290 protein-coding genes, 2 tRNA genes, 1 pseudogene and 1 riboswitch (1 of these 294 cut by a window edge) are annotated in these 323,901 nt (G+C 62.2%); of the genes and pseudogenes, 197 read left to right on the top strand and 96 right to left on the bottom strand.

Features of this window, described 5'->3' with window-relative positions:
• The 3 genes in view from rph to hemW are tightly spaced (at most 57 nt apart) and all read left to right on the top strand, a layout consistent with a single transcriptional unit that may run on beyond the window.
• A protein-coding gene (gene rph / locus AB4Z19_RS09700; RefSeq protein ID WP_442028527.1) for a ribonuclease PH crosses the window boundary here: on the top strand, positions 1-661 show its 3' portion. It extends 74 nt beyond the left edge of the window; only the last 661 of its 735 coding nucleotides appear in the window; its start codon lies off the left edge, out of view; the stop codon is at positions 659-661.
• Positions 662-718: 57 nt separating this feature from the next.
• Complete coding sequence (gene rdgB, locus AB4Z19_RS09705; RefSeq protein WP_442035134.1) at positions 719-1,303, top strand: RdgB/HAM1 family non-canonical purine NTP pyrophosphatase; 585 nt, start codon at positions 719-721, stop codon at positions 1,301-1,303.
• The gene (gene hemW / locus AB4Z19_RS09710) at positions 1,300-2,538 is read left to right on the top strand and encodes a radical SAM family heme chaperone HemW (protein WP_442035136.1); all 1,239 of its coding nucleotides are present in this window, start codon (positions 1,300-1,302) and stop codon (positions 2,536-2,538) included. The genes rdgB and hemW overlap by 4 nt, the downstream gene beginning before the upstream one ends.
• Here the strand turns inward: hemW and AB4Z19_RS09715 are convergent.
• From AB4Z19_RS09715 to AB4Z19_RS09735, 5 genes are all read right to left on the bottom strand, one after another.
• A complete protein-coding gene (locus AB4Z19_RS09715) occupies positions 2,535-4,322 on the bottom strand; it encodes a methyl-accepting chemotaxis protein (RefSeq protein WP_442035138.1) in 1,788 nt (595 codons plus the stop codon). The two genes, hemW and AB4Z19_RS09715, sit on opposite strands and share 4 nt — an antisense overlap.
• 88 nt (positions 4,323-4,410) lie before the next feature.
• Entirely contained in the window at positions 4,411-5,484 is a 1,074-nt protein-coding gene (locus AB4Z19_RS09720; RefSeq protein ID WP_442024721.1) for a patatin-like phospholipase family protein, read from the bottom strand.
• Positions 5,485-6,906, bottom strand: a complete 1,422-nt coding sequence (locus AB4Z19_RS09725) for an efflux transporter outer membrane subunit (protein WP_442035140.1) — start codon at positions 6,904-6,906, stop codon at positions 5,485-5,487.
• Positions 6,903-10,049: an efflux RND transporter permease subunit gene (locus AB4Z19_RS09730; RefSeq protein WP_442035142.1), complete on the bottom strand. Its 3,147-nt coding sequence runs from the start codon at positions 10,047-10,049 to the stop codon at positions 6,903-6,905. The genes AB4Z19_RS09725 and AB4Z19_RS09730 overlap by 4 nt, the downstream gene beginning before the upstream one ends.
• 12 nt (positions 10,050-10,061) lie before the next feature.
• Entirely contained in the window at positions 10,062-11,288 is a 1,227-nt protein-coding gene (locus AB4Z19_RS09735; RefSeq protein WP_442024715.1) for an efflux RND transporter periplasmic adaptor subunit, read from the bottom strand.
• 138 nt (positions 11,289-11,426) lie between these two features.
• On the opposite strand from AB4Z19_RS09735, the gene AB4Z19_RS09740 reads away from it, so the two are divergent.
• Positions 11,427-11,924, top strand: a complete 498-nt coding sequence (locus AB4Z19_RS09740; RefSeq protein ID WP_442035144.1) for a hypothetical protein — start codon at positions 11,427-11,429, stop codon at positions 11,922-11,924.
• A 9-nt stretch (positions 11,925-11,933) separates the two neighbouring features.
• Complete coding sequence (locus AB4Z19_RS09745; protein WP_442024711.1) at positions 11,934-12,305, top strand: hypothetical protein; 372 nt, start codon at positions 11,934-11,936, stop codon at positions 12,303-12,305.
• Between the two features lie 86 nt (positions 12,306-12,391).
• On the opposite strand, the gene tal is transcribed toward AB4Z19_RS09745, so the two are convergent.
• Positions 12,392-13,327, bottom strand: a complete 936-nt coding sequence (gene tal, locus AB4Z19_RS09750) for a transaldolase (RefSeq protein WP_442024709.1) — start codon at positions 13,325-13,327, stop codon at positions 12,392-12,394.
• Between the two features lie 105 nt (positions 13,328-13,432).
• Between tal and AB4Z19_RS09755 the strand changes: the two genes are divergently transcribed.
• The 3 genes from AB4Z19_RS09755 to AB4Z19_RS09765 are packed head-to-tail and all read left to right on the top strand — an operon-like array spanning position 13,433 to position 15,815.
• Positions 13,433-14,047: a hypothetical protein gene (locus AB4Z19_RS09755; RefSeq protein WP_442024707.1), complete on the top strand. Its 615-nt coding sequence runs from the start codon at positions 13,433-13,435 to the stop codon at positions 14,045-14,047.
• A gap of 15 nt (positions 14,048-14,062) precedes the next feature.
• Positions 14,063-14,605, top strand: coding sequence for a hypothetical protein (locus AB4Z19_RS09760; protein ID WP_442024705.1), 543 nt, complete (start codon positions 14,063-14,065; stop codon positions 14,603-14,605).
• Positions 14,606-14,615: 10 nt separating this feature from the next.
• The gene (locus AB4Z19_RS09765; protein WP_442035146.1) at positions 14,616-15,815 is read left to right on the top strand and encodes a metallophosphoesterase family protein; all 1,200 of its coding nucleotides are present in this window, start codon (positions 14,616-14,618) and stop codon (positions 15,813-15,815) included.
• Here AB4Z19_RS09765 and AB4Z19_RS09770 read toward each other — a convergent pair whose 3' ends face one another.
• Positions 15,816-16,376 (bottom strand): hypothetical protein, encoded by a 561-nt coding sequence (locus AB4Z19_RS09770; RefSeq protein WP_442035148.1) that lies wholly within the window; start codon positions 16,374-16,376, stop codon positions 15,816-15,818.
• Between the two features lie 155 nt (positions 16,377-16,531).
• On the opposite strand from AB4Z19_RS09770, the gene AB4Z19_RS09775 reads away from it, so the two are divergent.
• Positions 16,532-17,788 carry a D-amino acid dehydrogenase gene (locus AB4Z19_RS09775; protein WP_442035150.1) on the top strand — a complete coding sequence of 419 codons (1,257 nt, stop codon included), beginning with the start codon at positions 16,532-16,534 and terminating at the stop codon, positions 17,786-17,788.
• A gap of 13 nt (positions 17,789-17,801) precedes the next feature.
• Positions 17,802-18,077, top strand: coding sequence for a DUF4242 domain-containing protein (locus AB4Z19_RS09780; RefSeq protein ID WP_442024177.1), 276 nt, complete (start codon positions 17,802-17,804; stop codon positions 18,075-18,077).
• Here the strand turns inward: AB4Z19_RS09780 and AB4Z19_RS09785 are convergent.
• From AB4Z19_RS09785 to pgi, 5 genes are all read right to left on the bottom strand, one after another.
• Complete coding sequence (locus tag AB4Z19_RS09785; RefSeq protein WP_442035152.1) at positions 18,065-19,012, bottom strand: GGDEF domain-containing protein; 948 nt, start codon at positions 19,010-19,012, stop codon at positions 18,065-18,067. The two genes, AB4Z19_RS09780 and AB4Z19_RS09785, sit on opposite strands and share 13 nt — an antisense overlap.
• 138 nt (positions 19,013-19,150) lie before the next feature.
• A complete protein-coding gene (locus AB4Z19_RS09790) occupies positions 19,151-20,005 on the bottom strand; it encodes an SIS domain-containing protein (protein WP_442024173.1) in 855 nt (284 codons plus the stop codon).
• A 7-nt stretch (positions 20,006-20,012) separates the two neighbouring features.
• Complete coding sequence (zwf, locus tag AB4Z19_RS09795; RefSeq protein WP_442035154.1) at positions 20,013-21,485, bottom strand: glucose-6-phosphate dehydrogenase; 1,473 nt, start codon at positions 21,483-21,485, stop codon at positions 20,013-20,015.
• A gap of 37 nt (positions 21,486-21,522) precedes the next feature.
• On the bottom strand, positions 21,523-22,416 hold the full coding sequence (locus AB4Z19_RS09800; RefSeq protein WP_442024169.1) for an SMP-30/gluconolactonase/LRE family protein: 894 nt from the start codon (positions 22,414-22,416) through the stop codon (positions 21,523-21,525).
• Positions 22,413-24,062 (bottom strand): glucose-6-phosphate isomerase, encoded by a 1,650-nt coding sequence (pgi, locus tag AB4Z19_RS09805; protein ID WP_442035156.1) that lies wholly within the window; start codon positions 24,060-24,062, stop codon positions 22,413-22,415. Before pgi ends, AB4Z19_RS09800 begins: the two co-directional genes overlap by 4 nt.
• 229 nt (positions 24,063-24,291) lie before the next feature.
• On the opposite strand from pgi, the gene edd reads away from it, so the two are divergent.
• From edd to AB4Z19_RS09840, 7 genes are read left to right on the top strand one after another with little or no spacing between them, the layout of a single operon-like run.
• A complete protein-coding gene (gene edd, locus AB4Z19_RS09810; protein ID WP_442024164.1) occupies positions 24,292-26,214 on the top strand; it encodes a phosphogluconate dehydratase in 1,923 nt (640 codons plus the stop codon).
• Position 26,215: 1 nt separating this feature from the next.
• On the top strand, positions 26,216-26,836 hold the full coding sequence (eda, locus tag AB4Z19_RS09815) for a bifunctional 4-hydroxy-2-oxoglutarate aldolase/2-dehydro-3-deoxy-phosphogluconate aldolase (protein WP_442024162.1): 621 nt from the start codon (positions 26,216-26,218) through the stop codon (positions 26,834-26,836).
• Positions 26,836-27,327 carry a Rhs element Vgr protein gene (locus AB4Z19_RS09820; protein ID WP_442024160.1) on the top strand — a complete coding sequence of 164 codons (492 nt, stop codon included), beginning with the start codon at positions 26,836-26,838 and terminating at the stop codon, positions 27,325-27,327. The genes eda and AB4Z19_RS09820 overlap by 1 nt, the downstream gene beginning before the upstream one ends.
• Before the next feature lie 35 nt (positions 27,328-27,362).
• Complete coding sequence (locus AB4Z19_RS09825) at positions 27,363-27,719, top strand: bleomycin resistance protein (RefSeq protein ID WP_442024158.1); 357 nt, start codon at positions 27,363-27,365, stop codon at positions 27,717-27,719.
• Positions 27,720-27,729: 10 nt separating this feature from the next.
• Entirely contained in the window at positions 27,730-28,383 is a 654-nt protein-coding gene (locus AB4Z19_RS09830; RefSeq protein ID WP_442024156.1) for a DUF4386 domain-containing protein, read from the top strand.
• A 41-nt stretch (positions 28,384-28,424) separates the two neighbouring features.
• Positions 28,425-28,730 carry a hypothetical protein gene (locus tag AB4Z19_RS09835; protein WP_442035158.1) on the top strand — a complete coding sequence of 102 codons (306 nt, stop codon included), beginning with the start codon at positions 28,425-28,427 and terminating at the stop codon, positions 28,728-28,730.
• A 2-nt stretch (positions 28,731-28,732) separates the two neighbouring features.
• Positions 28,733-29,086 (top strand): DUF3147 family protein, encoded by a 354-nt coding sequence (locus AB4Z19_RS09840; RefSeq protein WP_442035159.1) that lies wholly within the window; start codon positions 28,733-28,735, stop codon positions 29,084-29,086.
• On the opposite strand, the gene AB4Z19_RS09845 is transcribed toward AB4Z19_RS09840, so the two are convergent.
• Complete coding sequence (locus AB4Z19_RS09845; RefSeq protein WP_442035160.1) at positions 29,083-29,829, bottom strand: AAA family ATPase; 747 nt, start codon at positions 29,827-29,829, stop codon at positions 29,083-29,085. The genes AB4Z19_RS09840 and AB4Z19_RS09845 overlap by 4 nt on opposite strands.
• A gap of 132 nt (positions 29,830-29,961) precedes the next feature.
• Here AB4Z19_RS09845 and AB4Z19_RS09850 point away from each other — a divergent pair, with 132 nt between their 5' ends.
• A complete protein-coding gene (locus tag AB4Z19_RS09850) occupies positions 29,962-31,017 on the top strand; it encodes an acyl-CoA dehydrogenase (RefSeq protein WP_442035161.1) in 1,056 nt (351 codons plus the stop codon).
• A 45-nt stretch (positions 31,018-31,062) separates the two neighbouring features.
• Positions 31,063-32,280 carry a DUF3667 domain-containing protein gene (locus AB4Z19_RS09855; protein ID WP_442035162.1) on the top strand — a complete coding sequence of 406 codons (1,218 nt, stop codon included), beginning with the start codon at positions 31,063-31,065 and terminating at the stop codon, positions 32,278-32,280.
• 3 nt (positions 32,281-32,283) lie between these two features.
• Here the strand turns inward: AB4Z19_RS09855 and AB4Z19_RS09860 are convergent, their stop codons facing one another.
• Positions 32,284-33,144, bottom strand: coding sequence for an NmrA family NAD(P)-binding protein (locus AB4Z19_RS09860; protein ID WP_442028824.1), 861 nt, complete (start codon positions 33,142-33,144; stop codon positions 32,284-32,286).
• Positions 33,145-33,249: 105 nt separating this feature from the next.
• On the opposite strand from AB4Z19_RS09860, the gene AB4Z19_RS09865 reads away from it, so the two are divergent.
• The gene (locus tag AB4Z19_RS09865; RefSeq protein ID WP_442028823.1) at positions 33,250-34,146 is read left to right on the top strand and encodes a LysR family transcriptional regulator; all 897 of its coding nucleotides are present in this window, start codon (positions 33,250-33,252) and stop codon (positions 34,144-34,146) included.
• Here the strand turns inward: AB4Z19_RS09865 and AB4Z19_RS09870 are convergent.
• The 3 genes from AB4Z19_RS09870 to AB4Z19_RS09880 are packed head-to-tail and all read right to left on the bottom strand — an operon-like array spanning position 34,143 to position 36,081.
• Complete coding sequence (locus AB4Z19_RS09870; RefSeq protein ID WP_442028822.1) at positions 34,143-35,087, bottom strand: diguanylate cyclase; 945 nt, start codon at positions 35,085-35,087, stop codon at positions 34,143-34,145. The two genes, AB4Z19_RS09865 and AB4Z19_RS09870, sit on opposite strands and share 4 nt — an antisense overlap.
• A gap of 3 nt (positions 35,088-35,090) precedes the next feature.
• Positions 35,091-35,714: a chemotaxis protein CheC gene (locus AB4Z19_RS09875; RefSeq protein WP_442035163.1), complete on the bottom strand. Its 624-nt coding sequence runs from the start codon at positions 35,712-35,714 to the stop codon at positions 35,091-35,093.
• 1 nt (position 35,715) lies between these two features.
• Positions 35,716-36,081 (bottom strand): response regulator, encoded by a 366-nt coding sequence (locus AB4Z19_RS09880; protein WP_442035164.1) that lies wholly within the window; start codon positions 36,079-36,081, stop codon positions 35,716-35,718.
• 79 nt (positions 36,082-36,160) lie between these two features.
• Between AB4Z19_RS09880 and rpiA the strand changes: the two genes are divergently transcribed.
• On the top strand, positions 36,161-36,838 hold the full coding sequence (gene rpiA / locus AB4Z19_RS09885) for a ribose-5-phosphate isomerase RpiA (RefSeq protein ID WP_442028903.1): 678 nt from the start codon (positions 36,161-36,163) through the stop codon (positions 36,836-36,838).
• A 5-nt stretch (positions 36,839-36,843) separates the two neighbouring features.
• The gene (locus tag AB4Z19_RS09890) at positions 36,844-37,239 is read left to right on the top strand and encodes a hypothetical protein (protein WP_442028902.1); all 396 of its coding nucleotides are present in this window, start codon (positions 36,844-36,846) and stop codon (positions 37,237-37,239) included.
• 13 nt (positions 37,240-37,252) lie between these two features.
• Here the strand turns inward: AB4Z19_RS09890 and AB4Z19_RS09895 are convergent, their stop codons facing one another.
• The 3 genes from AB4Z19_RS09895 to argA are packed head-to-tail and all read right to left on the bottom strand — an operon-like array spanning position 37,253 to position 40,633.
• Entirely contained in the window at positions 37,253-39,004 is a 1,752-nt protein-coding gene (locus AB4Z19_RS09895) for a DUF885 domain-containing protein (protein WP_442035165.1), read from the bottom strand.
• Between the two features lie 21 nt (positions 39,005-39,025).
• Positions 39,026-39,298, bottom strand: a complete 273-nt coding sequence (locus AB4Z19_RS09900) for an oxidative damage protection protein (RefSeq protein ID WP_442035166.1) — start codon at positions 39,296-39,298, stop codon at positions 39,026-39,028.
• Between the two features lie 24 nt (positions 39,299-39,322).
• Positions 39,323-40,633 (bottom strand): amino-acid N-acetyltransferase, encoded by a 1,311-nt coding sequence (gene argA, locus AB4Z19_RS09905; protein ID WP_442035167.1) that lies wholly within the window; start codon positions 40,631-40,633, stop codon positions 39,323-39,325.
• 53 nt (positions 40,634-40,686) lie between these two features.
• Between argA and hrpA the strand changes: the two genes are divergently transcribed.
• Positions 40,687-45,243, top strand: a complete 4,557-nt coding sequence (gene hrpA / locus AB4Z19_RS09910; protein ID WP_442035168.1) for an ATP-dependent RNA helicase HrpA — start codon at positions 40,687-40,689, stop codon at positions 45,241-45,243.
• Between the two features lie 166 nt (positions 45,244-45,409).
• Here hrpA and AB4Z19_RS09915 read toward each other — a convergent pair whose 3' ends face one another.
• The 4 genes from AB4Z19_RS09915 to AB4Z19_RS09930 all read right to left on the bottom strand — a co-directional run bounded on the left by AB4Z19_RS09915 (position 45,410) and on the right by AB4Z19_RS09930 (position 49,504).
• The gene (locus AB4Z19_RS09915; RefSeq protein WP_442035169.1) at positions 45,410-46,396 is read right to left on the bottom strand and encodes a GlxA family transcriptional regulator; all 987 of its coding nucleotides are present in this window, start codon (positions 46,394-46,396) and stop codon (positions 45,410-45,412) included.
• A gap of 9 nt (positions 46,397-46,405) precedes the next feature.
• A complete protein-coding gene (locus AB4Z19_RS09920; RefSeq protein WP_442035170.1) occupies positions 46,406-47,449 on the bottom strand; it encodes a DJ-1/PfpI family protein in 1,044 nt (347 codons plus the stop codon).
• 90 nt (positions 47,450-47,539) lie between these two features.
• Positions 47,540-48,076 carry a PRC-barrel domain-containing protein gene (locus tag AB4Z19_RS09925; RefSeq protein WP_442028231.1) on the bottom strand — a complete coding sequence of 179 codons (537 nt, stop codon included), beginning with the start codon at positions 48,074-48,076 and terminating at the stop codon, positions 47,540-47,542.
• Between the two features lie 189 nt (positions 48,077-48,265).
• Positions 48,266-49,504: a putative Na+/H+ antiporter gene (locus tag AB4Z19_RS09930; protein ID WP_442035171.1), complete on the bottom strand. Its 1,239-nt coding sequence runs from the start codon at positions 49,502-49,504 to the stop codon at positions 48,266-48,268.
• A 117-nt stretch (positions 49,505-49,621) separates the two neighbouring features.
• Here AB4Z19_RS09930 and imuA point away from each other — a divergent pair, with 117 nt between their 5' ends.
• From imuA to AB4Z19_RS09945, 3 genes are read left to right on the top strand one after another with little or no spacing between them, the layout of a single operon-like run.
• Positions 49,622-50,329, top strand: a complete 708-nt coding sequence (imuA, locus tag AB4Z19_RS09935; protein WP_442027942.1) for a translesion DNA synthesis-associated protein ImuA — start codon at positions 49,622-49,624, stop codon at positions 50,327-50,329.
• Entirely contained in the window at positions 50,259-51,722 is a 1,464-nt protein-coding gene (locus AB4Z19_RS09940) for a Y-family DNA polymerase (protein ID WP_442027941.1), read from the top strand. The genes imuA and AB4Z19_RS09940 overlap by 71 nt, the downstream gene beginning before the upstream one ends.
• Before the next feature lie 49 nt (positions 51,723-51,771).
• On the top strand, positions 51,772-52,530 hold the full coding sequence (locus tag AB4Z19_RS09945) for an alpha/beta hydrolase family protein (RefSeq protein ID WP_442027940.1): 759 nt from the start codon (positions 51,772-51,774) through the stop codon (positions 52,528-52,530).
• Here the strand turns inward: AB4Z19_RS09945 and AB4Z19_RS09950 are convergent.
• Complete coding sequence (locus AB4Z19_RS09950; protein WP_442027938.1) at positions 52,527-53,153, bottom strand: glutathione S-transferase family protein; 627 nt, start codon at positions 53,151-53,153, stop codon at positions 52,527-52,529. The genes AB4Z19_RS09945 and AB4Z19_RS09950 overlap by 4 nt on opposite strands.
• Before the next feature lie 79 nt (positions 53,154-53,232).
• On the bottom strand, positions 53,233-55,116 hold the full coding sequence (locus AB4Z19_RS09955; RefSeq protein WP_442035172.1) for a M61 family metallopeptidase: 1,884 nt from the start codon (positions 55,114-55,116) through the stop codon (positions 53,233-53,235).
• Between the two features lie 191 nt (positions 55,117-55,307).
• On the opposite strand from AB4Z19_RS09955, the gene AB4Z19_RS09960 reads away from it, so the two are divergent.
• The 5 genes from AB4Z19_RS09960 (at position 55,308) to coaD (ending at position 60,640) form a co-directional block, all read left to right on the top strand.
• Positions 55,308-55,763 carry an Hsp20 family protein gene (locus tag AB4Z19_RS09960; RefSeq protein ID WP_442026664.1) on the top strand — a complete coding sequence of 152 codons (456 nt, stop codon included), beginning with the start codon at positions 55,308-55,310 and terminating at the stop codon, positions 55,761-55,763.
• Between the two features lie 132 nt (positions 55,764-55,895).
• Complete coding sequence (locus tag AB4Z19_RS09965) at positions 55,896-57,428, top strand: DegQ family serine endoprotease (RefSeq protein ID WP_442035173.1); 1,533 nt, start codon at positions 55,896-55,898, stop codon at positions 57,426-57,428.
• 51 nt (positions 57,429-57,479) lie between these two features.
• Positions 57,480-58,139, top strand: coding sequence for a response regulator (locus AB4Z19_RS09970; protein ID WP_442035174.1), 660 nt, complete (start codon positions 57,480-57,482; stop codon positions 58,137-58,139).
• Positions 58,136-59,464 carry an ATP-binding protein gene (locus AB4Z19_RS09975; protein ID WP_442026667.1) on the top strand — a complete coding sequence of 443 codons (1,329 nt, stop codon included), beginning with the start codon at positions 58,136-58,138 and terminating at the stop codon, positions 59,462-59,464. Before AB4Z19_RS09970 ends, AB4Z19_RS09975 begins: the two co-directional genes overlap by 4 nt.
• A 30-nt stretch (positions 59,465-59,494) precedes the next feature.
• The gene (gene coaD / locus AB4Z19_RS09980) at positions 59,495-60,640 is read left to right on the top strand and encodes a pantetheine-phosphate adenylyltransferase (RefSeq protein ID WP_442035175.1); all 1,146 of its coding nucleotides are present in this window, start codon (positions 59,495-59,497) and stop codon (positions 60,638-60,640) included.
• Here the strand turns inward: coaD and AB4Z19_RS09985 are convergent, their stop codons facing one another.
• The 4 genes from AB4Z19_RS09985 to AB4Z19_RS10000 all read right to left on the bottom strand — a co-directional run bounded on the left by AB4Z19_RS09985 (position 60,641) and on the right by AB4Z19_RS10000 (position 66,925).
• Entirely contained in the window at positions 60,641-61,375 is a 735-nt protein-coding gene (locus AB4Z19_RS09985; protein ID WP_442025858.1) for a tetratricopeptide repeat protein, read from the bottom strand.
• A gap of 1 nt (position 61,376) precedes the next feature.
• Positions 61,377-63,497, bottom strand: a complete 2,121-nt coding sequence (locus AB4Z19_RS09990) for a bifunctional 2',3'-cyclic-nucleotide 2'-phosphodiesterase/3'-nucleotidase (protein WP_442025859.1) — start codon at positions 63,495-63,497, stop codon at positions 61,377-61,379.
• Positions 63,498-63,660: 163 nt separating this feature from the next.
• Positions 63,661-65,931, bottom strand: coding sequence for a TonB-dependent receptor plug domain-containing protein (locus AB4Z19_RS09995; RefSeq protein WP_442035176.1), 2,271 nt, complete (start codon positions 65,929-65,931; stop codon positions 63,661-63,663).
• Positions 65,932-66,151: 220 nt separating this feature from the next.
• Complete coding sequence (locus AB4Z19_RS10000) at positions 66,152-66,925, bottom strand: PhzF family phenazine biosynthesis protein (protein ID WP_442035177.1); 774 nt, start codon at positions 66,923-66,925, stop codon at positions 66,152-66,154.
• Positions 66,926-67,061: 136 nt separating this feature from the next.
• Here AB4Z19_RS10000 and AB4Z19_RS10005 point away from each other — a divergent pair, with 136 nt between their 5' ends.
• Positions 67,062-70,340: an error-prone DNA polymerase gene (locus tag AB4Z19_RS10005; protein WP_442035178.1), complete on the top strand. Its 3,279-nt coding sequence runs from the start codon at positions 67,062-67,064 to the stop codon at positions 70,338-70,340.
• Between the two features lie 100 nt (positions 70,341-70,440).
• Positions 70,441-70,911, top strand: coding sequence for a GNAT family N-acetyltransferase (locus AB4Z19_RS10010; RefSeq protein ID WP_442030087.1), 471 nt, complete (start codon positions 70,441-70,443; stop codon positions 70,909-70,911).
• Here AB4Z19_RS10010 and AB4Z19_RS10015 read toward each other — a convergent pair.
• Positions 70,896-71,330, bottom strand: coding sequence for a PRC-barrel domain-containing protein (locus AB4Z19_RS10015; protein WP_442035179.1), 435 nt, complete (start codon positions 71,328-71,330; stop codon positions 70,896-70,898). The genes AB4Z19_RS10010 and AB4Z19_RS10015 overlap by 16 nt on opposite strands.
• 157 nt (positions 71,331-71,487) lie before the next feature.
• Here AB4Z19_RS10015 and AB4Z19_RS10020 point away from each other — a divergent pair, with 157 nt between their 5' ends.
• The 5 genes from AB4Z19_RS10020 (at position 71,488) to AB4Z19_RS10040 (ending at position 76,690) form a co-directional block, all read left to right on the top strand.
• Positions 71,488-73,173 carry a CTP synthase gene (locus tag AB4Z19_RS10020; protein WP_442035180.1) on the top strand — a complete coding sequence of 562 codons (1,686 nt, stop codon included), beginning with the start codon at positions 71,488-71,490 and terminating at the stop codon, positions 73,171-73,173.
• Positions 73,170-74,024: a 3-deoxy-8-phosphooctulonate synthase gene (gene kdsA / locus AB4Z19_RS10025; protein WP_442035181.1), complete on the top strand. Its 855-nt coding sequence runs from the start codon at positions 73,170-73,172 to the stop codon at positions 74,022-74,024. Before AB4Z19_RS10020 ends, kdsA begins: the two co-directional genes overlap by 4 nt.
• A gap of 196 nt (positions 74,025-74,220) precedes the next feature.
• On the top strand, positions 74,221-75,504 hold the full coding sequence (eno, locus tag AB4Z19_RS10030) for a phosphopyruvate hydratase (protein WP_442035182.1): 1,284 nt from the start codon (positions 74,221-74,223) through the stop codon (positions 75,502-75,504).
• 72 nt (positions 75,505-75,576) lie between these two features.
• On the top strand, positions 75,577-75,897 hold the full coding sequence (gene ftsB / locus AB4Z19_RS10035; protein WP_442035183.1) for a cell division protein FtsB: 321 nt from the start codon (positions 75,577-75,579) through the stop codon (positions 75,895-75,897).
• 7 nt (positions 75,898-75,904) lie between these two features.
• Positions 75,905-76,690 carry a hypothetical protein gene (locus AB4Z19_RS10040; RefSeq protein ID WP_442035184.1) on the top strand — a complete coding sequence of 262 codons (786 nt, stop codon included), beginning with the start codon at positions 75,905-75,907 and terminating at the stop codon, positions 76,688-76,690.
• On the opposite strand, the gene hslO is transcribed toward AB4Z19_RS10040, so the two are convergent.
• Entirely contained in the window at positions 76,687-77,625 is a 939-nt protein-coding gene (gene hslO / locus AB4Z19_RS10045; protein WP_442027476.1) for an Hsp33 family molecular chaperone HslO, read from the bottom strand. The two genes, AB4Z19_RS10040 and hslO, sit on opposite strands and share 4 nt — an antisense overlap.
• A gap of 3 nt (positions 77,626-77,628) precedes the next feature.
• Positions 77,629-78,153: a gamma carbonic anhydrase family protein gene (locus AB4Z19_RS10050; protein WP_442027478.1), complete on the bottom strand. Its 525-nt coding sequence runs from the start codon at positions 78,151-78,153 to the stop codon at positions 77,629-77,631.
• Between the two features lie 149 nt (positions 78,154-78,302).
• On the opposite strand from AB4Z19_RS10050, the gene AB4Z19_RS10055 reads away from it, so the two are divergent.
• The 9 genes from AB4Z19_RS10055 to bamC all read left to right on the top strand — a co-directional run bounded on the left by AB4Z19_RS10055 (position 78,303) and on the right by bamC (position 86,377).
• Positions 78,303-79,178, top strand: a complete 876-nt coding sequence (locus tag AB4Z19_RS10055) for an alpha/beta fold hydrolase (protein ID WP_442035185.1) — start codon at positions 78,303-78,305, stop codon at positions 79,176-79,178.
• Between the two features lie 59 nt (positions 79,179-79,237).
• On the top strand, positions 79,238-80,071 hold the full coding sequence (locus AB4Z19_RS10060) for a 3',5'-nucleoside bisphosphate phosphatase (RefSeq protein WP_442027482.1): 834 nt from the start codon (positions 79,238-79,240) through the stop codon (positions 80,069-80,071).
• Between the two features lie 129 nt (positions 80,072-80,200).
• Positions 80,201-81,073 (top strand): protease HtpX, encoded by an 873-nt coding sequence (gene htpX / locus AB4Z19_RS10065; RefSeq protein ID WP_442027483.1) that lies wholly within the window; start codon positions 80,201-80,203, stop codon positions 81,071-81,073.
• Positions 81,074-81,149: 76 nt separating this feature from the next.
• Positions 81,150-81,773, top strand: coding sequence for an L-threonylcarbamoyladenylate synthase (locus AB4Z19_RS10070; protein ID WP_442027485.1), 624 nt, complete (start codon positions 81,150-81,152; stop codon positions 81,771-81,773).
• A 63-nt stretch (positions 81,774-81,836) separates the two neighbouring features.
• Positions 81,837-82,508 carry a site-2 protease family protein gene (locus AB4Z19_RS10075; RefSeq protein ID WP_442035186.1) on the top strand — a complete coding sequence of 224 codons (672 nt, stop codon included), beginning with the start codon at positions 81,837-81,839 and terminating at the stop codon, positions 82,506-82,508.
• Positions 82,509-82,512: 4 nt separating this feature from the next.
• Positions 82,513-83,715: a tryptophan--tRNA ligase gene (locus AB4Z19_RS10080; protein WP_442029484.1), complete on the top strand. Its 1,203-nt coding sequence runs from the start codon at positions 82,513-82,515 to the stop codon at positions 83,713-83,715.
• A complete protein-coding gene (locus AB4Z19_RS10085; protein WP_442035187.1) occupies positions 83,708-84,253 on the top strand; it encodes a class I SAM-dependent methyltransferase in 546 nt (181 codons plus the stop codon). Before AB4Z19_RS10080 ends, AB4Z19_RS10085 begins: the two co-directional genes overlap by 8 nt.
• Before the next feature lie 74 nt (positions 84,254-84,327).
• The gene (gene dapA / locus AB4Z19_RS10090) at positions 84,328-85,206 is read left to right on the top strand and encodes a 4-hydroxy-tetrahydrodipicolinate synthase (protein ID WP_442026355.1); all 879 of its coding nucleotides are present in this window, start codon (positions 84,328-84,330) and stop codon (positions 85,204-85,206) included.
• 13 nt (positions 85,207-85,219) lie between these two features.
• Positions 85,220-86,377 carry an outer membrane protein assembly factor BamC gene (bamC, locus tag AB4Z19_RS10095; RefSeq protein ID WP_442035188.1) on the top strand — a complete coding sequence of 386 codons (1,158 nt, stop codon included), beginning with the start codon at positions 85,220-85,222 and terminating at the stop codon, positions 86,375-86,377.
• A gap of 112 nt (positions 86,378-86,489) precedes the next feature.
• Here the strand turns inward: bamC and AB4Z19_RS10100 are convergent, their stop codons facing one another.
• From AB4Z19_RS10100 to AB4Z19_RS10110, 3 genes are all read right to left on the bottom strand, one after another.
• Positions 86,490-86,762 carry a hypothetical protein gene (locus tag AB4Z19_RS10100; RefSeq protein ID WP_442026357.1) on the bottom strand — a complete coding sequence of 91 codons (273 nt, stop codon included), beginning with the start codon at positions 86,760-86,762 and terminating at the stop codon, positions 86,490-86,492.
• 271 nt (positions 86,763-87,033) lie between these two features.
• Positions 87,034-87,504, bottom strand: coding sequence for a DUF7931 domain-containing protein (locus AB4Z19_RS10105; RefSeq protein WP_442026358.1), 471 nt, complete (start codon positions 87,502-87,504; stop codon positions 87,034-87,036).
• A gap of 11 nt (positions 87,505-87,515) precedes the next feature.
• Positions 87,516-88,640: a ribosomal protein uL16 3-hydroxylase gene (locus tag AB4Z19_RS10110; RefSeq protein ID WP_442026359.1), complete on the bottom strand. Its 1,125-nt coding sequence runs from the start codon at positions 88,638-88,640 to the stop codon at positions 87,516-87,518.
• 77 nt (positions 88,641-88,717) lie between these two features.
• On the opposite strand from AB4Z19_RS10110, the gene AB4Z19_RS10115 reads away from it, so the two are divergent.
• Positions 88,718-89,263 (top strand): FKBP-type peptidyl-prolyl cis-trans isomerase, encoded by a 546-nt coding sequence (locus AB4Z19_RS10115; RefSeq protein ID WP_442026360.1) that lies wholly within the window; start codon positions 88,718-88,720, stop codon positions 89,261-89,263.
• 25 nt (positions 89,264-89,288) lie between these two features.
• Here the strand turns inward: AB4Z19_RS10115 and AB4Z19_RS10120 are convergent, their stop codons facing one another.
• Positions 89,289-90,215, bottom strand: coding sequence for a hypothetical protein (locus AB4Z19_RS10120; RefSeq protein ID WP_442026361.1), 927 nt, complete (start codon positions 90,213-90,215; stop codon positions 89,289-89,291).
• Positions 90,212-92,890 (bottom strand): DNA mismatch repair protein MutS, encoded by a 2,679-nt coding sequence (gene mutS, locus AB4Z19_RS10125; RefSeq protein WP_442035189.1) that lies wholly within the window; start codon positions 92,888-92,890, stop codon positions 90,212-90,214. The genes AB4Z19_RS10120 and mutS overlap by 4 nt, the downstream gene beginning before the upstream one ends.
• Before the next feature lie 136 nt (positions 92,891-93,026).
• On the opposite strand from mutS, the pseudogene AB4Z19_RS10130 reads away from it, so the two are divergent.
• Positions 93,027-93,650: pseudogene (locus AB4Z19_RS10130) on the top strand (alternative oxidase); the annotation flags it as partial.
• 134 nt (positions 93,651-93,784) lie between these two features.
• Positions 93,785-95,206 carry a DUF3500 domain-containing protein gene (locus AB4Z19_RS10135; RefSeq protein ID WP_442035190.1) on the top strand — a complete coding sequence of 474 codons (1,422 nt, stop codon included), beginning with the start codon at positions 93,785-93,787 and terminating at the stop codon, positions 95,204-95,206.
• Here the strand turns inward: AB4Z19_RS10135 and AB4Z19_RS10140 are convergent, their stop codons facing one another.
• Positions 95,207-96,409, bottom strand: a complete 1,203-nt coding sequence (locus tag AB4Z19_RS10140) for an MFS transporter (protein ID WP_442035191.1) — start codon at positions 96,407-96,409, stop codon at positions 95,207-95,209.
• A 111-nt stretch (positions 96,410-96,520) separates the two neighbouring features.
• Here AB4Z19_RS10140 and AB4Z19_RS10145 point away from each other — a divergent pair, with 111 nt between their 5' ends.
• A complete protein-coding gene (locus AB4Z19_RS10145; protein ID WP_442025191.1) occupies positions 96,521-97,438 on the top strand; it encodes a LysR family transcriptional regulator in 918 nt (305 codons plus the stop codon).
• Between the two features lie 45 nt (positions 97,439-97,483).
• Complete coding sequence (locus AB4Z19_RS10150; protein WP_442025193.1) at positions 97,484-100,252, top strand: putative bifunctional diguanylate cyclase/phosphodiesterase; 2,769 nt, start codon at positions 97,484-97,486, stop codon at positions 100,250-100,252.
• Here the strand turns inward: AB4Z19_RS10150 and AB4Z19_RS10155 are convergent.
• Positions 100,246-100,971: a substrate-binding periplasmic protein gene (locus tag AB4Z19_RS10155; RefSeq protein ID WP_442025195.1), complete on the bottom strand. Its 726-nt coding sequence runs from the start codon at positions 100,969-100,971 to the stop codon at positions 100,246-100,248. The two genes, AB4Z19_RS10150 and AB4Z19_RS10155, sit on opposite strands and share 7 nt — an antisense overlap.
• 152 nt (positions 100,972-101,123) lie before the next feature.
• Here AB4Z19_RS10155 and AB4Z19_RS10160 point away from each other — a divergent pair, with 152 nt between their 5' ends.
• Entirely contained in the window at positions 101,124-103,145 is a 2,022-nt protein-coding gene (locus AB4Z19_RS10160; protein ID WP_442025197.1) for a methyl-accepting chemotaxis protein, read from the top strand.
• 7 nt (positions 103,146-103,152) lie between these two features.
• Positions 103,153-103,986: an HDOD domain-containing protein gene (locus AB4Z19_RS10165; RefSeq protein ID WP_442025199.1), complete on the top strand. Its 834-nt coding sequence runs from the start codon at positions 103,153-103,155 to the stop codon at positions 103,984-103,986.
• 236 nt (positions 103,987-104,222) lie between these two features.
• Here the strand turns inward: AB4Z19_RS10165 and AB4Z19_RS10170 are convergent, their stop codons facing one another.
• On the bottom strand, positions 104,223-104,732 hold the full coding sequence (locus AB4Z19_RS10170) for a GAF domain-containing protein (RefSeq protein ID WP_442025201.1): 510 nt from the start codon (positions 104,730-104,732) through the stop codon (positions 104,223-104,225).
• A gap of 133 nt (positions 104,733-104,865) precedes the next feature.
• On the opposite strand from AB4Z19_RS10170, the gene AB4Z19_RS10175 reads away from it, so the two are divergent.
• The 9 genes from AB4Z19_RS10175 (at position 104,866) to AB4Z19_RS10215 (ending at position 116,730) form a co-directional block, all read left to right on the top strand.
• Positions 104,866-105,960, top strand: coding sequence for a hybrid sensor histidine kinase/response regulator (locus tag AB4Z19_RS10175; RefSeq protein WP_442029892.1), 1,095 nt, complete (start codon positions 104,866-104,868; stop codon positions 105,958-105,960).
• Positions 105,957-108,509, top strand: coding sequence for a PAS domain S-box protein (locus AB4Z19_RS10180; RefSeq protein WP_442035192.1), 2,553 nt, complete (start codon positions 105,957-105,959; stop codon positions 108,507-108,509). Before AB4Z19_RS10175 ends, AB4Z19_RS10180 begins: the two co-directional genes overlap by 4 nt.
• Before the next feature lie 63 nt (positions 108,510-108,572).
• Entirely contained in the window at positions 108,573-110,024 is a 1,452-nt protein-coding gene (locus tag AB4Z19_RS10185) for a RecQ family ATP-dependent DNA helicase (protein WP_442035193.1), read from the top strand.
• Between the two features lie 59 nt (positions 110,025-110,083).
• On the top strand, positions 110,084-111,088 hold the full coding sequence (locus AB4Z19_RS10190; protein ID WP_442028480.1) for a ligase-associated DNA damage response exonuclease: 1,005 nt from the start codon (positions 110,084-110,086) through the stop codon (positions 111,086-111,088).
• Positions 111,081-112,715 (top strand): ATP-dependent DNA ligase, encoded by a 1,635-nt coding sequence (locus AB4Z19_RS10195; RefSeq protein ID WP_442035194.1) that lies wholly within the window; start codon positions 111,081-111,083, stop codon positions 112,713-112,715. The genes AB4Z19_RS10190 and AB4Z19_RS10195 overlap by 8 nt, the downstream gene beginning before the upstream one ends.
• Positions 112,716-112,870: 155 nt before the next feature.
• On the top strand, positions 112,871-115,309 hold the full coding sequence (locus tag AB4Z19_RS10200; protein WP_442035195.1) for a ligase-associated DNA damage response DEXH box helicase: 2,439 nt from the start codon (positions 112,871-112,873) through the stop codon (positions 115,307-115,309).
• Positions 115,306-115,962: a ligase-associated DNA damage response endonuclease PdeM gene (pdeM, locus tag AB4Z19_RS10205; protein WP_442026815.1), complete on the top strand. Its 657-nt coding sequence runs from the start codon at positions 115,306-115,308 to the stop codon at positions 115,960-115,962. Before AB4Z19_RS10200 ends, pdeM begins: the two co-directional genes overlap by 4 nt.
• A 175-nt stretch (positions 115,963-116,137) precedes the next feature.
• Positions 116,138-116,458: a KGG domain-containing protein gene (locus AB4Z19_RS10210; protein ID WP_442026813.1), complete on the top strand. Its 321-nt coding sequence runs from the start codon at positions 116,138-116,140 to the stop codon at positions 116,456-116,458.
• Between the two features lie 41 nt (positions 116,459-116,499).
• Complete coding sequence (locus tag AB4Z19_RS10215; RefSeq protein ID WP_442026811.1) at positions 116,500-116,730, top strand: hypothetical protein; 231 nt, start codon at positions 116,500-116,502, stop codon at positions 116,728-116,730.
• Between the two features lie 37 nt (positions 116,731-116,767).
• On the opposite strand, the gene AB4Z19_RS10220 is transcribed toward AB4Z19_RS10215, so the two are convergent.
• The gene (locus AB4Z19_RS10220; RefSeq protein WP_442035196.1) at positions 116,768-119,005 is read right to left on the bottom strand and encodes a catecholate siderophore receptor Fiu; all 2,238 of its coding nucleotides are present in this window, start codon (positions 119,003-119,005) and stop codon (positions 116,768-116,770) included.
• A 112-nt stretch (positions 119,006-119,117) separates the two neighbouring features.
• Here AB4Z19_RS10220 and AB4Z19_RS10225 point away from each other — a divergent pair, with 112 nt between their 5' ends.
• The 6 genes from AB4Z19_RS10225 (at position 119,118) to AB4Z19_RS10250 (ending at position 126,599) form a co-directional block, all read left to right on the top strand.
• The gene (locus AB4Z19_RS10225) at positions 119,118-119,798 is read left to right on the top strand and encodes a PepSY-associated TM helix domain-containing protein (RefSeq protein ID WP_442026814.1); all 681 of its coding nucleotides are present in this window, start codon (positions 119,118-119,120) and stop codon (positions 119,796-119,798) included.
• An 8-nt stretch (positions 119,799-119,806) separates the two neighbouring features.
• The gene (locus AB4Z19_RS10230) at positions 119,807-120,322 is read left to right on the top strand and encodes a DUF2271 domain-containing protein (RefSeq protein ID WP_442026808.1); all 516 of its coding nucleotides are present in this window, start codon (positions 119,807-119,809) and stop codon (positions 120,320-120,322) included.
• 9 nt (positions 120,323-120,331) lie between these two features.
• Complete coding sequence (locus tag AB4Z19_RS10235) at positions 120,332-121,150, top strand: DUF4198 domain-containing protein (protein ID WP_442035197.1); 819 nt, start codon at positions 120,332-120,334, stop codon at positions 121,148-121,150.
• A gap of 17 nt (positions 121,151-121,167) precedes the next feature.
• The gene (locus AB4Z19_RS10240; RefSeq protein ID WP_442035198.1) at positions 121,168-122,175 is read left to right on the top strand and encodes an FAD:protein FMN transferase; all 1,008 of its coding nucleotides are present in this window, start codon (positions 121,168-121,170) and stop codon (positions 122,173-122,175) included.
• On the top strand, positions 122,172-123,533 hold the full coding sequence (locus tag AB4Z19_RS10245) for a sulfite reductase subunit alpha (RefSeq protein ID WP_442035199.1): 1,362 nt from the start codon (positions 122,172-122,174) through the stop codon (positions 123,531-123,533). Before AB4Z19_RS10240 ends, AB4Z19_RS10245 begins: the two co-directional genes overlap by 4 nt.
• 315 nt (positions 123,534-123,848) lie before the next feature.
• On the top strand, positions 123,849-126,599 hold the full coding sequence (locus tag AB4Z19_RS10250; RefSeq protein WP_442035200.1) for a TonB-dependent receptor: 2,751 nt from the start codon (positions 123,849-123,851) through the stop codon (positions 126,597-126,599).
• Positions 126,600-126,701: 102 nt separating this feature from the next.
• Here AB4Z19_RS10250 and AB4Z19_RS10255 read toward each other — a convergent pair whose 3' ends face one another.
• The 6 genes from AB4Z19_RS10255 to AB4Z19_RS10280 form a co-directional block, all read right to left on the bottom strand.
• Positions 126,702-127,982: a DUF2325 domain-containing protein gene (locus tag AB4Z19_RS10255; protein ID WP_442035201.1), complete on the bottom strand. Its 1,281-nt coding sequence runs from the start codon at positions 127,980-127,982 to the stop codon at positions 126,702-126,704.
• A gap of 12 nt (positions 127,983-127,994) precedes the next feature.
• Positions 127,995-128,315: a hypothetical protein gene (locus tag AB4Z19_RS10260; RefSeq protein WP_442028778.1), complete on the bottom strand. Its 321-nt coding sequence runs from the start codon at positions 128,313-128,315 to the stop codon at positions 127,995-127,997.
• A gap of 65 nt (positions 128,316-128,380) precedes the next feature.
• Positions 128,381-128,569 carry a hemin uptake protein HemP gene (hemP, locus tag AB4Z19_RS10265; RefSeq protein WP_442028777.1) on the bottom strand — a complete coding sequence of 63 codons (189 nt, stop codon included), beginning with the start codon at positions 128,567-128,569 and terminating at the stop codon, positions 128,381-128,383.
• A gap of 109 nt (positions 128,570-128,678) precedes the next feature.
• Positions 128,679-129,470 (bottom strand): Crp/Fnr family transcriptional regulator, encoded by a 792-nt coding sequence (locus AB4Z19_RS10270; protein WP_442035269.1) that lies wholly within the window; start codon positions 129,468-129,470, stop codon positions 128,679-128,681.
• Between the two features lie 247 nt (positions 129,471-129,717).
• Positions 129,718-130,362: a response regulator gene (locus tag AB4Z19_RS10275; protein WP_442024412.1), complete on the bottom strand. Its 645-nt coding sequence runs from the start codon at positions 130,360-130,362 to the stop codon at positions 129,718-129,720.
• Positions 130,363-130,431: 69 nt separating this feature from the next.
• Positions 130,432-130,902 (bottom strand): universal stress protein, encoded by a 471-nt coding sequence (locus AB4Z19_RS10280; RefSeq protein WP_442024410.1) that lies wholly within the window; start codon positions 130,900-130,902, stop codon positions 130,432-130,434.
• 307 nt (positions 130,903-131,209) lie between these two features.
• On the opposite strand from AB4Z19_RS10280, the gene AB4Z19_RS10285 reads away from it, so the two are divergent.
• The 19 genes from AB4Z19_RS10285 (at position 131,210) to AB4Z19_RS10375 (ending at position 152,912) form a co-directional block, all read left to right on the top strand.
• On the top strand, positions 131,210-132,058 hold the full coding sequence (locus AB4Z19_RS10285; protein ID WP_442035202.1) for a protein phosphatase CheZ: 849 nt from the start codon (positions 131,210-131,212) through the stop codon (positions 132,056-132,058).
• A complete protein-coding gene (locus tag AB4Z19_RS10290; protein WP_442024406.1) occupies positions 132,058-133,923 on the top strand; it encodes a chemotaxis protein CheA in 1,866 nt (621 codons plus the stop codon). The genes AB4Z19_RS10285 and AB4Z19_RS10290 overlap by 1 nt, the downstream gene beginning before the upstream one ends.
• A gap of 223 nt (positions 133,924-134,146) precedes the next feature.
• Entirely contained in the window at positions 134,147-135,547 is a 1,401-nt protein-coding gene (leuC, locus tag AB4Z19_RS10295; RefSeq protein WP_442024404.1) for a 3-isopropylmalate dehydratase large subunit, read from the top strand.
• 22 nt (positions 135,548-135,569) lie between these two features.
• Positions 135,570-135,692: an entericidin A/B family lipoprotein gene (locus AB4Z19_RS10300; RefSeq protein WP_442024402.1), complete on the top strand. Its 123-nt coding sequence runs from the start codon at positions 135,570-135,572 to the stop codon at positions 135,690-135,692.
• A 52-nt stretch (positions 135,693-135,744) separates the two neighbouring features.
• Positions 135,745-136,392 (top strand): 3-isopropylmalate dehydratase small subunit, encoded by a 648-nt coding sequence (gene leuD / locus AB4Z19_RS10305; protein WP_442035203.1) that lies wholly within the window; start codon positions 135,745-135,747, stop codon positions 136,390-136,392.
• A gap of 15 nt (positions 136,393-136,407) precedes the next feature.
• Positions 136,408-137,478, top strand: coding sequence for a 3-isopropylmalate dehydrogenase (gene leuB, locus AB4Z19_RS10310; RefSeq protein WP_442024400.1), 1,071 nt, complete (start codon positions 136,408-136,410; stop codon positions 137,476-137,478).
• A gap of 138 nt (positions 137,479-137,616) precedes the next feature.
• A complete protein-coding gene (gene asd / locus AB4Z19_RS10315) occupies positions 137,617-138,744 on the top strand; it encodes an aspartate-semialdehyde dehydrogenase (RefSeq protein ID WP_442024398.1) in 1,128 nt (375 codons plus the stop codon).
• 283 nt (positions 138,745-139,027) lie between these two features.
• Positions 139,028-141,859, top strand: a complete 2,832-nt coding sequence (locus AB4Z19_RS10320) for a FimV/HubP family polar landmark protein (protein ID WP_442035204.1) — start codon at positions 139,028-139,030, stop codon at positions 141,857-141,859.
• Positions 141,860-141,895: 36 nt separating this feature from the next.
• A complete protein-coding gene (gene truA / locus AB4Z19_RS10325; RefSeq protein WP_442028879.1) occupies positions 141,896-142,699 on the top strand; it encodes a tRNA pseudouridine(38-40) synthase TruA in 804 nt (267 codons plus the stop codon).
• Positions 142,700-142,707: 8 nt separating this feature from the next.
• Positions 142,708-143,400 carry a phosphoribosylanthranilate isomerase gene (locus AB4Z19_RS10330; RefSeq protein ID WP_442028878.1) on the top strand — a complete coding sequence of 231 codons (693 nt, stop codon included), beginning with the start codon at positions 142,708-142,710 and terminating at the stop codon, positions 143,398-143,400.
• Positions 143,384-144,625, top strand: coding sequence for a tryptophan synthase subunit beta (gene trpB / locus AB4Z19_RS10335; protein ID WP_442028877.1), 1,242 nt, complete (start codon positions 143,384-143,386; stop codon positions 144,623-144,625). Before AB4Z19_RS10330 ends, trpB begins: the two co-directional genes overlap by 17 nt.
• 13 nt (positions 144,626-144,638) lie before the next feature.
• Positions 144,639-145,442, top strand: a complete 804-nt coding sequence (gene trpA, locus AB4Z19_RS10340; protein ID WP_442035205.1) for a tryptophan synthase subunit alpha — start codon at positions 144,639-144,641, stop codon at positions 145,440-145,442.
• An 89-nt stretch (positions 145,443-145,531) separates the two neighbouring features.
• Complete coding sequence (accD, locus tag AB4Z19_RS10345) at positions 145,532-146,404, top strand: acetyl-CoA carboxylase, carboxyltransferase subunit beta (protein WP_442035206.1); 873 nt, start codon at positions 145,532-145,534, stop codon at positions 146,402-146,404.
• A gap of 87 nt (positions 146,405-146,491) precedes the next feature.
• Positions 146,492-147,781: a bifunctional tetrahydrofolate synthase/dihydrofolate synthase gene (gene folC / locus AB4Z19_RS10350; protein ID WP_442035270.1), complete on the top strand. Its 1,290-nt coding sequence runs from the start codon at positions 146,492-146,494 to the stop codon at positions 147,779-147,781.
• Positions 147,782-147,792: 11 nt separating this feature from the next.
• Positions 147,793-148,737 carry an SPOR domain-containing protein gene (locus AB4Z19_RS10355; RefSeq protein WP_442026383.1) on the top strand — a complete coding sequence of 315 codons (945 nt, stop codon included), beginning with the start codon at positions 147,793-147,795 and terminating at the stop codon, positions 148,735-148,737.
• Between the two features lie 24 nt (positions 148,738-148,761).
• Positions 148,762-149,250 carry a CvpA family protein gene (locus AB4Z19_RS10360; RefSeq protein WP_442026382.1) on the top strand — a complete coding sequence of 163 codons (489 nt, stop codon included), beginning with the start codon at positions 148,762-148,764 and terminating at the stop codon, positions 149,248-149,250.
• Between the two features lie 40 nt (positions 149,251-149,290).
• Positions 149,291-150,817: an amidophosphoribosyltransferase gene (purF, locus tag AB4Z19_RS10365; RefSeq protein WP_442026381.1), complete on the top strand. Its 1,527-nt coding sequence runs from the start codon at positions 149,291-149,293 to the stop codon at positions 150,815-150,817.
• Positions 150,817-152,049: a cystathionine gamma-synthase family protein gene (locus tag AB4Z19_RS10370; RefSeq protein WP_442026380.1), complete on the top strand. Its 1,233-nt coding sequence runs from the start codon at positions 150,817-150,819 to the stop codon at positions 152,047-152,049. The genes purF and AB4Z19_RS10370 overlap by 1 nt, the downstream gene beginning before the upstream one ends.
• Positions 152,046-152,912 (top strand): hypothetical protein, encoded by an 867-nt coding sequence (locus AB4Z19_RS10375; protein ID WP_442035207.1) that lies wholly within the window; start codon positions 152,046-152,048, stop codon positions 152,910-152,912. The genes AB4Z19_RS10370 and AB4Z19_RS10375 overlap by 4 nt, the downstream gene beginning before the upstream one ends.
• Positions 152,913-152,933: 21 nt before the next feature.
• On the opposite strand, the gene AB4Z19_RS10380 is transcribed toward AB4Z19_RS10375, so the two are convergent.
• Both AB4Z19_RS10380 and lexA read right to left on the bottom strand, forming a co-directional pair.
• On the bottom strand, positions 152,934-153,557 hold the full coding sequence (locus tag AB4Z19_RS10380; protein ID WP_442035208.1) for a glutathione S-transferase family protein: 624 nt from the start codon (positions 153,555-153,557) through the stop codon (positions 152,934-152,936).
• Entirely contained in the window at positions 153,557-154,264 is a 708-nt protein-coding gene (gene lexA / locus AB4Z19_RS10385) for a transcriptional repressor LexA (RefSeq protein ID WP_442029067.1), read from the bottom strand. The genes AB4Z19_RS10380 and lexA overlap by 1 nt, the downstream gene beginning before the upstream one ends.
• 126 nt (positions 154,265-154,390) lie before the next feature.
• Here lexA and AB4Z19_RS10390 point away from each other — a divergent pair, with 126 nt between their 5' ends.
• The 11 genes from AB4Z19_RS10390 to AB4Z19_RS10440 all read left to right on the top strand — a co-directional run bounded on the left by AB4Z19_RS10390 (position 154,391) and on the right by AB4Z19_RS10440 (position 162,018).
• On the top strand, positions 154,391-154,852 hold the full coding sequence (locus tag AB4Z19_RS10390; protein ID WP_442029068.1) for a hypothetical protein: 462 nt from the start codon (positions 154,391-154,393) through the stop codon (positions 154,850-154,852).
• Positions 154,853-155,287: 435 nt separating this feature from the next.
• Positions 155,288-155,668 carry a 30S ribosomal protein S6 gene (rpsF, locus tag AB4Z19_RS10395; RefSeq protein ID WP_130311009.1) on the top strand — a complete coding sequence of 127 codons (381 nt, stop codon included), beginning with the start codon at positions 155,288-155,290 and terminating at the stop codon, positions 155,666-155,668.
• A gap of 20 nt (positions 155,669-155,688) precedes the next feature.
• Positions 155,689-155,979 (top strand): primosomal replication protein N, encoded by a 291-nt coding sequence (gene priB, locus AB4Z19_RS10400; RefSeq protein WP_442029070.1) that lies wholly within the window; start codon positions 155,689-155,691, stop codon positions 155,977-155,979.
• A 32-nt stretch (positions 155,980-156,011) separates the two neighbouring features.
• Positions 156,012-156,302 (top strand): 30S ribosomal protein S18, encoded by a 291-nt coding sequence (gene rpsR / locus AB4Z19_RS10405; protein WP_057259638.1) that lies wholly within the window; start codon positions 156,012-156,014, stop codon positions 156,300-156,302.
• Positions 156,303-156,335: 33 nt separating this feature from the next.
• The gene (rplI, locus tag AB4Z19_RS10410; protein WP_442035209.1) at positions 156,336-156,788 is read left to right on the top strand and encodes a 50S ribosomal protein L9; all 453 of its coding nucleotides are present in this window, start codon (positions 156,336-156,338) and stop codon (positions 156,786-156,788) included.
• Positions 156,789-156,874: 86 nt separating this feature from the next.
• Positions 156,875-158,275 carry a replicative DNA helicase gene (locus AB4Z19_RS10415; RefSeq protein ID WP_442027615.1) on the top strand — a complete coding sequence of 467 codons (1,401 nt, stop codon included), beginning with the start codon at positions 156,875-156,877 and terminating at the stop codon, positions 158,273-158,275.
• Between the two features lie 56 nt (positions 158,276-158,331).
• The gene (locus AB4Z19_RS10420; RefSeq protein WP_442027616.1) at positions 158,332-158,958 is read left to right on the top strand and encodes a DUF47 domain-containing protein; all 627 of its coding nucleotides are present in this window, start codon (positions 158,332-158,334) and stop codon (positions 158,956-158,958) included.
• Between the two features lie 15 nt (positions 158,959-158,973).
• On the top strand, positions 158,974-159,984 hold the full coding sequence (locus tag AB4Z19_RS10425; protein WP_442035210.1) for an anion permease: 1,011 nt from the start codon (positions 158,974-158,976) through the stop codon (positions 159,982-159,984).
• Positions 159,985-160,096: 112 nt separating this feature from the next.
• Entirely contained in the window at positions 160,097-160,633 is a 537-nt protein-coding gene (locus AB4Z19_RS10430; protein WP_442035211.1) for a helix-turn-helix domain-containing protein, read from the top strand.
• Positions 160,621-161,583 carry a GNAT family N-acetyltransferase gene (locus AB4Z19_RS10435; RefSeq protein ID WP_442035212.1) on the top strand — a complete coding sequence of 321 codons (963 nt, stop codon included), beginning with the start codon at positions 160,621-160,623 and terminating at the stop codon, positions 161,581-161,583. Before AB4Z19_RS10430 ends, AB4Z19_RS10435 begins: the two co-directional genes overlap by 13 nt.
• 9 nt (positions 161,584-161,592) lie before the next feature.
• The gene (locus AB4Z19_RS10440) at positions 161,593-162,018 is read left to right on the top strand and encodes a GNAT family N-acetyltransferase (protein WP_442035213.1); all 426 of its coding nucleotides are present in this window, start codon (positions 161,593-161,595) and stop codon (positions 162,016-162,018) included.
• Here the strand turns inward: AB4Z19_RS10440 and AB4Z19_RS10445 are convergent.
• From AB4Z19_RS10445 to AB4Z19_RS10460, 4 genes are read right to left on the bottom strand one after another with little or no spacing between them, the layout of a single operon-like run.
• A complete protein-coding gene (locus AB4Z19_RS10445) occupies positions 162,015-162,407 on the bottom strand; it encodes a VOC family protein (RefSeq protein ID WP_442029476.1) in 393 nt (130 codons plus the stop codon). The genes AB4Z19_RS10440 and AB4Z19_RS10445 overlap by 4 nt on opposite strands.
• A gap of 3 nt (positions 162,408-162,410) precedes the next feature.
• Positions 162,411-162,746, bottom strand: a complete 336-nt coding sequence (locus AB4Z19_RS10450; RefSeq protein ID WP_442029478.1) for a YciI family protein — start codon at positions 162,744-162,746, stop codon at positions 162,411-162,413.
• A gap of 9 nt (positions 162,747-162,755) precedes the next feature.
• Positions 162,756-165,116, bottom strand: coding sequence for an ATPase, T2SS/T4P/T4SS family (locus AB4Z19_RS10455; protein ID WP_442035214.1), 2,361 nt, complete (start codon positions 165,114-165,116; stop codon positions 162,756-162,758).
• Between the two features lie 7 nt (positions 165,117-165,123).
• A complete protein-coding gene (locus tag AB4Z19_RS10460) occupies positions 165,124-166,017 on the bottom strand; it encodes an MBL fold metallo-hydrolase (protein ID WP_442025828.1) in 894 nt (297 codons plus the stop codon).
• Positions 166,018-166,195: 178 nt separating this feature from the next.
• On the opposite strand from AB4Z19_RS10460, the gene AB4Z19_RS10465 reads away from it, so the two are divergent.
• The 8 genes from AB4Z19_RS10465 (at position 166,196) to cueR (ending at position 180,977) form a co-directional block, all read left to right on the top strand.
• Positions 166,196-167,812: an HD domain-containing phosphohydrolase gene (locus AB4Z19_RS10465; protein ID WP_442025829.1), complete on the top strand. Its 1,617-nt coding sequence runs from the start codon at positions 166,196-166,198 to the stop codon at positions 167,810-167,812.
• Positions 167,812-170,064: a CHASE2 domain-containing protein gene (locus AB4Z19_RS10470; protein WP_442035215.1), complete on the top strand. Its 2,253-nt coding sequence runs from the start codon at positions 167,812-167,814 to the stop codon at positions 170,062-170,064. The genes AB4Z19_RS10465 and AB4Z19_RS10470 overlap by 1 nt, the downstream gene beginning before the upstream one ends.
• A gap of 127 nt (positions 170,065-170,191) precedes the next feature.
• Complete coding sequence (locus tag AB4Z19_RS10475; RefSeq protein ID WP_442025831.1) at positions 170,192-170,842, top strand: hypothetical protein; 651 nt, start codon at positions 170,192-170,194, stop codon at positions 170,840-170,842.
• A gap of 165 nt (positions 170,843-171,007) precedes the next feature.
• Complete coding sequence (locus AB4Z19_RS10480) at positions 171,008-172,564, top strand: ShlB/FhaC/HecB family hemolysin secretion/activation protein (protein ID WP_442025832.1); 1,557 nt, start codon at positions 171,008-171,010, stop codon at positions 172,562-172,564.
• Positions 172,565-172,574: 10 nt separating this feature from the next.
• Complete coding sequence (locus AB4Z19_RS10485; protein ID WP_442035216.1) at positions 172,575-177,263, top strand: beta strand repeat-containing protein; 4,689 nt, start codon at positions 172,575-172,577, stop codon at positions 177,261-177,263.
• Positions 177,232-178,089, top strand: a complete 858-nt coding sequence (locus tag AB4Z19_RS10490; RefSeq protein WP_442025336.1) for a FecR family protein — start codon at positions 177,232-177,234, stop codon at positions 178,087-178,089. Before AB4Z19_RS10485 ends, AB4Z19_RS10490 begins: the two co-directional genes overlap by 32 nt.
• A 69-nt stretch (positions 178,090-178,158) precedes the next feature.
• A complete protein-coding gene (locus tag AB4Z19_RS10495; RefSeq protein ID WP_442025337.1) occupies positions 178,159-180,573 on the top strand; it encodes a heavy metal translocating P-type ATPase in 2,415 nt (804 codons plus the stop codon).
• A complete protein-coding gene (gene cueR / locus AB4Z19_RS10500) occupies positions 180,570-180,977 on the top strand; it encodes a Cu(I)-responsive transcriptional regulator (protein WP_442025338.1) in 408 nt (135 codons plus the stop codon). Before AB4Z19_RS10495 ends, cueR begins: the two co-directional genes overlap by 4 nt.
• On the opposite strand, the gene AB4Z19_RS10505 is transcribed toward cueR, so the two are convergent.
• A complete protein-coding gene (locus AB4Z19_RS10505) occupies positions 180,951-181,712 on the bottom strand; it encodes a sulfite exporter TauE/SafE family protein (RefSeq protein WP_442025339.1) in 762 nt (253 codons plus the stop codon). The two genes, cueR and AB4Z19_RS10505, sit on opposite strands and share 27 nt — an antisense overlap.
• 66 nt (positions 181,713-181,778) lie before the next feature.
• Positions 181,779-182,474, bottom strand: a complete 696-nt coding sequence (locus tag AB4Z19_RS10510) for an FMN-dependent NADH-azoreductase (RefSeq protein ID WP_442035217.1) — start codon at positions 182,472-182,474, stop codon at positions 181,779-181,781.
• A 102-nt stretch (positions 182,475-182,576) separates the two neighbouring features.
• On the opposite strand from AB4Z19_RS10510, the gene AB4Z19_RS10515 reads away from it, so the two are divergent.
• Both AB4Z19_RS10515 and AB4Z19_RS10520 read left to right on the top strand, forming a co-directional pair.
• Positions 182,577-183,461 carry a LysR substrate-binding domain-containing protein gene (locus AB4Z19_RS10515; RefSeq protein WP_442035218.1) on the top strand — a complete coding sequence of 295 codons (885 nt, stop codon included), beginning with the start codon at positions 182,577-182,579 and terminating at the stop codon, positions 183,459-183,461.
• On the top strand, positions 183,461-184,180 hold the full coding sequence (locus tag AB4Z19_RS10520) for a glutathione S-transferase (RefSeq protein WP_442030127.1): 720 nt from the start codon (positions 183,461-183,463) through the stop codon (positions 184,178-184,180). Before AB4Z19_RS10515 ends, AB4Z19_RS10520 begins: the two co-directional genes overlap by 1 nt.
• Before the next feature lie 8 nt (positions 184,181-184,188).
• Here the strand turns inward: AB4Z19_RS10520 and AB4Z19_RS10525 are convergent, their stop codons facing one another.
• Positions 184,189-184,389: a heavy-metal-associated domain-containing protein gene (locus AB4Z19_RS10525; RefSeq protein ID WP_442035219.1), complete on the bottom strand. Its 201-nt coding sequence runs from the start codon at positions 184,387-184,389 to the stop codon at positions 184,189-184,191.
• Between the two features lie 20 nt (positions 184,390-184,409).
• Between AB4Z19_RS10525 and AB4Z19_RS10530 the strand changes: the two genes are divergently transcribed.
• Together AB4Z19_RS10530 and AB4Z19_RS10535 are read left to right on the top strand one after the other, a co-directional pair.
• On the top strand, positions 184,410-185,822 hold the full coding sequence (locus AB4Z19_RS10530) for a serine hydrolase (protein WP_442035220.1): 1,413 nt from the start codon (positions 184,410-184,412) through the stop codon (positions 185,820-185,822).
• Positions 185,819-186,244, top strand: coding sequence for a VOC family protein (locus AB4Z19_RS10535; protein WP_442029692.1), 426 nt, complete (start codon positions 185,819-185,821; stop codon positions 186,242-186,244). Before AB4Z19_RS10530 ends, AB4Z19_RS10535 begins: the two co-directional genes overlap by 4 nt.
• Before the next feature lie 116 nt (positions 186,245-186,360).
• Here the strand turns inward: AB4Z19_RS10535 and AB4Z19_RS10540 are convergent, their stop codons facing one another.
• The 3 genes from AB4Z19_RS10540 to AB4Z19_RS10550 form a co-directional block, all read right to left on the bottom strand.
• Positions 186,361-188,130 carry a PhoH family protein gene (locus AB4Z19_RS10540; RefSeq protein ID WP_442035221.1) on the bottom strand — a complete coding sequence of 590 codons (1,770 nt, stop codon included), beginning with the start codon at positions 188,128-188,130 and terminating at the stop codon, positions 186,361-186,363.
• Positions 188,131-188,359: 229 nt separating this feature from the next.
• The gene (locus AB4Z19_RS10545; RefSeq protein ID WP_442035271.1) at positions 188,360-188,803 is read right to left on the bottom strand and encodes a peroxiredoxin; all 444 of its coding nucleotides are present in this window, start codon (positions 188,801-188,803) and stop codon (positions 188,360-188,362) included.
• 133 nt (positions 188,804-188,936) lie between these two features.
• On the bottom strand, positions 188,937-189,314 hold the full coding sequence (locus AB4Z19_RS10550) for an Mth938-like domain-containing protein (protein ID WP_442029182.1): 378 nt from the start codon (positions 189,312-189,314) through the stop codon (positions 188,937-188,939).
• Positions 189,315-189,457: 143 nt separating this feature from the next.
• Between AB4Z19_RS10550 and AB4Z19_RS10555 the strand changes: the two genes are divergently transcribed.
• A complete protein-coding gene (locus tag AB4Z19_RS10555) occupies positions 189,458-190,690 on the top strand; it encodes a pyridoxal phosphate-dependent aminotransferase (protein WP_442029183.1) in 1,233 nt (410 codons plus the stop codon).
• Positions 190,691-190,716: 26 nt separating this feature from the next.
• Entirely contained in the window at positions 190,717-192,039 is a 1,323-nt protein-coding gene (locus AB4Z19_RS10560) for a homoserine dehydrogenase (RefSeq protein ID WP_442035222.1), read from the top strand.
• Between the two features lie 210 nt (positions 192,040-192,249).
• Here the strand turns inward: AB4Z19_RS10560 and AB4Z19_RS10565 are convergent, their stop codons facing one another.
• The 4 genes from AB4Z19_RS10565 to AB4Z19_RS10580 all read right to left on the bottom strand — a co-directional run bounded on the left by AB4Z19_RS10565 (position 192,250) and on the right by AB4Z19_RS10580 (position 196,116).
• On the bottom strand, positions 192,250-192,561 hold the full coding sequence (locus AB4Z19_RS10565) for a BON domain-containing protein (RefSeq protein WP_442029228.1): 312 nt from the start codon (positions 192,559-192,561) through the stop codon (positions 192,250-192,252).
• A gap of 204 nt (positions 192,562-192,765) precedes the next feature.
• Positions 192,766-194,145, bottom strand: a complete 1,380-nt coding sequence (locus AB4Z19_RS10570; RefSeq protein ID WP_442029230.1) for a sigma 54-interacting transcriptional regulator — start codon at positions 194,143-194,145, stop codon at positions 192,766-192,768.
• Positions 194,145-194,705: a hypothetical protein gene (locus AB4Z19_RS10575; RefSeq protein ID WP_442035223.1), complete on the bottom strand. Its 561-nt coding sequence runs from the start codon at positions 194,703-194,705 to the stop codon at positions 194,145-194,147. Before AB4Z19_RS10575 ends, AB4Z19_RS10570 begins: the two co-directional genes overlap by 1 nt.
• On the bottom strand, positions 194,695-196,116 hold the full coding sequence (locus tag AB4Z19_RS10580) for a HAMP domain-containing sensor histidine kinase (protein ID WP_442028687.1): 1,422 nt from the start codon (positions 196,114-196,116) through the stop codon (positions 194,695-194,697). The genes AB4Z19_RS10575 and AB4Z19_RS10580 overlap by 11 nt, the downstream gene beginning before the upstream one ends.
• Before the next feature lie 121 nt (positions 196,117-196,237).
• Here AB4Z19_RS10580 and AB4Z19_RS10585 point away from each other — a divergent pair, with 121 nt between their 5' ends.
• Both AB4Z19_RS10585 and AB4Z19_RS10590 read left to right on the top strand, forming a co-directional pair.
• The gene (locus AB4Z19_RS10585) at positions 196,238-196,687 is read left to right on the top strand and encodes a MarR family winged helix-turn-helix transcriptional regulator (RefSeq protein ID WP_442028685.1); all 450 of its coding nucleotides are present in this window, start codon (positions 196,238-196,240) and stop codon (positions 196,685-196,687) included.
• Positions 196,684-198,171, top strand: a complete 1,488-nt coding sequence (locus tag AB4Z19_RS10590) for an MDR family MFS transporter (RefSeq protein WP_442035224.1) — start codon at positions 196,684-196,686, stop codon at positions 198,169-198,171. The genes AB4Z19_RS10585 and AB4Z19_RS10590 overlap by 4 nt, the downstream gene beginning before the upstream one ends.
• On the opposite strand, the gene AB4Z19_RS10595 is transcribed toward AB4Z19_RS10590, so the two are convergent.
• Positions 198,168-198,809 carry an energy transducer TonB gene (locus AB4Z19_RS10595; protein WP_442024392.1) on the bottom strand — a complete coding sequence of 214 codons (642 nt, stop codon included), beginning with the start codon at positions 198,807-198,809 and terminating at the stop codon, positions 198,168-198,170. The two genes, AB4Z19_RS10590 and AB4Z19_RS10595, sit on opposite strands and share 4 nt — an antisense overlap.
• A gap of 100 nt (positions 198,810-198,909) precedes the next feature.
• On the opposite strand from AB4Z19_RS10595, the gene AB4Z19_RS10600 reads away from it, so the two are divergent.
• Both AB4Z19_RS10600 and AB4Z19_RS10605 read left to right on the top strand, forming a co-directional pair.
• Positions 198,910-199,551, top strand: a complete 642-nt coding sequence (locus AB4Z19_RS10600; RefSeq protein ID WP_442024390.1) for a response regulator — start codon at positions 198,910-198,912, stop codon at positions 199,549-199,551.
• Between the two features lie 5 nt (positions 199,552-199,556).
• Positions 199,557-200,792: an ATP-binding protein gene (locus AB4Z19_RS10605; protein ID WP_442035272.1), complete on the top strand. Its 1,236-nt coding sequence runs from the start codon at positions 199,557-199,559 to the stop codon at positions 200,790-200,792.
• Here AB4Z19_RS10605 and AB4Z19_RS10610 read toward each other — a convergent pair.
• Both AB4Z19_RS10610 and AB4Z19_RS10615 read right to left on the bottom strand, forming a co-directional pair.
• Complete coding sequence (locus AB4Z19_RS10610; RefSeq protein WP_442024388.1) at positions 200,770-202,224, bottom strand: sensor histidine kinase N-terminal domain-containing protein; 1,455 nt, start codon at positions 202,222-202,224, stop codon at positions 200,770-200,772. The two genes, AB4Z19_RS10605 and AB4Z19_RS10610, sit on opposite strands and share 23 nt — an antisense overlap.
• On the bottom strand, positions 202,224-202,910 hold the full coding sequence (locus AB4Z19_RS10615) for a response regulator (RefSeq protein WP_442024386.1): 687 nt from the start codon (positions 202,908-202,910) through the stop codon (positions 202,224-202,226). Before AB4Z19_RS10615 ends, AB4Z19_RS10610 begins: the two co-directional genes overlap by 1 nt.
• Before the next feature lie 101 nt (positions 202,911-203,011).
• Between AB4Z19_RS10615 and AB4Z19_RS10620 the strand changes: the two genes are divergently transcribed.
• From AB4Z19_RS10620 to AB4Z19_RS10670, 11 genes are all read left to right on the top strand, one after another.
• The gene (locus AB4Z19_RS10620) at positions 203,012-204,079 is read left to right on the top strand and encodes a porin (RefSeq protein ID WP_442024384.1); all 1,068 of its coding nucleotides are present in this window, start codon (positions 203,012-203,014) and stop codon (positions 204,077-204,079) included.
• A gap of 3 nt (positions 204,080-204,082) precedes the next feature.
• Complete coding sequence (locus tag AB4Z19_RS10625) at positions 204,083-205,039, top strand: Bug family tripartite tricarboxylate transporter substrate binding protein (RefSeq protein ID WP_442024382.1); 957 nt, start codon at positions 204,083-204,085, stop codon at positions 205,037-205,039.
• Between the two features lie 23 nt (positions 205,040-205,062).
• Positions 205,063-206,151 carry an ABC transporter substrate-binding protein gene (locus AB4Z19_RS10630; RefSeq protein ID WP_442035225.1) on the top strand — a complete coding sequence of 363 codons (1,089 nt, stop codon included), beginning with the start codon at positions 205,063-205,065 and terminating at the stop codon, positions 206,149-206,151.
• A gap of 10 nt (positions 206,152-206,161) precedes the next feature.
• Positions 206,162-207,928 (top strand): ABC transporter permease, encoded by a 1,767-nt coding sequence (locus AB4Z19_RS10635; protein WP_442035226.1) that lies wholly within the window; start codon positions 206,162-206,164, stop codon positions 207,926-207,928.
• A gap of 27 nt (positions 207,929-207,955) precedes the next feature.
• On the top strand, positions 207,956-209,017 hold the full coding sequence (locus tag AB4Z19_RS10640) for an ABC transporter ATP-binding protein (protein ID WP_442024376.1): 1,062 nt from the start codon (positions 207,956-207,958) through the stop codon (positions 209,015-209,017).
• 65 nt (positions 209,018-209,082) lie between these two features.
• A complete protein-coding gene (locus tag AB4Z19_RS10645; RefSeq protein WP_442024374.1) occupies positions 209,083-210,195 on the top strand; it encodes an AbrB family transcriptional regulator in 1,113 nt (370 codons plus the stop codon).
• A gap of 82 nt (positions 210,196-210,277) precedes the next feature.
• Positions 210,278-212,164 (top strand): MFS transporter, encoded by a 1,887-nt coding sequence (locus AB4Z19_RS10650; protein ID WP_442035227.1) that lies wholly within the window; start codon positions 210,278-210,280, stop codon positions 212,162-212,164.
• 104 nt (positions 212,165-212,268) lie between these two features.
• Positions 212,269-212,976: a hypothetical protein gene (locus AB4Z19_RS10655; RefSeq protein WP_442035228.1), complete on the top strand. Its 708-nt coding sequence runs from the start codon at positions 212,269-212,271 to the stop codon at positions 212,974-212,976.
• 121 nt (positions 212,977-213,097) lie between these two features.
• Positions 213,098-214,294 (top strand): efflux RND transporter periplasmic adaptor subunit, encoded by a 1,197-nt coding sequence (locus AB4Z19_RS10660; protein ID WP_442035229.1) that lies wholly within the window; start codon positions 213,098-213,100, stop codon positions 214,292-214,294.
• A 14-nt stretch (positions 214,295-214,308) separates the two neighbouring features.
• Complete coding sequence (locus tag AB4Z19_RS10665) at positions 214,309-217,440, top strand: efflux RND transporter permease subunit (protein WP_442035230.1); 3,132 nt, start codon at positions 214,309-214,311, stop codon at positions 217,438-217,440.
• 1 nt (position 217,441) lies between these two features.
• Complete coding sequence (locus tag AB4Z19_RS10670) at positions 217,442-218,830, top strand: efflux transporter outer membrane subunit (protein ID WP_442027869.1); 1,389 nt, start codon at positions 217,442-217,444, stop codon at positions 218,828-218,830.
• Positions 218,831-218,833: 3 nt separating this feature from the next.
• Here AB4Z19_RS10670 and AB4Z19_RS10675 read toward each other — a convergent pair whose 3' ends face one another.
• Positions 218,834-219,322: a GNAT family N-acetyltransferase gene (locus tag AB4Z19_RS10675; RefSeq protein WP_442027868.1), complete on the bottom strand. Its 489-nt coding sequence runs from the start codon at positions 219,320-219,322 to the stop codon at positions 218,834-218,836.
• A 177-nt stretch (positions 219,323-219,499) separates the two neighbouring features.
• On the opposite strand from AB4Z19_RS10675, the gene AB4Z19_RS10680 reads away from it, so the two are divergent.
• Both AB4Z19_RS10680 and AB4Z19_RS10685 read left to right on the top strand, forming a co-directional pair.
• Positions 219,500-220,111: a TetR/AcrR family transcriptional regulator gene (locus AB4Z19_RS10680; RefSeq protein ID WP_442027867.1), complete on the top strand. Its 612-nt coding sequence runs from the start codon at positions 219,500-219,502 to the stop codon at positions 220,109-220,111.
• Positions 220,112-220,120: 9 nt separating this feature from the next.
• Positions 220,121-220,831 (top strand): fumarylacetoacetate hydrolase family protein, encoded by a 711-nt coding sequence (locus AB4Z19_RS10685; protein ID WP_442035231.1) that lies wholly within the window; start codon positions 220,121-220,123, stop codon positions 220,829-220,831.
• Here the strand turns inward: AB4Z19_RS10685 and AB4Z19_RS10690 are convergent.
• Positions 220,828-221,652 (bottom strand): SIR2 family NAD-dependent protein deacylase, encoded by an 825-nt coding sequence (locus AB4Z19_RS10690; protein WP_442029818.1) that lies wholly within the window; start codon positions 221,650-221,652, stop codon positions 220,828-220,830. The genes AB4Z19_RS10685 and AB4Z19_RS10690 overlap by 4 nt on opposite strands.
• Before the next feature lie 64 nt (positions 221,653-221,716).
• On the opposite strand from AB4Z19_RS10690, the gene AB4Z19_RS10695 reads away from it, so the two are divergent.
• Positions 221,717-221,793, top strand: a tRNA-Pro gene (locus AB4Z19_RS10695).
• An 85-nt stretch (positions 221,794-221,878) separates the two neighbouring features.
• Positions 221,879-222,328 carry an FKBP-type peptidyl-prolyl cis-trans isomerase gene (locus AB4Z19_RS10700; RefSeq protein WP_442029820.1) on the top strand — a complete coding sequence of 150 codons (450 nt, stop codon included), beginning with the start codon at positions 221,879-221,881 and terminating at the stop codon, positions 222,326-222,328.
• A 51-nt stretch (positions 222,329-222,379) separates the two neighbouring features.
• Here AB4Z19_RS10700 and AB4Z19_RS10705 read toward each other — a convergent pair whose 3' ends face one another.
• From AB4Z19_RS10705 to AB4Z19_RS10715, 3 genes are all read right to left on the bottom strand, one after another.
• The gene (locus tag AB4Z19_RS10705) at positions 222,380-223,141 is read right to left on the bottom strand and encodes an alpha/beta fold hydrolase (RefSeq protein WP_442035232.1); all 762 of its coding nucleotides are present in this window, start codon (positions 223,139-223,141) and stop codon (positions 222,380-222,382) included.
• Between the two features lie 25 nt (positions 223,142-223,166).
• Positions 223,167-223,622, bottom strand: coding sequence for an Ohr family peroxiredoxin (locus AB4Z19_RS10710; RefSeq protein ID WP_442028434.1), 456 nt, complete (start codon positions 223,620-223,622; stop codon positions 223,167-223,169).
• 223 nt (positions 223,623-223,845) lie between these two features.
• Complete coding sequence (locus AB4Z19_RS10715; RefSeq protein WP_442035273.1) at positions 223,846-224,760, bottom strand: LysR family transcriptional regulator; 915 nt, start codon at positions 224,758-224,760, stop codon at positions 223,846-223,848.
• A 100-nt stretch (positions 224,761-224,860) separates the two neighbouring features.
• Here AB4Z19_RS10715 and AB4Z19_RS10720 point away from each other — a divergent pair, with 100 nt between their 5' ends.
• From AB4Z19_RS10720 to AB4Z19_RS10730, 3 genes are read left to right on the top strand one after another with little or no spacing between them, the layout of a single operon-like run.
• Positions 224,861-225,400, top strand: a complete 540-nt coding sequence (locus tag AB4Z19_RS10720) for an ester cyclase (protein ID WP_442028432.1) — start codon at positions 224,861-224,863, stop codon at positions 225,398-225,400.
• A 2-nt stretch (positions 225,401-225,402) separates the two neighbouring features.
• On the top strand, positions 225,403-226,407 hold the full coding sequence (locus AB4Z19_RS10725; RefSeq protein WP_442035233.1) for a polysaccharide deacetylase family protein: 1,005 nt from the start codon (positions 225,403-225,405) through the stop codon (positions 226,405-226,407).
• Between the two features lie 13 nt (positions 226,408-226,420).
• A complete protein-coding gene (locus tag AB4Z19_RS10730) occupies positions 226,421-227,137 on the top strand; it encodes an SDR family oxidoreductase (protein ID WP_442035234.1) in 717 nt (238 codons plus the stop codon).
• Here the strand turns inward: AB4Z19_RS10730 and secD are convergent.
• Together secD and AB4Z19_RS10740 are read right to left on the bottom strand one after the other, a co-directional pair.
• Entirely contained in the window at positions 227,100-229,010 is a 1,911-nt protein-coding gene (gene secD, locus AB4Z19_RS10735; RefSeq protein ID WP_442035235.1) for a protein translocase subunit SecD, read from the bottom strand. The two genes, AB4Z19_RS10730 and secD, sit on opposite strands and share 38 nt — an antisense overlap.
• 163 nt (positions 229,011-229,173) lie before the next feature.
• On the bottom strand, positions 229,174-231,303 hold the full coding sequence (locus AB4Z19_RS10740; RefSeq protein ID WP_442035236.1) for an alpha-amylase family glycosyl hydrolase: 2,130 nt from the start codon (positions 231,301-231,303) through the stop codon (positions 229,174-229,176).
• A 188-nt stretch (positions 231,304-231,491) separates the two neighbouring features.
• Between AB4Z19_RS10740 and AB4Z19_RS10745 the strand changes: the two genes are divergently transcribed.
• Both AB4Z19_RS10745 and AB4Z19_RS10750 read left to right on the top strand, forming a co-directional pair.
• Positions 231,492-232,064 (top strand): DJ-1/PfpI family protein, encoded by a 573-nt coding sequence (locus AB4Z19_RS10745; protein ID WP_442035237.1) that lies wholly within the window; start codon positions 231,492-231,494, stop codon positions 232,062-232,064.
• A gap of 68 nt (positions 232,065-232,132) precedes the next feature.
• The gene (locus AB4Z19_RS10750; protein ID WP_442023065.1) at positions 232,133-232,537 is read left to right on the top strand and encodes a VOC family protein; all 405 of its coding nucleotides are present in this window, start codon (positions 232,133-232,135) and stop codon (positions 232,535-232,537) included.
• Between the two features lie 39 nt (positions 232,538-232,576).
• On the opposite strand, the gene AB4Z19_RS10755 is transcribed toward AB4Z19_RS10750, so the two are convergent.
• Positions 232,577-232,798 carry a hypothetical protein gene (locus tag AB4Z19_RS10755; protein WP_442023064.1) on the bottom strand — a complete coding sequence of 74 codons (222 nt, stop codon included), beginning with the start codon at positions 232,796-232,798 and terminating at the stop codon, positions 232,577-232,579.
• A gap of 155 nt (positions 232,799-232,953) precedes the next feature.
• On the opposite strand from AB4Z19_RS10755, the gene AB4Z19_RS10760 reads away from it, so the two are divergent.
• The 4 genes from AB4Z19_RS10760 to AB4Z19_RS10775 are packed head-to-tail and all read left to right on the top strand — an operon-like array spanning position 232,954 to position 236,682.
• Positions 232,954-234,324 (top strand): ethanolamine ammonia-lyase subunit EutB, encoded by a 1,371-nt coding sequence (locus tag AB4Z19_RS10760; RefSeq protein WP_442023063.1) that lies wholly within the window; start codon positions 232,954-232,956, stop codon positions 234,322-234,324.
• Entirely contained in the window at positions 234,321-235,157 is an 837-nt protein-coding gene (gene eutC / locus AB4Z19_RS10765) for an ethanolamine ammonia-lyase subunit EutC (RefSeq protein ID WP_442023062.1), read from the top strand. The genes AB4Z19_RS10760 and eutC overlap by 4 nt, the downstream gene beginning before the upstream one ends.
• Before the next feature lie 15 nt (positions 235,158-235,172).
• Entirely contained in the window at positions 235,173-235,913 is a 741-nt protein-coding gene (locus AB4Z19_RS10770) for a metallophosphoesterase family protein (RefSeq protein WP_442023061.1), read from the top strand.
• A 22-nt stretch (positions 235,914-235,935) separates the two neighbouring features.
• Positions 235,936-236,682 (top strand): metallophosphoesterase family protein, encoded by a 747-nt coding sequence (locus tag AB4Z19_RS10775; RefSeq protein ID WP_442035238.1) that lies wholly within the window; start codon positions 235,936-235,938, stop codon positions 236,680-236,682.
• Here the strand turns inward: AB4Z19_RS10775 and AB4Z19_RS10780 are convergent.
• Positions 236,669-237,265, bottom strand: a complete 597-nt coding sequence (locus AB4Z19_RS10780; RefSeq protein WP_442023059.1) for a hypothetical protein — start codon at positions 237,263-237,265, stop codon at positions 236,669-236,671. The two genes, AB4Z19_RS10775 and AB4Z19_RS10780, sit on opposite strands and share 14 nt — an antisense overlap.
• An 89-nt stretch (positions 237,266-237,354) precedes the next feature.
• The gene (locus AB4Z19_RS10785; RefSeq protein ID WP_442023058.1) at positions 237,355-237,708 is read right to left on the bottom strand and encodes a VOC family protein; all 354 of its coding nucleotides are present in this window, start codon (positions 237,706-237,708) and stop codon (positions 237,355-237,357) included.
• A 62-nt stretch (positions 237,709-237,770) separates the two neighbouring features.
• Here AB4Z19_RS10785 and AB4Z19_RS10790 point away from each other — a divergent pair, with 62 nt between their 5' ends.
• The 5 genes from AB4Z19_RS10790 to AB4Z19_RS10810 all read left to right on the top strand — a co-directional run bounded on the left by AB4Z19_RS10790 (position 237,771) and on the right by AB4Z19_RS10810 (position 242,923).
• Positions 237,771-238,553 (top strand): transporter, encoded by a 783-nt coding sequence (locus tag AB4Z19_RS10790; protein ID WP_442023057.1) that lies wholly within the window; start codon positions 237,771-237,773, stop codon positions 238,551-238,553.
• 15 nt (positions 238,554-238,568) lie between these two features.
• Positions 238,569-239,660 (top strand): patatin-like phospholipase family protein, encoded by a 1,092-nt coding sequence (locus tag AB4Z19_RS10795; RefSeq protein WP_442023056.1) that lies wholly within the window; start codon positions 238,569-238,571, stop codon positions 239,658-239,660.
• A gap of 96 nt (positions 239,661-239,756) precedes the next feature.
• Complete coding sequence (locus tag AB4Z19_RS10800) at positions 239,757-241,220, top strand: catalase (RefSeq protein ID WP_442023055.1); 1,464 nt, start codon at positions 239,757-239,759, stop codon at positions 241,218-241,220.
• Between the two features lie 111 nt (positions 241,221-241,331).
• The gene (locus AB4Z19_RS10805; RefSeq protein ID WP_442035239.1) at positions 241,332-242,456 is read left to right on the top strand and encodes a M14 family metallopeptidase; all 1,125 of its coding nucleotides are present in this window, start codon (positions 241,332-241,334) and stop codon (positions 242,454-242,456) included.
• A gap of 2 nt (positions 242,457-242,458) precedes the next feature.
• Positions 242,459-242,923: a CYTH domain-containing protein gene (locus AB4Z19_RS10810; RefSeq protein ID WP_442023053.1), complete on the top strand. Its 465-nt coding sequence runs from the start codon at positions 242,459-242,461 to the stop codon at positions 242,921-242,923.
• Here AB4Z19_RS10810 and AB4Z19_RS10815 read toward each other — a convergent pair.
• From AB4Z19_RS10815 to AB4Z19_RS10840, 6 genes are all read right to left on the bottom strand, one after another.
• Positions 242,913-244,697: a S8 family serine peptidase gene (locus tag AB4Z19_RS10815; RefSeq protein ID WP_442023052.1), complete on the bottom strand. Its 1,785-nt coding sequence runs from the start codon at positions 244,695-244,697 to the stop codon at positions 242,913-242,915. The genes AB4Z19_RS10810 and AB4Z19_RS10815 overlap by 11 nt on opposite strands.
• Before the next feature lie 107 nt (positions 244,698-244,804).
• A riboswitch (cyclic di-GMP riboswitch) is annotated at positions 244,805-244,892 on the bottom strand.
• 212 nt (positions 244,893-245,104) lie between these two features.
• Positions 245,105-246,376 (bottom strand): DUF2863 family protein, encoded by a 1,272-nt coding sequence (locus tag AB4Z19_RS10820; RefSeq protein ID WP_442023051.1) that lies wholly within the window; start codon positions 246,374-246,376, stop codon positions 245,105-245,107.
• Positions 246,377-246,549: 173 nt separating this feature from the next.
• Complete coding sequence (acnA, locus tag AB4Z19_RS10825; RefSeq protein WP_442035240.1) at positions 246,550-249,258, bottom strand: aconitate hydratase AcnA; 2,709 nt, start codon at positions 249,256-249,258, stop codon at positions 246,550-246,552.
• Between the two features lie 39 nt (positions 249,259-249,297).
• Positions 249,298-249,780 carry a hypothetical protein gene (locus tag AB4Z19_RS10830; RefSeq protein ID WP_442035241.1) on the bottom strand — a complete coding sequence of 161 codons (483 nt, stop codon included), beginning with the start codon at positions 249,778-249,780 and terminating at the stop codon, positions 249,298-249,300.
• A gap of 2 nt (positions 249,781-249,782) precedes the next feature.
• On the bottom strand, positions 249,783-250,787 hold the full coding sequence (locus AB4Z19_RS10835) for an HpcH/HpaI aldolase/citrate lyase family protein (RefSeq protein WP_442028995.1): 1,005 nt from the start codon (positions 250,785-250,787) through the stop codon (positions 249,783-249,785).
• A 93-nt stretch (positions 250,788-250,880) separates the two neighbouring features.
• The gene (locus tag AB4Z19_RS10840; protein ID WP_442035242.1) at positions 250,881-251,870 is read right to left on the bottom strand and encodes a malate dehydrogenase; all 990 of its coding nucleotides are present in this window, start codon (positions 251,868-251,870) and stop codon (positions 250,881-250,883) included.
• 291 nt (positions 251,871-252,161) lie between these two features.
• On the opposite strand from AB4Z19_RS10840, the gene AB4Z19_RS10845 reads away from it, so the two are divergent.
• The 7 genes from AB4Z19_RS10845 to gltA all read left to right on the top strand — a co-directional run bounded on the left by AB4Z19_RS10845 (position 252,162) and on the right by gltA (position 258,089).
• Positions 252,162-252,959 (top strand): GntR family transcriptional regulator, encoded by a 798-nt coding sequence (locus tag AB4Z19_RS10845; protein WP_442035243.1) that lies wholly within the window; start codon positions 252,162-252,164, stop codon positions 252,957-252,959.
• A 157-nt stretch (positions 252,960-253,116) separates the two neighbouring features.
• Positions 253,117-253,539: a succinate dehydrogenase, cytochrome b556 subunit gene (gene sdhC / locus AB4Z19_RS10850; protein ID WP_442028615.1), complete on the top strand. Its 423-nt coding sequence runs from the start codon at positions 253,117-253,119 to the stop codon at positions 253,537-253,539.
• Entirely contained in the window at positions 253,540-253,911 is a 372-nt protein-coding gene (gene sdhD, locus AB4Z19_RS10855) for a succinate dehydrogenase, hydrophobic membrane anchor protein (protein ID WP_442028617.1), read from the top strand. It begins immediately after the preceding gene.
• 2 nt (positions 253,912-253,913) lie between these two features.
• On the top strand, positions 253,914-255,692 hold the full coding sequence (gene sdhA / locus AB4Z19_RS10860) for a succinate dehydrogenase flavoprotein subunit (protein ID WP_442035244.1): 1,779 nt from the start codon (positions 253,914-253,916) through the stop codon (positions 255,690-255,692).
• 13 nt (positions 255,693-255,705) lie between these two features.
• The gene (locus tag AB4Z19_RS10865; protein WP_442030139.1) at positions 255,706-256,416 is read left to right on the top strand and encodes a succinate dehydrogenase iron-sulfur subunit; all 711 of its coding nucleotides are present in this window, start codon (positions 255,706-255,708) and stop codon (positions 256,414-256,416) included.
• 12 nt (positions 256,417-256,428) lie between these two features.
• Positions 256,429-256,710 (top strand): FAD assembly factor SdhE, encoded by a 282-nt coding sequence (locus AB4Z19_RS10870; protein WP_442030137.1) that lies wholly within the window; start codon positions 256,429-256,431, stop codon positions 256,708-256,710.
• A gap of 74 nt (positions 256,711-256,784) precedes the next feature.
• A complete protein-coding gene (gltA, locus tag AB4Z19_RS10875) occupies positions 256,785-258,089 on the top strand; it encodes a citrate synthase (protein ID WP_442035245.1) in 1,305 nt (434 codons plus the stop codon).
• Between the two features lie 46 nt (positions 258,090-258,135).
• On the opposite strand, the gene AB4Z19_RS10880 is transcribed toward gltA, so the two are convergent.
• Together AB4Z19_RS10880 and AB4Z19_RS10885 are read right to left on the bottom strand one after the other, a co-directional pair.
• Positions 258,136-258,444: a hypothetical protein gene (locus tag AB4Z19_RS10880; RefSeq protein ID WP_442026986.1), complete on the bottom strand. Its 309-nt coding sequence runs from the start codon at positions 258,442-258,444 to the stop codon at positions 258,136-258,138.
• 186 nt (positions 258,445-258,630) lie between these two features.
• A complete protein-coding gene (locus AB4Z19_RS10885) occupies positions 258,631-260,673 on the bottom strand; it encodes a putative bifunctional diguanylate cyclase/phosphodiesterase (protein ID WP_442026984.1) in 2,043 nt (680 codons plus the stop codon).
• Between the two features lie 165 nt (positions 260,674-260,838).
• Here AB4Z19_RS10885 and AB4Z19_RS10890 point away from each other — a divergent pair, with 165 nt between their 5' ends.
• Positions 260,839-264,153 (top strand): S41 family peptidase, encoded by a 3,315-nt coding sequence (locus AB4Z19_RS10890; RefSeq protein WP_442035246.1) that lies wholly within the window; start codon positions 260,839-260,841, stop codon positions 264,151-264,153.
• A gap of 61 nt (positions 264,154-264,214) precedes the next feature.
• Here the strand turns inward: AB4Z19_RS10890 and AB4Z19_RS10895 are convergent, their stop codons facing one another.
• Both AB4Z19_RS10895 and AB4Z19_RS10900 read right to left on the bottom strand, forming a co-directional pair.
• On the bottom strand, positions 264,215-264,598 hold the full coding sequence (locus AB4Z19_RS10895) for a BlaI/MecI/CopY family transcriptional regulator (protein ID WP_442026690.1): 384 nt from the start codon (positions 264,596-264,598) through the stop codon (positions 264,215-264,217).
• A gap of 18 nt (positions 264,599-264,616) precedes the next feature.
• Positions 264,617-266,002, bottom strand: a complete 1,386-nt coding sequence (locus AB4Z19_RS10900; protein ID WP_442026692.1) for a leucine-rich repeat-containing protein kinase family protein — start codon at positions 266,000-266,002, stop codon at positions 264,617-264,619.
• Positions 266,003-266,243: 241 nt separating this feature from the next.
• Between AB4Z19_RS10900 and AB4Z19_RS10905 the strand changes: the two genes are divergently transcribed.
• From AB4Z19_RS10905 to AB4Z19_RS10930, 6 genes are all read left to right on the top strand, one after another.
• Complete coding sequence (locus AB4Z19_RS10905) at positions 266,244-269,099, top strand: 2-oxoglutarate dehydrogenase E1 component (RefSeq protein ID WP_442035247.1); 2,856 nt, start codon at positions 266,244-266,246, stop codon at positions 269,097-269,099.
• A 73-nt stretch (positions 269,100-269,172) separates the two neighbouring features.
• Positions 269,173-270,435, top strand: coding sequence for a 2-oxoglutarate dehydrogenase complex dihydrolipoyllysine-residue succinyltransferase (gene odhB, locus AB4Z19_RS10910; RefSeq protein ID WP_442035248.1), 1,263 nt, complete (start codon positions 269,173-269,175; stop codon positions 270,433-270,435).
• 97 nt (positions 270,436-270,532) lie between these two features.
• Positions 270,533-270,865, top strand: a complete 333-nt coding sequence (locus AB4Z19_RS10915; RefSeq protein WP_442029076.1) for a PspC domain-containing protein — start codon at positions 270,533-270,535, stop codon at positions 270,863-270,865.
• 3 nt (positions 270,866-270,868) lie between these two features.
• The gene (lpdA, locus tag AB4Z19_RS10920; protein ID WP_442029077.1) at positions 270,869-272,299 is read left to right on the top strand and encodes a dihydrolipoyl dehydrogenase; all 1,431 of its coding nucleotides are present in this window, start codon (positions 270,869-270,871) and stop codon (positions 272,297-272,299) included.
• Positions 272,300-272,374: 75 nt separating this feature from the next.
• Entirely contained in the window at positions 272,375-273,472 is a 1,098-nt protein-coding gene (gene zapE / locus AB4Z19_RS10925) for a cell division protein ZapE (RefSeq protein ID WP_442035249.1), read from the top strand.
• Positions 273,473-273,485: 13 nt separating this feature from the next.
• Positions 273,486-274,172, top strand: coding sequence for a hypothetical protein (locus AB4Z19_RS10930; protein ID WP_442028492.1), 687 nt, complete (start codon positions 273,486-273,488; stop codon positions 274,170-274,172).
• A gap of 63 nt (positions 274,173-274,235) precedes the next feature.
• Here the strand turns inward: AB4Z19_RS10930 and AB4Z19_RS10935 are convergent, their stop codons facing one another.
• Complete coding sequence (locus AB4Z19_RS10935; RefSeq protein ID WP_442028493.1) at positions 274,236-275,042, bottom strand: PP2C family protein-serine/threonine phosphatase; 807 nt, start codon at positions 275,040-275,042, stop codon at positions 274,236-274,238.
• 108 nt (positions 275,043-275,150) lie between these two features.
• On the opposite strand from AB4Z19_RS10935, the gene AB4Z19_RS10940 reads away from it, so the two are divergent.
• The 3 genes from AB4Z19_RS10940 to AB4Z19_RS10950 are packed head-to-tail and all read left to right on the top strand — an operon-like array spanning position 275,151 to position 278,440.
• On the top strand, positions 275,151-275,351 hold the full coding sequence (locus tag AB4Z19_RS10940; protein WP_395400657.1) for a YdcH family protein: 201 nt from the start codon (positions 275,151-275,153) through the stop codon (positions 275,349-275,351).
• Positions 275,352-275,376: 25 nt separating this feature from the next.
• On the top strand, positions 275,377-277,392 hold the full coding sequence (locus AB4Z19_RS10945; RefSeq protein ID WP_442028495.1) for an ATP-dependent DNA helicase: 2,016 nt from the start codon (positions 275,377-275,379) through the stop codon (positions 277,390-277,392).
• 1 nt (position 277,393) lies between these two features.
• Entirely contained in the window at positions 277,394-278,440 is a 1,047-nt protein-coding gene (locus AB4Z19_RS10950; RefSeq protein WP_442035250.1) for a DUF2157 domain-containing protein, read from the top strand.
• Positions 278,441-278,444: 4 nt separating this feature from the next.
• Here AB4Z19_RS10950 and AB4Z19_RS10955 read toward each other — a convergent pair whose 3' ends face one another.
• Positions 278,445-279,224 carry an alpha/beta fold hydrolase gene (locus tag AB4Z19_RS10955; protein WP_442027508.1) on the bottom strand — a complete coding sequence of 260 codons (780 nt, stop codon included), beginning with the start codon at positions 279,222-279,224 and terminating at the stop codon, positions 278,445-278,447.
• A 176-nt stretch (positions 279,225-279,400) separates the two neighbouring features.
• Between AB4Z19_RS10955 and AB4Z19_RS10960 the strand changes: the two genes are divergently transcribed.
• A complete protein-coding gene (locus AB4Z19_RS10960) occupies positions 279,401-280,069 on the top strand; it encodes a DUF6683 family protein (protein WP_442027507.1) in 669 nt (222 codons plus the stop codon).
• 4 nt (positions 280,070-280,073) lie between these two features.
• Here AB4Z19_RS10960 and AB4Z19_RS10965 read toward each other — a convergent pair whose 3' ends face one another.
• The gene (locus tag AB4Z19_RS10965; protein WP_442027506.1) at positions 280,074-281,048 is read right to left on the bottom strand and encodes an NADPH:quinone oxidoreductase family protein; all 975 of its coding nucleotides are present in this window, start codon (positions 281,046-281,048) and stop codon (positions 280,074-280,076) included.
• 119 nt (positions 281,049-281,167) lie between these two features.
• Between AB4Z19_RS10965 and AB4Z19_RS10970 the strand changes: the two genes are divergently transcribed.
• From AB4Z19_RS10970 to rlmD, 7 genes are all read left to right on the top strand, one after another.
• Positions 281,168-281,779 (top strand): toll/interleukin-1 receptor domain-containing protein, encoded by a 612-nt coding sequence (locus AB4Z19_RS10970; protein WP_442035251.1) that lies wholly within the window; start codon positions 281,168-281,170, stop codon positions 281,777-281,779.
• A gap of 8 nt (positions 281,780-281,787) precedes the next feature.
• Positions 281,788-282,957: a tyrosine-protein kinase family protein gene (locus AB4Z19_RS10975; RefSeq protein ID WP_442027502.1), complete on the top strand. Its 1,170-nt coding sequence runs from the start codon at positions 281,788-281,790 to the stop codon at positions 282,955-282,957.
• A 94-nt stretch (positions 282,958-283,051) separates the two neighbouring features.
• The gene (gene surE / locus AB4Z19_RS10980; RefSeq protein ID WP_442022919.1) at positions 283,052-283,789 is read left to right on the top strand and encodes a 5'/3'-nucleotidase SurE; all 738 of its coding nucleotides are present in this window, start codon (positions 283,052-283,054) and stop codon (positions 283,787-283,789) included.
• Complete coding sequence (locus AB4Z19_RS10985) at positions 283,786-284,658, top strand: protein-L-isoaspartate(D-aspartate) O-methyltransferase (protein ID WP_442035252.1); 873 nt, start codon at positions 283,786-283,788, stop codon at positions 284,656-284,658. The genes surE and AB4Z19_RS10985 overlap by 4 nt, the downstream gene beginning before the upstream one ends.
• A 17-nt stretch (positions 284,659-284,675) precedes the next feature.
• On the top strand, positions 284,676-285,569 hold the full coding sequence (locus AB4Z19_RS10990) for a peptidoglycan DD-metalloendopeptidase family protein (protein ID WP_442035253.1): 894 nt from the start codon (positions 284,676-284,678) through the stop codon (positions 285,567-285,569).
• 9 nt (positions 285,570-285,578) lie between these two features.
• Positions 285,579-286,592, top strand: coding sequence for an RNA polymerase sigma factor RpoS (gene rpoS / locus AB4Z19_RS10995; RefSeq protein ID WP_442035254.1), 1,014 nt, complete (start codon positions 285,579-285,581; stop codon positions 286,590-286,592).
• Between the two features lie 208 nt (positions 286,593-286,800).
• Positions 286,801-288,144 carry a 23S rRNA (uracil(1939)-C(5))-methyltransferase RlmD gene (gene rlmD / locus AB4Z19_RS11000; RefSeq protein WP_442022923.1) on the top strand — a complete coding sequence of 448 codons (1,344 nt, stop codon included), beginning with the start codon at positions 286,801-286,803 and terminating at the stop codon, positions 288,142-288,144.
• Here rlmD and AB4Z19_RS11005 read toward each other — a convergent pair whose 3' ends face one another.
• A complete protein-coding gene (locus tag AB4Z19_RS11005; RefSeq protein WP_442022924.1) occupies positions 288,145-289,080 on the bottom strand; it encodes an alpha/beta hydrolase family esterase in 936 nt (311 codons plus the stop codon).
• Between the two features lie 34 nt (positions 289,081-289,114).
• On the opposite strand from AB4Z19_RS11005, the gene AB4Z19_RS11010 reads away from it, so the two are divergent.
• From AB4Z19_RS11010 to pbpC, 3 genes are read left to right on the top strand one after another with little or no spacing between them, the layout of a single operon-like run.
• On the top strand, positions 289,115-289,501 hold the full coding sequence (locus tag AB4Z19_RS11010) for an Ig-like domain-containing protein (protein ID WP_442022925.1): 387 nt from the start codon (positions 289,115-289,117) through the stop codon (positions 289,499-289,501).
• 21 nt (positions 289,502-289,522) lie between these two features.
• Complete coding sequence (locus AB4Z19_RS11015; RefSeq protein ID WP_442035255.1) at positions 289,523-294,841, top strand: alpha-2-macroglobulin family protein; 5,319 nt, start codon at positions 289,523-289,525, stop codon at positions 294,839-294,841.
• A complete protein-coding gene (gene pbpC / locus AB4Z19_RS11020; protein ID WP_442035256.1) occupies positions 294,838-296,925 on the top strand; it encodes a penicillin-binding protein 1C in 2,088 nt (695 codons plus the stop codon). Before AB4Z19_RS11015 ends, pbpC begins: the two co-directional genes overlap by 4 nt.
• Here the strand turns inward: pbpC and AB4Z19_RS11025 are convergent.
• Entirely contained in the window at positions 296,918-297,844 is a 927-nt protein-coding gene (locus tag AB4Z19_RS11025; RefSeq protein WP_442035257.1) for a LysR family transcriptional regulator, read from the bottom strand. The two genes, pbpC and AB4Z19_RS11025, sit on opposite strands and share 8 nt — an antisense overlap.
• A gap of 81 nt (positions 297,845-297,925) precedes the next feature.
• Here AB4Z19_RS11025 and AB4Z19_RS11030 point away from each other — a divergent pair, with 81 nt between their 5' ends.
• A complete protein-coding gene (locus AB4Z19_RS11030; protein WP_442022929.1) occupies positions 297,926-298,432 on the top strand; it encodes a hypothetical protein in 507 nt (168 codons plus the stop codon).
• Here the strand turns inward: AB4Z19_RS11030 and AB4Z19_RS11035 are convergent.
• The gene (locus AB4Z19_RS11035; protein WP_442022930.1) at positions 298,429-299,112 is read right to left on the bottom strand and encodes a Bax inhibitor-1/YccA family protein; all 684 of its coding nucleotides are present in this window, start codon (positions 299,110-299,112) and stop codon (positions 298,429-298,431) included. The two genes, AB4Z19_RS11030 and AB4Z19_RS11035, sit on opposite strands and share 4 nt — an antisense overlap.
• A 218-nt stretch (positions 299,113-299,330) precedes the next feature.
• Here AB4Z19_RS11035 and ndk point away from each other — a divergent pair, with 218 nt between their 5' ends.
• The 20 genes from ndk to AB4Z19_RS11135 all read left to right on the top strand — a co-directional run bounded on the left by ndk (position 299,331) and on the right by AB4Z19_RS11135 (position 318,730).
• Positions 299,331-299,756, top strand: a complete 426-nt coding sequence (ndk, locus tag AB4Z19_RS11040) for a nucleoside-diphosphate kinase (RefSeq protein ID WP_442022931.1) — start codon at positions 299,331-299,333, stop codon at positions 299,754-299,756.
• A 92-nt stretch (positions 299,757-299,848) separates the two neighbouring features.
• Complete coding sequence (rlmN, locus tag AB4Z19_RS11045; RefSeq protein WP_442035258.1) at positions 299,849-301,024, top strand: 23S rRNA (adenine(2503)-C(2))-methyltransferase RlmN; 1,176 nt, start codon at positions 299,849-299,851, stop codon at positions 301,022-301,024.
• Positions 301,024-301,839 (top strand): type IV pilus biogenesis/stability protein PilW, encoded by an 816-nt coding sequence (gene pilW, locus AB4Z19_RS11050; RefSeq protein WP_442026507.1) that lies wholly within the window; start codon positions 301,024-301,026, stop codon positions 301,837-301,839. The genes rlmN and pilW overlap by 1 nt, the downstream gene beginning before the upstream one ends.
• On the top strand, positions 301,832-302,992 hold the full coding sequence (locus tag AB4Z19_RS11055; protein ID WP_442035259.1) for a helix-turn-helix domain-containing protein: 1,161 nt from the start codon (positions 301,832-301,834) through the stop codon (positions 302,990-302,992). Before pilW ends, AB4Z19_RS11055 begins: the two co-directional genes overlap by 8 nt.
• A 12-nt stretch (positions 302,993-303,004) precedes the next feature.
• Entirely contained in the window at positions 303,005-304,267 is a 1,263-nt protein-coding gene (gene ispG / locus AB4Z19_RS11060) for a flavodoxin-dependent (E)-4-hydroxy-3-methylbut-2-enyl-diphosphate synthase (protein ID WP_442035260.1), read from the top strand.
• A gap of 4 nt (positions 304,268-304,271) precedes the next feature.
• The gene (gene hisS, locus AB4Z19_RS11065; protein ID WP_442026504.1) at positions 304,272-305,621 is read left to right on the top strand and encodes a histidine--tRNA ligase; all 1,350 of its coding nucleotides are present in this window, start codon (positions 304,272-304,274) and stop codon (positions 305,619-305,621) included.
• Positions 305,622-305,646: 25 nt separating this feature from the next.
• Positions 305,647-306,291 carry a YfgM family protein gene (locus AB4Z19_RS11070; RefSeq protein WP_442026503.1) on the top strand — a complete coding sequence of 215 codons (645 nt, stop codon included), beginning with the start codon at positions 305,647-305,649 and terminating at the stop codon, positions 306,289-306,291.
• Positions 306,292-306,295: 4 nt separating this feature from the next.
• Positions 306,296-307,453, top strand: coding sequence for an outer membrane protein assembly factor BamB (gene bamB, locus AB4Z19_RS11075; protein ID WP_442026502.1), 1,158 nt, complete (start codon positions 306,296-306,298; stop codon positions 307,451-307,453).
• 10 nt (positions 307,454-307,463) lie between these two features.
• Positions 307,464-308,807 carry a ribosome biogenesis GTPase Der gene (gene der, locus AB4Z19_RS11080; RefSeq protein ID WP_442035261.1) on the top strand — a complete coding sequence of 448 codons (1,344 nt, stop codon included), beginning with the start codon at positions 307,464-307,466 and terminating at the stop codon, positions 308,805-308,807.
• A gap of 122 nt (positions 308,808-308,929) precedes the next feature.
• A complete protein-coding gene (gene hfq, locus AB4Z19_RS11085) occupies positions 308,930-309,175 on the top strand; it encodes an RNA chaperone Hfq (RefSeq protein WP_395400609.1) in 246 nt (81 codons plus the stop codon).
• Between the two features lie 10 nt (positions 309,176-309,185).
• On the top strand, positions 309,186-310,331 hold the full coding sequence (gene hflX / locus AB4Z19_RS11090; RefSeq protein WP_442025737.1) for a GTPase HflX: 1,146 nt from the start codon (positions 309,186-309,188) through the stop codon (positions 310,329-310,331).
• Between the two features lie 7 nt (positions 310,332-310,338).
• Complete coding sequence (gene hflK / locus AB4Z19_RS11095) at positions 310,339-311,631, top strand: FtsH protease activity modulator HflK (RefSeq protein WP_442035262.1); 1,293 nt, start codon at positions 310,339-310,341, stop codon at positions 311,629-311,631.
• Positions 311,631-312,506 carry a protease modulator HflC gene (gene hflC / locus AB4Z19_RS11100; protein WP_442025735.1) on the top strand — a complete coding sequence of 292 codons (876 nt, stop codon included), beginning with the start codon at positions 311,631-311,633 and terminating at the stop codon, positions 312,504-312,506. Before hflK ends, hflC begins: the two co-directional genes overlap by 1 nt.
• 182 nt (positions 312,507-312,688) lie before the next feature.
• Entirely contained in the window at positions 312,689-313,849 is a 1,161-nt protein-coding gene (locus AB4Z19_RS11105) for an ATP phosphoribosyltransferase regulatory subunit (RefSeq protein WP_442025734.1), read from the top strand.
• Positions 313,850-313,854: 5 nt separating this feature from the next.
• Positions 313,855-315,165, top strand: coding sequence for an adenylosuccinate synthase (locus AB4Z19_RS11110; RefSeq protein ID WP_442035263.1), 1,311 nt, complete (start codon positions 313,855-313,857; stop codon positions 315,163-315,165).
• Positions 315,166-315,182: 17 nt separating this feature from the next.
• The gene (locus AB4Z19_RS11115) at positions 315,183-315,728 is read left to right on the top strand and encodes a phosphoribosyltransferase (RefSeq protein WP_442025732.1); all 546 of its coding nucleotides are present in this window, start codon (positions 315,183-315,185) and stop codon (positions 315,726-315,728) included.
• Positions 315,729-315,840: 112 nt separating this feature from the next.
• Positions 315,841-316,797: a hypothetical protein gene (locus tag AB4Z19_RS11120; protein ID WP_442025731.1), complete on the top strand. Its 957-nt coding sequence runs from the start codon at positions 315,841-315,843 to the stop codon at positions 316,795-316,797.
• A 20-nt stretch (positions 316,798-316,817) separates the two neighbouring features.
• A complete protein-coding gene (locus AB4Z19_RS11125) occupies positions 316,818-317,414 on the top strand; it encodes a MarC family protein (protein WP_442025730.1) in 597 nt (198 codons plus the stop codon).
• 126 nt (positions 317,415-317,540) lie between these two features.
• Positions 317,541-317,981, top strand: coding sequence for a hypothetical protein (locus AB4Z19_RS11130; RefSeq protein ID WP_442025729.1), 441 nt, complete (start codon positions 317,541-317,543; stop codon positions 317,979-317,981).
• 89 nt (positions 317,982-318,070) lie between these two features.
• Positions 318,071-318,730 (top strand): peroxiredoxin, encoded by a 660-nt coding sequence (locus AB4Z19_RS11135; protein ID WP_442027239.1) that lies wholly within the window; start codon positions 318,071-318,073, stop codon positions 318,728-318,730.
• Positions 318,731-318,784: 54 nt separating this feature from the next.
• Here AB4Z19_RS11135 and AB4Z19_RS11140 read toward each other — a convergent pair whose 3' ends face one another.
• From AB4Z19_RS11140 to uvrB, 3 genes are all read right to left on the bottom strand, one after another.
• Positions 318,785-319,294, bottom strand: coding sequence for a DUF4142 domain-containing protein (locus tag AB4Z19_RS11140; protein WP_442027237.1), 510 nt, complete (start codon positions 319,292-319,294; stop codon positions 318,785-318,787).
• Positions 319,291-319,947, bottom strand: coding sequence for an RNA polymerase sigma factor (locus AB4Z19_RS11145; RefSeq protein ID WP_442027236.1), 657 nt, complete (start codon positions 319,945-319,947; stop codon positions 319,291-319,293). Before AB4Z19_RS11145 ends, AB4Z19_RS11140 begins: the two co-directional genes overlap by 4 nt.
• A gap of 136 nt (positions 319,948-320,083) precedes the next feature.
• Positions 320,084-322,156, bottom strand: coding sequence for an excinuclease ABC subunit UvrB (uvrB, locus tag AB4Z19_RS11150; protein ID WP_442027235.1), 2,073 nt, complete (start codon positions 322,154-322,156; stop codon positions 320,084-320,086).
• Between the two features lie 110 nt (positions 322,157-322,266).
• Between uvrB and AB4Z19_RS11155 the strand changes: the two genes are divergently transcribed.
• Both AB4Z19_RS11155 and AB4Z19_RS11160 read left to right on the top strand, forming a co-directional pair.
• The gene (locus tag AB4Z19_RS11155) at positions 322,267-323,469 is read left to right on the top strand and encodes an amino acid aminotransferase (protein WP_442035264.1); all 1,203 of its coding nucleotides are present in this window, start codon (positions 322,267-322,269) and stop codon (positions 323,467-323,469) included.
• 103 nt (positions 323,470-323,572) lie between these two features.
• Positions 323,573-323,648, top strand: a tRNA-Asn gene (locus AB4Z19_RS11160).
• Positions 323,649-323,901 lie beyond the last annotated feature (253 nt).

Here is a 323,901-nt window from a genome sequence, read left to right on the forward strand (position 1 = left end):
CAAGCACGCCGAAGGTTCGGTGCTGATCGAGTGCGGCGACACCAAGGTAATCTGCACCGCCAGCATCGAAGAGAAAGTGCCCGGCTTCCTGAAGGGCAAAGGCCAGGGCTGGATGACCGCCGAATACGGCATGCTGCCGCGCTCCACACACTCGCGCATGGACCGCGAGGCGGCCAAGGGCAAACAGAGCGGCCGCACGCAGGAAATCCAGCGCCTGATTGGCCGTTCGCTGCGCGCCGCCTTCGACCTGGAAGCGTTTGGCGAACGCACCCTGCACCTGGATTGCGATGTGATTCAGGCCGACGGCGGCACCCGCACCGCCTCCATCACGGGCGCCATGGTGGCGGCCTATGATGCGTTTTCGAAGTTGAAAGCGGCTGGCATGATCGAGTCGATTCCGGTCAAGCACTTTGTGGCCGCGATTTCGGTTGGCGTGTACCAGGGCGTACCGGTGCTGGATCTGGATTATCCGGAAGATTCGTCTTGCGATACCGACATGAACGTGATCATGACCGACAGCGGTTCCTTCGTTGAAGTGCAGGGCACCGCCGAAGGCGAGGCTTTCGATCGCAGCGTCATGAACCGCCTGCTCGACCTGGCCGAAGGCGGCATCAAGGACCTGATCAAGCTGCAAAAGCAATCGCTCGGCATTACCGGCTGAGTGTGAGGGGCCGGCAAGTCGTTTAAAATATCGGCTCCGTCAAAAGAGCCGATATCCATGACCCAACGCATCGTTCTCGCATCGAACAACAAAGGCAAGCTCAAGGAATTCAACGAGCTGCTCTCGACCATTGGCTTTTCCGTGCATCCGCAGGAAGAGTTCAACGTGTCGGAGTCGCCTGAGCCTTTCCACACCTTTGTCGAAAATGCATTGACCAAGGCGCGCCACGCTGCGCGCCAGACCGGCCTGCCTGCGCTGGCTGATGATTCCGGCGTATGCGTCAATGCGCTGAATGGCGCGCCAGGCGTGTACTCTGCGCGCTATGCGGGCGAGCCGAAATTGGATGCCGCCAACAGCGCAAAACTGATCGACGACCTGTCCGCATTCGACGATAAATCGGCCTACTATTACTGCGTGCTGGTCTACGTGCGCCACGCCGACGATCCGCAGCCCATCATTGCCGATGGCCGCTGGGATGGCGAGATTTCGCCTGAAGCGCGTGGGCAGGGCGGCTTTGGCTACGATCCGTACTTCCTGATTCCATCGCTGGGCAAGCATGTGGCCGAGCTGGCGCCGGAAGAGAAGAACCGCCTGTCCCATCGCGGCCAGGCCCTGCGTGCATTGGTAGAGAAGCTGAAATGATCCCGATCAAACCGGTGGGCAGCAAGAACGCTACCCGGACCATCGACAGCGCTGCCGGCGTGGCGGCGCAATATCTGCAACCGGGCGCGCTGAATTTGTCGGCGCTGCCGCCGCTGTCGCTGTACATCCACTGGCCCTGGTGCGTGCGCAAATGCCCATACTGCGACTTCAATTCGCACGAAGCGAAGGGCGAGGTGCCGGAACAGGAATACCTGGCCGCGCTGCGCGCCGACCTGGAAATGGCGCTGCCCCTGATCTGGGGCCGCAAGATTTATACGGTCTTCATCGGCGGCGGTACGCCTTCGCTGATGTCCGCCGCCGGCATGGACCAGCTGATGTCCGATCTGCGCTCGCTGCTGCCGCTGGACGGCGCGGCCGAGATTACGATGGAAGCCAACCCCGGCACCTTTGAGGCGGAGAAGTTCAAGTCCTATCGCGCCAGCGGCATCAACCGCCTGTCGATCGGCATCCAGAGCTTCAATTCCGGACACCTGAAGGCATTGGGCCGCATTCACGATTCGAACGAAGCGCGCCGCGCCGTCGAAATCGCGCAGGCGAATTTTGACAACTTCAACCTGGACCTGATGTACGCGCTGCCCAGCCAGACGCTGGCCGAAGCGCGCGCGGATCTCGAAACGGCGCTGTCCTTCAAGCCGCCGCACCTGTCGTTGTATCACCTGACGATGGAGCCGAACACGCTGTTCGCGAAATATCCGCCGCAGCTACCGGACGACGACACCAGCGCCGATATGCAGGACATGATTGCTGACCTCACCGGCGCGGCGGGCTTTGGGCATTACGAAGTCTCCGCTTATGCGCAGCCGGGCCACCAGGCGCGCCACAATCTGAATTACTGGCAGTTCGGGGATTATCTCGGCATCGGCGCGGGCGCGCATTCCAAGCTGTCCTTCCCGCACCGCGTGCTGCGCCAGGCGCGCTTCAAGCATCCACGTTCGTATATGGACGCGGTGAAGGCGGGTAATCCGGTGCAGGAGGAACGCGAGATTGGTCGCGATGAGATGGGCTTTGAGTTCATGCTCAATGCGCTGCGCTTGCAGGACGGCTTCGAACCGAACCTGTTCTCCGAACGCACCGGGCTGGCGATGAACGTCATAGAAAAGGCCCTTAACGCCGCTGAGGCGAAGGGCCTTCTGTACCGCGATTACCAGCTGATCAAACCAACCGAACTAGGTCAGCGCTTCCTGAACGATCTTCAGGAAATGTTCCTGGCTTAAAACTCTTCCCACTCGTCGTTGACGGGCACCGGCTTGCGGCGTTCGGTGCCGGGTGGGCGGGGCGCTGATGCCTGCGCGTTGGCGTCGGCCGGGCCATGCGCGTTGCCGTTGGCCGGCGCGGCGCTGGCGCGCTGCGTCGCGGTGCGTGGCGACGCCGTGATCGCCTTGCGTGCCGGCGTTGCCGGCCGCGTGACGCGCGCTGCGATTGGCGCGGCGGCCGGTGCAAATCCTGCCTCGCCCAACTTGAACATCGCCGCCACTTCGGCCAGGCGCGCCGCCTGTTCCTGCATGCTGGCCGCTGCCGCCGCCGCTTCCTCGACCAGCGCCGCATTCTGCTGCGTTACCGTATCCATCTGCCCGATCGCCTCATTGACCTGGTCGATGCCCACACTCTGCTCGCGGCTGGCCGACGTGATCTCGCCCATGATGTCCGTCACGCGGCGTACCGAAGCGACCACTTCATCCATGGTGGTACCGGCTTGCTGCACCAGCGAAGTGCCCGCATTGACCTGATCAACCGAATTGCCGATCAGCTCCTTGATCTCCTTCGCCGCAGCTGCCGAGCGCTGCGCCAGATTGCGCACCTCGGATGCAACGACCGCAAAACCGCGTCCCTGCTCGCCAGCGCGCGCTGCTTCCACGGCCGCATTCAGCGCCAGGATATTGGTCTGGAAGGCGATGCCATCGATGGTGCCGATAATGTCCACAATCTTGCGCGAAGACGCGTCGATGGAACCCATAGTCTCAACCACCTGGCCCACGATATCGCCGCCGCGTGCGGCAACGTCGGACGCCGCCTGCGCCAGTTGATTCGCCTGCAAGGCGTTGTCGGCATTCTGGCGCACGGTCGACGTCAGTTCTTCCATCGACGACGCCGTTTCTTCCAGCGAGCTGGCTTGCTCCTCGGTGCGTGCCGAAAGGTCAAGATTGCCCTCGGCGATTTCCTGCGAAGCGCCCGCAATCGCCGACGTGCCGGTCTGCACCTCGCTGACCACGCGGCGCAGCGCATCGTTCATGCCTTTCAGCGCCGTCATCAACTCGCCGATTTCATCGCGTGTCGTCTCGTCGTCGAAGCGCGTAGTCAGATCGCCTTTGGCCACGGTGGCCGCCACGCCGACAGCGTCGTTAAGCGGTTTGGTAATGCTGCGCGAAATCACCCAGGCTGCCCAGACGCCAAACGCCAGCAGGGCAACACCCAGCGCGATCATCATGTTTGTGCTGCGGTCGTTGGCCGCATCGATGGCAGCAGCGGTGTTGTCGATGGACTTGCGCTGGAGTGCCAGCAGTTCTTTCACCTTGTCCTGGTAAGCCTGCGCGGCGGGCTCGAACTCGCTCTTGTACAGCTGTTCGGCCTTGTCGGCATCGCCGGCCTTGCGCGCGTCCATCACGTGGGTTTTGCCGGCCTGGTATTTGTTGCGCAGCTCGATGGCGGTTTTGTAGATAGTGCGCTCCTGATCGGTTTCGATCAGTTCGTCGATGGTCTTCAGAAGGGCGGTGCCGCGCTTCGTGCTGTCGGCGATGACGTCAGCAAACGTTGTCGAAAGCGTACCGTCGGAACTGCGCGCGATCATGGCCGTTCGCGCAATGGCGGAATAAATCAGCACGTACCAGTCGGAGACGATGCGCTCCTTGGCCAGTGGCCGATCCATCATGGCGCGCGTGGCTTCCGCGGTACTGCGCGCGTGAAGCAGGGCATAACCGGTGGCGATCACCGTCAGCAGGAGCACCACGCCAAAACCGGCAGCGAGCCGGGTCCCGATACGCATTTGCGACAACATTTTCATCTCTTCACCCCCGGCAAGGACATTTTTTATGTCGCACTAGTATGCGCCTAAGCTGTGACTCTGGGATGAAAGTTGCGTGTGCGCAACACTAGATGGAAGCGGCTTGCCTCAGGTCGGGTTTTTCTGCCCATTTTGCCAGCGCCTCCGCCATGCGCTGGCTTTCGCCGACGGCAAAGGTCCAGTCGCGGATGCGGGCCTGGTGGTTCTGGCCGTAGTGCTTGAAGTCATTGCGGTCAGGCAGTTTGGCGTTCGGCAGCTTCGCCACAAACGAGGGGGCGGGCGAGATCAGCACCACGTTTTCCACGGCGCTGTCGCGCGCGCGGCGCCACGGCATCGACTTGTCCAGCCAACCGGGCACGATGTGGTCGGTGAAGTGCGGATACAGCACCAGGCCGGGATCGCGCTGGTAGGGCAGGTGCAGATGGTAATCGATCAGGCCACCGTCCCAGTAAGCCCCTTGCGGAGCACGGGCGATGCCGGTGACCGCTTCCAGCACCAGCGGGATCGAACCGGAGGCCAGCAGCGCATCGCGCACATTGTCTGCACCGAGTCCGACAAAGTGCGTGGCGAAGGCATCGAAATTCTGGCGCAGCCAGGCGCCGTCGTCGCGCGCATCGTGAAAGACCACGCGCTCCATCGAGCCGGCCAGGCGGCTGCGCGATAGTGCGTTGCCGGCCGCAGCACGCAGGAAGCCCGCCATTTCGCGCCAGCGGCTGCCGCGCGTATCGCCCAGCGCGCCGATACCACGAGCGGTGATGATGGACAGCAGATAGCCGGGATTGGATAGCGGCTCGGCGCCGCGCCCTTCCAGCACCTCATCCAGCAGGCTGCGGCAGGTGCGGCTGACGTAAGCCGCATCCACTTTTTCTGGATAGGTCTGATGCGCATAGTGATGGGCCAGGCGGCGCAGAGCTGCAACCGGATCGTGCAGCGCAGCCGCCGCCATGCGCCATGCGCCGATCGACGCGCCGACCAGGCGGCGCTGGCGTGGCGCCTGTTCCAGCCACTCGCCAAACATCCACTGGTCGATGCCGTTGAGGATCAGCCCTTTCGGACCGCCCGCGGCAGCGGGGATGATGGCGACGTCCGCCGCCTGCAAACCTTCGCGTTCGATGCGCTGGCGCGCACGCTCGCCGAGGCGGATGGTAATCGGTGAATCCACTTACTTCATGCCTCCGCCCAGTGCGCGGTACAGATCGATGGCGCTGGTGGTGCGCAGCAGGCGCGCCTGCACCAGCGATTGCTCGGCGCTGAACAGCTCGCGCTGCGCATCCAGCACGTCCAGCGAACTGGCCACGCCGTTTTCGAAGCGCAGCTGCAGCAGCTTGAGACGATCGGCTTGCGCATCCTGCACGGCGCGCTGTGCTACCACCTGCTCGCCCAGATAGGCACGGGCAGCCAGTGCATCGGCCACTTCGCGGAAGGCGGTCTGGATGGTTTTCTCGTAATCCGCGACGGCGATGTTCTTGCGGACTTTGGACACGTCCAGATTGGCGCTGTTGCGGCCCGTGTCGAAGATCGGCAGCGTCAGTTGCGGCACGAAGGACCAGCTGCTGTTACCGCTGTCGAACAGCTGCGAGAAGGCCGGGCTGGTGCTGCCCACGGCGGCCGTCAGCGAGATGCGCGGGAAGAAGGCGGCACGTGCGGCGCCGATATTGGCGTTGGCGGCTTTCAGGCGCAGTTCGGCGGAGCGGATGTCCGGACGGCGCGCCAGCAGGTCGGAAGGCAGTCCTTCCGGCACGGCGCTCATGGCATCGATCTGTTCATCGGTCGCCATGGCGCCGGATGCGGCCTGCGCCGGTGGCTGGCCGACCAGCAGGGTCAGTGCATTCTCGGCCTGCGCGCGCTGACGGGCCAGGGCCAGTGCGGCGGCCCGCGCCGTTTCCATCAGCTGCTCGTTGGAGCGCAGGTCCAGACGAGACGAGGCGCCTACGTCCACGCGCTGCTTTGTCAGGTCGTAGGTGCGCTTGCGGGCTTCGTACGTGCGCTGGGCCAGGTCGTACTGCTCGGCGAAAGCACGCTCGGTGAAGTAACCCTTCGCCACTTCGGCCACAAGACTGATCTGCGCCGCCTGGCGTGCTTCGTCGGTGGCCAGGTAGGTATTCAGTGCCGCATCGCTCAGGCTTTTCACGCGGCCGAAGAAGTCCAGCTCGAAGGAGGAAATGCCGACACCCGCGTCGAAGCGTTCACCCACCACCGGCTGCCCGGTGGCGGACAGGAAGCCCGGCGTGCGGGCGCGCGATTCGCTCAGCGTTGCGTTCAGCGTCGGCAAACGGTCGGCGCGCTGGATGCGGTAAGCGCCGCGCGCTTCCTCGATACGCAGTGCGGCTGTGCGCAGGTCGCGGTTGTTGTCCAGCGCGGCGGCGATCAACTGCTGCAGGCGCTGGTCGGTAAAGAATTCACGCCAGCCGATGTCGGTGGCGGGGCGCGTGCCTGTCGCGTTGACAGCGCCGCTTGCGCCGCCTGCTGCCGGCAGGGCCGGATAGCCTTCCGCCACGGGCGCTGCCGGGCGCTCATAGGTCGGGGCCATGGAGCAGGCGGACAGCAGGGCTGCCGCCAGCACGGTAAGAGTTGTTTTCATCATTGCTTGTTCTCCGGCAGATCGAGTTCGTGCGCGGCGAGGCGGCGCTGGCGCTCGCTGCCTTTGAAGATACGGCGGATTACCACGAAGAATACCGGCACCAGGAACACCGCCAGCACCGTCGCGGTAATCATGCCGCCCATCACACCGGTACCGATGGCGCGTTGGCTGGCGGAACCCGCGCCGCTGGCGATCACCAGCGGCAGCACGCCGAGGATGAAGGCGAGCGAGGTCATGATGATCGGGCGGAAGCGCAGGTGCACCGCTTCCAGCGTCGCTTCGATCAGGCCCTTGCCCTGCGCCTGCAGGTCCTTGGCAAACTCGATAATCAGAATCGCGTTCTTCGCCGACAGGCCGATAATCGCAATCAGGCCCACCTTGAAGTACACGTCGTTCGGCAGTCCACGCACGTGGGCGCCCAGCAGCGCGCCCAGCACACCCAGGGGCACCACCAGCAGCACGGCCACCGGAATCGACTCGCTCTCATACAGCGCGGCCAGCACCAGGAAGGCGGCCAGCATGGACAGCGCGAACAGCATCGGCGCCTGCGAACCGGACAGACGCTCTTCCAGCGACTGGCCAGTCCATTCGATCGCAAAGCCTGGCGGCAGCTGGTCGCCGAGGCGCAGCAGCTCGTCCATCGCTTCACCCGTGCTGCGGCCCGGCTGGGCAGCGCCGCTCAGGCGGATCGCAGGATAGCCGTTGTAGCGCACCAGCTGCAGCGGACCGATGATCCAGTGCGAAGTCGAGAATGAGGAGAAGGGCACCATCACGCCGGTGGAGCTGCGCACATTGAGGCGCATCAGGTCTTCCGGCTGCATGCGGCGGTCCTGGTCGGCCTGCACGATCACGCGCTGCTGGCGTCCGCTGCTGGCGAAGTCGTTCACATACGAAGAACCCAGCGCGGTGGACATGGTGCTGTTGATGTCCGCGAAGGACACGCCCAGCGCATTCGCCTTTTCACGGTCGATATCCAGTTGCAGCTGCGGCGCATCTTCCAGCCCTTCCGGACGCATGCCGGTCAGGATGCTGCTCTTGGCCGAAAGCCCCAGCAGCTGGTTACGCGCTGCGACCAGCGCATCGTGGCCCTTGGCGCCGCGGTCCTGCAGGCGGGCGGTGATGCCGGTGGCGTTACCCAGCTCGCGGATCGGCGGAGGGCTGAGCGGGAAGATGATCGCATCCTTGATGCCGGACAAGTCCTTGAATGCGCGCTGCGCAATCGCTTCGGCCGAATCCTGCGGGCCGCGTTCCTTCCAGTCCTTGAGCGGCACGAACACCAGGCCGGCGTTCTGGCCCGAGCCGGAGAAGCTGAAGCCTGCCACGGCAATGGTGCGCGCCACGCCCGGCTGCTTGCGGAAGTAGGCATCCACCTCGGCCAATACGGCTTCAGCGCGGCTGCGCGAAGCACCCGGCGGCAGCTGCACGTTGGTGATGATGTAGCCCTGGTCTTCGTTCGGCAGGAAGGACGAAGGCAGCTTCACGTACAGGAAGGCCACGATGCCCAGCAGCGCTGCGTAAATCAGCAGGTAGCGGCCAGTGCGCTTCAGGATGCGGGCGATCCAGCCCTGATAGCCGTTGGCGGTGCTGTGGAAGCTGCGGTTGAACCAGCCGAAGAAGCCGCGCTTCTCGTGATGGTGGCCGGCTTCCACCGGTTTCAGCATGGTGGCGCACAGTGCCGGCGTCAGCGACAGCGCCATCAGCGCCGAGAAGATCATCGCGGACACCATGGACAGCGAGAACTGGCGGTAGATCGCGCCCACGGCGCCGCCGAAGAAGGCCATCGGGATGAACACGGCGATCAGCACCAGCGTGATACCGATGATGGCGCCCGTGATCTGGCCCATGGCCTTGCGCGTTGCTTCGCGCGGCGACAGGCCTTCCTCGCTCATGATGCGTTCCACGTTCTCCACTACCACGATGGCGTCGTCGACCAGGATGCCGATCGCCAGCACCATGCCGAACATGGTCAGCACGTTGATGGAGAAGCCGAACACCTGCATCGCGGCGAAAGTACCCATCAGGGCCACCGGCACCACGATGGTCGGGATCAGGGTGTAGCGGATGTTCTGCAGGAACAGATACATCACCAGGAACACCAGGAACACGGCTTCCAGCAGGGTCTTGACCACTTCCTCGATGGAGATCTTCACGAACAGCGACGTGTCGTAAGGCACGGTGTACTTCAGGCCGGGAGGGAAGTATTTCGACAGCTCTTCCATCTTCTCGCGCACCAGGGTGGCGGTGGCGAGTGCATTGCCGGTCAGCGATTGCTGCACGGCGATGGCCACGAAAGGCTGGCCGCTTAGGCGTGCGCTGATGCCATAGTTGGCGCCGCCCAGCTCCAGGCGGGCCACGTCCTTCAGCCGCACGGTGGAGCCATTCGGGTTCGCACGCAGGATGACCTTGCCGAATTCCTCGATGGAGGTCAGCTGGCCCGTCACAACCACTGGCGCGTTATACGTCTGTGAGCGCGGATTCGGCAAGTCGCCGATGGTGCCCGATGCCACCTGCGCGTTCTGCGCGCGGATGGCATTGGTCACATCGCTCATATTCAGCTTGTAGCCGGTCAGCTTGTTCGGATCGACCCAGATGCGCATGGCGCGCTCGGTACCAAACAGCTGCGCCTGGCCCACGCCGGGCAGACGCTTGACTTCATTCAGCACGTTACGCGCCAGATAGTCGCCGATCGCGTTCGGGTCCATGCGGCCGTCTTCGGAATAGGCGCCCACAAACATCAGGATGTTGGAACGCGCCTTGTTGACCTGCACGCCTTGCTGGATCACGGACTGCGGCAGGCGCGATTCCACGCGCTTGATGCGGTTCTGCACATCCACGGCAGCCAGGTCGGGATTGGTGCCCGGCTGGAAGGTGACGGTGATGGTCACCGAGCCGTTGGCCGTGCTTTCCGATTCAACGTATTGCAATCCATCCGCACCGTTCATCTCCTGTTCGATCACGCTGGTGACCGCGTCGTCCACCACCTGAGCGGTGGCGCCCGGATAGGCGGCGGTGACGACGATGGATGGCGGGGCGATGGTCGGGTACTGCGCCACCGGCAGCAGGGTGATGGATAGCGCACCACCCAGCAGGATGAAGAGCGCGATCACCCATGCAAAGACGGGGCGGTCGATAAAGAACTTTGCCATCAGCGGCTCCCGTTATTTCGACGCGGCCGGCGCTGCCGCGGCAGGCGCGGAACCGGGCGAACCGCCGGACGGCAGCGGCTGGCCGCTGGCATCGGCTTTCGGCGGGCCTTGCCACGGCACTGGCGCTACGACGCCGCCCGGCTTGGTCTTCTGGAAGCCTTCCACCACGATGCGCTCGCCGCCCTTCAGGCCCGAGCTGACCAGCCATGCGTTGCCGGTGGAGGCTTCGGCCGTCACAGGCTGCGCAGTGATCTTGTTGTCGGCACCGACGATGAAGACGGACGCGCCGTCGGCGCCACGCACGATTGCTTGCTGCGGCACGGTGATGGCTTTCTCATCCACGCCCTGTTCGAGGCGGGCGCGCACATACATGCCCGGCAGCAGGGTGCGCTTCGGATTCGGGAACTCGGCGCGCATCGAAACGGAGCCGGAGCTTTCGTCCACCGACACATCGGAGAACAGCAGCTTGCCCGGCTGTGCGTATTCGCTGCCGTCTTCCAGCTGCACGGTGACGCGGGCGGTGTCCTTGCCCATGCTCTTCAGTTTGCCGCTCGCCAGCGCCTGCTTCAGGCGCAGCAGCTCGGCGGAAGACTGGGTGATGGTGACGTAGATCGGGTCGAGCTGCTGCACCAGCGCCATTGGCGTGGCCTCGTTCTGGCCCACCAGTGCGCCTTCGGTGACGAGGGCGCGGCCCACGCGGCCGGCAATCGGCGAGGTCACGGTGGCATAGCCCAGCGTCAGGCTGGCGTTCTTGCGGTTGGCGCGCGCGGTCTGCAGATCGGCATTGGCCTGCTTCTGCGCGGTGACGGCGTCGTCGTACTCCTGCTGGCTGACGGCTTGCGCGGCCAGCAGCGGCTTGTAGCGCTTGACCTTCAGGTCGGCCTGGGCCAGGTTGGCGTCGGCGCGCGCCACGGCGGCTTCGGCGCTGTCGAAAGATGCCTGGAACTGAGCGGGGTCGATCCGGAACAATACCTGGCCTGCCTTGACGTCGCCGCCTTCCTCGAATACGCGCTTGAGCACAATGCCGGGCGTCCGTGCCCGCACCTGGGCAATACGGTAAGCTTCTACGCGGCCGGGCAGCTCGTCGGTAACGGCAACGCTGGCTGTTGCAACGGTGATCACGGAAACTTGAGGAGGAGGCGGGGCAGCTTTGTTGGCGTCTTTCTTGTCGCCGCAGGCCGTCAGGGAGAGGGTGATGACGGCTGCAACGATAGGCAGGTACCGGGGTACGGTTCTCATGGATTGTCTCGTGTTGTGGTTAATGGCAGGGACAAGGCCAAGATTGTATAACAGTGTTAAATGTATCGTTTTGTACAGAGAACGAATGATTTAGAATGGAGATGTAGTTCAATAATGTTTGCTACTTTTGGGAACGCGATGAAGAAACTGTCTTTACTGTTGTTGCTGGCTTCTGGCGCTGCCATGGCCGATGAAGCTGCGCTGCAGCACTGCCGCACCCTGGCCGATGGCGCTGCGCGCCTGGCCTGCTATGACGCTATTCCGCCGGGCTTCAAGGCGCACGCCGGCGCTACGCCTGCTGCGGCATCCACCGCTGCGCCTGCACACGCAGCTGTCCCGGCGTCCGCCGCGCCGGCCGTTGACCGTGCATTCGAAGTGCAGTCGAGCACCGTGGCCGCCGCGCGCGCTGCCTCCGCGCCGACGCTGGAAACGTCCATCGTGGGTGAGTTTGAAGGCTGGGGGCCCGGCCAGACCATCCGTCTGGCTAACGGCCAGATCTGGCGTGTGGAAGATGACAGTTCGGAAATCGTATATGTCACCAATCCCAAAGTGTCCCTGCGCAAGGGCATGATGGGCGCGGTGTTCATGGATATTCAAGGTGCACGCGGTGCGCCGAAAGTGCGCCGCATTCAGTAAGGAGGCGATATGGTCCTGGCAATTGTAGGTGGTTTGCTACTGGCACTCGGCCTGTTTGCCGGGACTGTGCTGGTTCTGGTGCCGCTGGGTCTGGCGGCCATGGAGAGTGGCGCCATGCTGTGGCTGCTGTTCCCGCTGCTGAGTATTGTCGGTTACACGCTGTTTGCAACCGGTGCGCGCGTGGGGAATTTCCGGGCCTTGTCGTTTGCCGTGTCCTGCCTGCTGCTGGTGCTGGCAGTGGCCTCGGCGGCCGGTCTGGTGCTGGAAGCGACCAAGCTGATCAGCCCTGCGGGCAATACGCTGTCGCTCTGGTATGTGCTCGCCGTGGGCGGCGTGCTGGGGACGATAGGCGCCGCCGCGTCAGCGAAGTCCGCCGCGTGAACGCGACGGCGGATCGAATGATCCGCCCTACGATGCATTCCCTGTGATGCGGCCGGCGTTGGGCGGATCATTGATCCGCCGGGTGCTTAGCGCATTGCCGAAATCATCTGTTTCAGCTTGCCCGCGTCAGCCACGAAGGCGCGGATGCCTTCGGCCAGCTTCTCGGTGCCCATCGCGTCTTCGTTCAGCATGAAGCGGAAGGTCTTCTCGTCCACCGCGATCTTGCCCAATGCATCAGCGCCGGCGGAGGCGGTGTTCAGCTTGCGCTCCACCGGACCGGTGGTGTCGGCCAGCTTCTGCAGCAGATCAGGGCTGATGGTCAGCAGGTCGCAGCCGGCCAGTTCCATGATCTGGCTGGTGTTGCGGAAGGACGCGCCCATCACTTCGGTCTTGTAGCCGAACTTACGGTAGTAGTTGTAAATGCGCTTGACGGACTGCACGCCCGGATCTTCCGCGCCCTGGTAGTCGATGCCAGTGGACTTCTTGAACCAGTCGTAGATACGGCCCACGAACGGCGAGATCAGCTGCGAACCCGCTTCGGCGCAGGCGATGGCCTGGCACAGCGAGAACAGCAGGGTCATATTGGTGCGGATGCCTTCCTTCTCCAGGATCTCGGAAGCGCGGATGCCTTCCCAGGTCGAGGCGATCTTGATCAGGATGCGTTCGCGCGGAATGCCAGCCTTTTCGTACAGGGCGATCAGCTCGCGGCCTTTGTTCACATTGCCTTGCACGTCGAAGGACAGGGCGGCGTCGATTTCGGTCGACACGCGGCCTGGCACGTACTTCAGGATTTCGGTGCCGAAAGCGATCAGCAGGTGGTCGACGATGGTGCCGGTGGACGCGCCCGGATTGTCGCGCACGGCCTTTTCCAGCAGCGGCTTGTATTCATCCTTCTGAACGGCCTTCAGGATCAGCGACGGATTGGTGGTCGCGTCTTGCGGGGTATAGGCTTTGATCGACTGGAAATCGCCGGTGTCGGCGACCACGGTGGTGTATTGCTTGAGCTGTTCGAGCTGGTTCATTGAAGCACCGATAACAAAAATGGGGACGAAAGGACGTATTGTAGCAGCCTGCAAGGCCGCGTTTGGTGGTATTGTCTCTTTGTTCATACTGTTTTAGGGAGCGTGATGAAGACACTGCCTTTGCTGTTGCTACTAGCCTGCGCCAGCGCGCTCGCTGATGACGCGGCGATGCTGCGCTGCCGCGCCGTTCCCGACATTCCAACGCGCGTGGCCTGCTACGACGCGATCCCCGTCGCCGCGCCGCGCGCCGGGGCGCCAGTCGCCGCTGTTGCCGCTTCCGCCGCCAGCGCCGCTTCCGCAGTCAGCGCCGCCACCGCTGCGACCACCGCGACCACCGCCAGCGCCGCCACCGCTGCCACCGCCGCGACGCCCTCCAACGTTGCCGCTCCCGTCGGCGTCGCTGCTTCTGTTGCGGCCGGGGCAGTGCCGGCGCCTGCCGCGCCGGCCTGGACCGCGTTGCCGGCCAAGCCGGTCGCGAAAGCCGAGGAACCCAAGCAAGCGGACACCGTCGAAACGCGTATTGAAGGCGCCTTCAAAGGCTGGGCACCCGGCCAGATGATCCACCTCGCCAACGGCCAGGTATGGCGCGTCGTCGACAACAGCAGCGAAGACACCGACCTGCAGAACCCGAAAGCCCTGCTGCGCAAAGGCCTGCTGGGCGCGGTGTTCCTGGACATCGAAGGCGCCTACCGCGCGCCGCGTGTGAAGCGGGTGCAGTAAGCCGCAGACCGGACCATGGCGCCGGAAGCTCTCACAGGCAAGCAGCTGGACGAATTGCGCAGTGCGCTGCGCAACTATGTCCGCAAGCATTTCCCTGGCTTGCATGATGAAGCCGATGATTTGACCGCACAAGCCATCTCGGATCTCTGGGAATACCTGGAGAAACGTGGCGAAATTCCCGATCAGCCTGCCATACGCAAGATTGGCTATGCCATACTAAAACGCCGTGCAGCGGACATCTTCCGCAAGCCAGCGCGCGACTGGGCGATGAGTCTCGACAACCTGAGTGAGGCCGAGCAGGCCGATCCTGCGCAGCCGGATGCCTGGCGCGCCGCGCTGCACCGGCGCATGCTGCACATCTGCGTGGCCGAACTGGCGGATGCGTCGCAGGAAGACGATTTGCTGCTGTCGATGGTGGCCGGGACCGGCCCTGATCAGAAAGACGCGCTCGACGCGCGCACCCGCCAGCGCCTGCACCGCTTGCGCGCCCGCCTGGCGGAAGCAATACGAAGAGAGCTGGGAGAAGATGCAAAGAAGCTGCTGAAGGATTCCGTCTAGCGAGGGCGTCATGAACAGTTACGCGCAATTCGAAGCATTCCTGCACATCGTTCACATCTCGGACATGCATTACCGGGACGCTGCTTCGCCGGCCGACCCGAAAGGCGAACTGAAGCTGCGCGCCATCGCCCAGCGTCTGCGCACGCTCAACGCCAATCTGGCCGATACCTTTGAAGAGCTGGTGGACCTTGGTTATGCAGGCCACGATCCCAGCGCCGAACGCGAACTGAGCGACTTCTTCGACTGGTTCGCTGCCGATCCCGATTTCGGTTCGATTCCCGCCTGGCTGGTCGATACCGGCGACTTGAGTGCGATTGGCGATCTCGAATCGCTGACCGTCGCCAAAGCCACGCTGCAGGACTATGGACGCCGCCTGCGCGCAACGGCCACCTTCTCACAGTACGGCAATCACGATGCCTGGCCCGCGACCTTTCCCATGCTGGCGCGCCGCAGCGACGTGGCAACGCACCGCGACACGCTGCGCCAGCAACTGTTTGCCTCCGTCTGGCCGCAAGGACCGCTTGGCATTCCGATTCCAAACACCCAGTCGCAGCTGGTGCTTTACGGCGTGAACACCACAATTGACGACCGCTGGCGCAATACCTGGGCACGCGGCCATGTCGGGCGCGACCCGCACTGGCTGCAACGCAAGGGCAAGGGTGCGTTGAGTCAGATGCAGGTGCTGGCGGACGATGTGCAGCGCGGCTTCAGGCCGGATGGCAGCCGCGATTTCCGCGTGCTGGCCATGCATCACCCGGTGCACTATCCCCCGCCGCGGCCGGTAATGAGCATGAGCCTGAGTAACGATATCGACGTGGGCGATGCCTTGAGCCGTTTCGGCCGTCTGGGACGTGGCAAGCTGGCGGAGCTGGTGTTAAGCGGACACACCCATGTGCCTTTCCCCGCGCTGGGCGAGCTGCCGCCGGATAATGCGAAGCAATATCACGATCCGCTGGGGCGCGACCAGTTGCAGCTGATTGCCGGATCATCGGCGCAGATGGTGCGGGCCACCAGCCATGGCGGCACCGCAAGCGGCCCGCTGCCGCACCAGTTCCAGGTGCTGACCTTCTATGCTTCCCCGGCGCGTCAAACGCCGCGCCTGGTGATGGAGCGCCGCCTCGTCGGCCGGCCGGCGGGCACCGGACCCTTCGGCTTCCTGCAGCTGCCCGGCACCCGCAATACTGTGGAGGCGGCCTGGCTGGATTACTGATCAGGCAGCGTGGGCGGTAGCGAGCATGCGCGCCGGCACTGGCGAGCGCTCACGCAGCGCGGCAAGCAAGTACATGGCATCGCTGGAACGCAAATAGAAGCGTGCGCACAGCGTCGCCAGGTCCTGCTGCGCAGGCGTGTTGGCACGCCCGGTCATCAGCTCGTCGCAGGCATCGGCACGTATGGCTTCACTGTCGCCCAGATTGAACCAGAAGCCGGCCATGGCGCGTGCCAGGTCTTTGCCGCGGGCATCCACCCATTCGCCTTCCGGCAACGGGTGCTCCTGGGCCAGCACTTCGCTCAATTTGCTTGCCAGCCGGGATGATTCCGCGTCGACTTCCGTTTGTTCATCCATTTCGGCAAGAATGTCTTTGAGCAATGCGGCGGCTTCTTCGCTCAGGGCAGCAGCACTTTCTGCTGCGGTGTGGAACCAGGCGGCGTGGCTGAAAAGCTCGGTAGCGAGAGGCGTCAGGGCGGCGGTCAGCTGTGCGACCTCGTCAGCGCGAATACGGATGTCTTCGGCGCTGTAGCTCCTGCCTTCGGGGTTGTAATTTGCTCTCATTTCATGCCTTTCTGCCAATGTCTGTGCATCGGCGCCATGTCCATATCGTGTATATCGCACTTCCTGCGAATTCGTGACATGGTTTGAATGGCAACATTCTGCTTGCGAAAGCTGGTCAGGGCAGGATACCATCTTCGGCTCCATCGGAGCCTTTCATGAAATCCATTGCGGTCATCGGCGGCGGTATCACCGGCGTCACCACAGCTTATGCGCTGGCGCTGCGCGGACTGGACGTCACGCTGTTCGAGCGCCATGCGCATCCGGCGATGGAGACTTCCTTCGCCAATGGCGGCCAGCTTTCGGCATCGCATGCGGAAGCCTGGAACAGCTGGTCGAATGTCCGCAAGGGATTAGGCTGGATGTTGCGCAAGGATGCGCCACTGCTGGTTCGTCCGGCGCCCAGTTGGCATAAGCTCTGCTGGTTTGCCGAATTCCTGTCCGCCATCCCGCGCTACGGCGACACCACCGTGTCAATTGCGCGCCTGGCAGTTGAGGCGCGCCGCCACCTGTTTGCGTGGGCGCAGGCGGAAGATATCGACTTCGATTTGCGCCGCGAGGGTATCCTGCATGTGTACCGCGACAAGGCGGGCTTCGAGCATGGCGGGCGCGTGTCGGCGCTACTTGCGCAGGGCGGCTTGATGCGCCGCGCCGTCACGCCAGCTGAAATGCGCGCTATCGAGCCCGCACTGCAGGGCGATTACTACGGCGGCCACTTCACCGACAGCGACAGCTCAGGCGATATCCACAAATTCACGCTGGGCCTCGCGCGCGCCTGCGCGCGCCACGGCGTCCGTTTCCTGTGCGGCCATGAGGTGCAGTCCGTCACGCCGGGCGTGTCCATCACTGCGCGCACTGCGGGCGGGGAAATCGTCGAGTACCCGATCGACGCTGCGGTAATCTGCGCCGGCACCGCCAGCCGTGCGCTGGCCGCTACACTTGGCGACCGCGTGAATGTCTACCCGGTGAAGGGCTATTCGATCACGGTGGGATTGAACACCTTCGGCAGTCGCGGGGCAGCGCCCACCGTCAGCCTGGTTGACGACGCGCTCAAGCTGGTCGCCAGCCGCTTCGGCCAGGACCGGTTCCGCGTCGCGGGCACCGCCGAATTTGCCGGCTTCGACCGCGAGATCCGCACAGAGCGCATTCGTCCGCTGGTGGACTGGGTGCAGCGCAGCTTCCCGGGTATCGATGTGAGCGATGTTACGCCATGGGCCGGTCTGCGTCCCATGATGCCGGACATGCAGCCGCGCGCCGGCCCCGGCATGCTGCCCGGCGTCTTCTACAACACCGGTCACGGTCACCTCGGCTGGACGCTTTCCGCTGCAACGGCGGAAATCGTGGCGGATATGGTCGCGCAAGCGGCGTCTATGCACTATGGTGAAAGGATGCGGCCATCGCGCCGAGTTGCCTGAACAGGAGACCGCCATGCCACGCTATATCGTCGAACGCACTTTCCCTGAGGGCTTGCACATTCCCGTCAATGCGGAAGGCGCGCAGGCTTGCAATACCGTGATCGGCGCCAATGCGCGCAGCGGCGTGACGTGGATTCACTCCTACGTCAGCGACGACCTGAAGAAGACTTATTGCCTGTATGAAGCACCGTCGCCCGAGGCCATCCGCGAGACGGCCGAGGCGAACAGTCTGCCGGTCGACAAGATCACGCCGGTAACGGTGCTCGATCCCTACTTCTACAAAGGCTGAACGGTATCCACCACGACCTGATTGCGTCCGCCGTGCTTGGCGGCGTACAGGGCGCGGTCGGCCGCTTCCAGCAGCGACTTGGCATCCGCCAGGCGGGACTTGTCGAAAGCGGCCACGCCGATGCTGAGCGTGACATGGGGATGCACGGCTTTCGGCGCGTGCGCCAGTTTCAGTGATTCCACGTGGGCGCGAATGCGTTCCGCGTGACTGCGCGCCTGCTCGGCATTCGTGTCCGGCAGCACGGCGGCAAATTCCTCACCGCCGTAGCGCGCCGCCAGGTCGGCAGGGCGCTGCAGCATGGACGCAAACGCTTCCGCCACCATGGTCAGGCAGGCGTCGCCCTGCTGATGGCCGAAATGGTCGTTGTAGGCCTTGAAGGAATCGATATCCATCAGCAGCAGGGACAGCTCGTTGCCATTGCGGTGCGCGCGGCGCAGTTCGCGGTCCAGCGCCACGTCGAAGTGGCGGCGGTTGGCGATGCCGGTCAGGCCGTCCACATAGGATTGCTGGCGCAGGGCTTCGGCCTGGCCGCGCAGCTGTTTTTCCCGGTCCACCGTGCCGGTGACGTCGGCGACTTCGATCAGGCAGTAGCGCTCCTTGCCCTCGCTGAATGGCGTCACGGTGACCGCCTGGCCGATGCGCTCACCGCCCCAGGTGCCGGCGGCGAAAAGGGGGAAGGGCGAGCGGTTCTGATTGGGCGGCAGGGCGGAGGGCAGGTTGCTGGACAGGGCGGTCAGCACCGCCTGCTCCATGCGTCCACCGGAAAGTTCGGGGAAGAGTTCCAGCAGCTGCAAGCCCTGTACGCGGCTTGAAGACAGGCCGGAGCGGCTGGACAGCCACTGGTTCCAGTAAATTACGCGCTGGCCGGCGTCCAGCACCATCATGCCTAGATTGGCGAGGCCGAGGATGCGGCCAAACAGATTAGATTCGAGCATGGCAGCGATTATATTTCAAGCGCTAAACCTACCGCCAAAACCTGGTGCCAGCCACGATGTGGCAGGCACCTGTGCGAAGCCGCGGGCCGGAAACCGGTGCCTGCCACGCAGTGGCTGGCACCAGCATTTGCTTTGGGTTTAGCCGATGAAGGAGTCGAACTGCATATCGAATTCCTGCAGCGCCTTCTGCGCGTTCAGCATCTTCCTGCGGAATTCAGGCCCGCGCTGCAAGGCCAGGCCGACGGCCAGCACGTCGATCACCACCAGGTAAGCCAGGCGGGCAGAGATAGGCGTGTACGGGTCGGTGGCGAAAATAAGGTCGATCGGAATCAGCACCGAAGCCTGTTCCGACAGCAGGGTACCGGACGGCGCCAGCACGATCACCTCCGCGCCGCCTTCGCGCGCCAGCTTGGCCGAGCGCACCAGCGCCGGGTTGTTGCCGCGCTGGGAGATCGCCACCACCGCATCGCCTTCACGCAGCAGGGCTGCGGAGATGCTGTGGATGGCCGGATCGGAATACGCCACGGTCGGTACGCCGGAGCGGAAGAACTTGTGCTGCGCGTCGGCCGCCACGATGCCGGACGTGCCCTGGCCGTAGAACTCGATCTTCTTGGCGCGCGACAGGATGTCCAGCGCCTTCTGCACCGGTTCCGCGTTCAGATTGTTGCGCAGGTCGAGCAGGGTGTTGATGGAGCGGCTGCAGATCTTGTTGATCAGGTCCGACGCCAGGTCGTCCTGCGCCGGCAGCTCGTTCATGCCCGGCATGGCGAGGGCCAGGCCCTGCGCCAGCTTCAGCTTGAACTCGTGCCAGCCGTCATAGCCCAGCGTGCGGCAGAAACGGACCACGGTGGGTTCGGACACCTGGGCCGTCTTGGCCAGCGCCGTGATGTTCGCACCCACAGTGCGCGAAGGATTGTCTAGCACCGCCAGCGCGACCTTGCGCTCCGATTTGGAGAGCGAGTCGAGCTGGGTGCGGATGGAGTCAAGCAGCATTTAGTCTTTAGTCTTCCGGGAGCGCTTCTTCGCGCCATTGTAGGCCATCGCGTCCGATCAAGGCACTGGCGGCGGCAGGGCCCCAGGTACCGGAGGCATATGGCAGCGGCGAGGTTTCGTCCTGCTCCCAGTAGTTCAGGATCGGTTCGACCCATTCCCATGCCGCCTCCAGTTCGTCGCCGCGCATGAACAAGGTCAACTGGCCGCGCAGCACGTCGAGCAGCAGACGCTCGTAGGCATCCATGCGCGGCATCTTGAATGTCTCGCGGAAGTCCAGTTCCAGTTCCGCCGGTTTCAGGCGCATGCCTTCGCCTGGCGTCTTGGCCATCAGATTCATGCGCAGGCCTTCGTCCGGCTGCAGGCGGATCACCAGGGAATTCGGCTGGAAGCTGGAAGTCGGCTGATTGAAGATCGAATGCGGAATCTGCTTGAAGCGCACCACGATTTCCGCCAGGCCGTCCGCCATGCGCTTGCCGGTGCGCAGGTAGAAGGGCACGCCCGCCCAGCGCCAGGTATCCACTTCCGCCTTCATGGCGACGAAGGTTTCGGTGCGCGAATTCTGTGGCGCTTCCGGTTCATCGCGATAGCTCGGCACAGGCTGGCCATCGACGTGGCCGGCGCGGTACTGGCCGCGCACGATGTTCTGTGCCAGCGTGGTCGGCGTGAAGCGTTTCAGGGAACGCAGCACTTGCAGCTTGGCGTCACGCACGGCGTCCGGCGCGATCGAGGTTGGCGGTTCCATGGCGACGATACAAAGCAGCTGCAGCAGGTGGTTCTGCAGCATGTCGCGCAGGGCGCCCGAGGTGTCGTAGTAGCCGATGCGGTTGCCTACGCCAAGCTTTTCGGCAATGGTGATCTGCACGTCCGAAATCCACTCGCGGCGCCACAGCGGCTCGAACAGGATATTACCAAAGCGCAGGGCCAGCAGATTCTGCACGGTCTCCTTGCCGAGATAGTGGTCGATACGGTAGATCTGCGATTCTTCGAAGACGGTGCCGACTTCCTTGTTGATCTGCTTGGCCGATGCCAGATCGCGGCCCAGCGGTTTTTCCAGCACCACGCGGGAATTCGGTGCCACCAGCTTGTTGGCCTTGAGGTTGTCGCAGATCTGCGAGAACAGGGCAGGCGGGGTGGCCAGGTAGTACACGCGGGTCAGCGACAGGTCGTTGCGCAGCGCCTCGGACAGCGGCTTGTAAGTGGCCGGGTCGGTCGCATCCAGCGATACGTAGGTGATGCGGCCGAGTAAGCGCGTCCAGCTTTCTTCCGAGCCCTTGGCGGCTTTGTTGTGCGGGCGGCTGTCGGTATTCACCATCTTGATGAAGTCCTCCTGGCTGCTCTCGGCGCGGCCGACGCAGATGATGCGCGCAGTCGGCGGCAGATCGCCGCACACGTCGCGGCTATACATCGCAGGCAGCAATTTGCGCATCGCGAGGTCGCCGCTGCCGCCAAACAGAACCAGGTCAAAATCGGAAAGGGCCATAATGTCTTCGTGGTGATGTCAGTGTTTTAATGAGGTACTACGCTACGTAAGCAGGCTCGATGCGGCCGGCGACAGGTAGGCGTACGGACAGCAGCTTGCCGCTCAGTGGCATGGCCGCCAGTTCTTCCGCCGGACGCTTGCTGGCGCTGGTGATGTACAGCGTGCGCAGGTCGGCGCCGCCGAATGCGACCATCGTGGGGCAGCGTACCGGCAGCTTGATCTCATCCAGCTGTTCACCGGACGGGGACAGTTTCACAATGCGGCCGCCTTCGAACATGGCGACCCAGTAGTTGCCTTCGCTATCTACCGCAGCGCCGTCGGGACGGCCGCCGTAAGTGGGCGAGGACTTGTTATCGTCAAAGCGGCGCAGTTCGCGTTCATTGGACACGGCGCCGGTCTTCACGTCGAAATCGAAAGCGCGCACGCGGTGCGTAGCGGTATCGGCGTGGTACATGGTCTTGCCGTCCGGGCTGAAACCCAGGCCGTTGGAGTTGGTCATGCCACCCGACCAGGCTTTGCGCACGGCGCCGCGCTCCAGCACGAACATCTCGGCGGCTTCCTTGTCGCGTGGTTCGTAGATCGTGCCGACCCAGAAGCGGCCGGCCGGATCGACTTTGCCGTCGTTGAAGCGGGTAGTGGACTGGTCGTAAGGCGCAGACAGGATCTGCGTCAGCGCGCCGTTATCGGTGTTCAGATGCGCGAAGCCGCTGCGCATGGCGACCACCAGACCGCCTTGCGCGTCGCGCGCCAGTGCGGAAGGCTCCGCAGGCATGGCCCACTGCTCGTACTTGCCGCTGGTGGCGCACAGGCGCTGCACGGCCTTGCCTTCGATGTCCACCCAGTACAGGGCTTTCTCTTCCGGCGACCAGAGCGGGCCTTCGCCTACTTTCGAGACGGCGTCGCAGGCGACGCTGATGTCGTAAGTGCTCATAGGATCTGCGCGGCCTTTGCCTTGGCGATCAAGCCGTTGGTAGAACTGTCATGCACTTCGGTGTCAGCTTCGCCGGTCAGTTCGGCCTGGATTTTCTTGGCCAGCACTTTGCCCAGTTCCACGCCCCATTGGTCGAAGCTGGCGATATTCCACACCACGCCTTGCACAAAAGTCTTATGCTCATACAGCGCGATCAGCGCGCCCAGCGTAGCAGGCGTCAGCTGGTCCATCAAGATCATATTGGAAGGGCGGTTACCCGGGAACAGCTTGTGCGGCACCATTTCTTCGATGTCGCTGGCCGACATGCCGGCGCCTTTCAGCTCCGCGCGCACTTCGGCATCGGTCTTGCCCTTCATGAAGGCTTCGGCCTGAGCGAAGCAGTTCGCCAGCAGTGCATCGTGATGGCCCGGCAGGTCATGCGATGCGCGCAGCGCGGCGATGAAGTCGATCGGCGTCACGTCCGTTCCCTGGTGCAGAAGCTGGAAATAGGCGTGCTGCGCGTTGGTGCCGCACTCGCCCCAGACGACAGGGCAGGTTGGCGTATCGACCGGCTGGCCATTCTTCGTCACGCGCTTGCCGTTGGATTCCATGTCCAGCTGCTGCAGGTAGGCCGGGAAGCGGTTCAGGTCCTGGTGATACGGCGCGATGGACAGCGAAGTGCAGTTCAGGAACTGGCGGTTCCAGAAGCCGATCATGGCCAGCAGCACCGGCATGTTCTGCTCCAGCGGCGCGCTGCGGAAATGCTCGTCCATTTCATGCGCGCCCTGCAGGAAGGCCTGGAAATACCCGAAGCCCACGGCCAGTGCCACCGGCAGGCCGATTGCCGACCACACCGAATAACGTCCGCCGACCCAGTCCCAGAAGGGGAACATGTTTTCCGGATCGATGCCGAAAGCACGCACTGCTTCGGTATTGGTGGACACCGCAACGAAGTGGCGCGGCAGATCCGCTTCCTTGGCTGTCTTCAGGAACCAGCTGCGCGCGGACTGCGCATTCATCATGGTTTCGGCGGTGGTAAAGGTTTTCGATGCCACAATGAACAGCGTCGTCTCAGGATTCACCTGCGACAGCGCGGCATCCATATCGTGCCCGTCCACATTGGACACGAAATGCATCTTCAAGCGCGGATGGCTGTAGGAACGCAGTGCCAGAACAGCCATTTTCGGACCCAGATCGGAGCCGCCGATGCCGATATTGACCACGTCCGTGATCGGCTTGCCGGTGTAGCCCAGCCAGCCGTTGTTGCGGACTTTATCGGTGAAGACCTTGATGCGGTCCAGTACCGCGTGCACGTCGGCGTTCACGTCCTGGCCGTCCACTTTCGGCTGTTTGCCACGCGGCATACGCAGCGCGGTGTGCAGCACAGCGCGACGTTCGGTAATATTGATTTTTTCACCGGCAAACATCGCGTCGCGCTGCTCAGCAACGCCGCGCGTGCGCGCCAGGTGGACCAGCAGCTCAACGGTTTCGGCACTGATGCGGTTCTTGGAATAATCGAGGAAAAGGTCGGCCGCTTCCACGGTCATGCGTGGGAAGCGCTGCGGGTCCTTAGCAAACAGCTGGCGCATCTCCCATTCGCGGGCGTCGTGCGCGTGGTTTTCGAGGGCCTGATATGCGGCGGTAGAGGTCAAAGCGGGCAGGCGCATAATTGTCCGATGTTCTATTGGATTGAGAATATTATTTAACTATACAGGAAAACTCGGTAAATTCACTACAAAACTTTTACGGAGCTGCGCAAATCAGCGCTTCCTTCGAAGATTCAAGGCAAGAATGCCTGTCAGTTTGATAATGCGGATTCAATCTCGTATGCGAAAGATGCAGGCGAGGAGGAATTTTGTAGTAAAATTTCTGACAATTCATTGATGAGGAACGATCATGCCGTTGCATCCAGTCCTGGAAAAAGTTACCGCGCGGGTTATCCAGCGCAGCCGCCCATCGCGCGGCGCCTATCTGGCCCATCTTGAGGCCGCCCGCGTCAAGGGCCGCCCGCAACGCGGCACCCTGGCCTGCACCAACCTGGCCCACGGCTTTGCCGCGTTCCCGGCGAACGACAAATTGATCCTGAAGGAAGTGAAGAAGCCTTCCGTGGCCATCGTTTCCGCTTACAACGACATGCTGTCGGCGCACCAGCCGTTCGAGCAATTCCCGGCCATCATCAAGGACGCCGTACGCAAGGCCGGCGCCGTGGCCCAGTTCGCAGGCGGCACGCCAGCCATGTGCGACGGCGTGACCCAGGGCCAGCCGGGCATGGAACTGTCGCTGTTCTCGCGCGACACCATCGCCATGTCGACCGCCGTGGCGCTGTCCCACAATATGTTCGACTCCGTGCTGTACCTGGGCGTGTGCGACAAGATCGTGCCGGGCCTGCTGATCGGCGCACTGCATTTCGGCCATCTGCCAGCGGTGTTCGTGCCGGCCGGCCCGATGACTTCCGGCCTGTCGAACAAGGACAAAGCTGCAATCCGCCAGCGCTATGCTCAGGGCAAGGCGACCCGTGAAGAACTGCTGGAAGGCGAGTCTCTTTCCTACCACGGTCCGGGCACCTGTACTTTCTACGGCACCGCCAACAGCAACCAGCTGCTGATGGAAATCATGGGCCTGCACCTGCCGGGCGCCGCCTTCATCAATCCATACACCCCGCTGCGCGATGCGCTGACTGCTGCCGCCGCCGTGCGCGCCGCGCAGATCACCGAGATGAGCGATGAGTTCACGCCGGTCGGTCATATCGTCGACGAGAAATCCATCATTAACGCCATCGTCGGCCTGCTGGCGACTGGCGGTTCGACCAACCACACCCTGCACCTGGTGGCGATCGCCAAGGCTGCGGGCGTGGTGATCGACTGGGACGACTTCAATGAGCTGTCGTCCGTGGTGCCGCTGCTGTGCCGCATCTACCCGAACGGCGATGCGGACGTGAACCACTTCCACGCTGCGGGCGGCACCGGCTTCGTGATCCGCGAGCTGCTGGACGCGGGCCTGCTGCATGAAGACGTGAACACCATCCTGGGCAAGGGCCTGCGCCGCCACTGCGCCGAGCCATTCCTGTCCGATGACGGCGAAGGCGTGATCTTCAAGGATGCTCCGGCCAAGAGCGCCGACGAGAAAGTGCTGCGCGGCGTGGCCGATGCGTTCTCGAAGGATGGCGGCATGGTGCTGGTGCAGGGTAATCTGGGCCGCGCGGTGATGAAGGTGTCCGCGGTGAAGCCGGAACACCAGTCGGTGGAAGCGCCTGCGCTGACCTTCAATTCGCAGGAAGAGTTCATGGCCGCCTACAAGGCCGGCAAGCTGGATCGCGACTTCGTGGCGGTAATCCGCTTCCAGGGACCGAAGGCCAACGGCATGCCGGAACTGCACGCGCTGACCCCGGCGCTGGCCAATCTGCAGGACGCGGGCCGCAAGGTGGCGCTGGTGACCGATGGCCGCATGTCCGGCGCATCCGGCAAGGTGCCTGCGGCGATTCACGTGTCGCCTGAAATTCTGGCCGGCGGTCCTCTGGGCCTGGTGCGCGATGGCGACATGATCCGCCTGGACGCAGCCAGCGGCACGCTGGAAGCGCTGGTGGCCTCCGATGTCTGGCATGCGCGCTCGCTGGCAACCGCCGACCTGTCGCCGAACCAGATCGGCATGGGCCGCGAACTGTTCACCATGTTCCGCAACACCGTGTGCGAAGCGGAGAAGGGCGCTACTTTGTTCCCGCTGCCGTCGCCGATTCCGACCACGGTCGAACTGCATGGCGGCCTCAATGTGGGCAACACCGTGCCCGGTTCCGATGAAGATTTCCTGATCAAGAAAGCCTGAGATGACCTTACTTGAAATTATGCGTACTTCGGCCGTGATCCCTGTGATCGCGATCGACGATCCTGATCACGCCGTGCCGCTGGCGAAAGCGCTGGTGGCGGGCGGTATCCGCGTGCTGGAAGTGACCCTGCGCACCAAGCATGGCCTGGATGCGATCCGCGCCATGAGCGCAGTCGAAGGCGCCATTGTTGGCGTGGGCACGCTGACGCAGCCGGAGGAATTTGCCGCTGCGCGCGATGCGGGCGCGGTGTTCGGCGTGTCGCCGGGCCTGACCGATGCACTGATCGGCGCCGCCAAGTCGTCCGGCCTGCCGCTGCTGCCGGGCGTGATGACGCCTTCCGAAGTGATGAAGGCACGCGAGCAGGGCTTCCGTCAGCTCAAGCTGTTCCCGGCTGTCCCGGCGGGCGGCGTGGGCATGCTGAATGCGATTGCCGGACCGCTGTCCGACATCACCTTCTGCCCGACCGGCGGCATTTCTCAGGAAACCGCACCGGCCTTCCTGGCGCTGAAGAACGTGGCTTGCGTTGGCGGTTCCTGGCTGACGCCAAAGGATGCCATGGCGGCCGGCGACTGGGACCGCATCACCGCGCTGGCCAAGGCAGCATCTGCGCTGAGGTCCTGATGCAGCGCATCGCCCGTTGTCTGACAGCGGGCGAGATAGCGATGGCGCGCTTGCTGTTCGGCGACGCCATCGACTATTCGCGGGTACGTGTTCACAACGCCCGCTACCTTCCTCTCGTGCAGCCGAAGAACGTCTGCATCACGCCTAACGGCTCGCTGTACTTCCACGCTTCCAGCTACCTCGACGATTTTGCTTCTGCCTCGGCGCAGATGCAGCACTGGTTCATGCATGAGATGGCGCATGTGTGGCAGCACCAGCTGGGCTATCCCGTGCGCTTGCGCGGCGCGATCCGGCTTGGGCTGTCCTACGATTACGAACTAACTGCCGAGCTGCGGCTGTGTGACTACAATATGGAAGCGCAGGCCGAGCTGCTGGCTGACTACTTCTTCCTGCGTTTTATCGAAAACGCCGACACGGCGGCCTATTCGCCGGCGCTCGACACATTCCTGATCGACCCGTCCGATCCTTGCCACTTACCCGGCCGCGGCTGATTGCATTTTTGCTACTTCTGCGTCATGCTCACGGCATGCAAACCGTGATCCCACAGCTCCGCATGACCAATGCCCAGCGCAGCCTGGCTTTCTATGTTGATGGCCTTGGCTTCGTGGTCGATTGGGAGCACCGCTTCGAGCCCGGCTTTCCACTGTTCGTACAGCTGACGCGTGCCGGCCAGAGCATCTTCCTGACCGAGCATACCGGTGATTGCGAGCCGGGCGGGGCGGTCTATTTCATCGTGCCGGATGTTGACGCGTGTTTCGAGGATTTCAAGTCGCGCGGCATGGCACCTTACGCGCCGCCGGAAGATATGCCCTGGGGGACGCGCGAAATGCAGCTGCGGGACCCCGACGGCAACCGCTTGCGCTTTGCGAGCGATCCCTCTTAGGAGCATGGCCATGGCTACATCGGAACAGAAGCAAGTGGCGCGCGTGGCGGGCCTGCTGTATCTCATCGTTGTAGTCACCGGAATCTTCAGCCTGGGCTATGTGCCGTCGCACGTACCGCCCACCGAAATCTCTTCGCACCTGGAGTTGTACCGGCTCGGTATCGCAGCGGGCCTGCTGTGCTACGTGGCCTTCCTGCTGCTGCCGTTTGCGCTATACCGCCTGCTACGCGGCTACGGTCCACAGATTGCGGTGCTGATGGTGGCGCTGGCGGTTGTGAGCGTGCCGATCTCGCTGCTTAGCCTGCGCTACAAACTCGATGTGCTGACACTCGTCGCCCAATCCGCGCCGCAGCAGCAGATCGATCTGGCGCTTGCGGCATACGGCAACGGCATCCTGATCGCCAAGCTGTTCTGGGGGCTGTGGCTGCTGCCATTCGGCTATCTGGCTTATCGCTCCGGCTTTATTCCAAGAGTGCTTGGGATGCTGCTGATGCTGGGCTGCCTTGGCTACCTGATCGACGTCTTTGGCCGCGTGCTTTCCCCCGATTTCGACGCAAACTACGTCACGCTGCCCTCCGCGCTGGGCGAAATTGGCACATGCCTATGGCTGCTGGCATTCAGCATGCGCTCCCCGGCGACGGTCGCCACGGTGGCGAGTGAGTGATAGTATCTCTCTTCCGAACACAATAACGAGATCACGGATCAATGAGCATTGTTGCAATCTACAGCTTTGAGGGCCGCTTCGCGGGGAAGTCCGAGTACGAATTCTTTTACCCGGAAGTGGACGCCGTCCACAAATGCATGCTGTTCCAGGTGCAGGTGGACGATGTTGAATCGTGGGAAGGCGCAACTGCCGAATGCGCGAAATACGGCTTCACCGACATCCAGCCCAACGGCTTCGGCGTGATGATCCCCGAAGTCCTGGACGAAGAAGCGTACCAAGGCTTCCGCGTCAACTACGACGAAGCGCTGCAACTCGGCAGCTCGCTGATTTATTACGCCAATACTTAAGCATGGCCTGGATCATCACCAAATATCTGGTGACCGCCGGTGTGGTTGTCGCAGTCTCAGAATTCGCCAAGCGCAGTGATCGGCTTGGCGGGCTGATTGCCGCGCTGCCGATGGTGACGGTGCTGGCGCTGATATGGCTTTATGTCGAAAATCAGCCGCAGCAAAAGATCGCCAATCATGCCTGGTACACGTTCTGGTACGTTATTCCCACGCTGCCGATGTTTCTGGTCTTTCCTTGGCTATTGCCGCGCCTTGGCTTCTGGCCGACGTTGGGCGTGTGCCTGGTCTTCACGGTGATTTGCTTCGCGCTGTTCGCGATTGTGGCGCGCTGGTTCGGCGTGGAGCTGCTGCCTTAGCGTTCCAGCAGCACCTTCAGCATCCGCTCGGGATGCGCCATGAAGTCGTGCATGACGCGGTAGTGTTCCGTGTCCTCATATTCGACCAGCCGGATACCGCGCTCACCGCACTCATAGATATATGCGTTCGGATAGGACATCAGAATCGGCGAGTGTGTGGCGATGATGAACTGGCAGCGATCGCCAACCAGATCGTGCAGGCGGCTTAGCATCGCCAGCTGGCGCTGCGGCGACAGTGCCGCTTCCGGCTCGTCCAGAATAAACAGGCTATCGCCGCGGAAGCGCTCCATGAACACCGTCAGGAAAGTCTCGCCGTGCGACTTTTCGTGCAGCGACTTGCCGCCGAAATAGCTGATGATCGGCGGCCCTCCGGGAGGCTTGTCCAGCTCCTCGATCTCGGTGCTGACGTTATAGAAGGTCTCGGCGCGGAAGAAAAAACCATCGCGCGGCTGCTTCACACCGCGTACCAGGCGCAGATGCTCGTGAAGATCCGTATGCGACGCACGCGTCGCAAAGTTGAAATTGCGGCTGCCGCCTTCAGGATTAAATCCCATACCTACCGCAATCGCCTCCAGCAAAGTCGACTTGCCCGAACCGTTCTCGCCAACGAGGAAGGTGACCGAAGGATGCAGCAGCAAATTATCGAGCGACGCGATCGCCGGCAAATTAAAAGGAAACTCGTCGGCCCTCTCGGCCGACGACGGTTTCAATCCAATCTCTGAAACGTACGGTCTCGTCTTCATTTGCTTGCCATTGTGGCAAAAACACGGTCGCCGTACAAGGAGGGCGGTGGGCAGGAGAGTAGAATGCTGCGATTCTGCTAAACCGGCTTTGATCCAATGTCTTTGAACCAGCACATCACCCAACGAGATCTTTTGCGTATTTGCCAGCACGCGGCGGCCGCTGATGTGGGCGGCTTTCTGGAGCCTGTGCAGCAGGCGCTGATTCACCGGCGGGGTTGGTTGCGGATGTTGGCGCCGCGCGCGACAGGTGGGGCGGAGTTGCCGCTGCCGGAGGTGGTGCGTCTCGAAGAGGAAATCGCGGCGGCGGATGGCAGCATGGGCTGGGTCGTCACGCTGTGCGCAGGCGCGGGATGGTTTGCGGGCTTTCTGCCGCCGGACCTGGCGCGCGAGATCATTGGCACGCGGCGTGTCTGCCTGGCGGGCAGCGGCGCGCCGACCGGTTTTGCGGAACGCGAAGGTGACGGCTTCCGCATCACGGGACGCTGGGATTACGCCAGCGGTGCGCCGATGGCCACGCACTTCACGCTGAACGCCGTGCTGCGCGAGAACGGCCAGCCGCTGCGGGATGAAAACGGTGCGCCGCGCATCAGTGCATTCGCGGTGCCAGCGGCGCAGGTGTCGATTGTGCCGACCTGGCACAGCGTCGGACTGCGCGCGACGGCGTCGCACAGTTACAGTATTCAGGGACAGTGGGTGCCGTCCAGCCATGGCTTCGTGATCGATGCCGCGCATGCGACGGCGCCGGGGCCGCTGTATCAATTCCCGTTTTATCCGCTGGCTTACATCACACTGGCCGCCAACCTGGCCGGCATGGCGCGTCACTTCGTGGGACTGGCACGCGACTCGATCGCACGCCGCAAGCACACGATGAGCGGACAGCCGCTGGTACAGCGCCCGGAAGTGGAGCGTCTGCTGCACGATGCGCAAACGCAGCTCGTCCAGGCACGCGACCACGCTTACGCGCTGCTCGATCGTGCATGGGCGCGCGTGGCGGCCGGCGAGGAAGTGCCGCAAGCCGAAATCGAAAGCTTGCAGGACGCCTCGCTCTCGCTTGTCGCCGCTTCCCGCTCAGCGGTGGATGGTCTTTACCCCTACTGCGGCTTGTACGCCGCCAACGTGCACAGCACCATCAACCGGGTGTGGCGTGACTTCCACACGGCGACCCAGCATTCACTATTGCTGCCTTGACATGTGAGCTATCATGCTGATTTTGCAATCAGTAATGAGGTTGGCATGGGAGTGGAATTGGAAGCTGCGGGCGATCTGGTTACGGCCGGCCTGATAGCACACGAAATCGAAGGCAATGCCGGCGACCAGAGCGCGCATGTGCACAGCGGGGTCTGTGCCAACTGTGGCGCCAAGACTGCCGGTAATTACTGCGGAAATTGCGGGCAGAAGACCCACCTGCACAACTCCGTGCTGCATCTGGTGGAAGAGCTTATTCACGGCATGTTCCACTTCGAGACCAAGGGCTGGCGCACCTTGCCGCTGCTGGTCTTGCGCCCCGGCGAACTGACGCGCCGCTTCCTGGACGGCCAGCGCACGCGCTTCGTGTCGCCGCTGGCGCTGTTCCTGTTCATGATGTTCCTGATGTTCTTCGTGTTCTCGCTCACCGTGGGCAATCTGAATCACGGTGCGCCGGACAAGCAGGCAACACCGGAGCAGACGAGCGCGCGCCTCGCGGAGAAAGTGGAGAACCGAAAAGAACAGGTGATTGAGGCCGAAGCCGACCTGAAAGCGGCCGAGGGCGAGAAGGGCATTGCGAAAGCGCAGGCCGCACTGGAAAAGGCCAGGAAGAAGCTGGCGGCCGCCGAGGAAGCTGCGACCAAGGCTGCGGCGGTGACCACGGCTGCCGGTGCCGCGGCTGGCAGCTCGGCAAGCAGCGCAGCAAGCAGTTCAGCCAACAGCGCAGCAAGTAGCCCAGCAAGTAGCCCAGCAAGCAGCGCGCCCGCCGCAAAAGCCGACGATTCCGACTCCGACTGGGACTGGAAGAAAGAAGTGAAGTCGTCCAACATCAACAGCGATATCCCGTGGCTGAACGTGGCCCTGAAGCACGCGGTGGAAAACCCGGAGCTGGCGCTGTATAAGCTGAAAAACGCGGCCTATAAATACTCCTTCCTGCTGGTGCCGATCTCCATGCCCTTTTTGTGGCTGATGCTGTTCTGGAAGCGCGGTGCGTCGATGTTCAGCCACGCGGTGTTCTCGCTGTATTCGCTCTCCTTCATGTCGCTGCTGTTTGTGGTGGTAGCGATCCTGAGCTACTACGGCTTCAATGGCACGGCGGGCGTGCTGTTCTGCTTTGTCCCGCCATTCCACATGTACAAGCAGCTGCGCGGTACTTATGGTCTGACGCGCTACGAAGGCTTGTGGCGTACCTGCGCGCTGCTCTTCATGTCGGTGATCGCGCTCACCGTGTATTCGCTGGCTGTGCTGGCGCTCTCCGTCAGCTGATCGTCACGCTGTCTTGCCCGCGAGCGCTTCCACCACGGCGCTCACGGGTACCTCGCCCTTGTGCACGTTCGGGCCTTCAAATTCAATCCAGCCTTCATTGAAGCCGTCCAGCATGCGGATGCGGGGCAGGGGATGCTTCATGCCCTGGCTGCGAAACAGGGCTTCCCACTGGTCGCGCGGGACGGCTTCCATTTCCACGGTGCGGTTGAACACGAGCGACATGCATTCGGCGATCTGATTCGGCGACACGCGCGCCGGGCCTTCCAGCTCGACCACGCGCACGCCTTGCCATTCCTGGCGTAGCAGCTCGGCGGCAACCCGGCCTACGTCGACGGTGGCAACCATGGGCACAGGCTTATCCAGCGGCTGCAGGAAGCTGGGAACGATGCCGGTGGCTTTGGCCAGCGCAATATCCCAGATCATGTTTTCCATGAACCAGCCGGCGCGCAGGAAGGCAACCGGCATTGGCAGGTCTCTCAGCTTGCGCTCCATGATGCGCAGGGCGTTCAGCAGATTGGCCTCCGTGGCCTGTGCGCCGATGGTGGACAGGCAGACCACGCGCTTGGGCTGGGCGGCGATCAGTGCTTCGTACAGCGCTGCCACGCGCGCTTCGGTATCAGGAAAGCCGGGCGCCGGATCGAAGTTTGGCGGCAGCAGGACGAAGACGGCTTCGGCGCCGGCAAAAGCAGTGGTCAGCGCTGTCGCATCGGCCATGTCAGCCAGCGCGATCTCGCAGCCTTGCTTAGCCCAGGCCGCTCCTTTGGCAGCGTCGCGCACGACGGCGCGCACAGGCAGTCCTGCAGCGAGCAGGGTGCGGCCAACTTCGCCGCCGACTTGTCCGGTAATTCCAGTGATGACGTACATGATGTGCTCCTTGATGAGAAAGTGGAGCCATTTTCGCGGCGCTGCACTCATTTGACGATGGCATGGATCGCACTTCTTTCATGACTACGAATCATCAATTAGAATGTGCTGATGGAAGAAGGAATTCTCAGAGGCGTTGAAGTGCTGGCCGCGATTGTGGATACCGGCAGCTTTGCCGCCGCCAGCGAGGTGCTGGACATGTCGCCGTCCGGCGTGAGCCGTGCCGTGTCGCGCTTCGAAGCGCGGCTGGGCATACGCCTGTTCGAGCGCACCACGCGCTCGCTCACGCTGACGGACGAAGGCAGCCGCTTCTATGCCCAGGTGCTGCCGCTGATGTCAGAGCTGGAAGAATGCGTCAGCGATGCCTCGCAAGGCGCGGTGAAAGTACGCGGACGGTTGCGCGTGAACGTCGATCCCTTCTTTTCCAAGCTGGTACTGGGGCCGCGCCTCGGCGCTTTCCTCGATGCGCATCCCGATTTGCAGCTGGAACTGATTACACGTGATGATCTGGGCGATCTGATTGCAGACGGCATTGACCTCGCCCTGCGCTTCGGCCACCCGCAGCCATCAACGCTGGTGGCGCGCAAGCTGATGGAAACGCGCATTCTGACTGTCGCATCGCCAGCCTACATCGCCCGTCACGGCGCGCCTGCGAAGCCGGAAGATCTCAGGCGCCATCAATGCATCCACTTCCGCGACCCGGTGACGGGACGGCCGTTTGCATGGGAATTCCATCGCGGCAGCAAGCGCAAGACAGTGCAGGTCAGCGGCGCGCTCACCGTCAACGACGGCGCCACGTTGTACTCAACCTGCCTGGCAGGCTTCGGCATTGCGCAGGTGATGTGCTTCACGGCGGAAGCAATGATCAAGTCGGGCCAGCTGGTCGACCTCTTTCCCAGCTGGAGCGAGGAGACTTTTCCGCTTTACCTTTACTATCCCTCGCGCCGCCAGCTGCCGGCCAAGAGCCGTGCCTTCATCGACTACCTGGCGACCTTCCTTTAAATCTCCAGCGTCTCGACGCGGTCGCGGCCGCAGGCTTTGGCGTGGTAGAGGGCGCGGTCGGCTGCATTGATCAGATCATAGACTTCGCCGGGATGGCCTTTGTCCGTGCTGGCCACGCCGATGCTGATGGTGATGAGTTTATGCGGCGCCTGCGACGCCTCGTGAGGGATGTGCAGGTCGCGTACCTTGCGGCACATGGAGTGCGCCATTTGCAGGGCCGTATCGCCCGGCGTATCGGGCAGGATGACGGCAAATTCTTCGCCGCCGTAGCGCGCGAACAGGTCGGCGGGACGCTGCTGCATCGTCGCCAGCGCAGCCGATACGGCTTCCAGGCAGGCATCGCCCTGCTGATGGCCGTAGTGGTCGTTGTAGGCCTTGAAGTAATCGATATCCAGCATCATCAGCGACAGGGGCGAGCCGGTGCGGCGCGCGCGGCGCGCTTCGCGGTCGATGGCGATGTCGAAATGGCGGCGGTTGGCGACGCCGGTCAGATCATCCAGCAGGGTTTGCGAGCGCAGGGCCATGGCCTGCTCGCGCAGCAGATTCTCGCGCAGCACAGCGGCACTCACGTCATTAATCTGAATCAGGCAATGCCGTTCCTCGCCCGGCATATTGATGGGCGTAACCGTCAGCGCCTGATGCATGCGCTCGCCCTGTTCCGCTTCCGCCTTGCTGGCGTAAAGGGGCAGGGGCCAGCGGTTCAGCGTTTGCGAGAGCAGCGAAGGCATATTGTTGCGGAGTGCCTGCGTCACGGCGCCATCGAGACGCCGCCCGCGCTGGTCGGGGAACAGGTCGAAGAAATTGCGGCCCAGCGCTTCCGTGCTGGTGACGCCGGAGTGCTGGCCCATCCAGCGATTCCACAACACCACCAGATGTTCACTATCCAGCACCACAGCGCCGACATCAATCGTATCCAGCACGCTTTGCAGCAAGGGCTGCATGGTTCAGGCCCCACCCATGGCGCGCGCCAGATAAGAATTCACATGCACCTTCAAATCCTGCAGCGCGCTCACGTCCATGATGAAGGCCACGTCGCCGGAAATCTGCTGGCGTTCGACCGTGAATTCGATGTGCAGCATCAGCACCATCGATTCGCCCGCGCCGGACAAGGCCAGCAGCTCTTCGCTGTAGCCGACGTGGTAGGCGGGCAGTGATCCTTGCAGCTCGCGCTCGAAGATGTTCGCCAGCGCTCCCACGCAGCTATTCAGCAGAATGTTGCCGATCTCGCTCATGGCTTCCTGTTCCATTGCCGACAATTCTTCCAGCGGCATCGTCTCGCCCACCATCAGCCGCACGATCTGCTGGCTTTTCTCCTCGGGGAACATGAGGATGGCGTCGGTCTGGAAAGCGCCGGCGTAGTGCTGGCTGATGCCGCAAATGCGGCCGCTGCCTGTGCTCTTGGTGGCCAGCAGTTTGGCGGCCGCGGCGCGGCTCAGGAAGCTGATGGAAGGCACCGACATCGTCACCGTTTCGTTGACGATTTCGCTCATGGCGCTCGCCGCCTGTCCCACGCCGATATTGAACAGCTCGACGAGGGCGTCCAGCTCCAGTTCGGACAGGCGGATCATGTCAGGCTTCCAGTGGGGCGATCAGTTGTGCGATGCGTTCGGCGGTAATGGGTTTTTCCATGAAACCGACACCGATCGCTTCCGCCCGCTGGCGGGTGGCCGCCTGCACATTGGCGGTCAGCAGAGAAATGTGGCATTCCGGCAGCATGGCGCGCAGGGCGGCGGCGGCTTCAACGCCGCCCATGCCGGGCATGTTCACATCCAACAACACCAGGTCAGGCTGCAAATTGGGCGCCTTGGCGATGGCTTCCTCGCCGTTGGCGGCTTCCTCCACGATCCAGTCGGCGTGGCGAACCTGGATATGTTGCCGGGTGAGCATACGGGAGACTCGGCTGTCATCGACGATCAGGACGGTGCTTGGCTTCATGCTGATTTCCTCGGGAGGGTGGTCAATTCAGCTAAAATACGCCCATTTCTGTATCCGCATCTTCCAATTGATTGTAACTATGACGCAAGACAAATTGAAACAAGCTGTTGCTATTTCGGCTATTGATTATGTAATTGATGGCGAAATCATCGGCGTCGGCACCGGTTCTACCGCCAATTTCTTCATCGATGAACTGGCCAGGATCAAGCACCGCATCAAGGGCACGGTTGCCTCGTCGCAAGCGACCGCTGCCCGCCTGGCTGGCCACGGCATTCCTGTATTCGATCTTAACGAAGTTTCGGAAATCGCGGTGTACATCGACGGCGCCGACGAAATCAACGCCGCCGGCCATATGATCAAGGGCGGCGGCGCTGCGCTGACCCGCGAGAAGATCGTGGCGTCGGTGTCGAAGCAGTTTGTCTGCATCGCCGACGGCTCCAAGCTGGTTGAAACCCTGGGCAAGTTCCCGCTGCCGGTGGAAGTGCTGCCGATGGCGCGCAACGCCGTGATGCGCAAGCTGGCGGCCCTGGGCGGCCAGCCGAAGGTGCGTACCAAGTCCGGCTCGGACGAGATTTTCGTTACCGACAATGGCGGCAATATCATCGACGTGGCCGGCCTGTCGATTACCGATCCTGTCAAGCTGGAAACCGACATCAATCAGATCGTCGGTGTGGTGGCTGTTGGCCTGTTCGCGGCCCGCGGCGCAAATGTGTGCCTGCTCGGCACGTCCGAAGGCGTCAAAACCCTCAAATATTAAGGCCTATGAAACGACTCTCGCTGCTGTTGCTGTCCGCTAGTTTGCTGAGTGCCTGTTCCCACATCCCGTTCCTGAAGCAAGACGAGGTCGCGCAAGCGCCCGTCATGCGCAAGTCCGTTCAGCCTGAGTTGGCGGCGGATGGTACGCGGCGTGTCATGGTGAATGGCGTTGAAGTGCAGAAGGTCGCATTCCGTGCGGGGATTTCATCCGCGACGGTGGAACGGTTGGCGAAGGCGGAGTCGTGCCAGGGTGGTTACGGCGCAGGGCTGGTCAGCGAACCAGGCCCGGTCGAGGTGTACCGCATGGCTTGCGATAACGGCAAAGTATTCCTGGCGCGCTGCGAACTGCGCCAGTGCGCAGCGATGCCATCGGGGCAGGGCGCCCCCGGCACCGCCAAATAAATGTGTTGTGTCCCTATTTGACGAAATCGTCCATCACTGCCTTGCGCAGCAGGGCAGGTGGGACCAGGCCTTGTGACAGCACAAAGTCGTTAAACGCCTGACGATCGAACTTCTGGCGCAGGGCGACTTCGGCCGCCTCGCGCGTTTCCATCAGACGCTGGTAGCCATAGAAGTAGGACGTCGCCTGTCCGGGCGAGCGGAAGGTGTAGCGCTGCATCTCCTGCGTCGCCATCCCTTCGGACAAGCCCACATCATCCATCAGGAAGGACTTCACGCCATCCGGCGTAATCTGTCCCAGGTTGACCATCGGATCGAGGAAGGCGCGTGCGGCGCGCATGGCGCGCGCCTGCAGCGCGAACAGCTGTCCATCCAGCGGCTCGTAAGGCTGCATCTCCGCTTCCGCATACAGAGCCCAGCCTTCCACGTTCACGCTGTTGAAGGCAAACACCGCGCGGGCGGTGGAAACGCCTGTCTCCAGCATCTTCGCAAACTGCAGCTCGTGGCCGGGACGCGCCTCGTGCGCCGTAATCGACCAGGTGCCCGCCTGGTGGGTGAAATCGTCGAATGCCAGCGACTTCCCATCCGGCGACTTGACGCCCGTGGTCAGCACGAATTCGCCATACTCGCCCGTATTGCCGATCAGGCGGGGAGGGCTCATATGCGGCGCAGGGCTGGCAGCATTCTCTGCTTCGGTCGCCAGGCGGATCTTCGCTTCGCGCGCCGGCAGGGTGACGATGCGCTGCTCGCGCACGGCCGCTTCGATCTGCACCAGACGCTCCTTATACAGCGGCATGACTTCCGCTTCCGGAATCTGCTGCTTCTTCAGTTCCGCCATCACGGCGCGGTAGTCGGCATTCGGCAGCTTGCGCTGATCGGCGATCAGGCGAGCGGTGATGTTCATCTGGTTGCGGATCTCGGCGAAGGACGTCAATGCCTTCGAGATCAGCTCCTGCGGCGGGATGTCGACGCCGAACTGCTTCAGGTTGTCCGCATAGACTTCAGGCGGCAGCTTGTGGTCGGCGCGCGCCAGCGGCAGCATGTCCTTCTTCAGGTATTCGGTGTAGTCGTTGAGCTGCTGTTCCAGCGCGGCCATCGGCTTTTCCCAGCCCTTGATGTCGCTCCTGGCCAGCAGGTCTTTCATGCCCTTGATCAGGGTGGGCGAATCCTCGATGGCCTTTTGCACCTTGCCTTTGTAGGGGCCGATCAGCTTCTTGTCGGCCTTCATGCGTTCGGCGGTGCGCGCCTTGGCCAGTTCCGTCAGTGGACGGTAGCCTTTCGCGAGCCCGGCGTATTTTTCCAGGCGAACCAGCAGGTGGGCCTGGCGTTCTTTCGGAATGCGGGGATCGAGGTTCTCACGCACCACGCCGAAGATCAGGCGGGTCACGTCGGTGTAGGGGATGAAGTATTTGCGCTGCAGGGCTGCGGTATGCAGGTTATCGTTGGCGCTGGTGATCAGGATGTCGAGGTCCTGTTTGACGCGTGCATCGGTCTCGGCCTTTTCCCGCTTCTGCAACTCCGCCACGACGGCGCGCGTGTCCTTGCTGCTGGCGTCGAACTGGTCGCGCGACATGTCGACAATCTGCTCGTCCAGGCCGTCGACACCAAGGCTGCCCGCTTCTTCAGGCGCATACCTGGCCATCACGGCCAGCAGCAGTTTGGCGTTCTCGTTGGATTTGGCGACCCAGGCTTGCTCGGCGCCGAAGGAAGGGAGGGATAAGGCCAGGGCGATTGCCCCGGTTAAGACTTTGACGTTCAAACGGGGCATCGCGCTTCCTTGTGGGTGAGATTACTCTGCTGGTGGTACGTAGCCGGCTGCCTGGTCGGCGCCTTCTCCGAAGAAATGCTTTTCCATTTGCGCAGCCAGGTACTTGCGCGCGCGCACATCCGCCAGGTTCAGGCGGTTTTCGTTGACCAGCATGGTCTGGTGCTTGAGCCAGGCAGCCCAGGCTTCCTTGGACACGGATTCATAGATTTTCTTGCCCAATTCGCCAGGATATGGCGGGAAGTCGAGGCCTTCAGCTTCCTTGTTCAGTTTGATGCAATGGACGGTACGAGCCATTTTCGGAACTCCTAAAAACTGCAATTATAGTGTCTTGATCAAAACCTGGGATTTGCGCTGCCAGTTGTAGAGGCGCTGGCGGTCTTTCGGCAGGGCTTCCACGGTCGCCGGCACGAAGCCGCGCTTGATGAACCAGTGGGCGGTACGGGTGGTCAGCACGAACAGCTTGGTGATGCCCTGGGCCCGCGCCCGGTTTTCCATGTGCTTGAGGATACGCTCGCCGTCGCCCTGGGTTTGCACGTCGGGGTTGACGGTCAGGCATGCCATTTCGGCCATCTTTTCTTCCGGGAAGGCGTACAATGCGGCACAGCCGAAGATCACGCCGTCGTGCTCGATCACGGAGAACATCTCGATTTCGCGTTCGATCAGCTCGCGGCCGCGTTTCACCAGCGTACCGTCAGCTTCCAGTGGCTCGATCAGCTTGATAATACCGCCAACGTCCTCAATTGTGGCAGGACGCAGGCTTTCCAGGTTCTCGTGCGAGATCATGGTGCCCACGCCGTCGTGGGTGAACAGTTCCAGCAGGGCGGAGCCGTCCATCTCGAAGGGCACGATGTGCGCCCGGTCCACGCCGTTGTGGCAGGCCTTGATGCAGTGCTTCAGGTAGAAGGCGGTGGCGTCCGACAGGAAGCCGGCTTGCAGCACGGCTTCGGCCTGGTGCGAGGACAGTTCGGTAATCTCGACGCCGCCGGCATCCTTCATCATGTCTGTTTCGGTGATGAAGATCAGCTTGTCGGCGTGCAGGGCAATGGCGGCGGAGACGGCAACGTCTTCCATCGTCAGGTTGAAGGTTTCGCCGGTGGGCGAGAAGCCCAGCGGGGAGAGCAGCACCACACCGTCGGAACCCATGATGGAATGCAGGGTTTCCGCGTCGACCTTACGCGTGATGCCGGTCAGTTCGAAGTCCACGCCGTCGATCACGCCGACCGGACGGGCGGTGATGAAGTTGCCGGAAATGATACGGATTGCCGCATTCGACATTGGCGTATTCGGCAAACCCTGGCTGAAGGCGGCTTCGATGTCCAGGCGCAGCTCGCCGGCGGCTTCCTTGGCACATTCCATGGCGGCGGTGTCCGTGATGCGGATGCCGTTGTGGAAGCGGCCTTCAACGTTTCGCAGCGCGAGCTGCTCCGCCACTTGCGGGCGGGAGCCGTAGACGACGCAGACGTTGATGTCCAGAGCGTGCAACAAGGACAAGTCATGGGCCAGCACGGGCAGGGCGCCGGCGCTGACTAGTTCACCTGGGAAGGCGACCACGAAGGTCTTGCCACGGAAAGCGTGGATGTAAGGCGCGACGGAGCGCAGCCAGTGGACGAATTGGGTAGGGTTTTCCATTTCGCGCATTATAATTCGCTGCGCGATTTTCGCATCAAATACTGTAAAAAAAGATGGTAGAAGCAAGCAATAAGACACCTCCAGGCGGCAAAGCGTCCCCCGCGGCCTCCGGCGACACCCGCGATACCCGCGGCACCGGCGATGCCCGCCACGCCGCTGCGTCCGCGCCAGTCGGCGCCCCAGCACGCGCCCCAGGCAGCGCTGACGCCCAGCGCGGCGAGCCAGCGCGGAGCCAGCGCGGCGAGGCGGCACGCAACCAGCGCGACGAGCCAGCACGCGGCCAGCGCGGCGACACACCGCGCCCTCCGCGCCCGTCCGCCGACGCACCGAGCCAAGTCCGCAGCGGCGACGCACGTCCGCAGCGCGGCGGCGATCGCGACGCGTCTGCCGGCCAGCCGCGCGAGCAGCGCCAAGGTGGCGACGCAACGAGTCAGGCCCGTGGCGGAGACGCACGTCCGCCGCGCGGCGGCGACCGTGGCGCGTCCGCAAGCCAGCCGCGCGTGCAGCGCGAAGGTGGCGACGCGGCGGGACAGGCCCGTGGCGACGGCGCTCGGGGGGAGCGTCGGCGGGAGACGGAGGAGGAGCGCAAGGCGCGCGAGGAGGCGGCGCTGTTCCGCAATCCGCTGCCGCCAATTACCTTCCCTGAAGACCTCCCGGTGTCTGGACGGCGCGCGGAAATTGCTGAAGCGCTGCAGAATCACCAGGTGGTCATCGTCTCCGGCGAAACCGGCTCCGGCAAAACCACACAGCTGCCGAAAATCTGCCTCGAACTGGGACGCGGCCAGAAAGGCCTGATCGGCCACACGCAGCCGCGAAGAATCGCCGCCTCGTCGACCGCGAAGCGCATCGCAGTCGAACTGGGCACACCGCTCGGCGAAACCGTCGGCTTCAAGGTCCGCTTCAACGACACCCTGAGCAAAGGCGCCTCGGTCAAGCTGATGACCGACGGTATCCTGCTGGCCGAAACGCAAACCGACCCGCTGCTGAAGGCTTACGACACGATCATCATCGACGAGGCCCACGAGCGCAGCCTGAACATCGACTTCCTGCTTGGCTACCTGAAACAGATCCTGCCGCGCCGTCCGGACCTGAAAGTGATCATCACGTCCGCAACGATCGACGCCGAACGCTTCGCGAGACACTTCACGCAGGAAGGCAAACCGCCGGTGCCGGTGATTGAAGTCTCCGGCCGCCTGTACGCAGTGGAAGTCCGCTATCGTCCGGTAGAGCGCGAGCAGGTCAACGTCGGCGCGCCAACCACCGACGCGAAAGGCGCGCGTACCGCAGCAGCAAGAGAAAAGCGCGACCTGATGGACGCCATCGTCGACGGCGTCGATGAAGTCTGCCGCATTGGCAGCGGCGACGTGCTTGTGTTCCTGCCTGGCGAACGCGAAATCCGCGACGCCGCCGAAGCCTTGCGCAAGCACCATCCGCCGCACGTGGAAATCCTGCCCCTGTTCGCCCGGCTCTCGGTTGAAGAGCAGGACCGCGTCTTCCGCACCACCAACGCGCGCCGCATCGTGCTGGCGACCAACGTGGCGGAAACCTCGCTGACTGTGCCCGGTATCCGCTACGTGGTGGACGCCGGCCTGGCGCGCGTGAAGCGCTACAGCTACCGTAATAAAGTCGAGCAGCTGCAAATCGAGGCGATCGCGCAATCCGCCGCCAACCAACGCGCGGGCCGTTGCGGCCGTGTGGCCGATGGCGTGTGTATCCGCCTGTACGACGAACAGGATTTCGCGCAGCGACCGAAGTTCACCGACCCGGAAATCCTGCGCTCCTCGCTGGCTTCCGTCATCCTGCGCATGAAGTCCCTGCATCTGACCGATGTGGAGAGCTTCCCCTTCATCGAGCCACCACTGGGCCGCGCCATCGCCGACGGCTACCAGCTGCTGCAGGAACTGGGCGCCGTTGACGAAGACAACAAGCTCACGCAGCTGGGCCGCAAGCTGGCCAAGCTGCCGCTGGACCCGCGCGTTGGCCGTATGATCCTGGCCGCGCAGGAATACCACTGCCTGACCGAAGTGCTGATCGTGGCGTCAGCGCTGTCCGTGCAGGACCCGCGCGACCGTCCGATCGAGCATCAGCAAGCCGCCGATGAACAGCACAAGAAATTCGCGGATGAGAAGTCCGAATTCCTGAGCTATCTGAAAATCTGGAAATGGTTCGAGAGCGCGATTGAACACAAGAAGTCCAACCGGCAGCTGATGGACAGCTGCCGTGCGACCTTCTTGAACCAGCTGCGCCTGCGTGAATGGCGCGATGTCCATTCGCAGCTGCTGACCATCGTGAAAGAGCAGGGCTGGCGCACCAACGAGTCGCCGGCGACCTACGACCAGTTCCACATGGCCCTGCTCACCGGTCTGCTGGGCAATATCGGCTTTAAATCCGACGACGAACCGGGCGCCGGCTATCTCGGCGCACGCGGCATCCGTTTCCATGTCTGGCCGGGCTCCGCGCTGTCCAAGAAACCGGGCAAGTGGATCGTGGCGGCCGAACTGGTCGAAACCACGCGCCTGTACGCACGCTGCGTGGCGCGCATCGAGCCGGAATGGATCGAGAAGATCGGCGGACACCTGCTGAAGAAATCCTGGGGCGAGCCGCGCTGGGAAAAACGTCCCGCACAAGTCACGGCTTCCGAGCGCGCTACCTTGTACGGACTGGTGGTATATAGCCAGCGCCGCATCAACTACGGCCAGAAGAATCCGGCCGAGGCGCGCGAAATCTTCATTCGCGACGCGCTGGTTGGCGGCGATTACGATACCCGGCTGCAGTTCTTCGCTCACAACCACAAGCTGATTCGCGAGATTGAAAACCTCGAACACAAGTCGCGCCGCCAGGACGTGCTGGTGGATGATCAGCTGATCGAGGCCTTCTACGACCAGGCGATTCCGGCCGACGTGGTGAACGGCGCCGGTTTCGAAAAGTGGTACAAGGATGCGTCCCACGACGATCCCAAGCTGCTGTTCCTGAACCGCGAAGACCTGATGCGCCACGAGGCCGCAGGTGTCACCACAGACCTGTTCCCGAAGAAGATGATGACGGGCGGTCTGGAAATGCAGCTTAGTTATCACTTTGAGCCGGGCAGCGTGCGTGATGGCGTTACGTTGACCGTGCCGCTGTATGCGCTGAACCAGATCTCGCGCGAGCGCTGCGAGTGGCTGGTGCCGGGCATGCTGAAGGAGAAGGTGCATCTGCTGCTGAAAACTCTGCCGCAAAAGCAGCGCCGCCATATGGTGCCGCTGCCGGATTACGCGGCCAGGTTTGTCGAGCGTACGGAGTTCGGACGCGGTGACCTGGTTGATGCGATCATCGCTGACATCCGCAAGCAGATTACGATCACGGTGCTGACCACGGACTTCAAGCCGGAGCAGCTGCCGGCTCACCACTTCATGAACTTCAAGATCGTGGACGAGCATGGACGCCAGCTGGATATGGGGCGCAATCTCGCCACCTTGCAGGCCGAGTACGGCGTGCAGGCGCGCCAGAGCTTCCAGAAGATGGCCGAAGGCGGCGGCAATGCTGCCACGCCCGCGCAGCTCGCACAACTGGCTGGACGTGGCCTTGGCCCCGCGCCGGGTGCGGGAGGTGCAGCCAGCGGCGCGGCCAAGCCCACGCACGGCGGCATCGCGGCCGACGCGGCGCGCGGTGCGGCGGGGGCGGGCGGCCGAGGCGGCCCGGATGCACGCGGTGCGTCAGGCGGCGGAGGCAGTGCTGGCGCTGGTGGGGCAGGCGCGTCGGGCGCTGCCGCGCCGTCCGCGCATACCAACATCACCACCTGGAGCTTCGGCGAGCTGCCCGAGCTGCTGGAAATCCAGCAAGGCAAGCTAAGCCTGATCGGCTTCCCCGCCTTGGTGGACAAGGGCTCGCACTGTGATCTGGAAGTCTTCGACGATCCGAACGTCGCTGCGCGCACCCATCGTATCGGCCTGCGCCGCCTGTTCGCGCTGCAGATGAAGGACCAGATCAAGTTTGTGGAGAAATCGATCCCGAACCTGCAGCAGATGGGTATGCAGTTCATGTCCATGGGCACGCAGGAAGAGCTGCGCGACCAGATCATCGCCAAAGCGCTGGACATCGCCTGCCTGCAGGACCCGCTGCCGAGCGACGAGGCGAGCTTCATCAAGCGCAAGGACGAAGGCAAATCGCGTCTGGTACTGCTGGTGAACGAAATTGCACGCCTGGTGTCGCAAGTGCTGACCGAGTACCACGGCCTGCCGAAGCGCCTGCAGGGCGTCAATCCGCAAGCCGCGCAGGACATGCAACAGCAGCTGCAAGGCCTGGTGCACAAGCGCTTCCTGATCGAAAACGAGTTCACGCAGCTGTCGCATTTCCCGCGCTATCTGAAGGCGATGAATGTGCGTATCGAAAAGTTGCGCGCGGATTCGGCACGCGATCAGAAGGCGATGGCGGAATGGCATATCGCCGCCCAGCCTTACCTGCGCGTGGCGCGCGACAAATCGGCCGGCAAGAACACCGATCCGAAACTGGTGGAATACCGCTGGATGCTGGAGGAGCTGCGCGTGTCCCTGTTCGCACAGGAACTGCGCACGCCGATGCCGGTGTCGGTCAAGCGCCTGATGAAAGTCTGGGAGTCGATGCAGCGTTGAGGTCCGGCGGATCAATGATCCGCCCTACCGCGGCGATAACGCGGAGCGTCGTAGTCCCGGCGGATCAATGATCCGCCCTACCGGGGCGATTACGCGGAGCGTCGTAGTCCCGGCGGATCAATGATCAGCCCTACCGGGGCGATAACGCGGAGCGTCGTAGGGCGGATCATTGATCCGCCGCCGCGAAGCGCTTCCGGTAGTCGCCCGGCGTAACGCCCAACTGCCGCAGAAACACCCGGCGCAAATTCTGCTCCTCGCCATATCCTGCCTGCGCCGCGATCGTCTTCACAGGCAGGCTGCTTTCCTCCAGCGCCCGCCGCGCCGCCTCAAGCCGCATCTGCTCCACAGTGCGCGCCGGCGTGCATCCCATCTGGCTCGTGTAAGCCCGCGCGAATGTGCGTGGACTCATGCCGGCCTGCTCGGCCAGCCGCTCCACGCGCAAGTCCTCGTGCAGGTTCATGGCAATCCACGCATGCAGATCCGCAAAGCCGCCGCTCGCGCGCGCCTGCGCGGCCAGCGGCACGCTGAATTGCGACTGGCCGCCGGAACGTTTCATGAAGACCACCATCTGCCGCGCAGTTTCGATAGCCACGCGATGGCCGTAGTCCTCATTGATCAAGGCCAGCGCCAGGTCGATGCCTGCGCTGACGCCAGCCGAAGTCCACACATGTCCATCGCGGACATAAATTTTGTCCGCATCGATTGCCACCGCTGGATGCCGGCCCCGCAGCCGTTCCACCCATTCCCAATGCGTGGCCGCACGCCGGCCATCCAGCTGGCCCGCTGCCGCCAGCAGGAACGCGCCAGTGCAGACGGAGCACAAGCGCCGCACGGAGGCCGCGCGCGCCTGCACGAAAGCCACCAGCTCCGGCGGCGCGTCATATTCGTCGCCCGCGCAGCCACCGGGAGCGATCAGTGTGTCGATGGGGGTGTCGGCCAGATCGGCGATGGACGTGGTCATGATCGCCAGCCCGGCGCTGGTGGTCACGAGTCCACCGTGAGCGGAAGCGATGATGGTTTCGTACAGCGGCGGGGCGCCATCCGAGTGGCGGCGGGCAGCACTGGCGAAGGCTTGCAGCGGACCGGAAAGGTCCAGCAGATTCATTTGCTCGTGGGCGAGCAGGACGATACGGCAGGGGCGGTCTGGCGGCATATCGCCATCTTACCTCGGCGCGTAATCCGGATATTCAAATTCCAGCGCCAGGCGTTGCGCGGTGCGCGAACCATAATCGTCGGCGATACGGCCGAGTACTTTGCTCCACATCAGCGCAGGTGGCGTGCTGTCCAGGGCCGGCAGCATTTGCACGGGAGCGTCGGCGGTACCGGCCACGCGCTCCGGCAGAATGGTCAGGCCATAGAGCGTATGTAGCGGCTCGTCGGAGGCGGCGACCGTAACCGGCACGGCGCGCTTGGCGCGCTGGTAGGCGTCGGCAGTGATGGCCAGCGCGATTTCATCCACGCCTTGCGCGACCGGCACGCCAATCTCGCGCTGCGAATGGAACCAGGGATCGGTGTACCACGTCATCCAGACGGTCAGATTGCCAAGGTGCGGGCCGAAGACGGTGCTGTCGTGTTCCGTGCCCCATCCGCTCACGCCAATGTCGTTCGCCACAGCGCGCGCACGTTCGCTGCCCGCAATCGTTTCAACCAGGGCCAGCGAAGTGGGAATGGCGGCGCTGATGCCCACACTGGTAATGACTTTGCCGTCCGCCACGTAGCGCGCGTTGGCAAGCCAGGTGGTGTCAGGATAGTGTTCTTCGCGGTAACCGCGCGTGGCCCAGTGTGCAGTGGCTTGATGGCCTTTCAGCACGCCTGCGTTGGCGAGCACCAGCGCGCCGTCGCAGATGCTGATGAGCGTGGCGCCATGTGCGGCTTGCGTCTTCAGCCAGTCGGCCAGCGTAGGGTCTTTGAAGTCGTGCATGGCGGGCACGATCACGTAGTTGGCGCCTGCTGGATACTTCCGGTCGAATTCGGCGAGGCTGGCATCAGGCTGCACGCGCGGGCCGGCGCTCATGCGGATCGGGCCTTCGTGTACCGACGCTGTCAGCACGTCGGCAACATCGGCGCGCTTAAGCACGCCATACGGCAGCATGAAGTCGCTGATCTCGGTATGCTCGTTGGAGCCGACAATGACGATGAGGGGACGCTCGGCCGCCTGGCTTACGGCTGCGAAGAGGAGGGCGGCAAACAGGATCAGTAGGCGCATGATGAAATCGGCTGAAGAAGATCAGCCGATTATTCGCGCGTCGCCGCCAGGCAGCAATGACATTAAACAGTCAATTGCTGCCACGTGGGATCAATAGTTGCCTTTGTTGCCGCCGACGATGTCATCGTCCCGGGTCGAGCCGCTGTAGCTGCCGCTCGATCCGCTTTGCATGGTGCCGGTACCCGAGCCCATCACGCTGCCAGTGGAGGTGCGAGCGCCTGGCATGGCTTGCTGGGTGCCGTAGAAATCGTGGATCTGCGTGCTGAATTCGGCGCTTGCCATGTCAGGCCAGCGGTCCTTGTCGAAGCCTGGAGCGTTCTCCAGTTTTTCTTTAGCGCAGTCGAGGACGAAGCGCTTGTTGGCGGTGTCCAGTTGCAGCGCTTGCCATGGCACGGCAAACAGCTTGTTGCCCATGCCCAGCACGCCGCCGAAGGACAGCACTGCATAGGCGATCTGGCCGGTCTGCATGTCGAGCATGATTTCCTTGATGTCGCCGAGGTCTTCGTCCTGGCGGTTGTAGACGTCCTCGCCCATCAATGTGTCGGCGCCCATCAGGCGCGGGCCGGGACCGTCGTTGTCAGTACGGTCGCGGTAGATACCATATGGATCGCGGTCTAGATAGCTCATTCTCATCTCCTGATGTAGTGTCGTGAAAGAGCCGCTCCTTTGCGGAACGGGATGAGAATCAGAATAGCGCAAGCAGAATTTTCGCGTCCTTGCAGGGATTCAATAGTGTGCGCTTAGCACGCTTGCTCGCGAGACGCTTGCGATAGCGCTTAATGAGAGCGCCATGCCGGTCTTCGTTTGCGCACACGATTAAAAGAAGAAGGCGAGGGCGGCGGTGACGGTGGGGGCGGCGGCCCCGAGTAGCAGACCGAAGGCACTGATGGATTGGTCGCGGAAGCCGGCGCGCAGGAGCGAGACGCCGGCCGGGTTGGGAGCGTTGGCGATGACGGTCAGGCCGCCGCCGGCAACGGCGCCTGCCACGAGCATGTATTGCGCCTGCGGCGTGATGCCGTCGATCAAGGAGCCGAGGTAGGTCAGGGCCGCGTTGTCGGTGATGGCGGTCAGTCCCAGTGCGCCGAAGAACAGCGCCACGGGCTGTAACTGAGAGACGATGGGCTGCAGCCACCATTGCTGCATGCCGCCGAGCACGACGAGTCCCGCGAGAAAGAAGCCCACCAGTAAAGCCTCTTTCACGATCAATGGCGACTGGAAGCGCTGGTAAGCCTGCGCGTAACCGAGGAAGAACAGGAACACGCCCAGGAACAGCACCGGATGATGCGCCAGCAGCACCACGGCCGCGAGGAAGGCGAGATGAATCGCGCAGACGAACAAGGGCACGGCTGCGGCATCAGCCGCCGCGCGCGGTGGCTCGGCAACCAGGTGGCGTCGCATCAGCAGCGTCACCACAGTCGCGTTGACGAATACCGCCAGCGCCGCCTTCCATCCGAACTGAGCGGCCATGAATGCGCTATCCCATTGCCAGGTGCCGGCAACCATCAGCACCGGCGGCGCAGCGTAGGAAGTCAGCGTGCCGCCGATCGACACGTTGACGAACAGCACGCCCAGCGCCCCATACTTGAGCCATTCCGGCATCGGATCGCGAAACACCAGCGGCGCCAGCATCAGCGCAGCAATCGTCATCGCGGCAGGCTCGGTGATCAGCGAGCCGGTCAGCGGTACGACGGACAAGCCCAGCCAGGCCAGCATGACTTCGCTACGTCCCGGCGCCAGACGCGCAATCGTGGCCAGCACGCGCTGCACAAACTCCAGCACAGGACGCGACGCGGCCACTACCATTACCACGAACACGAATAGCGGCTCCGTGTACTGCTGAGTCTCCGCATAGGCAATCGCATTCTGCGGTCCCGCCACGAAAGCCATCACCACCACCAGCACGAACGCCCAGAAGCCGAACACCACTTCCACTTCGCCGAGCAGGTGGAACAGCCCGTGATGGCGCGGGTAGCGGTGCGCCAATTTCTCGAAAGACTTGGCGCTGAAAGTGTGCAGCAGGGCGATGGCAAAGAGAACTGCGCCGATGGTTTCCATAGCGTTCGGTAAAAAGGCAATGTTGGCGATTTTACCAGCCTGATGCGCAGGTAAACCTTGCCAAAATCCCGTGCAGATTGTACTGTATATGCATACAGTTATTTGCTTTCGAATTCCATGGCCCGCTCTGATCCGATCAAAGCGCCGGAAGCCTTGCATCCTTCGCTATGGTTTGCATCGCAACTGGCGCAAAGCACGACCCGGTGCGTCGACACCGGGTATGCCGCGCTGTCGGCCCAGCTGCCCGGTGGGGGCTGGCCGACCGGCACGCTGATTGAGTTGCTGTTGCAGCAGAACGGCATCGGCGAGATGCGCTTGCTGCATCCGGCGCTGGCGGGCCTGACGCGTCCGATTGTCATGCTGCAGCCGCCGCAAGTGCCGCAGGTGCTGGGCTTGTCCGCGCTGGGCTTGCAGCCTTCGCAGCTGGTGTGGGTGAAGAACACCGGCCGCGCGGCCGATGGGCAATGGGCGGCCGAGCAAGCGCTGCGCAGCGGTTGTTGCGGCGCGGTGCTGCTGTGGGACAAGCATGTGCGCGGCGAATCCTTGCGCCGCCTGCACATGGCAGCCCAGAGCAGCGACACCTTGTTCTGCATGATGCGTCCGATCCAGGAAGCGCAAGACTCGTCGCCGGCGCCATTGCGGCTGGCGGTGCGCGGCGCATCGGGCGGCGTGCAGATTGACTTTATCAAACGGCGGGGACCGCGGCGCGATGAACCGCTCTTCCTCCCATTAATGCCTTCTACCTTGTTGCGTCATGCGTTTATGGATCAGCCTGCATCTACCCCAGCTTCCGCTGGAGATATTCTGCCCGCGGTGGTCGGATGACCAGTGCAGCGTGGTGCTGGAGCAGGATGGGGTTATAGCTTTATCCAGCCTGGCGCACGCCTGCGGGGTGCGTCCGGGCATGCGGCGCGGCGGCGTGATGATGATGGCGCCGCATGCGGAATTGCACGAACGCGCGCCGTTGAAGGAAACGGACGCTCTGCATGCGGTGGCGATGGCCATGCTGCAGTTCACGCCCAATGTGGCAGAAGGTGAAGAAGCATCGTTGCTGCTGGATATCGGCGCCAGCTTGCGCCTGTTCGGCGGCATTCGCAAGCTGTGCCGGCGTGTGCTGGCCAGCCTGCATGCGCTCGGCTTCAGCGCTCACCTTGGTGTGGCGCCCACCGCGCGCGGCGCCTGGCTGCTGGCACACAGCGGCGGCGGTCGTTCTTTAACAATGAAGAGCCTGATGCGCAGGCTGGACGGCTTACCGGCCGGGCTGATGCCGCCCGTGCGTCCTTTCCTGCCGTGGCTGCAGGGCATCGGCTGCCAGACGCTGGGCGAGCTGTACAGCTTGCCGCGTCCCGGCCTGAAGCGGCGGTGCGGTGCAGCGGTGCTGGCCATGCTGGATGCAGCGCATGGCACCACGCCGGAAATGTTCGAGTGGATCGAGGCGCCGCCCAGCTTTACCGCCAAGCTGGAATTGTTTGGCCGCATCGAGAATGCCGACCTGCTGCTGGCGGGCGCTTGCCGCTTGCTGCAGCAGCTGACGGGCTGGCTGTGCGCGCGCCAGTTTGCTGTCGAGGGCATCTGCCTGAAACTGGAGCACGAGCGCGGGCGGCAAGCGCGTCCGCCAACGCCCATCGAGGTTGCGCTGTCGGAGCCGACCTGGCGCGACGAGCATCTGGTGCGTCTGCTGAAAGAGCGTCTGGGCAAGGTGGAGCTGGTGGCGCCGGTGATTGGCCTCAGCCTGGAAGCGACCAAGGTCGAGCCGATGGCGCCGCTCAGCGATTCGCTGTTCCCGGAACCGGGCGGCAGCAAGGAAGACCGGCAGCGCCTGTTCGAAGTGCTGATTGCCCGGCTGGGCACGGACAATGTACTGCAGCCTTCGCCACGCGCCGACTTCCGTCCGGAGTACGCCAACAACTGGGTGCCGGTGCAGCTCAAGCTGCGCGCAGCGGACGTGAAGGCGCAGATGCCGCCGCGTCCCTTGCCGCGTCCCGTGTGGCTGCTGCCGAAACCAATCGCTTTGATGATGCGCGATCACCGGCCGTTCTACACCTCATCGCTGCGCGTGGTAACGCCGGCCGAGCGCATCGAAGCAGGGTGGTGGAGCGATACGCAAACGCGGGATTATTTCATCGCGGAAGGCGACGATAACGCGCATTACTGGGTGTTCCGCGAACGCCTCGGCGGCGATGAGCAGCGCTGGTATTTGCATGGCTTGTTCGGGTAAGCAGGGCGCAACTGTGGTACAAATAGGCAAAATATTTCCGGAGCCAAGCATGCGCGCTGAACGACTGGATTTTACGGGTGCAACTGGACAAAAGCTGGCCGCCCGCCTCGACTCTCCCGAAACCGCCGTCAAGGCTTACGCCCTGTTCGCCCATTGCTTCACCTGCGGCAAGGACGTGTTTGCCGCCAGCCGCATCGCGCAGGCCCTGACCGAGCATGGCATCGCGGTGCTGCGCTTCGACTTCACGGGACTGGGTGCCAGCGAAGGCGAATTCGCCAACACCAATTTCTCGTCCAATATCGCCGACCTGCTGGCCGCTGTCGACTTCCTGCGCCAGACGCGCGCCGCGCCGCGTCTCCTGATCGGCCACAGCCTCGGCGGTGCGGCCACATTGGCGGTGGCGGGCGAGGTGCCGGAGGCGCAGGCCGTGGTGACGGTCGCGGCGCCCAGCGATCCGGCCCACGTCACGCATCTGTTTGGCGAGCAGGTCGATGCCATCACGGCGCAAGGCGAGGCCGTGGTGCAGCTGGCGGGCCGTCCTTTCCGCATCAAGCGCCAGTTCCTGGAAGACGTGGCGGAACACAGCCTGCGCAACAAGATCGCCTCCTTGCGCAAGGCCCTGATGGTGATGCATGCGCCGGGCGACACCACAGTCGGCATCAATAACGCCGTGGATATTTTCACGGCGGCCAAACATCCGAAGAGCTTCATCTCGCTGGACACGGCAGACCACCTCCTCACCAAACGCGAAGATGCCGTCTACGTGGCCAATCTGATCGCCGCCTGGAGCAGCCGCTACCTCGTCTAGGAAGGCTTCCAGGCCATGCCGCGCTGCACGGCTGGACGGTTGCCCACGCGATCCAGCCAGCCTTTCAGCGCAGGCTTGTTGGCGATCATCGATGCGGCCGCCTCAGCCTGGTGCTCGATGACCGCGTGGGTCCAGGTATAGGTGGCGATGTCGGCAATGGAATAGGCCTCGCCGGCCAGATAAGGCCCTTTGCCGAGTCCGCGTTCCAGCACGTCCAGCAGGCGCTGCACCTCTGCCGTGAAGTGCTCTTTCGCCAGCGCATCGTCCTTTTTCATGAAGAAGCCCAGCTGGCCGGCCATCGGGCCGAGGCCGCCAATCTGCCAGTACAGCCATTCCAGCGCGCGGTAGCGCGTGTGGCCGGACTCGGCCAGCAGGCGTCCATTGGACTCGGCCAGGTAAGTCAGGATGGCACCGCTTTCGAATAGTGAGAGAGGCCCGCCCTTTGCCCCGTCGTCGGTCATGGCGGGGATTTTATTGTTGGGGGATATGGCCAGGAATTCCGGCTTGAATTGTGCGCCGGCTTTGATGTCAACTGGATGCACCTGGTAAGGGATGTCCAGTTCTTCCAGCATGATGATGGGCTTGCGGCCGTTGGGCGTGCCCCAGGTGTAAAGGGTAATCATTGGCGCCTCCGTGCAGTTTGCGACCACTGTAGCGGGAGGCGGAGAAGGCGGGCGCACCGGAGCGCCCGCCGTTGTTGGCTTACTTCAGCGGCGACAGCAGGATTTCCAGACGGTCTTTGGTGCCTTCGATGCGCTCCAGGCGCGGATAACGCAGGCCGCCGTAATAGGCCAGCGACACCGTGCGGTACTGCTGGCCATGCTTCACCAGCAGGTCGATCGGCTTCTTGCTGTCCTTGGCCGCGGTCACCGCCGCACGCAGCAGCTCCGGCTTGTAGGCACGGCCGTTGACGGCCAGCAGGGTGGTGTTGCCCGACAGGCCAGCCTTGAAGCCGGCGCCATCCCACTGGATGCTTTCGATCTTGCCTTCGCTGCCGACGTTGAAGCCCAGCGAGTAGATGAAGTCGGCGGACTTGCTGCGGTCTTCCACACTCTTCAGGTACTCGGTTTGCTTGTCGGTGAACACCAGTTTCCAGCCGGCGCGCGCCAGACCGTCCAGCGGGGCAGGCCCCAGCTCTTCCACGCGGGTGTGCAGGAAGCTTGCCCAGTCATACGGCTGGATGCTGTTCAGGGTCTTCACCACATCGTCGAAGGTGTAGTGCAGGGCGGTGTTCATGCCGTCCTTCACGCCGTAGAACTTGCGGGCGAAGTCATCCAGGGACAGCTTGTCGCCGGACATTTCGCGCAGCTTGGTATCCACGTCCAGCCAGATCAGGGCGCCTTCATTGTAGTAGTCCTCGCTGCGCTGATAGCTGGACCAGCCCAGCGGGCGGCGCGAGTTGATGATCGGATCGTAGGTGGTGTCCTGCACCGTACGCCATTCGCGGCCCGCGATCGAGCTGTAGCGCGCAGCGTTGACGGCGATCTGGTCGCGCACGCTGGCGCTCTTCTGCAGACCCGAGCGGGCGGACAGCACCTGGCCCCAGAACTGGGTCTGGCCTTCGTACACCCACAGCAGATCGTTCTGCAGCGGCGTATTGAAGTCCGGTACGTCCTGGCCGGCAGGGCGGCGGAACTTGCCGTCCCACGAGTGCGTAAATTCATGCGGCAGCAGGCCGCGCATGGATTCGGCCTTGTTCCAGTCGGTGAAGTAGTCGAGCTTGACGCCGTTCTCGCTGGACTGATGGTGTTCGCGGCCCACGCCGCCGAACTCATCGCTCAGCGCGAACAGGAAGTCATAGTGCTTGTAGTGCTGGGACTGGAACAGCTTGTAGGCTTGCTTGATCAGATTGCGGTGCAGTTCGAGCTGTTCCGGCTTGGCTTCCACCGCTTCGGCGGTGTCGGCCACCACGTTCATGTGGACCGGGATCTTGGCGCCCGGATCGAGGTCGTAGCGCTTGAAGTAGTGGCCTGCAAACAGCGGCGAGTCGACGAAGGTTTCCAGGTCGGTGGTCTTGAAGACGAGATCATCGCCCTTGCGTTCATCCAGTTCCAGCGCGCTGCCGTACTGCCAGCCTTGCGGCACGGTCACGGTGGCCTGGATCGGGATGCGGCGGGTATAGTAGCCCGCCGGGTACATGGTCACGGCGTGCCACTGGATGCCCAGAATTTCCGGCGTCATGGTGGTGCGGCCCTGGTTGGCTTCGGTCGGCGACAGGAACTGGTATTCGAGGTCCAGCGTCCTGGTGCCAGCCGGTACCTCGACGTGGAAGGCGAACACGTTCACGTTATCGCGATGCCAGGTGACGGGCTTGCCGTTGGCCGAAATCTTCAGGCCGGCGAACTGGTTGATCGGGCTGCTCGGGCCGTGGTTGGCGGGCACCCATTGCGGGTAGAGCAGGGTCATCTTGCCCGGCTTGGCCGGAATGCTTTCCTTGACGCGGAAGATGTTTTGCACGGTGTCGGACGCGTCCACCTTCAGCACCAGGGTGCCGGGGTAGTTCTGGTCGACAGGAGCAGGCAGCGGGGAACCGGCATGAGCGCTGAAGGCGGCGCCCATCAGCATTGACAGCAAGGCAAGTTTCATTTTGATTCTGTAAAGAAAGTACAAGCGGGCGAGTTTAGCACGCGAGGCAGGGCGGCTTGTTTCAGAACGTAACACCAGGATTTTGCAAAAAAACCTCTTGAAAAGCTTTTTAGCGATTCCTATATCGGACTCAGCGGTTGCCCAGATGGGGACCGTTGGACATATCGCTTAATCTGAAAAGGATATCTATCATGCGTACTTTTGACCTGACTCCGCTGTACCGTTCTGCTATCGGTTTCGACCGCCTGGCCCAGCTGCTGAATGACGCCGCCCGCGGTGACGCCACCCCCAGCTACCCTCCTTACAATATCGAGCTGGTTTCCGAAGACCAGTACCGTATCGTGATGGCCCTGGCCGGCTTCGATCGTTCCGAAATCGACATCACCTTCGAGCGCGATTCGCTGCACGTGGTGGGCCGCAAGCAGCGCGACGGCGTCGAGCGTACTTACCTGCACCGCGGCATCGCCGCCCGTGATTTCGAACAGCGCTTCCAGCTGGCGAACCATGTGAAGGTGATCGGCGCTTCCTTCGACAACGGCATGCTCACCATCGAACTGGTGCGTGAAGTGCCGGAAGCCCTGAAACCGCGCAAAATCGCTATCGATGGCGTGACCAATGTGGGCACCCTCGAGCAGAAAGCGGCTTAATCACGCTTAAGGCGGGCTTATAGCCTGCCCATATTAAAAGGTCGGCAATGCCGGCCTTTTTTTATTAAGACGAGCCTAAGATTGCTCCCGCATATTGATGCCATCGACAGATCTTTATTGGGAGTCCTGAAAATGAGCAAAACCGTCACCGCTTCGATGACCGTAAAACGGGTAGTTGCGGCACTGGCCGCCGTTGGCGTGCTGGGTGCCGGTGCTGCGATTGCAGTACAAAAGAGCAACGCCGCACCTAATCCCCAGGTAGTCGGCCAGGCCGCCCCGGGCGTGCCGGCCAACGCCGCCGCCGGCGCACCGGCGCCAACCCCGGCGCCGATGATCGCGCTGCCTGACTTCAGCGTGATCGTGCAGCACAATGGCCCAGCCGTGGTGAACATCAGCGTCGTGGGCAGCACCAAGACCTCGTTCCAGAGCCAGGGCCAGGGTGAACGCGGCGAACCGTTTGGCGATGATCCCTTCCTCGAATTCTTCCGCCGCTTCCAGGGGCCGCAAGGCCAGGGCCGCACGCGCGACGTGCCGACCCATGGCGTGGGTTCGGGCTTTATCGTGAGCGCCGACGGCATCATCCTGACCAACGCCCACGTGGTGCGCGATGCGCAGGAAGTGACCGTGAAGCTGACCGACCGCCGCGAATTCCGCGCCAAGGTGCTGGGCTCCGATCCGAAGACCGACGTGGCCGTGCTGAAGATCGACGCGAAGAACCTGCCGGTAGTGCCGCTGGGCCGCTCGAACGATGTGAAAGTCGGCGAATGGGTGCTGGCAATCGGCTCGCCTTTCGGTCTTGAAAACACCGTGACCGCCGGTGTGGTGAGCGCCAAGGGCCGCTCGCTGCCGGACGATTCGAACGTGCCGTTCATCCAGACCGACGTGGCGATCAACCCCGGCAACTCCGGCGGTCCGCTGTTCAACACGCGCGGCGAAGTGGTGGGCATCAACTCGCAGATCTACAGCCAGAGCGGCGGCTACCAAGGCCTATCGTTCGCCATTCCGATCGACGTGGCAACCAAGATCCGCGACCAGATCGTGAAGACCGGTAAAGTTGTGCACGCCCGCCTCGGCGTGACCGTGCAGGAGATTGGCCAGGACTTCGCCGATTCCTTCAAGCTGGCAACGCCGGAAGGCGCGCTGGTAGCGAACGTGGAGCGTGGCGGTCCTGCCGAGAAGATCGGCCTGAAAGCCGGCGACGTAATCCGCGCCATGAACGGCCAGAAGATCATCCAGTCGGGCGACCTGCCGGCGATGGTGGCGCTGGCGGCGCCAGGCGACAAGATCTCGCTGGAAGTGTGGCGCCAGGGTAAAACCGTGACCCTGGACGGCAAACTGGGCAACGCCAGCGACCGCAGCAACCTGGCTTCGGCTCAGGATGAGCAAGGTCCGTCGGCCAGGATGCGCCTGGGTCTGGCCCTGCGTCCGCTGGACCCGCAAGAGAAGCGGCAAGTGGGCCTGCCTTCCGGCCTGCTGATCGAGGATGCGCGCGGCGCGGCCGCCAGCGCTGGCGTACAGCCGGGTGATGTGCTGCTGTCCGTCAACGGCCGCCCGGTCAATTCGATCGGCGACGTGCGCGATGTGGTCAGCAAGTCCGACAAGTCGGTGGCGCTGCTGATCCTGCGTGGCGACGAGCGTATCTTCATTCCGGTGCGCCTCGGATAAAATGGCGATGGCGTCCGCAATCTCGCGGACGCCACGATTGAAAGGACCAGAATGCGCCTCCTGCTTGTAGAAGATGACACCATGATCGGCGAAGTCGTGCTCGACCTGCTGAGGGCTGAGCATTACGCCGTGGACTGGGTCAAGGATGGCGACATGGCGGACACCGCCCTGCAAACCCAGACCTACGACCTGGTCCTGCTCGACCTTGGTTTGCCGCGCAAGGACGGCCTGGAAGTGCTGCGCTCCATGCGCGCCCGCAAGGAAATCACGCCCGTGCTGGTCGCCACCGCGCGCGACGCCGTCGAGCAGCGTATTGCCGGCCTCGATGCCGGCGCCGACGACTATGTGCTGAAGCCCTACGACCTCGATGAGCTGCTGGCCCGCATCCGCGCGCTGTTGCGGCGGGCCGCCGGCCGTGCCGAACCGGTGTTCGAACACAAGGGCGTCACCATCAATCCCCAGACCCGCGAAGTGATGGCCAACGGCCAGGCGGTCAGTCTGTCGGCCCGCGAATGGGCCGTGCTCGAAGCGCTGATCGCCCGCCCCGGCATCGTGCTGTCGCGCGCCCAGCTGGAAGAAAAGCTCTACAGCTGGAAAGATGAAGTCAACAGCAATGCGGTGGAAGTGTATATCCACGGCTTGCGCAAAAAGCTGGGGGCCGACCTGATCCAGAACGTGCGCGGCCTCGGCTACATGGTGCCGAAAGCATGAGGGTTGTCCCGAAGGTCAACGTCTCCCACTCCCTGCGCGGCCGTCTGCTGTGGTTCCTGCTGGCGGCCATCACGATGGCGGCCGTGGCCCAGGCCATGATCGCCTACAGCAGCGCCCTCAACGACGCTGACCAGATCTTCGACTACCACATGCAGCAGATGGCCATGTCGCTGCGTTCGAGCGCACCGATGGCCGCTACCGGCAATCCGGGCGCCGAGGACGATGGCAACGACGACATGCTGGTGCAGGTGTGGACGCGCGACGGCATCCAGGTGTTCCGCTCCATGTCCCGCGCCGAGCTGCCCCAGCGCGCCGTGCTGGGATTTTCCAATGTGCGCGCCAATGGCACCACCTACCGCGTCTTCTCTATCCAAAGTTCAGGCCAGATCGTGCAGATCGCGCAGGACATGCGCGTGCGCCAGCGTATGGCTGGCACGCTGGCCTTGCGTACCGTCGGCCCGATCGCGCTGATGGCGCCGGTGCTGATGCTGGTCGTGTGGTGGGTGGTCAGCGGCTCGCTGGCGCCGGTACAGCGCGTGCGGCGCCAGGTAGCGTCGCGCCAGGCGGACGATCTTTCGCCCGTATCTGAAGGCGACCTGCCCGATGAAGTGCGTCCGCTGGTGCAGGAGCTGAACCTGCTATTCGGCCGCGTGCGCACTGCCTTCGAAGCGCAACAGCATTTCGTGGCCGATGCTGCGCACGAGCTGCGCACGCCGCTGGCCGCGCTCAAGCTGCAAATTCTGAGTCTCGAACGTGCGGCCGATGAACATGCCCGCGCGATTGCCGTTGGCCGCCTGACGGCGGGTATCGACCGCGCCTCGCGCCTGATCGAGCAGTTGCTGGTGCTGGCGCGCCAGGAAGCGGCGGACGCCAGGCTGGAGCCGATCAATCTGACCGACCTGGCCAAGCGCACCTTGGGCGATATGGCCGGGGCGGCGGGCGCGCGCGACATCGACCTCGGACTTGAGCATGCCGACGAAGCGAGCGTGAAAGGGCAGGGCGATGCCTTGCTGATCATGGTGCGCAACCTGGTCGACAACGCCATCAAATACACGCCGACCGGCGGCACCGTCGATCTCTCCGTCCTGCGCGACGAAAAACAGGCGCGCGTGGTGGTGGAAGACAGCGGCCCCGGCATCGCACCGGAAGAACGCGAGCGCGTGTTCAACCGCTTCTACCGTGTGCCGGGCAGCGAAGCCAATGGCAGCGGCCTTGGCCTGGCTATCATCCGCGCCATCGCGGAACGCCACGGCGCCACGCTGGCGCTGGATCAATCGGAACGCCTCGGGGGCCTCAAAGTGACGGTAAGCTTCCCTGCAAGCTAGAATGTCGTTTTCGACACTCTGGAGCAGGGCATGAAGAAGATCGGCTTTTCGGGAACGCTGGACCCTATCACCAACGGCCATATGTGGGTGATTGGCGAAGCGCGTTCGATTGCGGAAGAAGTCGTGGTCTTCCTGTCCGAGAATTCGACCAAGGCGCCCAAGTTCTCCGCAGAGGAGCGCAAGGCCATCGTGCTGGAAAGCTGTGCCGAACGTGGCTGGGACAATGTGCAGGTGCAGATCGTCAAGAGCGAGTACACGGCGCGCGTGGCCAAGCGCCAGGGCGTAGACTACCTGATTCGCGGCATCCGCAGCACCGCCGATTTCGATTACGAGAACCTGATCCAACAAACCAATGTGGAAGTGATTGGCGGCGCGAAAACCATGTTCGTGATGCCGCCGCGCGATCTGGGCTCGGTGAGTTCCAGCTTCGTGAAAGCGCTGGAAGGTCCGGTGGGCTGGAACTGGACCATGAAGAAGTTCGTTCCCACGCCTGCCTACAAGGCCTGGATCGTGGCCTGGCTGCGCAAGGAGTGGGATGCGCTGTGGCGCGACACTGCGCTGGATGCGGCGGCACTGGCCAATGTCAATCACTGGTTCGAACATCTGACCGGCACTGCGGCCTATGGCGGCGTCGATCGCACTTATCACAACCTCGATCATCTGGTGCACGGCATGGCGGAGATCCGCGCCTGGGCGGCCAACACGCGTCCCGCCAAGCGCGATGTGAATATCGTGAAGGCGGCCTTCTGGTTCCACGATGCGGTGTATGCGCACGATTCGTCTTCCGTATCGAACGAGGAAGCCAGCGCGCGCCTGTGGCTGGGCAGCGACCTGGAGCCGGATGCGGGCCGCGCGGAAGAAGTGGCGGCGCTGATTCGCGCCACCGACCATTTCCAGGGCGCGTCGATTGCGCATCCGATGAAGGACACGATGCTGAGTGTGGACCTGGCGATTCTGGGACAGGAGGAGGAAGTGTACCGCTCCTATGCGCGCGGCATCCGCGCCGAGTACGCTCACGTGCCGGATGCGGTCTACAACGCGGAGCGCAGCAAGGTATTGAGCCACCTGCGTAACAAGGCGGAAGCGGGCACGCTGTTCGCGGACCCGTACTTCACGGCGAACTACACCAGTGTCGCCATCGCCAATATGAGCGGAGAGCTGGCGACGCTGGCTTGATTAAAAGCGGTTCCAGTTATTGCGGCGGTGTTCCGTCGCTTCTTTCAGCAGATGGCTGGCGCGCAGGGAATCCTCACCCTGCACGGCCATCGCCAGCTCCTGCAGCGCTGGCGGATATTCATGCTCCGCCGATTCTTCCAGCAGCTCGCGCGCGCGGCGCTCGTCGCGCGGCACACCCTGCCCATCGCGATAAGCATTCGACAGCAGGAACATGGCGTGCGAATTACCCAGCTTGCTCGCCAGTTCCAGCCATTTGGCAGCTTCCCGATCGTCGCGCGCCACGCCGTCGCCGTTGCGGGCCATCTGGCCCAGGGCCAGCGCCGCTTTGGCGTGCTTGTTTTCCGCGGCTTGCTTCAGCCACGGCCACGCAGCTTCAGGCGCAGGCTGCACGCCCGGCGCTGCGCTGCGCAACATCTCCCCCAGGCCATACGCCGCTTCGGCATCGCCGCTGCGCGCAGCGTGCTCCAGCAAGTGCAAAGCTTCCGCGCGGAAGGCCGTACGCGAACGGTAGATCAAACCGAGTTCGCGTTGCGCTACCGGTTCGCCATAAGCAGCCCATTGCTGCAGGCTGCGCAGCGCGGCGGGATCGCCTTGCTGCTGGGCGCGCATGGCGGTGCTTTCGATTTCCGTTCGCACCGGCATGTCCTGGTGCGTCTGGCAAGCCGCCACCACGGCGGCAATCGCCACGGTAACGGCCATCATGCGAGCGGCTGGGGTGAGACGTTTTACGGACATATTACTTGCTCAGATCAATTGCATACTTGGCGAAGCCGCTGGCGTCCAGCGTCGTGCCTTCGGACGTCACCACGTTGATGCCGTTGCCCTTCGCCAGCGCCAGGTGGCCTGGCTGGGAACGCAGGATCACCGGACCGGCGGTGGTGGTCTTCACGAAGCTCCAGCTGCGCGCGCCACCGTTCGTTGCCAGCGTGACCTTGCCGCCGGTGGTGCCCAGCTTGGTCAGGTAGTTGCTGACCACGGCCTGGTTGGCGTCCGGCGATTTGATGATGGTCTTGCTGCCGTCGATGCCTGGCACGTTGCCGCCGCCGCCCGCACGGTAGTCGTTGGTCGCCACGATGAAGTCGTCGGTGTCGGCTACGGCCTTGCCGTTGTAGGTCAGGTTGACGATACGGCCGCCGGCTGGCTTGGTCACGTCGATCTGGTAGGTCAGGCCATTGTTCTCGGCGTAGAACACGTCATAGTTGTAGATGGTGCCGTAGGACGGAACCAGATCCTGCTCGGTGGTCTTGGCCGGATCGATCTGGCCGAACTGCTTGGCCGCTGCTTCCAGCCAGTTCTTCAGGTCGGAGCCCTTGATCTTCACCGCTTGCAGGTTGTTGTTCGAGTACAGGTACAGGTCGCCTGGATTACGCACTTGCAGGCCAACCGGTGCCGCGGCGGTCGCACCTGGCGCCACGTCGGTGAAGTCGGAAGGACCGTTACGGCCAGCTTTGAACGGCGCGCTGCAGGAAATCACCGGGATGTTCTTGTAGCTGGAGATGGTCGCATCGGTGCTGGTGTTGATGAAGTTCTTCACGTAGTCGATCTGCGCCTGGTTCACCAGCTGGATCGCTGTCACGTCGCCCACCAGCGAGAAGTAGGAAGACATCTCGAAGTCCGTGGTCACGCCCAGCGGCTGCTTGGCGTAATCGATGGTGGCCGCGTGTTCGGTCGAGATCAGCGTGGCCATGGCCGGATCGGCAGCCACGCTGGTGGTGCCATCCTTGTACTTGAAGCCGCGCGATTCCACGGTGGTCTTGGCTGGCTGCACCACCCACTTGCCGCTGGTGTAGGCCAGCGTCATCTTGATGATGCCCAGGCGACGGCCCCAGCTCTGCGCCATCACGGTCGGCACATTGTTCACGAAGCCGTTGATGGCGTCGACATTGGCGTTGGCGGGGATGGCGGCGAAGGATGCGTCCAGTGCTGCGGCGCCGGTCTCTTTACCCTTCGGGAAGATCAGGTGGGAGTGGCCGATCATCAGTGCGTCGATGCCGGTGGAGGTCAGGTAGTAGCTGCCGTTCTCCATTTTCGGGCTGTAGGCGGTGGTGTCCAGGCCGCCGTGCGACAGGGCGACCACCAGATCGGCGCCCTTGGTGCGCAGTTCAGGCACATACTGCTTGGCAGCTTCCTGCACGCCGGTCACGGCGACTTTGCCGGCCAGATTTTTCTGGTCCCATTCCAGGATCTGCGGCGGTACGAAGCTCATGATGCCGATGTTCAGCTTCACGCTGACCTTGCTGCCGTCTGGCGCGGTACCGGAGAAGTCCTTTGGCAGCAGGGCGTATGGCTGGTAGATCGGCTTGCCGCTGGCCACGCCGGTGACGTTGGTCAGCACCAGCGGGAAGCTTGGCGCGCCGCAGGTGCCGGCTGGCTTGCTCACGCCAGGGATGCCCAGATCGGTATTGGTGACCTGGCTCAGGAAGGGCAGGCCGTAGTTGAATTCGTGGTTGCCGAAGCCGCCGCCGTCATACTTCAGCGAGTTCATGGCCTTGTGGATGGCCAGGGTTTCCGAGCAGGCGATCGGCTTGGTCGACGCTTGCAGGTCACCCAGCAGGGTGCCCTGGATCACGTCGCCGTCGTCCAGCAGCACATTGTTCGGGTTCTCGGCGCGTGCAGCCTGGATCAGTGTGGAGGTGCGGTCCAGGCCCAGGGTAGAGTCTTCGGCCAGGGCGTAGTAGTTGTAACCCAGGACGTTCTGGTGCAGGTCGGTGGTTTCCATCAGGGCCACGGTCACGGTGGTCCCTTCAGGAATGGTCGGACCCTGCGGCGCCGTGACCGGTGCATCGTTGTTGGACGAACCGCAACCGACCAGACCCACGGAGGCCATCGCCGCCAGCAATACCCAATTCTTTTTCATCGCTGCTCCAATTAGCAAATTTATGACGCCGCGAACTTTAATGGCTTCACATGACCGGGCGATGACAAAATAAAAACGCCCCGCGCGGGCGGGGCGTTTCGCAGAACCGTGAACTGCTGGTGGCAGGCACATCGTGCCTGCCACCAGGTCTGGGCCTTGGGTGTTAGAAGCGCACGTGCAGACGGCCGAAGTAGGCGGCGCCGTTCAGACCAAACTGCACCGACTCATACTTGAAGCCGTTGTCGGTTTCGTTCGGGTCCTGCGGGGTCGGGTGCACGTTGAAGATGTTGGTGCCGCCGAAGGTGAACTTCACGTTCTTGTTGATGCTGTAGGTGAAGCTCAGGTCAGCCGAGGTCTTGGACTCGTAGTGCTGGTTCGGCACACCGGCGGCAGTACCGCTGAAGGTGCCCAGGGTTTGCGGACCGAAGTTGATGATCTTCAGGTCGGTTTCCCAGGCACCGGTGGTGTAGTCGAAGCCCAGCGTGGCCTTGTGGCGCGGGCCGCCCTGTTCGATGAACAGGCGCTCGCGCTCGGACAGCAGCACGTCCTCAAAGCCTTGCAGTGCCGGCGGCGCGTGAATTGCGGTCACTTCCGTCTTGCTGTAGTTGGCTGCCAGGTAGGTGTTCAGCTTGTAGCCAAACAGCGAGCCTTTGTGCGACGCGGTCAGATCCAGGCCCTGGGTCTTGGTGTCCACCGAGTTGACGAAGAACTGCGCCTGGCCTACGCCCAGCGTGGCCAGCTTGGCGGCCAGGGAAGGGTAGTTGCTATCGTCGAAGCGGCCGGACAGCACGATGCGGTCCTTGATCTTGATGTGGTAGTAGTCAGCGGTTACCGAGATGGCCTGGTTTGGCGTCCAGGTCGACCCCAGGGTGAAGCTGCGCGACTTCTCTTCCTTCAGCTTGGGAATGCCGGCCAGCGTTGCTACCGGGCCGCCATTCGGCGCCAGCACCACGTCCACCGGCACGCCGGAGATGAAGTCGGTGAAGGTCGAGGAGAAGTAAGCCTGTTGCAGCGACGGTGCGCGGAAGCCGGTCGAAGCCGAGCCGCGCAGCAGCACGTCGTCCACCACGCGGTAGCTGGCGCCCAGCTTGCCGGTGGTGGTCGAGCCGAAGTCGCTGTAGTCCTCATAGCGCACGGCGCCCTGCACCTTGGTGCGTGGGTTCACGTCCAGTTCCAGATCGACGTAAGCAGCCTTGCTGTGACGCTTGGCCTTGGTTTCATCGCTTGGCTGGAAGCCAGGGAAGCCCTGAGAACCGGCCGCGCCGCCCACGCCCACGCCGTCGGCGTCGATGTAGGAACCTGGCTCACCGGCAAAGATCCGGTATTCTTCCGAACGGTACTCGGCGCCGAATGCCACGTTCAGGCCATCGCCGATCAGGCCGTCGAAGTAGCGGTTCACGTCGAAGTTGGTGGTGTTCTGCTGGAACGAGAAGCCACCGGCGTAGAAGGTGTCCGGGCTCAGGCCGGTGCCGCCTTTCAGCAGGTCGGCGTTGGCAATGGATGCATTGATCGTATTGCGGATGGTGTACTTCAGGCGGTTGTAGCCGTAAGTCTGGGACAGGTCGGTATTCCACTCGCCGACCTTGAACTTGTAGCCCACGATGCCGTAGCGGTCCACCAGCTCGCCGCCGATGAACGGCACGAAGCCGTTCGGGTAGCGCGGGCCGATGTTGCGATCCGGATCTTCGTCCGGCGTGCCGCGCGCCCAGGCGCCGCTGGATGCGTCGCGCGACTGGTCGCCGGCGGTGAAGTAGAACTTGCCAGGGCCGACCGGGATTTCACCGTTCAGGTAGACGGTCTGGTTCTTGGTCTTGGTGTCGCCGATGGTACGTGGGTTGCCCGGCTCGGCGCGGTTCGAACGGCCGCGGTCCAGGTATTCGCCGGTGACGGCGATGACGCCGCCGGCCACCGAGAAGCCGCAGTAAGCCGAGGTCAGCCAGTTCTTGCCGTCGCCTTTGCTGTACTGGCCGTAACCAGCCACGCCTTCGCAGCCGATGCTCTTTTTCAGGCCGATGTCCATCACGCCGGCGATTGCGTCGGAGCCGTACTGGGCGGCAGCGCCGTCGCGCAGCACTTGCACGTCCTTGATGGCCAGCACCGGGATGGTGTTCATGTCGGTGCCGGTGTTGCCGCGGTTGCGGGCGCCGAACAGGTTCACCAGGGCGGTGGTGTGTTTGCGTTTGCCGTTCACCAGCACCAGGGTCTGGTCGGAACCCAGGCCGCGCAGGGCGGCGGAGTCGATCAGGTCGGCGCCGTCGGCACCGGTCTGGCGAGTGGAGTTGAAGGACGGCGAAATATAAGTCAGGGTCTGGGCCAGGTCGAACTGGCCGCTCGATTCGGCAACCTTGGTCAGCGGGATGATGTCGACCGGCGCCACGGTGTCCGTGGCCGAGCTGGTGGCGCGGCGCGAGCCGACCACGTTCACGACAGTCATTTCCTCTTTCTTTGCCTCGGGGGTATCAGTTTGAGCGAAGGCCGCCGGGGCCAGCGACATTGCTGCGCCGCCATAAAGAGCGAGCAGCACGGCTTTACGAATAGTCGTGGTAGAAAACACTATGTAACTCCCAGGAAAAGTTTCAATGATTCTAATCGAACCTTTCCCAGGGCTAAAATTGTTCTCTATCTAAGTGTGACTATTTTGCAGCATAAATCGTCTATACCGTTTCCGCAGCGCCACCCACGAGGATATTTTCGCCCTCGATCGTGGTGCGCAGCAGGCAGGGCTGCCCCATGTTTGCGCCCTGATAGAGCCGAATTGGCCGGTTCAGCAACACCGTAAGCGCGCCGGCCGCGACGCCGGTGGCGGCGTCTTCCAGCTTTGGGTCCAGATGGTTGAAGTTGCGGCCTTCAAGGCTGCCGTCTTCACGGCGGCACCAGGCGTAGCAACCGCTGACGCCATTAGTCTTGCCCCATGCTGCGATGGCCGCCAAGTCCGGCTTCAACGCCTGTAGTGCCGTGCTATCCCTAACTTCCAGCAGCAGCTTCGGGCTGCCTACGGAGGCGATTGTGGGCGCAGATGCGAGCTGGATGCCGGCATTTCCCAGCAACTTGCTCGGTAAATCCTGTGAGATCTCGACTTGAGGCACCGGCTGGCGGTTCATTTGAGCGTACACAATCCCATCCTGTTGCGTCAGCGCCAGTTCCTGGCCTTTCACCGCCGTGCGCACGGTGATCGGCCCCGGCTGGTCCTTCAACAGCACACGCGCCGCCGCCAACGTGGCGTGCAGGCAGAGCGGACTGCGCATATGGGGATAGAAATAGTCGAGCGTTGGCGGCTGATCGTCGCCGATAAAGACACAAGCCGGCTTTCCGCTGGCCTTGGCAAAAGCAAGCCGCGCCGCCTCGTCAGAATGATCGCCCCTGATCACGAGCGCCGAATTCCCTTCCCCCGCCCGAGTCCCAAAACACTTCAGCTCCACCACATCCATCGCCTACGACCTCACGGTTGCTATTTAGAACATGAAGTATGCAGCTTTTTCTGAGGGTTTGCGTCCTTGCTGCCGAGTATCGCAGCGATTAATGGAACTGGAATACTGTACGCATATACAGTAAAATGACTATCCCATGTCTTCCTTCAGCTTACCTTTCGCCATTGGCATGCCCGGCTTTGCCGAGCTGTTTTGCCTGACGAACTTTTCATTTCTGCAAGGCGCTTCGCACGCCGGCGAGCTGGTCGCGCGCGCGGCGCAGCTGGGGTATAGCGCGCTGGCGATTACCGATGAGTGCTCGCTGGCGGGCGTAGTGCGCGCTCACGCCGGGGCGAAGGAAACCGGGCTGAAACTGCTGATTGGCGCGCATTTCCATTTGAAGTACGAGGACGGCCGTCCGGCGCTGTCCCTGCTGGCGCTGGCGACCAATCGCAATGGCTACGGCAACATCTCCGAGATGATTACGCTGGGGCGGGGCAGGGCGGCCAAGGGCAGTTATCTGCTGCATCCGGACGATTTCGCGGCACCGCCGCCGGAGCGCGAGCATTTGCGCGGCATGGAGGACTGTCTGATGATCCTGCTGCCGGATTATCCGACCCAGGCGCCGGACGACGTCGACCGCTTGCACGAGCAGGCGGCCTGGATGAACGCTACCTTCCCCGGCCGCAGCTGGATCGGCCTGACCCAGCTCGCGCGCGCTTTCGACGAAGCGCACCGTGTCAGCATTGACGAAGTGGCCTTGCAGCATGGGCTGCCGGTGGTCGCGGCCAACCACGTCTGCATGCACGTGCGCTCGCGCAAGCCGCTGCACGACACGCTGACTGCCGTACGCGTCGGCAAGCCGATTGCGGAGTGCGGCTACGAGCTGACTCAGAACGCCGAACAGCACCTGCGCTCGCGCCTGCGCCTGACCAATCTCTATCCGGCCAGGGCGCTGGCTGAGACGATGAAGATCGCGGACCAGTGCACGTTCTCATTGGACGAGCTGAAATACGAATATCCGCACGAGCTGATCCCGCCGGGATACTCGCCCTCCAGCTTCCTGCATCAGGAAACATATGCAGGAGCTGCCAAGCGCTACCCGCACGGGATTCCGGAAAAAGTGCAGAAACAGCTCACGCACGAACTGGATCTGATCGCTGACCTGAAATACGAATTCTTTTTTTTAACGGTCTACGACATCGTGCGCTTTGCGCGCAGCGTCGGCATCCTGTGCCAGGGACGCGGCTCGGCGGCCAATTCCGCTGTGTGTTACTGCCTGGGCGTGACGGAGGTTGATCCAGAGCGCGGCAACAGCGTGGTGGAGCGCTTCATTTCGCGCGAGCGCAACGAGCCGCCTGATATCGACGTGGACTTCGAACACCAGCGCCGTGAAGAAGTTATTCAGTACATCTACAACAAGTACGGACGTCACCGTGCTGCCTTGGCCGCGACCGTCATCTGCTACCGCACCAAGAGCGCCTTGCGCGACAGCGGCAAGGCGCTGGGCGTTGATCTCACCATCGTTGAAAAAGTGGCGCGCTCGCACCACTGGTTCGACAGCAAGCATCAGTTGTTGGAGCGTTTTGTCGAAGCAGGACTGGAAGAGGGCTCGCCAATTGCCGAGAAGTGGGCAGCGATGGCGATGCAGATTACGGGCTTCCCGCGCCACTTGTCGCAGCACGTGGGAGGCTTCGTCATCGCGCAGGACAAGCTGTCGCGCCTGGTGCCGATCGAAAGAGCCGCCATGGAGGAGCGGCACGTCATTCAATGGGATAAAGATGATCTCGAAGAGCTGGGCTTATTGAAGGTGGACGTGCTGGCGCTGGGCATGTTGTCCGCATTGCGCCGCGCATTGGATCTGATCACGGCCCGCCATGATCGAACGATGACCATGCAGGACATTCCGTCAGAAGACTCTGCGACTTACGACATGATGGGACACGCCGATACCATTGGCGTATTCCAGATTGAATCACGTGCTCAGATGAGCATGCTGCCGCGCATGAAGCCGCGGGTGTTCTACGATCTTGTGATCGAGGTGGCAATCGTTCGGCCGGGACCGATTCAAGGCGGCATGGTGCATCCGTATTTGCAGCGCCGCACTGGCCAGCAGCCGGTTGATTATCCGGAGGGACTGAAGGAAGCGCTTGGCCGTACGCTTGGCGTGCCAATCTTTCAGGAGCAAGTGATGCAAGTGGCGATGATCGCCGCGGGCTTCAGTGCTGGCGAGGCTGACGAGCTGCGGCGTGCGATGGCGGCCTGGAAGCGCAAGGGGGGCGTGGACAAGTACCACGACCGCATCGTCAGCGGCATGACTGAACGCGGCTACACGGAGGAGTTTGCGGAGCAGATTTGCAAGCAGATCCAGGGCTTTGGTGAATATGGTTTTCCTGAATCGCACGCCGCCAGCTTTGCCTTGTTGACGTATGTCAGCTCGTGGATCAAGTGCCATGAGCCGGCCGCGTTTTTGTGCGCCTTGTTGAACAGCCAGCCGATGGGCTTTTATGGACCGTCGCAGCTGGTGCAGGATGCAAAGCGGCATGGCGTGGCAGTGCGCGAGGTTGATATCACGGTCAGTAATTGGGATTCGGCGCTGGAGGAAGTGGAGCCAGTAGCGGCATCCGGCGCGGCCAGGTTTTGCGTTGAGGAGTCGGCAGCGAACTATGTGGCCAGCGATTACTTCACCGCGGCTTACAAGCCCGGGGCATGGCACAAGCAGCGCAAGCAGCCGGCGGTGCGGCTGGGGATGTCGCTCTTGCGCGGCATGCGCCCCGATGCGGCGGAGCGCATTGAAAAGGCGCGCTGCGAGCGGCCTTTCACGAACGTGACCGACCTGGCGCGGCGGGCGGATTTGAATCGCCATGATCTGCAAGTGCTGGCAGGCGCGAATGCGCTGCGCAGCCTGGCGGGTAATCGCCGTCAGGCTTTGTGGGAAGCGGTGGGCGCGGTGCCGGATAAGGACTTGCTGCGTCCAACCAAGCCGGAAGAGGAACTGCCGCAGCTGAAGCCGCCCAGCGAAGGGGATGAAATCATTGGCGATTATCGCGCGCAGGGTTTGACGCTGGGACGCCATCCGCTGGCGCTGCTGCGTCCGCATTTGCTCAGCAAGCGTTTCATGCCGGCTGAAGTGCTCAACACGTTCAGCAACGGACAGCTGGCGCGCGGCGCGGGCATCGTCACGGTGCGCCAGCGCCCCGGCACCGCGAAGGGCGTGCTCTTCATCACGATCGAGGACGAGACGGGCAATGTGAACGTGATCGTGTGGCCCGACCTGGTCGACAAATTCCGCCGCGAAGTGCTGGGTGCATCGCTGCTTGGCGTGTACGGCATCTGGCAGAACGAAGCCAACGTCCGCCACCTCGTCGCCAAACGCCTGGTCGACCTCTCGCACCTCATTCAACGCCTGCCTACGACCAGCCGCGACTTCTGCTAGGCCCTTGCGCCGCCTCAAAGAATGGCCTGCGCCGCCACGGCGAAGCTCAGCGCGGGAGAACGCTGGCTACGCGGCGAGGTAGCGCTGGCATAATGGCGGGATGACGCCGACTATTCGTTTTGCCACGCCTGAAGACGCGCCAGCCATCAGCGCGCTGATTATTGAGCTGCAGCCTTTTCTGACCATCGCGCCTGACGCAACCGGCGCGGAGCAGTTTATGGCGACTATCCAGCCAGAGGTCATCGCCGCAAATATTCGTGCGGAAAATTATAGGTATCAGCTGGCGACTGTGGATTCAGCGCTGGCAGGTGTGGTAGCGGTGCGCGATAACGCGCATCTGTTCAGCCTTTATGTGGCGCAGGCGTGGCATGGCAAGGGCGTCGGCCGCAAGCTGTGGGACGCCGCGCGGGATGATGCGCTGGCGCGCGGCAATCCCGGCAGCTTCACCGTCAACTCATCCACGTTTGCCGAGCAGGTCTACCGTGGCTGGGGCTTCCAGCCCACAGCGGAAGTGCAGGAGATGCACGGCCTGCGCTTCATCCCGATGCGCATCGATCAGCGCGAACTTTGATCGAGGTGGCTCGGGCCGGACGTGCTGCTGCTGGTGCCGTAATAATTGTGCACCTCAGTTGCCCAGCTCTGGTTGGCCATGTCGGGCCAGTGGTCCTTGTCGAAGCCCGGTGCGGACTCGATGCGTTCCTTGTCGATGTTGAGCAGCATGCGGTGGTGGCCGGTGTCCAGGGTTAGCGCTTCCCATGGCACGGCGAACAGTTTTTCGCCCATGGTCAGCACGCCGCCGGACGCCATCACCACATACGCCACGTGGCCAGTCTGCATGTCCAGCATGATTTCCTTGACGGTGCCGAGGTGTTCGTTTTGCAGGTTGTGGACATGGTCGCCGATCAGCGTGTCGGCGCCCATCAGGCGTGGTCCCGGACCTTGGTGGCCGGTGTCTACGTAATTGCCGTATGCGTCGCGTTCGTAACTCATGATGGCCTCCTTTTGGGAAATAGTGTTATTTTGACTAGCGGCCCAGCCATGGTCTGTTCGGCAACTCACATTTTCATGACGGCATGGTGAAGTGGTACCGAAATTACGCTATAATTTCAATTTCCCGCATCGCGCCTACCCGGCGCCCGATCTCGCAATGACCAAATTTGTCTTCGTCACTGGTGGCGTTGTGTCGTCCCTTGGTAAAGGGATTGCCGCCGCCTCCCTCGCTGCGATCCTCGAATCGCGCGGCCTCAAAGTCACCATGCTCAAGCTGGACCCGTACATCAACGTGGACCCAGGCACCATGAGCCCCATGCAGCACGGTGAAGTCTTCGTTACCGACGATGGCGCTGAGACCGACCTTGACCTCGGCCACTATGAGCGCTTCATCTCCACCCGCATGCGCAAGGTGAACAACTTCACCACCGGCCAGATCTACGAATCCGTGATCCGCAAGGAACGCCGTGGCGAATACCTCGGCAAGACCGTGCAGGTGATTCCGCACATCACCAACGAAATCCAGGACTACATCCGCCGTGGCGCGGAAGGCTACGATGTCGCGCTGTGCGAGATCGGCGGCACCGTGGGCGATATCGAATCGCTGCCGTTCCTGGAAGCTGCGCGTCAACTGAGCCTGCGCGCCGGCCGCAAGAATTCCGCTTTCGTTCACCTGACCCTGGTGCCGTACATCGCATCGGCCGGCGAACTGAAAACCAAACCGACCCAGCACTCGGTGCAGAAACTGCGCGAAATCGGCATCTCTCCAAACGCGCTGCTGTGCCGTGCCGACCGCCGCATTCCTGAAGACGAAGTGGCGAAGATCTCCCTGTTCTCGAACATCGAGGAACGCGGCGTGATTTCCGTGTGGGACGTCGACACCATCTACAAAGTGCCGCAAATGCTGCACGACCAGGGCCTGGATGCGATCATCTGCGAAGCGCTGGACCTGAACCCGGCACCGGCCGACCTGTCCGTGTGGAGCAAGCTGATTCACACCCTGGAAAATCCGAAAGCGGAAGTGTCGATCGGCATGGTCGGCAAGTACGTGGAGCTGACCGAGTCCTACAAGTCGCTGACCGAAGCACTGCGTCACGCCGGCATTCACACCGAGAGCCGCGTGAACATCGAGTACATCGACTCGGAAGAAATCGAATCCAAGGGCACCGAAGAACTGAACAAGTACGACGCTATCCTGGTACCGGGCGGCTTCGGCAAGCGCGGCGTGGAAGGCAAGATCAAGGCGGCGCAATTCGCCCGTGAAAACAAAGTGCCTTACCTGGGCATCTGCCTGGGCATGCAGGTGGCGCTGATCGAATACGCGCGCCACATGGCCGGCCTGAGCAACGCCAACTCCACCGAGTTCGAACCGGACACCGACCAGCCGGTCGTGGCCCTGATCGACGAGTGGCAGAACGCCGACGGCAAAGTCGAGAAGCGCGATGCGAACTCCGACCTGGGCGGCACCATGCGCCTGGGCGCGCAAGCCTGCGCCGTCAAGCCGGACACCCTGGCCTCCGAGATCTACGGTTCCGTCGTGACCGAGCGTCACCGTCACCGCTACGAAGCCAACAACCACTACCTGGGCCGCGTTGAAGCAGCAGGCCTGGTGGTTGCTGCCCGCACGCCGACCGAAGACCTGTGCGAAATCATGGAACTGCCGCGCAGCGGCGCCAACGCCCACCCTTGGTACATGGGCGTGCAGTATCACCCTGAGTTCAAATCGACCCCGCGTGACGGCCACCCGCTGTTCACGTCCTTCGTCAAGGCAGCCCTGGCGCACAAGGCCGCCAGCGGCAAGCCGTCGCTGAAGGCAGTCGAGAAAAAGGAGAATGCAGCATGAAGTTGTGTGGATTTGACGTCGGCCTCGACAAGCCGTTCTTCCTGATCGCCGGCACCTGCGTGATCGAATCGCGCCAGATGGCCTTCGATACCGCCGGCGCACTGAAGGAAATGACCGCTGAACTGGGCATCCCCTTCATCTACAAGTCGTCCTTCGACAAGGCCAACCGCACCTCCGGTACTTCCTACCGCGGTCCCGGCATGGACAAGGGCCTGGAAATCCTGGGCGACGTGAAGCGCGAACTGGGCGTGCCGGTGCTGACCGACGTGCACACCATCGAGGAAATCGCAGCCGTCACCTCCGTGGTGGACGTGATCCAGACCCCGGCCTTCCTGTGCCGTCAGACCGACTTCATCACCGCCTGCGCCCAATCGGGCCTGCCGGTCAATATCAAGAAGGGCCAGTTCCTGTCGCCGCACGAAATGAAAAACGTGATCGACAAGGCGCGTGCCGCTGCCAAGGCCAAGGGCCTGAATGAAGACAACTTCATGGCCTGCGAGCGTGGCGCATCCTTCGGTTACAACAATCTGGTGTCGGACATGCGTTCGCTGGCCATCATGCGCGAATCGAACGCGCCGGTGGTGTTCGACGCAACCCACTCGGTGCAGCTGCCGGGCGGCCAGGGCGGCTCGTCGGGCGGCATGCGCGACATGGTGCCTGTGCTGTCGCGCGCTGCCGTGGCCGTGGGCGTAGCCGGCCTGTTTATGGAAACCCACCCGGTTCCTGCCGAGGCATTGTCGGACGGCCCGAACGCCGTTCCGCTGGGCCGCATGAAGGAACTGCTGTCCGTTCTGATCGATCTGGACCGCGTCACCAAGAAGGCTGGTTTCCTCGAAACCAACTTCAACTGATCCGAGAAGGGCGGCGCTCACAAAGCGCCGCCCTTTTTGTTAGAACCCACGGCGTGAAGCAGGTGGCAGCCACGCTGTGGCCGCCACCAGGGTTACGCCTTGGGTTCTGTTTTCGGCCTCCGTCTGTTATCCTTGCATCAATTTTGCGCACGTTTGCTGCGCTGCATAAAATCGCTTTAACTTTGGAGATATACACATGAGTGCAATCGTTGACATCATTGGCCGCGAAATCATCGACTCGCGCGGCAATCCGACCGTGGAATGCGACGTGCTGCTGGAATCCGGCGTAATGGGCCGTGCCGCAGTACCGTCGGGCGCGTCCACCGGTTCGCGCGAGGCCATCGAACTGCGCGACGGCGATCCGAAGCGTTACTTCGGCAAGGGCGTGCTGCAAGCCTGCGAAAACATCAACACCGAAATCTCGGAAGCCATCATGGGCCTGGACGCCAATGAGCAAGCCTTCCTGGACCGCACCCTGATCGAACTGGACGGCACCGAGAACAAGTCCCGCCTGGGCGCCAACGCGATGCTGGCCGTATCCATGGCCGTGGCCAAGGCTGCCGCTGAAGAAGCCGGCCTGCCGTTGTACCGCTACTTCGGCGGCTCGGGTTCGATGCAGATGCCAGTGCCGATGATGAACGTCATCAACGGCGGCGCCCACGCCGACAACAACCTGGACATCCAGGAATTCATGATCATCCCGGTCGGCGCACCATCCTTCAAGGAAGCCGTGCGCTACGGCGCGGAAGTGTTCCACACCCTGAAGAAGATCCTGCACAAGAAGGGCATGAACACCGCTGTCGGCGATGAAGGCGGCTTCGCTCCTTCGCTGGCTTCGCACGAAGACGCGATCAAGCTGATCGTTCAGGCAATCGAAGAAGCCGGCTATGAGCCAGGCACCCAGATCGCCATCGGCCTGGATTGCGCTGCTTCCGAGTTCTACAAGGACGGCAAGTACCACCTGGAAGGCGAGGGCATGGTCCTGAGCGCCGAAGAGTTCACCAACCTGCTGGGCACCTGGTGCGACAAGTACCCGATCATCTCGATCGAAGACGCGATGCACGAAGGCGACTGGGCCGGCTGGGCGCACCTGACCAACGCCCTGGGCAAGAAAGTGCAGCTGGTGGGCGACGACCTGTTCGTCACCAACACCAAGATCCTGAAGGAAGGCATCCAGAAGGATATCGCCAACTCCATCCTGATCAAGATCAACCAGATCGGCACGCTGACCGAAACCTTCGCTGCCATCGAGATGGCCAAGCGCGCCGGCTACACCGCCGTGATCTCGCACCGCTCCGGCGAAACCGAAGATTCGACCATCGCCGATATCGCCGTTGGCCTGAACGCCCTGCAGATCAAGACCGGTTCCATGTCCCGTTCCGACCGCATGGCCAAGTACAACCAGCTGCTGCGCATTGAAGAAGATCTGGGCGACATCGCTTCCTACCCTGGCCGCGACGCGTTCTACAACCTGAAGTAAACCGCAAAGCCAAGCAGGTGGCTGCCACGCCGTGGCAGCCACCCGTTCTTTGCACCTGGTTTTAAGAAATACATGCGTTTGATTACCCTGGCCCTCGCCGCTTTGCTTCTGCTGATCCAGTACCCGCTGTGGCTGGGGAAGGGGGGCTGGCTGCGCGTGTCCGACCTGGAGCAGCAAGTTGCTGTGGCCCAGCAAAAGAATGAATCCCTGCGCCAGCGCAACGCGAAGCTCGATTCCGAAGTGCGCGACCTGAAGGAAGGCACCGGCGCCGTGGAAGAGCGCGCGCGCTTTGAGCTGAGCATGATCAAGCAGAACGAAATCTACGTTCAGATCCTCGGCAAAGGCCAGACCAAGCCCGCGCCCGACACCGCTGCGGCGCCCGCCCAGCACTAAGCAGGCCATGTCACGATCACGCCTGCTGTTTTTCTTCCTGCTCGCGTGGACCTTGAATGCAAGCGCCGCCTGCACGCCTGTCCGTTTTGGCTACATCGACCAGAACCGGCCGCCTTACTACATGGGCGACGGCCCCCATATTCCCGAACCGCCCGGCGCGACCATCGATCTGATGCGCGATGCGGTCCAGGCCACCTTCGGTTGCCACCCTGCGCTGGTGCGCCTGCCGCCCGCGCGCTTGCGCCTGGCGCTGACGATTGGCGATATCGATTTCACGCCGCTGGGTGAGATGCCGGTCTATCCGCCCGAGATTGCCATCCCGCGCGATAAACGCGGCGAGCCCGATTACGGCCGCGCGCTCGGCAACCAGCTGGTGGTGCTGGTAAGGGCGCGCGACAACATTCCCGCGGGCGCCAACCCGCTGGCTTACTTCCAGGGCAAAGTGCTCGGTGCGGCGCAAGGCAGCGCCTACACCGCCCGCCTGCGCGAGCAGGGCCTGACCATCGATGACGGCGCCCGTGACGTCGACCGCAATATCGAAAAGCTCAAGCTGGGCCGCGTTGCAGGCGTAGTCGTGAGCGCGGTAAAACCGGAACATATAGACGCCATCGTCAAGCGCTACAACGGTGAAATCATGCAGCTGCCGCAGCCGCTGGTGAGCACGCGGCTATGGCTGGCCTTCAATGAGAAATACTACGAAGCGCACCGGGCGCAGGTGGAAGCCCTGTGGACGTGGATCGATATGAACCGCGCCCACCTTGGCTATGTGATGCAGCGTTACGGCAAGGATTAGTGCTTTACTTCGGTCGGGTGCAGCAATGCCTCGGCCGGCGCGGTGGTGGTGAACAGCTGGGCGCAGTCCACCGCATCGTACTCGTAGTGCTTGCCGCAGAAGTCGCAGTTGATGCCCAGCTTGCCCTGTTCGGACAGCGCGGCTTCCACTTCTTCCTGGCCCAGCATCTTCAGCATATTGCCCACCTTCTCGCGCGTGCAGCTGCAATGGAACTGCGGATGCAGCGGCTCGAACACGCGGATGGTCTCTTCCCAGAACAGGCGCTGCTGCAGCACGTCGATGGTGGTGCTCAGCATCTCTTCTTCTTTCAGCGTGGAGCCCAGCACCACGGCGCGGTTCCAGGTTTCCTGGGCTTCGTCGGCGGTCAGTGCGCCCGGTTCGATTTTACCGCCGTGGAAAGGCAGCTTTTGCAGCAGCACGCCGCGCGAGACGTTATCGTCCGCGGCCAGCCACAGCTTGGTGTCCAGCTGTTCGGAGCGCAGCATATAGTTTTCGATCACGGTGCTGACATCGTGGCCGTCCAGCGGCACCACGCCCTGGTAAGGCTGCTGGCCCGGCACCTTCTCGGCCGGGTCGAGCGTGATGACGAAACGGCCCTTGCCATGTGCGTTGACCAGGGTCTGCAAATCGGCATCCTGCGCGATCGCGTAGTCAGGATTCATTTTCGCGGTAGCGCGCAGCTTCAGCTCGGAATCGCATTCCACCACCAGCAGGCGCACCGGGCCGTCACCATGGATCTGCATGATGATGGAACCGTTGAACTTGAGGTTGGCCGAGAGCAGGGCCGCTGCCGACACCATTTGTCCCAGCAGGCGCTTGACGGCGACCGGGTAGTGGTGGCGGGCCAGCACTTCGCGCCAGGTGGCGGACATGTCGACCAGCTCGCCGCGCACGGCAGCGTTCTCGAAAATGAATTTTTGCAGGGTGTCGGTCATTCTTTATCCAATCTTCTTCAGTTGCGACTTGAACAGCTGGCCGCGTTTCACGTAGCTGTCGGCGCTGCCTTTCAGGCGCGCCACGTCTTCTGCTGTCAGTTCGCGCACCGCTTTGGCGGGCGAACCGATAATCAGCATATTGTCGGGAAATTCCTTGCCTTCCGTGACCAGCGCACCGGCGCCGACCAGGCAGCCTTTGCCGATCTTCGCGCCGTTCAGCACCACCGCCTGGATGCCGATCAGCGCGCCATCACCGATGGTGCAGCCGTGCAGCATGGCCTGGTGGCCGATGGTGACATCGCGGCCCACGGTCAGCGGGTATCCCATATCGGTGTGCATCACCGTGCCTTCCTGGACATTGCTGTTTTCGCCGATCGTGATGCGCTCATTATCGCCACGAATGGTGGCGCCGAACCACACGGATGCATTGGCTTTCAGGGTGACTTTGCCGATCAGGGTGGCGTTGTCTGCGACGAAAGCGGATGCGTCGACTTCTGGCGAATGTTCGCCCAGCTGATAAATTGTCATGGTTGGCTCTCAGGAAATTGGCGCTATTTTACGCCTTGCCTGAAAAATGCCGGGGATACGGTTTGCGAACGGTCGTGCTATTATGTGCATTCCCGGCCGCAAGCAGCCCATATTGGCGCTGGCGGCGCTTTTTCAAGGCAGACATCATCATGACCCCATCCCGTTCCGAATTCATCACCGTGCGCGGCCTGCGCACCCACGTGCACCACTGGGGACGGGAAGGCGCGCCGAAAGTGTTCATGATGCACGGCTGGATGGACGTGGGCGCCTCCTTCCAGTTCGTGGTCGATGCCATGCAGGGCGACTGGCACGTCATCGCACCCGACTGGCGCGGTTTCGGCCTGACCGATCGCAATGGCACCGATACCTACTGGTTCCCGGACTACGTCGCCGACCTGGACGCCATCCTGCGCCATTACCAGCCGGAAGGGCAGGTTAACCTGCTGGGCCACAGCATGGGCGGCAATATCGTCAGCATCTACGCGGGCGTGCGCCCCGAGCGCATCCGCCGCCTGATCAACCTGGAGGGCTTCGGCCTGAAGGCAACCGGCGCCGAGCAGGCGCCGGGCCGCTACGCCAAATGGCTCGATGAACTGCTGACGCCGCCGGAAATGCGCAGCTACGATTCGCAGGCCGCTGTGGCTGCCCGCCTGCAGAAAACCAACCCGCGTCTGACCAATGAGCGCGCAGCCTTCCTGTCGCAGCACTGGTCGGCGCAAAACGGCGAGGGCCGCTGGGAAATCCTGGGCGACCCCGTGCACAAGCAAGCCAGCCCGCTGCTGTACAAGATTGACGAAGTGCTGGCCTGCTGGAAGCGCATTACGGCGCCCGTGCTGTGGGTGGAAGCGGACGACACCAATATGTGGCTGTGGATGGGGCCAAAAGAAGAGGCGCGCGCCGAAGTGGACCGCCGCCTGAGCCATCTGGCCAAGGTTACCGCGAAAATGATGCCGGACGCAGGCCATATGCTGCATCACGACCAGCCCGAGCTGCTGGCGCAAATGCTTGAGGAATTCCTGGCCTGAGCACCGCGATTTACGCCGACAGCGTACAATGAAGGCTTCGCTTTTATGCAAGTGTCCGTATGCTGAATGTAGATCTTCACTGCCATTCCAATGTTTCCGACGGCGTGCTGCCGCCGGAGTCGGTTGCGGCTTACGCACGTAAGGCCGGCGTCGACGTGTGGGCGCTGACCGACCACGATGAAGTGGGCGGCGTGGCAAAAGCCCGCGTGGCGGCCGGGCAGGAAGGCATGCGCTTTGTTTCGGGCGTGGAGATTTCGATTACCTGGGGCGGCGAGACGGTCCACATTGTCGGCCTGCAGATCGACGAGAACGATGCGGCGCTGACCAAAGGCCTGGAAGACACACGTTCGGGCCGCGACAACCGTGGCCGCGAAATCGGCCGCCAGCTGGAGCTGGCGGGCATTCCGGGCTGCTATGAGGGCGCGCTGAAATATGTGGACAATCCCGCGCTGATGTCGCGCACGCACTTCGCCCGCCACCTGGTGGACCAGGGCGTGTGCCGCGATATTCCTGAAGTCTTCCGCAAATTCCTCAGTCCGGGCAAGCCGGGCTATGTCGAACATCGCTGGGCAACCTTGCAGCAGGCCGTTGCCTGGATTCGCGGCGCGGGCGGGATTGCCGTGATTGCACATCCGGGCCGCTACAAATTTACTGACTTGCAGGAAGGCGTGCTGTTTGATGAGTTCAAGCAGCTGGGCGGGACGGCGATCGAGGTGGTGACGGGCAGTCATACGCCGGATCAGTATCCTGAGTACGCGACGCTGGCGAATCGCTATGGCTTCCTCGCTTCGCGGGGAACGGACTTCCATGCGCCGGGCGAAACACGGGTCGACTTCGCGCTGCTGCCGCCCCTGCCGGGGAATGTGAAGCCGGTTTGGCACGATTGGTTCTGAAACCTTAAAACCGGGTCAGACCCAAGGGTCTGACCCTTTGGGTCTGACCCGATCTTAGGGTTAGGGCTTGTATTTCCCTACTGCCAACCATACATTATCATTCGGCAAATCTGTCCGGAGAACCACTACATGAAACGCATCATTCTTTTCCTCGCCACCAACCTCGCTGTGATGGTGGTGCTGTCCATTGTGCTGTCGCTGCTCGGCATTGGCCGTCCTGGCCCCGGCCAGATGCAGCTGGGGAATCTGCTGGCCTTTTCGGCGGTGGTGGGCTTCACCGGCTCCATCATCTCGCTGCTGATGTCCAAGCCGATGGCCAAATGGTCCACGGGCGCGCGCGTGATCGACGCGCCGCAGAACTCCACCGAGCAATGGCTGGTGAGCACTGTGCACGCGCTGGCTGACCGCGCCGGCATCGGCCGTCCGGAAGTGGCGGTGTACGAAGGCGAGCCAAACGCTTTTGCTACCGGCGCCTTCAAGAATGACGCACTGGTGGCGGTGTCCACCGGCCTGCTGCAATCGATGAACCGCGAAGAAGTGGAAGCGGTGCTCGGCCATGAAGTCGCCCACGTCGCCAATGGCGATATGGTGACCCTGACCCTGATCCAGGGCGTGGTCAATACCTTCGTCGTGTTCCTGGCGCGCATCGTGGGCGGCATCGTGGACTCGGCCATCAACAAAGGTGAAGAGCGCCGCGGTCCGGGCATCGGCTATACCATCACCGTGTTCGTGTGCGAAATCGTGTTCGGCCTGCTGGCTTCCATCATCGTGGCCTGGTTCTCGCGCCAGCGCGAGTTCCGCGCCGACGCCGGTTCCGCCAAGCTGCTGGGCAGCTCGGTGCCGATGCAGCATGCGCTGGCCCGCCTCGGCGGCCTGCAGCCGGGCGAACTGCCGCAAGGCATGGCCGCTTCCGGCATCACTTCCGGCGGCGGCTGGGCGGCCATGTTCTCCAGCCACCCTCCGATCGAAGAACGTATCGCAGCGCTGCAGCAACAGCGTTGATAAGCGGCGGATCGATGATCCGCCCTACGCGGCACTGTAGGGCGGGTCATTGACCCGCCGAATGCGAGCATATTTCATGAGCCAATTCTTTCAGATCCACCCAGCCAATCCGCAACTGCGCCTGATCAAGCAGGCGGCGGAGATCATCCACGGCGGCGGCATCGTCGCGCTGCCGACGGACTCCTGCTATGCGCTGGTGTGCCATCTGGACGATAAGTCCGCCGTCGAAAAGCTGCGCCGTATCCGCGGCATTGACGAAAAGCACCACCTGACCCTGCTGTGCCGCGACCTCAGCGAAATCGGCGTCTACGCGCGCGTGGACAATCGCCAGTTCCGCCTGCTGAAAGCGGCCACGCCGGGGCCGTTCACCTTTATCCTGGAAGCGACGCGCTGTGTGCCGCGCCGCCTGTCCCATCCCTCGCGCAAGACCATCGGCCTGCGCGTGCCTGAAAACGCCATCGTGGAAGCCCTGCTGGCCGAACTGCAGCAGCCGCTGCTCGGCACCACCCTGATCCTGCCGGACGAGGACGAGCCGCTGACCGATGCGGATACCGTCTGCGAACGCATCGGCAAACAGATCGATCTGATCGTCGACGGCGGCGCCTGCAGCTTCGAGGCGACTACCGTGGTTGACCTGACCGGCGATGAGCCGGAACTGGTGCGGCAAGGGAAGGGCGATCCGGCAATCCTTGGCCTGTAAATGGTGGATCGATGATCCGCCCTACGCGGAGTCAGCGATCTGCCGTCTGGTAGAATCTTTCTCATGAGTGATCTTAGTCAAACCATCCAGACTATCGCTGTCTACGCGATCCCCGTTCTGTTTGCAATCTCCCTGCACGAAGCTGCCCACGGTTATGTGGCCCGTTATTTCGGTGACGATACGGCCGAACGCATGGGGCGCCTGAGCGCCAATCCGGCGCGCCATATCGACCCGATCGGCACCATCCTGCTGCCGCTGATGCTGCACCTCGCGCATCTGCCGCCGTTTGGCTATGCAAAGCCGGTGCCGGTCGATTACAGCCGCCTGCGCAATCCGAAAAAGCAGATGGGCTTTGTGGCCGCGGCCGGGCCGCTGGCTAATTTTGCGATGGGCTTGTTGTGGCTGCTGATGTTCAATCTGATTGCCGCCATGGGCGTACAAGAGCCGTTCCTGATCGAGATGGCGCGCGGTGGCGTACTGGTTAACGCCGCCATGTGTGCGTTCAATCTGATTCCGATTCCGCCACTGGACGGCGGACGTATCGTGACGGCGTTGCTACCGCACGGTCTCGCCATGCGCTTCGCCAGCATCGAGCGCCTCGGACCGATCGTTTTCATTCTGCTGATCGTGCTGTTGAATACCGGACCTTTCCGTAGTCTGCTGACTGGTCTGATGTACTTTGTCATCTATCTGTTCGGCCTGGTGCTGACGCCGATTACCATTTTCCTGAGCTGACACTATGTACCCAGACCGCGTTGTTTCCGGTATGCGCCCCACAGGCGCCATGCATTTGGGGCACTACCATGGCGCCCTGAAGAACTGGATCAGGATGCAGTCCGAACAGCCTTGCCTGTTCTTCGTGGCCGACTGGCACGCGCTGACCACGCATTACGACGACCCTTCGATCATCGAGAAGTCCACCTGGGACATGCTGGTCGACTGGCTGGCAGCCGGTATCGATCCGACCCAGGCGACGCTGTTCATCCAGTCCAAGATTCCGGAGCACGCCGAGCTGCATCTGCTGCTGTCGATGGCGACGCCGCTGGGCTGGCTGGAGCGCGTGCCTACTTACAAGGACCAGATCGAAAACCTGGCCAACAAGGATCTGGCCACCTACGGCTTCCTCGGCTATCCGCTGCTGCAGGCGGCCGACGTGCTGATCTACCGCGCCAGCGAAGTGCCGGTCGGTGAAGACCAGGTGCCGCACATTGAAATGATGCGCGAGATCGCGCGCCGCTTTAATCACCTGTACGGCAAGGAAAAGGACTTCGAAGAGAAGGCCGGGATCGCCGTCAAGAAGCTGGGCAGCAAGCGCGCCAAGCTGTACAACGAACTGCGCAAGGATTACCAGCAGAACGGCGACAATGCCGCGCTGGAGCAGGCCAAGGCCATGCTGGATGATGCGCAGAGCCTGTCCATGATCGACCGCGAGCGCCTGTTCGGCTACCTGGAAGGATCGCGCAAGCTGATCCTGGTTGAGCCGCAAGCCAGGCTGACCGAAGCGTCGCGCCTGCCGGGCCTGGATGGCCGCAAGATGTCCAAGAGCTATGGCAATGCGATTGCCTTGCGCGAGGATAAGGAAACCGTCACCAAGAAAATCCGTACCATGCCGACCGACCCTGCGCGCGTGCGCCGCACGGATGCGGGTGAACCGGAGCGCTGCCCGGTATGGCAATTCCACGTCGTGTACTCCGATGGTCCGACCCAGGAATGGGTGCAGAAGGGCTGCAAATCGGCCGGCATCGGCTGCATCGAATGCAAACAGCCGGTCATCGACGCCATCATCAAGGAACAGGAGCCGATGCACGAGCGCGCCCAGCCTTATCTGGACGATCCGTCGCAGGTGCGTGCCATTGTCGCCGACGGCAACGAAGCCGCCCGCAAGCTGGCGCAGGAAACCATGCGCGACGTGCGCGAAGCGATGGGATTGAACTATGGATGATCCATCGGTCTGGGTGCAGCGCTTCGCGCCCTTGATTCCAGGCGGCGAAGTGCTGGACCTGGCATGCGGCAATGGCCGCCATTCGCGCTATATGGCTGCGCTGGGCCACCTGGTGGTGGCGGTGGACCGCGATCCGCAGGCGCTGGCCGCTGCGGCGGACGACGGCATCGTTACCAGCGAAATCGACCTGGAAGTGGAGGGCGCCGCCTGGCCTTTCGGTCCGGCGCGCTTTGCCGGTATTGTGGTGACCAATTACCTGCATCGCCCGCTTATCGGCGACATGCTGGGCAGTCTGGCGCCGAACGGTGTGCTGATCTACGAGACTTTCTCCGAAGGCAACGCCGCGTTTGGCAAACCGTCCAATCCCGCCTTCCTGCTGAAGCCGGGAGAGCTGCTGGAACTTGCCCAGCAGCATGGTTTGCGTGTCATCGCGTTTGAGGATGGCGTCGTTAACACGCCGAAACCTGCAATGGTGCAAAGAATTTGCGCCGTAAAGGAAGAGTTTCCAAGGGAAGCGGCTCTGTTGCCGCCTATTTGACGACCGGAAATGCACTACATCTGCAGACTATCGTCTACAATCGTCGTTTTAATTCTTTTTGCAATTGGTAACCTATGATTAAGGGCAGCATTGTAGCAATCGTCACCCCGATGCACGCCGACGGCAGCCTGGATTACCCCAGCCTGAACTCGCTGGTCGACTGGCATATCGCTGAAGGTACGGACGCCATCGTCATCGTTGGCACGACCGGAGAATCCGCCACCGTCAACGTGGCCGAGCATTGCGCGCTGATCAAGGCCACCGTGGACCGCGTTGCGGGCCGCATCCCTGTGATCGCCGGCTCCGGCGGCAATTCCACCGTGGAAGCCATCGAACTGACCCGCTTCGCCAAGAGCGCGGGTGCGGACGCGTCCCTGCAGGTGGTGCCGTACTACAACCGTCCTACCCAGGAAGGCATGTATCAGCACTTCAAGGCCATCGCTGAAGCGGTGGATCTGCCGGTGATCCTGTACAACGTGCCGGGCCGTACCGTGGCGGACATGTCCAACGAGACCATCCTGCGCCTGGCGGAAATCAAGAACATCGTGGGCGTGAAAGACGCCACCGGCAATATCGGCCGCGGCCTGGACCTGTTGCGCCTGGCGCCGTCCGACTTCGCCGTGTACTCCGGCGACGATCCGACCGCTGTGGCCCTGATGCTGGCCGGCGGCAAGGGCAATATCTCGGTGACCGCCAATGTGGCGCCGCGCGGCATGGCCGAGATGTGCAAGGCCGCGATGGCAGGCGATATCACCTGCGCCATCGAGCTGAATAACAAGCTGTTCCCCCTGCATCAAAAGCTGTTCGTGGAACCGAATCCAGTGCCGGTGAAGTGGGCGCTGGCCGAGATGGGCAAGATGCCGGCCGGCATCCGCCTGCCGCTGGTGCCGCTGGCAGAGCAATTCCACGAGACCGTTCGCGCCGCAATGCGTGAATCCGGTGTGCTGAACTAATCTCTCTTTACACATGACTATTCGCAAGATCGCTTCCCTCACGCCGCCGTCGCGCGGTCTCGTTGTTGGCGCCCTGGCGCTGAGCCTGTCCGGCTGCGGCATGATCCAGTCGGTTGTTGGCGACAGCAAGGTGGACTACAAGTCCGCCAAGAAAGCCAGCACCCTGGACGTTCCACCGGACCTGACCCAGCTGCAAAAGGACAACCGCTACTCGCTGCCAAACACCGACCGTGGTGTGGCAACCGCCTCCGGCTACGCGGCCAACCGCGGCACCGTGGCGGGTTCGACCGCAGCCGTCAACGACGTCGCTTCGACCGGCAATTCCTCGGTCAAGGTTGAGCGCGCTGGCAACCAGCGCTGGCTGGTCGTCAAGCAGACGCCAGAGCAACTGTGGCCGCAGCTGAAGACCTTCTGGGAAGATTCGGGCTTCACCCTGGCCGTGGATAACGCCACCGCCGGCATCATGGAAACCGAGTGGAATGAAAACCGCGCCAAGATCCCGCAAGACTTCATCCGCAATACCCTGGGCAAAGTGATCGACGGGCTGTACTCCAGCGGCGAGCGCGACAAGTTCCGCACCCGCCTGGAACGCAATGCCGACGGCTCGACCGAGATCTACATTTCCCATCGCGGCGCGGAAGAAGTCGTGACCGGCGCGCAGAAGGAATCGACGCAGTGGCAATCGCGTCCGGCTGATCCGAATCTGGAAGCGCTGTTCCTGGCCAAGCTGATGACCAAGCTGGGCGGCTCCAAAGACGAAGCGGAAGCACGCACCTCCGTGGACAACGCCGCAGTGCAGCCGCAGCACGCCTTCATCAAGGGCGAGGGCGCCGCGAAGTTCGTGCAGACCGACGAAGGCTTCGACCGCTCCTGGCGCCGTGTGGGCCTGGCGCTGGACCGCGCCGGCTTCACCGTGGAAGACCGCGACCGCGTGCAGGGCGTGTACTTCGTTCGCTACGTGGCCGATGCAGCCGAAACCAAGGGCTTCTTCAGCCGCCTGTTCAGCTGGGGCTCGTCCGACAAGGACAAGGACGCGCAGCGCTACCGCATCTCGGTGCGCGCGGACTCGACCAACACGACGCAGGTTTCGGTCTGGACCAACGACAACAAGCCGGACACCTCGCCAACCGGCGACAAGATCCTGACGCTGCTGTACGAACAGCTGAAATAATCAGCCTCAGTCAAAAAAACCGGCCCTCGCGGCCGGTTTTTTTACACCCCAAGGTGCTGGGTATGGACGAAAAAAAACCGGCCGAAGCCGGTTTTTTTTCCCTGCGAAGGAATTACTTAGCAGCGGAAGCAGCAGCCGAAGCAGCGGTTGCAGCTGCGGAAGCAGCAGCAGCAGCGTCGGAAGCAGCGGTAGCGGCAGCAGCAGCAGCGTCAGCAGCTGGAGCGGCAGCAGGAGCAGCAGCGTCAGCTGCAGGAGCTGCTGGAGCAGCTGCAGGAGCAGCGGCTTCAGGGGTAGCTACTGGAGCAGGTGCTGGAGCTTCTTCTTTCTTGGAGCAAGCAGCCAGAGCAACAGCCAGCAGGGACGCGATCAGCAGGGATTTTTTCATTTAGTTTTCCTTTATTTCTTCAACAAAAAATAGACAATGTTGCGATGAATAATTACCGGTAATTATCGCTCGTTAGGGGCGTTTCGTGCCCTAGACACGGAAACTTCCTAACCCAATATTATAGCCTTTTTTGGTGCGTCGCAATAGTAAAACGAGTCGAAAACGCAAGTATTTTGCGGAATCGCAATATTTCCATACGTCCTCGAATTACCAGCTTCTCCCGGCTATACCGGCTACCTTTCGGATACCGCGCATTGTACTCATTTCTGGCTCATAATCCAGTCGCATCTGCTTGCAGACCCGGCAAGGTTTCAGCCCAGATACCTTCAAAACGTTCCAGACTCGTTTGGGTTGACGATGGATCATCGAAATTTGCTTCCCCGCGGAAATGATCCGAATGAAAACGCCGAACGATGTGTATTTCATCCGCGACGGCGAACGAATCCGTCAGCTGTTTCAGCGATTTGCTGGTGAGCCGGCATTCAATCCGATGACTGTAGTCTTGCAGCAACGTTAAGAACCGGGGAGCATAGCGCTGCAGCTGGGCGTTACTGTGTGCAACCAGGAGCAAACGTCCGCCACCATGCAGGAATTTGCGCAATACGGCATCCGTCTGGGAATGGCCCAGCTTCCACCAGGCATAGTCCGGATCGAACATGCGCAGGGTTAGCCGGGCGCGGGAGAAGCAATCCATCAGCAACGCTTCGAACTGCGTACGGCTGTCAAAAGGGTGCTTCTCCATGCTAACTCTCCTTATTTGCCGAGTTCGAGCCAGCCGTCGGTGTACCAGGCATAGAGCGCTTCGGCGACGTCTTCAGAAGCCGCTGCCACGGCCTTGCCATCCAGCGTGCGCTCGTTGGCCAGCTGCTCCAGCGCAGCCTTGTCCGCCTTGCCAATCGCGAAGGACTCGCCATTGATAAACACGTTCTTGCCCTTGTAAAGCATCTGCGTCTTGCGCGACAGCACGACACCCTTTTTGGCCGCGCTCTGCGCAAACTTGCCTGCCGGGAGCGGCTTTTCTACCGGCGTGAAGAACACATTGTGCTTCGGCTCGGACAGATACTCGCCCAGGAAGATGGTGAAATCGTCTTCCGTGAAGCTGACTTTGTTTAGTTCATCGGCCAGCCTGGACAGCATGGCCTTCGGAATCTCGGCCGGCTTGCTGGTCGGCTCCAGATCCGGATCGGCATAGCGGCCCGGCAGATCGATCGAATCGCACATGAACTGCAGGAAGGCCTCGCCCAGCTCCTGGTAGGACGGCGAGCGGAAGCCGATCGAGTAAGTCTGGCAATCGCCGATCGCCACGCCATCGTGGGCGTAGTGCGGCGGCAAATAGAGCATGTCGCCCGGTTCGAGGATGAACTCCTCGGTGTGCTTGAACTTGCTCAGGATCTTCAGCGGCAGGCCTTCAACCAGGCTCAGGTCCTTCTGCGCACTGATGCGCCATTTGCGTTGTCCCTCCGCTTGCAGCAGGAACACGTCGTAGGAATCGAAATGCGGGCCCACGCCGCCGCCATCGGTGGCGAAGCTGACCATCAGGTCGTCCAGGCGCGCATCGGGCACGAAGCGGAACTGGCGCAGCAATTCGTCCGCGCGGTCATCCTGCAGATTGATGCCTTGCACCAGCATGGTCCATTCGCGCTGGCTGCGCGGCGGCAGTTGTTTCAGCGGGCCGTGTTGCATGTCCCATTGGCCATCGGTCAGCGTGACGAGGCGCGACTCGACATAGTCCTTGGTGGCCAGTTCGGCCAGCTTGTCGAAGGGGAGCAGGGGCTTGAAGCCAGGGATAGCCTGGCGGATCAGCAAAGGCTTTTTGTGCCAGTAGTCGCGCAGGAATTGCGCCGGCGTGATGTCGCCGAGGAGAGCTAGTTTTTTCATGGCGAGATTATAGCCCGCCGCGGTCAATCGCCTGCACGGGGTATAATCTGCCCGAGCTTAAATTGAAAGGAAGCCAAATGAAGATCGCCAAGAATACCGTTGTGACGGTGGAGTACAAACTGTCCGACGCGCAGAACAATCTGATCGAGGATGGCCGCCAGCCGATGGTCTACCTGCACGGTGGCTACGAGAACACCCTGCCGAAGATTGAAGAAGAACTGGACGGCAAGGAAGTGGGCTACCACAACACGGTCCAGATTGAGCCTGAAGACGCCTTTGGTGATTACGATCCTAACCTGATCAAGGTTGAAGAGCGCAACCGCCTGCCGGAGCCGCTGGAAGTCGGCATGCAGTTCGAAGGTATGCCTGATGGCGAAGAGGGCGAAGACGAAGCCATGATCTTCACCGTCACCGAAATCGCTGAAGACAAGGTCGTCCTGGACGGTAACCATCCGCTGGCCGGCATGGCTCTGCGCTTCGAGCTGAAGGTTGTCGACGTGCGCGCCGCTACCGAAGAAGAGATCGCTCATGAACACGTGCATGGCGCACATGGCCACCATCATGACGATGACGAAGATGAAGGCGAAGAGGGCGACGAGTTCCGCAGCCATCCAGTGCATTAACAGACCGGCGGATCGATGATCCGCCCTACTGTGCAATGCTGAACATCGTGGCGCCTGCGGGCGCCACGCGTATTTCTGTCCATTCATCGGACACGCCCACATGCCCCACATTGCCGTTCCATTCGATGGACGGCGTCCCGCCTTTCTCTGCCTTGTGGCTGTCGATCAGCAGCACTTTGCCGGGAAACTTTTCCGCCAGCTTGCGCACGATGTTGCGTGTCTCCGTAAAGCCGTCCTTCTTGGCCGCCAGACGTGAGAAGAAGCCTTGCTCGATGTGTGCGCCGATCTCGCCATCGGATACCAGCACGATCGCGTCCAGCTTGCGCCGCTCGGCCCAGGTGAACAGGCGCTGCAGCCAGGCGCGGTTGGCGACCATGCGGTCTTCGTACTCGCTGTTGCGGCCCGCCGCATTGAGATAGTGGTTGTTCTTCGACGGCAGATTGATGGTCGCGAACAGAATCTTGTCGCGCTCCCAGTGCATGTTTTCCGCGTAGCTGCGGAATTTGGGAATCGACGACTGGCGGCTGACGGTGATGTGCTTTGCGCCCAGCGAATCATTATCTTCGAAGTAGATTTCGCGAATGCGGTTCAGGCGCTCGATGGCGTTGGAGCGGCCATTGCTGTTGCGGCAGTCGGTCCAGTCGCTGCCCGCCAGCGTCAGAATCAGCGGGCGCTCCGACGTTTCCATTACCGCGCGCCGCTCGCTATACAGCCTGTCGCTGCAGGCCTCCGCATAGGATTTGATGCCGTTCACCAGCACGAAATCCGGCGCCGACTGATTGGCGGAAGCGATCGCGCGTTTCAAGTCCGCATCGCCGGTATCGCTGGCCGCCGTGTGGCCGATGATACCGAAGCTGAAATCGCGCGATGGCGGCGGAGCATTGCTCGTGCGCGCCTGCGCAGACAGCATGGCTGCGCCAAACAGCAACAGCGATGCGGCGCGGCGGATCATGCTTGCGCCAGGCGCTTCAGCTGGTACAGGCGGTCCAGCGCTTCGCGCGGCGTCATGGCGTCGGGATCGATGTCGTCCAGGGCGGCCAGCAGTTCGTCGGCGCGCGGATCGGCAGCGGCTGCGCCAGGCGTTGGTAGCTCGTCATCATTGGCGTCGGCGACCGGAGCTGCAAACAGGTCCATCTGCGGCGTGCCATCCAGCGCCTGCGCTTCCAGCCGCGCCAGGTGTTTGCGCGCGGCCTTGATGACCGTCTGCGGCACGCCGGCCAGCTGCGCCACCTGCAAGCCGTAGCTTTGCGACGCCGGGCCGTTCTGCACCGCGTGCAGGAAGACGATGCTGTCCTTGTGCTCCACGGCGGAGAGATGCACGTTGGCGGCGGTCGGATGCGCTTCCGGCAGCTGGGTCAGTTCGAAGTAGTGGGTCGCGAACAGGGTGAAGCTGCGGCTGGTGTCGATCAAGTGGCGCGCGATGGCCCAGGCCAGCGCCAGGCCGTCGAAGGTCGAGGTGCCGCGGCCGATTTCGTCCATCAGCACCAGCGAATGTTCGGAAGCGCCGTTCAGGATCGTCGCAGCTTCGGTCATCTCCACCATGAAGGTCGAGCGGCCGCCCGCCAGATCGTCGGTCGCGCCGATACGCGTGAACACGCGGTCGATCGGGCCAATCGTGGCCGACGCGGCAGGCACATAGCTGCCCACATAGGCCAGCAGCGTAATCAGGGCCACCTGGCGCATGAAGGTCGATTTACCGCCCATGTTCGGGCCGGTGATCAGCAGCAGGCGGCGGTCGGACAGGAATTTGCAATCGTTGGCGATGAAGCGCTCGATCTGGTTTTCCACCACCGGATGGCGGCCTTCAACGATATTGATGCAAGGCTCAGCCACCAGCTGCGGCGCACACCAGTTGTTGCGCAGGGCGTGTTCAGCCAGCGCGGTCAGGGTGTCCACTTGCGACAGCGCTTGCGCGATGGATTGCAGCGTGCCGATGTGCGGCGCCAGGGCATACAGCAGTTCGTCGTACAGCAGCTTCTCGCGCGCCAGTGCGCGGTCCTGTGCGGACAGGGCTTTGTCCTCGAAGGCCTTCAGTTCCGGCGTGATATAGCGCTCGCAGTTCTTCAGCGTCTGGCGGCGGCGGTAATCGTCCGGCACCTTGTCGGCCTGGCCGTTGGTGACTTCGATGTAGAAGCCGTGCACCTTGTTGTATTCGACGCGCAGATTGGCGATGCCGGTGCGCGCGCGTTCGCGCGTTTCGAGATCGACCAGGTACTGGCCCGCGTTTTCGGACAGGCCGCGCAGTTCATCCAGCTCCGCATCGTAGCCGCGCGCGATCACGCCGCCATCGCGCACCATGGTCGCCGGTTCTTCCATGATGGCGCGCACCAGCATGTCCACGCAGTCCTCCGGGGTTGCCAGATGGTCGTGCAGCTGCGACAGCAGGCCGCCGGCACTGTCCGCGCTCGCTTCGCGTTGCAGGGCGTGCTGCAGGTTCGGCAGCTGCTTCAGACCATCGCGCAACGCGGACAGGTCACGCGGTCGTGCCGACAGCAACGCCACACGGGTGGTGATACGTTCGATATCCGGCACCTGGGCCAGGTGGTAAGACAGCGAGCCCGTGGCGTCGTTCTGCATCAGGGCCGCAATGGCGTCATGGCGCGCGCGGGCCACCGACTGGTCGCGCTTTGCGTGATGCAGCCAGTGGCGCAGCATGCGCGAGCCCATCGCCGTGCGGCAGTGATCCAGCAGCGAGAACAGGGTAGGGGATTCCTGGCCACGGATGGTTTCCGTCAGCTCCAGATTGCGGCGCGTGGCGGCATCGAGGCCGATGTATTCGTTTTCCGTTTCGCAGGTCAGCGACTTCACGTGCTGTAGGCCGCGGCCTTGCGTCGCCTGGGCATAACGCAGCAGAGCGCCTGCTGCGCCAAACGCAGCGCCCAGGCCTTCCGCGCCGAAGCCGGTCAGCGTGACCACGCCCAGCTGGTCCAGCAGGGCCTTTTGGCCGTGTACCACGTCGAAGTGCCACTCCGGCACATTGTTCACGTGGCAGGTGGTGATGTCGTCAAACAGGTCGCCGCCATCGGCGCGCAGGATCTCCGCCGGCGCGATGCGCTCCAGCTCCTGCTGCAGGCGGGTGTTCACCTGGCGCTGGTCGCCCGAAAATTCCATCAGCTTCAGTGCGCCCGAAGCCAGCGACAGCCAGGCCAGGCCCATGGTGAATACCTTGCGATTGCTGATCTGGCTCAGGGCCAGCAGCGGACGCTCGGACTTCTCCGGCAGCAGGTCCGAATCGGTCAGCGTACCCGGCGTCACCACGCGCACCACTTTGCGCTCCACCGGCCCCTTGGCCAGGGCCGGATCGCCAATCTGCTCCGCGATCGCGCAGGATTCGCCCTGTTTGACCAGCTTGGCCAGGTAGCCGTCCAGCGAATGGAAAGGCACGCCCGCCATCTTGATCGGCACGCCGTTCTGCGTGCCGCGCGCGGTCAGCGTAATGCCGAGCACACGCGACGCCTTCTCGGCATCGTCAAAAAACAGCTCATAGAAGTCGCCCATGCGATAGAAGACCAGCATCGTTGGATACTCGGCCTTGATGCGCAGGTATTGCTGCATCATTGGGGTGACTTTTTCAGCGGGGCTGTTCTTGACGGCGGCGGCGTTGATTTCGGATGGCAGGGTGGTCATTTCAGTGTTGTCGGTAATGCAAGCCGCCAGCGCGGCCGAAGCTTGCCATTTTACCTGTTTTGCAAGCTTGGGCGCCCTGTTGACCGCGCAATCTTAAAGATGTATTCTGTCTGCATGATTTAACGAAACGGAGAAAAAAATGAACGAGCATCGTGCCGTAAGCAACCTGTCCGACCGCATCGCCCTGGGCATCACCATGACTTTGCGCTTCTTCGCTGATACCTTCTTCGCCAAGCGCTATGGCAACCGCGCGATAGTGCTGGAAACGGTGGCCGCCGTGCCGGGCATGGTGGGTGGCATGCTGGTGCATCTGCGTTGCCTGCGCTGGATGATCGATGACCACGGCTGGATTCGCACATTGCTGGATGAGGCAGAAAATGAACGTATGCACCTGATGACGTTTGTGCAGATCGCAAAGCCCAACTGGTTTGAACGCCTGGTGATCCTGGTGGTGCAGGCGCTGTTCTTTATCGCCTTCTTCATGCTGTATCTGACTTCGCCGCGCACTGCACACCGTCTGGTGGGCTACTTCGAGGAGCAGGCCGTGATCAGCTACACGCTTTACCTGGCCGAGATTGACGCCGGCCGCGTGGACAATGTGCCGGCGCCGGACATCGCCATCGATTACTGGAAGCTGTCCGCCAATGCCCGTCTGCGCGACGTGGTCCTGGCCGTGCGTCAGGATGAAGTCGGGCACCGCGATGTGAACCACGACTTTGCCGATCGCCTGACCGCAGTGGAAGTCCGCGCCGGCGCCTGATGTTCGTCTGCCATCTTTTCAGCGTGTAGCTTTCTGTAACAACAAGTTGTGAGGATGTAAAGTTGGGTAAAGGCGGCCCATGGCGTGCGCCGGGCTTTCTACACTTATGGCCTTACCAGTAAAAGGAGAAAGCCTTGAATCGCCATACGCCTGCGCTCGCGCTGGCGGCGGTCCTCGTGTGCTCGACGCTGGCCGCCTGTGGTGGCGGTAGCGGTTCGAGCACGACGGCCACCGCATCCACTGCACCTGCCATCACCACCCAGCCTGCGACCGTTTCCGTGGCGCTTGGCGCTTCGGCCACCCTGGCCGTTGTGGCTTCCGGTGACGACCTGACCTACCAATGGTACAAGGCTGGTGTGGCCCTTGCCGGTGCGACGTCGGCCAGCTATACGATCGCCGCGACGGTGGCTGCGGATCAAAGCACTTATTACGTCATCGTCACCAATTCGAAGGGCACCGCGACCAGCGAAACGGTGTCGCTGAACGTCACCAGCCTGAATCCGAACGCGCCGAGCTATCCAGCCGTGGGCCTGGCCAATGCATTCACCGCGACACTGGCCGATGCGCAGAAGACAGTGGCGACTTCGGAGTCCTCCACGTCGACCGTGCTGTTCCCATACAACCGCAGCAATGTGATCACCTGGTCCGGTCAGGCTGGCGGCCACCGCGGCCTGCGCCTGGATGCTTCCGTGCTGACCGCCGACCAGCTGACCGCAGCAAATGCGCTGGTGAATGGTGCGCTGAGCGCGAGCGGCGCCAAGCTGCTGTCCGAAGTGCGTGCTGCGGACGATGTGCTGAACGCTAACTATCCAAACGCTGGCTGGGGTTCGGGCCTGTACTGGCTCTCCATCGTCGGCACGCCGGTGACGGATGGTCCGTGGATGCTGCAGGTGAACGGCCACAATATCAGCTATAACATCACCTACAACGGCCTGTACGACAGCGCCACGCCAATGTTTGCCGGCGCCGAGCCGACTGACTGGACTTCGGGCGGTGTGGCGCATGCGCCGCTGGAAGCGCAACGCCAGGCGGTAGCGAATCTGGCCACGGCCTTGCAATCCGATGCGGGCACCGCGGCGTCGGCGCGCCTGAACGGCACCTTCACCGACATCCTGATGGGCGCGGGCGCCAATGGCGATATCAACTATGGCTTGCTGAGCTATCCGAGCGCCAATCGCGGCGTGCTGTACTCCAGCCTGAGCGATGCGCAGAAAGCCTATGTGAAGGCGGTCATCGAAGCCTGGGTACGCACCCAGCGCGACAACCTCGCCAACACCCTGCTGCCGGTGTATGAGGACGATACCGCGCTGGCCAATACCTATGTCGGCTTCGCGCCAGGCGCCAGCGGCACGGCGGACTTCAGCGCGAATCCGAACGGCAGCGCATCGCCGCTGGCCACGAAGAATTCCTATCTGCGCATCGATGGTCCGCGCGTGTGGATTGAGTTCGCTGTGGTGCCGGGGACTGCCAATCCGAATCAGGTGGCGTATCGCACCGTATGGCGCGACAAGGTGGCTGATTACGGCGGCAGCTTCGGCCCCGGCGCCGCGAAGTAGTCAGGCGCGCTGGCCTGCCGGTGCAGACCGCGCGGCCAGCGCTTCCGTGATCCAGTAGAGCAGGGCGATGGCCGGGAAAGCCATCCCGGTCCACAAGGCCGCCCGCCAGCCGAGGGTGGCCAGTATCCAGGCGCCCGTCGCAGAACCCAGCGCACCGCCGGCAAAGAACAGTGCGAAGTAAATGCCATTCAGGCGGCTGCGCACTTCCGCGCCGAGCGAGAACAAGGCACGCTGGCCCAGCACAAGATTGGCGGCCACGCCCATATCCAGCACGATGGACGCGATCACCAGCAGGCCCAGTGCGACGGCACGCGATTCCGGCGCCCACAGCGGCAGCGCAAATCCCGCAATCCCCAGCAGCAGTGCGGCGGCTGTCGCAGGCAGCGTGTAGCCTTTGTCGGCCAGTTTGCCTGCGATAGGGGAGGCGATGGCGCCTGCCATGCCGACCAGGGCAAACAGCGCGATGCCGCTTTGCGAGAGGTGGAAGTGTTCACCTTCCAGGACCAGCGGCACAATCGTCCAGAACATGCTGAAGGCGCCGAACAGGCCTGCGTGGTAAGCCGCGCGGCGGCGCAGCACGGGCGTGTCGCGGAACAGATGCCACAGCGATCCGATCAGGCGGCCGTAGGAGAGCGGCGATGAGGGCACGCGTTGCGGCAGTTTCGTTCGCAGCACGAAGGCCAACACCGCCACCAGCAGCGCAGCGGCGCCGAACACCACGCGCCAGCCGGCGTAGTCCGCAATCAGACTCGCAGCGGGACGCGCCAGCATGATCCCCAGCAGCAGGCCGCTCACCACCTTGCCGACGGTCTGTCCGCGCGTTGCCTCGTGCGACAGGTGGGCGGCGAACGGCACCAGCACCTGGGCCGCGACCGAGCCAAGACCAATCGCCAGCGAGGCGGCCAGGAACTGCTCTGCGCTGTGGCTGGAGGCGGCTGCGGCCAATGCTACGGCGGCAAACAGCAGGGCGCTGAACACCAGCTTGCGGTTTTCCAGCAGATCGCCCAGCGGCACGACGAACAGCAGGCCAAGCGCGTAGCCGGCTTGTGTCAGGGTGACGATCAGGCCCGCCGCTTCCGGCGACAGGCCGGTCGCAGCGCTGATCGGACCAACCAGTGTTTGTGCGTAATACAGGCTGGCGACAATGAGGCCGCAGGCGCCCGCCAGCAAGGCAACCATGCCACGTGAAATATCGTTTTTCATGAATCAGCTCCGGTAGTGGAAAGTTGGAGTGATTCTGCGGGATGGAGCCAAAAAGATAATTGGCCAACAAATGTCCTATACTTTTCATTTTATGTGAACAATGGGGCCGCGATGGACCGCCTGAAAGCCATGCAAACCTTCGTCCGCATCGTGGAAGCGAACAGCTACACCAAGGCGGCGGAAACACTCGACCTGCCGCGCGCTGCGCTCACGGCCACCATCCAGAAGCTGGAAGCTTATCTGGGCACCCAGCTCCTGCAGCGCACCACGCGCACGCTCTCGCTGACCAGTGACGGCGCTGCCTACTTCCGCCATTGCCTGGCGATTCTCGCGGCGGTGGACGAAGCCGAAGCGCCATTCCGCGCCAGCGATGCCGAGCGCCCGCAGGGCAAGCTGCGCGTGGAGCTGGGCGGGGCCGTGGGGCGCAACGTGGTGCTGCCCAAGCTGGGCGAATTCCGCCGCGCCTATCCGGATGTGGAACTGGTGCTGAGCCTGAGCGACCGCCTGACGGATCTGGTGCGCGAAGGCGTCGATTGCGCGCTGCGTGTGGGAGAACTGCAGGACTCCGCCCTGATTGGCCGCCAGATCGGCACAATGCGCTTTCTCACGTGCGCCGCACCGTCCTATCTCGCCGCACACGGCGTCCCGCAATCGCTGGACGATCTGGCCCGGCACACGGCGGTGCTGCATTTTTCCGGCCGTACCGGGCGTCCTTTCGATTGGGCCTTCATCGATGGCGGAGCGGTGCGCAAGATCGATATGCCGGGCACGCTGGCCACCAACGACGCGGAAGGCTATATCACGCTTGGCCTGCAGGGACTTGGGCTGGTACAGACGGCGACCTATCTGGTGCGCAGTCATCTCGCCAGCGGCGCGCTGGTGCCGGTACTGTCAGACACGCCGCCCACGCCAATGCCGGTATCGCTGGTGTACCCGCAGGGCCGCATGGCATCGCCCAAGCTTCAGGTATTCGCGCGCTGGCTGGAGGCGCTGTTTGCAGCCGAACCGGATTTGCATCGCGATTCTTGATCCAGATCATGTGAAGCGGGGCGGCTGCCGGCCTAGAATCGGCGGATGAATGTGCAGAACTCGAATATCGCGGTATGGGAGCTCGATGCAGCATGGCGCACCGTCGGCGCCAATCCTGCCGCGATTGCATTGGCTGGCCCCGAAGCAGCACTATGCTTTGCTGCCGAAGACTGGCTGGCCCTGACCGCCGAACTCTCGGCTGGCCGTCCCTTCTTCGCCGAACTACGCTTGCGCAGCCAGGATTCTTCCGAGCGTCCCTGCCAGGTGTGCGCGTTGCCTGGCGGGCTGCTGCTGGCGCGTCCCAGCAGCGAGGCGCTTGGCATGCGTCAGCTGGCCAGCCTGCATGCGATGAACGAGATTTCCGCCATCGCCTTCCAGGGCTTCGGCGATCAGATGCACGGCGCGCTGGCGATCGGCGCCCGTCTGCTTGGCTTGCCGGTCGGGACGCTGTCGCGCGTGGAAGGTGAGCATGCCACGCCGGTTGCCTGGCTGCCGCCAGGGATCACATCGCCGGGCCGGATGCGTGCCTTGGGCGACAGCTGCTGCGCCACTGCGTTCCGCAGCGCCGTACCTTTCACGGCAAGGGCGGCCGCCGGCACCGGCGGTCTGCTGCACAGCTGCGTCGATCTTGCGCTGCATGCCTATATCGGCGTACGCATTGAAGTGGCAGGCGCGCCGTGGGGCGTACTCAGTTTTGGCGCGGTGGCGCCATTCGCGCGCAGCTTCGACGAGGGCGATGACGAATTCATATCGCTGCTGGGCCGCTGGATCGGCGGCGCCATCGAGCGCGCCGCGGCGGGCGAGAAGCTGCTGCTGGCAGCGAGTGTGTTCGACAATGTGCGTGAAGGGATCATCATCACCGATCCTGCCGGCACCATCGTCAACACCAACGAAGCCTTTACTCGCATCGCGGGCTACACGGCAGACGAGGTACGCGGCCGCAATCCCAGCATGCTGCAATCGGGACGCCAGCCGCGCGAATTCTATGCCGCGATGTGGCAGCGCCTGCGCGAGCAGGGCTACTGGCAGGGCGAGGTCTGGAACCGCCGCAAATCCGGCGAGGTGTACGCCGAACTGCTGACCATCACGGCCATCCGTAATCAGCGCGGCGAAGTCGAACATTATGTCGGCCTGTTCTCCGACATCACGCGCCAGAAAGAACACGAACGCGAGCTGGAACGCATCGCGAATTATGACGCACTCACTGGTTTGCCCAACCGCCGCCTGCTGGCCGACCGTCTGCATCAGGCACTGGCGCTGTCGCAGCGCAACGGCAGTACGCTGGCCGTGGTCTACCTTGATCTGGATGGCTTCAAGACTGTCAACGACGTGCAGGGCCACGAGTACGGCGACGAGCTGTTGATCGCCGTGGCGCAGCGCATGAAACAGTCGGTGCGCGACAGCGATACCGTGGGCCGCCTGGGCGGCGATGAATTCGTCGCCGTGCTGCAGGACCTGCCGGAGGGCGGCGCCTGCCTGCCGTTTCTGGCACGCCTGCTGGACGCCTGCGCGCGGCCCGTAACCATCGATGGCAGGCTGCTGCAAGTCTCGGCCAGCATCGGCGTGGCGCTGTACCCTCAGAACAGCGAAGTCGATGCGGACCAGTTGATGCGCCAGGCCGATCAGGCCATGTATGAAGCCAAGCTGGCGGGCAAGAACCGCTTCCACATCTTCGACGCCGAGCAGCAGCGCAGCACCATCAATCGCAACGAACAGCTGGACGGCATCCGGCGCGCCTTGGCGGACGGGGAATTCGTCCTGTACTACCAGCCGATTGTGGATCTGCGCCAGGGCCGCGTCATGGCAGCTGAGGCCCTGATCCGCTGGCTGCATCCACAGCGCGGCTTGCTCAGTCCCGCCGAGTTCCTGCCGCTGATCGAGGATGATCCTTTGGCCGTGCAAGTGGGCGAGTGGGTGCTGGGCGAGGCCTTGCGCCAGCAGGAGCGCTGGCAGGATGCAGGCCTGCACATCGTCAGCAGCGTGAATATCGGCAGCTGGCAATTGCAGCAGCCCGACTTCGTGCCGCGCCTGAAGGCGATGCTGGATGCGCATCCGCACGTGGCGCCTTCGCGCCTGAAGCTGGAAGTGCTGGAAACCAGTGCACTGGAAGACATCGCCCATGTCTCGCGCGTCATCAGCGATTGCGCGGCGCTGGGCGTGTCTTTCGCGCTGGACGATTTCGGCACCGGCTATTCCTCCTTGCTATATCTGAAGCGCCTGCCCGCGGCGCAGATCAAGATCGACCAGAGCTTTGTGCGCAATATGCTGGAAGATCCGGACGACCTGGCCATTCTGCAGGGCGTACTGGGCCTCGCTTCTGCATTCCATCGCGAGCCCATAGCGGAAGGCGTGGAAAGCGAAGCGCATGCGCGCATGCTGCTGCAACTGGGTTGCCGGCTGGCGCAAGGCTATGGCATCGCACGTCCCATGCCGGCGCAGGACATGCCCGCATGGGTGGCGCATTGGCGGCCCGCGCCCGGATTGGCGGCAGTGCTGCCGCTGGCGCAGGATGCCTTGCCGTTGCTGGCGGCGCAGGTCGAGTATCGCGCCTGGGCGCGCCGGCTGTCGGACTATCTGGATGGTGCGGTAGACCAGCCGCCGGAAGTACCGGCCGCGCTGGCCTGCCTGCAAGTGCTGGTGGCGACGCGCGCGCTGACGCAGGCCGTGCAGTTGCAGGCGTCCCAGCTTGTCGCGCACCGGCGTGGGCATCGCACCACGGCGCTGCGTGAGGGCAGGGAAGGCATGCGCGTGCTGCTGGCGCAACTGGGCGCACAGCTTGTCGCGCTGCTGGAGGCGGCGCCTGCGCGCTACTGATATTTGCCGACGGCTTGCTGCCAGCCAGGATCGTCGCGCAGCTTGCGCAAGGCGGGCATGAGCTGATCGAATACGGCCTCTTTGCCATGCGGGATCAGGAAGCGCCGTTCCACCTGGCGTCCAGGCAGCTCGATCAGCAAGAATTTGCCGGCCAGTGCGTGCAGCTTCATGTAGTAGCGCGCCACCGACTCGGCCACCGCCACGCAATCCACGCGGCCCAGCCGCAGCTTTTCCAGATTGATTTCTTCGCTCAGCGCATCGGCGCGCTGCAGGCCGTGCTGGAGAATCCAGTTGTCGATGTTGGGGTAGACGTAGCCCAGTGTCAGGCCGATCGACTTGCCCGTCAGACCGCCGTCGTTCGGGTTCACCGGATTCTCTACCCGCGACACGAGCACGAAGTGGTCCACGGCAAACGGCGGCGTCCACAGGTATTTCTTTTGCGAGACATCGTTCATCCACTGCGGCATCATGCCGATCACGATGCCATCCAGACTGCCTTCTTCCAGCCGCATCTGGAGACGCTTGCGAGGCAGATAAGTTAGCTGGAAATGCAAGGTGCCCAGCTGCTGATGGTTCAGATAGTCGACCAGATCGGGATAAATGCCGCCGCTCCCATTGACCATCAAAGGGGCGAAATTGGCACTGGTGTACACGGTGACAGTCTCTGCGTTGACGAGCGGAAACCACAGCAAGCACAGCACGAAATACAGGATCTTCATTGGTCTGAATATACGCCGTCTGTTCGCGCCGACGCAACAGACATGGCAGGACGGCAAGACTATTTCGTGGTAATTCTCACAAATTGTCACAATTTGGCGATTTTCGGGCCTATCATCAAATCGCGAGCTAACTCAACTATGCGGGGTCCGAAATGATGCTCACCTCCCTTCTTGGCCATCTGCGCCTGGGTCACAAATTCCTTATTCTCGGTGTGCTGGCGCTGGTGCTGGCAGTCATACCCGCCACGCTGTATATGCGCGAAGCGGGCAAGGTGCTGGATGCCTACGAAGGCGAACGCACCGGCATGCCGGCCGTGCTGACGGGACTGAAAGTGGTGCAGCTGACGCAGCAGCATCGGGGCTTGTCCGCCCTGGTGCTGGGCGGCATCCAGTCCGCACAGGAGCCGCGCCGCGCCAAGCAGCAGGAAGCGGATGCCGCCTACGCCGAGCTGGAAAAGCTGGTTGCGGCCTTGCGTGATCCAGCCATCAGCGAAGCCTTCGCCTCCGCCAAACGCGACTGGGAAACGCTGCGCGACGGCGTGGCCGGTGGCCGCATCAGCGTGCCGGAAAGCTATACCGCCCACACGGCCCTGGTGCCCAAACTGCTCAAGACCAATGACCTGATCGGCGACGCCTACGGCCTCAGCCTCGATCCCGACAAGGACAGTTACCAGCTGATCCAGGCCATGTTCTACCAGCTGCCGTATCTGACCGAAGAAGTCGGCAAGACGCGCGCCAAAGGCGCCGGCCTGCTGGCGAAGAAGGAAGCCAGCGTAACGGATCGCCAGGTGCTGAACGCGATCGTTGGCCGCGTCGGCGATCGCCTCGACCAGACCACGACTGCGTTCGGCAAGGCTGCCGCAGCCAATCCTGACATCGAAAGCAAACTGGGTGGCGGCATGCGCGAAGTGTCCGAAGCGGCGCACAACGTGACCTCGCTGGCGCAGGAACAAATCATCAAACCCGAAGCACTGACTTATTCGGGGGAACAGTACGTCGCGATTTCGACCGCGGCGATCGATCGCCAGTTCGCGCTGAACGCGGCAGCGGCCAGGGAATTGCAGGCCATGCTGGATGAGAAGATCCAGCACTTCTACCAGCAGCGCTGGATGATGATCGGCTCCCTGGTTGGCCTGCTGGCGCTGGCCGGCTGGATCAGTGTGCTGATCGCGCGCTCGGTGACGGTGCCGCTGGCGAATGCCATCGGCGTGGCCGAGCGGGTGGCCCAGGGCAAACTGGCGGGCGATTTCGACGTCGGCCCGCCCAATGAAGTGGGCCAGATGCTGCGCGCCCTGAAGGCCATGAGCGGTAGCCTGCGCAGCATCGTGTCCGACGTGCGCATCAGCATCGACAATATCAACGCGGCCAGCCGCGACATCGCCAGCGGCAATGCGGATGTGTCGGCGCGGCTGGAGGCGCAGGCTTCGAGTCTGGAGGAAACGGCGTCGTCGATGGAGGAGCTGACCTCGACCGTCAAGCAGAATGCCGACAATGCGCGCCAGGCCAACGAGCTGGTGCAGGGCGCGTCCGGCGTGGCGGCGCGCGGCGGCGAAGTGGTGAGCCAGGTGGTGAACACCATGGGCCAGATCAACGATAGCTCGCGCAAGATCGTGGACATCATCGCCGTCATCGACGGTATCGCCTTCCAGACCAATATTCTGGCGCTGAATGCGGCGGTGGAAGCGGCGCGCGCCGGTGAACAGGGCCGCGGCTTTGCCGTGGTGGCCGCCGAAGTGCGCAATCTGGCCCAGCGTTCGGCGGCGGCAGCGAAGGAAATCAAGGACCTCATCACCCACAGCGTCGAGCGCGTCGAAACCGGCAACAAGCTGGCGGGACAGGCCGGTGCGGCGATGGAGGAAGTGCTCAAGAGCGTGCAGGGCATCACGCACATCATGTCCGAGATCGCCATCGCTTCCAAAGAGCAAGGCATGGGCATCGAGCAGGTGAACATGGCGGTGACGCAAATGGACGACACCACTCAGCAGAACGCGGCACTGGTCGAGCAGACCGCTGCCGCCTCGGCGAGCCTGCAGGAACAGGCGCAAATGCTGGTGAAGTCGATCAGCGTGTTCACGCTGGATGAGGATGGCGCGCGCGATATGCGCCCGGCTTTGGCGGGGCCGGCGCACGCGAAATTAGGCAGACCTGCACTTAAGGTCGTAGCAACAGTATAATTTTTGCATGGAGAAGCTCAAAGACTTTGCCGCCATCATTTCCGAAGCCCAGCGCGGGGAGCTGGTCTTTCCCACCAGCGTCAACGCGGCGCTGTCTCTGCAGCTTGCCGTTTCCGATCCGGATACGCATGACGAAGAGGTGGTACGCCGCGTGCTGGCCGAGCCGGTGCTCGCGGCCCGCGCCGTGGCGCTGGCCAATTCCGCCGTGTTCCGCGCCCGCGGACCGGAGGTGACCAGCGCCCGCGCCGCCGTACTGCGGCTGGGCTATCGCAATCTGTACACGCTGGCGGCGGCCATGGTGGTGCGCCAGTTCGGTTCGCGCATCCGCGACCCGCTGCTGCGCGCGCGGGCGGACCAGCTGTGGAAGTATTCGGCCCACGTGGCGGCGCTGTCCTATCTGATCGCCCAGCGCATCACGTACAGCGATCCGGACACGGCCCTGTTTGCGGGCATCCTGCACGAAACGGGCGGCTTTTATCTGCTGGCGCAGGCCGATGCGTTTCCCGGTTTGCTGGACGATCCGGAAGAGTGGATGGGCGCGGCGCAGGAGATCGTGTCGCGCGAGATTCTCAAGAAGCTCAAGGTGCCGGAGCAGGTGCTCGCGGCGATTGTGACGCTGCGCGGCGGCGCCGTCAGCATCCCGCCGCAGGGCCTGCGCGACACTCTGCTGCTGGCCAAGCACCTGTGCCCGGTGCTGTCGCCCATGCCCCACTCCGACGACCACCACCTGTCCCGCACCGCCGCCGTGGCGCAGTATCTGCAGGACTACCCCTCGATCTCCGCCCTCATCGACGAAGCGGCCGACGAAGCGCGCTCAATGAGCAACGCCCTCCTGGTCTAGGATTTCCTCTACCGTGTACGGCAGCGCGGCCGCGAAAGCCGTTGCCGGCAGCCCAGTCTCATGCGCTGCCTTGCGCAGGGCGAGTGTCTACACCTTGCGCGCCGTGGCCGGCGCGGGGAAGTCGTCTGGGTAGGCGGGCGGGTGGGTGAGGTCGTTCATGGCTAGCCTCCAAAACGACAGGCTAGGAAGCGGCAGGCCCGCCTGTCAAACTGGACAGGCGGGAGATTTGAGGCAGATCAGGCGAGGGTTTGTTCGAGGATGCGGACCAGGGACTGGATGCCTTCCGCGTCGACCGCGTCGAAGCGGTTCGGCAGCGGGCTGTCGAGATCGAACACGCCGATTACATCGCCGTTCCGGGCAAAGATCGGCACCACCAGCTCGGAGCGCGAGTTGGCGTCGCAGGCGATGTGTCCAGGGAAGGCGTGCACGTCCGGCACCAGGATGGTTTCGCGCTTCTCCACGGTGGTGCCGCACACACCGCGGCCCTTCTTGATACGAATGCAGGCCGGCTTGCCCTGGAACGGGCCGAGCACCAGCTCATCCGGACCCTGCATGAAATAGAAGCCCGCCCAGTTCAGGCCCGGCATCGAGTTGAACACCAGGGAACTGGCGTTGGCCGTGTTGGCGATCCAGTCGCTTTCGCCGTGCACCAGGCCGCTCAGCTGGGAGCGCAGGTCGGCGTACATGGTCTGCTTGGCTTCCGGCGTATCGGCGGAGTAAGCGGTGTCGCTGAGAGTGAAAGTCATAATGCGTTGCTAATTGATGGTTTGAATCGAGCAGTTTACCCTGTATTGGAGGGCCTTGCAGTGCCAGAGGCATCATTATATTTTTAAAACGGGCGCTGTAAAAACGTTAATTACTGATAGCATGTGGCACCTCATGAGCGCGCCAGTTTACATCCTCGTCGTCGACGACACTGCCCAGAACCTGATTGCCACGGAAGCCCTGCTGGCGCGGGAAGGCGTGTCCGTGCTGAAGGCCGGCTGCGGCAACGAAGCGCTGGAGCTGCTGCTGCAGCACGACGTTGCCCTGGCCCTGATCGATGTGCGCATGCCCGACATGAACGGCTTCGAACTGGCCGAGCTGATACGCGGCAGCGAGCGCACCCGCGGTACACCGCTGATCTTTCTGACCGCTGCCGCACCGGAGGCGGGCTTCAGTTTCCGCGGTTACGAGGCGGGCGCCGTCGACTTTCTGTTCAAGCCTGTCGACGCGCAAGTCTTACGCAGCAAGGTGAATATGTTTGTTGAGCTGTACCAGCAGCGCAAGCAACTGGCCTCGCGTCTCGAAGAACTGCAGCGCGCGCTCGACCTCAACGAAAAGTTCACCGCCGTGCTGGGCCATGATTTGCGCACGCCGCTGTCGGTGGTGATGAACGGCGCCATGCTGCTGCCGATGATGACCGACCATCCAAAAGTCGCGGTAACCGCCCAGCGCATCCAGAGCAGCGCCAAGCGCATGGGCCAGATGGTGGACCAGTTGCTGGACCTGGCGCGCATCCGCAAGGGCGATCTGCAACTGAGCCGGGGCGAGCATGACCTGTCGGCCATCTGCCGCCTGCTGGCGGGCGAAATGCAGCGCACCAGTGTCGACAGCCACGGCGACACAACCGCCTGGGTCGATGCCGCCGTCTTCACACAAGTCATGTCGCAAATGCTGGGCAACGCCTTGCAGCATGGTGCGCCGGAACACCTGGTACGCCTGCAAGTGGATGGCACCGACGCCACCTATATCGTGCTCCAGGTCAGCAACCACGGCGCCATCGCAGCGGAGCGCCTGCCTGGCATCTTCGAACCCTTCCAGCATGGCCGCGAAGCGCGCAAGGCAGGGCAGGGCCTGGGACTCGGACTGTACACCGCCTGCATGTTCGTCAAAGCGCATGGCGGCGACATGGCGGTCGCGACCGACGAGGAACGTGGCATCACGACATTTACCATTACGCTGCCGCGGCGGGCAGCGGTGAAAGCATCATGAATATGGCACCGGCACGCGGCGATAACCCGGCGACTGGCTGGCAGCCGCACGGCGGCGCCGTCACCGGCACTCTGGTGCGGGCGCTGGATTGGAGCGCGACAGCCATCGGTCCCATGTCGTGCTGGAGTCCCGCCTTGCGCAACACGGTTGACCTGGTCCTGAACACGCCCATCGCCATGGTGCTGATGTGGGGGCCATCGCATACCATGATCTACAACGATGGCTATATCGCGATTGCCGGCGCGCGCCATCCCCGGGCTTTGGGCGGCACCGTGCCCGAGATCTGGCCCGAGATCTGGGACTGGAACCGCGAAATGCTGACCGCCGGCCTGGGCGGCGAGATACGCCAGCACAATAACGTTGCGCTGACCTTGATGCGCAACGGTCATCCGGAAGAGATCTGGTTCGATCTGGCTTACACGCCGGTGTACCAGGACGACGGCAGCGTCGGCGGCGTGCTGTGCACCGTGCTGGAGGTTACCTCGCGCGTGATGGAAGAGCGCCGTCTGCGTGCCGACAGCGCCCTGCTGAACGAGCGGCGCGCCTTCGAACAGGCGCTGCTGAATAGCCAGGACCGCTTTGCAGGCATCTTCGCGCAAGCCTCGGTGGGCCTGTCCGAACTGACGCTGGATGGCCGCTTCGCCCGCGTCAACGATGCACTGTGCCAGATGCTGGGGCGCAGCGAACCCGACCTGCTCGGCCTGCACATGGACGACCTGATTCACCCGGATGACATGGCGGAGAACCGCGCGCGGGTCGAACAGCTGCTGAAGACCGGCGTGCCGTTCACGCTGGAGAAGCGCTACTACCGGCCGGATGGCGACTGGGTCTGGGTCTCGTCCAGCATGAGCAGGCTGGATGATGAGCAGGGCCGTCCGCTGGCACTGATCGCCGTGAAGACCGACATCACCGAGCGCCGCCGCGTCGAAGTCGCGCTGCGCGAGCTGAACGATACGCTGGAAGAACGCGTAGGCCGCGAAATTGCCGAGCGCGGCAAAGCCGAAGAAGCCATGCGCCAGTCGCAGAAGATGGAAGCGGTGGGCCAGCTCACGGGAGGCGTGGCGCACGATTTCAACAACGTTCTGCAGATCATCGCCGGCAATCTGCAAATGCTGCAAATGCAGATGCGGAACAACGATGTCGCGCGGCGCCGCGTGGAGATGGCGCAGGATGCAGTGGACCGCGGCGCCAAGCTGTCCAGCCAGCTGCTGGCGTTTGCGCGGCGCCAGCCGCTGCGCCCGGTGGTGACCGATCTGGGCCGCCTGGTCGGCGAGATGGAGGAGCTGCTGCGTAATGCCATCGGCGAAGCGGTGGAACTGGTCACCGTGGTCGGCAGCGGCTTGTGGAATACGCTGGTGGACCCGGCGCAAATCGAGGCGGTCGTCCTGAACCTGGCCATCAATGCGCGCGATGCCATGGGCGGTACGGGCCGCCTGACCATTGAGCTGGGCAATGCCGTGCTGGACGAATACTACGTCAACCGCTTGGTCGACGTGCCGTCCGGCCCTTACGTGATGCTGGCCGTGACGGACACCGGCTGCGGCATGTCGCCGGAAGTGGTGGAGCGCGCCTTCGAGCCTTTCTTCACGACGAAGCCGGAAGGCGAGGGCACCGGACTGGGCCTGTCGATGGCGTATGGCTTCGTCAAGCAAAGCCGCGGCCACATCAAGATTTATAGTGAACCTGGACAGGGAACGAGTGTCAAAATCTATTTGCCCCGTTCCATGATGAATGAAGAAGAGAACACCGTGCACGACCTGAGCAGCCCGGTGACCGGCGGCACGGAAACCATCCTCGTGGTGGAAGACGATCCGGGCGTGCGCGCCGTGGTGTATGACATGCTCTGCACGCTGGGCTACCGCGTGCTGCAGGCGCAGAACGGCGAGGAGGCCTTGCGTATCCTGCACGGGACGACGCCGATCGACCTGCTGTTCACCGATGTGGTCATGCCCGGTTCCGTGCGCAGCCCTGATCTGGCGCGCATCGCCTGCGAGCTGCGGCCGGAATTGGCGGTGCTGTTCACATCCGGCTATCCGCAGAACGCCATCGTGCATGGCGGCCGCCTCGACGAAGGCCTGGAATTGTTAAGCAAACCCTATCAGCGCGACGAGCTGGCACGCAAGCTGCGGCAAGTGCTGGATCAGCGCACGATGCCCGAAGCGCCGGCAATGACAGCGACAGATATCGCCGCGCGTGAGGCATCGATGCGCATCCTGGTGGTGGAAGATAATCCCGATTCCCTGCAGATGGTCTGCGAGCTGATCGGCATGCTGGGCCATACGGTGACTGGTGTTGGCAATGGCGAGGCCGCGCTGGAGCTGATCGCGCAGCAGCACTTCGATATCCTGTTCACTGACGTCAGCCTGCCGGGCATTTCCGGCATCGAACTGGCGCGGCGCGCGCTGACGCAGCAGCCGCTGCGCGTGATCTTCTCGACCGGCTACGGCAAGGAAGCCCTTGATCAACTGGAATTCCCAGCCAGCATGCTACGCAAGCCTTATGAACTGGCCGAGCTGGAAGCTGCGCTCAACCCTCCTGCTGAGCATTAATCCTACGGCGATGGCAGCCGCCGTCCGATAACGTGCGCATCCCCGGTGGCCTACAGTGCCAGCATGGGAAAATCAATTAAGGGCCAGACGCGCACGCAGCTGATCCGCGGCCTGCTGCGCAATGTATTTGGCGTAGACCAGCTGCGGAGCGGCCAGCAGCGCGTGATCGATAGTGTGCTGGCGGGACGCGACACGCTTGCCGTCATGCCGACCGGCAGCGGCAAGTCGCTGTGCTATCAGATTCCTGCCTCGCTGCTGGACGGCACCACCGTGGTCGTGTCGCCCCTGATTTCGCTGATGAAGGACCAGCTGGAAAAGCTGGAGGAAATCGGCATCGCCGCCGCCCAGCTGAATAGCAGCCTGACGGCCGCAGAGGAATTGGAAGCGCTGGACAGCGTGCGCCGCAGCCAGAGCGACATCGTGTTCTGCACGCCGGAGCGGCTGGCCACGCAGGAGTTCCTCGCGCTGCTGAAGGACACCAGGATCGCGCTGCTGGTGGTCGACGAGGCGCACTGCATCTCACAATGGGGCCACGACTTCCGTCCCGCCTATCTGGAAGTCGGCGCAGCCTTGCGCGCGCTGGAGCGCCCGCCTGTGCTGGCGCTGACGGCGACCGCGACCGAGGATGTGGTGGCCGATATCCAGCAGCAGCTTGGCACGCACGATATGCAGGTGATTAACACCGGCATCTATCGGCCCAATCTGCATTACGCGGTGAAGCAGGTCACCAATCCGGACGAGCGTACATCGGAAGCCTTGCGCCTGGTGCGCGAAGCGGAAGGTTGCGGCATCATCTATACATCCACTGTGAAGGCTGCCGAGGAACTGCTGCCCATGCTGGAAGAGGCGGGTGAGAGCGCGACGCTGTATCATGGCCGCCTGCATGCGGCGGAGCGCAAGCTGAATCAGGAATTGTTCATGGCGGGCGAGCGGCGCGTGATGGTGGCGACCAATGCTTTCGGCATGGGCATCGACAAGCCGGACGTGCGCTTCGTGATTCACCTGCAAGTCCCGGCCAGCCTGGAAGCCTACTATCAGGAGTCCGGCCGCGCGGGCCGCGACGGCGAAGTAGCCGATTGCACGCTGCTTTACTTCCACGACGACAAGCGCGTGCAGCAGTTCTTCCTCGCAAAGCATTATCCGGATTCGGCAGCGCTGCGCGCGGCGCATGAGGCGGTGTCTGCGCAAGCACTGCCGGCGCGCCGCGACAAGCGTCTGCAAGTGGCCTTGAAGCTGTTGAAGGATGGGGGCTTGCTACGCCAGAACCGCCGTCTGGAATTCCTGCTGACGAACCGTGAAGCGCGCGCCAGCGACTACGACCGGCTGGCCGCGCAATACCAGCACAAGTCCGAACGCGACCGCGAGGCGCTGGAACTCATGGTGTCTTATGCGCAGAGCGCCCGCTGCCGCTGGAAGCTGCTGCTCGATTACTTCGGTGACGACACGGCAGGCATTGAGCGCTGCGGTGTATGCGATAACTGTAAGTCACCGCCAACGATTGACTCTGTGCGTTAAGGGACAGAACGCGCGCCGGATGCTTCGCTACAATGTCCCCAAAAAGTTGGGAGCCTGGCATGGCAGAAATGGTTATTGTCCGTAAGGAGGGGCTGTATTGCGTCCCCGGCCAGTTCTACATCGACCCCTGGCGGCCGGTGGAACGCGCTGTGATCACGCACGGCCACATCGACCACGCGCGGCCGGGCAATGGCCACTATCTGACGGCGGCGCCAGGCGTCGGCATCCTGCGTTCGCGCCTTGGCGATGTCACGATCCAGGGCCTCGATTACGGCGTGCAGGTGGTGCACAACGGCGTGCACATCTCGCTGCATCCCGCAGGACACGTGCTGGGATCGGCCCAGGTGCGCATGGAATATCAGGGCGAGGTGTGGGTGGCCTCCGGCGACTACAAGATCGAACCGGATGCGACCTGCACGCCTTTCGAGCCGGTGCGCTGCGATTGCTTCATTACCGAGTCCACCTTCGGCCTGCCGATTTACCGCTGGGAGCCGCAGCAGGACATCTTCAATGACATGAATGCCTGGTGGCGGCGCAATGCGGAGGAAGGGCGCGCCAGCATGATGCTGTGCTACCCGTTCGGCAAGGCACAGCGCATCCTGAGCGGGCTTGATCCGTCGATTGGTCCAATTGTCTGCCACGGCGCGGCGGAACCGCTGAATCAGGTTTATCGCGAAGCGGGTGTGGCGCTGCCGCCGACGGTGATGGTGGGCGATGTGGACAAGGCTGCGCTGCGGCGGGCGATGGTGATTGCGCCGCCGTCCGCTGGCGGTTCGCCATGGGCACGGCGCTTCGGCGATTTCAGCGATGCTTTCGCCAGCGGCTGGATGCAGCTGCGCGGCGCGCGCCGCCGGCGTGGCGTGGATCGCGGCTTCGTGCTGTCCGATCACGCCGACTGGCCGGGCTTGATGCAAGCGATTCGCGCCACCGGCGCCGAACGGGTGGTGGTCACCCATGGTTCGATTCCCGTGCTGGTGCGCTGGCTGTGCGAGAACGGCTTCGACGCCAAATCCTTCGATACCGAATACGGTGACGAGGAGGCGGAGGAGGTCTCCGATGCGTGAGTTCGCCCGCCTGTATGCCGAGCTGGATGAAACCACGGCGACCAACCGCAAGCTGGAAGCGCTGCGCGCGTATTTCGCCAGCGCCTCGCCGGAGAATGCCGCGTGGGCGGTGTACTTCCTGGCCGGCGGCAAGCCACGCCAGGCGGTGCCGGTCAAGCTGCTGCGCCAGTATGCGACCGAGTATGCAGGACTAGAGGAGTGGCTGTTCGACGAGTGCTACAACGCGGTAGGCGATCTGGCTGAGACGATTGCGCATATCCTGCCCGAGCCGAAGCATCGCAGCGATCTGGGTCTGGCGGAATGGATCGAGCAGCGCATTGCGCCGTTGCGCGGTGCGCCGCCGGAGGATATCCGTGCGGCGCTGTTCCGCTATTGGGAAGAGCTGGAGACGCGCGAGCGCTTCCTGCTGGTGAAGCTGATTGGCGGCGGCTTCCGCGTTGGCGTCTCGAAGCTGCTGGTAACGCGGGCCTTGAGCACGATTGCAGCGGTGGACAGCAAGCTGATTGCGCAGCGCTTGATGGGATGGACGGATGGCAGCGTGAATCCGACGGCCAAGGGCTTCCTGCAACTGATAGCAGCGCCGTCCGCGGCGGAACATGCGGAGCGGGGAGGGCAGCCGTACCCCTTCTTCCTGGCGCATCCCTTGCAGGCGCCGCCGGAAACGCTGGGCGATCTGCATGGCTGGCAGGTGGAGTGGAAATACGATGGCATGCGCGCGCAGCTGGTGTCGCGCGGCGGCGCGAACTGGCTGTGGTCGCGCGGCGAAGAGCTGATCACCGAGCGCTTCCCGGAGCTGGTGTCGATGCGTCTGCCGGAAGGCACGGTGATCGATGGCGAGATTCTGGTGTGGCCGTCCGGCGATGCACCCGCGCCGTTCGCGGCGCTGCAGAAGCGTATCGGACGCAAGACGCTGGGCGCCAAGCTGTTGGCGGAGCTTCCGGCCGTGCTGGTGGCCTACGATGTACTGGAACTGGATGGCGTCGATGTACGGCAGCTGCCGCAGCGCGAGCGCCGTGCCTTGCTCGAAACGCTGGTGGCGCAGGCGGGCTTGCCGCAATTGCGCATTTCCCCGCTGGTGCATGCCGGCAGCTGGGCGGAGCTGGCGGAGATCCGCGAGGAATCGCGCACGCGCGGCGTCGAGGGCATGATGCTCAAGGCTGGCGGCGCGCAGTATGGCGTGGGACGGACCAAGGATGTCGGCACCTGGTGGAAGTGGAAAATCGATCCCTATAGTGTGGATGCGGTGCTGGTGTATGCGCAGGCGGGGCATGGCCGGCGGGCGTCCTTGTACACGGACTATACTTTCGCGGTGTGGGACAGCAATGGGAATGGCGAGCGGCAGCTGGTGCCGTTTGCCAAAGCTTATTCAGGATTGACGGATGCGGAGATAGCACAGGTGGACAACGCCATACGCCGCACGACCATCGAGCGCTTCGGACCAGTGCGCAGCGTGCGGCCGACCATGGTGTTCGAGATTGGCTTTGAGGGGATTGCTTTGTCGCCGCGCCATAAGTCCGGCATTGCCGTGCGCTTCCCGCGCATTCTGCGCCGGCGTGATGACAAGTCCATCGACGACGCCGATACCCTCGACGCGCTCCGCAGCCTGCTGTCGCCGCCGTCGCCATGAGCCCCTCCTTCCCCCGCCCGCGCCCCCTCCCATCGCGCCGCCCCCAATCCCCAGCCCCCACAGCCCCCCAGCCTGGCTCCGCCGACGCGCCGCACGGCGTGGCCGCAGGAGGGGCGTCTGCATCGGGCTGCGCGGCTGGGGGCGGGCGGACGGTGATGGATGACGCGGCGCCGGGGCGGGAGGCGGTGGAAGCCTGGTTTGCGGCGCGCGGCTGGAGCGTGTTTCCGTTCCAACACGCGGTGTGGGCCGCTGCGGCGAAAGGCGAGTCCGGACTGCTGCATGCGACAACGGGCTCCGGCAAGACGCTGGCTGTCTGGTTCGCCGCCTTGCAGCGCGCGCAGTCGAGCCGCAAACCCGGCCTGCGCGTGTTGTGGATCACGCCCATGCGTGCCCTCGCCGCCGACACGCTGCGCGCCCTGCAAGACTCAGCATCCGAACTGCGCCCCGCCTGGCAGATCGAAGCGCGCACTGGCGACACCGACTCCGCCACGCGCGCGCGGCAAGCGCGTCATCTGCCGCCGGCCCTGGTGACCACCCCGGAAAGCCTGACAGTCCTGCTGACCCGCCCCGACGCCCGCGAGCACTTCGCGCAGCTGGACATGGTGGTCGTCGACGAATGGCATGAATTGATGGGCAACAAGCGCGGCGTGCAAACGCAGTTGGCGCTGGCACGGCTGAGGAAATGGCGGCCGCAAACCACCGTGTGGGGACTCTCGGCCACGCTGGGCAATCTGCAGCAGGCGCGCGACGTGCTGACCGGCGAGCAGGGCACGATCATCGAAGGCCACTTGCGCAAGGACCTCATGGTCGACACGCTGATCCCCGACCATCCCTCGCGCTTCCCTTGGGCCGGCCACCTCGGCATGCAGATGCTCCTACCGGTGGCGAACGAAGTCGAACAGCACTCAACAACGCTGGTGTTCTGCAATACCAGATCGCAGGCCGAACTCTGGTACCAGAACCTGCTGGACGCCAAGCCGGAATGGGCCGGCCTGATCGCTCTGCATCATGGCTCGCTGGACAAGGAAGTGCGCGAATGGGTCGAACAAGGCCTGAAGCGGGGCAGCCTGAAAGCCGTGGTCTGCACATCGAGCCTCGATCTCGGCGTCGACTTCTTGCCGGTAGAGCGCGTGCTGCAAATTGGTAGCGCCAAAGGCATCGCGCGCCTGCTGCAGCGCGCCGGGCGCTCGGGCCATGCCCCAGGACGCGCCTCGCGCGTCACGCTGGTCCCCACGCACAGCCTGGAACTGCTGGAAGCCGCCGGCGCCATCGAAGCCGTGCGCGAGCGCCACATCGAACCGCGTCCCGTGCCTGAGAAACCGCTGGACGTGCTGGTGCAGCACCTCGTCACCATCGCGCTCGGCGGCGGTTTCCGCAGCGAGGAACTGTACGAAGAGGTGCGCACCGCCTGGTCTTACCGCTACCTGACGCAGGAAGAATGGCAATGGGCGCTGGACTTCGTCGCGCGCGGCGGACAAAGCCTGATCGCCTATCCCGAATACCGCCGCGTGCTGCCGGACGAAGAAGGCGTCTACCGCGTGCCGGATGCGGCGATTGCGCGCCGTCACCGCATGGGCATCGGCACCATCGTGTCCGAAGCGACCATTCAGGTGAAGTATATGAACGGCGCCACGCTGGGCACAGTGGAGGAAGGCTTCATCTCGCGGCTGAGCAAGGGCGATCATTTCCTGTTCGGCGGCCGCATACTGGAATTCGTGCGCGTGCACGAGATGACCGCTTTCGTGCGCCGCGCGACGGGTGCAAAAGGAGCCGTGCCGCGCTGGCAGGGCGGCAAAATGCCCCTGTCGTCCGAGCTGGCGCACGCCGCCATGGAGCAAATGCGCCGCGCCACGGCGGGGCATTACGACGGGCCGGAAATGCAGGCCATCAAACCGCTACTCGAAATCCAGAAGCGCTGGTCGGCGCTGCCCACGCCCGGCACGACGGTGATTGAGGCGCTGGACAGCCGCGAAGGCCATCACCTGTTCATCTATCCCTTTGCCGGACGCTCGGTGCATATCGGGCTTGCCTCACTGCTGGCTTACCGCATCGGCCGCGCGCATCCGGCGACGTTCTCGATTGCCGTCAACGACTATGGCTTCGAGCTGCTGTCGCCGGAAGAGCTGCCGTGGCGCGAAATGTTCATGGACGGCGGTCCTTTCACCACCGGACATTTGCTGGAAGATGTGCTGGCCAGTCTGAACGCGACCGAGTTGTCGCAACGCCGCTTCCGTGAAATCGCGCGTATTGCCGGGCTGATTTTCCAGGGCTATCCCGGCCAGCCGAAGAGCAACCGCCAGTTGCAGGCATCGTCGGCGCTGTTCTTCGAAGTCTTCCGCAAGCACGATGCAGGCAATCTGCTGCTGACTCAGGCCCAGCGCGAAGTGCTGGAGCAGGAACTGGAACTGAAGCGCCTGCGCACCACGCTGGAGGAATTGCAGCGGCGCGTGATCAGCTTCCACGGCGTGCGGCGCGCCACGCCGTTCGGCTTCGCATTGATGGTCGAGCGCTTCCGCGAAAAACTGACGACGGAAAAACTCTCCGACCGCGTCGCGCGTATGCTGCGCGAGCTGGAGAAAGCGGCCGGTCCATGAATGCCTGTGCCACCGAAATCGCCGGCGAACAAGTCTTGCTGCTGCCGGAGAAAGCCCTGTACTGGCCACGCGAACGTACGCTGATGGTGGCGGACATCCACTTCGGCAAGGCCGCCAGCTTCCGCGCATTAGGCGTTCCAGTCCCGCGTGGGACAACGAGTGAAAATATTTCAGGACTCGATGCGCTGCTTGCGGCCTACGCCATCAGGCGCATCATCTTCCTCGGCGACTTCCTGCATGCGAAGGCGGCGCAGGCGCCGGCCACTTTACAGGCGATGCTGCAATGGCGTGAACGTCATGCTGAACTGGAACTGCTGCTGGTGCGCGGCAATCATGACCACCACGCTGGCGACCCGTCGGAACTGCTGCGTATCGCGATGGTCGATGAGCCTTTCGAATGCGGCCCATTCGCGCTGTGCCATCACCCTGATTTAGCGTCGGAAAAATATGTGATCGCAGGGCATGTGCACCCGGTCTATCACCTGAACACAAGACGCGAATCGGTACGCTTGCCATGCTTCATGCTCGGTGAACGTCGCGCAATACTGCCTTCGTACGGAGCCTTTACTGGCGGGCACGCTTTAATTCCGCTTGCCACTGATCGGGTCTATCTCGTCGCCGATGGATTAATTTTCCCAATCGAAATTTGGTAGGCGATATCCTACATTTGTAGCTGTGAACGTCCTATATTACCTGTACAGTGCTTGAACTAACATGAGCGCTCTTCTTGCCCGATCGTGATCTGAAAAAATTGATCGTCGCTGGTCGGTTAAGCGGTTGGGCAGGGAGTATTTTTTTAAATGGAATTCATGTTCAGGGAGAAGGATCATGGCTTCATCAAACCAAGGCGGGAATCGAGGTGGCAAAGAGGGCAATGCAGGTGGCAACAAGCAAAGCGCTCGCGGCTTTGCATCGATGGACCCGCAGCGGCAGCGTGAGATCGCCTCGGAAGGCGGCCGCGCGGCACACGAGAAGGGCACTGCGCACGAGTTCACGTCCGAAGAGGCGCGTCGTGCAGGCAGTATGAGCCACAAAAACGATGGCAACCGCCAGAGCGGAGCGCGCGGCAGCGCAAACAAGGCTGAACAGACCAATCAGGTCAACCCGGCCAGCAATCCCGGCAGCCAGCAAGGCGGCGACAATAGCTGAGCTAACGGTTCAGGTGACACGGCAGTAAAGCAGGAGGCCATATGACCCGGCCTGATAAAGCAAACAAGGATACCGACAGCCAGCAAACCTTCGTGCTGGTGGATACCGGGCATCCCGAGATCAGCAACACCACTGTTCCGGAAGGCCAGGTACGCCGGGCTGACCGTCCACTTCCAGGCAACCGGCAAAGCACCGGCCAGGGTTCACGGCAAGGCGGCGAACTCGGCAGCGAAGGTGGTGCGCCCGGACCGGAAGCCAGTTCCGGCGTGTAAGAAAGTAAGGCGGGCCGACGGGCCCGCCTGCCCCTCCTTAGAACATCACACTCACACTCAGCTGTGCCGAGCGCGGAGCACCCAGCGCGGCACGCGCGCCGCTATTGTTGAGCGTGCTGATGTAGAGCTTGTCGAACAGGTTGTAGACATTCAACTGCAGATCGACATTCTTGTTCAGCTTGTAGCGCACCATCGCGTCCGCCACCGCGTAGGACGGAATCGCCGGCAGGTTCTGCAGAGCGATGTCGACGCTCGGATCGATCACCCGCTTTTGCCTGGACAGGTAACGCGCGCCGCCGGCAATGGTCAGCTGGCCGGTGGGCTGCCAGCTGGTCCACAGCGTGGCGCTCAGATCAGGCGACCAGCGTGTTGCTGCACCGGCGGCATTATTGCCGGTCGTGCCTTCGATGATCTTGGTGTCCATGGTCGCCAGACCCGCGATGATTTGCCAGTTGCTGGTCAGCTGGCCCACCGCACCCAGTTCCACGCCTTCTACGCGGCGTTTGCCTAATTGCGAGTAGGTGTTGGTGGCCGCGTCCAGCTGCGTGATCTCGTTCTTGTTCTCGGTGCGGTACAGCGCGGCGGTCAGCGCCAGGCGTTTTTCCAGTACATCCCACTTTGTGCCCAGTTCGACGTTGGTGGTCTTTTGCGGGGCCATGCCGGGACCGTTGATATTGCCGGCCGCGGCGCTCAGGGAGAAGTTGGCGCTGCCCGGCGGCGTTTGCGAATTGGCCCAGGCCAGGTAGATGCTGCCATTCTCTGCCGGCTTATACAGCGCGCCCGCCTTGAAGCTGTATAGGTTGTCCGATTTTTCGATGCGGCTGCCGATCAGTGAAGTGCCGGTCAGTGTAGCGGCATTCGACTCGGTGCTGTAATGCTCGGCGCGCACGCCGCCGGTGAATTGCCACTGCGGCGTGAGCTTCCAGGCGTCGAAGATATAGCCTGCGACCGTGTCAGTCTGGCCTTGCGTGAAGGCGCCGGTCAGCTGCGGGTTGTAGGCGCTGAGCGTGTCGTTCGGATTCGGGTGATAGAGGTTGGCGACCAGGGTGGTGGCCGGGGCGACCGGGCTGCCAAGGCCCGTGCGGGCAGGTGAAATCTGTTCCTCGCTCAGCAGCTCCAGACCGGCGGAAATGGTGTGCGCGCCGATTTCGCTGACGATATTGGTGGTGTTGGCACGGATGCGGTTCTCCTGCAGCACGCTTTGGCGGGAACGGGAGACGGTCCAGGTTTCTGGCGCGCCGGTCGCGGTCAGCGTGTTGATGCCGGTGAGGATGCGGTCCATCTTGGAACGGCCCCAGCGCGTGGTATTGGTCAGCGTGGTGTTCGGCGCCAGCTCGTGCTCGATCCTGGCGGTGACCATGTCAGCATCGGCCTTCTCGTAGTCGGTGCTGTAGCCGTACCAGGTGTTGCGGTCCACGCGCGGTGCGTTGCGCAGGGCGGCGCTGGCGTTGTAGAAGCCTTCCAGTCCCACCGTCGGGATGCCGCCATCCGGCGTATTGTCCTGGCGGACGTGCTGCGAGAACAGGTAAAAACGGGTCGGTGTGCCAAGGCCCCAGGCGATCGATGGCGCGATGGCGTGGCTCTGGTTGTCGATCACCTTGCGGCCGGGCTGGCCACCGTCCTGCGCCATTGCGTTCAGGCGGAAGGCGCCGCTACTGCCGAAATTGCGGTTGATATCGGCGGTCACGCGCTTGTTGTTGCCGGTGTTGTAGCTGGCAGTGGCGGCGATCATTTCTTCCCGCGTCGGCAGCTTGCTTACCAGGTTGATGTAGCCGCCTGCCGCACCGCGGCCGATGTCGGCGCCGGCCGGACCTTTCGCTACTTCGATCTGCTCGATGTTGAAAGCGTCGCGCGTGATGGCGCCCAGGTCGCGAATGCCGTCCACGAACAGCGAGCCCTGCGCGCTGAAGCCGCGCATCTGGAAAGTGTCGCCGGCGCTGGTGGAACCGTTCTCGCCCAGCTGCAGCGTGATGCCTGGCGTATTGCGCAGCGCTTCCACGATGGACGTCGCGCCCTGTTCCTGGATCACTTCCTTCTTGATGACGGACACCGTCTGTGGCGTATCCACCAGCGGCTGGGTCAGTTTTGGCGAGGATGATTTCTCGGCCTTGTATGGCGCATCGGCGCTGGCCTGGACCTGCACTTCGGCCATGGTCTTTTCGCTGCTTTGCGCCTGCGCGGCGGCAGGCATGCCAATGGCCGCCATGGCGATCAGGGATTGCGTGAGCAGGGGCTGTGCTGCCGCGCTGTGCTTGCGGCTCTGAATGCTTTTCAACGTTTTCTCCGTTCTGACGTGTTGAGGGCTGGCGCCCCGTCAGGGGAGTGGCTGGCTTATTGATTGGGGATTCAAATGATAATGGTTCTCAATTGCATTTACAAGTGATATGATGTCTGGCACACCATATTTGAAAGCGACAACATTGAGCGGTCCAGACCTTACGCAAGCCCAGGCAGCGTCGCGCGCCGTGTGGCTGAAGAACCTGCACCAGTGGCACTGGATCAGCTCCGCGCTGTGCCTGCTGGGCATGTTCCTCTTCGCCATCACGGGCATAACGCTGAACCACGCCAGCCAGATCGAAGCCAAGCCCTCCGTCGTCCGCCAGCAGGCCATGGCGCCGGCGCCGCTGTTGAAGGAACTCAAAGCCTTCGCCAGCGGCCATGACGGCGACAAAGCCCCGCTGCCGGCAGCGGCGGAGCGCTGGCTGCTCGCTACCTGGTCGCTTCAGGCAGGCGGTCGCACCGCCGAATGGGCATCCGATGAAGTCTATCTGCCGCTGCCAAAAGCCGGCGGCGATGCCTGGGTGCGCATCGGCCTCGATGACGGCGCGGCGGAGTTCGAAAACACCGACCGTGGCTGGATCTCGTGGCTGAACGATGTCCACAAAGGCCGCAATACCGGCGCGGCCTGGAACTGGTTCATCGATATTTTCGCCGTGTCCTGCCTGGTGTTCTGCGTTACCGGCCTGCTGATCCTGAAGTTCCACGCGGCCAAGCGGCCGTTCACCTGGCCGATGGTCGGGCTGGGCGTGCTGATCCCCTTCGTTATTGCTCTGCTGTTCATTCATTAAGGACCACCATGAAACTTCACTATTCCATCGCTCTCGCCGTGCCGCTGGCCAGCGCCAATGCGATGGCCGCCGACCTGGCGCTCAAGCTCGACATCCCGCAACTGAACGTCGCCGAATACCACCGTCCTTATGTGGCGGCCTGGCTGGAAAACTCGGACCAGAAAGTGGTAAGCAATCTGGCCGTGCTGTACGACGTGAAGAAGAAGGACAACGCGGGCAGCAAGTGGCTGAAGGATATGCGCCAGTGGTGGCGCAAGTCCGGCCGCGATGTGCAGATGCCGATGGATGGCGTGAGCGGCGCCACCCGCAGCCCTGGTGAACACACGCTGACCTTCCCCGGCGCGAAAGACACGCTGGCCAAGCTGCCGGCCGGCGAGTACACCGTGCTGGTGGAAGTTGCGCGCGAAGCGGGTGGCCGCGAAGTCGTGAAGGTGCCTGTGGCCTGGCCGCCGAAGTCGGCGCAGAACATTCCTGCCAAGGGCAAGGAAGAAGTGGGCAACGTGGTTGTTCAACTCAAGCCATAAGGACCGGCCATGAAATTCGCTAAAACCCTGATCGCACTGGCACTGGCTGGTGCTGCCGTCAGCGCGCACGCCCACAAGCCATGGCTGCTGCCATCGTCTACCTATGTGGAAGCGAAAGAGCCCTGGATTACGGTCGACGCGGCCGTCTCGGAGGGCTTGTTCGATATCGACCATTTGCCGGTCAAGTTGGATGGCATCACTGTCACCGGCCCGGACGGCGCCACCGTGCCACTGGAAAATGCCAGCACCGGCAAGATGCGCTCGACCTTCGACGTGAAGATGGCCAAGCCAGGCACTTACAAGGTGGCGCTGGTGTCGCAGAGCGTGTTCGCCAGCTGGAAAGTCAATGGCGAAACGAAACGCTGGCGCGGCAACGAAGCCGAGATGGCGAAAGAAGTGCCGGCCAATGCGGAAGAGCTGAAAGTGTCGCGTACCGACAGCCGCCTGGAGACGTTCGCCAGCGCGAACAAGACCGACGACGCCGTATTCAAGCCGACCGGTGTGGGCCTGGAGCTGGTGCCGGTCACCCATCCGAACGATATGCGTGCGGGCGAGAAGGCCACCTGGCGCTTCCTGCTGGACGGTAAGCCTGCGGCCAATCAGGCCTTCAGCATGATTCCGGGCGGTGTGCGCTATCGCGGCACGCTGGGCGAGATTCGCCAGAACACCGATGCGAAAGGCGAAATCACCTTCACCATTCCGGCTGCGGGCATGTATCTGGTCACCAGCAGCTGGCCTGCGATGCCGCCAGCCCAGCCGGGCCAGCCGCCGCAAATGCCGCCGCGCCGCGTGACGTACGCTGCAACGGTGGAAGTGCTGCCTCAGTAATAGATGAGCACACGAAGATGAGTACACGACGCGTCCTGCTGCCGCCTGCCATTTCGGCTGAAACGCCGATGGCGGAAGGGCGCGTTCATGACTTCCGTGGCGAGACAATGGGCACCACCTGGTCGGCGCGCGTGGTGCTGGGCGCCGATGCACCATGGCTGCAGCGGGGCTTGCAGCAGCAGCTCGATGCGGTTGTGGCCGAGATGAGCCACTGGGAGCCGGACTCGGACCTGGGCCGCTTCAATCGTTCGGGCGCTGGCACCTGGCACACGCTGCCTGAAGCCTTCTTTACCGTGCTGGCGTATGCGATGAACGTATCGCGCCTGTCGGACGGTGCTTGCGATCCCTGCGCGGGCGAGCTGGTGAACCTGTGGGGCTTCGGTCCCGCGCGCCGTTATGACGAGCCGGGATTCGAGCCGCCGAGCGGGCAGCAGGTGGCGTATGCCCGCGAACGTCTGACGATGCGCGAGGTAGAGCTGGACCGGCCGCGCCGCCGCGCTTTCCAGCCCGGCGGCATTCAACTCGACCTGTCGGCCGTGGCGAAAGGCTATGGCGTGGATGCGCTGGCGCTGTGGCTGGAAGGGCAGGGCATACATCACTATCTGGTTGAAGTGGGCGGTGAATTGCGCGGCGCGGGCTTCAAGCCTGACGGCCAGCCGTGGTGGGTATCGCTTGAAACGCCGGCTGCGGGCGTGGCCGACATCGCCGTCGCGCTGCATGGCCTTGCGGTCGCCACCTCGGGCGATTACCGCCGCTACTTCATGCGCGACGAGCGGCGCTTCGCGCACACCATCGACACGCGCACCGGCGCGCCGATTGCGAACAATGTGGCATCCGTGACCGTCGTCCATGAACAGGCGATGGCAGCGGATGCCTGGTCTACCGCGCTCACTGTACTGGGCGCGCAGGCCGGCCTTGCGCTGGCCGAACAACAGGGACTGGCTGCCCGCTTCCTGCTGCGCGAGGGCGATGTCCTGCGCGAAGCGATGAGCAGCCGTTTCCGGCAAATGCTTGACGACGAATGATACTGACGAACGACACCACCCGCCTTGCCCTGACAGCTGCCTGCCTGGCCAGCTATGGCCTGGTATGCCTTGCGCCTTGGCTGCGCCACCGCCGCGCGCGCGCAGCCGCGCATGCAGCGCGCGCGGCTGCCGGTGCAAACCCGTGGATCGTCGCCTACGCAAGCCAGACCGGCAATGCCGAACAGCTGGCGCGCCAGACCAGCGAAACCTTACGCGTGGCCGGCATTCCCAGCCGCATCTGCGAGTTCGACGAACTGGAGCATCATGACCTCAGCAGCGCGGAGCGTATTCTCTTCCTCACCTCGACTTACGGCGAAGGCGACGCGCCCGATGCCGCCGCCGGTTTCGTGCAGCGCCTGATGACGCGCAGCGGCCTGCAATTGCAGCATCTGCACTACGCAGTGCTGGCGCTGGGAGACAGCGCTTATGCATCGTTCTGCGGTTTCGGCCGCGCGCTGGACGCGTGGCTGCACGGACAGGGCGCGCGTCCGCTGTTCGCGCGGGTGGAAGTAGACCGCAGCAACGTGGACTCCATCGCCGCGTGGCGCAAGCACTTGAGCCATCTGGTGGGCACCAGCGATGCGCCGGATTGGGGCGCTCCGGATTTCGGCAACTGGCGGCTGGCGCAACGCCGCCTGCTGAATCCGGGCAGCGCCGGTGCGCCGATTTATCACCTGGAGCTGGAACCGGAACAAGGTCCGCTGCCCTCGTGGCAATCGGGCGACCTGGCACAGATTGCGGCGCCCGCCGATCCTGAGCGTCCGCGCGAATACTCGATTGCGTCCGTGCCGCAGGATGGCCGCGTGCATCTGCTGGTGCGTCTGCATCGCCACACGGACGGCAGCCATGGCGTTGTATCCGGCTGGCTGACGCAGGATGCGCCGTTGGGCGCTTCGGTGCCGCTGCGCCTGCGCGCACATCGCCGTTTCCGCCTGGAGGAGAATGCGCAACGCCCGCTGATCCTGATCGGCAACGGCAGCGGGATCGCGGGCCTGCGTGGCCACTTGCGCGCACGTGTGGCGGCAGGGCAGACGCGCAACTGGCTGCTGTTCGGCGAGCGCAATGCCGCTCATGACAGCCTTTACCACGAAGAGCTGCAAGGGCTGCAGCGCGGCGGCATGCTGAAACTGGATCTGGCTTTCTCCCGCGATCAGGCGGAACGCATCTACGTGCAGGACCTTCTTCTGCGGGAGGCGGCGACCCTGCGCGCCTGGGTGGAACAGGGGGCCGCTATTTACGTCTGCGGCAGCCTGGAAGGCATGGCAGCTGGAGTCGATAAAGCACTGCAACAAGTATTTACAAGCACATCCATGGCTGAATTGGCAAGAAGCGGCCGTTATCGCCGCGATGTTTATTGAGCAATTGTTGCAAATAAGCGACGTTTGATCAAGAATTAATCAAACAAAGTTTAGTCGCCTTCGTCATGTAACGAATATTCTCCATATATTTCAGCTTTGTAATATTTGTACTGTGAATCATTCTTAGCTACTTGCATAATGCTTGCTCGATGAGCAATAGCAGGTCTTCAACTCGTCGCTCAGCTTTCCATGTTTCGGTTGTTTAGGCGTATGGCTCTGTCATCTCCCAAAGCAGTCCCGGGTTGGTAACCAAGCAGCGCGCGTCCGCAGGAATTCCCATTGCTCATTGATGTTTTCAACACTCAGGAGTAATGAATGGTATTCCAAGAAAAAATCGGTGTGACCTCCGTACGTCTGGCGCTGACCGCGCTGGCTGGCTCGGTACTGTTTGCCGGCCAGGCATTCGCCCAAGAACAAGCGATGCAGCGCGTCGAGATCACCGGTTCCGCAATTAAGCGTATCGCCGTCGAAGGCGCACTGCCAGTGCAGCGCCTGTCCGCTGAAACCATCGCCAAGACCGGCGCTACCACCGTAGCTGACCTGATCCAGGCGCTGCCTGCCATGCAGGGCTTCACCATTGACGCAATCGCAGCCGGCACCAACTCCGGTGGCCGTGTTTCCGCGTCCATCCACGACATCGGCGAAGACTACACCCTGGTGCTGCTGAACGGCCGCCGCGTGGCGCCGCAGGGCTCCGGTTCCGCTGTCAACCTGAACGCCATCCCGCTGAGCGCAGTTGAGCGCGTGGAAATCCTGACCGACGGCGCATCCGCCCTGTACGGTTCCGACGCGATCGCCGGCGTGATCAACTTCATCCTGAAGTCCAACGTCAAGGCGCCGACCATCGAAGCAGGCTACCAGCAGCCAGAGAAAAGCTCCCATGGCCAGCAAAGCTACGCTAACCTGACCTTCGGCTTCGGCAATCTGGAAGAAGACCGCTACTCCATCGTGGCCGCTTACCGCCACGACGAGCGCACCGAAATGAAAGCGACCGATCGCGAATTCGCGAAGACCGCTTACGTGCCGTTCTCCTTCAACGGTACCAACTACATCTACGACCGCACCTCCACCGCGACCGTGCCGGCCAACGTGTCCGTGACCTTCACCGATCCTAAGCAAGCTGCGATCGGCTTCAGCCCATACCTGAAGAAGAACGGCACCTGCCCGTCGATGAACCAGATCAGCCTGGCCAACACCGCGACCACCCAGAACTGCGCATTCGATTTCGTGCAGACCGTGGGCATCGTGCCAGAGAACAAGCGTGACAGCTTCTTCGGCAAAGGCACCTTCAAGCTGACCGAGAACATCAACCTGTTCGCTGAAACCGCGCTGTCCCGCCTGGACCTGACCGCGAAGATCGCACCGAACACCGCGCCGTTCACCATCGCGACTTCCTCGTCCTACTACAAGGACAACGTGCTGCCATACCTGACCCCGGAGCAGGCGGCATCCGTGAAGACCGTAGCCGGTAACTACCGTACCTACGACTGGGGCACCCGCGACAGCGAAACCATCACCGACTCCAAGCACCTGGTGGTTGGCGCTGAAGGCGATATCGGCGCATGGTCGTTCAACACCGGCCTGACCTGGTCGCGCAACTCGATCGACGAGCGCTACGTCGGCGGCTACGCGCTGGACAAAGAGTTCCGCGACATGCTGGCCAACCGTTCCTTCGACCCGTTCGCTCCTATCGGCGCACAGTCCGACGCAACCAAGCAGCTGATCAACAACTCGATCTTCCACGGCTCGATCCGTACCGCATCGACCACCCTGAAGGGCGTTGACGCACACGGTTCCCGTGAACTGTTCGATCTGCCAGGCGGCAAGGCAAGCATCGCAGTGGGCGGCGACTGGCGCCAGTACAAGTACGAGCAGACTCCATCGGAAGCTGCTGCGACCGGCAAGGTGTACAACCTGAACGCGCCTCCAGCTTACGACATGACCCGTGACGGCTACGGCGCCTTCGCCGAACTGGCCGCTCCAGTCATCAAGAAAGTGGAACTGTCGGCAGCTGTGCGTTACGACTCGTTCTCGGCAATCGACAACGGCATCACCGGCACCACCCTGGGCAACCGCGAATCCGCAACCACCTACAAGGTGAGCGCTCGCTGGCAGCCAGTGCAGTCCGTGCTGATCCGCGGTTCCTACGGCACCGGCTTCAAGGCGCCTTCGATGCTGGACATTGGCCAGCCGCTGGTTAACGCCGGCTTCACCGCCGGTAACTTCAACTGCCCAATCGCGAGCGCTGACTACTGCCGTCCAGGTAAGACCCAGTACAACGTGATCTCCGGCGGTAATGCAGATCTGAAGCCAGAGAAGTCCAAGCAGTTCACCCTGGGCTTCCGCGTTGAGCCAACCAATGCCTTCTCCTTCGGCGCCGACCTGTGGGACGTGAAGATCGACGACAAAGTGTCCGCGATCTCCGAGCAGCAGGCATTTGCCGATCCGGTGAAGTTCCGTGACCTGTTCACCACCTACACCGAGCCAGCAACCGGCAATACCTACTGGGCGTTCAAGTCGCTGTCGATCAACATCGGCCACACCCACCAGCAAGGTATCGACTGGGATACCACCGTGCGTCACAAGTTCGGTTTCGGTAACCTGACCTCGAACCTGGCCGGCACCTACCTGCTGAAGTCGAACTACACCGTTCCTGGTACCAGCGACCAGTGGACCAACGACATGAACTTCTTCGGTATCGACAACAAGGTATCGTTCCGTCACGTGATCCGTTGGACCACCACCCTGGACACCGGTGCGTTCAGCAACACCATCATCGCCAACTACCGCAACGGCTACACCGACGCGGAAGCGACCGTGCGTAACCTGACCACCAACAAGAACGAAGTGATTCGTCTGGATGTGCCTTCGTACATCACCTGGGATTGGCAGGGCAAGTGGAACGTGACCAAGGCAGTCCAGCTGCGCGCTGGTATCAAGAATCTGCTGGATCGCGATCCGCCGCTGTCGCTGCGTAACTCCTCGGGCCACCAGGTTGGCTTCGACCCACGTTACGCCGATGTCTTCGGCCGTACCTTCTACGTTAGCGGTGCTTACACCTTCTAAACCAAGGGCATGAAACTGGTGGCTGCCACATCGTGGCAGCCACCTGGTTTCAGTCTCTGGTTTGAGCAAACGCCCCGGGCGCTTCGGCGCACGGGGCGTTTTTTATTGCGCGAGTTCTTCCAGTTTGAGCTGCAGCGTCGAGAGGCTGGGCTTGTCGACGAAAACGCAGCGTTTGCCGTGGCGTTTGCAGTAGTCCTTCACGCGCCAGTAGGCGGCGTGGCTGATGCAGCCGGTCTGGCAGATCACCAGGTCGGCGGAGGCCAGGCTGGATTCGAGCTGGTTGGCGTTGTGTTCAAGGCCGCCGTCGTGATGGCTGAAGCGCGCGCCGGCCTGCTCCAGCAGGGCACGGTAGCTGGCCACGTTGCCGCTGCGGCCGCCGACGCACAGTACATGGCGTTCGGCGAGGCGGCCATGCAGGACGACCTGGCGCTCGGCGAGACGGCCATGCAGGACGGCCTGGCGCGCGTCTCCACCGGGTTCCGTGGCTGCCGCCGCGTCGCCCGGTAGGCGATGGCTTGCTGCGAGGGCGCGTCCGGGCGCGGAGTCGCTGCCAGGCGCGGCGTGGCACGTCGGCGTGTCTTCGGCACGCACGTTTTCCGCTTCGCTCAGCGCGCGGCGCAGGTCGGCAATCTGTTGCCGTTGCGAGCGTTCGCGTTCTTCGGCCAGTTCCAGCTGGCGTGCCAGGCGTTCGCGTGTGGCCAGGCCGGGTATGGATGCGCGCAGCTCTTCCAGTTCCTGCCGCAGCGACGAGATGATGCTGTCGCGCCCAATCAGCTGCGCGCGCAGTTGCATCATGGCCACGTTGTGGCGCTCCTGTTCCGCCGTGCGCTCCTGCTGCGCCGCTGCGCTGCGCTGTTGCAGACGCGCGAGCTCGCGGGTGAGGACGGCATTGTCAGTGGCGAGTCCATTCAGGCGCTGAATATCGGCGCGGGCAACGGCGCCTGCCTGGTGCTGGATCATGTGCAGGTCGCGGCACATCAGTTCTTCCAGCGCCTGCGTGCAGTGCGGATGCGTCAGGCCGGCGAAAAAGGCGCCGGACACATCGCCGCTGGATACGGCCTTATGCCATAAGGCTTCCAGCGCAGTGCTGTCCTTGGCGCTGCGGAAGCGCTGCAGCGTGACGGCATAGCGGCGCTCCAGTTCCTTCTGCACCGCTTCGGACAGGCGATTGCGGCTGCCGCATTCGCTCACGGTGCCGACGTGGATTTCGTAATCGCTCGCGATCGGCGTGCCGCCGGCCGCTTTGCCGACTACTTTGCGCAGTACCGGCAAGGGCAGGCCGACGCCAACCAATGGACAGAGACAGTTATGTCCCAGTTCCCAGATGCGGCGCCGCCTCGGCGCTGGCGCGGCGGGCAGCAGCGCTTCGTGTTGATCGCACATGGCGCACCCCCATCAGGCGAGTTGCGGGGCAGGACGCTGGCGACCCATGATGCGGCTCAGGAAGCTGGGCTGCGGCTGCGGCAGCGAGCGTTCCACGACAGCCGCCCATTGCTCGGACAGCTGCTGGCAGGTCGCGCTCAGCACTGGCGCCAGGCCGGGCAGGGTGGACAGCGCTTTCAAATGGCGTTCGATAACCGACGCCAGCTTGACGCAGCCGCCGTTGTCGCCGGCATTCGCGGTGTAGTGCGACATCAGGTGCAGCACCGCGGAGAGCATCAGTTCCGGATGCTGATTGGGTTCGTGGAAGATCGGGTCGTTCTGGTCGATAGCCATGGTCACTCCATCAAAGGCTTGGGTGGCTGGCTGCCGCGTTGGGGCGGTTGGCTGGCGGGGGAAAATCAGGCGGTCAGGATCAGTTTATTCAGCTGGGTAATGCGCAAGCGATAGATGCGGCCGGCGTGTTCGATTTCGATTTCACGCTTGTCCTGCATCAAGCCGGCCGTGGTGTAGCGCGGTACTTGCGGCGCGGCTGGCGGCACGGCAGGTGCGAGGCCGGTGGCGGGGGAGGTGGTCTCAGTGCTGTGCATTGTTTTTGTCCTTGAATAAGAATGATTCGCATTTGCATTATGAGGAGCACGAAACCGCTTGTCAATAAAAAAAGACCCGCCGAAGCGGGCCCAAGCTGGGTGAGAAAGTTCAGAGGGCAGCCAGCAGCGGTGCTGGGGCTTCCGCCGGCGCGGCAGCTTTGCCTCGGCCCGGCAGTTTGCTGCGGGCGCGGGAGGGCGGCAGCCGGCGCAGACACTTGAGCGCATCGACATCCTTGATGCCGATGGTGCGCTGGTCCACGCTGATCAGGCCGATTTCATTGAATGCGGATAGGGTGCGGCTGACGGTTTCCAGAGTCAGGCCCAGGTAGGAGCCAATCTCGTGGCGCGTCATGCGCAGATTAAAGAGTTTGCTGGAATAGCCCATCTGGGCAAAGCGTTCCGACAGCGACACCAGGAAGCGCGCCACGCGGGCTTCGGCGCTGAGCGCGCCCAGCATGCCGATCATGGCTTGTTCGCGCACCAGTTCGCGGCTCATCACGCCGTACATCATGTTTTCCAGTTCCAGATGGATGCGGCCCAGTGCGGTCAGCTTTTTGAAGGGTAGCAGAATCAGGTCGCAGTCCGACAGCGCAACCGCCTCGGAAGAGTAGTGGCGGGTGTGGATGCCGTCGACTCCCAGCAGGTCGCCCTTCATCGGGAAGGCCAGCACCTGCTCGTTGCCGAATTCGTCGATCAGCACGGTTTTCAGGAAGCCCGAATTGACCACGTAGAGCATGTCGAAAGGCTGGCCGATGGTGTGGATGCGCTGGCCGGTCTTGAACTGCACATGCTGAAACAGCAGCTCGTCGACATTGATGGGGCAAACGGGAATGTGCAGCAGTTCGCAGACTTCTTTCAGGTTGGACCAGAGGCGGCCCTGGCGCTGGCGTCCTGCTTCCATGGGGGAAGTGGGCGCGCCCGCACGAACGTCGGACGATTGCGTTGAGAGCATTCTCATCTCCTGATTCTGGACAGGTCGCTTGCGGGTTTTTATGTTGCCGGTAAGCGTGTGAACGTCCGGCAACTCAAGCGTGATGATTTCAGTATGCCAACAGAGGTTTTGCTTTCATATCAGCAAAGCGCTGAATATGGGCGTAGGAGGGCGCGTAGGGCTGTAGGAATATTCCGAATTTTCAGAGACAGCTCGCTTAGGTCTTAAACGGAGACAGCAGTTTGTGCGCGACAGCGTACTGCACCATTTCCGACAGCGACGCCATCCCCATTTTTTGCATGATGCGGGTCTTGTGCGTGCTCACGGTTTTCACGCTCAGGTGCAGGCCGTTGGCGATTTCTGTGATGGATTTGCCACCCACCAGCAAGGAGAAGACTTCGAATTCGCGGTCCGACAGCTGCTTGTGCAGCAGTGTCTCGCTGGGCTGCATGATGTTCAGGGCCAGCTGTTCCGCCACTTCGGTACTGATATAGGGGCGGCCCGACGCCACTTTGCGGATCGCGCCCACCAGCTGGGTACCCGCACTTTCCTTGGTCAGATAGCCTTGGGCGCCGGCGCGGATGGCGCGCACGGCATATTGTTCTTCCTCGTGCATGGTGAGGATGAGAATGGCGATCTTGGGCGCCTCGCTCTTGATCTGGCGGATCAGGTCGACGCCGCTGCGGCCCGGCATGGACAAGTCGAGCAGCAGCAGATCGAAGCCGCCCTTGCGCACGTGGCCCAGTACTTCGAAGCCGTCGATGGCTTCGCCGACGATGTCAATGTCCGGTGCCCCGTCAAGAATGCGCTTCAGGCCCTCGCGCATGATGGTGTGGTCGTCGGCAATGACAATTCGAATCATGGTTATTTTAATAATTGTAAGTATTAGTTAACATTGAGGACACGCTTGAGCGTGCCGGCGCTACTTGTCTTATTCAATCGGCGTCGGGTCTTTGATCAAACGGTGTACCAGCACCGGGATCTTCGAGTGCGACAGCACTTTATTGGTCACGCTGCCCAAAAGCAACTGGCCCCAGCCGCTGCGGCCATGCGAGCCCATGAAGATCAGGTCGCAGCCATTCTTCTCGGCCACGTCCACGATTTTCAGCGCCGCGCTTTCCGCAAAGGCCGTCATCCCTTCCGCCCGCACGCTTTTCTTGGCGCAGGATTCCAGGATAGGCTGCACGTGCTCGTTCCCGGCCCGCTGCATCGCCGCCCGGTATTCCTCTTCACTGGGGTAGCTGGGCGGGATGATTTCCACATAAATTGGGTACTGGTACTCCGGCGCCACAAACAGTGCAAGGACTTCGGCGCCCATCTGCTGTGCGAAATTTGTTCCGGCACAGGCGGTTTTGGCGGAAACTGCCGAACCGTCGGTCGTAATCAGGATTTTCCGGTACATACAAGCCTCCTTTATGGGGATCCTACACTCATTGTAGCCCTGTTTTCGCTTATTGTTTGCTTGTAAAGACTTGATATTTATCAAGAAACATCATGTTTGGACGCAAACAAGCTGCAAATTCGTCATTTTCAGAGAGCGCCCAAATACAACAATCTGCATTCAGTGACTGGGAATGCAAAGGGAGAGATTGAACTGAGGGCCGCCCCCCTGCTACACTCGCGTAAGTGCGTTAATATTGCCGGGCATCATCAGTAATACGCCGGCAAAGATACGGCAGCAACATTTTTGATATGGAGAAGCAGGGATTATGACCGACGCCGCTGATGATTTCGACGCATTATTCGAGGAAGTATCCGCGCAGCGGAACAGTGCGCCACCGGCTCCGGCAGCCGCCGCTCCGGCACCTGCCGCCGCTTCCGCAGAAGACGATCTGGAAAATCTGTTCGATGAAATCTCGGCCAGCCGTACCGCTGAACCTGCTGCGGCCGCTGCGCCTGCACCAGTTGCCGCTGCGCCTGCAGCAGAGGCTGAAGCTGGCGAGCATGCCGGCGCTGGTAGCGATAACCCGATGTTTGAGCGTCTGGGCGGCATCGTCCGCCTGCTGCACGACTCGCTGCGCGAACTGGGTTACGACAAGGCTCTGACCGAGGCTTCCACCCAGATCGTGGATGCCCAGGACCGCCTGGAATACGTGGCGACCCTGACCGAGCAGGCCGCCAACAAAGTGCTGAATACGCTGGACGATGGCATGCCTGCCCAGGACGTGCTGTCGAAGAAGTCCAAGGAAATGGAAGACCGCTGGGCCGACCTGTTCGCAGGCAAGCTCAGTATCGATGAATTTAAGACTCTGGCAGGCGATTCGCGTGCCTTCGCGCAGGCGGTGTCGGAAGCGACCGAAGCCGAGAAGGCCCGTCTGCTGGAAATCATGATGGCCCAGGATTTCCAGGATATTACCGGTCAACTGATCAAAAAAGTCGTCGTCATCACCAAGACGGTCGAGCAGGAGCTGGCCCAGCTGCTGAAAGACAATGCCCCGGTTGAGGTGCGCGAGAAGATCGCGCAGAAAGAGGTGTCGCTGATGTCCGGTCCGTCCGCTCCGACGGTGGCCCTGACTCAGGACAGTGTGGACGACCTGCTTGCTGATCTGGGATTCTAATGGACGATATGCTCAAGGAGTTCGTTGTCGAGGCGATGGACTTGGCCGTTAACGTGGAAGAGCACCTGCTGCGCCTCGAACGTGACCCCGACAATAAAGAAACACTGAACGCCGTTTTCCGCTCCTTCCATACCATCAAGGGTGGCGCAGGCTTCATGAATCTGGGTGCGCTGGTTTCCGCCTGCCACCTGACCGAAAACCTGTTCGACGCGCTGCGCACCGGCGCCGCGCCGGTCACGCCGCTGTCGATCGAAGCCGCACTGCAAGCATCCGGCTTCGTGGCAGACCAGCTGGCAGAACTGAATAATGGCGCCGCGCCGGAAAGCCTGGGCGCCATGCCGGGCGATCTGGAAGCGATTCTGAAGGACGCCATCGAAGGCAAAAAAACCTCGGCCAAGCCTGCCGCAAAAGCTGCTCCGGCGCCTGCCGCCGCCCCGGCCGCTGCTGCGCCTGCGGCAAGCGCCGCCGCTGCCGCACCTGCTGCTGCCGCGGCGTCGGCCGATGGCCTGGACTGGGAAGGCATGTATGAAGCCGTGATGCCGCCTGGCTCTTACACCCGTCCTGCCGGCGGCGAAGCAGCAGCGCCTGCTGCCGCTGCCGCGCCAGCGGAAGCCAGCGAAGGCCGCGCCGCCGCTGTCGAAGCACGCTCCGCTCCGGCCGAGCGTCCGACCTCGGCGCCGGCCAAAGAAGAATCCATTCGTATCGACGCCGTCAAGCTGGACGCGCTGCTGGAAGTGGCCGGCGAATCCGTGCAGGCCGCCAACCAGGCAGCCGTGCTGCTGGAACGCCTGCAACAGTTCAAGTTTGAAGGCCAGGCGGCATCGCTGATGTCGGCCCTGACTGAAACCCTGGAACGCGCCTCGCGCTACTCCACCGAACTGCAGCGCGCCACGCTGGCGACGCGTATGCAGCCGGTCGGCCGCCTGTTCCAGAAGTTCCCGCGACTGGTACGTGAACTGGCAAAGGATCTGGGCAAGGAAGTTGAACTGACCATCGAAGGCGCGGAAACCGAAGTGGACCGCGTGGTGGTGGACAGCCTGTACGATCCGCTGGTGCACATGCTGCGTAACGCGCTGGACCACGGCGTGGAAGCACCGGACGAGCGCGTCGCCAAGGGCAAGCCGGCCAAGGCATACATCTCGCTGAAAGCATGGCAGGAGGCCAACTCCGTCATGATCGTGCTGCAGGACGACGGCAAGGGCATGGACCCGGTCGCGCTGAAGCGCAAGGCCGGCGAGAAGGGCCTGATTTCCCCAAGCGCCAACCTGTCGGACGACGAATGCTACCAGCTGGTGTTCCTGCCGGGCTTCTCGACCAAGGAAGTGGCGTCCTCCGTGTCCGGCCGCGGCGTCGGCATGGATGTGGTGAAGACCGCCGTGGAAAAGAACCGTGGTGCGATCCACATCGAATCGGCGCTGGGCAAGGGCACCAAGTTCGCCATCCGCCTGCCGATCGAACTGTCGATCGTGCCGACCATGCTGGTGTCCACCTCCGGCGCACTGCTGGCGCTGCCGATGGCGGTGGTCGAGCGCGTGGTCGAACTGCCGGAAGTATTCATGGAAGTGGGCGGCGCCCCGGTGCTGAAAGACCAGGGCCGTCCACTGCCGGTACGCACGCTGGCTGGTGCGCTGGGCTACGAGCTGTGCTCGGAGCGCGTGGGCATCGTCATCAACGCACCGCAACCTTATATCCTGGCCGTGGAAGCCGTGGACGGTACTGCCGATCTGGTGATCAAACCGATGACCGCGCTGACCGTTGACGGCATTACCGGCACCGCCCGCTCGGCGGAAGGCGAACTAGTGCTAGTAGTTGGCCTATCCTTCCTGATGGATGGTTGCAGGAGCAGTGTACGAATGGCGGCTTAAAACACCGCACAAGAAATACCAGGAGCCTGCAACCCTTACAAAAGGGTCGCGGGCTTTTTTCATATTCGGGAACCGAAAGCAGGTGGCTGCCACGACGTGGCAGCCACCAGGTTTGAGGTTCATCAGCCATTCAGGCACGCGCTCACGAGGCGGAAACCGGGCTTGGTTTTGCATTGCACAAAATATGGCATAATCAAATAGGATCACCTAATCAGGCTGCAGCATGAAAACGCTTTACGACAAACTCTGGGAATCCCACGTCGTGCGGACCGAGGAAGATGGCACCGCACTCCTTTACATCGATCGCCATCTGGTACACGAAGTCACCAGCCCGCAGGCATTTGACGGCCTGCGCGACGCTGGGCGCGACCCGTGGCGCGTCTCCGCCAACCTGGCGGTGGCCGACCACAATGTGCCGACCACCGACCGCTCGCACGGTATTGAAGATCCAGTCTCGCGGCTGCAGGTCGAAACCCTGGACAAGAACACCAAGTCCTACGGCCTGACCTACTTCAATATGAACGACAAGCGCCAGGGCATCGTGCACGTCATCGGCCCGGAGCAGGGCGCGACCCTGCCTGGCATGACCGTGGTGTGCGGCGATTCGCATACTTCGACCCACGGCGCATTCGGCGCGCTGGCACACGGCATCGGCACCTCCGAAGTGGAGCACGTGCTGGCGACGCAATGCCTGCTGGCCAAAAAATCGAAGTCCATGCTGGTGCAGGTCGACGGCGCGCTGCCGCCGGGCGTGACGGCCAAGGACATCGTGCTGGCCGTGATCGGCAAGATCGGCACCGCGGGCGGCACCGGCTACGCCATCGAATTCGGCGGCTCCACCATCCGTTCGCTGTCGATGGAAGGCCGCATGACCGTCTGTAATATGGCCATCGAAGCGGGCGCACGCGCCGGCATGGTGGCGGTCGACCAGACCACTATCGACTACGTCAAAGGCCGTCCGTTCTCGCCGGCCGGTCCGCACTGGGATCACGCCGTGGCTTACTGGCGCACCCTGCAATCCGACCCGGGCGCCAAGTTCGACCTGGTGGTGATGCTGAATGCCGCCGAGATCCGCCCGCAAGTTACCTGGGGCACTTCGCCCGAGCAGGTGACGTCCATCGATGGCCGCGTGCCCGATCCGGATAAGGAAAAAGATCCGGTCAAGCGCGACGCCATGGAAAAGGCGCTGGTCTATATGGGCCTGAATCCGAATACCCCGATGGAAGACATCCGTATCGACAAAGTCTTCATCGGTTCCTGCACCAACTCGCGCATCGAGGATCTGCGCGCCGCAGCCGCCGTTGTGCGCGGCAAGCAGCGCGCTTCGAACGTGAAGCTGGCGCTGGTGGTGCCGGGTTCCGGCCTGGTGAAAGAGCAGGCTGAACGAGAAGGCCTGGACGCGATCTTCAAGGCCGCCGGCTTTGAATGGCGCGAACCTGGCTGTTCGATGTGCCTGGCCATGAATGCCGACCGCCTGGAACCGGGCGAGCGTTGCGCCTCCACCTCCAACCGTAATTTCGAAGGCCGTCAGGGCCAGGGCGGCCGCACCCATCTGGTGTCCCCCGCCATGGCAGCGGCAGCCGGTATCGCCGGCCATTTCGTCGACGTGCGCGCAATGCGCTAAATAAAACTAGGGAATATCCAAAATGAAAACCATCATCGCTCTGATTATCGCAACCCTGGCTCTGACCGGCTGCAACACCATTTCCGGCATCGGCCGTGACGTTCAGAAAGCTGGGCAGGTCGTCACCAGCGCGGGTGGGCACTAAGAACGCCCGGATTGCGCGCCCCGCGGCGCGCACCGGGCATTGAGAAGAGATCATGGAAAAATTTACCGTCTATGAAGGTTTGGTAGCACCGCTTGACCGTGCCAACGTCGATACCGACGCCATCATTCCGAAGCAGTTCCTGAAGTCCATCCACCGCACCGGCTTTGGCCCCAACCTGTTCGACGAGTGGCGCTACCTTGACCACGGCGAACCGGGCATGGACAACAGCAAGCGTCCGCTGAATCCGGACTTCGTGCTGAACCAGCCGCGCTACCAGGGCGCTTCGATTCTCCTGACCCGTAAGAATTTCGGCTGCGGCTCCTCGCGCGAACACGCGCCGTGGGCGCTCGATCAGTTCGGCTTCCGCGCTATCCTCGCGCCAAGCTATGCGGACATCTTTTACAATAACTGCTTCAAGAACGGCATTCTCCCTGTCGTGCTGACCGAAGCGCAGATCGACCATCTGTTCAATGAAGTCAAGGCTTTCCCGGGTTACCGCCTGGTAGTGGACCTTGAAAACCAGCGTGTGGTGACCAGCAATGGTAGTGTCTCTTACCCCTTCGAGATCGACGCCTTCCGCAAATACTGCCTGATGAATGGACTCGACGATATCGGCCTGACCCTGCGTCACGCCGACGCTATCCGCGCCTACGAAGAGCGTCATCTGGCGAACCAGCCCTGGCTGGCCAACGTCATTTAACCTCGATACAAGAACATGAAAATCGCAATTTTGCCGGGCGATGGCATCGGCCCGGAAATCGTCACCCAGGCCGTAAAGGTCCTGAATGCGCTCGACGAGAAGTTTGAAATGGAAACCGCGCCGGTGGGCGGCGCTGGCTACGAGGCCAGCGGCCATCCGCTGCCGGAAGCCACACTGGCATTGGCGAAAGCCGCCGACGCCGTGCTGTTCGGCGCCGTGGGCGACTGGAAGTACGATACGCTGGACCGTCCGCTGCGTCCTGAGCAGGCTATTCTGGGCCTGCGCAAGAATCTGGGCCTGTTCGGCAATCTGCGTCCGGCCATCCTGTATCCGGAACTGGCGGGCGCTTCGACGCTGAAGCCGGAAGTGGTGTCCGGCCTGGATATTCTGATCGTGCGCGAACTGACCGGCGACATCTACTTCGGCCAGCCGCGCGGCGTGCGCGAGTGCGCGGATGGTCCGTTCAAAGGCCAGCGCGAAGGCTTCGACACCATGCGCTATGCGGAAGGCGAGATCCGCCGCATCGCCCATGTGGCTTTCCAGGCAGCGCAGAAGCGCGGCAAGCGCCTGACCTCCGTGGACAAGGCCAATGTGCTGGAGACTTTCCAGTTCTGGAAAGACATCGTCACCGACGTGCACAAGGAATACCCGGACGTGGCGCTGGACCATATGTACGTGGACAACGCCGCCATGCAGCTGGTGCGCGCGCCGAAGAAGTTCGACGTGATCGTGACCGGCAATATGTTCGGCGACATCCTGTCCGACGCGGCGGCCATGCTGACCGGTTCGATCGGCATGCTGCCATCGGCTTCGCTGGACGCCAACAACAAGGGCCTGTACGAACCGTCGCACGGCTCGGCTCCTGATATCGCGGGCAAGGGCGTTGCCAACCCGCTGGCCACGATCCTGTCGGCCGCCATGATGCTGCGCTATTCGCTGAACCGCGCGGAACAGGCCGACCGTATCGAGAACGCCGTCAAGAAGGTGCTGGCGCAGGGCCTGCGCACGCCGGATATTTACGAAGACGGCACGACCAAGGTCGGCACGGAGCAGATGGGCGACGCGGTGGTTGCGGCGCTGGCCTGAGAAACCAAGGCATAAGCTGGTGGCAGCCACGATGTGGCAGCCACCACGCCAGCGGCGCGGAACAGGTGGCCGCCACGAAGTGGCTGCCACCAGGTTCTGCCCCTGGTTTAAAAGAATTCACATCCAAAGGAAAGCAAAATGAAACTCGTAGGTCTGGTTGGTTGGCGCGGCATGGTCGGTTCGGTCCTGATGCAGCGCATGCAGGAAGAGGGCGATTTCGCCCACATCGAGCCGGTTTTCTTCAGCACTTCGAACACCGGCGGCGCAGCTCCGGCGATGGCGAAGAATGAAACCACCCTGAAAGACGCCACCAACATCGACGAACTGAAACGCTGCGAGATCATCATCTCCTGCCAGGGCGGCGACTACACCTCGGCCGTGTTCCCGAAGCTGCGCGCAGCGGGCTGGAACGGCTACTGGATCGATGCTGCATCGACCCTGCGCATGGACAAGGATGCCGTGATCGTGCTCGATCCGGTCAACCTGAACGTGATCAAGGATGCGATGACCAAGGGCGTGAAGAACTTCATCGGCGGTAACTGCACCGTGTCCTGCATGCTGATGGGCCTGGGCGGCCTGTTCAAGCAGGACCTGGTGGAGTGGATGACGTCCATGACCTACCAGGCGGCATCCGGCGGCGGCGCACAGCATATGCGCGAGCTGCTGACCCAGTTCGGCACTATCAACAGCTCCGTAAAAGCGCTGCTGGACAACCCGGCTTCCGCGATTTTGGAAATTGACCGCCAGGTGCTGGCCACCCAGCACGGCCTGTCCGGCGAAGAGACCAAGCAGTTCGGCGTGCCGCTGGCCGGCAACCTGATTCCATGGATCGACAAGGACCTGGGCAACGGCCAGTCGAAGGAAGAGTGGAAGGGCGGCGCCGAGACCAACAAGATCCTGGGCCGCGGTGAAGGCTTCACCGGCTCCGTGATCCCGGTCGACGGCCTGTGTGTGCGTATCGGTGCGATGCGCTGCCACAGCCAGGCGCTGACCATCAAGCTGAAAAAGGATGTGCCGCTGGACGAGATCAACGACATCATCGCCAAGGACAACCAGTGGGTAAAATTCGTGCCGAACACCCGTGAAGCATCGATGAAGGATCTGACCCCGGCAGCGGTCACCGGCTCCCTGACCATCCCGGTTGGCCGCGTGCGCAAGATGTCGATGGGCGGCGAATATCTGTCCGCATTTACCGTCGGCGATCAGCTGCTGTGGGGTGCTGCGGAACCACTGCGCCGCATGCTGCGAATTGTTCTCGATAAATAATCATTCGATAATAATTAACTAACACCTCGTGATTAATAAATAAGATAAGTAATATTTTCTAAAGGCCGGATTTCAAAGGGAAATCTGGCCTTTTTCTTTGAATAAAAGATTATTTTCGGCATAGAGGAAACAGAATAGGGTTTCATAGAGGGAGAATGCTTGCATGCCTGAGGGCATGATGTTATGTTGGGCACCTCTGGGAAAGTAACATTTTTCCACTGCTAACCATTTCGCTGCCCTCACTATGCCAGTACAAAAGCCTTCCAAGGTCGCTTCGTTCGCTTTGAAAACTCTGACCGCCGCCGTGATCGGCACGGTCTTATTGTCCCCCGCGGCTTACGCTGCCGGACTTGGCAAGCTCACGGTCCTCTCGTCGCTGGGCCAGCCGCTGCGCGCCGAAATCGAACTGACCTCCGTCACGCCGGAAGAGGCGCAAGAGCTGGTGGCCAAACTGGCCTCGCCGGACGCCTTCCGCGCCGCCAATATCGATTTCAACTCGGCTCTGCTGCAGCTGCGCTTCGACGTGGAAGCACGCGGCGGCCGCCAGTTCATCCGTGTCACTTCGTCGCAGCCGATCAACGAGCCTTTCGTCGATATGCTGCTGGAGCTGACCTGGACCAATGGCCGTCTGGTGCGCGAATACACCTTCCTGCTCGATCCGACCGAGATGCGCCAGGCGAATGCGCCGCAAGTGGCTGCGCCGGTTGAGAACCGCGCTGCGCAGGCGGCTGCTGCGCGTTCGGCTACGGCCGCACCGCGCGCTGCCGCAACGCCGGCAGCGGCGCCTTCCGAAGCGCCGGCCAGCCCGGTGCGTCCTTCGCGTGCTGCGCCGGCCGAAGGTTCGGGCGCCGATCAGTACCAGGTACAGCGCGGCGACACGCTGAGCAAGATCGCCGGCCGCATGAAGCCGGGCGATATTTCGCTGGATATGATGCTGGTCGCGCTGTACCGCGCGAATCCGGAAGCCTTCAGCGGCAACAATATGAACCGCCTGAAGTCGGGCACCATCCTGTCCGTGCCGAACGCCGATGCCGTGCGCTCGTCCGTTGGCAACGAAGGTGAGGCACGCGGCGTCGTGGTCGCCCATGCTGCCGACTTCAACGCCTACCGCGCCAAGCTGGCAGGCCAGGTGGCTTCGAGCACCGCCGCCAAGGCGCCGGAACAGCAGCAGAGCGCAGCGGGCAAGATCACTGCTCGCGTGGAAGAGCGTCCGACTGCCGTCACCGAATCGAAGGACCAGCTGAAGCTGTCCAAAGCCGGCGAGGCTGCCGGCAAGGCCGGCCAGACCGCTGCCGTGGAAGACAAGATCGCCAAGCAGCGCGCCGCCGACGACGCCAGCAACCGCGTGAAGGAACTGGAAAAGAACGTCAGCGATCTGGAAAAGCTGATGGCCGTGAAGAACAAGGCCGCTGCCGAGGCGCAGAGCAAGGCCTCCGTGCCTGAGCTGGACGTCACCGGCAAGACCGTGGCTGCGGCCAAGCCGGCAGCATCGGCGCCAGCGGCCAGCGCACCTGCGCCGGCCAAGCCAAAGAAACCGGTGGTCACGACCCCGTCGAAGCCGATCCAGGAACCTGGCCTGGTCGACTTCATCATGGATAACCTGCAGATGATCGGCATCGCCGTCGCTGCACTGCTGGGGGGCGCGGCGCTGATGGTATCGCGCCGCCGCAAGGCACAGCAGCTGATGGTGCCGAAGGGCGAGTCCAGCCTGCTGGGCGATCCGGGCACCACAGCCGCGCCAATGTTCGCCGAAACCGGCGGCGCCAGCGTGGACACCAACAACAGCGTGTTCAATTCGAATTTTGCACCGTCGGCCAGCCAGCTGGATACCAATGAAGTCGATCCAGTGGCGGAAGCCGATGTGTACATCGCCTACGGCCGCGACGCGCAAGCCGAAGAGATTCTGAAGGAAGCACTGCGTACCCATCCTGAGCGCCATCAGGTGCGTCTGAAGCTGCTGGAAATCTACGCCAGCCGGAAGGATACCCGCGCCTTCGAAACCCAGGCCAGCGAGCTGTATTCGATGAGCAAAGGGCAGGGCGACGAGTGGGCGCAAGCGGCGACCATGGGCCAGAGCATTGACGCTGACAATCCGCTGTACGCCAACGCGGCACAGCCGTCCGCAGGCGTGGGTCTGGGCGCAGCTGCCGCGGGCGTTGCCGCAGCCGGCGCTGCCGAAGCGTTTGCACCGAACGCCGGCACCAGCGAAGACATTCACGATCTGGCGTCCCTGTTCGCCGAACCGACTACGCCAGCCCCGGCGCCGGCTGCTGAAGAGCCGAGCCTGGACCTGGACCTGAGCCACGATGCCTCCACGGCTGCCGCACCGGCTGCCGAAAGCAATCTGATGGACTTCGACCTGGACCGCGATGCAACTGCGCTGCCGTCCCTGGAAGAGATGGCCAAGGAAGAGGAAGGCAAGACTGCCAAAGCCGCCGATTCGAACACGCTGGACTTCGACCTGGGTGGTCTGAGCTTCGACGCTGAAGCGCCTGCGCCAAGCGCAGAAGCTCCAGCCGCTGCCGAACCTGCGCCGGCAGCGAACGATGTGCCGGATCTGGCCTTTGACATGGACTTCGGCGCCAAGACAGAAACGCCAGCCGCGCCGGAACCGGTTGCCGCGGCAGAAGAGCCAGCCGCCTCGCTGGCCGACGACCTGGGCATGGACTTCAGCCTGGATCTGCCGAGCGAAGTGAAACCGGCCGCCGAAGCGGAAGCCAAGGCCACCGACGCTGATCCGCTGGCTGGCCTGGATCTGATGGACTTCACCCTGCCGGGCAGCCCGGCGCCGGCCGTTCCTGCTGACGAAACCCCGCTGTCCGCATCGGACTTCTCGGCACCGGAACAGGACTCTGAAGTGGCCACCGCTGTGGCACCGGCCGAATTCGACCTGTCCGGCATCGACCTGGACCTGGGCACTGAAACCGCCCACGCGCCAGCCGAAACCGAAATGTCGGCCCTGCACATGGAGATGGACACCAAGCTGGATCTGGCCATCGCCTACCAGGAAATCGGCGACAAGGAAGGCGCGCGCGAACTGCTGGATGAAGTGATCCGTGGCGGCAGCGACGACCAGGTTGCCCGTGCCTCGACAATGCGCGCCCAGCTGGGCTAAACGTTATAATCCCCGCTCGCAGAACGGGGAGTTCAATTGAAACGCATTGCATTAGGGGTCCAGTACAACGGTGCCGAGTGGCTCGGCTACCAGATCCAGCCGCACGGCCAGACCGTGCAGAACAAGCTGGAGGAGGCGATCGAGAAGTTCGCCTGCGTCAAGATCGGCACCACCTGTGCCGGCCGCACCGACGCAGGCGTGCACGCCCTGAGCCAGGTGGTGCACTTCGACACCGATCTGATGCGCGAACCGCACGCCTGGGTGCGCGGCATCAACGCCTTCCTGCCGGACTCCATCGGCGTGCGCTGGGCAAAATATCTGCCTGACGCGCCCACGCCTGAGCAGGAATTCCACGCCCGCTTCAGCGCCCGCTCCCGTACTTATCACTATCTGCTGTTCAATCACCAGGTGCGTTCGCCTTTGCTGGCGGGCCGCGCCGGTTTTTGCCATCGGCCGCTGGACGTGGAGCGCATGCGCGAAGCGGTCAAGCCGCTGATCGGCACCCACGACTTCACCGCCTTCCGTGCCTCCATGTGCCAGGCCAGGACGCCGGTGAAAGAGATGTACGAGATCGGTATCGAGCGCCACGGCGACATGATCCTGTTCACGCTGCGCGCCAACGCCTTCCTGCACCACATGGTGCGCAATCTGGTTGGCTCGCTGATCTACGTCGGCCAGGGCCGCGAAGACACCGGCTGGCTGGGCAGGCTGCTGGCGGGCCGCGACCGTACCGTGGCCGCGCCGACCTTCATGCCAGACGGCCTGTATCTCGCCAAGATCGAGTACGATGCCAGGTGGAACTTGCCGTACGAAGAGCCCCGCATCCTCCCCGCTTTCTAGGAATTGCCATGTCCCGCACACGCATCAAGATCTGCGGCCTGACCCGCGAAGAAGACGTCCTTGCCGCCGTTGCGGCAGGCACGGATGCGGTCGGTTTCGTGTTCTATCCGAAAAGCCCGCGCTACGTGACGCCGCAGCGCGCCGCCGAGCTGATTGCGCTGTTGCCGCCGTTCGTTACGGCGACTGGCCTGTTTGTCAACGCCAGCGCGGAGGAAGTGGCGGCCACCGTGGCGGTGGCGCCGGTGTCGCTCCTGCAGTTCCACGGCGACGAAACGGCGGAGCAGTGCGCCGCGGCGGCGCAGGCGGCCAATCGCGCCTTCATGCGCGCCTTCCGCGTGAAACCGGACACCAGCTCCGGCGAGCTGTTAGAATACGAAGCACAATGCCGCGCATCCAGCCGGCTGTTCTCGGGCCTTCTGCTCGACACCTTCGTGGATGCATATGGCGGCGCAGGAAAGGTTTTCGATTGGTCTCTCATTCCAAAAGATCTCGCGCATCGGGCCGTTTTGAGTGGTGGCTTGAGCGTTGCAAATGTGACTGGCGCGGTTGCCAGCGTTCGCCCGTACGCGGTTGACGTCAGTAGTGGCGTCGAGCGCGCCAAGGGCATCAAGGACGCCCGCCTGATCGCGGAGTTCATCCGCGGCGTGCGGGCAGCCGATGTCACTATTGAAAGGTCACAGCCCCATGAAAACCCCAGTTGACGCTGCACCAGCGCACCTGTTCCACGCATCCACCTATCATCTGCCGGATGCCACTGGCCACTTCGGCCCTTACGGCGGCTCCTTCGTCGCCGAAACCCTGAGCTACGCGCTGGCCGAGCTGCGCGAAGCCTACGACAAATACAGCAAGGATGAGATCTTCCTCGAAGAGTTCCGCTACGAGCTGAAACACTTCGTCGGCCGTCCTTCGCCGATTTACCACGCCAAGCGCTGGTCCGAAATCGCGGGCGGCGCCCAGATCTTCCTGAAACGCGAAGACCTGAACCACACTGGCGCGCACAAGATCAATAACGTGATCGGCCAGGCCCTGCTGGCCAAGCGCATGGGCAAGAAGCGCATCATCGCCGAGACGGGCGCGGGCCAGCACGGCGTTGCGACCGCCACCATTTGCGCGCGCTTCGGCCTCGAATGCGTGGTGTACATGGGCAGCGAAGACGTGAAGCGCCAGGCGCAGAACGTGTACCGCATGAAGCTCCTCGGCGCGACCGTGGTGCCGGTGGAGTCGGGCTCCAAGACCCTGAAGGACGCGCTGAACGAAGCGATGCGCGACTGGGTTACCAATATTGAAAACACCTTCTACATCATTGGCACCGTGGCCGGCCCGCACCCGTACCCGATGCTGGTGCGCGATTTCCAGTCGGTGATCGGCGAGGAATGCCTGGTGCAGATGCCGGAAATGACTGGCCGCCAGCCGGACTACGTGGTCGCCTGCATCGGTGGCGGTTCCAATGCGATGGGTATTTTCTATCCTTACATCGACCAGGCCAATACGCGCCTGATCGGCGTCGAAGCGGCAGGGGAGGGGCTGGATACCGGCCATCACGCTGCCTCGCTGACCAAGGGCTATCCGGGTGTCCTGCACGGCAACCGCACCTATCTGCTGCAGGACGATAACGGCCAGATCATCGAAACGCATTCGGTGTCCGCAGGCCTGGATTATCCGGGCGTGGGACCTGAACACAGCTATCTGAAGGACTCCGGCCGCGCCGAGTACGTGTCGATTACCGACGACGAAGCGCTGCAGGCCTTCCACGACTGCTGCCATATCGAAGGCATCATTCCGGCGCTGGAGTCGTCGCACGCACTGGCCTACGCCGTGAAGCTGGCGGCCACGCTGCCGAAGGATAAGATCATTCTGGCTAACCTGTCGGGCCGCGGCGACAAGGATATGCACACCGTCGCCCAGCGCGCCGGCCTGCAGTTCTAAGGAGGCTACGACTATGTCCCGTATCGCAGCTACCTTCGCATCGCTCAAAGAGCAGAACAAGAAAGCCCTCGTCACCTTCATCACCGCTGGCGATCCCGGCCCCGAGCAGACCGTGCCCCTGATGCACGCCCTGGTCGAGGGTGGCGCCGACATCATCGAACTGGGCGTGCCTTTCTCCGACCCGATGGCTGAAGGCCCGGTCATCCAGCGCGCCTGCGAGCGCGCGCTGGCAAAAGGCGTCGGCATTCGCGACTGCTTCGAATTCGTACGTGAATTCCGCAAGACCAATAGGCACACGCCGGTGGTGCTGATGGGTTATGCCAATCCGATCGAACGCATCGGCGCTGAAGCCTTCATCGATGCCAGCCGCAGCGTGGGCGCGGACGGCGCCATCGTGGTCGATTATCCGCCGGAAGAGTGCGAGGAATTCGCGGGCAAGATGCGCGCCGCGGAGCTCGACCTGATCTTCCTGCTGGCGCCTACCTCGACCGAGCAGCGCGTGCAGCAGGTGGCGCGGGTCGGTAGCGGATTCAGCTACTATGTCTCGCTGAAGGGTGTCACCGGCGCAGGCCATATTGACACCGCCGAGGTAGCTCAGCGTATTGCGGCGATCCGCAAGCACGTGTCGCTGCCGATCGGTGTCGGTTTCGGTATCCGCGACGGGGCAACCGCGCGGGCGGTTGCGGAAGTGGCGGACGCGGTGGTGATCGGTAGCCGTATCATTCAGGAAATCGAGGCCAATCCGCCTGCGGAAGCCGCAGAAGCAGTACGATCGTTCGTTTCCGGCATCCGCTCTGCGCTCGATCAAAAGGCTTGATTTGAAAGCAATATTCTGCCCGTTTTGTTCGACAGGGCGGGCAGAAACGGCTACACTTCCGGCCTGAGTTAGTGCAAGAGGAGAAATATATGAGCTGGTTGGAAAAATTGCTGCCCCCGCGCATCCAGCGCTCGGACGCTGCCGCTCGCAAGACCATGCCTGAAGGTTTGTGGGTCAAGTGCCCCTCCTGCGAGGCTGTGCTGTACCGTACCGATCTGGAATCGAACCTGCACGTCTGCCCCAAGTGCGACCACCACATGCGCATCCGCTCCCGTGAGCGCCTGGACGCGCTGCTGGACGCCGGCGGCCGTTTCGAAATCGGCCAGGAAACCCTGCCGGTCGATACCCTGAAGTTCAAGGACAGCAAGAAGTATCCTGACCGCCTGAAGCAGGCGATGGAAGCCACCGGCGAGACCGACGCACTGGTCGCCATGGGCGGCGCCATCATGAGCCTGCCGGTTGTCGTGGCCTGCTTCGAATTCGAATTCATGGGCGGCTCCATGGGTTCCGTCGTTGGCGAGCGTTTCGCCCGCGCGGCCCAGGTGGCGCTGGAACAGAAGGTCCCGTTCATTTGCATTACCGCTACCGGCGGTGCGCGTATGCAGGAAGGCCTGCTGTCGCTGATGCAGATGGCGAAAACCACGTCGATGCTGACCAAGCTGTCGGAGAAGAAGCTGCCATTCATCTCCGTGCTGACCGACCCGACCATGGGCGGCGTGTCGGCATCCTTCGCCTTCATGGGCGATGTGGTGATGGCCGAGCCAAAAGCACTGATCGGCTTTGCTGGTCCACGCGTGATCGAGAACACCGTGCGCGAGAAACTGCCGGAAGGCTTCCAGCGTTCCGAATTCCTGCTGCAAAAGGGCGCGATCGACATGATCGTCGACCGCCGCAAGATGCGCGAAGAAATCGCGCGCCTGCTGGCACTGCTGCAGAACCAAGCCGCCGAAGTATTGGCGTGATGCGCGAAGCGGCGGATCGATGATCCGCCCTTTGCCGCCTCGTAGGGCGGGTCATTCGACCCGCCGATGCAATCCCACCTGATGTCTATGTCCGCTCTCCCGAATACCCTTCCCGAATGGCTTGCGCTGCTTGAGTCGCGCCATGCCGAAACCGTCATCAATATGGGCCTGGACCGCGTGCGCGCGGTGAAGGAACGCATGCAGCTGGCCTTCAAGTGTCCGCTCATCATGGTGGCGGGTACCAACGGCAAGGGCTCGACCTGCGCAATGCTGGAATCGATCCTGATGCGCGCGGGGTACAAAGTGGGCCTGTACATCAAGCCGCACTTCCTGGACTTCAACGAGCGTGCCCGCATCAATGGCGATATGGCCAGCGATGAAGCGCTGGTGGCAAGCTTCAATGCGGTCGAAGCAGCGCGCGGCGAGATTTCGCTGACCTATTTCGAATTCACCACGCTGGCCATCATCCACCTGATGACACAGTCGAATCTCGACGTGGCGATTCTCGAAGTGGGCCTGGGTGGCCGCCTGGATGCAGTGAACGTGATGGACGCCGACGTGTCCATCGTGACCAGCGTGGACATCGACCACGTCGACTTCCTGGGCGGCACGCGCGAGTTGATCGGCTTCGAGAAAGCGGGCATTTTCCGCACCGGCAAAGCTGCGATTTGCAGCGACCCGATGCCGCCGCAATCGCTGATCGACCACGCAATGGAAATCGGCGCCGACCTGTGGCTGATGGGCCGCGATTTCAACTACTCCGGCGACAAGCAGCAATGGAACTACGGTGGCCGCGGCCAGCGCCGCAATGCGCTGGCTTACCCAAGCCTGCGCGGCGCCAACCAGCTGCTGAATGCGTCCGCCGCACTGGCGGCGCTGGAAGCGCTGAAACTGGAACTGCCGGTCGGTGCGCAGGACGTGCGCCACGGCCTGGTGACCGTGGAGCTGCCGGGCCGCTTCCAGGTGCTGCCTGGCCGTCCGAGCGTGATTTACGACGTCGCGCATAACCCGCACGCCGCCTCTGCCCTTGGACAGAACCTGGGCAATATGGGCTTCCATCCTTACACCTACGCGGTGTTCGGTTCCATGCATGACAAGGATATCGATGGGGTGATCAAGGCCATGAATGGCCAGATCGACCACTGGTGCCTGACCGATTTGCCATCGCCGCGTGCGGCATCCGCTTCCGAGCTGGCCGCCAAGGTGCAGGCCATCGAGCCGGAAATGCATGAAAAAACCGTCAATATTTTCCCGGACCCGGGTGCGGCATTCGCAAATGCGATGAGCCGGGCAGGCGAGAATGATAGAATTGTGGTCTTTGGATCGTTCCTGACCGTTGCCGGTGTCATGGCAGCGAAAAAATCCTCACTCCACTAAAACATTCACGCATGGGCTTGTTCTCTTCATTCAGTAAAAACAAGCAGGAAGCCTCTGGCGAAGACAGCGGCTACTACCGCGCACAAGACGACCGCGCCGCCACCGAGCGGGCCAAGTCCAAACGCGCATCCAATGCCGGCGGCGGTGCAACCCGCGGCCGCGGCAAAGAAGATCCCGTGCTGCCGGAAAAGAAGCGCGCACGCCGCCGCCTGGTCGGCGCGATCGCGCTGGCGCTTGCTGTCGCCGTGGGCCTGCCGATGGTGCTCGATTCCGAGCCCAAGCCGCTCGCTTCGGACATCGCCATCCAGATTCCTTCGAAAGACAAACCTGCCGAGCCGCTGACTGCACCCGCGCCTGCGCCGGCCGTGGCCGCACCGGCAGTGCAGCCGCAAGCGGCGGCCCCGGCGCCTGCTCCCGCTGCACAGAAGCCGGTCGTCACCAGCCAGCCGGCGGTTGCGCCGGTGCGCGTGGCGCCGTCTTCCGCGCTGGACAAGGGCGAAGAATTCGTCGACGTGCCTGCTAAGCCGAAGGCGGCCGACACGCACGTGGCCAAGGCGCCGGAACACAAACCGGAAGCCAAGCCGGAATCCAAGCCTGCCAAGGCGGAAACCAAGCCTGAGCCGAAAGAATCCAGGCCGGAGCCGAAACATTCCGAGCCAGCCAAAGCCACGCCATCCGACGATGCGCGCGCCATGGCTATCCTGGAAGGCAAACCTGCCGAATCGGCAAGCAAATACGTCATCCAGGTTGGCGCTTTCGCCACCCAGGACAAGGTCGACGAAGTGCAGGGCAAGCTGAAGGCTGCCGGCATCAAGTCCTTCGTGCAGAAAGTATCCACTGCATCGGGCGAGCGCACCCGCGTAAGGCTGGGGCCATTCTCCAGCAAGGAAGAAGCGGACAAGGCCCGCGCCAAACTGGGCAAGATTGGCCTGGATGGCAATGTGATTCCAGCCTGATTTGACTGAACGGACCGGCACAGCGTGACGATTTTTGACTACATCGTGATCTTTGTGCTGGCCGCATCCATCTTTATCGGCGTGCTGCGCGGCCTGGTGAAAGAGTTGCTGGCGCTGGCCAGCTGGATCGTCGCCTTCATCGCCGCCAACGCCTACGCCGCCGACCTCGCGCGCATGCTGCCAACGGCCGTGCCGGGCGAGCCGCTGCGCCTGATCCTTGCCTTTATTGCACTGTTCATCGGCGTGCGCCTGCTCATGGGCTTACTCGGTATGCTGATCGACGCACTGGTCACCGCCGGTGGCCTGAGCGTGGCGGATCGCGGCCTGGGTGGCTTGTTTGGCGCGGCGCGGGGCATTGTGATTGTGCTGGCCGGCGTCATATTGTGCGGTATGACCTCGGTTCCCAAGCAGGAGTTCTGGAGGCACGCGTTGTTGAGTCCCTGGGCGGAATCCGGCGTGCATATGATCAAACCCTTCCTGCCCGCTGCGTTGGCGCAGCACGTGCATTTTTAAGAATTCTTTAAATCCGCAGTACCAAGTTTAGGAGCACACCATGTGTGGCATCGTCGGCGTCGTTTCCCATCAACCTGTCAATCAGCTGCTGTATGACGCATTGCTGCTTTTGCAGCACCGCGGCCAGGATGCGGCAGGTATCGCGACCAACCAGAACAACACCTTCTCCATGCACAAGGCCAATGGCCTGGTGCGCGACGTTTTCCGTACCCGCAATATGCGTTCGCTGAGCGGCAATTCCGGCATCGGCCACTGCCGCTATCCGACCGCCGGTTCGTCCAGCGAAGAGGAAGCGCAACCGTTCTACGTGAACGCGCCCTTCGGCATCACGCTGGCGCACAACGGTAACCTGACCAACTGGGAACAGCTCAAGCAAGAGATGTTCAAGAACGACCGCCGCCACATCAACACGGACTCCGACTCTGAAGTCCTGCTGAACGTGCTGGCCCACGAAATCACCCGTTTCTCGACCGGCTTCACGCTGGAGCCATCGACGCTGTTCAAGGCGGTGCGCGAAGTGAACCGCCGCGTGCGTGGCGGCTATGCTGCGGTAGCGGAAATCGCCGGCGTGGGCATGCTGGCCTTCCGCGATCCGAACGGCATTCGTCCGCTGTGCCTGGGCGAGAACGAAACCCCGCAAGGCAAGGAATACCTGATCGCTTCCGAATCCGTTGCGCTGGAAGGCATGGGCTTCCGCTTTGTGCGCGATGTGCTGCCGGGTGAAGCAATCTTTATCGACAAGGATCACAATCTGTACGCCGAGATCTGCGCCGACAAGCCTGCGCTGAATCCTTGCGTGTTCGAATACGTGTACCTGGCGCGTCCGGACTCCGTGATCGATGGCGCTTCGGTGTACAACAGCCGCCTGAAGATGGGCGAATACCTGGCCGACAAGATCAAGCGCGAAGGCCTGGCGGATGACGTTGATGTCGTGATGCCGATTCCGGATTCGTCCCGTCCCGCCGCGATCCAGCTGGCGATGCGCCTGGGCGTGGATTACCGCGAAGGCTTCATCAAGAACCGCTACATCGGCCGTACCTTCATCATGCCGGGCCAGGGCCTGCGCAAGAAGTCCGTGCGCCAGAAGCTGAACGCGATTGCCGACGAATTTAAGGACAAGGTCGTGCTGCTGGTGGACGACTCCATCGTGCGTGGCACCACCTCGCGCGAGATCGTGCAGATGGCACGCGAAGCCGGCGCCAAGAAAGTGATCTTCGCTTCCGCAGCGCCGCCAGTGCTGTACCCGAACGTGTACGGCATCGACATGCCGACCCGCGATGAACTGATCGCCCACGGCCGCACGGTGGACGAAGTGTGCAAGGAAATCACCGCCGACGCGCTGGTGTACCAGGACCTGGAAGACCTGAAGCGCTCCATCTCGGACGTGAACCCGGCATTGACCCAGTTCGAAGCGTCCTGCTTCGACGGCAAGTACATCACCGGCGACGTGTCGCCTGAGTACCTGGACCGTCTGGAAGCGTCGCGCCACAATCCGAAGAAATCGGACAAAGCCGAAGATGCCGCGCGCACCCAGCTGAACCTGAACACTGCGACAACGGAATCGTAATGAAGAACTACGGCTTCACCACCACCATCCTGCACAACGACCGCCAGAAGGGCATCGAGCACGGATCGCTGCACAAGCCGATCCACACTTCGGTGACCTTCGGCTACGCAGACGCGCGCCAACTGGCGTCTGTCTTCCAGGGCAAAGAGCCGGGCTTCCGCTACGGCCGCCAGGGCAATCCGACCGTGTCGGCGCTGGAGGATAAGGTCAACAAGATGGAGCAGGGCGTAGGCACGATCTGCTTCGCTACGGGCATGGGCGCGATTGGCGCCGTGTTCCAGGCGCTGCTGCGTGCCGGTGACCATGTGGTGTCGTCGTCTTTCCTGTTCGGGAATACCAACTCCCTGTGGCAGACCGTCGCAGGGCAGGGCGTGGGCGTGGACTTCGTGGACGCGACCGATGTGGCCAATGTGGCTGCGGCCCTGAAGCCGGAAACGCGCATCGTCTTCGTGGAGACGATCGCCAATCCGCGCACGCAAGTGGCGGATCTGAAGCGCATCGGCGAGCTGTGCGCCGAGCGCGGCATTCTCTACATCGTCGACAACACCATGACCTCGCCTTATCTGTTCCGTCCGAAGACGGTCGGTGCAGGCCTGGTGGTGAATGCGCTGACCAAGTCCATCGGCGGACACGGTAACGCGCTGGGTGGCGCCCTGACCGATACCGGCGCTTACGACTGGACGAAATTCGCCAATATCTTCGACAACTACAAGAAGAACCCCGCGCCGATGTGGGGCCTGGTGCAGATCCGCGCCAAGGGCCTGCGTGACTTCGGCGCTTCGCTCGGTCCTGAAGCGGCGCACCATATCGCTGTCGGCGCCGAGACGTTGGCGTTGCGCATGGAACGCACCTGCACCAACGCGCAGGCGCTGGCCGAGATGCTGGAAGCGGACGACCGCGTGGCCGCCGTCTACTATCCTGGCCTGAAGTCGCACCCGCAGCACGATATCGCTTCGGAGCTGTTCAAGGATTACGGTTCACTGCTGTCCTTCGAACTGGCGGAAGGCATCGATTGCTTCGATTACCTGAACAAGCTGAAGCTGGCGATCGCAACGTCCAACCTGGGCGATACGCGCACGCTGGTGATTCCGGTGTCGCATACCATCTTCTTCGAGATGGGGCCGGAGCGCCGTGCATCGATGGGCATTGCCGATTCGCTGATCCGTGTATCGGTCGGCATCGAAGACACGGCCGACCTGCTGGACGATTTCCGCTCCGCGCTCGACGCATGATGCGCCTTCGCTGGATGCCGGCTGCTGCGTTGTCTGCCGCGCTGGCACTGCCGGCGTATGTGGCTCTCGCGGCCAGCACCGTCACCGTGCCTGTCGAGCTGCAGGACGGCCGTCCGGTGGTGTCGCTCAAAATCGCGGGCAAATCCCATCCCTTCCTGCTGGACACCGGCTCCAACACGGCGCTGCATCTCACGCCGGACTTGCTGGCCAAGGTGCCGGGCTTGAAACTGACCGGCCGCAAATTGCATACGCGCGACCTGTCCGGCCAGGAGCAGGAGGCCGACGAATTCGTGATTCTCGATCTGGTACTCAACGGTGTGCATTTCGGCGAAGTGCGCGGCCAGGCGTTCAAGCCCTGGGGCCTGCACCTCGGCGAACCGCTGCCGCAGCCGGAAGACAAGTTCTCCGTCATCGGCCTGCCGCTGTTTGCGAAGCAGGCTTTCGTGTACGACTACAGCGCGCGCCAATTCAGCTTTGGCGCCAAAGTGCAGCATGGCGGCCTATGGAAGGTGCTGCCTTACGAAGCGAGCAAGGAAGGACTGGTGGTGCGCTTCGTGAACCCGCGCACCAGCTACCGGCTGGTGCTGGATTCGGCGTCCACAATTTCGGTTGTAAGCCGCCAGCGTGCAGAGGAAAAGAATGACGAAACCGGCACGTGTCCGATGAATATTGGGCCGGGCCGCGGCTGCAACTACGTCGAGGCGGGACTGGGCGACGATGGCATCAGCTTCCAGCCATTGCTGCACGACCTGCCCGAACAATTCACTGCCGACGGTATTGCCGGCGCAGACTTCTTCCAGCATTACGCTGTCTACATCGACCAGGCCGGCGGCCAGGTCGCAGTGCGCCGCAAGGATCGCTGAGGCGCGCTTAGTACGCCTTCGCTACCAAGGGGCGGCCCCTGGCATCTGGTACGGGTGGCGCCAGCCGGGCAGGGCGCGGATGCGATCGAGCCAGGCTGCAACGCGCGGCGGATAGCTGACGTTGGCTTGTTCAGGCCAGAACAGGTAACCGCAAAGCGACAGGTCGGCAATGCTGGGCTGATCGTCCAGCAGGAACTGGCGGCCGTCCGTCAGTTCCTCATCCAGGCGCACCATATCGTCATCGAAGCGGCGGCGGAACCATGGCAGCACGGTGCCTGCATAGGCACCGGCATCGTCGAACTTCTGGCCATAGCGCAGGTGGGCCATGGAGAAGCCGATGCGGTTGGCTTCCCAGAACAGCCATTCGCGGCAGCGTTCCAGGCGTTCCTTCGATTCGCCGCCCCATGCGCCGAGATGTTCGGCCATGTGCAGCAGGATGGCGTTCGATTGCACGTACGGTTTGCCGTCGTGGACCAGCAAGGGCACTTCGCAGTATTTGGCCAGGCTGCGGAAGGGCTCCGGGCGATCGGCCCGCGCCAGGCGCAGGTCGATCTCTTGGTACTCGTGCGGCACGCCCGCCACTTCCAGTAGCAGCTTGACCTTGTAGCTGTGGCCGGACTCGCAGTTCCCGTACAGCTGGATCATTAGTGCCAGGTCCTCATCAGGCCCACGGCCAGGCCTTCCAGCGCGAAGTCGTCTTCCGGCGTGACGGTGATGACCTTGAAGTCCGGGTTTTCCGGCAGCAGTTCGACGGTGGAGCCGGATTTGCGGTAGCGCTTTACCGTCACTTCATTGCCGATGCGCGCGACCACGATCTGGCCGTTGCGGGCGCTGTCGGTCTTCTTCACCGCCAGCAGGTCGCCGTCCATGATGCCGATGTCGCGCATCGATTCGCCGCGTACTTTCAGCAGGAAGTCGGGCTTGGACGAGAACAGGTTGGGGTCAACGTTGTAGCTGGTTTCCAGATTTTCCTGCGCCAGGATAGGCGAGCCTGCGGCCACGCGGCCGATCAGCGGCAATGAAACCAGCATGCCGGCGGGTACCTGGGGCAGGGCGTCGTCGTCAGTATGGACGGTGGCGCGGCGCGAGCTGGTTGCTGCGCTGCTTGCCGCACCGGTGCCCGATGCTGCGGCGCCGAAGCTGCCGGTCAGACGGATGCCGCGCGAGGTGCCGGCAGTGATCTCGATGGCGCCCTTGCGCTGCAGGGCTTTCAGGTGTTCTTCGGCAGCGTTGGCGGACTTGAAGCCGAGTTCCGCGGCGATCTCCGCGCGGGTCGGCGGGAAGCCGGTGTTGTCGATCGCGTCCCTGATCAGATTGAGGATTTGTTCTTGACGTGCTGTGAGCTTGATCATGGTACGTGTGCTGTGGATATAGACAGTCTGTATTTTTGTACAGTGTGGACCATAATGCAAGCAAAATTGTTGCATCCTGAGAAAAATTTCGGCTTAATGTCGAAACGACAATGCTCGGAGGACGGGATGGGACGCTATGCTTTCTTGCTCGCTGCTGGTATTGCGCTGTTCGGCGCACTGATTCATTTCCTGGCACCTCTGTTGGGAGCGGAGTGGTACGCGTTCTTCCAGGCGCCGCCTGCCGTGGTCGCCTCGGCGCGCGGCGGCACTGCGCTGGCGCCGCTTGGTTCGGTGGTGATCGGCGGACTGATGCTGTTATGCTCCCTGTACGCACTGGCTGGCACTGGTGCGCGCCGCCTGCGCTGGTTGCCGTTTGTCCCGCAGGCGCAAGGCACGATCGCCGCCGTCTGCCTGCTCCGCGGCCTGCTGCTGGTACCGTCCGTGATCAAATTCCCTTCGCATGTGACCACGTTTGATGTGGTCGCGTCCCTGATCTGGTTTGTGACGGGCGTGGCGTTCGTGATCGGCATCCTCTCGCGCCAGCCGGTGCGAATTCCTTCCTTACCTGAGGGGCAGCCCGGCAACTGACAGCGCCGACGCCGGCGTCTTTTCCTGCACCAGCGCAATGCCGAGCTGCTGTGGCTGGCGATCTGTGGCGGTGTGGCGCAGGGCCAGTGTTTCATCGTCAATCGCACCGAAGCGCACGCGGAGCAAGCCCCGATCTTGAGATGCGGATCGGAAGGCAGTGGCTTCATCCAGTCTGGAACATCGTATAAATCATTTCCCTGTTGTGCGCTCCATTCGTGTCGCGAAAACAATATTGCTCATTCCAGTCGATGACTGCCTGCACATCAGGGAAGAAAAATGCCCCAGCATGCCTGTTCGCCGGCCAGCCAGGCTTGAGGCAAAGCAGGGAGGTGCTTGAGCTGGCTGGGAAAAAGTGGTATATTTGCGGGCTTACCTCTTCCCACACCTGTCTTGACGCCAGGGTGGGCTATTTTCACAGTCCTTAAGGGAGTTTACATGCGTCACTACGAAATCGTATTTATCGTCCATCCGGACCAAAGCGAGCAAGTGCCCGCGATGATCGAACGTTACAAGACCAGCGTGACCTCGCGCGGCGGTAACGTGCACCGCGTGGAAGATTGGGGCCGCCGTCAAATGGCGTACTCGATCCAGAAGCTGGCCAAGGCACACTACATCTGCATGAACATCGAGTGCGACAACGAGACTCTGGTCGAACTGGAAACCGCATTCAAATTCAATGATGCCGTGCTGCGTCACCTGACCGTCAAGATGAAGAAAGCGGAAACCGCTCCTTCGCCAATGATGAAGTCGGTTCAGCGTGAAGACGCGGCCAAGAGCCATCGCGCCGAAGCACCAGCAGCTCCTGCAGCGGCCTAAGTCCTGATCAGGAAGAAGGTCTGAACCAGCTACGAGTCATTGCCCTCATCACCGAACGGGACAGCGTCCGCTACACCCCGGCCGGTCTGCCGATTGTGAATGCAGTATTGCAGCACAGTTCGCAACAGATGGAGGCAGGCATCGCCAGACTGGCCGAGTTTGAGATCCCCGCCGTTGCGGCAGGCGATATCAGCAAACGGTTCAGTGAAGCGACCCTCGGCGGCATCTATGAGTTCACCGGATTCCTGGCCAAGAAAAACCGCAATAGCAGAACCCTGGTATTTCACATCATTGATTTTCGTACCGTCTGAGACGGTGCAATTTTTAGATACAGGAGCCTAAAATGGCATTCGGTAAAAAGTTCGACAAAAACAAGCTCAAGCTGAAAGAAAAGCGCAAGCAGCAAAACCCTCTGTTCAAGCGCAAGAAGTTCTGCCGCTTCACCGCCGCTGGCGTTGAGCAAGTGGACTACAAAGATGTAGACACCCTGAAAGACTTCATCCAGGAAAACGGCAAGATCATGCCAGCACGCCTGACCGGCACCAAGGCGCACTACCAGCGTCAAGTTGACACCGCTATCAAGCGCGCCCGCTACCTGGCCCTGCTGCCATACACCGATCTGCACCACGCTTAATTAGCGATCAGATCAGAGATCCTGGAGAACACTATGCAAATCATTCTGTTGGAAAAAGTTGTTAACGTCGGCAACCTGGGCGACGTGGTAAAGGTCAAGGACGGTTACGCACGTAACTTCCTGATCCCGCAAAAGCTGGCTCGCCGTGCGACCACCGCTGCTGTGGCTGAATTCGAAGCCAAGCGCGCTGAACTGGAAAAAGCTGCTGCTGCCAAGCTGGCTGCTGCCCAGGCACAAGGCGAAAAGCTGAACGGCATGACCGTGACCGTGGCTCAGAAAGCTGGCGTGGACGGCCGTCTGTTCGGTTCCGTGACCAACTTCGACATCGCTGAAGCCCTGACCAAAGCTGGCTTCGCCGTGGAAAAAGCTGCCGTGCGCCTGCCGACCGGCCCGCTGAAGACCGTTGGCGAATTCCCGGTTGCTGTTTCCCTGCACACCGACGTGCTGGCGGAAGTAACCGTTGCCGTGGTTGGCGAAGCTGCCTAAGTAATTGTTGTACAAATAGAAAAGCCGGGCGGCAGCGCCCGGCTTTTTTATTGCCAGTAAGTTTGATCATCCTCGAAGCAGGTATAATGCGCGCCATGAATCCCGCTCCATCCGCCGACCCGCAAGTCGATGCCCTCCGAATCCCGCCGCACTCCATCGAGGCAGAGCAATCTGTCATCGGCGGCCTGCTGCGTGATAACGCGGCATGGGACCGTATTGCGGACTTGATGCGTTCGGAAGATTTTTACCGCTACGATCACCGCATCATCTTCGAACAGATGGTTCGCCTGATTAACTCGGGCAAGCCGGCCGACGTGGTGACCGTGGCAGAAGCCCTGCAGATGCTGGGCAAGGCCGAGGAGGTAGGCGGCATGGCCTACCTGAACGCGATGGCGCAGAACACGCCGTCCGCCGCCAACATCCGCCGTTACGCCGAGATCGTGCGCGACCGCGGCGTGCTGCGCAAGCTGATTACCGTGGCCGACGAAGTGTCGGGCAAGGCCTTCAATCCGCAAGGCGCGGAAGTGAAGCAGATCCTGGACGAGGCCGAAGCGAAGATCTTCGCAATTGCCGAACAGGGCTCGCGTGGTGCGGCCGGCTGGCTGCCGGTGCAGCCCCTGCTGACCCAGGTGGTCGAGCGTATCGATGAACTGTATTCGCGCGACACGACCTCGGAAGTGACGGGTGTGCCAACCGGCTGGATCGATCTGGACCGCATGACCTCCGGCCTGCAGCCGGGCGACATGGTCGTGGTGGCAGGCCGTCCGTCCATGGGCAAGACCGCCTTCTCGATGAACATCGCCGAAAACGTCGCAGTGGAAGCCGGCCTGCCGGTGGCCGTGTTCTCGATGGAGATGGGCGGTGTGCAGCTGGCCATGCGTATGCTGGGTTCCGTCGGTAAGCTGGACCAGCACCGCCTGCGTACCGGTAAGCTGATCGACGAGGATTGGCCGCGCCTGACCGCCGCCATCCAGAAGATGAACGAAGCCCAGGTGTTTATCGACGAAACGCCGGCGCTGAACCCGATCGAGATGCGCGCCCGTGCGCGGCGCCTGGCCCGCCAATGCGGCAAGCTGGGTCTGATCGTGGTCGACTACCTGCAGCTGATGCAGGGCAGCCAGCCGGGCGACAACCGCTCGGCGGAGATTTCCGAAATCTCGCGTTCGCTGAAGGGCCTGGCGAAAGAGCTGCATTGCCCCGTCATCGCACTGTCCCAGCTGAACCGCTCGCTGGAACAACGCCCCAATAAACGTCCCGTGATGTCCGACTTGCGCGAATCCGGCGCTATCGAGCAGGACGCGGACGTGATTATTTTCCTGTATCGCGACGAAGTCTATAACCCCGACTCGCCGGATAAAGGTACTGCTGAAATCATTATCGGTAAGCAGCGTAACGGTCCGATTGGCGCCATCCGCCTGACCTGGATCGGTGCGTACACCAAGTTTGGCAATTACACCGGCAATCTGTCGATCTACCAGGGCGACTGATAAAGCCAGGGGCTGCGCTCTGCGGCCCGCAATGAATCAACCAACGGAGAAAAAAAATGTTTGGACGTTTGATGCCCACCGAGGGCAAGTTCTTTGACATGTTCAACCAGCACGCGGAACTGTGCGTGAAGGGCGCCAAAGAAATGGTGGGCCTGATGACTAATTTCGATGACCTGGAAAATCGCGTGCATGCGATCGAAAGCATCGAGAAGCAGGCTGACAAGATCACCTACGCTGCAGTGGACCTGCTGCACAAGACCTTCATCACGCCGCTGGACCGCGACGACATCCACAAGCTGATTACCAAGATGGACGACATCCTGGACTTGATGGAAGACGCTGCCCAGACCGTGTCGCTGTACGACCTGCATTCCGTGACGCCGGAAGCCAAGCGCCTGGCCGAGCTGGTGCTGGCCTGCACGGAAAAGGTCAAGGACGCGGTGGCCCTGCTGTCGAACATGGACAACGCGCGCCAGATCGTCAGCATCTGCGAAGAGATCGACCGCCTGGAATCGGACGCCGACCACGTGATGCGCGCTGCCATGTCCAAGCTGTTCCGCGATGAACCGGACGTGCGCAACCTGATCAAGATGAAGGCCATCTACGAAATCCTGGAAACCGTTACCGACCGTTGCGAGGACGTGGCAAACATCATCGAAGGCATCATCGTCGAAAACGCATAAGAATAAAGACCATCCATGCAGACCTTACAAATCAGCATCTACGCCCTGTGCTTATTGATCTTCCTGGCGTTGGTGTTTGACTTCATGAATGGCTTCCATGATGCAGCGAATGCGATTGCGACCGTCGTTTCGACCGGTGTGCTGAAGCCGCAGACCGCCGTGGCCATGGCCGCCTTCTTTAACTTCGTTGCAGTGTTCGTGGTCGGCCTGAAGGTGGCGACCACCATCGGCAAAGGAACCATCGACCCGCAGGTGGTCGACCATTACGTGATCTTTGGCGCCCTGTGCGGCGCCATCGTCTGGAACGTGATCACCTGGTACTACGGCATTCCATCGTCGTCCTCACACGCCCTGATTGGCGGCCTGGTTGGCGCAGCCGTCGCCAAAGCGGGCACCGGCTCGCTGGTCGGCGGCGGCCTGCTGAAGACCGTGATCTTCATCGTGGTATCTCCGCTGATGGGCTTTGTACTGGGCTCGCTGATCATGCTGATCGTGTCGTGGGTGTTCGTGAAGTCCACGCCGCGCAAGATCGACGGCTGGTTCCGCCGCTTGCAGCTGTTTTCGGCAGCCAGCTACTCGCTGGGCCACGGCGGCAACGACGCACAGAAAACCATGGGCATCATCTGGATGCTGCTGATCGCGACCGGCCACGTGTCGGCGACCGATTCCGCGCCACCGACCTGGGTCATCATCGCCTGCTACGGCGCGATCTCCTTCGGCACGCTGTTCGGCGGCTGGCGCATCGTGAAGACCATGGGCCAGCGCATCACCAAGCTGAAGCCTGTTGGCGGCTTCTGCGCGGAGACCGGCGGCGCGATCACGCTGCTGATGGCATCCTTCTGGGGTGTGCCGGTTTCGACCACGCACACCATCACCGGCGCTATCGTCGGCGTAGGCTCGGCACAGAAGATGTCGGCAGTGCGCTGGGGCGTTGCGGGCAATATCGTGTGGGCCTGGATCTTCACCATTCCTGCATCGGCCTTCGTGGCGGCGATTGCGTGGTGGGTCGGTAAGCACATTATGTAATCCGCGCTGCGGCGCGCAAGAAAAGGGGCCTGCGGGTCCCTTTTTTTCGTTCTTGCGATGTTCTCATATTTGAGATATATTCTCTTATATGGGAAATTCATTTGAAGATCGATTGGTTGAGCGGCTGGCGGCGTTGCGCGAGGAGCGCGGCATGTCGCTGGAAGAGCTGGCCACAGCCAGCGGCATCAGCCGCGCCACCTTGTCGCGTCTGGAGCGCGGCGAATCCAGTCCAACCGCAGCGCTGCTGGGCAAGCTGTGCGCGGTGTACGGCATGCCGATGTCGCGCCTGATTGCGGAAGTGGAAGTGCAGCCCGTGCAGCTGATCCGCGCGGCCGATCAATCCGAATGGCACGATCCGGACACCGGCTTCGTGCGCCGCATGATCTCGCCGCCTGCGCGCGGCTTCAAGGCCGAACTGATTGAAGGCCGCCTGCCGGCCGGTGCGGTGATCGACTATCCGCAGCCGCCGGTGCGCGGCATGGAGCAGCATATGTGGATGCTGAGCGGGGTGCTTGATTTCACGGTGGATGGCGTCGAACATCGCCTGCACAAGGGCGACATGCTGCGCTTCCATCTTTACGGCGCCACGCGCTTTTCCTGTCCCGGCCCGCACGCGGCCCATTACCTGATTGCGATATGCGAACCATAATTGAGCTTGATGCCGCGGGCTTGCGCGCCCACGCCGATGAACTGGCCGAGGTGCTGCGCGATTGTGTGCTGAACGGGGCCAGCGTCGGTTTTGAGTTGCCGTTCCCTGAAGCCGAAGCGCTTGCGTTCTGGCTTGGCCTGGTGCCGGCTGTCGAACGCCGCGAACGCCGCCTGTTCGCCGTGCGTGATGATGCCGGTGTCATCTGCGGCACGGTGCAGCTGGTGTTGGCGGGCATGCCCAACGGCCGCCACCGCGCCGAGATTGCGAAGATGCTGGTGCATTCGCGCATGCGCCGCCAGGGCATTGCGCAAGCACTGATGCTGCATGCGGAAGCCATCGCGCGCACGGAGCAGCGCTCCTTGATCGTACTGGACACCTGCACCGGCTATGGCGCCGAGCAGATGTACCTCAAGCTGGGCTACCAGGAATGCGGGATCATTCCCCAATATGCCACCATGCCCGACGGCACGCTGGGCGCAACCACCTTCATGTACAAGCTGCTGCCGCGCGTGGCGGCGGAAGATCCGGAAGGCGACGATGCCGCGCAGATGATCGAGGAACTCAACGTCACGCTCAAGCTGATCACCGGCGACAGCGGCCGCACGCTGTTCAGCGCCGACGATGTGCGCGGTCCGTCAGCGCGCTTTGCCGTGGCGCGTGATGCGCAGGGCAGGGCGCTTGGCTGCGGCGCTTTCCGTCCGCTGGCGGAAGGCGTCGCGGAAGTGAAGCGCATATATGCCCGCGACGGCTCGCGCGGCATAGGCAGCGCCATTCTGTCCTGGCTGGAGGCGGAAGCGCGTGCATTGGGCTACCGCGCGCTGCGGCTCGAAACGCGCGTGGTGAATAGCCGTGCGGTGAGCTTCTATATGGGCCGCGGCTATGCGCGCATTCCCAACTTCGGTCATTATGCCGGTAACGACGCTGCGGCGTGTTTTGAAAAACAGCTCTAGGAGACCAAGTTGGCCATCAGCTGGATTGAAACGACCAATACGCTGGACTGGGAAGAACTGTCCGCTCTCTACTACGCTTCGCTCGGCCCCAAGGACCCGCCGCGTTTGAAGCTGACCTTCTCCAACAGTATGTTCAAGCTGTTCGCTTACGACGACGGCAAGCTGGTTGGCGCGGGGCGTGCGCTGGCCGATGGCATGGATTGTTCCTATCTCTGCGACGTGGCCGTACTGCCCAGCCACCAGGGCACGGGACTGGGCAAGGCCATCGTTGCGCATCTGCTCGAGAAGTCGCGCGGACACAAGAAAATCATTCTCTACGCGGTGCCGGGCAAAGAAAACTTCTACCGCCAGTTCGGTTTCCGCCGCATGACAACGGCGATGGCGATCTTCGAAGACCAGGCGGCGGCTGCCGATCGCGGCTACCTCGCCGACTAGCCAGCCTCGTGGCAGCAAACGCAGAGTTTGTTGCCGTCCGGGTCGCGGAAATAGGCGCCGTAATAGTTGGCGTGGTATTCGGGACGCAGGCCCGGCTGCCCTTCACAGCAGCCGCCGTTCGCGAGCGCCGCGGCATGCGCACGGTCGACCGTGGCGCGATCCGCAGCCTGCAGCGCCGTCATCTGTCCATTGCCGCACGTCGCGGCCTGGCCATCGAATGGACGGCCAATCAGAAACAGCGGACGCCCGCCCGCCGCCGGCTGCCACCCTGCCCACGGACGCGCATCGTCGCGAAAGCGTAGCGTATGACCCAGCGCGGACATGAGCGCTGAATGAAAGCGGAAGGCCGTATCGAAATCGCCGACGCCGAGAAAGATGTGGGAGATCATGCGCTAACTGGAGTTGCCGGTACGGGCGCCGGCGTCGATGTGCAGGCTGCCGGGCAGATAGTTGCTGACAGGGCGTATCTCGAAACTCGCACCCTCGAAATGCAGGGCACGGGCGATGCTGGCGGCTTCGTCGTCATTGCCGCAATCGACAACATACATCCCCAGCAAATCCGCGCCCGCAGCCGGCGCATTGGCGACGGAGCCTAGCCGCATCACAGGCCCCAGCCGGCCCTCGCGCGCGAGCCGCTCGCGCAAAGCGGCGTGGCGATCGAGCACGGCGGCTTCCTGTTCCTCCGTCCATCCGGCGACGGAACCGTAAATCATGATGGAGTACAACATGAGCCCTCCTTACTTGATGCAGACTGCGCGCACGGCCTTCACATCGGTGATGCCGAGCAGGATTTTTTCGATGCCGTCCATCTTCAGCGTGAGCATGCCGTCTTCCAGCGCGGCAGCCAGCAGCTGGGCGACGCGGGCGTGCTCCTGCAGCAGCTTCTTGACGCGGTCGCTGCCGATCATCAGTTCGTGCAGGCCGACACGGCCGCGATAGCCCTTGTTGCACTCGTCGCAGCCCACCGGGCGATAGAGCGTGAACTGGCCCTGCGCATCGGCATAACGCTCCTGCCAGCCTTGCGCGACGCGAGTGCGTGCGGCACGGGCATCTTTCTTGAACGCTTCCGTGTTTTGCAGCTCTTCGCAGTATTCGGACAGCATCAGCTCCAGCTCCGCTTCACCGGGGTGATAAGGCATCTTGCAGCTGTTGCACAGACGCTTGGCCAGACGCTGCGCCAGAATCCCCAGCAGAGCATCGGCGAAGTTGAACGGGTCCATGCCCATGTCCAGCAGGCGCACGATGGACTCCGGTGCGCTGTTGGTGTGCAGCGTGGCAAACACCAGGTGGCCGGTCAGCGAAGCTTCAATGCCCATGCTGACGGTTTCCTTGTCGCGCATTTCGCCAACCATGATCACGTCCGGATCGGCACGCAGGAAGGCGCGCATCACGGTCGCGAAGTCCAGCCCCGCCTTGCGGTTGACCTGCACCTGGCGCAAGCCTTTCTGCGTGATCTCGACCGGGTCCTCGGCCGTCCAGATTTTCGTTTCCGGCGTGTTCAGATAATTCAGCACCGAGTGTAGGGTGGTGGTCTTGCCCGAGCCGGTGGGGCCGCAGACAAAGAACAGGCCGTAGGGTTTCTCGATGGTGGCGCGCAGGCGGTCCAGGTTGGCGGGCAGCACGCCCAGCTTGTCCAGCGGGATCGGTTCGCCGGCGGCCAGGATGCGCATCACCACATCTTCCACGCCGCCGGTGGATGGGATGGTGGCCACGCGTAACTCGATGTCCAGGGGACCGTATTTTTTGAACTTGATCTTGCCGTCCTGCGGCTTGCGGCGCTCGGAGATATCGAGGTCGCACATGATCTTGATGCGCGCCACCATCGCTGCACGATAGGCGGCCGGAATCTCGATATACGGCACCAGCGAGCCATCCTTGCGGAAGCGGATACCGGTCTTGCCTTTGCCGGGCAGGGGTTCAATGTGAATGTCGGACACGCCCTGGCGGTAAGCGTCGACGATGATCTTGTTAATCAGCTTGACCAGCTCATTCTCGACCGCTTCGGAGACTTCGGCCTCCTGCTCCTCGTCGTGCTCCTCCATGCCGGACAGCAGCTCGCCCACGCTGGTGCTATCACCGCCCGAGCCGTAGAACTGGTCCACCGTTTGCGCGAACTCGCGCCCCGTGGTCACGCTGTACACCACTTTCGACCGTGGGAAGATCTGGTTGACGATGCGGGTCTGCATGATGCGCTCGGGATCGATCGTCATCACGTGCAGGCCGTCCTTGTTCTCGTCCAGCGGCAGCCAGCCGGATTCCTCAATGTACTGGCGCTTGAGGTTCTTCAGCAGATCGATTGGTTTGACGCGATCGCCTTTGTAGGGCTCATACGGCACGTGATAGAAGCGCGCCAGCGAAGCGCCGATGGCGGGCAGCTTGACGCTGAACTCGTCCAGCAGCACGTCTTCCACGCGCATATCCTTCTTGCGCGCGGATCGCACCGCCAGTTCCAGCTCCGGCCCCGCCAGTACGGCATCGGTCACCAGGCCGTCGTAGCGCGTGCGCACCTGCGCCGCCGGCTTCAGGCGCTGGCACAGCGCCACCGACAGTGTTTCGCACAGCTCGCGCACGCCTTCCGCCGCCAGTTGCGGGAAAGGACCGCCGCCGCGGTGGTTGATGAACTGGACCACGCCCAGCAGCTCATTGCTGGATTCCGCGATCAGCGGCGCCACCAGCATTTCGCGGGTACGGTAGCCGGTGCGCTGATCCACACCCTGCTGGAAGTGCAGATCCGGCGAGATGCGCTTCAGTTCCGCCGTGTCGTAGACGTCGGCGATATTCAGCGTCTGGTGGGTGAGGGCGACAAAGCCCGCAATGCTGCTGGGCGTAACGGCCAGCTTCAGATCACGGAAGGTGGTCAGGCCCGTCTTCACCTTGGAGACGATGTAGTCCTTTTCGTAATCCATCGCGTACAGCGTGAAGCGGTCGCAATTCAGCAGGTCGCAGAATTCCATGCCCAGGTCGAGCATGATTTCGTCGATATTGCTGGTGGCGTGGATCTTGGTCGTTACGGCCTGCAGCTTGCGGAAGAAAGCCAGGCGCTGTGCGGTTTCACTACGCAGTGGAGTTTCGGGAGTGTCGAGATCGGCGTCGCTCATTTTGCTTTTACAGAACTACTTCCAGTCCTTCATAAGCCAGGAAAACCTGGAGTCCGTTGAGCTGGGATTGGTAGCGCGCCATCACTTCCGCGAACACGGCTTCCAGCTCGTCGTCGCTGCGGGTAGGTTCGTGATGAGTGCAGTAAAGCTTTTTTGCGCCGGCGCGCAGGGCAATGGCCAGTGCGGAGTCGAACGTGCCGTGGCCCCAGCCGACTTTGGAAGGATACTCCTCGCGCGTGTAGGAGCAGTCCATTACCAGCACGTCCACGCCGCGGATCAGTTCATCGATGGCCGAGGTGCGCTGTTCCACATGTTGCTGGAACACGGCATGCTCGGGGTGATCCGCCGGATAGATATTGAACAGGGGCTCGTGGTCGCCAGAAAAGAACATGGACTTGCCATTGCAATCGATGCGGTAGCCCAGGTCGGTGACCGGATGGCTCATCACCACATTGCTGACCAGCGCGTCGCTCACCGGTACCGGCTCGCCCACGGTCAGAGTGCGGTATTCGATGGTGGCGTCCATCTGGGTTTCGCTGACGGGGAAGTAGCTGTTCTGCAGTTGCACGCCCATCACATGTTCCACGCCTTTGCCGGTGTCCGGATCGGTGGCGCCGTGCAGGCGCACGCGGCTGCCCTTGATGAACAGCGGCGAAAAGAAGGGCAGACCATGGATATGGTCCCAATGGCTGTGGGTGATGAAAATATTCGCTTCGATAGGACGTTTGCCCGAGGCGACCAGGGATTGCGCCAAGGGGAAAATGCCGGTACCGCCGTCGATGACAATCAGGGTGTCGTCATCGGTGCGCACTTCGATGCAGGTGGTATTGCCGCCGTAACGCACCGTGCGCGGGCCCGGCGAGGGGATGGAACCACGCACCCCCCAGAATTTGAATTTCATCGATCAAAGTCCCTAGTATTCGCTCTCGTATTGCCTTGCTGCTAATGGTAGTGATTGATGTAGCAAGTGCAACTAAATCCCTGCGATGATAGCGTTTTTTCACAGGTTCCGGACCGATTTTCCACATTTGCGGGCGTTGCAATATACAACCGTTTGCTCAGGAGATACACTTTCGGCCATGGAACACCTGACTCTGACCCAAATCACCCAGCGGCTGGAACAGCTGACGGAACTGAGCGTCGCCCTGGGCGATGTGCGCGACATCGATCTGCTGCTGGAGCGCATCCTGCTTGTGGCGAAGGGCATGACCCATGCGGATGGCGGCACCCTGTACCGGCCCAGCGACGACCGCAGCGCCCTGTGCTTCCATATCAGCGTCAATGACAGCCTGAAAATCCGGCTGGGCGGCAGCGGCGGGCATGCCATCGATATTCCGCCCGTGCCTCTGCTGCGGGAGGACGGCGACAAGAATATGGAGTCAGTGGCCGCTTACTCGGCCAACGCCGGCAAGTCGGTGAATATCGAGGACGTGTATGAGTCCAGCGAGTTCAATTTCTTCGGCATGCGCAAGTTCGACGAGCAATTCCACTACCACTCGCAGTCCTTCCTGACGGTGCCGATGCACGACCACGAAGGCGAGCTGCTTGGGGTGCTGCAGCTGGTGAACGCGAAAAATCCGGCGACGGGCGACATCATCGCCTTCACGCCGACCGATCAGCGTTTCATCGAAGCGCTGGCCGCCCAGGCCGACGTGGCGCTGACCAATCAGCGCCTGATCGCCCAGCTGGAAGAACTGCTGGAAGCCCTGGTCAATCTGATCAACATCGGCATCGACGAAAAATCCCCTTACACCGGGCGGCATTGCCAGTTTGTGCCGATTCTGACCATGATGCTGGCGGAAGCGGTGCACTTGACGGAAGAAGGTCCGCTGGCCGGTTTCAGCATGACGGACGGCGACCGCAAGGAACTGTGGCTGGCCGGTCTGCTGCACGATTGCGGCAAGATCACCACGCCGGTTCACGTGGTCGACAAGGCCACCAAGCTGCAAACCATTTATGACCGCATCGGCCTGATCGACACCCGCTACGAAGTGCTGATGCGCGACGCCGAAATCCGCGCGCTGCGCAATCAGCTGGATGGCGGTGACCCTGCGGCTATCCGCGACCGGCTGGAAAAGGAACTGGCCACACTGCGCGAGGAGCGCGACTTCCTGCGCCAGGCGAATATTGGCGGCGAGGGCATGAAGCCGGAAGACCAGCAGCGCGTGCATCAGATCGCGGCGCGGCGCTGGGTGAATCCGGACGGCGCGGAGCAGCCCTTCCTCAGCGAGGAGGAAGTGAGCAACCTGACCATCCGCTTCGGCACCCTGACCGACGATGAGCGCAAGATCATCAACAACCACATCGTGATGACGGTGCGCATGCTGGAATCGCTGCCGTGGCCCAAGCATCTGCAGAACGTGCCGGAATATGCGGGCGGCCACCACGAACGCATGGATGGCAAGGGCTATCCGAAAGGCTTGCGCAAGGAAGAGATGTCGGTGCCGGCGCGCGTGATGGCGATCGCCGATATCTTTGAAGCGCTGACCGCGCGCGACCGCCCGTACAAGAAGGGCAAGATGCTGTCCGAGTCGCTCGACATCCTCGGTAAATTCAGCCTGAACGGCCATATCGATCCCGACCTGTTCGATATCTTTATCCGCAAGAAGGTCTATCTGGAATTCGCGCGCAAGCATATGGACCCACGCCAGATCGACGAGATCGACGAGTCGCGTATTCCGGGCTACACGCCTTGATGCGCAAGCTGCTTGCCCGCCACGGCGCGCGCTGGCTGATCGGCCTTGTGCTGACGGGCCTCGCCGCGCTGCAACTGGCGGGGCAGCTGCATTCCGAGTCCATCGAGCGCATGGACACCTTTTTCTCCGGCTTGCGCATGCGGCTGGACAAGCCGGAAATCGATCCGCGCATCGTGATTGTCGATATCGATGAACGCAGCCTGGCCGAAGTGGGGCGTTTCCCCTGGAGCCGCGACAAGCTGGCGCAACTGGTGCAGCAGCTCACGCAGCACTACCAGGCGGCGGCGGTGGGCTTCGACATTTCCTTCCCCGAGCCGGACACCAGTTCCGGTTTCAATGTGCTGCAACGCCTGTCGCAGCGCGAGCTGAAAGATGTGCCGGGCCTGCAGCATCAGCTGGACCAGCTCGAACCGCAGATGGATTACGACGGCCTGTTCGCCAAGGCGATGGAAGGGCAGCCGGTGGTGCTGGGTTATAGCGTGTCCGGCGCTCAGCGCAAGGGCGTGTTGCCCAAGCCTGCGTTCACGGTCGATTCGCTGAATGGCCGCACGCTGGACGCTTACCGCATCGACGGCTATGAAGCGAACATCCCGCGTCTGCAGCAGGCGGCACAAGGCGCGGGCATCTTTACCGCGCTGCCGGATGCGGACGGCGTGGTGCGCAGCTCGGCGCTGCTGCAGCGCATCGGCGATGGCTACTATCCGACGCTGTCCCTGGCCACGGTCGCCACGGCCCTGCGTGCGCGCGCCATTGCGCCGCTGTGGGAAGGCACGGTCGACACGCTGAGCGAGGCGCAGCGCAAAAGCGGCGGGCTGGATGCGATCGCCCTGTTCCATCCGGAGGGCAGCGTGCGCATTCCTGTCGGGGAAGGCCTGACAGCCGTAGTCGAATTCCGTGGACGCGGTGGGCCGCAGGGCGGGGCCTTCAGGTACGTGTCCGCCGTCGATGTGCTGAAGGGACGTGCCGATCCGAAGCTGCTGGAAGGGACGATTGTCCTTGTCGGCACCACGGCGCCGGGCCTGAATGATTTGCGGGCCACGCCGGTGAATGCGGAATATCCCGGAGTGGAGATCCATGCGAACCTGATCAAGTCCATCCTCGACCAGAGTTTCAAGGCAAGGCCGGATGTGGCGACAGCGCTGGAAGTGATCCAGGTGCTGGTACTGGGCATCGCGTTGACGCTGGCGCTGCCGGTGATGGCGCCGGCCTGGTCGATCCTGCTGTCGGTGGCTGCCGCGATGGGCGCGGGCGCTGTCAATCTCTACTTCTACAATCACTACGATGCAGTGCTGAAGCTGGCGACCATCCTGCTGCTGGTGCTGGGCCTCTTCATCTTCAACCTGGCCTGGGGTTACTTCTTCGAGGTGCGGCGGGGCAGGGCACTGGTGTCGCGCTTCGGCGAATACGTGGCGCCGGAGCTGGTGGCCGAAATGGCCGAGGACCCGGAAAAATACAATATGGATGGCGAGAGCCGCGAACTGACCGTGATGTTCGTGGACGTGCGCGGCTTCACCACCATCTCCGAAGGCCTGACGCCGAAGCAGCTGCGTGAGTACATCAATCTCTATCTGACGGCGATGTCGGAAGATATCCGCGACAGCCACCGCGGCACGCTCGACAAATACATCGGCGACGCCGTGATGGCCTTCTGGGGCGCGCCAGTTGCTTTCACGGACCATGCCAGCCGCGGTGTGGCGACGGCGCTGAAAATGCAGCAGAGCGCGGCGCGGCTGAATGAAGACTTCATCAAGCGCGGCTGGCCTGAACTGAAGATCGGCATCGGCCTGAACTCCGGCCTGATGCATGTGGGCGATATGGGTTCCAGCATCCGCCGCGCTTACACGGTGATGGGCGACGCGGTGAACCTGGCCTCGCGCCTGGAGGGCATTACCAAGGTCTACGGCGTGGGCATTACTGCCGGCGAAGCGACGCGCTCAGCAGCGCCGGAATTCGCCTGGCGCGAACTGGATCTGGTGCGCGTGAAGGGAAAGAACGAACCGGTGGCCATTTTCGAACCGGTCGGACTGGATAGCGAGATGGACGCGGCCACGCGCGATGAACTGCGCGACTGGCATGCAGCGCTGGCGCATGTGCGCGCCCAGTGCTGGGACGAGGCGGACGCGGCGCTGGCTGAGCTACAGGCGCGCCAAAACCGCCTCCTGTATGCGCTGTATGTCAAGCGCGTCGCGTTCTATCGTGAACACCCGCCCGGCGAGCGTTGGGACGGCGTCACAACCTTCGAAACAAAATAGGAAGCACTCAACTTTGCAAGCCTCAGCGGGCGTACAATAATCCTATCCTTTCAGCGAACTCACACTATACTGAAAGTAACGAGAGTTGCTCTGAATCTAGGCAAGTTGCATTGCCGGGAGAGCTGAAATGAAGTCCTGTGGCGTATCGATCGTGGCCGGGATCGCGTTTGCGTCGGCCTTCGGAACCGTTGCGGCAGCACAGCCGTACTCGGACACACCCAAACCGCGGACGAGCCCTTCAGCGCCTGCTTCCCCCCTTACTTTCGACATCGCCGCCTACCAGCGTTCGTCCGCCGATTTTCCCGGTCCGCCCACTAGCAATATCACCCTGCGCCTGGCCGCCACACTGACTCAATCGCTGCCGCGCGACTGGCTGGTCAGTGCCAGCGTCAGCACGCAGTACGGGACGGACAACCTGACCCAGCAGGAAATCCTGGCGCCCGCCGCTTCGACCAGCCTCGCTTTGATGACCAAGCGCGACTATTTGCGCGACGGCGGCTTTGCACAGAGCGTTGAGCTGCACACGCCCAATCTCTGCGCCGCCTGGCTGTACACCTGCCGGGCGATCATGTTCTACGACCGTAATTACATCCGCTACAACCGCGATTACGGCGGCACCCTGCGTAGCGGATCGATCGGCAGCGTCGGCATCGGCATGCGCATGCAAGTCAGACGAAACATGAATCTTCAACTCGACGCCGGCCGCGTCACCCGCAACAGCCAGATGCCGGACGATGCCCGCGCCCGGGTCAGTCTGCGCCTCGGCTACAACTTCTAAGTCCCGCAAACCCGCATTTCCGCACGAACGAGCGTTAATTTTTGCTCGAAAATTGTGTCTTTTCGGAATAAAATTTCCGACTTGCATTAGTTAATCGAAAGTTTCCCTGCATAAATGCGGGATAATGCAGGGTGCCGTTTCCCATCTAACAACAATACTCCATTTATGAAATACCGCCTGGCCGCCTTGCTTGCCACGTCCCTATTTGCGTCCGCCGCTTTGGCGGAGGATGTGATTCGTTTCGATATCAGCCGCTTTGAGGTGCAGGGCAACACGCTGCTGCCGCCCGCAGAGGTGGATCGCGTTGTCGCCGCTTACGCAGGCAAGAACCGCGACTTCGGCGACGTGCAGCGCGCGCTGGAAGCGCTGGAAGCCGCATATCGCGAGGCGGGCTACAGTGTGGTCAAGGTCGAACTGCCGGAACAGGAACTGGACCGCGGCGTGGTGCGCCTGAAAGTGGTGCAGACCAGGATCGGCCGCGTCACCGTCAAGAACAACCGCTATTTCGACGAAGCCAATATCCGCCGCAGCCTGCCGGACCTGGAGGGTGGCAAGACGCCCAATCTGAACCGCATCTCCAACGAGCTGAAACTGGCCAACGAGAACCCGTCCAAAAAAGTCACCATGAAGCTGCAAAGCAGCGAACAGGATGACGAGGTGGATGCGGCGCTCGATGTGAGCGATGAGAACCCATGGAAGGCCATGCTCAATGCCGACAATACCGGTACCGCGCAGACCGGCCGCACCCACGTTGGCGTCGTGCTGCAGAACGCGAACCTGTTTGGCCTGGACCACGTGGCCAGCCTGCAGTACACCACGTCGGCGCAAGAGCCGAGCCGCGTGAAGGTGTATGCAGCGGGCTACCACATTCCGCTGTACGCCCTGGGCGATTCGCTGGACTTCTTCGCCAGCTACTCGAATATCGATTCCGGCACCGTGACGGCGGGCGTGTTCAATCTGGCCGTGAGCGGCAAGGGCGCCGTCTATGGCGCGCGCTACACACAAAGCCTGGCCAAGCGCGGCAACTACGAATCCAAGCTGCAGTACGGCATCGACTACAAGGCCTTCAAGAACAGCGTAGTGCTGCTGGATCAGGAGCTGGGTAATAACGTGACGGTGCATCCCATCAGCGTGAGCTATATGGGCAGCTGGACCCAGCCGAACAGCGAAACGGGCTTCCAGGCGACCTTGCTGCGTAATATCCCCGGCGGTTCGCGCGGCGGCCAGGAAGACTTCACCCGTGCCCGCGTGGGCGCGAAAGACAGCTACACCATCCTGCGCCTGGGCGGCAGCTACACCCGCGTGCTGCCGGCGGACTGGCAGGCGCGCGCCATCGTCAACGGCCAGCTGACCAGCGATGCGCTGATTCCGGGCGAGCAGTTCGGCGCGGGTGGTGCATCGTCGGTGCGCGGCTTCAACGAGCGTGAGATTTCCAGCGATGTGGGCGCGGGCAGCAATCTGGAGCTGTACACCCCCAACGTCTGCGGCGGCAACTGGCAGTGCCGCGCGCTGGCTTTCTACGACGCGGCCTGGATCAAGCGCCGCCATGCGCAAGCGGGTGAGCTGGAGAGCACCAATATCGCCAGCGCCGGCCTGGGCCTGCGTGTCCTGCTGTCGACCAACGTTAATCTGCAACTGGACTACGGTCATGTGACCCACGCCGGCGCCACCGGGCGCGATGGCGAGGACCGCGTGCACGTGCGTCTCGGCCTTTCTTATTGAGGCAACCACCATGAACCGACAAGATCAATACAAACTGCAGCGCAAGCTGCTCGTGGCGACGATCGCGGCCTGCTTCGGCTCGGCCCACGCGAATCCGGTAGCGCCGCAGGTCGTGGCAGGCCAGGCGGCGTTCAGCCAACAAGGCAATGTGTTCTCGATTACGAACACGCCGAATACCATCATCAACTGGCAGAGCTTCTCGGTCGGCCAGAACGAGATTACGCGCTTCATCCAGCAGAACGCGGACAGCAAAGTCCTGAACCGCATCACGGGCCAGGACCCCAGCCAGATCCTCGGTTCGCTGCAATCGAACGGCAAGGTATTCCTGATCAATCCGAACGGCGTCCTGTTCGGCAAGGATTCGCGCATCGATGTGAATGGGCTGGTGGCGTCGAGCCTGAACATTTCCAATGCCGATTTCCTGGCAGGGAAAAACAACTTCAAGGCTGACGGCGTAGCGGGCAAGGTGGAGAACCAGGGCCACATCACTACGCCACAAGGCGGCCAGGTGTACCTGATCGCGCCAAACGTCGAGAACAACGGCATCATCACTTCGCCCAAGGGCGACATCGTCCTGGCCGCAGGTCAGAGTGTGCAGCTGGTCGATTCGGCCAATCCGGATGTGCAGGTGGTCATCTCCGCGCCAAGCGATCAGGCGCTGAACCTGGGCCAGGTGGTGGCACAGGGCGGACGCATCGGCATCTATGGCGCGCTGGTGAATCAGCGTGGCGCGGTCAATGCGGACAGCGCGGTGATGGGCGAGAACGGCAAGATCGTGCTGAAGGCCAGCGGACGCACAACGCTCGAAGCGGGCAGCGTCACCAGCGCCCGCGGCGCAGGGAAGGGCGGCGATATCCAGGTCCTCGGCAAGCAGGTGGCCCTGACCGGCGATGCCCGCGTCGACGCCAGCGGCCAGCAGGGCGGCGGCTCGGTGCTGATCGGCGGCGACTACCAGGGCGCCAATGCCTCGGTACAGAATGCGCAGCAAACCTATGTCGGCAAGGACGCCATCGTGTCCGTCGACGCCATCGACAACGGCGACGGCGGCAAAGTCATCGTCTGGGGCGACGACGCAGCGGCCGTGCACGGCCAGATCTCCGCACGCGGCGGCGCAGCCGGCGGCAAGGGCGGCTTCATCGAAACCTCCGCCCATTCGCTGGACGTAGCTGGCATCCATATCGACGCCGGCGCTGCACAAGGCAAACACGGCACCTGGCTGCTGGACCCCTACGATCTGGAAATCACCTCGTCCGGCGGCGGCTTGATCGAAGACCTGCTCGGCTTCCTCGGCGTGCCGGGTTTGCCGACCAAAGTGGCTGCCTCGGTACTTAACGCGGCAACGGCCGACGTTCTACTGCAGGCCAAACATGATCTGACCGTATCGAGCGCCGTCTCTATTGGCGCATCCGGCGTGAATCTGCTGGCGCAGGCGGGTAATAACGTCAATGTCAACGCGGCCATCACCACCAATGGCGGCATGATCACGCTGTCCGCCAATGACGCGGCAGCGGGCGCCAGCGGCAGCGGCGCCGTGAACGTCAGGGCTAATTTGAATGCCGGCAGCGGTGACGTTAACTTGAATGGCGCCTCGATTAATCTGTCCGGCGGCACGCTCAGCGCCAACAACGCCTGGATCACTGCAAGTAAGGGCGCTATTGCCGTGAACAGCAAAGTGACCGCGCAGAACGAAGTGGCGCTGCTGGGTAGCGGAGCAATCACACAGACGGGCGTGATCACCGCAGACACGCTGTATGCGAAGGGCTCTGCGATCACCCTGAGCGCGAACAACGCCATCAACAGCGTGGCGGCGCAAAGCGCGGGCAATATCACCGTCACATCGACGAAGGACCTCACGCTGGCTTCAACCAGTCAGGCCGCCGTCGACCATGGCATCGACTTCCACGGCGTGAATTCAACGGGCAATGTGACACTGAGCGCTACCAGATTCAGCCAGGATTATGATGCACCTGTCTCGGCCAGCAAGCTGACGTTGAAGACCACGGGCAGTGTCAGCCTCTCGTCTTACGATAATCATGTGGACCATCTGCAGGCAGATGGTGTGCGTACTTTCTACTACGTGGATAGTGGCGCGCTGACCGTTGATTCGGTTTCCCTGTCCGGATCGGGAGACTCCCAGATCCATATCGAAGCAGGTGATCTGAATGTGACAAAGCTGGATGCGCGCACCAGCAGCCTCCAGCTGACCGGCAATAATATTACGCTGGCCAGCAGCGCTTCCGTGAAAGGCAGTGCCATCAACCTGGAGGCCGACGGCGCATTGACGACCGGTGCCAACTCCAAAGTGGAAGGCAACTGGATTACTTTCACCGGATCGAGCATGGCGCTGGGCGGCTCAGTCAAAGCGACCAAACTGGGGACCAGCGATAACTCCGGCACCGTGACACTGCGCTCCTCAACGTCGGGCACCATGACGCTTGGCGGCGCCCAGCAGGCGACCGAAACGGGTCTGGTCTTGAGCAACGATGAGTTGAAAAGGATTAGTGCCTACACCATCTTTGTGGACCACAACGGCAGCTACGGCGAGGCTTATGGTGCTTACGGCGGCTATGGTGGATATGGTGGTTCCGTGTTGCTGGATGGCCTCGATCTCACCACTGGCCTGCTGACCGGTACTTTCAAGGTCGCAGCCGGCAACGACATTGCGCTTGCGAATTCGGTGAAGCTGCCATCGACGGTGACCCTGGACTTGAGCGCCGCCAGCACGCTGACCAATAATGCGATGGTGTCCGCTGGTTCGGTCATCATGGCCGCAGGTAATCTCGATCTGACCGGTAACGCCGGCACGGGCATCAATGCCAACAGCGGCAAGGGCCGCGTGGAGCTGTATAGCGGCGGCTCGATCGGTGTCGGCGGAGCTAATGCAGTCGGCGGCCCGGCTAACTTTATCGGCGACGCCGCATTGGCAGGGATCAATGCCGGAACTCTCTCCATCGCTTCCGGCGACAAAGTTGCAGTCACCGGCGACGTGAATATGCCAAAGCTCAGCTTCGAGCTGACTTCGGAAGGAGTGAACGGCGTTGTCGTTGCCGCCAACCTGACCGGTAATTCCGTTGAACTGAAAGGCGATGTGGTCGATATTTCGGGCACGTTGACCGCCAATCAGGCGTCCCTCCGTCCTTACACGGGCAGCAACGATATCGTGGTGGGGAGCAGCTGTTCCAATCAAAACTGCTTCTCTGTAAATCAGCTGGCCAATGTGCACGCCCAGACGATCGGCATCGGTTCGACCGATACGGACATGACAGGTTCGATCTCGATCGCAGGTATCAGTGGTCTGGACGCGTCCACCACGCGTATCGGCCTGCTGTCCAACACTGGTGGCATCACGCAGTCCGGCGCCATCAGCGTGCAGGAACTGGGTATTGAGGCGGGCGGTAATGTCTTCCTCACTAATTCGGCCAACCACGTGAACAAGCTTGCCGCCCAGGTAGGCGGGCACCTGAACTTCACGAATGACCAGGATCTCGCCGTAGCGCGCCTGCAGGGTGGCTCCGGTAGCAATACCTACGATGTGAATGGCATCACCGCGGCGGAAGATGTGACGCTGGATGTGGCAGGTTCGCTGACGCGCAGCGATGGCGTCATTACCGCCAACGCGCTGACAGTCACTGCTGCCGGCAGCATTGGTGCCAGCAATGGCGCCTTGCTGACACAGGTGAATGAGCTGAGCGCTGAAAGCAGCGCTGCCACCGGCACGCTGCCGATCAATATCACCAATAACAAAGCAGGCTATTCTCATCAGCTGACCGTCAAGAAGCTCAAGCTCCAGACGGGCAATGCCGGCGGCATCACGCTGGACAATTACGGCGCTACCATCATTGATGCCGGCGCAGTAGTGGCCACGGACAGCGGCAATATTTCGATCACTGCGCACAGTCCATTGACGGTGCTGGGCAGTATTACTTCCCATTCCGGCTCGATTTCGCTGGAGGCAGGCAGCACGGGTTCTGCCGGAGATGACTTGACGATTGCCGCCGGCGCGACGGTGCAGACGGCGACCGGTAATATTCGTCTGACGGCCGGGGATCAAATCAGCACGGCCTCCGGTACGGTCGCGGCACCAGCCGGCAGCATTTCGAAAATCGACGATACCAATATGCCGGTCGTAGAGCCGCCGGTTACGCCGCCGGTAACGCCACCCGTGACGCCGCCAGTTGAGCCTCCCGTAACGCCGCCAGTCACGCCTCCGGTTGAGCCGCCAGTGACTCCACCGGTCACACCTCCGGTCGAGCCCCCCGTGACGCCACCGGTCACCCCGCCAGTTGAGCCGCCTGTGACGCCGCCGGTTACTCCGCCGGTGACGCCACCAGTGACGCCGCCGGTCACACCGCCGGTGGAACCGCCTCCAACGGCCGATATCTGCACGATCGCGCCGTCGTCGGCGCTGTGCCAGGTGTTGGCGCCGCCAACCAGCTCGCAGCCGAACAAGCCGGTGAATCTCGCGCAGAACGAGGTGATCAATCTCGTCAACAGCTCGAAGCCGAGCGGCGCGCCGACGCAGCCGGCGAGCAATACGTCCAGCAGCTCGTCCAGCAGTTCGTCGGGCGGCGGGGCGGGCGGTCCATCTTCAACATCCAGCACGCCGGATGACAAGAAGCTGGATAAGGAGAAGGACACTGCAAGTACCGATAAAACTGGAACGAAAAATGATGTCGCCAAAAAAATGTACTGCAACTGAGTTTGCACTGCGCTGCCTGCTCCTGCTGGCATTGTGGACCACGGGATCGCTGGCGCTGGCTGCGCCGGTGGTCGGTATGATCGTGCAGTTGAGCGGACCGCTGGTGGCGAAGAAGCCGGGCGGAACGCTTAAGGTGCTGTCGATGAAGTCCGAGGTGGAGAACGGCGATACGCTGGTCACCGAGAAGAACACCTACGCCATGATCAAGTTCATCGACAACAGCGAGATCACGCTGCGTCCTGGCACCACGATGACGATCGAGAACTTCAGCTTCGCCAGCGATAACAAGGATGGCGATCACGCCAACTTCAATCTGGTGAAGGGCGGTCTGCGTTCCGTCACCGGCCTGCTGGGTAAGCGCAGCAAGGAGAAGTTCGAGCTGAAGACGCCGGCGGCGACCATCGGCATCCGCGGCACCACCTTCATCGCGGAGATCGTGCCGGTGGACGAACAGCGCGCGCTGGCTCTCGCGATTTCCTTCCTCAACGCGAGCACGGCATCGCTGCCGGTCGCCAGCGATGCGGGACCAATCGCACCTGTGATGTTGGCGCAGGCTATGCCGCCACCAGGTCCAGTCGGTGGTCTCACTCCTGGCCTGTACGTCCAGGTACTGGACGGAATGATTCACGTGTCCAACTCTGGCGGGACGTTGAATTTCGCGGCCGGCCAGTTTGGTTTCACTCCGAGCGTAACCGTGCCGCCGATTATCCTGCCGGCCAATCCGGGCCTGAAGTTCTCACCGCCACCGTTATTCAATTCTTCTTCGGCGCCAGCGGCGGGCTCCAGCCCTCCGAAGTCCAACGAAGTCGATTGCATCGTCCGGTAAAAAACACTTGACCTTCCCATCATGGGATACTTGATGCTGTAGCCATGATCACTGGCTTAACAGGTATCCATGATGAGTAATTACCAACAGACCGTCCGTATTGGAGGGATGAGTTGCGCGTCCTGCGTGGCGCGCGTCGAGAAGGCGCTTGCCGCCGTGCCGGGCGTGGGGCGTGCAACGGTCAATATCGCCACTGAGACGGCGCGCGTCGAATCCGACGCGCCGCTGGAGTTCTGCGATCTGCAGCAGGCGGTCGAGAAGGCGGGTTACGAGGCCGCGCCCGAGGAGCCAGAATTGGCGCCGGCCAGGGTTGCCGAGGTCCCCGCCACAGGGGGCAACGCACCGGCTCCTGCCATGCGCGAGTTGGCCATTCCCGAAGGCGTGGCGGTTGCGCTGGCGGCTGTCCTGTCCTTTCCCTTGCTGGTGCCTATGGCACTTGGCTGGTTCGGCATCCATTTCATGCTGGACGCCCGTCTTCAGTGGTTGTTGGCCACACCCGTCCAATTCGTCTTTGGTGCACGGTTCTACCGCGCCGGCTGGAAGGCGGCGCGCGCCGGCGCCGGCAATATGGACTTGCTGGTGGCCCTTGGCACCAGCGCTGCCTACGGCCTGAGCGTCTATCTTCTGCTGACAACCTTCGGCCAGCATCTCTACTTTGAGGCTTCGGCCGTGGTGATTACGCTCGTCCTGCTCGGAAAATGGCTGGAAGCGCGCGCCAAGCGGCAAACGACTTCCGCCATCCGCGCGCTGCAGCAGCTGCGTCCTGCCACCGCGCGGGTGCGGCGCGATGATGGAACTGAGCGTGATGTGTCGGTCAACGACGTACATCTCAATGACCTGGTGGTTGTTCGTCCCGGCGAACGCGTGGCAGTGGACGGCGAAGTGGTGGAGGGCAGCAGCCATGTCGATGAATCCCTGATTACCGGTGAAAGCTTGCCCGTGGCGCGCCACCCCGGTGGCCATGTCACGGGTGGCTCGATCAATGGCGAAGGCCTGCTGATCGTGCGCACCACGGCTATCGGTGCAGAGACCACGCTGTCGCGCATCATCCGCCTGGTGCAGGACGCGCAGGGCGCCAAAGCTCCCGTTCAACGGCTGGTCGACCGTGTCGCTGAGGTTTTCGTGCCCGTGGTGCTGGTACTGGCGGCATTGACGCTACTTGGCTGGTGGTTCGCCAGCAGCGATTTCGAACGCGCCACGATCAACGCGGTGGCGGTGCTGGTGATTGCCTGTCCGTGTGCACTGGGCCTGGCCACGCCGGCGGCGATCATGGCCGGCACTGGCGTCGCGGCACGCCACGGCATACTGATCAAGGACGCGGAGGCGCTTGAACTCGCGCGCCAGGTCGATGCTGTGGTCTTCGACAAGACGGGCACGCTCACGCAGGGCAAGCCGGTGCTGGCGGCACTGCTGCCAGCCGGCGTCAGCGAAGATCGTCTGTTACAGCTGGCGGCAGCCATCCAGCGCAATAGCGAACACACGCTGGCGCGCGCCGTGCTCGATGCGGCTGCCGCGCGCCTGTCTGCGGTGGATAAGGCCACGGCGGACGCTAACGCTGCGGCCCGCAGCGCTGCGGGGCACGCTGGCGCATCTGGCGGCGCAGGTGTCTTCGGCAACGCAGGTGTCTCCGGCAGCGCAGATGTCTTCGGTAGTACAGGTGTCTCCGGCGGCACGGGCGTCACAGGCAGCGACGGCGCTAGCTGGCAGCGCATGGCGCCGCTGGCATCGGCGGTGAGCGCGCTGCCGGGGCGCGGGATGAGCGCGGTAGTAGATGGCGCGGCGCTCATTCTCGGTAGCTCCGGCCTGATGCAGGAACGCGGCGTAGATATCGCCCCGCTGGCGTCCCGGGCGCAGGAACTTGAAGCCAGCGGCCATACCATTTCCTGGCTGGCCGACAGTGGCAAGCATGCGCTGCTTGGACTGCTGGCCTTTGCCGACCTGCCCAAGCCATCAGCGCGTGCGGCCATCGAGCGCCTGCATGCACGCGGCATTCACACCGTCATGCTTACCGGAGACAACGAAGGTAGCGCGGATGCCGTGGCGCAGCAACTCGGCATCCGCGAAGTGCGCGCCAACTTGCTGCCAGACGGTAAAACGGCCGCACTGAAAGAACTTCGCCAGCAAGGCAAGATCTGCGCAATGGTCGGCGACGGCATCAACGACGCGCCCGCGCTGGCGGCCGCTCATGTGGGCATCGCCATGTCCACTGGCACCGACGTCGCCATGCATGCAGCAGGCATCACGCTGATGCGCGGCGATCCGCGACTGGTGGCGGATGCGATCGACATCTCGCGCCGTACCTTCAGTAAGATCCGACAGAACCTGTTCTGGGCCTTCATCTACAACCTCGCGGGCATCCCGCTGGCGGCGTTCGGCCTGCTGAATCCCGTATTTGCAGGCGCCGCGATGGCGCTCAGCTCCGTCAGCGTGATCAGCAACGCACTGCTGCTGCGCCGCTGGCAACCAGCAAAGGAATCGACATGAATATCGGACAAGCCGCCACCGCATCCGGCGTCAGCGCAAAAATGATCCGCTACTACGAAAGCATAGGCCTGATCAAAGCCACTGCGCGTACGGACAGCGGCTACCGCATCTACGGCGACAAAGACCTGCACATGCTGCGCTTCATCAAGCGCGCCCGTAATCTGGGCTTCTCGCTGGAGCAGATCCGCGACCTGCTGTCGCTATGGCAGAACGAAGACCGGGCCAGTGCGGACGTGAAGAAGATCGCGCTGGGTCATGTGGCGGAGCTGAATCAGCGCATCCGCGAGCTCACCGAAATGCGCGACACCTTGAGCACGCTGGCTTCCTGCTGCCACGGCGATGACCGTCCCGATTGCCCGATCCTGGAAACGCTGGAATCAGCGCAGGAACATGTAGATGGTTAGCACCACGCCAACGCATACCACGAAGATGCGCATCATCTGCGGCGGCAGGCGGTAAATCAGCCAGGAGCCAATCAGGCCACCGGCGACGCCGCCAACGCACAGCGCCAGTGCCGCCGGCCAGCTGATCAAGCTGGAGAAGGCGAAGATCACGGTGGCGGACGCATTCATCGCCATCGCCAGCATATTCTTGGTCGCAGTGGCGGCGCGGATCTGCTGGCCGGCAATGGTCAGCGTCGCCAGCATCAGGAAGCCGATGCCGCCGCCAAAATAGCCGCCGTAAATGGCGATACAAGTCTGCGCCAACATCAGTGCCCATGGAGGCATGCTCGCAGCAGCGTGCACTGGGGCCTTGCGGAAAGCGCCCCAGGCAAACATGGACGTCGCAAACAGCACCAGCCACGGCACCAGCTTGGCGAAGAAGGTTGGTGGCGTGTAGCTAAGCAGAATCGCGCCAAATGTGCCGCCGATGATGCTGATGATGAACATCTGCTTGAACGTCAGCGGACCAACATCGCTCACCAGCTTGCGTCCCGCGATGGCGGACGTGGTCTGGCTGGGGAAGAGCGCAATCGTAGACGTCATATTCGCCGCGATCGGATTCAGGCCCGCCAGCAGCAGGGTAGGGAAGGTGATGAACGAACCGCCGCCTGCCAGCGCGTTCTGCACGCCCGCGAACAGGCCCGCAGCAGCGACCAGCAAGATGGTATGAAATTCAAGAGGTGGGACGGCGGACATGATGGCAGGTTCGGGACGTAGAACGTTTGATTCTACACCGACCCTGCCGGGCTTGCAGGCGGCCGCTCAGGCAGCTTTTGCCGTCGCCGCGGCCGCCACCGGCGCCGCGAGCCGCAGCGCCAAAGCGTCCACGTCACGCTCGGCTTGCCCAATCGAGCGCTCCAGCCGTTCACCACCAAATTCGTCGTATTCGATGGCCACTCCGTGCGCATCCGTGATGCCGATATAGGCGAAGGCCGTGCGCACTGATGATTCGACGTGGTTGCTGTCCGCCAGCCGGTCGCCGTAGCCGTAATCGCCGCGCGAAGACAGGATGATCAGGCGCTTATCCATCTCCGCCAGCATTGGCCAATACGGCACATCGCCACGCGAACGGTCGAAGCCGAATGTGCGTCCGACACGGACGATATTGTCGATGTAGGCTTTGAATTGCGCGGGCGGACCGAAGTTATACATCGGGACGCCGGCCACGATGATATCGGCGCGCAGCAGTTCCTCTACGAGCGTATCGCTGGCGGCCAGCACGGCGTGCATCCACGGTTCGCGCTGCGCGGCAGGCGTGAAGGCTGCGTGAATCCATTCGCCGGTGACGGGCGCCGGCGCTTGGGCGCCGATGTCGCGATAGATGACTTCTGTGCTTGTGTCATGCGCCAGCCAGCGTTCGACAAAGCGAGCGCTCAGCCGGCGGGTATGCGAGCCATGTGCGGTTTCACCCGAGCGGCCCGGACGGGCGCTGGCGTCAATATGCAGCAAGGTGGTCATGGGTATTCTCCTGTGGTTGGGGATGGCCTCCACTGTGCCGCTGCCGCGCGGCGGCGACAAACGATCATTGCTCACCCGATAGATGAGTTATAGTCATGTATCATGCACCGACGATTGCCATCACTCTCCGCTTTACGTGCCTTCGAGGCCGCCGCCCGCCACCTGAGCTTCAAGCTGGCGGCGGAGGAGCTGTCCGTCACCGCAACGTCGATCAGCCATCAAATGAAGGCGCTGGAGGAAGCGCTGGATTGCCGCCTGTTCGTGCGCAAGACGCGCGCAGTGGAGTTGACGGAGCAGGGCCGCATTCTGCTGCAAGCCACCGGCGCCGGATTCGATGCCATTGCGGCAGGCGTGGAAAGTCTGCGCAATGCCGGGCGCCGTACGGTCACGCTATCCACCACGCCGGCCTTCGCCGCCCGCTGGCTGGTGCCGCGTCTGGCCGCATTCCAGCAGGCGCATCCCGGCATCGACCTGCATGTGCAGGCGACGACGCAGGTGGCCGACTTGCGCAGTGGCGGGGCCGACCTGGCGGTGCGTGGCGGACGGGGACACTATGCGGGCTTGCAGGCGACGCTGCTGATGCGCGGCGATTACGCGCCCGTTGCCAGCCCGCGCCTGAAACTGCGCCGGCCGCGCGACCTGCTGAAGCATCCATTGATCCACTTCGAATGGCAGCGCGGCGGCAGCGGCGCGCAGACCTGGGCGCGCTGGGCGCAAGCGGCGGGGCTGGAATTGGAGGCCTCCGCCGGCATCGTCTTTTCTGAAGAGAGCCATGCCGTGCAAGCTGCCATTGCGGGGCAGGGCGTGGCATTGGCATCCCTGCCGCTGGTGAGCGAAGAGATCGCGATGGGATTGCTGGAGGCGCCGTTTGCGCCGTTGTTACAGGGTTTCGATTACTATTTGGTACGGCTGGAAGACAGGGAGTTGTCCGCGGCCGCAGCAACCGTCGAATCCTGGCTCACCGGCCAGGCAACGCAGGAGGACTGATGAAGCCTTACGAATTGTATTACTGGCCCACGATCCAGGGACGCGGTGAATTCGTGCGCCTGGCACTGGAAGAAGCCGGCGTGCCTTACGTCGACGTGGCGCGCCAGAAGAAGGGCATGCCGCCGACCATGGCGTCCATCGATCCCGCGCAGGAAGAACGGGCCTCGTTCGCGCCGCCGGTGTTGCGCGCAGGCGAGCTGCTGATCGGCCAGACGGCCAATATCCTGATGTTTATCGGCGCCCGCCACGGCCTGGCGCCGCGTTCGGAAGCGGGCCGCTTGTGGTGCAATGAACTGCAGCTGACCATCGCGGACATCGTCAACGAAGCACACGACACGCACCATCCCATCTCCACCAATCATTATTACGAAGACCAGAAGAAGGAAGCGAAAGCGCGCGCCAGGGACTTCTGCGCCGAGCGCATTCCCAAGTTCCTTGGCTACTTCGAGCAAATCCTGCAGAACAATCCGGGACGCGGCAAGTACATGGCCGGCTCGCGTTTGAGCTATGTGGACCTGTCGATGTTCCAACTGATTTCAGGCCTGCGCTACGCCTTCCCGAAAACGATGAAGAAGCTGGAGCCGGACTGGCCCGGCCTGGTGGCCCTGCACAAGATGGTGTCGGAGCGGCCGAATATCGCGGCCTATCTGGCTTCGAAGCGGCGGATTGCCTTCAATGAAGATGGCATCTTCCGCCACTATCCGGAGCTGGAGAAGTGACGCGCGGATTAGCGCGCGCTGGTGACGGGGTAGCCGGCTTCCACGATGGCCGATTTGACGGCGTCCAGTGCGGCGCCGCTGTCCACTTTGACCTGTTTGCTGGCCAGGTCGATATCGACCGTGGCGCCCGCATCCACGGCCTTTACGGCCTTGGTGACGGAAGCGACGCAATGGCCGCAGCTCATATTTTCAACTTGCAGTTCGTACATCAGAAACTCCTTTTTTCTCAATGATGATTCATCTTAATCCTTGCCACCGTTGGAAGGTCAAGCTTCTTTTTGCCGCGCTGGCGGCTGGCGGACTCGCACAGGCGGCGTCGCTTGATCCTGCCGTCGTGCGGCAGATCGATGACGTGGTGGGCCAGGTCGGCAAGGATCGCTTGCCCGGCGCGGTCGTACTGGTGGCGCGCAATGGTGAGACGGTATTTCGCAAGGCTTATGGCTGGGCTGATATCGACAGGCGCCAGCCGATGGAGCCGGCGGTGTCCATGCCCATTGGTTCGGTCACCAAGCAGTTTACCGCCACGGCCATCATGATGCTGGCGGAGGAGGGCAAGCTGTCCCTCACCGATTCGGTGGCGCAGCACTTGCCGGACCTTGCGCCGCAGCTGCGCGATGTCTCGATTGAGCAGCTGTTGACGCATACTTCCGGTGTGCCGGACTACACCAGGCAGTGGCGCTTCCTGCTGCTGGATCGCGGCGATGAGATTGCGCTGCCGGATCTGCTGAAGCGCATCAAAGGCAAGTCGCTCGATTTCATGCCGGGCGCGCGCTTTGAGTACAGCAATTCGAATTATGTGCTGCTGGGCGCCATCATCGAGAAAGTGAGCGGTGAGCCTTATGGCAAGTTCATGGAAGAGCGCATCTTCATGCCGCTGGGACTGGGCAATACGGCCTACGCCGGTTATGAACGTGCCGCGTCCATGCGCGCTAAAGGCTACGATGCTGACAACGGCAAGTACAGCAAGCCGAAATCGATCAGCATGTCCATGGCCTATGCAGCGGGCGGGCTGGTGTCGACCGTGGACGATTTGGCGCGCTGGGATGCAGCCATCGCCAGCGGCAAGCTGCTGAAAGGCGAAAGCTGGCAGCGCGTGTTTTCGCCGGCGCGCCTGCAGAACGGAGAACCCAGCAATTACGGCTACGGTTGGGGATTGGGCAAGCTGCAAGGGGTGACCGAATACTCGCACGGCGGCGAGATCTACGGCTTCAGCAGCTTCGTGGCGCGCCTGCCGGAGCAGGGCATCTACGTCGCGGTGCTGGCCAATGCCAGCGGCGACGTGACCACCGAACTGCTGGCGCAGCGCGTGGCGGCAGTCGCCCTGGGCAAGCCGGTGCCGCATTACCGCAAGATCACTTTGAGCAAATCGACGCTGGAGGAATTCGCGGGCACTTATCACGGCGACGAAGGAACGGTACGCACGGTGAAGCGCGATGGCGATCATCTGGTCGTTGAACGCAGCGGCGCTCCAAAGGTTGAGATTTTCCCTTATTCCGACAGCGCCTTCTTCGTGCGCGATTCCTTGTCGCAGGCCGAGTTTGTGCGCGATCCGCAGGGCAAAGTGGTCGAGCTTCTTCTTACCCGTAACGGCAACGTCACCCGCAACGCGCGCGTGGCGACCAAAAAATGGTGGCCACTATGAAGCAGAGCATTGTGCACATTGCGCTGGTCGTACGCGATTACGATGAAGCGATCGATTTCTACGTCGACAAACTAGGTTTCGAGCTGATCGAAGACACCTACCAGCCGGCGCAGGACAAGCGCTGGGTCGTCGTCGCCCCGCCCGGCGGCAGCGGCACCACGCTGCTGCTGGCACGCGCCGCCAAGCCTGAGCAGGAGCCCTTCGTCGGCAACCAGGCTGGTGGGCGCGTGTTCCTCTTTTTGAATACCGACGACTTCTGGCGCGACGTCGAACGCCTGCGCGCGCACGGCGTGCATTTCGCGCGCGAGCCCAAGGAAGAAGACTACGGCCTGGTCGCGGTCTTCGCGGACCTGTACGGCAATTTGTGGGATTTGCTGCAGCTGAAACCAGACCATCCTGTTGCGCGCCGCGGACGGGATTAGAACCCACGGCAAGGAGCGGGTGGCTGCCACGATGTGGCAGCCACCTGGGTTGCGCCGCTGGTTTGGAATAAAAAAAGCCCCGCACGAAGCGGGGCTTTTGTGGAGCGTGTGCGCGCTTAGAGCACGTCGCTCGCGTGGTCGGCGAGGCGGGAGCGCTCGCCGCGGGCCAGGGTGACGTGGCCGCTGTGGGCCCAGCCTTTGAAGCGGTCGACGACGTAAGTCAGGCCGCTCGAACCCTCGGTCAGGTATGGCGTGTCGATCTGCGCGATATTACCCAGGCAGAGGATCTTGGTGCCCGGACCGGCGCGCGTTACCAGGGTCTTCATCTGCTTCGGCGTCAGGTTCTGCGCCTCGTCGATGATGAGGAACTTGTTGACGAAGGTACGGCCGCGCATGAAGTTCAGAGACTTGATCTTGATGCGCGAGCGGATCAGGTCCTGCGTTGCCGCACGGCCCCATTCGCCGCCTTCACCGTCGGACTTGTTCAGCACTTCGAGGTTGTCGTCGAAAGCGCCCATCCAAGGCCCCATCTTCTCTTCCTCGGTACCCGGCAGGAAGCCGATGTCCTCGCCCACCGGCACGGTGACGCGGGTGACGATGATCTCGTTGTACAGCTTCGTCTCCAGCACCTGCGCCAGGCCGGCGGCCAGTGCCAGCAGGGTCTTGCCGGTACCGGCCTGGCCCAGCAGGGTGATAAAGTCGCACTCGGGATTCATCAGCAGGTTCAGAGCGAAGTTCTGCTCGCGGTTACGCGCCGTGACGCCCCACACGCTGTTCTTGTTGTGGGAATAGTCGCGCAGCGTCTGGATCACCGCGGTCTTGCCGTTGATCTGCTTGACCTGGCCGTAGAACGAAGCTTCGCCGTTCTTCGGTTCCAGGAACACGAACTGGTTCACCAGCAGGGACGGGATGAACGGGCCGGTCACGCGATAGAAGGTGGCGCTCTGGCCGTTCTTGTTCTCCTGCCACGACTCCATGTCCTTGCCATGCTTGTTCCAGAAATCGTCCGGCAGCTGGACGATGCCCGAGTACAGCAGGTCGGTGTCTTCAAGTACGTGGTCGTTGAAGTAGTCTTCCGCCGGCAGGCCCAGTGCGCGCGCCTTGATGCGCATATTGATGTCTTTCGACACCAGCACCACCGCGCGGCCCGGCTGCTCGGCTTCCAGCGAACGCACGACCGCGAGGATCTGGTTGTCCGCCTTACCTTGCGGCAGGCCTTCCGGCAAATCGGCTACCTGCACCTTGGTCTGGAAATACAGGTGGCCTTTGGCATCCTTGTTACCCAGCTTGTTCAGCGGGATACCGGTTTCCATGTCGTCGTCGTCGGTATTGCTGACCAGGGCATCGAGGGTACGCGATACCTGGCGCGCATTGCGGGCGACTTCGGACATGCCTTTCTTGTGGTTGTCCAGTTCTTCCAGCGTCATCATCGGCAGGAAGACATCGTGCTCCTCGAAGCGGAACAGCGAGGAGGGGTCGTGCATCAGCACATTGGTGTCGAGCACGAACAGCTTGGTCATGCCCACCTGATCGGCGTGGCGGCTGGAGGCGGACTTCAGCACGACCTCGTGTGCCTTGTGCTTGGCCGGATGCGGTGCATCGGGCTTGATCGGCGTGACCTTGCCGCGCGCCAGGGGCGCAGCCTTGGTGCGTGGTGGCGCCGGGACATCGTCCGGCAGCTTGGCGACCTTGAGGGCCGGGGTTTTCTTTGCAGCTGCGGTCTTCTTTGCCGCAGTCTTTGCAGGTGCCTTGGTTGCCGCTTTCTTCGGCGCTGGCGCTGCATCTTCTTCAACGGGGAAGGGTACCGGATTCGATCCGCTCGCCTTCGGGTAGTCTTTAGCCAGCAGTAAGGTGGCTGGCTTGCTAGGCAGTTTTGGCAGTGGCATCAGGATCTCAATCTAAAAAAGTTCCGCCCACGCCAAAGCCGCCGCAGCAGATCGGGCATGGGGATGGATGCGTGGGGAAATCGGAAATGAAAGGCTGCCTAAGGCCGCCGTTGCGGCCAGTATTGCAGTCCGGTTGGCACCGGGGTGAGTGGTTGGAAGAAGCTTGACTCAAAATCTGGCTATATTAAAGCTCAGTTACGGTTGTTCGACCGCAAGGAGGGCTTTGCCATCAGCCCTGGCTTGCCACGAATTCCAGTACATCATCAACGTGACCTGGAACCTTCACGCCTCTCCATTCTTTCACCAATCGCCCTTGAGCGTCAATGACAAACGTGCTGCGTTCGATTCCACGTACATCTTTACCGTACATTTTTTTCATCTTCATGACACCGAAGGCCTGGCACAACGCTTCTTCGGGGTCGGAGATCAATTCGAAGGGCAGGCCCAGCTTGGCCTTGAAGTTCTCGTGCGAGCGCAGCGAGTCGCGGCTGACGCCGTAAATCTCGGCGCCGGCAGCCTGGAACTTGTCGTGCAGATCGCGGAAAGCCATGTTTTCGGTGGTGCAGCCGGGGGTGTTGTCCTTCGGGTAGAAGAACAGCACGGTGGTTTTGGCTGGACGGCCGGACAGCTGGAAGGTCTGGCCGCTGGTCATGGGGGCGCTGAAGTCGGCGATGGTATTGCTGGGGCTTGCCACTATTGTTCTCCTGAGCTTATGTGGGGGCGGCCCTTTATATCAGGGCAATATTTCTTATTTCAACCCCCAAAGGCAAAATCCGGTGGCTGCCACATCGTGGCAGCCACCTGTTTTACGGTTTCTCGATGATCAGTGCCAGCAGCGCCTTGCGGCCTTCGCCCATCAGGATGTTGTAGGTGCGGCAGGCGGCATTGGTGTCCATGCACTCCACGCCGACCTGCTTTGAGGTGAGCGGGGTGGTCAGGCGCGGGTGGACGAAGCGCTGGCGCTCGCCGGTACCCAGGATCACCACGTCCGGCTGCTCCACCGCCAGCTGCGCGAAGTGTTCGACCGTCAGATCCTCGAAGCGGGCTACCGGCCAGGCGCGCGGCGCCGTCTCGGGCAATACCAGCAGGCTGTAGTCGAAAGGCTGGCCGTTAATTTCGACGCCGCCGGGGAAATAACCGGACACAGTCTGGTACTGCTGGTTGCTGGATTGGTGAAGCTTCATGGGAAATGCCTGTATTTAATCGCAATAGAACGTCTATTGTATCGTTTTCCCTTGAAACAGGCTTCCCGGTGGTTGCCTAAATGAAGAGCTTTCGGCAGAATGGGTATTTTCGCAATGCAGCATGGATATGTAAGGGATTGATTTTGCGACCGGTTCAGAAATCGAACAAGCTCAACGAGATTTGCTACGAAATCCGCGGCCCGGTGCCTGAAAAGGCACGCCAGATGGAGGAAGAGGGCCACAAGATCACCAAGCTGAACATCGGCAATATGCAGCCGTTCGGCTTTGATCCGCCGGATGAGATTGTGCATGACATGATCGTCAACCTGCCGAATGCGGCGGGCTATACCGATTCCAAGGGCCTGTTTGCACCGCGCAAGGCGGTGATGCACTACACTCAGACCAAGAATATCGCCGGCGTGACCATCGACGATATTTACCTGGGCAATGGCGCGTCCGAGCTGATCGTGATGTCCATGAACGCGCTGCTGAATAACGGCGATGAGGTGTTGGTGCCGGCGCCGGATTATCCGCTGTGGACGGCGGCAGTGAGCCTGTCCGGCGGCAAACCGGTGCACTATATCTGCGACGAGCAGCAGGACTGGTTCCCCGACATCGACGACATGCGCAAGAAGATCACGCCCAATACCAAGGCGATCGTGGTCATCAACCCGAACAACCCGACCGGCGCGCTGTATCCGGACGAGGTTCTATTGCAGATCATCGAGCTGGCGCGCCAGCACCAGCTGATCATCTACGCTGACGAAATCTACGACAAAGTGCTGTACGACGGCGCGACCCACACCTCCATCGCCGCCCTGTGCGAGGACGTGCTGTGCGTGACCTTCAACGGCCTGTCCAAGAGCTACCGTTCCTGCGGCTACCGCGCGGGCTGGATGGTGCTCTCGGGCGAAAACCGAAAATACGCGAAGGACTATATCTGGGGCTTGAACATGCTGGCCTCGATGCGCCTTTGCGCCAATGCACCGGGGCAGTTTGCGATCCAGACTGCACTCGGCGGCTACCAGAGCATCAAGGATCTGGTGGCTCCCGGCGGGCGGCTGCTCAAGCAGCGCGACCTGGCTTACCAGTTGTTGTCCGATATTCCGGGCGTCAGCGTGGTCAAGCCAAAAGCGGCACTTTATATGTTCCCCCGCCTTGATCCGAAGATCTATCCGATCGCGGACGACCAGCAATTCGCTTATGAACTGCTGGAAGAAACCAAGGTCCTGATCGTGCAAGGCACTGGCTTCAACTGGCATTCGCCGGACCACTTCCGCGTCGTGTTCCTGCCGAACGCCGACGATATGACCGACGCCTTCGGAAGAATGGCGCGCTTCATGGAAGGCTACCGCAAACGTCACGGCCAGGGCTGAAACCGATCACAATAGATAACGAGATTATGAAACCCATCAAAGTAGGCCTGTTAGGCATTGGCACCGTAGGTTCGGGCACCTTCAACGTCCTGTCGCGCAACCAGGAAGAGATTACGCGCCGCGCCGGCCGCGGCATCGAAATCGTGGCCGTGGCGGACCTGAACACCGAACGCGCGCAACAGCTCACCGGCGGCAAGATCAAAGTCGTCGCCGACGGTAACGAGATCGTCAACGATCCGGAAATCGACATCGTCATTGAGCTGATTGGCGGCTACGGCATTGCCAAGGAACTGGTGCTGAAAGCCATCCACAACGGCAAGCACGTGGTCACCGCCAACAAGGCCCTGCTGGCAACGCACGGCAACGAGATCTTCGCTGCGGCGCAAGCCAAGGGTGTGATGGTGGCCTTCGAGGCCGCTGTTGCAGGCGGCATCCCGATCATCAAGGCGCTGCGCGAAGGCCTGACCGCCAACCGCATCGAATGGATCGCCGGCATCATCAACGGCACCACCAACTTCATCCTGTCCGAAATGCGTGACAAGGGCCTGGACTTTGGCACTGTGCTGAAAGAGGCGCAGCGCCTGGGCTACGCCGAAGCCGATCCGACCTTCGACATCGAAGGCGTTGATGCAGCGCACAAGGCGACCATCATGTCCGCCATTGCTTTCGGTATTCCGGTGCAGTTCGACAAAGCCTATGTGGAAGGCATCACCAAGCTGGAAGCGGTGGACATCAAGTACGCCGAGCAGCTGGGCTATCGCATCAAGCTGCTGGGCATCGCCAAGCGCACCCGCGTCAACGGTTCGGAAGGCATCGAACTGCGCGTGCACCCGACCCTGATCCCGGCCAAGCGCCTGATCGCCAATGTGGAAGGGGCGATGAATGCGGTGCTGGTGCAGGGCGATGCGATCGGCGCCACCATGTACTACGGTAAGGGCGCAGGCGCGGAGCCGACCGCTTCGGCGGTGATTGCGGATCTGGTGGATATTACCCGCCTGGCGACGGCCGATCCTGAGCACCGCGTGCCGCACCTGGCTTTCCAGCCGAATGCGCTGACCGATATCAAGATCCTGCCGATGGCGGAAGTGACCACTAGCTACTACCTGCGCATGCATGTGGCGGACCGTCCGGGCGTGCTGGCTGAGCTGACCCGTATCCTGGCCGATGCCGGTATTTCCATCGACGCGATGATGCAGAAGGAACCGGCTGAGGGTGAGACGCACACCGATATCATCATGCTGACGCACCAGACGCAGGAGAAGAATGTAGCTGCGGCAATGGCGAAGATGGAGGCGCTGGAAACGGTGGTCGGCAAGGTTACCCGTATCCGCCTCGAAAACCTTTCCTGAACCCACGGCAGAAGCAGGTGGCAGGCACGATGTGCCAGCCACCCCATTCGAAGTCCGCGGCGTCAAACAGGTGGCTGCCACAGCGTGGCTGCCACCAACCCTTCCGGTTTAAAAAAAAGCGGGCAACATCCGAAGATGTCGCCCGTTTGAAGGGGAGGTACTTCTACTACTCTCTCACGTACTGCTTACTGCGGGTACTACGGGGGAACTTTACTTGGCGGCGACGGTCAGCTCGCTCTTGACCTCTTTCACGCCTGCCACAGCGGATGCAGCCTGGATCGCTTTGGTGCCTTCATCAGTGCTGGCCACCGAGCCGCTCAGAGTCACCACGCCTTGCGCGATCGTCACGCTGATTTGCTTCTGGTCAGCCAGCGCGGACTTCACTTTGGCGGTCAGCGCGGTATCAGAGCTAGCGGCGACGGCGCCTGCCATCGCGCCATCTTGCTGAGCGAATGCGGTCAGCGAGGCTGCGGACAGGGTAGCTGCGGTGATCAGGGAAGCGATCAGTTTGGTTTTCGTCATGGTCTATCTCCATTTATGAGTCAAAAAGGACGCCCTGGGACGTTACCCAGACTATTGCAAGCGCCGTGCCAGCTCTTGCAAATTCAATAAAATCAAAGAGTTAAGATTTAAACGTTCTGACAAGCAATGCTTCGGGGATATAACCTGTCGCCGGGGAGCGACAGGTCCAGGGGCTGTATTGGCAAGTGCTTGATTTGAAAGGGCTTATTCTTGTCGCTCCTCAGCGACAGGGGTCAGATCAGAGCGGAACTGGGCCGCGTTGAGGTCGTATTTCTGCAGCAGGCGATAAAACTCGGTGCGGTTGCGCTCGGCCAGACGCGCGGCATCCGCCACATTGCCATCCGTCAGTTTCAGCAACTGGACCAGATAATTGCGCTCGAAGCGCTGCTTGGCTTCGGTATAGCTGAGCACTTCCAGTGTCGGAACGCGCAGGGCGCGCTGCACCAGTGTCAGCGGCACGATGGGCGCGGTGGCCAGCGCGCAGACATGCTCCACCACGTTGTACAGCTGGCGCACATTGCCGGGCCAGGCGGCGCGGGTGAGCGCTTCCAGCGCGTCCGGTGCAAAGCCGTTGACCATCTTCTGGTACTTCGTGGCCAGCATTTGCAGGAACTGGGTGGCCAGCAGGCCGATGTCCTCGCGGCGTTGTGACAAAGGCGGCAAGGTCAGCGTGATCACGTTCAAGCGGTAGTAAAGGTCTTCGCGGAACTGGCCCTCCAGCATGGCCTGCTCCAGGTCGCGGTGGGTGGCGGACAGCACGCGCACATCGACCGGCCGGCCGGCATCCGAACCTACCTGGCGCACCACGCGCTCCTGTAGCACGCGCAACAGCTTGACCTGCAGGTGCAGGGCCATATCGCCGATCTCGTCGAGGAACAGCGTGCCCCCATCGGCAGCCTGGATCAGGCCTTCGCGGCTGGCCACCGCGCCGGTGAAGGAACCCTTCACATGGCCGAACAGTTCGGACTCCAGCAGCTGCTCCGGAATCGCGCCGCAATTGACGGCAATGAAGGGCGCCTTGGCGCGGCGCGAAGCACGATGGATGGCGCGCGCCAGCAGTTCCTTCCCGGTGCCGCTTTCGCCGCGGATCAGCACACTGGCTTCGGACACCGCCACCAGCTTGGCCTCCGCCAGCAGCTCCGCCATCGACTGGCTGCGGCTGATGATTTCTTCCCGCCAGAATTCGTCGCTGCGCGACTGCACCACGCTCGGCGCGCTCAGGCTCAGGGCCTGGCCGATGCGGTCCAGCAGCACCTTGGCGTCAAAAGGCTTGGTCAGGTAGGCATAGGCGCCCAGCGACGTCGCTTCCACCGCATCAGGAATGGTGCCATGCGCCGTCAGCAAGATCACGGGCAGGGCTGAGAATTGTTTGCGAATCTGCTGGAACAGGGCCATGCCGTCGCGGCCCGGCAGGCGGATGTCGCTGATTACCATGGCAGGCAGTTCCATCGCGATATGCGCCAGCGCCGCCTCCGCGCTGCTCACGGCTGTCACCTTGTAGCCATTGGCTTCCAGGCGCATGGAGAGAAGACGCAGCAGGTCCGCGTCGTCGTCCACCAGAAGAAGATGTGCACCGACCGCCATCACTTCACCCCCGCCGACGAACCGCTGGAAGGACGCACGGGCAAGCCGCGTTCAATCGCCTTCAGCGCTTCCAGCATATCGTTCAACTGTTCATTCTTGCGCTGGCCGTCCTTCAGCTGCGTATTGAGCTTGTCGACGTGGTCGTACAGGCGGCGCTGTTCCGCGCAATAGCTGGACAGCATTTGCGCCAACGATTTGAACGGCGTCGCATCGGCCTCGCTCGACGTGGCCACTGCGTCGAACTGGGCCTGCGCGCGCGCCAGGTCGGCGGGGCTGCGCGTCAGCGCCAGCACCATGCCCGACTGCAGCAGATTCTTGGGCGTCTTCTGCTGCAGCGACAGGCCACTCAATTCCTTCAGCAGCTCGCCTTGCGTCATCTTGCGCAGCGACTGGTGATAGGCCAGCAGCGGCCCCACTTCATCAATGGGCGCAGGCAGTATCGTGATCGGCGCACTGACCGCAGGCGGCGTGATGGTCGGCAGGGCAGGCTGCGGTGGCGGCCGCTGCGTCATGCAGGCGGCGCAGAGCAAAAGCGGCGGCAATAAAGTCTTAGCGTTCATATGGGAGTTCGATTCGAAAGTGGGCGCCTTCAATGGAGGGCAGAAGCTGCAGCGTGCCGCCATGTGCGCTGATGTATTCGCGCACGATGGAAAGGCCGATGCCGTTACCGCGCCGCGCGCCGGCGGGCTGGCGTTCACCCTGGTAGAAGGGCTCGAAAATATGTTCGGCGTCGTTGGCGGCCACGCCGGGACCCTGGTCGCAGCAGTCGATCAGCAGGGTGCCCGCATGTTCGCCAACGGTGAAGCGCACTTCGCCGCCTTCGGGGCTGAAGCGTACGGCGTTCGACAGCAGATTGCCGACCACCACGCCCAGCTTGTCCGCATCGGCCATGATGAGCGCTGCGTTGCCTTCGACCGAAATCTTGAGATTGCGCGCTTGCCATTGCAGGCGCTGGCTGTCCACCACCTTATGCAGCAGCTCCGCCGCATCGGTAGGCTGGCGGTGCAGATGCTGGGCTTCGAAATTGGCGGTGTTATAGCGCAGCAGGTCTTCGATCTGGTTTTGCAGCGAGGCCGTGTTCTGGCGCAGGATGCCTGCCACTTCGCGCTGATTGGGCGCCAATGGGCCGGCCACTTCGTCCTCCAGCAGCGACACGCCTTCCACCAGCGCCGCCAGCGGCGTTTTCAGTTCGTGCGAGATGTGGCGCAGGAAGCGCGCCTTGTCCGCTTCCAGATCGGCCAGACGCTGGCGCAGCCAGTTCAGTTGCTGGCCGAGGCGGCGCAAGTCGTCCGGCCCTTCCACTTCAATGGGACGGTCATAGCGGTTGCCACCCAGCTGGCCGATGGCGTTTTCGATCTGGCCCAGTGGACGCGACAACCACATGCCAAAGCCCAGCGCCAGTGCGGCGGCAACCGCGATGGATGCGATCACCTGGCCGGTCAGCACGCTGCGCTGGCGATCCAGCTCCTGCAGGATCTGGTTGTTGCGGTAATCGACTTCGCGCTTCACTTCGTCGGCCAGCCCTTCATTGATGGCGGGCAGACCCGCGAGGGCGATGTTCAGCATCTGCTGGCGTGCGCCGCGGCGTGCGCGCGGCACCTGCATGGCGGACCACGCCGCCTCGCCATGTTCGCGCCAGGCGCGAAAGGATGCGCTTTCGGCACGCGGCAAGCCATTGGCCAGCGCGTCAAGGGCGGCCTGGCCGTCGCGCCACGCATCCATATAGCGCTCGCGGAAGGCGGGATCGTCCAGCACCAGGAACTGGCGCGCGCTGCGCTCCATCGCCACGCTGCGCTCGGCGAGGCGCTGCGCATTGGCGGTCAGCAGCACGGCGTCGCGGCCGATCTCGCGGCTTTGCGCAGACAGCTTGTCCAGCGTCAGCAGGGCGTGGACGGAAGTAGCGCTCAGCAGCAGGGCAATCAGCAGGAAGACGCCAAGCAGCAATTGGCGGAATGAGAGCTTGGTAATCATTTGTTGCGGACGCCGTGAGAGGCTTAGTTATCCGGACCATCATAGGGGAAATTGTTGCCGTGCCGCGTCCGATTGGCCGGACTGTGCTAAGATAGTTAGGTAGACTAACTATCTAATTATCATGGCAGACGAACAACCCATCAATCCACGTGCGCTGGAGATCGCCGGCGAGCTGCGTACCGCCCTGAAAATGCTGATGCGCGAGATGCGGCGCGACAGCGGCATCATCGAGAGCGACATTCCGATGGCACAGGTCATCCTGATGGCCACGCTGGCCGAGCATCCCTGCACCGGCGTGGCGGAGCTGGCGCGCATGGAAAAGGTGAGTGGCCCCACCATCAGCGCGCAGGTGAAGGCGCTGGAGGCTGCGGGTCTTGTTGAGCGCTGCGAGGCCGACCCGGCGGACCGCCGCCGCAGTGGCCTGCGCCTCTCCGCGCTGGGAGAGGGCAAGATACATCAACTGCGCGAACAGCGGCTGGAGTGGATCGCGCGCCGCATCGCCCGTCTTTCCCCGGCCGGTATCGAGGCCATCGCGGCCGCCATCGGCCCTTTGAAGGAGATTGCAGAATGACCCAAGCACCCGACGCGCAAATCACGGGCGCCGAGATCCGTGCCATTTACTTTGCCATGATGACCGTGCTGGGGCTGAGTGCGCTCGACCAGAGTATTGTGTCGACGGCGCTGCCACGTATCGTCAGCGATCTGGGCGGCATGGCGCACTTGTCGTGGGTGGTGACGGCCTATGTGCTGGCGTCCACCGTGACCATGCCGCTGTACGGCAAGCTGGCCGACCAGTACGGGCGCCGTCCGCTCATCTTTGCGGCGCTGGGCATTTTCCTGCTCGGTTCAGCGCTATGCGGGCTGTCGCAGAATATGCTGCAGCTGATCGTGTTCCGCGCCATTCAGGGCATTGGCGCGGGCGGCTTCATGCCGCTGGCGCAGATCATCATCGGCGACGTGGTGCCCCCGGCGGAGCGCGGCAAGCGCATGGGCATGATTCCGATTGTGTTCGCAGTGACCAGCGTGCTCGGTCCCGTGGTGGGCGGCCTGATCACGGACTGGCTGTCATGGCACTGGATTTTCTACGTCAACCTGCCGGTCGGCGCACTGGCATTTCAGGCGATTGCGCGCTCGCTGCACAAGCCGCAGATCAAGCATGCGCACCGCATCGACTATCTCGGCTCGGCGCTGCTGACCGGCTCTCTGACCACGCTGCTACTGGTGCTGGCGCTGGGCGGCACCGAGTGGCCATGGGATTCGACGCAGGTCTATGTCTGCCTGGCACTGGCCGTCGCCATGGGTATCGCGCTGCTGATTCACGTGCGCAGCGCGGCCGAACCCGTGCTGCCGCCGGACCTGTTCCATAGCAGCGTGTTCAATGTCGCCAGCATCGTGATGGCGTTTACCTTCACGGGGCTGATGGGCGCGACCATTTTCTTCCCGCTGTTCTTCCAGGTGGTGATGGGCGCCAGCCCTTCGCAATCGGGCTTGCTGACGGTGCTGATGATGGTGGGCCTGATCATGTCCTCGATCACCAATGGCCGCGTGATGGCGCGTACCGGCAAGTACAAGGCGGTGCAGGTGGCTGGCCTGGTCGCCGCGACGATTGCTTTCGGCGTGCTGGCCTGGGCAATGGAGAAGGGCCTGGGTTATTTCGTGATCGAGCCGGCGATTTTCCTGATGGGCATGGGCCTTGGCCTGGTCATGCCGAATATGACCATCGCCGTGCAGAACGCGTTGCCGCTGGCGCGGCGGGGCGTCGGTACGGCGATGCTGACCTTCTTCCGCTCGCTGGGCGGGCTGCTGGGTGTGACGGGCTCCGGCGCAATCCTGGCGCGCCAGCTGCATGCGCACGGAATCGAGGCGGTGGCTGCGGTCGGCGCGCACGGCGGTGCAGCCGTTGCCGGCGCGGCCAGCGCGGCGACTGTCGCGGTGTACCGCCATGGCATCGCCAGCGTGTTTGCCGCCGGCAGCGTGATGGTCGGCCTTGGTCTGCTCGCGCTGCTATTCCTGCCCGAGCTGCCGCTGGCCGGCCATCCATCGCAGAAGAATTAATCGTCCAGCGACCACACGTACTGGACGCGCGTCCAGGATTCAAAGGGAACGCCGTCCACCGTCCCCGGTTTGAAGCGGCATTGCGACAGGCCGCCAATTGCAGCGCGGTCGAGATCCCGATAGCCGCTCGATTTTTCCACTTTCGACGCCGCCACATGGCCATCCGTTCCGATCAGGAAGGCCAGCGTGACGGTGCCCGTATCGCCATTGCGCAAGGCCGACTGCGGATAAGCGGGTTTGGCGCAAGCCCGCATTTCAATCACCGGCTGCACGGTTAGCGGCTCGTGTTTCGCCACCACGATATCCCCACCGCCCGCCGCCGGCGGACCGGGATTCACGGGGCGCCGCACGGGCACGCCTTCCGGAATGGTGGGCGTGGTGTCGGTAATCGTGACCGTGACCGGCCAATCTGTCGGCGGACGCACGTCGGGCGGCGTGAACTGCGTTGGCATCGGCAGCGGGGGAGGTGTCTCGTATTTTGGCTCAGGCGGCAGCGGCAATACTTCGACCGCCGCCGGTCCATCCGGATGGTTGATCCACACCTTGGTATGCTGCAGGGCGAACACGAAAGCCATCACATGTGCCAGTCCAATCACGGCCATTCCGGTGTAGTTCTTGCGCTGGGAATTGAAATTCATGAGAACTCTCCTTTGCTAGTGCATGGAAGTATATTCTTCCAGTAAGTAGAAATTTGCAATGGGTTTGTGTGGAATTTTTTGCTGTGATATCGTTCTGCCTATGGACAAGAACATTCGCGCATTGCTGGCAGACGATCATCCCATCGTAATGGACGGCTTTGCCATGACCCTGGGCGCCCATGGAATCGAGGTGGTGGCGCGCGCCAAAACGCCGGAAGAGGCGATCTCGGAGTTCCAAAGGATGGAACCTGATGTTGCTATCCTGGATATCCGTTTCGGTGAGCAGCTGACGGGCCTGGATGCTGCGCGCCAGATCCTGAAGGCCAAGCCGAACGCCCGCGTCATCTTCCTGACCCAGTTCGATCAGGACAGTTTGATCAAGGAGGCCTACCGCATCGGCGCGCGTGCCTTCATCACCAAGGATTGCGATCCTGAGGAACTGGCGCTCGCCGTCAAGCGCGCGCAGCACGGCGAGCTGTATTTCATGCCGGCGATTGCGGAGCGCCTGGCCAGCCTGTCCGTACTGGGCGAGCAATCGCCGCAAGCGCTGCTGGATGAGCGTTCGCTGCAGATTTTCACGATGATGGCGGAAGGGCAGACCAACGCCGAAATCGCGGAAAAGCTCGATGTGTCGAGCAAAACCATCAGCAACACCAGCCAGGCCATCAAGGACAAGCTGGGCGTGCAGCGCGCCGCCGACATCACGCGCCTCGCAGTACGCCATGGCCTGATCCAGCCTTGACCATCATGCCGCGCCTGAGCACCCGTACGCGGCTGCTGCTGATCACGACCTTCCCCTTGCTGGTGCTGTTCGTCACGCTGACCTGGTACAGCCACCAGTCGCGCCAGGAGGAAGTGCGCGCCGAATTGGCGGAGCGGGGCCAGTTGCTGGCTGCCGCGCTGGCCAGCAGTGGCGAAGCGAGCTTGATGGGCGGCCAGTTCGACGAACTGAAGGCGTCCATCTACGGCATGATGCAGGGCGATTCAGCCATTAAGCGCGTGACGCTGCTGGATGCGAGCCGCAAACCCCTGGTCGATGTGGAAGCGCGTACCTCCGGCCAGCCGGAAGCCCGTTACTTCGAGGCGCCGATTCATAAGCGGCTGCTGTATGTGACCGGCGGCGGCGACCGCAATGTCGGCACCATGGGCTATGTGCAGGTGCGCATGTCCGCTACCGCGCTGCTGGCGAAGCAGAGGCGCCGCTTCTACATCGAGCTGGGCGTGGCCAGTCTTGGCCTGCTGCTTTGCCTGTCGCTGGCTTACCGCATGACGGACGGATTCGCTGCCTCGCTCAAATCGTCAATGCAAGCCTTGCGCGCCGCAGACGAAGAAAAGCGCCGCTTGCTGCAGCGCGTGAACACCGCCGTGGAAGATGAGCGCAAGAGCATTGCGCTGGAAATCCACGATGAACTCAATGCCACGCTGATTGCTGTCCGCCTGGAGGCGCAGCAAATCACTGCGCTGGCCGCGCAGGCGCAGCCCGCGCCGCTGGCCGGGCAGATCGGCGACAAGGCGCGTGCGATCACCAGACTGGCGCTGGGCTTATACAACAGCGGCCGCTCGCTGGTCCGCCGCCTGCGTCCCGAAGTGCTGGACATGCTTGGCCTGCAAGGCGCGCTGGAAGAAATGGTGAACCAGTATGAACGCAATCACCCTGACTGTCATTTTGCGCTGCAGGCCCAAGGCGATTTCGCGGGACTGGACGGCAACGTGGCCATCAGCGCTTATCGCATCGTGCAGGAAGCGCTATCGAACATCGTCAAGCACGCCCGCGCACGCAATGCCACGGTGGCGCTGCTGCGGCGCGATGGCCGCCTCGAGATTGCCGTTGCCGATGATGGCGTCGGCTTCGATCCGGCACACACGGCAGAAGGCATCGGCATTGCAGGCATGAAGGAGCGCGTGCAGGCGCTGGGCGGACGCTTTGCCATCGCCACCGCCAACGGCACGCGTATCGCGATCAGCTTGCCGCTGGAAAGCTGACGCGGATCAGCAAGCCCTTGCCGTTCGCGCCGGCGTCGAGGGCAATGGTGGCGTTGTGCAGGGCAGCGATGTCGCGCACGATGGCCAGGCCGAGGCCGGAGCCGCCGGGGTTGGTCTGCATCGAGCTGGCTGCGCGGTAGAAGGGTGAGAACACGCGGTCACGGTCCGCTTCAGGAATGCCGGGGCCGCTGTCTTCCACTTCCAGCACGGTGTGTTCGGCATAGCGCATCACGCGCAGAATCACGCTGCCGCCGGATGGCGTGTAGTGCAGCGCATTGTCGACCAGATTGGCGACCAGCTCGTGCAGCATCAGCGCCTGGCCGGCCACTTCCGCCTCGGTATCGCCTTCCAGCGAAAGATCGATATTGCGGTTGACAGCGGACAGCGCCATTTCCAGTGCCACCTGCTGCACCATGGCGCGCAGCGGCACGGGTTCCGGCGTGTGGTTGCCGCTATGTTCGATGCGGGCCAGCATCAGCAGGCGGTTTGCCAGGTGGACGGTGGAGTCGGTGGTGGCGGTAATGCTGTTCACGATTTCGCGCAGGTCGGCGCCGCTGGCATCACGGTTGATGTCACGCTGCGCCATTTCGGCCTGCGTCTTCAGCACGGTCAACGGCGTGCGCAGCTGATGCGAGGCGTCGGCAATGAAGCGGCGCTGGTTGGCGATCAGTTCCTGAATGCGCGACATATAGGCGTTCATGGCCTGCACCAGCGGGCGCATTTCCTTGTGCACCAGGGCGGGATCGAGATCGGACAGGTCGGATACGCTGCGCGTTTCCACTTCCGCTTTCAGGCGCATCAAAGGCTGGAGCACCAGCCGTACGGCAAACCAGATCAGCAGACCGGCCACCAGCACCACGCTGGATTGCCACACCACGGTGTCGAGCAGAATCTTGTTGGTCAGGCCGCGCCGCGCGTCCAGCGTTTCACCCACCTGTATCAGGGCGATTCCGCGCATCGAACTGTCGTACACCGGCTGCAGCAGGGCGGCAATGCGGATCGGCTGCCCGTTGTAATTGGCGTGATAGAAGCGCACCAGGGCAGGGTAGTTCTCGGAGCGCGGCACATTGGGCGGCACAGGCGGCAGGTCGTCGTAGCCGGACACGGTTTCGCCCTTGATGCCGGTGACCTTGTAGTAGATGCGGCCCAGCGTGTCGGTCTCGAAGCTGTCCAGCGCCACATAGGGCACATCGGCCACCACGCTGCCATCGACCACGGACACGCGTTCCGCCAGTGCGCGCGTGGACGCCAGCAGCGAACGGTCATAAGCCTGATCCGCCGCGTCGACCGCATTGCGATAGACGGACACGGTATTCAGCAGCTCCAGCAAAATCAGCGGCAGCAGCAGCCAGCGCAGCAACTGGCGGCGCAAGCTGCCCAGTGGCGCGCCGCCTTGCCAGCGCAGTCGAAGACTTTCGAGCAGCGCCGCCATCAGACCTTGGCGTCGCGCGGCTGCAGCAGGTAGCCGATGCCGCGCAGGGTGGTGATGGCCGCCGCGCCAGGCTCCGTGCTTTCCAGCTTCTTGCGCACGCGGTGGATATACAGCTCGATCGCATCGAGGTTCGCATCGTCGGCCAGGGCGAACACTTCGTCGAACAGCTTTTCCTTCGCCACCGGTTTGCCGCCGCGCGTGATCAGCGCTTCCAGCACCGCGTGCTCGCGCGGCGTCAGCGCCAAGCTGTTGCCGTAGTAGCTGAACATGCGCGATACCGTATCGAATTTCAGGGCGCCGCATTCATAGACCAGCGCCTCGTTGCCGCTGCTGCGGCGCAGCAGGGCTTTCACGCGCGCTTCCAGTTCCACCAGTTCGAAAGGTTTGGCGAGGTAATCGTCGGCGCCCAGATTCAGGCCTTGCACACGGTCTTCCAGTCCGCCGCGCGCCGTCAGGATCAGCACGGGCGTCTTGCGGCCGCGGGCGCGCAGGCGCTTCAGCACTTCCAGTCCATCCATCTTCGGCAGGGTGAGGTCGAGGATGATCAGGCCATATTCCTGCGTGAGCAGCAGCGCGTCAGCATCGGCGCCGTTGTCCGCGCATTCGACCGTCAGATGGGCATCGCGCAGGGCTTTCGAGAGCCAGTGTTGTAATTCTGTGTGGTCTTCTACTAACAGTATGCGCATTGAAATGTGGCTGAAAGGCGATTGAAAGGTTGACGATTTTATAGTTGAACCGTGCCAGAGCAAGATCGAGCACAACTAACTATAAACCCAGGAGACAGCTTGTGAAAAGAACTTCCACGACGATCGCCGTCGCGGCGATGCTTACCGCCGGTGGCGCAGCCCACGCACAATCCAACGTTCAAGTCTATGGCCTGCTCGACGTCGGCGTCGACGTATCCAACAACGCCGGCCCGAATGGCGGCACCCTGAGCCGCGTCAGCTCGGGCGGCATGAACACTTCCCGCTGGGGCCTGCGCGGCTCCGAAGACCTGGGCGGCGGCCTGAAAGCCGTGTTCCAGCTGGAAGGCGGCATTCTGATGGACACCGGCGCCATTGACGGCCAGCTGTTCCGCCGCCAGGCCAACGTCGGCCTGGAAGGCAGCTGGGGCCGCGTGGTGCTGGGCCGCTCCTTCACCAGCGTGTACGACACCGTGATCCGCTTCGACCCGATGGGCTTCGCGCCGTTCTACTCGTGGGCCACGACCGCCAGCGCGACCGGCCCAAGCAAGTACGGTATGACCACGGGCTTCGACAATATGATCAAGTATTCCGGCAAGACCGGAGACTTCAACTACGGCGCGACGTATTCCTTCGGCGAACAGGCCAACGGCAGCCACGCCGACAGCGCGAAATATGCCTTCGCCACCAGCTACGAATCCGAAGGCCTGGGTCTGATGGCGACCTATGAACGCGAGAACGGCAATACCGTAGCCGCCACCGGCAATCGCGACGAAACCTCGGTGATCCACGCCGGCGGCTACTACCAGACCGGCCCATTCAAGTTCTGGCTGGCCGGCCGCGATTTCAAGCTGAAGGCCGGCAAAGCCGCTACGCCGGACGTGAAAGCAACGACTTACTGGACCGGTGTGGCCTATAAGCTGCAGCCTAACGTCACGCTGACCGGCGCCGTGTACTATGTCGATGTGAAGAATGTCGCCGACGGCAAGGACGCTGATCCGATCATGTACGTACTGCGCTACCGCTACGCTGCATCCAAGCGCACCGACCTGTACGCGACACTCGGCTATACCAAGGCCCGACACGATCTGCTGACAGGCCTGTCGCGTGATGACGCGGCGTTCGGCAACAGCCAGCATGGCCTGATGGTCGGTATCCAACATCGCTTCTAAGTCATGAAAGCACTGCTGCACTTTTTGCTGGCTGCCGTTCTCCTGAGCGGCGCGGCGCTGGCCTCCGGCGCCGAATGCATCGTGCCGTCCAAGCCGGGCGGCGCGATGGACCTGACCTGCAAGCTGGTGCAGCAAGGCCTCACGCTTACCCCCAATCCGCCGCCGATGCACCTCAGCTATCTACCCGGCGGCATTGGCGCCGTGGCCTGGCATTCGCTGGCGGGCCGCCGCCGTGCCGAACCCGGCACGCTGGTCGCCTTCTCCGGTGGCTCCCTGCTCAATATGGCGCAGGGCAAGTTCGGCAAGGTGAAAGCGTCCGACGTGCGCTGGGTGGCAGCGCTGGGCGCGGACTACGGCATGATCGCCGTGCGCGCCGATTCGCCTTACAAATCGCTGGGCGACCTGGTCGCAGCACTGAAGCGCGATCCGTCCAAGGTGTTGATCGGCGTGAGCGGCACCATCGGCAGCCAGGACTGGCTGAAGATTGCGCTGCTGGTGCGCACGGCCGGCATCGATCCGAAAGTGCTGCGTTTCGTGGCGCTGGAGGGCGGCGGTGAGGCTTTCACAGCGCTGCAGGCTAATTTCGTGCATGTGGTGTCGGGTGACGCCTCGGAAGCGCACCTGATGGCGCCTGGCGGGAATGTGCGGGTGCTGGCCGTGCTGTCGGAACAGCGCTTGCCTGGCTTGTTGGCCAACGTTCCGACTGCACGGGAGCAGGGCTACGACGTGGTGTGGCCGATTATCCGTGGCGTGTGGATGAGCCCCCATGCTACCGAGGCCGACTACGCTCAGTGGGTAAGTAAGTTCGACCGCATGATGGCAGATCCGGAATTTGCGCACATGCGCGAAGCGGCAGGCCTGTACCCCTTCAATATGACGGGCAAGGCCCTGACCGAATACGTAACAAAGGCCGTTGACGACTACGGCCGCCGCGCCAGCCAGCTAGGCCTGGTGCGCTGATAAAAACCTCCAAGGAGACATTGATGAAGATGAAGATGACGCTGGTCGCGGCTGCGGCAGGCCTGTTTGCAAGCTCCGCATTCGCAGAACTGCCGGCGGGCTATCCGGCCGACTACCAGAAGATCGTGGATGCGGCCAAGAAGGAAGGCAAGCTGGTGATCTACGGCGCCACCGACAGCAAGGCGACGCAGCCGCTGATCAAGGACTTCAGCGCCCTCTATCCGGGCATCACCGTCGAATACAACGATATGAATTCGACCGAAGTGTATAACCGCTTCATCTCCGAAGTTGCAGCTGGCGGCAATACGGCCGACGTGATGTGGTCGTCCGCCATGGACCTGCAAATGCGCCTCGCCTCCGATGGCTATGCGCTGAAGTACAAATCCGTGGAAGCGTCCAAGATCCCCGGCTGGGCAGTGTGGGACGATCAGGCTTACGGCACGACCTTCGAACCGGCTGCCATCGTCTACAACAAGCGCCTGGTCGATGCCAAGGAAGTGCCGCAGACCCACGCGGACTTCGTCAAACTGATCCAGCAGCCCAAGTTCAAGGACAAGGTCACGACCTACGACATCGAGAAATCCGGCGTGGGCTTCATGTTCATGACCCAGGATGCGCGTGAATATCCGAAGTTCCAGGAGCTTGAGAATGCGTTCGGCGCGGCCAAGGTGCGCGTGCAGTCGTCCACCGGCACCATGATGGAGCGTATCTCCTCCGGCGAAAATCTGATCGGCTATAACGTGCTGGGTTCCTACGCGCTGGTGCGCGCCAAGACCGATCCGTCGATTGGCGTGCAGCTGCCGAAAGATTACACGCTGGTGATGTCGCGCGTGATCTTCATCAACAAGGCTGCCAAGAACGTCAACGCCGCCAAGCTGTGGATGGACTATATGCTGTCGCATCGCGGCCAGACCATTGTCGCTAACGACTCCAAGCTGTTCGCCATTCGCGCCGATGTGACGGGCGAAACCACGTCCGCCGATCTGGTCAAGCAGATTGGCCAGGACAAGATCAAACCGGTGCCCGTACATCCGATCCTGCTGCAATTCCTCGGCCCGGCTAAGCGTATGGCCTTCCTGAAGCAGTGGAAAGAAACGGCCGGTAAGAAATAAGGAGTAGTCCATGCATACCGCAACACTGGGCCGGCCAGCCCTGAACTGGCCGCGCGGGGTGGTGGTCGTCCTGACCTCGATCGCGATCTTCCTGCCCCTGTTCCTGATCTTCTATCAGAGCTTCCTGTCGGCGCCGTTCTTCATGCCGGGCAAGGAAGTGGGACTGGAGGCCTATCAGTTCATCTTCGAAGATCCGGACTTCGCGATGGCATTCAAGAATGGCCTGATCCTGGCGGCCGGCCTGGCGGCGATTGCCGTGCCGCTGGGCGGTATGCTGGCTTTCCTGATGGTGCGCACCGATCTGCCGGGCCGTGGCTGGATCGCACCGATGCTGCTGGTGCCGATCTTCGTGTCGCCGATGGTGATGGGCTTTGGCTACGTGGTGTCGATGGGGCCTGTGGGCTTCTACTCGACCTGGGCCAAGGATATCCTCGGCTTCATTCCCTGGAATATTTATTCGTTCACCAGCATCGTGGTGATCGCAGGGCTGACCCACGTGCCGCACGTGTATCTGTACGCTTCGTCCGCACTGAAGTCGCTGGGTTCGGACGTGGAGGAGGCAGCTCGCGTGGCAGGCGCTTCGCCAATTCAGGTGATGTTCAATGTGTCGCTGCCGATGATCATGCCGGCGCTGGCGTATGCGGGCGTGCTGGTGTTCTTCCTCGGCTTCGAGGTATTCGGCCTGGTGCTGGTGCTGGGCGATCCGGAAGGCCATCTTGTGCTGCCGACCTATCTGTACAAACTGACCAACAAACTGGGTACGCCTTCGTATCACCTGATGGCGGCGGTGGCGGTGTGCCTGGTTGCCGTGACCATGCCGCTGGTGATGGCGCAGCGCTGGCTGCTGAAGTCTGCCAACAAGTACGTGTCGATCAAGGGTAAGGGCGCACGCACCAAGGCCATGCCGCTGGGTCACTGGAAGTGGCTGGCTTTCGCGCTGCTGGGCGGCTGGCTGATCTTCACCATCGTGCTGCCGCTGACGGGCATCGCATTGCGTTCCTTCGTTGAATATTGGGGCGAAGGTGTGAAACTGACGGATGTGCTGACTTTGCAGCACTTCCGCGAGGTGTTCGAACAGCCATCCCTGATCCGCGGGATCATCAACACGGTGCTGATCGGTGTGATCGGCGGCGGCCTGGCGATTGTCTGCTACTGCTTCATTGCGCTGGCCATGCACCGCAAGCCGGACACGATTACGCGCCTGCTGGATTACAGCGTGCTGGTACCGCGCGCCATTCCGGGCCTGCTGGCTGGCCTCGCTTTCCTGTGGGTGTTCCTGTTCGTGCCTTCCTGGATTGACGGCTTTGCGAAAGGTTCCGACAACGCGATTGCGATGTGGGTTTCCGGTTCGCTGGTGCCGGCGCTGCGCTCGCTGCGTTCCACGATCTTTGCGGTGTGGCTGGCTTATTCGGTGGTGTGGATGGCTTACGGCATGCGCCTGATCTCGACGGCGCTGCTGCAGGTTGGCCCTGAGCTGGAAGAGGCGGCACGCGCAGTCGGTGCGCGGCGCGGCCAGGTCACACGCGATGTGACGGTGCCCCTGATCAAATATGGCCTGCTGGGCTCCTGGCTGATGATCTTCCTGATTTTCGAGCGCGAATATTCGACCGGCGTGTATCTGCTGTCGCCCGGGACTGAAGTGATTGGCGCGATGCTGGTGTCGCTGTGGGCGGGCGGTTCGACCGACCTGGTGGCGGCGCTATCCTTCATTAACATTACCCTGGTGGCGGTTGGTCTGGGTATCGCGCTGCGCTTTGGCGTCAAGCTGCATAACTGAGTGAACATCATGAAACGAGATTTGACCATGAATGAATTGAGCGTCAATGAGCTGCATCTGGAATACGGCAGCGGGGCGAGCGCGAATCCGATCCTGAAGGGCGTTTCGATGCACTTGCACAAGGGCGAAGTAGTGGCGCTGCTGGGGCCGTCCGGCTCCGGCAAGACCACGCTGTTGCGCGCGGTCGCCGGCCTGGAAAGCCCGAAGCAGGGCACGATCGACATCGGCGAGCGGCGTGTGTTTGATGGCGCGCGCAATTTCGAGATGCCGGCCGAGCAGCGCAATCTGGGCCTGGTGTTCCAGTCCTACGCGCTGTGGCCGCACAAGACCGTGAACGAGAACGTCGCTTACGGCCTGAAACTGCGCAAGATGCCGAAGGATGAAATTGCCAGGCGCGTGGGCGAGGTGCTGAAGCAGTTGGGCCTCGGCCATCTGGGCGAGCGTTTCCCGCACCAGTTGTCCGGGGGGCAGCAGCAGCGCGTGGCGATTGCCCGTGCCCTGGTGTACAACCCGCCGGTGATTCTGCTGGACGAGCCGCTGTCCAACCTGGATGCCAAGCTGCGCGAAGAGGCGCGCTCCTTCCTGCGCGAGTTGATCGTGCGCCTTGGCCTGTCCGCGTTGATGGTGACCCACGACCAGGATGAGGCGATGGCGATCTCCGACCGCATCCTTCTGCTCAATAACGGCAAGATCGAGCAGCAGGGCACGCCGCAGTCCATGTACGAAACGCCGGAGACTTTGTTTACGGCCGAGTTCATGGGCAGTAATAACCGCCTGCCGGGCAAGCTGGTGAGCCGTGATGGCAATACGGTGCGCATCGATGTGGCGGGCACGCAGCTGGTCGGCACGGCGCGCGGCAACGTGGGCGCGGAGACTGCGCCGTTGATCCGCGTGGAGGAAGTAAAGGTCAGCAGCTCGCAGGCCGACAATGCGCTGGAACTACCGCTGTTCACCTGCATGTATCTTGGCGACCGCTTCGAGTGCCTGTTCAAGAAGGGCGACATCAGCGTGCGCGCCTACTCCAAGTACCGCCTGGACGAAGGCAGCTACTGGCTGCAGCTCCCACAGGACAAGCTCTGGGTGTTCTGAGGATGATCGTGGCGGGTGCGGGACCAATCTGGCGGCATCCGCTGCGGTGGCCTTTCCTTGGGGCGGTGGCGGTTGCCATCCTGGCGGCGCTGCTGTGCGTACAGCTCAACACGCCGCTGCCATGGATTATCGGCCCCCTGTTCGGCACCGCCGCGCTGCGGCTCGCGGGCGTACATCTGCACAGCCCCGTGCGCGTGCGCGAAGCGGGGCAGTGGGCGATTGGCACTGTGCTGGGACTGTATTTCACGCCGGCCGTGCTGGCAGTGCTGGCCGGACGGGCAGGTTTCATTGCCCTGGCCGTGGCGTTTTCGATCGGATTGGGCTGGCTGTGCGGCTTCCTCCTGCAGCGGCTCACGGGGACCGATCGCGCCACGGCATTTTTTTCGATGGCCATGGGCGGGGCGTCGGAAATGGCGGTACAGGGCGAGCGCCACGGCGGCGATGTGCAGCGCGTGGCTGCGGCACACAGCCTGCGCGTGATGATGGTCGTCGCCACGATACCGTTTGCAGTGCGCTACTGGAGCGTGCATGGCATGCCTGCGGTGCCCGAGCCTACGGCCAATGCAGCCATCAGCGCGTCCGGCGCCGCTGCCGGATCGGCGGCCGGCACGGCCACGGCGACGCTCTCCGGCCTGGCCACGTCCACCGCGCCGAGCGTCGCTGCGTTGGGCGTGCACGTGCCGGGGCTGCTGCTGTTGATCGCGTTGACGTCCGCTGCGGCGCTGCTGTTCAAGCGCAAAGGCGTGCCGAACGCCTGGGTCATCGGCCCGCTGCTCGCGGCGGCAGCGCTGACCGGTTGCAGCATCCATTTGAGCGGTGTTCCGGAGTGGATGGTCAGGGCAGGGCAGCTGTCCATCGGTATTTCGCTGGGCACGCGCTTTTCGCCGGAATTCCTGCGTGCGGCGCCAAGATATATGGCAAGTGTGGCCGTCTGCAATGTGTTTGCCATGACGCTGGCTGCGGGATTTGCCGCGCTGCTGGCCTGGGCCGCGAACATCCACCCCGGCACCGCGGTGCTGGCCACCTCGCCGGGCGGCATCGCGGAGATGGCGCTCACCGCGCGTACCTTGCATCTTGGCGTGCCTATTGTGACAGCCTTCCACGTCTGCCGGATGGCGATTCTGGTGCTGGCGATAGGCCCGCTTTTCCGCTTGATGCAACAGCGGAGCTTGAGCTAACGCAGAGTGAGGGGCAGTGGCATTGTCCGGCAGGGCAATGTCATGTATGTTGTCGGTATTTTCACTGTCAGTCACTCCGACCATGAGCCACGCCAGCCAGTTCACCCTGTTGAAACAGCGCCGCTTCGCGCCATTCTTCTGGACGCAGTTCCTGGGCGCGTTCAACGACAATCTGTTCAAGACCGCCCTGATCGTCATCCTGACCTTTGACGCCGCCAGCTGGACTGACCTGTCGCCGTCCATGATCACCAACCTGATCCCCGGCCTGTTCATCCTGCCTTATGTGCTGTTCTCTGCCACTTCCGGCCAGATCGCCGAAAAGATGGAAAAGGCCAGGCTGGCACGCCTGATCAAGTGGCTGGAGATCGGCATCATGGCCGTAGCCGGCATTGGCTGGCTGACGCACACCCTGCCGCTGCTGATCCTGGCGGTGGTCGGCATGGGCACCCACTCCACGCTGTTCGGCCCTGTGAAATATGCCTACATGCCGCAGCAGCTCAAGCCTGAAGAACTCACCGGCGGCAACGGTATGGTCGAAATGGGCACCTTCGTCGGCATTTTGCTGGGGCAGGTGTTCGGCGACGTGATCGTGATGCAGAAACCGCACGGCATCCAGTACATCGTGGCAGCCACGCTGGCCTTTGCGGTGCTGGGCCTGATGACCGCCTCGCGTATTCCCGTCACGCCGGCGCCCGAGCCCGACCTGAAAGTGAACTGGAATCCGGTCACCGAATCGATCCGCAATCTGAAGTTCTCTTCGCAGAACCGCACCGTGTTCCTGTCCATGCTGGGCAACTCCTGGTTCTGGTTCTACGGCGCCATGGTGCTGGCCCAGTTCCCGGTGTATGCGATGACGTATCTGAAGGGCGATCACAGCGTGTTCGTCATGCTGCTGACCGTGTTCTCGCTGGGGATTGGCGCGGGCTCGCTGCTGTGCGAGAAGCTGTCCGGCCGCAAAGTGGAAATCGGCCTGGTGCCGTTCGGCTCCATCGGTTTGACGGTCTTCGGCATCGATCTATATTTCGCCAGCAAAGGCTATGGCGGCACGAGCGCCGTCGATGCCTTGGGCCTGCTGGCGCAGCATGGCGCCTGGCGCATCGTGCTGGACGTGATCCTGCTCGGTATCTTCGGCGGCTTCTTCATCGTGCCGCTGTTCGCGCTGATCCAGCTGCGCAGCGATCCCAAGCACCTGTCGCGCACCATCGCCGGCATGAATATCCTGAACGCTCTGTTCATGGTGGCTGCTGCCGGCGTGGCGATGGTGCTGCTGGGGCAGGGCCTCACGATTCCTGAACTCTTCCTCGCCACGGCCATCCTGAACGCCGTGGTGGCGGTCTACATCTTCTCGCTGGTGCCGGAATTCCTGATGCGCTTCCTGGCCTGGATGCTGATCCACACCGTGCACAAGGTGAAAACCGTCGACGGCGAGCGTATTCCGGACGAAGGCCCGGCGGTCCTGGTGTGCAACCATGTGAGCTATGTTGACGCCATCGTGATCGGCGCCGCCAGCCCGCGTCCGATCCGCTTCGTGATGGACCATAAAATCTTCAACACGCCTTTCCTGGGCTGGATCTTCCGCACGGCGAAAGCGATTCCTATTGCACCTTCCAGCGAAGATCCGTGGCTGATGGAGAAGGCGTTTGTCGATATCGCGCATGCCCTGCACGACGGTGAACTGGTCTGCATCTTCCCTGAGGGCCGTTTGACCACGACCGGTGAAATGAGCGAATTCAAAGGCGGCATTTCCAAGATCATCGAGCGCTCCAAAGTGCCGGTGATTCCGATGGCCCTGCGCGGCCTGTGGGGTCACCTGCTCAGCCGCAGCAAGGACAGCGTATTGGAGCGCGCCTTCCGCAAGGGCCTGCGTTCGCGTCTGTCGCTGGCGGTTGGCGTGCCGGTGGCGCCGGTGGACGTCACCCCGGAGCTGCTGCACCAGCGCGTGAAAGCCCTGCGCGGCGAGTGGAAATGACGATTACAAACTAAGACACAGTCCATACAAAGTCCCGACGGCCAGACCGTATTGCTTTCCCTAGAATGGCTCGCAGTTAAACCACAATAGAGAGAGCTATAACAATGTCCATCGCGAAAAGCGCAAGCGCTGTCGCACTGCTGTCCCTGTTGGCAGCGTGCGGCAGCAACAATCCTGACGATACGCCGCAGACCGTGTCCGCGATCGTCGATTTCGACAAAGGCATCGACGGCTGGGTAGGCGGCAGCAGCGACTACACCGTCGGCACCGAGCCAAGCGGCGTGGTGTTCGAACAGCGTGCACTGGGTGCGCCGCTGACCGGCAAGGGCTATTACATCACTGGCCATAACCGCAGCGACGACATGTTCCTGTACGTGAAGAAGCAATTCCACGGCCTGGTGAAATCCTCCAGCTATAAGGTTACCTTCACACTGAAGTTTGCGTCCAGCGTACCTTCCGGCTGCTTTGGCGTGGGCGGTTCGCCGGGCGAATCCGTGTACGTGTACGCGGCGGCGCTGGCCAACGAGCCGAAGACCACCACGGCCAACAACCACGTTACGATGAACTTCGATAAAGGTAACCAGGGCACCGCGGGCAAAGAGGCCCAGATCCTGGGCACCATCGGCAACGGCCTGGCTTGCGGCACCAGCACGCCAACGTCGAAGACGCTGAAAAGCGCAGCGCCGATGACCGTCAAGACCGACACCAACGGCGACCTCTGGCTGCTGGTCGGTATCGACTCAGGCTTCGAGGCCAGCTCCGAACTGACCCTGCAGACCCTGACCGTCGACGCCGAGCCGGTCACCCCCTGATCCCGAGAAGTACCCTTGCAACCCGCCCTCGTGGCGGGTTTTTTATGACCCGTCGGTTAGTAATTTTCTTGACTTTGTTAGAATGATCGTTCATTCTATATCCAGAAAGGAACTAGAATCGATGAAAAATTTCCAAAAAAGCATGATTTTGCTGGGCGCTGCAGCGCTGGTTGCGGGCTGCCATTCTCAATCCGGCGAGGCGATGGCTGGCCATGGCGGCAAGATGCCGCCGCCGGAAGTGGGCGTGTTTGCCGTGAAGACGGAAGCGCTGGCAATGACCACCGAACTGCCGGGCCGTACCTCCGCTTACCAGGTAGCCGAAGTGCGTCCGCAAGTGGGCGGTCTGATTCAGAAGCGCCTGTTTACCGAAGGCGCCGATGTGAAGTCGGGTTCGCCGCTGTACCAGATCGATCCGGCCACCTACCAGGCGACCTACAATTCGGCCAAGGCGGCGCTGGCGAAAGCCAGGGCGAACCTCGCCGCGAGCGCACCGAAAGTGGCGCGCTACAAAGACCTCGTCGCCATTGAAGGCGTGAGCAAACAGGATTACGACGATGCCGTCGCCGCCAACGAGCAGGCCAGGGCCGATGTGGAGTCGGCGCAGGCTGCGCTGGACTCGGCCCGCATCAACCTCGAATACACCAAAGTCGAAGCGCCGATCTCCGGCCGCATCAGCCGTTCCACCGTGACGCCAGGCGCGCTGGTGACGGCAGGCCAGGCCAATGCCCTGACCACCGTGCAGCAGCTGGACCCGATCTATGTTGACGTGACCCAGTCCAGCGAAGAGATGCTGCGCCTGAAGCGCGAAATGGATAACGGCGGCCTGAAAAAGTCCGGCGCCCAGCCGCGTGTGACGCTGAAGCTGGCGGATGGCAGCACCTACGCACAGGAAGGCCGTCTGCAGTTCGCCGATGCGAGCGTGGACCCAAGCACCGGCAACGTCACGTTGCGTGCACTGTTCCCGAATCCTAAGCATGATCTGCTGCCGGGCATGTTCGTGCGCGCCGTGGTGGAAAACGGCGTGGACCAGAATGCGATCGCCGTGCCGCAGCAGGGCGTAACCCGCAATCCGAAAGGCGAGGCGACTGCGCTGGTGCTGAACAAGCAGGGCATGGTCGAACAGCGTACGGTGGTTACCGCCGGTACGCAGGGCGACAAGTGGCTGGTCAAGTCCGGCCTGGCCGCGGGCGACCTGGTGATCGTTGAAGGTGTGCAGAAAGTGAAGCCGGGCGCACCGGCCGTGGCATCCAAAGTGGGCGCGACTGCGAAAGCCGCGCCGGCCGGCGGTGCTGCCAACGACGCCGCTGCGGCGAAATAAGCGGGAGTTGAACCATGTCCCGATTTTTCATTGAACGGCCTATCTTTGCCTGGGTGATCGCGATCGTGATCATGCTGGGCGGTATGCTGGCCATCAGCACGCTGCCGATTGCGCAGTATCCAAGCATTGCGCCGCCATCGATCTCGATTAGCGGCTCCTATCCGGGCGCCTCCGCCAAGACGGTGGAAGACGCCGTAACCCAGGTCATCGAACAAAAGATGAAGGGTATCGATGGCCTGCGCTATATGAGCTCGTCCAGCGATTCGGCCGGTGGTATCAGCATCACGCTGACCTTCACTAACGGTACCAATCCGGACATCGCCCAGGTGCAGGTGCAGAACAAGCTGCAGCTGGCGACGCCGCTGCTGCCTGCCGCTGTGACCCAGCAGGGCCTGGTGGTATCCAAAGCGACCAAGAACTTCATGATGGTGCTGGGCTTCGTGTCCGAAAACGGCAGCATGAAGCAGGACGATATCAACGACTATGTGGCAGCGAATGTGGTCGATCCCCTGAGCCGCGTGGAAGGCGTGGGCGATGTGACGCAGTTCGGTTCGCAGTACGCCATGCGCATCTGGCTCGATCCGGTGAAGCTGCAAAGCTACCAGCTGACGCCTGCCGACGTGGCCAATGCCATCACGGCGCAGAACACGGAAGTGTCGGCCGGTGAACTGGGCGGCGCGCCTGCCATTCCTGGCCAGCAGCTGAATGCCACCGTGACGGCGCAGAGCCGTCTGCAAACGCCGGAACAATTTGGCGCCATCCTTCTGAAGACGACGACCAGCGGCGCCACCGTGCACCTGCGCGACGTGGCCAAGATGGAACTGGGCAGCGAGAACTACAACATCGTGGCGCGCTACAACGGCCAGCCGGCAACCGGTCTGGCGATCAAGCTGGCCACCGGCGCCAATGCGCTGGAGACTGCCGCTGCCGTCAACGCCAAGGTCGAGCAGCTGAACAAGCAGTTCCCCGCCGGCCTGAAAGCGGTGATCCCTTACGACACCACGCCTTTCGTGAAGCTGTCCATCCACGAAGTGGTGAAGACGCTGGTGGAAGCGGTGATCCTGGTGTTCCTGGTGATGTACTTGTTCCTGCAGAATATCCGCGCCACGCTGATCCCGACCATGGCCGTACCGGTCGTGCTGCTGGGTACCTTCGGCATCCTGTCCGCGCTGGGCTACTCGATCAACACGCTGACCATGTTTGCGATGGTGCTGGCCATTGGCCTGCTGGTGGACGATGCCATCGTGGTGGTGGAAAACGTCGAGCGCGTGATGACGGAGGAGGGCCTGTCGCCGAAAGAGGCAACCCGTAAATCCATGGGGCAGATCTCCGGCGCGCTGGTGGGTATTGCGATGGTGCTGTCCGCCGTATTCGTGCCGATGGCCTTCTTCGGTGGCTCGACGGGCGTGATCTACCGCCAGTTCTCGATCACCATTGTGTCGGCCATGGTGTTGTCCGTGCTGGTGGCGATGGTGTTCACGCCGGCGCTGTGCGCGACATTCCTGAAGCCAGGCCATCCTGCGACGGGCAAGGGCTTCTTCGGCTGGTTCAACCGCTCCTTCGATGCTGGTAGCTCGAAGTACCAGGGCTGGGTTGGGGCACTGCTGCGCCGCCGTGGCCGTTCCATGATCGTGTACGCGGCGATTCTGGGCGTGCTGGCGCTGGTGTTCCTGCGCCTGCCGACTTCCTTCCTGCCGGGTGAAGACCAGGGCGTACTGTTCTCGCAGATTCAGCTGCCGACTGGCGCAACCCAGCAGCGCACCTTGAAGACGATCGAGAAAGTGGAGCAGCACTTCCTGAAAGAGGAGAAAGCCAATGTGGCTTCCGTGTTCTCGGTGGCGGGCTTCAGCTTTGGCGGCAATGGCCAGAACACCGGTATCGCCTTCGTGAAGCTGAAGGACTGGTCTGAGCGCCATGGTGCGCAGAACAGCGCCGATGCCGTAGCGGGCCGCGCCATGGGCGCCTTCATGCAGCTGCGCGATGCGATGGTGTTCGCCTTCACGCCGCCTGCGGTGCTGGAACTGGGTAATGCCAGCGGTTTCGATCTGCAACTTCAGGACGTCGGTGGCGTTGGCCACGATGCGCTGATGGCTGCACGTAACCAGGTGCTGGGCATGGCCTCGCAGAACAAGCTGCTGATGGGCGTGCGCCCGAATGGACAGGAAGACACGCCGCAGTTCAAGCTGAATATCGACCAGCAGAAGGCGACTGCGCTGGGACTCTCGGTGGCGGACGTCAACCGCGTGCTGAGCACGGGCTGGGGCAGTTCCTACGTCAACGACTTCGTGGACCGCGGCCGCGTGAAGAAGGTGTTCCTGCAAGGCCAGGCTGATTCGCGCATGGTGCCGGAAGACCTGAACAAATGGTTCGTGCGAAACACGCAGGGCGAGATGGTGCCGTTCTCCGCCTTCTCCACCGGCGAATGGATCTATGCCTCGCCGCGCCTGGAGCGCTACAACGGCCTGTCTTCGCTGAATATCCAGGGCATGCCTGCACCGGGCGTGAGCTCCGGCGTGGCGATGGCCGAGATGGAAAAGATCGCAGCCAAGCTGCCGCCGGGTATCGGCTTCGAGTGGACCGGTTTGTCGCTGGAAGAGCGCGACTCCGGTTCGCAGACGCCGATGCTGTATTCGATCTCGATCCTGATCGTGTTCCTGTGCCTGGCCGCGCTGTATGAAAGCTGGTCGGTGCCATTCTCGGTGCTGCTGGTGGTGCCGCTGGGCGTGGTGGGTACGGTGCTGGCGACCTGGCTGTTCCATCTGTCGAATGACGTGTACTTCCAAGTTGGTCTGCTGACCGTGGTGGGCCTGTCGGCGAAGAACGCGATTCTGATCGTGGAATTCGCCAAGGAGCTGCAGGAGCAGGGCGTTGAGCTGGTTGAGGCGACGCTGCAGGCCGTGAAGCTGCGACTGCGTCCGATCCTGATGACGTCCATTGCTTTTGGCCTTGGCGTGCTGCCGCTGGCAATTTCGAGCGGCGCCGGGTCCGGCAGCCAGAACGCAATCGGCGTGGGTGTGCTGGGCGGGATGCTGAGCGCGACCTTCCTCGGCATCTTCTTTGTGCCGGTGTTCTTCGTGCTGGTGCGCGCCTGGGTGGGACGCAAGTCCGCCAAGCCGCACGGTACAAACGTAGTGGAAGCAAACTGATATGAACAATACCTTGATTACCATCGCTGTCGCCGCTCTGGTGAGCGGCTGCAGCCTGGCGCCGGTGTACCAGCGCCCGGACGCGCCGGTGACGCGAGCCTGGCCGCAGGGCGAGGCTTACAAGCCGGGCAAACCGGCGCCGGACGCGAAAGCCGCCGCCGATATCCAGTGGCGCGATTTCATCACCGACGACAAGCTGCGTGAGCTGGTCGGCATGGCGCTCGCCAATAACCGCGACCTGCGCGTCTCCACGCTGAACATCGAGAAGGCGCGTGCGCAGTACAACATCGACCGCGCCGCGCTGCTGCCGAAAGTGTCGGCGGGCGTGGACCAGAACGCAAGCCGTGCGCCGGGCGGCACCATCACCCGCCAATACACGGGCGGCCTGGTGTTCCCGTCGTATGAACTGGACTTCTTCGGCAAGGTGCGCAATCTGTCCGAAGCGGGCTTGCAGACCTATCTCGGCACACAGGAAGCGCGCAATGCGCAGCAGATCGCGCTGGTGTCCGAGGTGGCGACGGCCTGGCTGACGCTGGCCGCCGACAAGGAACGTCTGCGTCTGGCGCAAGACACGCTGAAAAGCCAGCAGATCAGCTTTGAATTGAGCAAGCGCCGCTTCGATGCCGGCGCAACATCCGGGTTGGACATGTACGAAGCGCAGAGCAGCGTGGAAGCTGCCCGCAACGACATGGCAATCTACACCGCACAGGTAGCGGCCGACGAAAACGCGTTGGCCCTGCTGGTCGGTGTACCGGTGCCGGAACGTCTGCTGCCACAAAGTCCGCTCGATAACGTCGCGCAGTTGGCCGATCTTCCGGAAGGCGTGCCGTCCGCCGTGCTGCAACGGCGTCCGGATGTCGTGGAAGCAGAACGCAGCCTGCAGGCGGCCAACGCCAATATCGGCGTGGCGCGTGCCGCCTTCTTCCCCAGCATGACGCTGACGGGAACGGCGGGCAGCGCAAGCAGCAGCCTTTCCGGCCTGTTCAAGGCGGGCAGCGGCGCCTGGAGTTTTGCGCCGCAGGTGAATTTGCCGATCTTCGATGGTGGCGTGAACAGCGCCAATCTGTCGATCGCCAGGACCAACCGCGATATCGCCGTGGCGCAGTATGAGAAGTCGATCCAGTCCGCCTTCCGCGAAGTGGCCGATGCGCTGGCCCAGCGCGGCACGATGGACGAGCGTCTGGCCTCGCAGGTGGCATTGACCACGGCATCGGAGAAGAGCTTCAAAATCCACGAAGCGCGCTACGAGAAAGGCACGGAGTCCTATCTGAATGCGCTGGTGTCGCAGCGGGCGATGTATTCGGCGCAGCAAGGCCTGATCACGGCCCGTCTGGCAAAAGCCACCAACCAGATCACCTTGTACAAGGTGCTGGGCGGCGGCTGGAGCTAAGCGTCAGTGTGGCGGCTGCCACTCCATGGTGTTGTGCAGCCCGTCCACACCCAGGTTGTTGAAGCCGCAGCGCTGCAGCAGGCGCTGCGCGGGACTGCCCAGCAACACGCTGAGGCGCACCGGCACCCGCATGCGGGCGCCCTGTGCTTGCAGACTACGCAGCAAACCAAGCCCGATGCCGCGGTTGCGGTACTCGGGCACCAGGCACATATCGAGGATACGGATTTCTTCGACGCCGTAATCGACGTACAGACGGCCGATCGGCCGGTCGCGATCCAGGATCACGGCCAGGTCGGCATTGGGAAATTGGTGCTGGAACCAGGTCTGACGGGCCTGGAATTGAAGACCGATCAGCAGGTGTTCGGTGTTGGCATCGCAGCCGCCCATGCGTAATTCGCCAGTTTGGGTGCTGGCGTACAGCTGCTGCATGAAACGCTGGTCGCCCGCTTCGGCTGGGCGCATTTCGATCGTGCGTGTGGTGCGGGTGGCCATGTCGTTACACTCTTTCAGCAGAAGGGGAACGGATACCTGCCGTTCATCATATCATCAGCTAATGCGCGGCCCGCGCAAAATTCGGTTTCGTTGTAAATCTACAATCATTTACTGCCGTTTGACAAATATCGGCCGCTTGTCCACAGTATCGCCTTACTGAAAATTAGCCCTCACATCATGACTGCCACCGACAAACGCCGATCCGACCCAGAGCGCGCCGCCACCCGCCGCCGCCAGGTGCTGGAGGCGGCCGCCGCCTGCTTCCGCCGTAGCGGTTTCCATGGCGCGAGCATGTCCGACATTTCCAAAACCGCGGGCATGAGCGCGGGCCATATCTATAACTACTTTAATAGCAAGGACGAGATCATCATCGCCTTCGTCGAGGAGGACATGGAGCGCGTGTCCACCATGATCCGCGACCTGGCATCGCGTCCCGATCCGCTGCTGGCACTGCTCGAGGAAGTGCCGCTGCGCGTGCGCGAGAACCTCGATCCCAACCACTGGCTGCTGCCGCTGGAAATCTACGCCGAGGCTTCGCGCAATCCGCGCATCGCCACAGTGGCCCAGGAAGCGGACGCCCGCGCACGCAAGGAATTCCGCGCCATCCTGCACAAGGGCAGGGCGCTGCATGGCCTGCTGGTGGACGACCGTGACATCGATGGGCGAATGGAGGCTATCATCTCTCTGTTCCAGGGCCTGCAACTGCGCGCCCTGCAAAATCCCGATCTGGATGCGGACAGCTTGCTGCCTCCATTCCAGGCGGCCTGCCGTACTTTGCTGTTTAGCTGAAGGAGCAAGATGAGCACTCAATACGTTTTCCCTCCGCATGAGATTGCGGGTCTTCCAATAGCGGGCACCGATGCGCGCTTCCCTGTGCGCCGCGTGTTCTGCGTCGGCCGCAACTACGCGGGCCATGCGCGTGAAATGGGTTCCGACCCGGACCGCGAACCGCCTTTCTTCTTCTGCAAACCGGGAGATGCCGGCGCCGTAGTGCCGGTTGCGCCGGGTGCGACGGTTGAACTGCCGTTCCCTTCGCTGACCAGCAATTTCCATCACGAGTGCGAACTGGTGGTCGCCATCGGCAAGGGCGGCTCGGACATCGGCGTTGCCGATGCGTTGTCCCACGTCTTCGGTTATGCCGTGGGCCTGGACATGACCCGCCGCGACCTGCAGGGCAAGATGAAGGACGCCGGCCGGCCATGGGAAATCGGTAAGGCCTTCGATTTCTCCGCGCCGGTGGGTGAGATTCGCCGCGCTTCGGAAGTGCCGGGCATTGAATCTGCCGCGATTTCGCTGGCGGTGGATGGCGCGGTGAAGCAGTCCAGCCACGTGACGCATCTGATCTGGTCGATCAGCGAAACGATCGCCAATCTGTCCACACTGTTCAAACTGGAACCGGGCGACCTGATTTTCAGCGGCACTCCGGAAGGTGTGGGCGCGGTTCAGCGCGGACAGACCATGGTGGGCCGGGTTGAAGGCCTGTCCGGCATCGCGGTCAAATACGTTTAATCCATTGCGGTGGCGATGGCGCGCAAGCCTTCCAGCGCGCCCGCTGCCAGTCCTACATCGAGCTTGCCCGATACCTGCGGCTCGCGGGGATTGATGCGGATTAGCCGTCCGCCACGCGCCACCACCTGCTGGCTGAAATAGCGGACCGATGGAATCGCCGTGCCCGCGCCCAGCTCAACTACCAGCGGACGTTCTACATTCTCCAGCCAGCGCTCCAGGCGCTCGGCCTGCTGCGCGCTGCGCCGCTCCAGCCAGTCGCCATCGCCAAACATCAGGATATTCGGCCGCGCCAGGCCGCCGCAGTGCGGGCAATGGGGCGGCGTGTTCAGAAGCCGGCAGGCATTGCTGTCCACGTCCGGCGTGAATGCTTCCGCGCTCCAGATGTCGTTGCAGCAGGGCTGCATGCACTGCAGGTGATGAATCGAGCCATGGCATTCGTAGACGCGGTCGAAGCCCGCTTGCTGAAAATGTCCATCCACATTGCTGGTGAAGACGGACACGCCATGCGCCATCGCCTCGCCCCATTCGCGCAGCATGCGGAAGCCGTCATGCGGTACCGTGTGCCGATAAAGCGAGAGCCGGTGGCCATAGAAACCCCAAGCCAGCGCGGGATCGCGGCGGAAGGTCGCAGGCGAGGCTACGCGCGTGAATTCCATCTGCGCCTTGCCGAGGGCAGGGTAGGCTTGCCAGAAGCCCTGGTTGCCGCGGAAGTCCGGCAGGCCAGAGTCCACGCCCATGCCCGCACCGGCAGCCACAATCAGCCCATCCGCCTGCTGGATGAGTTCAGAAGCCTGCAAAATCAGGGCGGTATCGATCATCATGCATATAGTATGGTGCAAGGTTGGCAAAAATTGAATATGCTCTGCTATAATCCGTGGCTCGAGTCGGGGCGTAGCGCAGCCTGGTAGCGTACCTGCATGGGGTGCAGGGGGTCGGAAGTTCGAATCTTCTCGCCCCGACCATTTGAATCAAGAGCTTAGGTCAATCTTCGGATTGGCCTTTTTCGTTTCTGGCGGATCTATTTACCCACTCATGCGAGATATTCATTTGAAAAAGCTGCTTTCCTATTCCGCCGTTGCACTGACCCTGGCCCTTGCCATGTCCGCCTGCAAGCGCAATGAGCCGACGGCTCCAGCTTCGTCCGAGGCAGCTCCGGCGATTTCCCTGCAAAAAATTGATACCGTGGCTGGCACTGGCAAGGAGGCGACCGCCGGCTCTATCGCTGTAGTCAATTACACGGGCTGGCTGTATGAGCCGAAGGCTGAGTCGCAGCATGGCGCCCAGTTTGATTCGTCGGTAGGGCGTTCGCCGTTCAGTTTCAAGGTCGATGGCGGCCAGGTCATCAAGGGCTGGGACGTGGGCGTACAGGGCATGAAAGTGGGCGGAAAGCGCACGATTATTGTGCCGGCGGAGATGGGCTACGGCGCTGACGGTATCGGCCCGATTCCACCGAACGCGAACCTGATCTTTGATGTTGAGCTACTGGACGTTCAGTAAGAATTGAAGGGCTACAGTTTTTGGACTGTAGCCCTTTTTTCCCTCAAGGGCTTACTTTGCTTCCAGCGCAGCCTTGATGATGAACTTTGCCACTTCTTCCGGCTGCGAGATGTGCAAGGCGTGGCTGGCCTTCATCTCGATGACTTGAGAGCCGCCGCGCTGGTACATCCAGCGCTGCAGTTCAGGATTCAACAGGCGGTCTTCCGAAGCCACGATGGCGTAGGTCGGCTTGGTGTGCCAGGCGGCGCTCCATACCGGCGCGTCCATCGTGGCCTTGGTGATCTGGGGCTGGGCGATGGACAGGAAATTGGTGCGGTTTGGCGGCACATCCTGAGCGTAGACATCGCGGAACTTCGACGGTTCTAGCGACAGATGGCCGTCGCGGCTGGTCTTCACTTCATTGCCGGGCAGTGGTTTGGAGGCGAGCAGTTGGGACACACTTTCGCCCACTTCCGGCTGTACGGCAGCCAGATAGACCAGCGCTTTCACCTTGTCGCTGGCGCCAGCGATCGAGATGACGGCGCCGCCGGAATCGTGGCCGACCAGTACCACGGGGCCGTCCTGTGCGTCGATGGCGGCGCGTGTGGCGGCGACGTTTTCATCCAGCGTGGTCTGCGGCTGCTGCACCACGGTGATCTTGTATCCCTTCAGCCAGAGCTGGTCGTGAATTTGGCGCCAGGTGGAACCGTCGGCATACGCGCCGTGGACCAGGATGACGTTTTTCGCGCCCGAGGTGACGACGTCGGGGAAGGCATGGGCGGCGAGCGGTGCGAACACTGCTACTGCCAGCAGGGCTTTGTTAATGCGTTTCATGGGAATTCCGAGAGAGAGAGAAGGCTCAGTTGGTCACTGCTTGCAGTTGCACGTTGATGTTGCCGCGCGTGGCTTTCGAGTATGGGCACAGTGTGTCGGCGGTGTGCGCAATTTCGGTGGCCAGTTCTTGCGACAGGCCTGGAGCGATGAAGGTCAGGCGCGCCTGAATCAGGTATTCCTCGCCCGCAGTGCCAAGATCAACTTCAATTTCCACAGCGGTATCCGCCGGCAGTTTCACGTTTTTTTCCTTTGCCACGATGCCGACAGCGGCGCTGTAGCAGGCCGACCAGGCGCCGGCGAACAGCTGTTCGGCAGTAGGGTGCGGCTGGACGGCCTCGAACACATGGGTGCGTGCAGCGCCGTTACCTGGTGCGGTCAGATGGATGTTCAGCGGGCCTTCGTGGTTGCCGGAAATAACGGCGCCATCGGGGCTGACGGTGCGGGTTTTGCCAGTGAGCAGTACAGATTCGATTGTTTTCATGAGGAACTCCTAAGTCTAAAATAGTTGACGCATGCGATTTAATCGGAAGCGATGACGTGGAGTATAGTGGCAAACTTTACGGTGTCAAGCGACTCCGATTTAGTCGTATGCGACCTTATGGGGCCGGGATTACGCCTTGCCCATAGACGAAATCAGCTCAAAAAGCTGGTTCAATCGTCCGACTTTTTACATGGGGTAATAACTATTTATGCTCGCGGTGCCGTCAATTATCCGTGGCGGCGTCCCAGCGCCAGGCCTGCTGCAGGCGAACCTGCAGGTAATCGACGAAGGCCCGTACGCGCGGGGCCATGTTTTGACTGTGAGGGAAGATCGCCTGCAGCGGCGCTGTCGGCATCGTATGGGCGGGCAGAACTCTTTGCAGGCGGCGCTGCAAGAGATCGTCGCCTACATCCCAGATCGACTTCACGACGATGCCCGCGCCTTGCAGCGCGAATTCATGGGCGGCCTGGCCATCGTTGGTGACGATGGCGCCGTTGACGCGCACCGTCACTGGCTCAGTACCCTGGAAGCGCCATTCAGCGCGGCGCTGGTCGCCGATCAGAATACAGCGGTGCTGGCCCAATTCGGCAGGATGTGTCGGCGCGCCGTACTGTGCGAGGTAGGCTGGCGAGGCGCAGGCTACGCGGTAATTGGGCGCCAAGCGCCGCGCAATCATGGTCGAATCCTGCAGGCTACCGAAACGTATGGCGAGGTCCTGGCCTGTCTCCAGCAGATTGACGACGGCGTCAGTGAGCTCCAGCTGAACCGCCAGTGCAGGGTGAAGACGCTGGAAGTCGGCCACGATCGGCACGATATGCTGACGGCCGAATTCACCCGGCGCCGTCACGCGTAGCAGGCCGGCCACTTCCTGGCGGCTGCGCGTGAGCAGCAGTTCCGCCTGCTCCACTTCCTCCAGAATGCGCAGGACGCGCACATGGAATTGCGCGCCTTCTTCGGTCAGCGTTTGGCGGCGCGTTGTGCGCTGTAACAGCCTGACGCCAACCGCCTTTTCCAGCTGCGCCAGACGTTTGCTGACGACGGACAGCGGCACGTCCAGCTCACGCGCTGCAGCCGACATGCTGCCCGCACTGACGATGCGGGCAAAGGCGGCGAGGGCAGGCAGATCATCCAGCATTATTCGTATTTTGGAAAATATCAATCCGCGAAACGGGGCTATTTCTCCCTAATGGGCCATCCTATCATGACTCCATCGCAATTCCACTCTTTCCGAAGGAGATATGATGAAAACTCTGACCGCTACCCTGATGACCGCGCTGGCGCTGGGCGCCACGACCGCGCAAGCCGCCTCCGATGACCAGTTGGTACGTCCGCAAGTGCAGGTCATCGATCCGACCCTGAGCGCGGCCCAAGCCGAGGCAAGCGTGCTCGCCGCCCGCCGTTACGGCTCGTTCTGGAACAACGGCGATGAAGCTTTTGCCGTTGCCGCACTGGCCCCCAACTTCACCGACCGCACTCTGCCTCCCGGCCGCGCTCAAGGTCTGGAGGGCCCGCTGGCTGCGTCGAAGTTCGTGCGGGCTGCCATTCCCGATCTGCACGCCGATATCGAGCAACTGATCGTGACCGGTGACCGCGTCGTCGTGCATCTGCGATTCCAGGGCCATTTCACGGGCAGCTTCAAAGGCGTGCAGGGCAAAGGGCAGACGGTCAACTTCATCGCCACCGATATCTATCGCGTCGTTGAAGGACGCATTGCCGACAACTGGCATATCGAAGACAACCTGACCTTCCTTCAACAGCTTGGCGTAATCGGAGGCTGATCATGGAACGTACCATCGATACTTCCCGTCGCGGCTTCATGGCGCAAGCAGGAACAGGCGCATTGGCGGCGGGCGGTTTGCTGCTTGGCGCAGCAGCACAAAAAGCGGAGGCAGCACCGGCAAAGACCGCGGTTTCCGGCAAGACCGGGAGCGGCGAATTCTGGCCCAACGGCGCGCGCCTGGTGATTTCCGTCTCCATGCAGTTCGAGGCAGGCGGCCAGCCGTTGAAGGGCACTGACAGCCCATTCCCTAAAGTGGACTTCCCGGCCAGTATTACGTCGGACCCGGTGGTCAACACATGGTTCGCTTACGGATACCGTGAAGGCATCCCGCGCATGCTGGACTTGTGGGACCGCCACGGTATCAAGGTGACCTCGCACATGATCGGCGAAGCGGTCCGCCGTCATCCTGAACTGGCGCGGGACATCGTCAATCGCGGCCACGAAGCTGCCGGACACGGTCCGCGCTGGAGTTCGCAGTACGCCATGAACCCTGCGCAGGAACGCCAGTTCATCAGCGAGGCGGCGTCGATGGTGCAGGAAGTGACGGGCCAGCGTCCGGTAGGCTACAACGCCAACTGGCTGCGCCGTGGGCCAAACACCCTGTCGCTGCTGCAGGAACTGGGCTACACCTATCACATCGACGACTTGAGCCGCGATGAGCCGTTCATTGAGCAGGTCAACGGCAAGGACTTTGTGGTGGTGCCATACACCCTGCGCAACAACGATATTCTGCTGATCGAAGGCCGCAACTACTCGCCGTCGCAGTTCCTGGAGCAGATCAAACTGGACTTCGACCAGTTGTACGAGGAGGGCGCAACGCGCCGCCGCATGATGTCGATCAGCGCGCACGACCGCATCAGCGGTACGCCGCAAATGGTGAAGGCGTGGGACGAGTTTCTGCGCTACGCCAGGTCGCATCCCGGCGTCGCCTTCATGCGCAAGGACGAGATTGCGCGCTACGCCTTGAGCAGCCCGATCACCGTACGCGAAACTGAAACTATCTGAACCAGGGAGATGAATGATGAATACTTTGCATGGACAAAAAGTGCTGGTGGTTGGCGGCAGTTCAGGCATCGGCGCGGCGGCGGCCAAATCGCTGGCTGCATTGGGCGCGGAAGTGACGATCGCCTCGCGCAACGCGGGCAAGCTCGAAGCGGCGGCTGCTGAAATCGGCGGCGCCGTGCGTACCGCCATCCTCGATACGTCGGACGACTCGGCGCTGGAAGCCTTCTTCGCTGCGCAGGATGCCTTCGATCACGTGGTGGTTTCCGCTGCACAAACGGCGTCCGGTCCGGTGAAGCAGCTGGCTCTGGTCGATGCTTACGCGGCCATGAACAGCAAGTTCTGGGGCGCTTATCGCGTGGCGCGTGCGGCCAGGATTCGCCAAGGCGGATCGCTGACCCTTGTGTCGGGCTTCCTCAGTGTCCGCCCGAGCAAGACCTCCGTGCTGCAAGGCGCGATCAATGCCGCGCTGGAGGCGCTCACTCGCGGGCTGGCGCTGGAGCTGTCGCCAGTGCGTGTGAATGCCGTGTCACCGGGGCTGGTCGCCACGCCATTGTGGGCTGGCCTGAGCGAGGAGAAGCGCGAGGCCATGTATGAAGGTGCGGCCGTACGCTTGCCTGCGCAGCGGGTCGGGCAACCGGAAGACATCGCCAACGCCATCACCTATCTGGTGACGACGCCTTATGCCACCGGGTCTACGGTACTGGTGGATGGCGGCGGGGCGATTGCCTGATTTCGGACCGGTCCACATCTGCCTTGGGCGTCCACACCGTACCGATGGACAGCGATTTCAGCTTCTTCTTGCGGCCGTACCACAGATTCACGACGCCGCGCGAGACGAAGACTGCGGAGAACATCGACGTCAGGATGCCCAGGCAGTGCACCACCGCGAAGCCGCGCACCGGACCGGAGCCGAATATCAGCAACGCCAGGCCGACGATCAGTGTAGTCACGTTGGAGTCCAGAATGGTGCGCCACGCATGGCTGAAGCCAGTGGCGATTGCGGCCTGCGGATTGGCGCCGTTGCGCAGCTCTTCGCGGATGCGTTCGTTAATCAGCACGTTGGCATCGATCGCCATGCCGAGTGCCAGGGCGATTGCCGCGATGCCCGGTAACGTCAGCGTTGCCTGCATCATCGACAGGATGGCGATCAGCAGCAGGACGTTGATGCCCAGTGCCAATACGCTGAAGAAGCCGAACAGCGCATAGTAAGCAATCATGAAAACCGCGATCGCTGCAAAGCCGTACAGCGTGGAGTGATAGCCTTTGGCGATGTTCTCGGCGCCGAGTTGCGGACCGATGGTGCGCTCTTCGATAACGTCCATCGGGGCATACAGCGCGCCAGCGCGCAGAAGCAGTGCGAGTTCGCGGGAATTTTCCATGCTGCCCATGCCGCTGATGCGGAAGGCGTTTCCGAGTTCAGACTGAATGACGGCGACATTCAATACTTCCGGTTTGCCCTTCTCATACAGCACAATGGCCATCTTCTTGCCGACACGGTCGCGGGTCGCCTCGCGTATCTTGCGGCTGCCTTCGCCGTTCAGATCCACCACGACAGCCGGCTGGTTGTTTTCGTCCAGCGTTGGCGTGGCGCCTGTGATGTAGTCGCCGGTCAGGACGATGTCTTTGTACAGCACGACTGGCGCGTCTTTTCCTGCCGTGAATAGCTCGGAGTCCGTGGGGATGGTCGCCGTGGCTTCGGTGCCGCGTGTGATGGATTCGTCCACCATGCGGATTTCCAAAGTGGCAGTGCGGCCGATGATGGCTTTGGCGCGTGTCACGTCCTGTTCGCCCGGCAGCTGCACGACGATGCGGTCGGCGCCTTGCTGCTGGATGATCGGTTCGGCCACGCCCAACTGATTCACACGCTTGCTCAGGGTGGTGATGTTTTGCTGTATGCCGTTGTCCATCATGGCCTTCAGCGCTGCGGGCTTGATGGTGACGGTCAGCTTCAGGTCGTTACCGTCCGTGCCCTCGTTGATCAGCAGGTCGGGCTGTTGATCGCCCAGTATGGCTTTTGCTGCCTGGCGCGCGGCGTCGTCGCGGAACTTGATGATCACGGCGTTGCCCACGCGATCTATCCCCGCGTGACGCACGTTCTTGTCGCGTAGCTGCGTGCGCACGGTCGCTTGTATGCTCTGGATGCGCTTGTTCAGCACGGCCTTGGTATCGACCTGCAGCAGGAAGTGCGCGCCGCCGCGCAGGTCCAGGCCGAGGTACATCGGGAATGCGCCCAGCGTATGCATCCAATGCGGCGCGTTCGAGATCAGATTGGCGGTGACGACATAGTTTGGATCATCGGGGTCTGGATTCAGCGCTTTGTCCAGCGCCAGACGGGCCTTGAACTGGGCGTCGGTGTCCGGGAAGCGCACCTTTACCGATTGAGTGGCGCCCGAATCGAAGGCGATGCCGTCCTGCCTGATGTTGTTCTTCTTGAGTGCTGCCTCCACTTGGCCCGCCATAGCGGAGCTGACCTTAACGGTGGCTTTGCCGCTGGTGATCTGCAGCGCAGGCGAGTCGCCGAAATAGTTTGGTGCCGTGAAGAGTGCGCCCAGTAGCACGATGACGGCAATGACGATGTATTTCCAGACAGGATAGCGGTTCATGTCTCTTTTAGTTGGTTTGTTAAAGAAGAAGCCGACTACTACTGCGCGCAGCCACAAGCTGTGGCTGGCATCTGGAAATTCCAAGGGGGGTTAGAAAAAAATAAATGGCGCTGCGAGTGAAGGTGGGGAAGCGCCGCTGCGCTGAGGCAGCGGCGCCTTGGCGTTAAGGCTGCCAGTTGACGTTCACTGTGGCCGTGCCGCTGGCGGGCGTGGTGAAGGTATGGTTGCTGCCGCCTTCCCACACGGTGGGGTTGGCGCTCTTCTTCAGGAATTTGAAGCTGATCGTGGAAGAGGCGGGGACGCTGACGTCGGTGTACCAGGTCGGGTAGCTGTAGACGACCTGATTGAACAGCGCGCCAAGCGGTGCAGTATCGCTCCAGTTGGTCAATTCGAATTTGTCACCGGTCAGGTAGACGTTCTCGCCCGACACCGTCGTCGCGTTGTTGACGACAAAGCGCAGGCTGATTTGCGGGCCGGAGAGAATTTCGAAAGTGCCCCATGTGTCGCTGCTGACGGCGCCGGAAGTCACAACGCTGACGTTGTACAAGCCCGCGGCCACGCTCGGCACCAGCGCCTTGATCTGCGTGTCTTCCCACGAGAGGATATTGGCGCCGCTTACCGAAGTCGTCCCAAACTTCACCGTACCCGCCGTCGCACCGAAGCCGCGGCCGTCGATGGTGACGGTCTTGCCCGGCATGGACATATTCGGCCCAACGTGCCCCAGTTTCGGCGAAGTCGAAGCCGCCGCGAACTGCCACACCGCGACCGCACCGGCAGCCAGCGTGAAGTTGCTGACCGCGCCGTTGGACGCAACGGTGATGTTATTGCCATTCAGTCCCAGGCCATTCAGCACATCGGTATAAGTGCCGGCGGGCAAACCCGCGATGAAGCCGGAAATCGGCGTCGCAGTCGACAGATTGCGATTGATTGCCACCACCGCCACATTGCCGCCGAAGTTGCGCTCATAGATCAGCACATCGTTATTCACCCAGCGCTGCTGTGTGGTGCCGTAAGCGATGGCGGGATTGGATTTGCGCAGCGGCGCCAGGCGCGCAATCATCTTGTACGCCGTGGTGGTGTTGGCGAAGGACGTCATCATCGCGCGGTTGTCGGGATCGCCCGTGCCCTGCATATACTGCTCGGTGCCATAGTAAATCGCCGGTACACCGCGCGAAGTCAGCGTGAAGGCGAGCGCCTGTTCCAGCTTGCGTCCACTGGCGCCGGATACCTGGAAGCGCGGCATATCGTGGTTGTCGATAAAGGTCACCTGGTCGCCCACATGCGAATACTGGCTGGAGGTATCGGTGATCATCTGATTCAGCGACGTCATGTTCGACGTGCCGTCCTTGAACACCTGGCGCACCCGCTGGGCGAATTCGAAGTCCAGCAGGCTCATACCACTGCGATTCGCGAAGTAATGGTTGGCGGGATCGACTTCGTCCGGGCTGAGGAACCACTCGCCGAAGGTGAATACCGGCTTGTAACTCTGGACGTAAGCCATGAAGTTCTTTTGCCAGCCGAAGGGCATATGCTTCACCGCGTCCATGCGGATGCCGTCGATGCCCAGGTCCAGCCAGACCTTGATCGCGGCCTTCATGTATGTGTCGACGGTGGAGTTGTTGTGGTTCAGGTCCGCCAGGTCGAACAGATTGCGGTAGATGCCGTCCTCCAGCGAAGAGAAGGTCGTACCGCCATTATGGTGGAAGAAGCCGCTTGGATCGGCGCCGTATGAAGCGAGCAGCGAGCCACTGTCGTACAGGCGTCCGTTCTCGCCGAAGCTGGAATCGGTGGCCGAAGCAGGGGAGGTGTGGTTCGGTGCGAAGTCGATGATCACCTTGATGTTGCGCGCGTGCGCCGCGTTGACCATATTGGTGAAATCGGTCAGCGAGCCGAAGGCGGGATTGGGCTTCTTGAAATCGCGCGCCCAGTATCCGTGATACGAGGTGCTGTTCACGCCGGAGTAGTTCAATACCGCCGTGATGTTCTCGACCGGCTGCGAAATCCAGATGGCGGTGATGCCCATGCCGGTCAGATAGCCGTCTTCCAGTTTGTTCTGAATGCCTTTCCAGTCGCCGCCGCAATACAGCTTGCGCTGGGTGCAGCCGGTGCTGAAGGAGGCGCCGGTCGGGTTGTTGGCGCTGTTGCCGTCCACCAGCCGGTCGGTGACGATCTGGTAGATGACGTCGGTGTTGAAGCCTTGTTTGTTGCCGACACTGGTGTCGGGTGCGGCCTGTGCTTGCAGGGCAAATGCAGCAAGCGTGCCGGCGATGATGCCGATGTGTTTTGTCTCCATTGCTTGTCCTCGTTTTGGTGATCCGGCCGGGCGCCGGGTGAGCCAAGTATGGAGTAGTTTTGTTACTGATTCGATTGATTAGTGGCGTAAACGCAGCAACTATCGTAAATATTTTATGTATTTTGACTACACGATCCATTGTAGTTAAGCTGATTCGGTTCCGATCCAACCTTGAAAAGGAGAGTGAAATGAGCGCGAAGAAAATCTTGTTTCTGACCGGCGATTTTGCAGAGGATTACGAGACGATGGTGCCATTCCAGGCACTGCAAATGGTCGGGCATACGGTGCACGCCGTCTGTCCCGGCAAGAAGAGCGGGGACAAGATCAAGACCGCCATTCACGACTTCGAAGGCGACCAGACCTATACCGAGAAGCCGGGCCACATGTTCACCCTGAACGCAAACTTCAGCGACGTCAGGGTGGGCGGCTACGATGCCCTGATGATTGCCGGTGGCCGCGCACCCGAGTACCTGCGCATGAATGCAGATCTGCTGCGGCTGGTGCAGGAATTCGCCAAGGCAGGCAAACCAATTGCCGCCGTCTGCCACGGCGCGCAGATTCTGACGGCGGCGGACGTCATCAAGGGCAAGAAGATCTCGGCCTATCCCGCCTGTGCGGCAGAAGTGCGCACGGCCGGCGCTGAATACATGTCCATCGAAATGGACCAGGCGGTCACGGACGGGAACTTCGTTACGGCCCCGGCCTGGCCTGCACATCCTCAGTGGCTGGCTCAGTTCCTCAAAGTGCTGGAAAAAGTTTGATTGGTCTTGTCGATTGCGGGCAAGCTGGCGCGTCGTAGGGATACCAACCACTCAATGAGGAACCAGAAATGAACAAGCAAATCTTCGTCAACCTGCCCGTCAAGGATCTGGAAAAGTCGAAAGCCTTCTTCGCGGCGCTGGGCTACACCTTCAACCCGCAATACACCAACGAACATGCGGCGAGCATGATTATTCACGATGGCAGCATCTACGCCATGCTGCTGACCGAGCCTTTCTTCAAGGGCTTTACCAGCAAGCCGATCGTGAGCGCGAAAGAAGCGACCGAGGTGATCGTGTGCCTGAGCTGCGATAGCCGCGAGGAGGTGGACGATCTGGTGAAGAAGGCGCTGGCTGCCGGTGGCAAGGCGCCGCGTGAGCCGCAGGACCATGGCTTCATGTATGGCCACGGCTTCGAAGATCTGGACGGCCACGTCTGGGAACTGGTCTACATGCTGCCCCAGCAGGCTCAGTAAAAATAAAAAGGCCAACCATTGCGGTTGGCCTTTGTCGCATCAGCGGGTACCGTTGTTGGTGCCTTGCTGTTGCATGCTGCGTTCCATCTGGTCTTTATCGACCGCTTTCACGCCATCAGGTACTTGCTTACGCGGGATCATGCTGCCGGTCATCGTAAACTTTTCGCCGGCGGTTTCTGGCGCGCCGTTGCCGGTCCAGTCAACACTGGCGCAGCCAGAGATCGAGGCAGCAAGGCCCAGTGCAAAAATTACGCTCTTCATACTCCCCTTTCTAGATTTTGAAGTGTTGATGTCAAATGCTTAACACATCTGACAATCTACCATGGGATTGTCAAAAAAGTTTCACCAAATTGCATTATTTTTAAACGATTTCGCGGGACTATACTCAGGTGGTGCTTCCTCGACGGAGCCTTTCAATGAGCAAGTTTCAGTACCGTGATTTGAAGGATTTGTTGGCCAAGGCTTCGCCTGCGCGTTCAGGGGATTTGCTGGCCGGCGTGGCCGCATCCAGCGCTGCGGAGCGCGTGGCGGCGCAGATGGCGCTCGCGGATTTACCGTTGACCACTTTTCTGAATGAAGCGCTGGTGCCGTATGAGGATGACGAGGTCACGCGGCTGATCATGGACACGCATTCGGCGCCGGCGTTTGCCGAGATCCGCCATCTGACAGTCGGCGACTTCCGCAACTGGCTGCTGGACGAGCACACCGGCAGCGCACGCTTATCTGCCGTGGCGCCGGGCATTACGCCGGAAATGGCGGCAGCGGTCAGCAAGATCATGCGCAATCAGGACTTGATTCTGGCTGCATCCAAATGCCAGGTCACGACGGCTTTTCGCAACACGCTTGGCTTGCGTGGCACGTTGTCCGCACGGCTGCAGCCGAATCATCCGGCCGATGATGCCAGCGGCATCGCTGCCAGTATTCTCGATGGCCTGTTATACGGTTGCGGCGATGCGGTGATCGGCATTAATCCGGCGACCGACAACGTGGCGCAGGTGATCAATCTCGTTGTGATGCTGGACGAGATCATCGGCCGCTTCGCGATCCCTTCGCAATCGTGTGTGCTGACGCACGTGACCAATACGCTGGCCGCGATTGAGCGCGGTGCGCCGGTTGATCTGGTGTTTCAGTCGATTGCGGGCACTGAGGCGGCGAATCGCAGCTTCGGCGTCAATCTGGCGCTGCTCGATGAAGCGCGCCAGGCGGCGCTTGCGCTGGGACGCGGCACGGTCGGCAGCAATGTGATGTACTTTGAGACGGGGCAGGGCAGTGCGCTGTCAGCGTCCGCGCATCACGGGATGGACCAGCAGACATGCGAGGCGCGTGCCTATGCGGTCGCGCGCCATTTCAAGCCGCTGCTGGTCAACAGCGTGGTTGGTTTCATTGGTCCTGAATATCTGTACGACGGCAAGCAGATCACGCGCGCAGGACTGGAAGATCATTTCTGCGGCAAGCTGCTTGGCCTGCCCATGGGCTGCGACATCTGCTACACCAATCACGCCGAGGCGGATCAGGATGATATGGACGTTCTTCTTACTTTGCTGGCGGCGGCAGGGGTGACCTATGTGATGGGCGTGCCCGGTGCGGATGACATCATGCTCAATTACCAGAGCACTTCGTACCACGATGTGCTGTACGCTCGCACGCTGCTGGAGCGTCAGCCGGCGCCGGAGTTTGCAGCGTGGCTGCAGGCTTCCGGCATATTCGGCGCGGATGGGCTGCCAGTGCGCGAGCCGCCGGCATTGTTCCAGCCGGCGCTACGCCGCTTGCAGGGAGGACCGGTATGAATCCATGGTCCGCGCTGCGCCAGTTCACTGCGGCCCGCGTGGCGCTCGGACGCCACGGCCCCAGCTTACCGACCGCGCCGCAACTGGCCTTCCAGCTCGCCCACGCGATGGCGCGCGATGCGGTCCATACGCCGCTGGACGTGGAGCCACTGCGCGTCGCCGTCACGCAGGCGCTGCGCCTGGCACCCGGCAATGCCGCTGGCGACTCGACGGACAGCGCGCCGGATGATGCGGCTGCGGCGCGTTGCCTGCTCCTGCATAGCGCTGCTGCGACGCGCGAAGTGTACCTGCAGCGTCCCGACCTTGGCCGCCAGCTCGGCGAATCATCGCGCGCCGAATTGGCTGCGCTGCCGCGCGCCGTGAACGGCGCCGACGTGGCCTTCGTCGTGGCGGACGGCCTGTCCGCGCTGGCGGTGCAGCAGCATGCTGCGCCTCTGCTGGCGCAGCTGATTCCGCGCTTGCTCGCTGACGGCTTCACGCTGGCGCCGCTGACAATCGTGCAGCAGGCCCGCGTCGCGATCGGCGACGAGATCGGCGAACTGCTGGGCGCGAAGGCAGTGGTGGTGCTGATCGGCGAGCGTCCCGGCCTTAGTTCGCCAGACAGCATGGGTCTGTACATGACCTGGGCGCCACGCCGCGGCCTGACCGACGAAGCGCGCAATTGCATCTCCAATGTGCGTCCGGAAGGACTGTGTTACGAAACGGCGGCCTACCGCTTACACTATCTGCTCGACCAGGCCCGCAAGCGCGGCCTGTCCGGCATCCAGCTGAAGGACGAAACCGTGGCTGCGGATGCAGCGCTGCCAGCCCAGCGCACCTTCCTGCTGCTTTAATGAATGGAGAATTTTATGCGGATCGCGGCAATTTCAGACGTTCACGGCAACCTGTGGGCACTTGATGCCGTGCTGGCAGAGGTCGAGCGCCGCGGTGCGGACGTCATCGTCAACCTTGGCGATATTCTGTCAGGTCCCTTGCTGCCGCGCGAAACGGCCGATCGGCTGATGGCGTTGAACCTGCCGACCATCGCCGGCAATCACGAACGCCAGGTGCTGGAAGGCGATCCCGCGCGCATGGGCGCATCGGACTTGCACGCGCACGAGCACATCACGCCGGCGCAACGTGCCTGGATGCGCAGCCTGCCGCAAACGCTGCGTCTTGCAGACGACGTGTTGCTGGTGCATGGCACGCCGGATTCGGACCTGGTCTATTTCATGGAAACGGTGACGGAACAGGGCATTCGTCCCTCCACGCATGATGAGGTGAGCGAGCGTGCCGCCAATGCACAGGCATCGCTGATCTTGTGCGGGCACACGCATACACCGCGCACCATGCAACTCGACGACGGCCGCTTGATCGGCAATCCCGGCAGCGTGGGCGTGCAAGCTTTCTATGCCGATTATCCCTTCGATCATAAGGTCGAGAACCGCACGCCGCATGCACGCTACTGCATTGCCGAGCGCAGCGCCGATGGCTGGACAGTGGCGCAGTACGCGATTGCCTACGACTGGCGTCCCGCCAGCGAACTCGCGGCCCGCAATGGTCGTCCCGATTGGGCGCTCGCTCTTCGAACCGGACGCGCGGTGGTATAGTGATCCGCGAAAGGAGAGGCCGATGCGTATCGCAGCAATCTCCGACATTCATGGCAATTTGTGGGCGCTCGATGCGGTGCTGGACGACATCGTCAAACGCAAAGTTGACCTGACAGTGAACCTGGGCGATATCCTGTCCAGCCCCCTGAAGCCCCGCGAAACGGCGGAGCGGCTGATGCCATTGAATTTGCCGACCATCTCGGGCAATCACGAACGCCAGGTGCTCGAAGACGATCCTGCGCAACTCAGCGTCGAGGATCGTAACGCTTACGACCACATCACCGACGAACAGCGGGCCTGGATACGCAGCCTGCCAAAAACGCTGCGCATTGCCGATGACGTGCTGCTCGTGCACGGCACACCGTCATCGGACGTACGCTATTTCTTGGAGACTGTGACAGAGCAGGGCCGGCGTGCGGCCACGCATGAAGAAGTGCTTGAGCGCGCGAGCGATGCGCACGCTTCGCTGATCCTTTGCGGCCATACCCACATCCCGCGCGCCTTCCGCCTTGATGATGGACGCCTGATCGCCAATCCCGGCAGCGTCGGTTGGCCTGCGTTCGATGATATCCATCCCTTCCATCACAAGGCAGAGAACAATACGCCCCACGCCCGCTACGCCATCTTCGAGCGCACCCCCTGCGGCTGGACCATCGAACACTACGCCATCGCCTACGACTGGAGCGCCGCCAGCGACTTCGCCGCTCGCCACGACAACGCCGAATGGGCCTACCTTCTCCGCACTGGCCGCATGCCTAAAAAGACCTGACGACCAAGGTGCACATGGCAATAAGGTTCGCCGCGACCAGGGCAATTATCCAGCGCGTGTTATTCGCCAGCTCGTTTCGCAGCACCCGCTGGTCGTCCCATAGTTCCTTGGTGCTCTTCTCGCTCCATGCTCGCTGCTCGGTCAGCACAAATTTGAGATTGCCGTTCTGTTCGGCGAACGTGCGCAGGAAATCTTCTTTTTGCGAGGCGAGCCCGGCTTGGAACGCATCTCGCTGTTCAGCGAGCCCACGTCGGAACTCTTCTTGTTGTTGATCTAGTGCGCGTCGGAGCACTTCTTTTTGCTCATCGAGTCCGCGCCGGAACTCCCCTTTCTGTTCAGCAAGGGCGTTCAAGAACTTTTCATTTTGAATGGCCATCTCCTGCCTGGCCTCCTTGCGTTGATCAGCAAGGGCTTGTTGAAGTTCTATGCTCTGCCGAATTACCGAGTCGTGCAGTTCGGTCCTCAGGCCGTCAACTGATGTCTGAAGCTTGTCCAAAGCTGTTAATACAGATTCCATCGTGAGCTCCAGCTTGGAAATACGGACCTCGTGACCCTCCAGTTTGACTTGTACGTCGGGTTCCATAGCGGTCTCCTGTCACTGATGTGCTCTTACTTTGCGCCGTTGAGACGGACGTACTTTGAGCTTGGACAGGGAGCGGTGAATTTAGTTCACTAGACCCGGTGGCTGACTTCGATGAGGATGCCGCCAGGTGCTTGGGCGTAGAAGGCGAGGGCGCCCCAGGCTCGGGCTGGCGGCGCGGGGACGGGTAGGCCGGAGTCGGCCAGGTGCTGATAAACAGCGTGCACGGCTTCGTCGGAGGATTGCAGGAAGCCGATGTGGAAGCCCTGCGGGTAGATCACTGGCCCGTCCAGCTGGTTCAGCACCAGCACAAAGCCGCCTGTGCCGTGCAGAATGGCCATTCCGGGCGCCGGTGCACCCAGCCGCTCGAAGCCGAAGCCTTTTTCGAAGTAATGCACGGCCGCTTCGAGATCGCTGACCGGCAGGTCGATGTGGTTGAGTTGCATGGCGGACCTCCTCGTTGAGTCGGACTTGTATAATCCTAAGCCAAATCCCAGGTGGAGGACACATGCATTACAAGCTTGCATTCGGACTGTCGCTGATCATGGTATCCGGCATCGCGCTGGCCGCGCCGGACGAGAACATTTCTACCGACCGCCCTGACTTTGTCGACTCGGCTGACACGGTCGGCAAAGGCGTCATCCAGCTCGAAGCCGGCTTCGCCCAGGACCGCAACAAGGACGCCGGCCTGAAGGAGCGTACGAGCAGCACTCCGCTGCTGCTGCGTATCGGCGTCGCGGATGATCTTGAGCTGCGCCTCGAAACCGACGGCCGCATGCGCTATCGCGCCGATGGCACGGATTACGCGCGTGACAGCGGCTGGGGCGATGCCGCGGTCAGCATGAAGTGGCACGTGCGCGATGGCGAAGGCGCCATGCCTGCCATCGGCTTGATCGGACAGCTGGACTTCGCCACCGGTTCGCAGGCATTCAAGGGCAACGGCACGCGTCCATCGGTGCGCATTACGGGCGAATGGGACTTGCCGGACAACTGGTCGGTCGGCGTCATGCCCGGCATCGTGGCGGACCGCGATGAACAGGGCCGGCACTTCACCAGCGGCATGTTCGGTGTTTCCTTCGACAAGGAGTGGAGCGAGAGCACGCATACCTTTATTGAGGTAGCATCGCAGCGCATCGCCAAAACGCGCTACGGCGGCACTTCGGCCAGTTTCGACACCGGCGCCACTTACCTGCTGTCGAAAAACTGGCAGGTCGACGCCGCGATGTTCTTCGGCCTGAATCGCCGTACGCCGGATTTCAGCTTTACTATCGGGCTCTCTGCCCGCCTCTGAACAAGGAGAAGCTTCGTGGTGAAACGCAAAGAGGCGCAGGCCTTGCCCGGACAAGTCGTGCTCGTGCTGCAAGGCGGCGGCGCGCTGGGCGCTTATCAGCTGGGCGTCTATCAGGCCATGCACGAAGCGGGCGTGGAGCCGGACTGGGTGATCGGTACCTCGATCGGCGCGCTGAATGGCGCCATCATCGCCGGCAATCCGCCGGAGATGCGCCTCAAGCGCCTGCGCCAGTTCTGGGAAACGATGGAGCAGCATTCCGCTCTGTTCCCGAATATGCCGCGCCTCTTTGCCAACGCGCTGACCATCACACAGGGCATCCCGGCCTTCTTCGATCCTAATCCGATCACATGGTGGAATCCGGCGGCGAAAGTCGGCGTCGAGAATGCGGCCTTCTACCGCACCAATGCGCTGCGCGAAACGATGGAAGCGCTGGTCGATTTCAAATATCTGAATGAGCGTCACACGCGTTTCACCGTTGGCGCGGTCAACGCCCGCAATGGCGTCATGCGCTACTTCGATACACGCAAGGAGGCGCTGGACGTCACCAACGTGCTGGCTTCGGGCGCGATTCCGCCGGCCTTCCCGGCGATCCGCATCGGCGAGGAGCCTTACTGGGACGGCGGGATTTATTCGAACACGCCGATCGAAGCGGTGCTGGACGATGAGCCGCGCCACGACTCGGTCATCTTCTCCGTGCAGGTGTGGAACCCGGATGGCAGCGAGCCGCAAAGCGTGCTGGATGTGCTGGAGAAGCACAAGGAAATCCAGTACGCCAGCCGCGCCAGCAACATCGAGCAGCAGCGCAAGCTGCACCGCCTGCGCCATGTGATCCGCCAGCTGACCCTGAAACTGCCGGATGAGGTCCGCAAGTCGCCCGAAGTGCGCGAGCTGTCGCTGTGGGGCTGCGGCACGTCCATGCACATCGTGATGATGAAGGCGCCGCACCTGCACTGCGAAGACCACACCAAGGACATCGACTTTTCGCAGGAGGGCATCCAGCAGCGCTGGCAGGCGGGCTACGAAGACGGCAAGCGCGCATTCGGGGCCAAACCCTGGGCGGTGCTGCCGGACCCGATCGAAGGCATCGCGATCCATGAGCATTTTTAAAATTTTCTATCGAATAGATAGTATCAATCAAATTTATTAATTGAGCTTGCTTACTTAGAATGGTTTCACCAGCCAACGCTAAGAGGAGCAAGCACAATGAGCCAACCGCCTATCACCACCGCATCCGGCATTCCCGTCGCCGACAACCAGAATTCCCTGACTGCCGGCCCGCGCGGCCCGGTGCTGCTGCAGGACTTCCACCTGATCGAGAAACTGCAGCACTTCAATCGCGAACGCATCCCTGAGCGCGTGGTACACGCCAAAGGTTCGGGCGCTTATGGCACGTTCACCGTCACCCACGACATCACCAGATACACCAAGGCCAGGCTGTTCGCGCAGATTGGCAAGCAGACCGAAACCTTCCTGCGCTTCTCCACTGTGGGCGGCGAAAAGGGCAGTGCGGACACGGAACGCGATCCGCGCGGCTTTGCCGTCCGTTTCTATACCGAAGAGGGTAATTGGGACCTGGTTGGCAACAATACGCCGATGTTCTTCATCAAGGACGGCATCAAGTTCCCCGATTTCATTCACACTCAGAAGCGCGATCCGCAGACCAATCTGAAGTCGCCAACCGCGATGTTCGACTTTTGGAGCCGTTCGCCGGAAAGCCTGCACCAGGTCACCATGCTGTTCTCGGACCGTGGCACCCCGGACGGTTATCGCCACATGGACGGTTTCGGCAGCCACACCTTTAGCCTGATCAACGACGCCGGTGAGCGCGTCTACGTGAAATGGCATTTCAAGACGCAGCAGGGCATCAGGAACCTGGCGGCAGCCGATGCGGTGCGCCTGGCGGGTGAAGATCCCGATTACGCGCAGCGCGACCTGTTCAACGCCATCGCCAGCGGCCAGTTCCCGCGCTGGGATGTGAAGCTGCAGGTGGCGACCGAGCAGCAACTGGCGGACTGGGAAGCCCGCACTGGCTGGAATCCCTTCGACCTGACCAAGGTGTGGCCGCATGCCGATTTCCCGCTGATTCCGGTGGGCGTGCTGGAACTGAACCGCAATCCGGTCAATTACCACGCTGAGGTGGAGCAGGCGGCGCTATCGCCGTCGAACGTGGTGCCGGGCATGGGCTATTCGCCGGATAAGATGCTGCAGGCGCGCCTGTTTGCTTACCACGATGCGCAGCTGTACCGCGTAGGCACCAACCACCAGCATCTGCCGGTGAATGCGCCACGCTGCCCCTTCCACAACCAGCAGCGCGACGGCGCGATGGCGATTGCCAATGGCGGCGCGGCGCAGAATTACGCGGCGGTGGAAGCTGCCGGTGTGAATCCGCACGGCATGGGCAATGGCGAGGGGCCACTGGGCTTGAGTGGTGCGGCGGGCCGTTACGATGGGCGTGGCAAGGAAGATGATTACACCCAGGCCGGTAATCTCTTCCGTCTGATGCCTGAGCAGGAGAAGCTCAACCTGTTCGCCAATCTGGCAGGTCCGATGAGTCAGGTCAGCGATGAGATTATTCAGCGGCAGCTGGAGCATTTCGACAAGGCCGATCCGGCTTATGGCGCCGGCGTGCGCGCGGCCTTGAAGGCGCGCGGCCGCAACATCGCTTAAAACCCACGGCGTAACCCTGGTGGCAGCCACATCGTGGCTGCCACCTGCTTCTGCCGTGGGTTGTACAATGACGGAAATCCGATCAACCCAGATCATCTGAACGGGACCGTAATGACCATCAAGATCAGCCAGAATTTCGACTCCGGCGCCATCGAAGTGCTGCGCGCTGACAGCGCAGCCAACATCGAACTGAACCTCCGCAAAGACTCGCACGCAGACATCCACCAGTGGTTCCACTTCCGCCTGCAGGGCGCGCGCGGCGAGGCCGTGACGATGCGCTTCCTGAACGCGGGCCAGGCGACCTACGCCAAGGGTTTCGAGGACTACCACGCCGCAGCGAGCTATGACGGTGAAAACTGGTTCCGTGTGCCGACGTCCTTCGACGGCCAGGTCATGACCATCAAGCACACCCCGCACAACGACAGCGTCTACTACGCCTACTTCGAGCCGTATTCGTGGGAGCGCCACCTGCGCCTGCTGGGCGAAGTGGCCGAGAATCCGGTCGCCCGCGTGCTGGATATCGGCTCCACCGTCGATGGCCGTGACATGAACCTGGTCGTGATCGGCGAGCCGGAAGCGGAAAAGAAAATCTGGTTCATCGCGCGCCAGCACCCTGGCGAGTCGATGGCCGAATGGTTCATCGAAGGCCTGATCGACTGCCTGCTGGACGATGCCAACCCGATCGCACGCAAGCTGCTGCAGCGCTGCTGCTTCTACATCGTGCCGAACATGAATCCGGACGGCTCCGTGCGCGGCAACCTGCGCACCAACGCATCCGGCGCGAACCTGAACCGTGAGTGGATGACCCCATCGCTGGAGCGTTCGCCTGAAGTGCTGTGCGTGAAGCAGAAAATTCACGAAACCGGCGTGGACATGTTCTTCGACATCCACGGCGACGAAGCGCTGCCTTACAACTTCGTGGCCGGTAACGAGATGCTGGAGAACTTCACAGCCGAACAGATGGCGCGCCAGAAGAACTTCATCGAGCGCTACAAGCAGTCCAGCCCGGACTTCCAGGACAAATACGGCTACGCGCCGTCCAAGTACAAGGAAGACATGCTGACGCTGGCGTCCAAGTACATCGGCCACCACTTCAAGGTGCTGTCGCTGACGCTGGAAATGCCGTTCAAGGATAACGCCGACCTGCCGGTGCCGACCGTGGGCTGGAACGGTTCGCGCAGTGCGGCGCTGGGTGCGGCCATCCTGCAGCCTATCCTGCTGTCGCTGGACGAGTAAACATGGGCGTCGAGATCGAACGCAAATTCCTCGTGACGAACGAGGACTGGAAGCAGCAGGGCGAGCCTGTGCTGCTGCGCCAGGGCTATCTGTCCTCCAACGCGGAGCGCACCGTGCGCGTTCGCATCGAAGGCGATAAGGCGGTCTTGACGATCAAAACTAAAAACGTCGGCGCCAGCCGCGGCGAGTGGGAGTATCCGCTGCCGATGGCCGACGCCGTCGAGTTTCTCGACAATGTGTGCGAGAAACCCATCATTGAAAAATACCGCCGCAAGATTCCTTTCGGCGGCTTCACCTGGGAAGTCGATGAATTCCTGGGCGTGAATGCCGGGCTGGTCATTGCCGAGATCGAACTCCCCAGCGAAAACCAGCGTTTCGACAAGCCTGATTGGGCAGGCGAGGATGTGACTCATGATCCCCGCTACTACAACTCCTGCCTGATCAAGCAGCCTTACACTACTTGGTAACAGCGCGGTAGTACAAGGTGCTGTTGCCGGCTGCGTCACGCGCGCTGGCGTACAGGCTGTGGCTACCGGCGGCGATGCTGGTTGTGTTCCAGGTGTAGGACATGGTACTGCCCGAACCGTTTGCCACTTTCACACCATCGATGTACAGCGCCAGGGTCAGACCTGCCGGGCCGCTGTTGTCGGAGGCATCGATCTTCACGTTGACCAGGCCAGTCACTTTGCCCGCCACCGGATTGCTGATGGTGACCACCGGCTTGATGGTGTCCTTCACCGGAGCCGCAACCACGTTGGCCACGTTCACCGAGACTGGCGCGGACGATGCCACATTGCCTGCCGCGTCGTAGGCGACCGCGATCAGCGAGGCCATGCCGTTCACTACACCTTTGGAATCCCAGGAGAAGGCGAAAGGCGCTGCGCTGTCGGTGGCAACCACGGTGTTGTTCACCTTCAGTTCAACGCGCGACACGCCGACGTTGTCAGCCGCGTTCACGTTGATAGCAACGGTGCCGAACACGGTGCTGCTGGCGGCTGGCGAAGCAATTGCCACGGTCGGCGCGGTGGTGTCCTTCGGAGTGGACGCTGCAATCGCGGCATCCACCGCAGCGGCGGCATTCACGCGGCCGTAACCGTAGTAGATGTCGCGGCCTGGCGTGCCCAGATCGACAGCGGTGGAATACATCAGGCTTTCGATCTTGGCCGGGTCCAGCGATGGATTGGCCGACATCATCAGCGCTGCCACACCGGCTGCCACCGGGCTGGCGAAAGACGTGCCGTTCCAGCCGCCGTAGCCGCCGCCCGCTACGGTGGTGTAGATGCTCGAACCTGGCGCGGACAGTGAAACGAAGCTGCCGTAGCTGGAGAAGCTGGAGCGGCTGTCGGTGCTGTCGGTGGCCGACACGGCGATCATGGTGGTGGTCGGCGTGAAGCCTTCATCGCGGTTGCTGTTACCGGCCGAGACGAACAGCAGGCCGCCCTTGCTCTTCAGGTATTGTGCGGCGCTCTGCACAGCGGCGCTGGCGGGAACGCTGGCGTAGCTGATGTTCACCACGCGCGCGCCATGGTCGGCCGCATAGGTCACGGCGCTGGCCATGGTCGAGTAGTAGGCGTAGCAGGAGTTGGTGGCGGCGTCCTTGTAGGCGATACGGATCGGCATGATCTTCGCGTTACCGGCCACGCCAGCGACGCCCGCGCCATTGTTCATGGCCGCGGCAGCGGTGCCGGCGACCGCGGTGCCGTGGCCGCACACGTCGCTGGTGTCGGCGTTATTGCTGTACACGTTCCAGCCGGGGACGATGTGCGGCGCCAGGTCGGGGTGGGTGCTGTCCACGCCGCTGTCCAGAATGGCAATGGTGACGCCTGCGCCCTGGGCTTTATCCCAGGCAGTGTTGGCGCCGATTTTGCTGATATGCCATTCGCTGCCCAGGTAAGGGTCATTGGTGACCGCGCTCAGCTTCACGCGGCGGTCCACTTCCACGTACTTGAAGTTCGGGTTCTTGCGCAGTTCAGCCACGACCGACTTTTCATTGCCGTTGCCGGGCAGGTCGACGATGTGGATATTACTTTGACCCATCTTGCGGCGCTTGCCGCCGTGCGGGCGCAGGGCTTCGTCAAAATTGGCCGTACTCAGGCCTTCGCGCGGTTCGACCAGGATGCGGCCGCGCGCATATTCGCCTTCAGGCGCGTCGTCCGTTGCGTTGTGGGCAGCATAGGCTGCGGGAATCATGGCGGCCATGGCCGCGGTCATTGCGAGGAGGGAAATGCTGTGCTTCTTCATTGGGTAGTTAAGTCCAGTTTTCAAAAAATTACCGAAAAGCGGACTGCCCGCCGGTCGGGCGACCGGTGTGAAGAGCTCACCACCGGGATGGGCCCGGGGTTGACGAGTCTGGCAGTCCTGCCGTCGCAGAGGGCCTTGGCCTCTTGACCGTTGACTTTGCGTCCCGCGCTCACACGCGGTTTGCTTTTTACAGATTTATTGAAACGCGATGGTAACGAACTCGGCGACCTGCCGCAAACGAATTCTCAATCGTGCGCGCGGGTGTTGCGGATGTGTCTGGACGGGGTTGAAACTAGATGGCAGAAGGCTAAATGGTGCGAAATAGGCGCGAATTAGGCAAGAAATAGGCGAGAAATAGGGAGGGACCCCATCTAGCTTTGGCTAAATAGGGTCCGGCCCCATTGCGGTCAGTGGAAGTGCTCGGTGCCGGTGGGGGCGTCTTCCGGCATCTCGGCGTGGACCAGTTCGCCGGAGGGATCGGCAAACAGGGGAGCGCCGCAGTCGTCGCAGTACTCAGCGACGTATTTTTCGCCCAGCTTCTTCACCTGCGAAACGCCAGCCTCGTTCAGGTGCTCGATGATTTCTTCCACCGGCGTACGCGGCTTCAGCATGGCGGTCAGGTGGCCGGCGGTAATCGGGCCTTCCGGCGGCGTGCCTTCTTCGTCTTCCTGGCCATACAGCGGCCACACCACGCCGTAGATCACGTCGCTGTCGCTGCGGCGGGTGAACGCCACGCGGTATTCGTCGATCTGGCCGTCCGGCGCGGATTCGTCGCCGAAGCCCGCAATCACCGCGCGCAGTTCGTTTGGCTCGCAGGACAGCGAATGCGTCAGATAATGCACCGCAGCGCGGATCGAGACGGGACGAATCAGCTTGTCCGCCTCGCGGCAGGCCATGTAGTACGCTTCCGGCAACAGCAGCTCGATGCCGCAGCCCGGCAGCAGGCGTGCAACGGTCGGCTCGGCCTGGGTCTTCCAGGCTTCCAGCGCATTCTTGCGCTCTTCGCCCGGATTCATGCCCGCCGCCTGCATCTGCCAGCGGAACAGGGGAGCGCCATGTTGCGCTACCACCGCCACCATCAGGTAGCGTGTATCGGCCAGGAAGGGCGCGGTTTCCGGCGTCTTGGTTTCCGACTTCACGGCCACGCCCTTCAGCGCGGACTGGCCCAGCTTGTGCGTCTTCGAATAGGCTTCCGCGTGGGTGCGCGGCAGCTGGTCGATCGAATACAAAGTAGACGACATCGCCATATGCGTGCCATCCGCCAGCAGGTGAGCGGAGAAGTGGGCCGACAGCGTGTTCAGAATCTCGCCCGGAATCTGGCCGGATGCGATGGAAAAGCGCGTCCAGGCCAGGACCGGCGCGGCCACGAGCAGCACATCGTACTCGCGCGATTCACCGTCCACTTCCACCACGATGGTGTCGGACTCGCTTACCGCTTCCACGCTATCCATGAGGACGTCGTAAGCGTTCAAATCCACGCTGAACAGGGAGTTCAGGGCGGCATCAATGGTGTCCTGATGGCCGGTGCGCAGCAGCTTGTGCAGCTGCGTGTCCAGCGTTCGCTCCCAGTTACGCTCTTCAATCCGGGAGGCTGCCTGGCCCACGGCTTGGGCTAGGTTCAGAAGGCGCTGGCTGTCGGCGGACAATTTCTGGGTTGAATCTTTGGATGGTCGACGCATAGCGCTTTTGCTCAGTGTAAAAAGGAAACCTTGTCACATATATTGTAGTGGATTCGGCAAGAAAGGGCGCCCAAAAACAAAAACGCCGGCGAGCCGGCGTTTTATTCAGAACCAGAGGCGGGAACCTGGTGGCTGCCACATCGTGGCAGCCACCTGTTTTACGCCGTAGGTTTTTAAGCAGCCAGCAGCTGGCGCAGAACGAACGGCAGGATGCCGCCGTGCTTGTAGTAGTCTACTTCGATCGGGGTATCGATACGCAGCAGCACTTGCACTTCCTGCTTGGAGCCGTCGGCGCGGTGGATCACCAGGGTAGCCTGTTGCTGTGGCTTGATTTCGCCTTCCAGACCCTTCAGGTCATACACTTCCTTGCCGGTGATGTTCAGCGACTCGACGGAATCGTTGCCGATGAACTGCAGTGGCAGCACGCCCATGCCCACCAGGTTGGAGCGGTGGATACGCTCGAAGGAACGGCAGATCACAGCCTTCACGCCCAGCAGCTGGGTGCCCTTGGCTGCCCAGTCACGGGAAGAGCCGGTACCGTATTCTTCGCCGCCGAAGATCATGGTCGGGGTGCCCGCGTCGATGTACTTCATCGCTGCGTCGTAGATCGACAATTGTTCGCCGGAAGGCTGGTGCAGGGTGATGCCGCCTTCAACCGCGGAACCGTCGGCCTTCGGAGGGATCATCTTGTTCTTGATACGCACGTTGGCGAAGGTGCCGCGCATCATGATCTCGTGGTTGCCGCGGCGCGAGCCGTAGGAGTTGAAGTCGGCCTTCATCACGCCGTTTTCCTTCAGCCACTTGCCTGCCGGGCCGTCTTCCTTGATGGAGCCGGCTGGCGAGATGTGGTCGGTGGTGATGGAGTCGCCGAACACGCCCAGTGCACGGGCGCCGGTGATGCCGGCTTCCGCTGCCTTCGGCTTCATCTCGAAGCCGTCGAAGAATGGCGGCTCAGCGATGTAGGTCGAATCAGGCCAGTTGTAGACCTGGCCTTCGGTGGAGGACACGGCTTCCCACAGCTTGCCAGGAGCGCCCTTCACGTCGGCGTAGTTTTCCTTGAAGACTTTGGAGTTCATCGCGAACTTCATCAGCTTCTGGATCTCGGCGGAGGTCGGCCAGATGTCGCCCAGGTAGACGTCCTTGCCATCCTTGCCCTGGCCGACCGGTTCGGTCATCAGGTCGCGGGTCACGTTGCCGGCGATCGCGTAAGCGACGACCAGCGGTGGCGATGCCAGGAAGTTGGAGCGGATGTTCGGGTGAATACGCGCTTCGAAGTTACGGTTACCGGACAGCACGGCGGCAGCCACGATATCGTTGCCGGTGATGGTGGCGTTCAGTTCCGGGGTCAGGTCGCCGGCGTTACCGATGCAGGTGGTGCAACCGTAAGCGGTCACGCCGAAGCCCAGTTTTTCCAGGTATGGCAGCAGGCCGGCAGCGGTCAGGTACTCGGTCACAACGCGCGAGCCAGGCGCCAGCGAGGTCTTGATGTGCGGAGCGACGTTCAGGCCGGCTTCCACGGCTTTCTTGGCCAGCAGGCCGGCAGCCAGCAGCACGCTCGGGTTGGAGGTGTTGGTGCAGGAGGTGATGGCAGCGATCAGCACGTCGCCGTTCTTCACGTTCACGCCATTGCTGGTGGTGTAGGTCTTGGTCAGCTCGTCGGCCTTCTTGTTGAAGCCATTGTCCGAAGTCGGCTTGGAGAACAGGGAGGTGAAGGTGGACTTCACGTTGCCGATTTCGATACGGTCTTGCGGACGCTTAGGACCAGCCAGCGAAGGCGTCACGGTGGACAGGTCCAGGTGCAGTTCGCGGGTGAAGTCGATGTCGCCTTTCTTCGGCACGCCGTACATGCCCTGTGCCTTGAAGTAGGACTGGAAGGCGGCGATTTCGTCCTTGGTGCGGCCGGTGCCTTCGAAGTATTCGATGGTCTTGTCGTCGACCGGGAAGAAGCCCATGGTCGCGCCGTATTCCGGCGCCATGTTGGCGATGGTTGCGCGGTCGGTCACGGTCAGCGACTCGGTGCCTTCGCCGAAGAACTCGACGAACTTGCCAACCACTTTTTCCTTGCGCAGCATTTCGGTGATGGTCAGCACCAGGTCGGTCGCGGTGCAGCCTTCGCGCAGGTGGCCGGTCAGGTTCACGCCGATCACGTCCGGGGTCAGGAAGTACACAGGCTGGCCCAGCATGCCGGCTTCCGCCTCGATGCCGCCCACGCCCCAGCCCACCACGCCGATACCGTTGATCATGGTGGTGTGGGAGTCGGTACCCACCAGCGAGTCAGGGTAGTACACGGACGATGCATTGTGCACGCCGCGTGCCAGGTATTCCAGGTTCACCTGGTGCACGATACCGAAGCCTGGAGGCACCACGCCGAAGGTGTCGAAGGCTTGCATGCCCCACTTCATGAACTGGTAGCGCTCGTTGTTGCGCGAGAATTCCAGCTTCATGTTCAGGTCCAGCGCCTTCGGCTCGCGGAAGTGGTCGATGGTCACGGAGTGGTCGACCACCAGGTCAACCGGCACCAGCGGCTCGATCTTCTTCGGGTTCACGCCCATCTTGGAGGCCACGTTACGCATGGCAGCCAGGTCGGCCAGCAGCGGAACGCCGGTGAAGTCCTGCAGTACAACGCGGGCTACGACGAACGGGATCTCGTCGGTGCGGGCCGCGGTGGCGCCCCAGTTAGCCAGCTGCTTCACGTGCTCTTCGGTGACTTTCTTACCGTCGCAGTTACGCAGCACCGATTCCAGCACCACGCGGATCGATACCGGCAGGCGGGAGATTTTGGCGCCCAATGCCTTTTCCAGCGCGGGCAGGGAATAGAACTGACCCTTTTTGCTGCCAGAAATAGGGAAATCCTTGAGCGTATTCAGTGTGTTGCGGGACATGACCTCTCCTTCAGGTGGGTATCGTCTGTTATTAATAAATCAAAGACCGAGTTTTTGCTCGGACGTCTTGCATTCATTCGCCAGTTGGCGGTTCGCTTTCGAATCGAGCAGCATGCCCTTGGCAGGGATGCCGATCCAGATCAGGCCATACAGCTTGTTCTCGAAACGCTGGGCGCCGGTGGTGGTGGCCACGCGCGTCAGGCGGTGCAGCTTCTGCTTCCAGCGGATCGCGATGTGTTCGAGATCGGTGGCGTTTTCGTAGATCGTGATCTTGTTGCCCAGTTCGCAGGCGTAATCGGTCACGCTGGACTCTGCGACGTTGGGTTCTTTGGCGTCTTCGCTGGCTTCTGCGGACGCCGGCGCTTCATCCGCCTTGTCAGCCTTCTCGGCCTTCTTCGGCTTGGCGGCCTTTTTCTTGGCGGTGGCGGTGTGCTTGACGGGTTTGTCGTCGGCATGCGCCAGCGGAGTGAGAGCCATCGAGGCGCAGGCAGCGCAGGCGAGAATGAATTTGGTGATCGACATGCTTAATTGTCTCCGGGAGTTACTTGACCATCGCCCAGCAGGGCGGCTACGTTGTCCGGCAGCGGCAGGCCTGCGAGCTTGGCGCGCTGTAGAACCGTCCAATAATATCGGTAGCTTGCGCGGTCGTGCAAGCGTCCGTGCTGGGAGATCGGGCCCCACTGTACCTTCTCTGCTTCATGCAGGATGGCGGCCGCTTCGTTGACTTCGGAGACGCGCGGCGTGAAGGCCTTGATGACCGGCTTGATCTGGTTCGGGTGGATCGACCACATGCGGGTGTAGCCGAATTCGGCGGCCGCGCGCTGGGCGTCGGTGGCCACCACGGCCGAATCCTTGATTTCGGTCGTCACGTTATGCGAAGGCACCTTGCCGTGCGCGTGGCAGGCGGCAGCGATTTCCAGCTTGGCGCGCACCACCAGCGGATGCGTGAACTGGCCCGGCGTGCGCATCGCGCTGCCCGGCACGGCGCCGTAGTGGGCCGAAACGAAGTCCATGATGCCGAATGACAGGCACTCGACCTGGGGCAGGGCGGCGATATCGTGCACGTCGCGCAGGGCGCCGTGGGTTTCGATCAGCACGTGCACCGGCAGTGGCGTGGTGCGGCCGGACTTGGCGGCGTATTTGTTGACGATATCGATGCCGCGCACCACTTCCTGTACGCTTTCCGGCTTGGGCAGGACGATATAGGCCAGCTTGTGGCCCGCTTCGGTGCAGATGATCTCGACGTCGCGCTCGAAGTGCGGGCTGCTGATGTCGTGGACACGGGCGCCGATGCGGTTGTGCACATTGGCTTCGTCCAGCAGCAGCAGGGCGACCAGCTTGGCGTGGGACTCTTCGTTGCCGGCGGCGGCGCCGTCCTCGCAATCGAAGGTGATGTCGAACAGGGGACCAAGCTCTTGTTGCAGGGCCATGGATTTGCGCATCAGCTTCTCGCTGCCGGCGTAGTGATCGCAGGCGGGAAGCAGGAGCGGCTGGCGTGTGCCCTGGAATAAAACCTCGGATGGATGCATGGATGCGGTAGAAACAGCCGCCGCGCTGCTCTCGGCAGCGCGGCGGGTACGGCGGATCGGTGGTTTAACCGGTTCCACTGTGTTTAAAACAAATTACGGCAGCAGGTGCTTCACGCCTTCACGCTCTTCGGTCAGCTCCTTCAGCGTGAGATTGATGCGCTCTTGCGAGAATGCGTCGATTTCCAGGCCCTGGACGATCTTGTATTCGCCGTTTTCGGTGGTCACCGGGAAGCCGAACATGATGCCTTCAGGGATGCCGTAGGAACCGTCGGAAGGAACACCCATGGTGGTCCACTTGCCGTTGGTGCCCAGTACCCAGTCACGCACGTGGTCGATCGCTGCGTTCGCTGCGGAAGCTGCCGAGGACAGGCCGCGCGCTTCGATGATCGCTGCGCCGCGCTTGCCGACGGTTGGCAGGAAGGTGTTGGCGTTCCATTCCTGGTCGTTGATCATTTCCTTGACGGACTTGCCGTTCACGGTGGCGAAGCGGTAGTCGGCGTACATGGTTGGGGAGTGGTTGCCCCAGACGGTCAGCTTTTCGATGTCTTTCACCTGGGTGCCGGTCTTGGCAGCCACTTGCGACAGGGCGCGGTTGTGGTCCAGGCGCAGCATGGCGGTGAAGTTCTTGGCCAGCAGGGATGGCGCCGACTTCATTGCGATGTAAGCGTTGGTGTTGGCTGGATTGCCCACCACCAGCACCTTCACGTTGCGCGAAGCGACGGCGTCCAGCGCCTTGCCCTGCACGGTGAAGATCTGTGCGTTCGCTTCCAGCAGGTCCTTACGCTCCATGCCTGGGCCACGTGGACGCGCGCCGACCAGCAGGGCCACGTCGGCGTCCTTGAAGGCGGTCATCGGGTCGGAGTGGGCGGTCATGCCGGCCAGCAGAGGGAAAGCGCAGTCGTCGATTTCCATCATCACGCCTTTCAGCGCTTTCTGAGCTTTTTCGTCCGGGATTTCGAGCAGTTGCAGGATGACTGGCTGGTCTTTGCCCAGCATGTCGCCGTTGGCGATGCGGAACAGCAGGGAATAGCCGATCTGGCCGGCGGCGCCGGTAACGGCAACACGCATTGGGGTTTTAGCCATGATGAATCTCCAAAGTGGAATAGAAAACGGTCCGAAGCACGTAATGATACCGCATCAACGTGGTTGAAATGGCACGCTGAACGAACTATGCTCATCCTGGCTCTGTAAATGGGGACGTAACAGATTTAGGGCCTGCAAATGCGCTACGTCCCCATTTACAGAGCCAGCATCGACGGGGAGTTTAGGCCGGTATTTGCTCACTGTCAATCATATCTTATGTCTTATATAAGACAGATAAGTTGTGAGGTTTTTTCTGGACGCACGTGCCCTTTTGTGGTGAAATCGTGGTCTATGAACCCCGTCCCGCCCAATCAGAACAACACAGGCGCAAGTTCGCCGGCGACACCAAACACTGGTGGCGCGGCGGGTCCATCTCCTACTTTTTCTCCCCTTTACCAGCAAATCAAGGCCCTGATTACCCAGAGCCTGCAGTCCGGCGAATGGAAGCCGGGCGAGCTGATTCCCAGCGAAGTCGAGCTGGCCGGCCGCTACAAGGTCAGCCAGGGCACGGTGCGCAAGGCGATCGACGAACTGGCGGCGGAGAACCTGGTGTCGCGCAAACAGGGCAAGGGCACTTTCGTGGCCACCCACCACGAGGAGCGTGCGCATTACCGCTTCCTGCGCCTGATGCCCGACGAGGGCGTGCCGCACTACCCGGAGAGCAAATTCATTGAGGTCAAGCGGCTGCGAGCGCCCGCCGATGTGGCGCGCCTGCTCGATCTCAAGTCCGGCGATTCCGTGGTCTACATCAAGCGTGTGCAGTCCTTCGACGGCATGCCGACCATCGTCGAGGAGCTGTGGCTGCCCGGTCTGATCTTCAAAGGCCTGACCGCGGAACGGCTGAACGAATACAAAGGCCCGATGTACGGGCTGTTTGAGAGTGAATTCGGCACGCGCATGATCCGCGCGGCCGAAAAGATCCGCGCCGTCTGCGCGGAAGAGGGCGATGCTGCACTGCTCAAAGTAGCGGCCGGCACGCCGCTGCTATGCGCCGAGCGCGTGTCCTTCACCTATGGCGACAAGCCGGTGGAGCTGCGCCGCGGCCTCTATCTGACGGAGCGTCATCACTACCAAAACGATTTGAGTTGAGGCGGGGTTGTAGAGGCGATAACAAAAACGCCGCGCCGCAATAAAATTTTGGTTATATGTAAGAATACATATTGGTTCATGGGGCGAAAATCGGCGAAAATCACATTCTCGCCAAGTTTGGCAAATAATTAGCAACAAAGTACAAGGAGGTTTTGTTATGTCTGAAGCCGTGCGGGAAGCACCGAAAAAAGAACGGCCAGAGTTCCGTAATATCCACGTCACGGACCTCATGGGCTACCGCTTGCCGTGGGCCGGCAAGATATCCATCTTGCACCGCATCAGTGGCGGCTTGCTGTTCCTGCTGCTGCCGGTCGTGCTCTACCTGTTGGAACAAAGCCTCCGCTCTGAATACTCCTTCGCTCACTTCCAGGAAATCGCGTCGACCCCGATCGTGAAGCTGATCTTCCTGGCGCTGGTCTGGGGCTACACCCAGCACTTCTGCGCGGGCATCCGCCACCTGATCATGGATACCCACACCCTGGCCGACAAGGAATCCGCGCAAAAGACCGCGGTTACCGGGATTGTGATTACCGTCATCGTGACCGTGCTGGTCGCCCTGAAACTGTTCGGAGTGTTCTAAATGTCTATCAATAACAATGGCATCGGCCCGAAGCGCAAGGTTGTCGGCGCCCACTACGGCCTGAAAGACTGGCTGGCACAGCGCGTGACCGGCGTTCTGATGGTGGTCTACACGGCCATCCTGCTGTTCTGCATTTTCACTGCCTCGAATTATTCCTATGAAGGCTGGGCCGGCCTGTTCGCCCAACAGTGGTTCAAGCTGTTTACCCTGGTGACCTTCGCCGGCCTGTTCTATCACGCCTGGGTTGGTATCCGTAACATCTGGATGGACTATGTCAAGCCAGTTGGTGTTCGCCTGGCCCTGCAAATCATCACCATCGGCTGGCTGATCGCTTGCGCCGTATGGTCGGTACAGATCCTCTGGAGTGTTTAATCGTGGCAGCTATCAAATCTGCAATCCCATCCCGCCGCTTTGATGCGGTGATCGTTGGCGCCGGCGGTTCCGGCATGCGCGCCTCCCTGCAACTGGCGGAAGCCGGCCTGAATGTGGCCGTGCTGTCCAAGGTCTTCCCGACCCGCTCCCACACCGTGGCAGCGCAGGGTGGTATCGGCGCATCGCTGGGCAATATGGCCGAAGACAACTGGTACTGGCATATGTTTGACACCGTCAAAGGTGGCGACTATCTGGGCGACCAGGATGCGATCGAATTCATGTGCCGCGAAGCACCGAAGGTCGTGTATGAACTCGAACACTTCGGCATGCCTTTCGACCGTAACCCGGACGGCACCATCTACCAGCGTCCGTTCGGCGGCCACACCGCGAACTTCGGCGAGAAGGCCGTGCAGCGCGCTTGCGCCGCGGCTGACCGTACCGGCCACGCACTGCTGCACACCCTGTACCAGCGCAACGTGCGCGCCCGCACCCACTTCTTCGTGGAGTGGATGGCACTGGACCTGATCCGCGACGCTGAAGGCGACGTGGTCGGCGTGGTGGCCCTGGAAATGGAAACCGGCGAATGCATGATCCTGGAAGCGAAGACCACCATCTTCGCCACCGGTGGCGCAGGCCGTATCTTCGCAGCGTCGACCAACGCCTTCATCAACACCGGCGACGGCATGGGCATGGCGGCACGCGCCGGCCTGCCGCTGCAGGACATGGAATTCTGGCAGTTCCACCCGACCGGCGTGTCCGGCGCGGGCGTGCTGATCACCGAAGGCGTGCGCGGCGAAGGCGGCATCCTGATCAACTCGAACGGTGAACGCTTCATGGAGCGCTACGCTCCGACCCTGAAAGACCTGGCGCCGCGCGACTTCGTGTCCCGCTCCATGGACCAGGAAATCAAGGAAGGCCGCGGCTGCGGTCCGAACAAGGACCACGTTCTGCTGGACCTGCGCCACATCGGCTCGGACACCATCAAGAAGCGCCTGCCGTCGATTCTGGAAATCGGCCACAAGTTCGCCAACGTCGACGCGACCAAGGAACCAATTCCTGTCGTGCCGACCATCCACTACCAGATGGGCGGTATCCCGACCAATATCCACGGTCAGGTTGTTGTGCCAACCGGCGACGGCAGCCAGAAGGTCGTCAACGGCCTGTACGCGATCGGCGAGTGCGCTTGCGTTTCCGTACACGGCGCTAACCGCCTGGGCACCAACTCCCTGCTGGACCTGGTCGTGTTCGGCCGCGCAGCAGGCAACCACGTGGTCAAGACCCACCTGGAAGAGAAGGAAAACAAGCCGCTGCCGAAGGATGCAGCCGACTTCGCGATGAACCGCCTGAACAAGCTGGAAACCTCCACCGGCGGCGAGCGCGTACAGAACGTGGCCAACGATATCCGCGCCGCGATGCAGAAATACTGCGGTGTGTTCCGTACCGACGACATGCTGCAGCAGGGCTACGCTGAAATCATGAAGCTGGACGAGCGCCGCAAGCACGTCTCCTTCCAGGACAAGTCCAAGGTGTTCAACACCGCCCGCGTGGAAGCGCTGGAACTGGACAACCTGATCGAGACCGCCAAAGCGACGATCACCTCCGCAGCAGCACGCAAGGAATCGCGTGGCGCCCACGCCCACAACGATTACCCGCATCGCGACGACGACAACTGGATGAAGCACACCCTGTGGTTCTCGGAAGGCAACCGCCTGGAATACAAGGCAGTTCAAACCAAGCCGCTGACGGTTGACACCTTCAAACCGAAACCACGTACTTTCTAAGGGCCAGAAGAACATGCCACGCACTCTCAAACTCAAGATTTACCGTTACGATCCGGACAAGGATGCCAAGCCGTACATGCAAGACGTGACCGTCGAGCTGAAGGACACCGACAAGATGCTGCTGGACGCCCTGCAGCGCATCAAGTCCGACGTTGACGATTCCCTGGCCCTGCGCCGCTCCTGCCGTGAAGGCGTGTGCGGTTCGGACGCCATGAACATCAACGGCAAGAACGGCCTGGCCTGCACCACCAACCTGAACGAGCTGAGCGAGCCTATCGTGCTGCGCCCTCTGCCAGGCCTGCCGGTGATCCGCGACCTGATCGTCGACATGACGCAGTTCTTCAAGCAGTACGATTCGATCAAGCCGTTCCTGATCAACGACTCGATCCCGCCGGAGAAAGAGCGCCTGCAATCGCCTGCCGAACGTGAAGAGCTGGATGGCCTGTACGAGTGCATCCTGTGCGCTTGCTGCTCGACCTCCTGCCCATCGTTCTGGTGGAACCCGGACAAGTTCGTCGGCCCGGCCGGCCTGCTGCAAGCCTACCGCTTCATCGCCGACTCGCGCGACGAAGCCACCGGCCAGCGTCTGGATAACCTGGAAGACCCATATCGTCTGTTCCGCTGCCACTCCATCATGAACTGCGTGGACGTGTGCCCGAAAGGCCTGAACCCGAACAAGGCCATCGGCAAGATCAAGGAACTGATGGTTCGCCGCGCAATCTGATTTTTTAGATTTATGGCTGAACTGGAAAAACGTGCGCATCAGGCCGACCCGTCGAACCGCGCGCGCCTTCGCTGGCGCGCCCGACGGGGCCTGCTGGAAAACGACATCATCCTGACGCGTTTTCTGGATGCGCACGAAACGGAATTGACTGACGAAGAAGTGGACGCACTCACGCGGCTCCTCGATTTGTCGGACAATGCGCTGATGGATCTGGTGCTGGCCCGCAAGGAGCCGGAAGGCGAGATCGATCTGCCGCATGTGCACGCACTGCTGCAACGCCTGCGCAAGGCCTGATCATTGTTTGATGGCCTGGCGCCGCCAGAGTAAGTTTTTTATTAAGCCGCATCTCTCCAAGAAGGAAGAGTCCTATGAACATTTCTGATACCAAAGCAACCCTGTCGTTCTCGGATGGCAGCCCATCCGTTGACATGCCGATCTACAAGGGCACCGTTGGTCCGGACGTCATCGACATCCGCAAACTGTACGGCGCTACCGGCAAGTTCACCTATGACCCGGGCTTCATGTCGACCGCGTCCTGCAATTCCACCATCACCTACATCGACGGTGACAAGGGCGAACTGCAATACCGCGGCTACCCGATCGAGCAACTGGCAGTGAACGCCGACTTCATGGAATCCTGCTACCTGCTGCTGAACGGCGAACTGCCGAACGCAGCGCAGAAGAAAGAGTTCGTAGATACCGTGACCAAGCACACGATGGTTCACGAGCAGATGCAGTTCTTCTTCCGTGGCTTCCGCCGCGACGCGCACCCGATGTCCGTGCTGGTTGGCACCGTCGGCGCGCTGGCATCGTTCTACCACGACTCGCTGGACATCAACGATGCCAAGCAGCGTGAAATCTCCGCGATCCGCCTGATCGCCAAGATGCCGACCCTGGTCGCCATGGCGTACAAGTATTCGATCGGCCAGCCGTTCATGTACCCACGCAACGACCTGTCGTACTCCGCGAACTTCATGCGCATGATGTTCGGTAACCCATGCGAAGAGTACAAGGTCAACGACGTGCTGGTGCGCGCTCTGGACCGCATCCTGATCCTGCACGCAGACCACGAGCAGAACGCTTCCACCTCGACCGTGCGTCTGGCTGGCTCCTCGGGCGCCAACCCGTTCGCCTGTATCGCTGCCGGTATTGCTTGCCTGTGGGGCCCTGCCCACGGCGGCGCCAACGAAGCGGCACTGAACATGCTGAAAGAAATCGGCACCGTTGAGAATATCCCTGCCTTCATCGCTCAGGTGAAAGACAAGAATTCCGGCGTCAAGCTGATGGGCTTCGGTCACCGCGTGTACAAGAACTTCGACCCGCGTGCGAAACTGATGCGCGAAACCTGCTACGAAGTGCTGAACGAACTGGGCCTGCAGGACGACCCACTGTTCAAGCTGGCCATGGAACTGGAAAAGATTGCACTGAACGACGAATACTTCGTTTCCCGCAAGCTGTATCCAAACGTGGACTTCTACTCGGGTATCGTTCAATCGGCCCTGGGTATTCCAGTTTCCCTGTTCACCGGTATTTTCGCAATGGCCCGTACCATTGGCTGGATCGCCCAGTGGAACGAAATGATTGCCGACCCAGAACAGAAAATCGGCCGTCCACGCCAGCTGTTCGTCGGTTCCACCGTTCGCGACGTACCACCACTGAAAGACCGCAAATAATCATTTGCCGCTTCAGTAAAAAAGCCAACCTGCGGGTTGGCTTTTTTTATATCACGTGCGCCATTCGCGCTAATATTCCCGCATTCATCATCATATTGGCAATCACCACGCCAACAATCCAGCGCAAGCTGCGATTATGTTCTTCCCTCATCAAATCGATCGCATGATTGAACTCCGTGCGTAGCTGATTAATCTCGTGATGAAACTCTGTGCGCAGCTGATTAATACTGAGTGTAAATTCATTGCGCAATGGATCTATATCGCGTTTGCGTTCTTCGCGAATCGCCGCTATTTCCTGATGAATTGCCATAAGCGTCGCATTGATGGCGGTCAACGCTTTATCGTTGTTTTCCACGGCTACCTCAAGCTTGGTAATTCTGTTCTCATAAGTTTCCAACCCGTCGTTTATGGCGCACCCCCGATGAGATAGTTCAGGCACTGTAGCCCACGCGATGGGCGGCGGTGTTGAGCTAGGACAGGTAGGGCAGTGAAAAGTTCAATGAGCTGTTTTATGGTGCGAACGTGCCAGATATTGGCATATTCAGAGAGCGGTGAGCCATTTTTCCAGGTCGGGCCGGGGCAGTGGGCGGGAGATGAAATTGCCCTGCATGCTGCTGCAGCCGTGCGCGGCGAGGAAGTCGTGCTGCGCTTTATTTTCGACGCAGGTAGCGACCACTTTGAAGTTCAGGTTATGCCCGATATCGAGCATGGTCTTGGCCAAAGCCGCGCTGCGTCCGATATTGCGAATTGGCCCGAAACTCATTTTCAGTCGCCGTACCTGCATCGCACCCAGGCAAGCGATATTTGATGCGCCGGCACCGAATTCATCAATATTCAGGCCAATGCCGAGTTTGTGCACGCCATGTGCCAGCCGTTGCGCCCGTTCCGGATTATTCATCAGCTGCGATTCCTTCAGCTCAATTTCCAATCGTTCCGGATTCAAGCCATAGTGTTTCACGCGTCGGGCAATATGCGGCAAATAATCGCGCTGACTGAATTCGCGATTCGAGGAATTAAAGGAAATGGGCACCTCGTCGAATCCTAAATAGGCCAAACGGCCCAGCGTTTCACAAACGTCTTCCAATACGCGCCGTCCAATAGGAATGATCAAGCCATTTTCTTCGGCATCGGGTAAAAAATCGCCGGGTAATAATTCTCCGTGCTCGGGATGGCGCCACCGCAATAAAGCTTCCAATCCCTGCAATTTACCGGTCGAAACACAGACATGCGGCTGATAAAGCAGATAAATATCTTCGCCATTTACCGCGTCGCGTAAAGCCGATTCCATTTTCTGGCGCGCCTCGGAGCTGGATGCCATATCCGGCGAATAAAAATGCACCGCTCCCGGACCGGCGCCTTTGCCGGTATACATGGCCGCATCGGCCGCCTTCAGCAGCGTAGAAAAACTATCGCCATCCTGCGGATAAACCGCCACGCCCATGCTTGCGCCCACGGACAAATCCCGCCCATCAATATGCAAGTCCTCCCCCAAAGCCTGGCGCACGCGCTCGATCATGCGCAAGGTGAAGCGCAGCGATGGTTGCTCCGCCAATACCAGCACGAACTCATCTCCGCCCAGCCGGGCCACCGTATCCGTGTCGCGGACCGCTTCGCGCAGGCGCAGGGCGATTTGCTTCAGCACCTGGTCGCCCGCGTCATGGCCCATGGTGTCGTTGATTTCCTTGAATTTGTTCAGATCGAGCAGGGCGACCGCCACATGCCCGCCCGTGCGATGCGCGGAGTGGACGGCATGTTCCAGCCGGTCGCGTAGCAGAGTCCGGTTCGCCACGCCGGTCAGCGCATCGTGCGTCACCTGATGCTCCAGTTGGGAGGTGCGTTCCTTCAGCGCTGTAATATCCTCGATAATGCCGATGAAATGCGTCACACGCCCGCCGCCGTCGCCCACCGGGGTCACCGACAGCTGATTCCAGAACACCTGGCCATCCTTGCGCCGGTTGCGGAATACCACCGAGCAGGGGCGATGCGCCATCAGCGCATCATGCAGGGCCGCGCGCTGCGGATCGTCCAGGCCCGGCGCGGCCATCAGCCGCGAATCGAGGCCCAGCACCTCGTCCGCGTTATAGCCGGTAATCCGCTCGAAGGCCGGGTTGACATATTCGATCGGATTGTTGTCGCCATCGCAACGGGTAATTACCACGCCATTGCTGGCCGCATGCAGCGCCCGTTCGCGCAGCTCCAGCGCTTCCTGCTGGCGGTAGCGCGGACCGAGGTCGACGCCCATGCCGCACAGATAATCCTGGCCGCTGGTGCGCAGCCGGGTACCAAATAAGAGGTAGGGGAGGTCACGTCCGTCGAAGCGCAGCCGCGCTTCCAGCTGCACTTGCTCCTGCTGCTGGAATACAGTGCAGAAAGCTTCCGCGACCTTGGGACGGTCGGCCGGTTCCACCAGGTCCAGCATATGGACAGTGCGCAGCTGCGCCGCGCTGAGGCCCGTGGCGAATTCCAGCCGCTTATTCCAGAGAATGAAGTGTCCCGCCTCATCAAGCACGTAAAACGTACTGGCGAGCAGATTCATGATGTCCATGAGCGGGACAGCGCCGACCCGAGCCTGGTCTGTGTCCATATTTTCCCCGACATTGTTTATGTTATTGTTGTTGCCGGCGAAATAACGATGGGCGGATGCCGGCTGTCCTGGCCCACTTATTTGCAAGTAGCTAGTTTAGCTAATTTGGCGTTGAGTGCCGCGCGTTTGGGGCCGCTCCGCGCCGCTTATTTGAAGGAGGCGTGCTTGTTCTTTACCCGCGTTTTCTGCACCATTCTCGCTCTGCTGCCTATGGCGGCGTGGGCAATTCCCAATACTGTCGATACCCGCCTTTTGTCCGAGCCCGCGATCTCGGGCGATCACATTGCATTTATCTATGGTGGTGACTTGTGGCTCGCTAACCACGACGGCGGCGGCGTGCGACGACTGACGTCTGACATCGGCGAAAAGTCCAATCCCGTGTTTTCGCCGGACGGCAAGCTGATTGCCTACAGCGCTCAGGTGGATGGCAATACCGATGTGTATGTGCTGCCGGTCAGCGGCGGCATCCCGCAGCGCCTGACCTGGCATCCCGGCGCGGACCTGGTGCAAGCCTTCACGCCCGATTCGCGCCATGTGATGTTCACGTCGCCCCGAGCGGCCTTTAACAACCGCTATCGCCAGCTATACACGGTGCCCGTTTCCGGCGGCGTGGAGACGCAGCTGGAGATCCCCAACGCAGCGCGCGCCGCCTATTCGCCGGACGGCAAGCGCATCGCCTACAACCCGACTTCGCCGGCCTTCCTGCAATGGAAGCGCTATCGTGGCGGTCTGAATTCCGTGCTCTGGCTGTTCAATGGCGCGGACCGCTCGGTTGAGAAAATTCCGCAGCCCGAAACGCGCGTCAACGATGTCGATCCGATGTGGATCGGCGACAAGGTCTACTTCCGCTCCGACCGCGTGGGCGAGTTCAATCTGTGGGTGTACGACACGCGCACGAAAGCGGTCAGCCAGGTGACACGGCACGTGGACTTCCCCGTGCTGAATGCGGCGGCCTACGGCAATCACATCGTCTACGAACAGGCGGGCTATCTGCATATGCTCGATCTCGACAACGGCGGCGACAAGCGCCTCGTGATTGGCGTGAGCGCAGATCTTGGCCTGTCGCGCGAGCGCTGGGTGCGCGGCGCTAAGTACATCCGAGATTCCTCGCTGTCGCCATCGGGTGCGCGCGTGGCGTTTGAATTCCGCGGCGATATCCTCACGCTGCCCGCAGATAAAGGCGATGTGCGCCATTTGACCCAGTCGCCCGCTGTGCACGAGCGCGGTCCGGCATGGTCGCCCGATGGACGCCAGGTCGCTTACTTCTCCGACGAGTCGGGGGAGTATGCGCTGCATGTGCGCCAGCAGGATGGCAAGGGCGAAGTCCGCAAGTACAAGCTGCAGGGTGCAGGTTTCTATGAACGCGCGTCCTGGTCGCCGGACTGCAAGAAGATCGCATACATCGACAACAGCTGGTCGCTGTACGTGATCGATCTCGCAAGCGGCGCGATCAAGAAGATCGCTACGGAACCGATCTACGGCGTGAACAAATCGCTGTATGCAGCCTGGGCGCCGGATTCGCGCTGGATCGCTTACACGCTCAACTCCCTCACTTACACGCGTACCGCTTATATCTATGCGCTGGACGAGAACAAATCGTATGCCGTGACCGATGGCTTGTCCGATGTCGCCAGTCCCGTATTCGATAAGAACGGCAAATATCTCTATTACTTCGCTTCGACCGATGCGGGACCGAGCAACAACTGGTTCTCTCTGGAGAATGAGGACAACCGCGTTACGCGCACGATCTGGATGACGGTACTGCGCAAGGACTTGCCTTCGCCGCTGATCAAGGAAAGCGATGAAGAGAAGGGCGCGCCGAAGGAACCGCCGCCGCCAGAGAAGGAAGCGGCAGCGGACAAGAAGGAAGCGCCAAAAGACGAGAAGCCGCCGGTCGATCCGGTCACTGGCCGCGACGATCCAAAAGTGAAGCTGAAGGTCGTGGCGCCAATCCGTATCGACTTCGATGGCATCTCGACCCGCATGGTCGACCTGCCGCTGCCAGCGTCGCAGTATTTTGATTTGCAGGCCGGTGCGGAAGGCCAGATCTTCTTCCTGCGCGAAAGCGATGGCAAGAAACAGGTGCAGCGCTTTGATCTGAAAGAGCGCAAGGCTGAAACCCTGGTCGCGGAAGCGGACGATTTCGAAGTCAGTGCGGACGGCAAGAAGCTGCTGCATCGCCTGAAGGAAAACTGGGCAATGGGCTCGGCCACCGGCAAACTGCTGTCGCCGAGCGAAGGCAAGCTGCGCATCGATGCGCTGGAGGTCAAAGCCAATCCGCGCGCCGAGTGGACGCAGATTTATAACGAAGCCTGGCGTATCAATCGCGATTACTTCTACGATCCGCATATGCACGGCGTGGATTGGGCGAAGATGCGCGACAAGTATGCCGTCTTCCTGCCTGATCTGGCTTCGCGTGCGGATCTGAACCGCGTGATCCAGTGGCTGTGCAGCGAGCTGTCGGTCGGCCATCATCGCGGCGGGGGAGGGGATAACTTTGTCGATGCGCGCCCCGTGCCCGGCGGCCTGCTGGGTGCGGATTACGAGATCGCTAATGGCCACTACCGCTTCCGCAAAATCTACGGTGGCCTGAACTGGAATCCTACTTTGCGCGCACCGCTGACGGAGCCGGGCCTGAACGTGAAGGCAGGGGAGTACCTGCTGGCGGTGGAAGGCCGTCCGCTGGCGCCGCCGACCAATCTGTATAGCGCTTTCGAGAATAGTGCCAACCGCGCCATCGACATCACGGTCGGTGCGAACGCAGATGGCAAGGGCTCGCGCACCATTACCGTGGTGCCGGTCGCCAGCGAGGATGCGCTGCGCAACCGCGACTGGGTGGAGGGGAATATCCGCAAGGTCAACGAGGCGACCAATGGACGCGTGGCTTATGTGTATGTGCCAAATACTGCGACGTTGGGTCATACCTACTTCAAGCGCTACTTCTTCCCGCAGTCATATAAGGATGCGGTGATTATCGACGAGCGCTTCAACGGCGGTGGCAGCCTGGCCGATTACTACATCGATATTCTGCAAAAGCAGGAGATTGCGTGGTGGGCGATGCGCTATGGTGCGGATATGAAGACGCCGTCCGCGTCGATTCAGGGGCCACGCGCGATGCTGATCGATGAAACGGCGGGCTCCGGAGGTGATCTGCTGCCGTGGATGTTCCACAAAAATAAGCTTGGCCCGTTGATCGGCAAGCGCACCTGGGGCGGGCTGGTGGGTATTCTCGGCTTCCCGGTCCTGCTGGACGGTGGCGTCATCACCGCGCCGAACCTGGCGTTCTGGACACGCGACGGCGGCTGGGGCATCGAAAACGTCGGCGTGCCGCCCGATATCGAAGTCGAGCAGACGCCGGCCGACGTCATCGCCGGTCACGATCCGCAGCTGGAGAAGGCCATCGAAGTGATCAAGGCCGAGCTGACGAAAACCCCGCCATCCCGGCCTCCGCGCCCGGCTTATCCGGACAAGAGCAAATAAAACCAGAGGCGTAACCCTGGTGGCAGCCACGATGTGGCTGCCACCTGCTTCTGCCGTGGGTTTACTTTTCCTCGTCGAGAAGCTGCTGGATTTCCGCGCGCTCCTTGGCGGTGACGTGGCCGCCGCGCAGGGCGGCGAGGATCAGCGCTTTGCCGGAACCGGCAAACGCCTTGTGGATCAGGTCCTTGAGCAGGCTGGTCTGTAGCGAGTCCTTTTCCTGGGCGGGCGCGTAGACGTGGGCTTTCTGGCTTTCGTCACGCGTCAGCAGACCTTTGGTGTGCATGACCTGCAGCGTGCGCAGGACCGTGGCGTATTGCATGTCCGGACGCGTTTCGACGGCAGCCTGGTGAACCTGGCGTGCCGTTGCCGAGCCGCCTGATGCAAACAGCAGGCGCAGCATTTCCAGTTCGGCGGCGGTTGGTTTGGGGAGGGCGTTCGTGCTCATGAACCTAGAATAAATTATCTAGATCGATTTGTCTAGCGCGGCGAGGCGGCGCTCAATTTGTGCGAACAGCGGCCGGGCGGGCGGGGCGGCGAGGCAGTCGTCGCGTAAGGCAGCAAGGGTCGTTAGCAGCGCGACGGCTTGAGCGCCGGGCGGGGCCTCGATGCGGTCGAGAAGTTCTTCCAGCAGACAGCCAAAGGCGCGTACCTCGAGGCGCTGGAGCCAGGTTGTGTCCGGGTTATAGAAAGCTGCGGCACCGAAGTCACCCAGCAGAGGATTGCCTTGCGAGCAATGCAGAATGTTGTGCGCGTAGAGGTCGCCGTGCAGGATGCCGCGCGTGTGTAGTTGGCGGGCCGCCGAGGCGATGCCGGTGGCGATGCGCAGGGCCGACTGTAAATCGAAGCGTTTGTCGGCTGCGTAGATGTCGCGGGTGCAACTGTCCAGCGAGGGCGGGCCGGCCAGGTTGCGGTAGTGCGGATCGATCAGGGTCAGCACCAAACCGTGCGTTCCCGCCGGGTGGCCGATCACGCGGCCCAGCACGGGAATGAGGTTGGGGTGGGCGCCCGCGGCGATGCAGGCGTCCATTTCGGAGTCAGGCAGGCCGTCGCTGGTGACGGCGCCTTTAAATAGCTTGACTGCGACGGGCCGCTCGCCCAGCGTAGCGGCGAAGATGACGCCGGAGGCGCCTTCGCCAAGCTGCCAGCCCATGTGCAGCGCGGACCAGGGCACGTCCGGGCAGTCGCTGGCGGGCGTGCCGGGCTGCGCGCCGCGCGAAAAGGCGGGCGGCATGGCTGCGGATGGCGCGGCAGGGGCGGCAGGGGCGGCAGGGGCGGCAGGTGCGGGAGCGCGGAGATCGAATGGGTTGCCGGCGATGGCGAGCCAGGACAGGCGCGGCAGGCCGGCCAGCCAGTGCGGCAAATCGGTCAATTGATTGGCTGCGAGGCGCAGCAGTTCGAGCGTATAGCAGCCCGCCAGCGACGCGGGCAGGGTGCGCAGGCGGTTCCCCGCCAGCATCAGCTTCTGCAGCGGACGCAAACCGAGTTCCTCCGGCAGCGACTCCACTTGATTATCCGTCAACACCAGCCAGCGCAGCCGCGGCGGCAGCGCGCGCGCCGATACCGTGCGGATGCGGCACGATTTGAAGCCGATCATGGTCAGTTCGCTGCACGATCCCAGCACTTCCGGCAGATGCGTGAAGGGATTATTAGAGCAGAAAATAATCCTCAGCCGATGCAGCCTCGGCAGGTCATCCGGAAGCTCAACAAGTGCGTTATTGGAAAGGTCGAGTATTTCCAGCGAATCAGCCAGCGAATAAATCTCAGGTGGGAATTCCGTCAGACCGCAAGCCAGTTGCAAGCGCGTGATGCCGGCCAGCCGGCCAGCGCGAAGATCTTCTAAGGTGTGCATTGACGGAGTTTATCACTTGGTAAAAAACTCATGATTGAAAAGAAGGCAAGCCAAATAAAGGCGAAGGTTGTTGCTCTTCAACGCATCGTGCTATGCTAGGCGACCGTTTTTGGAAATTCTGGAAACAACAGAGCCCTTCCCCCACAACTTGATGTGCAATCCGCTAACCGGTCAGGCCGTGTCGCGGAAGGTTAGATTAACCCGCTAATTCCTCGCGAAGCGCGAAGAAAGGTGAGCAAAAATGATGCAACAACAGACGTCCACTTCCTACCTGTTTGGGGGGAATGCGCCGTACGTAGAGGAACTCTACGAAGCGTACCTCCAGAACCCAGGTTCCGTGCCAGATAACTGGCGCGCTTACTTCGACGCCATGCAGCACGTACCGGCTGTCGATGGTTCCACCAAGCCAGACGTCGTCCACTCGTCCGTAATCGCCTCCTTCGCCGAGCGCGCAAAGTCCGGTCCAATCCGCACCGTGGTCGCATCCGGCGACGCCGAAATGGGCCGCAAGCGCGTGGCCGCCACCCAGTTGATCGCAGCCTACCGCTACCTTGGCTCTCGCTGGGCAAACCTGGACCCGCTGCAGCGCCAGGAACGTCCGAACATCCAGGAACTGGAACCATCCTTCTACGGCTTCACCGATGCCGACCAGGACACCGTCTTCAACATCAGCAACACCTACTTTGGTCCAGAGACCGCGACCCTTCGCGACCTGACCAACTTCCTGAAAGACACCTACACCCGTTCGATCGGCGCGGAGTACATGTACATCTCCGACCCGGCCGAAAAGCGCTGGCTGCAGGAGCGCGTGGAATCGATCCGTTCCACCCCGAACTTCACCGCCGAAAAGAAAAAGCACATCCTGGAGCGTCTGACCGCCGCTGAAGGCCTGGAGCGCTACCTCCACACCAAATACGTCGGCCAGAAGCGCTTCTCGCTGGAAGGCGGCGAAACATTCATCGCTTCGCTGGACGAAGTGATCCAGCGCGCCGGCGAAAAGGGCGTGCAGGAAATCGTGATCGGCATGGCCCACCGCGGCCGTCTGAACGTGCTGGTGAACACCCTGGGCAAGGCGCCTAAGGACCTGTTCGAAGAATTCGAAGGCAAGCACGCCGACGACCTGCCGGCCGGCGACGTGAAATACCACCAGGGCTTCTCGTCCGACATCTCCACCGCAGGCGGCCCGGTCCACCTGTCGCTGGCGTTCAACCCGTCCCACCTGGAAATCGTCAACCCGGTGGTTGAAGGTTCCGTGAAGGCCCGTATGGACCGCCGCGGCGACGTCAAAGGCGCGCAAGTGCTGCCTATCCTGGTGCACGGCGATGCAGCATTCGCCGGCCAGGGCGTTGTGATGGAAACCCTGAACCTGGCGCAGACCCGCGGCTACGGCACCGGCGGCACTGTTCACATCGTGATCAACAACCAGATCGGCTTCACCACTTCCGATCCGCGCGATGCACGTTCCACCATCTACTGCTCCGACGTCGTGAAGATGATCGAAGCGCCGGTGCTGCACGTGAACGCCGACGATCCTGAAGCTGTAGTGCTGGCATCCCAGATCGCTCTGGACTACCGCCAGCAGTTCGGCAAGGACATCGTTGTCGACATCATCTGCTACCGCAAACTGGGCCACAACGAGCAGGACACCCCGGCGCTGACCCAGCCGCTGATGTACAAGAAGATCGCCAAGCACCCAGGCACCCGCAAGCTGTACGCGGACAAGCTGATCGCCCAGGGCGTGATCCCGGCCGATGGCGGCGACGCCATGGTGGCCGAATACCGCGCTGCGATGGACGCCGGCAAGCACACCGTCGATCCAGTGATCTCCAACTTCAAGAACAAGTACGCCGTTGATTGGCTGCCGTTCCTGAACCGCAAGTGGACCGACGCGGCCGATACCGCTGTTCCGCTGACCGAACTGAAGCGCCTGGCCACCCGTATCACCACCGTGCCGGAAGACTTCAAAGTCCACTCGCTGGTCGAGAAAGTGCTGGGCGACCGCGCCGCCATGGGCCGTGGTGAAGTGAACCTGGACTGGGGCATGGGCGAACACCTGGCCTACGCGTCCCTGGTGTCCTCCGGCTACGCTGTCCGCCTGACCGGCCAGGACGCGGGCCGCGGCACCTTCACCCACCGCCACGCCGTACTGCACGACCAGAACCGCGAACGTTGGGACGCCGGCACCTACATCCCACTGCAGAACATCGCTGAAGGCCAGGCGCCGTTCACCGTGATCGACTCCGTGCTGTCCGAAGAGGCAGTGCTGGGCTTCGAATACGGCTACTCGACCGCCGAGCCAAACACCCTGACCATCTGGGAAGGCCAGTTCGGCGACTTCGTCAACGGCGCCCAGGTTGTGATCGACCAGTTCATCAGCTCCGGCGAAGTGAAGTGGGGCCGCGCTTCCGGCCTGGTGCTGCTGCTGCCGCACGGCTACGAAGGCCAGGGTCCTGAGCACTCGTCCGCACGTCCAGAGCGCTTCCTGCAGCTGTGCGCTGACAACAATATGCAAGTTGTGCAGCCGAGTACCGCATCGCAGATCTTCCACGTGCTGCGTCGCCAGATGGTGCGCCAGTTCCGCAAGCCACTGGTCATCCTGAGCCCGAAATCGCTGCTGCGTAACAAGGACGCAGGTTCGGCACTGACCGAACTGGCCAAAGGCGCCTTCCAGACCGTGATCGGTGAAGTCGATGAGAAGATCGACGCCAAGAAGGTCAAGCGCGTGATCGCCTGCTCCGGCAAGGTGTATTACGACCTGGCCAATGCCCGCAAAACCCGCGGCCAAACCGATACGGCCATCATCCGTATCGAACAGCTGTATCCATTCCCGCACAAGGCCTTCGCTGCTGAACTGAAGAAGTTCCCGAACCTGGCCGAAGTGGTGTGGGCACAGGACGAGCCGCAGAACCAGGGTCCATGGTTCCAGATCCAGCACAACATCTTCGAGTCCATGGAATCGGGCCAGCGCCTGGCTTACGCCGGCCGTCCTGCTTCCGCATCGCCAGCTGTCGGTTACTACGACAAGCACTATGCACAGCAGAAGGATCTGCTGGAGACGGCATTCTCGAAGCTGAAGGGCTTCATTCTGACCAAGTAATCATGCGGGCGCGCCGCACCGCCAATCAGCGCGGGCGGCGCACACAAACAAAAAGACACGGAGTTAAATAAACATGGCACAAATCGAAGTTAAAGTTCCCCAACTGTCGGAATCCGTCGCTGAAGCGACCCTGCTGGCCTGGCACAAGAAAGTCGGCGAGGCAGTGACCCGCGACGAAAACATGATCGACATCGAAACCGACAAGGTTGTTCTGGAACTGCCGGCACCTGACAGCGGCGTCGTTGTTCAGATCATCAAGAACGACGGCGCCACCGTCGTTGCCGGCGAAGTGATCGCCATCATCGATACCGCTGCAACCGCGGGCGCTTCGGCTCCGGCCGCAACCGCTGCTGCGCCTGCTGCTGCACCAGCCGCTGCTCCTGCAGCCGCCGCACCAGCTGCTGGCGGCGCGAAGGGCGACGTGGCAATGCCTGCCGCCGCCAAGATCCTGTCCGAAGCCGGCATCGCCGCTTCCGACGTCGCCGGTTCCGGCCGCGATGGCCGCGTGACCAAGGGCGACGCCCTGGCTGCTGCCGCAGCACCGAAGCCAGCTGCTCCAGCTCCACTGGCGCCAGCCGCTCCTAAAGCATCGCTGCCGAAAGTTGGCGCACCTGCCGCTCCGGCAAACCTGGGCGACCGTCCGGAAGAGCGCGTGCCAATGAGCCGTCTGCGCGCACGTATCGCCGAGCGCCTGGTTGAGTCCCAGTCCACCAACGCCATCCTGACCACCTTCAACGAAGTGGACATGAAGCCGGTGATGGACCTGCGTAACAAGTACAAGGACAAGTTCGAGAAAGAACACGGCGTGAAGCTGGGCTTCATGTCCTTCTTCGTGAAGGCCGCGGTGCACGCACTGAAGAAGTACCCGATCCTGAACGCTTCGGTTGACGGCAACGACATCGTCTACCACGGCTACTTCGACATCGGTATCGCTGTGGGCTCCCCACGCGGCCTGGTGGTGCCGATCCTGCGCAACGCCGACCAGATGTCCATCGCTGAAATCGAGAAGAAGATCGGCGAATTCGGCGCCAAGGCGAAAGAAGGCAAGCTGACCCTGGAAGACCTGACCGGCGGTACCTTCTCCATCTCGAACGGCGGCACCTTCGGCTCCATGCTGTCGACCCCGATCATCAACCCACCACAATCCGCGATCCTGGGCGTTCACGCGACCAAGGACCGCGCTGTCGTGGTTGACGGTCAGATCGTCATCCGTCCGATGAATTACCTGGCAATGTCCTACGACCACCGCATCATCGACGGCCGCGAAGCCGTCCTGGGCCTGGTGGCAATGAAGGAAGCGCTGGAAGATCCTGCACGCCTGCTGCTGGACCTGTAATTCAAACCCACGGCGTAAAACAGGTGGCAGCCACGAGGTGGCTGCCACCAGGTTTCCGCCCCTGGTTTTTTGGCGTAGATCGCAGAAGAGAGGTTTCATGAGCGTCTCGGAAGAAATCAAGCGTCTGCACGAGCTGCATCAGGCTGGTGCTTTGAGCGATGAAGAATTTGCCCGCGCCAAGGAGCGCCTGCTGAACGGCGCCACGCCGGCCGGCGACAAGGACATCGCATCCGAATTCAGCAGCCTGCGCCGCTCGCGCACGGACCGCTGGCTCGGAGGCGTGTGCGGCGGCATCGCGAAAGCGTCCGGCGTGGATTCGTGGATCTGGCGCCTGGTGTTCACACTCTTCACGATTACCTTCGGCTTCGGAGGGGTGATCTATCTCCTGCTATGGATATTCGTCCCTGAGGACGAGATGACTGGATATTAAGACATGAGCAAACAATTTGACGTAGTAGTTATCGGCGCCGGTCCTGGCGGCTACATCGCTGCCATCCGCGCAGCACAACTGGGCTTCTCCGTGGCCTGTATCGACGAGTGGGCGAACGAAAAGGGCGGCCCGGCTCCTGGCGGCACCTGCACCAACGTAGGCTGCATCCCGTCCAAGGCACTGCTGCAATCGTCCGAGCACTACGACCACGCACAGCACAGCTTCAAGGAACACGGCATCAACGTGGAAGGTATCTCCTTCGACGTGGCGCAAATGCTGAAGCGTAAGAACACCGTTGTGAAGCAGAACAACGACGGCATCCTGTTCCTGTTCAAAAAGAACAAGGTGACCTTCTTCCACGGCCGCGGCGCATTCGCCGGCGCTGCTGGCGCTGAAGGCTACCCGATCGCCATCACCGGCACCACCACCGACAGCATCACCGGCAAGCACATCATCGTTGCGACCGGCTCCAATCCGCGTGCATTGCCTGGCGCACCGTTCGACGAGAAACTGATCCTGTCGAACACCGGCGCACTGGCCATCGAATCCGTCCCTGCCAACCTGGGCGTGATCGGCGCCGGCGTGATCGGGCTGGAACTGGGCTCCGTATGGCGCCGTCTGGGCTCCAAGGTCACCGTGCTGGAAGGTCTGCCGACCTTCCTGGGCGCTGTCGACGAGCAGATCGCCAAGGAAGCGCACAAGCTGCTGACCAAGCAGGGCCTGTCCATCAACCTGTCCTGCAAGATCACCAAGGTCGAAGCGGGCAAGGACAATGTGTCGGTTGAATACACCGACGCCGCCGGCGCAGAACAGAAAGTCACCTTCGACAAGCTGATCGTCTCCATCGGCCGCGTTGCCAACACCATCGGCCTGGGCGCCGACAAAGTGGGCCTGGCGACCGACGAGCGCGGCATGATCACCGTGGACGACGACTGCAAGACCAACCTGCCGAACGTATGGGCGATCGGCGACGTGGTGCGCGGCCCGATGCTGGCGCACAAGGCGGAAGAAGAAGCGGTTGCCGTGGCTGAGCGTATCGCCGGCCAGCATGGCCACACCAACTTCAACACCCTGCCGTCCGTGATCTACACCCATCCGGAAATCGCTTCCGTGGGCAAGACCGAGCAGCAGCTGAAGGCTGAAGGCGTGCAGTACAAAGCCGGCACCTTCCCATTCCTGGCGAACGGCCGCGCACGCGCGCTGGGGGACACCAACGGCATGGTGAAGTTCCTGGCCGACGCTAACACCGACGAGATCCTGGGCGTTCACATCGTGGGTCCGATGGCTTCCGAGCTGATCTCCGAAGCGGTTGTTGCGATGGAGTTCAAGGCTTCTTCCGAAGACATCGCTCGCATCTGCCACGCACACCCATCGCTGTCCGAGGCGACCAAGGAAGCTGCGCTGGCCGTTGACAAGCGCACGCTCAACTTCTGATCGGGCAATCGGCGGATCGATGATCCGCCCTACGCAGTGTCGTAGGGCGGGTCATTGACCCGCCGAATTTCATTCATGAACGTCCAAGAGTTCTATCAACACGCGCTCACGCAGCGCGACTTCAAAGCCGACGCCGCGCAGAAGCGTGCCGTCGATCGCCTGCAGCAGTGCTACGACGAATGGGTAGCGTACAAAGCCCAGCGCTCGAACAGCTTCAAACGCCTGATCAACCGTCCGACGCCTCCGCGTGGCGTGTACATGTGGGGCGGAGTAGGGCGCGGCAAATCCTTCCTGATGGATTCCTTCTATTCGGTGGTGCCCCTGGTGCGCAAGACGCGCCTGCACTTCCACGAATTCATGCGCGACGTGCACATGCAGCTGGACGAACTGCGCGGCGTGGAAGATCCGCTGGATGAAGTAGCCAAGCGCATCGCCAAGAAATTCCGCCTGATCTGCTTTGATGAATTTCACGTATCGGATGTGGCCGACGCCATGATCCTGTACAACCTGATGAAGGCGCTGTACGACAATGGCGTGTCCTTCATCATGACTTCGAATTACGAGCCGTCCACGCTGTACCCGGACGGCCTGCACCGCGACCGCATCCTGCCCACCATCGCCCTGCTGAAGGAGAAGATGGATGTGCTGAACGTGGACGCCGGCGTGGACTACCGCGGCCGCGCGCTGGAGCAGGTGGATGCCTATCACACGCCGCTCAACGCCCAGACCGACGCCAAGTTGCGCGACGCTTTTGCCGGCGTTGCTGAAACCGCAGACGAGAACCCGGTCATTACCGTTGAAGGCCGCGAGCTGAAGGCCCTGCGTAAGGCCGGCACGATTATCTGGTTCGATTTCGCGACCCTGTGCGGCGGCCCGCGCTCGCAGAACGACTACCTGGAAATCGCCAGCCGCTTCCATACCGTGATATTGTCCGGGATACCGATGATGTCGGCCGGCCAGTCGTCCGAAGCGCGCCGCTTTACCTGGCTGATCGACGTGTTCTACGACCAGAAAGTAAAGCTCATCATGTCGGCCGAAGTCGAGCCGGAAGAGCTGTACACGACCGGCATGCTGGCCAATGAATTCCACCGTACCGTGTCGCGTATCGTCGAGATGCAGTCGCGCGAGTATATGGAAAAAGAACAGCGCGGCGCTGCCGCAGCGCTGAGCTGACAAGGAGAAGAATTTGAAAAACTGGATGTGGCTTGCACTGTTCCTGCCCGGCGTCGCGCTGGCGCAGGACATCGGCCGTCCCATCACCGACCCGGCAGTGCCCCAGACCCACTCCGTCGAACAGGCGGATGCCAAGCTGCTGCAGGTGAAGAAGGATCGCGACGTGACCGAAACGGAGTTCGTCGAAGCCGAGAAGGTGTGCTACACCAAGTTCTTCGTCAATAACTGCCTGGACAAGGCCAAGGAAAAGCGCCGCGCGCGCCTGGCCGATATCCGCGCGGTGGAAGTGGAAGCCAATTACTTCAAGCGCCGTCACGCCGTCGAACTGCGTGACCGCGACCTGGAAGACCGCGCGCAGAAGGATGCGGCGGAGGAAGCGCAGCGCCTGGCGAATCCGAAGCCGCAGCGCGCAGACCCTTCCGATAAGCCGGCGCCGAAGCCGGATGCCATCACGCCGGAACAGCGCCAGGCACGGCACGATGCGGAGGAGAAGAAGCGCGTAGCGAAGGAGGCCGCCGAAGCTCCGAAGCGCGCAGCCAATGCCGCCGCGTTCGAGCGCCGCAAAGCTGATTCCGAAAAACGCCAGGCGGAAGTGGCGCAGAAGAAGGCGGAGAAGGAAGAGAAGAGGCGCAAGCGCGAAGCGGCCAAGGCGGCCGAAGCTGCGAAAGCCGCCTCCGCGCCGCAACCGGCGGGTCAATGACCCGCCCTACGCAACACCGCGGCTCGGCGTAGGGCGGATCATCCGATCCGCCGGGCGCCGGCGTCACACTGCCTTGCGCAATTTCTGGACGGTGTAATTCACTTCTTCTTTCGGCGGGGCGACCAGCTTGAGGATCGCCATCGAGCAGTTGTCGCCCTTGCCCTGCGCGCGTTCGCGCGCCTTGTTGATCAGCATTTCCGACGCCTCGCGTGGTGACTTCTTGGCCACGACCGTAGCCAGTTCGGCATCGGTAAAGTAAGACCACAGACCATCGGAACAGAGCAGGAAAGCATCGCCTGCTTTCAGTTCCTCCTGCACACCAACAGTCACAAACGGTTCCTTCTGCTTATTGCCCAGCACGTTGGCGAGCAGCTTGGAACTGCGGTGCTTGCGCGCTGCATCTTCCGGCAAACCATCGCGCAGAATCAGGTGCGCGATGTAGTCGGCATCGTTACTTCTTGCAACACATTCCTTGTTGGAAAAACGATACAAGCGCGAGTCGCCAACCACCGCCCACACGATCTGGCGCTGCGGCGTGAGCATCAGCAGCACCATGGTGGACTGCGGTTCGCTCGCACCGGTAAGGGGATTCATTACGAGGATCTGATGGGTGTCATGCGCGATTTCACGCAGCAGGTCTTGCAAGCGAGTCAGGTTGGCGACGTCCGCCGCGCGGTACTCGTCAAACAATTGCTTGGCTGTGTGCAATAACTGGTCGGAGCCGACCGCACCGCCGCTGACGCCGTCCGCCAGCACGGCCAGCACATAGCCCGGCGCCTTTGGCGTCGTGAACAATGCAACCCGGTCATTTTGCTGGGGGCGGCTGCCAATGTGCTGAGCAGTGCCGGCTTCGATCTTGTATGCGCTCATAAGTCCTTCATGTGACTGCTTTTTTCCGATGCTTACCTGAGTTAAACTATGCACCGGACTGCAGTTTTGTTGCAAGTATAGATTGTTTCCTGAGCGAAATACCACCCCATGACCAACGTAGAAGAAATCCAGCGCCGCATTATCGAACTCGATGTCGAGCATCGCGACCTGGACGCCGTGATCGAAATGTTGACCCTGGATGGTCATCACGATCAACTACAGTTGCGCCGCCTCAAGAAGCGAAAATTGCAACTGAAAGACTATATCACCCTGCTGAAAATGCAATTGGTGCCCGACGTACCGGCCTGAGCAGGGCCATTAACTCCGTTTCCCCTTGACCGAACAACAGTTGACGCCCGCCGTTCCCGGCGAGCCCGAGCTGCCATTGGAGCCGCCCGGAAAACATGATGCAGAGATCGAACGTCTGTTCGGCACCGGCGGTCCGCTGGGGCCCGCAGTCGGAGGCTTTCGTCCGCGCAAATCACAGACCGAGATGGCCAAAGCCATCGCCGGCGCCATTGACCAGCAGCAAACCCTGATCGCCGAGGCCGGCACGGGCACGGGCAAGACCTTTGCGTATCTGGTGCCCGCCCTGATGTGGGGCGGCAAGACCATCGTTTCCACCGGCACCAAAAACTTGCAGGACCAGCTCTTCCTGCGTGATATCCCGACCGTGCGCGCCGCACTGCAGGCGCCGGTATCGGTGGCGCTGCTGAAGGGCAGGGGCAACTACCTCTGTCACTACCACCTGGAACGCACGCTGCAGAACGGCCGCATGACCTCGCGCGAGGACGTGGGCCACTTGCGTGAAATCTCGCGCTTCCTGAAAATGACCAGCACCGGCGACAAGGCTGAGCTGGCGCGCGTGCCGGAAAATGCACTGATCTGGAACCTGGTGACCTCCACCCGCGAAAACTGCATGGGCCAGGAGTGCCAGTATTACCAGGACTGCTTCGTGATGAAGGCGCGCCGCGAGGCGCAGCAGGCGGACGTGGTGGTGGTCAATCACCACCTGTTCTTTGCCGACGTGGCGCTGAAGGATACCGGCGTGGCCGAGCTGCTGCCGTCCGCCAACACCGTGATCTTCGACGAGGCGCACCAGCTGCCCGATACCGCCACGCTGTTCTTCGGCGAGACGGTATCGACCTCGCATGTGCTGGAACTGTGCCGCGATGTGCTGGCCGAGGGCCTGGCGCACGCGCGCGATGGCGCCGACTGGGCCAAGGTCGTGACGCCGGTGGAAAAGGCCGCGCGCGACCTGCGTCTGACCTTCTCGCAAGACATTGTGCGCCTGTCGCTGCCGCAGATCGCGCCGTCCTCCGATTTTTTCCCTGCGCTGCAAACGCTGAAGGACGAGTTGATCGACATGGTCGCCGTGCTGGAACGCACCGCCGAACGCGCGGAGACGATCGAGCAATGCCGCGTGCGTGGCGCCGAGCTGTCGCAAAAACTGGAAGCCTGGAAGTTCGATCCAAAGGCCAAGGTAACGCCAGGCGAGGAAGCCGTGTACTGGGTTGAAGCTTTCCAAAGCTCGCTGCAGCTGCATAAGACGCCGCTGTCCATCGCGCCGATCTTCAACGGCCAGCGCGAAGGCGTGCCGCGCAGCTGGATCTTCACTTCCGCCACGCTGGCGGTAAAGAACGACTTCAAGCACTTCGCCCAGCAGCTTGGCCTGGAAAACGAAGTGGCGCGCAGCTGGCCGAGCCCCTTCAACTACGAGCAGCAGGGCATCCTGTATGTGCCGACCGGCCTGCCGGACCCGAACTCGATGGGCTACACGGACGCGGTGCTCGATATGGCACTGCCTATCATCGAAGCGGCCGGCGGACGCACCTTCCTGCTGTGCACCACGCTGCGCGCCGTCAAGCGCGCTGCCGAGCGCCTGCGCGATGAATTCGACAAGCGCGGCCTGAACTTCCCGCTGTTCGTGCAGGGCGACCGCGGCCGCACCGAGCTGCTGGATCAGTTCCGCAAAGCCGGCAACGGCGTGCTGATTGGCTCGCAGAGTTTCTGGGAAGGCGTCGACGTGCGGGGCGATGCGCTGTCGCTGGTCATCATCGACAAGCTGCCGTTTGCGCCGCCGGATGATCCCGTGCTGGCCGCCCGCATCGAAGTGATGGAGCGCCAGGGCCTGAACGGCTTCATGGGACACACGCTGCCCGAAGCCATCATCAACCTGAAGCAGGGCGCGGGCCGCTTGATCCGCGACGAATCCGACCGCGGTGTGCTGATGCTGTGCGACCCGCGCGTGATCAGCAAACCGTACGGCCGCCGCATCTGGCAAAGTCTGCCGCCATTCAAACGCACGCGCGAAGCGGCCGAGGTCATAGCGTTTTTCAAGGAGGAGTGAAATGAAACTGACGCGCACAATGCTTGATGAAGCAGTATCGGAAGGTCTGCTGGCAAACGAGCAGGCGGCGCGGCTGTGGAATTTTCTCCTCGCGCATGAGCAGGACACCCCGGCATTCAAGCCGGCGCATATTCTCTATTATCTCGGTGGCCTGATTGCAATCGGCGCCATGTCGCTGTTCATGAACGTCGGCTGGGAGCAGTTCGGCGGCAGCGGACTTTTCTGCATTTCCCTGTGCTATATGGCCGCGGCCATCGGCGGCGTCGAATGGATGCTGGCGCGGCGCCTGGTGCTGCCGGCAGGCTTGCTGGCGGCGCTGGCCGTGGTGCTGGTGCCGCTGGCAGTCTATGGTCTGCAGCACATGCTGGGTTACTGGGCCGAGGGGCGCCACCCGGCGTACCGTGACTTCCACCAGTACATCGACTGGCGCTGGATCTTCATGGAACTGGCCACATTGGCCGCCGGCGCCGTGGCGCTGTGGCGCTATCGCCTGCCGTTCACCGTGATGCCGGTTGCCGTTACGCTGTGGTACATGAGCATGGACATCGTGCCCATGCTGCTGGGAGGCGATACTTACAGCTTCTTCTCGCACGAAGGCAAAATCATTTCGACCGTGTTCGGCCTGGCGATGACGCTGGTCGCGCTGTGGATCGACCTGCGCACGCGCAGCGCGAAGGATTACGCCTTCTGGCTGTACCTGTGGGGTGTGCTGGCTTTCTGGGGCGGCTTGAGCAGCATGGACTCGGGCAGCGAATTCGGCAAGCTGGTGTATTGCCTGATCAATGTGCTGATGATCGGTATCGGCGCGGCCTTGTCGCGGCGCGTGTTTGCCGTATTTGGCGGCTTGGGGATTGCCGGCTATCTGGGGCACCTGTCGTACTCGGTCTTCCGCGACAGCCTGTTGTTCCCGGTCGCGCTGACTGCCATCGGTATTGGTGTCATCGCGGCCGGGATATTCTGGCAGCGGCGTGAGGCGGCCATTGGCGCCAGCCTGCGCGGGGTGTTGCCGGAACCCCTGCGCCTGCTGGTCGAACGCCGCGCGGCTTAGCCGCTTAGTTGGCGCTGGCTGCGTTTTCGATCAGGTCAGCCACTTCCTTCGGGTGAGATGTCATCACCACGTGCGATGCGCCATCGATCACCACCGTCTTGCGCGAGCTGGCGCGGTCGGCCATGAATTGCAGCGCAGCGGCCGGGATATTCTTGTCGGCCTTGCCGTACACGAAGTAGGACGGGATAGTCTTCCAGGTCGCCTCTTCGGTCTTCTCGGTCAGCGCTGCTTCAGTAATCGGACGCTGGCCCGCTGCCATCAGGGCTGCTTTCGCGGCCGGCACGTCGGCGGCGAACTGTTTCGGGAACTTGTCCTGCTGGATGTACAGGTCCTTGTTGCCGTCGGCCAGAATCACCGGCGCAGCCAGGGTAGGGCCGAGGGTACTGCCCGGGAATTTGCCCGACAGCTCCAGCGCGGTTTCACCGGCATCCGGCGCAAACGCGGCCACATACACCATGGCCTTCACATTCTGGTTGCCGCTGGCCGCAGCGGTAATCACCGCGCCGCCGTAGGAGTGGCCGACCAGCACGACCGGGCCCTGGATGCCCTTCACGATGCTGGACACATAAGCGCCATCGCCCTTCACACTGCGCAGCGGGTTCGCCGCGCCGACCACTTTATAACCATCCTTGATCAGTTTTTGCGACACGCCATCCCAGCTGGAGGAGTCGGCAAACGCGCCGTGTACCAGCACGATGGTTGGACGTTCCGCAGCAAGGGCAGCGGAGCCGCCGAACAGGGTAGCAGCGGCGATGGCGGTAGCGGCGAAGAATTTGGCTTTCATGGTTTTTCCTTTCGTAAGTGAGTTGATGTGCGAATAATAGCGTGCTAAACATTATTGCGCAAGTGTTTAGTGTGATAAATAATTATGACGTGACTTGCACACAGTGCGATTCGCTTGGCGTGCGGAGACTTTATCGCTAATCTTCGTCGACCTTCCACCTCCCAACGAGGCCGTCGATGAAACACTGTTTGGCATTGCTGGCGCTGCTGGCTGGCGCCGCACCCGTCGCGCACAGCCAGTGCTGCGGCTATGGCATGAGCTACGACAATGTGGTGGTGTGGCCGGTGCCCGACTTGCGCGTGCCGGTGCCGTCGGCGGGTGCGCCGAGAAAATCGGCACCGCCAGTGCTGGCCAAGGCGAAACCTGCGGTGCAAGCGAACGCACACAAACTGGCGCAGCACTTCCCACTCAACAAGCGGGCCGAGATGGAGCGCCTGTACGTCCAGAGCATGGACATCTACCTGAAGGTCGAGAAGAAAATGGGGTGGACGCCGCGCGATATGGCGGGCGGGCTGGCGGCTTTCTTGGTCGGGAATTACATGGTCCTGAAAAATTCCGAAGTGTCGGATGAGGAATTCAACGCTGTGGCCCGCCAGTTGCGTGCGCAGGAAAAGCTGCAGTCGGTCACCAGCCATAACGATGCCGACAAGCTGCGCGACGTCTTCGAGCAGAGCGCCATGGTGGGCGCCTTCATGGCTTTGGCCTACAAGTCCCATCAGCAAACGCCGCAGCCGCCGGCCATCTACGACAATATGCGCAATGCGGCGCGGGAAAATCTGCAGCTGGTGCTGAAGGGCGATCCGGACCGGCTGGCCATCGACAAGACCGGCATGCGTTTCGAATAGCCGCTCAGGGCTTGATGACGACCTTGCCGGTGACTTTGCGTGCGGCCATGTCGTTCAGCGCGTGGGCCGTCTCGGCCAGCGGATAGCGCGCCGAGATGTGCGGGCGGATCTTGCCTTCGCTGAGCCAGCCAAGCAGCTGCTGCATGCCGGCCAGATTGGCCTTGGGTTCGCGCTTGGTGAACTCGCCCCAGAACACGCCCACGATGGACGCGCCCTTGAGCAAGGCCAGGTTCAAAGGCAGCTTGGGGATCTCGCCATTGGCGAAGCCGACGACCAGATAGCGCCCGCGCCAGGCGATGGAGCGGAAGGCCGGATCGGAGTAGTCGCCGCCGACCGGGTCGTAAATCACATCCGGTCCTTTGCCGCCGGTGGCATTCTTGATCGCTTCGCGTAAATCTTCCTTGCTGTAGTTGATCAGCACATCCGCGCCGTGCGCTTTGCAGACGGCGAGCTTGCCGTCGCTGGACGCCGCCGCGATCACGCGTGCACCCATGGCCTTGCCGATCTCGATCGCCGCCAGGCCCACGCCTCCCGCTGCACCCAGCACCAGCATGGTTTCGCCGTGCTTCAGCGCTGCGCGGTCGACCACCGCGTGATGCGACGTGCCGTAGGTGAGGGTGATGGAAGCGGCGGTGTCGAAGTCCATCCCTTCCGGCATCGGCATCAGCGCGGCGGCGGGCACCAGCAGCTGTTCCGCGAAGCCGCCGTGGGCGGAAAAAGCGATCACGCGGTCACCCGGCTTTACGTTTGACACGCCTTCGCCCACTGCGCGCACCACGCCCGCCACCTCGTTCCCAGGCGTGAAGGGCAGGGAAGGCTTGTACTGATATTTGCCCTGGATGATCAGCACATCGGGGAAGTTCACACCGGCGGCCTTCACGTCCAGCACGACATGGCCGGCCGTCGCAACGGGATCGGCCACGTCCTCCAGATGCAGGGTGTCGGGCAGGCCCCAGTCTTTGCACACAATCGCTTTCATCTCCACTCCAGGCATCGAACGATCGTTCTATTATGCCCCAGAACGGTTTGCGCATGCGCAAAGAGAGAATGGGGCAGGACGCTACAGTGGCCTGGACGGCAGAAAGAAGAGGTAACGCCATGTCCACGTCCATTCGATACGGCTGTTTCTTCAGTTACGCGCACGGCCAGCACGCCTATATGAGCAAGTTCAAGGACGATCTGATCGAGGCCCTGAAGTGCTATCTGGAGCCGCATTTCGACACCGAAAAGGAGCTGTTCGTCGATAGTGAACAGCTCGGCGGCGGCGATGATCTGGACCGCCGCATTGCGCTGGCCCTGTGTCAGAGCGTGTGCATGATCGTGATCTACACGCCCAAATACGAAGCCCACGGCTACACCCGGCGCGAGTTCGCAGCCATGCAGCTGCTGGAGGCCGAACGCAGCCAGTGGTATGAGCTGCCCAGCCATCTGATCATCCCGGTCATCATGACCCGCCACCCGCTCAATCTGCCGCCACAGATCAGCGAACCGGGCATGTATGTGGACTTTTCACGCTATACCCTGGCCACCGGCGATTTGAAGACCAACCCGGACTTCGTGCCCGATATCCGCAAGATGGTGGACCGCATCGTCATGCACTACCACCACCTGCGCTACAGCATGCCGGCCGGCCACGATTGCAGCCGCTTCGTGCTGCCACCCATGCCCCCGGAGTGGCGCAGCGCTCCGCCTCCCCATTTCCCCCGTTGAGGTTAGCCATGGAACTCGTCCGCCAACCACATCCCGCGCCCACCGTGGCCGGAGAAGTCGCCACCTTCTATTCCTATAAAGGCGGCGTCGGCCGCACGATGGCCCTGGCCAATGTGGCGGCGCTGCTGACGCGCCGCGGGATTCCGGTGCTGATGGTGGATTGGGATCTGGATGCGCCCAGCCTGCATTACTACTTTCCCGGCGACGGCGAGCACCCCGGCGTGCTGGAACTGTTCGAAGCCTGCCGCGAGCAGCTGCGCAGCCGCCACGGTGCAGCGCCCGATGCGGAACTGGCCGGCAAGGTGCTCGATGCCGTCGGCTGGGAGCAGTATGTGACCCGCGTCGACCAGGCCCATCCCCTGTATTTGATGCGTGCCGGGCGGCTGGATGGCCATCACGCCGAGCGCGCCTCGCGCCTGGACTGGCAAGCCATGTTCGATGCCTGTCCCTCGCTGTTCCGCGCGCTGGCGGAACGCATGGCGGCGCGTTTTTCGCATGTGCTGATCGATTCGCGCAGCGGGCGTGCCGACAGCGCGGGCATTTGCACCACCTTGCTGCCGACGCGGCTGGTGCTGGTGTTCACGCCCAGCCGTCCCCAGCTCGACGGACTGGAAGCCCTGATCGCCCGCGCCACCACCTACCGCCGCAGCCACGAAGACGAGCAGCGCCCTTTGCTGGTCTATCCGCTGCCGGCCCGCATCGACGCCGGCGATCCGGCTTTGCGCGCACTGTGGCGGCGCGGCGATATCGAGCGCCGCGTGCCTGGCTACCAGCCGATGTTCGAGCGGGCGCTGGCCGAGGCTTACGGTTACACGCGCATGTCGCTGGAAGGCTACTTCGACCGCGTCCAGTTGCAGCAGTGCGGCGGCCATGCCTGCGGCGAACCGCTCCCCGCGCTGGAAGAGGAGGGAGACTGCTTTTCGCTCGCCCACAGCTACGAGGCTTTTCTTGGCTGGTTTCAGAAGGGGCTGTGTCCCTGGGAGGCGCTGGCGGAAACGCCGCTGCCTGTCGCAGCGCCGCTGGCGCAGGATCTGGGAAGTGTGCTGTTTGCGCCGCATGAGCTGAACAATCACCACAAGTTACTGGCCGAGCAGGATAGGGCGTCATACTGGCAGCCCCGGCGCGGACGTGGCGGTCCGGCCGGGCCGCGCAAGGCCGACCTGGCTGAGCCCGGTTAACACCCGTTGAGTGAGCACAAGCTTGCAAAATTATTAGCCATTCGGACCCGCCGCATGCGCTTGGCGGCCATTGCTTCAGGTAAAATTCTCTGTCATGAGAATCCTGATTAGCAACGACGACGGCTACCTGGCACCCGGCATCAACGCCCTGGCCGATGCGCTGGCCCCCATTGCCGATATCGTGGTGGTAGCGCCTGACAGCAACCGTTCCGGCGCCTCCAATTCGCTGACGCTGGACCGTCCATTGTCCGTGCAGCAAGCCGCCAACGGTTTCTATTTTGTCAATGGTACGCCCACCGACTGCGTCCACGTGGCCCTGACCGGCATGCTGGACAAGCTGCCCGACCTGGTGGTGTCCGGCATCAACAACGGCCCGAATATGGGCGACGACACGCTGTACTCCGGCACGGTGGCGGCGGCCACGGAAGGTTATCTGTTTGGCATTCCCGCCATCGCTTTCTCGCAAGGCGCCTACGGCTGGGCGCATGTGGACGCCGCCGCCAAAGTGGCGCGCGACATCGTGCAGCGCTATATGGATGCGCTGGAAAAGCCGTATCTGCTGAATGTGAACATTCCGACCCTGCCGTATGAAGAGCTGGGGCCGCTGACCCCGACCCGCCTGGGCCGGCGCCATCAGGCGGAACCCGTGATCAAGCAGCAGGACCCGCGCGGCCGCGACATCTACTGGATTGGCCCGCCCGGCGCCTGCAAGGATGCGGGCGAGGGCACCGATTTTCATGCCGTTGCCAGCGGACGTGTTTCCGTCACCCCGCTGCAGATCGACCTGACGCACAAGACCCAACTCGATTCCTTGGCAAAGGCCCTCGCATGAGCGACAAGACCCGCCAGTTCCCACTGCCCCTGTCATCCGTCACGGACAAGGCCCAGAAGAAACAGCAGGTCTTTTCCCCCGTGGCCACGCCGCAAACGGCCACGCAGAATGCGGCCCGCACCGCCGCCAACAGTCCATGGAAACCGCCCACCGTGGTGGCCACGCCCTCCCGTTCGCATGCGTACGCGATGGAGCGCTCGCAGCCGCTGCCGGCTGCCGCACCACGCCAGAATCCGCTGGTGTCGGACGCGGTACGGCGCGCCATGGTGCAGCGCGTCGCCAACCAGGGCGTGCAGGACCAGGTGGTGCTGGAGGCGCTGGCCCGCGTGCCGCGCCACGCCTTCATGGACGAAGGCCTGGCATCGCAGGCCTATATTGACGCATCGCTGCCCATCGGCCACCACCAGACCATCTCCCAGCCCTATATCGTGGCGCGCATGATCGAGGTCCTGCGCAATGGCGCGGCGCTGCAGCGCGTGCTCGAAATCGGTACCGGCTGCGGTTACCAGGCCGCTGTTTTAGCCTGTGTTGCGCAAGAGGTGTATTCCATTGAGCGTATTAAACCGTTACATGAGCTGGCGAAAGCCAACTTGCGCCCGATGAGGGTACCGAACATTCGATTGCACTATGGAGATGGTATGCTAGGCTTGCCGCAAGCCGCCCCCTTCGATGGCATAATTCTGGCCGCTGCCGGCCTGGAAGTGCCACAAGCCCTGCTGGAGCAACTGAGCATCGGCGGCCGTCTGGTCGCCCCAGTAGGGGGCCGCACCCAACATTTAGAGCTGGTCACACGCGTCGCTAAGGCTGAATGGGTCAGCCAGACGCTGGAGGACTGCCATTTCGTGCCGCTGCGGTCCGGCACAGTATGAAACCACTGAAGATGAGAATGACGAAGAAAAGTTCCCTATTGCTGTTGACGATGCTGCTGGCGCTGAGCGCCTGTACCACGGCCCCGAACCAGGCGCCTGTCGTTGACCGTACCCCCGTAGTAACGCCACCGCCAGTCGCCAAGCCGGCGCCAGTTGAAGAACCGAAGGACAAGGACGGGTACTACACCGTCCGCAAGGGCGATACCCTGATCCGCATCGCGCTGGAACATGGCCTGAATTACCGCGACCTGGCGGCCTGGAACAATCTGTCCAATGCGGACGACATCAAGGTCGACCAGTCCCTGCGCGTGAAGCCACCGGAAGGTGTGGTCACGGCTGCCGTGACGCCGCCGCCGCCGCTGGTCGTGCCACCCAAGAAAACCACGCCGAAGGGCGACAAGAAGCCTTACACCGACAGCAATCTGGCGGAGATGCAGAAGCCGGAAGGCGAGAACGGCAAGGCTGAAAAACCGGTCCAGGTGGCCAGCGTTGCGCCAGCCCCGGCACCGGCTGCGGCCGCGCCGGCCCTGAGCGCGGAAGACCGCGAACTGACCTGGATCTGGCCGTCGGACGGCAAAGTGATCGCCTCCTTCGATGAGGGCAAAAACAAAGGTATCGATATCGCCGGGCGTCCGGGACAACAAGTGTTGGCTGCCGGTGCAGGAAAAGTGATGTATGCAGGCAGCGGCATCCGCGGATATGGTAATCTCGTCATTGTGAAGCACAGTAACAGCCTGTTGTCGGCTTATGCCCATAACCGGACCATCCTCGTGAAGGAGGGCCAGAGTGTGAGCAAGGGCCAGACAATTGCTGAAATGGGGGACTCCGATACCGACACCGTCAAGCTGCACTTTGAGATAAGGCAGCAGGGCAAGCCGGTGGACCCGTCGAAATTCCTGCCTAACCGCTAGGTACTACCCATGACACGCTCGCCGCACGACCAGATGGATGAAGACTCGCTGCCGGACGAGTTCCAGGACGAGGCGAGCGAAGATGTGGTGATCGATTCCGCCGAAGAGGAAGGCGGTGATGCATCGGTCGAAGTAGGCGCGGTGCTGGAGAGCGTCGACGAGCTGAAAAAAGTGCTGGCGGCGGAACTGTCCACCGACACCACCCAGCACTACCTGAACCAGATCGGCACTCGTCCGCTGCTGACGGCGCCGCAGGAAGTCCACTACGCCACCCTGGCCAAGCAGGGTGATTTCGCGGCCCGCCAGACCATGATTGAGCACAATCTGCGTCTGGTGGTGTCGATCGCCAAACACTACATCAACCGCGGCGTGGTCCTGCTCGACATGATCGAGGAGGGCAATATCGGCCTGATGCGCGCCATCGACAAATTCGAGCCCGAGCGCGGTTTCCGTTTTTCGACTTACGCCACCTGGTGGATTCGCCAGAGCATCGAGCGCGCCATCATGAACCAGGCGCGTACCGTGCGCCTGCCGGTACATATGGTGCGTGAGCTGAACCAGATCCTGCGCGGCAAATACCAGCTGGAGTCGCAGCACCACAACGGCAAGGACGCCACCGCCGAGGACATCGCCGACCTGGTGGGCCGTCCGGTGGAGGAGGTGCAGGATATCCTGGCCCTGTCCGAGCACGCTACCTCGCTGGATGCGCCGCTGGATAACGATCCCCAGTCCTCGCTGATGGACATGCTGCCCGGCGATTCGGACGAAAGCCCGGACTCCAAAGCCGAGCACCACGAAATGACGGTGCTGGTGCGCGACTGGCTGACCAAGCTGCCGGATAAGCAGCGCATTGTCATCATGCGCCGTTTCGGCCTGGATAACGACGATCCGGCCACGCTGGAAACCTTGGCCGAGGAAATGGGCGTGACGCGCGAGCGGGTGCGCCAGATCCAGCAGGAAGCCCTCGTCAAACTGAAGCGCGCCATGGCGGCGCGCGGCGTGGTGCGCGATTCCCTGCTCTAAACCCAAGGCGTGAACCTGGTGCCTGCCACAACGTGGCAGGCACCCCGCCGAAGTCCGCGGCCGGAAATAAGGTGGCAGGCACCCCGCCGAAGTCCTCGGCCGGAAATAAGGTGGCAGCCACAGCGTGGCTGCCACCAGAATTTGCCTTGGGTTCTGCTATCATAGCGGGCTTTAAGCGCGCCATGCGCCGGCTGCAATCTTAATCGCTATGCAAGACAACACCATCATCGAAATCAAATCCCTGGACATGGACGCGCGTGGCGTTGGCCACATCGACAATGAAGACGGCTCGCCGGGCAAGGTGGTGTTCATCGAAGGCGCGCTGCCGGGCGAGAAAGTCAGCTTCGAACTGCTGCGCAAGAAAAAGAACTGGGAGCAGGGCCGCATGACGGCGCTGCACAAGGAATCGTCCTCGCGCGTAAAGCCGAAGTGCGTGCATTTCGACTATTGCGGCGGCTGTTCCATGCAGCACCTGGAGCCGTCGGCCCAGGTGGCGATCAAGCAGCGCGTGCTGGAAGACAATCTGTGGCATCTGTCCAAGGTCAAAGCCGAGACCATGATGCGTCCGATGTACGGTCCGACCTGGGGCTACCGCTACCGCGCGCGCCTGTCCTCGCGCTACGTGGCCAAGAAGGGCACGGTGCTGGTTGGCTTCCATGAGAAGAAGTCGGTGTTCGTGGCTGACATCCAGAGCTGCCAGATCCTGCCCAAGCATGTGTCGGACATGTTGATGCCGCTGCGCGCGCTGATTCAGTCGCTGACCATCTTCGACAAGGTGCCGCAGATCGAGCTGGCCATCGGTGAAGACAATACTGTGCTGGTGATGCGCAATATGGTGCCGCTGGGCGAGGGCGACGAAGCCAAGTTGAAGGCCTTTGCCGACGAATACAAGATTCAATGGTGGCTGCAGCCGAAAGGCCCGGACACCGCCTATCCGTTCTACCCGGCAGACAAAGAGCTGTATTACACACTGCCGGAATTTGGCATCAAGATGCCGTTCAAGCCGACCGACTTCACCCAGGTGAACCACCACATCAACCGCGTGCTGGTGCACAAGGCACTGAACCTGCTTCAGGTGCAGAAGGACGAGCGCGTGGCCGACCTGTTCTGCGGCCTGGGCAACTTCACCCTGCCGCTGGCAACCCAGGCGCGCGAAGTGGTCGGCATCGAAGGTTCGACCGCGCTGACTGAGCGCGCGCTGGCCAACGCGAAGGTGAATGGCGTGGATGGCCATACCACCTTCCAGTGCCGCAACCTGTTCGAGATCACCAAGGACGACCTGATCGCCCTCGGCAAATTCGACCGCATGCTGATCGACCCGCCGCGCGATGGCGCCATGGCGCTGTCGCTGGCGCTGGCGGAGCTGAAGGAAAGCAATCCGGACATGCTGCCGAAGCGTATCGTCTACGTTTCGTGCTCGCCGTCCACGCTGGCGCGTGACGCCGGTGTGCTGGTGCACCGCGCCGGCTACCGCCTGACGCAAGGTGGCGTGATCAATATGTTCCCGCACACTTCCCACGTCGAATCGATGGCGGTGTTCGAACTCGCTTAACTAGCGGTGTTTGTCGCGGAAGAAGTTCCACGCTTCTTCCGCCGTTTCAAAGTCCGCATTCTGTGCGCCCAGCAGGGCGTTCACATACCACTGCATGCGGTGGGCGATGCTCGGTTCCGAGTGGCCGCCTTTTTCCACCTTGATGAATTCGACCTGCCGGTCGGCGCCCCAGACATAGCGGCGTGCCGACGTGTCGCCTGATTCCGGGCGATGGGGCAGGGCGCTTTCCTGTGCCGCATCCGGCAGCTTATCGACGTTGCGCCAGAGGGCAAGCGTGTCGTCCACGCTGATGGCCGAGCCGCGTCCGCGCAGCAGGAAGTGCCCGACTTCACCACCGGCGTAAGGTGCAATCTTGTCGGCCGTGCCGTGTACCACCAGGACCGGCATCGGCTGCGTGGGCGCGGCGCACAGGCTTTTCGCCGGCCATAGCGCGGCAACCGCGGCGATGCCCGCGATCTTTGGCGCCAGTTCCACGCCGACCCGGTAGGTCATGCCGCCGCCGTTCGAGGTGCCCATCACGTACACGCGGGCCGGATCGGCGTTGTGCTCCTGGATGGCCTTGTCGATCAGGGCATTGATGAAGCCCACATCATCGGTTTTGGGATTGGTGCCCGCATCGGCGCGGCAATCGTTCCAGCCAGTCTTGTCGTCGCTGCCCTTGCTGCCATCGGGCGCAATCACCAGTACCTGCTCGCGGTCCGCGATGGCAAGCCATTGCTGCATTGGCGCGTTCAAGCGCTCCTTGCCGAATACCACGCTGGCAGACGCGGTATGACCGTGCAGCACGATGACCAGGGGCCGCTTGCCGGACGCTGTTTGCTGCGGCGTGGCCAGCAAATAATGGCGCGGCCCTTCGGGGCGCTGCAGGTCGGCAGAGGTGATGGTGGCGGCCTGCAAACTGCAAGGCAGGAAGGCCAAAGCTGCAAGGATTTTCATGCGAAAATGGTAACACAACGACCCTCGTGGAGCGATGATGCGTATCCTTTCCGCAGTCCTTTGCCTGCTTGCGCTGCCAGTCCTGGCAAGCGCTCAATCCATCACTTCCTTTTCGCCCGAGGGCACCATCAAAGAGGTGCGACAGGTCAAGGTGCGCTTCGATACGCAGATGGTGGCCTTCGGCGATTTGCGCCTGGACGACCCGATGGATGTTGAATGTACGGAGAAGGGCAAGGGACGCTGGATCGATGGCAGCAGCTGGAGCTACGATTTCGAGCGTGATCTGCCGGGCGGCGTGCGCTGCAAGTTCACGCTCAAGGCGGGCCTCAAGGATCTGGCGGGCGCACCGCTGACAGGGCAGACCTCCTACACCTTCGATACCGGCGGCCCCGCCATCATGCAGTCGCTGCCGCGCGGGTAGATCGACGAAAACCAGGTCTTCGTGCTGGCGCTGGACGCGGTGCCGGACGAGCGCACCATTGAAGCCAACGCATGGTGCATGGCCCAGGGCATCAACGAGAAAATCCCGGTGCGCCTGCTGAAGGGTAAGGAGCGCGACGAAATTCTGGCTGCGCGCAAAAGCTTTATCGATCGCCAGCTGCATATCTATTTCGCGGCGCGCGGTGTGGTGTGGAAGGCGTCGGCGCGGGTGAAGAATCCGGCGCAGGAGAAGCTGCCGCTAGCGGTGCTTCAGTGCCGTCAAACGCTGCCGATGGACAGCGCGGTGTCGCTGGTCTGGGGCGCCGGCATCGCCACGGAAACGGGAATCGCCAACACGCAGGACCAGGAGCTGCGCATGCGCACCCGCCCGGACTTCAAGGCGGACTTCTCCTGCGAGCGCCTGAAGCGCGACGGAAATTGCATCCCCATCCTGCCGATGAACCTCTATTTCACCGCGCCGGTCAGCATGGCCGATGCGAAGGCCATCACGCTCACTGGACCGCGCGGCATGAGCTGGCAGCCGGTCGTGCCGAAAGAAGAGGAGAAAGCCAGCCATGTGAGCTATTTGACCTTCAAAGGGCCGTTCCCGGAAAAATCCACATTCAAGCTGCAGCTGCCGGCAGGGATGAAGGACGATGCTGGCCGCGTGCTGAGCAACGCCAGCCGCTTCCCGTTGACCGTGAAAACGGACGAGGAACCGCCGCTGGTCAAGTTCCCAGCCCGCTTCGGCATCATCGAAGCGCGCGGCGACCGCATGCTGCCTGTCACGGTGCGCAATATCGAAGCGGCGATCGCCGCGCGCCTCGCAAAACCTGGCGCGGTGGCACCCGCGTCCGGCCCCGTTGCAGGCGCTGCCGCCGCAGCGGGTGGCAGCGCCGCGCCAACGGCTGCGACCGCGCCGGCCGCGCCCGTGACTGGTTCCGTCCTGCGCGTTGCCGCAGGCCAGGATATCGACGTGATCAAGTGGATGAAGCGCCTGGGCGGCGGCAGTGACGGCTGGCAGCCTTCCGACCAGTACAGCTACGACATGGCGACGCAGCTGCTGAAGAAAGAAGGAACTCCTATCACGCTGCCTAAGCCAAATGGACGCGCCGCGTTTGAAGTGATCGGCATCCCTCTGCGCCAGCCTGGCTTTTATGTGGTTGAACTGGCCAGCCCCAAACTGGGCAAAGGCATCACGCCGAAGGGAGGCACGGCATACGTGAGTGCCGCGGCGCTGGTCACCAACCTGGCAGCACACTTCAAGCACGGCGCGCACTCGTCGATCGTCTGGGTCACTACACTGGACAAGGCACGGCCAGTCGCCAAAGCGCAGGTGGCGCTGCGCTCCTGCGACGGCAAGCTGCTGTGGCAGGGCACGACCGACAGCAACGGCATCGCACGCATCAACGATGAGCTGCCGGATGTCGCCTGCGGCTACAACCACCACTACTTCGTCAGCGCGCGCAGTGGCGGCGACTTCACGTTCACGCTGTCCGACTGGGACCGCGGTATCGAAAGCTGGCGCTTCAATCTGCCCGTGGATGGACCGACTGCCGACAACGTGATCGCCAGCACTGTCTTCGACCGCACCTTGCTGCGCGCGGGCGAGACTGTGCACATGAAGCACATCCTGCGCCGCCATGTGCAGCAAGGCTTTGCGCTGGTCAAAGGTCCGGACAAAGTCTTCCTCCTGCACGAAGGCAGCGACACCAAATACGAGCTGCCTTTGAGCTGGAACGCCAACGGCAGCGCTGCCAATGACTGGCCCATTCCGCAGGACGCCAAGCAAGGCTGGTACGCCGTGCTGCTGGATGGCCGCGAAGCAGGCCGCTTCCGCGTCGAGCAGTTCCGCGTGCCGACCATGAAGGCGACCCTGCAGGGGCCAAAAGAACCGGCAGTTCAGCCGAAACAAATAACGCTGGACGCGCAGCTGATGTATCTGTCCGGCGGTGCGGCAGGCGGCGCGCCCGTCAAGCTGCGCACCATGGTCGAGCCGAAGCCGGTGCAGTTCAGCGATTACGATGGCTTCAGCTTCGCAGCAGGCGACGTGAAGGAAGGCGTTGAGCGCGCGGCGCCTGCATTTGACGAGGACGAGGGCGATTTCGAAGAAGGCGAGGGTGGCGAAACGGCGGGCGCTGTTGCCACGCGCAGCCTGACGATGGACAAGGCGGGCGGCGCGCGCATCACGATCGAACAGCTGCCAGCGATTACCACGCCGCGCGATCTGCTGGCTGAAATGTCCTGGCAGGACGCGAACGGCGAAACGCTCAGTTCCTCCACGCGCATCCCGCTGTGGCCATCAGGCGTGGTAGTCGGCATTCAGCCCGATGGCTGGGTGGCCAGCAAGGACAAGCTGAAGTTCACCGTCGCCGTACTGGACGTGCAGGGCAAGCCAGTCGCCAACGCCCCGGTCACGGTGGACTATTTCCGGCGCCAGACCTATTCGCACCGCCGCCGTTTGATCGGTGGCTTCTACGCCTACGAGAACAGCAGCGAAATCAAGGCTCTTGGCCAGGCCTGTCGCGGCAATACGGACGCCAAGGGCTTGCTGATCTGCGAAGGGAAGGCGCCCGAATCGGGCAACCTGATCCTGCGCGCCGCGTCGCAAGATGGCGAAGGCCGCCGCGCCGTCACCCAGCGCGAAACCTGGGTGGCTGAAGGCGAGGACTGGTGGTTCGGCGCCACCGACAGCGACCGCATCGATCTGCTGCCCGAGCAGAAACGCTACGAGCCGGGCCAGGATGCCAGCTTCCAGGTGCGCATGCCGTTCCGCGAGGCGACTGCGCTGATCACGGTCGAACGCGAGGGCGTGATCGATACGTATGTGCGCCAGTTAAGCGGCAAAGAGCCAGCCTTCACGATTCCGGTGAAAGCCAACTATGCACCAAACGTGTATGTGTCCGCGCTGGTGGTGCGCGGCCGCGTGGCCGGTGTGGCGCCGACCGCGTTGGTCGATCTTGGCAAACCAGCCTACAAGCTGGGTATCGCGCCGCTGCGCGTGGGCTGGTCCGCCAATGAGCTGAAAGTGCAGATCGCTGCGGACAAACAGGTCTACAAAGTGCGCGACAAGGCGGCCGTAAAAGTCAGCGTGCGCCGCGCTGATGGCAGCATTCCGCCAGCCGGCACCGAGATCGCGCTGGCGGCTGTCGATGTCGGCTTGCTGGAGCTGATGCCCAACACCAGCTGGGATCTGCTGGAAGCCATGATGCAGCAGCGCCGCCTGCAAGTGCAGACGGCCACCGCGCAAATGCAGGTGGTCGGCAAGCGGCACTTCGGCCGCAAGGCTGTTGCGCACGGTGGCGGCGGCGGCAAGGGGGCAGGCCGTGAACTGTTCGACACGCTGCTGTTCTGGAACGCGCGCATCGTGCTGGACGCAAACGGTGAGGCGACCGCCCAGGTGCCGCTGAACGATTCATTGACCGCTTTCCGCATCGTTGCCATCGCCACCGGTGGCGCTGAGCTGTTCGGCACGGGCCGCACCGATATCCGCAGCACGCAGGATGTGATGCTGCTTTCCGGCCTGCCGCCGATGGTGCGCGAGGGTGACCGCTTCCGCGCGGGCTTCACACTGCGCAATACGACAGAAGCGCCGCTCAAGGTCGAACTGGTGGCCAGTGTCTCCGGCAAGGCCTTGCCGGTGCAGAGCGTGACAGTGGCGCCGGGCGAAGCGCGCGAGATCGGCTGGGACTACGCGGTGCCAGCCGGTGTGACCGAACTCGCCTGGGACGTGAGCGTCCGCGCCGGCGACAATTCGTCGGGGGCCGACAGGCTGCGCGTCAAGCAGGCCGTCAAAGCCGCTGTGCCGGTGCGCACGCTTCAGGCCACATTGCTGCAGCTGGACGGCCCGCAATCGATGAAGGTCGCCGCACCAGCCGACGCGATGCCTGGCCGCGGCGGCGTGCAGACCCTGTTCACGGCGCGCCTGGCTGACGAATTGCCCGGCGTGCGCGAGTACATGCAGCTCTATCCCTACACCTGCATCGAGCAGCAGGCTTCGCGCGCCGTTGCGCTGCGCGACGCGAAGATGTGGGACGCCACTGCCGGCAAGCTGGCCAGCTATCTCGATGAGGATGGCCTGCTCAAATACTTCCCGATGATGGAGCGGGGCAGCGATGCGCTGACGGCCTATGTGCTGTCCGTAGCCGACGAAGCCGGCTACGTGGTGCCCGAGATGCAGAAAGCCCGCATGCTCGATGCGCTGGAAGGCTTTGTCTATGGCCGCATCGTGCGCGGCTCGCCGCTGGCGACGGCCGATCTGGCTGTGCGCAAGCTGTCCGCACTGGAAGCCCTGTCGCGGGTGAAGCGTGTGAAGCCGAATATGCTCGAATCCTTCACGATTGCGCCCAATTTGTGGCCGACGTCCGCTGTGATCGACTGGTACTTGATCCTTCAGCGCACGCCGTCATTGCCGGAGCATGCAGCACGCATGAAGGAGGCCGACCAGATCCTGCGCACCCGCCTGAACCTGCAAGGCACGATCATGACCTTCTCGACGGAACGCAGGGACGACTGGTGGTGGCTGATGGTATCCACCGACGCCAACGCGAACCGCCTGATGCTGGCCGTGCTTGACCAGCCATCGTGGCAGGCCGACATGGGGCGTCTGGCGCGCGGCGCATTGAGCCGTCACAAGAAAGGCCATTGGAGCACGACGGTGGCCAATGCCTGGGGTGTGCTGGCGCTGGAGAAGTTCTCGAAGAAATTCGAGTCCGAGCCGGTCGCCGGCAGCAGCACCGCGGCGCTGGCGGGCGCCAGCAAGAGCGTGACGCTGACGACGGATACGAAGAACGCCAGTGTGCTGCTGCCTTGGCCGCGCGGCACGGAGGAACTGCAGCTGAAGCATACAGGCACCGGCAAGCCCTGGGCTACGGTGCAGAGCCGCGCCGCGATTCCGCTGAAGGAGCCGCTGTCGAGCGGCTACACGATCCGCAAGACCATCACGCCAGTCGATCAATCGTCCAAAGGCTCATGGTCGCGCGGCGATGTGTACCGCGTGCGGCTGGAATTGGAAGCGCAGAGCGATATGACCTGGGTGGCGGTGGATGATCCGATTCCGGCCAGTGCGAGTGTGCTGGGCACGGGATTGGGCAGTGATTCGAAAATTCTGACCACCGGCGAGAAGCAGCAGGGCGGCTGGGTGTGGCCGGCCTTCCAGGAGCGCACCTTCGAAGCCTTCCGCAGCTATTTCGAGTATGTCCCGAAAGGCAAATGGACGGTGGAGTACACGGTGCGCCTGAATAATCCCGGCCAGTTCGTGCTGCCGCCGACGCGCGTCGAAGCGATGTATAGCCCGGAGATGTTTGGCGAACTGCCGAACGCTCCCGTGACGGTGAAATGAAGCGCTGCGCATTTGCACTGCTGCTGCTCGCAGGGGCCGCCTCCGCCGCGCCGAGCTACGAGCAGGTCAGGGCGGCCTGGCGCTCGTCCGACGCTGTCCTGCTGGACCGCCACGGCGAGCCGTTGCAGACGCTGCGTATTGGCCTGCAGTCGCGGCGACAGCAGTGGACCATGCTGACTGACATATCGCCCGCGCTGCCGCTGGCCGTCTTGGAGGCAGAGGACCAGCGCTTCATGCAGCACAGCGGCGTGGACTTGCAGGCGATGGGGCAGGCGGCCTGGGACAATCTGTTCCGCAAACGTCCGCGCGGCGCATCCACCATCACGATGCAGCTGGCGGCCATGCTCGATCCGCATTTGCAGCCCGCCAGTGCAGGCGGACGAACCCTGTCGCAGAAGTGGGACCAGATGAAGGAAGCGCGCGAGCTTGATGCCGCCTGGACCAAGCAGCAGATTCTGGAGGCTTATCTGAATCTGGCGAATTTTCGCGGCGAGCTGCAAGGCGTGGGCGCCGCCGCGCATGGCTTGTTTGGCAAAGAGCCGTCGGGCCTGACGATGGGCGAATCGGCCATCCTCGCGGCCCTGCTGCGGGGGCCGCAAGCAGCGCAGAAGATGGTCGCGCGGCGCGCATGCGCGCTGGCGGCAGAGCTGAAGTCAACCACCAGCTGCCGCGATATCGAGGCAGATGCCATGCTGGCCTTCAACCGTCCTCCCGTCATGCCGGCATTGCCGCCAGCCGCGCATGCCGCACGCCTGCTGCTTAAATCGCCCGGACAACAGGAGCGCAGCACTCTGGATGCGAACTTGCAGCACTACGCGCAGGATGTGCTGCGCCAGCAGATCATGTCCCTGCGCGAACGCAATGTGAATGATGGCGCGGTGCTGGTGCTGGATAACGCCAGCGGTGAGATCCTGGCCTACGTCGGCAATGCAGGCGGCACGGAAGTCGATGGTGTCGCCTCACTGCGCCAGGCCGGTTCCACGCTCAAACCTTTCCTGTACGAGCTGGCGCTGGAGCGCAAGCTGATTACCGCCGCTTCGTTGATGGACGATTCGCCGATCGATATTTCGACCAGCTCCGGCCTCTACATCCCGCAGAACTATGACCGCGAGTTCAAAGGCTACGTCAGCGCGCGCACCAGTCTTGCGAGTTCGCTCAATGTGCCGGCTGTGCGTACGCTGGTGCTGGTGGGACTGGACCGCTTCAATGAGCGCCTGCATGCGCTGGGTTTCGACAGCCTGACCGAGTCGCCGGACTACTACGGCTATTCGCTGGCACTGGGCTCCGCCGAAGTCACTTTGCTGGAATTGGCCAACGCCTACCGCACGCTGGCGAACGGCGGCAAGCACAGTCCGATCACGCTGCGCCTCAATGTGAAGCCGGAGGCAGCGCGCGCGGTGCTCGATCCGGCTGCGACGTTTGTGGTGGGCGATGTCCTGTCGGACCGCGCCGCGCGCAGCCTGACCTTCGGGCTGAAGAATGAGTTGGCCGCGACTTACTGGGCCGCCGTGAAGACGGGCACCAGCAAGGACATGCGCGACAACTGGTGTATTGGCTACAGCACGCGCTACACGGTCGCGGTGTGGGTCGGGAATTTCGTGGGACAGCCGATGTGGGACGTCTCCGGCGTAAGCGGCGCAGCGCCCGTGTGGCGCGACGTGATGGACTATCTGCACCGCAGCGCGCCCGCGCCGGCGCCTGTGCCGCCGCGCGGCCTGGTGCAGCGTGAGGTGCGCTTTCAGCCAGCCGTGGAGCCCGCGCGCGCCGAGTGGTTCCTGAATGGCACGGAGACGCCGGAAGTAGTGCTGGTGGCCGAACACCAGCGCGCGCCGCGCATTCTCTATCCCGCCGACGCCAGCATCCTCGCATTGGACCCGGATATCCCACAAGACCGACAGCGGGTGGTGTTCGAAGCGCAGGCTGCGCAAGGCCTGCAATGGCAGCTCAACGGCCAACTGCTCGGCCCCGCCGACCGCAGTTACAGCTGGCAGCCGACGCCGGGTGAGCATGAGCTGATCCTGACCGATGGCGCGAAAGCCATCGCGCGCGCTACGTTCCACGTGCGAGGCGAAAAGCTTAATTGAGCAGGGCCTCTTGCGCGTAGGCCTTCATGTGATCAATGAAGGCGCGCAGTTTTGGCATGACCTGTGCACGGCTGGGAAAGTAGATGAAAAGGCCGGGGGACGAAGCCGCGTAATCCGCCAGCACTTCCACCAATTGCCCGGACGCGAGTTGTTCGGCGGCCAATGGCGCGGGCAGTTGCGCCAGGCCGGCGCCGCCGAGCGCCGCGGACAGCATGGTCGGCATATCGTTGACGATCATTGAGCCCGTCACCGCGAGGTCGTGCGGGCCATCGGCCTCCAGAACGCGCCATGGCGCCACGGTGCCGTTGGAGCGCCGTATCCTCACGCAGGAATGGTTGGCCAGATCGGCTGGCGTGGCTGGGTGCCCGCAGCGCGCGAGATAGTCCGGGCTGGCAAGCATCGCGAGGCGCAGGGGAGGCGTGAGGCGCAGCGCGACCATGTCCGGGTCGATGAATTCGCCCATGCGGATGCCTGCGTCGAAGCCATCCCTCGCCAGGTCTGCCAGTTCTTCGCTGGCGACCACTTCCACCACCACGTCGGGGTAGCGCGCGCTGAACGACGCCAGCACCGGCTGCAGAATGATCTGCACCACCGAGCGCGGCACCGTCAGGCGCAGCAGGCCGGAGGGTTTGGCGCCCAGTTCGCGTGCGGCCGCGGTTGCGGACACGATAGCGTCGAAAGCGGGGCGCGCCTGCTCCAGGAAGCGCTGGCCCGCTTCCGTCAGGCCTACGCTGCGCGTAGTGCGCGTGAACAGGGCGACGCCCACGCGCGCTTCCAGCGCCCGCACGGCCTGGCTGATGGCGGAGGGCGTGATGTCCAGATCGGCGGCAGCCTGGCGAAAACTGCGGCGCTCGGCCACGCGCACGAAGGCTTCCACGCCGTCCAGCGCTCCACGGGGGATTGTGTAGTCCTGCTTCATAGTGCGTGCAGATTAGCCCCGTTTATCCCGCGGTGCAAGCGCCCTAGACTTCCGGCATCGCATATCAACCGGAGAATCCCTATGAACGGCCAGCTTGCCTTTTTTGTCAGTGTCTTATTCGGGCTGTCGGCCTGGAGCGCGGTCGGCGCCATGTATTTATGGCCTTGGTTGCGCAAGCAGCCGCGCGAAGACGCGCTGAAGCCGCTGCTCACCCTGCATGCGTTCCGCTATATCGGCCTGTCTTTCCTGGTACCGGGTGTGGTCGCGGCGGACCTGCCGATGACGTTTGCCCGCAGCGCGGCCCTGGGTGACCTGGCCGCCGCCGTGCTGGCCCTGCTGGCGCTGGCCTTCCTGCGCAGCGGCCTGGGAACGGCGCTTCTCTGGATCTTCAATGTGTGGGGCAGCGTTGACCTGCTGAATGCATTCTTCCAGGCTGGCGCCTCCGGCCTGTACCCGGGACAGTTCGGCGCCGCTTACTTCCTGCCGACCACAATTGTGCCGCTGCTGCTGGTCACCCATGTGCTGATGTTCCGGCTAATAAAAAAGCCGGCGCGAGGCCGGCTTTTTGAAGGACAGGGTGCTGCTTAGTCGCGGCTGCCGCCCAGGCCCAGCAGGGCCAGCAGATTGGTGAAGATGTTGTACACGTCCAGGTACAGGGCCAGGGTGGCGGTGATGTAATTGGTCTCGCCACCGTTGACGATGCGCTGCACGTCAAACAGGATGAAGGCCGAGAAGATACCGATCGCCAGCACGGAAATCGTGATCGCCAGGGCGCCCATGCCCAGGAAGACGTTGGCCACCGATGCCAGCAGCAGCACGATCACGCCAGCGAACAGCCACTTGCCCATCATCGAGAAGTCGCGCTTGGCCACGGTTGCGTAGCTGGCCAGCGCCAGGAACACGCAAGCCGTACCGCCGAACGCCGTCATGATCAGCTGGCCGCCATTGCTGAACTGCAGGGTGTGCGTCAGCAGCGGGGTGAGCATCAGGCCCATGAAGAAGGTAAAGCCCAGCAGCAGGGCGACGCCCAGGCCGCTATCCTTATTGCGCTCGATACCATAAATCAGACCGTAGGCCACGCCGAAGAACAGGATCAGGCCCAGGAAGCCGCGCGGCATAGGGAAGCCGAAGGCCACGCCCAGGGCGGCGCCCAACACGGTCGGGATCATCGACAGGGCCAGCAGCCAGTAAGTATTGCGCAGGACTTTGTTGCGGGTGGCAACGGTGCTGCCCGGCAGATCATAGACAGAATTCAGATTACGTTCCATTGAAAAGCTCCTTAGACGGTACGGTGTACCTCTTAATAAAAGCATAGCATGCAGGGTGGGGAAAGGGGAAATCCGGCCCTTAGGGGCGGCTTAAACCAGCGGTCGCAGGGAATTCCCTGCCGCGCTATCGGATATCCGGGGTGTTCTATGGTAAAATCGAAGGTTGATCCAGATATCAATTTTGTTTTAAACCTTTCTTTTTATTGGAGTTTTTCATAATGGCAATCGAACGCACCCTGTCGATCATCAAACCGGACGCAGTAGCCAAGAACGTTATCGGCCAGATCTACAGCCGTTTCGAAGGCGCCGGCCTGAAGGTCGTAGCTGCTCGCATGACCCAACTGTCCCGCGCTGAAGCTGAAGGCTTCTACGCAGTGCACGCTGCCCGTCCTTTCTTCAAGGATCTGGTGGACTTCATGATTTCCGGCCCTGTGATGATTCAGGCTCTGGAAGGTGAAGGCGCGATCGCCAAGAACCGCGACCTGATGGGCGCTACCGACCCGAAGAAAGCAGAAAAAGGCACCATCCGCGCCGATTTCGCTGACTCCATCGACGCGAACGCTGTGCACGGTTCCGACGCAGCTGAAACCGCTGCTGTGGAAATCGCTTACTTCTTCCCAGCACTGAACGTTTACTCCCGTTAATTTTCTGTAACGGTTGTACTGTAGTAAAGTAGTATTGCGCTTGCCCCGGTCCCCTGGTCCGGGGCAAAGGCATTTTGAATATTGAGCAAGAAATGACGGAAACGACCCTCACCAACCTGCTGGATCTCGATCCGGAGCAATTAGTCGCCTACTGCGCAGAGTTGGGTGAGAAGCCTTTCCGCGCCAAGCAGCTGCAACGCTGGATTCACCAGTTCGGTGCGTCCGACTTTGATAGCATGACCGACCTCGCGAAATCCCTGCGCGAGAAGCTGAAGACGCGCGCCCACATCACGGCGCCGGCCGTCATCAGCGACCATACTTCCGCCGACGGCACCCGCAAATGGCTGGTGGACGTGGGCAATGGCAATGCCGTGGAAACCGTGTTCATCCCGGAAGAAAACCGCGGCACCCTGTGCATCTCGACCCAGGCCGGCTGCGCCGTGAACTGCCGCTTCTGCTCCACCGGCAAGCAAGGCTTCAACCGCAACCTGACCGTGGGCGAAATCATCGGCCAGCTGTGGATGGCCGAATTCGCGCTGCGCCAGACCAAGGGCATCGAACCGGGTCCGAAAGGCGAGCGCCAGATCACCAACGTGGTCATGATGGGCATGGGCGAGCCCCTGCTGAATTACGGCCCGACCGCCACCGCGCTCAAGCTGATGCTGGACGATAACGCCTACGGCCTGTCGCGCCGCCGCGTGACCCTGTCCACATCGGGCGTGGTGCCAATGATCGACAAGCTGTCGCAGGATGTGCCGGTCGCGCTGGCCGTCTCGCTGCACGCTTCCAACGACAAGCTGCGCGACGAGCTCGTGCCGCTGAATAAGAAGTACCCGCTGTCCGAACTGCTGGCTGCGTGCAAACGCTACCTGGAATTCGCGCCGCGTGATTTCATCACCTTCGAATACTGCATGCTCGATAACTACAACGATAGCGACGAGCATGCGCGCGAGCTGATCGCCCTGGTGAATCACCCGGAATACGGCATTAACTGCAAGTTCAATCTGATTCCTTTCAACCCCTTCCCGGAATCGGGCCTGCTGCGCTCCAAGAACCCGCGCATCAAGGCTTTCGCTGAGATTCTGATGAACGCGGGCATCGTGACCACCATCCGCAAGACGCGCGGCGACGATATCGACGCGGCCTGCGGCCAGCTGGCAGGCGAGGTGAAAGACCGTACCCGCGTGCAGGAGCGTATGGGCAAGATGACCGAGTATCAGCAGAAGTACGGCGCCGATTTCGGCAAGATTGTGGAGATCCGTTCCTGATGACCGACTTCGCCCAGCGCCGCAGCCTGCGCCTGGCCGCCGTTGCGCTGGCCGTTGTTTTGGCTGGCTGCGCGGGGACCGGCACTAACCCCAGCGGCAAGGAAGAACTGAAGACCGCGTCCGATACGACGTCGGCCCAGAAGCGCGCCGACATCCGCATGCAGCTGGCGGTCGGCTACTTCGAGCAGGGGCAACTGCCGACTGCGCTGGACGAGATCAAGAAGGCGATTGCCGCCGACCCGACGTATGCCGATGCTTACGGCATGCGCGCCGTGATCTACATGCGCATGGGCGAAAAGGAACTGGCGAACGATAACTTCCTGCATGCGCTGAAGCTGGCGCCAGATCATCCGGAACTGAACAACAACTACGGTTCCTATCTGTGCCAGAACGGCAAAGTGCGGGAATCGTTCAAGTATTTCGATGCGGCGCTGGGCAATCGCATGTACCAGTCGCCGGCGAGTGCGCTGAACAATGCGGGCGATTGCGCCCTGAAGATCAAGGACTACGGTCTGGCGGAAAAATACCTGCTGCAGGCGTTGCAGCTGACGCCGGACCTGCCGATTACGAACGCCAACCTGGCCAAGGTGTATTACCAGCGCCGCGATTACACGCGCGCGAATTTCTTTATCACTCGGCTGGGCAAAGTGGCGAAGACGGATAGCCTGTCAGCCGATATATTGTGGCTGGCGATTAAGGTGCAGCACAAAATGGGTGACCAGGGTGCGGAGCAAGGCTGGGTGACCCAGCTGCGTCGTCACCATGCGGATTCGCCCGAGTACGCTGCGTATCAACGTGGGGCGTTTGATGAGTGAGACAGGGGTACCAATGGAAGAATGGCAGGAAGAGCCGAAACATCAGCGTCATGCTTCTACGCCCGGAGCAGAGCTGAAGGCCGCGCGTGAAGCGATGGGCCTGTCGGTGGAACAGATTTCGGACCAGCTGAAGCTGGCGCAGCGTCAGGTCATCGCGATTGAAAACGCGGACTACGATGCTTTGCCAAATATGGCTGTCACGCGCGGTTTCATCCGCGCCTACGCCAAAGCCGTGCGCCTCGATCCGGCGCCGCTGGTGGCGATGGTTGAAGTGGAGGGCGCAGCCGGCCACGCGACGGCGACCGTGCGTCCAACCAAGGTCACTGCCTCGTTCAGCGAATCGCGTTTTCCGACGCTGACTGAACGCCAGTCCAAGCCGGTTGGCGCCATTGTGGCCGGCATTGGCGTGGTGGCCCTGATCGCCGTTGCCGGCGCTTGGAAGGCTGGCTATATTTCGCCGGCGACCTTCGGCGCGAAGAATCCGGCTGTTGTGACGGAGACGCCGGCACCCGAGACCACGACGGCCGCTCCGGTAGCCGCGCAGCCTGCCGATCAGGCGCCGCTGCAGTCGCCGTCCGTGCCGCTGATTTCCGTACCGCCGCCAGCAGGCAGCGCGTCCAATGCACCGGCCGTGGTGCCTGGCGCTGGCGTGAATCCAGCTCCGGCGGCACCGGCAACCGCGCCTGGCGCAACGACTGCTGCACCGGCTGGCGTGACCGCGCCGGCACCGGCCAGCGCGCAGCCAGCGCAGGCAACTCCGGCCGCAACCGCGGCGGGAGCTGCTGCGCCGGCGGGCAAGCCTGCAGCACCTGCACCTGCACCTGCATCGGCTGCGGCGCAGCCTGTCGCGCAAGCGCCGGTGGCGGCAATGCCTGCCCCGGCTGCGGCCGTACCGGCAGCCGCGCCTGCCGCAGGTGGCGGCAAGCTGGTGCTGAAAGTGAATGAAGATTCGTGGATCGAGATTCGCCGTCCGGGCTCGAACTCGCTGATCGCGCGCCTGGTGAAGGCGGGCGACACGCAGAGCTTTGACGTGCGTGCGAAGGACCTGATCATCGTCGGCAAGCCGTCCGGCGTGCAGGCGACCCTGCAAGGTGCGCCGCTGGACCTGCCGCAAGTACCGGGTGGCACCATCTCTCGCGTCAACATCAAGTAAAGAGTGAAGCACATGACCGATTCGAACAACCCCATCCCTTCGGGACCTCTGGCACGCCGCGCCAGCCGCCGCGTGCTGGTGCAGTACGGTGAGCGCAAGATCTGGGTAGGCGGCGACGCGCCGGTCGTCGTGCAATCGATGACGAATACCGACACCGCCGATGCCGTGGCGACCGCGATCCAGATCAAGGAACTGGCGCGCGCCGGCTCCGAGCTGGTGCGCCTGACGGTGGACCGTCCGGAAGCCGCAGCTGCCGTGCCGTATATCCGCGACCAGCTGGACAAGATGGGCGTCGACGTGCCGCTGGTGGGCGACTTCCACTACAACGGCCACACCTTGCTGACCGATTATCCTGACTGCGCCGCTGCGCTGTCGAAGTACCGCATCAACCCGGGCAATGTGGGCAAGGGCGCCAAGCGCGATACGCAATTCGCACAGATGATCGAAGTGGCGGCGAAACACGACAAGCCGGTGCGCATCGGCGTCAACTGGGGCTCGCTGGATCAGGCCCTGCTGGCGCGCATCATGGACGAAAACGCGGCCCGCGAAAATCCGTGGAGTGCGCAAGCCGTGATGTACGAGGCGCTGATCACCTCCGCCATCGAGAATGCGCAGCGCGCCGAAGAACTGGGCCTGGCCCGCGACAAAATCATCCTGTCCTGCAAAGTCTCCGGCGTGCAGGACCTGATCGCCGTTTACCGCGAACTGGGCAAGCGCTGCGACTATCCGCTGCACCTGGGCCTGACTGAAGCGGGCATGGGCAGCAAGGGCATCGTGGCGTCGACCGCCGCGCTGTCGGTGTTGCTGCAGGAAGGCATCGGCGACACCATCCGCATTTCGCTGACCCCGGAACCGGGCGGCGACCGCACCAAGGAAGTGGTGGTAGGCCAGGAAATCCTGCAGACCATGGGCCTGCGCAAATTCACCCCGATGGTGATTGCCTGCCCGGGCTGTGGCCGTACCACGTCCACCGTGTTCCAGGAACTGGCGGACGATATCCAGAGCTACCTGCGCGAACAGATGCCTGAATGGAAAAAACTCTACCCCGGCGTGGAGGCGATGAACGTGGCCGTGATGGGCTGCATCGTCAACGGACCGGGCGAGTCGAAGCACGCCAATATCGGCATCAGCCTGCCCGGCACTGGCGAATCGCCGGCCGCGCCGGTGTTTGTCGACGGCCAGAAAGTGGCGACCCTGCGCGGTGAAGGCATCGTGCAGGAGTTCCAGACCATCGTGCTCGATTACGTGAAAAAGAACTACAGCAAAGCAGCTTAATAAAATGTCCAAAGCCGAAAAGATTACCGGCGTAAAGGGGATGAACGATCTCCTGCCGTCCGAAGCCCACTTGTGGGAACTGTTTGAAAACACCGCGCAGTCGGTGCTGCAAAGCTATGGCTTCCAGCAGATCCGCACGCCGATCGTGGAAGAAACGCGCCTGTTCACGCGCGCCATCGGCGCCGTGACCGACATCGTGGAAAAGGAGATGTACTCCTTCGAAGACTCCATGAACGGCGACAAGCTGACCCTGCGTCCTGAAGGCACGGCCGGTGTAGTGCGCGCGGTGATCGAGCACAATCTGGTGTACGAAGGCCCGAAGCGCGTGTGGTACAAGGGACCGATGTTCCGCCACGAGCGTCCGCAGCGCGGCCGCTACCGCCAGTTCCACCAGTTCGGCGCGGAAGCCGTGGGCTTCACCGGTCCGGACGTGGACGCCGAAATGATCATGATGTGCCGCCGCCTGTGGGATGATCTGGGCCTGCAGAACGTGCGCCTGGAACTGAACTCCATCGGCGACGCCGAAGAGCGCGCGCGCCACCGCGTGGACCTGATCGCCTACCTGCAGCAGCACGAAGAGCTGCTGGACGCGGAAGCCAAGCGCCGCCTGAACACCAACCCGCTGCGTATCCTGGACACCAAGAACCCGGCCATGCAGGCCATGGTGAACGGCGCGCCGAAGCTGCTGGACTATCTGGGTGAGGAATCGCTGGCCCACTTCAATGGCGTGAAGAAGATCCTGGACATGAACGCCATCCAGTACACCGTCAACCCGCGTCTGGTGCGCGGCCTGGATTACTACAACCGCACCGTGTTCGAATGGGTGACCGACGAACTGGGTGCGCAGGGTACCGTGTGCGCCGGCGGCCGTTATGACCCTCTGATCGAAATGTCGGGCGGTAAGCCAACGCCTGCGGTCGGTTTCGCGATGGGCATCGAGCGCCTGATCGAATTGATGAAAGGCCTGGGCGACACCGCCCAGCCACGCCAGTGCGACGTGTACATGGTGCACCAGGGCGATGAAGCGCAGATGCAGAGCTTTGTGCTGGCCGAGCGCCTGCGCGATGCGGGCCTGGATGTGATCCTGCACTGCGCTGCGGCCAGCGGCGCGGGCAGCTTCAAGTCGCAGATGAAGAAGGCGGACGGCAGCGGTGCTTCCTACGCGGTCATCATCGGCGAAGACGAAATCGCCAACAAGGCAGCCAATGTGAAAGCGCTGCGCGGCGAAGAAAGCGAACAGCAGCAAGCCACCGTGCCGTTTGAAGGCGTGGTGGATTACATCGTGGATCAGATCGCAGGCTGTGGAGACGAATGCGACGATCCGACCCATCACCACCACTCCCACTACCATTAATCGATAAAGCGATAAAGACAGAACCATGGCATACGATCTCGAAGAACAAGAACAGCTTGCTACTCTCAAGGCGTGGTGGGCGAAATACGGCAATGCGAGCACCTGGGTGATCATCGCGGGCCTGGCGGCTTATTCGGGTTGGACCGGCTGGAACTACTACCAGCGCAACCAGGCAGCGCAAGCATCCGTGCTGTTTGAAGACCTGCAAGGCAATATCGGCAAGGACAACGCCAAGGTGCTGCGTACCGCCGGCGACATCGAATCGAAATTCGGCAGCACCGCTTACGCGCAAATGTCCGCGCTGTCGGCTGCCAAGTCGTCCTTCGATGCGAAGGATCTGAAGTCCGCCAAGGCCCAGCTGCAATGGGTGATCGATCATGGCAACGACGAATACAAAGCCATCGCGCAAATCCGCCTGGCCGGCGTGCTGCTGGACGAGAAAGCGTACGACGAAGCGCTGAAGCTGGTGTCCGGCGAAGCGCTGCCGCAGTTCAAGGCTGCCGCTGCTGACCGCAAGGGCGATATCCTCGCCGCACAGAACAAGCTGGAGGAAGCGCGCGCTGCTTACAAGACCGCGCTGGAATCGAGCGACAAGAAGAGCCCGGGCCGTCAGCTGATCCAGCTGAAGCTCGAATCGATCGGCGGCACCGTACCGGAAGAGAAGGCCTAATCGCATGCGCGTTACTGGAAAAGTTATTGCACTGAGCGTGATGGCGCTGGCCATCTCCGGCTGCAGCACCATGAGCAAGCTGAATCCGTTCAAGAAGGAAGACAAGAACGCTCCCGCCAAGCTGGTCGAGCTGAAGTCGCCGATTCCTGCCAAGATCGTGTGGAAGCACTCGATGAACAAGGCGGGCGCCAACGTGTTCAACCCGGCCCTGGTCAACGGCAGCGTGTTCGTGGCCGATGCGGACGGCAATGTGGACCGCCTGGATGCCAACAGCGGCAAACAGCAGTGGCATGTCAAGGCCGGCACCGACCTGACGGCAGGCGTAGGCAGCGATGGCACCGTGGTCGTTGTGGGCGGCGTCAAGGGCAAGGTCCTGGTGTTCGATGCCAATAGCGGCAAGGAGCTGTGGACCACCCAGGCTTCCAGCGAGATCCTGTCGACGCCGGTGATTGGCGGCGGCAATGTGATCGTGCGCAGCGTGGACAACAAGATCACCGCCTACGATGAGAAGACGGGCGAAAAGCGCTGGTTCATTCAGCGTCCGACCCCGGCTCTGACCCTGCGCAATGCGCCGGGCATGGTCATCGCAGGCACCAATGTGGTGGCGGCGCAGCCGGCCGGCCGCATGCTGGGCCTGGCCCTGAGCAATGGCGTGCCGCGCTTTGAAGTGCCGGTCGCGGAGCCGAAGGGCGCCACGGAACTGGAGCGCGTGTCCGACATCGGCGGCACTCCGGTGGTGTTCGACCAGGACATCTGCACCGTGACCTTCCAGGGCAAGGTAGGCTGCTTCGACGTGAACACGGGCGTGGCCCGCTGGACCAAGGATGCCTCGTCTGACGTGGGCGTGTCGGTGGATCAGCGCTTCGTCTTCGTGGCGGACGACAAGGGCAGCGTGATTGCCTACGCCCGCGACGGCGGCGCCAGCGCCTGGAAAGTGGACACCCTGGCCAACCGCCAGCTGTCCACCCCGCTGTCCTTCGGCCGCCTGGTGGCCGTGGGCGACTATGATGGATATGTGCACTTCCTGTCGCGGGAAGATGGCACGTTGTTAGGTCGAGTCTCGCTCGACAGCAGCGCGATTAAGTCCGTGCCGCTGTTGTCCGGCTCGAATATGATCGTTCAAACCCAAGCAGGAACAGTGGCCGCCATCGCGGCCGAGTAATAAGAAGAAAATGAAGCCGGTAATCGCACTCGTAGGTCGCCCGAACGTCGGGAAGTCGACCTTATTCAATCGTCTGACCCGCTCGCGCGACGCGCTGGTGGCGGACTTGCCTGGTCTGACGCGTGACCGTCACTATGGCGAGGGCCGCGTCGGCGACCGCCCGTTCCTGGTCATCGATACCGGCGGCTTTGAGCCGGTTGCGAAGGAAGGCATCATGTTCCAGATGGCCCTGCAGACCAAGCAGGCCGTCGCGGAAGCGGACGTGGTGGTGTTCCTGGTGGATGGCCGCCAGGGCATGACTCCGCACGACAAAACCATTACCGACTTCCTGCGCAAGTCGGGCCGTCCGGTGCTGCTGGTGGTGAACAAGGCGGAAGGCATGCGCTATACGGCGGCCGTGTCCGACTTCTACGAGCTGGGCCTGGGCGATCCGTATGCGATTTCCGGCGCCCATGGCGACGGCGTGCACGATCTGGTGAACGAGGCGCTGGACAAGGCCTTCGCCTCGCGCCCGGCCGATGAAGACGAGCTGCTGCCGTCCGAACGCGGCGTGAAGATCGCGCTGGTGGGCCGCCCGAACGTGGGCAAGTCCACCCTGATCAACACCCTGGTGGGCGAAGAGCGCGTAATCGCCTTCGACATGCCGGGCACCACGCGCGACTCGATCGAGATTCCGTTCGAGCGCGATGGCAAGCACTACACCCTGATCGACACGGCCGGTATCCGTCGCCGCGGCAAGGTATTCGAAGCGATCGAGAAGTTCTCGGTGGTGAAGACCCTGCAATCGATCTCGGAAGCGAACGTGGTGATCCTGATGCTGGATGCCCAGCAGGATATCTCGGAGCAGGATGCCCACATCGCCGGCTTCATTCTCGAATCCGGCCGCGCCCTGGTGCTGGCCGTGAACAAATGGGACGGCCTGCAATCGGACCAGCGCGACCAGGTGAAGATGGACCTGGACCGCAAGGTCGACTTCCTGAGCTGGGCCAAGACGCACTTTATTTCGGCGTTGAAGGGCACCAATATCGGCCCGCTGATGAAATCCGTGGACCAGGCTTATGCTGCGGCCACCGCCAATCTGCCGACGCCGAAGCTGACGCGCGCGCTGCAGGAAGCGATTGAGAAGCAGGAGCCGAAGCGCAAGGGCGGTACCCGTCCGAAGATGCGCTATGCCCACCAGGGCGGCCAGAATCCGCCGGTGATCGTCATCCACGGTAACTCGCTGGACGCGATTGCGGAGCCATATAAGCGTTACCTGGAAAAACACTTCCGTGACACTTTTAACTTGGTTGGTACTCCACTGCGCATAGAATTGCGCACCGGCAAGAATCCCTTTGCAAAAAGCGAGAAATAATCCTCGCGCACTCCTGCAGGATTCGAAAAAACAAGGTACAGTAGCTTTGGAGCATCCCCACGGCACTTGAATTCAAGAGTTTCGCCTCCAATTCTAGACAACAACATAAAACTGGAGCTGTTATGAGCAATAAAGGGCAATTGTTACAAGACCCATTCCTGAACGCGCTGCGTAAAGAGCACGTTCCTGTCTCGATCTACCTGGTCAACGGCATCAAGCTGCAAGGTCATATCGAGTCTTTCGACCAGTATGTGGTCCTGCTGCGTAACACCGTCACCCAGATGGTGTACAAGCATGCGATTTCTACGGTGGTGCCGGCCCGCGCCGTCAACCTGAATATCGAATCCTCTTCCGAGGCGGCGGAGTAAAGCCGTTCCTATGCGTGCAGCATTAGTCGGGGTAGATTTCGGACAGGGCGACTTTGCTGCCAGTATCGAGGAGCTGACGCTGCTCGCGCGTTCCGCGGGAGCAGAGCCGGTAACGACCATTACCGGCAAGCGGTCGTCGCCCGACGCCGCGTATTTCGTCGGCAGCGGCAAGGCGGATGAAATCGGCCTTGCCGTCCAGGACCACAAACTCGAAATCGTCATCTTCAATCACGCGCTGTCGCCCGCCCAGCAGCGCAATCTCGAAAAACGTCTCAGCGTCCGCGTGCTGGACCGCACCAGCCTGATCCTCGATATCTTCGCGCAGCGCGCCAAGAGCCACGAGGGTAAGCTGCAAGTGGAACTGGCACAGCTGCAGCACCTGTCCACCCGCCTGATCCGCGGCTGGACCCACCTTGAGCGTCAGAAGGGTGGTATCGGTCTGCGCGGCCCTGGTGAAACCCAGCTCGAAACCGACCGCCGATTGATCGGCGAGCGCGTGAAGATGCTGCGTACCCGCCTGGCCAAGCTGCGCAAGCAGCACGAGACGCAGCGCCGTGCGCGCAACCGCAACCACACCTTCTCGGTGTCGCTGGTCGGCTATACCAACGCCGGCAAGTCCACGCTGTTCAACGCCATGACCAAAGCCGGCGTCTACGTCGCGGACCAGCTGTTCGCCACCCTGGACACCACTTCGCGCCGCATCTACATGGGCGAAGAGGTCGGCAATGTCGTGCTGTCGGACACGGTGGGCTTCGTGCGCGAACTGCCGCACCAGCTGGTGGCGGCATTCCGCGCCACGCTGGAGGAAACCATCCACGCCGACCTGCTGCTGCATGTGGTCGATGGTTCCAGTCCGGTGCGCATGGAGCAGATCGAACAGGTCAATGCGGTGCTGCAGGAAATCGGCGCCGACCATATTCCACAGATCCTGGTATGGAACAAGATTGATGCGGCCGACCTTGAGCCGGCGGTCGAACGTGATGAGTATGATAAGATTTCCCGCGTCTTCATCAGCGCACGCACGGGTGCAGGGCTGGACCTGCTGCGCGAAGCAATCAGTGAAGCCGCCAAGGACGAGCAGGAAGCCGCCGCGCACCGGGAAGAACCGATGGCGCCGGACAGTATTTCCAACCTAATCCATGCTGGATCACACTAATAAAAACATGGCTTTTTCCTTTTTCAAGAAAAGACCCGGCCTGAATCTGTCGCTGAATGACCCGCGTTGGGGCAATAACCGCGATGGCAATAAGCAGGCGCAGGAGGGCAAGAAGCCCGGCGATGGCCCGCCCGATCTCGACCAGCTGTGGCGCGACTTCAATCAGCGCCTGAACGGCTTGTTCGGCGGTGGCCGCAACCGCAACAGCGGTAACGGCTCCGGCGGCGGCAGCGGCGGCGACATGAAGGGCGCCGGCTTTACCTTCGGCGCGGTGGCTTCGATTGCCGTGCTGGTATGGCTGGCATCCGGCGCCTTCATCGTGCAGGAAGGCCAGACCGGCGTCGTCACCACCTTCGGCAAATTCAGCCACACCACGCCGGCCGGTTTCAACTGGCGCTGGCCGTATCCGTTCCAGAACGATGAGACGGTGAACGTGTCGCAGGTGCGCACGGTGGAAGTGGGCTATCGCGGCAATGTGCGCTCCAAGCAGGCGCGCGAATCGCTGATGCTGACCGATGACGAGAACATTATCGACATCCAGTTCGCTGTGCAGTTCAAGCTGAAAGACCCGGTGGCCTGGCTGTACAACAACCGCGATGCGGAAGAAACCGTGCGCCAGGTGGCTGAGACGTCGATCCGCGAAGTGGTTGGCCGCAGCAAGATGGACTTCGTGCTGTACGAAGGCCGCGAGAAGGTGGCGCTGGAAACCCAGCAGCTGATGCAGACCATCCTGGACCGCTACGCGTCCGGTGTGCAGATCACCAATGTGACCATGCAGGGCGTGCAGCCGCCGGAGCAGGTGCAGGCCGCCTTTGACGACGCCGTGAAAGCCAGCCAGGACCGCGAGCGCCAGAAGAACGAAGGCCAGGCATATGCCAACGACGTGGTGCCGAAAGCCCGCGGCACCGCCTTCGCGCTGGTGCAGCAGGCGGAAGCCTATCGCGCCCAGACCGTGGAGAACGCGACCGGTAACGCCGACCGCTTCAAGTCGGTGCTGGCCGAGTACCAGAAAGCGCCGGGCGTGACGCGCGACCGCATGTACCTCGACACCATGCAGCAGATCTTCGCCAACACCACCAAGGTCATGGCCGATTCGCGCAATGGCAATAACCTGCTGTATCTGCCGCTGGACAAGCTGATTGCCCAGGTGGCCGCCGCCGATGCTGCGCGTGCCGCCTCGCAGACGCCGCCGCCACCTGCTGCCGTGCTTCTGACGCCGGACAACAGCATGCAGAACCTCGACCCGAACCGCCGCGACCTGCGTTCGCGCGATTCGTCCCGTGACCGGGAGAGCCGCTAATGAACCGACTCGTTACTTATCTGATTGCGACGTTTGTCGCTCTGATGCTGCTGTCTTCCACCGTGTTCGTGGTGGACCAGCGCAAGTTCGCCATCGTCTTCGCCCTGGGTGAAGTGAAGCAGGTCATCAGCGAACCAGGGCTGCACTTCAAGCTGCCGCCGCCGTTCCAGAATGTGCTGTATCTGGACAAGCGCATCCTGACCCTGGACAACCAGGACGCTGACCGCTTCATCACGGCCGAGAAGATGAACATCCTGGTCGACTCGTACGTGAAGTGGCGCATTACCGATCCACGCCTGTACTTCGTTTCCTTTGGTGGCGACGAGGGCAGGGCGCGTGACCGCATGTCGCAGATCGTCAAGGCAGCGCTGAACGACGCCATCACCAAGCGCACCGTGCGCGAAGTGATCTCGGGCCAGCGCGGCAAGGTGATGGACGAACTGCGCGGCAAGGTGGTGAATGAGGCCAAGCAGATCGGCGTCGACATCATCGACGTGCGCCTGAAGCGGGTCGATTATGTTGAGCAGATCAACAACTCGGTGTATGACCGCATGAAGGCCGAGCGCCTGCGCGTGGCGAACGAGCTGCGTTCCACCGGTGCGGCGGAATCCGAAAAGATCCGCGCCGACGCCGAGAAACAGCGTACCGTGATCCTGGCCGAAGCCTACCGCGACGCGGAGAAGATCAAGGGCGAGGGCGATGCCAAGGCGTCCCAGATCTATGCTGAAGCGTTTGGCCGCAATCCGGAGTTCTACAAGTTCTACCGTAGTCTGGAAGCTTATCGCGGCTCCTTCAAGTCGAAGGCGGACGTGATGGTGGTCGATCCGAACACCGAGTTCTTCAAATATTTCAAGGCCCCGGGCGCAGGCAAATAAGCCGTCCCAGCCAGCCAGAAAATGGGGACGGAACACAATTTCCGCCGAGGCGGCAAATGTGTTCCGTCCCCATTTTTTTTCCAGTTGAGCCACGTTTTCGCGTAGAATACGCGGTTTGGCTCTCCGGTTTTCCGGGCGGCGCACCTGCGCCTGCATTGTTTATCATTCAATAGATTCTTCCAATGCCGAATTGGCTTCTGCCTGAACACATTGCCGACGTCTTGCCGTCCGAAGCACGCAAGATTGAGGAGTTGCGCCGCCTGATGCTGGATAATTTCCGGCTGTATGGCTACGAGCTGGTCATGCCTCCACTGCTGGAATACGTCGAGTCCCTGATGACCGGCGCCGGCGAGGACAGCAACCTGCGCACCTTCAAACTGGTCGACCAGATTTCCGGCCGCATGCTGGGCCTGCGCCCGGACATGACGACCCAGGTGGCGCGTATCGATGCGCACCTGCTGAACCGTGCCACCGTGACCCGCCTGTGCTACTGCGGCTCGGTGCTGCATACCCGTCCGTCCGGCCTGCACGCCACCCGCGAACCGATCCAGATCGGCGCCGAGATCTATGGCCACGCCGGCCTGGAAGCGGACGCGGAAATCCAGGAACTGGCACTGGGCTCGCTGGAGCTGGCCGGTTTCACCGATGTGCGTCTGGACCTGACCCATGTCGGCGTGCTGCGCGCCATCCTGAGCCAGGACCAGGCCGCCGAAAAAGATCATGACGCCATCGTGGCTCTGCTGCGGGGTAAGGATGTGCCAGGCCTGAAGGCGCTGGCCGCGAATTACGCCGAAGGCACGCGCAAGGCGCTGCTGGCCCTGCCGAATCTGTACGGCGATGTGGAAGTGTTGAAGCGCGCCCGCGCCGAGCTGCCGGAACTGCCGGGTATCAGCAAGGCGCTGGCCGAGCTGGCGGCACTGGCGGCGTCGGCCATCGGCCGCGCCAATGTGGCGATCGACCTGGCCGACCTGCGCGGCTACCAGTACGAGAGCGGCGCCATGTTTGCGCTGTACGTGCCGGGCCTGCCGAACGCGGTGGCGCGTGGCGGCCGTTACGACCACGTGGGCGAAGCTTTTGGCCGCGCGCGTCCGGCAACCGGCTTCTCGATGGATCTGCGCGAGCTGGCGCGCCTGCTGCCGACGGCGGAGCGCAAGCATTCGATCCGCGCGCCGTGGGGCAATGCGCCCGAACTGAAAGAAAAAATCGCCGAGCTGCGCAAGTCCGGCGAAGTTGTGATCCAGTCCCTGCCGGGTCACAACAACGAACAGGACGAGTTCGAGTGCGACCGCGCGCTGGTGCTCGACGAAAGTGGTAGTAACTGGATTCTTAAAAACCTAGGTTAAGTGTGATGTCAAAGAAAACTGCAAAGAACGTCGTCGTTATCGGCACCCAGTGGGGCGATGAAGGCAAGGGCAAGATCGTCGACTGGCTGACCGAACACGCACAGGGCGTGGTTCGCTTCCAGGGTGGCCACAACGCGGGCCACACCCTCGTTATCGGCGGCGTGAAGACTGCGCTGCAACTGATCCCTTCGGGCATCATGCGCCCAGGCGTGGCCTGCTACATCGGCAACGGTGTGGTGCTGTCCGTGCCGGACGTACTGCGCGAAATCGACAAGCTGGAAGCAGCCGGCGTGGAAGTGGCTTCCCGTCTGAAGATTTCCGAAGCCTGCCCGGTCATCCTGCCATACCACACCGCGCTGGATGCAGCCCGCGAAGCAGCGCGCGGCGCCGCCAAGATCGGCACCACCGGCAAGGGCATCGGCCCGGCCTATGAAGACAAGGTGGCGCGCCGCGCCATCCGCGTGGCCGACCTGCTGAACACCGAGCGTTTCGCAGAGAAGCTGAAAGAGAACCTGGACTACCACAACTTCGTGCTGGAGAACTATCTCAAGGCGCCGAAGATCGATTACCAGAAGACCCTGGACGACGCGCTGGCCTACGTGCCGCGCCTGCGCCCGATGGTGACCGACGTGTCGTCCGCACTGTACTCGGTGCACAAGAACGGCGGCTCGCTGCTGTTCGAAGGCGCACAGGGTTCGCTGCTGGACGTTGACCACGGCACCTATCCGTTCGTGACATCCTCCAACTGCGTGGCCGGCAATGCCGCTGCCGGCGCTGGCGTGGGTCCGGGCATGCTGCACTACATCCTCGGCATCACCAAGGCCTACACTACCCGCGTTGGTTCCGGTCCGTTCCCATCCGAACTGCCGACCGACCAGGGCGTAGGCAAGCACCTGGCGTCCGTGGGCCACGAGTTCGGCACCGTGACGGGCCGCGCCCGCCGCTGCGGCTGGTTCGACGCTGCGCTGCTGCGCCGCTCGGTGCAGATCAACGGCGTGTCCGGCATGTGCCTGACCAAGCTGGACGTGCTGGATGGCCTGGAATCCCTGAAGCTGTGCACCGGCTATATGGTCGATGGCAAGCACGTGGACATCTTCCCGGTCGGCGCTGAAGAAGCCGCGCGCTGCGAGCCGATCTACGAAGAAATGCCTGGCTGGACCGAAAGCACCGTTGGCGCCAAGTCGCTGGCTGCGCTGCCGGCCAATGCCCGTGCCTACATCAAGCGTATCGAAGAACTGGTGGGCGTGCCGGTGGACATGGTTTCGACCGGTCCGGACCGCGAAGAGACCATCGTTCTGCGTCACCCATTTGAATAAGAAAAGAGTCGAGCAATATGACTACCCCTGTATCTGACCAAAAACATCTGTGGGTTTCCTGGGATGAGTATCACCGCCTGATCGAGCGCCTGGCGCTGAAGGTGTACGAATCCGGCTGGAAGTTCGACATGGTGCTGTGCCTGGCGCGCGGCGGCGTGCGTCCGGGCGACGTGTTCTCGCGTATCTTCGACGTGCCGCTGGCCATTCTGTCGACCAGCTCCTACCGCGAAGAAGCGGGCACCGTGCGCGGCGACCTGGATATCGCCAAGTACATGACCATGACCAAGGGCCCGCTGAAAGGCAAGATCCTGCTGGTGGACGACCTGGCCGACTCTGGCGTGACCCTGACCAAGGTGATGTCTCACCTGAAGGAAAACTTCGAAGGCGTGACCGAAGTGAAGTCCGCAGTGATCTGGACCAAGGGCAGCTCCGCCTTCAAGCCTGACTACCAGATGGAAGAACTGCCGCACAATCCATGGATTCATCAGCCGTTCGAAGATTACGACGGCATCCGCCCGCACCAGCTGGCGGCCTGGATCAAGAAGGGCGAGGCCGGCGCGTAATCGCTCCGTAATCCCCCTGAAACGTGGCGGCAGGCACACAGCCTGGCCGCCATTTTTTATTGCCACTCGGCAAAATATGTATAATCTCTGGCATCGTTTTGCGGAGATGTGCATGTTGTCCCGGCTGTTCCTGATTCTTCCCCTGTTGACGGCGGCGCCTGCCGCGCTGGCGGCGTCCCCGCTGCAGAAGCTGTGGTCCGAGCACAAGTTCGAGGCCATCGACAAGACCCTGCACGAGTGGTGCGGCGGCGCCCGTACGCCCGAAGGCTTGCCCGAGCTGGCCGCTTTCGAACCCGCCTTCGACAGCCAATTCCGCAGCATGCAAAGCTGGGAAGCCGACCGCACGGCGCTGGCCCAATGGCGCAGCCAGCAACCGGATTCCCTGGCCCAGGCTTTCGTGGAAGCGATTTACTGGCGTGCCTATGCCTCGCAGCTGCGCCTGGGCGCGGTGTCGACGATGCCGAAGGAAGCGCTGGATCTGTATCACGAACAGATCGGCAACGGCACTGCGCGCCTGCAGCAAGTAAAGGCGCAGGCCGCCAGCTGCCCGCTGTGGTACAGCCTGAATATCGGCCTGATGCTGGAAGGGGGCGCCACGCGCCGCGCCGTCGCCAGCGCCTACCTGGAAGCCGTGCAGGTATTCCCGCAGGACCAGCAGATCCACTTCGCCATGGGCCGCGCCTATAGTCCGCGTGGCGGCGGCAGCGCGGTGCAATTCGACCAGTTCGCGCGCCGCGCCGTGTTCTTCACGCGCTCCAACGATGGCGGCAGCATGTATGCCCGCCTGTACTGGCGCGAGGACGGCAACGGCAGCGATGCCATCACTTTCCCCGACCGCCGCAGCCTGCCGGAGTGGACGCTGATGAAGACGGGTTTCGAAGACCTGCTGCAGCGTTATCCGGGCGACGCGGCGGCGCGCAACAAGTTCGCTTCCTTCGCCTGCCGCGCCAATGACCGTGATACCTACGGCAAGCTGCGCACCCAGCTGGGCGAGCGCATCCAGCCCGAGCTGTGGCCGGACAGCTGGCCTGTGGACGCCTGCGACCGCAAATTGTTGAAGCACGGTTGATAGATCTGTAAGATCCCGGCATGACTCAAGACTTCTTCCAGACCTTTATTCTTCTGTTGCTGGTGACTGACCCGTTCGGCAACGTTCCCCTGTTCGCGACGGCGCTGGCGCCGGTGCCGCCGCGGCGCCGCCCCAAGATCGTGGTGCGCGAATGCCTGATCGCCTTCATCGTGCTGCTGGTGTTCATGTTCTTCGGCTCGCACTTCCTGAAGGCGCTCAGCCTGTCCGAAGCCTCGCTGCGCATTGCGGGCAGCGTGATCCTGCTGCTGATCGCCATCCGCATGGTGTTCCCGCATCCGGATGGAGTGCTGGGACGCACGGAAGGCGGCGAGCCCTTCATCGTGCCGCTGGCGATTCCTGCACTGGCCGGCCCTTCCGCGCTGGCGACCGTGCTGCTGTTCTCGCGCGAAAGCACGGGCGAGGTATTGATTCACGTTGCCGCACTGGGTTCGGTGGTGGCGGTGTGGCTGGCCGTCTTCCTTGGCGCCGAGCGCTTGCAGAAGGTGCTGGGGCCGCAAGTGATGACGGCGTTTGAGCGCCTGATGGGCCTGATCCTCGCTGCGATGTCGATTGAAATGCTGCTGGGCGGTATCCGCGAGTTCGTCAAAACATTATGAACAAGGCCAATCCCGCCCGGATATTTTGACTAACTTTCAATTTTATTAGCGGAAGTTACAATTCGATAGATTTCCGGCGGGAAAGCATCCTTATAATTGCGCGATGTTTGAGCGCAAAGGAGCCTCATGGACCGGAAACTAAGACTGACGCTGGCAAGCGCGTTCGCCGATCAGATGCGTGCATCCCTGCCGGAATTCAAATTATGGAACGTCACCGCGCCCAGCCTGATGGACGGGGAGCTGGTGTGGAAAAACGGAAACAGCCTCATCATCCTGTCGCCGGACTCGCGCGGCCTGCGCGATGCGGTTACGGTGGAATTGGGCTGGTCGGAGCAGGGCGCTTTCCCGCAGCATCAGCGTCCCTCGCTGATCTCGCAAGCCCAGCTGGATGACGTCCACCTGCAGCCCGAATGGACCGTGCGCCTGGGCCGCCTCGACAACAACAACTTCGACAATATCGAAATTTCGATGACCTCCTGCGAAGAGGTGGCCGCCTTCCTGATGGACCGCCTGCAATCGGTCGGCCTGCCATTCTTCATGCGCATGGGAAGCGAACTAGTGTATTGATGTCATCATTTTGAGATTGCCTTCGCAGGGCGGTGGTGCGACCATAGTGGTCTGGATTTTTGTCGCGACCCGTCCTGAAAGGAGTTGTCATGTCTCTCCGCATCAACGATACCGCACCAAACTTCAAAGCCCAGACTACCCAAGGTTCCATCGACTTCCACGAGTGGATAGGCGATAAATGGGCGGTGCTGTTCTCCCATCCGAAAGACTTCACCCCGGTATGCACCACCGAGCTTGGCTACATGGCCAAGATCGAGCCGGAGTTCACCAAGCGGAATACCAAGATCATCGGCCTGTCCATCGACCCGGTCGAAAACCACAGCAAGTGGGCGCACGACATCGAGGAAACCCAGGGCGCTGCCGTGAAATACCCAATGATCGGCGATACCGACCTGGCCGTGGCCAAGCTGTACAACATGCTGCCCGCTGAGGAGCCGGGCACCTCGGAAGGCCGCACTGCCGCCACCAACGCCACGGTGCGCTCGGTGTTTGTCATCGGTCCGGACAAGAAAATCAAGATGATGATGACCTACCCGATGACCTCGGGCCGCAACTTCGATGAGATCCTGCGCGTGATCGACTCGATCCAGCTGACCGCCAAACACAAGGTCGCCACGCCGGTGAACTGGAAGCACGGGGAAGATGTGATCATCGCCGGCTCCGTCAGCGACGACGACGCCAAGACCATGTTCCCCAATGGCTGGAAAGCACCGAAGCCTTATCTGCGCATCGTGCCGCAGCCGAAATAACCCTATCGCCGCCGGGGCCTGCCAAGTGGCTGCCCCGGTACCTCCCGCAACCGATTATTTGAGTTCGGACTGAATGTGTTTTGCGTGCTCCAGGTGCGCTACGAAGGCGGGGCGCACGTTGACCAGGGTCTGCTTCAGTTCAGCGTTCTTGGCGTTCGGGATCAGGGTCTTGTCCAGCGCGTCGATCACGGCCTGGTGGTAGGTGACTTCGTTGTCCACGTAGGCTTTGTCGAACTCTTTGCCCTTCAGGCTTTTCAGCTTGGCGATGTTGGCATCGCCGCCGGCTTTCAGGCTCTTGGCGGTGTCGCTGTCTTCCGGCGTGACCTTCAGTTTCTTCACCAGGGCGGTGGCTTTTTCGTTCACGCTGGTGTGGTCGTTGACCATCATGCGCGCGAAGGCTTGCACGTTCTTGTCGGTGGAAGTCTTCTCGGCCAGCTTGCCGGCGTTGATGTCGACCGTGTTGGCGGCGACGACAATGCCTGCGATCTGTGCGTCGTTAGGACCTTGTGCCAGCGCGAAGGTGCTGATGGCGGCGAGGGTGGATGCGAGTATGAGTCTCTTCATGGTTGTTCTCCTTGTGGTTGATGAATGGCGGCGAGCACGCGTGCGGTAATACGGTCGCAGCGTTCGCCATCGAAGCCGAACGAGTCTTGCAGGCCGGTGTCGAGCTCACGCGACAGCGATTCGCGCAGCATGCTGCGGGCGCGGAAGTGGCGGCTGCGCACCGTCGCTTCCGGGATGCTCAGCGCGGCGCTGGTTTCTTCCACGCTCATCTCCTCCAGCTCACGCAGCATGAAGACGGTGCGGAAGGCATCCGGCAGGGTATCGATTTTCTTTTCCAGCAGGCGGCGCACATCGGCGCGCATGGCGGAGGTATCCGGGGTTTCGGCTTCGGCTTCCCAGTGTTCTTCCGGCATGGCGCCCTCCAGTGGAATGACCTCGGCCTGGTGTGCGCCTTTGCGCAGGCGGGCCAGGGCGGTGTTGATGACGATGCGCGTCAGCCAGGTCGCGAGACTGGATTCGCCGCGGAAGCTGGACAGGGAACGGAAAGCTTGCAGGTAAGCGTCCTGCAGCACGTCCTCGGCCTCGGTGTCATCTTTGACGATGCTGCGGGCAGTGCGGTAGAGCAGGCGGTTGTAGCGCCGGATCAGCGGCTCGAATGCGCCGCAGGTCGCGGCTGAGATCAGCGCATGATCGCGGGCGAGTTGGGAGGACATGGTCGATTCGTTTTCATGAGTAGTTGACCATTAGATGCGGCTTGGGAGCGCCGCGTTCCCGGAATTTTGAAAAAACCAGAGGCGTGAACCAGGTGGCTGCCACGATGTGGCAGCCACCCGCTTTTTGCCGCGGGTGTTAGGACACCACATCGGCGCCGGGCGCGCCGAAGAGCTGCTGTTTGAGCACGTGCAGCTGGTCGCGCACCTGGGCGGCTTTTTCGAACTCCAGGTTTTTGGCGTGATCGATCATGAGTTTCTCCAGGCGCTTGATTTCCTTGCTGACCTGCTTCTCGCTCATGGCTTCGTACTTGGCCGCCGACTCCTGCACCGCCATCTCTTCCTTGGCTGCGTTCGGGCTGTAGACGCCGTCGATCATGTCCTTGATGACCTTGTGCACGCCGCGTGGGATGATGCCCATTTTCTCGTTGTAGGCCATCTGCTTGGCGCGGCGGCGCTCCGTCTCGCCGATCGCGCGCTCCATCGAATCGGTCATGTGGTCCGCGTACAGCAGGGCCACGCCGTTCAGGTTACGCGCCGCGCGGCCGATGGTCTGGATCAGCGAGCGCTCGGAACGCAGGAAGCCTTCCTTGTCCGCGTCGAGAATCGCGACCAGCGAGACTTCCGGCAAGTCCAGGCCTTCGCGCAGCAGGTTAATACCGACCAGCACATCGAAGGTACCGATACGCAGGTCGCGCAGGATCTCCACGCGCTCCACGGTTTCGATATCGCTGTGCAGATAGCGCACCTTGATGCCGTGGTCGCCCAGGTACTCGGTCAGCTGTTCGGCCATACGCTTGGTCAGCGTGGTCACCAGCACGCGCTCGTTCTTCTCGATGCGGTCCTGAATCTCGGACATCAGATCGTCCACCTGGGTGCGGGCAGGGCGCACGATGACTTGCGGGTCCACCAGGCCGGTAGGGCGCACCACCTGCTCGACCACCTGTCCCGCATTCTTTTGCTCGTAGTCGGCGGGCGTGGCGGATACGAACACCGTCTGGCGCATCTTCGATTCGAATTCCTGGAACTTCAGCGGACGATTATCCAGCGCGGACGGCAGGCGGAAGCCATAGTCCACCAGATTGGTCTTGCGCGAACGGTCGCCGTTGTACATGGCCGACAGCTGGCCAATCAGCACGTGGGACTCGTCCAGGAACATCAGCGCGTCTTTCGGCAGATAGTCCACCAGCGTTGGCGGCGGCTCGCCCGGCATGGCGCGGGACAGATGACGCGAGTAGTTCTCGATGCCCTTGGTGAAGCCGATTTCCGCCATCATTTCGAGGTCGAAGCGCGTGCGCTGTTCCAGACGCTGTTCTTCAATCAGCTTGCCTTCCTTGCGGAAGAATTCGAGGCGGTCGCGCAGCTCGGCCTTGATGGTTTCGATGGCGCGCAGCACAGTTGAACGTGGCGTCACATAGTGCGAGCCTGGATAGACGGTGAAGCGCGGGATCTTGGTCTTCACGCGGCCTGTGAGCGGGTCGAACAGCTGGATCGATTCGACTTCATCGTCGAACATCTCCAGGCGCACAGCCAGCTCCGCGTGTTCTGCGGGGAAGATGTCGATGGTGTCACCGCGCACGCGGAAAGTACCGCGGCCGAAGTCCATCTCGTTGCGCGTGTACTGCATCTGGATCAGGCGCGCGATCACGTCGCGCTGGGCCACTTTATCCTTTTGGCGCAGCGTGAGAATCATCTGGTGGTATTCGTTCGGATTACCGATACCGTAGATGGCCGACACGGTAGCCACGATCACCACGTCGCGCCGCTCCATCAGCGACTTGGTGCAGGACAGTCGCATCTGCTCAATATGCTCGTTGATCGACGAGTCCTTCTCGATGAACAGGTCGCGCTGCGGCACATAGGCTTCCGGCTGGTAGTAATCGTAGTACGACACGAAGTATTCGACCGCATTCTCCGGGAAGAACTCGCGGAACTCGGAATACAGCTGGGCTGCCAGCGTCTTGTTGGGCGCGAACACGATGGCGGGTCGGCCCATGCGGGCGATCACGTTGGCCATGGTGTAAGTCTTACCGGAACCGGTCACACCCAGCAGGGTCTGGAACGACAAACCATCGTCAATGCCCTCGCACAATTCCTTGATCGCCGTGGGCTGGTCGCCCGAGGGAGGGAAGGGCTGATGGAGCCGGAAAGGTGAATCTGGAAAGGTGATGACGGTCGCTTCTGGCGTACCGGCGTTTTGCGAATCAGACATTGAACTCAGACCTTTGATAGAATATGCGCTTGTCGGCGGCCTAAACCGGATTTTGTTCGGGCGCCGGCATGTTACGCTGCGAACCGCTTCCAATCGAATCCAATCTTATCATGACGAATCCTTCCGTTTTCAGCGCCATCGAGATGGCCCCGCGCGACCCTATTCTTGGTATCACCGAAGCCTTTAATGCAGACACCAACCCAGCCAAAATTAACCTGGGTGTAGGTGTTTATTATGACGACAATGGCAAAGTGCCGCTGCTGTCGTGCGTGGATAAAGCGGAAACGATTCTGATTGCTCAGCATGCGCCGCGTACCTATCTGCCGATCGAAGGCCTGGCGGCTTACGACAAGGCAGTACAAGAGCTGGTATTTGGTGCCGACAGCGCCGTAATTCAAGAGAAACGTGCAGTGACCGTGCAGGCACTGGGCGGTACCGGCGCGCTGAAGCTCGGCGCCGACTTCCTGAAGCGTTTCTCGCCATCGTCGGACGTGTACATCAGCGATCCGAGCTGGGAAAACCACCGTGCTCTGTTCGAAAGCGCCGGTTTCAAGGTCAACAACTACGCTTACTACGATCCGTCGACCAAGGGCGTGAACTTCGCCGGCATGATCGCTGCGCTGAAGGCTATGCCGAAGGGCTCCATCGTGGTGCTGCACGCTTGCTGCCACAACCCGACCGGCGCCGACCTGACCCAGGGCCAGTGGGATGAAGTGATCGCTGCCGTTGTGGCTGGCGGCCTGATTCCGTTCCTGGACATGGCTTACCAGGGCTTCGGCGCTGGCATCGCGGAAGATGGCGCTGTAGTGCGCCGCTTCGCTGCCACCGGCGTGCCGCTGCTGGTGTCCAACTCCTTCTCCAAGTCCTTCTCGCTGTACGGCGAGCGAGTGGGCGCGCTGAGCGTGGTGGCTTCTTCCGCTGATGAAGCTTCCCGCCTGCTGTCCCAACTGAAGCGCGTGGTGCGTACCAACTACTCCAACCCGCCAGTACACGGCGGCAAAGTGGTGGCCACCGTGCTGTCCACCCCGGAACTGCGCCAGCTGTGGGAAGACGAACTGGCCGGCATGCGCGTGCGCATCAAGGAAATGCGCGACACCTTTGTGCGCAAGCTGGCAGAAAAAGCCCCAGGCCACGACTTCGACTTCGTGCGCGAGCAAATCGGCATGTTCTCCTACTCCGGCCTGACCAAGGAGCAGGTAGGCAAGCTGCGCGAGCAGTCGATCTACGCCGTAGACACCGGCCGTATCTGCGTTGCAGCGTTGAATACTCGCAACATCGACGCTGTGGTTGACGCAGTCGCCAAGGTGCTTTAATATCTCGGTCTCGCGTCGTTACGGCGGCGCGAATGGCAGCAGAAAGTGCCGTTGAGTAATACCTTGAAAGTGTTGCTTTGACAGTATATAATGTTGCCTCTAATCCCTGATAGCTCAGTCGGTAGAGCGACGGACTGTTAATCCGCAGGTCCCTGGTTCGAGTCCAGGTCGGGGAGCCAGAACACAGAAAAGCCCAGCCTTAACCGGCTGGGCTTTTTGCATTTCAGGCCCTGTTTTGCGGGCGATGAACTGTGCGGAGCCGGTGTTTGGTTTATACCCTTAGACTGTTAATTTGCATTGAAAGTTGACCCACCTTCCCCACGAATTTGCAACGGAATCTGACCCACGTTCGTAGCACAATTCTCCCTGTCCTTTCGACAGGAGATCGGAGTGATCGACGTGGCTTTATTAGGCATAATTCGACGCTGGCAC

Source organism: Pseudoduganella sp. RAF19, assembly GCF_052114165.1.
Lineage (GTDB): Bacteria > Pseudomonadota > Gammaproteobacteria > Burkholderiales > Burkholderiaceae_D > Rugamonas.

Bases quoted from the DNA above. Each gene is read 5' to 3' on its own strand.
- rdgB (WP_442035134.1), top strand. From the start codon at position 719: ATGACCCAACGCATCGTTCTCGCATCGAACAACAAAGGCAAGCTCAAG.
- hemW (WP_442035136.1), top strand. From the start codon at position 1,300: ATGATCCCGATCAAACCGGTGGGCAGCAAGAACGCTACCCGGACCATC.
- AB4Z19_RS09715 (WP_442035138.1), bottom strand. From the start codon at position 4,322: ATGAAAATGTTGTCGCAAATGCGTATCGGGACCCGGCTCGCTGCCGGT.
- AB4Z19_RS09725 (WP_442035140.1), bottom strand. From the start codon at position 6,906: ATGATGAAAACAACTCTTACCGTGCTGGCGGCAGCCCTGCTGTCCGCC.
- AB4Z19_RS09730 (WP_442035142.1), bottom strand. From the start codon at position 10,049: ATGGCAAAGTTCTTTATCGACCGCCCCGTCTTTGCATGGGTGATCGCG.
- AB4Z19_RS09735 (WP_442024715.1), bottom strand. From the start codon at position 11,288: ATGAGAACCGTACCCCGGTACCTGCCTATCGTTGCAGCCGTCATCACC.
- AB4Z19_RS09740 (WP_442035144.1), top strand. From the start codon at position 11,427: ATGAAGAAACTGTCTTTACTGTTGTTGCTGGCTTCTGGCGCTGCCATG.
- AB4Z19_RS09745 (WP_442024711.1), top strand. From the start codon at position 11,934: ATGGTCCTGGCAATTGTAGGTGGTTTGCTACTGGCACTCGGCCTGTTT.
- tal (WP_442024709.1), bottom strand. From the start codon at position 13,327: ATGAACCAGCTCGAACAGCTCAAGCAATACACCACCGTGGTCGCCGAC.
- AB4Z19_RS09755 (WP_442024707.1), top strand. From the start codon at position 13,433: ATGAAGACACTGCCTTTGCTGTTGCTACTAGCCTGCGCCAGCGCGCTC.
- AB4Z19_RS09760 (WP_442024705.1), top strand. From the start codon at position 14,063: ATGGCGCCGGAAGCTCTCACAGGCAAGCAGCTGGACGAATTGCGCAGT.
- AB4Z19_RS09765 (WP_442035146.1), top strand. From the start codon at position 14,616: ATGAACAGTTACGCGCAATTCGAAGCATTCCTGCACATCGTTCACATC.
- AB4Z19_RS09770 (WP_442035148.1), bottom strand. From the start codon at position 16,376: ATGAGAGCAAATTACAACCCCGAAGGCAGGAGCTACAGCGCCGAAGAC.
- AB4Z19_RS09775 (WP_442035150.1), top strand. From the start codon at position 16,532: ATGAAATCCATTGCGGTCATCGGCGGCGGTATCACCGGCGTCACCACA.
- AB4Z19_RS09780 (WP_442024177.1), top strand. From the start codon at position 17,802: ATGCCACGCTATATCGTCGAACGCACTTTCCCTGAGGGCTTGCACATT.
- AB4Z19_RS09785 (WP_442035152.1), bottom strand. From the start codon at position 19,012: ATGCTCGAATCTAATCTGTTTGGCCGCATCCTCGGCCTCGCCAATCTA.
- AB4Z19_RS09790 (WP_442024173.1), bottom strand. From the start codon at position 20,005: ATGCTGCTTGACTCCATCCGCACCCAGCTCGACTCGCTCTCCAAATCG.
- zwf (WP_442035154.1), bottom strand. From the start codon at position 21,485: ATGGCCCTTTCCGATTTTGACCTGGTTCTGTTTGGCGGCAGCGGCGAC.
- AB4Z19_RS09800 (WP_442024169.1), bottom strand. From the start codon at position 22,416: ATGAGCACTTACGACATCAGCGTCGCCTGCGACGCCGTCTCGAAAGTA.
- pgi (WP_442035156.1), bottom strand. From the start codon at position 24,062: ATGCGCCTGCCCGCTTTGACCTCTACCGCCGCATATCAGGCCCTCGAA.
- edd (WP_442024164.1), top strand. From the start codon at position 24,292: ATGCCGTTGCATCCAGTCCTGGAAAAAGTTACCGCGCGGGTTATCCAG.
- eda (WP_442024162.1), top strand. From the start codon at position 26,216: ATGACCTTACTTGAAATTATGCGTACTTCGGCCGTGATCCCTGTGATC.
- AB4Z19_RS09820 (WP_442024160.1), top strand. From the start codon at position 26,836: ATGCAGCGCATCGCCCGTTGTCTGACAGCGGGCGAGATAGCGATGGCG.
- AB4Z19_RS09825 (WP_442024158.1), top strand. From the start codon at position 27,363: ATGCAAACCGTGATCCCACAGCTCCGCATGACCAATGCCCAGCGCAGC.
- AB4Z19_RS09830 (WP_442024156.1), top strand. From the start codon at position 27,730: ATGGCTACATCGGAACAGAAGCAAGTGGCGCGCGTGGCGGGCCTGCTG.
- AB4Z19_RS09835 (WP_442035158.1), top strand. From the start codon at position 28,425: ATGAGCATTGTTGCAATCTACAGCTTTGAGGGCCGCTTCGCGGGGAAG.
- AB4Z19_RS09840 (WP_442035159.1), top strand. From the start codon at position 28,733: ATGGCCTGGATCATCACCAAATATCTGGTGACCGCCGGTGTGGTTGTC.
- AB4Z19_RS09845 (WP_442035160.1), bottom strand. From the start codon at position 29,829: ATGAAGACGAGACCGTACGTTTCAGAGATTGGATTGAAACCGTCGTCG.
- AB4Z19_RS09855 (WP_442035162.1), top strand. From the start codon at position 31,063: ATGGGAGTGGAATTGGAAGCTGCGGGCGATCTGGTTACGGCCGGCCTG.
- AB4Z19_RS09860 (WP_442028824.1), bottom strand. From the start codon at position 33,144: ATGTACGTCATCACTGGAATTACCGGACAAGTCGGCGGCGAAGTTGGC.
- AB4Z19_RS09870 (WP_442028822.1), bottom strand. From the start codon at position 35,087: ATGCAGCCCTTGCTGCAAAGCGTGCTGGATACGATTGATGTCGGCGCT.
- AB4Z19_RS09875 (WP_442035163.1), bottom strand. From the start codon at position 35,714: ATGATCCGCCTGTCCGAACTGGAGCTGGACGCCCTCGTCGAGCTGTTC.
- AB4Z19_RS09880 (WP_442035164.1), bottom strand. From the start codon at position 36,081: ATGAAGCCAAGCACCGTCCTGATCGTCGATGACAGCCGAGTCTCCCGT.
- rpiA (WP_442028903.1), top strand. From the start codon at position 36,161: ATGACGCAAGACAAATTGAAACAAGCTGTTGCTATTTCGGCTATTGAT.
- AB4Z19_RS09890 (WP_442028902.1), top strand. From the start codon at position 36,844: ATGAAACGACTCTCGCTGCTGTTGCTGTCCGCTAGTTTGCTGAGTGCC.
- AB4Z19_RS09895 (WP_442035165.1), bottom strand. From the start codon at position 39,004: ATGCCCCGTTTGAACGTCAAAGTCTTAACCGGGGCAATCGCCCTGGCC.
- AB4Z19_RS09900 (WP_442035166.1), bottom strand. From the start codon at position 39,298: ATGGCTCGTACCGTCCATTGCATCAAACTGAACAAGGAAGCTGAAGGC.
- argA (WP_442035167.1), bottom strand. From the start codon at position 40,633: ATGGAAAACCCTACCCAATTCGTCCACTGGCTGCGCTCCGTCGCGCCT.
- hrpA (WP_442035168.1), top strand. From the start codon at position 40,687: ATGGTAGAAGCAAGCAATAAGACACCTCCAGGCGGCAAAGCGTCCCCC.
- AB4Z19_RS09915 (WP_442035169.1), bottom strand. From the start codon at position 46,396: ATGCCGCCAGACCGCCCCTGCCGTATCGTCCTGCTCGCCCACGAGCAA.
- AB4Z19_RS09920 (WP_442035170.1), bottom strand. From the start codon at position 47,449: ATGCGCCTACTGATCCTGTTTGCCGCCCTCCTCTTCGCAGCCGTAAGC.
- AB4Z19_RS09925 (WP_442028231.1), bottom strand. From the start codon at position 48,076: ATGAGCTATCTAGACCGCGATCCATATGGTATCTACCGCGACCGTACT.
- AB4Z19_RS09930 (WP_442035171.1), bottom strand. From the start codon at position 49,504: ATGGAAACCATCGGCGCAGTTCTCTTTGCCATCGCCCTGCTGCACACT.
- imuA (WP_442027942.1), top strand. From the start codon at position 49,622: ATGGCCCGCTCTGATCCGATCAAAGCGCCGGAAGCCTTGCATCCTTCG.
- AB4Z19_RS09940 (WP_442027941.1), top strand. From the start codon at position 50,259: ATGCGTTTATGGATCAGCCTGCATCTACCCCAGCTTCCGCTGGAGATA.
- AB4Z19_RS09945 (WP_442027940.1), top strand. From the start codon at position 51,772: ATGCGCGCTGAACGACTGGATTTTACGGGTGCAACTGGACAAAAGCTG.
- AB4Z19_RS09950 (WP_442027938.1), bottom strand. From the start codon at position 53,153: ATGATTACCCTTTACACCTGGGGCACGCCCAACGGCCGCAAGCCCATC.
- AB4Z19_RS09955 (WP_442035172.1), bottom strand. From the start codon at position 55,116: ATGAAACTTGCCTTGCTGTCAATGCTGATGGGCGCCGCCTTCAGCGCT.
- AB4Z19_RS09960 (WP_442026664.1), top strand. From the start codon at position 55,308: ATGCGTACTTTTGACCTGACTCCGCTGTACCGTTCTGCTATCGGTTTC.
- AB4Z19_RS09965 (WP_442035173.1), top strand. From the start codon at position 55,896: ATGAGCAAAACCGTCACCGCTTCGATGACCGTAAAACGGGTAGTTGCG.
- AB4Z19_RS09970 (WP_442035174.1), top strand. From the start codon at position 57,480: ATGCGCCTCCTGCTTGTAGAAGATGACACCATGATCGGCGAAGTCGTG.
- AB4Z19_RS09975 (WP_442026667.1), top strand. From the start codon at position 58,136: ATGAGGGTTGTCCCGAAGGTCAACGTCTCCCACTCCCTGCGCGGCCGT.
- coaD (WP_442035175.1), top strand. From the start codon at position 59,495: ATGAAGAAGATCGGCTTTTCGGGAACGCTGGACCCTATCACCAACGGC.
- AB4Z19_RS09985 (WP_442025858.1), bottom strand. From the start codon at position 61,375: ATGTCCGTAAAACGTCTCACCCCAGCCGCTCGCATGATGGCCGTTACC.
- AB4Z19_RS09990 (WP_442025859.1), bottom strand. From the start codon at position 63,497: ATGAAAAAGAATTGGGTATTGCTGGCGGCGATGGCCTCCGTGGGTCTG.
- AB4Z19_RS09995 (WP_442035176.1), bottom strand. From the start codon at position 65,931: ATGACTGTCGTGAACGTGGTCGGCTCGCGCCGCGCCACCAGCTCGGCC.
- AB4Z19_RS10000 (WP_442035177.1), bottom strand. From the start codon at position 66,925: ATGGATGTGGTGGAGCTGAAGTGTTTTGGGACTCGGGCGGGGGAAGGG.
- AB4Z19_RS10005 (WP_442035178.1), top strand. From the start codon at position 67,062: ATGTCTTCCTTCAGCTTACCTTTCGCCATTGGCATGCCCGGCTTTGCC.
- AB4Z19_RS10010 (WP_442030087.1), top strand. From the start codon at position 70,441: ATGACGCCGACTATTCGTTTTGCCACGCCTGAAGACGCGCCAGCCATC.
- AB4Z19_RS10015 (WP_442035179.1), bottom strand. From the start codon at position 71,330: ATGAGTTACGAACGCGACGCATACGGCAATTACGTAGACACCGGCCAC.
- AB4Z19_RS10020 (WP_442035180.1), top strand. From the start codon at position 71,488: ATGACCAAATTTGTCTTCGTCACTGGTGGCGTTGTGTCGTCCCTTGGT.
- kdsA (WP_442035181.1), top strand. From the start codon at position 73,170: ATGAAGTTGTGTGGATTTGACGTCGGCCTCGACAAGCCGTTCTTCCTG.
- eno (WP_442035182.1), top strand. From the start codon at position 74,221: ATGAGTGCAATCGTTGACATCATTGGCCGCGAAATCATCGACTCGCGC.
- ftsB (WP_442035183.1), top strand. From the start codon at position 75,577: ATGCGTTTGATTACCCTGGCCCTCGCCGCTTTGCTTCTGCTGATCCAG.
- AB4Z19_RS10040 (WP_442035184.1), top strand. From the start codon at position 75,905: ATGTCACGATCACGCCTGCTGTTTTTCTTCCTGCTCGCGTGGACCTTG.
- hslO (WP_442027476.1), bottom strand. From the start codon at position 77,625: ATGACCGACACCCTGCAAAAATTCATTTTCGAGAACGCTGCCGTGCGC.
- AB4Z19_RS10050 (WP_442027478.1), bottom strand. From the start codon at position 78,153: ATGACAATTTATCAGCTGGGCGAACATTCGCCAGAAGTCGACGCATCC.
- AB4Z19_RS10055 (WP_442035185.1), top strand. From the start codon at position 78,303: ATGACCCCATCCCGTTCCGAATTCATCACCGTGCGCGGCCTGCGCACC.
- AB4Z19_RS10060 (WP_442027482.1), top strand. From the start codon at position 79,238: ATGCTGAATGTAGATCTTCACTGCCATTCCAATGTTTCCGACGGCGTG.
- htpX (WP_442027483.1), top strand. From the start codon at position 80,201: ATGAAACGCATCATTCTTTTCCTCGCCACCAACCTCGCTGTGATGGTG.
- AB4Z19_RS10070 (WP_442027485.1), top strand. From the start codon at position 81,150: ATGAGCCAATTCTTTCAGATCCACCCAGCCAATCCGCAACTGCGCCTG.
- AB4Z19_RS10075 (WP_442035186.1), top strand. From the start codon at position 81,837: ATGAGTGATCTTAGTCAAACCATCCAGACTATCGCTGTCTACGCGATC.
- AB4Z19_RS10080 (WP_442029484.1), top strand. From the start codon at position 82,513: ATGTACCCAGACCGCGTTGTTTCCGGTATGCGCCCCACAGGCGCCATG.
- AB4Z19_RS10085 (WP_442035187.1), top strand. From the start codon at position 83,708: ATGGATGATCCATCGGTCTGGGTGCAGCGCTTCGCGCCCTTGATTCCA.
- dapA (WP_442026355.1), top strand. From the start codon at position 84,328: ATGATTAAGGGCAGCATTGTAGCAATCGTCACCCCGATGCACGCCGAC.
- bamC (WP_442035188.1), top strand. From the start codon at position 85,220: ATGACTATTCGCAAGATCGCTTCCCTCACGCCGCCGTCGCGCGGTCTC.
- AB4Z19_RS10100 (WP_442026357.1), bottom strand. From the start codon at position 86,762: ATGAAAAAATCCCTGCTGATCGCGTCCCTGCTGGCTGTTGCTCTGGCT.
- AB4Z19_RS10105 (WP_442026358.1), bottom strand. From the start codon at position 87,504: ATGGAGAAGCACCCTTTTGACAGCCGTACGCAGTTCGAAGCGTTGCTG.
- AB4Z19_RS10110 (WP_442026359.1), bottom strand. From the start codon at position 88,640: ATGAAAAAACTAGCTCTCCTCGGCGACATCACGCCGGCGCAATTCCTG.
- AB4Z19_RS10115 (WP_442026360.1), top strand. From the start codon at position 88,718: ATGAAGATCGCCAAGAATACCGTTGTGACGGTGGAGTACAAACTGTCC.
- AB4Z19_RS10120 (WP_442026361.1), bottom strand. From the start codon at position 90,215: ATGATCCGCCGCGCCGCATCGCTGTTGCTGTTTGGCGCAGCCATGCTG.
- mutS (WP_442035189.1), bottom strand. From the start codon at position 92,890: ATGACCACCCTGCCATCCGAAATCAACGCCGCCGCCGTCAAGAACAGC.
- AB4Z19_RS10140 (WP_442035191.1), bottom strand. From the start codon at position 96,409: ATGAAAAACGATATTTCACGTGGCATGGTTGCCTTGCTGGCGGGCGCC.
- AB4Z19_RS10145 (WP_442025191.1), top strand. From the start codon at position 96,521: ATGGACCGCCTGAAAGCCATGCAAACCTTCGTCCGCATCGTGGAAGCG.
- AB4Z19_RS10150 (WP_442025193.1), top strand. From the start codon at position 97,484: ATGAATGTGCAGAACTCGAATATCGCGGTATGGGAGCTCGATGCAGCA.
- AB4Z19_RS10155 (WP_442025195.1), bottom strand. From the start codon at position 100,971: ATGAAGATCCTGTATTTCGTGCTGTGCTTGCTGTGGTTTCCGCTCGTC.
- AB4Z19_RS10160 (WP_442025197.1), top strand. From the start codon at position 101,124: ATGATGCTCACCTCCCTTCTTGGCCATCTGCGCCTGGGTCACAAATTC.
- AB4Z19_RS10165 (WP_442025199.1), top strand. From the start codon at position 103,153: ATGGAGAAGCTCAAAGACTTTGCCGCCATCATTTCCGAAGCCCAGCGC.
- AB4Z19_RS10170 (WP_442025201.1), bottom strand. From the start codon at position 104,732: ATGACTTTCACTCTCAGCGACACCGCTTACTCCGCCGATACGCCGGAA.
- AB4Z19_RS10175 (WP_442029892.1), top strand. From the start codon at position 104,866: ATGAGCGCGCCAGTTTACATCCTCGTCGTCGACGACACTGCCCAGAAC.
- AB4Z19_RS10180 (WP_442035192.1), top strand. From the start codon at position 105,957: ATGAATATGGCACCGGCACGCGGCGATAACCCGGCGACTGGCTGGCAG.
- AB4Z19_RS10185 (WP_442035193.1), top strand. From the start codon at position 108,573: ATGGGAAAATCAATTAAGGGCCAGACGCGCACGCAGCTGATCCGCGGC.
- AB4Z19_RS10190 (WP_442028480.1), top strand. From the start codon at position 110,084: ATGGCAGAAATGGTTATTGTCCGTAAGGAGGGGCTGTATTGCGTCCCC.
- AB4Z19_RS10195 (WP_442035194.1), top strand. From the start codon at position 111,081: ATGCGTGAGTTCGCCCGCCTGTATGCCGAGCTGGATGAAACCACGGCG.
- AB4Z19_RS10200 (WP_442035195.1), top strand. From the start codon at position 112,871: ATGGATGACGCGGCGCCGGGGCGGGAGGCGGTGGAAGCCTGGTTTGCG.
- pdeM (WP_442026815.1), top strand. From the start codon at position 115,306: ATGAATGCCTGTGCCACCGAAATCGCCGGCGAACAAGTCTTGCTGCTG.
- AB4Z19_RS10210 (WP_442026813.1), top strand. From the start codon at position 116,138: ATGGCTTCATCAAACCAAGGCGGGAATCGAGGTGGCAAAGAGGGCAAT.
- AB4Z19_RS10215 (WP_442026811.1), top strand. From the start codon at position 116,500: ATGACCCGGCCTGATAAAGCAAACAAGGATACCGACAGCCAGCAAACC.
- AB4Z19_RS10225 (WP_442026814.1), top strand. From the start codon at position 119,118: ATGTCTGGCACACCATATTTGAAAGCGACAACATTGAGCGGTCCAGAC.
- AB4Z19_RS10230 (WP_442026808.1), top strand. From the start codon at position 119,807: ATGAAACTTCACTATTCCATCGCTCTCGCCGTGCCGCTGGCCAGCGCC.
- AB4Z19_RS10235 (WP_442035197.1), top strand. From the start codon at position 120,332: ATGAAATTCGCTAAAACCCTGATCGCACTGGCACTGGCTGGTGCTGCC.
- AB4Z19_RS10240 (WP_442035198.1), top strand. From the start codon at position 121,168: ATGAGTACACGACGCGTCCTGCTGCCGCCTGCCATTTCGGCTGAAACG.
- AB4Z19_RS10245 (WP_442035199.1), top strand. From the start codon at position 122,172: ATGATACTGACGAACGACACCACCCGCCTTGCCCTGACAGCTGCCTGC.
- AB4Z19_RS10250 (WP_442035200.1), top strand. From the start codon at position 123,849: ATGGTATTCCAAGAAAAAATCGGTGTGACCTCCGTACGTCTGGCGCTG.
- AB4Z19_RS10255 (WP_442035201.1), bottom strand. From the start codon at position 127,982: ATGTGCGATCAACACGAAGCGCTGCTGCCCGCCGCGCCAGCGCCGAGG.
- AB4Z19_RS10260 (WP_442028778.1), bottom strand. From the start codon at position 128,315: ATGGCTATCGACCAGAACGACCCGATCTTCCACGAACCCAATCAGCAT.
- hemP (WP_442028777.1), bottom strand. From the start codon at position 128,569: ATGCACAGCACTGAGACCACCTCCCCCGCCACCGGCCTCGCACCTGCC.
- AB4Z19_RS10270 (WP_442035269.1), bottom strand. From the start codon at position 129,470: ATGGAAGCAGGACGCCAGCGCCAGGGCCGCCTCTGGTCCAACCTGAAA.
- AB4Z19_RS10275 (WP_442024412.1), bottom strand. From the start codon at position 130,362: ATGATTCGAATTGTCATTGCCGACGACCACACCATCATGCGCGAGGGC.
- AB4Z19_RS10280 (WP_442024410.1), bottom strand. From the start codon at position 130,902: ATGTACCGGAAAATCCTGATTACGACCGACGGTTCGGCAGTTTCCGCC.
- AB4Z19_RS10285 (WP_442035202.1), top strand. From the start codon at position 131,210: ATGACCGACGCCGCTGATGATTTCGACGCATTATTCGAGGAAGTATCC.
- AB4Z19_RS10290 (WP_442024406.1), top strand. From the start codon at position 132,058: ATGGACGATATGCTCAAGGAGTTCGTTGTCGAGGCGATGGACTTGGCC.
- leuC (WP_442024404.1), top strand. From the start codon at position 134,147: ATGAAAACGCTTTACGACAAACTCTGGGAATCCCACGTCGTGCGGACC.
- AB4Z19_RS10300 (WP_442024402.1), top strand. From the start codon at position 135,570: ATGAAAACCATCATCGCTCTGATTATCGCAACCCTGGCTCTGACCGGC.
- leuD (WP_442035203.1), top strand. From the start codon at position 135,745: ATGGAAAAATTTACCGTCTATGAAGGTTTGGTAGCACCGCTTGACCGT.
- leuB (WP_442024400.1), top strand. From the start codon at position 136,408: ATGAAAATCGCAATTTTGCCGGGCGATGGCATCGGCCCGGAAATCGTC.
- asd (WP_442024398.1), top strand. From the start codon at position 137,617: ATGAAACTCGTAGGTCTGGTTGGTTGGCGCGGCATGGTCGGTTCGGTC.
- AB4Z19_RS10330 (WP_442028878.1), top strand. From the start codon at position 142,708: ATGTCCCGCACACGCATCAAGATCTGCGGCCTGACCCGCGAAGAAGAC.
- trpB (WP_442028877.1), top strand. From the start codon at position 143,384: ATGAAAACCCCAGTTGACGCTGCACCAGCGCACCTGTTCCACGCATCC.
- trpA (WP_442035205.1), top strand. From the start codon at position 144,639: ATGTCCCGTATCGCAGCTACCTTCGCATCGCTCAAAGAGCAGAACAAG.
- accD (WP_442035206.1), top strand. From the start codon at position 145,532: ATGAGCTGGTTGGAAAAATTGCTGCCCCCGCGCATCCAGCGCTCGGAC.
- folC (WP_442035270.1), top strand. From the start codon at position 146,492: ATGTCCGCTCTCCCGAATACCCTTCCCGAATGGCTTGCGCTGCTTGAG.
- AB4Z19_RS10355 (WP_442026383.1), top strand. From the start codon at position 147,793: ATGGGCTTGTTCTCTTCATTCAGTAAAAACAAGCAGGAAGCCTCTGGC.
- purF (WP_442026381.1), top strand. From the start codon at position 149,291: ATGTGTGGCATCGTCGGCGTCGTTTCCCATCAACCTGTCAATCAGCTG.
- AB4Z19_RS10370 (WP_442026380.1), top strand. From the start codon at position 150,817: ATGAAGAACTACGGCTTCACCACCACCATCCTGCACAACGACCGCCAG.
- AB4Z19_RS10375 (WP_442035207.1), top strand. From the start codon at position 152,046: ATGATGCGCCTTCGCTGGATGCCGGCTGCTGCGTTGTCTGCCGCGCTG.
- AB4Z19_RS10380 (WP_442035208.1), bottom strand. From the start codon at position 153,557: ATGATCCAGCTGTACGGGAACTGCGAGTCCGGCCACAGCTACAAGGTC.
- lexA (WP_442029067.1), bottom strand. From the start codon at position 154,264: ATGATCAAGCTCACAGCACGTCAAGAACAAATCCTCAATCTGATCAGG.
- AB4Z19_RS10390 (WP_442029068.1), top strand. From the start codon at position 154,391: ATGGGACGCTATGCTTTCTTGCTCGCTGCTGGTATTGCGCTGTTCGGC.
- rpsF (WP_130311009.1), top strand. From the start codon at position 155,288: ATGCGTCACTACGAAATCGTATTTATCGTCCATCCGGACCAAAGCGAG.
- rpsR (WP_057259638.1), top strand. From the start codon at position 156,012: ATGGCATTCGGTAAAAAGTTCGACAAAAACAAGCTCAAGCTGAAAGAA.
- rplI (WP_442035209.1), top strand. From the start codon at position 156,336: ATGCAAATCATTCTGTTGGAAAAAGTTGTTAACGTCGGCAACCTGGGC.
- AB4Z19_RS10415 (WP_442027615.1), top strand. From the start codon at position 156,875: ATGCGCGCCATGAATCCCGCTCCATCCGCCGACCCGCAAGTCGATGCC.
- AB4Z19_RS10420 (WP_442027616.1), top strand. From the start codon at position 158,332: ATGTTTGGACGTTTGATGCCCACCGAGGGCAAGTTCTTTGACATGTTC.
- AB4Z19_RS10425 (WP_442035210.1), top strand. From the start codon at position 158,974: ATGCAGACCTTACAAATCAGCATCTACGCCCTGTGCTTATTGATCTTC.
- AB4Z19_RS10435 (WP_442035212.1), top strand. From the start codon at position 160,621: ATGCGAACCATAATTGAGCTTGATGCCGCGGGCTTGCGCGCCCACGCC.
- AB4Z19_RS10445 (WP_442029476.1), bottom strand. From the start codon at position 162,407: ATGATCTCCCACATCTTTCTCGGCGTCGGCGATTTCGATACGGCCTTC.
- AB4Z19_RS10450 (WP_442029478.1), bottom strand. From the start codon at position 162,746: ATGTTGTACTCCATCATGATTTACGGTTCCGTCGCCGGATGGACGGAG.
- AB4Z19_RS10455 (WP_442035214.1), bottom strand. From the start codon at position 165,116: ATGAGCGACGCCGATCTCGACACTCCCGAAACTCCACTGCGTAGTGAA.
- AB4Z19_RS10460 (WP_442025828.1), bottom strand. From the start codon at position 166,017: ATGAAATTCAAATTCTGGGGGGTGCGTGGTTCCATCCCCTCGCCGGGC.
- AB4Z19_RS10465 (WP_442025829.1), top strand. From the start codon at position 166,196: ATGGAACACCTGACTCTGACCCAAATCACCCAGCGGCTGGAACAGCTG.
- AB4Z19_RS10470 (WP_442035215.1), top strand. From the start codon at position 167,812: ATGCGCAAGCTGCTTGCCCGCCACGGCGCGCGCTGGCTGATCGGCCTT.
- AB4Z19_RS10475 (WP_442025831.1), top strand. From the start codon at position 170,192: ATGAAGTCCTGTGGCGTATCGATCGTGGCCGGGATCGCGTTTGCGTCG.
- AB4Z19_RS10480 (WP_442025832.1), top strand. From the start codon at position 171,008: ATGAAATACCGCCTGGCCGCCTTGCTTGCCACGTCCCTATTTGCGTCC.
- AB4Z19_RS10485 (WP_442035216.1), top strand. From the start codon at position 172,575: ATGAACCGACAAGATCAATACAAACTGCAGCGCAAGCTGCTCGTGGCG.
- AB4Z19_RS10490 (WP_442025336.1), top strand. From the start codon at position 177,232: ATGATGTCGCCAAAAAAATGTACTGCAACTGAGTTTGCACTGCGCTGC.
- AB4Z19_RS10495 (WP_442025337.1), top strand. From the start codon at position 178,159: ATGATGAGTAATTACCAACAGACCGTCCGTATTGGAGGGATGAGTTGC.
- cueR (WP_442025338.1), top strand. From the start codon at position 180,570: ATGAATATCGGACAAGCCGCCACCGCATCCGGCGTCAGCGCAAAAATG.
- AB4Z19_RS10505 (WP_442025339.1), bottom strand. From the start codon at position 181,712: ATGTCCGCCGTCCCACCTCTTGAATTTCATACCATCTTGCTGGTCGCT.
- AB4Z19_RS10510 (WP_442035217.1), bottom strand. From the start codon at position 182,474: ATGACCACCTTGCTGCATATTGACGCCAGCGCCCGTCCGGGCCGCTCG.
- AB4Z19_RS10515 (WP_442035218.1), top strand. From the start codon at position 182,577: ATGCACCGACGATTGCCATCACTCTCCGCTTTACGTGCCTTCGAGGCC.
- AB4Z19_RS10520 (WP_442030127.1), top strand. From the start codon at position 183,461: ATGAAGCCTTACGAATTGTATTACTGGCCCACGATCCAGGGACGCGGT.
- AB4Z19_RS10525 (WP_442035219.1), bottom strand. From the start codon at position 184,389: ATGTACGAACTGCAAGTTGAAAATATGAGCTGCGGCCATTGCGTCGCT.
- AB4Z19_RS10530 (WP_442035220.1), top strand. From the start codon at position 184,410: ATGATGATTCATCTTAATCCTTGCCACCGTTGGAAGGTCAAGCTTCTT.
- AB4Z19_RS10535 (WP_442029692.1), top strand. From the start codon at position 185,819: ATGAAGCAGAGCATTGTGCACATTGCGCTGGTCGTACGCGATTACGAT.
- AB4Z19_RS10540 (WP_442035221.1), bottom strand. From the start codon at position 188,130: ATGCCACTGCCAAAACTGCCTAGCAAGCCAGCCACCTTACTGCTGGCT.
- AB4Z19_RS10550 (WP_442029182.1), bottom strand. From the start codon at position 189,314: ATGAAGCTTCACCAATCCAGCAACCAGCAGTACCAGACTGTGTCCGGT.
- AB4Z19_RS10560 (WP_442035222.1), top strand. From the start codon at position 190,717: ATGAAACCCATCAAAGTAGGCCTGTTAGGCATTGGCACCGTAGGTTCG.
- AB4Z19_RS10565 (WP_442029228.1), bottom strand. From the start codon at position 192,561: ATGACGAAAACCAAACTGATCGCTTCCCTGATCACCGCAGCTACCCTG.
- AB4Z19_RS10570 (WP_442029230.1), bottom strand. From the start codon at position 194,145: ATGGCGGTCGGTGCACATCTTCTTCTGGTGGACGACGACGCGGACCTG.
- AB4Z19_RS10575 (WP_442035223.1), bottom strand. From the start codon at position 194,705: ATGAACGCTAAGACTTTATTGCCGCCGCTTTTGCTCTGCGCCGCCTGC.
- AB4Z19_RS10580 (WP_442028687.1), bottom strand. From the start codon at position 196,116: ATGATTACCAAGCTCTCATTCCGCCAATTGCTGCTTGGCGTCTTCCTG.
- AB4Z19_RS10585 (WP_442028685.1), top strand. From the start codon at position 196,238: ATGGCAGACGAACAACCCATCAATCCACGTGCGCTGGAGATCGCCGGC.
- AB4Z19_RS10590 (WP_442035224.1), top strand. From the start codon at position 196,684: ATGACCCAAGCACCCGACGCGCAAATCACGGGCGCCGAGATCCGTGCC.
- AB4Z19_RS10595 (WP_442024392.1), bottom strand. From the start codon at position 198,809: ATGAATTTCAATTCCCAGCGCAAGAACTACACCGGAATGGCCGTGATT.
- AB4Z19_RS10600 (WP_442024390.1), top strand. From the start codon at position 198,910: ATGGACAAGAACATTCGCGCATTGCTGGCAGACGATCATCCCATCGTA.
- AB4Z19_RS10605 (WP_442035272.1), top strand. From the start codon at position 199,557: ATGCCGCGCCTGAGCACCCGTACGCGGCTGCTGCTGATCACGACCTTC.
- AB4Z19_RS10610 (WP_442024388.1), bottom strand. From the start codon at position 202,224: ATGGCGGCGCTGCTCGAAAGTCTTCGACTGCGCTGGCAAGGCGGCGCG.
- AB4Z19_RS10615 (WP_442024386.1), bottom strand. From the start codon at position 202,910: ATGCGCATACTGTTAGTAGAAGACCACACAGAATTACAACACTGGCTC.
- AB4Z19_RS10625 (WP_442024382.1), top strand. From the start codon at position 204,083: ATGAAAGCACTGCTGCACTTTTTGCTGGCTGCCGTTCTCCTGAGCGGC.
- AB4Z19_RS10630 (WP_442035225.1), top strand. From the start codon at position 205,063: ATGAAGATGAAGATGACGCTGGTCGCGGCTGCGGCAGGCCTGTTTGCA.
- AB4Z19_RS10635 (WP_442035226.1), top strand. From the start codon at position 206,162: ATGCATACCGCAACACTGGGCCGGCCAGCCCTGAACTGGCCGCGCGGG.
- AB4Z19_RS10640 (WP_442024376.1), top strand. From the start codon at position 207,956: ATGAATGAATTGAGCGTCAATGAGCTGCATCTGGAATACGGCAGCGGG.
- AB4Z19_RS10650 (WP_442035227.1), top strand. From the start codon at position 210,278: ATGAGCCACGCCAGCCAGTTCACCCTGTTGAAACAGCGCCGCTTCGCG.
- AB4Z19_RS10655 (WP_442035228.1), top strand. From the start codon at position 212,269: ATGTCCATCGCGAAAAGCGCAAGCGCTGTCGCACTGCTGTCCCTGTTG.
- AB4Z19_RS10660 (WP_442035229.1), top strand. From the start codon at position 213,098: ATGAAAAATTTCCAAAAAAGCATGATTTTGCTGGGCGCTGCAGCGCTG.
- AB4Z19_RS10665 (WP_442035230.1), top strand. From the start codon at position 214,309: ATGTCCCGATTTTTCATTGAACGGCCTATCTTTGCCTGGGTGATCGCG.
- AB4Z19_RS10670 (WP_442027869.1), top strand. From the start codon at position 217,442: ATGAACAATACCTTGATTACCATCGCTGTCGCCGCTCTGGTGAGCGGC.
- AB4Z19_RS10675 (WP_442027868.1), bottom strand. From the start codon at position 219,322: ATGGCCACCCGCACCACACGCACGATCGAAATGCGCCCAGCCGAAGCG.
- AB4Z19_RS10680 (WP_442027867.1), top strand. From the start codon at position 219,500: ATGACTGCCACCGACAAACGCCGATCCGACCCAGAGCGCGCCGCCACC.
- AB4Z19_RS10685 (WP_442035231.1), top strand. From the start codon at position 220,121: ATGAGCACTCAATACGTTTTCCCTCCGCATGAGATTGCGGGTCTTCCA.
- AB4Z19_RS10690 (WP_442029818.1), bottom strand. From the start codon at position 221,652: ATGATGATCGATACCGCCCTGATTTTGCAGGCTTCTGAACTCATCCAG.
- AB4Z19_RS10705 (WP_442035232.1), bottom strand. From the start codon at position 223,141: ATGAAACGCATTAACAAAGCCCTGCTGGCAGTAGCAGTGTTCGCACCG.
- AB4Z19_RS10710 (WP_442028434.1), bottom strand. From the start codon at position 223,622: ATGAAAACAATCGAATCTGTACTGCTCACTGGCAAAACCCGCACCGTC.
- AB4Z19_RS10720 (WP_442028432.1), top strand. From the start codon at position 224,861: ATGATGAAAACTCTGACCGCTACCCTGATGACCGCGCTGGCGCTGGGC.
- AB4Z19_RS10725 (WP_442035233.1), top strand. From the start codon at position 225,403: ATGGAACGTACCATCGATACTTCCCGTCGCGGCTTCATGGCGCAAGCA.
- AB4Z19_RS10730 (WP_442035234.1), top strand. From the start codon at position 226,421: ATGATGAATACTTTGCATGGACAAAAAGTGCTGGTGGTTGGCGGCAGT.
- secD (WP_442035235.1), bottom strand. From the start codon at position 229,010: ATGAACCGCTATCCTGTCTGGAAATACATCGTCATTGCCGTCATCGTG.
- AB4Z19_RS10740 (WP_442035236.1), bottom strand. From the start codon at position 231,303: ATGGAGACAAAACACATCGGCATCATCGCCGGCACGCTTGCTGCATTT.
- AB4Z19_RS10745 (WP_442035237.1), top strand. From the start codon at position 231,492: ATGAGCGCGAAGAAAATCTTGTTTCTGACCGGCGATTTTGCAGAGGAT.
- AB4Z19_RS10750 (WP_442023065.1), top strand. From the start codon at position 232,133: ATGAACAAGCAAATCTTCGTCAACCTGCCCGTCAAGGATCTGGAAAAG.
- AB4Z19_RS10755 (WP_442023064.1), bottom strand. From the start codon at position 232,798: ATGAAGAGCGTAATTTTTGCACTGGGCCTTGCTGCCTCGATCTCTGGC.
- AB4Z19_RS10760 (WP_442023063.1), top strand. From the start codon at position 232,954: ATGAGCAAGTTTCAGTACCGTGATTTGAAGGATTTGTTGGCCAAGGCT.
- eutC (WP_442023062.1), top strand. From the start codon at position 234,321: ATGAATCCATGGTCCGCGCTGCGCCAGTTCACTGCGGCCCGCGTGGCG.
- AB4Z19_RS10770 (WP_442023061.1), top strand. From the start codon at position 235,173: ATGCGGATCGCGGCAATTTCAGACGTTCACGGCAACCTGTGGGCACTT.
- AB4Z19_RS10775 (WP_442035238.1), top strand. From the start codon at position 235,936: ATGCGTATCGCAGCAATCTCCGACATTCATGGCAATTTGTGGGCGCTC.
- AB4Z19_RS10780 (WP_442023059.1), bottom strand. From the start codon at position 237,265: ATGGAACCCGACGTACAAGTCAAACTGGAGGGTCACGAGGTCCGTATT.
- AB4Z19_RS10785 (WP_442023058.1), bottom strand. From the start codon at position 237,708: ATGCAACTCAACCACATCGACCTGCCGGTCAGCGATCTCGAAGCGGCC.
- AB4Z19_RS10790 (WP_442023057.1), top strand. From the start codon at position 237,771: ATGCATTACAAGCTTGCATTCGGACTGTCGCTGATCATGGTATCCGGC.
- AB4Z19_RS10800 (WP_442023055.1), top strand. From the start codon at position 239,757: ATGAGCCAACCGCCTATCACCACCGCATCCGGCATTCCCGTCGCCGAC.
- AB4Z19_RS10805 (WP_442035239.1), top strand. From the start codon at position 241,332: ATGACCATCAAGATCAGCCAGAATTTCGACTCCGGCGCCATCGAAGTG.
- AB4Z19_RS10810 (WP_442023053.1), top strand. From the start codon at position 242,459: ATGGGCGTCGAGATCGAACGCAAATTCCTCGTGACGAACGAGGACTGG.
- AB4Z19_RS10815 (WP_442023052.1), bottom strand. From the start codon at position 244,697: ATGAAGAAGCACAGCATTTCCCTCCTCGCAATGACCGCGGCCATGGCC.
- AB4Z19_RS10820 (WP_442023051.1), bottom strand. From the start codon at position 246,376: ATGCGTCGACCATCCAAAGATTCAACCCAGAAATTGTCCGCCGACAGC.
- acnA (WP_442035240.1), bottom strand. From the start codon at position 249,258: ATGTCCCGCAACACACTGAATACGCTCAAGGATTTCCCTATTTCTGGC.
- AB4Z19_RS10830 (WP_442035241.1), bottom strand. From the start codon at position 249,780: ATGTCGATCACCAAATTCATTCTCGCCTGCGCTGCCTGCGCCTCGATG.
- AB4Z19_RS10835 (WP_442028995.1), bottom strand. From the start codon at position 250,787: ATGCATCCATCCGAGGTTTTATTCCAGGGCACACGCCAGCCGCTCCTG.
- AB4Z19_RS10840 (WP_442035242.1), bottom strand. From the start codon at position 251,870: ATGGCTAAAACCCCAATGCGTGTTGCCGTTACCGGCGCCGCCGGCCAG.
- AB4Z19_RS10845 (WP_442035243.1), top strand. From the start codon at position 252,162: ATGAACCCCGTCCCGCCCAATCAGAACAACACAGGCGCAAGTTCGCCG.
- sdhC (WP_442028615.1), top strand. From the start codon at position 253,117: ATGTCTGAAGCCGTGCGGGAAGCACCGAAAAAAGAACGGCCAGAGTTC.
- sdhD (WP_442028617.1), top strand. From the start codon at position 253,540: ATGTCTATCAATAACAATGGCATCGGCCCGAAGCGCAAGGTTGTCGGC.
- AB4Z19_RS10865 (WP_442030139.1), top strand. From the start codon at position 255,706: ATGCCACGCACTCTCAAACTCAAGATTTACCGTTACGATCCGGACAAG.
- AB4Z19_RS10870 (WP_442030137.1), top strand. From the start codon at position 256,429: ATGGCTGAACTGGAAAAACGTGCGCATCAGGCCGACCCGTCGAACCGC.
- gltA (WP_442035245.1), top strand. From the start codon at position 256,785: ATGAACATTTCTGATACCAAAGCAACCCTGTCGTTCTCGGATGGCAGC.
- AB4Z19_RS10885 (WP_442026984.1), bottom strand. From the start codon at position 260,673: ATGGACACAGACCAGGCTCGGGTCGGCGCTGTCCCGCTCATGGACATC.
- AB4Z19_RS10895 (WP_442026690.1), bottom strand. From the start codon at position 264,598: ATGAGCACGAACGCCCTCCCCAAACCAACCGCCGCCGAACTGGAAATG.
- AB4Z19_RS10900 (WP_442026692.1), bottom strand. From the start codon at position 266,002: ATGCACACCTTAGAAGATCTTCGCGCTGGCCGGCTGGCCGGCATCACG.
- AB4Z19_RS10905 (WP_442035247.1), top strand. From the start codon at position 266,244: ATGATGCAACAACAGACGTCCACTTCCTACCTGTTTGGGGGGAATGCG.
- odhB (WP_442035248.1), top strand. From the start codon at position 269,173: ATGGCACAAATCGAAGTTAAAGTTCCCCAACTGTCGGAATCCGTCGCT.
- AB4Z19_RS10915 (WP_442029076.1), top strand. From the start codon at position 270,533: ATGAGCGTCTCGGAAGAAATCAAGCGTCTGCACGAGCTGCATCAGGCT.
- lpdA (WP_442029077.1), top strand. From the start codon at position 270,869: ATGAGCAAACAATTTGACGTAGTAGTTATCGGCGCCGGTCCTGGCGGC.
- zapE (WP_442035249.1), top strand. From the start codon at position 272,375: ATGAACGTCCAAGAGTTCTATCAACACGCGCTCACGCAGCGCGACTTC.
- AB4Z19_RS10935 (WP_442028493.1), bottom strand. From the start codon at position 275,042: ATGAGCGCATACAAGATCGAAGCCGGCACTGCTCAGCACATTGGCAGC.
- AB4Z19_RS10940 (WP_395400657.1), top strand. From the start codon at position 275,151: ATGACCAACGTAGAAGAAATCCAGCGCCGCATTATCGAACTCGATGTC.
- AB4Z19_RS10950 (WP_442035250.1), top strand. From the start codon at position 277,394: ATGAAACTGACGCGCACAATGCTTGATGAAGCAGTATCGGAAGGTCTG.
- AB4Z19_RS10955 (WP_442027508.1), bottom strand. From the start codon at position 279,224: ATGAAAGCCAAATTCTTCGCCGCTACCGCCATCGCCGCTGCTACCCTG.
- AB4Z19_RS10960 (WP_442027507.1), top strand. From the start codon at position 279,401: ATGAAACACTGTTTGGCATTGCTGGCGCTGCTGGCTGGCGCCGCACCC.
- AB4Z19_RS10965 (WP_442027506.1), bottom strand. From the start codon at position 281,048: ATGAAAGCGATTGTGTGCAAAGACTGGGGCCTGCCCGACACCCTGCAT.
- AB4Z19_RS10970 (WP_442035251.1), top strand. From the start codon at position 281,168: ATGTCCACGTCCATTCGATACGGCTGTTTCTTCAGTTACGCGCACGGC.
- AB4Z19_RS10975 (WP_442027502.1), top strand. From the start codon at position 281,788: ATGGAACTCGTCCGCCAACCACATCCCGCGCCCACCGTGGCCGGAGAA.
- surE (WP_442022919.1), top strand. From the start codon at position 283,052: ATGAGAATCCTGATTAGCAACGACGACGGCTACCTGGCACCCGGCATC.
- AB4Z19_RS10985 (WP_442035252.1), top strand. From the start codon at position 283,786: ATGAGCGACAAGACCCGCCAGTTCCCACTGCCCCTGTCATCCGTCACG.
- AB4Z19_RS10990 (WP_442035253.1), top strand. From the start codon at position 284,676: ATGACGAAGAAAAGTTCCCTATTGCTGTTGACGATGCTGCTGGCGCTG.
- rpoS (WP_442035254.1), top strand. From the start codon at position 285,579: ATGACACGCTCGCCGCACGACCAGATGGATGAAGACTCGCTGCCGGAC.
- rlmD (WP_442022923.1), top strand. From the start codon at position 286,801: ATGCAAGACAACACCATCATCGAAATCAAATCCCTGGACATGGACGCG.
- AB4Z19_RS11005 (WP_442022924.1), bottom strand. From the start codon at position 289,080: ATGAAAATCCTTGCAGCTTTGGCCTTCCTGCCTTGCAGTTTGCAGGCC.
- AB4Z19_RS11010 (WP_442022925.1), top strand. From the start codon at position 289,115: ATGATGCGTATCCTTTCCGCAGTCCTTTGCCTGCTTGCGCTGCCAGTC.
- pbpC (WP_442035256.1), top strand. From the start codon at position 294,838: ATGAAGCGCTGCGCATTTGCACTGCTGCTGCTCGCAGGGGCCGCCTCC.
- AB4Z19_RS11025 (WP_442035257.1), bottom strand. From the start codon at position 297,844: ATGAAGCAGGACTACACAATCCCCCGTGGAGCGCTGGACGGCGTGGAA.
- AB4Z19_RS11030 (WP_442022929.1), top strand. From the start codon at position 297,926: ATGAACGGCCAGCTTGCCTTTTTTGTCAGTGTCTTATTCGGGCTGTCG.
- AB4Z19_RS11035 (WP_442022930.1), bottom strand. From the start codon at position 299,112: ATGGAACGTAATCTGAATTCTGTCTATGATCTGCCGGGCAGCACCGTT.
- ndk (WP_442022931.1), top strand. From the start codon at position 299,331: ATGGCAATCGAACGCACCCTGTCGATCATCAAACCGGACGCAGTAGCC.
- rlmN (WP_442035258.1), top strand. From the start codon at position 299,849: ATGACGGAAACGACCCTCACCAACCTGCTGGATCTCGATCCGGAGCAA.
- pilW (WP_442026507.1), top strand. From the start codon at position 301,024: ATGACCGACTTCGCCCAGCGCCGCAGCCTGCGCCTGGCCGCCGTTGCG.
- AB4Z19_RS11055 (WP_442035259.1), top strand. From the start codon at position 301,832: ATGAGTGAGACAGGGGTACCAATGGAAGAATGGCAGGAAGAGCCGAAA.
- ispG (WP_442035260.1), top strand. From the start codon at position 303,005: ATGACCGATTCGAACAACCCCATCCCTTCGGGACCTCTGGCACGCCGC.
- hisS (WP_442026504.1), top strand. From the start codon at position 304,272: ATGTCCAAAGCCGAAAAGATTACCGGCGTAAAGGGGATGAACGATCTC.
- AB4Z19_RS11070 (WP_442026503.1), top strand. From the start codon at position 305,647: ATGGCATACGATCTCGAAGAACAAGAACAGCTTGCTACTCTCAAGGCG.
- bamB (WP_442026502.1), top strand. From the start codon at position 306,296: ATGCGCGTTACTGGAAAAGTTATTGCACTGAGCGTGATGGCGCTGGCC.
- der (WP_442035261.1), top strand. From the start codon at position 307,464: ATGAAGCCGGTAATCGCACTCGTAGGTCGCCCGAACGTCGGGAAGTCG.
- hfq (WP_395400609.1), top strand. From the start codon at position 308,930: ATGAGCAATAAAGGGCAATTGTTACAAGACCCATTCCTGAACGCGCTG.
- hflX (WP_442025737.1), top strand. From the start codon at position 309,186: ATGCGTGCAGCATTAGTCGGGGTAGATTTCGGACAGGGCGACTTTGCT.
- hflK (WP_442035262.1), top strand. From the start codon at position 310,339: ATGGCTTTTTCCTTTTTCAAGAAAAGACCCGGCCTGAATCTGTCGCTG.
- hflC (WP_442025735.1), top strand. From the start codon at position 311,631: ATGAACCGACTCGTTACTTATCTGATTGCGACGTTTGTCGCTCTGATG.
- AB4Z19_RS11105 (WP_442025734.1), top strand. From the start codon at position 312,689: ATGCCGAATTGGCTTCTGCCTGAACACATTGCCGACGTCTTGCCGTCC.
- AB4Z19_RS11110 (WP_442035263.1), top strand. From the start codon at position 313,855: ATGTCAAAGAAAACTGCAAAGAACGTCGTCGTTATCGGCACCCAGTGG.
- AB4Z19_RS11115 (WP_442025732.1), top strand. From the start codon at position 315,183: ATGACTACCCCTGTATCTGACCAAAAACATCTGTGGGTTTCCTGGGAT.
- AB4Z19_RS11120 (WP_442025731.1), top strand. From the start codon at position 315,841: ATGTTGTCCCGGCTGTTCCTGATTCTTCCCCTGTTGACGGCGGCGCCT.
- AB4Z19_RS11125 (WP_442025730.1), top strand. From the start codon at position 316,818: ATGACTCAAGACTTCTTCCAGACCTTTATTCTTCTGTTGCTGGTGACT.
- AB4Z19_RS11130 (WP_442025729.1), top strand. From the start codon at position 317,541: ATGGACCGGAAACTAAGACTGACGCTGGCAAGCGCGTTCGCCGATCAG.
- AB4Z19_RS11135 (WP_442027239.1), top strand. From the start codon at position 318,071: ATGTCTCTCCGCATCAACGATACCGCACCAAACTTCAAAGCCCAGACT.
- AB4Z19_RS11140 (WP_442027237.1), bottom strand. From the start codon at position 319,294: ATGAAGAGACTCATACTCGCATCCACCCTCGCCGCCATCAGCACCTTC.
- AB4Z19_RS11145 (WP_442027236.1), bottom strand. From the start codon at position 319,947: ATGTCCTCCCAACTCGCCCGCGATCATGCGCTGATCTCAGCCGCGACC.
- uvrB (WP_442027235.1), bottom strand. From the start codon at position 322,156: ATGTCTGATTCGCAAAACGCCGGTACGCCAGAAGCGACCGTCATCACC.
- AB4Z19_RS11155 (WP_442035264.1), top strand. From the start codon at position 322,267: ATGACGAATCCTTCCGTTTTCAGCGCCATCGAGATGGCCCCGCGCGAC.